The organism is Ruegeria sp. (assembly GCF_965221235.1).
Classification (GTDB): domain Bacteria; phylum Pseudomonadota; class Alphaproteobacteria; order Rhodobacterales; family Rhodobacteraceae; genus Ruegeria.
The window spans coordinates 1,629,115-2,072,137 of the sequence record NZ_CBDCRS010000004.1; the positions used below are offsets into that span (position 1 = coordinate 1,629,115).

The following is a 443,023-nucleotide window of genomic DNA, read 5'->3' on the forward strand; positions in this document are numbered from 1 at the left end:
CGATGGTCAGGGCGAGAACCAGACCGGGCGCATCGTTGGCTGGGATACCAATACCGAGACCCTGCACGCGATTCACTACATCGGTGCGCCGGTGGCGCGTCCCGGTTCGTTCCTGAATGATCTGGCCGTCGATCGCGATCATGAGGCGATCTACATCTCGGACACCGGCGACGGTCAGAACTCGGCCATAATCGTGGTCGATCTGGAAACCGGACGCGCGCGACGCGTGCTTGAGGGATCGAAATACACCATCCCCGAGGACACGCCGATGATCATCGACGGGCGCGAGATTAAGCTGGGCGGCAATCCCGCCAAGATCGGCATCAATCCGATCACAGTCGACCCGACAAATACTTGGGTTTACTTTGCGCCGATGACGGCCAGCGCGATGTATCGCATCCGCACCACTGACCTGTTGGATGAAAGCCTCTCGGATGCCGATCTTGAGGCGCGGGTCGAGCGGTATGGCGACAAGCCAATCTCGGACGGCTCTACGGTGGATACTGGCGGCAATGTCTACATCACCGCGATGACAGACAATGCGCTGGGCGTGACCAAACCCGATGGCAGCTATGAGGTGCTGTACCAGTCGGATGATGAATTGCCTTGGCCGGATGGGTTCTCAATCGGGGCGGATGGCTATGTCTATGCCACCATTAACGAACTGCACCGCTCTCCGGTCCTGAACGGGGGCGAGGATGCCTCCCAAGGTATCTACAAAATCGTACGCTTCAAGGCGCTGTCCGATACGGTCAGCGGACGTTGACCCCCTTCCGGCCCTGCAACACGGGGCCGGAGAACCCCCTACCGGCAATACCCCCAGCCCGGTCCCTGCAAATGGAAGTGATCCGCATGCAGGCGATTGAAGTTCGGGCTTAGAACCACGCGGAACCAGTCACAGGCCCCCTGCCCGATCCGGCGCAGAAACGCGGCATCGGGTCCGGTTGCATTCCAATCCTGCAAGAGGCTGAGCGTTCGCCCATCTGCCAGATCGACCCCTGCAATGTCAACCGAATCTGCCGTTGCATGGCTGCTCCAACGACCGTCTTGCCCCTGCGCCGTGCGCATCCGGCGGCAATTGTAACTGCCGAGATGCCGCAAGGCCCGCACGTCAGTTCCCAGCACATCCCGCGCGGCGGGTTGCACCACATGATGTTCCCACATCGCCAGACGTAACGCGGTGGTGCAGCGGGTCTCGACCCCTCGCACCCGGGTACTGACCAGCCCGGACAGCTCTCCTCGACCTGAAATGCCGCAGTTCTGGTCAATCACAAGATCTTCCATCCGGGAAAACGTAACACCTGCCTCTGACAGCGTCGCCCGGCACTGTGCCTCATCGGCCAAGGCCCGGTTTAGCTGAAATTTCGTAACCAGAGTGACAGGGGCCGTGACGGTCAGGTCACGCAACGGGTTCCAATGATCGGGCAGCGGCGTTTTCGGATGGGACAGCAACAGATACCCAGATGAGCCAACAAGAAATAGAAATACGATGATAGAAAAGAAGGACGCCGCCAGATGCATGATCCGGCGGCGTCCTGTACGTTTCGTCATTTCCGTTCCGAGATCAGTAGCGGTAGTGCTCGGGTTTGTACGGGCCTTCCGGCGCAACACCGATATAGGCCGCCTGTTCGTTGTCCATCTTGGTCAGCTTCACGCCGATGCGGTCCAGATGCAGGCGAGCGACTTTCTCATCCAGATGCTTGGGCAGGATGTAGACCTCGTTGTTGTACTGGTCGCCTTTGGTGAACAGCTCGATCTGCGCCAGAACCTGGTTGGTAAAGGAGGCCGACATCACGAAGGACGGGTGACCGGTGGCGTTGCCGAGGTTCAGCAGACGGCCTTCGGACAGCAGGATGATGCGGTTGCCCGAGGGCATCTCGATCATATCAACCTGTTCTTTGATGTTGGTCCATTTGTGGTTCTTCAGGCTGGCGACCTGAATTTCGTTGTCAAAGTGACCAATGTTGCCGACGATGGCCATGTCCTTCATCGCGCGCATATGCTCGATGCGGATCACGTCCTTGTTGCCGGTGGTGGTGATGAAGATATCCGCGCTGGCAACTTCGTCTTCCAGCAGAGTGACTTCGAAACCGTCCATGGCCGCTTGTAGGGCGCAGATCGGGTCAACTTCGGTGACTTTAACACGGGCACCCGCACCGCGCAGCGAAGCAGCCGAACCTTTGCCCACGTCTCCATAACCACACACAACCGCAACCTTACCGGCCATCATCGTGTCGGTGGCGCGGCGGATACCGTCGACCAGCGATTCCTTACATCCGTATTTGTTGTCGAATTTCGACTTGGTGACCGAGTCATTCACGTTGATCGCCGGGAACGGCAGGTGGCCGTCTTTGACCAGCTGATACAGACGGTTCACACCGGTGGTGGTTTCCTCGGAGACACCCTGAATCTGGTCACGCATTTTGGTGAACCAACCGGGCGAGGCCGCCATGCGCTTGGCGATCTGCTTCTTGATCACCTCTTCCTCTTCCGAACCGGGAACGGGGATGATGTCCTCACCCGCTTCGGCACGAGCGCCCAGCAGGATGTACAGCGTGGCGTCACCGCCATCGTCGAGGATCATGTTGGGGCCGTCTTCGAACAGGAAGGATTTGTCCAGATAATCCCAATGCTCTTCCAACGTCTGGCCCTTGATGGCGAAGACCGGAATGCCCGCCTCGGCAATCGCCGCCGCCGCGTGATCCTGGGTTGAGAAGATGTTGCACGACGCCCAGCGCACATCCGCGCCAAGAGCGGTCAGCGTTTCGATCAGTACGGCGGTCTGGATGGTCATGTGCAGCGAACCGACGATGCGCGCGCCTGACAGAGGCTTGCTTTCGCCGTATTCCGCGCGCAGAGCCATCAGGCCCGGCATTTCGGTTTCAGCGATATCCAGTTCCTTGCGGCCAAATCCGGCCAGCGAAATGTCTTTGACGATATAGTCCCCGGCCATCAGGTGCTCCATTCCGGTAAATCTCAGTCCGGACTGCCCGTAGCATTCCTAGGGGCAGGTGGCAACGCAGATGGCAAGGGAGGGGTTATTCTGCCGCTAAAATCAGCTTGGCTCACCCTTGAGTGCAATCTTCGGGATCGCTTGGAAAAAATCGGTGCCAACGGCGACAATACAACTAATGCCGTTCGCCTGGGTCACCAGAACCGTGTAGCTTCCGGTTTCCTTCGAGGTCCAGACCTCCATCACGGCTTGCGCGCCGCGGGTTTTCTGCAATCCGCCAAATACCAGCTCTTCTGAATAGCTATCCTGCAATTTGGCGATCACATGCTCGCGCTGGGCGCAGCCCTGCGCCAGAGCAGGCGGTGCGGTGGCGGCCATCCCAAAGGCCATTGCAATTCCAAACAGTCGCTTAAACATAGTACGCTCCTTTCGATACGCGTTACGTTCCGAGAGGGGCACACCGGGAGGAGCGTGCGCCCCCCTCAGCACTAATGTCGGTATCACCACGCGCCGCTTCAAAGCACGACTGGTCAAGAAAAAGTTGGCAGCTGGTGATCTCGACAGGTACATCATAGCACAAAAACGAAAAACTTACGTGTCCCACTTCACAAGGCATGGCAAAATGGCAACACAACCCAGAGCATGGCAGCGGATGCTGTCAGGTCGCCGGCTGGATCTGCTGGACCCGACCCCGGTGGACATCGAGATCGAAGATATCGCCCACGGACTGGCCTTTGTGGCCCGCTGGAACGGTCAAACCAACGGAGATTTTGCTTATTCCGTCGCCGAACACTCCCTTCTGGTTGAAGAACTGTTTGGTCGGATTGCCCCCAATTCGCCGGTGAAATGGCGGCTGGCGGCTTTGTTACACGATGCGCCAGAATATGTGATCGGAGATATGATCTCGCCGGTCAAATCCGCCGTCGGCCCCGATTACGGCGCGCTGGATGACCGTCTGGCCGCAGCGATCCATATCCGCTTCGGATTGCCCGCCGAGGTACCGAAAACGGTGAAACGGCAGATCAAAAAGGCCGACAAGATCAGCGCCTGGATGGAGGCCACCCAGATCGCGGGCTTTTCCGAGGCCGAAGCGACCAAATTCTTTGGCCGCCCGGACAAGACAATCATCGAAGGCTTACAGATCAGGCTACGCCCACCGCTTGAGGTGCGACAGGCATACACGGATCGGCATGAGGCCCTTTTGGATCAGATGTAAGTTTTAGCCGAAGACGTAAAAGCACATTTTGTTGCCGTCCAGATCGCGTGCATAAGCGCCGTAGAACTGATCCGGGATGCGCTGGCCGGGTTCGCCTTCATCCGTTGCGCCCAGATTGATGGCTTTGGCGTAAAGAGCATCCGCCTCTTCTTTAGTGGCTGCGGGAAAGGCCACCATGTTGCCATTGCCTGCCGAGCACGCCTCGCCATCATAGGGTTCGCATACGGCCAGCATGGGGGAACCTGGCTCGCTGCCGATCAGCGCGATACGACCCGCATCCAGCATGACCTTGGCGCCTTTGTCCGCGAAAAGGTTGGTGTAGAACGTCTTGGCGCGCTCCATATCTGATACGCCGATGGTCACATAGCCGATCATAATTGCATCCTGCCTTTGTTGTTGAGGAACGGTTTGCAGGGACCCTTCCTCAACACACGCAAAGGTTCAAATCACCAAAGCGTCAGCAGACGGTCAGCACGAACCGTTACTGATAGGCACCGGCCGAATAGGTCAATTCGTAAGAGTGGCTGTAAAGCTCGAACACATTGCCGAACGGATCTTCCATATAGACCATGCGATAGGGCTTTTCGCCGGGATAGTATTTGCGCACCTGTTTCATGCGCTGCTTGCCCCCCAGTTCTTCGATGATTTTGACCCGCTCTTCCAGATTGTCGTCTTGTACACAAAAGTGGAACAGGCCACGCCGCCAGTATTCAAACGGGCGTTCTTCCTCGATCGTATTGGGGAATTCGAACAGTTCGATCCCGACACCATCACCCATGGAAAGATGCGCAATCCGGAACGAGCCCCAGCCTTCGCCGAACACGTCGTCACACATCTGACCAATTGCACTGTCGTCATGGTGAACCTCGGTTGGCTCCATCAGGACGTAGAGGCCGAAGGCTTTGGAATAGAACTCGACCGCTTTTTCAAGGTCTGGGACGGTGATGCCGATATGGGAAAACGTGAGTGCGGGCATGGCTGATTTCTCCTTAGGAGGTTACGCGCATAACGAAATATCAAGTAGTGCAGTGGCAGCTTACGACCACCAAGTGCCGCCTATCGCTCAGAGGTGGCCAGCTTCAGGGCAAGCGTCAGAAAAACCATCCCGCTGATGCGGTTCAGCCAGACCTGTGCAGAGGGTGAATCTTTCAGCCAGTCGCCTAACCATCCCGCAGCCAGCGCGACCACACCAAAGACCACGATGGTCGCCACGAACATCAATGCGCCCAGCTGGTAGAACTGCGCAATGATCGAGCCGTTCAGCGGGTCCACGAATTGCGGCAGGAACGCCAAAAAGAACACCGTCACTTTCGGGTTGGCAATGTTCATGATCAGGCCGCGTCGGAACTGTTGTGGCGCGGTTTCCGAGATCGCCTGAGACTGATCGAACCGCGACGCCGAGGCGCGAAATGCCTTCCACGCCAGATACACCAGATACGCGGCCCCGGCATATTTCAGAGCGGTAAACGCATATTGCGAGGTCTGGAAAATTGCGGCCACGCCAAGCGCGACGGCAGTGGTGTGAAAAAACAGGCCCGAGGCCAGACCCAATGTCACCACAAGTCCGGCCCGCCGACCATGCACCGCCGATTGCGTCAGTACGAAAATATTGTCAGGTCCCGGCACCGCCGCCAGCGCGATTGCGGCGCCGATAAAAACCAAGGCTATCTCGGGCGGGATCATCGGGGCCTCTTGTGTTGGGCAAGGGTCAGCGCGGGCTGCGCTTGGCCAAGATCCGCTGCAATGTGCGGCGGTGCATGTTCAACCGGCGCGCGGTTTCAGAGACATTCCGGTCGCACAGCTCATACACCCGCTGGATATGCTCCCAGCGCACGCGGTCCGCGCTCATGGGGTTTTCCGGCGGCGGCGGCAGTTCGTCGCCCTTGGTCAGCAGCGCATTGGTGATGTCGGTGGCATCGGCGGGCTTGGACAGATAGTCAGTCGCGCCGATTTTCACGGCGGCCACGGCTGTGGCAATCGCTCCATATCCGGTCAGAACAACAACCCGACTGTCGGGGCGCTTTTCACGCAGCACCTCGACCACGTCCAGACCATTGCCATCCTCAAGCCGCAGATCGACCACGGCATAGGCAGGTGGGCGGGCAGTGGAAATCGCGCGGCCAGCAGCGACAGAGCCTGCGGTTTCAACCTCGAACCCGCGCTTTTCCATGGCCTTGGCCAGACGTCTCAGAAACGGCTCATCGTCATCCACCAGAAGCAGGGATTTATCGGGGCCGATATCAAGGTCAGAGCTGTCCGCCATATTCCATTCTTTCCGCTATTTCACGCCTTTGGCTTAGTCATGAGTAATAGCAGCGCCCAGCCAAAGGTCAAACGCATCACAGCTTATCCAGAAAGCACCCGACCTTGTCCGCCATCTGCTCGGCCGTGTCATCGCGGTTGAAGAATTCAAGGAATCCCTCATCCGGCGTCATCAGATAGGTAAAGGTGGAATGATCGACCAGATAGTATTCGTCGCTTTTGTCATGGGCTTTGTAGTAGGTCTTGTAGGCTTGGCTTGCGGCCTTGACCTGCTCGGGCGAGCCGGTCAGCGCGATGGTTTTGCCGCCCAGATTGAAGGCATAGTCATCCACCACCTCGGGCGTGTCTCGATCCGGGTCGATCGAGATGAACAGCGGCGTCACCGACTGGCCCCGCTCGGCCAGAATGTCCACGGCTTCGGCGTTGCGGGACATGTCGAAGGGGCAGACATCGGGGCAGAAAGTATAACCGAAATAAACCAATGTCGGCTCGGTGATCACATCCGCATCGGTAACTGTCTCACCCTTGCCGTTGATCAGTTCAAACGGGCCGCCAATGGCCGCCGCGCCGCCCGCGATCTGGCTGGAGCGGCATTGCGCGAACTGGTCATCCGACCCCGCACCACGTGTCAGCAGCCACATGGCGCCCATACCGACGGCAAGTACAATGGTTGCAAGGATGGCGTAAAGACGGACCATGACATCTATCCTGAGATCAGAGGGGTTGTTGATCGTTTCGGCCGGGACACCTATCAAGATGATCAGCCGATGCAACAGGACATAATAGACCGATGGCAAATTCCAACATCACATTATGGCGCGGTCAGGAACGCAGCAGCTGGATTCGGCTGCGCACGCTGATCCTGTTGCGCTGGGTGGCCATAGTTGGCCAGTTCACCGCCATCACGGTCGCGCAGCAATACTATGATGTGCAGCTTGAACTGGCGCTGTGTTATCTGGCTATTGGCGTCTCGGTCATGGGCAACATGACGGCCATCCTTCTGTTTCCGCAAAGCAAGCGCCTGACCGAGTTTGAGAACTTCCTGATGGTGCTGTTCGACCTGACGCAGTTGGCTGTTCTGCTGTATCTGACAGGCGGGCTGAACAACCCGTTTGCCCTGCTGCTGCTGGGCCCGGTAACAATCTCGGCCAATGTGATGAGCACGCGTTCAACCCTGATCGTGGGCGGCGTGGCGATTGTCTTGACCAGTTTGCTGGCTGAATTCCATCTGCCACTCCGCACCGGGGCTGGGGTAATGCTGGAAATCCCCGATATTCTGCTGTTCGGCAACTGGGCCGCGATTGTCATCGCCATTGTCTTTATCGGCGCATATTCCCATCGCGTCAGCTCCGAGGTTCAGTCCATGTCCGAGGCCCTCTCGGCCACCCATATGGCGCTGGCGCGGGAACAGAAACTGACCGATCTGGGCGGCGTTGTGGCGGCCGCGGCGCATGAGCTGGGAACGCCTCTGGCTACGATCAAGCTGACCAGCTCTGAGCTGATCGAGGAATTGGATGACCGCCCCGACCTGAAGGAAGACGCCGCCCTGATCCGCGAGCAGGCCAACCGCTGCCGCGATATCCTGCGTGACATGGGGCGCGCGGGCAAAGATGACCTGCATCTGCGACAGGCCCCGCTGTCGACCGTCATTCACGAGGCCGCCGAGCCGCATATCCGTCGTGGCAAGAGCGTACATTTTGCGGAAGGCCCGGCCGAAGGCGGGGACGTGCAGCAGCCCTCGATCCTGCGCAAGCCCGAGATCATCCACGGTCTGCGCAACCTGATCCAGAACGGGGTGGATTTCGCCCGCGCCAATGTCTGGGTCGAGGCCGAGTGGACCTCAGATCACATCACTGTCACTATCATGGATGACGGACGCGGCTATCCGGCGCACATGATCGGTCGGATCGGCGATCCGTTCATGCGCCGCCGCCGCAGCGACAAAGATCAGAAAACCCGCCCGGAGTACGAAGGCATGGGATTGGGCCTGTTCATCGCCAAAACCCTGCTCGAGCGCAGCGGGGCCGAGTTGCATTTTGCCAACGGGTCTGACCCTTATCAGAACCTGAGCGACAATCCCGACCGCCGGGGCGCGATCGTGCGGGTCTCGTGGCCGCGCAAGCTGGTGGATGCGCAGACCGGCGATACCCCAGTGCCCTCGGGCGCAAACCAGCGCATTCAGGTCTGAATTAAGACCCCGTTAACCATTTCGGCGCATAGTCCCGGTTTGTGGTTTCAGACCCGAGGGGCATATGGTCGACTGGATTATTCTGGCAGCTATCAGTCTGGTTTCCGCCAGTCTGGCGGTGCAGTGGCTTTTGCCGCGCACCCGGCAGCGCGGCGATAATTTCGGCCTTTCTGCGCCTGCCTCGCTGTACGACGCTGTGTTTCTGTTCGACGGCGACAGGCTGATCAGCCATTCCGATATCGCATTGGAAGGGTTCGAAGCGGTCCGTGACTGGCAAGATTTGCGGCGTTTGTTGCAACGGGACTTTCCAAGCTTTCCCGAAACCCCCGATCTGGTCCGGCGTGACGGCACTCTGGTCATTCCGGCCATTGACTGCACGGTTGAGCGGGACGTGCTGTGCGAATGGATTGACGGCATCGTCAGGGTTCACCTGCGCGACCGCTCGGAATGCCCTGCCCCAGTTCAGCGCGATGCGCAGGATCCGATCCGCCTGGCAATGGAACAAGCGCCCTATCCGGTCTGGCTGTTGGATCATCAAAGCAATGTGCGCTGGTGCAATGCAGCCTATGTTGCGCTGGTGCGCAAAGTGCGGGGTCAGGATACCGATCTGACCGCACCACTGTTTACCGGCGCGGACGGAGATGCGCGGTTGGGGGCGAAGACCCGTATCTCGATCTCGTCCGAAGAGAATGACAACAAGCTCTGGTTCGACCTGACCCTTGTGGATCATCCCGAAGGCCATCTTTGTTACGCCGTCGATATCAACGCCATTGTTGCCGCTGAAACGGCCCAGCGCAAATTCGTCCAGACGATGACGAAAACCTTCGCGCAGCTGTCGATCGGATTGGCGATTTTCGATCGCAACCGGCAGTTGGCCCTGTTCAACCCGGCGCTGATCGATCTGACCACCCTGCCCCCGGATTTCCTCAGCTGCCGCCCCAGCCTGTCCAGCTTTTTTGACCGGTTGCGCGATCAGCACATGATGCCGGAACCCAAGAATTACCGCGGCTGGCGCAATCAGATGAACGACCTGCTCGAAGCGGCCGAGGACGGGAATTATCAGGAAACCTGGTCGCTGCCGTCAGGATCGGTCTATTCGGTCAGCGGACGCCCCCACCCGGACGGTGCCGTGGCCTTTTTGTTCGAAGATATCACCGCTGAGATCACGTTGACGCGCCGGTTCCGTTCGGAAATGGACCTGATGCAATCGGTGCTGGACAAGCTGGTCGATGCCATCGCGGTCTTTGGTGATGACGGAACGCTGGCCTTCACCAACCGCGCCTATCAGCAATTGTGGGGCGATACAGGTGAGGCTGGCTTTGAGCCGGATACAGTGCTGGATGTAACGCGCGGATGGCAGGAACAATGCGCCGCCTCGCCAATTCTGGGCGAAATCCGCGACTTCGTGGAAATGCGCGACAACCGCGCCGAATGGTCCAGTGCTCTGCGACTGCGCAATGGCACCAACCTCACCTGCACCGTCAGTCCGATGCAGAACGGCGCGACGATTGTCCGCTTTGCGGCGGATGAGCACGCAATGGCTGATACGCCGATCCAACAAATCAGCGCCTGAACCGGGTTGCAGCCGACCGGGCGTAAGGCCATTGTGACGCCATGACGTTACAGGCCCGTTCGATCACCCTGAATTCACCCGAAGATACCGCGGCGATGGCCACGCGGCTGGGTGCGGAACTGCGCCCCGGCGACATTCTGCTGCTCGAAGGTGAGATCGGCACCGGCAAAACCCATTTCGCCCGCAGTCTGATCCAGTCGCTGATGACAGTGCCCGAGGATGTCCCTTCACCCACTTTCACGCTGGTGCAGGCATACGACACGCCGCCCGGCGAGATCTGGCATTGCGATTTGTACCGGCTGAGCGCCCTGGAAGAGATCGAGGAACTGGGCCTGTCCGAGGCATTCGACAGCGCCATCTGCCTGATCGAATGGCCCGAGAAACTGGGGCCGCTGACGCCTACTTCTGCCCTGACTTTACACTTAAAAACAGACCCTAATATTATGGAAAAACGCCAACTGACCCTGTCATGGTCCGACCCGAAATGGTCCCGGAAACTGGAGAATACCCAATGACGAACCGGGCAGTACTGGCCGAGGCTCTGATAGCTCAAACACCCTGGTCCAACGCAACGCGCGCGCCTTTGGCCGGGGATGCCTCGAACCGCCGATACGAAAGATTGACCGATCCCGACACCGGGCGCACGGCAGTGTTCATGGACTCTCCTCCAGGCAAGGCCGAACCGGTTGAGGCTTTTGTCCGCATGGCCGAATATCTGCGTAAAATCGGCCTGAGCGCTCCTGAGATCTATGCCGAAGACACCGAGTTTGGCTTTCTTCTGCTGGAAGATCTGGGCGACGATTTGTTCGCCCGCGTTCTTGAGCAATCCCCAAAGATGGAACGCGAGCTTTATGAGGCCGCAACTGATGTGCTGGTCGAGCTGCATAAAGCCCCCACTCTGTCGCTGTCGTCTTATGATCCGACCCTAATGACCGAACTGGCGGCGCTGTCATTCACCAAATACGCGCAGGCCATTCTGGGAGATCACGATGCAGACGCGCGGGTCCGGTTCGAGCATCGTTTCTCGGACATTCTGCATCGCGAAACCTCGGGCTGCAAAGTGGTCGTACAACGCGATTATCACGCCGAGAACATGATCTGGCTGCCGGATCGCGAGGGGGTGAAGCGCGTGGGCCTGCTGGATTTTCAAACCGCCATGCTGGGCCATCCCGCCTATGATCTGGTTTCGATGCTTCAGGACGTGCGCCGCAACGTGGCACCAGGGACTGAGATGCGGATGGTGAACCGGTACATCTCAGCGACCGGTGTGGACGATCATGATTTTCGCACTGCCTACGCAGTGCTGGGAGCGCAACGGAACCTGCGGATTTTGGGTGTCTTCGCCCGGCTGGCGACGGAATACGGCAAACCCCAGTATATCGACCTGATCCCATCCACCTGGGCGCATCTGATGCGGGACCTGAACCACCCAGCCCTGATTACGGTTGCCGATCTGCTGCGAGAGGCCCTGCCCGCGCCTATCCCGGAAAATCTGGACAGGCTCAGACAGACATGACCCAACACCCCGATGCCGTGATGCTGTTTGCCGCCGGGTTCGGCACCCGGATGGGCGCTCTGACAAAGGACCGGCCCAAGCCGCTGATCGAGGTCGCGGGCCGTCCGTTGATCGACCATGCCCTGGATTTGGTGGACGATCTGGGACCCGATCGCACCGTGGCCAACCTGCATTACCTGCCCGATCAGCTTGAGACGCATCTGGCCCCGAAAGGCGTGCTGTTGTCCCACGAACAACCCGAAATTCTAGAAACCGGCGGCGGTCTGCGCGCCGCTCTGCCCTTGCTGGGGCCCGGGCCGGTCTACACCCTGAATACGGATGCGATCTGGGCCGGACCGAACCCGTTGGCCCTGCTGCGCGCGGCGTGGGACCCGGACCGAATGGACGCCTTGCTGATGTGCGTTCCTGTCGAACAGACAATCGGTCATGCCGGACCGGGCGATTTCACCGCTGACGTTCAGGGTCGGATCACCCGCGGTCCCGGCTTGGTCTATGGGGGTGCGCAGATCATGAAAACTGACGGGTTGGCGGCGATTTCAGACGGTGCGTTCTCGCTGAATGTTCTCTGGGATCAAATGCATAAACAGGGTCGACTGTTCGCCGCCACCTATCCCGGTCGCTGGTGCGATGTGGGCCGGCCCGAAGGGATCGCCTTGGCCGAAGGCTTGATCGCTGATGTTTGAGCCCAGTGCCGCGCCTCGAGTCTTTGCCGTGCCGCCGGGCGCGGACTTTCCCAAAACACTGGTAGAGGGGCTGCGCCGCCGCTCTGCCAACCGCCCGCCCGAGGCTTTGGCGCGCGTGCAGCTGGTGGTGAATACCCGCCGCATGGCCCGTCGCGTACGTGAGTTGTTTGATCAGGGTCCGGCCTGCCTGCTGCCGCGCCTCTCTTTGGTCACCGATCTGGGCGAAAGCGTGGATCTGGCGCAAATCCCACCCGCCATCCCGCCGCTGCGGCGCAGGCTGGAACTGACACAGCTGATCTCTAAGCTGTTGGAGCAACAGCCAGATCTGGCGGCGCGATCCTCGCTGTTTGACCTGTCCGACACTCTGGCCGCATTAATTGACGAGATGCAGGGCGAAGGGGTTTTACCCGGTGCAATCCGGCAACTGGATGTCAGCGACATGTCCGGCCACTGGGCGCGCGCGCAGGCTTTCATTGGTATCGCGGATCACTTTGTCGACTCGGGTCCTGATGCGCTGGACGCGCAGGCGCGGCAGCGGCTGGTAGTGGAAAACCTGATTGACCGCTGGCAGGAGACACCGCCGAAACACCCGGTGATCCTTGCAGGCTCAACCGGGTCACGCGGCACCACCCTGATGCTGATGGAGGCCGTGGCTCGCCTGCCGCAAGGCGCACTGATCCTGCCGGGGTACGATTTCGACCAACCGGATCATGTGTGGCAGGGGTTGGATGACGCGCTGACCTCGGAAGATCACCCGCAATACCGGTTCCGCAAGTTGATGACCCGGCTTGAGCTACAGCCAGACCAGATCGAACATTGGACCAATGACCCTGCCCCGTCCCCTGCCCGTAACCAGCTGATTTCGCTTGCTTTACGTCCTGCCCCGATCACCGACGCGTGGATGTCCGAAGGGCCGTGCCTGACCGATCTGGACGGCGCGACAAAAGATCTGACACTGGTTGAGGCGCAATCCCCGCGCGCCGAGGCATTGGCCATCGCGCTACGCCTGCGCGAAGCAGCGGAAACCGGTCAGGCCGCAGCGCTGATCACACCCGACCGCATGCTGACCCGTCAGGTCAGCGCTGCACTGGATCGCTGGAACATTCTGCCCGATGACAGCGCGGGCCTTCCATTGCAACTGTCACCTCCGGGTCGATTCCTGCGTCACGTGGCGGGACTGTTTGCGCGGCGGTTGGAGGGTGAAGCGCTGCTGACCTTGCTGAAACATCCACTCTGCCATGGCGGCGGCGATCGTGGCGCACATCTGCTGCATACCCGCGATCTGGAATTGGACCTGAGGCGGCACGGCCCGCCATTCCCCGACAGCGCCAGCCTGACCGCCTTTGCTATCCGCAAAGAGGCGCCAGAGGATTGGATGCGCTGGCTGATCACCCATTTCTGCGATCAGCACATCACCGGTGAGCTGCCTTTGTCTGACTGGGTCAACCGCCTGCGTGCATTGGCCGAAGCGATCTCGACCGGCAGCGAAGGTGAGATCGGCCCGCTGTGGGAGAAGAACGCAGGTCAAAAGGCGCTGTCGGTTTTGACCGCGCTGGAGGATGAGGCTGGACATGGCGGCCCTATGACCGCCCATGATTTCGCTGATCTGCTGGGCGCGCTGTTGGCGGGGGAAGAGGTTCGCGACCGCGACGCGCCGCATCCGCACATCATGATCTGGGGCACGCTCGAAGCGCGGGTGCAGGGGGCCGATCTGCTGATTCTGGGAGGGCTGAACGAAGGCAGCTGGCCCGAGGCCGCCGCACCCGACCCGTGGCTGAACCGTCAGATGCGCGATAAGGCCGGTCTTTTGCTGCCCGAACGCCGCATTGGTCTTTCAGCTCATGATTTCCAGCAGGCGGTCGGCGCACCCGAAGTCTGGCTGACCCGCGCGACCCGTTCCGATGACGCCGAAACCGTCCCGTCGCGCTGGTTGAACCGGATGACGAACCTGTTGCAGGGGTTGCCGGGGCAGGGTGGTCCCCAAGCTTTGACCGCTATGCGCGCTCGGGGTCAGGAATACCTGCGCTGGTCGGAACAGTTAGAGGCCGCACCCCGGATCGAACCCGCGCCGCGCCCGTCTCCGCGCCCACCGGTTGCCGCACGCCCGCGCCGTATGAGCGTCACCGAAATCAAACGTCTGATCCGCGATCCATACGCGATCTACGCCAAACATGTTCTGCGTTTGCGCCCGCTGGACCCGCTGGTGCAGGCCCCGGATGCGTTGCTGCGCGGGATCGTCATCCACGAAATCCTCGAACATTTCGTCAAGGACAGCGTGCTTGATACAGCTTTGCTGACCAGAGAGAACTTCCTGAAACGCGCCGAAACCCTGTTGGACAAGCATGTCGCTTGGCCGACTGCGCGCAAGTTGTGGCTGGCGCGGCTTGAACGGATTGCTGACGATTTCCTGACTGCGGAAATTGCTCGTCGTGGCGACGGCGGGCCAGTGGCCTTTGAAGCCGCGATGAAACTGGTGCTGTCGCCGCTGGATTTCACCATCGCTGGCCGCGCCGACCGGATTGATCACAACAGCCGCGGTGCGCTGCGGATCGTGGACTACAAAACCGGCACCCCTCCAACCGAAAGTCAGCAGGCCAAGTTTGACAAGCAGCTGCTGATCGAGGCCGCCATGGCTGAGCAGGGCGCTATCGAGGGCATCGACCCGTTGCCCGTGGCAGAGGCGGTCTTCATAGGCATGGGCGGCACCTACAAAGAGGTCGCAGCCCCCTTGGCCAAAGAGCCGCCAGACAAGGTTTTGGCAGAGCTAAAAGAGTTGATTTCTGCCTATTTAGAGCCTGATCAGGGCTTCACTTCTCGCCGGATGCTGCACAAGGACACCGATATTGGCGACTATGATCATCTGGCACGTTTCGGCGAATGGGACCGCACCGATGAAACCGATCCTGAGGTGCTGAAATGAGCGCCCGCAATGATGCGACAGAACGGCAGGTGCAGGCGGCGCGGCCCGATGCCTCAACCTGGTTGGCGGCAAACGCGGGATCGGGCAAGACGCGGGTTCTGACCGACCGGGTGGCCCGCTTGCTGCTGGGCGGGGTGCAGCCGCAGCACATCCTTTGCCTGACCTACACCAAGGCCGCGGCCAGTGAGATGCAGAACAGGCTGTTCAAGCGGCTCGGGGAATGGGCGATGCTGGGGGATACCCCCTTGCTGGCGCAGCTGACCGATCTGGGCGTGCCCGGGGTCATTGATCCTGACCGGCTGGCGCAGGCGCGCACCCTGTTTGCGCGCGCGATTGAGACGCCGGGTGGGTTGAAAATCCAGACCATCCACTCGTTCTGTGCCTCGCTTTTGCGGCGTTTTCCGCTTGAAGCCGGAGTCAGCCCGCAATTCTCTGAAATGGAGGATCGCGCCGCGGCCCTGTTACGCGATGAGATTGTTGAGGATTTTGCCGAAGGACCGCAGGCTACGCTGATCGAGGATGTCGCCCGGTTCGTCACCGATACGGGCTTTGAAAACCTCACCTCAGCCATCACTCACAAACGTAATCTGTTCGCGCAGCCGTTGGACTGGGCCGATCTGCTGCGAAAATTCGAACTGCCAGAGGGAATTGATGAGGACGCCCTAAAAGCCCGCGTGTTTCTGGGTGGTGAGGTCGACCTGATCCGCTCGATCCTGCCCGCATTGACGGAAAGCGGCGGCAACAATGCCAAGGCGGCGGTCAAACTGGCGTCATTTACCGAAGCTCGGATCGGCAGTCTGCCCATTTTGGAAAGCGTGTTTCTAACCGGAAAGGCCGCTAAGGAGCCCTTTACCGCCAAGATCAACAGTTTTCCCACCAAGGCCCTGCGCGAAGGGGCGTTGGCCGCGCAGATGCCGCAGCTGGAATCCCTCATGCTGCGGGTCGAAGCTGCGCGGGAACAGAGATTGGCGCTGATTGCCGCGCGCAAGACGCATGTCCTGCACCGTTTCGCCGCCGCCTTCCTGCCCGAATATGAACGGCGCAAACAACTGCGCGGCTGGCTGGATTTCGACGATCTGATCCTCCGCGCACGGCAGGTTCTGAATGACCCGGCGGTGGCGGAATGGGTGCTGTACCGACTGGACGGCGGCATCGACCATATCCTCGTGGACGAGGCGCAGGACACCAGCCCCGATCAATGGGATGTGGTTGAGAAACTGGCGCAGGAATTCACCAGCGGCGAGGGCGCAAGATCCGGGGTTGAGCGCACGATCTTTGTGGTCGGCGACAAGAAACAATCGATCTATTCCTTTCAGGGGGCCGACCCGGCAGCCTTTGACAGAATGCAGCAGGAATTTGGGCGCAGATTGGCTGAATCAGGCTCTAAACTGTGGGATTCGACGCTGGAGTATTCGTTCCGATCCTCCAGCGCAATCCTGTCTCTGGTCGATATCCTGTTCGAAAATCGGGCTGAGGCCGGGTTTCACAAGGACAGCCAGCACCGCGCATTCAAATCCGATCTGCCCGGCCGGGTCGATCTGTGGCCGGTTGTCGAAAAAGTCGAAGACGACGAGGATGGCGACTGGACCGATCCGGTCGACCGACCCGGATCGCGGCATCACACTGTCATACTGGCCGAGAAGGTGGCGCAATCCATCAGGAACATGATCGAGCGCGGCGAGACGATCCCCGAAGATGGCGAGGCCCCCGGCACTTTCGTGCGGCGTAAGGTACAGCCGGGCGATTTCCTGATCCTAGTACAGCGCCGATCCGATCTGTTTGCCGAGATCATCCGCGCCTGTAAGGCCGAAGGTCTGCCCATCGCAGGGGCTGACCGTCTGAAAGTCGGCGCTGAACTGGCCGTGAAAGACCTTGCTGCGCTGCTGAGTGTTCTGGCTACGCCCGAAGACAGCCTGTCGCTGGCCACCGTACTGAAATCACCGTTGTTTGGTTGGAGCGAACAGCAGTTGTTCGATCTGGCGCATCGGCGGCAGGAGCAATTCTTGTGGGCGGCTCTGCGTCAACGGGCTGATGACTTCCCTGAAACGCTGGAAATTCTAAATGATCTGAGGGGTCAGATCGACTTTCTGCGCCCTTATGACCTGATTGAACGCATTCTGACCCGCCATGACGGCCGGAGAAAGCTGTTGGGGCGTCTGGGGGCCGAGGCCGAGGACGGGATCAACGCGTTGCTGTCGCAGGCGCTGGCCTATGAACGCACGGATATTCCCAGCCTGACCGGTTTCCTTGTCTGGATGCAAACCGACGATCTGGAAATCAAACGTCAAATGAGCGGCGTCGGCAACATGATCCGGGTGATGACGGTGCATGGCTCCAAAGGGTTGGAAGCGCCGATCGTGATCCTGCCGGATACCGGCAAACGGCAGGCACCACGCGACGCCGAGATTATGGTGGGCGAGGGCACACCACTGTGGAAAGTACCGGCTGACGCGTCCCCTGCATTGATTGCGCAAGCCAGGGCCGAGGCGCGAGCGCGAGAGGAGAATGAGCGCCTGAGGTTGCTTTATGTGGCTCTAACACGGGCTGAAAAGTGGCTCATCGTCGGTGCGGCCGGGGATGTCGGTAAAGACGGAACCAGTTGGTATCAGATGGTAGAGGCCGCGATGTCGGCAGCAGGGGCTACTCAGCTGCCCGGTTCTGAGACACTTCGTTTGGCTCACGCAGATTGGGACTCGCTGCCGCTTGTCGAACACACGGAAGCAAAGATTGCCGAAACGCCTTTGCCCGAACATTTCAACTCTCCGGCCACCCAGCCAGATGTCGCGCCGATTACACTCAGCCCATCCGATCTGGGCGGGGCCAAAGCGCTGCCCGGAGATACGGGACAGGATGAAGAGGCTGCCAAGCTGCGCGGCACGCGCCTACATCTGCTGTTGGAGCACTTGCCTGCGGTCGCGCAAGAAAACTGGCCGCGGCTTTGCGCAAGAATTCTACCCGATATGCACGAGACCGAACGGCAAGAGCTGCTGACCGAGGCGCAAAATGTCCTGACCGCCGATCAGTTGCAATCGGTTTTTGCCGGTAACGCGCTGGCCGAAGTTCCGGTGTCCGCTGATCTGAGCGGTCATCGTATGCATGGCGTAATCGACAGGTTGATCGTGACCGATACCGAAGTGCAGGTGATTGATTTCAAATCAAATGCCACCGTTCCCGACGCCCCGTCGGCCTGCCCGGAAGGGTTACTGCGCCAGATGGGGGCCTATGCGCAGGCTTTAGCGCAGATCTATCCGGGGCGCGATATCCGAACGGCAATATTGTGGACGCGCACGGCCAGCCTCATGTGGTTGCCACACGATCTTGTGACGGATGCGCTGGCCCGCACCCAGATATCTTGACCTCGGACTGCGGCGACCCTACGTTCTGATCCCGAGTTTACCCCATTCAGGAGACAGAATATGTCGACCGTAGCCGTTACCGACGATACCTTTGACGCCGAAGTCAAGAATTCCGACATCCCCGTGGTTGTCGATTTCTGGGCGGAATGGTGTGGCCCCTGTAAGCAGATCGGCCCCGCTCTGGAAGAGCTGGCCGCCGAATATGGCGACAAGGTAAAAATCGCCAAGGTAGATGTGGACAGCAACCCGAACTCGGCCGCTGCAATGGGCGTGCGTGGTATCCCGGCGCTGTTCATCTTCAAAGACGGTCAGGTTGTTTCGAACCGCGCAGGCGCGGCGCCGAAGGCTGCACTGCAAAGCTGGATCGACGAATCCATCTGATCCGGTTGCAATCGGACAGAACGGGCATCGCGCTGCGGTGCCCGTTTTTCTTTGCCTAAGTCTCGGCCGCGCTGATCCATTCGTGTGGCAGATCCAGCGCCGGTGCTTTTGCCCGGTGCCGCCGGTCCAGCGGGTGCGGGAAGTTCTGTGCGGGGATCATCTGCTTTGCCCGATCCCGCCGCAGGAAGGTCGCCTCAATCACGCGCGGGAAATGCGCGTCGTCAACCTCGACCGTACCCGAAGCGTTGTTTGGGTGAATATGGGCACAGACATAGTTGTCTTTTAGCGCCGTCAGCGCCGGGAATGCGCGCTTGAACGATGCCGGTTTGATCAGGATCGACGGAATGCGGTGAAGTTCCAGCACGATGATGCGAAACCGGTTCAGATAGTCGGGCGGCAGGGTGGACAGAACGTTATATTCCGCCCCCTCAATATCCATTTGCAGGATCATGTCCCCTTCGGGCGGTGCGAACTGATCCATCCAGTCCTGCAACGAAATGACATCGGGGCCGGATTTCGCCGCCAGATGCTTTTTGACAAAGACCGCGTTCGGGATATCCAGCATCGGTTCATCCACCGACCCATCCGCCATGAACGAAGGAATCCCGTGTTTGGCCAGATCAAGCTCGAAACTGGATTGCTGCGACACACCCGGAGAGAAACAAGCGGCGATATCCTCAAGATCATTCGGCAGCAGATAGCCGCCATCGCCAAAATCCCCGATGCGGATCAGCTTGTACCCCAGATCATAAGGCCGCACGACATCGGCAAAAAACGCCCGTCGGTCGGCATTGGTCATGTCAGGGTCGGGTGTTGAGGGCATCAGGACTCCGAAAGGGAAGAATTCCGCTGGGTGTCAAAGTCTTGTCACGCGCTGATGCCAGTTTCAAGCGGGGGTTGGGACCTGTCGCCTGCCACAAAAAATAAAAGCCGCCCCAAATTTGGGCGGCTTGAGCTTTGACGGTCCTGACGCGGATCAGATTTTTCTGATGTCGCCGCGGATCAGACCGATATCGGCCAGTTGAGCGTCGCTCAGTTCCGACAAAACCTTGCGGGTTTTGCGGGTTGCGTTCCACTGAACCGCATTTTCGTAGGTGCTGTAGATCGCGTCCACTACGTGCAGGATGGTAGCTGCTCCGAGCGGCGCATGGATGTTTGCTGTAGTTGCCATTTGCGCATTCCTTGTAACTGAAACAGCCGACCCATTGTCGGTTGTGAGTTTCATTTAGGATGTTCCTCCGAGTCTCACAATTGCTCGTTCGACAGCCCCGATTTGCGATTCTTGCATATCTTTTAAGCGGTTTGTGAACTGTTGCGCTGCGGGCGGGTCCGGCCCATATAGGATGCCAGTCGAGAACGGAGGCTTTTATGGCGGACAACGAATTTCCCGGTTGGCATGGCACAACCATCATTGGCGTCAAAAAGGGCGGTCAGGTGGTGATTGCCGGTGACGGTCAAGTCAGTCTGGGCCAGACCGTGATCAAAGGCACTGCGCGGAAAGTGCGCCGCCTCACGCCAGGTGGATTCGAGGTTGTCGCCGGGTTTGCCGGATCGACCGCGGATGCCTTTACGCTGCTGGAACGGCTGGAGGCCAAGCTTGAGGCCACGCCGGGACAATTGGCCCGCGCCTCGGTCGAATTGGCCAAGGACTGGCGCACCGACAAATACCTGCAAAAGCTTGAAGCGATGCTGATCGTCACCGACGGCAAAGACTTGCTGGTGATTACCGGGGCAGGGGACGTGCTGGAGCCCGAGCACAACGTGGCGGCCATCGGATCGGGCGGCAACTTCGCTCTGGCTGCTGCGCGCGCGATGATGGACAGCGACAAAGAGGCCGAACAGGTGGCGCGTGAGGCAATGGCGATTGCCGCCGATATCTGCGTCTATACCAACGGCAATCTGACGGTTGAGACAATATCAGGCTAACAGCGTCTTTATCTCTTTCCCTTTCCAGCGGCGGTGCATTCCGATCAGGCCGCAGATCGCGGCGATGACCACGATGTAGTAGGGCACGCGGATGTCGATGCTCATCAACCCACCGCCGATCAGGGACATGACGCCGCCGGCCAAACAGAAGACGGCGGTGGTCACGCCCATGACCCAGCCCTGATCCGCCTCGCTGACGCTGGCCGAGAACAGGCCCAGCATTGTCGGGTAGGCAATGCCGAACAGGAAGTAGAAGAAGAAGACCGGCACATAGCTGAGCACGCCGCTGGGGCTGAATGCAAAACCCAGCCCGCAGATCACCATCACGATCAGCGAGGTGTGGATGATTGCGTGCTTGCTGAACCTCTCTTGCGCGGGTTTGACAAGGAAGGTGCTGGAGAAGGCCAGCGCAAAGCCGATGACCACCATCGCCATGCTGCCACCTATCACGCCATAACCAAAGGCGCTGGTCAGGAAGTTGTCGACGAAGACGTAGAAGGTCACGTTGGCAATCATGAAGAACGCATAGACCGGCAGGATTTTCAGAACCATCGGATGGCCGCGCACGGCGATCAAACTGTCGGTGATGTCGCGCGGGCGGAACACGAAAGGCGCGCGTTCGGCGCGGGTGTCCTTGAAGAATACCGCCACAAGGAAGATAGCAATCAGCACCAGAACGAAGGCCCCATAGAACGGCATTTTCAGGGTTGCATAGCTGCCCAGCAGGGCGGCATCGGACAGGACCGCTCCGATAATCGGGCCGCCGACAAGACCAAAGCTGACACCGGTCACGATGTATCCCATATTGCGGTCGCGGTCGGCGGCATCGGTGCTGCCATCAATCATCGCCGCCTGCGCGATGGGTTGGTTGCCAGCCGTGAAGCCGGTGATCGAACGCCCGACGATCAACAGCAACAGGCTGTTCATATAGAGCGCGGCTATGGTCAGGGCGTAGCCGACCAGCGCTCCGCCCAGACAAACCAGAAGTGCGTTCTTGCGTCCGATCGAATCCGAGACTTTCGAGACGTAAACGACCCCCAGAAACCACGACAGAAAGAAACACCCGATCACGAGACCGTAGTAGAAATGCCTCCGACCTACAGGCGTGCTGTCGGGCAGGAACCCGGATTTCGTTTCCATGATCAGGGAGTTGATGATCGGAAAGACCAGCCCTTGCCCGATCAGGTCGACAAATACCACGAACAACAAGGTGATCTTGGCAATCTTGGTCATAAAAAAACGCCCCCGGTTCCAATACCTTGGGGCGAGTGTAACAGACAGTTGTCCTGTTACCTAACCGAGTGTCAGAGGCCGGACGAACCGACCCCTGACCAGAGTGGTTATTTCAGCGATGCAACGCCCAGCGGTACACCGGCGACCTCGCACCAGATGTACACTTCGTTGTAGCCCGACACGTCCATGGTCGGCGGCACGGCATAGGATTGCTTGCCCGTCAGGTGCAGCAGCGCGCCCAGTTTGCTGTCGGGGGCGTACTCACCATCTTTGCCGAAAGCAACGCGCGGATCAGGGCCACCGTCCAGCGAGAAGTCGTCGCCCAGCTCAACAATGTAACGGTCGCCTTCCTTGACCAGCTTCACCGAACCGCTGGTGATGTGGTTCGAACGACCCTCGAACGAGCCTTTCTTTTTGGCGCCACCGGCCAGAGCAGTGGTAGTGCCGGCCAGGGTCAGGGCCGCGCCAGCGGCAGCAGCTTTCACGAAAAGCGAACGACGGTTCATCATGATCAGGTATCTCCATAAGACAGTTCCGGGCAGGGATGCCCGTTGCGGAAATATATGCAGCAATGAATGCTTGTATGGCGATTCACATCATCACGCATTTTCGTGTGCCTCGTGTGAGTTACCGTGATCTTTGCGTGATCGGCTTGTGTTTTCGCCCTGCATGATTAGGTTCCGCTGCGAAACAGACGGATAGAACGCACATGACCGACCTGACCCCGCGCGAGATTGTCTCGGAACTGGACCGCTTCATCATCGGACAGAAAGACGCCAAGCGCGCCGTTGCCGTGGCGCTGCGCAACCGCTGGCGTCGCAAACAACTGGCCGATGACATCCGGGATGAGGTTTACCCCAAGAACATCCTGATGATCGGCCCCACCGGTGTTGGCAAGACCGAGATCAGCCGTCGTCTGGCAAAACTTGCCCGCGCACCGTTTATCAAGGTTGAAGCCACCAAATTCACCGAAGTCGGATATGTCGGCCGTGACGTGGAACAGATCGTGCGCGATCTGGCCGATGCCGCCATCATCCAGACCCGCGAATACATGCGCGAAGACGTCAAGGCCAAAGCTCATCAGGCCGCCGAGGATCGCGTGATCGAGGCCATTGCCGGAACTGACGCCCGCGAAGGGACGCGCGAGATGTTCCGCAAAAAGCTGAAAGCGGGCGAGCTGGACGACACGGTGATCGAGCTGGAACTGTCCGACACCTCGAACCCGATGCCGATGTTCGATGTTCCCGGCCAGCCCGGCAGCCAGATGGGCATGATGAATCTGGGTGATATCTTCGGCAAAGCCTTCGGCGGGCGCACCGTCAAGAAACGCATGACCGTGGCCGAAAGCTATGACGCCCTGATCGGGGAAGAAGCCGATAAGCTGCTGGATGATGAAACCGTGAACCGCGTGGCGCTGGAATCGGTGGAGCAGAACGGCATCGTCTTTCTGGATGAGATCGACAAGGTCTGCGCCCGGTCCGACGCGCGGGGCGGCGATGTCAGCCGCGAAGGGGTACAGCGCGACTTGCTGCCCTTGATCGAAGGCACAACCGTTTCAACCAAATACGGCGCGGTGAAAACAGACCACATCCTGTTCATCGCCTCGGGGGCGTTCCACATTGCCAAACCCTCGGACCTGTTGCCGGAACTTCAGGGTCGCCTGCCGATCCGTGTGGAACTGCGTGCCCTGACCGAGGAGGATTTCGTCCGCATCCTGACCGAAACCGACAATGCCCTGACCCGCCAATACACGGCGCTGATGGGGACCGAGGAAGTCACCGTCAGCTTTACCGAAAACGGCATCGCGGCGTTGGCCCGGATCGCAGCGGACGTGAACCAAAGTGTCGAGAACATCGGCGCGCGCCGGCTTTACACGGTGATGGAGCGGGTGTTCGAGGAACTGTCCTTCACCGCACCCGATCAGGCCGGGGCCGAGATCACCGTGAACGCACAGTTCGTGGAAGACAATCTGGGTGAACTGACCAAATCCACCGACCTCAGCCGTTACGTTCTGTAACAGCCTCAGCCGGTTTTCGCCGTGCCAATGGCCTCATGTCGCTGGACGTGGGGCCAGAATTCGATAGCGTAGCGCAAAAGGCCGCAAGGACCCATTTATGCGCTATCTGATCGTTCTGTTTTTGTCTCTTTCACTAGGTGCCTGCGTTGACAGGACGGTATCCGAGGTCGTGCCTGCGGCGGCCACGATCGGCACGCCAAAAACCGTCTTTGCCAGCACGACCCGAGCGCGTGAGCCAGATGGGTCTTATGGGTTCAAACGCGGCGAAACCTTGCAGTTCTTGGAAACCACGGTCTCAATTCCGCCGACGCACACGCCGGGGACGCTGAAATTTTCCTACGCAGATCCCAATCCGCAAAAAGAGTTCGTCTTGGCCAGTGTGACTGAACTGGACGGGTCACAGGGGTTGCGCGAACATCTGCGCGGTCAGGATGATGTCACGATCTTTGTGCACGGCTATAACTCAACCCAGACCGAAACCATCTTCCGCGCGGCACAGCTGACCCACGACATTGGCATTCCCGGCTCGATCCTTGTCTATTCCTGGCCCAGCCGGGCGACCGGGTTTGGCTATGCCTATGATCTGGACAGTATGCTGTTTGCCCGTGACGGTCTGGAGCAGACCATCCGGGAATTGAAATCTATGGGCGTCAAACGGGTTCTTCTGGTGGCGCACTCCATGGGCAGCGCTCTGTCAATGGAGATGATGCGTCAGGCCGAGTTACAGGAACCTGGCTGGGCCAAGCGGAACATCGAAGGCGTCGTACTGATCTCGCCCGATCTGGATGTCGATCTGTTCCGGTCACAGATGGGCCGGATCAAAAACCCGCCTGACCCTTTCATCGTGATGGTGTCTAGGAAAGACAAAATCCTGAACGTCTCTGCGCGTCTTCGCGGAACGGCCGAAGGGGAAAGACTGGGCAACATCAGCTCAATCGACACGTTGGAAGAGTTTCCGATCAACGTGATCGACACCACCGCCTTCAACAGAGACGCCGAGTCTTCGCATTTTGTGGCGGCGACCTCTCCGGCGCTGCTGGCAATCCTCAGTTCAATCCGGCGTGTCAACAATACCTTCGGGCCAAATGAACGGCCGGCCATCGACGTGCTGGTCCCGCCCAGCGAACGCAACCAGGCTGGCGCAACCGAGATTGTACTGACAGAAACCGGGCAGGCAGAGGTGTCCACTCCGTGACGCCATTCAGCCTGCGTCGGTATCTGGTCGAAAACGCGCATTGGCTGAGCGCCGGAATTCTTCTGACCTTTCTGTCCAGCTTCGGGCAAACCTTCTTCATCTCGGTCTTTGCCGGTGAAATCCGCGCTGCATATGGGCTGAGCCACGGGGCCTGGGGCGGGCTGTATTCGCTGGGCACCACGGCCTCGGCCATTGTGATGATCTGGGCGGGCGGGCTGACAGACATTTTCCGCGTTCGTAGGCTGGGGCCGGTGGTTCTGATCGGGCTGGCTTTGGCCACGCTAGCCATGGCGATGAACCACGCGGTGTTTCTGCTGCCTTTGGTGATCTTCCTGCTGCGCTTTTTCGGGCAGGGGATGAGCGTTCATCTGGCGCAAGTCGCCATGGCCCGCTGGTTTACCGCAACACGGGGCAAGGCGCTGTCGATCGCCTCATTGGGCTATGCTATCGGCGAGGCCGTGCTGCCCGTGGCATTTGTCGCTGCAATGGCGTTTTTCGATTGGCGCGTGCTTTGGGTCGTGGCCGCAGGTGTAATCATTCTGGGCATCCCGGTTCTGACCCGCTTGCTGCGGCAGGAGCGTACACCGCAAAGCCTTTCGGGGGACCATACCGCCACCGGAATGCGCGATCATCACTGGACCCGACGCGAGGCGCTGTTTCATCCGCTGTTCTGGTTTATGGCCCCGGCGATCCTTGGGCCATCCGCCTTCATCACCGCGTTTTTCTTTCATCAGGTACATCTGGCGCAGGTCAAGGGCTGGCCGCATCTTCAGCTGGTGGCGCTTTTCCCAGTGTTCACCGGGATTTCCATTCTGTCGATGTTTGCGGCAGGATGGGCACTGGACAAATGGGGCACCGCGCGGATCATGCCGTTCTACCAACTGCCCATGGCCGTCGGATTCACCATTCTTTCCTTTGCCAACACAATCGGTGGCGCATTGGTCGGGTTGATCTTTCTGGCCCTGACCGTCGGTGCGCATAGCACGCTTCCCAGCGCCTTCTGGGCCGAGTTCTACGGCACCCGCCATATCGGCGCGATCAAGGCATTGGCAACGGCGGTCATGGTGTTGGGCTCAGCCATCGGCCCGGCCCTGACCGGAGTGCTGATCGACTATGACGTTGCGCTTGGCACGCAGTTCCTGTGGATCGCGGGTTTCTTCGTTCTGGTTTGCGCGCTGATCTGGATTGGCATCCGCCGCGCCCGGGCCGAGTTTTAACGGGTACGTCGTAGATACACGTAATAGGCCCCATCGCCGCCATGGCTGATATGGGCTGGCGTCACCTGCATCACCGCCTGCGCCAATGGGGGAATGGACAGCCAATGCGGCACCTGATTGCGCAACACGCCGCGTGGGGTGGGGATCGGGCCGGGCTCGTCCCGGTCTTTACCCTTGCCAGTCACAACAAGCACTAGCCGTTTGCCCTGCGCCTGTGCGGTGAGCACAAAACGGATCAAGGCCGGGTGCGCCGTATCCACCCGCATGCCGTGTAGGTCCAGTTTGCCTTCGGGCTTTAGCTTGCCGCGCTTCATCCGGCCAAACGCTTTGGTATCCATCTGCACCGGGCTGGCCCGCAGACTATCCGTGACTGAGGGCTTCAACGCATGTTTTGTGGGCTTTGACACTGCATTCTGTCCAAGCTCAAAGGCTTCGATCCGTGCCTTTGGCGTTTTCGTCGGCTTGGGTTTCGGCAAGGTCACCGGATGCACCGACTGCGGCAGTTCAGGGTGCAGACGTTCGGCCTGTTTGGCGACCTTGCGCCACAGCTCGATCTCTTCTTCGGTCAGTTTGCGCCGGGTCATCAATATTCATCCGGGATCAGGGCATAAGCGCGCTGGATCGGCAGCAACAGCACCATGCGGCCCGGGTCTTTCAGCCGCCCGGCTGCCTGACCGGCGTCATCCCCGGTGCCAAAAAAGATATCCGCCCGCTGCGCCCCTTTGATGGCGGCCCCGGTATCCTGTGCGATCATCAGGCGGCGCAGGGGGTGCTTGCCGTCCTTCTCTACCCAGACCGGAGCGCCCAGCGGCGTATAGGCTGGATCAGCAGCAATGCTGCGCATCGTGGTGACTGAACGGTTCATCGCCCCGAGCGGCCCTAATTCGGGCGCGACACGGGTGACTTCCCGGAAGAACACGTACGAGGGATTGTGAAACAACAACTCGGCCCCGGCTTCGGGGTTGTTGCGGACCCAGGCGCGGATCATCTGGGCGCTAACCTCATGCGCACCCAGGGAACCCCGCCGGATCAGTTCCGCCCCGATCGAGCGATAGGGGTGCCCGTTTGCACCACCATAACCAACCCTCAGCGCACCGCCATCGGGCAGACGTACCCGACCCGAGCCCTGGATTTGCAGAAAGAACAGCTCAACCGGATCATCGACCCAGGCGATCTCTAACCCACGGCCTGCCATTACGTCCCCAGTCAGGATCTCACGACGGCTCAGCCACGGCCCCTCGGCGCGTGCCTCGGGCGGCATCTTGTAGATTGGGTATTTGAAACGGTCGGTTCGTGTGCGCGACCCGTCCAGCTCGGGTTCGAAATAACCGGTGAACAATGCGTCCTTGCCGTCCTCGACCAAAACCGGACGAAAGAACAACTCAAAGAACGCCCGCGCAGCGTCTGTCTCATAGGTCCGGGCCACGCCGCACAAGGCGCGCCAGTCCGGATCATCCAAATCTCCGCAAGTGTTCAGAAAAACCGAAAGGGCGGCCCCGTGATCGTCGGTAGCCCAGCCTTCAAGGTCATCAAACGACAGGATCGAGCGCGTCGCCACGGCTCCGGCGGCGCTTGCGGTGGTCATCGCACCCACCAGTAAAAGCGACCGGAGTGCGGCAATCATGCGTCCGTGGCAACAAGCAGCCAGTTCGGATCGTCCGAGCCCATGATACGGGCAAAGGTCCAGCTGTCCTTTTGACGTTTAACGGTGTTTGGGTTGCCTTCGATGATATCGCCACCACGATCCCGCACGACCGAGGTCAGCTCACCCACGAATTTCATGGTGATCTCGGCCTGATTGGTATCCTTGTCGAACTTCGCATCAGCCAGCGTGGTCTCACGCACACCGATAAATTCGGCCTCGATGGTCAGGCCCCGGTCTTCGCGATCGGCGACGACGGAAACGAATGTGTCAAACACCTCTTCGGACAGGAAGGGCTGGATTTCGTCCAGATTTCCTTTTTCGAACCCCATGACGATCATCTCATAGGCGCCACGCGCGCCCTGCACGAATTCACTGACCGAGAAGCTGGGCTCAATCCGCTTCATCGCCGCCAGAGTTTGTGCCTGCTCGCTGTCTTCGGCAACATGATCAGTGATGTCGTGATCCGGGCCGCCGTCGATCACTTCGAACCCGCGACGGGCATTCTGCGTATCAGGCTGCTGCTGCACAGGCGGTTTCTCGAAACCCTCACGCGTACCCAACACACTTTTCAGGCGCAGGATCAGGAAAATGGCAATTCCGGCCAGGACCAGCAACTGGATCATCGGTTCGTTCATTTCATCCTCTTTTCAGGCTGCGACTTTGTATACGCGGCCTCATGCCACTATGTAGGTGACAGTTCGTGGCAAGTCCACTGCCCGACCTCTGGTAAAGGATAACGCAAATGTACCTGTTCTTGGCATTTTTATTGGTCCCGATCATCGAGATTGCCCTGTTCATTCAGGTTGGTGGTCTGATCGGCCTGTGGCCAACCCTTGCAATTGTGGTGCTGACAGCTGTTCTGGGTACTGCTTTGGTCAGGACACAAGGTCGCATGGCGCTGGCCAATTTGCAGCAGTCCTTTGCCAAACTGGATGATCCGACCGAACCGCTGGCCCATGGCGCGATGATCCTGCTGTCAGGTGTTCTGCTGCTAACGCCCGGATTCTTCACCGATGCGGTTGGTTTTGCCCTGCTTGTTCCGGGCATTCGGGTGGCAGTGTTCCGCTATCTGAAATCAAAAGTGCAGATCACTCAGTTCCAGATGGGCACTGGCGCGCAATTCCGGACCGGGCCGACGCCGTTTGACGATGACGTCATTGACGGAGAATTTACCGAGGTCCGGCCGCGAAAAGACCCCGCGAAGCCGTCGAAATGGGTCGAAGGCCACCACCAGCATTGAGGTGCCGCGCCCAACTTGCTAAGCAGTGGCGAATTTCATTTTTGGAGTAGATCCATGGCCGAAGAAAAAGCTGCAGAAAACACTGCGGCGCAAGCAGCCCCTCAGGTTCAAATGCGCGTTCTGGGACAATTCATTCGCGATATGTCCTTTGAGAACGTGATGGCGCAAAAGGGCGTGTCCGGTGACGTGCAGCCCGAAATCGCAGTTCAGGTAAACCTGGATGCGAAAAAGCGTCAGGTTGAAAACCAGTACGAAGTTTCGATCAAGCTGAAACTGACGTCCAAGGCAAAAGGCCTCGAAGACGTCCTGTTCCTGTGTGAGCTGGACTATTGCGGTCTGTTCCACGTGGAAGGCGTTGCCGAGGATCAGCTGCACCCGTTCCTGCTGATCGAATGCCCGCGCATGCTGTTCCCGTTCCTGCGCCGTATCGTCAGCGACATCACCCGTGATGGTGGTTATCCGCCGGTGAACCTGGACAACATCGACTTTGTTGCGCTGTACCGCAATGAATTGATGCGCCGTCAGGCCGAAGCGCAAAAAGCCGAAGCCTGATCAGGTTTGACCCGCGCCGGGTTTGACCTCAGGCGCGGGTCCACAGGGCGTTTTCGCCCAGTTTCTCTACAAATGCTTCATGCGCCGCGCGTTCTTCGTCGGTGATTTTTGACGCCAAGGGGGTCGGACGCGCCGTTGGCCGCCAATCGTCCTGCCCTCCGGCACCCGACGCCGCCGAGGTGGACAGTCCGAAATCCGGCTGCCGCCCGCCGATCAGTTCCAGATAGACCTCGGCCAGAATTTCCGAGTCAAGCAAGGCCCCGTGCAGAACCCGGTTCGTGTTGTCGATGTTGAATCGTCGGCACAGCGCATCCAGTGACGCGGGCGAACCCGGGAACCGTTTGCGCGCGATGGCCAGCGTATCCAGCGCCTGATCCATCGGGATCTGCGGCAGACCCATCCATCGAAGTTCCGCATTCAGGAATTTCATGTCGAAGGACGCGTTGTGGATCACCAGTTTGGAATCCTGGATGAAATCAAGAAAGCCCTGACCGACCTTGGCAAAGACCGGTTTGTCCTTCAGCGTGACCTCACCCTTTTCCGGCGGGCGCGGGTTGTCCAGCAGGTCGGGGCCGATGCCATGCACGCCGAACGCCTCATCAGGCATCGAGCGTTCAGGGTTGATATAGACGTGGTAAGTCTCACCCGTGGCCACGTGGTTCCACAGTTCGACCGCGCCGATCTCGACAATCCGGTCACCGCTTTCGGGATCGAACCCTGTGGTTTCGGTATCGAGTACAATCTCACGCATCTGCCATCCCCGCCCGTATCTGCCTGACCACATCCTGCACCTGCGCGCGGGCGTGGTCCAGTGTGTCCGTGACGATCACGTAATCCGACCGAGCGCATTTTTCGTCATTCGGCATCTGTTTGGCGCGGATCTGTTCGAACTGCGCCTCGGTCATCGTACCGCGCGCCATCACGCGGCGTTTTTGTTCATCCGCCGGGACAGAAACACAAGCAATGGCATCCATGGCGGCATTTCCGCCGGTCTCGAACAGCAGTGGTATGTCGAATACCAGAATATCCGCCGAAGTCCGATCCCGGAACGCCGCCCGATCAGCGGCGACCAGCGGATGGACAATCGACTCAATCTGTTTCAGCGCCGAAGGGTCCTGAGCGATGATCTGTTTCAGCACATCCCGGCTTACTGCGCCATCGACAATGGCCTCGGGGAAAACCGCTTGCATGGGCTCAACTGCGGCTCCACCCCTTGAATAGAGTCTATGTACGGCTGCATCCGCATCCCACAAGGCACAGCCTTCGTCAACGAACAGTTGCGCTGTGGTGCTTTTGCCCATGCCGATCGAGCCTGTCAGACCAAGCGCAAAACTCATGCCAAAACTGCCGCGCGCAAGTCGTCCGTCACCTCAGGACGGATGCCAAACCAGAGTTCGAACCCGGGCACGGCCTGATGCAGCAACATGCCCAAGCCATCAACGGTCGTGCATCCAGCCTCTTCCGCCGTTTGCAGCAGATGTGTTTGCAGTGGCGCATAGACCAGATCGGTGACCACCGCCCCCGGCTGCAACCCATCCAATGGCACCCGCAATTCCGGCTGCCCCTGCATGCCCAAAGAGGTGGTGTTGACCACCAGTTCAGCCTCTTCGATGACATTCCCGGCCTGCACCCAGTCGACCACGGTGATGCGGTCGCCAAACTCCTGCTGCAACTGATCCGCCCGCGCGCGGGTGCGGTTGGTCAGCATGATCTGCGGCACCCCGGCCTCCAGCAAACCTTGCAGCACCGCCCGCGCTGCACCACCGGCGCCAAACACCACGGCCGGGCCATCCGACGGCGCCCAGTCCGGCGCACCGCTGCGCAGGTTCTCCATGAACCCATAGCCATCGGTGTTATCGGCATGGATCGTGCCGTCTTCCTGAAACACAAGCGTATTGGCGGCCCCGATCAACGAAGCACGGTCCGAGACGTCGTCCGCGATCCGTAACGCGGCCTCTTTATGAGGTACCGTCACATTGGCACCGACAAAACCAGCTTTGGGTAGGGTGCGCAGAACCGTCTCAAGATTGTCCGGGGCCACATCCATCGGGATATAGTGCCCCGTCAACCCATAGGCTTTCAGCCAATGCCCGTGCAGCTGAGGCGATTTCGAATGTGCAATCGGGTGTCCGATCACCCCGGCCAGCGGAATACGGTTATGCGTCATTGGTCGATCACCCCTTTAACGGCCAGATAGTTGAGCAGTTCCAACAGGGGCATACCCAAGACATTAAAATAGTCTCCGTCAATGGTAGCGAAGAGGCGAACGCCTTCCTCTTCCAGCTTGTACGCCCCTACGGCGTGCCGGATGCTGTCCCAGTTGCGGTCGATGTAATCGCGTAGATATGCGTCGGAACTCATCCGCATCCGCAGGCGTACCTGACCAACATGCCGCCAGATCGGCTCACCATCCTGATAAATCACCGCCGCAGACAACAGCATGTGTCGTTTTCCACGCATCATCTTGAGCTGCGCCAGCGCGTCTTCGGGCGTTTCCGGTTTCGACAGCAACTGCCCATCAAAATCCAGCACCTGATCACAGCCCAGAACCATCATGCCCGGGTTCTTGTCGCTGACCTTGCGCGCCTTCATCTCGGCCAGCGCATCGGCAATGTCGCGGGGTGAGGCTTCCTCGGCAAGCAGCGCGCGTTTCATGGTATCCTCGTCCACGCGCGCGACCTGAACGGAAAACGGCACGCCTGCGTTTTCCAGCAGCTGCGCGCGAATGGAGGAGCCTGAGGCCAGGATGATGGGGACAGACATGTGGACAACCCCGTGTGCAAATCGTTGAGCGTTCTTGAACGGTTTGTATGGTTTTCCGATTGACACGCAACCCCGGGATTTTCGCGCAAAACTTCCATGAGTCGCCCGAACACTGTCCATCCGGGACAAGGATAAGTCAGAACATCGGGATAAATCGATCTTCCCGATTTACCCAACGAGTTATCCTCAGGGGTATTCGTGAAGGATAAAATCAAGTCATTGATTAAATTAGGTAAAATATAGAACTCACAGAATCAGCTAAAAATTCCGAGACTCTTTCCACCTGGGGAAAACAGGTGTGTAAAAAAGTAATCCACGGAATTTGTTCTCCCTACAAAACCATCTTCCTTTTTCTTTTCTTATTTTTTTTATAGGGAGAGTTCCGAACAACACCCGGAGCCGGAATGACCGATCTTCTTTTCACGATTTACCCGTGGGTGAAGTCCTTACATATCATGGCCGTGATCTCGTGGATGGCCGGTTTGTTCTATCTGCCCAGATTGTTCGTCTATCACGTAGAAAAGGCACAAAGCGTCGACGGGGCGGACACTATTTTCTTTGAAATGGAAGAAAAGCTACTGCGCGTGATTATGCGCCCTGCCATGATCGTGGCATGGGTCTGCGGGCTGATCATGGTCTTCACACCCGGCATCGTTGGTTGGGATTTCGCATGGCCGTGGGTAAAAGGCGCTGCCGTGATCGCGATGACCTGGTTCCATCATTGGCTGATGGCGCGGCGCAAGGATTTCTTAGAGGGCCGAAATAAGCTCACTGGGCGGCAGTATCGCATGATGAACGAGGTCCCGACCGTTCTGATGGTTGTCGTCGTTCTGGCGGTCGTTCTGAAGTTCTAGGCATCTTCTGTTGCTTTGAAGAAAATGTATTGAAACGCGCGTTCGACCGAGGGGAGAGGCAGCGTGTTTCAATTCCAGTCAAACAGAAAGTGCTTTGAGGGGCCGTTTGACTCCAACCGCCGCCGCGCTTATGTAGGGATCAACACGCCCGTCCGGGCGGCGTATTTTCCGTACTGAAATTCCACTTCGAACCGCAATCAGCGGTGAAGGTATGTATCATGTCCAATGAATCCCTGAATCTGGCCGACCTGAAAGCCAAAAGCCCCAAAGACCTTCTGGCGATGGCCGAAGAGCTGGAGATTGAAAACGCCTCGACCATGCGAAAAGGCGAGATGATGTTCCAGATTCTGCGCGAGCGCGCGGATGAGGGCTGGACTGTTGGCGGTGATGGTGTGCTTGAGGTCCTGCAGGATGGCTTCGGCTTTCTGCGCTCGCCCGAGGCGAACTATCTGCCGGGTCCGGACGATATCTATGTCTCGCCCGATATGATCCGTCAGCACTCGCTGCGCACCGGTGATACGGTCGAAGGCGAAATTAAAGCGCCCGATGACAACGAGCGTTACTTTGCGCTGACAAAGGTCACTAAGATCAACTTTGAAGATCCTGAGAAGGCCAAGCACAAAATCCTGTTCGACAACCTGACGCCGCTCTACCCAGATGAGCGTCTGAAGATGGAGATCGAAGATCCTACCATCAAAGACAAGTCCGCCCGTGTCATCGACCTTGTGTCGCCTATCGGTAAAGGTCAGCGGTCTCTGATCGTGGCGCCGCCGCGGACCGGTAAGACGGTGATCCTGCAAAACATCGCGCACTCGATCGAACAGAACCACCCCGAATGCTACCTGATCGTCCTGCTGATCGACGAACGCCCGGAAGAGGTAACCGACATGCAGCGCTCGGTGAGGGGTGAGGTCGTATCCTCGACCTTCGACGAACCGGCAACTCGCCACGTGGCCGTGTCGGAGATGGTCATCGAAAAAGCCAAGCGTTTGGTCGAGCATAAACGAGATGTTGTTATTCTTCTAGACTCAATCACAAGACTTGGTAGGGCGTTTAACACCGTGGTCCCGTCCTCGGGTAAAGTTCTGACCGGTGGTGTGGACGCGAACGCCCTGCAACGGCCCAAGCGGTTCTTTGGTGCGGCGCGGAACATTGAAGAAGGTGGTTCGCTGACCATCATCGCGACCGCGCTGATCGACACCGGCAGCCGGATGGACGAAGTGATCTTCGAAGAATTCAAAGGCACCGGTAACTCGGAAATCGTTCTGGATCGCAAGATCGCAGATAAGCGCGTGTTCCCGGCGATCGACATTCTCAAGTCCGGTACAAGGAAAGAGGACCTGCTGGTCGACAAGGGTGATCTGGCGAAGACCTTCGTTCTGCGCCGCATTCTCAACCCGATGGGTACGACCGACGCAATCGAGTTCCTGCTGTCGAAGTTGAAACAGACGAAGACAAACGGAGAGTTCTTCGATTCAATGAACACCTGACATAGGTCTTAAACGAACGCGAGGCCTTCGAATGGATACGATATTCGCCTTGGCCAGCGCGCAAGGCAAAGCAGGGGTGGCGGTCATCCGTCTCTCTGGCCCGTTGGCGCATTCCACTGCGGCTGTTCTGACCGGCAGCTCGCTGCCGCCCCGCGGGATGCGGGTTCGGTCATTGCATGCCGCTGATGGTTCGCGATTGGATGACGGGTTGGTTTTGACCTTTCAGGCCCCGGCCAGTTTCACCGGTGAAGACGTGGCCGAGTTACAGATTCACGGCAGCACTGCCTCGGTCAATGCAGTCATGCGCTGCCTGTCGGATACCGATGGGCTACGCCTGGCCGAACCCGGAGAATTCACCCGCCGCGCGTTGGAAAACGGCAAAATGGACCTGACGCAGGTCGAAGGGCTTGCAGACCTGATCGACGCGGAAACCGAAGCGCAGCGAAAACAGGCGCAGACCATTTTGGACGGTGAACTGGGTGGACTGGCTGAACGCTGGCGGCGCGACCTGATCCGCGCAGCCTCATTATTGGAAGCGGTCATCGACTTTGCCGATGAAGAGGTACCCACCGATGTTACCCCCGAAGTAACGGCGTTGATCACAGGCGTCATGCGGGACCTGCAACGCGAGGCGGATGGTGTAAAGATCGCCGAGCGTATTCGAACCGGGTTTGAAGTGGCTATTGTCGGTTTGCCAAATGCCGGGAAGTCGACCTTGCTGAACGCTTTGGCCGGGCGAGAGGCGGCGATCACCTCGGAGTATGCGGGGACAACCCGCGATGTGATCGAAGTGCGGATGGATCTTGGAGGCCTACCAGTAACTCTGCTGGATACGGCGGGCCTACGCGAAACTGAAGATCACGTCGAAAACCTTGGTATCGAACTGGCCCGTAAGCGCGCCGAAGCGGCTGACCTGCGTGTTTTTCTGACCGAGGATATGGCGGAATTGGGTGTTCCCATGTTGGATGGCGATATCCAACTGTTGCCGAAATCTGATCTACGCGGTGAGGTAAATGGCGGCATCTCAGGAAAAACAGGGCAGGGGATTGATCGCCTAATCTCCCACATATCGTGTGTGTTGGGTGAACGATCTACCAGTCATGGTATTGCAACCCGCGAACGCCACCGGATTGCATTGACCAATGCCAGGACGGCCTTGGACGCGGCAATGACGGTTCTGGAATCGGGTCCGGACTTGTATGATATCGCGGCAGAAGAGTTACGCACTGCAATCCGAGCTCTGGAAGCTCTGGTCGGCAGAATTGGAGTTGAAGACCTGCTGGATGAAATTTTCTCCAGCTTTTGTCTAGGTAAGTAAGGAGTGTTTCACGTGAAACATTCGGAGTTCGATGTCGTTGTCATTGGGGCGGGCCACGCCGGAACCGAGGCTGCCCATGCCGCCGCGCGTACGGGAGCTGAAACCGCACTTGTCACCTTAACTGCGTCCGATATCGGCGTTATGTCCTGTAATCCCGCGATCGGAGGTCTGGGAAAGGGACATCTGGTGCGTGAGATCGACGCGCTGGATGGCGTTATGGGGCGTGTCGCAGATGAGGCTGGGATTCAGTTCCGTTTACTGAACCGTCGCAAAGGGCCAGCGGTTCAAGGCCCCAGAACCCAGGCCGACCGAGCGCTGTACCGCGCAGCGATGCAAAAAGAAACGCAAGTTCAGCCAAATCTGTCCGTCGTCATCGGTGAAGTTGTTGATTTCCTGATGGATGGCCGGAAAGTGGTTGGAATCAAACTGGCGGATGGCTCAGAGCTCCACGCTAAAGCCGTGATTTTGACCTCTGGCACGTTTTTGCGCGGCATTATTCACATCGGTGATGTGTCACGTCCTGGCGGCCGGATGGGGGACCGCCCCTCTGTGATGCTGGCAGAACGGTTGGATAGCTTTGATTTGCCACTTGGGCGCCTGAAAACGGGCACACCGCCTCGGTTGGATGGCCGCACAATTGATTGGTCGGATCTCGAGCGTCAGAACGGCGACGAAGATCCGACATTGTTCTCGTTCCTATCAACGTCTGTGGTTGCACCGCAGATTTCTTGCGGAATCACGCATACAAATACCCGCACTCACGAGATCATTGAGAAAAACCTGTCACGCTCGGCCATGTATGGCGGGCATATAGATGGCGTTGGGCCTAGGTATTGCCCGTCGATAGAAGACAAGATTGTTCGGTTCGCGGAAAAAGAATCCCATCAGATCTTCTTGGAGCCCGAAGGTGTGAATGACCACACCATCTATCCAAACGGTATTTCGACGTCGTTGCCGCAAGACGTACAATTTGACTATGTGCGTTCGATCAAAGGGCTTGAAAATGCCGAAATATTACAACCCGGTTACGCGATTGAATATGACTACGTAGATCCGCGTGTGTTGACGTCGTCCCTGTCTCTCCCAGAAGCTCCGGGCCTATATCTTGCGGGGCAGATCAACGGGACCACAGGATATGAGGAAGCAGCCGCGCAAGGTTTGGTTGCAGGCCTGAATGCTGCGCTGGAAGTTCAGGGCCGAGATCCGATTCACTTTACTCGCGCAGATAGCTATATCGGCGTCATGATCGACGATTTGACAACACGCGGTGTGGCCGAACCCTACCGGATGTTCACATCTCGCGCTGAGTTTAGACTGTCGCTTCGGGCGGACAACGCTGATCAGCGACTGACTCCAATTGGCATTGATCTTGGATGTGTTGGTTTAGAACGGCGAGCCCATTTTGAGGAAAAAACAGAGAAATTAGAAGCAGCTAAGTCTGTTTTGACCGGTTCCACCTACACTCCGAAAGAAGTGCGGGCTGTTGGGATTAATGTCAATCAGGATGGAAATCGCCGCGATGGAATGGCGCTTTTAGCCTTTCCAGATGTGGTATTTGAAGACCTTGTCCCACTAGCTCCGGAGCTGGGGGATGTCGATCAAGATATCCGGCTTCAGGTGGAGCGGGACGCGCTGTACGCAAACTATATTGCGCGGCAAAAAAAGGACGTCGAAGCGATAAAACGGGATGAATCCTATGAGATTCCACGCAATTTTGACTATTCTGCTTTGGATGGCCTGTCTGCTGAAATGAAGCAGAAGCTGTCGCAGGCTCGGCCCGTTAATATTGCTCAGGCGGGAAGGGTCGAGGGGGTCACACCTGCGGCGCTGACCTTGCTCTTGGCAAAGCTGAGGCGAGAGCAAAAGGTGCGAAAGGCATGAGTCTCGAACTTTTTGAGGGATTGGATGTTTCACGTGAAACATTTAGCCGACTGGAGACCTATGTCGAACTCGTTCAGCGTTGGAATCCCAAGATAAACCTGGTGTCCCGCAATAGCTTGGCCGAAATTTGGACGCGACATATTCTGGATTCTGTTCAGGTTTTTCGCTGTGCGGGGCCTTTCATAAACTGGGTAGATCTGGGGAGCGGGGGCGGTTTCCCCGGCATGGTCTGCGCGATTATGGCGATCGAAGAAGCGCCGAACGCCCGGTTTACTTTCGTTGAAAGTGACCAGCGCAAATCAGCTTTTCTGCGTAGTGTCGCGCGGGAATGCGGTGCAAATACCTCGGTAATCTCTAAACGGATCGAAACAGTGGATCCCTTGCGGGCTGATATCCTATCCGCCCGGGCGTTGGCTGATTTGGGAACCTTAATGTCCTTCTGTGACAGGCATTTAAGCAAATCAGGCACCGCTCTGTTGCCGAAAGGCGCAAGCTGGAAAAAAGAGGTGGACAGCGCACGCGAGGAATGGAATTTCGATTGCGAGCCGATTACAAGTTTAACTGAGCCCCAAGCTGTTATCCTAAGGATCAAAGGAGTTTCGCGTGGTTGATCTGTCTCGTCCCTCAGGGCCCCGGATAATTGCGGTAGCCAATCAAAAGGGCGGGGTGGGAAAGACAACGACAGCGATCAATCTGGCTGCTGGTCTGGCTGAGGCAGGGTGCCGGGTATTGGTGGTTGATTTGGACCCGCAAGGGAACGCATCCACCGGATTAGGCGTCGAGGACCGGGATTGGACGACTTACGATTTGATTCTGGATGACGCTCCGCTGGAAGCGGTGGTGCAGGAAACTGAAATTGACGGTCTGCTGGTGGTGCCGGCGACAGTCGATCTCAGCTCGGCTGATATTGAGCTGATTTCCAACGAAAAACGCAGCTATTTGTTGCACGACGCTCTGCGGCAGACAGCCGTAGATAAGTTTGAGCTGGATTTTATACTGATTGACTGCCCGCCTTCGCTGAATTTGTTGACCGTCAATGCCATGGTTGCCGCTCACTCGGTTTTGGTGCCGCTGCAAAGTGAGTTCTTTGCGTTGGAGGGGTTGTCTCAGCTGATGCTGACCATTCGTGAGGTCCGTCAGACCGCGAATCCGGACCTCAGAATCGAAGGTGTTGTGTTGACCATGTATGACAACCGCAACAACTTGTCCCGTCAGGTCGAAAAGGATGCGCGTGACAATCTGGGTGAGATGGTATTTAAAACCAAGATACCCAGAAATGTGCGGGTCAGCGAAGCGCCGTCATACGCTTTGCCGGTTCTGCAATATGACTCGGGATCGTTGGGTGCGATGGCATATCGACATCTGGCGCGTGAAGTCATTCATAAGAATAAGAATGTCGCCGCTTAAGCGACGGTGAGGAGGGCTCAGTGGCCGCCAAAAAAGGAAAACCCAGAGGATTGGGCCGGGGCCTGTCCGCCCTGATGGCAGATGTGACACAAGAGGCAGAAGGCCTGGCACCGTCAGAGCCGCGTCGCCCGGACATGAAAGTGCCGATCGAAAAACTGCGGGCCAACCCAAACCAGCCGCGTCGGACGTTTTTGCCCGAGCAATTGGATGAGCTTGCAGCCTCAGTCAAAGAAAAAGGTATCATTCAGCCGTTGATCGTGCGGGAAATCTCCGGCGGCGAATACGAAATTGTTGCCGGTGAACGCCGTTGGCGAGCGGCGCAGATGGCTCAGCTGCACGATATTCCGGTTATCGTGCGCGAATTCGACGATACAGAAGTCCTCGAAGTTGCCATCATCGAGAACATTCAACGGGCTGATCTGAACGCAGTCGAAGAGGCTGCCGGATACAAGCAGCTGATGGATCGGTTTGGGCATACGCAGGAGAAACTGGCCGAGGCTTTGGGGAAAAGCCGCAGTCACATCGCAAACCTGCTGCGGTTGCTGTCTCTGCCGCTGGACGTTCAAACACTGGTGATCGAGGGGAAACTGTCCGCCGGTCATGCTCGGGCGCTGATTACAGCCGAAAACCCTTCTGAATTGGCGAAAATTGTCGTCAAAGACGGGCTTTCAGTACGGGCAACCGAAGCTCTGGTCAAGAAACAGCAGGGGGATCCGGTCAAAGCTGCGCCGCGCTCGCGCAATTTAGATGCGGGCAAGGATGCGGATACGCGGGCGTTGGAAAAAGACCTCTCGGCCATTCTGGCGATGAAGGTGTCGATCAATCACAAGGCCGGAACGGAAACGGGTCAGGTGGTTCTGACCTATGAAAACCTCGATCAGCTGGACGATCTTTGCGCCAAGCTCAGCCGTTAGGACGGGTCCAGATAAAGATCATGACCGCGCTCAACACCACGGCCTGAATGATCAGGACGTGAGAGGGCAGGGTCAGCAGGACAGATAGTCCAAACACGGCGACGACCGACAAGGTGGCCGCCTTTTTTGCGCCGGGGCGGATAGCACCCGACCGCTGCCAGTCCAGGATCAAGGGGCCAAACGTGCGGTGTGTAACCAGCCAGTTATGCAGGCGTGAGGAGGATCTGGCGAAGAAAAACGCGGCAAGCAGCAGAAAAGGAACCGTCGGCAGCAAAGGCAGAACGACGCCAATCATCGCAAGGCCCACACAGATCAGCCCCAACGTGGCCCAGAGATATTGCATCCTCTATCCCAACAACTCTCGGATGACCGCGTTCAGAACTGCGCGGCCGTCTTTGGTGGCAATCAGGCGACCATCGGACTGCGTTATCATTCCGTATTCGATCAGATCATCCAGCCTGTCCTGAGGCAGGGGATGATCGGCCAAGGCGTTAACTCTATCAATATCTAGTCCTTCTGCAACACGTATACCCATCATAAGGTATTCAGTTGCCTGATCATGCGTTGATAGTTGTGTCCGGTCTTTTTCACCGTTGCCTTTCGCAGCCGCGGTCAACCAGGCATTGGGGGACAGGTAGGTCTCTGTCGCCAGTTTTTGACCGTTTAAGGTGATCCGCCCATGCGCGCCGGGGCCAATGCCGATGTAATCGCCATAACGCCAATAGATCAGGTTATGCTGTGACTCCGACCCAGGGCGGGCGTGGTTTGAGACCTCATACGCGGGGAGGCCGTGTGCCTCACAAATCTCTTGCGTGGCCAGATACATGTCGGCGGCGCTGTCATCCTCGGGCAGGCCGCGCAGTTTGCCGATGGCATATCGGTCGCCGAATGCGGTGCCATCCTCAATGGTCAGTTGGTACAGGGACAGGTGGTCGACAGCCATCGACAGCGCCTCGGTCAATTCCGCGCGCCAGGCATCCAGAGTTTGGTGTTGGCGGGCATAGATCAGATCAAAGCTAACCCGGTCAAAGCAATGCCGCGCGATGTCAAACGCAGCCCGAGCTTCGGCGACGGTATGAATACGGCCCAGACGACGCAGGTCTTCGTCATTCAGCGCCTGAACACCCATTGAAATGCGATTCACGCCTGCATCGCGGTAGGCGGTAAACCGGCTAGCTTCGACCGATCCGGGGTTAGCTTCCAGCGTGATTTCCATGTCATTGGCGGGCCGCCAGAGGGCGCGGGCCGTATCAATCACTGCGGCGACGGTGTCGGGATCCATCAGCGAAGGCGTGCCGCCGCCAAAGAAGATCGTGTTCAGGACGCGATCCGGGGTCTCCAGCGCTGAGCGGCGCAGTTCGCCTAGATACGCGTCAAGCCATTGTTTTTGATCAATATTTCTGGAAACATGGCTGTTGAAATCGCAATAAGGGCACTTGGCCTCGCAAAAGGGCCAATGCACATACAGGCCAAAGCCCCCATTGCGCCAATCATCCGCCAAAGCAGCCCTTTACAAACATTTCGACCGCGCGACCGCGATGGCTGATCTTGTTCTTTTCCCAGCGATCCATCTCGGCAAAGGTAATGTCGTGCCCATCTGGGACAAACATCGGGTCATAGCCGAACCCACCCTCGCCACGGATCGGCCAGACCAGATGGCCGGGCGCGATGCCTTCGAACACTTCGTCATGACCATCGGGCCACGCCAGAACCAGCGTACTGCGGAATTGCGCCGTGCGTGGATGCGCAGCGTCTTTCGCCTCAAGCTCATTATGGGCGCGGGTCATCGCCATCAGGAAATCGCGGCCGTTGCCGGTTTCGGCCCAATCGGCCGTGTAAACGCCGGGCGCGCCGTCCAGTGCGTCGATGGTGATCCCGGAATCGTCCGACAGGGCAGGCAAGCCGGTGGCCTTGGCAGCGGCATGGGCCTTGATCCGGGCGTTGCCGACGAAGGTATCCTCGGTCTCGTCCGGTTCGGGCAGGTTCATTTCACCAGCGCCAACAACGGTCACACCAAAGGGCTCAAGCAGATGCGCCATCTCCTCAAGCTTGCCTTTGTTGTGCGTGGCAACCAGCAGCCTGTCACTGTCGAACTTGCGGGTCATGCGGTGGCAGCTTTCTGTGCGGCAGCCAGTTCACCCACGCCTTTTTCGGCCAGATCCATCAGCTGATCCATCTGTGCGCGGCTAAAGACGGAACCTTCGGCGCTCATCTGCACTTCGATCAGCTTGCCCGAACCGGTCATGATGAAGTTGCCATCGACACCGGCTTCGCTGTCTTCAGGATAGTCCAGATCCAGCACCGGCTGACCGGCGTAGATACCGCAGGACACGGCTGCAACAGGGTCTACCAAGGGGTCTGAGATCACATCACCCGCCTTCATCAGCTTGTTTACGGCCAGCCGCAGCGCAACCCAGCCACCGGTGATCGAGGCACAACGGGTGCCGCCATCGGCCTGGATAACATCGCAGTCGACGGTGATCTGACGCTCACCCAAAGCAACCCGATCTACACCAGCGCGCAGGGCGCGGCCGATCAGGCGTTGGATTTCAACGGTACGACCGCCTTGCTTGCCGCTGGCGGCTTCGCGCCGCATCCGCGTATTCGTCGCGCGGGGCAGCATGCCGTATTCGGCAGTCACCCAGCCCAGGCCCGAGCCCTTGATAAATGGCGGCACGCGATCCTCGATCGTGGCGGTGCACAGCACATGGGTGTCGCCCATCTTGATCAGGCAAGACCCTTCGGCATGTTTGGTAAAGCCGGTCTCGATTGAAACCGCGCGCATTTCGTTTAGATCACGTCCTGAGGGTCGCATGGGAATTCCTTTGTTTGCTGGGTTGGGGATAACGCCCCGTGGCGTTACGATGCAACCCCGATTGACCTTTCGGATGCCTGCGATTTAATGACGGCCCAGCAGGGGACCGCCGATGAGCGAAGCGAGCAACATTCTGAACGAGATGAACGACCGGTCGCGTGAGGTGTTCCGGTTGATCGTCGAGAGCTATTTGGAAAGCGGTGAGCCTGTTGGCAGCCGTACCCTGACGCGCACCCTGTCCGAGAAAGTCAGTGCAGCCACCGTGCGCAACGTGATGCAGGATCTTGAGTTTCTTGGTCTGCTCGACAGTCCCCATGTCTCGGCCGGTCGGATTCCAACGCAACAGGGGCTGCGGATGTTCGTGGACGGATTGCTTGAGGTTGGTGATCTGGGGGCTGATGACCGGCAGAAGCTGGACCAGACTTTAGGCTCTAACGCAGGCGACGTGGGTGGAATGCTGGATCGCGTGGGGTCAGCTTTGTCACACGTGACACAAGGGGCCTCGCTGGTTCTGACCCCTAAGCACGAAGCTGAGATCAAGCATATCGAGTTTGTCTCATTGGGCCATGATCGGGCTCTTGTGGTGCTGGTTTTCTCTGATGGTCATGTGGAGAACCGGCTCTTCACGCCGCCGCCGGGTCAAACGCCCAGTTCAATGCGTGAAGCGGCGAATTTTCTGAATGCATTGATCGAAGGACGCACGCTTGGTGAAGTGCGCCGGCAGATGCTGTCCCAGATTGATGCGCGCAAGCAGGAAATCGACATTCTTGCGCGAGAGATGGTGGAAAGTGGCATGGCAGCCTGGGACAGCGACGGGGGTGACTCGGCCCGACTGATCGTGCGCGGACGGGCGAATCTGCTGGGTGATCCCGGCGAGGCCGAGGAACTTGACCGTATTCGCACTCTGTTTGATGATCTGGAACGCAAACGTGACATCGCGGAATTCCTTGAATTGACCGAAGAAGGCGAGGGTGTGCGCATTTTTATCGGGTCTGAGAACAAACTTTTCTCACTTTCGGGTTCCTCTTTGGTGGTGTCTCCATATATGAACGCTGATCGAAAGATAATTGGTGCGGTCGGGGTCATCGGGCCCACGCGTCTGAATTATGGACGGATCGTGCCGATCGTGGATTATACGGCGCAACTGGTCGGCAAGCTGATATCCGACCGGAGCTAGAGGGTAAGAGATGGCAGAGCCCAAGAACGAAGAATTTCTGGACGACATCATGGCCGCAGAAGCGGAAGAGCTGGCCGAGGAGTTTGCTGAGATCAGCGACGAAGCGCTGGAGCTGGATGAGCTGCGTGCCGAGCGTGACGATTACAAAGACAAGTTCATGCGCGCGCTGGCCGATGCCGAGAATGCGCGCAAGCGTGGCGACAAGGCGCGTCGCGATGCGGAACAGTACGGTGGATCCAAGCTGGCCCGCGACATGCTGCCGGTTTACGACAACATGAAACGTGCACTTGAGGCCGCAACCGATGAACAGAAAGAGGTTGCTGCTGGTCTGCTGGAAGGAGTCGAACTGACCATGCGGGCGCTGAAGGACGTGTTCCAGAAGCACGGAATCGAGGTCATTACGCCTGAAGTGGGCGACCGGTTCGATCCGAATGTACATGAGGCGATGTTTGAGGCTCCGGTGCCGGGCACACGTGCCGGGGATATTATTCAGGTGTCTGCCGAAGGCTTCATGCTGCACGACCGGCTGTTGCGCCCGGCGCAGGTTGGGGTGTCGTCGACACCTGCGAGCTGATTGGCCTCTGCGAGGCCAAGCCTCCGGCGGCCGTATTTATGAACAAGAAGAAGGGGCGGTCAGGATTTGACCGCCTCTTTCAGTTTGTAGATCAGATCAAGCGCTTCACGCGGAGTGAGTTCATCCGGGAGGATGTCGTTCAGCATATCGACGGCGGGGGAAGATTTTGCCGCTGGTGGCGGCGGTGCTGGCGCGGCGGAGAAGAGGGGCAGGTCGTCGATCAGGGCCTTTTGCTTGCCGCCTTCGCGTTCGGTTTTTTCCAGTTGATCCAGAACGACCCGGGCGCGTTCGACGACTGTTGCAGGCAAGCCGGCGAGTTGGGCGACTTGCACACCATAGGACCGGTCGGCGGCGCCTTTGTGGACCTCGTGCAGGAAAATGACCTCGCCTTCCCACTCTTTGACCGCAACCGTGGCGTTGTCGACGCCTTCCAGCTTTCCGGCCAGAGCGGTGAGCTCATGGTAGTGGGTGGCGAACAGTGCGCGGCATTGGTTGGCGGCGTGCAGATGCTCCATTGTGGCCCAGGCGATCGACAGGCCGTCATAGGTGGCGGTGCCGCGACCGATTTCGTCTAGAATGACCAGCGCACGGTCGTCGGCTTGGTTCAGAATGGCGGCGGTTTCGACCATTTCGACCATGAAGGTCGAGCGGCCTCGGGCCAGATCGTCGGATGCGCCGACACGGCTGAACAACTGGCTGACGACGCCGATTTGGGCCTGCTCTGCCGGGACGTAGCTGCCCATTTGCGCCAACAATGCGATAAGGGCGTTCTGGCGCAGAAAGGTTGATTTACCGGCCATGTTGGGGCCGGTGAGCAGCCAGATTGCCGCGCCTTGATTGGCGCTCAGGTCGCAGTCATTGGCGATAAAGGTGTCGCCGCTTTGCTGACGCAGGGCGTGTTCAACAACCGGGTGGCGCCCGCCTTGCACGTTGAAGGCGCGGGAGGTGTCGACTTGGGGGCGGCACCAGTTTTCTCCGCGCGCGAGATCCGCCAAGGCGGTGGTCAGGTCGAGTTCGGCCAGCCCTCGGGCGGCCTGGTTTAGGCGGGCGGCGAGAGCCAGAATCTCATCGGAAAGCCTTTGATAGAGCCGCTTTTCGATCTCAAGGGCCAAATTGCCCGCGTTCAGGATGCGGGTTTCGATCTCGGAGAGTTCGACAGTGGTGAACCGCACCTGATTGGCGGTGGTTTGGCGGTGGATATAGGTTTCCGAGAACGGCGGGTTCAGCATTTTCTCGGCATGGGTGGCCGTAGTTTCGATGAAATAACCTAGCACATTGTTGTGCTTGATTTTCAGCGAGGCGATGCCGGTATGCTCCGCATATTTCTGCTGAAACCCAGCGATGACCGAGCGGCCCTCGTCGCGCAGTGTGCGGGCCTCGTCCAGCTCTGCATCGAAGCCGGGCGCGATGAAGCCGCCATCTCGGGCCAGTAGGGGCGGTTCGGCGACAAGAGCTTCGTCCAGTAGGGTCAGGAGCTCGTCGAAACCGATGAGGTTCTGTACGGCGGTGGCGATCAGAACAGGCAGATTCCGCCCTTTGCAAATTTCGGCAATCGTCGCCGCCTGCGCCAGTCCGTTTCGGATCGCTGCCAAATCGCGCGGACCGCCCCGTTCCAACGACAGGCGCGACAAGGCACGGTCCAGATCGGGGGTCTTGCGCAGAGCTTCACGCAGATCTGATGCAGTCAGGCTGTCCTCGGCAGCGAAACTGACCGCGTCCAGCCGGGAATGGATCACGTCCAGATTGCGGGACGGGCTGGAGAGGCGCTGTTCCAGCAGCCGCGCACCCCCGGGGGTGACGGTACGGTCGACAACGGATAACAGCGATCCGGCGCGGCCGCCGGACAGGGATCGGGTCAGCTCCAGATTGCGGCGCGTGGCGGTGTCGATTTGCACCACGCGGTCTTCGGATTCCTTGAGCGGCGTTTGCAGCAGGGGTAATTTGCCCTTCTGTGTAATCTCCAGATAGTCAATCAACGCGCCCATGGCTGAAATCTCGGCGCGGCCAAAATTTCCGAACGCGTCCAAAGCACCCACGTGAAACAGCCCGCAGATGCGTTTTTCCGCCGCCGTGCTGTCGAAACTGGCGCGTCCGACTGGAGTTAGGGAGATACCTAGATCGCGAACCGGTTCCTGCAACGTCTGTTCTGACCCATCGGCCACGATCAATTCGGAGGGGGCGAGCCGCGCCAGTTCCGGGCTGAGCCGCACCGATGTCAAGGGCATCACGTGAAACGCTCCGGTCGAGATATCGGCCCATGCCAGCGCGGCCTCGTCCCGAACCTCGGCATAGGCGGCCAGAAAGTTGTGGCGACGGGCTTCCAGCAGGGCGTCCTCGGTCAGTGTGCCGGGCGTCACCAGACGCACGACATCGCGCTTTACCACCGATTTAGAGCCTCTTTTCTTCGCCTCGGCTGGGCTTTCCATCTGTTCGCAGACGGCCACGCGAAAGCCTTTGCGGATCAGGGTCAGCAGATAGCCCTCGGCCGAATGCACCGGCACGCCGCACATCGGAATGTCGGTCCCATTGTGCTTTCCGCGCTTGGTCAGGGCGATATCCAGTGCCTCGGCAGCGTTGACAGCGTCTTCGAAAAACATCTCGTAGAAATCACCCATGCGATAGAACAGCAGGGCGTCTGAGTGGGCCTCTTTGATCTCAAGATATTGCGCCATCATCGGCGTGACTGTGGACAAAAGCGGCCCCCTTTTGGCGTATTTCGGGCGCGACCTTACAAATCCCCAACCGGTGACGAAAGGTGAAAACGCATTGCCGTTGAGACGCGCCCCAGCCTGCGCTATGAGGCGTAAGTCCCGAAGTCATGGAAACGACCGTTAAGATGCCCAAAGCGAAGATCACCAAAGAAGAGGCGCTGGCCTTTCACCTGGACCCGACCCCCGGCAAGTGGGAGGTGCAGGCCACCGTTCCCATGACCACGCAGCGCGATCTGTCGCTGGCTTACAGCCCCGGTGTGGCCGTGCCTTGCGAAGCCATCGCCGAAGCCCCTGAGACGGCCTATGACTATACCAACAAGGGCAATCTGGTGGCCGTGATCTCGAACGGGACAGCGGTTCTGGGTCTTGGCAATCTGGGCGCTCTGGGATCAAAACCGGTGATGGAGGGGAAATCGGTCCTGTTCAAACGGTTCGCCGATGTGAACTCGATCGATATCGAGCTGGACACCGAAGACCCGGACGAATTCTGCCGCGCGGTGCGTCTGATGGGGCCGACCTTTGGTGGCATCAATCTGGAAGATATCAAAGCGCCTGAGTGTTTCATCATCGAACAGCGCCTGAAGGAAGAGATGGATATCCCGGTCTTCCACGATGACCAGCACGGGACTGCGGTGATCTGCGCGGCAGGTCTGCTGAATGCGCTGCGCATCTCGGGCAAGAAGATCGAGGATGTGAAGATCGTTCTGAACGGTGCCGGTGCTGCGGGGATTGCCTGTATCGAATTGCTCAAGGCGATGGGTGCGAAGCACGAGAACTGTATCGTCTGTGACACCAAGGGCGTGATCTATCAGGGCCGGACCGAGGGCATGAACCAGTGGAAATCGGCCCACGCGATCACCACCGATCTGCGCACGCTGGAAGACGCCATGAAGGGGGCTGACGTATTTCTGGGCGTGTCGGTCAAAGGGGCCGTGACGCAGGATATGGTTGCCAGCATGGCTGACAACCCGGTGATTTTTGCCATGGCGAACCCGGACCCCGAGATCACTCCGGAAGAGGCGCATGAGGTCCGCGTCGATGCCATCGTTGCCACCGGGCGCAGCGACTATCCGAACCAGGTGAACAACGTGTTGGGCTTCCCCTACCTGTTCCGGGGTGCGCTGGATATTCACGCCCGTGCCATCAACGACGAGATGAAGATTGCCTGCGCCCATGCGCTGGCCAATCTAGCGCGTGAGGATGTGCCGGATGAGGTCGCCATGGCCTATGGTAAATCACTGACCTTTGGGCGCGATTACATCATCCCGACGCCGTTTGATCCGCGTCTGATCCACCGTATCCCGCCTGCCGTTGCCAAGGCCGGCATGGATACCGGCGCGGCGCGGCGTCCGATCATTGACATGGAAGCTTATGAGCTGAGCCTGAAATCCCGCATGGATCCGACTGCCAGCATCCTGCGCGGGCTCAACGCCCGTGCCCGTCAGGCGCAAAGCCGGATGATCTTTGCCGAGGGTGATGACCCTCGCGTCTTGCGCGCCGCTGTGACCTATCAGCGCTCGGGCTTTGGCAAGGCGCTGGTTGTGGGCCGTCCGGATGACGTCAAGCGCAAACTGGAAGAGGCCGGTCTGGGCGATGCTGTGCGCGAGATCGAGGTGGTCAATGCCGCCAATACAGCGCATCTCGAAACCTATTCGAATTTCCTTTACGAGCGTCTGCAACGCAAAGGGTTTGACCGAAAGGATATCCACCGTCTGGCCGCCCGTGACCGGCATGTGTTCTCATCCCTGATGCTGGCGCATGGACATGGCGACGGTCTGGTGACAGGGGCCACGCGCAAATCGGCGCATGTGCTGGACCGGATCAACCATGTGTTCGACGCGGATGCGACCCATGGAGCGGCGGGTGTAACAGCCTTGTTGCACAAGGGTCGGATCGTGCTGATCGGGGATACGCTGGTGCATGAATGGCCGGATGAGAACGATCTGGCCAATATCGCCGAACGCTCGGCCGCTGTAGCACGACATATGGGGCTTGAGCCACGTGTCGCTTTCGTCAGCTTCTCGACCTTCGGCTATCCGGTGTCGGAACGGGCCGAGAAGATGCACCTTGCCCCCGCAGTGCTGGATCAGCGCGGCGTCGATTTCGAATACGAAGGCGAGATGACCGTTGACGTGGCCCTGAACGTGGATCAACAGGCCAGCTATCCGTTCCAACGTTTGACCGGACCGGCCAACATCCTGATCGTTCCGGCGCGGCACTCGGCGTCGATTTCGACCAAGCTGATGCAGGAAATGGGCGGAGCCACCGTGATTGGCCCAATCCTGTCGGGCATCGACAAGCCGATCCAGATTTGCTCGACCGTGTCGACGGCAAATGACATCCTGAACATGGCCATTCTGGCCTCGTGCGATATTGGATAAGCCATGACGATCTGGAACCTCGGCTCGATCAATGCGGACATGATCTATGACGTGCCGCATTTGCCCGGGCCGGGGGAAACCCTGTCGGCCAACCGGTTGGATCGCTTTTTGGGCGGCAAGGGGGCAAATATGTCCGTCGCAGCCGCTCGGGCGGGCGCTCGGGTTGCTCATATCGGGGCGCTCGGGTCGGATGGGCGCTGGGCCATGGATCGGCTGACCGAATACGGCATCGACACCCGCCATATTGCCGAGGTCGCGCAACCCACAGGCCACGCGATTATCGCGGTGGATGCGCAGGGTGAAAACAACATCATCCTGTTTCAGGGCGCAAACCACGCAATCTCAGCAGATCAGCTGGGGCAGGCGTTGTCCTCTGCTGCTCAAGGTGATCTGCTGGTGATGCAGAACGAAACCAATCTTCAGGTTGAGGCCGCGCGTATGGGTCGCGAGCTGGGTTTGACCGTCTGCTACGCCGCCGCGCCGTTTCAGGCCGATGCGGTGCAGGCCGTGCTGCCCTATCTGGATTTCCTGATCCTAAATGAGGTCGAGGCCGACCAGCTGCGCAGCGCGACCGGCCAATCCGTAACGGATCTGGAGGTTGAGCATGTCATTGTCACGCTGGGGTCAAAAGGCGCGCGCTATTTCCATCGCGGCGCAACGTCCGAGTTTGCGGCCCATAAGGTGCAGGCCGTGGACACCACCGGAGCGGGTGACACCTTCACCGGCTACGTTCTGGCGGGGATGGATCGCGGCATGCCGATGGCGCAGGCCATCGCACAGGCAAATCGTGCCGCGGCCCTGATGGTCACGCGGCACGGTACTGCGGATGTTATCCCCGACCTCAAAGAGGTGCGCGAGGCGCGGTTCGATTAAGACCCTGCAAAAGGTGCATCGCTGCCCCACAGTTGCTTGACCCGAGCATCGCGCCCGCAAGCTTTGCGGTACGCCTTGTAGGCGCTGTGCTGGCGTTTTGGGCCAAAGCGGGTGAAGACCAGCTTGTTCCCTTTGTAGTAATCCTGATGATACGCCTCGGCCGGGTAAAATGCGCCTTCTTGCAGGATCGGGGTCACAACCCGCTGTCCCAACGCGTTCTGAGCATTGGTCTTGGCCTGCTCAGCCAGCGCTTTTTCCCCTGCATCAGAGACAAAAATCGCCGTCCGATAACTGTCGCCCCGGTCACAGAACTGACCGCCCGCATCCGTCGGATCGACCGAGCGGAAGAACATGTTCAGCAGCGTTTCACGGGAAACGCGGGCCGGGTCAAAGGTGATCTGAACCGCCTCGTAATGGCCGGTGCCACCCTTGGTGACCTGATCATAGGTTGGGTTTGCCGCAGCGCCGCCGGTAAAACCCGATACCGCCTCGATCACACCGGGTACGGATTCAAAATCGGATTCGACACACCAGAAACAGCCCCCCGCGACTGTCAGCGTTTCGGTCCCCGCAGCCGGAGCAGGTGCTGCACGCAACAGGGCGGCCAGAGCCATCAGCATGAACAGAAGCGTTGGTTTGAGAAAGTCGAGATAAGCGGTCCGGGTCATGGCAAGTCTCCTTCTGAGATCAGGCTGCCCCGAGTTTTCCGCCAACGCAATCGGCTGACATGGTTTGTCACGCGGTGGTGAGACGAGTTTATCGCCTCAGCCCAGCAACTGCCCCAATTTCATCGCCACGCCCATGTTGCCCGAGACCTTGAGTTTGCCCAGTGCCACGCCGGTCATCGGGTTCAGCTTGCCGGTCAGCAGTTTGGTCAGGTTCTCACGCGAGATACGGATGGTGCAATCGGTGTCCTGGTCCTGTGTGGTGGCCTGATTATCTGCCAGAACGATAACGCCATCCGCGCCGCAATCGAATTTGAGCGACCCGTCAAAGTTTTTACCGTTCAGGCCCTTTTGAATTCCGTCGGCGATCTCTTGCAGCATGTTATGTCCTTTCAAGTCTGACACATGGGTTAAAGATATGCCTCGACATCCGGCAAGCATGACGCTGGGTCGTTTGAGCAAAAGAAAACCCCGGCGCCGTTTCCGGGGCCGGGGTTCCGCATTCGAACCGAAATGCGTTACTTGGACAGGCGCTTATCCCGCGCCGCCAGCAGTTTCAGCCGCAGCGCGTTCAGCTGGATAAAGCCTGCCGCATCTGTCTGATCATACGCGCCAGCGTCTTCCTCAAAGGTCACATGCGCCTCGGAATACAGCGAATGATCCGACCAGCGGCCCACGGTCGAGGCCAGACCTTTGTACAGTTTCACGCGGACGGTACCGGTGACATGTTCCTGAGATTTGTCGATGGCTGCTTGCAGCATCTCACGCTCGGGCGAGTACCAGAAGCCGTTATAGATCAGCTCGGCATATTGCGGCATCAGCTGGTCTTTCAGGTGCATCGCGCCACGGTCCATTGTGATGGATTCGATGCCACGGTGTGCTTCCAGCAGGATGGTGCCGCCCGGTGTTTCATAGATACCGCGCGATTTCATGCCAACGAAACGGCCTTCGACCAGATCGAGACGGCCAATGCCGTGCTTGCCGCCATATTCGTTCAGCTTGGTCAGGATGGTGGCCGGGCTCATCGCCTCGCCATTGATGCTGACCGGGTCGCCTTTTTCAAAACCGATCTCGATGAACTCGGGCTCATTTGGCGCATCCTCGGGGTGGACGGTGCGCTGATAGACGTAGTCGGGCGCCATATCGGCGGGGTCTTCCAGAACCTTACCTTCCGACGAGGTGTGCAGCAGGTTAGCATCGACCGAGAACGGAGCCTCACCGCGTTTGTCCTTGGCAATCGGGATCTGGTTCGCTTCGGCAAATTCCAGCAGCTTGGTGCGGCTGGTCAGATCCCACTCACGCCACGGCGCGATCACCTTGATGTCGGGGTTCAGCGCGTAAGCAGCCAGTTCAAAACGCACCTGATCGTTGCCCTTGCCGGTTGCACCGTGGGCGACGGCATCAGCGCCGGTTTCTTTGGCGATCTCAACCAGACGTTTCGAGATCAGCGGGCGCGCGATCGACGTGCCCAGCAGGTACAGCCCCTCATACTGCGCATTGGCGCGGAACATCGGGAAGACGAAATCGCGGACGAATTCCTCGCGGATATCCTCGATATAGATGTTTTCGGGTTTGATCCCCAGCAGCTCGGCCTTTTGGCGGGCGGGCTCCAGCTCTTCCCCCTGACCCAGATCGGCGGTGAAGGTGACAACCTCACAGCCATACTCGGTCTGCAACCATTTCAGAATGATTGAGGTATCAAGGCCACCGGAATAGGCCAGAACAACTTTCTTGGGCGCGGACATCTGACTTCCCCTTATGCGTAGAACGCTTGGCCCCTAACGGGTTTTGAACGCGGGGGCAAGCTGTGTGGATTGACGCAGGGCGGGAATTGCGGTGAAACGGGCGGACAGAGAACAACAATTGGTTGAGAGGGCAGAATTTATGCTGGGGTTAGAGATTTTCGTACACTCGGTGAAGATGGTTTTGAGGAACCTCAAGCAGGCCATTCAGGTCTCGCTTGTCCCCGCGTTGATCGGCGGCGTACTGATCACCGGCCTGTTCTTTCTCTTTGATATTCCGCTGGACGCACTCGACAACGCCGAAGCTGGACTGCCCGAAGACGTATCGGCTGGCGCGGCTCTCGGATTCCTGTTGGGATTGTTAGCTGTCTTGTTTGGTACGGTTTTCTGGATTGTCGTGTCATGGCACCGATTTGTTCTGCTCGAAGAGTACCCGACTGGTTTCGTACCCCCGTTCAGATTTGACCGGATACTTGCCTATTTCGGGCGCGTCCTGTTGCTGGGCCTATTGTGCGGCATCGCATTTGTACCGTGCACTTTTGTCGTCGGAGCTGTTTCAGTTGCGTCGGTGCCAGTCAGTGTCGCGCTGATGGTCGTTCTGTTTATTCTGATCATTGTCCTGTTCTACCGATTGTCGCCGATCCTGCCGGCCGCCGCCATCGGGAAGCCGCTAAGCTTCTCTGAGGCATGGTCTGCGACCTCGGGCGCCAGCGGTGCGATCCTTTTGCTGATTATCGTAACTTCGCTGTTCCAGCTCCTGATGCAGTTCGTCGGTGGGTTGTTGTTGTTTATCCCTGTGATCGGGCCGCTGGTCCTGATTTTCGTAGCAATGCTGGTGCTGCCTCTGATCAACGTCAGTATTTTGACCACCATGTACGGCGTTTTCGTCGAGAAACGCGAACTCTCCTGACTTGCGTACACATATGTATTCCTTGCCCTTTCGGCGGTGATGCGGCACTGAAACGGTCATGAGTGATTTCATGACCCGCGCCCGCGCCGCCGAACAGGCGATGCGTACTGTTTTCCCTGCCACGCCATTGCAGCGGAATGCCCATTTGTCTGACCGGTACGGGGCAGATATCTGGCTGAAACGCGAAGACCTCAGCCCGGTGCGGTCGTATAAGATTCGCGGTGCGTTCAACGCCATGCGCAAGCAACAGGGGCAAGACCTGTTCGTCTGTGCCAGCGCGGGCAATCACGCGCAGGGCGTGGCCTATATGTGCAAGCATCTGGACGTGCGCGGTGTGATCTTCATGCCGGTGACCACGCCGCAGCAGAAAATCCAGAAGACGCGTATCTTTGGCGGCGACAATATCGAGATTCATCTGACCGGCGACTATTTCGATGACACTCTGGCCGCCGCGCAGGCGTGGTGCGCGCAGCAGGGTGGGCATTTCCTGTCGCCCTTCGACGATGAAGATGTGATCGAAGGTCAGGCCTCATTGGCTGTTGAGATTGAGGCACAGCTGGGTGGATTGCCCGATCACGTCATCCTGCCGGTGGGCGGGGGTGGCATGTCCTCGGGCGTGGCAACGTGGTTCGGGGATCGGACCCATTGCCTGTTTGTTGAGCCGAAAGGCGGGGCCTGTCTGCATGCAGCGATGGCGGCAGGGCATCCGGTGGCGCTGGATCATATCGACAACTTTGTCGACGGTGCGGCAGTCGGTAAGATCGGCGCGAAACCTTTTGAGTTGCTGAAAACCCGGCACCTGTCAGACGTGCATGTTCTGTCCGAGGATCGCATCTGCACCACCATGATCGAGATGCTGAATGTCGAAGGCATCGTTTTGGAACCGGCTGGTGCGCTGGCGATTGAGGCGCTGGGCGATATTCAAAGCTTTATCCGGGGCAAGACCGTGGTCTGTGTCACATCGGGCGGTAATTTCGATTTCGAACGCCTGCCCGAGGTCAAGGAACGTGCACAGCGCTATTCCGGTGTTAAGAAGTACTTCATCCTGCGCCTGCCGCAGCGTCCGGGTGCTCTGAAGGAGTTCCTGAGCATTCTCGGCCCCGAGGACGACATCGCCCGGTTCGAGTACATGAAGAAGTCGGCGCGCAATTTCGGCTCGGTCCTGATCGGGATCGAAACCCAAAAGCCCGAGAATTTTGCCCGCCTGTTTGCCCATCTGGACGAGGCCGGGTTTACCTATACCGACATCACCGAAGATGAGACGCTGGCGCAGTTCGTGATCTAGGTCAGGTTTGCAGCTTTGTCCGCGATGAACACGGCGCGCGAGTCATCATAAACCTTGAGAATGGCGGGCAGATCGACTTCGCTTGCCTGACCGGCTGCGGCAACACGCTCGCCGTCCTGACAGAGTTTCGAGAACCGGTCAAAGCCAAGGCTCAGCGCGCTGCCTTTGAGGAAATGCATGTTCTGTTCGAACTCGCGCCGGGTAGTGTCCTTGTGCAGGCGTTCGATGGTTTCCTGCACCTCGTCCAGGAATATCTGCACCACCTCGTCAAACTCGCTGGCGCCGACCTCATCCCGTAATTGTCTGACCCTGGCCCAGTCGATCATATCCGGCCTCTCCACACATATCGCGACATGACTTTCCTAAACGCGGGTCGGTAAAGGGCAGGTTAAGCAATCAGAAAAAGCCGCCTTCACGGGATGTTAAACCCGTGCGCGTTAGGGTCGCGGCGTTCCGTAACGGTCACAGTGCAGAGGGTTCAGGTGTCAGAGGGCAGTCAGGCAGAGGCCAGGGCAGAGCTGGATTTTGGTGCCATCCAAAAGGTGCTGGTCGTCGATGACAGCCGCCTGCAACGCCGGATTCTGGTGGCTTCACTGAAAAAGTGGGGATTCGAGGTTCTTGAGGCCGACAGTGGCGACATCGCGATCGAGATGTGCGCCGATGACCCTCCGGATCTGGTGCTCAGCGATTGGGTCATGCCGGGGATGAGCGGTCTTGAGTTCTGCCGGGCGTTCCGGGCGTTGGACAGCGATCAGTACAGCTATTTCATCCTGCTGACCTCAAAAAGCGAAAAGCAGGAGGTGGCGCGGGGTCTGGATGCCGGGGCGGATGACTTTCTGATCAAACCGCTTGAGGCGGATGAACTGCGCGCGCGCATATCCGCCGGGGCGCGCATTCTGGACATGCAGCGCGAGTTGTCCGAGAAAAACCGCATGATCGAAACTGCGCTTGAGGAACTGCGCGTGGCCCATGACGCCATCGACAAGGACTTGATTCAGGCGCGCAAGATTCAGGAATCACTGGTCCCGGAACTGACCCGAACCTTTGGCAAGTCACGGGTGAGCCTGCTGTTGAAGCCCTGCGGCCATATCGGCGGCGATCTCGTGGGGATGTTCTCGCCCGGCGTCAATCGGCTGGGGTTCTACAGCATTGACGTGTCGGGCCACGGTATCACTTCGGCAATGATGACGGCGCGGTTGGGTGGGTATTTGTCCAGCAACCACTTCGAACAGAACGTGGCGATGGAAAAGCGGTTTGACAAATTCTATGCGTTGCTGCCGCCGGAACAGGTGGCCGAAATGCTGAATTCCCGACTGATGGCGGACGCAGGGGTCGAGGAATACTTTACCATGGTCTATGCAATCGTCGATCTGCGCAACGGGCACCTGAAGATGGTGCAGGCGGGGCATCCGCACCCGCTGGTGCTGCGTGCGGATGGCAGCACCGAGTTTCTGGGCGATGGCGGTCTGCCGATCGGCCTGTTGCCGGATGTCAGCTTTCAGCGCACCGAAACCTATTTGAAACCGGGCGACAAGCTGCTGCTTTATTCGGACGGTTTCACCGAATGTAGTTTGGGCGAAGGCGGGCTATTGGAAGAAGAGGGTTTGCGGAACATGGCGCTTGAATGCGCGCCGGGTCGAAGCGGGCCAGAGTTTCTGGACGATATGTTCTGGCGCCTGACGCAGGCCATGGCACCGGGCAGCGGTATGGATGACGATGTCTCGGCCGTGTTCTTTGAATATAGTGGGTCCTAAAGACCGCTGAGGTGCCGGGCGGCAAAATGCCGGTCGCCCTCATTTCCCAGCATATGTGCGGCGGTTGAAGCCTCTAGCCACACGGCCTCATGAAATTCTTCGCGGGGTGGTCCCATTTGGCGTACGGGGCGGGCACTGAAGATGGTGCAGATTTTCTCGGCCCACAGATCGTATTCGGGCATATAGGTGAAGCGGCGAAACGCGCCGACCCGGCGGGGCGCGGCGATAAGCCAACCGGTTTCCTCGAACACTTCGCGATGCAGCGCGGTGATCGGGGACTCACCGGGGTCGATACCGCCGCCCGGCAATTGCAGTTCGGGGTTCAGCCCATCGTCATACCACGTGACCAACAGCCCCTTGCCCTGCGGCAGCAAGGCATAGACACCCGGTCTGCGTGTATAAATGCGCCCCGTTTCCGGGGTTTCGCCGAACCGCCTGATCATGTATGGCCCCTTACAACCCAATTTCTGCGACCTATATGGTGCCGGTATGCCAACCCGTGGCGTGTAAGGAAACCCCATGTCTCTTGGAACGAAAATCGCGTGGGACGACACCGTCCTGCCCTTTCAACTCGATGTATCGGATATGCGCGGCCGCGTGGCCCGTCTGGATGGCGTGCTGGACGGCATCCTGAAACAGCACGACTATCCGGAAAAGGTCGAGGCCCTGGTGGCCGAGATGGCCTTGCTGACCGCGTTGATCGGTCAGACCGTCTCGTTGCGTTGGAAACTGTCGCTGCAGGTTCAGTCCAAGGGGCCGGTGCGCATGATCGCCACCGACTATTACGCGCCTACGGAAGAGGGTGAGCCGGCTCGTATCCGCGCCTATGCCAGTTTCGACCGGGATCGCCTGACCGACGGCGCACCGTTTGATCAGGTGGGCGAGGGTTATTTCGCGATCATGATCGACCAGGGCGAAGGTACCCAGCCCTATCAGGGGATCACCCCACTGGCAGGTGGGTCCATCAGCGCCTGTGCCGAGGCGTATTTCGCGCAATCCGAACAGCTGCCTACCCGGTTCTCGCTGAGTTTTGGCAAATCGACCGAGCCGGGCGTCGGCGAACACTGGCGCGCGGGTGGCATCATGTTGCAGCACATGCCCAAAGCATCGCCTTTCGTGGCGTCCGGTGAAGGCAGTGGCGAGATTCTGACGGCGGATGATCTTGTGGACGGCGAAGAGGGCGAGAACTGGGGCCGCGTCAATATCCTGCTCGATACCGTCGAGGATCTGGAACTGATCGGCCCGTCCGTGGCACCGACTGATCTGCTGATCCGGCTGTTTCACGAGGAACAGCCGCGGGTTTATGATGCGCAGTCGGTGCAGTTCGGCTGTACCTGTTCCGAGGATCGCGTGCGCCAAAGCCTGTCGATCTACTCGGCCAAGGACATCGAAAAGATGACCACGCCCGAGGGCAAAGTCACCGCCGATTGCCAGTTCTGCGGCGCCCATTACGTGTTGGATCCCGGTTCGGTCGGCTTTGATGCGGACGACGCCTGACCCAACAGAACAACTGCGGGCGGCGCTCAGCCGCCCCGGCCACGGGTCGAGCGATTTCGACCTGAACCCCGAAACTGTCCTGCCAGAGGGTCGCAAGCTGCGTCCGGCAGGGGTGCTGGTGCCGATTTCACTGGTGGATGACGTTCCCCGGCTGATCCTGACGAAACGGTCCTCGGCGTTGAAACATCACCCAGGGCAGATCGCCTTTCCCGGCGGAAAGCAGGACGAGGGTGATGCGAATGTGACCGCCACCGCCCTGCGTGAAGCGCAGGAAGAGATTGGACTGCCGCCCGAGATGCCCGAGATTTTGGGGCATCTGTCAGCCCATGAAACGGTGACGTCCTTTACCGTAACACCCGTGGTGGCGATCCTGCGTGATCCATTTGAATGGCGGCCCGAACCGGGCGAAGTGGACGAAGTGTTTTCGGTTCCGCTTGCACATGTGCTCAACCCTGCGAATTATATCGTTGAATCGCGCCGCTGGCGCAGTCAGAAACGGTATTATTTCACGGTGCCGTTCGGCCCCTATTACATCTGGGGCGCGACGGCCCGAATGTTGCGGGGGTTGGCCGCGCGGGTGAGTGAATGACGCGAATTGATGAGGTCTGGATTTCTGATCCAGCAACCCAAAAAGTTTGCGCCGCTCTGACGGATGCAGGGGCGCAAGCCCTGTTTGTCGGTGGTTGTGTGCGCAACGCGCTGCTGGGCGCTCCGGTCTCGGATATCGACATCGCCACAGATGCGCGCCCCGAGCAGGTAATGGAACTGTCACAGGCCGCGGCGTTGAAGGCGGTTCCAACCGGGATCGACCACGGAACCATTACCGTGGTCAGCGGCGGCATCGCACATGAAATCACAACCTTTCGCCGCGATGTGGAAACCGACGGCCGCCGCGCCGTGGTCGCCTTTTCCGACCGGGTAGAAGAAGACGCCGCGCGACGCGATTTTACTATGAACGCGATCTATGCGCAGCCCGATGGCTCCGTTCTGGACCCGCTGAACGGGTTGCCAGATCTTCAGGCGCGGCATGTGCGCTTTATCGGTACCGCCGCGAACCGCATTCGCGAGGATTACCTGCGCTCACTGCGGTATTTCCGGTTTCACGCCTGGTATGGCGATAGCAAAGCCGGGTTCGACCCGGACGCTCTGGCGGCAATTGCAGAAAATCTTGAGGGTCTCGCCGGGCTGTCCCGCGAACGGGTCGGGGCTGAGATGTTGAAACTGCTGGGTGCTCCTGATCCCGCACCCTCGGTTGCTGCAATGCGTCAGGCGGGGGTTCTGGCGCAGGTTTTGCCGGGGGCTGAGGATCGCGCACTGGCCCCTTTGATCGCGTTGGAGGAACAGGCCGGGGCTGAGCCTGAGCCAATCCGCCGTCTGGCTGCAATTGCACCACCTGAGATCGCCAAAACCCTGCGTCTGAGCAAAGCGCAGTTACAGCGCCTGACCCGGATGCGGGACGAAGCGTCCGGCACCGCCACCGTGGCCGAGCTTGGGTTTCGTTATGGCGAAGAGGGCGGGTTGCACGAAACCCTGCTGCGCTGCGCCTTTCTGGAACAGCCGTGGAGCGAAGACCTTCGGCACGCGCTGCGCGCAGGGGCCGAAGCCGATTTTCCGATAAAAGCCACCGACCTGATCCCCGATTTCACGGGTCCTGCGCTGGGCAAGAAACTGGCCGAGCTTGAGGCCCGCTGGATCAAGTCCGGCTTTGCGCTGACCCGCGAGGATTTGCTGGGCCACTGAGGCGGAGTCTCAAAAGGGGATGACAAATCAAATTCTTTGTGGTTACGTGCGGCTGTCACATGAATGGAGGGATGCGAATGTATTACGGGATCTGGTTCGGCTAAAGCCGGGACACTTTGACCCGTAAGGGTGGTGTTCTGGCGCCATCTTTCTTCGCATGACCTATTTTCTGCTCAATCGGAGCACTCTCCATGTTTCGCTATTTCGAAAACCTTGTTGACCCTTTTGCCGCCTATCAGGAAACCAATGCACCGCCGACGCGGCTGTGGCCGTTCATGCTGGAATACACGCGCCCTTTTTTCCGCGTGTTCATCTGGACCGGGCTGATTTCGGTTCTTGTTGCTGCGGTTGAGGTCGGGCTGATCTACTATATGGGTCGGGTGGTTGATCTGCTGTCCGGTCCTCCGGCTGAGGTCTGGCAGGTCCACGGCACTGAATTGATCTTGGTGGCAGTGTTCGTGTTGTTTCTGCGCCCGATCCTGCATGTGGTTGACGTGATGCTGCTGAACAATGCGATCCTGCCGAATATCGGTACGATCTTCCGCTGGCGCGCGCATAAACACGTGCTTCGACAGTCGGTGGGCTGGTTCGAGAATGATTTCGCGGGCCGCATTGCCAACCGGATCATGCAGACGCCCCCGGCGGCGGGCGAAGCGGTGTTTCAGGTCTTTGACGCGATTTCCTTCTCGCTGGCCTATCTGATCGGTGCGGCGATCCTACTGATGGCCGCAGACCCTCGTTTGCTGTTGCCGCTGCTGATCTGGTTTGCGCTTTATGCGCTGCTGGTGCGGTGGACGGTGGCGCGGGTTGGCCCAGCGTCCAAAGCGGCGTCTGACGCACGCTCAGCAGTGACCGGGCGGGTGGTGGACAGCTATACCAACATCCACTCGGTCAAGATGTTCGCCCATGACACGCAAGAGCTGGACTATGCCCGCGAAGCCATTGAGGAAACGCGTCGCACGTTTCAGATCGAGATGCGGATTTTCACCATCATGGACTCGGTTCTGGTCGCGCTGAACGGCTTGCTGATCGTTGGTGTTGTTGGATGGGCCATTGTGCTGTGGATGCAGGGCAGCGCCTCGGTCGGTGTGGTCGCTGCCGCAACCGCGCTGACCTTGCGGTTGAACGCGATGACCGGATGGATCATGTGGGCGCTCACCAGTTTCTTCCGTCAGCTTGGCGTGGTGGCCGAAGGGATGGAGACGATTGCCCAGCCCATCGACCTGCTGGATGAGGCCGAGGCCAAGCCGTTGCACCTGACCAAGGGCCAGATCGACATTCGTGATCTGTCGCACCATTACGGGCGCAAAACCGGCGGTCTGGATCACATCAACCTGACGATCCATCCCGGCGAAAAGATCGGCCTGATCGGGCGGTCTGGGGCCGGTAAATCGACCCTGGTTAAGCTGCTTTTGCGATTTTATGACGTAGAGCAGGGCGCAATCCTGATTGACGATCAGAACATCGCCGGGGTCACGCAGGATAGTTTGCGCAGTCATATCGGCATGGTTCAGCAGGACAGTGCACTGCTGCATCGCTCGGTGCGTGACAACATCCTTTATGGTCGGCCCGGCGCGTCCGAGGCGCAGATGATTGCCGCCGCCAAACAGGCCGAGGCACATGAGTTCATCCTCGACCTGCAAGATCCGCAAGGGCGCACTGGCTATGACGCTCATGTGGGGGAACGGGGTGTGAAACTGTCCGGCGGTCAGCGGCAGCGGGTGACGCTGGCGCGGGTGATCTTGAAGGACGCACCGATCTTGTTGTTGGACGAGGCGACATCCGCCCTAGATTCCGAGGTCGAAGCGTCAATTCAGGAAACTCTCTACGGCATGATGCAAGGTAAAACCGTGATCGCCATTGCTCACCGGCTGAGCACAATCGCCCAGATGGACCGTATTCTGGTCATGGATGGCGGGCGGATCGTCGAAGAAGGCGCCCATGCTGATCTTTTGGCGCATGGCGGGCTTTACGCCCAGTTCTGGGCGCGGCAATCTGGCGGCTTCCTCAACCCGGAGGCTGCGGAATGAAGCTTGCCGACCTGATCGACCCGTTCAAAAATATCGAAACGCCCCCGCCGCAAACGCTGGGGGCGTTTATTCGCTGGTGTCTGTCGGGTGCCTGGCCGATGATCTTTGTCGCGGCTGTTTTCTCGGCTTCTGCAGGCGCGATGGAGGCCGGAACCGCCTGGATTCTGGGTTTGGTGATTGATCTGGCGACTCAGAGCGGGCCAGAAGGCATTCTGTCTGGCAACAATCTTTGGATGATCCTTGGTGTTGTGGCGTTCTTCATATTGCTGCGCCCTGCGTTGTTTGGCCTATCGGCGTATTCCAACGCCTACGTCGTCATGCCCAATATTCCGCCAATGGTTCTGGCCAAGCTGAACCGTTGGACGTTGGGTCAATCCGTCACTTATTTCGACGACGACTTCGCCGGTCGGATCGCGCAAAAACAGATGCAAACGTCAAACGCGCTGGCCTCGGTCGTGTCGGAAACGATCAGCGCGATTGTCTTTGCATTGGCGTCACTGGTTGGGTCTTTGCTTTTGTTAGGGTCTATTCATCCGTTGGTGATGTTGCCCTTTGCGGCGTGGCTGGTGGTCTATTTCCTGCTGATCCGTTGGTATTTGCCGCGTATCCGCGTGCGATCCGCCGCCCGGGCCGGGGCACGAGCCATGGTGTCGGGGCAGGTGGTCGATACGATCACCAATATCAAAACCGTTAAACTCTTCGCCCATTCCGCGTTCGAGGATCAGGCCGCGCGAAACTCTATGGTCGACCTGCGGGAAAAGATGCTGGCCTTTGGCGCCTTGTCCGCCAGTTTCCGCTTTATCCTGATGGTACTGGCAGGGGTGCTGCCTGTGTTGCTGCTGGGCGCGACGCTGCTGCTGTGGCGGAACGGAGTTGCAACAGCAGGGGATATCGTAGCGGCGGGTGCTGTGTCGATCCGCATCGCACAGATGACCGGCTGGGTCAGTTTCACACTGATGGGGCTATACGCCAATGTGGGTGAGGTCGAAAACGGCATGAAGACGCTGGCCAAGCGTGACCGGGTTGAGGACGCACAGGATGCTACCGCTCTTACTGTCACGGAGGGGCAGATTGATTTCGACCATGTCAGCTTTGCCTATGGCCGCGATGTGGGCGGCGTTTCGGACGTCAATATGACCGTTCATCCCGGTGAGAAGCTGGGCATTGTGGGCGCCTCTGGTGCCGGGAAATCCACCTTGGTTTCTCTGCTACTCAGGCTCTATGATGGGGAAAAAGGCGCAATCCGCATTGATGGACAGGATGTGTCACAAGTGACGCAGGACAGTTTGCGCAGCCGGATCGGCATGGTCACGCAGGAAACCGCGATGTTCAACCGCTCAGCGCGCGAGAACATCCTGTACGGCCGCCCGGATGCCTCAGAGGATGAGATGGTCGCGGCCGCGAAGAAGGCCGAAGCGCATGAGTTCATTCTCGGCTTGCAGGACGCCCATGGCCGCAAGGGCTATGACGCGCATCTGGGCGAGCGAGGGGTGAAACTCAGCGGTGGTCAACGGCAGAGGATCGCGCTGGCCCGGGCTATCCTCAAGGACGCTCCGATTCTGGTGCTGGATGAGGCCACCTCGGCGCTGGATTCTGAGGTCGAGGCTTCGATTCAAACTGCGCTGCATCGCGTGATGCAGGGCAAAACGGTGCTGGCGATTGCGCATCGCCTGTCGACGCTCAGCGAGATGGATCGGATCATCGTGTTGGATCAGGGGCGGATCGTCGAAACCGGCACCCATGACGCGCTGCTCAAGCAGGGCGGGCTTTATGCGCGGTTCTGGCATCGCCAGTCCGGTGGGTTCATTCAGGCCGAAGCCGCCGAATAAGGCTTTTGTTGCGCGCAAAGCCCCGGTATCAGGCCCGGTATGACGCAGCAGTTCACCATAACGCGCCTTGGTCACCAAGGCGACGGCATCGCCGATGGCCCCGTGTATGCGCCGCGCACCCTGCCGGGCGAGGTGGTCAGCGGTACGCTTAACGGTCAGGTGCTGACCGATATCCGGGTCGAAACACCCTCGGACCAGCGCGTCAAAGCGCCGTGCCGCCACTACAAGGCGTGCGGCGGTTGCCAATTGCAGCATGCCGCGGATGATTTTGTGGCTGGTTGGAAGGTTGAAGTGGTGCGCAACGCGCTGGCCGCGCAGGGGCTCGATGCCCCGATGCGGCCCATTCACACCTCATCCGAGCGCTCGCGCCGCCGCGCAACGATCGCTGTGCGCCGCACCAAAAAAGGGATGTTGGCCGGGTTTTATGGCCGGGCGTCCGAAACGATTACCGAGATCCCTGATTGCCATCTTCTGCATCCCGATCTGATTGCCGCGATCCCGGTGGCCGAGGCGCTGGCGCTGCTGGGCGGCAGCCGCAAGGGCGTGCTGGCGGTGACGCTGACCTTGTCAGATGGTGGTCTGGATGTGGCTGTCAAAGGCGGCAAGCCCCTTGATGGGCCGTTGGAGCTGGCTCTGGCGCAAGCGACTGAGAAGCATGGGCTGGCGCGGCTTAGCTGGGATGGTGAGGTAATCGCCATGCGACACCCTCCGGTCCAGCGCTTTGGTGTGGCCGGTGTCGTACCGCCTCCGGGGGCTTTTTTGCAGGCCACAAAAGACGGAGAACAGGCTCTATTACAGGCTGTTTTGCAGGCAACTGAGGGCGCAAAGCGGGTTGTGGATCTGTTTGCCGGCAGCGGAACCTTTTCGCTTCCCCTTGCTGAAAACGCTGAGGTTCATGCGGTGGAAGGCGAAGCAGCGATGACAGAAGCTCTGGATCAGGGGTGGCGTCGGGCGCAAGGTTTGAAGCGTGTGACAACTGAGGCCCGCGACCTGTTCCGCCGCCCATTGATGCCGGATGAGTTGAAACACTTCGATGCAGTAGTCATCGACCCGCCTCGGGCCGGGGCTGAGGCGCAGGTTGTGGAACTGGCGCAGGCACAACGCCGGGTGATTGCCTACGTCTCATGCAACCCTGTGACCTTCGCGCGGGATGCAAAAACGCTGGTTAACGCGGGCTACACCCTTGAATGGGTACAGGTGGTGGACCAATTTCGATGGTCGTCACACACGGAACTTGCCGCGCGGTTTGTATTGGGGTCCGCAAAATGAGCAGACAGGAGAATTTGACCATGGGATTCAATCAGCGACTGCTGGGTATCATTGAAAATCCCACCTTTGGCCGGTTCATCACTGCGGTCATCATCTTCAATGCCATTTTGCTCGGGATGGAAACCTCACCGACCTTGATGGAGGTTGCCGGCCCGCTGATCGTCACGCTGGACAAACTCTGTCTGGCGATCTTTGTGGCAGAAATCACCATGAAGCTGGTGGCGACCGGACGGCGGTTCTTTACCAGTGGCTGGAACGTCTTCGACTTTATCATCGTGGGCATTGCCCTGGTCCCCAGTGCAGGCGGCTTGTCGGTGCTGCGGGCGCTGCGCATTCTGCGGGTTCTGCGCGTCATCTCGGTCGCGCCGCGCCTGCGCCGGGTGGTCGAGGGGTTCATCTCGGCCCTGCCGGGTATGGCCAGTGTGTTCCTGCTGATGGCGATCCTGTTCTATATCGGCGCGGTGATCTCGACCAAGCTGTTCTCGGCGTCCTTCCCGGACTGGTTCGGCGATCTGGGTCTGTCGGCCTACACCCTGTTCCAGATCATGACGCTGGAAAGCTGGTCCATGGGTATCGTGCGTCCGGTGATGGAAGTCTATCCCTACGCCTGGCTGTTCTTTGTTCCGTTCATCATGGTCACCACTTTTGCGGTGGTGAACCTGCTGGTCGGTCTGATCGTGAACTCGATGCAGGATGCGCACCATGCCGAGGATGAGGTGAAAACCGACGCCTATCGTGATGAGGTACTGGAACGGTTGGAAAGCATTGAACGCCGCCTGACCGAGCAGCAGAACAGCAAAAAGTGATTTCAGTTTTTCGGGATTCTGGCATAATGCTGAAAAAAAAGAGCAGCAGGCAGTGAAACATGGATCGTCGAGCATTTGGATTGGGTGCCGTAGCAACGCTGAGCCTTTCGGCTTGCGCTTCGGCCAGCCCGCGGTTTCTGAACTATGATGGCCCCGAGGTGACCTCTTTGGTCATCAACAAGGGCGCGCGGAAGATGTATCTTCTGCACAACGAACATATCCTCAAGGAATATAAGGTCGATCTGGGTTTTGCGCCGACCGGCACCAAGACCAAACGGGGCGATGGCCGTACGCCCGAGGGCACCTATCTGATCGACCGCCGCAATCCCAACAGCCGGTATCACCTGTCGCTGGGGATTTCCTATCCGAACTCAAGTGACATCGCGCAGGCCAAGGCAGCTGGTGTTGATCCGGGTGGCGACATCTTCATTCACGGGCAGCCGAAGCGGCGGTCGGAATTGAAGCGCGCCAAGAAGACGCCGGATTGGACCGCGGGCTGCATCGCCGTCAAGAATGACGAGATGGAAGAGATCTATGCGATGGTGAACCGGGGTACGGTCATCACTCTTCGCCCGTAAGGGGCACCCAGTCTCTGAACCCGAATTGCAAATAATCGCGCTGGTAAGCCTCGGCTGCCAGCGTTTCCAGTTTTGCGTCATAGATTTCGGCCAGCGAAAACGGCATGTCCGAAGCGCTGATGCCGGGTGTGGGCGGAGTGGTATGACCCATGCGCCGCGCCAGATCGGGCAGGGCCGTGGCGATCTCATCCTCGCGCAGGATCAGATCGGGCATCGCGAATGAGGACATCCCGTCCAACACCTGCGACTGGCTGCCCCAAACCCCATCCACGCGCACCGGCGTCTGCCCCGCAAGGTTCTGGCGCAGGAAGATCAGAAAGGCGGCAAGTGCCTCATGATGCTGGTCGACCGAGTAGTTCCCGTCGCGCAGCTGTCCGGGAATCGGAAGCTTGAACCGGTTGCGCAACATATTGCGGATCTTCAGATAAGCCCCCGGTTCGGTGCTTAGAATATAAGAACAAAAGGCTGTATGCGCCCGCGCCAGAGGGTGCCTCAACACGGTGAATTTCCGGTGGCCGGGATGGGCCTGCAACCACCGCCGCATCTGCTTGCGGTTTTGGTTGGTGATCAGCTCATCCGTCTGGACCAAATCCAGATCGGCCAGCCATTGCGTGACAGGCCACTCAATCCCGCTGCGTATCGGCAAATAGATCAGTGACGTGTTCGGCGCGGCGACATAGTTGCCCACCGCCGGGCCGCGTCTGGGTTCAAAATTCGGCGTGCGGTGCAGATTGAAACTGTCGATCCGGCTGAGCGCCTGTTCAGTGTCTTCGGGGTTCGTCACTTTAGACAGCGCCGGTTCGGGGTTTTGCGGCTTGAGCGTGTCGTCTATCGCGGACAACCGACCTGAAACCCCCAGCCATGCCGCCAATCCGTTCAGCACCTCAAGATCGGTCAGATCGTCATAGGCGATGTAAAACCCAGTCTGCCCGGTCTTTTGCAGATGGTGCAGCAGCAAGTGCTGGAAATCCTGTTGCTGATCCAGATATTTTTCAAATTCCTGCGCCTCGAATTCCACCTGCGCCTCGCGGCGGCGCTTGATGTTCTTCAACTGCCATTGCTTGGTTTCGCGCGCGATTTTCAATGAGATATAGCTATCCAGCGGATTGCGCGTCAGAATGATCTTGGCGCAGCGGGGGTCGGACAAAGCCGGCTCTAACACGCGCGGATCATGCCCATTGAAAAAGCGAAACCCATTCAGCTTTCCGGGGGCCGAGGTGATCGCACGGACCAGCGCCATGGGGTCCTTGTCGCGATCCTCGAGCGTGATGCCCAGCAGGTCGTCTGATTTCAGCCGCCCGATGAAATGCGGGTTAAACGCCTCGCCATAACTGGTGACACCGTCCAGCGCGTTCAGATTGGCCTCGAGCAGGTTCGAGCCGGTGCGCATGGCCGCGAGAACGATGAAATAGTCGAACTTGGACGCCATGGCAGATTATTGCACCAGATATGGTTTTCTAAATGGCCGCATTTGCGCGCCAAATACGTCATCCACCGGGAAATCACCCATCAAGTAGGGGTGCATACCCTGGTTCTTGAGGTTTTGCAGAAATTGCCCAAAGCCGGTCAGGTCCACCATCTTGGGCGCTTCGGTCAGATGACTTGCGTTTTTGGTGCCAATCTCTTCGATCACGGCTTGCAATGCTTCCATCGGGGATTCCACGAAATCCGCCAGCGACCACGTCCGCGCCCGCGCTTTGGTCCAGACTGAACGCAGAACTTCAAGCTGTTTGGTTTCGATCTGTTGCAGGCGGGCCGCCTCGTTGCGGATATCTGCAAAGTTCCTGTTCGATTGGAACAGCGGAATCGCCCAGGCCCCGGTGATGATTGAGATTTGCGCGTTTTTGTCCCGCGCCAGAAACCAGTTGATGTTTTGCGTGTCCGCGGGGCCGAACTGAAAACATTGTCGTTCGCCCCGCGTGTTCCATATCAGGTTCGAGACAAAGGCCGTGGGATTGTAATCCCGCAGCACCGCGCAATCGCTGAGCGCGCCGTTAATAATGGTCTCGCCCCCGGCGAACTCGGCACGGTCGGGGCCGAACAGATGGCCATGCACTCGTGTGCCCGTTGTTTCGGCCAGCCAGGGCTGGAAATCTTCGAACAGTTCGGTGAATCCCTGAAATACGGAATACGGAAAACAGGTCAGTCCGTTTTCGCTGCCGTGGCGGGGAAAGCGGCTTTGCATATACAGGCCATCGCGGCCACGGGTTCGACGCTCGACCGCTTTGGCAAACACCCTGTCAATCTTGCCCGGGTTGGGTTCTGCGGGTTTCACGGCACATTTCTGATCGGTCAGAAAGCTCTGATACAGCCGATCAGCGCGAGGCCAGATTTTACGAGCGACAAAACAATCCGACCGGCGCAGCAATTGCAGGTGATCGTCATAAAAGATATGCGGCCGCCCCTGATAGTCGAACTTGGACAGGGTCAGAGACCGGCTTTCGATATGGGTCGAATACAGCCGTGCCAGCGTTTGGAAATAGCTTTCATCCGGAATCCAGACATGGCGGAAATACCGGTCATACACCTGTCGCTTAGGGTCTTGCAGGATGGCCGACAGAGTCTGCCGTGTCAGACACCACCACTGGCTGCCCATATGGGGCATCAAACCTTCGGGGATTTTGCGGCGCAGGCCCAGCCGGCGCTGAAGTTTGACATAGGTGTCGAACAACCTGCGCTGTCGACGCCAGGAGAACGGAAACCGCAGGGTGAACCGTTCCTGATCCAGGCCACCAATGGTCCAGCTGACATCGGCGGTTGTGGCGCTTTCGATGAAATCAACCCGGGGGCGGTCGGCCAGATACTCGATCAGTTCGCTGACCGGGCGCAGCGGCAGGCAGGCACCGGATGAGAGGTAGACATGATGCACATCCTCAAATGCCTCAAGCATCAGTTGGGACGCGGATTGTGAGGCCGCAACGATCCCCCAACCACCCCATTCACATGTGTGACGTTCGCAAAACCGGATCAGCGGGTCATCCGCACAGGCAGCAGAGAACGCGGTAAAATCCTTGTCGGACACTTTACGATCGACATGGATCACCACTGGGCAACCTGCTGCTGTCCAGTGCCGTGCCACCTGCTCGGCCCGATGCAGGGCCGTGTGTACCAGCATCACAACGCCCAGACGGTTCATGCCCAGTCCCCTTTTGACATGAGGCCCAGAATCTCAAGCTGCCGCCAGTTGATGTACTTTTCGGACCAGTCGCAATGAAAGACCGGCTTGCTCGCAAGATGATCCGCATAGGCGCGGTATTCGGATGAGGCGCGGAAATGCTGGCCGCGCTGCAATTCTTCCCGCGCTTTATCGCCCAGCGTGTCGATCAGTTTGGCGTGCAAAAGCGCACCGCTGATCTTTTCGCCGCCCCATTCGTCATAGACCTGATTCAGCCCCCGCGGCAGCAGCGAATGGGTCGAGCTGACATAGACATAGCGACGGCTCCATTTCACCAGCGGGATCTTGTTGAGGGCCGGGGCCTTGGAGGGCCTGTCCCTGAAAAACACCCGCGCACGGGGGCCGCCCTGTATCCACAGGTTGTGGTAATCGGGGTTCTTACTGATCACGTAATTCCCGGAATCAAACCAGTTCGCGATTTCAAACGGGTTCTGACCTTCGCGATAGGGGTGTTCGTCGACCGGACCCCTTGGATACATATCAATCAGCATCGTGCCGAAACTGCGGACAGAACAACTGTCCAGCCAGTCCGTCAATGCCTGCACAGGGCGGGTGTCGCAGAAAGGATAGATAAAGAACTCATCTGGATCGACGCTCAGGACCCAATGGCCGTCAGCGTATTTCCGCAGCAGATAGTTCGACCAATCCAGCCCGAAGGACGCGCGTTTGTAACTGCTATCGGCCCGCCAGAGCGATACGTCCGGCTGCGCGGCCAGATAGTCCCGGCTGCCGTCATCGCTGTTGTTGTCGACAATCATAAAATGGTCGACGCCCAGTTTGCGGTAGTATTCCAGAAAATAGGGCAGGCGGATTTTCTCGTTCCGCATGACGCTCATCAACAGGATGTCGTCAGGCCGGATATCCGCGGTTCGGTTGGCAACCGGTTTCAGCTCGCGTCTTTTGCGCAGGCAGCGCACGAGGCGACGCCTGCGCCGTAATCTCATGCGGTATGACTCCAGCAGGCTCACGCGTCTGCTCAACCTTTATTATCTGGGCGCGTCTACCCGGGGATTGGTGAGTGAGAGTGGTCCCGGGCGAGTGCCGTTTTATGCCATTCTTCCCTGTATCGAATCAACGGATTTAAAATCCGTTATTCATATATGCCGCGTTTCATCGAAGTTTCCCCATCAGCCCCAGCCGCTGCATCTGTTCCCAACCCTCAAAACAGGCTGACTGGGGTGTCCACATGTCCGGCTGGTCTCGTATCGCATCGTAATATGTCGCAAAAAGGTCGGGATCATGAAAATGCTGACCGCGCGCCTTTTCGGATGTCGATTTGTCCACCACTTCGGGCAGGAACTTGGTGTGCAGTAATATGCCTGAGGGGGTGTCCCCGCCCGGTCCGTCATAGGCTGCGTTCAGGTGCCGGGGCAGGGCAGAGTGGCTGGAATTGACATAGGCGTACCGGCGCGACCATCGCACCAGTGGGAGTTTGTTCAACGTCGGAGAGCGGCGCGGCGCATCTGCAAAAAATACCCGCTCGCGGGCACCGCCCTGCACCCAAAGGTTACCCAAAGGGCTTTGCCGCTGCACCCGGTACGGGCCGGGGTCGAACCAGTTGAGAACGCGGGTCGGGTCAGTTTCGGGATCATAGTCTTGCGTCCCAAGTGGCCCCTTGGGATACAGGTCCAGCATCAGCGCTCCAAATGCCGTGCGGCCCTGCCGCTCCAGACAGGCGGTCAGGTCTGACAGGGGGCGTGTGTCATGCTCGGGATAGATCAGCAACTCATCCGCATCCACTGTCAGCGTCCAGTGAGCGTGGCCATAGCGCATCTGCAACCAGGTCAACCACAGCACCCCATATCGCGAGGCGCGATAGCTGGCGTAGGTTTGCCAGATCGAGACATCGGGCTGTTGCAACAGATAGTCGACCAAGCCGTCATCGCTGCCATTGTCGACGATCAGAAAGTGGTCGACCCCAAGCGCGCGATAGTGGCGAAAGAACCATGGCAAACGGGTCATTTCGTTGCGCAGGGTGGTAAAGGCCAGAATTGCACCGGGCCTGATCTGATCGGTTCGGTTGCTCAGACTGGTCAATTGATGACGGCTGCGAAAAGCTTGCCACAACAGCCGTCTGCGTTTCAGGCGCAACCGGTATTTCTGCGTCCATCCGATAGGGGGAAGACTGTCGGTTCCCGATCCTGTCACGCGCGGCTCATTTGTCGTAGTGGCCGTTCTGGTGCCAGCGCCATGCGTCGCTGATCATCGTCTCTAACGTTGACCTTTTTGGCGTCCAGCCAAGCTCCTCTCCGGCGCGATCCGAGCCAGAGACCAGCTTGGTGCAATCCCCGGCGCGGCGGGGGCCGACGGTGTAAGGGACCTCGCGGTTGGTAACGGCTTTGGAGTGGTCGATCACTTCCATCACTGAAAAGCCCGAGCCGGTGCCCAGATTGAACACTCGGCTGCCTTTGCCCTGTTCCAGCCAGTTCAGCCCCAGCACGTGCGCATCGACCAGATCGCAGACATGCACATAGTCACGAATGCAGGTGCCGTCGGGCGTGTCATAATCAGTGCCGAACACCGTCAGCCCCTCGCGCTTGCCGTCGATGGCGTCCAGCATCAGTGGCACCAGATGAGTTTCCGGGCGGTGGAACTCACCCACTTCGCCCTCGGGGTCGGCTCCGGCCACGTTGAAATAGCGGAAGATCACATGGTTCAGCCCATGCGCGGATTCGAAGTCACGCAGGATTTCTTCGATGGCGCGCTTTGAGGCCCCGTAAGCGTTCAGCGGTTCCTGCGGCGTGTTTTCGTCCAGCACCACGTTATCCTGATCGCCATAGGTGGCGCAGGTCGACGAAAAGACGAAGTTCAGGCATCCCGCCGCCACGGCAGCTTCGATCAGGTTCAGAGAGCCGGTGACATTGTTGGCCCAATACCTACCGGGTTGAGACATCGCCTCGCCCACCTGGCTGAGGGCTGCAAAATGCATCACGGCAGCGGGCTGATATTTGGCGAAAACCTCGTCCAGCCGCGCGCGGTCCAGCAGGTCGCCTTGCTCAAACGGGCCGAATTTCACCGCGTCCTGCCAGCCTGTAACCAGATTGTCATATGTCACCGGCGTATAGCCCGCCCGTGCCAGTGTCTTGCAGGCGTGTGATCCGATATAGCCGGCACCGCCGGTGACAAGGATGTTGGTCATCTATCTTTCCGATTTCATGTGGTTAGACCAGCTATGTTTTGAGGCACGCCGGAGTCATGGGGAAAAGAGCTCAATCCAGCCCCATCGCGGCCATCATTTGTTCCAGCTTCGGCACGTCCTGCGGGTTGTTCAGCTCCCAGAACTGACGACCTTTGGCTTCGACCTCGACACACAGGACCTTGCGGCCATTCTCCATGAAGCGCAGCTGCTCCAGACCTTCCAACTGTTCCAGCGGGCCAACGGTCCATGTTGGATAAGCGGCCAGCGCATCCGGGCGATAGGCATAGACACCGACATGGTGGAAGACAGGGGTTGCGTCGCCCCCTGCATAGGTCTGAGACGTGAACGGCACCACCTCTTTCGAGAAATACATGGCGCTGTGATCGGCGGCGAAAACGGCAGTGGTGCCGCCGACGCGCCCATGTTTGCGGTCGTTCAGCAGGCTGTTCAGCGCGTCGCCATCGCAGCGCAGGACCGGTGTGGCCACTCCGGCCTCGGGCGCGGCGCGCAGACCGGCGATCAGGTCCTCAACAAACCAATGCGGGGTCAGGGGCGCGTCGCCTTGCAGATTCACCACGATCTCATACCCCGCACCCAGATTGGCGTGGGTCTCGGCGCAGCGTTCGGTGCCGTTCTGGCACTCTTCCGACGTCATCACCACCTCGGCCCCGAACCCTTCGGCGGCTTCGCGGATGCGATCGTCATCGGTGGCCACAACCACCTTGTCGACGCCCGAGACGGAACAGGCCGCCCGCCACGACCGCTCGATCAGCGTCATCGCTTTGCCACTTGCGCCGGTCAGCGGCACCAGCGGTTTGCCGGGATAGCGGGTCGAGGCGTAACGGGCGGGAATGGCGATCAGAACGGACATCAGGCTTCCTTCAGCTCAACACCCGGAGCGTAGGCGATAAAGAACGGGTTTGCATAGCTGTCCTTGCCATAAGTCAGCGGTGAGTGGTCATCAAAGCGCACGACCTTGCCACCCGCACCCGCCAGAACGGCGTGACCTGCGGCGGTGTCCCATTCCATTGTTCGGCCAACGCGGGGGTACAGATCCGCCTCACCCGTCGCCACAAGGCAGAATTTCAGTGACGAGCCTGCGCTCTTGCTGTCCTGAACGGCGTATTTGTTGATGTAATCCTCGGTGGCCTGATCCCGGTGCGATTTCGACGCCACAATCAAGAGCGCTGAATTGTCTGGTTTAGAGACTGATATTGGTGTCATCTCACCAACCTGTGCCTTGTCCAAAGCACCGGTTTCTTCGACCGACTGGCCATCCGCCTGCGTATAGAACATGCGCCCTTTGGCCGGAGCATAGACGACGCCGCGGGTCGGAACGCCGTTTTCGACCAACGCGATGTTCACGGTGAAATCGCCGCGACGGTTGATGAATTCTTTGGTGCCATCCAGTGGATCAACGATCAGAAACGTATCGCCTTTTTCGGAATGCGATGCGGCCTGTTCTTCTGTTACCAGCAGGATATCGGGAAACGCCTCGCGCAATCCGGCCGAAATCAGTGCATCAGCAGCTTCATCCGCTTCGGTCACGGGGCTGGCATCAGATTTGACTTTGACGTCGAAATCATCTGCCTCATAAATCTCCATGATCTTGTCGCCCGCTTCCAGGGCCAGACGTCGGATGACAGGGATGAGGGCGTCATAGGTCACAAAAAAGCTCCGTTCCTGTGATTTGTTGATCGAAAAGGCTGACGGCCTTATGATGCGCCGGTTACGGAACGGCAAGAAATTCGTGGCAGGTTGAAGGCGAAAAAACAGGAAAGACGCGTCGGTTGTATTATTTCAAGCGAAACCAGACCTTGCTGGGCGGGGCCTTTACAACGGCTGAGCTGATTTTCCATGCCGTGGTGCGCAATGTCCGCTCGCAGCATTCAAATGCGGTCCTGGCGATCCTGATCAATATCCTGCAAGTTCTCGCTCTGGTCGCAGTGTTTTATACGATCATGTCGTTCATGGGGACGCGCGTCGCCAAAATCCGCGGTGAGTTGGTGTTGTTCCTGTTGTCGGGCGTGTTTCTGTTCCTGACGCATATCAAGGCGGTTGGCTCGTTGTCGGGTCTCAGCACGGGCAATAATCCGATGATGCTGCATTCGCCGATGAACATGATGGTCGTCCTGCTGGCGACCGCATGTGGGTCGCTATACACCCAGATGATGACGATCATCATAATTCTGTTTCTCTACAGTGTCGCGATATCACCGATCGAGATTCAGGATCCCGGTGGTGCCTTTGCCATGCTGATGCTGGCCTGGTTTACCGGGTGTTCGGTTGGGGTCGTGTTCATGGCGCTGTCACCATGGTTTCCGACAACGGTCACGATGCTCAGCAATATCTACAGGCGGCTGAACATGATCTTTTCGGGGAAGATGTTTGTGGCAAATGCGCTGGGCGGGGCGATGCTGGGCATGTTCGCCTGGAACCCGTTGTTTCACATCATCGACCAGTGCCGCGGCTTTGTGTTTCGGAATTACTTCCCGCGCAACACAAGCTGGGAATATGCGCTTTGGGTCGGGATTGTCCTGCTGATGATCGGGCTGCTGGGGATTTTCTTCTCGCGCCAGCATGTCTCGCAAAGCTGGGGCGCACGGCGCTAACTGGCAACGCGCAGGGTCAGGTTGATCCGCCCACCCTTGGGCAACAGTTTTGAAGAGCCAAAGCGGATACGGTCGATACCGTGATAGGTCAGCCGCGCCGGGCCGCCCATGATCACCACATCGCCCGAGTTCAGCCAGATCGATTCAGTCTTGCCGCCACGGGTCTGGTTGCCGATGCGGAACAAGGCATCATCTCCCAGGGAAACCGACAGGACCGGCCATGAAAAATCAGCCTCGTCCTTGTCCTGATGCAGCCCCATGCGGGTGCCTTCGCCATAATAGTTGATCAGACAGCAATCGGGGTCGCGATCCGGGCCAACCAGCGCCCGCCAGATGTCCAGCACCTGTGCCGGAATTTCGGGCCAATCGGTTCCCTTGGGGTGCTGCGCTTGATACCTATATCCGGCCTTGTCCGTGACCCAGCCCAGCGACCCGGCCGAGGTCATGCGCACCGACATTTCCTTGCCCGACGGCGTCACGGGCCGGAACAGCGGCGCAGATTTCAGAATCGGGCGCAAGGCTTCGATCAGCTGTGCCTGCGCCGGGCTATCCAGCCAGGCTTTCCTGATATCAAAACCGCGCAAAAGTAGCCGCGCCATCCGAGATTCCCCGATCCTTGCCAAAAGCTTGCCAAAAAGGCCACAGATTCCCGAAAACCTGCGATTTACAGTGCTTGCAGGCTTTTGGTCTCGCCCTTATATACGCCGGGACGCGCGATGGTGTAGTGCCGTCGCGCATATCAGATCGGGGCAGGATGCCAAAACGGGTCCGACCCTCGGGACATCGCCTTGAAGAGAAAGGGATTGCAAATATGGGAAAAGTAATCGGGATTGACCTCGGAACCACAAACTCGTGTGTGGCTATCATGGACGGCTCGCAGCCGAAGGTCATCGAAAACGCCGAAGGGGCGCGGACCACGCCCTCGATCGTCGCCTTCACCGAAGATGAGCGACTGGTCGGTCAGCCTGCGAAACGTCAGGCGGTCACCAACCCCGACAACACGATCTTTGGCGTCAAGCGCCTGATCGGTCGTCGTGTGGATGATGCCGAAGTCGAAAAAGATAAGAAAATGGTGCCGTACACCATCGTTGATGGCGGCAATGGCGACGCGTGGGTCGAAGCCCGCGGTGAAAAGTACTCCCCAAGCCAGATCTCGGCCTTCACTCTGGGCAAGATGAAGGAAACCGCCGAGAGCTATTTGGGTGAGGAAGTCACGCAGGCGGTTATCACCGTTCCGGCATATTTCAACGACGCGCAGCGTCAGGCCACCAAAGACGCCGGTAAAATCGCCGGTCTGGAAGTGCTGCGGATCATCAACGAACCGACAGCTGCCGCGCTGGCCTATGGTCTGGACAAGGAAGAAACCCAAACCATCGCGGTTTACGACCTTGGTGGCGGTACCTTCGACGTGACCATTCTGGAAATCGACGACGGCCTGTTCGAGGTTAAGTCGACTAACGGCGACACCTTCCTGGGTGGTGAAGACTTTGACATGCGCATCGTCAACTATCTGGCAGATGAGTTCAAAAAGGAACACGGTGTTGATCTGAGCCAGGACAAGATGGCCCTGCAGCGTCTGAAAGAAGCCGCTGAAAAAGCCAAGATCGAACTGTCCTCGACCTCGCAGACCGAAATCAACCAGCCGTTCATCTCGATGGGTTCGAACGGTCAGCCGCTGCACATGGTCATGAAACTGACCCGTGCCAAGCTGGAATCGCTGGTCTCGGACCTGATCAAAAAGTCGATGAAGCCTTGTCAGGCTGCGCTGAAAGACGCCGGTCTGTCGGCTGGCGACGTCGATGAGGTTGTTCTGGTCGGTGGTATGACCCGGATGCCGAAAGTGATCGAAGAAGTCACCAAGTTCTTCGGGAAAGAGCCGCATAAGGGTGTGAACCCGGACGAAGTTGTTGCAATGGGCGCCGCCATTCAGGCCGGCGTTCTGCAGGGCGACGTCAAGGACGTGGTTCTGCTGGACGTGACCCCGCTGTCGCTGGGCATCGAGACGCTGGGTGGCGTGTTCACCCGTCTGATCGACCGCAACACCACGATCCCGACCAAGAAATCTCAGGTCTTCTCGACCGCCGAAGACAACCAGAACGCTGTGACCATCCGCGTGTTCCAGGGTGAGCGTGAGATGGCCGCGGACAACAAGATCCTGGGTCAGTTCAACCTCGAAGACATCCCGCCTGCACCGCGCGGCATGCCTCAGATCGAGGTGACCTTCGACATCGACGCCAACGGCATTGTCTCGGTTTCGGCCAAGGACAAAGGCACCGGCAAAGAGCAGAAGATCACCATCCAGGCCTCGGGCGGTCTGTCGGATGACGACATCGAAAAAATGGTCAAGGACGCCGAAGAGAACGCGGAAGCCGACAAGGAACGCCGCGAGCTGGTCGACGCCAAGAACCAGGCGGAAAGCCTCATCCACTCGACCGAAAAGTCGATGGAAGAGCATGCCGACAAGGTCGACCCGACCACCATCGAAGCCATCGAGCTGGCAATTGCCGCGCTGAAGGACGAGCTGGAAACCGAAAATGCCGACAAGATCAAGTCGGGCATCCAGAACGTCACCGAAGCGGCAATGAAGCTGGGCGAAGCCATCTACAAGGCGCAAGCCGAAGAGGGCGAGGATGAGCCGGCAGCAGCAGACGAAGCGCCTGCTGGTGATGATGACATTGTCGACGCCGAGTTCGAAGATCTGGACGACGACAAGCGTAACTAACGGGTAACCGGGCCAATGCGGGCCGGTCCGGTCGCCGGGCCGGCCCGATTACGTTGAGGCAGAAGGAAATACTGATGTCAAAACGCGACTATTACGATGTGCTCGGCGTATCCAAGGGCGCATCGGCGGACGAGATCAAGAAGGGTTTTCGCAAGAAAGCCAAGGAATTGCATCCCGACCGCAACAAAGACAACCCGGATGCCGAGGCGCAGTTCAAAGAGGCCAACGAGGCCTATGACGTTCTGAAAGACGCCGATCGGAAAGCCGCGTATGACCGCTTTGGCCATGCCGCTTTTGAGAACGGCATGGGTGGTGGCGGTCGTCCCGGTGGCGGCTTTGGTCAGGGCGATTTTTCCAGTGCGTTTTCCGATGTATTCGACGATCTATTCGGCGATTTCATGGGCGGTCAGCGCGGTGGTGCCGGTGGCGGGCGTCGCGCCGCACGCGGGTCTGACCTGCGCTACAATCTGCGCGTGACGCTGGAAGATGCGTTCTCAGGCCTTCAGAAAACTATCAATGTCCCGGCGGCTGTGGCCTGTTCCGCTTGTGACGGCTCGGGCGCAGAAGGCGGTGTGGAACCGACCACCTGTCCGACCTGCTCGGGCATGGGCAAGGTGCGCGCGCAACAGGGTTTCTTTACCGTTGAGCGTACCTGTCCGACCTGCTCTGGTCTGGGCCAGATCATCAAGAACCCTTGTAAATCCTGTGGTGGCGCAGGCCGCGTCGAAAAAGAACGCGCGCTGTCCGTCAATATCCCAGCCGGTGTAGAAACCGGAACCCGCATCCGTTTGGCTGGCGAGGGTGAGGCCGGAATGCGCGGTGGCCCTCCGGGCGATCTGTATATCTTCGTCGAAGTGTCCGATCACAAACTGTTCGAGCGTGACAGTGTGAACCTTTACTGTCGCGTGCCGGTCAGCATGGGCAAGGCCGCGCTGGGCGGGTCTATCGAAGTGCCGACCATCGACGGTGGCCGTGGTCGCGTGCAAATCCCGGCCGGCAGCCAATCGGGTCGCCAAATGCGTCTGCGCGGTAAGGGCATGCCTGCTTTGCGCGGCGGTGGTGTCGGCGATATGTTCATCGAACTGGCCGTGGAAACCCCGGTCAACTTGACCAGCCGTCAGAAAGAATTGCTGCGGGAATTCGATGAATTGGGTGAAGATAACCATCCTGAATCAAAAAGCTTTTTCTCGTCCGTCAAGTCATTCTGGGACGGGATGAAAGGCTAAAGCCTTATCGCCGCAACAAAGCAAGAATCAGCCGGTTCCCAAGGGCCGGCTTTTTCATTCTATAAGTCCAGTTTGACCGCCGGCTGCGCCAAAATTGGCCCTTGATTCCCCCGCCAACCCCTGAGATTGTGCGCCCAACCGTTGGGGTGCCCTGATCAAAGGGCTGAGAGGCGTGAATGCGCTAACCCATCGAACCTGATCCGGGCAATTCCGGCGTAGGGAACGGTCTTATGCATACAGACGTTTTCCATGCTGCGTTGCCCCTTGATGATGGAGCAACGATATGGCGCATATTGCCCTGACAATTGCCGGCTCGGACAGCGGCGGCGGAGCGGGTATTCAGGCCGACCTCAAGGCCATGTCCGCATTGGGCGTGTACGGTTCCAGCGTTATTACGGCGGTCACAGCGCAGAACACGCGGGCCGTGACTGCGGTGCATGGAATTCCACTGGATGTGGTCTCGGCCCAGATCGAGGCGGTTCTGTCCGACCTTGATGTAGGTGCGATCAAGATCGGGATGCTGGCAACACCAGAAATTATCCAGACTGTTGCTGACAGCGTGGCCGCGTTCAAAGGCCCGGTGATTCTGGATCCGGTTATGGTTGCGAAATCCGGCGATGCCCTGCTGGCGCGGGATGCGGTCAGCACTCTGCGCGATGTCCTTTTGCCACGCGCAACGGTGCTGACCCCGAACCTGCCCGAAGCGGCGTGTTTGTTGGATTGTCAAAGTGCCGAAACCCCGGAACAGATGATCGACCAGGGTAAGGCTTTGTGCCAGCTGGGCGCGCGATTAGTGCTTATGAAGGGGGGCCACGGGCGCGGTGAGATCTGCCATGACCTGCTCATTGACGCCTCGGGCCGGGTGTCTGAATTTACCGCCCCTCGGCGCGACACGTGCAATACACATGGTACGGGATGCACGCTTTCTTCCTCAATCGCTGCCGGTATGGCGCAGGGTCTGAGCCCCGTCGATGCGGTTGCGCAAGCGCATGACTATTTGCAGGGCGCGATTGCCCGCGCGGATGATCTGAGGATCGGGCAGGGCCATGGACCTGTGCATCATTTCCACCGGGTATGGCCGACGTGACGGTCTGGTCCGTTATAGGGTCCGGCGTGGCGGGGTTGGCTGTGGCAAGCGAATTGGCGTCACGCGGCGCGCAGGTTCAGGTCTTTGATCCTTCTGGTCCTCCGGGCCCGCATGGATGCTCGTGGTGGGCAGGGGGCATGCTGGCCCCGTGGTGCGAGTTTGAAAATGCGGAAGAGCCGGTGTTGCGTCTGGGTCAGTTGGCGCTGGATTGGTGGGCCAAGCGAACCACTGTGACCCGGCACGGTACCTTGGTTGTGGCAAATCCACGCGATCTGCCCGACCTTCGGCGGTTTGCACGACGGACGGAAGGATACCGCGCGGTTGATCAGGGCGAAATGTCCTTATTAGAGCCTGACTTGCATGGTTTCTCCAAAGGCCTGCACTTCCCGGATGAGGCGCATCTGAATCCGCGTCAGGCCTTGCTGGACTTGCACCATCAGCTTCTGGCCCATGGCGTTACGTTTCACCAAAAACCGGCCCCGACCGGATTGGACAACACAATTGATTGCCGTGGCTTGCATGCGCGCGATGTTCTCCACGACCTTCGAGGCCTCAAGGGCGAGATGTTGGTGATCCGCTGCCCGGATGTGGCACTGACCCGCCCTGTGCGCCTGCTGCATCCGCGTATTCCGCTCTATGTCGTACCGCGCGGGGATGGCGTCTATATGCTGGGCGCGACGATGATCGAAAGCGAAGACAGCAGCCGTATCACCGCCCGGTCGATGCTTGAGCTGCTCAGCGCGGCCTACGCGCTCAACCCCGCTTTTGGAGAGGCCGAAGTTCTGGAAATCGGCGTCGATCTGCGCCCGGCCTTCCCGGACAACCTGCCGCGCATCCGGCGCGTCGGGCGGACGATCTATGCCAACGGGCTGTACCGCCACGGCTATCTGCTGGCGCCTGCACTGGCACAGGGGGTGGCGGATCTGGCCTTGGACAACACACATTCGGAGATGGTCGATGAAGATCGTGCTTAACGGTGAACCGCGCGAGGTGCGCGCTGAAACGCTCTCGGGCCTGCTAGAGGAATGCGGGTTCTCGGGTCGGGTGGCGACGGCTGTGAACGAAGATTTCGTACCTTCAAGTCTGCGTATCGGCCACAGACTGGCGGATGGCGACCGGGTTGAAGTCGTCGCGCCGATGCAGGGGGGCTGAAGATGAAGGCGTTCTATGGCACCCACCTGCCCAATCCGTTGATGCTGGGAACCGCGCAGTACCCCAGCCCCGCCATTCTCGAGCAAGCCTTTCGCGACAGTGGCGCGGGCGTGGCCACCGTGTCTCTGCGCCGCGAATCCGGGGCGGGCCAAACCTTTTGGCAGATGATCCGCGATCTGGGTGTTCTGATCCTGCCCAACACAGCCGGATGCCACACTGTGAAAGAGGCCGTGACCACCGCGCATATGGCGCGCGAGGTGTTCGACACCAAATGGATCAAGCTGGAACTGATCGGTCACACAGACAGCCTGCAACCGGATGTGTTTCAGCTGGTCGAGGCCGCGCGCATCCTCACCGAGGACGGATTTCAGGTCTTCCCCTACACCACTGACGATCTGATCGTGGGGGAACGGTTGCTGGCCGCCGGGTGTGAGGTGCTTATGCCCTGGGGCGCACCGATTGGATCGGGGCGTGGGTTGAACAATGAGTATGCTCTACGGGCGATGCGGGCTGAATTCCCGGATATACCACTGGTGATCGACGCCGGGATTGGTCTGCCCAGTCACGCCGCGCGGGCGATGGAGATGGGGTATGATGCGGTCCTGCTGAACACGGCAGTTGCCCGCGCCGGAGACCCCGCGGCCATGGCGCGAGCGATGATGCTGGCGATTGAGTCCGGACAGCTCGCCCATCAGGCCGACCCGATTGAGCCGCGCGATATGGCGGAACCCTCCACTCCGGTGATCGGAAAAGCGTTTTTGTCATGATGCTGGATCGTTTTTATCCGATCTTTGACCACTCGGACTGGCTGCGGCGGATGTTGCCCTTGGGCGTGAAGCTGGTGCAGCTGCGCATCAAGGATCAGCCTGACGCAGAGGTGCAGGCTCAGATAGTCCAATCGCGGGACCTGTGCCGCGAACATGGCGCGGTTCTGGTGGTCAACGACTACTGGCAGACGGCGATCGACGCAGGGTGCGAGTGGATTCATCTGGGTCAAGAAGATCTGGATGACGCCGATCTGAAAGCCATACGCAAGGCTGGGTTGAAGCTGGGTGTTTCGACCCATGACGATGATGAGCTTGAACGCGTGTTGGCCATGGACCCTGACTATGTGGCGCTGGGGCCGGTCTATCCGACGATCCTGAAAAAAATGAAGTGGGAGCAGCAGGGCCTGCCCCGTGTTACCGAGTGGAAGGCGCGGGTGGGTGAAATCCCTCTGGTCGGGATCGGCGGAATGAGTGTCGAGCGTGCGCAGGGCGTTCTCGAGGCTGGTGCCGATATTGTCTCGGTCGTGACAGATATCACTCTGAACGCGGATCCCGAGGCCCGTGTGCGTGCATGGATCGAGGTCACGCGATGACCCGCTATGCCCGCCAGATGATTCTGCCCGAGGTTGGACCCGAAGGTCAGGCCCACCTGTCTGCCGCGCGCGTTCTGGTGGTGGGCGCAGGGGGACTGGCCGCGCCAGTTCTGCCTTTGCTGGCCGGGGCCGGGGTGGGGCGCATCACGATTGTGGATCGCGATACGGTCGACCAATCAAACTTGCACCGCCAGACTTTGTTCACCGAAGCAGATTGCGGGCTGGCAAAGGCCAGTGTCGCCGCGGACCGCTGTCGTGCGCTGAATCACGAGGTCGAGGTTTTTGTCGAAGAACAGTCTCTAACAAGCAGAAATGCGCAGTCTTTGGTGAAGCAATCGGACGTTATACTGGATTGCGCAGACAGTTATGCGGTCAGCTATACCCTGTCCGATACCTGTCTTGAACAGGGCAAGCCGCTGATCTCAGCGTCTGTTTTGGCGATGACGGGATATGTCGGCGGGTTCTGCGGCGGTGCGCCGTCGCTGCGTGCGTTGTTCCCGGACGCGCCGGATAGCGGCGCAAGCTGCGCCTCAGCCGGGGTGCTGGGGCCGGTCGTTGGGATGGTTGGCGCGATGCAGGCGCAGATGGTGCTGAACCTGATCCTTGGCTTGGCACCCTCACCGCTGGGCCAGATGGTGCAATATGATGGCCGCTCCCTGCGCAGCAGCAGCTTTCGCTTTGACAATGCGCCCGAGCCGGAGCGCTGTTTCAGCTTTGTCTCTGTCGAAGACCTGACCGCAGACGACCAGATCATTGAGTTGCGCGATCATGGTGAAGCTCCTGTCCTGGCACATCCACACGCGCTGCGCATGTCACCGGATGAGGTGCAGAACATAGGTCCTAATCAAGGACAAAGACTTGCTTTGTGCTGTGCGACAGGCCTGCGGGCGTGGCGTGCGGCAGAACAGATTCAACCGAATTGGCCGGGCGAGATTGTGCTCGTGTCGGCCTCAACCTCGTGAGCGAAAAGGAAACGCGAGAAATGAAGAAACTGATCACCGCCATTGCCCTTGTGGCTGCCGTGCCAGCATGGGCTGAGGACAAGATGACCGTGTTGCTGGATTGGTTCGTCAATCCCGACCACGGCCCGATCATTGTGGCGCAAGAGAACGGCTATTTCGCCGATGAGGGGCTTGAGGTCGAGATTGTCCCACCCGCCGATCCCTCTGCCCCGCCGCGTTTGGTTGCGGCAGGTCAGGCCGACCTTGCGGTGTCCTATCAGCCGCAACTGCACCTGCAAATCCACGAAGGGCTGCTGCTGAAACGGGTCGGTACGCTGGTGGCGACCCCGCTGAACTGCCTTTTGGTGCTGGAGGACGGCCCGATCAAATCGCTGGCCGATCTGCGTGGCAAAAAGATTGGTTTCTCGGTCGCCGGTGTCGAAGAAGCGATCCTGACCACTTTGCTTGGACAGCACGATATCGGTCTGGACGAGATTGAGATGATCAACGTCAACTTTTCGCTCGGGCCGTCAGTGATGTCTGGTCAGGTCGATGCCGTGATCGGTGCCTTCCGCAATTTTGAACTGAACCAGATGGACATCGAGGGCGTCGCCGGCCGCTGTTTCTATATCGAGGAAGAAGGCATCCCGTCTTATGACGAGCTTATCTATATCGCCAATCCCGAAACGATGGACACCGACAAGATCGCCCGTTTTCTGGCTGCGACTGAGAAAGCGACCCAGTATATCGTCAACAACCCGGAAAAAAGCTGGGAGATTTTCGCCTCCACCTCGCCCGAATTGCAGGATGAGCTGAACGCCCGTGCCTGGGTCGACACGCTGTCTCGTTTCGCTCTGCGTCCTGCCGGGTTTGATGCTGGTCGTTATGCCCGGTTTGAGGCCTTCCTGAACGACAGCGGCATGATCGACGGCCTGAACCCGGTCAGCGCCATTGCCATCGACGTGACCGCGCAATGAGCGAGTACGGAAAAGCCTTCGGGCTGATGCGTGACGCGGCGCAGGGGCCGTGGCGGGATTACACCCGCCACGCCTTTGTCGAAGGGCTGAAAGATGGCAGCCTGCCACGCGCGTCGTTCCTGCACTATCTGCGGCAGGATTATGTGTTCCTGATCCACTTTTCCCGCGCCTGGGCGTTGGCGGTGGTGAAGTCCGAGACGCATTCGGAAATGCTGACAGCGGTGGCCACGGTCAACGCGCTGGTAGCAGAAGAGATGCAACTGCATATCGGAATCTGCGCGGCCGAAGGCATTTCTGGCGAAGAGCTGTTCGCAACCGAGGAACGGCCCGAGAATCTGGCCTATACCCGCTTTGTACTTGAGGCCGGTTACAGCGGTGATCTTCTGGATCTTTTGGCGGCATTGGCGCCTTGTGTGATGGGATACGGTGAGATCGGTTCCCGTCTGGCGTCTGAGGCGACCTCGGAGGCGTATCGCGACTGGATCAATACCTATGCCAGCCCGGATTATCAGGACGCATGTAAAGCGGTAGGGGAATTGCTGGATTCGGCTCTAACTCGACGCATTGGGGAACATTTCGAATCCTCTCCGCGCTGGACCCGTCTATGTCAGACGTTCCGTACTGCGACCGAGTTAGAGGTCAATTTCTGGCAAATGGGTCTGACCCCATGACGCAATCCCCAGACCTGACCTTTAGCGGCTCGGCCACGATCAGCGGCGTATCTTTATTTGCGCCCCTGACCTTAACGCTTGAAGCTGGGCAATGGACCTGTCTGCTGGGCGGATCGGGGGTTGGTAAAACCACCGTCCTGCGCTTGATCGCAGGATTGGAAACCGGTGCCACGTTTACCGGCCAGATCACGGCCAGCGACGGCCTGCCGGTTGCAAAACGGGTCGCATATATGGCGCAGGACGATCTGCTGCTGCCTTGGGCGAGCGTGGCGCAGAATGTCTCGCTGGGCGCGCGGTTGCGGGGGGAAACGCCGGACATTGCTCGCCGGGATAGATTGATCGAACGTATGCGCTTGCAGGATCACGTTCACAAGAAGCCTGCCGAACTCTCTGGTGGTCAGCGTCAGCGCGTGGCGTTGGCCCGTACGCTGATGGAGGATCGTCCCATTGTGCTGCTGGACGAGCCGTTCTCGGCCCTCGACGCGCGCACGCGCGCCGATATGCAGGACTTGGCGGCTGAGGTATTGCATGACCGTACCGTTCTGCTGGTGACGCATGACCCGGGTGAGGCCGCACGTTTGGGGCAATCCATCATGGTCATGACCCATCACGGCCTGACCGCATGTACCCCGCCGCGCGCGCCCGCGCCCCGCATGGTGGACGATCTGGAGACGCTGGAAACTCAGGGCGCGCTGCTGCGCCTGCTGCGGGATGAGGCGGCATGAAGATAGTTTCGGGCGTCGCTGCGACGCTGTTCGCGCTTGCAGTTTGGCAGGGGATCGTCACCGTGACCGGCCTGCCAAAATTCATCCTTCCCAGCCCTGCGTTGGTGGCCGAGACCTGGTGGCAGAACCGCTGGGTGATTGCCGAACATACGTGGATCACGGTGATCGAAGTGGTGATTGGCCTCGCCTGCGGAACCGTGCTGGGCGTGATCACCGCGCTGCAACTGGCCACATCCCGCGCCGCGCGGGTGTTGGTTCAGCCGATGCTGGTGTTTACGCAGGCGCTTCCGGTCTTTGCATTGGCCCCGCTGCTGACCCTGTGGCTGGGCTATGGGTTGTGGTCCAAGGTCGCGATGGCGGTGCTGATCATCTATTTCCCGATCACCGCGTCCTTTTTCGACGGGTTGATGCGGACGCCGTCAGGATATCTTGATCTGGCGCGCACGATGCAGGCCAGTCCGCGCGCGGTGCTGTGGCATATAAGGATACCGGCGGCCTTGCCGTCTCTGGCGTCAGGGTTGCGATTGGCGGCGGTTTATGCGCCGATTGGGGCGGTGATCGGTGAATGGGTCGGTTCGTCACAAGGGCTGGGCTATTTGATGCTGCTGGCCAATGGGCGCGCCAAGACCGACCTGATGTTCGCGGCGATGCTGACGCTGGGCGTGGTATCTGTCCTTCTACACCTGATTGTGCGCCGTGCCACCGCGCGCATGGCGGGTGAGGTGCGTTAACCATTCAGAAACCGATTCTGCTCCAGTCTAAGCGCATGACTCAGGACGCCTTTGCCGAAGCCCCGATGCTGTTTGAAACTGACGAAGCCCCGATGGAGCCTCTGCCCTCGGGTCGGTTGCCGTCATACATCAAGGATCATCGCAAACGCCTGCGCGAGCGGTTCATGTCGGGTGGGTCCGCCGCCATGCCGGATTATGAGCTGTTGGAGCTGGTGCTGTTCCGATCCATTCCGCGGCAGGACGTGAAACCGCTGGCGCGTGCGTTGATGGACACGTTCGGCGATTTCAACCGCGTTCTGACCGCGCCCGAGGAACGGCTGCGCCAGATCAAAGGCGTCGGCGATACGGTGATCACTGACCTGAAAATCCTTGAGGCCTGCGCCCACCGCATGGCCCGCGCGCGGGTGATGCAGCGACATGTGATCTCGGGCTGGGACGCCTTGCTGGACTATTGCCACACCACAATGGCGCATCGCGAGACCGAACAATTCCGGGTGTTCTATCTGGATCGCAAGAACGTGCTTATCGCGGATGAGGAACAGGCCAAGGGCACCGTTGACCACGTGCCGGTTTACCCGCGTGAGGTGGCGAAGCGGGCGCTGGAACTGAATGCCTCGGCCCTGATTCTGGTGCACAACCACCCGTCCGGCGATCCAACGCCATCACAGTCGGATATCGACATGACCAACCGGATACAGGACGCCTGTGTTGCCTTGGGGCTGACCCTGCATGACCACTTGATTATCGGTAAATCGAACGAACTGAGTTTCCGGTCGGAAGGCTATCTGTAGCCGTCACTGCACCCAGATTTCGACCCTGCGATTGACTTTGCGGCCCCAATCCGTGTTGTCGCAGGCCATGGGCATCGCCTCGCCAAAAGCGTCAACTTCAAGGGTGACCGACTTGGGAATCGCTGTTTCCACCGCCGCCAGAACTGCATTGCGAACGGTTTTGGCGCGCAATAGCGCAATCCGTGCGTTTGCCGCTGCACCGCCATCGCCATCGCTGAATCCGATAAATACCAGCTTGCGCGCATCCAGCGTCCCGGTTTCAAGCTGATGCGCGAGTTGTCGGATGTTTGACCGCGATTGCGCGTCTGGGCGGGACGAACCGGCCTCGAACCGAACAGACAGCGACAGTCGAGACATGGGGCGTAGCGTTTCAATCATCCGTTGTAGCTCTTCCAGCCCCACCTCTGACGCACCGGAAGCTATTGCATTTGCCAGCCTGTCGCCTTGCAAGCCCAGATGCGTCATCTCGGGGGCCTGATCCACAAAACCCGCCGACCGGATCGTCATCTGAGCCGCGTCGCTTTGCGTATACGCCAAAAACTGTCGCGCAATGCGGGGCAGGCGGCGGTCCGGCAGGTACAGGAACATCGGCGAGGTGAGCGGATAATCCTCGGTCTTGATAGCTTGGCGCGTCGCGGACAACGCGTGACCGCAACCGCCTGACAGGGGCAGAGTCCGCGCGCTGTCGGCTTCGGCCAGACTGGCGATACCGATGGCAAATGAGTCACTTGCGACTTGTCGAACCAGATCGCTTCCACGGTCATGCCGGGTTATGGCGTCCGACAAGGACACTCCCGCAGGGCCAAGCAAGCGGTCTTCGATCCCCTGCGCCAGCCCTGACCCTGCCGCAGGCAAGTGCAGAGAAATCGGTGCATCCGGGCCGCCCAAGTCTGCCCAATTGTCGATCTGCCCGGAAAAGGCCTGCGCCAACTCGACCGGTGAGATGTGCGCGACCGGATTGTCCGGCGCTACGATGGGTACCAGCGCGTCCAAGGCTATAACCCGCGAACGGCGCGCATGGGCGAGATCGCCCAACCCGGCGGATTTCGCCGCCTCTTGCTCTGTCGGGCGGACCTCGCGCTGCGCCATGACGATATCGGTCTGGTCCACGATCAGATCGGAAAAGCCCTGGCCGGTATTTCCGACGTTGAACAGGAACCGTCCCAGAGGCGCTTTGCGACCGGGTCGGAGAAGTTCATACGTCAGACTGTTGGCATCGGTTTCCTGAACAGCGATTGTAAGGCCTTCCTGCGCGGCAAACCCGGCTAAGAGGGCCGGTAAGACCTTCTCGGCCATCACCGAAGACCCTGAGAACCGAAGTTCGGCGACGAAATCGATCAGGCTGGGGCAAGCTGGGCCATCGCAGGTGACGCCTGACCCGTCGACCGTCAGCTCTCCGAACTGCGTGTCGACGCGGTAGAACTCACCGTCATAGCCCAAAAGGGTGCCTGTGACCTCGACCTTGCCGTCATGCGAGGTCAGCGTGATATCCTGCGCCGACACAGCCGGGGCGAAGGTTGCCGAAATCAGTGCGACTGCCGCCACACGAAAAAATGTCATCAGAAAGTCGAGCCTGCCTGCGGATTACTTTGCCGCGATTGTCAGGTCTTGGAACAGATTATTCAACACCAGAAACTCTCCGGTCTTCGAACAATCCGGGAAGCTGAGCGTCAGATCGCTGGAACGCAATTGCCGGTCGCCGCGCAGTTCCAGCGATTGCACGTTCAGATCGCGCCCACAATTGCTGGCAGTCACTTCGGCCTCAACGGTCAATTCGATCGTGCCTGTTTGCGGGGATTGCGTTGCTGGGAAAGAATAGATCTCGATATTGCCAGCATCACTGAGCCCGGTTTGCCCCAGATTGACGACAGTGCCGAGGCCCTGCGTCTCTGGATCGGCAGAGACGTGCCCCGTGCCGCCGTAATTGGCGCCGAATTCCAGGGCGTGGATCTGAAGATCCGTGTCACCCTGCCATTGCAGGGCGACACGGTTGTAATGGGCAATGTCAGGGATGTGAGTGGTGGCGACGGTGCCCTTTTGATCTTCGAGCGAGATCAGGAAAATTGCGTATTCCGACAAGGCCGGAATGGTCAGGTCCAGCCTTCCGTTGGAATCGGTCTGCTGGGTTACGGTCAGGCCGCTGTGATGCACCTCGATCCGTTCATTGCCGTGGCAGGGGGCTTTGACGGTCAGGCGAGCAGCGGCACCGGTTACGGCTGTGGCGCGGGCGCTGATGCTGCAATCGGCGTGGTCAGTGGGGGCTGACCGGCTGGGCTGTAGGGTCCTTTGTACCCTGTTTGGCGTCGGGTTGGTGGTAAAGGCGGAAGGTGAGGAGGTCAGGACAATGCCTTCCAGCCCGGGTACAACCGACGCGTGTTCAGCAGCCACACGTTCAGGTGCCTGCGCGCCATCGGGCGCAGGAGTTCCATTCTGCATCAAGTAACCAATAGCCAGCGCGCAAAAGGCAGTGCCGCCGGTGGTCACATAGTTCTTTATTACAAACAAGACACCCTCCCCAGTTGAAGGAGCGAGTCGCACTGTGGCGCTGAATCACGGCCAATATGTGGCCGTGAATAGGACTCAATGTGTCTGAATTAGGGTAACGTCAGGTCAGGCGACCGTGGCAATGTTTGAATTTCTTGCCCGATCCACAGGGGCAGGGATCATTGCGCGAAGGGTTGCCCCAAGTGCTTGGGTCATCCTCGACAAAGCCGGGGCGCGCATCGCCCGAAGCTTTAGCCTCGGCCACCGCTTCGGCCTGTCCGGCGGCCTGATCAACTGCTTGCTGGGCTTGTGCCTGTTGAGCCTGCATCTGCGCCAGCATCTCGCGCTGCTCTTCCTCGGTCAGCGGACGTACGCGCGACAACTGCTGGGTCACGGTTTCGCGCAGGGAGTCCAGCATGCTTTCAAACAGCTGGAAGCTTTCGTTCTTGTATTCGTTCAGCGGATCGCGCTGGGCGTAGCCGCGGAACCCGACGACCGAGCGCAGATGTTCCAGTGTCAGCAGATGTTCGCGCCATTTGCCGTCAATGGTGTTCAGCAGCACCTGCTTTTCAATGTTGCGCATGTTCTCGGGGCCAAAGGCAACGGCCTTCTGCGCCATCATTTCATCTGCCGCGTTAACCAGTCGCTCGCGCACCTGTTCGTCATCCACGCCTTCTTCGGCGGCCCAGTCCTGAACCGGCGCGTCGATGGTCAACTTGTCTTTGATCGCCTCGTGCAGACCGTCGGTGTCCCACTGGTCGGCATAAGATTTCGGCGGCATGTATTCGTCGATCAGGTCGTCGATCACCTGTTCGCGCATGTCCGAGACGATTTCAGACAGATCATCCGAAGACATGATTTCGCGCCGCTGGCTGAACACCACCTTGCGCTGGTCGTTCATCACGTCGTCGAATTTCAGAACGTTTTTGCGCATGTCGAAGTTGCGGCCTTCGACCTTGGATTGCGCCCGTTCCAGCGATTTGTTCACCCAAGGGTGGACGATAGCCTCGCCCTCTTTCATGCCCAGTGTGTTGAGGACCTTTTCCAGACGCTCAGATCCGAAGATGCGCATCAGATCGTCTTCGAGGCTCAGGTAGAACGCGGTACGGCCCGGGTCACCCTGACGGCCAGAACGACCGCGCAGCTGGTTGTCGATGCGGCGGCTTTCGTGGCGCTCGGACGCCATGACATAAAGACCGCCAGCGGCCAGAACCTTTTCTTTCTCTTCCGCATGGCGCGCCTCTTCGGCGGCACGCAGCTGGGCCGGATCGGACTCGGGATTCTCGGCCAGCGCCTGAAGAACCTTCATCTCGACATTGCCGCCCAGCTGAATGTCAGTGCCGCGACCGGCCATGTTGGTGGCGATAGTCACCGCGCCCAGACGACCGGCATCGGCAACGATCTGCGCCTCTTGCTCGTGCTGGCGGGCGTTCAGAACGTTATGTTCGATGCCTTCTTTGGTCAGCATCTGGCTCAGCAGTTCGGACTTCTCGATCGAGGTGGTGCCGATCAGAACAGGCTGACCCTTGTCACGCGCTTCTTTCGCCTCTTCGATCATCGCGCCGTATTTTTCGCCAGCAGAGCGATAGACCTGATCGTCTTCATCCACACGGGCGATCGGCTTGTTGGTCGGAACTTCGACCACGCCCAGACCGTAGATTTCCTGAAATTCCTCGGCCTCGGTCAAGGCCGTACCGGTCATGCCGCCCAGCTTGTCATACAGGCGGAAGTAATTCTGGAAGGTCACGCTGGCCAGCGTCACGTTTTCCGGTTGGATCGGCACGCCCTCCTTGGCCTCGATGGCCTGATGCAGACCTTCGGACAGGCGGCGGCCCGGCATCATGCGGCCGGTGAATTCGTCGATCAGAACCACGTTGCCGTCGCGCACGATATAATCCTTGTCGCGCTGGAACAGCTTGTGGGCGCGCAGGCCCTGGTTCACGTGGTGGACAACAGTGGTGCTTTCCGGATCGTACAGCGAATGGCCTTCGGGGATCAGGCCAGCCGCGATCAGCTGTTCTTCCAGAAACTCGTTGCCTTCATCGGTAAAGGTCACATTGCGGGACTTTTCGTCCAGCGTGTAGTGATCTTCTTGCAGAGAGGGGATCAGCCCGTCGATCGCAGTATAAAGATCCGAGCGGTCCTGCGACGGGCCCGAGATGATCAGCGGTGTCCGCGCCTCGTCAATCAGGATCGAGTCGACCTCGTCCACAATCGCGAAGTTGTGGTGTTTCTGGTAAATCTCGGCCAGATCGGCCTTCATATTGTCGCGCAGATAATCAAAGCCCAGCTCGTTGTTGGTGGCGTAGGTGATATCGCAGGCATAGGCGGCTTTCTTCTCGGCATCGGGCTGGCCGGACCAGATTACGCCAGTGGTCATTCCAAGCGCGCCAAACACCTTACCCATCCACTCAGCGTCGCGTTTGGCCAGATATTCGTTCACGGTTACGACATGCACGCCCTTGCCGGTCAGCGCGTTCAGATAAGCCGGGAAAGTGGCGACCAGCGTCTTACCCTCACCCGTTTTCATTTCCGAAATATTGCCCTGATGCAGGAATGCGCCGCCCATCAGCTGGACGTCAAATGCGCGCAGACCCAGCGCGCGTTTGGCACCTTCTCGCACGTTGGCAAAGGCTTCGGGCAGCAGGGCATCCAGGCTTTCACCATCCAGCGCGCGTTTGCGCAGCTCTTCGGTCTTTTCGATCAGGCCCTCATCGGACAGTTTCTCGAACTCGGGCTCCAGCGCGTTGATCTTTTCGATCAGGGGGCGGGTCGCCTTGATCTTGCGGTCGTTCGGTGTTCCGAACACCTTTTTGGCGAGCGTTCCGAGTCCCAGCATGTTCACTCCAGCGGATCTGTTCTTGTCTTGGTTGCGACAGGCTTGCCTACCTTGCGCGCAACCCATAGATACGGGGGGTGAAAGGCGGCCCTGTCCAAGGCTTCAAAGCGATGTAAGCGGCAGGTTCCAGAGTGTCAACGCCGCGCCCTGTCGCGGCAAAGAAATAGGATGATTCCATGCCCAAAGGCCTCACTTTTCTGCCATCGCTGGCGCTTGCTGCCGTGATGGCCCTGCCGCTGGCCGCCGAAACCAAGCCCGATGCCAGCACCGTGGTGGCGGTTGTGAACGGGGACGAGATCACATTGGGTCACGTTATCGCCACTGCGGCGACGCTTCCGCAGCAATATCAGCAGGTTCAGGACGACGTTCTGTACGAGTTGATCCTGGATCAGCTTATCCAGCAGCAATTGCTGGGCCAGCAGCAAGAGGATCTGACCACGTTGAACGCGCTGGCACTGGAAAATGAAGGTCGGTCGCTGCGCGCAGTGCAGACCGTGACCGCGCTGCTGGAGCAAGAGCTGTCGGACGAGGCGATACAGGCGGCCTATGACGCGCAATACGCTGATTTCGAAGGCGAGGATGAGTTTGACGCAAGCCATATTCTGGTTGAAACCGAGGAAGAGGCTAATGCCATCAAGGCGCAACTGGATGACGGCGCCGATTTCGCCGAGCTAGCCAAAGAAAAGTCCACCGGCCCGTCCGGCCCCAACGGCGGGGCGCTGGGCTGGTTCGGCAAGGGTCAGATGGTGCCGGAGTTTGAAGGGGCCGTGCTCGGGTTGGAAAAAGGTCAGGTGTCGGACCCGGTTCAGACCCAATTTGGCTGGCACGTGGTCATTCTGAACGACAAGCGCAAATCCGAGGCACCGGCGCTTGAGGCGGTGCGTGGCGAACTCGCACAGGCGATTCAGCAGGAAGTGATTCAAGCCCGCATTGACGAGCTGACACAGCAGGCGCAGATCGACCGCCCAGCGCTGGAAGGGGCTGGCCCCGAAGTGGTGCGGCAGCTGGACCTGATTCAGGAGTAACCCAAGTGGCCAAGATCACCAAAATCTCACCGCTGGCCCCGGCGGCCTTTCCCGACTTGCCCGCAATTGACGGTGTGCGCTTTGCCACCGTCGAGGCGGGCGTGCGCTATCAGGGCCGCACTGATGTCATGCTGGCCGTACTCGACCCTGGCACTTCGGTGGCCGGGGTATTTACCCGTTCGGCCACGCGCGCGGCTCCTGTTCTGGACTGTCAGGACAAGATCGGCGGGCCTTCGGATGGGCCAGCGGCGATTTTGGTGAACTCGGGCAATGCCAATGCCTTTACCGGCCATTTTGGCCAAACCTCGGTGTCCGAGGTGACACAGGCTGTCTCCAAGGCCACAGGCGTTCCGGTCGATCGGGTATTTACCTCTTCGACCGGCGTGATTGGCGAGCCACTGCCGCATGAGCGGATCGTGGCGCAGCTTGAGGCGCTTACATCAGGCCTCAGCCGTCATGCGGTTGAGGACGCAGCCCGCGCGATCATGACCACCGACACCTTCCCAAAGGGCGCGTCGGCGCAGGTCGAGATTGGCGGCAAAACAGTCTCTATTGCGGGGATTGCCAAGGGTTCGGGCATGATAGCGCCCGATATGGCGACGATGCTGGTCTATATCTTCACCGATGCGCAGGTTGAGCAGTCGGCGCTTCAATCCCTTCTGGGCGCGCAGACCGACCGGACCTTCAACTGCATCACAGTGGACAGCGACACTTCGACCTCAGACAGCCTGCTTCTGTGCGCGACCGGCGCATCGGGCGTGGATGCCACGGGCAACGCAGCGTTTGAACAGGCGCTTGAAGCGGTAATGCTGGACCTCGCGCAGCAGGTCGTGCGCGACGGTGAAGGGGCCACGAAATTCGTTGAAATCCGCGTGACCGGGGCCACCACGGATGCCGACGCCAAGACGCACGGGCTGGCGATCGCCAATTCGCCGTTGGTCAAAACTGCCATCGCGGGCGAGGACCCCAACTGGGGTCGCATCGTCATGGCCATCGGCAAATCCGGCGCCGCCGCCGACCGCGACCTGCTGAGCATTTCCTTCGGAGATATCCTTGTGGCCGAAAAAGGCTGGGTTAGTCCCGACTACCGCGAAGAAGACGCCGCCGCCTATATGAAAGGTCAGAATCTGGTGATTGCGGTTGATCTGGGGCTGGGTGCAGGGGCTTCCACCGTCTGGACCTGCGACCTGACCCACGGCTATATCGAGATCAACGCGGACTACCGTTCATGAAAACAGTATTAGTGTCTGCCGTGGCTCTGATCGACATCGAGGGCCGTGTCCTGCTGGCGCAGCGGCCCGAGGGTAAGTCCATGGCCGGTCTGTGGGAATTCCCCGGCGGCAAAATCGAACCCGGCGAAACCCCCGAGGCCGCCTTGATCCGCGAATTGCATGAGGAACTGGGCATCGACACCTGGGCCTCGTGCCTCGCACCGCTGACCTTTGCCAGCCACAGCTATGACGATTTTCACCTGCTGATGCCCCTGTTTGCCTGTCGGAAGTGGGAGGGTATCCCGCAGTCCAAGGAAGGGCAGGCGTTGAAATGGGTCCGCGCCAACGATCTGAGGAACTACTCGATGCCCGCAGCGGATGTGCCTCTGATCCCGATTTTGCGGGATTGGTTGTAGTCTCGGGCTCAAACCGAATTGCAGTTTAGTGTCTGGATTGCGGACGAAGCCGACATTTGGTTTCCAACAATGTCAGTGATTATTCCAACGGCAATGGGTCATCGCTTTGAGTGCGCAGATAGGCAATGACCGCCACCCTCAAAGTTCTGTCAATCTCGTGCCCATGCCCCATAGCCGTACCCGGCACGTTACCAGTTGGGTCTGCCAAAAAACGATTTAACTCTTCAAATGTCCATGTTCCGTCTAGGGCTTTCATTGCGTCAGAATAGGGATAATCCGGAAAACCGCCTCTTTCCCGACCAACAATGTTCCATAGATGGGGCCCGGGAGCCGGGCCTTTGGTTTCTTCTTCTTTTTCGACCGCGTGACAATATTTACAAGCAAGCACCCGGGCACGGCCTTCTTCAATGTCTGCGGTTGCGAGTTCGCTTTCCGTTAGAGGTTCAACTGAAAGTGGCGCTGCACCTTGTTCCTGAAGAAAAGAAACCATTTCAGAACGCTCTTTGAATGCCGCCAAGTGTATCGGTGGCTGGTCCCATTGCGCACGACTGTTGATGTCTGCGCCATTCGCTAGAAGCAATTGTGCAGCTTCCATTGCACCCCGTTCAGCGGCATCATGAAGAGGTGTGAAGTGTTTATCACCACCAGAGATGTTCGGGTCCGCGCCATTCTTCAAAAGAAGCTCAACTATTTCGATTTTGTTGCCTCGAGCGGCAATCTGAAGTGCAGTCCCGAAATCCGTCACAATATTGACGTCCGCTCCGCGACTGACCAAAAGCTCAACAACGTCCAGATGGCCTCGCTGGGCCGCAAAATAAAGTGGCGTAGCAACCGTTTTCACATTCACATCTGTGCCTTCGTTCAAAAGGCTTTCAACTTTGGCCAAATCGCCGTCGCGAGCCGCATTGATAAGCGGAGATGCATTCGCTGGTTCAACAAAGACAGCCAAAAGGACTAGTGCTGTAACGACACGGCACAAAGGATTGCAAGTCATGTTGCCTCTCCTAGTGACTTAAAGGGAATAACAACAGCCTACCATATTTGCGAATGTTAGTCGATTTTGGTGCTGGATAAACATCTATGGCCCAATTGGCAGGGGCTGAGCATGGGTCCGCATTGGGCTCACAGCGGCCAATCCCGCAACATCGAACTCTATCCTTTCAAGCAAGATAGGATGCCTGAGAATATCCCAGGCACCATGTTCTCAACCCGAAATACCTACATATTCGGGAAGTAATCCTCGCACTCTCCATCGCGATAGACATCCGCCGTGCAGCAATGCAGGCCGCCGCCAAAGGCGTAGGCGTCGCGCAGGTCGACCTCGACCACTTCCATGCCCAGCTTGTCCATCTGCTCGGCCTGATAGACCTCGGATTTCTCGACGCAGACGGTTTTCGGGTCCAGCACCAGCACGTTCATCGACAGCCAGGTCGAAGAATAGCACAGCGGCGGCGGCGTGTTGTGGGCGGGTTGGGCAGCGTCCACGATCTCCCAGCCGTTTTTCTCGAACATGCCGCGCTGATCTTCGGGCAGGCGGCGCTGGGGGTTGTTGAGGATCAGCCCGGGGCGCAGAGGCGTGAAAGTTGCGTCGATATGGATCGGATAGGGGTCACCGGGGAAGTTTACCGTGTGGACGCGGTGGTCGGGGAAGTGACGGCGCAGCCATTCGATCCCCTTGAGGTTGGTGGTAAACCCGTGCTGCACCACCAGATCGCGACCAAAGCGCAAGACGTCGGCTGCATCGAACAGCGGCTCTTCCTCGGTGGTGACAAAGAACTTTTCGGCCGCCCATTGCAGGCGCTTTTCGACGCCGATCTTCTCGCTCAGGTAATCGGGATGGTAATCCGCATCGGTCAGGCGCGGCTTGGGCGCGGCCTCGTGGCGGAAGTTTGGGTCTTCGTCCCAATATTGCTGCATCAGCGGGCGATAGTTCAGGTATTCGAACCAGCGGCACCGGTAGGACATCGTCGCTTCGAGGATCTCGTGCCCGACGGTCAGCAGCACATCGCGCGGAGGCATGCAGCCGAACTGGCTATCGGTGTGAAAATCCGGGGTGGTGGCCGGTTGCGAGTGGTCGATGGATGTTGGGCGATCCACGCGAATACCGCGCTTGCGCAGTTGATCAGCGAAATTGTCCAGCAGTTCGTTGGCCCGGTCGATCGTTTCCTGAGGCCTGCGTCCCCATTGGCCGCGCATGTCGCTGTCTTCAGGCACTTTGGCGTCCAGAGCGGGTTCCTCAGGCGGAATGTGACAGTCATCCGCGCGGCCCACGATAACGTGGCGCAGGGTGTCCCATTCGTTCCAGCTTTTGACTTCGGTTTTGTCGGGGGACCAGGCCATGGCTGTCTCCTGTTGATACGGAGATCAGGACGGGCCCTCAATCTCCTGATTGAAAGTCCCGGCGTACAGGATATGGGTTTCATCGCTGAATAACTCTGGCGACGCCATCGCCAAAAAGCTTGCCGGGCGTCATATCATTGCTTGCCGGTGTTGGGAAGAAGACCTTTGCCAACGTCACCTGCATTGATGGGGTTACACCTGTTACAATTCGTAAGAATTGAGAAAACATCAGGCAAAACTTGACGCTGATCGTTGTCACTGCCCTTAATCGGGCATTGGCGTCCGGGGACTCAACCTGGACCCGCCATTTGCGGCCCGGGGAGGGGTCGGATGGGGAGGAGATGAAGATTGGCTCAGACGCAGTCAGGTGTCGAGGGAATGCTGTCCCTTCCGGCGCTGTTACACCGCAATGCGAGACAGTTCGGGGATGCCCCGGCCTATCGGGAAAAAGAATTCGGCATCTGGCAATGCTGGAGCTGGGCCGAGACGGCCAGTGAAATCCGTGCGATTGCGCTTGGGTTTCTTGAGATTGGCGTTGAGAAGGGCGACCATATCGCTGTCATAGGTCGCAACCGCCCGGCGCATTACTGGTCGATGGTCGCCGCTCAGATGGTAGGCGCGGTGCCGGTGCCGCTCTATCAGGACGCGGTCGCCGAAGAGATGGCCTATGTGTTGGAACATTGCGCCGCGAAATTCGTCGTCTGCGGAGATCAGGAGCAGGTCGACAAGGTCATCGAAATCCAAGAGAACCTGCATCAGGTCAAACACATCCTCTACACCGACAAGCGCGGGATGCGGAAATACGACCACGCTCAGATGAACGCGCTGGAAGACATCATGGCCGAGGGCAGCGCAGGCCACGCACGGTTTGATGCCGAACTAGATCGTCGGATTGCCGACATCACCTATGACGACACCTGCGTGATGCTGTACACCTCGGGCACCACGGGCAAACCCAAGGGCGTGGTGCTGTCGAACCGTAATGTGATTGAAAGCGCCAAGAACTCGGCCAATTTTGACCATCTGACGCAGAACGAAGACATCCTGTCTTATTTGCCGATGGCCTGGGTTGGCGATTTCATCTTTTCCATTGGTCAGGCCTATTGGTGCGGTTTCTGTGTGAACTGCCCCGAAAGCCACGACACGATGATGACCGACCTGCGCGAGATCGGGCCGACCTATTTCTTCGCCCCGCCGCGCGTGTTTGAGACTCAGTTGACCAATGTGATGATCCGGATGGAGGATGCGGGCAAGCTGAAGCAGCGCATGTTCCACCATTTCATGGCCCACGCCAAAAAGGTGGGTGGTCTGTTGCTGGACGGCAAGCCCGTCGGCTTTGGCGACCGGGTGAAATATGCGCTGGGCAATACGCTGGTTTACGGGCCGCTCAAGGATACGCTGGGCTATGGTCGCTTCCGGGTGGGTTACACCGCGGGTGAGGCGATCGGGCCGGAGATTTTCGAGTTCTATCGCTCACTGGGCATCAACCTGAAACAGCTGTACGGCCAGACCGAAGCCACCGTGTTCATCACCGCGCAACCTGATGGCGAGGTGCGCGCCGATACCGTGGGTGTTCCGGCGCCGGATGTTGAGCTGAAGATCGACGATGCGGGAGAGATACACTACCGCTCACCCGGGGTATTCGTCGAGTACTACAACAACCCGGAATCCACCGCCTCGACCAAGGATGCTGAGGGGTGGGTGGCCACGGGGGACGCCGGTTTCATTGAGGAAGACACCGGCCATCTGCGCATCATCGACCGCGCCAAGGACGTGGGCAAAATGGCTGACGGGTCGATGTTCGCGCCGAAATATGTCGAGAACAAACTGAAGTTCTATCCCGATATCCTCGAAGTTGTTCTGTTCGGCAACGGCAAGGATCGCTGCGTCGCCTTTATCAACATCGACCTCACCGCGGTTGGAAACTGGGCAGAGCGCAACAATGTGGCCTATGCCTCCTACCAGGATCTGACCAGTCATCCCCGTGTGTTAGAGACGATTCGAGGACATGTGGAAGAGGTGAACAAATCCGTTGCCGCGGATGAGATGCTGTCGGGCTGCCAGGTGCATCGCTTTGTCGTTCTGCACAAGGAACTGGATGCCGACGATGGAGAGATGACCCGGACCCGCAAAGTGCGCCGCCGCTTTGTCGAGGAGAAATTCCAGGACATCATCGACGCGCTTTATGATGGCTCGGCATCCGTTTCGACCACAACCGAAGTGACCTATGAGGACGGTCGCAAGGGTTCGATCAGCGCGACGCTTGAGATCGTGGATGCGCCGGTGGTCGAGGTGGCGCAGCACAAGGTGGCTGCGGAATGATGTTCATGGTCCCCGTATTGATCGTCGCATTGTCGATGGGCATCGGAGTTGGAGCTGTCTCTTATGTTTCTGACCGAGTTTCAGGCGCTTTTTCGTATGTTCTCAGCGCGGTCATTGGAGGGTTGATCGGATTCATGTGCGCCGTCGCCTATCCCGAGAAAGCTTACGATGGTGGTGCAATCTACGGATATCTCGGCGCAGGCGTGTTGAGCTGTCTTTTCTTGAACCATGTTATGAAGTGGGCGAAAGATGCTTGATTCTACCGAAGGGTATGTCACCGAAGACGGCCGCAAAATCGGCGGTGTGGTGATGGAGATGAAGAACATCACTCTGCGCTTTGGCGGTGTGGTGGCGATCAAGGATATCTCATTCGATATCCGCGAGGGTGAGATCCGCGCCATTATCGGGCCGAACGGGGCCGGTAAGTCCTCGATGCTGAACGTGATCTCGGGGTTTTATGTCCCGCAAGAGGGTGAGGTTTGGTTCCACGGAGCCAAGCGCCCGCCGATGCGTCCCTATGAGGTTGCGCAGCAGGGAATTGCGCGGACATTCCAGAACATCGCTCTGTTCGAAGGCATGAGCGTGCTGGACAACGTCATGACCGGGCGGCTCAGCTTTATGAAGACCAATATGTTCCAGCAGGCGTTCTGGAAGGGCAAGGCCGAGGCGGAAGAGGTCGAAAACCGCGAGGCCGTCGAAAAGATCATCGACTTTCTGGAAATCCAGCACATTCGCAAGACGCCGGTGTCTCGTCTGCCTTACGGCTTGAAGAAACGCGTCGAACTGGCGCGTGCGCTGGCGGCGGAGCCCAAGCTGTTGTTGCTCGACGAGCCTATGGCAGGGATGAACGTGGAGGAGAAAGAGGACATGAGCCGCTTTATCCTCGACGTGAATGATGAATTCGGCACCACCATCGCTCTGATCGAACACGATATGGGCGTGGTGATGGATCTGAGCGACCGGGTGGTTGTGATGGATTACGGCAAAAAGATCGGCGACGGCACACCAGACGAGGTGCGCAGCAATCAGGACGTCATCGACGCCTATCTTGGGGTCAGCCATGACTAAGCAGTCGACAGACATGGGGAGAGGCGCAAATGCCTGAACAACTCGTTTTTGCGATGGAGGTCATCCTCAACGGCCTGATGGCCGGGGTTCTATATGCGCTGGTCGCGCTGGGCTTTGTTCTGATCTACAAGGCTTCGGGGATTTTCAATTACGCCCAAGGGGTTATGGCCCTGTTCGCTGCCATGACATTGGTCGGGATCATGAACGGGCAGGTGCCGTTTGCGCATCTGATCAATGCGACTTTTGGCACGCATATCCACTACTTCGGGTGGAACGTCCCCGCTTTGGTGGCGATTATCCTGACCATGGCGGTGATGGTGCTGCTCGCCTGGGCGGTACAGCGTTTCGTCATGCGGCATCTGGTGGGGCAGGAGCCGATCATCCTGTTCATGGCCACCATCGGTCTGGCTTATTTCCTTGAGGGCGTAGCTGATCTGATGTGGGGGTCCGAGATCAAGACGCTGGATGTGGGGCTGCCGCAGGGGATCAACCTTTGGATTGATGAGAGCACCTTCAACATCTTCGGTTACGGCTTTTTCATCGACAATCTGGATATCGTGGCGACGGTGATTGCGGTGCTGCTGGTGGCGGCCTTGGTGGCGTTTAGTCAGTACACCAAACAGGGCCGTGCGATGCGCGCCGTGGCGGATGACCATCAGGCGGCGCTGTCGGTGGGGATTTCGCTGAACTTCATCTGGATCATGGTCTGGTCGGTGGCCGGGTTCGTTGCACTGGTTGCGGGCATCATGTGGGGCACAAAATCAGGCGTGCAGTTCTCGCTGTCACTGATTGCGCTCAAGGCGCTGCCGGTCCTGATGCTGGGTGGGTTCACCTCGATCCCCGGCGCGATTGTCGGCGGGCTGATCATTGGCGTGGGTGAGAAACTGTTCGAGTTCGCCATCGGCCCGCTGGTCGGCGGTGCGACTGAGAACTGGTTTGCCTATGTCCTGGCGCTGATCTTCCTTGTGTTCCGGCCGCAGGGTCTGTTCGGCGAGAAGATCATCGAGAGGGTGTAGCCATGGCCAAACTCATCGCCATCATCAACGTCATCGCATGGGCCGGGTTCTGGGCGTTTGGCTATATCGCCATCACTTCGGACGATTTGACTGACAGCCAGCTGGTCGTGGCCGCGATCCTAGCCTTTGCCGGGTTGGTCACAGGCATACTGGCCTACATGAAACTGGTGCGCAGCTCGGAGGCGAGCGGGTATGCCAAGGGGTCCAACCAACTGAACGCCGAGGCCCGCAACAAGGCGCAAGAAGAGTGGGGGAAGTAACAGATGTTCTATCGTGAGGCCGGGGATTTCAAAACCTCGTATATCGACGACAGCCAGACCTTCCCGATCAAGTTCGACCGGTATCGGTATTATGTCGTGCTGGCGGTGGCGTTTGGGATCATCCCTTTCATCATCAACGATTACTGGGCCAACGCTCTGCTGTTGCCCTTCCTGATCTACGCCATTGCGGCGATCGGGCTGAACATACTGGTGGGCTATTGCGGGCAGGTCTCGTTGGGGACCGGAGGCTTCATGGCTGTGGGCGCCTATGCCTGCTACAAGCTCATGACCGCCTTCCCAGATGTCAGCATGTTCATCCATGTGATCCTCGCCGGGGGTATCACGGCGTTGGTGGGCGTGCTGTTTGGTTTGCCATCTCTGCGGATCAAGGGGTTCTATCTGGCTGTGGCCACGCTGGCGGCGCAGTTCTTTTTGGTCTGGCTGTTCAACCGGGTGCCGTGGTTCTACAACTACTCGGCCTCGGGCCAGATCAACGCGCCCGAACGGGATGTGTTCGGCATCGTCATCACCGGTCCGAACGCCTCGGCCTGGGCGACCTATCTGTTTTGCCTGATCTTCCTGACCATCAGCGCCATTGTCGCGCGTAACCTGACGCGCGGCACAACGGGACGTACATGGATGGCGATCCGCGATATGGATATCGCCGCCGAGATCATCGGGGTGAACCCGCTGAAAGCCAAACTAACCGCTTTTGCTGTCAGTTCGTTCTTTGTCGGAATCTCGGGCGCGCTGTTCTTTGCGGTGTACCTGGGCGCGGTCGAAGTGGGCGAAGTGTTCGGCATCCAGAAGTCATTTCTGGTGCTGTTCATGATCATTATCGGCGGATTAGGCTCTATTTTTGGCTCATTTGCGGGGGCGGCGTTTCTGGTGCTGCTGCCGGTGGTGCTAAAGGTCGTGGGCGCCGACTGGCTGGGCTGGCCCACTGATATCGTGGCGCATCTGAACCTCGTCATCGTGGGCGCGCTGATCATCATGTTCCTGATCCTTGAGCCACATGGTCTGGCGCAGCTTTGGCGCGTGGCAAAAGAGAAACTCAGACTGTGGCCGTTCCCACACTAGAGGCCGGTCCAATCCAATAACGGGCGGTACACGCCCGGCCCCAACATCGGACTAACCAAGGGAGGAGACACCCGATGAAATTGAAACTAGCAACCGTGGCGCTGGGCGCCGCTCTGGCGGCAGGCCCCGTTATGGCCGACCTCGTGTTCCCGTCGCTCAGCTATCGTACCGGGCCCTACGCGGCCAGCGGCATTCCGTTTGCGGATGGGTATGCGGATTACTTCACGCTGCTCAATGAGCGCGATGGTGGGATCGGCGGCGTTCCGGTCCGGGTCGTCGAATGCGAAACCGGCTATAACACCGAAAAAGGTGTTGAGTGCTACGAGTCCACCAAGGGTGAAGGCGCGTTGCTGTATCAGCCGCTGTCCACTGGTATCACTTATCAGCTGATCCCCAAAACTACTGCTGACGGCATCCCCATGCACACGATGGGCTATGGTCGGACCTCGGCCAAGAATGGCGACGTATTCAGCCATACATTCAACTATCCGGCCAACTACTGGGATGGGGCCTCGGGCGCGATCAACTATCTGCTGGATGAGAATGGCGGCGACCTGAGCGGCAAGAAAATCGCGCTGGTCTATCACAACTCGGCCTATGGCAAGGAGCCGATCCGCACGCTTGAGGAACTGTCGAAAAAGCACGGCTTTGAGCTTGTGGCCCTGCCGGTCGACCATCCCGGTCAAGAGCAGAAATCGCAGTGGTTGCAGATCCGCCGTGATCGTCCCGATTTTGTCCTGATGTGGGGCTGGGGCGTGATGAATCAGGTCGCGGTCCAAGAAGCGGCCAACATCCGGTACCCGATGGAAAACTTCATCGGCATCTGGTGGTCGGGCTCGGAAAATGACGTGATACCTGCGGGTGAGGCCGCGAATGGCTATAAGGCCCTGACCTTCCACAATGTCGGCGCGGACTATCCGCTGTATGAAGAGCTGAACAAATACGTGGTCGACGCCGGCAAGGCAGCCGGTGCAGGCGATCAGGTGGGTTCAGTTCTCTATAACCGCGGTCTCTATGCCGCGATGTTGGCAGCCGAAGCCGCGAAGAAAGCTCAGGAAATCTCGGGCAACGCTGAAATCACCCCCGCAGATATGCGCGAAGGGATGGAGGCACTGGAGATCACCGAGGCCAAGATGGCCGAACTGGGGCTGCCGAACTTTGGTCCGGCCTTCTCGGTCAGCTGCCAAAACCACGGCGGTGACGCGCTGGTTGGTGTGACTCAGTGGGATGCAGCCAGCAAGACCTGGAGCATGATTTCCGAGTTCAAACCGACCGACAGTGACGTGATCGGCCCGCTGATCACCGAAGATTCCGGTGCCTACGCGTCGGAAAACAACATCGCACCGCGCTGCTGATACCAGCGCCTTGAACAAAGGGACGGCGGTGCGCCGCCGTTCCCGAACCCAACACTCGCACAAGGATACGCGCAGATGCTGGATGCGGCTCAAACCACCGAAGTTCAGGCGGAAACCCTGCTTGAGGTCAACAATATCGAGGTGATCTACAATCACGTGATCCTTGTCCTGAAAGGTGTCAGCCTGAGCGTACCCAAGGGGGGGATCACCGCTCTGCTGGGTGGTAACGGCGCGGGCAAGACCACGACGCTCAAGGCGGTGTCGAACCTGCTGCATTCAGAGCGGGGTGAAGTGACCAAAGGCACGATCACCTATCGCGGCACCAGCGTACATGAAAGCGACCCGGCTGATCTGGTGGAAAAGGGCGTCATTCAGGTGATGGAAGGCCGCCACTGTTTCGAACATCTGACGGTCGAGGAAAACCTGCTGACCGGGGCCTATACCCGCAAGGACGGCAAGGCCGCGATCCAAAAGGACCTTGAGCTTGTCTATTCTTATTTTCCTCGACTGGCCGAGCGCCGCCGCTCCCAAGCCGGCTACACTTCGGGTGGTGAACAGCAGATGGTCGCCATGGGCCGGGCGTTGATGTCACGGCCTGAAACGATCCTGCTGGACGAACCCTCGATGGGGCTGGCGCCGCAGCTGGTCGAAGAGATATTCGGCATCGTGAAGGACCTGAACGAGAAAGAGGGCGTGTCGTTCCTGCTGGCCGAACAGAATACCAATGTGGCTCTAAGGTTTGCGCATTACGGCTATATTCTGGAATCGGGCCGGGTGGTGATGGATGGCCCGGCAAACGAATTACGTGAAAACCCCGATGTGAAAGAATTCTATCTGGGTATGTCCGACGAAGGGCGCAAAAGCTTCCGCGACGTGCGCTCGTACCGCCGCCGCAAGCGGTGGCTGTAAACGGATGGAGGATCTGGTCATGACGAAATTCTACGACGCGCTCGAGACCCGGTCTGCCGATCAGCGGGTGGCCGATCAGTCTCAGGCGCTGAAGGTTCAGTTGCAGCGGGCGCTGTCTGCGCCGGGTTTTGCGGCGCATCTGGACGGGGTTGATAGCAGTGTGGTCGCTTCGGTCGAAGATTTGGTGAAATTGCCGGTTCTGCGGAAATCCGATCTGGCGCAGGCGCAGGCTTCGCGGCCTCCATTCGGCGGGTTCACGGTCAAGCCGGCGCGGCATTTCCATCACGTGTTCCAATCTCCCGGCCCGATTTACGAACCCGGCAGCACTGATGCCGATTGGTGGCGGATGGGGCGGTTCCTGCACGCGGCAGGCGTCGGTCCGGGGGACATCGTGCAGAACTGTTTCGGGTATCATCTGACGCCTGCGGGCATGATCTTTGAAAGCGGCGCGCGGGCTGTGGGTGCTGCTGTTCTGCCTGCCGGTACGGGTCAAACAGAATTGCAGGTTACCGCCGCTCGTGATGTCGGCTGCACCTCTTACGCGGGTACGCCGGATTACCTGAAAGTCATTCTGGACAAAGCGGATGAGATGGGTGTCTCACTGCATTTCGCTACAGCTGTTGTCGGCGGCGGCGCGCTGTTCCCATCGCTGCGTCAGGAATATGCCGATCGCGGGATTTCCTGCCTGCAATGCTATGCCACTGCCGATCTGGGCAACATCGCCTATGAAAGTCCCGCGATGGAGGGGATGATCATCGACGAGCATGTCATCGTCGAGATCGTCACGCCCGGCACCGGAACACCTGTGGCCGAGGGTGAGGTGGGTGAGGTCGTTGTGACCTCGTTGAACCCTGATTACCCGTTGATCCGTTTCGCCACCGGTGATCTTTCGGCGATCATGTCTGGCCAGTCGCCTTGCGGCCGCACCAATGCGCGGATCAAAGGATGGATGGGCCGGGCCGATCAGACCACCAAAATCAAGGGCATGTTCGTGCGCCCGGAACAAGTGGCGGCGCTGGTCGACAAGCATGAAGAGATCGTCAAGGCCCGAGTCATCGCCGCCCGTCAGGGCGAGATGGACACAATGACGGTTCAGATCGAAAGCCCGTGCAGCGATGACGTGGTCTATGCCAAGTCCGTGGCTGAGGTGCTGAAACTGAAAGGCGCGATTGAGGTCGTGGCCCCCGGATCTTTGCCCAAGGACGGGTTGGTGATTGAGGATCAGCGGGTTTACGAATAGGTCTCTGGGATGATCTGCGGCAGTTTGTGCCGCAGATTTGTCTTACCGCACACTGGTGTTTCTTAGCGTTTTAGTCGATTAAAGGCAGAACCTGCGCCTTTACCTGTCACAACCGGAAACATGGCCGAAATCGAGTATTCAGAACACGGAACGCGCAATCGGGGCGTGTTTGGCACCCGGTTGGTGGCCTCGGTTGCTTATCTGGTGGCGGCTGCCTGCTTGCTGCCGATGATTGCTGTTGTTCTGGCTGCGGTGACGGGCGGAACAGATACGATCTCGCATCTGCTCGCGACGGTTCTGCCCGGCTACGCTCTGACGACGTTGTTTCTGGTGGTTTTGGTGGCGATTGGAACGCTGTGTATCGGCGTGGGGGCGGCGTGGCTTGTGACCATGACGCGGTTCCCCGGCGTTCGCGTTCTTGAAATTGCGCTGGTCCTGCCGCTGGCCTTCCCGGCCTACGTGTTGGCCTATGCCTATACGTTCATTCTGGATCATCCCGGCATCGTCCAGACCACGCTGCGCGATGTGACCGGCTGGGGCCCGCGCGACTATTGGTTCCCTGAGATTCGCTCGACCGAGGGCGCAGCGTTGATGCTGATTCTCGTGTTGTACCCTTATGTGTATCTGCTGGCCCGCGCCGCGTTCCTGCAACAAAGCGCAACGGCCTTTCTGGCCGCCCGCGCGCTGGGCAACAGCCCGTGGCAGGCGTTTTGGCGGGTGTCTCTGCCGATGGCGCGCCCGGCGATTGCCGGAGGGGTCCTGCTGGCCATTATGGAAACCATCGCCGATTTCGGGACCGTGGCCTATTTCGGTGTGCAGACCTTTGCCACAGGCATTTACACCAGTTGGTTCTCGATCGGAGACCGCGCCGCCGCTGCGCAATTGGCGCTGTGTCTGCTGGGGTTTGCACTGCTGTTGGCAGTCATTGAGAGGACCCGGCGCGGTAAGGCAAAATACTATCAAGCAGGCAAAAGCCACGCCGCTTTGCCCGCCGCGCAGTTAAAAGGCTGGCAGGCTGTCGCCGGGTTTACGCTCTGTGCAATTCCAGTGGTTCTGGGCTTTTTGCTGCCGGTTTGCATTTTGGTTCTGATGGGGGTGGAGTCCGAACAGAACCTGATGTCGCGACGCTATATCGGATTTATCCGCAATTCTCTGACATTGGCGGGCACGGCTGCTGTGGTCACGGTATTCGCGGCGATCTGCGTTGGGTTCTTTCAGCGTCTGCGCCCGGGGCGCGGGTCTTCGGCGACCGGCTATCTGGCGCGTCTGGGTTATGCGGTGCCGGGCGGGGTGATTGCGGTCGGTCTGATGGTGCCGTTTGCCAGCTTTGACAATGCCTTGGACGCGTGGATGCGGGAAACTTTCGATGTTTCGACGGGGCTGCTGGTGACAGGGTCAATCTGGTTGCTGGTCGCGGCCTATATGGTGCGCTTTCTGGCCGCCGCGCTCAGCGCCTATGAGGGCGGGCAAAGCACTGTTCACGCGAATATGGATGCCGCGGCGCGGTCACTGGGCCAGACGCCGCTGGGAACACTGCGCCGGGTGCATCTGCCGATTCTGACGCCATCGTTATTGACAGCTCTGCTGATCGTCTTTGTCGATGTGATGAAAGAGCTTCCTGCCACGCTGATCATGCGGCCTTTCAACTTTGATACGCTGGCGGTGCAGGCCTACCGCCTGGCCTCGGATGAGCGGTTAGAGGGCGCGGCTGTACCGTCGCTGGTGATCCTTGCGGTGGGGCTGTTGCCGGTGATTCTGATCTGCCGTCAGGTCGGTCGGCGCTAGGGCGCGGCGGACCAAATTACCACACCTGAATGCAGTTGGGCTTGATTCAAACGCGTTTTCCGGCAAGGCTGAGGGTATGAACATGCAGCCTCCCAGCCGGTTCTCTGCAAACTCGGCACAGATGCCCGTCGCGTTTAACCGGCACGAGATGTCCCATATCCTGTCCGTCTATGGCCGGATGGTCGCCGCCGGAGAATGGCGGGACTACGGAATTTCCAATCTTCGGGACATGGCGGTGTTTTCCATCTTTCGCCGCACAGCGGAACACCCGATCTATCGGGTCGAGAAACATCCGCGTCTGCGGCAACGGCAGGGGATGTATTCTGTGGTCGGCATGGATGGCCGCATCCTGAAACGCGGCCACGATTTACGGACTGTCTTACGGGTGCTGGAACGCAAGCTGATCCGCTCGGTTGACCTTGATTAGAGCCGTTTATGGGCCGTAACCGGGCCATCCCCTTGCTCTAGAATGCGCGTGATTGCCTGATCTATCGGCTCAAAGGTGACGTCCATGTGATAGGCATTGGCGTGCAACAGCATGTTGTCGCCATAGACCCAGGCCACGTGGCCTTTCCAGAACAAGAGATCTCCGCGTTTGGGGGCGGTGCCTGCGGGCAGCGCCTCACCCAGTTCCCGTTCCTGATCGCCACTGTCGCCAGGGCAGGGGATGCCGCAGGCCAGTAACCCGGCCTGCACAAGGCCCGAGCAATCCAGCCCAAAGCGGCTGTTGCCGCCCCAAAGGTATGGCGTGCCCAGAAACAACTCGGCCACCGACACCGGATCGGTCAGCCGCGTTGTTTTGAGCTTGGCGTGAACGGCGGGGATGAACCCCAATTCGGTTTCTAAATACCGGTCCTGTTCCGATAAGACCTGTACCCGGCTGCCGAAACTCAGCGAAACGCGGTCCGGGCTTTTCATGTCCGGTTCGGCATAAGCATGGGTCGCGGGGGCGGTGATCCAGTGGCTGTCAGGCACCGGCGCGCCCAGCTGATCCGAGGTGATCCAGCCGGAGTAGCCATCTTTGTCAGCCGTCACGCGGCTCCAACCGTTCTGGGTTTCCGTGACATTCACGGTATCACCAAACAAAAGCTGCCGGTCGCGCGGTCCATCAGGACGGCGCAGCAGATCGGCCACGGGGTGTATGATGCGCTGTTGCGTCATAGGCCCAGAATCTCGGGCAGTGCGGTCAACAGCGCGCGCGGACCCTGACCGAGGCCGCCTTTGCTGCGGCCTGGTGCCTTGCTGGGCTGCCAGGAATAGATGTCGAAATGCATGTAGCGGTTATCACCCGCAAACCGCCGCAGGAACAAGGCGGCGGTGATTGATCCGGCAAACCCGCCCGAGGGCGCATTGTCCAGATCGGCAATCCCCGGCTCAATCATCGCCTCATAGGGTTCATGGAAGGGCATCCTCCAGACCGGGTCGGCGGCTTGTTTGCCCGCCCGCGCCAAGGCATCCGCGGCGGCGTCATCATCGGTGTAGAACGGGGCCAGATCAGGGCCGACAGCCACCCGCGCCGCGCCGGTCAGCGTGGCCATCGAGATCACCAGATCCGGCGCGCCCTCATCCGCCAGTGCCAGCGCATCGGCCAGCACCAGCCGCCCTTCGGCATCGGTGTTGTTGATCTCAACCGTCAGACCTTTGCGCGAGGTCAGGATATCACCGGGTCGAAACGCGTTGCCAGCAACCGAATTCTCAACCGCCGGGACCAGAACTCGTAACTGTAGCGGCAGTTTCAGCGCCATAATCATGCGCGCCAGACCCAGCACATTGGCCGATCCGCCCATGTCTTTCTTCATCAGCGCCATCGAATTGCCGGGTTTCAGGTTCAGCCCGCCCGTGTCGAAGCATACGCCTTTGCCAACCAGCGTCAGCCTGGGACCGGCGCTACCCCAGTTCATTTCGATCAAACGCGGCTCTTGCGTGGCAGCGCGACCGACGGCGTGGATCATTGGGAAGTTCTGATCCAGCAGATCATCGCCCCGGATCACGTCGAATTTGGCCCCGAATTCCTGCGCCAGAGTCTCGGCCGCGGCTTGCAACTGGTCCGGCCCCATATCCGCAGTCGGCGTATTGACCAGATCACGGGTCAGAGCTTCGGATTGCGCCATAACCTCGATCCGCGCAGCATCGGCGCCTTCCGGTGCGATCAGGCGCGCCTTGGCCGGGGATTGTTTGGCATAGCGATCAAAGGCATAGCCGGTCAGCAGCCAGCCGAGGCATTCGGTCTCCAACGTGTCATCGGGAACGCCAGACGCGATGTGATAGGTGCCTTCCGGCAGCGCCTCAGCCGCTGCCGCGAGCGGAAACCGCTTGCGTGTGCGCCCGGATGCTTTGCCATAGCCCGCCACGGCAAACTCTGGTGTGCCATCTGGCCCCGGGATCAATGCAACTTGACCCATTGCGCCGATAAATCCGACGGTACGAAGCCAATTCGCCACGGTGTCCGGCTGGCCCGCCAACCAGTCATCCAGATCGGGTTGCGCAATGACATGCAGCGGCAGGGACGGGTCAGGGGGCGAAGCGAAGGACAGGGTCATGGGCATCTCGGCTGGTTCAATTCGCGCCCAGCCTAGCCGCCTACGGCCTGTCTGCAAGCCCCGTCAAACCGATAGATCCTGCTGATCCCAGATCACGGTCAGCGATTTCTCACCCACCCGGATCAACCGGGACAAGGTGGCCCCGGTGGCCACCGCATCCCCTGCGTCGACAGAATGCGCCACATCCCCGGCCACCCGTGCCAGCGCAATCATTCCGATCTGTTCGGAAATGGCGACCAGCGATCGTGCGCATTTGCGCAAGCCGACCCAGTCGCGCTGCCGCCAGAAGCGTTCGCAGTTTGACAGGCGCACGGCCAGTTCCTCGACCGTGCGGCACAACACGTCCAGCGCGTTCTTGTCGCCCAATTGCCGGTACAGCCCGTTCAGCTGATCCGGGTCCAGACGGACGGTTTCCTTGTGTTCAAGCGTGAGTATCTTATCCACCACATTCACCCCAATTCTTGATGCCCCCACGGCACAGGGCGACTTTGGCGCGGAATTCCTTTGCAAAACCTTGCCATCGCACGGGATAATTGCTCGAATTTTCCGCGAATTCGGGCTAGAGCAGCCTGAACGACTAATTGAGGGACAATTGAATGGACCATGCCAAACCTTTGCCGTCCTATTTGGTAAAGCGGTATCATGGCTGGAAAGCCACCACATACTCGGAAAATCAGGTCTGGTATCGCCGTCTGGCGACCGAGGGGCAACGCCCGCGCGCGATGGTGATTTCCTGCTGCGACAGCCGGGTCCATGTGACCTCGATTTTCGGGGCCGATCAGGGTGAGTTCTTTATTCACCGCAACATCGCCAATCTCGTCCCGCCCTACGCGCCCGATGGCGATCATCACGGTACCAGCGCTGCGATCGAATACGCCGTGACCGCGCTGAAGGTGGCGCATCTGATCGTGCTGGGCCATTCGCAATGCGGTGGCGTACAGGGCTGTATCGACATGTGCAAAGGCCAGGCCCCGCAGCTGGAAGCAAAAGAAAGCTTTGTTGGCCGCTGGATGGATATCCTAAAGCCGAAATACGATCTGGTCGCTGATGTCGAGGATGCTCAGGATCAGGCGCGACAGTTTGAACGGCAGGCGGTTGTCGCCTCGCTTGAGAATCTGATGACCTTCCCGTTTGTCTCGTCGGCGGTTCAGGATGGCTCGCTCAGCCTGCATGGGTTGTGGACGGATATCGGTGAGGGCGGGCTGCAATGCTACGACCCCGAAGAAAAGAAATTCGTGGTCGTCTGAGCCGCAGATAAAGGTCGTGCTTGCCGGACGTGGGATCAGACCTCTAATTCTGCGTCCTTTTTTGTTATACTCGCCGTATCCGGGATTGGATCGGAGATTTTTCATGCGATTTATCAAGCGTATTTTAAGTGTTCTTTTGCTTTTGGTTCTTTTGCTGGTTGGTGTGTCCTACCTGCTGCCCGGTCAGGCCGAAGTGTCGCGCAGCGTTACCATCGACGCCCCGCCCAGTGCCATCTTTCCCTATGTGAATTCGATGCAGGAGACCGAGAAATGGTCGCCCTGGCTGTCGCATGACCCCGAAACACAGCTGAACTATAGCGGGCCTGAGGCTGGGGTGGGAAACACCCTGAACTGGAGCTCTGAGCATCCGCAGGTCGGCAGCGGGTCACAGGAAATCATCGAAAGCGTGCCGGATCAAACGGTTCGTACTGCGCTGGATTTTGGGTCGATGGGGACAGCATTGGCCTTTTTCGATCTTACTCCCGAAGGGAATCAGACCAAGGTCACATGGGGGTTCAGTTCTGATCTCGGGCTGAATCCGATGGCGCGCTGGATGGGGCTGATGATGGATCAGTGGGTCGGGGGCGACTATGAGAGGGGCCTGGCCAATCTGAAAACTCTGGTCGAATCGCAAGGCTGATTATCGCCTTCAAACCTTTGTCCAGCGCCGGTTTTTGATGGATGGCCCGAACCTGCGTCCGTCGGAAAACACGTTAAAAAGTGGTCACTGCGCCAAATTCTTGTACTTTTCTGTTGCCGAAACCGGTTTCGGAAAAAATAAATGAAAAAGATGGCTGCGAATCTTTCATATCCCTCACGCCCCTTTGCGGCGCGTAACCCGGTTTCAGGACGGGTTAAGCTGGACGAGTTGGCGGCACATCTGGGCTTGTCGAAAAGCACGGTGTCGCGGGCGCTGAACGGATATTCCGATATCTCTGAATCGACGCGAAAACGGGTAGAAACCGCGGCGCACAAGCTGGGCTACCGTCCGTTGAGCCACGCTCAGGCAATCCGCACGGGTCAGGTCCGCGCGATTGCGATGGTGCTGAACACCGACGAACCGGACCAGCACAACCCGTTCCTTCAGGACTTTTTGGCCGGAGCCTGCGAAGCCGCCAGTGGTCTGGACTGGACCATGACTATTTCGACTGCGACGTCAGAGCAGGATACACTCAAGGTGCTCAGCCGCTTGTATGAAGAGCGCAAAGCCGATGGTTTCATCCTGCCGCGAACAGCGGTTCAGGATGCGCGTGCAGATTATCTACGCAATCTGAAAGTGCCGCATATCCTGTTTGGTCGCATCGGCTATGGTCAGTCGGACCCGTGCAAAGAGACGTCCTGGTATGACATCGCCGGTGAGATCGCGATGCGCGAAGCCGTGCAACGTCTGGCGGGTTTGGGTCACACAAGGATCGGCTATGTCGGGAGTGATCTGAAATTCAACTACAGCCACCTGCGCCGGGATGGATACGTCGAGGGTCTGAAGGCTGAAAACCTGCCGCTAGATCCTGATCTGATCCGCGACGGCGCACGCACGCGGAACGAAGGCGCCGCGCAGGCTCGAGCCCTGATGGCGCTGGACCAGCCTCCAACAGCGATTGTCTTTGCCACCGATCTGGCGGCTCTGGGCTTTTACTCGCTGGCCGAAGACCTTGGTCTTGAAATTGGGAGCGACGTTTCGGTCATCGCCTATGACGGTATTCCTGAAAGCCGTTATGCGCGACCGGCGTTGACAACCTTTGCTGTCGACTCGCGCAAAGCCGGGCAGCAATTGGCATCCCTGCTGATCCGACAAATCCGGGGTGAAGCCCCCGCCGAGTTACGCGAACTGGCCGAAGCCACCCTGATCGAGGGGGATTCGGACGGCCCACCGACTCTGACGTCAGACGAACTGGCGCAGAAATTTCAACAAGCAACGTGAACACAACCGGGGAGGAAACCACCGATGAAACTCACACCCAAAGCCGCGAAGCTGATGCTTGGCTCGTCGCTTGCACTGGCGCTGACCGCGCTGTCCGTGCAGGCCGACACGATCCGCTTTTGGACCACCGAAGAACAGCCCGAGCGTCTGGCCAAGCAACAAGAGATGGCCGATCAGTTCAAAGCTGAAACCGGCACAACGGTCGAGGTAATCCCGGTCACAGAAACAGATCTGGGAACGCGTGCAACAGCGGCCTTTGCTGCCGGTGACCTGCCTGACGTGGTGTATCATCCGCTGCAATACGCTTTGCCATGGGCCGAAGCGGGTATTCTGGATACCGAAGCTGCGACCGAAGTGATTGAAGAGCTGGGCGCAGATACATTTGCCCCCGGTGCGCTCGGCATGGCGGCGTTCAACGATGAAACCGCCTCGGTGCCGGTTGATGGCTGGACCCAGATGGTCGTCTACCGCAAAGATCTGTTTGACGAGGCAGGTCTGGAAGCCCCGGACAGCTTTGCCGACATTCAGGCTGCGTTGGAAGCCCTGCACAACCCGCCGGAAATGTACGGCTTTGTCTCGGCCACCAAGGTTGACGAAAACTTCATGAGCCAGGTTCTGGAGCATGTATTCCTTGCCAATGGCGTCTCGCCTGTTGGCCCCGATGGGTTCCAGCCGCTGGACGAAGCCAAGACCACCGAGGTTCTGGATTTCTACAAAGCGATCTCGAAAGCGTCGCCTCCGGGTGAGCTGTTCTGGAAGCAATCGCGCGAGCTGTATTTCGACGGCAAAGCCGCGATGATCATCTGGTCGCCCTTCATTCTGGACGAACTGGCCGGTCTGCGTGACAGCGCTCCGCCGACCATCAATGACGATCCGACCTCGCGCGATCTGGCCAGCAAGACCGGTATCGTGACCAAACTGTCCGGTCCGTCGAACCCCGATGGCGCGGCCTGGGGTGACGTGCGTTACTTTGGCATCACCAACGACGCCGATACCGATGCGGCGATGGAGTTCGTGAAATACGCCATGGATCAGGGCTACACCCAGACGCTGGCAATCGCGCCCGAGGGTAAGTTCCCGGTCCGTCGCGGCAATGCCGACAACCCGACCGCGTTCTCGGAAGCTTGGGCGGAACTGCCCGTAGGTGTCGACCGCAAAGCACCGCTGGGTGAGCTTTATGAACAGGCGATGATCGACGAGATCGTCGGTGGTCTGGACGTGGCACAACGCTGGGGCGTGGCCGAAGGCCAACTGGCACTGGCGTCGAAAATGATCAACAGCCAAGCCATCAACCGCGTTGTCCGTCAGTATATCGACGGTGAAATTGATGCAGCAGCCGCAGTTGCAGCCATGAACGAAGAACTGGCCAAGGTTCAGTAACCACCAGTCTCTGCAGCGGCGTGCGCGCCGCTGCGCTCCAACCCTTCGAGGTAACCCCATGTCATCGGCCACCCCACCGACAGGAACCGGGGCGTTAGCCAAACGCGAGGCGCGTCTGGCCTGGACGCTGCTGGCTCCGACCATCATCAGTGTGTCTTTGGTTGTGATCCTGCCCCTGCTGGCGATCTTCTGGATCAGCTTCAAACCCTTCACCCTGTCCGACCTGCGCCCGCCTGCACCAGTCGTACGCGAAAGCCTGCGCGGATCGGGTGATGATCTGCGGATCGAATACCGCCTGCGCAACTCCAGTCAGGAGATTGCGATTGCCGGAGTCACCGTTCGAGACGTCCTGCCCGACGGTGTAACGCCTACAGGTGAAGTTGCAGCACCCTGTGTGCTGGACGGGCAAGCGCTGTTTTGCGATTTCGGCACGTTGGAAGGCGGCCAGCGCGAGCGTATCCGAATTCCAGTCTCGGTCGATGGAGACCCGGACGCCTTCGAAGAACTGGTCGAAGCCTCAGAACCCGATGTGACTGGCAGCGGTCCCAGTGTGTTGACCAATTTCGAGTTCAGCCTGGAAAACTTTGCCCGCGTGTTCGACGGGGATGAGTTCTGGGGCGTCCTTTGGGTCACCCTGTTCTACACAGTCTTCGGCACCATCGGTGCGCTCGTCATGGGCCTGTTCGCGGCGCTTCTGCTGAACAAAAGCTTCCGGGGCCAAGGCTTCATCCGTGGCCTGTACTTATTCCCCTATGTCGCTCCTGTCATCGCCGTAGCCTTCACATGGGTAACGCTATTCGACCCGTTCTCGGGCTCGGCCAACGCGTTGCTGGTGCAGATGGGATTGAGCAGCGAGCCGATCAACTTCTTCGGGGAACGCCCCTTGGCATTGATCATGGTGACGGTGTTCGAAATCTGGCGCTATTTTCCGCTGTCCTTCCTGTTCATTCTGGCGCGGATGCAGTCCATCGACTCCAGCATGTACGAAGCGGCGGATATGGACGGAGCTTCGCCTTTCCAGAAATTCTGGCTGCTGAGCATCCCGCAACTGCTGGGCATCTTGTCGGTGCTGTTCCTGCTACGCTTCATCTGGACGTTCAACAAGTTCGACGACATCTTCCTGCTGACCGGCGGTAACGCGGGCACCCGCACGCTGACCGTGAACGTCTATGAACAGGCCTTTGCAGTCTCGAATATCGGGGCAGGCGCGGCCGTGGCTGTGGTTATCCTGCTGTGCCTGATCGCGTTCAGCTTCTTCTTCTTCAAATTCATCAGCCGTGAGGAGGGTTTGTGATGCGCAATGGTTTTGTCACTGGCCCGGTTCTGGGCGCGCTATGGTTGGTGGTGATCGCCACCACCATCGCGGTTACCATGTCCTTCGCCACAGGCGCGGCTTTCCGTCCGCAGGTTCTGCTGAGCCTGATCTGGGGCGCACTCGCGGGCTTGGCGTATGTCCGGTTCCCGGAACGCCATGCCGCAGCGCGTCTAGGTATGTCGGCCCTGTTGGGTCTGGCTTGCCTGACCGGCTTTGGCCCGGTTCTGATCGGGTCGGACACCACGCTGCTGGCATTGCTGGTCACCGTGGGCGCGATTGCAATCGTCATGCACCTGTCGATGGCCGAAATCCTGAAGGAACTGCCCTTCGGTGAATTGACGCGTCATGAATTCGAGGACGCGGTGATCCGCTTCTGTACCGGTTTTGGCTATATCTTCTTCACGGCCATCGTTGTCATCCCCTTCTACGTGATGGTGATGACCAGCCTGAAATCACAACAGGCGCTGTTGCAGAACCCGCTGGATTTCTCGCTGGATCTGGATCAGGGCTGGGCGCTGTTCCGCAGCTACACGGAACTGTTCCGCGACTTCAATTTTGGCACCTACCTGTGGACCTCGTTCTATGTCTCGGTCCTGACGGTCTTCATCACACTGGCCTTCAGCATTCCCGGTGCCTACGCGGTCGCGCGGTTCCGGTTCAAAGGGCAAAAGGCGTTCTCGCGCTCGATCCTGCTGATCTACATGGTGCCGATGATCGTTCTGGCGCTGCCGATCTATATCGCGTTCTCGCTGACTGGTCTGCGCAACTCCATATTGGGCATCGTGATGATCTACCCGGTCACGACGATCCCAGTCGCGCTCTATATGCTGCAAGGCTATTTCCGAGGACTGCCCTCCGAGGTGGAAGAGGCCGGTCTGATGGATGGCCTGTCGCGTCTTGCTGTGATCTGGAAAATTACCCTGCCGCTCAGCCTGCCTGCGCTGGCGTCGGTCTCGCTCTATGTCTTCATGATCGCCTGGAACGAATTCCTGCTGGCCTTCATGCTGCTGGACGATCCGTCGAAATTCACCCTGACCCGAGGCGTCACGATGCTGAACTCCTCGGAAATTCCCCGCCAACACCTGATGGCCGGTGCGGTGATTGCCACCGTTCCGATCATGGCCCTGTTCCTTGGGCTTGAACGTTTCATGACCAAAGGCCTGACAGCCGGATCGGTCAAAGGATGACAGAAATGAACCACCATACAACGCCGAGTGAATCGGCCCGCAACATCCTGATTGCCAACGATCGGGGCGGCTATACGATCCCGACCAGCGGCCTCTATCCGTACCAGTGGAACTGGGACAGCGCCGTCGCCGCGGTGGGCTTTGCCGAGTTCGACATCGACCGCGCCTGGGTCGAGCTTGAGACGCTGTTCTCAGGCCAGTGGGACAATGGCATGGTCCCGCACATCCTGTTCCACAAACCCGATCCGGGTTATTTCCCCGGACCGGATGTCTGGGGTGGCACCGGGCCGATTGCCTCGTCGGGCATTACCCAGCCGCCGCTTGCCGCCACCATGGCGCGGCGGGTCTGGGAAAAGGACCGCACAGCCGGTGAGGCCCGCATCCGCGCCCTGTTCCCCGCCATGCTGGCCTGGCATCGCTGGTTCATGACATGGCGTCTGGATGATCATGGTGCAGTATGCACCACCCATCCCTGGGAAGCCGGGCGCGACAATGCGCCGGATTGGGATGGCGCGATGGAAGGCATCGACGCGTCGGATGTAGGTGAGTACGAGCGCCGCGATACGACCCATGTGAACAGTGCCGACCGGCCGACCAAATATGACTACGACCGGTATATCAAATTGGTGCAGATTGGGCGCTCGGTTGCTTGGGATCAGCAGCAATTGCTCGAGCTCAACCCGTTTCGTGTTGCCGACCCAACCATGACCTTCACCACCCTGCGCGCCGCCCGTGACCTGCTGGCGATCAGTCAGGAGCTGGGGCTTGAGGCCGAAGGGCTGGACGCAGATATCGCCCGGTTGGAACAGGGCGCGCATTCGTTGTGGAACGAAGCTCTGGGCTCGTTCGATGCCCGTGATGCCCGGACCGGGAAATTCGCTGAAAGCGTCTCTAACGCAAGCTATCTGTGCTGGTATGCTGGGATCGAGTCGCCGCAGATGCTGGAGCGTTTGGGAACCATTCTGACCATCGTTCCGCACCCGATCCCCAGCTATGATCCAAGCATGCCCAAATTCGATGCGCGCCGCTATTGGCGCGGACCGACATGGGCCTTCATGAACATGTTGGCCGGTATTGGTCTGAAGGATATGGGCCACGGTGACGAGGCCGAAACCCTGCGTCTGAAAACCGGTCGTCTGATCGCGGGCCATGGCTTTGCGGAATATTACGACCCGACCACCGGCAGCCCCGCCGGAGGCAATTCGTTCACATGGACAGCCGCCGTCTGGCTACATTGGGCAGGGAGGAACTGATGGGCAGCATCGAACTCAAATCCGTCGAGAAATGGTTCGGCGACGTGCAGGTGATCAAAGGCATCGACCTGCAAATCGAAGAAGGCGAGTTTGTCGTCTTTGTCGGCCCTTCGGGCTGTGGGAAATCGACCCTGTTGCGCATGATTGGCGGGCTCGAGGATATCTCGCGCGGATCACTTCTGATCAACGGCGATGACGTTACCGATCACCCGCCCTCGAAACGTGGGCTGACGATGGTGTTCCAGTCCTACGCGCTCTATCCACACCTGACCGTGGGTGAGAATATGGGTTTCTCGCTCAAGGTCGCCGGGGTCCCCAAGGCTGAGATTGCCGAGCGTGTCGGCAAGGCTGCCGAAGTGCTCAAGCTGGAACCTTATCTGGAACGCCGTCCCAAGGATCTGTCCGGCGGACAGCGTCAGCGCGTGGCCATCGGCCGTTCCATCGTGCGTGACCCGACCGCGTTCCTGTTTGACGAACCTCTGTCGAACCTTGACGCCGCGCTGCGGGTCGAGATGCGGTATGAGATCGCCAAGCTGCACCAGAGCCTGAACCGCACCATGATCTACGTGACCCACGATCAGGTCGAGGCGATGACGCTCGCCGACCGTATCGTGGTGCTGGAATTCGGTAAGATCGCGCAGGTCGGTACCCCGCGTGAACTGTATGAACGCCCTGCCAACCTGTTTGTGGCGCAGTTCATCGGCAGCCCGAAGATGAACGTTATCCCCTGTACTGTCTCTGGCGATCAGTTCCAGCTGGAAAACGGCGGCAGTGGTCCTTTCGACCGCACTGGCGCGGCCACCATGCTGGGCATCCGTCCAGAGCATATCAGCGTGGTCGAACCCGGCGCGGGCCATAGCGATGGCATGGTCGAGGTGGTGGAATACCTTGGCGCAGACATGTTCGTCATTGTCGATTGCGGGACCGAGGAAAAGGTCACTGTGCGCCTTGGCGGTGATACCCAGCTGAAACCCGGTACCAAGATCGGCCTGCATTTCGCGCCGGAGAAACTACAGTTCTTCGATGCCGAGGGGCAGGCGCTATAGAACTGAAATAGATTGCGGTGAGTGACAAGCGTCACTCGCCGCAAATTACTGTAACGGTTCCGTCTTGGGATGTTGTTGTCATACCCAGAACACAGTGTTCGGTGTTAAAGTGAAACAGCAAAAATGCTGCTAGCATCGTTATTGTGAATGATCCCAAAAAAAGCACAGCGTTTCTGGCAAGCACCCAGTTTGCGTTCGCGTTTTCCTTGTAACGCAATACGCGCCACGCTGACATAAAGCCCCCGGTCAATAAGTGTTCGCCGGGCCGATCTTGTCCCGCCTTGCTGGTGGCGCCGATAAGACTCGAAAACGAAGCCAGCAAAAAGACGAACCGAATAATGGTTGTGACGAACCCTGCCAAAATGAGCAACACCAAGAGAAGGATCATTATTCTCAAGTCTTTTGTTCCTTTCGGCGATCTGGTCGAATCTATGACTCGCCAGAGTATTAATTCATATATTACAATGATTTAAAGTACGGAAAAATCTTTCCGCACATTGATGCAATACTCAAAAAGCCTCGCATTTTCACGCGGTTTCTCGCTGCTGAGCGGCGGTTTTCAGCGAAACCTCGCCGCTTTGGACCTGAATGCGGCAAGTGACGTTACTCTGCCAAATTCTTGACAAAATTAGCTCAAAAACTCCCGCAGGAAACGGAGGCAGGGTGATGTCACAGGCCAGCGATTTAGAACGTGAAATGCTAGACCTTATTAACGCCGAGCGGCTCGCGCTTGGCCTTAATCCGGTTCAATTGGAACTCCAGCTGAATGCATCGGCTGAGGATCACAGCACGTGGATGCTGAACACAGACACTTTCTCGCATACCGGGGTCAACAACAGTTCGGCCACGCAGCGCATTCGGGATTCCGGCTTTGATTTGACCGGAAGCTGGCGCACGGCGGAAAACATCGCATGGCAGAGCCAGCGCGGCGCGGCGGGGTTCAGCGATGATGTGGTTGATCTGCACAACTCTCTGATGGCCAGCCCCGGACACCGGGCCAATATTCTGGATCCGAACCTGACCTATATCGGTATCGGCATTGAGATCGGGACCTTTAACGGGGTTCCGGCGGTGATGGTCACTCAGAATTTCGCGCATACATCAGCCCCCGTGCAACTGGACACAGGCGGCACGTCCACCGGCGGCGGAGGCGGCTCGACTCCGGGTACGCCACCCGCACCCCCGGCACCAAACCCGATCACAGTTATTGATGTTCCCGGGGACGGCTCGGGCCAAGGGCCGACAGCGTCTACTGAGACTTTTGACTTTGGCAACGCAGCCGGAACCCTCAGCGGTACACCCGGTGAATTGAACGGCGATCTTCTTCAGGGTTTTGACCATAGCAATACGCTGGTTCTGGAAGGCGTCGCGCCAGGACGATCCAATATCCGTTTCAACCAGAACTCTGAGATTCAGGTCGATACTGACGGCGACGGCGATTACGACGTGACCATTTCGCTGAATGCCGGACTGCCAAATGGGGACATCTTTGCCGTGGCCAAGGGTGGGGATACGGTTATCACCTACGCAGATTACCTGCCCGGTTTGTCTGATGGTATGCAAGTCGGGCGCGATCAGGTGAACGGCATTGTCAACAAGGACTATCTGGCCGGTGACGGATCAACCGATTTCCAGATTCAGATGCTGGATATCGGGTTCGCTGGGTTCGACAATGTTGTGGGGGTCTACGAAATCGATAGCAATGGCGAAATCTCGAACGTTCAGCTGATCTATACCAACGCCAATGACGTCAACGGATTGGTAAACCTTCAGGATGTGACGGACGGCAACCGTTTGGGCTTTTTCATCGTGCAGGATGCGGCAGAGTGGGCCGAGGCATTGTCCGGTTCGGATGTGTTGGATTTCCAGGCCAGCAACGGCGCTGTTGCAGATGTTGATGATGGCCTCGACCTGTTGCTGACGGTCAACGGAGAGGTGGCAAACGTCACCACATTTCATGCAGAAAACGCGTTGCTCAATACCGATAATGAACAACATGCGCTGTCTGGTATTGCCCCCGGCGGAGACGCAATGATCGTCGGTTTTGAAGATCTGTTGGGCGGAGGAGATTACGATTTCGAAGACGTCGTATTTTCCGTAACCCGGATTGAGTCTGACGCACTTTCCGTCGTCTGACCCCAATATGCACCAGAAGGGCCGCCCGCGACCGGGTGGCCCCTCTGGGTTGGGCGGTTAGCCCTTTTTCAGAACCTCACGGCCCAGCAGCTCGGCGATCTGGACTGCGTTCAGGGCAGCGCCCTTACGCAGGTTGTCGCTGACGCACCACAGGTTGATGCCGTTTTCCACGGTCGAGTCCTGACGGATGCGGCTGATGAAGGTGGCGAAATCGCCCGCGCATTCGATGGGCGAGACGTAGCCACCAGCTTCGCGCTTGTCGATCACCATGATACCCGGAGCCTCGCGCAGGATGTCGCGGGCTTCATCTTCGTCCAGAAACTCTTCGAACTCGATATTCACGGCCTCAGAGTGGCCAACGAAGACCGGAACGCGGACGCAGGTGGCTGTGACCTTGATCGACGGATCGACGATCTTTTTGGTTTCGACAACCATCTTCCATTCTTCCTTGGTCGAGCCGTCTTCCATGAAGACGTCGATCTGCGGAATGACGTTGAAGGCGATCTGCTTCTGGAATTTCTTCGGCTCGACTTCGGTGGTTGGGTTGTAAACGGCTTTGGTCTGATCCCACAGCTCGTCCATACCCTCTTTACCGGCACCTGACACCGACTGATAGGTCGACACGACAACGCGCTTGATCTTGGCGCGGTCGTGCAGCGGCTTCAGCGCGACAACCATCTGCGCGGTCGAACAGTTGGGGTTGGCAATGATGTTCTTGTTCTTATAGTCGTGGATCGCCTGCGGGTTGCACTCTGGCACGATCAGCGGAATGTCCGGGTCATAGCGATACAGCGACGAGTTATCGATCACCACACAACCAGCCTCGGCCGCCTTGGGGGCATAGACCTTGGTTGCGTCCGAGCCAATGGCGAACAGCGCCATGTCCCAGCCGGTGAAATCAAAGGTATCGATGTCCTGGGTAGTCAGTGTCTTGTCGCCAAAGCTTACTTCTGTACCCAGCGAACGACGGCTTGCCAGCACGGCAAGTTCATCGACGGGGAACTGGCGTTCTGCCAGAATGTTCAGCATTTCGCGGCCCACATTACCTGTGGCGCCGGCGACAACGACGCGATAGCCCATTTCATGTCTCCAAAGTTAAGGACGCGCGTTCATAGCTGCGTTGCAGCAAAGAAAAAAGGGTTTTCGGCCGTTATTTCGCACAATGACGCCGATTTTACGCGCTGGCGCGGGTCAGGCGTCGTTCAAAAGCCGCTCGTAGAGGGCGACGAGGGTTTTTGCCTCGCCGTTGATGTCGAAATTCTGCTCGACATGGGCACGGGCGGCGGTGCCACCACGGGCAAGGGAATCGCGGTCAGACAGCATTTCAGCAGACGCATCGGCCAATGCAGGAATATCGCCGGGTTCGACCACGCGGCCCAGTGACGGGTCGGTGACAATCTCAGAAAACGCACCAACATCAGTGGCCACAACCGGCACGCCGCAGGCCATCGCCTCAAGCGGGGTTAGACCGAACCCTTCCCACCGTTGTGGGGCGATGAACAGGTCCAGAACCTGATACCATTCGGCGATCTGGTCGACGGTGACTTCGGGCTTGAACAGGATGCGGTCGGACAGACCTGCCTCGGCGACTTTGTTCTTGAGCTCAGCCAGATAGCCGGTGTGTTTCTCGGTTGCGCGGCCCATGACAATGCCGTGGACATCGTCGAAGCGGTCGCACAGGTCGATCATTGCGTCGACAAAAGCGTCGGTGCCCTTCTGGTGGCGGATGCGGCCATAACACCCCAACAGCAGACCATCCGGCAGCCCCAGACGGGCGCGGACGGCGGCTTTGTCCTCGGGTGGCGTGAAATCTTGCAAGTTGATTCCGTGCATGATCACCTGCGCGTCGCGTTCCAGATACCCGGCGGTTTTGCGAGACGTGGCGACCACCGCATCCATCTTGTCGATCAGCCATTTGGTATAGCCCGTATGGGCGCGTTGCGAGGCGCTGGTGAACAGCAGCTTCAGCCGCAGCCGGAAAATGTTGCGCAGCATCAGGCCCAGCAGCATCTCGGTATTGCGCCGGGCGTGCCAGACACGCAGGGTCTTGCGCGACAGAAAGGGCAGGCGCCCAAGCGGGATGTGCGGGATGTCCTCGGGCAGGCCCGGACCCGTCGCCGCGATGTCGATCCATTGCACCTGCAACGGCACCAGCCGCGCAATCGTCGCCGTCACGCCGGAAAGCCTGCGTTTGAGGTTGGGGGCGATGACGCGCGGGTCGGACATGGATGCTCCTGACGGTTTCAGCGTCAGTCGACGCTATCCCGGCTGAATAGATAGATCACGCAGCCGATGGCAAGCGTGACGGCGAAATAGCCGAATATCGCTGTGTAGGGCGCGGTTGGGCTGATGTCCACTGTGGCGGCATGGATGCGACCGGTGGCGAATTGCGCCACGCCGACGCCGCCCACGCCAAACAGGTTCAGCAAGGTCATGCCGCGCCCGACCAGATGCGGCGGGGCAAAGGCCCGGCCATGCGCCATGATGACCGGAAAACTGGCTCCCAGGAAGCCAATCACAGCCATCAACGCCACTGACAGCCAGACGTTATTTTCAAACCAAAGGAACAACAGCGCCAGACCGACCACAGCCAGTGCATTACCGCCGAAGATGACCCATTTCCGCGTGCCGAGCACCCGATCCAAAGGTCCATAGGCAAAAGTTCCGGCAATCATTGCCGCGCCCATGATCAGCGTCGCCTGACCGATCTGGGTTGTGCTGAGGCCGAAAACGTCGCTCAGATACGGCCCGGCCCATAGCCCTCGAATTGCGCCGGACGGTGCGTAAGAGACAAGCATCAGCGGCAGGATGGTCCACAGCGCCGGTTCCCTGAGAAGATCCAGAAACGAGCCCTTTTGTTCGGTTTGAATCTTTTCAGGGTCCTGTACGCTAAGCCAGATACCCAGCGCAATTGCGCCGGAAAACAGCGCCAGCACCCACATCGTCGCGCGCCATCCCATCAGCTCGACCGCCAGCGCGGTGGGGTAAGAGGCGACCAGATTGCCCACCGACCCGACCCCCAGCATAACGGCTGCCAGCGTGGCAAACCGTGCGGGCGGGTATTCCCGCGCGAAGATGTAATAAGACGCCATTAGAACCGGAGAGCAGCCGACGCCGATCAATCCCATGGCGATCGCAACGTGAAACGGCGTGCTGGCCACGGCAAAAAGGGCGGCTCCGCCCGCACCGCCGACCAGCAGCAAAACGGCTGCGGTCAGGCGCGGCCCGACCCGGTCCAGCGCCCAGCCAACCGGCAACTGCATCGCGGCAAAGATCAGAAACCAAAGCCCCGAGGCAAAGGCCAGATCCTCGGGCGTGGCGCCGATATCGCGGCCCAGATCAATGCTGAGCACAGCCAGAAAGGCGCGGAAAAACTGGCTGAGCACATAGCCCAGACACAACACCACCAGACCTGCCTTCATGAAACGCCCCTTCTCCCCCAAGCTGCGTGGCAAGAATTGGCACGGCACGCTGCGTCACACAAGGACGTGTGTTATACTCTTTGCACGAGACAGAGATCACAATCGGGCTATCTTGTTTCTGAGTGATCACCCTGAGGTATCAATGAAGGACGCACAGGCTGCCTTTTACGAAAACCTACCCTTGCAAAGGGACTTCACCCGTTTGGCGCAGCCAACGCGGTTTACCGCCGTGCCGGATGATTGGACATTGGGCGTTGCTGATATCGTGGATTCCACCGGAGAGATTGCCAAAGGGCGCTACAAAACCGTCAATATGGTCGGCGCGGCGGTGATCTCGGCCATGATCAACGCGCTGAAGGGGCAGGAGTTTCCCTATGTCTTTGGTGGAGACGGCGCGGGGTTTGCCATTCCGGCCAGCGCGGTCGACACGGCCCGTTCGGTTTTGGCTGACCTGCGGCGCTGGGCGGACGAAGAGTTCGCGATCACCCTGCGTGGCGCTTTGGTGCCAGTGTCCGAAATCCGTCTGGCAGGGCGCGACCTGCGGGTGGCGCGCTATGCGCCCTCGGACGGGGTGGATTACGCAATGTTTTCAGGTGGTGGTTTGGCCTGGGCCGAAGCACAGATGAAGCAGGGTCAGTTCGAAGTGCCGCCCGCCGATCCCGGCGCGCAGCCCGATCTGACCGGTCTGTCCTGCCGCTGGTCCAACAGCAAAGCCCGGCACGGCAACATTGTCTCGGTCGTGGTGCAGCCAACTGCCAAGGCGACCGAGAGCGACTTTGCCGATCTGGCCCAATCCGTCTTGTCCGCGGCCGAGGGGCTAGAGCGTTCCGGCCACCCGGTGCCTGAAAATGGTCCCCCAATCAGCTGGCCGCCGCCGGATACCACGCTGGATGCACGTGTGTCCCGCGCCGGAGGCAACCTGATTGCGCAGAAATTAAAGCTGTTGAGTCAAAACCTGCTGATTGCCCTGCTGTTCAAGACCGGCAAGCGCATGGGGCAGTTCGATCCCGAGCATTACAAGCATATGGTCAGCCGCAACGCCGATTTCCGCAAGTTTGACGATGGGCTGAAAATGACGTTGGATTGTGATCCGGCCACCTTGTCGAAAATCCGAATTATGCTGGAACAGGCCCGCGGCCACGGCAAAATCCGCTATGGGTTGCACATTCAGGATGAGGCTATGATGACCTGCTTTGTGCCGTCTGCTATGCGCGACGACCATGTGCATTTCATCGACGGCGCCTCGGGCGGGTATGCGCAGGCTGCCGCAGATATGCAGGGTTAGGGTCTATTTGGCTTTCCATTTGGCCGCCAGTGCCCGTGCTGCCTGTGTCAATAGCATCACGTCGATCCCAACCGCCAGAAACTGCGCCCCCATGTCCATATAAGCCTGACTGGCTTCATCATTGGTGCCCAGAATACCGGGCGCTTTACCCGCCGCTTTGATCCGTTTGATCGCGTCGGCAATGGTGGCCTGCACCTCGGGCGCGGCGCTGTTGCCCTGATGGCCCATATCAGTGGACAGGTCTGCGGGGCCGATGAAGACGCCGTCGACGCCCTCGACCTTTAGGATGTTGTCCAGCGCCGCCATCCCGGCGCGGTTTTCCACCTGTACCAGCAGGCAAATCTGCTCATCTGCGGTCTGGATGTAGTCGCTGAACGACCCATAGCCAGTGGCCCGCGCTGCCCCTGCGCCAACACCGCGCAGGCCGTCCGGGGGATAGCGACAGGCGCGCACCAGCTCTTGCGCCTGCTCGGCGCTGTTGACCATGGGTACAAGAATGGTCTGCGCGCCGATATCCAGCACCATTTTGATCAGGGCGGTATCGCCGACGGGCACCCGCACTACCGGGTGTGTGGGGCTTGCCGCCAGCGCCATCAACTGATCGCGGATCGAGCGGATGTCATTAGGCGCGTGCTCACCGTCAATGACCAGCCAGTCGAAGCCGGCGGTTCCCATGATCTCGGCGGTGATGGCTTCGCCGAAACTGCTCCAACAGCCGATCAGCCGATCGCCTTTGATTAGAGCCTGTTTGAAGGTGTTTACAGGTGCGGACATTGCGGTACCTCTAGGTCAGAGAGCGGGCGATTTCAGTGATGACGTCATACGCCATGCGAACGTCATCCTCGGTGGTTTCGAACTGACCGGCCTGAAAGCGGATTGCCAGATCGCCATCCACACGGGTTTGCGTCAGATAGATGCGGCCATCGTCATTAATGGCGTTGACCAGCCGCAAGTTCAGATCGTCCAGATCGGTTTGACCGTCAGGAGCATAGCGGAACGTCCACAGCGACCACATCGGCGGAGTCACAATCTGGAAATCTGGTTCCGCCGCCAGCCTATCATGCAGATCAACGGACCAGTTCACATGGTTGCGCAGCCGTTCCCGCAACCCCTCCAGCCCATAGGCGCGCATCACGAACCACAGTTTCAACGCCCGGAACCTTCGGCCCAAAGGCACCGACCATTCCGAATAGTTGATGATCCCATCCTTGCCATGGGTCTTGAGGAACTCAGGACTGATTGCCAGCGTCTGCACCAGATCGTCAGGGTCTTTCAGGAAATGTGCGCAGCAATCGAACTGAACGCCCAGCCACTTATGTGGGTTGAACACGATACTGTCGGCCTGATCCACGCCGGGCCAATAGTGGCGGTATTCGGGACAGATCATCGCTGAACCGGCCCATGCCGCATCCACATGGGAATAGAGGCCATATTTTCTCGCGACATTTAGGCATTCGTCGATCGGATCCACCGCTCCCACGCTGGTTCCGCCGACGCACAGGATGACGCCAGCAGGCTGCAAGCCCGAGTCTAAGTCAGCCTGAATCGCCGTCTCCAGCGCTGCGGGGTCCATCCCACGCCAGTCACCTTTGGTCGGAATACGCACCAGATTATCCTGCCCAATCCCAGCCACCCAGATGGCGCGATCCACCGAGGTATGAACCTCGGCCGAGCAATAGACCCGCAGCGCTTTCTGCCCGAAAAGCCCATGCTGATTACCGCGCCAGCTCAGCGCCTTTTCCCGCATGGTCAGTACCGCAGCCAGCGTCGCCGACGACGCGGAGTCCTGGATGACGCCGGCAAAGCCTTCGGGCAGGCCCAGCGCCTGTCGCAGCCAGTCCATCATCCGCGTCTCCATCTCGGTCGCGGCGGGAGAGGTCTGCCAAAGCATGCATTGCGGCGCGATGGCGCTGGCCAGAAACTCGGCCAGAACCGACGGGGCAGAGGCGTTCGAGTTGAAATACGCAAAGAACCGGGGGTGTTGCCAATGGGTGATGCCGGGCATCACGATATCCTCGAAATCGCGGAAAATATCCTCGACAGGCTGCGGCTGCTCTGGCGGATGAGCGGGCAGGGCGTTCAAGACGTCGCCCGGTTCCGTGCGGGCACGTACCGGTTTGTCGCCGACTGTCAGGTGGTAATCCTGCGTCCAGTCGGCAATCATTTTTCCCCATTCCGAGAACTCATCCCATTTCATCTGATACCTCAGCACCGTTGAGCATGGGGTGATCCCCCCTGTGACAGTGATCAGCATCCGTTGCCGGAGGTCAACGATCTTTCACGCGCGGATCATTTGGCACACAGTCATTGAAGGATAATGCGGGCCTATACAGGGCTAAATCTCACTAATCATGCAGAAAAACGGATTGTTGAGTTGCAGAAAACGCGGATTTCGGCGACAATTTAGCATGACCAATGAAGTACCATTGACGTCACGTTCATTGCCCATTGCGTTACTTCGGGCTCGGGAACGGGTCATGGGACCCATTCGTAAAATGCTGGTGGATGCCGGTGTTACTGAACAGCAATGGCGCGTGCTGCGTGTCCTGAATGAAGAAGGTCCGCAAGAACCGACACATATCGCGGACCGCGCCTGTTTGTTGTTGCCCAGTCTGACGCGTATCCTGCAAAAGCTGGAAATAAAAGGGTTTATTATGCGCAATGCGCATCCCTGCGACAAACGCCGCCAGATCGTTGAGATCACCCCCAAGGGTCAGCAGATCATTCGGGACAATATCCAGATCACACGGCATCTGGCGGATGACCTGCGCGCCAAACTCGGTCCTGAGCGGCACGAGACGCTGCTGGATCTGTTGAACGACTTGCGCGATTTGGAAACGTGACATTCAGTACCCGAACCCCGCCGGAGTGTCTGCTTTGCTCCGACGGGGCGGCCAGACGTGTACTGAACTCGAAGCCTGGCCCAGGGCCGGGTGCGCCGGATAGTGTGCGGCGATCCGTCCTGCGCTTCGAAGAACATGCCAGCCTGAAAAATAAGCCAGCGAAATGGTCAAAGACATTATTGGGGGTACTGCCTTTGGCACTTGTTCCCCGAAACAGTCACATCCGGGTGGCCGGTGTGTGTGTCGGCCGGTTCGGATGTCTTCTCGCCACGGCGGACGCTTGGGTATCCGCCAGTTTGTGAGTGGCGGCTAGGGCGCGCTGCACCCCGATTTGCAAGCGATATTTCGCCCTGCCACCACACAACTTATAGCTGTCTGCGCGATTTCCAAGACAGAACACCCCAATTGTGAATTGGGTTTCAGAGGCAAGAAATCATCAGGGTTGGTGTTTTTATTTTCATTTCAATGAGATGGGTGCAGTTTCAGATGGTAGAACGCGGGTTGTCCCATCCGTCATCTCGGCTAAAATGCGCGCTCTTGTCGCAACAGGGGGCCGCAATGGCACATAGTTTGTTCACTCTGCCCGAATCGATCTCAATCCCGGTTCAGGGGCGGCAACAGACCTATCCGGTGGGTCGGATATTCTGTGTCGGGCGCAATTACGCGGCCCATGCGGCCGAAATGGGCAACGAAGTAGACCGCGAAGCGCCGTTTTATTTCACCAAGTCCGCGCCGAATGCGGTTCTGTCCGGCGCGACCGTGCCTTACCCTCCGGGTACCGAGAATTTCCACCATGAGATGGAGCTGGCCCTCGCCATCGGCAAACCCGTCTTTCGCGCCACCAGCGCGCAGGCGTGGGATGCGGTGTACGCTTATGGCTGCGCGCTGGACATGACGCGCCGCGATTTGCAAATCCGCGAGCGCAACAAACAGCGGCCTTGGGATTTGGGTAAGGATCTTGAGGCCGGAACGGTTTTCGCCCCCCTCACGCTGGCGTCCGAGTGGTCGCCTAGCGACGACACACGCATTCATCTGAGTGTAAATGGTGAGATACGTCAGGATGCAACGCTGGTAGAGTTAATCTGGAAGATCGACGAGATCATCAGCCACCTGTCCGGCTACTACCATCTTCGGCCCGGAGACCTGATCCTCACCGGCACGCCTGCCGGTGTCGGGCCAGTGCAGGCCGGAGATGTCTTGGACGGTGCGATTGACGGGTTGCAGCCGATCAAGCTGACCCTGTCCAAGGCAGAATAGACCCTATTTAGGGTCTTTTAGCCAATCCTTCGCGAATTCCACGTCGTCCAAACCTGCAAACCGGCGGACCCTGTCCAGCTCTGCCTGCAATCGACTGGTCCGCGCATCGGACCAGCGTACGGATCGTTCCGGCCACAGCGCGTTGACTTGCAAAACGCCGCGGTCGCGCTGTGCTTTCATGTCGATGCGGCCGATCATCCGGTCGCCCTCGAGCAGGGGAAAGACGTAATAGCCATAGGTGCGTTTGGCGGCAGGCACAAAGACCTCGATCCGGTAATGGAAGCCGAACAGCCTTTCGGCCCGGTTGCGGTCGCGCAGCATGGGATCAAACGGGCTGAGCACCCGGATACGGCCAGGTGCTGAGGGGAGTTCAGTCTCAGTCAGACCTGGCCTCGCCAGCAGTTTGCGAATGTTGCCGTTGGCGCAGGTTACTTCGACTTCCTGCAAATCACCCTGAGTTAGAGCCTCTGCACACCAGTCCTTCGCTTCCGAAACGCTGACTGTATCCCAGAATGCGGCCAGCTCTCCGGGGGTTGCAAAGCCCAGACGGTCCAAAGCCGCGTTACACAACCAATCAACGGTCGCCTCCGCGTCGCAAGGCATGTTTCCCGGGCACATATGGGTTTCGATCACCCGTTCGGTTAGGTCATAGCGCTTTTGAAAGCCATTGCGACCAATCACGGTCAGGGCACCAGACCGCCACAGAAACTCCAGCGCGGTTTTTGACGGGTGCCAATCCCACCAACCGCCCGAGCCCTTTTTCTCGTCCTTACCCACATCCGAGGACGACACCGGCCCATGATCGCGGATATGCTTTAGGACTGTGGCAAATTGCTGCTCGAACCCGTCGCGGCGCCAGTTCTTCCAGCGCGATTTCAGCAGCGCCTCGTCGCGCAGAAACCTCAGATGCCAATGGCGGTAGAACTCCATCGGGATTACGGCGGCATCGTGGGTCCAGTGCTCGAACAGCGCCCTGTCGCGCTCGTAAAGCCGCTTGAGGTTGTCAGAGCGATAAGTCGGCCTGCGCGAAAACAGGATCATGTCATGGGCGCGGGCGACGGTGTTGATACTGTCCAGCTGCACAAAGCCCAGTCGATGTATCAGGTCCAGTAAGTCCGCGCCCTTGGACGCGCCCGAAGGTTGCTCGGCCAGCGCGTGGCGGTCCATGAACAGGGCACGGGCCGCCTTATTGTCCAGCCGGGGGATAGCCACTGGTTTAGCGCCGTTTTAGCGTGTCGCCAAAGCTGATCGTGGGAGTCAGAGTCACGCGCGTGTCGATCTCGGCATTCGGGTCGGCCAGCTGCGCAGCGATGATCTCAGCGGCCTTGCGTCCGATTTCCAAGCGGCAGGCGTCCATCGTGGCCAATTTGCGCGGCAAACCTTGCAGCAGCTCGACGTTGTTGAACCCGGCCAGGCCGATCTGCCCGGGTATGTCGATACCCTGTTCCAGCAGATACAGCAAACCGCCTGCACCGATCATGTCGTTGGAATAATACAGAAAATCAAGGTCCGGAGAGCGTTCCAGCATGGCCTGTGTCATCTCTCGCCCCTTGGCCAGAGCGGAACCGCCGGAGTAAAACTCACGATCCTCAATCTCGATCCCGCTTTTACCCAGCACTTCGGTAAAGCCCTCGAACCGTTTCCGCGCCCGGTGGTCCAGCGGCATTTTGGTGCCCATAAAGCCGATATGTTCATAGCCCGCCTTCAGGATCGCCTCGGCCATCTCGCGACCGGCGCGGCGGTGCGAAATGCCGACCATCGCATCCACTGGCTTGCCGTCGGTATCCATGATCTCGACCACCGGAATTCCGGCCGAATCCAGCATGGCACGGGCGGCTTCTGTATGTTCAAGCCCCGCAATGATCACGCCCGAAGGCCGCCACGAGAGCATCTCATACAGAACCTTTTCTTCTTTCTCGGGCAGGTAGTCTGTGACGCCAACCACCGGCTGCAACTCGGTGTCTTCCAACACCTGATTGACCCCGGTCAGAACCTCGGGAAAGACCATGTTCGACAGCGACGGGATGATCACGGCGACCAGATTCACCCGGCTCGAGGCCAGCGCGCCTGCGATCTTGTTGGGCACGTATCCCAGCTCTTTCGCGGCGGCGAGAACGCGGGTGCGGGTGGCATCCGACACGTCGCCACGGTTGCGCAGGACCCGACTGACCGTCATCTCGGATACCCCCGAAGCCTCTGATACATCGCGAAGGGTAAGCGGGCGTTTTGTTTCAGTGGTCACGGGAAGGCACCTGCGTTGTTATTTTGTCCGATGGTAGCGTAAACGGAACGCGGTTTACAACTGTTCTACGTACCTGGCGTAATCCCCATGACAAGGCGAAAAAACACAGGTACAGAGACCCTTGCGCGGCCCCGTGGCTCAACTGGATAGAGCAGCCCCCTCCTAAGGGGCAGGTTGCAGGTTCGAATCCTGCCGGGGTCGCCAGACTGCTCTAAAAAAGTATGTGCTTTCCATACCTTAGACGCTTCCTGTACCCCGATAGGTGACACATGTCGAAGAACTGGTTCAGATACGGTCCAATAAGAATGACAATCAAACATGTTGAATGGCGTGGAGGTAGAGCGAACTACCGACGCAGGATACCGAAGGACTTACAGGTTCATTACTGTGGGAAGGAAATTCTCTTCGAGTCCCTTGGAACTAAAAGCCCAGCAGAGGCGGCTAGAAAAGCGCAGCAGATCACCAAGAGGTTAGACCGTGAGTGGCGACTCTTGAGGTCTAACGATGGTGGCGAACTTGCCCTTCGGGAGGAAGCGATGGCCATCCTTCGAAAACACGGTTTAAAACCCGGTCAAGCTGCTGAATACGCCAAATACGATATTGAGCCGGAGCGCTTTGTAAATGAGCTTCTCATCGAATCTCTGGATCAGGACGGACAAGCGCCGGGTATTGTAGCAGAACGGCTTCCACCCGGTTTGAGGCGCGCCGCCGAATTGTTTTATGCAGACCCAGAGGAGCTACGTGACCTCACCGTTCCATACTTTTCGGAGGTTAAGGACGAACACCTGAGATTTTACCCTAAAAGGGCGGAAGACACTCAGTTTGCTAGGTCTGTAGAGCGATTTACTGAGGTTAATGGTGAACTCCCCATCAATCAGTACTACAGAAACCATGGTAACGCCTTCGTGGAGGAACTGCTCAAGACAGTGACACCAGCAACAGTGAAGCGATACCTCAACCAGATCAGGCCGATATTCAACACCGCGATCAGGGAGCTGGGTGTCCGTATGGAAAACCCACTTTCGGACCTGATTATCCCTGAAAAAGACTCTGATTGGGAACCACCAAAGTTACCCTTTTCGCTGGAACAGGTTTGGGCAATTCAACAACGTTGCATGGAAGTGGATGATGAACGGCGCTGGGTTATAGCAGCACTCAGTGACACCGGTGCCCGAATGTCAGAAATAGCGGGGCTATTACATGAGGACGTTTTTCTCGACGCGGAAACTCCACACATAACGCTAAAGCCGAATAGGATAAGAGGCGTCAAAACCAAGTCTTCTGCAAGACGGGTTCCACTTGTCGGTGTTTCGCTGTGGGCGATTAGACGTGCTGCTGAAACATCTGACGGTGAATACCTTTTCCCGAAGGTGGTTAGGAACGGTGACTTCAACAAGAATTCGGTATCCGCCACTTTGAACAAGTGGCTGAAAGATCAGAAACTCAGGGGTGAAAAACAATCACTTCACAGCTTGCGTCATTCCCTTAGGGACCGCCTCAGAAACACCAACTGTCCACCAGACGTCGTTGACCGAATAGGCGGCTGGAAACGCGATGGTGTGGGCGAAGGGTACGGCCTTGGACATGAGGTTTCAGTTCTTAGCGCTCACATGAGCCAAATGCTCAAATGTGAAGCTGCATCAGGCAAGGCAATGCCACCTCTGATCCCCAAAGAACCAGAGTAACGAGTTCGGTTAACCAAGAAAACATGATGGATGGGTGGTTAGAAAACCATGGATCAAATTAAGCCAGACTTTGAACCGGAGGAACTGAGGGCGGCCAAAATGGCTTCTCTAGTGATGTGTCCCTTCTCGGAAGAAGCAAGCGATGCAATTGACGCTGTAATGGACGAAACAGTTTCCTTTCAGCGAATGCAGGGAACAAGGGTAAGGGGGTTAAGAGCGGAAACGGCACGATCCCTAAAGGCTACCATAGGGGCGTTGCTTGGGGACTTGCTGGAAGCAGCACTCAACATAGGCTCTGGGGGATACTGTTGGAGGGAAAGTAACAAGGACAAGTTCAAGAATACAAACGCAACCAGCAGGCATTATGAAACCCTGAAGTCTGTATGGCCCGAAATGGGGTTGATGGATGTCGTTAACGGTTTTCGAGGAAGCGACGATTTTGATGGTGAGATTTACCATCCGAACACCCCAAACAAACGATGGGCGACACGGCTTCGGGCCACCCCTTTGCTGCTTGAACGTCTGGCTGAGTACGGCATCACACCAAAGAACCTAACACTCCATTTCAGAAGCGACCGGAACAAAGCCCGACCAATTACGTTGAAAGCGGCAAAAATCAGTGGGGAGGCAAAGCCTCGGATTATCACGGACTACACAAGATCATCGACATCGGCTGCGATTGAAGCGGATGTGAACGAAATTAATGCTTTCTTGAATGAGTGGGAATACAGCTTTGGAGCGCCGCCAGTGTTGTTCCGTGTTTTCAATGATGGGGACAGGGAAAACTACCAGTGGGACTCTGGTGGCCGCTTCTACGGGTCTGAATCGACCTATATCAATTGGAAGTCAGAGGAGCGGAGGGGAATTCTGATAGGTGGTGAACCAACTGCTGAGATTGACATAAAGGCTTGCCAGCTGACCATGCTACTCGGCCTGATGGGGTTCGACTATGAAGTTGGGGTTGACCTGTACCAGATCGACGGATTGGACAGAGAAGAGGTGAAGCAAGAAATAAACGTTATCGTTGGAAAGGGTCGGATAGGGGGGCGAACTTCCCCGGTCATAGGCAAGATTCTGGAACGATACCCATTCCTAAATGACTTGGAGACAAGAGGTCTAAATTCTCTGCGCCTTCAGGCCATTGATTCCGCCATCATGAACCAGACGCTACTGATCCTGAAACGTCAGTACTGTATTCCAGCACTTCCAGTTCATGACTGTCTAATCGTCCGAGTTCGGGACGTCGACACAGCTCAAGAGGTCTTCAGTGAAGCGTTCTATGATCACATTGGGTTAAGGCCCACGTTAACGGTCGATCACTAACGGAAGTGCAGACCTAGAGTGCTTCTCTTAGGTTGGTTGTAGAGGAGGGGTTTGGTGTGGTGATGAAATAACCATCACTAAACAGGTTAGGCATATGCTATTTTTAGGGGTTCATAAGAGGGCATATGTTTTTGCTATCCAGAGATATACCTTATGACTACCTAACGAGTTACTATGAACGCTAAGGAATCTGCTGCAACCGTGGCATTGGTTGATGTGGCTAACGAACCTTCTTCTTGATTACCAAAACCCAACTATAGATAGCGGTCTCAGGCTATTGAATTGGCCAATCGATGGTTTTTCAGGAAGCCTACAAGTCTGTATTGTGGAATTCGCTGCTACTGTAAGAACGTCGCACAATCCAACGAGACAACCTTAGAAATATCCCCGTTTTGATCGTGTACTTCGTAGTACCTCTTCGAGTTGTTGGTTGCATTGTTTACTAGAAGGTGCAACTCATGTGGCTGATTGGGGTCGTCGGTTGATTGCCCATCATCAGATAAAGACCAGCGTACGCTGTGCGCGCCGCGTCGTATACGGTACTCCGCGCCTGCAATAGTCATATACCTGTAACGGTCTATTTTGGGGTCTTCGAGCAAACTGTTGAACGCTTCCTGATAGTGAAGCTTGTTGAACACCTCCTGATAGTGAATCTCGCCACTCATTGCGCCCAGAACCCTTTTTAAGGGCCTAAATGCCAAGACATCCATCCGTGGGTATTCTTCCATATTCAAATCCGGTATTTTGACTTGCAAGAATTCCGACTCTAAATCGACAAAAAGGTGCGGGTCGGTAGGACTTGGGCCACTCTGACGCACAATAAAAATGTGTCCGTATGGGGCGACATATCTCCAGTTAATAACCCCTGTGTCAGAGAACACCCAAAGGCCTTCCTCTTCGACTTCAAGGCAAATCATTGAAAGACGTGCAGTAAACTCCTCAGGTGCAGGGTCAAATGCAAAACCGAAAAGACACGAAAGCTCGGTCTCTATAGTCGAGGAATGATAGGTTTCGGTCAGATTTGCCGTGTTGTCTGAGGCAATCACCAACTCCACACTCTGATTGCCGGAAAGTTGTGTTACAAATTTTGGGGCACCATTCGCGCCCTGTATAAATCCGTCAAATTGATCCCGCGCCTTCTTGTCGTTATCCAATGCTTCGAAAATCTCATCTCGTGTGAGGTCATCGGGCACTGAAATGTAAGACAGTGATAGGCTTCCCTTCAATTCGGGTGGGTTGCCGCCAGCCTGCACGGCGGTGAGAAAATCAGAGCCGGCTAGGGTGATGTTTTCTCCGTTAACGTCATTCTCAGGTTTAACTTGCTCCAGAACAGCAACGACTTCAGGGCCAGTGCAAATAATTTGAAGACGGTCTGAACGTTCTTCGGCAAAAAGTTGCGATGCCATAATCAGAAAGGATAAAGCGACAGACAAAAAGCGCATGACTCAAAACCACCAGTAACAACTGAATATGTTTCATCTTCGCACAGGTTAGAGTTTTCTCAAAACCGGTGACCGACGCCCGGTAAAGATACTGATGTCGGGCCTTGATCTGGAGCAATCAGTCAAAAGGGCCACACTGTCCGTCGTCAGGAGTTTTGGGCCAGTTGGCAGTCTGAGCTAAGAGAGAATCTGACTCATCCGGTTCGCGTGATTATGCGGCGGATTTGCGGTGAAGCAAGCGACGCGTTTCGATTGTCTTTCGTTTGATCCTTTCTCGTTGTCTCAGAATGGTCTGGTCTCGTCCGAAGTAGACGTCAGCGGGCGTGAGGTTTTGCAGGCTTTCGTGGTAGCGACGATGATTGTAATGCTCGACGAAGGCGTCAATCTGCTGCGTGAGATCGCCAGGCAGATAGTAGTTTTCCAACAAGATGCGGTTCTTGAGGGTCTGATGCCAGCGCTCGATCTTGCCTTGGGTTTGCGGATGATATGGCGCCCCACGCACGTGATCCATTTGCTGATCTTCCAGCCAATCAACCAACTCTCCGGAAATGTAGCTGGACCCGTTGTCGCTGAGCAGACGCGGCTTATGCAACACGGTTGCCTGATCACAGCCTGAGCTTTGCAAGGCGAGGTCCAGAGTGTCGGTCACATCCTCGGTCTTCATCGTCGTGCAAAGCTTCCAGGCGATGACGTAACGGCTGAAGTCATCCAGGATCGTACTGAGATAGAACCACCCCCAGCCGATCACTTTCAGATAGGTAAAGTCGGTCTGCCAAAGCTGGTTCGGTCGTGTCGTTTTGTCTTGAAACTCATCCGCTGCGGACAAAACCACATAAGCCGGGCTGGTGATCAGGTCGTACGATTTGAGGATGCGATAGACGGAAGCCTCTGACACAAAATACTTTTCCGTGTCGGTGAAGCGGACAGCCAACTCACGCGGAGACAGCTCGCTTTCCTTCAGGGCCAGATCCTTGATCTTCTCGCGCACTGGTGTGGGAATGCGGTTCCAGACCCGTGACGGCGTGGGTCTACGATCTTCAAGCGCCTCGGGGCCACCGACAAGATATCGGTCGTACCAGCGATAGAAGGTGGTCTTCGGAATGCCCAGCTTTTCCAAAGTGCGTTTGGTCGGCAGATGCGATTGCTCAACCAAGCGGATGATTTCCAGTTTTTCGGATGCAGGATATCTCATTCCTCGTCGTCCCCATCCGCGATCATGCTTTTTTTGAGAAGCCGCAGTTCCAGGGCCTGTTCTGCCACAACTTCTTTCAGATCGCGGGCTTCACGGCGCAGGTCTTTGACCTCGGTCGATGTCGCGGCACGTGCCGTGTCGCCGGCCAGACGTTTCTTGCCGGCTTCCAGGAACTCTTTGGACCAGCTGTAGTAGAGGCTCTGTGCAATGCCTTCACGGCGGCAGAGCTCCGCAATGCTGTCCTCGCCCTTGAGGCCGTCCAGAACGATCCTAATCTTTTCTTCTGCGGAATACTGTTTGCGGGTCGCACGGCGAATGTCCTTTACGACCTTCTCACCGTGGCTCTGCTTAGTTCCGGGTTTCTTTCTCATCTCCACTCCTTGGCGGTTACGATGAGCCAGAAACCCTCTCTTATCAAATCAACCTAAACTGTCCCATTGGCGCTGACGTCAGACAAAAGGCTCAGCGACTGAAGTCAACTCATGTCGTTGTGACCATCAAAAAACCTAAGAAATAATTAGGTTTCAGGGCGGTTCTTCTTGGTGGGAGGGTCGCCCTGTTTTCTGAGGTCAATATGAATCAAAGCGATTCCGTTGTCTACAAATATCAAAATCTTCGCTGGTAGGAGAATTTTTCCAAGCTGAGGACGTGACTGGAATTGGCCAAAGAATGATCGGTAAAATTCGAGACAATCTCTTCAGGCTTCGGTCGATTGTTTGCCATTCGTGGTCCTCCGTTTCCTAAACATAACGGTGGACCAGTTCAGTTGGGGAGGCTCAGTAGCCTTGTGGACTATCAATACCGAGGAATTCAGGTTTTTGAATTTATAATCGTCTTTTAACATGATCGGACATTAAAATAGTCTCCGTTTGCACTGAAGATTTTTGAAATAGAAACCAACGTCTTCTGAATAGTCAGAATGGTGACACAAAGAGTGACACAAGCTGTTTTGCTGTTGACATAAGATACTGTAAATAAATAAAAACATACCTACATCAAGCGGTAAACAATCCTGCCGGGGTCGCCAGGTTTTCCATTCCACAGTGTCGGAAAAGTGGGAACGGCTAGCAGGTTTCGAGCAATCAGGAATAGGCCTCGGTCCGATCGGACAATTTGCCCGCGGTCAGTGCCGCCAGCGCGACCATCGCAGCCGCAGTACCCAGAACAAGGGGCAGGCCGCCAAGCTGGTAAGTGGCGCCAGACAGGACTGTACCCACCAACCGACCCGTCGCGTTTGCCATGTAATAAAACCCCACGTCCATGGTGACGCGCTCGGATTTGGTGAAGGCGAGGATCAGGTAGGAATGCAGTGCCGAGTTGACGGCGAAAATCGCTCCGAAGGCCAGAAGGCCCAGAACCAGTGTGATCGTCAGCCAAGTCTCGGGGCCGGACGAAAGTAAAACAGCAAAGGTTAGAGCCGTAGGGATGCAGAACAGGCCTGCCGCCCAGCTACGGGCCGCACGGATCAGGTCGCCTTCGGTTCGGTCGGCGGCGCGAAGGATTTTCGGGGCGCTGGCCTGGACGGCTCCGTAGAGGATCACCCAGACGGCCATAAAGGTGCCGATCATGAAAAACGCGGCGCGGTTGCCTTCCTCGGAGCCGTCCGACAGAACCGCGTAGAAGTAGATCGGGATGCCGACCACAAACCAAACGTCCCGCGCGCCGAACAGAAAGACGCGCGCCGCCGACAGCCAGTTCACATTGGCAGACTTGGAAAAGACCTCAGAGAATTTCGCGCCTTTACGCCCTTTGGGCAGGCCCGGAGGCATAAAGCGGATAACCGCAAACAGGATCACCGCAAGAACAGCGGCCATGATGAAAATGGCGGTCATGAAGCCCAGCGTTGCCAACATGGCCGCGCCCAGCAGAAAGCCCAAGCCTTTTACTGCGTTTTTGGACCCGGTCAGGATCGCGACCCAGCAAAACAGCCCTCCGCCTTCGGCCGGGGCCAGCAGTTTGACTGCGGATTTCGACGACATTTTGGCCAGATCTTTGGCCACCCCGCTGGCCCCCTGCACGATCATCACAAAAGCGACCGATGTGGCTACGGTCCAGTGAGGGTCCAAGAAAGTCATCGTCAGCAGCGCCGCAACCTGCAAGCTGAGACCGGCATAAAGCGTTGAGGTCAGCCCGAACCGCGCTGCGATCCAGCCCGCGGCAAGGTTCGTGACCATCCCGGCGATTTCGTATAGAACAAACAGATACGCCAGCTGCACCGGCGAGAAGCCCAGCGTATGAAAGTGCAACAGCACCAACATCCGCAGGGCCCCGTCGGTTAGCATAAAGGCCCAATAGGCCGCCGTAACCGCGATATAGGCCGACAGTCCTTCGGGCCTTTGGGTCACAGCGAGGCCCCGACCATCAGCGCCACGTCGACCAGACGGTGGGCGTAGCCCATTTCGTTGTCATACCACGCATAGATCTTCACCTGCGTGCCGTTCACTACCATGGTTGACGGCGCATCGACGATCGAAGACCGCTCGTCGTTGGTATAGTCGGTCGAGACCAGCGGGCGGGTTTCATAGCCCAAAATGCCCTTAAGTTCGCCTTCGGCGGCGGCCCTGAAGAAACCGTTGACCTCTTCGGCGGTGGTTTCGCGTTCCACCTCGAACACGCAATCGGTCAGCGAAGCATTCAACAGCGGCACGCGTACTGCGTGGCCGTTCAGACGCCCTATGAGTTCCGGGTAGATCAACGTAATCGCAGTGGCCGAGCCGGTTGTGGTCGGGATCAGCGAATTCAGCGCCGATCGCGCGCGGCGCAGGTCCTTGGCGGGGCGGTCCACAATGGTCTGCGTATTGGTCACGTCATGGATCGTGGTCATCGACCCGTGGCGGATGCCGAGATTTTCGTGGATCACCTTGACCACGGGGGCCAGACAGTTGGTGGTACAAGACGCAGCTGTCACAATCTGATGCGCCGCCGGATCATAAGTCTCGTCATTGACGCCCACCACGATATTCGCGGTCGGGCCATCCTTGACCGGGGCCGAAACCACAACCTTTTTAACGCCCGCCTCGAAATAGGGGGCCAGCTTGGCCTCGGTTTTGAATACACCAGTGCAGTCGATCACCACATCGACGCCTTCCAGCGGCAGGGCGCTCAGGTCTTTGGTGCCGATAAAAGGCAGGCGGGTGCCGTTTATGGTAACGCTGTCCGCATCATGGGAGAACTCCGCATCCCAACGGCCATGGACCGTGTCGAATTCCAGCAGATGTGCGTGCATCTCGGGATCGCCGACCCCGTCATTGATCCAGGCGATATCCGCACCCTTCTCCAGCAACGGTTTCAGCGCCAGCTTGCCCATGCGGCCCAGGCCGTTCAGTGCGTAAGTGGTCATGTGTGGTCCTCGAAAGACGTTCTGCCGATGTCATCGACAGCAGTTTGCAATGCGATCCGGTCAAGGCTTTCGACCGGCAAAGACGTAAAGGCCTGTATCCGGCGCTTGAGCGCGCCATAGGCATTTTGGAAGGCGAGGCTTTTTTCCGCATCGGTGCCTTCGGCCTTAACCGGATCGACCATGCCCCAATGACCGCTGATCGGCTGGCCCTCCCAAGCCGGGCATTCTTCGTTCGCCGCCTTGTTGCAGACGGTGAACACGAAATCCATTTCAGGCGCGTCAGGGTCCGAGAATTCAGACAGGGTTTTGGACCGCAACAGGTCGGTGTCATGCCCCTTGTCCCGCAACACTTGCAGCGCGAACGGGTTCAGTTCGGACGAGGCCTGCGTCCCGGCGGAATAGACATTGAACCGGTCCCCGGCGATGTCGCGCAGCAGCGACTCGGCAAAAATAGACCGCGCCGAGTTGCCGACGCAGATGAACAATACGTTGAATTTGCGATCCGTCATTGTGCCGTTTCTCTGCTGAAGGGGCGAGCAGATATCAGGGCGACCCCGGCAGCAATCGTTCAGCAAAAAGCCAAGCATGTGCTGCACGTTCTTCATATCAACTGAATAAAGCAGAGAGGTTCCCGACCGCTCCTGCGTCACCAGACCGGCCCGTTGCAGTGCGTTCAGGTAGTTCGACAGGGTGCTGGGCTTGATCCCCAATTCCGTCGACAGCTCTCCCGCTGGCACGGTGTCAGGAAAACGTCGCATTAACATGCGAAACACCGAGATACGCTGCGGGTGGCCAAGGATGGCAAGCTGGTTTGCTATTTCTTCTATCATATTTCATGAAATATAGAAATAAGACTTGAGCAGCAACCGGGGATTGGTGCCGTTACAAAAAATTCACAAAGAGTACCGGAAAACAGCGCAAAACTCGCCGCGTGTACGGTTCAGGCAGAAGACGACTTGCGTGCCTTTGTGTGACCGTTTAAACGATCCCTCGCTTGCCTCAATAGCTCAGCTGGTAGAGCAGGTCCTTCGTAAGGACAAGGTCGGGGGTTCGAGTCCCTCTTGAGGCACCAGCGCTCTTGGCAGATTTATCCAAAAATTGCAACTTTTGAGCATTGCGGTATGTCACGCGCCCGCTGTCCAGTAGGTGTGTCTGTTTGGCATTTTGGTGGGGCGCGGCTTAGTGCGCTGGGCAGTGCCCTCAATTAGATCGTGCCTCATCCTCGAAACTGATTTTAGAATTGGTTGCTTTCACCTTATCAGACCAAATTTTGGCAAATTCCTGATACGTTTCGGGTTCGTCACTATGCAGTGCCATTAACGCGCAGGCGGCCCACATGGCGACGTCACAATCCGCCGAGGTTTTCTGAAGCAGAAACGCATGTGCCGCAGCACTGCCGGGCGTGGAAGGTTCAAACACGTTATTTTTGGTCATAGTAAAAAGAAACTTACCAGAATCCCGAAGGTGAGCCATTGAAACATGACCAAGAACGTAAATGCAAAGTTCACCATACGGATGTCCATTCTCACGAATTGAGCATTTGTCGCGCCGTCGCATAGCAATTCATGACAAGAATGCAGGAATACCTTTGAATACACTGAGAACACTTCGTTAACCTTTTGTTAACAGTCGGCTCGACCCAGGCACTTTGTCACGAAAACTGAAAATATTTACCCCAAAAAGCAACCACTTACGCGCGGCGACACGGGCACAGTACCACCATCAAAAATAGTGGTGATGCTTGGGGTTAGCCGAACTGACCTGAAAATGCTGCATGAAAAGCGTTCCGAAATGTGTCCCGCGTCACAGACGAATCAAGCGAGGCCGGTCATACTGAGGTCATAGTTGATTTTGCGTTCATGTTTGGTTTCGAGCGCAGTTTTTTCATCATCCTCCCTGAGACTAGGGCGCGCTCTGCCGAGCGCGCCCAATTCATCTGTTTCAAAAACTGTCCGAACGGTTGCGCATGTGGTGGTGCAGCGTTGCTACAGGTCAAGCGCCGAATACCTTCGTCATAGCGCATTTCTGAGCTGCAACGCGGGATGTAAGCAAATTCGCGCCAGTGTCGCAGCGGGTTTACGCCGCGTCCGAAAGAGGTCTCTTTGCGAGACGACAAAATTATTCTACGTCGAGCGGGTCGTTTTGATGGGGGTCAAAATGAAGTTGAGTGCATTGGAAATATGTTGCGTGCTGCTGGCGAGCGTGGTGGCTGTGGTCGGGTTTGTTGGAGCTGCAAACGCGATCATTTCGGTCATGTGAGTTCGTAAAGATGGCGCTGTCTTGAGGCGAAGAGCCTCTGTGGGCGCTTCGTTCACAGTTTCTGAAACCGATCGCCTCACATGCGCTCAGGCGCGTTTTTCGCCTATGGTCGTCACGCCCAGAACCGACAGTACTTTGGCTTCGATATTCTCGGCATTCATGCCCGCAACGGCGTACATATCTGCCGGGTTAGCCTGATCAATAAAGATATCCGGCAGAACCATCGAGCGGTACTTGAGACCCTGATCAAACACACCCTCATCCGCCAAAAGCTGTGCGACGTGGCTGCCAAAGCCCCCAATGGCGCCTTCTTCGATGGTGATCAGGGCCTCGTGGTTTGCAGCCAGATCAAGGATCAGATCACGATCCAGCGGTTTGGCGAAACGGGCATCAGCAATGGTCGGGGTGATGCCGCGCGCAGTCAGTGCCTCGGCCGCTTTTTGCACCTCGGCCAGTCGGGTGCCAAAAGACAGGAGCGCCACGCGCGCGCCGTTCTGGATGATGCGGCCTTTGCCGATCTCCAAAACCTCGCCGCGCTCGGGCAGGTCGACGCCGACGCCTTCGCCCCGTGGATATCGGAAAGCGATAGGGCCATCGTCATGAGCAGCTGCGGTGGCGACCATATGCATCAGCTCGGCCTCGTCCGCCGCGGCCATGACCACCATGCCCGGCAGGTTGGCCAGATAGGCAATATCGAACGAACCTGCATGGGTCGCGCCATCCGCGCCCACCAGACCTGCGCGGTCGATGGCAAAGCGCACGGGCAGGCGCTGAATGGCCACGTCGTGCACAACCTGATCGTATCCACGTTGCAGAAAGGTCGAGTACATGGCGCAGAATGGCTTCATCCCGCCAGCGGCAAGCGCCGCCGAGAAGGTCACGCCATGTTGTTCAGCAATCGCCACGTCGAAACAGCGCGACGGGTAGCGTTCCGCAAACAGGTTCAACCCGGTGCCATCTGGCATCGCGGCGGTGACAGCGACAATCTTGTCATCCCGCCCGGCCTCATCCACCAGCGCATTGCCAAAGACTGAGGTGTAGGACGGTGCGTTGGACGGGGCCTTTTTCTGCTCGCCCGTCACAACATCGAATTTGGCGGTGGCGTGGCCCTTGTCGCGGGCCTGTTCGGCAGGGGCATAGCCTTTGCCTTTTTTGGTCAGCACATGGATCAGGATCGGACCTGTTGCGCGCGCCTTAACAGTGCGCAGAACCGGCAGCAGTTGATCCATGTCGTGGCCGTCGATCGGCCCGACGTAGGAAAAGCCCAGCTCCTCGAACAGGGTGCCGCCAACGGCCATGCCTTTCAGCATTTCTTTGGCGCGTTTCGCGCCTTCGCGGAACGGTTCCGGCAGCAGCGACACCGCGCCCTTGGCGGCGGCCTTCAGATCGTGGAACGGTTCTTCGGCGTAGATGCGCGACAGATAAGAGGACAATGCGCCAACCGGCGGTGCAATGCTCATCTCATTGTCATTCAGGATGACGATCAGGCGTTTCTTCAGGTGGCCTGCATTGTTCATTGCCTCAAAGGCCATACCCGCCGACATCGAGCCGTCGCCGATCACCGCTATCGCGTCGCCCAACCCTTCGGGTGTGACACCGCCCAGATCGCGGGCAACGGCAAACCCGAGTGCTGCGCTGATCGAGGTCGAACTATGCGCCGCGCCGAATGGGTCGTAGGGGCTTTCGCTGCGCTTGGTGAACCCGCTGAGGCCATCTTTCATGCGCAGGGTGCGAATACGATCACGTCGCTCAGTCAGGATTTTATGCGGGTAACACTGATGCCCAACATCCCAGATGATCTTGTCGCGGGGCGTGTCGAACACCGCGTGCAGCGCGGTGGTTAGCTCGACCACACCCAGGCCCGCCCCCAGATGCCCGCCGGTGACGGATACAGCCGAAATCGTCTCGGCCCGCAATTCCTGCGCCACCTGATGCAGTTGCGCGTCCGAAAACTGCTTGAGGTCCGCAGGGCGGTTCACAAGGTCCAGCAGAGGCGTATTCGGGCGGTCAGACATATGGCGTTCCTGCTTAGCTGTCCCGGGCAATAACGAAGCGGGCGGCGTCCTTCAAGGTTTCAGCCGATGCGCCATACCCATCCAGCGCGGCGCAGGCTTGATCGACCAGTTCTGCCGCCCGAGCCTTCGCCGCATCCAGACCCAGCAGCGACACAAAAGTGGCCTTACCCGCATCCGCATCTTTTTGCAGGCGTTTTCCGGCCTTTTCAGCATCTCCTTCGATATCAAGGATGTCGTCTGCGATCTGAAAAGCAAGTCCCAGTGCCCGGGCATATTGGCGCAATGGTTCGGTATTCGCTTGTGCCAACTGCGCACCGGCACAGGCCGACCATTCGATCAGCGCCCCGGTTTTGCCCGCCTGAAGGCGCGTGATTTCGTCCAGCGTCAACGGAGTCGCCGCCGTTTCGGCCGCAATATCCAGCGCCTGACCCAGCGCCATGCCCTGCGCGCCGCTGGCCTTGGCCAGTGTCAGGGTCAGCTCGGCGCGGACTTCCGCATTTCCGACCTCGGGCCGGGTGCAAAGCTCAAATGCCAGAGTTTGCAGCGCATCTCCGGCCAGAACGGCGGTGCCTTCGTCCCATTTCACATGCACGGTTGGACGCCCGCGGCGCAGGTCGTCGTCATCCATGCAGGGCAGATCGTCATGCACCAAAGAATAAGCGTGCAGCGCTTCGATCCCGGCGGCAGGCCAGATCGCACGATCCTCGTGGACGCAATGCAGACGCGCGCTCTCCAATACCAGAAATCCGCGCAGCCGCTTGCCGCCCTCGGTGGCATAGGCCATCGCCCGGGTCACATCCAGATCGTCCAGCGCCCCCAGAACCAGATCGAAATGGCTCTGAATTCGCGCTGCATCCTGCGCCAGTTTTTCGCGAAACATTTACTGACCTTCGACAGGCGTCGTCCCGGTCGGCTGACCATTGGCGTCCAGAGTGATCGCAGCGACCTTTTCCTCGGCTCGCTTCAGCTCATCCTCGCACCGCTTTTTCAACGCCGCCCCGCGTTCATACAGAGCGATGGACTGATCCAGCGCCACATCGCCGCGTTCCAGCTGGCCGACCACGGCCTCCAGCTCTTTCATCGCCTGTTCGAATGTCATCTGATCAACGGGGGTATCGGTCATCGGGCTGCCTTCATCAATTCTTCCACATGGGCGCGTGTGGCCTCGGCCAGTGCGTTCAGATCATACCCGCCTTCCAGAGTCGAGACGATACGTCCTCCGCACAGCTCATCGGCGATCTTGCAAAGCTCGGCCGTGACCCAGGCGAAATCACCCGTCGACCAGTTGAGATTGGCTAGCGGATCATCCTGATGGGCATCGAACCCGGCTGAAATGATGATCAGTTCAGGCTTGAAAGCGCGCAGACGTGGGAAGGCCTGCGTTTCATACGCCGCCCGCATCTCAGCCCCGCCTGATCCCGGTGCCAGAGGAATGTTCAGAACCGTCTCATATGCCCCGGTTTCATCGGGCCGACCCGATCCGGGCCAGAGCGGCATCTGCTGGCTTGTGATCACCAGCGCGCGTCTCTCGTCCCACAGCAAATCCTGCGTGCCGTTGCCGTGATGGACGTCGAAATCCACCACCGCAACCCGGTTTAACCCGTGATGATCCAGCGCATGTTTTGCCGCCAACGCTGCATTGCCGAACAGGCAAAACCCCATGGCTTTATCCGTTTCCGCATGATGACCCGGCGGACGAATGGCGCAAAACGCGTTCGGCGCTTCGCCCCCCAGAACCATATCCACCGCCCGCACCACAGCCCCTGCCGCCCGATAGGCGGCATCCACAGACCCCGGAGACATGAACGTATCCCCGTCAATCTGCGCAAAACCCTCCGCAGGTCGCGTGGCGCGAATATCCCGGATGTAGTCTTCGGGGTGAATGCGTAGCAAATCGTCATCCGCTGCCATAGGTGCCGTTCTGCGATCCAGATCCAGCGGTTCCAGCGCATGAAGAATATGCTCCAGCCGCGCCACCCGCTCTGGATGCCCGTCCGGTGTCACATGTCCCAAACAATCCGCATGAGTAAAAAGGGCAGTCTTCATTGGGATCCCCTGATCATTTGGATAAAAATACCTTTGCCGAAAGCAAAAATCCGCCGCGCAGCGGCCATATCAATCCGGCGCCAACATATACCCGGCACCCCGAACAGTCTGAAGATACCGAGGTTGCTTCGGGTCCTGCTCAATCTTGCGGCGCAGGCGCGTTATCTGCACATCCACCGCACGTTCTTGCGCCTGCCCTTTGTCGCGGCCCAGATCCTCGACCAGCTTGGCTCGGCTGATCGGCTCTCCGGGCTGGGCCGAGAAGATCTTCATCAACTGGCTCTCTGTCGCGGTCAGACGCACCGGGTCTTCGCCCTGCCACATCTCACCACGTTCCACATCATAGCGGATCGGCCCCAGGGTCAGGATTTTGGTCGCAGTATCCTGAGCAGGCGTTTCCGGCATCCGCCGCAGGATTGCGTTGATCCGCAGCAACAGCTCTTTCGGCTCGAACGGTTTGGCAAGGTAATCGTCAGCGCCTGCCTCAAGCCCGGCAATCCGGTGTTCGGTCTCGCCGCGTGCAGTCAACAGCAGGATCGGTGTGGTATGGGTCTCGCGCAGAGTCTTGGTCAGGCTCACGCCATCCTCACCGGGCATCATCACATCCAGCACGATCATGTCGAAATCCAGCCCTGACAACACTCGCCGTGCATGGGCGGCATCGCGGGCGGCCGTCACCAGAAACCCGTTCCGCATCAGAAACTTCTTGAGCAGATCACGAATACGCTCATCGTCGTCGACGATCAGCAGATGGGCGTCCATATCGCTCATGAGGTGGTATCCCGCAGTTTGGTGTAGGCATGACGCATATCAGCATCCATCATCGCTTCAAGCACTTTACGAAATCCTGACACGGCCTCGGGGCCGGCGTCCTTATACGCGGCGCGCATCCGCACGCGCTGGGCTTCAGACAGTTTTGCTTCAAGCGTTTTACCTTTTTCGGTCAGAAACAGATGTCGTTCGCGTTTATCCACCGTGCCAACACGGCTTTCGACCAGACCATCCTCGATCAGCGTCCGCAGCACCCGGTTCAAAGACTGTTTCGTCACGCCCAGAATAGCCAGCAGGTTGTTCACCGTGGTTCCCGGCGCACGGTTTATGAAATGGACAGCCCGGTGATGCGCCCGGCCATAAGCCATCTGCGCCAGAATACGATCGGGATCAGCCGTAAAGCCGCGATAGGCGAAAAACATCGCCTCAATCCCTTGTCGCAGCTGTTCGTCGGTCAGAAACAAAAGGCTTTCGCCGCCAAAGACTTGGGCGGGACGCGTATCCGACATGGTTTGCCTCATTCGTTACTCAGAACCGACTTTATGTCAGCGTTATTGACATTCCAAGGGTGGACAGGTATCGAATCGCAGTTTCTGCGCAACTTTATGTCCGCATCGGACTTAAATGGCGCAACAATCGCAAAATTCAACCCAAGGCTGGAGGTTTCGCATGGCGGGGTATGATGATCGTGACGGCGTGATCTGGTTGGATGGCAAATTGGTGCCATGGCGCGAGGCCAATGTACATATTCTGACCCACGCTATGCACTACGCGTCATCCGTGTTCGAGGGTGAGCGCGCCTATAACGGCAAGATCTTCAAAAGCCGGGAACATTCCGAGCGTCTGATCGCCTCGGCTGAGGCGTTGGACATGCCGATGCCTTATGACGTAGATCAGATCGAAGCTGCCAAGGAAGAAGCGCTGAAAGCCAGCGGTTTGCAGGATGCCTATGTGCGAGCTCTGGTCTGGCGCGGTTCGGGCGACGATATGGGTGTGGCCTCGGCCAAAAACCCTGTGCGCATGGCGGTCGCGGTCTGGCCTTGGGGCGCATATTACGGCGACGCCAAAATGCAGGGCGCCAAGCTGGACATCGCTGAATGGAAACGCCCCAGCCCGGAAACCATCCCGGTTCACGCCAAGGCGGCAGGTCTCTACATGATCTGCACGATCTCGAAGCATAAGGCCGAGGCCAAGGGCTGCTCGGATGCGCTGTTCATGGACTGGCGTGGCTATGTCGCCGAAGCCACCGGCGCAAATGTCTTCTTCGTCAAGGATGGTGAGGTGCATACCCCGCTGGCGGATTGCTTCCTGAACGGGATCACGCGCCAGACTGTGATTCAGATGCTGAAAGACAAAGGCATCACCGTCCACGAACGCCGCATCAAACCCGAAGAGATGGCCGATTTTGAACAATGCTGGCTGACGGGTACAGCGGCCGAGGTCACTCCGGTCGGACAGATTGGCGATTATACGTTCGAAGTGGGCGATCTGACCCGTGAGATCGCCGCAGAGTATGAGGCGCTGGTGCGCGCTTAACCCACGCGGCCGATGATTTAGGAACCCTCGCTTTCGGCGGGGGTTTTTCTTTGCCCAAAGTTCAAGCTTTTGTGCAGATCGTCCCGACGGGTGGACGAATGCGCAGCCGGGTATAGGTTTAACCCATGTTGGACCTGCTCAGCGATATCCTCACACGCCTGTCTCTGCGGGGGACATTCTATTTCCGAACCTCCTTTTCGCCCCCCTTTGGCGTTCAGGTCCCTGCCTATCAGAACGTGGCCCGGTTTCACTTTGTTCAGCGGGGGGAAGTGAAGGTTTATGTCTCTAACACAGGGGAAATGGTGCGTCTGAAGCAGGGTGATCTGATCCTGATCCCGCACGGGGCGGCCCATGCCCTGCTGTGCAATGAGGTTAATCCGATGGACGCCATTCCACTTGAGAAGGTGCTGGAAGAGGCCGGGTATCAGGGTGATGGTGTTCTGATCTATGGCGGAGAGGACAAAAGCCGCGATACGCAGCTGATTTGCGGTCATTTCTCGTTCACCGGCCCTCCGGGACGGCAAGGGACTGGGCATATGCTGATCGACCGATTGCCACCCTATATCCTGATCGAGAATTACGGTGAAGAAGCCGGAGCCTGGATCGAGGCCACGCTGCGCATGATCGGCTCTGAAATCGGCAGCGCGCGCATTGGTGGTGACCTGATTGCGCTGAAACTGTCCGAGGTGCTGTTTGCACAAGCCATCCGCGCCTATCTTGAACTGCAAAGCCCCACCGACTCGGCCCTTGCCGGGTTTGCAGATCTCCGCATCTCGCGCGCGCTGACCGCTTTTCATCAGGCCCCGGCGCAGGACTGGAGCGTCGAATCGCTGGCGCGAGAGGCCGGGATGTCCCGCACCGCCTTCGCGCAGCTTTTTGCCGAGAAAATGGCGACGACACCGATGCAATACCTGACCGACTGGCGGATGCAGATTGCCTGCCACGGGCTGACCGAGAACCGCTGGAACGTGGCCGATGCAGCGGCTGAGGTTGGCTATGCCTCTGAGGCTGCATTTTCCCGTGTGTTCAAAAAGCAGGTCGGCCTGTCTCCGGCAGCATATCGGTCTATGCACTGATCCGACCGGGTTTTGAACGATCTGCATGATCTGGCGAACGAACCGGGATTAAGCGACCGATGACGCGCCCCTACCTTGGCTTCATGCCAAGCTAGGAAAGGAAAGGCTCAGTTCGTAAATCGTATGCAAGCTTCACGTTTCTGATATGATCTTGGGAAAATCGAGGAGGTATTGACAGTGGATCACAAGCAGTTTCAGGAGTGGTTATCCCGCATAGACGGTCTCAGTCTGGCGCAGAGGCAGCAAGCACAGGCTGTGTTGCTGGGGGAAACTGAGCCATCCGCTTCGCTGGCAGCGATCGAAGCGCGCGTCGCCGAGGACCGTGAGTGCCCGCATTGTGGCACGCCTGGCGCGGTTTCGCGGGGCAAAGCCCGAGGGCTACAGCGGTATCAATGCAAGGCCTGCAACAAGACTTTCAACGCGGCAACGGGCACGGCTTTACAGGGCCTGCACAAGAAGGACAGATGGCTCGCCTTTGGGGGCTGCCTTGCGGATGGGCTGACCGTTCGCGCGTCTGCAAAGCGCTGTAATTTTGCCGTCTCTACGGCGTTTCGTTGGCGGCACCGATTTTTAGGCACGAAGGACCAGGACCCTCCAAAACTCAAGGGCATTGTCGAAGCCGACGAGACCTATGTTCTCAAGAGCCGCAAGGGCGATCGCAAACTTGATCGCAAGGCGCGCCGCAGGGGCGGCAAGGCCAGCAAGCGCGGTCTGTCAGACGAACAGGTTCCGATATTGGTTGCCGTGGACCGAGGCGGCACAACGGCGTGTTCCGTCCTTCCATCTGTCACAGCTGACAGCATACACAGCGTTCTGGAACCCCGGATTGATGATGACATCCTTCTGGTCACTGATGGAAACAACGTTTACCCGCCCTGCGCCAAGTCACTTGGGGTCAGACACGAAGCATTGAACCAGTCCGCCGGTGAACGGGTGCGTGGGGTGGCTCACATACAAACAGCCAACAATCGGCACAGTGGGTTGAAGGACTTCCTGCGCCGCTATCGCGGCGTTTCGAGCAAATACCTCGAAAACTACCTGCGATGGTTCGAACGGTGTGACCTGCTGAAATCATCGGCCAGATCCTGTCTCGCGACCGCGATTGGGACGTCATGCACACAATTTGCGAACTGAGCCAAAGGAAAACTCAATGTCTCTGCGTTTTGTTACCCGGTCAGTTCACGCCTATCTCGACTATCCCGTCGCCCTTGCGCTGATGGTTCTGCCCTTTGTCCTTGGGTTGGGGCAATCCAACCCGATGGCGTTGTGGCTGTCCGTCGCCACCGGGGCTGCGGCTTTTGTGCTGACTGTTCTGACCGATCATCACCTCGGCATTTGGCGGGTGTTGCCGTATAAATTCCATCTGGCCGTCGATCTGCTGGTCGGCGTCGTGTTTCTGGCCGCGCCTAGCCTGTTTGGGTTTTCGGGCCTCGATGCCATCTACTATTGGCTGAACGGCGCGGCGGTGGTTGCCGTTATCTCGCTCAGCGCGCCGGAAGAGGGCGTGACCGCCTGAACGGGACATCGCCAAGAAAAAAGCCGCTTGCTTGTGGGCAGGCGGCTTGTTGCAGTGCAACAGGAGGGTGAAGTTTTGAGAAACCGGACCCTCGTATTGCCCCTATTTAGAGTCTGATTCTCAGAAGTCCACGCCGCGCTGAGCTTTGATCCCGGCCTGAAACGGGTGCTTTTCCTCGGTCATTTCCGTGACCAGATCAGCATAGTCGCGCAGCGCCTGCGGAGCGTCGCGCCCGGTCAGGAACACGCTGGTCTTGTCTGATCGCGCCGTCAGCCCTTCGATCACGCGCTCGACCGAGAGGTACTCGTAGCGCAAAGCGATGTTGATCTCGTCCAGCACCACCAGATCATATTCACCACTGGCCATCAGGGCGCAGGCCTTGTCGAATGCTGCCGTGGCTGCTGCGATGTCACGCTCACGGTCCTGGGTGTCCCAGGTGAACCCTTCTCCCATCGTGTGCCAGGTCACCAGATCGCGCTCCTCGAAGAAACGCCGTTCGCCCGTTTTCCACTTGCCTTTGATGAATTGCACTACCGCGACCTTCTGACCCCAACCCAGCGCTCGGATCACAACCCCAAACGCCGCTGAGGATTTACCTTTGCCCTTGCCGGTATTGATCAGCACCAGACCACGGCCGGGATCGACCGCCTCAGAGACCTTTTTGCGGTGCTTGGCCTGCACCTTTTGCATCTTTTCCTTGTGATCCTGCGCATCGCTCATGGGAAACCCTCAATCTGTCTGTCGGGCACACCCTAGGGGAAGTTCTGCAAAGGTAAAGGTCAGCCTTTGGGATCGGTGACCGCGCGGGCCTTGCCGCGCTCCAGCCCCAGTTGGTGTTCGCGCCAGATCACCACGATATTGCCGGCAATGACCAGCGCTGCACCGGCCAGCATCACCAGCGTCGGCAATTCGCTGAACCAGACGTAGCCGATGACGATGGCAAACAGCATTGAGGTATAGTCATAGGGCGCCAGCATTGAAGCCTGCCCAAAGCGATAGGACGAGGTCACCAGAATTTGCGCCACACCGCCAATCAAGCCGGCCATAATCAGCAGCGCTGCTTGATCCCACGTGGGAACGACCCAGCCCCCAAAGATGGTCAGGCCAGAAAGTAATGAAGCTGTCATCGAGAAATAGAACACGATTGCCGCTGGATGATCGACCTGTACCAGTTGCCGGATGTGGATCTGCACAAAGGCGCGGGCAATGGTTGCACCCAGGATGCACAACGCACCGATCGTGGCAGTGGCCTCTAGATTGTTGCCGCCCAGCCGCGGCCAGATCATGATCAAAACACCCAAAAGGCCAATGGCAACGGCGGCGATTCGAATTGTGCGGATGCGTTCGCCCAGCATGATCGCCGCCAGAATCAGGGTGAAGATTGGGGTGGCGTAGCCAATCGCGGTGGCCTCGGGCAGGGGGATCAGCCCAAGACCCGTGAATGTCAGCCCCATCGCCGTCGTGCCCAGCACGCCGCGCCAGAAATGACCCATGGGTTTGCGCACAACAAAGCCCTGCGCCAATTCTCCACGCGACATCAGCCAGATGATGATCACCGGAATGGCAAAGAACGACCGGAAGAACACCAACTCACCCGTTGGAAACTCGTCCGACAGCGCTTTGACAACGGCGGCCATGGCGGTGAACAGAAACACCGCGCTCACCTTCAGAGCGACGGCCAGCAAGGGTCGATGCGATGTTAACGATTTCGCCATGCGCGCGACCCTGCGCTTTTACTTGGGAAAGATCAACGGCTCGTCAGAAATCCAATCGGCGGGCAGGGCGTTGCCGATCTCTTCCGAGAATTCTTCGAGAAATCGGATCATTCGCTGTACGCGTATCTGCGCGACGGCCTTGCCACCTTCGGTCATCATGTCAGCGGGCAGCGAAAGTAGCTTCACTTTCCAATGATCGAGCGAATAGGTCAGGTCGTCCAAGGGCCGGTGCGCTGCAAACGGGTCTGCCGGGTCATAGAGAGACCGCCCCAAAGCGCCGGATACCGAGAAGTTCCGCGCAATGCCAATGGCACCCAGTGCATCCAGACGGTCTGCATCGCGCAGGATGCAGGCTTCGGGCGATTCCGGAGTGATGTTGGCCGAGAAACTATGGGCCTCAATCGCATGTTGGATGGCTCGGATCTGGTCCGGAAAATAGCCGAGTTTGGCAAGAATAGGCTCTGATTCCCGCGCAGAACGACGTGAGGCCAGATGCCGTTCAGGATCGTCCTTAGACAGGTTCACCAGATCATGCAGATAGCTGGCAGCCAGCAGCACGGGCATGTCGGTCTGATCATCGGCAATGGCCTGAGCGTTCACCCAAACGCGGTCCAGATGGGCGAGATCATGCGCTGGATCGGTCTCCATCCGCTGCGCAACGACGGCGCGCAGGCGCGCGCGCAGATCAGCCGATCCGTCCACGGTTCTCTCCGATCTGGCCACGATGCAGTAGCAGGTGGTCCAGTATCACGCAGGCCATCATGGCCTCACCCACCGGCACGGCGCGAATGCCGACGCAGGGGTCATGGCGGCCCTTGGTGATGATCTCGGTCTCTTCACCGGATTTGGTGATCGTTTTACGGGTGGTCAGAATGGATGAGGTCGGTTTGACCGCAAAGCGCACGACGATGTCCTGCCCGGTCGAGATGCCGCCCAGAATGCCGCCCGCGTGGTTCGAGCTGTATTGCGGGCCGTTCTGACCCATGAAGATCTCATCGGCGTTGGCTTCGCCTGTCAGTTCGGCGGCGGCCATGCCTTCGCCGATCTCGACGCCCTTGACGGCGTTGATCGACATCATCGCGGCGGCCAGATCAGTGTCTAACTTGGCATAAACCGGCGCTCCGATCCCGGCTGGGACGCCGCGGGCGACCACTTCGACCACCGCACCGACCGAGTTGCCCGACTTGCGCAGGTCATCCAGATAGGCAGCCCAATCCTCGGCGGCTTGGGCGTCTGGCGTCCAGAACGGGTTCTGTTCGATCTGCGACCAGTCGAAATTGGCGCGGTCGATCCTGTGCGGGCCGATCTGGGTCATATAGCCGATGATCTGAACATTCGGCGCGATTTGCTTGATCGCTTCGCGCGCCAGCCCGCCAGCAGCAACGCGCGACGCAGTTTCGCGGGCCGAGCTACGCCCGCCGCCGCGATAGTCGCGGATGCCGTATTTCTGCCAATAGGTGATATCGGCATGTCCCGGACGGAACTTGTCCATGATATCGCCGTAGTCTTTCGAGCGCTGGTCGGTGTTTTCGATCATCAGTTGGACCGGGGTACCGGTGGTTTGACCTTCGAACACGCCGGACAGAATTTTCACCTGATCAGGCTCGCGCCGCTGAGTGGTGAACTTGTTCTGACCCGGTTTGCGCTTGTCCAGCCAGTGCTGGATCATACCCTCGTCGATTGCAACGCCCGGAGGGCAGCCGTCCACCGTCGCACCCAATGCGGGCCCGTGGCTTTCACCCCAGGTGGTGACGCGGAAGAGGTGTCCAAAGCTGTTCATCGACATAAGGCGTGCTCCTTTGCGGGTCGTGATTAGCGGGCGCGGGGCTTGGCCTCAAGCGGATTGTGGGGGAGGGGACGCTGTCCCCTCTCGAGCCTGCGGCTCAATTCACCCCTGCCGTATTTGGAACAAGAAGAAGCGATCAGGCTGCGCTTGCGATTTTCGTGCGGGTCTGGGTGATGCTGAGCGCGGCGTTGGCAGCCTCGCGGCCCTTTTGCACGAAATGCTCGCGGTAGATGGCGTTGTGATGGTCGGTTTCCTGATACTGGTGCGGGGTCAGCGAGACCGACAGGACCGGAACGCCGGTATCCAGCCCGGCACGCATCAGGCCGTCGACCACGGCTTGAGCGACGAAATCGTGCCGGTAAATTCCACCATCCACCACTAAGGCGGCACAGGTGACGGCGGCGTATTGGCCGGTTTGGGCCAGATCACGCGCCACAAGCGGCATTTCAAATGCGCCGGGGACGTCGAAGACATCAACCTGTTCCGCGGGGATGAGTTCAAGGAACCCGTCCAGTGCGCGGTCGACGATATCGGAATGCCAGTTGGCTTTGATGAAAGCATAGCGGGTGTGTGTCATTTGGACCTCCTGAGTTACTGACACGTCACCCAAGGCGATCACGGGCAAGCGTGCCGTATCACCGGCACGTTGCACGTTCTCTTTCATCCGGACTGTAACCGTCGGCTCTGGCCTCTCACCAAATCTGCTGACACCCCAGATCATCTGAGGCCGCTCGCGGGCTTACGGGTCATTGCCCGCATACCGCCGGTGGGGAATTTCGCCCCGCCCTGAGAACGACACGGTCCTTGCATAGAACGGGCCTTCTCTGCAAGAGATTTGGCAGGAGGACCGCAATGCACCCGAACCCCGCCTTTCGTGCCGAGGACCGCGCCCGCAACATCGCCTTTGCGCACGACCGGGGATTTGGGGTTCTGGCCCTGTCGACGGATGCTGCGCCGTTGATCAGTCACGTGCCGTTCCTGCTGTCTGAGGATGGGGCGGTTGCTGAACTGCATCTGGTGCGGTCGAACCCGATTGTTCGGGTTTTGAAGCAGCCTTGTGTCGCCCGGATCGCGGTATCGGGACCGGATAGCTATGTCTCGCCCGATTGGTACGGAGTCGCCGATCAAGTGCCAACGTGGAACTATGTGGCCGTGCATCTGACCGGAGTGCTTGAGCTGCGTCCGCAGAAAGAGTTGCTGGGCCTTTTGGATCGGCAATCAGAGTTCTATGAGGCCCGGTTGCTGCCCAAACCGCCCTGGGTCACCAGCAAGATGGGCGAGGACGCTCTGGCCCGGATGATGCGGATGATCGTACCGTGTCGGATGCGCGTGGACGATATTCAGGGCACGTGGAAGCTGAACCAGAACAAGCCGGATGACGTCCGGCTACGGGCGGCGGATCAGATTGCCGAGTATGGCATTGGGGTGGAACTTGCGGACTTGCAGGTGTTGATGCGTGCGGTCGGGGACACCGGGAATTGACGGGTTTTGTTTCAAACTTCGTGCTGTAAGGTCGGCGCAAACAGGGAGATTGCGAATGAAGCTCTATCACAGTCCGACGTCGCCATACGTGCGTAAAGTCATGGTCCTGCTGCACGAAACCGAGCAGTTGCAGGATGTTGAGTTGGAAACGGTTGCCAGCACCCCGGTGTCGCCTGCCGCGCCGTTGCTGAGCAAGGCGCCATTGACCAAGGTTCCGGCGTTGGAGCGGTCGGACGGCCCGACGCTATTCGACAGCCGGGTGATTTGCGCTTTTCTGGATGCACGTGCGAAGGCTGGGATGTATCCCGAAGGGTCCGCGCGCTGGGATGTGCTGACGCTCGAGGCGCTGGCTGACGGCATTCTGGATGCCGCCTTGCTGATGACTTATGAGGCCCGACTGCGCCCCGAAGACAAGCAATGGGATGACTGGGTCGAGGCGCAATGGGTCAAGATCGACCGGGCCTGCGCCGTACTAAATCAGCGGTGGATGGCGCATCTGTCTGGTCCTTTGGATATGGGGCAGATCGCCGTGGGATGTGCGCTGGGCTATCTGGACCTGCGCCATGATGCGCGGGGTTGGCGCAAGGGGAACGATGCGCTGGCGGCGTGGTATGCCGAATTCAGCGCGCGGCCGAGCATGGTCGAAACCCGCCCGCCGAGCTAAGAAAACAGCCCTGCGCTGTGATTGGTGCAGGGCGTTGTTTCACTACTGCGCGGTAAATGTTGCAAGATAGGCGGCGATGTCCTCGGCACCTTTCTTCAGCTTGACGCTCATGTTCGGGCGGGCTGTTTTGTCGTCCAGAAACTCTTGAATGTAGACGATCGGATTCTGAGAATAGGCAGCGATGTTTTCCTCGGTCCAGATCAGCCCTTCCTCACCTGCGCGGATCATGTCGTCGGTGAACATCCCGACGGGCAAACGCTCGCTGCCATAGCGATAGTCATTCTCAGACCCGGCCACCCGACCGACGACTCCGTAAAGATTCGGACCGGTGATGCCACCTTTGACCAAAACTTCTCCGTCTTTGATGATCGCGTGGCAGGAAGAGCATCGGTTATAGAGTTTTTCGCCTTTGGCCGGGTCACCGGCAGCCGTGGCCTGAGAGGCAAGTGCCAGAACAAGGGTCAATGTAGGGGCAATGAGCTTTGACATGGAAAACGTCCTGCTAAGGTTTGGGTTTTCCCGGCGCTTCTCGGATTCCCGTTAAAGGTGCAATCGGAATCCGGCGTTCGTAAGTCCATAAAAAATATCTATTTTCGACGCAGTTTTTATACGGTCACACATTTTGAGAAAGTGGAAAATTCGGTGTCAAAATCGGGTCAGAATTATGCTCGTTTGCTGCTCCTCTCCGGTTGGCGATTTTGTCCTCAACCGCTGGATTGGCCGCCGCGAATCACGTTGGTTGCGAATTTGGGTGAATGGCGTATTTCCCCACCTAAACCGGGCCATACCTTGAAAAATCTGCCCTCAGTAGTGACATGAATGCCCAGATGCGGCGTAGTGCGCGCCTATGACCGCTGGACGAACCGATTTCTCCCGGCTAGATAGCCGCGATGAGACGCCGCTTTGATGCGGTGCTGATGCATGTTTGCCCGGTATCCTCCGGGCGCCGGAATCGGAGAAAACCTCGTGTCCCACGCAGAAGACAACGAAGGCACCCGCAGAGATTTCCTCTACTACGTCGCTGGCGGCGCAGGTGTCGTTGCGACGGGTGCAGCCGTATGGCCCCTGATCAACCAAATGAATCCCTCGGCAGACGTTCAGGCGCTGTCCTCGATCCGCGTGGATGTGAGCGGCGTTGAGCCGGGGACACAGCTGACCGTGAAATGGTTGGGCAAGCCCGTGTTCATCCGTCACCGCACCGGTGCTGAGATCCAGAAGGCGCAAGAGCAGGACGCCGAAGGTGTTGGCGCGCTGCCCGACCCGCTGGCGCGGAACTTCAACCAGCCGGCGGATGCGCCTGCAACCGACGCCAACCGCGTGATGCCGTCGCCCGAAGGCGAGGCTGCCGGTGCATGGCTGGTTCAGATGGGCGTTTGCACCCACCTGGGCTGTGTGCCTCTGGGTGATGCGGGTGACTTTGGCGGTTGGTTCTGCCCCTGCCACGGCTCGCACTACGATCTGGCTGGCCGTATCCGCAAAGGTCCCGCCCCGGAAAACCTGCCCGTTCCGCCTGCGGAATGGACTGACAACACCACCATCAGACTCGGCTAAGGGAGACCCAACGCATGTCCGGAATTCCCCACGATCATTACGAGCCGAAGACGAACGGCGAAAAGTGGCTGAACAGCCGCCTGCCCATCGTCGGCCTGCTGTATGACACCCTGATGATTCCCACCCCTAAGAACCTGAACTGGTGGTGGATCTGGGGCATCGTCCTGGCGTTCTGCCTGGCGCTGCAAATCGTCACCGGTATCGTTCTGGTGATGCACTACACCCCGCATGTCGATCTGGCGTTTGCCAGCATCGAGCACATCATGCGCAACGTGAATGGCGGCTATATGCTGCGGTATCTGCACATGAACGGCGCGTCGCTGTTCTTTGTTGCGGTCTACATCCACATCTTCCGTGGTCTGTTCTACGGCTCGTACAAAGCCCCGCGTGAGATCACGTGGATCATCGGGATGCTGATCTATCTGATGATGATGGGCACCGCCTTCATGGGCTATGTTCTGCCCTGGGGTCAGATGTCCTTCTGGGGTGCGACCGTGATCACCGGCCTGTTTGGCGCGATCCCGTTTGTGGGTGAGGCGATCCAGACCTGGCTGCTGGGCGGACCCGCCGTGGACAACGCCACGCTGAACCGCTTCTTCTCGCTGCACTACCTGCTGCCGTTCGTTATCGCGGCGCTGGTCATCGTGCATATCTGGGCCTTCCACACCACCGGCAACAACAACCCCACAGGTGTTGAAGTACGTCGTGGTTCGAAAGCCGAGGCCGAGAAAGACACGCTGCCGTTCTGGCCTTACTTCGTGATCAAGGACCTGTTCGCGCTGGCCGTGATCCTGGTCGTGTTCTGGGCGGTTGTCGGCTTCATGCCGAACTATCTGGGGCACCCGGACAACTACATCGAAGCCAACCCGTTGGTTACGCCGGCACACATCGTTCCCGAATGGTACTTCCTGCCGTTCTACGCGATCCTGCGTGCCTTCACCGGCGAGGTCTGGGTCGTTCAGTTCGCCAGCTTCATCACTGGCGGTATCATCGACGCCAAGTTCTTTGGTGTGATCGCGATGTTCGGTGCGATCCTGGCGATGGCGCTGGCGCCTTGGCTGGACACCTCGACCGTGCGTTCGGGTAAGTATCGTCCGATGTTCAAATGGTGGTTCTACCTGCTGGTCATCGACTTCTTTGCCCTGATGTGGCTGGGTGCGATGCCCGCGGAAGAGCCCTATGCGACCTTCTCGCTGATCGCGTCCGCCTACTGGTTCGCTTATTTCTTCGTGATCCTGCCGATCCTCGGTGTGGTCGAGAAACCTCTGGCGCAGCCCGAGACCATCGAAGAAGACTTCAACGCGCATTATGGCAAGGCTGACGCCGACGCCACGCCGGCCGAGTAAGAAGAGGGACCGGAATCATGTTCAAGAAACTTGCAATCGGTGCCGCGTTTGCTCTGGCCCTTGCTCCTGCTGCGTCCTTCGCAGCAGGTGGCGGTGAGCAGCACATCGAAGACTTCGACTTTTCGTTCGAGGGGCCGTTCGGCACCTGGGATCAGAACCAGCTGCAACGCGGTCTTCAGATCTATACCGAGGTCTGCGCGGCCTGCCACGGCCTGCAATATGTGCCTCTGCGTGATCTCGAAGCGCTGGGCTATTCGGAAGAAGAAGTCATTGCCTATGCGGCAGGCAACTTCGAAGTGTTCGATCCCGAGCTGGATGATTTCCGCCCGGCGATCCCAACCGATCACTTCCCGGCCAATAACGGCGTTGGCGCACCTGACCTGAGCCTGATGGCAAAGGCCCGTGCGGGCTTCCACGGCCCTTACGGTCTGGGTATCAACCAGCTGTTCAAGGGTATGGGTGGCGCGGAATACATCGCCTCGCTGCTGGATGGCTATACCGGTGAGGAAAAGACCGAAGCGGGCGCGACCCTGTACGAGAACAAAGCCTTCCCCGGAGGCTGGATCTCGATGGCGCCGCCGATGTCGGACGATCAGGTGGAATTCGCTGATGGCCACCCGGCAACTGTCGAAGCCATGTCTGAGGACATCGCCGCGTTTCTGATGTGGACAGCCGAGCCGAAGCTGATGGAGCGCAAATACTCGGGCTTTGTCGGCGTCATCTTCCTGTCGCTGCTGTCGGTGCTGCTGTACCTTGTCAACAAGCGCCTGTGGGCAGGCGTTAAGGGCAAAAAGACCGCCTGATCAGACACTCCAAAGAGTTACGAAAGGCCCGGCGCGCAACGCCGGGCCTTTTTTGTTTGCGACCGTCCCGGTGTTATACTCGATTTGCCCCTCATTGTTCTGGGGCAACGCATTTTCAACGGAATTCATTTGGGAGGGCGGGTCATGGACACGCAAAGCAATGTCGAAAAGATGCGCAAGGCGTTCGCCGAGTGGAACGACTGCAAGGCGTCTGACGTCGGAATGTGGGAGAAATACACAACCGAGGACCTGTGCATGCGCTCGCTGGGCCGGGGTCAGTATGGGCTGGAATTCAGCTGCTCGCGCGATGGGCGGGCCGAGATGCAGGAATACCTCGAGGACCTGACCCGTGCATTTGAGATGCAGCATTGGACGCTGAAGGACACTATCGCTCAGGATGATCGGGTTGTCGGTATCGGTACATGTGCCTGGACGCATAAAGACACCGGCAAGACGGTAGAGACGCCCATCGTGATCATTTGCCGTTTTCGCGACGGGCTGGTTTGCGAATATGAAGAATACTATGACACTGCCGCTGTGGCAGCTGTTGTCAGCTAGTTGGGGCTGCCTCAGACAACCAACTGTGTCTTGCTGCAACCCAGCACTTTTGCTGTCACGATCTGCCCCTCGGTTTGCGGCGTGTCAAACGTGACTTCGGTGAATTGCTCGGTACGGCCCATATGCGGGTTCTCCATCAGGATGTGATGGGTTTTGCCGATCTGGGCGGTCAGGTGTTTGGCGACCTGAGCCTCACCAGCCGCACGCAGACGAGCAGCGCGGTCCTTGATGATGTTGCCATTGATCTGCTGCGGTATCCGTGCCGCAGGGGTGCCTTCGCGCTTGGAATAGGGGAAGACATGCAGCCAGGTCAGGTCGCAGTCGGTGACCAGTTTCAGCGAGTTTTCGAAATGCGCCTCGGACTCGGTGGGAAAGCCCGCGATGATGTCGGCGCCAAAGGTCATCTCGGGGCGCAGTCTGCGGGCCTCTTCGGTGAAACGGATGGCGTCATCGCGCAGATGGCGGCGTTTCATCCGCTTCAGGATCAGGTCGTCGCCGTGCTGCAGCGACAGGTGCAGATGGGGCATCAGGCGCGGTTCGGTCGCAATGGCCTGCATCAGGTTTTCATCAACCTCGATGGAATCAATCGAGCTGATCCGCAGGCGCGGCAGGTCAGGAACCAGTTTCAGGATTCGCATCACCAGATCGCCCAGCTTGGGCTGCGCAGGCAGGTCGGCACCCCACGAGGTCAGGTCCACGCCGGTCAGTACGACCTCGTTATAGCCTCGATCCACCAGCCGCTTGATCTGGTCCACCACGACGCCCGCAGGGACGCTGCGCGAGTTGCCGCGGCCATAAGGGATGATGCAGAAGGTACAGCGATGATCACAGCCATTTTGAACCTGCACATAGGCCCGTGACCGCGTGCCAAAACCGTCGATCAGGTGACCGGCGGTTTCAGTGACAGACATGATATCATCGACCTGAACCGCCTCAGTCTCGCCAATGAAATCCGCCGCCATGCCTTTCCAGGTCTCAGGCTGCATCTTCTCGGTATTGCCGATGACAGCATCGACCTCTTCCATCCGGGAAAAGGTCTCAGGCTCGGTCTGTGCAGCACAACCGGTCACGATCAGCCGCGCGTCCGGATTTTCCCGGCGCAGTTTGCGGATCTCTTGCCGCGCCTTGCGCACTGCTTCGGCTGTAACCGCGCAAGTATTCACCACCACGGCGTCGGTCAGACCCGCCTGCTGCGACAGTTCCTTCATCGCCTCAGTCTCATAGGCGTTCAGGCGGCAGCCCAGAGTGGTGAATTTCGGCGCGCTCATCCCTGCGACCTCAGGAATTCCGGCGTCAACGTGCCTGAGAACACATGGCAGGTCGGTCCGGTCATCCAGACCCCATCCTCGCGCCAGTCGATCCAGATGGTGCCGCCGTCCAGATCAATCTGCACCTTGCGTCCTGTAAGCCCTCGACGGGCCGCAGCTAAGGCAGTTGCGCAAGAGGACGAGCCCGAGGCCAAAGTAATCCCAACACCGCGCTCCCAGACTCGCATACGGATGTGATCCGGTCCGATAACCTGCGCCACCTGCACATTGGTGCGTTCGGGGTAGAGCGGGTGATATTCGTACCGCGCGCCAAATTCAGTCAGGGGGATCGCTTCGGCATCTTCGACAAAAAAGGTGCAATGCGGGTTGCCCATCCCGGTGGCGGTCGGCGCGCCTTCGATTGGCAGTTCCAGCGTGTCGACCTCTTCGGCCAGCGGAATCTCGTCCCAGTTCAACTGCGGTTGACCCATATTGACAGAGGTCAGGCCATCCCCGGCATCCCGCGCGTACAAGGTACCGCGCCCGGTGGTCAGGGTCAGATCGGTTTTCCCGGTTTCTTCCATCAGGAACCGCGCAATACAGCGTGTGGCATTGCCACAGGCGGCCGAAGTCGACCCGTCGGCGTTATAGAACACCAGATGCGCATCCGAGTCGCCGTTTTCGATGACGGCCAACTGGTCGAAGCCGACGCCAAACTGGCGATGGGCGATTCCCTGTGCCAGAGCGGGCGAAATCTCAACAGATCGCGCGCGCGCATCCACAATGACAAAGTCATTGCCCAGCCCGTGCATCTTCATGAAGGGCAAACCAGAGGTCAGTATTCGCTGCATGGCGGGCATATAACCCTGCGCTGCAAAGGAATCCACCCTGCGGTGAAGATTCCTGAAAAAAGGGGTTGACCCCCCCGCGCCACCTGCCTAATTAGGCCGCCTATCGGGACGCCGGAAACAAGTTAAGTGACGGTGAAACGAGGCGCAAATTAGGGCTTGAACCCATCCGGGAAAATGCCTTAGAGAGCGCCACGGATCGGCAAGATCCAACAAAAGAGTGGGCCGTTAGCTCAGTTGGTAGAGCAACTGACTTTTAATCAGTGGGTCGCAGGTTCGAATCCTGCACGGCTCACCACTTTAACCGATTGATCGGAAACGAAAAACCGCTGGGCGATGGCTCGGCGGTTTTCGGTTTTTTGCAACAAATTTGCAACGTCTATATTGAACTCATTCAATCCCTTAAGGCTTCCGCACTTTGTCGCGCCGGACTTGTTCGCAGTCATAACATGTGTCGTCACCGGGTATCCTACGCTCTCCATGACATTTTCGACATGGACGGTCAGTAGCAACATAATAGGCTTCTCCTCGCGCCCACGCTTCCGCTCTCGCCGGGTAAGGAGATGGAACACCTAGATCACCGCGATTGTAGGCATGCCATACAGCAACATTGGACACACCAAGCAGCTCAGCAATTTTCACACATTCTTGGGATTGGCTAAGATGCTTTTTCTCGCGATATAGGTTTCTCGAAAGTTCAAGCGCTCGGGGAAACTCTCTCAAATCGACCAGAGTTTTTCGTCTGTTGATCGCCACGCCTGTTAATCCTTGATCAGTCTAGCAAAGCGCCGACCTTGACACCCAGTGCTTTCGCCAACTTGTCCACGACGGTAATCGTGGGATTTCGGGCTCCGCGCTCAAGATCGCTGATATAAGTCCTGTGCAAGCCAGCTTCATGCGCAAATTCTTCCTGCGACCAGCCTTTCGACTGGCGCAGTCTGCGCATGTTTAAGCTTAACCGAGCACGAATGTCCATGCGGCAGTCAGGCCGCAAATGTCGGCAATCAGTCTACAGACGATCAGTGACAATTTTCTTGACTGACGGCAACTTAGATGTCTACCTAATGTCACTTATCGTCGACATGATGGGCTTTGATCTTGAACTTTGTCTCTATGTCTTTGGTTGCAGAGCTAGCAGATCAAATTGAGAAAACTGAACTCGAGATTCCAGTCTTGGCGGGCGAGTATCGCTATGCCTCTCTTCCGCTTTGTGTAATTGACGCAGTTTTCTCAATCAGTGCTCGCTACACCAGCACGCAAAAAACCGTGGAACGGTTCTGCCAATTTTCTGGTTGGACGCTCTTTTCTGACACTCGTGAGGGGCGAGGTTTCGGTGAACACGGAGTCAAAGAGTTCGTTTCAATTTGTGAGCAAACCGGCCCCGAAAAAATGGCCATATCTGTCTATGAAAACCGTCAACGAACTTCATCCCGGTCAGGCATATTGAAAGCCGAGGCAGTTTTTTTGTTTTGTCGCGCTTTGGAATACGCTGGGATTAATGGCTTCACGGACTTGAGCCTAGAACGCAGGGAGTTTGCTGAGGCCATAATCTTGGGACTACCAGGGCAATCCAGTGGAATCGCTTTCGATTACTTTATGATGCTCGCTGGCGATGATGATCTGGGAAAGCCAGATCGGCGGGTTCAAAAATTCATTGGCGAGGCCTTGAGATTGCAAGGCACACCTCAACCTCGCCAAACGTCTACCCCAACTGCCAAACGGCGCGTCCATGGTCAGCCGTTCTCCTTGAGGTGCCCAGCCACGGAGCCGGGTGAGGTTCGTCTTTACCGCCGTTTCGTCGATGAACACCACGCGGTCCGGCATTCGGGCGATGGCTGGCGAACGATAAGCAGACCAATCGTCGCGCTGTCGTCTTACCTTGGCGCGACGGCGTTCGGTGGCCACCAGCGACTTTTTTTGTGAGTGAAGCCAAGGCGCTTCAACAATCCGGCAATGGCCGAATGATGAACAGTGATCCCCACAGCATCGGCAAGCGCATCGCGCAACTCGAAAAGGGTAATGTCGGGGTCTTGAGCTAACAACTCGCGGAAGAACCCGACATGCGGTGCCAACTTTCCGCTGCCCGGTGGACGCCCCATCGGGGCAATTTGGGCCGCGCCAGACGCGTGTATCTGGCGTCTCCAACGCGCACCGGTCGCGGCGGACACCTGAAGACGGCGCGACGCCTCCCTCCCTGACAGCCCTTCTTCGATCAAGCGCGCAAAACGATCTCGTAGTTCCTTTGGCAACGGTGCTGGCATATTCCTGATCCTCCCAAAAAGGGTGAATCACAAATCAAACCTCAGGGGAACCCTGCCGATTCAAACTTTGCTCGAAAAGCTTTATCAAAAAGTTAAGCGGCGCACAAAGAACACATAGCATTCATGTGCGCCGATTGATGGCTTAAAACGGTGTTTCGTCTCGCACCCACCTTTGCGCCAGATACTTTTCAACCGCATCAGGATCACCACCATTGGGATCGGTGTCGTACCCAGGGTTAGGCGGCTGGTAGACGCGCCACTCGCCATCTTCTGGGTAGGTGTTACCTGTTTTGCGGGCGACCAACCGACGAAATTCACACAACGGAGGCAATACCACACCCGGCCTATCGGTCGAATAAACCGGCGTCACTGTCAGGATACCATTGCTATCGGTTCCACGATGTACAGTCTCAATCCACGTGCAGTTGCGGCCAGCAGTTTGTGCGCCGAACTTGTCGCGCATTTGGTTGGAAAATTTCCTTGGATGGTCTTTTCGCGACGCTCCTCGTGCATAGCACTCCCTCGCAAGTGTTGCGGTTGATACCTTGCCTGCGCCGCTGAGGTCATCTGGCAAAACGCCGGTTTCAGCGATCTCGTCCATCAAAGCCAACAGCGGATCAGAAGCGACCTTGTCACGCGATTTAGCTTCGGTGACGTGTCCATAGCGGATTAAGTCGTGGTCGACTTCAAACTGCAAAAGGTAGTCGAGAACAACACCTGGGTTGTCGTCAATCAGCCGGTAATATGGCTCCCACCACGCTATTGCTTCCTTTGAGTGACTATCAAACCGCGTGGGTACCTCGATTACAGTCCAACGGCGGTCGTCATGGTCGATGTGAACAGCTTGATCGTCATTAGTTGTCGCAATGATGCGGTGGACATTCTTGCCATCAAACTGAGCCAAATACTTCTGTTCATACGACCACGTATCTGAGGTAATGAACGATTTCGCAATTGCCGCCTGTCGCGACGACCCGGCAAACAAAGATTCTTCACACAACACAAATGTTGATCCGAACAGACCACGATTGAAGCGCGCAAACATGCGATCAGATTCCGCTATTTGCTGCGCGTGTGCAGGGCCAACGAGTTTTCGTATCGCGCGCCCAAGAAACGATTTACCAGCTCCTTGTCCACCTCGTAGCGCAAGCGCGCTGCCGGGATGATGCGACCATGGCCGTTGTACGCCGTCAGCTAGGTAGGTCATTACCCATTGCGCCAAAGCCGCGTCGCCTGAGCATAGTAGATCTTGGATGTATTCCTCCCAAAGCTCTGAATTGCCATTTTGAGGTTGGCACGCCCAGCCCTTAAACACATTGAAGCCGGGGCCGTTATAGTCTGGTGGTTCAACAACAATGCCGCGATACTCGGCTCGATCGATGTCATGCAACCAGAGTTTTGATATCGGCGTGCGATGTTTGCCCAGCATGACCATTTGGGGTGCGGTGGCATCAAGAAACGCGTTCTTGGCGTAACATTCGCCCTCTTCACGGTTCAGGAACTCCACCTGCCCGTTGACACGCATTACAGCCCATTCGCGATTGAACTTTTCAACCAGCCGATAGTGGAGTGGTGTTGGCGTGCCTTTTTCGCGTCTTTTCGCGGAGCGCAGCAGGTTCACGATTTCTGCTTCGGGTAGTGCGCCATCAACGAACAGTTCGTGGAAACCAGTGTCGCCATTTAGCCTTCGAATTTCCGCATCCATTTCCGTATCAGGCCAGCCGCGCGCCTGCATCGACATAGCGACCCTCATTAATAGATCGTTTCGTCCAGCTGGATTGTCAGGCACCTTGTAGCCGATTTCCGAAGTGTCGAATGCTGGTGTAGCATTAACGATATCGGTTACGATCTGTGTAGGTGTTCGACAGTGTTTATCGATGTGATCGAGCAACATTGACGTGCTGATCTCGTCGAGAGCACCTTTCATACTCTCATGATCTATCAACCAAGCGAACTCGCGTTTCTGGCCGTTGACTGGCAACCAGACTGCCGTTGGTTCATTGTCAGGCGCCACCACCGTTTGCGTTTCCTTTGGAAACACTTCGGTCTTCTGTTGCACGTTCTTTGGCAATCGTTTGCGTAGCGCGACTAGATACCGATGCATCAATTTCGCGGGCACGGGTTCGTCCACGAACACAACAATGTGCAAACCGCGCGACTTTGTTCTGAAAGCGGCAGAGCGTGCATGTATACGTTCACGGAGGGCGAAAACGTCGTCTTCGGGCATATCGTAGCAATCAACATCGAGCACGCCCCAGGTGCACGTGCTATCAACACGCACGGGAGCAACGCCAACGGGCTTTTCACCGGCGATGTGACGTGCAACCAATTGGGTGGTCAGCGGGCCCGACACCGTTTGCGTTTTACCATTCACTTTGCCTTTGTCGTTGGCGGCCAATTCGCCACCCATTTCAATGTGCCGTTTTTCATATCCGTCAAATAGGCGGAGCATAATACCGGCGGATTCGTTTAGATGTTTGTCCATTCCATTTTCAGGTTGGACCCGCATCACAAGTTCAGAGTTGCCGCGTGCTCGATTATAAGCGAGTTATCCAACGTACTTGCGGCATCACTGATCATGTGGGGCGGGTCGTTAAACCTGCCCCACTTCTTTCTGTTTCGCCCAAGCCATCACCGCATCACGGTCATACCGCACAGTGCGTTCTGACCAGTAGATTGCGGGAGGTGTATCACCAGCCTTCTTCCATTCGTAGAACTGGCGTTCTGAGATATGGAGGAATTCGCACACCTGCCGGGGTGTCATCAGTTGTGGGAGGTTAAGCCGTATTTCCAGCTCTTTAATGCGCCGTTCGAGCGCGCGTAGTTCGGACGTAGCCATAATCGACGGTTTCCTTCTGTCCAATCATGAACAGACAGAGGCCTCCGTTGATACTCGCTGGTTCGGCTCATCACCTAGGGCCGCTTCCAGCGCGGCGCTCCCTAGGCTAGTCTCACGCCCACCATAACGGTGCGCGGCGTCTCACGACGCGGCATTAGGCGCGTATCGAACATGGTGCGCTTAGTCGCTGAGTTCAAGTTCGAAATCAGGTGTTTGCTTTATGCGTAGCAAAATTACGTTCTCAATGTCGGCCACCAAATCCTCAATGGCGAGGTCTTCTTGATAATGCATCGCCATGTCGTCGTCGGTATCTTTGGATGTTATGTCACCCCGGAGAAATGCGACCGCATATGATGGAATTCGCGCGGGACCACATGCCGACGTAAAATGGTGACGTGCATCATGTTGGCGTAAGACCGGTGCACCCTCCATGATAGGCTCGCCGTTTTTGTCGGTGCGTCCGCTGTCTCGTATAATGGCCGGATGCCTGAGGGCGTCGAGATGATCTAAGTAACCCGTTTGGGACGACGCCGGGAACACTTGCTCAGAGCCACCGCCTCGGATCGACAAGAGTGCGCGAACCACTGTTTCGCAAATCGGTAGAGTCCGGTCTTCGCCATTTTTTAGTTTCGGTAGGCGAATGGTTTTGCGTTGTAGGTCCACCTGATCCCAACGTAGCGAGCGGACATCATCTGCGCGGATGCCGGTGAAAAGCAATACGACCCAAGCGATCCGGCGCAGTGGGTTTTTTACAGCCATGATTGCTTCCCACATGGGCGACCAATCTCGTCTGTCGATGTTTTCATCAGAGTCGCATAAGACTTTCCAAAAGGTGTCTCGTGACCCCACCTGTTTCAGCTTGATCTTACCGCGCTGGATTGGTGTCGGAATATCGAGCATTGAATAGGCGTTGTTGATTCCGGCTTTGACATGGTGCCGAGTCGAGACCGATGGAATCGCGTTTAAACAACGGCGGACATCCAAAAGCGAAACCTGCGTTGGGCTCTTGTCGAGTATGTCTGACGCATACCGTTCCAGCTTCCGCTCCATGTCGGTCAGGTGTTTTTCCGACGCCCGCTCGTTCGCTAGCGCATCGGCAACATACTCGCGCCAAGCGTCGCTCACCTTGCGGATAGCGGCGGTTGTTTCATTGCCATGGTGGGCCGTTTCCTTTGACGCCTGCTTGAGCGCCTGCGCCGCCGTCATGATCGGGAATACACCGAGTTTGACTGACTTGGTTTTGCCGTTAACCCGCGCCTTGAGATACCAAGTTGAGCGCCGTTTACCGACATTGAGATATAGGCCGGGGAAGGCATCGCCCTTGTGCCGATACATGCCGGGAGCGGCTTTCAGAAGCTGAGAATCTCGACGAAAATCAATTGCTGTGGTCATCTGTCTGGTCCAAATTTTGCAACGTTTTTTGCAACAGACCATTTCACTAAGACGCATTTCGGCGCACTGTCAACCGACTGATGTTCGTTGCAAAAAGATGATAACCAATTGTTTTAGATGATAAACTGCACCAAAGCGCACCAACCGTATAAATCCAGTGAGGTGTCTTTTAATCAGTGGGTCGCAGGTTCGAATCCTGCACGGCTCACCACTTTTTTCAAAGAGTTGGCAAGAATAGGCAAGATTTTCTCAAGCCTTGGTTTACTACAAAGAATCCACTCAGCACCCAAGTTGACTAAGCAAAACCGTCCCCGGCTTCATGGTTTGGTTGCGATTTTCTGACGTCCACTATGCGCCGCTTGTTTCAACGTCGTTTGGTGGACTTTCTGGCCACCAGGTGTGTGGCCAGCTCTTCGGGTTCAGGCGCTTTGTGGGCTGTGATCCAGTGCGCCAACGCATCCGCTGCGCGATCACCCATTTCAGAAACGGGTAAATGCACACTTGTCAGTGGCGGAACGGACACGGACGACGTGGGAAGGTCATCCACCCCCACCATAGAGATCTGGTCCGGGACGGCGATTTTCTGCGCCTGAAGGCCAAGTAAAACCCCTAGGGCGACGACATCAGACAGGCAAAGAATTGCGTCTGGTTTGGTGCTCAGGTCACCAAGGCGTTTTGCAACATCCGCACCACCCTGATGGCTGATCTCGGTTTCGAATGTCGAAAGCCTTCCGTCATAGGGAAAGGCTTTGAGGCCGGCAAGGCGTTCTCGGGTGCGGTCATTGTCGTGAACAGGGCCATGCACGACAGCGATGTCCCGATGGCCGAGGTCAGCAAGGTGCTTTAGGGCAAGTTGCGCCGCGGCTGCGTTGTTGTATCCGATGGTTGGCAGCGGGTTATCCGGATCAAAGAAAGACGTGATGATTGTTGGCAACATTGTGCGTTCGATCAGTTCGTGAAACGCCGGGCTGTGTGTCGCTCCGGTGATGATCAGGCCCTCTGCGCCGATATCCAGCAGGCTTTTGGCTTTCTCGGCTTCGATATCCAGATTTGCTTCGGTAGTCGCAACCACCAGAGATAATTTGTGGTCTGAAAGCCTGCGTTCGAGTGCTGCTAGAAAACGCGCGAAGATCGCATTGTCGAGAGTCGGGACAAGGGCGCCAACAAAACGGGTGCGACCAGAGTTGATCGCGCGGGCTGCCGCGCTTGGGACGAACTTTAGATCCGCAATGGCGGCCTGAACTTTCTCGAGCGTGTCCTTTTTGACAACCGCCGGTTCGTTCAACACCCGCGAGACGGTGGCAACGGATACGCCGGCAGCATTTGCTACATCTCTGAGGTTTGCGCGTTTTTTAGGCTCTGGGGCTTTTTCCATGCTGAGTTTTTGGGTCCGTTCCGCGGGTTTCTGAGTAAAGAGTTGACATATGTAACTAGTTTCATCAACCTCTGTAACTAGTTACATTTTGGGAATCCGGCAACGATATGCAGGGGTCATCTGTCTTACATACGTTCACGAATTCAGGGTTTGACGGCCCCGGTCGCCTGTTCCCCGGATTTCCAAAGGCGTCTGACACCCGAACGCATGTCCTTGCCCCACGTGAAGCAGCTCGACTGGTCGCAAAGCCCGGAGATTTACTTTCGATAGAAGGGGTTGGTCCAGAGCACGCACTAGATGTTGTGGCTTTCTATGACGATGGGCAACCGGGACTATCGGCATTGAGTTTGACGGCAACCGGGCTGGTCGAATGGGGTGACTTTGACAGTTCACGACTGCTGGCTTGGATCACGGCACAGGGCGGAGATCGGCAGGTTCCGCGTCACAGGCTGGACCATGCGCCCGGGCCGCTGATTCACCGCGCGGACCGCGCGGTTACGGTTTGGGTGATCTGTGCTGCCGGGATTGCAGGGGTGATCGCAGGCGCTGCGACCGGGAATATCACGGTCCTGCACAAGCCGGCGGCGACCAAAGGGCCGTTTTTACCGCCTTTGCTGGGCGACACGCGGGACGAATTCACCGTGCAACGCGGCAGCGCGTTGGCCTATGAGCTGAAGGCTGGTGAATTTGTTCAGATCATCGACGTTGAAGGCCAGCAATGTTCTGATTTCATGGCGCTGCGGGCCGCTGGATTGGATCAGGGGCAAGAGTGGACGATCGACTCGACCGCCACCCGGTCGATGGTGCGGCGCGCCTATCCCGGCCCCGGCTTGCTGGACAAGTTCTTTGATCGTGAGATGCGCCCGCTTTTGAACGTGGTGCAGGATACATGCGGTCGGCACGACACCTTCGGGCTGGCCTGCACCGCTCGGGGTTATGAAGAGCGGGGATTTCCCGGCCATCTGAACTGTTCGGACAATATGTCAAACGCTTTGGTGCCCTATGGCGTGGCCCGACGGGCGGCCTGGCCTGCAATCAACTTCTTCTGGAACACGTGGATCGACCCGACGAGCCATCACATTCTGACCGAAGAATCTCATTCACGCCCGGGTGACTATGTCGCCATGCGCGCGCTCGATGATCTGGTCTGCGTCTCGACCGCCTGCCCGGACGATATCGACCCGATCAATGGCTGGAACCCGACCGATGTGCATGTGCGCATCTACCGTCCCGAAACGCCCATCCGCCGGGCGGTTGCCTATCGCGAAAAGGAAGACGCGCCCATGTCGATCAGTCAGGAGTCCGCCTTTCATGACCGCCTATCGCCGCTGACGCAGCATTTTGCCCCGGCGCGCGACCTGTGGGCGCCGGTCAGTTATCCCGCTTTTGGCACGTTGGGCGAATACTGGGCCTGCCGTCAGGCGGTGACCGTGCAGGACATGAGCGGGTTGCGCAAATTCGACATCGTCGGCCCGGATGCCGAGGCTTTGATGCAATTGGCGACAACGCGCAACGTGGCGAAACTGCCGGTTTGGCGAGGGTCTTATACGCTGATGTGTGACGAAAGCGGTTCTGTCATCGACGATGGCACATTGTTCCGCCTCGCGCCCGAGATTTTCCGCTGGTGTTGCGGTGCCGAGGAAAGCGGGCGGGCATTGCAGGAACTGGCCGATGCGCGCGGTCTGCAGGTGCGGGTCCACGCGCTGCGCGGGGCGATGCCGAACCTCGCCATTCAAGGGCCGAAGTCTCGCGACCTGTTGCGCAAAATCGCCTTTACCCAACCGCATGTGCCCAGTCTGGACCATTTGAAATGGTTCGGCGTCACTGTCGCGCGGCTGAACGACCGTGAGGGTGCGCCGTTCATGCTGTCTCGCTCGGGCTATACTGGCGAATTGGGGTATGAGGTCTTCTGCTCCAAGTCTGATGCCGTCGAAATCTGGGACGCTGTCATGACCGCCGGGGAAGAATTCGGGATCACCCCTATGGGCTCGGCCGCCCTCGATATCATTAGGATCGAAGCTGGGCTGGCAGCGGCCAATGCAGAATTCGCGCCGGGCGTCGACGCGTTTGAGGCCGGGTTGGGCTTTGCTGTCGATCTGACCAAAACCGACTTCACCGGCAAAGCTGCGCTGGAACGCAATGCACGTGAGCCGCGTCGGGTGCTCAAAGGACTTTCGATCGGCTGCGATGATGTGCCTGCCCATGGCGCCCCGGTTTATGCGGGTGAGCGGCAGGTGGGGACGGTCACGTCAGCCACACGTTCACCGATGCTGGAACACGCAATCGCCATGGCGCGGCTTTCGGTCGAACACGCGGAGAACGGCACGCAACTAGAGATCGGCCAGCTCGACGGGTGGATGAAACGCCTGCGGGCCACCGTCTCGGACATTCCATTCATAGACCCGCAACGCAAGCGGGCGCGCGCCTGAAGGCGCATGTAATTCAATGCAACGGGAGAAAAGATATGAAAAAACTGACGCTTACGACAACCTTGGCTCTGGCTTTGGGGGCAACAACGGCGATGGCTCAAGAGAAGGTCATGGTGGGTGAACCCAGCTGGCCCGGCGCCAAAATCATGAGCCGGGTGATCGGTCAGGTCATCGAAACCCGCTTGGGCGGCGAAGCGGGCTATGCCCCCGGCGCAAATGCGGTCATCTTTGCCGCCATGGATGGCGGCCGCGGAGATATCGACGTGCATCCCGATGTCTGGTTGCCGAACCAGTCATCCTTCACCGATGAATATGTCGACCAGAAGGGGACTGTTGCGCTGTCCTCGGGCAGCTACGAAGGCCGCGCCGGGATTTGCGTGCCGAACTACATGGTCGAAGATCACAACATCCGCTCGATCTACGATCTGGCCACGCCGGTCGCGCAAGAGCTGTTTGACTCGGATGGCGACGGCATGGGTGAGGTCTGGGTCGGTGCCTCAGGCTGGGCCTCGACCAACACCTTCAAGGTGCGGGTGCGGGACTATGGGATCGAGACCTTCCTAACGCCGACCACCGAGGACGAAACCGTGTTCTATTCGCGGCTGAAAGATCAGATCGACCAGAAGAAAGGCGCAGCGTTCTACTGCTATGCGCCGCATTACGTCCACGCCTTGTATGACGTGACCATTCTGGAAGAGCCCGAGCATGACGCGACCACCTACAAGATGGTTCAGCCCGATCAGGACGCGGATTGGTTCAACAAGTCCCATGTCAGTACGGGTGAGCCGGTCAAGACCGTGACAGTGGCGCATTCGAAATCGCTGGAACAGCGCAACCCGGCGGCGGCCTCTTTCCTGGCCAATATCGACATGGATGCAGGTGAGCTGAGTGGCCTGACCTATGAGGTCGTCGTTAAAGGTCGCGACACCGATGAGGTCGTGGCCGAATGGATCGCCGCCAATGGCGATACCGTCGACAGCTGGCTGGGTCTGACCACCAACTAAAACCTGCGCGCCTTCGCCTGTCGGGGGCGCAAACCAACACAATTCCGATGGGGCCAATATGACAGCGGATATCGCAATCGACGCAAAAGGCGTGTGGAAAGTGTTCGGCGCACGCTCGAAGGAGGCATTGAACGCGATCCACAGCGAGGGGCTGAGCAAGGCAGAGGTGCTAGAGCGCTTCAACTGTGTGGTCGGCGTGGCTGATGCCAGTTTTGAGATTGAGCGGGGTGAGTTGTTCTGCGTCATGGGCCTGTCGGGTTCGGGCAAATCGACTCTGGTGCGTCACGTGAACCGCCTGCTGGAGCCCACCGACGGCCATATCTACCTAGATGGCGATGACGTGATGGGCCTGAATGACGAGGGCCTGCGCGACCTGCGCAATCGTCGCGTCGCGATGGTGTTCCAGAACTTCGGCCTGATGCCCCACCGTACCGTGCGCGACAACGTGGCGATGCCGCTGGAAATCCGTGGCACCGGCAAGGCCCGCCGCTGGGAAGAGGCAGACCGGGTGCTGGAATTGGTCGAATTGAACGGCTGGGAAGACAAATACGCCCATGAGCTGTCAGGCGGGATGCAGCAACGCGTGGGTCTGGCCCGTGCTATTGCGGCTGACCCCGAGATTTTGTTGATGGATGAGCCGTTCTCGGCCCTCGACCCGCTGATCCGCAAGCAGTTGCAGGATCAGTTCATGGAGCTGAGCCACAAGCTGAACAAGACTACGATGTTCATCACGCATGACCTAGATGAAGCGATCCGCATCGGCCATCGCATTGCGATCATGAAGGATGGGCGCATCGTGCAGATCGGCACGCCTGAAGAGATCATTCTGAACCCCGCTGACGACTATGTCGCCGACTTCGTGGCCGGGATTTCCAAACTCAACATGATTTTCGCGCATGCGGTGATGAAACCGGTCGATGAGTTCGAAGCGCATCACGGCGAAGTGCCGGGCGACGCAAAAGAAGCGCATCCGGATATGGATTTGGCGGACCTGATGAACCTCTGCGTTGACGGCCACGGAGTTGTGGCGGTGACGCAGGACGGCAAGACCGTGGGCGTGATCAACCGCGCGGGTCTGATCCGCGCGATTCAGGACAGTCAGGCATAAGGGGACCGCTATGAAACATGTTGATATGCAACAGATCCAACCGGAAACCGCCGACCGCCTGAATGGGTTGATCGGAGATTTCGTGGGGCAGGGGCAGGCTTACTACCAAAAGACCTTCGCCTACATGATGCAGGCCCCCGGTTATCGTTTTACGCTGAACAAGGCGGCGGCGATCCTGGGGCCGATCTGGTTCGGGGCACGGGGGCTTTGGTCCTGGTTCCTTGGGTTTTTGGTGCTGGAAACGCTGGCTTACATCCAGATCGGGCTTGGCCTCTTCGGTGATCTGGGTCGCGAATTCCGAGAACGGGCCGTACAGATCGAGCAGACTCTGGAACTGCGCCGCCAGCAAATTGCAGCGGCCGAGCAATCCGGTTCAGCCACATTGGAGTCATTGAAACGTGCGGCCGAGTCCCTCGAAGGGGCTCTCGCGGGCGCACAAGAGGCTGCGCGGACGGCGGATTCCACCGGCGTCACCTATCTGCTGATCGGGATCGTCCTGCTGCTGGCGGTCAAGTTTCTGGCGGCCTCTTTGGCCAACTGGACCTTGGAAGGGCAATTCGCGCGCTGGCGGTCGGACCCCAGTGTCGCAAACGGCTGGTCGATCCCCCGGCTGATTGTCGCGACGGCGCTGACGGCCGTGGTTGTGATCCTGTCGATGATCAAATTCGCGCAGCCGGATGCAGTGGCCGTCCTAAAGACCTTCCCCACCAACCGCGACTGGCGTCTGAATGTAGGCGACGGGGTGCAGGCGGTGTTCGAGTGGACCAAGACCGCCGGGCGCGGCTTCTTCGACGGGCTAACATATGGGATGCGCACCCTGCTGGATTGGATCGAGGTCGTGCTGGTCGATACGCCTTGGCCGGTGGTGGCTTTGGTGATCATCATGCTGGCTTACCTATCGGCTGGTCCCCGCGTGGCGATCTTCACCGGAGCGGCGCTGGCCTATTTGGGCCTGCTGGACTTCTGGGAAAAGGCGATGACCACAATTGCCCTGTTGGGCGCAGCAGCGCTGATCTCGATCACGTTGGGCATTCCGCTGGGCATCTATTGCGCTCGCCGCCCGCGCGCCTTTGCAATCGTGCGACCCATCTTGGATTTCATGCAGTCGATGCCGTCCTTCGTCTATCTGATCCCGGTTGTGGCCTTCATCGGATCGGGCAAGCCCGCAGGTGTGGTCGCAACGATGATTTTCGGCAGCCCTCCGGTGATCCGCTTCACAGTCCTTGGGTTGCAACAGGTGCCGGAAACCGTGCGCGAAGCTGCCTTGGCTTTCGGTGCAACACCCCGCTACCTGCTTTGGCGCGTGGACCTGCCCTTGGCACATAAGACCATCATGGCAGGCGTGAACCAAACCATCCTGATGTCGCTGGCCATGGTTGTTGTCGCTTCGCTGATCGGTGCGAAAGGTCTGGGTGAAGACGTGCTGGAGGCGTTGCAATACGCAGCTGCGGGTCAGGGCATTCTGGCGGGCCTGGCAATTCTGTTTTGTGCGCTCATCCTGGATCGGATTGTGGCTGGAAGGAAATAGGGGGGCAGGCATCTGCTCGCCCTTTTTCGCAGGTCTCGGACAGAACCTTATGGGCGCGATCAATCACCTCTCGAACCTCTGGTTGCCCGCACGGCTCGCTTTAGATCGCCCCGGCTAACCCTGGAAACGACACTAAAAGCGTTCCTCTACTTATTGCCTACAAAGGCGAGCATCAGATCTCGCCTGTCAGGCATCCGCCGCTATCAAGTCGCTGGCCTTTTCTCCGATCATGATCGCTGGTGCATTTGTATTGCCGCTGACGATCTCTGGCATGATCGAACAATCCGCGACCCGCAGGTTGCCGATCCCGTGGACTTTGAGTCTTGCATCCACAACCGACGCTGCCGAATTGCCCATCCCGCAGGTGCCGGTCGGGTGATAGATCGAGGTTGAGTTTGACTTGGCCCAATCCAAAGTGCCTTCGTAGTCGTCGCAATTCAGCGCGGAAGTTGGACGGAATTCTTCAGAAATCTTCGAGGCCAGAGGGTTCTGACGAGCGATATTGCGGGCGATGTTCACGCCATCGACAATCGTCCGGCGATCTGTCTCGGTCGACAAGTAGTTCGGGAAGATTTTGACGTGCTTTGCCGGGTCCGGCCCATCCAGACGCAGCTCGCCACGGCTTTCGGGTCGCAATTGGCAGACTGACATCGTGAAAGCCGAAAAGGGGTGGACACCTTCGCCCGGGCTGTCGGCGGACCAGGGTTGGACGTGAAACTGAATGTCCGGCGTTTCGACGTCAGGCCGGGTTCTCATAAAACCCGTCGCAAGGCTGGCGGCCATGGTCATCGGGCCAGCGCGGAACAGCGCGTATTTTAGGGCAATGCGTGCCTGATTGAACAAGCTTCGAACCTCATCATTCAGGGTGGGTTCGTTGCATTTAAAGACCAGACGCGCCTGTAGATGATCCTGCAATCCCTTGCCGACTCCGGGCAGTGCATGCATAGGCTCGATGCCGTTTTCCTTCAGATGGTTCGGATCGCCAATCCCCGAAAGCATCAGAATCTGGGGCGAGTTGATTGCACCGCCCGACAGGATGATCTCACGCCGGACCTTCAGGATCTGTTCAGCCCCGGACCGATCACGATACGCCAGTCCCGTGGCCTTTTTGCCGTCCAAAACCACGCGCGTTACCAGCGCATTGGTGATGATATTCAGATTTGACCGATCGCGCACGGGCTTGAGATAGGCCACAGCGGCGCTGCACCGTCGACCATTGCGGGTTGTGAGTTGAAAATACCCCACGCCTTCCTGATCGGCCCCGTTATAGTCGGGGTTGAACGGATAGCCTGCTGCCTGCGCCGCCGCGACCCAGGCATCGCAGATAGGGCGCTGAATACGCATGTTGGATACGGACAAAGGACCGCCAACGCCGTGGAACTCATCCTCGCCGCGTTCCTGATCTTCACTGCGTTTGAACAGAGGCAGTACGTCATCCCAACCCCAGCCCTCGTTCCCCATTTGCCGCCAGCGGTCATAGTCCTGCTGCTGTCCCCGGACATAGAGCAGGCCGTTCAAAGAAGATGACCCGCCCAGCACCTTGCCGCGTGGCCAGTCGATGGACCGACCATTTAACCCGGGATCAGGCTCAGTCCGGTAACACCAGTCGACCGAGGGGTTGTGCATAGTTTTGAAATAGCCCACCGGGATGTGAATCCACGGGTTGGTATCGCGGCCCCCGGCTTCGAGCAGGGCGACTTTGGTGTTTGGATCGGCGCTTAACCTATTGGCGATGACACAGCCCGCAGAACCGGCTCCGACAATCGCATAATCCACTTCCATAATCGCCTCCTCCCAAAGTCGCTGAAAAAAACTCTATGCAAGATGCAGGAATTATACTAGCCTTTTTTGAAACAAAACGTCTCATTAATTGCGATCAGGGAGGTAAGCAATGGAGATTGGTAAGAAACTAAGTGGGATTTCTCGGCGGGATTTCTTTCGCGTGGCGGGCCGCTATGGCATGAGTTCAACTCTGCTGGCGGCCGGCGGGTTTGGTGGGGCGATGAGTCTGGCCAATTTGGCGCAAGCAGCGGAATCCACATACGAAAAACGATTCTCGAAAGAGCCTAAACACACGCTGAAGTTCGGCGCGTCGGGCTTCAACACGCGCAACCTGTTGATCGAACGCGCAGGCGCGATCGAGTTCGCGCGCGATCTTGAAGAACGCACAGATGGTGAGATTCGGATTGAGTTCATCGGTGACAACCAAATCTGTGGTCAGCTGAGCTGTGTTGAGAAAACCCAGCAGGGAATCGTCGATATCTATGCTGCGTCAACGCAGAACTCGGCCGGTGGCGCGCCGTATCTGAACGTGCTTGACTATGCCTATATGTTCCCGAGCCGGGCGGCACAGTATCACTTCTTCTATAGCCCCGCGAGCCAGCGCATCCTGCGCGATCCGCTGGAGAAACGGCACGGGCTGAAATTCCTGTTCACCCATTGTGAGCTGCGCGGGTTGCAAATGGGCTCGACCTTCTCCGACAAGCCGACCGTCACCAAGCTGGAAGAGCTGTTCGGCACCAAGAACCGGGTGACCGGCACGCAGTTGGGCCGCATCGCGATGCAGCTGCTGAACCTGAACCCGGTGCCGGTGGCGTGGGAGGAAACGCTGGACGCGCTGAAAACCGGTCTGATCGACGGGGCCGAGACATGGGCCTCGGCCGTGGCTTATGCCAACATGGCGCCGGTGGTATCGCAATCGGTGAACCTGAAGTTCTTCTGCGGCACCGAGCATACTTCGATGTCGGCCAAGGTCTTCGACAGTCTGGGTGGCGAACTGCAGGACGCGGTGATGGAGTCGTCTTACTTCACACAGGCCCTGATTCAGGGTGCGAATGAAGCCGCGCTGCTGAACACCGTTGGCTTCTCGGACCCGCAGTTGCCTGACACGATCTTTGCCGAAAATGGTGTCCGCCCGGCCTTCCTTGCCGACGACCAGATCAAACTGGCCGAAGAGATGTGCGCGCCGAACTTCAACCCGGAGCCTTGGGCGCAGTGGCGTGAGCGTCTGAACAAATGGGCCGGTGGCATCGACACCTATCAGGAAATCTACGACATCGCGCGCGAGATTCCGGCAGATACACTGCCGGAAAACGTCGAGCCGCGCCGTTGGTGGATGGGCCAGGCCTGATAGACTTACAGAACCGGCCCGACACCGGGCCGGTTCAACCAAATACCGACTGGGAGGACGGGGTACATGTCTTTTTGGGCAGACATAGGCGCGATTTTCAGCGCCTTTCTGAGCCGGGATTCGTTCGAGATTCAATCCGCGTTGGAGTCCGATGCCGCATGGGTGTTGGGCGCGATTGCCTCGGCCCTTGGCGGGTTCGTGATCATGCTGATCTATCGGGCAGTGCCTTTTGTCGAACGACATTTTGAGCGTTCGGTCATGGTGTATTCCTACCTTGCCATCGCCCTGATCATCTTCTGGGGCGTGATCGACCGCTTTGTCTTCAACGACCAAGAGCCGTGGTCGACCACCATTCCTCCGCTTTTATTCATGGTCATGGCCTGGTTTGGAGCGTCCTACAACGTCCGCCTGCGCACGCATCTAAGCTTTAGTGAATTCCGCACTGCGATGCCCCGTGGTGGGCAGTTGGCGTGCCTGATCCTCGACGCGGTTCTGTGGTTCATCTTTGCAGTGATCGTCATCGTGACCACGACTCGACTGGTGGCGCTTTCGGCGTCCAATTTCCAGATCGTTCTGGGGACCGACAACATCATGCAGTGGTGGTTCCTTCTGGCCGCACCACTGTCGTTCTTTCTGATGGTTGGGCGAGTGTTTCAGAACCTCGCCGACGATCTGCACAACTGGAAAACAGGCGAGCCGCTGATCAAGCAGGCCGTTATCGGAGCAGACTGATGACAGATGGAACCATGGTCACACTGATCTCGCTTGGGGTCACCTTCCTGTTCATGCTGGGCGTGCCGGTGCTGCTGGTTATCGGCTATTGGGTGATCGGATGTTCCTTCGTCCTTGGCCTGACGCTGGACAATATGGGCGCCGAGCTGTTGAACGTCTTCAACAAGGGGTTCGCCCTTCTGGCAATGCCCCTGTTCATCCTGACCGGAGACCTGATCAACAAATCCGGCATTGCGCGCAGGCTCAGCGATTTCGCCTATTCCTGTCTGGGCTGGATACGCGGCGGTTTGGCGATGGCCTCGCTTGGGGCTTGCGGGCTGTTCGCGGCAATCTCGGGATCGAACTCGGCCACAACGGCCACCATCGGCTCGATGCTGCACCCCGAGATGGTCAAGGGCGGCTATGACGAACGGTTCAGCGCGGCGACCGCTGCGGCGGGGGGCACGGTGGGGATCATCATCCCGCCGTCGATTATCTTCATCGTCTACGGATTCCTGATGAACCTTCCAATCTCCGAGCTGTTCGTGGCCGGGATTCTGCCCGGTGCGCTGATGGTGATGGGGATGCAACTTGCCTGCTGGATCATCTGTCGCATGAACGGCTGGGGCCACCTGATCCCGTTGCAACTGAACCGCGTTCTGAAAACCGCGTTCGGCGCATGGCTCGGTTTCTTCGCTATCGGGCTGGTGCTGTGGGGCATCTATACAGGCAAGTTCTCCCCGACCGAAGCGGCGGGCGTGACCGTGGGCTTCTGCGTCATCGCAGGCCTGGTCAGCTATCCCATCAACCGCATCATGGGCGCGCGGAATGACATTCCACCCACCGAAAAGACCTTTGCCGAGATGTTCGTGGTCGAAGGCTTCACGATCCCGGAGATTCCGTCAATTGTGATCCGCTCAGCCCAGATCACCGGTATCCTTGCGCCGCTGATCGCAATCTCAGTGGTGATGCAGCAAATCTTGTCTCTGCTGGGGGCGCAGGAAACCATCGGAAACTTTGTGACGTCGATGGGCGGTTACCACGCGGTTCTGTTCACCTCGATGGTCATCGTCTTCTTCTCGGGCATGGTGCTGGAAAGCCTGCCTGTGACCATCATTCTCGCGCCGATCCTTGCGCCGATTGCGGCCTCGGTCGGAATTGATCCGATCCACTTCTCGGTGATTTTCCTTGTCGGGGCGTCCATCGGGTTCATTACACCACCTTATGGTTTGAACCTGTACGTGGCCTCAGGCGTGACGGGCGTGCCGTATTTCCGCCTGTTGCGCTATACGGTACCTTATCTGGCAGCGTTGTTGTCTGTTTGGATATTGGTGTCACTGGTGCCTGATCTGGCCTTGATCCTGCTGCCAAATAACTAGACTGTAAGGGGATGACCGAGACGGAAACACAAGAAAAAGAAGCTCAGATCCCCACCAATCTACGTCTGCTGTTGATCCTCGAAGAGGTGGCGCGGCGTGGGGTTCCGGTTAAACCATCGGATTTGATCGAGGCATTGGGCCTGGCCAAACCGACGGTACACCGCCTGCTACAGACCGCCGAATCCGAAGGGTTTTTACAGCGTGATCTGGATGGGCGGTCCTATGGGCCGGGGCGTCGCCTGCGTTTGTTATCGGTCAACACAATGTCTGCTGAACATCTGCGTACCGCCCGTCTGGCTATCCTGCGCAGCGTCGCCGAGGAGGTCGGAGAGACCTGCAACCTTGCCGTTCCGGACCGTGAAGGGATGATCTATCTGGATCGGGTGGAAACCAAATGGCCTTTGAGGATTCAGTTGCCTGTTGGAACGCAGGTGCCGTTTCATTGTACGGCCAGTGGCAAGATGTACCTGTCGACGCTTCGGCAGAAAATGTTGGAAGGGTTTCTCTCAGCGGGGAACCTGAAGCCTAGGACCGAACGCTCATTGATTGAGCCCAAAGCTTTGCAGGCGGAAGTTCGACGCATATCCGAGAATGGGTATTCGACGGATGACGAAGAGTTCATGACCGGAATGGCGGCCCTTGCCGTGCCTGTTCAAGATGGGCAGGGCAGGTTGGTTGGCACGCTTTCGGTTCACGCCCCAACTCAGCGACATGATGTCGGCAGCCTGATGTCGTTCTTAGGCACATTGCAAAAAGGGGCCGGTGCGCTCTCGGCGTTGTTGACAGAGTGATATGCACTCAGGACCACAATCAGATTGAAATTAGCGCGCCGTGTTTCTGCGCAACAAATAGCCGTGCCTCAAAACAGTGAAAGATAGCGCGCGTGGTATGCCTCGGCGCTGAGCTCCAGACCGGGCAGGCGCATTTCAGAACCGGGTCTCGGAACCGAAAAGAAGGCAAAGGAAAACCGTTCAGACAGGGCATCCTCAGGCAGGTCGACCTGATGCTCCAACGCAGGGACGCGGCCTGCGCTCAACACTTCCATCAGGTAACCGGGAAATGACAGGACATGCGGCTTTTGTCCCATCTCCTGTACAGCGCCTTCCGCGTCGACATAGGACATCCCTGCATCCAGCCCAAAGACAAAGGTTGTCAGTAGCGACACGTCCTTGTGCCGCGACAGGCGCGTGTTGCCACGGGCGGTTTGGCGCGTGCCTTGCGTCTTGGGGTAATAGTTGCACGACACCATGTGCCCGATGGACTCTTCGTACAGTTCGTCCAGACCGGGCACGTCAAGTGTAGCAATGATCTCACGCTCGACCTCTCGTACAGTCTTGCGCAGATCGGCCCAATCGGTCTCAAAAAAGCGCTGAAACCCGGCGGGGAAACGTTCGGGTGGCGTGAACTCCGAGATGACAAAGGAATGCAGCATATCCGTGTCATACTGGTTCTTGCTGTCACTCTGCCCCCAGTAGGAATAGCCGTCAAAACCCTGATCGAACCGGTCTTGCAGGTACGGGGCCTTCTCGGCCTCGGAAAGCTCTACAAACTCGCGCAGAGCTGTGTCCGGTTGCCGGGGAATCTGTGTATCAAAGACCATCCGATGCCGCCCATGCGATACCCTGCGGCGATGCCAACATCTTTTCCCGGGCCAGCGGGATCAGGCTGACGACGCCAAAAAGCGTTGCGATGATCTCAAGAGGCTCGTAGCCCAAGACGTATCGCCACTCGATCTGGGAAAGGATGACGAGGAGCCGGTCGAACATATCTGAGCCTCACTGCTTTTCGTATGTGGCTGCATTCCCCGTTCGTGACCAAAGGTCAACCTGAAAACTTGCAGGGATCGCAAACTGTGTTGTGCCGTCTTCATGACGGCCCAAACAATCGCAACGATAAGGCCCAAAGGCGCGCAAACATGGCGGTTGCCTTAGGCGCGCAGCTCGACGCCTTGCGTGTTCAGAACAGTTGTAGGTCCTTTGCGCCGCTTTGGATTTCGGCAAAATTGGGCATGTTCTGAATTGCGACAGGGGCGGGTTTGGCACCCGGCATGGCCACTGTCGGTTTCATGGCCGCCGCCATGCCGAAGGCCGGTTTGTCCAGTTCCCCCCGAATATCGCGCAACAGTGTCTTATGGTCCGGCATTGTCTTGATAATCCGCGCAAGGTCAGCTTTTGCGCGCTTCATACCCTGGAACCAGATCGGTTTCTTCAACGGCCGGATACGATCACGAATGCCGGTGCCATAGCCCGTGTCATACGATTGTTTGCCCAACAGAACTGTCTGATAAACGCGGTGGTCAAACAGCGTGGCGAACTCGACATCGTGATCCATCGGCAGGCGGTGCTGCCACAGTTCGAGGTTCTCGGCCAGCCGGTCCGGCAGCTTCATCTCGGTGCGGGCATCGATCCAGTATTGATCGTCTGTGCGGTTGCCGAGGCGATAGTGCAGGCAGATGAACTCCAGAACCTCGTTATAGAGTTTGTCCATCTGACGGTTGTATCTGGCCCGCAGAGATGGCTCGATGTCGCGCGTAGGCAGATGCTCGGCAAACCAGCGGACGGCGTGATCAATCATGTGGATCGCGGTGCTTTCCAGCGGTTCGATAAATCCGCCAGACAGGCCGATCGCAACACAGTTCTTGACCCAGGCATTTTCCACACGCCCGACACGCATGGGGATCACGCGCGGTGTCAGGCCCTTGCCGCTGTCGCCCAGCCACTCAAGGTATTCATCCGCCGCCTGGTCATCCGTGCGGTGGGCTGAAGAAAACACATAACCCGTGCCCACACGGTTATAGAGCGGCACCCGCCACGTCCAACCCGCGCCCAGAGCGGTCGATCGCGTGAGGCTTTCGATCTTTTCGGGGTCGGGATGTTCGATCTGCAACGCCATGGCGCGGTCGTTAGGCAGGTAGTCCGAATAGTCCAGGAACGGCTCGCCCAGCGCCTGATTGATGATCAAGCCACGGAAGCCGGTGCAATCCACAACCATTTCGATGTCATGGCGGCCTGCGCGTTCCAGCATCAGGTGGCTGACATTGCCCTGTTCATCCAGCTCGACCGCCTGCACCTCATCCTGAATATGTTCCACGCCGCGCTTGGTGCAAACCTTGGTCAGCATGCCCGCGAATTTCACCGCATCCAGATGATAGGCATAGCCAAAGCGCTGCTCAAACTCGGGTTGGCCCAACTGCCGTGCGCCTTTGCACAGACGGCCCAGATGATCATGCGGAGAGATGGATTGGGTGAAATCCCGGTCGCCATTGCCAAAGCGCAGGAAATACTCGGCAGCTTCCAACCCTTCGACCATCTGACCGTGGGCAAAGGGGTTCACATAGTCGATGCGATTGCCCTTGGCATCCTTGTTCCAGTTGCAGAACTTTACGCCCAGTTTGAACGATGCGTTTGTCTCGCGGAAAAAGTCCCGTTCCGAGATGCCGGCCTGACGCAATGTGACCGGCATACGTGGCACCGTGGCCTCGCCGACACCGACGGTCGAGATATTGGGGCTTTCGATCAGGCAGATCTGCGGGCGATCCTTGGGTCCTGAAGTGCGAGAAAACACCATGTCCATGATCAGCGCGGTCATCCAGCCTGCCGTGCCGCCGCCAACGATGGTGATTTTGCGCAAACGATTGTCCATATTGTCCTGCCCCCTGTTGTTTTAAGGGACTATAACAACTTTCCCGTACCTCGCTAGGGCCTATAACGCCGGGTTTGAGGCATTCTGTCGGGGCAATAGCATGGCAGAAATGACACGCCATTCGGTCAAGTTTAAGACAGTCGCCCAACTCTTGTCATTTTCCCTCATTATGAAACTCACGGCGCTTGAGGCTGAAGGATGCTTTTATGAAGTCCCCTCGGAAGACTGCTCAGGTTTTATCCGTTCAGGTTCCCGAACCCTTAAAGGGCAGGCGGGACGCGATTTTCTTTTTGCTGAATGAGATTGAGCAGCGCAAGAAGCGCCTAAAAGAACCTGCGCAACCAGAAACGCCTCCCGCCCAGACCGAGGTATCGCAGGACAGCGCCCCCAGCCGACCCAAGGCGTTCCTGCTGACGGACGAGTTTATCTTCACCTGATCGTGCCGTTCATCGCTGCAACCAAACCTGCGCATGGTTCTGCCTGTTGCCCTAGCTAAACATCACAAAGCTGTCGGCAGCCCTTTCACGTCTCAGTTGTCTTGGATATGAGGGAAGCAGCGACAGCGACGCCTTTCCGGGCGCTCGTGCCAGCACAGAACAACCGGGAGCGCATCCATGACGTTTCGCCGTTTGGCTTTAGCCGCAATTCTTCTCGCCCTGCCTGGGGTGGCGTTTGCCCAATCCGACACCCAGACACCGCCCGGGCTGAGCCTGGAACTGAACGCGGCGCATGATGTGGATGGGGCCTGTCGCCTGATCTTTCTGGTGCAGAACAATGCCGACACGGCAATAGATGCCGCCAGCTATGAATCGGTGATCTTTGACGCAAGCGGCACCTTTGTCCGCCTGACCTTGTTTGAGTTTCGCGACCTGCCCGCAGGCCGCCCCCGCGTGCGCCGGTTCGACGTCCGTGATACCAGCTGTGACAATCTTGGTCGTGTCCTTATTAACGGGCTGAGCAGCTGCACGGCAGGTGGGGCTGAAAGCACGGTCTGTGACCCAACCCCAACCCTGCGCAGCCGGACAGAAGTGGAGCTTTTGGGATGAGTTTTCTGGACGCCCTTCGTGAAATTCTGGCACTTGGCGGGCCGGTCGTGGCGATCCTGATCGCGATGTCCGTGGTGACGCTGGCGGTGACGCTATATAAGCTTTGGCAGTTCGCCGTTTCGGGCGTGGGGCGGCACCGGGTGCTGTCTCAGGCGTTAGCGGCCTGGGATGCCGGGGATGAACAAGCCGCCCGCGCGCGTCTGGCCAAAAGCCGCAGCTATCTGGCACCGCTGGTCAGCGTGGCGATGGATGCACCGGAGACGCCCGGTCTGGATCAGCGGCTGGACGCCGAGGCCGGGCTGGCGCTGGCCGGGCTGGAACGCGGGTTCCGCCTGCTGGACACGGTGGCGCAGCTGGCCCCTCTGCTGGGGTTGTTCGGTACGGTTTTGGGCATGATCGAGGCTTTCCGAAGCCTGCAATCTGCCGGGTCCTCGGTTGATCCGTCGTTGTTGGCGGGCGGTATCTGGGTCGCTCTGGTGACAACGGCGGTGGGTCTGGCGGTGGCCATGCCGACCTCGATGGTACTGTCATGGTTTGAAAGCCGCACAGCGCGCGAACGGGTGTTTGCCGACAAGGCATTGCGCACTGTTCTGGTGCCAGGGCAGGCTATACCGTTGCCGGAAGAGGCACAGAACATGGCGGCCGCCCCCGGACATGCGTAACGCGGCCCCCTTTGTCCGGCGACCATTGGCGATGACGCCTTTGATCGACGTGATCTTTCTGCTGTTGCTGTTCTTCATGCTGACCTCGACCTTTTCCAAATACGGCGAGATCGAGCTGAGCAACGCAACAGCCGGAGGGACCGCGACCGAGGCCACGCAAGACCGTGTTTTCGTGCAGCTTGGGGCTGACCGGCTGGTTTTGAACGGTGCCCCGGTAACGCTTGAGGATTTGTCGGCGCAGGTGACAACAGGTCAGGTTCTGGTCAGCCTCGATCCTGACGTGACAGCGCAACATCTGGTGGACCTGCTGGTCGAATTGCGCGGGCGCGATGGGCTCAGCGTGCTGGTGCTGGAATGATCCGCTTCAACCGCCCTCGCCGCAAACGCGACTCGACCATTGCGTTGATCAATGTCGTGTTTCTGATGCTGATCTTCTTTCTGATCGCCGGAACGGTGGCCACGCCGCTGGACCCTGATCTGAATCTCGTCGATACCTCCGAACTGGAAGGGCGCGAGCCGCCGGATGCGCTGGTGCTGCATGCGGACGGGACGCTCAGCTTTCGCGGCACGCCGACCGATCCCGAGACCTATTTGGCAGGGCGCGAGCCTGCTCCGGTGCGGATCGTGCCGGACCGCGACGTCGCAGGCGCGCGGCTGATCGAAGTCACGGGCGCACTGCGCCGTCTGGGGGCCGTTTCCGTGTTTGTGGTGACTGAAAAGGCGCTGGAATGATCCGCCGCTCCCTCGTCATCGCGGTGATTGCCGTTCTGCTGTCTCTGGTGCTTCATGCAATGGGGTTGCGCCTGACGGCCCCCAACCTCACAGAGCAGCCGGGCCGGGACGAAGGGCCGGATTCGGTCGAGCTGGGCAACAGCTTTGAAGAGCTTGTGGATGCCGTTGCAGAACCGGTTGAGCCCGAGCCGGAAGCCGCGCCTGACCCTCCGGTCGAAGAGCCGCCCGAGCCTGCACCTGAACCGGCCGAGATTCCCACCAGCGAGGTGCATGTGGCGTCGGATAACCCCGAACAGACCTTTGCGCCCGATACCGGAGAGTCCGAAGTGTTGCGCCCGTTGGAACTGGAACCGGTCCAACCAGAGCCGCCGGTTACAGAGAGCAGCAGCGAAGGTGAGCAAACCGCAAGCGATGCCGAGGATGAGACACCAACCGCAGAAAGCGCCGAGGTGACGGAAATACCCGAAGGCACACCCGAAGCTGCTGAAACCGTCGAAGATGTATCAGAGACGGCAGATCCCGCCCCCACCGAGCCCGAGGTTGTTGCCGAAGCGCCGGAGGCCACCGAACCTGCCGAAACGTCGACAGTGCCGGTCGTGCCATTGGAAAGTGAGGTCGCTGAGGCGGAGGTTGCCGTAACCCCGTCCGAACCGGTTCCCGACCAGGAGGTTGAGAGCCAGCAACAGGCTCTGACATCGTCGATCCGCCCCAAACTTGCGGATCGCCGCCCGCAAACTGACTCTCGGGGCGCGTTAAGCAGTGCGCGGGATTTCAGCGACCTGCGCTTTCCCACCCGACAGATCGAGTCGCCGTTGACGACCTATAGGCGGCGCGGTGTCGACGCCTTTACCTCGGGCGACAGCGGCACGCAGTCCGGCGGGCGCAACCCCGGAAACTCGGATCGAACGAACTATGCGGGGCAGGTCTTGATCCACCTGAACCGCGCGCCGATCGTCTATACCGCTGCCCGCGGCTTTGCGAAGGTGTTTTTCCAGATCAACCCGGATGGCACGTTAGCCTGGGTGGACGTGGTGGACAGCAATGGCACACCGGATGTTGAACGCGCGGCCAAAGCGCAGGTGCGCGCCGCTTCGCCGTTTCCCAAACCACCCGGCGGCGTCAGCCGAAAACTGTCCTTTGTGTATTCCAGCAACTGACGCACTGATCAGTGCCGCAACAGACCGACTCAGTAACGAGGTAGCGGTTCGCAAACCTGTTGGCTGATTGGGTTGAGTGCTGCGCTGATGATGAAACCCACATCGGGCTTGACCTGTCGGTTTTGGAGGTTTTGAAGGGGGTCAGATTATTTTTCCGGTTCAACTTTTTGTAATTTCCCACGGTACACGACGCTTCTTGAAACGAGGGGCGAAAAGGATTCGAATTGAAGATTCTTCACTACAAGGATCTTCAGGATGTTCGGATTTCTCCTCACCCCTCTGATGACAACGCTAAGCCCACATTTTGATCTGAGCAAGACGCGATTGGAGACCCTGGCCATAATGCTGATTGGTCTGGCAAACGGTCGAACTGTGAACCTTGGTCATCTGGCGAGTCAGTTCCCCGGCAGCGCTCTTCATGCATCGAGTTATCGCCGCCTTCAGCGCTTCTTCCAGCATGTTCGATTGGATGGAGATGTGGTTGCGCGGTTGATTATCTGCCTGCTTGATCTGAAGGGTCCAAAGCTCCTTGCGCTGGACCGGACCAACTGGAAGTTGGGCAAGACCGATATCAACTTTCTGGTTCTGGCGATCGTGACACGCCGCTTCAAGGTGCCTCTGATGTGGTCGCTTCTGGGTAACAGCGGTAATAGCTCAACGCGGCAACGCAAGAAGTTGATCCGACGATATCTTCGAGTGTTCGGGGCATCTTCCATTGAGGCTCTGCTGGCAGACCGGGAGTTCATTGGGGATAAGTGGTTGGATTTTCTCGCTGAAAACAACGTTCCATTCGTCGTCCGCTTACGCGAAAACATGCACATCCACACCGAAGACGGACGCCGGTTCCAGTTGCGTTCGCTGCTGCGCAAACGCCGCAAGGGCCAATGGAAAGGCTGGCTGGGCGGCATGGCGCACACGCCCAAGAACCTATTTCGCTTTCAGGGGAAACGGATCAAAGGTGGCGAGTTGATTTGGGTCGCAACAAACATCGACGCCCCAAAAAACCCACTCAAACTCTATCGCAAAAGGTGGGGCATTGAATGCCTCTTCGCAGATGCCAAAACTCGTGGCTTCAATATCGAAGACACTCACATCACCGACCCGCACAAGCTTGCGACACTCCTTACGATCGTTGCGCTGGCCATGACCTGGGCATACCGATGCGCAAGTCAGGCGATGGGCCGACAGGGGATCCCGAAAAAAGCCCACAAGCGGCGGGCAACGTCATGGTTCAGGGTCGGGTTCGACGCGCTCCGACGTTGGATCTTATATAACCCGGAAAAGGCTCTTCAGGCCTGGCGACGAACCTGCCCAAAGCGGTCGCTTTCAAGCCCCAAAATGGAGCGCGTTTGGCCATGAGTCGTGTACCATGGTAATTTCCGGGCGCATTCGGTTAGGGCTTTAAAAATAAATGAAAATTGAGCAACTGCAAATTCAGACAGTGCGTTTTTGCAACGCACTCCGCTGGCCGAAAGTCAGTTGTCACATGTCTGTTGTGAGCCGGGAGCACTTGAGTGAATACGCAGGCAGCTACTGTTTGCAGCCACTCCTCTCTCAAAACCTTATGGATTAACCATGAAAAAAATTCTCTTTGCATCGACAGCGTTGATCGCAACCGCGAGCGTTGCCGCCGCCGAAGTCAGCTTTAGCGGTTATGGCCGCTTTGGCATCGGTTACGAAGAAGATCGCAGCGGTGATGTTCCCAACATCTCAACCACTGCCGGTGGCGGCGTTGTAACTAACACCGCAACTGTCGATACTGACAACACCATCCTGATATCGCGTTTTCGTCTGAACATCGACGCAAGCACCGAAACCGACAGCGGGGTTCAGTTCTCGGCCCGTGTCCGCCTGCAAGCCGACGAAGACAGCGGCAATGGCGAGGCCGAGTCGGCTGGCCTGAACGGCGCGCGTTTCTCGGTGATCTATGGTGGCTTGCGCGTTGACGCGGGCAACGTATCAGGGTCCTTCGACAACTTGCCGAACTATTTCGGCATTGAACCGGGTCTGGAAGAATTCCTGGGTCAGTATTCTGGCGTTGATTACAGCTTCCTCGAGTATGAATCGACCAGTGCTGGCGACAACGCTGTTTTTGCCCAATACACCGTTGGTAATTTTGCCTTCGGCGCGTCCTATGACCAGCTGACCGTGGGTATCAACGGCTCTCCGACCGATTCCGACCGCTGGGATATCAGCGCGGCCTACACGTTCGAAAACATCACTGCAGCGCTGGCGTATGGCCGGACCGATCTGCCGGGCGGTGGTGACGAAAGCCTGACCGTTCTGACCTTGGGTGCCGAGTTCGGTGACTTTGAAGGCACCTTGTTCCTGGCGGATGACGACGTGGCGAATTCTGCTGAGAACGGCACCGCCTACGGTTTCTCGGGCGGCTACAATATCGGCGCTGCGACCACCATCACCTTTGCCTATGGCGATGGCACTGCCGACAACGATACTCAGCAATACGGGGTCGGCTTCATCTATGACCTGGGCGGCGGCGCGACACTGCGTGGCGCTGTCGGTGAAACCACCGTTGGCAATGGCGACGGTACGGTTCAGGCCGACTTTGGTGCTTGGTTCAACTTCTAAGCCGAAGTTTCTCGACGCAAACGAGGGGCAGGTTTTCGGACCTGCCCCTTTTTCGTGCGCCTACTCTTTCTCAAAGAACAGAATGACTTCTCCCAACCGGACGCCATAGCGCGAGACATAGGCGCGGTTCAGCAACCGATCATCGCTGAGCAACCACATCCAGTCATCGAAATTCACCCGCATCGTGCCGTCCTTGACCGGCAAGTCGATCTTGTATGTCCAGTTGAACGTATCGCCCCGTTCAATCCCGCTGGCGGTTCCCAACACACCCGGGGCGGTGCCGGTCCAACTGTCCTCACCGGTTTTGGTCAAGGTCCAGATGCGCTGCTCGGTTGCTCCGTCGTCATAGACGAAGTCTTCGACCAGCGTCAGGGTTTTGCCATCCCATGTGCCATCGATATCCACGGTGAAGCGGCGAGGGACATTGCCCAGCACGTCCTGAAATTGCCCGTAGGCAACGGTTTTACCCTCAAAAAACTCCTCAAGATTCAGTTGCCGGTCGGACAGGAACGTCTTCGGCACGCGTGGTTTTGCAGAACAGGCCGCCAACGCTGCCAGCCCCGCGATGGCGCAGGCCCAGATCAGGAACCGGCGAGCGGTCATTGCAGTGTCCTCGTCTCCGCCGTAGCGTCATAGCCGTTCGAGCCACTGACATACGCGGCCTTGGTGTCCGGGGCGGGACGCATGGTGGCGACCAGTTCAGCGACCTTGAGGCCAAACTTGCGCATCTCGGACCGGTTCATGATCGCACCGTTTTCCGTCAGATACATCCAGTCGGTGACGTCCAGAGTATGCCCCCCCGCATCTTCGGGCAGAATGATCTTGTAGGTCAGCTTGACGGTCGCGCCTGTGATGATGCCCTTGCCCTCACCCACAATATCGTCTGCGGTAGCGGTGAACGTGTTGCCGGTGCCCAGCGTCAGGTACCATTTGCGGGTCATCTGCTTACCGTTGGAATAGGTGAAATATTCGGCCAGTGTGCCGGTGTTGCCGTTCCATTCGCCGACCATGCGGGCAACAAAGCTGTTCGACATCTTGCCGTTGGGGCCATAGATCAGCCCTTCGGACAGGATCTCTCCATTCAGGGCCTCTTTCATTTTGAACTCTGGCCCGGTGCCTGAGTAATCGGACGGTGATTGCGACCGGAAGCTCAGGAAGCGGTTCCTGGCAACGAACAGAGCCAGAATGGCGAGCAACACAACAACAAGCGTATTCATTTGGCTGTAACCTCCGTAGGCAGCGTCAGGACCAGCCCGAACGCACCGAGTTTCAGGATGCAGGGCAGCACGGCATAGGCGAAGGTGAGTGTTCTCAAAGCCTCGGCCGAGTTTGTTTGCCCAGGTGTGAAGCCGCTGCGTTCCAGCAGCGGTAAAGTGAAAAAGGCAGCGAGCGCGAGGCCCAGCTTGCCCGCGAAGGACCAGATGCCAAATGCGGCTGAGGCATTCAGCCCAGCGCGTGTCAGCACGACCGAGAACATGGCGGGCAGTACCACCATATCTGCCCCAAGTGCTGCGCCGGACGCGAGGCAGATCAGGGCGAAGCCGGTCAGGTCTCCGGCGGATAAAAGGGCTGCGCCGACAAAGCTTGCGATAGAGAGCGGCATGGCAATTATCAGAGTCTGTTTCGGGCCAATTCGATTGCTGAGCTTGGCCCAGAGCGGTACCGTCGCCCCGGCACTGAGGAAGAACAGGATCAGCAGAGGTCCGGCTTTTCCGGGCAGTTGCAGGCGGTCCTCGACAAAGAACAGAAACAGGGTCGATGTGATTGCCACCGGCAAACTGTTAACCAGCGCCAGCACAAGTAGGCGCAACGCTCCGGCCTGACCGAGCCCAGCAAAAGAAAGCCCTTGGCCAGTGATCGGTGTGCGCCGCCACATAGGCAGCGTCAAAACCAAGGTGAAAATAGCCAAAAGGCCGAGGAACAAGCCGAACGCCGGATAGCCCTGCGCGCTGGCCCCCAAGGCCACAAACAGGGCCGGGGCGCTTGCGGCAAGCACCACGCCCGTCAATTGTCCGCCCTCGCGCCATGCGGCAAGTTTCATCAGTTCCTTGGCTTCGGGTCGTTTCGCCAGCGTCGCACTGCGGCCATAAAGCAGGATGGTTCCAAGGCTATAGGCCGAGAACAAAAGCACCAAAACAGACACTAATGCGGCGATACTTGCCCCTTCGGGCAGGCCAAACAGCAGTGGGAATCCAGTCACCAGCCCAATCGCAGCCAAGGCGGCAAACAGCATCTGCGCCCCCGGCCAGCGGTCAATGGCCCAGCCGATCAAAGGATCCTGCACCAGATCGACCAGCCGGATCACCAGCAAGACAGTTCCGATCACCCCCAACCCGATGCCCAGATTGACGGCGGCAAAGCGCGGCAGATGGATATACAGCGGAATACCCGCCGCAGCGAGCATCAGCGCATAAAGACTGACGCGTGGATACAGCATCACTGCCCGCGCAATCTCTGCGTAAAGGCGGCAGAGCGGGTTTTGTCCCCCAGAAAGACCGACATGAAGCTGCGTTTGATGCCCGGATAGGACATCGTGCAGGTCTTGCGACCGTTCAGCCAGAACGAGACAGTATCCGGCCCGTCCGAAACCGCCAGATAGCGATCCCCCTTGCTAACAGCTTTGAAGCAGGTCTGAAGCTGATCGCGTACTGGTGCGGCGCGACCTATGCGCTTCATCTCGTCCAGGGTTGAGTTGATCAGCGCCTTTTGCGTCACATTACGGCGGTATTTCAGTTCGAGCCCGAAATCTTCGGACCAGCTGAACGCTGCACCGTCCGGTGTGAACAGTTGAGCGTCATACAGAGGGAAGCCCAGATATCGGAATGTCGCAGTGCCGCGCAATTGCGGATTATCCAGCTCTTTCAGGCCAGACGATGCCGCCAACCCGCCGGGAGTCAGCATCACAATCGACAAAATCACTGCGGCGAACGGTTTATATTTCGGCCGAGGCAGGGATGGCCGGATCTTTTGCAAGAATGCCATTGTCAGCTCCGAGTGTTTGCGGGGTGCCGTTCATGCGCTCGACCACGTGCATCGCGCTGGCAATCCCGTCTTCGTGAAAGCCGTGCCGGTTATAGGCCCCGGCAAACCAGGTTCGGTTCTGTCCCTGCATCTCGCGGATTTGCCCTTGTGCTTTCAGGGCGGCCTTGTCGAATACCGGATGGGCAAACTCGACCTGATCATAGATTTTGTCCGCGGGAATTTCTGACGACGCGTTCAGCGTCACGAACAGCGGGTCGCTGTCAGGTATGTTTTGCAGTCGGTTCATCCAGTAGGTGACGCCGACATTTCCGGCCTGCGAGCGATAGGTCCAGCTGGACCAGCAGGCCCGCCGCCGCGGCATCTGGCGTGGATCGCAATGCAGGATTGCGGTGTTGGGTTGATAGCGAATAGACCCTAACGCGGACCTTTCTGCGTCAGTTGCTGCGTCACCCAGAATGGTCAGTGACTGATCGGAATGGGTGGCGAGGATAATCTCATCAAACTGATCGGCCTCCCCCTGGCTGTGAACGGTCACGCCGGTCTCATCGCGCTGAACGTGTTCGACGGGTGAGGCCAGCCGAATTTCGCTGCCACGGGCGCGAAGTGCCGCGTCGATGCGGCGAACATATTCAATGCTGCCGCCTTTGACCGTATACCACTGATGCTGATTGGCGCGGCCACTGGCCAGAAGGGCGTGGTTTTTGAAGAACTGCACCAAAGAACGCGCAGGAAACTGATCCACAAACTCAACCGGAGTGGACCAGATCGCGCCGCACATGGGCATCAGATAGTTGTGTCGGAACCAATGGCCCAGACGCAGCTGATCAACCAGCTCTCCGATCGTGGTGTCGTCGTTCTGTGCGGCCTCGGGGGCCTCTTTGCCGAATCTCAGGATGTCGGCGATCATCTTATAATAGGCGGGGCGGGCAAGATTGCGTTTCTGCGCAGTCAGCGTGCGCAGATTGTTCAGCCCGTATTCGATGCGGCCGTTGTCGATGGTGGCGCCAAAGCTCATCTCGGATTTGATGACCGGCACGTTCAACTCGTCGAAGAGGCGGGTCAGATAGGGATAGGTGACATAGTTGAATACGATAAAACCTGTATCGACAGGCTGATCGCCGTTTTTGCCGGCCATGACCGTGCGCGCGTGACCGCCAAGTCGCGGTTCGGCCTCAAACACCGTCACATCATGATTTTCTGACAGGTAGTAAGCAGCCGACAGACCTGAGATACCTGCACCGATTACTGCGATTTTCTTGCGTACGCCTCGGGTTTCGTCGAACATGCCATCCTCTTTGTGCGACATTTTACAATAGGATACGCATGGTATGCCGGGGTGGATCAATTGGATTAGAAATTTTTCCGGTGCGCACTATGTTGTGACGTCTGGTGATGTGATCCAGCCTAATGTCCCGCCCGTAAAAGATCAGACGCAACTGGAACGGGCGCATGAGCAGCTTTAACGGAAAAACCTATTGGATTGTCGGTGCAAGCGAAGGCTTGGGCCGGGCATTGGCCGAGGCGCTGAGCCGTCATGGCGCGCATCTGGTTCTGTCCGCCCGCAACGCGGATCGCTTGGCCGAGATCTGCGCAAGCTTGCCTAACGCGCGCGCTGTTCCGTTCGACGTCACCGATTTGGACGCCGTGCGTCGCGCCGTGGCTGAGACCGGAGAGGTGGACGGGTTGGTGTACAACGCTGGCGCTTATGAGCCGATGCGCTCGGGTGATTGGGATACCGAAGCCGTCTTGGCGATGACCGATGTGAATTATACCGGGGCGCTGCGGGTTCTGGGCGAAACGATGCCGGGCTTTGTCCGCGCGGGCCGGGGGGATATCACGCTGATCGGTTCTCTGTCCGGCTATCGTGGCCTGCCTGCGGCTGTGGGCTATGCAGCCAGCAAGGCGGCGCTGGTCTCGCTGGCGGAAACCATGCGGTTCGATCTGAAGGACAGCGGGGTGACGGTGCGGATCGTCAATCCAGGCTTTATCAAAACCCGCCTGACCGAGAAGAACAACTTCAAGATGCCAATGCTGATGACGCCCGAGGACGCGGCGGATCGGGTGGTCAAAGCAATGTCGCGCCGCCGTTTCCGCACTGATTTTCCGGCCCCGTTTTCCTGGCTGGTTCGGTTGATCGACTATTTGCCGGATTGGCTTGTCTATCGCGGAAAATAGACTCTAACCAAACTGTCCCTGACAGAACCAACCCGCCGACATGGTGCCGCCATGGCCGTAGAACAGCCATAGTCGTTCCCCTTGTTCAGTCACAACTACCCAGTAATCCCGCACACCGCTGCGCCAGTTGGGGTCGTCCAGCCACCATTCCGGCGCGATCCGTTCGGGGCCGGTGGCCTGCGTTAGTTGCCAGTCGCGCCCACGCCAGCGAAAGGCGGATGGAACATCCGGAGTTTCCGGGGCCATGACCGGTTCGGGCTGCCACATCTGCAAGGGGCGGGGGCGCGGCGGCGCAGGCCAGTCTCGCGCCGGTTCGGACCATGCGGCGGCCAGAACCTGCGCGGTTTTTTCAGGGATGTGCGAGGCGGCGGGGTGTCGCCTTGTGATCGCCTCCAGCCCAACCCGCGCGCCCAGCTTGCCGATCAGGTCATCGACGGCGGTGTTGCCTTCTAACCGGTTGCGGGCCACCTGCCGGGCTTCGGCATGGCCTGCCATGGTACGGGCGTGGATGGGCTCGGTCTGGATCGCCTCAAGCCGCAGCATGTCGATGCCGTAACCCGCGTCGATCTTGTCGATTTTCATCTCTAATAAAGGGCGAATGCGGTGTTTGTCATGAGTTGGCCGGGCCAGACCGACCTCGATGATCTCCGCCGCCTGATCGGCGCGATGGGCTTCCAGCCGCAGGGTGCGGACGCCGCGTCCCTTCTCTTCCAGCTTGGCGCAGAGCGTCGGCAGAATCCGATCCACAGCAGCCATTACGTCCTCAATCAACCCAATCGGATTGGGCAAGGTCATTCGTACTGCAAAATGATGCGGCGGGCGGGCCGGAGAAACCGGTTCGGGCGCGCTGCCCATGGCCTGATCCAGCCGCAGCACCAGCCCACGCCCGAACCGCCGCGCCAGAGAGGCGCGCGGCTGCCCCAGCAGATCGCCAATCCGACGCAGACCAAGACGATTCAGTTGCGCCACCATCGGATCATCCAGCCGTAGCGCCGCAATGGGCAAGGGGCTGAGCGCGCCATAAGACTGTCCCGGCGCGGCGATCCGCGCCCCTCCGCCCAATGCCACCACCTGCGGCGCGGCCCCGCCTTTGGTCCAATGCCGCCTTTTGCCTGCCCGGGCGCGGGTGGCGCGGGCCTCTTGGCTGATGGCGTCGCCATTGCGGTCGGAGGTGGCCTCGTGCCCGGCATAGCGGGCCAAGGCCCAGGCCGCGCCCAGCGTGTCGGCGATGCCCATCTGCACGCTCAGCCCCATATCGGCGCAGTCGGTTTCAAGCACGATCAGTAACGCCTCTTCTCCGCCGAACAGATGCGCGCAACCCGACAGGTCGACGATCAGCCCGTCCGGGGTCTCTTCAGCCACCCACGGGCTGAATTTGCCCGCCCAGCGGCGCAAAGCAGTCAGAAACGCCGCCTCGGCCGGGGCGTTGCAGGGGCGGGTGATCAGGTTGGCGCACATGGCGTGGGCGTCGCGCACGGGTTGACCGACGCGCAGACCGAGCAGCTGAGCCTCGGCGTTCAGCGAGGTGACGACCTGCATATTCGCCTGCTCGGCCACCACTGCCAAAGGACCATCCTGCAGGCCCCGCGCGGCGCGGACCAGCCGTTCAGCCCCCAGACGGGGGAACCAGAGAGAGAGTATTCGACGTTTGGGCATTGGCAGACATTAAAATGTTCCCACTTTGTTCTTACTGTAGAATCAATGCCCGAGTCCATGCTTACCCGCAGGTCAGGCGCTGAATGATCCCGGCCTCATCCACGAACACGTTCAGACGGTCGATGCGATAATCCTGTGTGGCAATGTCATCTGGCCCAAGCACGCGCGACCGTTCAGGCAGCGCGGCCTGAATGGCCGAAACCGGCTGACCGACAGAGTCGGCAAACGGATCACCCAGGCAAAAGGCCAGATCCACAGGCGCGGCTTCGGGTGGCAACGGGATGTCTTCCGGCGGCGGGGTTTCAGCGCAGGCCGCCAGCAGGGCCAGAACCGGGAAAAATCGGCGCATTGGCGTTTCTCCTTAGGACAATGTCGCTACTGCAATATCAAATGTTTAGCGAAGCTGTCATCAAAGCACAGTTGAAAATGCCCTGCAATTAACGCAGGGTCGGGGCAAATAAGACAGGGAGACAAGCACCATGCGTACCCGTGCCGCCGTCGCCATTCAGGCAGGCAAACCTTTGGAAGTGATGGACGTGAACCTCGAAGGCCCCAAGGCGGGCGAGGTTCTGGTTGAGATCAAGGCCACCGGCATCTGCCACACCGACGAATTCACCCTGTCGGGCGCTGACCCCGAAGGCCTGTTCCCAGCCATTCTGGGCCATGAGGGCGCAGGCGTCGTGCTTGAGGTCGGCGCGGGCGTCACCAGCCTGAAGCCGGGCGATCATGTGATCCCGCTCTACACTCCCGAATGTCGTGAGTGTGAATACTGTCTGCACCCCAAGACCAACCTGTGTCAGGCGATCCGTGAGACTCAGGGCAAAGGACTGATGCCGGACGGGACCTCGCGGTTCTCGACGCTGGATGGCGATCCGATCCTGCACTACATGGGCTGCTCGACCTTCTCGAACCACACGGTCTTGCCCGAGATTGCGCTGGCCAAGGTGCGCGAAGACGCGCCCTTCGACAAGATCTGCTATATCGGCTGCGGTGTAACCACCGGCATCGGCGCGGTGATCAATACCGCCAAGGTGGAGATTGGCAGCCGTGCCATCGTGTTCGGTCTGGGTGGCATCGGCCTGAACGTCATTCAGGGCCTGCGTCTGGCCGGGGCCGATCAGATCGTCGGCGTCGATCTGAACCCGTCAAAGGTGGAATTGGCCACCAAGTTCGGCATGACCGACTTCGTGAACCCTAAAGAGGTCGAAGGCGATCTGGTTCCCTATCTGGTCAACCTGACTAAGGGCGGCGCGGACTATACCTTCGACGCCACCGGCAATGTCGGCGTGATGCGCGACGCGCTGGAATCGGCGCACAAAGGCTGGGGTGAATCGATCATCATTGGCGTAGCGCCTGCAGGGGCCGAAATCTCGACCCGTCCGTTCCAGCTGGTTACCGGCCGCTCCTGGCGCGGCACCGCATTCGGCGGCGCGCGCGGTCGGACCGACGTGCCAAAGATCGTCGACTGGTACATGGAAGGGAAGATCGAGATCGACCCGATGATCACCCACACGATGGGTCTGGACGACATCAACCACGGTTTCGACCTGATGCATAAGGGCGAGAGTATTCGGTCCGTCGTAGTGTACTGAGAAAACTGAAATAATTTCGAAGGGCGGGCTTTTGCTCGCCCTTTTTTGTTCTTACATGCAGATTGCAGAATAATATTGAGTTGAGGAATTTGCGTGACGACGAAAACAGCGGACCGCCTTGCGGTTCTGATTGATGCGGACAATGTACCCGCAAAACACGCTTCAGAGATTTTCGAAGAAATCGCCACTTTGGGTGAGGCAGGTCTAAGAAGAATTTATGGAGACTTCTCCAACGGTTCGCCGCAAGGATGGAACGCACAGTCCATGGCTGAATACGCCATCGTTCCCCAACTGCAAATTGCGAACACCACCGGCAAGAATTCCAGCGATATTGCGATGGTTATTGATGCGATGGATATTCTGCATTCTGAACGGTTTAGCGGGTTTGTTCTGGTTTCTTCTGACAGCGATTTCACGCGTCTCGCCAGCCGAATTCGAGAGCAAGGGTTGGACGTGTTTGGTATAGGAGAGCGCAAAGCGCCAAAGGCGTTTGTGGCGGCTTGCAACCGATTCATTTATATCGAAAACATTGAAAAGCCGGAAACGGGTGTTTCGCAATCTAAAAAAGTTGAGAAGGCAAATTCGAAGCACGAGTTGAACCACGCCTATCAATTGATCCGGAATGTCGTGTTGAACACGAATGAGCCTGACGGTTGGGCTAGCCTGGGTTTCGTTGGAAGTCAGCTAGGCAAGATGTATCCGGATTTTGACTCCCGAACATATGGACACAAAAGGCTGAGCGATCTGGTGCGTGCTATCGACCGTTTCGAAAAAAGCGGCACAAACGGCGATCTAAAGATCAGGTGCAAAGAGTCTTGACGATTGAATCTACTCACCCGGCCGCGACGCCCCCGTATCTGACCGCGGCGAGCGCACGCGTAGAACCGGGGTATTGACTGACGACGTGTTCGCGCGGCTCTCGCGCCAGACCACGAAGACGCCGGATGCGATGATGATGCTGGCCCCGACGGCGACCCAGCCGTCTGGGCGCTCGCCAAAGAAGATCATGCCAAACAGCGTGGCCCAGATGATCTGGCTGTATTGGCTGGGGGCGACGACTCCGGCAGGCGCGGCGCGGTAGGCCAAAATGATCAGGTGTTGCGCGATGACCGAGAACACGCCGACCAGCGCCATCATAGCCAGATGCAGCAGCGAGGGCGGTTGGTACACGGCGGGTTGCATCAGGCTCATCACCACGATGGCCAGTAGCATGGGATACAGGATCAGCACGGCCGAGCGTTCCTCATTCCCGATCTTGCGCACCAGAACAGACCCAAACGCACTGCAAAACGCTGCTGTTAGGGCGGCGAGGTGGCCGAGGGTGATGTCTGTCGCGCCAGGGCGCAGGACGATCAGAACGCCGATCAGGCCGGCACCGACCGCCGCCCAGCGCTGGGCGCGGACGACCTCTCCCAGTAAGGGGATCGACAGGACGGTGACGAACAGGGGGAAGGCAAACAGAAGCGAATAAACCTCGGCCAGCGGCAGCACCGAGAAGGCGTAGAAGGCGCAGACCATGGATGTGACCACAAGGCCCGAGCGCAGCATCACCAGAAACGGGTGATGCGGCCGGAAATTCCCGGTTGTGCGATCTGTCAGGATCGTCACCGCCATCGGCACAAAGGAAAACAGCGTGGCAAAAAAGATGATCTGCATCACCGAATAGGTCCCGCCCAGCACCTTGATCAGCGCGTCATGGCTGGCAAAGACGGCAAAGCCCGCAAACGCATAGCCAAGGCCCCGGAGGGTGGTGTTCTGAGTGCTCATGGATCGGCCTCGGGTGATGTGTCGGTGTGAAGGGGCAGCGCAAAGGGGCTGTCTTGCCTCTGAGTAAACCCATTTGGCCTATCCGCATAGCCCCTATTTTACCGCTAACATCGCAAAGCCGCCATGTTCAGGGATCAACGCAGGATCGGTGGGGCGTCCTTGGGTTGGCGCGCCGATTGCACACCAGCCTTCATACCGACCCCGATACGCCGGGCCAGCGCGACCCATGGAGTGGCGGTTTCCGGGGGTAGGGTTTGGGAGGCGACCTCCTCGAACAGGTCGAGCCAATGGGCGAACATCTCGGGCTTTACATCGGGCCGTTCGATATGAACGCGCTGCGGATTGCCGTCATAGCTGCGCTCATACAGGATTGCGTTGCGCCAGAAGGCTGCGATCTTTTCCTCATGCGTGGGCCAGTCGGTGACATGGTTTCCAAAGACCGGACCCAGTACTGCATCCTCGCGCACGCGGGCATAGAAGGCGGCGACCTGAGCGTTGATCTGATCGGGCGTCGCCGGAAAGCGCGGCGGCAGTATGGGTCTGGTCATGAAAACACCGATTTCGACTTTGTTCCGGGCTATTATCCCGTTCGACCGTCATGCAACAGGCGTGGTTTTGTCGCGCGGCTCTGGCGTCAGCAGGTGTCGCAGCAACGCCACCGGATGCGCCCGTAGGCTGAGGCGGGTGGCGACGTAATCCTCGACCACCTGCTCGCCCAGCGTCATCTGCGGCAGATAGGCTTCGGGTTCATTCAGCGCCTCGCCCTCCAGATCCTGCGAGAACAGTGGCAGCGGTTTGGCGGTCGCAATCGCCTTGGCCTGCCACAACGCCTCGCGCCGGGTCAGATCGCAGGCGGCGAAGGCATCGGCTTCGGCCAAGCGTTCGATCACCGACGGGCCAAGCCCCGCGCGCCGCCAGACATCGTCGACCTGATGGTAGCCATTGCCGCGCGCGGCGGTGAGCCAACTGGCGTCTTCCTCGCTGAGGCCCTTGATCTGACGGAACCCCAGCCGCAGGGCCAGGCCGCCCTGACCGTCTGGCTCCATCACATTGTCCCAGAAGCTGGCATTGATGCAGACCGGGCGCACCTGAACGCCGTGCTCGCGCGCGTCGCGCACGATCTGGGCGGGCGCATAGAACCCCATCGGTTGGGAGTTCAGCAGGGCGCAGGCGAAGATGCCGGGGTGATGGCATTTGATCCAGGCCGAAGCATAGACCAGCAGCGCAAAGCTGGCCGCGTGGCTTTCGGGGAATCCGTAGGACCCGAAGCCTTCGATCTGTGAGAAGCAGCGTTCGGCAAAGTCGTCTTCATAGCCATTACGTTTCATGCCGCGCAGGAACAGCGCGCGGAATTCGCTGACATTGCCATGTTTCTTGAACGTGGCCAGAGACCGACGCAGCCGGTCGGCCTGTTCCGGGGTAAACCCCGCGCCAACGATGGCAATCTGCATCGCTTGTTCCTGAAACAACGGCACGCCCAGCGTTTTCCCCAGTACTTCGCCCAGCGCGTCCGAGGGGAAGCTGACCTCCTCCTCTCCGTTCCGGCGGCGGATATAGGGGTGAACCATGTCGCCCTGAATCGGGCCGGGTCGGATGATGGCGACCTCGATCACCAGATCATAGAAATTGCGCGGTCGCATCCGGGGCAGGAAGTTCATCTGTGCCCGTGATTCCACCTGAAACACGCCGACACTGTCAGCCTTGCAGAGCATATCATAGACACGCGAATCCTCGGGCGGAAGGGTGGCGAGGGTGTAGCTGGTCTGGTGATGTTGGCCGATCAGGTCGAACGCCTTGCGAATGCAGGTCAGCATCCCAAGGCTCAGCACATCGACTTTTAGGATGCCTAAGCTGTCGATGTCATCCTTGTCCCAGCAGATCACTGTGCGGTCCTCCATGGTGGCGTTTTCGATGGGGACAAGTTCGTCCAAGCGCCCTTCGGTGATGATGAAACCGCCGACGTGTTGCGAGAGATGGCGGGGGAAGCCGTCGATCTCATACACCAACATTAGAGTCTGTTTTAGCCGCAAATCCTCGGGGTCAAGGCCAATTTCGCGCATCCGATGCGCCTCAAGCCCTTTGGCCGAGAAGAAGCCCCAGAGCTGGGACGAGAGGGCCGAGATCGTGTCTTCGGTCAGGCCCATGGCGCGCCCGACCTCGCGAATGGCGCGCTTGCCGCGATAATGGACAACCGTGGCGCAGAGGCCCGCGCGGTGGCGGCCATAGCGGTCATAGATATGCTGGATCACCTCTTCGCGGCGTTCATGTTCGAAATCCACGTCGATATCGGGGGGCTCATCGCGTGCCTCGGAAACGAAGCGTTCGAACACCATCGTGCCCAGTTCGGGGCTGACCTCGGTGATGCCAAGGCAATAGCAGACCACCGAATTGGCCGCCGATCCCCGCCCCTGGCAGAGGATATCGCGCGAGCGGGCGAATTTGACGATGTCGCGGACGGTGAGGAAGTAGGGTTCGTATTTCAGCTTGCCGATCAGGGTAAGCTCATGGGCTAGCATCTTTTGCGCCTTTTCAGACGCGCCCGCTGGATAGCGCCATTTCAGCCCCTCATGGGCCAGACGGTGCAGGCGTTGGGTCGGGGTTTCCTGCTCATTGCCCTCGCTTGGGTATTCATAGCGCAGCTCATCCAGCGAGAAGGTCAGCTGTTCGCTGAGTTTATGCGCGCGGGCAACAGCTCCCTCATGACCTTTGAAGATGCGCAGCATCTCGACCTCGGATCGCAGCCGTTGCTCCCCATTAGCCAGTGCGTCCCGGCCCAGATCATCCACCTTGCGGCGCAGGCGAATGGCGGTCAGCACATCCCCAAGCTTTCGGCGGGCGCCGTGATGCATCATCGGCGCGGCGCTGGCGAGGGTTGGAATACCGAGTTTCTGAGATTTGGTCTCTAATAAAGAGAAATAGGTGCTGTCTGCACCGTCATACCGGGGATGTATCAACAGATGCATCCGCCCGGCAAAGCGGCGCGTCAGCTGTTGCGCCTGTGTCCACCATGCGCCCGCGCCGCCCGGGAACCGGTCCGCTTGTGGCCAGAGCAGCAGGTGGAGACCATCGGAAAACTCCATCAGGTCGGACAGGTGCAGGATGCAGTCGCCTTTCTCGGCGCGCAGGCGGCCTTTGGAGAGTATGCGGCACAGGTTGGCCCAGCCTTGCCGGTTCAGAGGAAGGGCGGTGACAGTAGGTGCGTCGGTAAAGATCAGCCGCGCGGCTGGGATCAGGCGCGGCACTGCGTGAATCGGATACGAGGGTGGTTTAGGAATGTGGTCAGGGCAGGGCGGACCGATGGATGTGTTCTGTGCCTCCCACTCCAGCCGTTCGCGCACCTTGCGGGCGATCTCGCGTCCTTGAGTATGGGCGCGGACGATCCCGGCGACCGAATTGTCATCGGCAATGGCAATGGCAGGCAGGCCCAGGGTCACGGCGCGCTCCATATACTCCTCGGGGTGCGAGGCCCCGGTGAGGAAGGTGAAGTTCGATGTGATCGACAGTTCGGCATACATGGCGAGTCACTATTATATTCACGTTTTGTTCTTTTTCGAGTCCTTTGCGCAGGAACCGGGTCGCTTGCAGCTGGTTGACTGAACATGGTTGTCAAAAAGGAGAGCCAAAATGTTCAAGATTACCGCATTACCCACCGAAGACGTCCGCGCCCTTCAGGCAGGCGGGCCGGATGCCTATGGCGCGACGCCCGAACGCGCAGTATCTACCGGCGAAGGCAATTCATGTCGCCACTGCTTGCAGAATATACCTGAAGGCGAGGCGATGCTGGTTCTGGCGCATCGACCTTTTTTAGAGACACATCCTTACGCAGAAACCGGCCCGATCTTTCTGTGCGCCGCGCCGTGCAAACGGTATGAGGGCGCGGAGTTGCCGGAGATTCTGATCACCTCGCCGGACTATTTGATCAAGGGCTATGGGGCAGATGACCGGATCGTCTACGGCACCGGTGCGATCACTCCCACGGACCAGATTAGCGCAAAGGTCGCGGATATCTTCGACCGAACGGATGTCGCCTATATCCATGTCCGATCGGCACGGAACAACTGCTATCAGGCGCGGATCGACCGGGTTTAAAGCTTAACCCGGTGCATCCCTCGGCGAGGTTGGTTCTGATCCTCGGCGGGTTCCTCAGCACGCGAAGATGTCAGAGCGAGGAATACGTCCTCAAGGTCGGCTTCCTCGGTGCGGACATCGCGGATGCGGATACCTGCGGTGCGGACGGATTCCAGCACTTGCTCGGCGCTGGTCTGCGCGCTGCGGTATTGCAGCATGAGGTTTCCATCGTCGCGCAGGGTGGCTTCGACACCGTCAGTGTCGGGCAACTCAACGACGGGGCTGTCGGGCGAGATGACCATCGTCCGGCTGTCCATTCGGCCCAGCAGGTTGGCGGTGCTGTCTTGCGCGATCTTCTCGCCGTGGTTGATGATGGCGATCTCGTCACACATCTCCTGCGCTTCTTCCAGATAATGCGTGGTCAGGATAATGGTCATACCCTGTTCGTTCAGCTTGCGCACATTGGCCCACAGCATCTGGCGCAATTCGATATCCACGCCCGCGGTGGGTTCGTCCAAAACCAGCACCTTGGGGTGATGTACCAGCGCCTTGGCCAGCAGCAGCCGCCGCCGCATCCCGCCCGAGAGTGTCCGTGCATAAGCCTCGGCCTTGTCGCTGAGGCCCACCAGTTCCAGAATCTCATCGCTGCGGCGTTCAGCCTTGGGCACGCCATACAAGCCAGCCTGAACCTCCAACGCACCGCGTGGGGTGAAGAAGGGGTCCAGGTTCAGCTCTTGCGGCATCACGCCGATGGAAGCACGGGACTGGCGTGGGTTCTGGTCCTGATCGAAGCCCCAGATCGACACATTGCCCGCCGATTTCACCACCAGACCGGCCAGAATGTTGATCAGCGTCGATTTCCCGGCCCCGTTTGGCCCCAGCAAACCAAAGATCGAACCGCGCGGTACGGTCAGGTCGACGCCCTTCAGGGCCTGCTTTTCGGGTTGGCCTTTGCCGCCGCGATAGGTCTTGCGCAGCCCTTCGATCCTGATTGCCGCATCGCTCATGTGGCTCTTGCTCCCGGTTTGCTCATCGCTCATAAACGCACCTAATACATGCCCACGAGGCCGACAACCGAAGAAGGATCGCCAGCCGTGACCATCGAAGCGCCGGAAACCAAGATCGTCGAGACCACCCGTGTCGCCTGTGATGGCGGCGAAGGTGCACTGGGTCATCCGCGCGTCTGGTTGCAGATCCCCGAGGATACCGGCTGGGTCGAATGCCCGTATTGTGATTGCAAATATGTTTTGAAGGGCACAGAGCAAGGCTGATCGCCCAAACACGCGTGTTTCGCCCAAATCTCGCCGCGCTTTTGATGGTAGTGCTGTCGCGCAACCAATCTGGGTGAGTGATATGACAGACGTTAATGCCTCGGACACGGCCCGCCCTGTTTTCGGCTGGACCGGGTTCAGTCTTGCGTCGATGGCGCTGTTTGCGGCGTTATTTGTATTCTGGGCCGGCCCGTTTGCTCCGCAGCAAACCACCGGCGTATCGCTGGGCGAACTGGCGGTTGAGATTGGTAAATCCACGTTGCGTTCAGCAGCCGGACTCGATCAGCCAGACCCTGTCGCCCCGGTGCGCGATCTGGACGACTTTCTGCAAATCGGTGTTGCCATGTTGGGCGGGCTGGCGATTGTCGTCTCGGTTACTGGTATCCTGCGCCACGAAAAACGGCGCCCGGCTATTGCGGGCGTGATGATCGGCGTAGGCGCGATCCTGTTCCAGTTCTTTGCGTTTGCCTTTTTCGCCATGCTCGGCGTGCTGGTCATTATGGCGTTGCTGAACAGTTTCTCGGACGTGTTCAGTGGTCTTTTTGGCGGTTAGGGGCAATTGGCGCCAAAAACAGTCTCTAACTTATGGGTTTTGAGGCTGCTTTGCACATATCCGCGGTATTGATATCGCCATACTCATTCAGCAGGAACTGTTCGACGTTAAAGCCGGTCCAGACGCGGAACGGCTCGCCGTTGCTGAGAAAACCGAGCCCGGTTGCAGTGCCGGTCTCGGGGTGTTGATAGGTAAAAAAGGCCCGCCCGGTCAGCGCATTGTCACAGGTGATTTTGGCTTCGCCCAGACCAAAAGACCCTTGCGACAGCCACTCACCGAAACATGCAAACGCCGCACTGCTTTGGCCTGCAAACGTCCCTGAATTCCAGCCAACCGCCCGGCCCGTGAAATACACGCCGTCCTGACCCAGACAAGCCAGGATTGGTACGCAATTTGCTCCTTTCGATGGATCGGGCACGCAATCTGTTGGCAGTTTGGGGCCGGAATTTGCCGGGACGGCGACAACAGTGATTGCGGTCACAAGCGGGATGGCGGATAAAAAGCGCTGAATGAACATGATCAGCACTTTAGGGGGCGCGACACCATGAGCAAGAGTGAATTCGGAAAAGGGTGTCACCTGCATCTGATCGACGGATCGGCCTTTATTTTCAGGGCGTATCACGCACTGCCCCCACTAACGCGCAAATCTGACGGGCTGCCGATCGGGGCGGTCTCGGGCTTTTGCAACATGTTGCAGAAATATGTCGAAGGGAACGCCGGACCGGACGCGCCGACCCATGTGGCAGTGATCTTTGACAAGGGGTCGCACACGTTCCGCAATGATCTCTACGACCTCTACAAGGCCAATCGTGAGGCGATGCCCGAGGATTTGCGCCCGCAGATGCCTTTGACGCGCGAGGCGACCAAAGCCTTCAACATCGCCTGCAAAGAGTTGGAAGGCTATGAGGCCGACGACATCATTGCCACGCTGGCCGTTCAGGCGCGTGAGGCTGGCGGTCGTGTGACTATCGTCAGTTCCGACAAGGACCTGATGCAGCTTGTCGGCGGTGGCGTGGAGATGCTGGACGCCATGAAAAACAAGCGCATCGACCGGGACGGGGTGTTTGAGAAGTTCGGCGTTGGGCCGGAACGGGTGGTCGATGTGCAGGCTTTGGCCGGGGATAGTGTTGATAACGTGCCTGGGGCTCCGGGTATTGGCGTCAAGACGGCAGCGCTGCTGATCAACGAATATGGCGATCTGGAAACGCTGCTGGACCGCGCCGAAGAGATCAAACAGCCCAAACGCCGCCAGACCCTGATCGAAAAGCGTGAACAGATCGAGCTGTCGAAAAAGCTGGTTCAGTTGGATGAGAACACACCGCTGGATTTCACTTTGGACGATCTGGAGGTGAAAGACCCGGATGCCGACACCCTTTTGGGCTTTCTGGCCGAAATGGAGTTTCGCACCCTCACCAAACGCATCGCCGACAAACTGGGGGCCGAGGCTCCGGTGATTGCCGATGCGCCCGCGCCAGAGGTTTCGGTGGAAGAGGCCGAAGCGCTGCCGTTTGATGCGTCGAAATATGAATGCGTGCGTGACAATGGTGCTTTGCAGAAATGGATTGATCAGGCCTATGAGCGTGGCTGGGTCGCCGTGGACACGGAAACCACCGGTCTGAACGAAATGATCGCCGATCTGGTGGGCATTTCGCTTTGCGTTGAAGCCGGTGAGGCCTGCTACATCCCACTGACTCATCGCGATGGAGCGGCGGATGATCTGTTTGGCTCAGACGCGCTTGCCGATGGGCAAATGCCGCTTGATGAGGCTCTAACCCTGCTAAAACCGATGCTTGAGGACCCGTCGATCCTAAAGATCGGGCAGAATATGAAATACGATGCCAAGATCTTTAAGCGCTACGGCGTGGATGTGGCCCCCATCGACGACACGATGCTGATGTCTTACGCGATGCATGGCGGTGAGCATGGGCATGGCATGGACACGCTGTCCGAGCGGTACCTCAGCCACACGCCGATCCCGATCAAACCGTTGCTGGGCTCTGGCAAGTCAGCGATCACCTTCGACAAGGTACCGATCGATGAGGCCACCGCCTATGCCGCCGAAGACGCAGACATCACGTTGCGCCTGTGGAAGCTGTTCAAACCGCAGCTGCATCAGGTGCAGGTGACGACGGTTTATGAAACGCTCGAACGCCCGTTGGTGCCGGTTCTGGGCGAGATGGAGATGCACGGCATCAAGGTCGACCGCGATGTGCTGAGCCGCATGTCGAACGCTTTCGCGCAGAAAATGGCAGGGTTAGAGGCTGAAATCCACGAGTTGGCGGGTGAGAACTTCAATGTTGGCTCGCCCGCGCAACTTGGCGAAATCCTGTTCGACAAGATGGGTCTGGAAGGCGGCAAGAAGGGCAAGACCGGGAAATATTCGACCGGGGCCGATATTCTGGAAGACCTTGCGACCGAGCACGAATTGCCCCGTCGGGTGCTGGACTGGCGGCAGCTGTCCAAGCTGAAATCGACCTACACGGACGCGCTGCAAACCCACATCAACCCGGATACGGGGCGGGTGCATACGTCTTACTCGATCACCGGGGCCAATACCGGACGTTTGGCCTCGACCGATCCGAACCTGCAAAACATCCCGGTGCGCACCGAGGAAGGGCGACGTATTCGTGAGGCGTTTATTGCCGAGCCGGGTAATGTACTGGTCAGTCTGGACTATAGCCAGATCGAACTGCGGATTCTGGCGCATATTGCGGATATCCCAGCGCTGAAACAGGCATTCTCGGACGGGCTGGATATTCACGCGATGACCGCGTCCGAGATGTTTGATGTGCCGCTGGATGAGATGACGCCGGATATCCGTCGGCAAGCCAAGGCGATCAACTTTGGTGTGATCTACGGCATCTCGGGCTTTGGTCTGGCGCGCAACCTGCGTATCCCGCGGGCCGAGGCGCAGGGGTTCATCGACCGCTATTTTGAGCGGTTCCCGGGTATCAGAGCCTACATGGATGACACCATCGCCTTTGCTAAAGAGCATGGCTATGTGCAGACCCTGTTTGGGCGCAAAATTCACACACCTGAGATCAATGCCAAAGGTCCGCATGCCGGGTTCTCGCGCCGGGCCGCGATCAACGCACCGATTCAGGGCACGGCAGCGGACGTGATCCGGCGCGCGATGGTGCGGATGCCCGATGCGATCAACGGGCTGCCTGCCAAGATGCTGTTGCAGGTGCATGACGAATTGCTGTTCGAAGTGGCCGAGGACTCGGTTGATCAGGTGATCGGCGTCGCGCGCGATGTGATGGAAGGGGCCTCGGACCCGGCCGTCAAGCTGGATGTGAAACTGGACGTGGATGCCGGGCAGGGGGCCAATTGGGCCGAGGCGCACTAAAGCGCGCGGCTCATCAGGCCCGACGGGCCCTCTTCGCAGCGGGTCAGTCCTGCGGCCTGACCATGCGGTTTACGAACCGTTGCACGGACGGCCCCAGCAGCAGGATGACGGTGAAGGCAATGGGCCAGCAAAAGGCCCATGAGGCCAGCCAGTCGCCGGTTGTCCCCGGTCCAAACCCGATGGCTTTGACCGTTGCGATGCCGGTTACGATACAGGACATCAGTCCTGACATGATCAGGCAAAAAACAGCGCGGGCATAGCGGGCAGGGATCATCGGCAGTATCCTCTGGGTCTTGATGCCCCTGATGTGCTGTATTTTTCGCCAGAATGCCAGACTCAGTCTCGCATCCAGGCGAGGCTGTCGGGTGTTTGTTGCACAGAAGGCGTATATTCCGCGCTGACCCAGCCTGAGAAACCCGCTGCGTCCATTGCAGTGAACAAGGCCGTGAAATCGGTCGGCCCACGCCCCGGTTCGGACCGGTCCGGGGCGGCTCCGATCTGGGCATGGATGACCCGCGGGTGGAACCGATCCCAGACCGCTTGCGCGTCGCCGTGGATCATATGAGCGTGGAAACTGTCATATTGCAGACCGACATTGGGGCGGTTCACGCGGTCCAGCACCTGTGCGGCCAGATCGTAGTCATTCATGAAGTAGCCGGGTTGTGACACCGGGTTGAGCGGTTCGATCGTGAATTGTTGTCGCGGTGCGAAATCAGCGGCCCATTGCAGGTTGCGGACAAAAACGTCCTGCGCATCCTGCCCCGAAGCGTATCCCGACATAATGTGGATCAGGCCCGGTTTCAGAACTTCGGCATAGCGCAAGACCCGGCGGATATCGGATTGAAACCGCGCCTCTCCGCCGGGAACAGCGGCGTATCCGGGTTCTCCGCCCGTATAATTTGGTGGCGGCGCGTTGATCAGCACCAGTTCCAGCCCGTTGGCCAGAAGGGCGCGGCGGGTTTCCTTGGCGGCCAACTCATAGGGGAACAGGACTTCGACCGCTTTGAATCCGGCTTCGGCGGCGGCCTGAAAACGTTCAAGATACGGAAGCTCAGTAAAAAGTAGTGAAATATTGGCGGCGAATTTGGGCATGGGCGGTCTCGGTCGGGTGGTGGTCGGACCTTACCTGCCCGGCGATTTTTGGGGAAGAGGATCAAAAACGACAGATTGTCGAAAATCGGCCAGATCGGGTTGAGTGAATCGGGGACCCTCTGACCCATTGCGGCGAATCATTTCCGAGCGCCGAGCCAACAGAAGGTCTGAGTCCCATGGCGATGAGCCCTGACCCCGCGCGCGGGAACGCCTTTTCTGTGCCGACTGATCGCGGTTCTGTCCTGTCCGGGAACGGCTTGGCGGTGGCGTCGATGCTGACATGGGCGGCTGGGTTCCCGGCAGCCGAGTTTCTGTTGCAAACTTGGCCACCTGTCGCTTTGTTTGCTGCCCGGTTGGGGTTGGCCGTGCTTGTCATGGTGCCGATCTGGCTGCTGATCGACGGGCCGCGCCGGGTGTTGAACGCCCGGTGGTTGCGCGCGATGTTCGTTGGCGGTTTCGGGATTGGACTGGGGATGTTCCTGATTATCGTGGCGCAGAAGCTGACCGATCCGGTGACGGTGGCTATTATCGCGTCTTGCGCACCGCTGATTGCGACTTTGTTGGAGATGGCCGCGGGGACGCGGCGGTTGCGATGGAATTTTGCGCTGGGCGTGCTGGTGTCGATTGTCGGCGGGTTAGTCGCAACCAGCGCTTTGGCACCGGCACAATTGGGTCTGGGCGCGGCTCTGGCCATCGCCTCGACCGGGCTGTTCTGCTGGGCCAGTATGGCAACCGCTCGGGATTTTCCTGAGCTGAGTCAGACCGGCCGGACCACGATCACCTTTATTGGTGGGCTGGTCATGGCCTCGGTGCTGCTGCTCGGCGCGGCGCAGATTGGGCTGGACGTGATGCCTGCCACCGCCTTTGACATGCAGCAGGCCGGGATGCTGGTGATGTTTTCATTGGTGTCGATGGGCCTGAGTCAGGTGTTCTTTGTCGCGTCCATCGGCAAACTTGGGGTCGCGATGAGCTCGTTCCACATCAATATTGCGCCATTCTACGTGATGGTAATCATGATGGTGATGGGCGAGGAGTGGAACGGCACCCGCGCTTTGGGTGCCGGAATCGTCGCGCTGGCCGTGGTTTTGGCGCAGGATCGCAGGTCGGTGCGCACGGCTTAGTTTGGTAAATCGTCCGAGCGGATCAACGGAAAGAACTGCCCGCCGGACCAGACGCCGAACCAGTCATCCTGATGTTCAGCGATATCCACCAGACGGTAGAAACTCTTGCGGTCGATGCGCGCCTCGAGGTTGGCACGGATCAATATATAGGGAGACGGCTCTTCTGTGTCCGGATCTATGACAATGCGGATCGGATGGTCTGGCCCGGCCGCCGCTGAGTCGCCGACATGGGTTGTGAAGGTCAGGTTCTGAGCAGCACCTTCCCCGTCGGCGTCGTAATCCACGGCGATGAAGGGCGCGTCTTCGACGGTGATTCCCACCTTTTCGACCGGGGTCACGAGGAAATATTTCCCATCTTCTTTCTTAAGAATTGAGGAAAATAGCTTCACAAGCTCGAACCGGTTGATGGGGGACCCTAAGTAACTCCATGTGCCATCTTTGGCGATCTTGATGTCCAGATCGCCGCAAAACGGAGGATTCCAGAGGTGAACGGGCGGTAAACCCTTGGTTTTGGTGGCTTTGACTGATGCAGCAATACCATCAGGGGAAGGGGTCACAGGTTTTTGTCCGCTCATTGCTTTTGCCATTTCATATTCGCGCGATACACTTCAATCATAATAGTCCACGGAAGGGAAAGTCATGACCGAACCTGCCGACCTCGTGTCCGAGATCGAAGCGCTGGAAACCAAACTGCAAGAGGCCAAGGCCTCGATCACCCGCCGCTTTATCGGACAGGAGAGGGTTGTGGACCTGACCCTGACCGCGCTGCTGTGCGGCGGGCATGCGCTGCTGATCGGTTTGCCCGGGCTGGGCAAGACCCGACTGGTCGAAACTCTGTCGACCGTGATGGGCCTGCATGGCAACCGCATCCAGTTTACGCCCGACCTGATGCCCGCAGATATTCTTGGGTCCGAGGTTCTGGACACCGCCGATGACGGCACCCGGCATTTCCGGTTCATTTCTGGCCCGATCTTTTGTCAGTTGCTTATGGCAGATGAGATCAACCGCGCCAGCCCGCGGACGCAATCGGCATTGTTGCAAGCGATGCAGGAACGCACGGTGACGGTGGCCGGTGAGGACCGCTCGCTAGGTGAACCCTTCCACGTACTGGCCACCCAGAACCCGATTGAACAGGAAGGTACCTATCCGCTGCCCGAGGCCCAGTTGGACCGCTTTCTTGTTCAGATCGACGTGGAGTACCCGGATCGTCAGACCGAGCGTGACATTCTGCTGGCGACCACGGGTGTAGAAGAAGACGAAGCGCATGAGATTTTCACCAAAGAGGAATTGCTGGCCGCACAGGTCCTGCTGCGCCGGATGCCGGTGGGCGACTCGGTGGTCGAACTGATCCTCGATCTGGTCCGCGCATTCCGTCCGGACGAAGCGGGCGTGTCCGAGCGAGTCGCTGAAACCGTTGCTTGGGGTCCCGGCCCCCGTGCCGCGCAGGCGCTGATGATGACCGTACGTGCGCGGGCGATGCTGCAAGGGCGGTTAGCCCCGAATGCCGAAGATGTGCTGGACATGGCGCGCCCGGTTCTCAGCCACCGGATGGCGCTGAACTTTGCCGCGCGGGCGCGCGGTGACAGCCTGTCTGACCTGATCGAATCCACAGCTGCCGGTCTTGTCCGAACCGAGGCTGCGGCGTGAATGCCGCGCTGACCCTTCGCGAAAGATCCGAGGCCGAGGCGTCCCGGCTGCCGCCCCTTTTGGCGCGCGCCGAACATCTGGCCGGAACCGTGCTGCTGGGCGACCACGGGCGCAGGCGGTCTGGTTTGGGCGATGATTTCTGGCAATACCGCCCCGCTCAGATCGGTGACAGCCGCCGGATGATTGACCATAGGCGCTCGGCGCGTGGGGATCAGCAATTTGCGCGCGAACGGGAATGGCAGATCGCGCAATCGGTGATGCTGTGGGTGGATCAGGGGGCCTCGATGCGATTTGCATCGGACAAGAACCATCCGACCAAAGCCGACCGAGCTCGCTTGCTGGGCCTGGCGACCGCCATCCTTCTGGTGCGTGGAGGCGAGCGCGTTGGCCTGACCGGTACAACGCTCCCACCCCGGCGCGGCAATGCGCAGATCATCCGGCTGGCGCAGGCTTGGTCTGAGGATGCGGAGCCTGACTACGCCCCGCCTGAACACCGGGCTATGATCCCCCATGCCCGCGCTGTGTTCATTTCCGATTTCTTGGGTCCAATGGACGAGGTCGAATTGGCCCTGACCAAGGCCGCTGATCGAGGTGTGCGAGGTGTTTTGTTGCAGGTGCTCGATCCCAGCGAAGAATCCTTTCCCTATCGCGGCCGCACCATCTTTGAGAGCGTCGGCGGCACGGCTCGCCACGAGACGCTGAAGGCCGGAGACCTGCGTGATCGCTATCTGGACCGCCTCGCCACACGCAAGGATGCGCTGACGCAACTCTGCCGCGCAACCGGCTGGCAATTGGGTCTGCACCACACGGGTGACAGCGCGCAAGCGGCTCTGTTGTGGCTATATCGGGCCTTGGACGGGGGAACGCGATGACGGTTCTGGCGGGCATCGGTTTCACTGCGCCTTGGGTGCTGCTGGGTCTGCTGACCCTGCCGATCCTGTGGCTGATCCTGCGCGCGGTGCCGCCTGCACCGATCCGCAGGCTGTTCCCGGCGGTGACGCTGTTGCTGGGGCTGAAGGATGACGAAAGTGTTTCCGACCGCACGCCGTGGTGGCTGTTGCTGCTGCGGATGCTGGCAGCGGCGGCGATCATCATCGGGCTGGCGGGTCCAGTCCTGAACCCCTCGCGTGATCAGACCGGAACGGGGCCGCTATTGCTGGTGCTGGATGCCAGCTGGGCCGGGGCAACCCGCTGGTCCTCGACACTGGACCAGATTGACACCCAACTGACCGAGGCCGGGCGGGCCGGACGCACTGTTGCGATCCTCAGCCTGACAGAACCCGAAGCGCCTGTGTTTCAGGCCGCAGAGGCGTGGCGGGGGCGTTTGCCGGGCCTGACACCAACAGCGTGGCAGCCAACTGAGGCGCAGATCGAACAGGCGCTGGCCGCTTTGGGCCTATTGGACGGCGGATTCGATACGCATTGGTTCAGTGACCGACTGGCTTATGCCGGGCAAGACAGGATTCTGTCTGCGTTGCAGGCACGCGGCGCGGTGACGGTGTATCAGCCCGCGACATCCGCAATAGCTATTCTGCCCGCCGCATATCAGGACGGCATTATTCAACTCACGGCTCAGCGCGCCGAAGCCGGTCCCGCGGATCGCATCACCGTTTTGGCGCAGGGCCGAGACCCGGCGGGTGCAATGCGGGTGCTGCAATCTGCCGAGATGGAATTTCCCAGCGGAGAGACGAAGGCACAGGTCGATCTGGCTCTGCCCTCTGAGCTGCGCGCCCGGATTACTCGGTTCGAAATTCAGGGCGAACGCTCCGCTGGTGCAGTGACGTTGACCGATGACAGCCTGCGTCGGCGCGAGGTCGCTCTGATCGCCGGAACGCTGAACCGCGAAGGGTTGGAGTTGTTGTCGCCGCTGCATTATCTGACACAGGTGCTCAGCCCCACGGCGGATTTCGTCGATGGTGGGCTGCTTGAGGTCCTGCCTGCCAATCCGGATGTAATCGTGCTGGCCGATGTGGCCCGACTGTCCGCCGGTGAACAGGCCGCGCTGATCGAATGGGTCGAACAGGGCGGGTTGCTTTTGCGCTTTGCAGGGCCACGCATGGCCGCCAGTGATCTGGGCCGGGATGCTGAAGATGCACTTCTGCCCGTGCGTCTACGCAGCGGTGGCCGTTCGGTCGGTGGCGCGATGAGCTGGGGTGAGGCCAAGGGGCTGGCGCCCTTCCCTGAGAACTCGCCCTTTTATGGGTTGCAGGTGCCGCAGGATGTCTCGGTCACGACGCAGGTCATGGCGCAACCAGACCCTAATCTGGCGGATCGGGTGATTGCGTCACTGTCGGACGGCACGCCTCTGGTCACGCGCAAGGCGCTGGGGCTGGGGCGGGTGGTACTGTTCCATGTCACCGCAGATGCTGAATGGTCCAGCCTGCCGCTCTCGGGTCTGTTCGTTGAAATGCTGGACCGTCTGGCCGTGGCTTCGGCTGCGAAATCCCGGCAGGAGTCGCAGTTGCAGGGCACCACGTGGGAGCCGATTCAGGTCATGGACGGTTTTGGCACCTTGTCTGACGCAGGCAATCTGGCGGGGGTGGATGGGGTCGAACTGGTCTCAGGCACAATTGGCCCGGATTTGCAGCCCGGCCTTTATGAAAGCGGCAAACAGAAACTGGCCCTGAATGTGCTGTCCGAGGACTCGGTGTTGATCCCTGTAGTCTGGCCGTCGGACGTGCCGATCAAAGGGCAGGAGGTCAACAATGAGGCACCGATCGGAGGCATCCTGCTCAGCCTTGCGCTGCTGCTGCTGACGATTGACGTGATCGCTTCGCTGGCCTTGTCGGGTCGCTTGGGTCTGGCCAAAGCAGCAGCCGTTGCGCTGGGTGCGATATTGTTGGTGCCCGAGGCACAGGCGCAGACGCCCGAGGATACAGAGTTTGCCCTGAACGCTACGCATGAGCTGGTTCTGGCCCATGTGCTGACCGGAAACGCGCAGATCGACGATGTGGCGGGTGCAGGCCTGCGCGGTCTGGCACAGACGCTGTTCTATCGCACCTCGGTTGAACCGGCCGAGCCCTTCGGTGTGGACCTGGAGCGCGACGAGCTTGCTTTTTTCCCGCTGCTCTACTGGCCCATAACGCCCGATCAACCACAACCTTCCGCTGAGGCCTATGCCAAGCTGAATGCCTACCTGCGGTCGGGCGGTATGATCCTGTTCGACACACGCGACGCAGATGTGGCCCGGTTCGGAGCCTCCAGCCCTAATGGCCGCAAACTGCAACAATTGGCCGCGCCGCTGAATATCCCCGCGTTAGAGCCTGTTCCGCGCGACCACGTTCTGACCCGTGCCTTTTACCTGTTGCAGGATTTCCCGGGCCGCTACGCAGGCACCGAAGTCTGGGTTGAGGCTGCGCCGGTGGACGCGGAACAGATCGAAGGGATGCCGTTCCGCAACCTCAATGACAATGTGACCCCGGTGGTAATTGGCGGCAATGACTGGGCTTCGGCCTGGGCCGTGGATCGAAACGGGCAGGCCTTGTTGCCGGTCGGGCGGGGCTATGCCGGAGAGCGACAGCGCGAACTGGCCAATCGCTTTGGCGTCAATCTGGTGATGCATGTGCTGACCGGGAATTACAAATCGGATCAGGTCCACGTGCCTGCGCTACTCGACAGGTTGGGACAATGACAGGAACCGTCATCTTTGATCCGCTGATCCCGTGGCCGGTTCTGGTCATTGTGGCCGCGGTCGCCGTGGCCGGAGTCATCCTCGCCCTGTGGCGCGGGTTGTCCGGTTGGGCCTTGCGCGGATTGGCGGCTTTGGTCGTGATCGCCGCGCTGGCGGGGCCTGTCTATCAGGTCGAAGACCGTGCGCCGCTGACCGATATCGTACTGATGATCGAGGATGAAAGCGCCAGCCAGACATTGTCCGACCGCGCGGATCAATCCGTACAGGCGGCGGAAGAACTGGCGGCTGAGATCGAATCCCGCGACAATACCGAACTGCGCCGGATCAAGGTTGGCGACGGAGATGGCGACGAAGGCACTCAGGTCATGGCCGCCCTGAACGCTGCGTTGGCCGAAGAACCCCGCGCGCGGATCGCGGGTATTCTTGTGGTGTCGGATGGCATCGTGCATGACGTCGATCAGGCCCCGGACCTGCCAGCGCCGATGCACTTGCTGCAAACCGGGCGCGCAGATGACTGGGACCGCCGACTAATTGTTCGCAATGCACCTGCCTTTGCCATTATCGGCGAGCCTGTCACCCTGACCCTGCGGGTCGAAGACAGCGGTGCCGCTCCTGTTGGTGCCGCAACCGCGCCGCTTGAGATTTCGGTGGACGGTGCCGAGCCTGAGCAGTTCAGCATTCCCATCGGCGTTGATGTCGAACTTCCAATCACGTTGCCCCATGGCGGGCGCAACGTCATCCAGTTCACGGTACCGCAAGCCGAGGGCGAGCTGACCGACCGCAACAACACTGCGCTGATCCAGATGAACGGTGTGCGCGACCGGCTGCGGGTGCTGCTGGTCTCGGGTGAGCCGCATCCCGGCGGGCGCACATGGCGCAATCTGCTGAAATCCGACAGCTCGGTCGATCTGGTGCATTTCACCATCCTCCGTCCGCCCGAGAAGCAGGATGGCGTGCCGGTCGACGAACTCTCGCTGATCGCCTTCCCGACGCGTGAGCTTTTTCTGGAAAAGATCAACGATTTCGACCTGATCATCTTTGATCGCTATAAACGCCGCGGCATCCTGCCGGCGATCTATCTGGATAACGTCACCAACTATATCAACGACGGCGGCGCGGTGCTGATCGCTGCCGGGCCGGATTTTGCCAGTGCTGACAGCATCTTCCGCTCACCCCTTGCGCCGATCCTGCCTGCGCAGCCGACCGCACGCGTGATCGAGGAACGCTTTGTCCCCATGGTCACCGATCTGGGCCATCGTCATCCGGTCACCACCAATCTGGGCGATTCTGAGGATTGGGGTGCGTGGCTGCGTCAGATCGACGTGAACCATCGCACAGGTGAACTGTTGATGACCGGCGTGGACGATCGGCCCCTGCTGGTACTGGACCGTGTTGGCGAGGGGCGCGTGGCGCTGCTGGCCTCGGACCATGCCTGGCTGTGGAGCCGGGGCTTTGAGGGCGGCGGTCCGCAGTTGGAATTGCTGCGTCGTCTGGCCCACTGGATGATGAAAGAACCCGAGCTTGAGGAAGAGGCGCTGTGGGCAGAGGCCAATGGTCAGGTCATGCGCATCATCCGCCAGACATTGGAAGATGAGGTCGGGCCGGTAACGATTACCCGCCCCGATGGTGAAACTCTTGAGGTCACGCTGGATGAAGTGACACCGGGCCGGTTCGAAGCACTCTACTACGGGCCAGAAATCGGGCTTTATCGCTTGCAGGAAGGCGAACAGATGGCAGTGATCGGTCTCGGTCCTGCCGCGCCAAAAGAGTTCGAGCGCACCATTGCAACCTCTAACGTTCTGGAACCGGTTCTGGCCGAATTGCGCGGCGGTGTGATCCGTCTGGAAGAAGGGCTGCCTTCAATCCGCAACGTCCGTGCGGGACGCCCGGCCGCTGGGCGCGGCTGGATCGGTCTGACGCCGCGCGAAGCGTATGAGACACGCGACGTCACGCAGGCAGGTTTGTTACCGCCCTGGCTAGTGCTGCTGCTGGCCGGTGGCTTCCTGCTGGGCGGATGGCTGCGCGAGGGGCGGCGCTGATCACTCGAAGACGACACTCACAGTTGGATCGTTGGGCAGGCCCGCATAAGTGGCTGATGCCCCGCCTTTACCTTTGGCGGGTGGGAAAAGTGGCCCGAATGACCCGACTGAAATCAAGTCTCCGGGTTTAAATTCGATCCCTTTCGACATCAGCCACAAAGCCGCGTTGGCAGGATGGCCTAGCACCGCCGCGCCCGGTGCCTGCGCCAGAACCTCTCCATCCGCGGCGCTGAGGGTGACGGTCATGTCCGCCAATGCCTGCGTCATTGCCTCAGCATCCGTGACGGGGATCTCAGAGCCTAATACGCCCAGTTTCGGCGCAACACCGATGGCAGTCAGCGTGACAGGTGTGATGGGTTCTCCCTCAGCCAGCGTCAGGTCGGGCAGTTCAATGAAGGGACGGATGGCAGAAACATTCGCGATGACCTCTGCTGGGGTCGCGGCCTGATTGATCGCAGTGTCGCCCACGACGAGAATAAGATCGGCTTCAAAGACTGGTCGGGCGCCCCACGCGGCGGGTACCGTTGCCCCGTCTTCGACCATCATATCGCGGAACAGGACGCCCTGAACCGGCTCGGATGCACCGAACCGTTCCTGGGCCGGGGCGCTGGTCAGGCCCGCTTTGTACCCGATAATCGGACCTATGTGCGGCTCTAACGCGGCGGCAATCTTAGCCTGCGTGCATAACGCGTCCGTCATGCTGCCATCAGCAGACAGAGCGGATGTGGCGGTGTTGGATAAATAATCCCGCACGTATTGCTCGACCTGCGCGTTCGAGGCGCAGTCTGCCCCGACCTGAGTGCCAAGAAAGGCAGCGCAAAGGATGGAAACGTAACGCATGGCGGACCTCCGGTTTTGGAAAACTCTATCGGCATTCCGGCAACGGCTTAAACACTTTTTCATGCTCTGTGCGGATGCTGGGCGCGGATTATCCGGGATCACCTCATATGAGTCTTGCAACCAAACTGGCACAGGAACGACGCGCGCGGCTTGCGGCTGAGCGGCTGTTGGAGATGAAACAGGCCGAGCTTTCGACAGCCAATCGAAAACTGGGTCTGCATGCCATGGCGCTGACCAAACGGATCGGCGAAACCCAGGCCGAGGTCGAGACGGTTCGAGATGAGAATGAAAAGGTCAAATCCGATTTGACCGAAGCCAACGCCAAAATCGAAGTGGCCGAGCGTCGCCTGTGGCATTCAATGCAAACGATTCAGGACGGCTTCGCGTTTTTCGACAGCCAAAGCCGCCTGATCGGTGCGAATGAGGCCTATCTCAGGCTGTTCGATGGGCTGGATGAGGTGACGCCCGGCGTCTCCTACGCGCGGATACTTCAGATTCTGACGGATGAAGGGCTGATCGACATTGGGGCAGAGTCCGCAGCAGGCTGGCAGGCCAGAATGCTGGAACGCTGGGCGCAGCCGCAGCCGGACTCGGAGGTGATCAAACTGTGGAACGGTGAATATTTCAAGTTGATCGACCAACGCGGCAAGGGCGGTGACGTGGTGAGCCTCGGCCTGAATATCACTGCCTCGGTCCGGCACGAAACAGAACTTGAGGCCGCGCGTGAACGCGCCGAGGCTGCGAACCGGGCTAAATCGGCCTTTCTGGCGAATATGAGCCATGAGATCAGGACCCCGATGAACGGCATTGTCGGGATGACTGAACTGATGTCGGAAACCCCTCTGGATGAAGAGCAGCGCCTGTATCTCAATACCATCCGAAACTCGGGCGAAGCGTTGTTGGTGATCATCAACGACGTGCTGGATTATTCAAAGATCGAGGCTGACAAGCTGATCCTGCACCCAGAGCAATTCGATTTTGAGCGCTGTATTCTTGAGGTTGCGATGCTGCTGCAACCCAGCGTTCGCGATAAGGGCCTGTCCCTACTTGTCGACTATGACCTGTTCCTGCCGACCTTGTTCGTGGGTGATCCCGGTCGTGTGCGGCAGGTTCTGACCAATCTGGTGGGCAACGCCGTCAAGTTCACCACCAAAGGCCATGTGTTGATCCGCGTGACCGGAGTGCCGAATTCCGACTCTAACACGTGCGATATTCACGTTGCGATCGAGGATACCGGTATCGGGATCGACGCCGACAAGATCGGGCACATCTTCGGCGAATTCAATCAGGTTGAAGACGAAAAGAACCGCGAGTTCGAAGGCACCGGGCTGGGCCTGGCCATCACGCAACGTTTGATCTCGCTCATGGGTGGGTCCGTCTGGGTCGAAAGTGAGCCGGGGCAGGGATCATGCTTTGGCTTTCGGGTGTCCCTGCCGACTGTAGAAGGCCCGCAACCGGCGCCGCCCGATCTGGCAGGCAATCTGCGCCATGTCGTTGTGGTCGAGGATCTGGCCGTGAACCGCGCGATCCTGTCGAAACAGCTGGGGCGGCTGGGGTCGCAGGTGACAGTCTGTGCCTCGGGCAGTGAGGCCTTGGCCGCTGTGGATGACAGCGTGGATCTGGTCCTGTGCGATCACGACCTGCCGGATATGGACGGGTTGGAGCTTGCGACCACGTTAAAGGATCGGGGCTGGGGCGACCTGCCAGTGGTGGTGATGTCGGCCAATCCGGGCGTGATCCACGCCAACCCCGCGCGGCAACTGATCGAAGGCGTGTTGCAAAAACCAATCCCCCGGGCCGAGTTGTATGCGCGTCTGACCGCGCTGGGCCGGACCCCCGCTGCGCCCAAAGTTCAAAAGATTGCGCCGGTCGCACAGCCCGCTGGTGGTCAGCGACAGATGCGCGTGCTGGCGGCCGAGGATAACCGGACCAATCAGCTGATCCTGCAAAAGATGGTCAAAGACCTGAACATCGACCTGCACTTTGCCAGCAACGGGCTTGAGGCGGTCGAATGCTATCAGGATTTCGACCCGGACCTGATTTTCATGGATATCTCGATGCCCAAGATGGATGGCAAACAGGCCACAGCAGAAATCCGGCGGCGTGAGATTGAAACGGGACGGCATGTGCCGATTGTCGCCCTGACCGCACATGCGATGGCCGGGGACGATCAGGGCATTCTGTCGGCCGGGCTGGATCACTATCTGACCAAGCCGCTGCAAAAGCGAAGAATCCACCAGATGATTTTGGATCACCAGCCGGAACAGGCGTTTCCGGTTATTGCTCAGGACGTGCAGGCTGACTAGGCTGGCCCGATGTCAGATCGTGGATTTCAGCCTCGCGCCTTGGGCGAGATTGCCATTCGGTGCGCCGATATGGGCGCAATGGTTCGGTTTTATGAAGAGGTGATAGGCCTAGAGCGCCTGACCGGTGACCACAATAGCGCGATCACCTTCTTTCGCATTGCCGAAGGGTTCTGCGGGCATACGCAGGTACTGGCCTTGTTTCATCACATGACCGCCCCTCGGCCCGGTCTGCACCCGACCAATGAGGGTAAACCGGCGACCGGGGGCGCATCGTCCCTGCATCACATCGCGTTGTCCCTGCCATTTGACGAGCAAGAGGCCGTGATGCGCTGGTATGACAAAATCGGTCAGCCTTACCGTGTTGAACAGTTCGGCTGGATCGGGTGGCGCGGCATCTTCACCGAAGACCCCGAGGGCAATACGGTTGAGCTGGTCGCCTATGACCGCTCAATGCTGTCTCAGGCCTGATAGGGGCGCACAAAAACCGGCTTGTCTTCTTCCGACAAGTCGGGCCGGTATGCGTAGCCGCCCGTGTCGAAATCCAGCAGGCCCTTAGGATCGGTCAGGCGATGCTGGATGATATAGCGCGCCATTGCACCGCGGGCCTTCTTGGCAAAGAAGCTGACGATCTTGGGGGTGCCTGCCTTGTCTTCCATGAAGACCGGCGTGATCACCCGCAGCTTCAGCGCCTTGGGATCGACGGCACCGAAATATTCCTGACTGGCGCAGTTCACCAGAACGCCCGAGCCGATCTCGGCCGCTTGCGTGTTCAGAGCCTTACTCAGCTGGTCGCGCCAGTATTCATACAGGTTCTTGCCGCGGCGGGTTTTCAGCTTGCTGCCCATCTCAAGCCGATAGGGCTGAATGGCGTCCAATGGGCGCAGCACACCATAGAGACCGGACAGGATGCGCAGATGATCCTGTGCCCAAGCCATTTCGTCGGCGTCCAGAGAAGTGGCCTCAAGCCCCTGGTAGGTATCACCCGCGAAGGCCAGCGCGGCGGGGCGGGTTACATCTGCTTCCGGCGCATCGGAAAAGGCGCGATAGCGGTTGCGGTTCAGGCGGGCCAAATCATCGCTCAGATCCATCAGCTTTTTCAGATCGCCCAGCGTCAGATTGCGCGCGGTTTTCGACAGACGGACCGCGTCGTCCTGAAAGTCGGGTTGCGTGGCTTCAACGTTTCGCTCTGCCCAATCCAGCCGCTTGGCCGGGGAAATGACTACCAGCATGTCCGCCCTCTTTCCTTGCCTGTCCTGCGGTATCTAGCTCGCCTCGCGCAGCACGTCCAGAAACGCAGCGCCAAACCTTTCGTGACGGCGGTCGCCCAGCACCTGTTCGACACCGCGCGTATCATCCGAGCGCAGCTGCGCCACCTTTGCCAGTTGCGAAGCCGAGCAAGTCAGCGGCTTGTCGATGCCCTCGGGGCCGCGCGACAATTGAGACTGAACTTCGAGCAAGCGGTCATAGATCTCACCCTGATCCCGGCCTGCCAGTTTGCGGCGTGCGGGGTGAACCGTTTCAACCTCGCCCGCGATCACCTCAAGGAACGTATCCCCGTAGCGTTCCAGCTTCTTGGCCCCTACGCCGCCGATGCGGGCCATATCATCAAGTGTCATGGGGCGCGTCTCGGCCATTTCGATCAATGTGCGGTCGGGGAAGATGACATAGGCGGGGACGCGAGCGGATTCGGCCAATGCGCGGCGCTTGGCCTTGAGAGCAGAGAGCAGCGGGGCGTCCTCCTCGGACACCATCATTTTGACGGCGGGGCGACGGGTGGTTTTGCGGATCGTGTCCTTGCGCAGATTGATCTGCGCCTCACCCTTCAGAATCGGTTTGGCGGCCTCGGTCATGCGCAGGGCGCCGTGGCGTTCAGGATCGGGGCGGACCAGATCATGGCCCATCATCTGCCGGAAGATCGCCTGCCATTGCGGGCGGGACCAGTCCTTTCCAATCCCCCAAGTGGACAGGCTGTCATGGCGGCGGGCGCGGGTTTTGTCTGTTTCGTTGCCTAATAGAATGTCGATCAGATGGCCCGCACCGAACCATTCCTCGGTGCGCAAGATGGCAGACAGGGCCATGCGGACGGGCGTGGTGCCGTCGAAAACCTCGGGCGGGGTATCGCAAAGATCGCATTTGCCGCAGGGCTGCGCGTGTTCGCCAAAGTAAGCCAGCAGGGTTTGACGGCGGCATTCCAGCGCTTCGGCCAGCCCGAGCAGAGCGTTCAGTCGCGCATGATCTACCATGCGCCGTTCAGGCGGCGCCAGCCCCTCGTCAATCTGAGAGCGGCGCAGGCGGATGTCATCGGGGCCAAACAGCGTCAGCGTCTCGGCAGGGCCGCCATCACGGCCCGCGCGTCCGATCTCCTGATAGTAAGCCTCGATGGATTTGGGCAGGTCCGCATGGGCGACCCAGCGGATATCGGGTTTGTCGATGCCCATGCCAAAGGCTACGGTGGCGACAACGATCAGACCGTCCTCGCGGGCGAAACGTGTCTCGACGATGCGGCGATCCTCGGGGTCCATTCCGCCGTGATAGTGACAGGCGGTGTGGCCTTCGTCGCGCAGGGCCTTGGCCAGCACCTCGGTCTTGTTACGAGTGCCGCAATAGACGATGCCGGATTGCCCCTTACGGGCGGCGGCGAAATCGAGGATTTGCTTGCGTGGCCCGTCCTTGGCCGCAAAGGCCAGATGAATATTGGGCCGGTCAAAGCCACGCAGAAATTTGCGCGGGGCGGTGCCGTCGAACAATTTCTCGACAATCTCATCCTGCGTTTCCGCATCCGCCGTCGCGGTGAAGGCGGCCAGCGGCACGTTCAGGGCGCGCCGCAGCTCTCCGATCCGCAGGTAGTCGGGGCGGAAATCGTGGCCCCATTGGCTGACGCAATGGGCCTCGTCCACGGCGATCAGGCTGACATTGATCCGGCGCAGCATGCCCAGCGCGGACCCGGCGGCTAGCCGTTCGGGGGCCATGTAGAGGAGTTTCAGGCGTCCTGCCTCCAACGCCTCCCACACTGCTTCGGTTTCCTCTGGCGTGTTGCCCGAAGTCAGCGCGCCCGCTTCAACGCCGGCCTCCTGCAACCCGCGGACCTGATCGCGCATCAGGGCGATCAGCGGGGAAATCACGACCGTCACCCCGTCGCGCAGCAGGGCAGGCAGCTGGAAACATAAGGATTTGCCGCCGCCCGTGGGCATGATGGCCAGCACGTTCTCACCCAGCGTCACGGCATCGACGATCTCTTCCTGGCCGGGTCGGAAGTCGTCGAATCCAAAGACATCTCGCAGCAAAGGCGCGGCGTCGAACATATGCGGGGTAGCCCTGTTTTAAGGTTTATCTGCTCTTAAGACAGGACAATCACATACTAAGATTCGGTGAACAAGAGGTCAGACGAAATAGACCATATTGTTGATCAGGATGATCCGCAGCGCATAGACGCCGACCAGTACGACCAGAGGTGTCAGGTCCAGCCCACCCATTGCGGGCAGAAAGCGGCGGACCGGGCCGTAAATGGGTTCCAATATCCGGTTCAGGCCGTACCAGATTTGCGCCACCAGCTGTTGATGCAGGTTGAGCACCTGAAAGTTGATCAGCCAGCTCATGATCACATGGGCGAGGATGATGAACCAGACAATGTCCAGGATCAGCAGCAGAATTTGGATCAGCGACAGCATGGGGCCTCCGGTAAGTACGCGAGAAGAGAGGTAAGCGCCCCCGCGACAAAGAGCAAGACCGCGCCAACAGAACGCTTGCGAAACCGGTCAAAGCCCCGTCTTATGAAAACAACAAAAAACAGGGGCAGTCATGGCAGAGATTTCCAAGCGAAAGCGCATTTGGGGCTGGTGGTTTTTTGATTGGGCCACGCAACCGTATCACAGCCTTTTGGTGACTTTTGTGTTCGGCCCCTATTTTGCCGGGGTCGCGGCGGGGTATTTCTCGGGCACCGGACTGGATGCCGAAGCCGCAGCGGCGCGGGCGCAGACGGTGTGGGCCAATTGCCTGACCATCACCGGCCTGATCATCGCCTTTGGCGCGCCTCTGCTGGGCGCGATGGCGGATGTGTCGGGGCGGCGCATCCCATGGATTTTCGCCTTTTCGGTGATGTATGCAGTGGGGTCGGCCGCGCTGTGGTTCACGCTGCCTGACGGCTCGAATATGTGGCTGATGCTGTCGGCCTTTGGGCTGGGCTTTGTCGGCGCGGAATATGCGCTGATCTTTATCAACTCGCAGCTGCCCGATCTGGGGGATGACAACGAGGTCGGAGAGATCTCGGGCTCGGGTTTTGCCTTTGGCTATTTCGGCGGGCTGATCTCGCTGGCGATCATGCTGTTGTTGTTTGTCGAACAGCCCAATGGCAAGACGCTGATCGGGATGGATCCATTGTTCGGACTGGATGCGGCGCAACAGCAGGGGACACGCTTTGTCGGGCCGTTCACCGCCGGTTGGTTTGTCTTGTTCATGGTGCCGTATTTTCTGTGGGTCCGCGACGATGCGTCGACAGACAAGAAAGGCAGCGTGGCTGAGGCGCTGAGCCTGTTGGTAAAGTCGATCTCGGACCTGCGTCATCGCGGCAGTCTGGCCAGCTATCTGGGGTCGTCGATGTTTTATCGCGATGCGTTGAACGGGCTGTACAGCTTTGGTGGTGTTTACGCGCGGCTGGTGCTGGAATGGGACCTGATCAAGATCGGCGTGTTCGGGATTGTCAGCGTGCTGGCCTCGGCTGTTTTTTCGTGGATCGGCGGTAAGCTGGATAAGAAATACGGCCCTAAACCGGTGATTATCGTGGCAATCTGGGTGCTGATCTTTGTCTGCATTACCGTGGTCATGATGGACCGGACACAGATTTACGGTTTCCCGCTGCCCGAAGGCTCTGGCCTGCCCGATATGGTGTTCTTTGGCTGCGGTATTCTGATCGGCGGTATGGGCGGCATTCTGCAATCGGCCAGCCGCTCGATGATGGTGCGTCACACCGATCCCGAAGCCCCGGTTGAAAGCTTTGGCCTGTATGGCCTGTCAGGCCGTGCCACAGCGTTTGCCGCACCGCTGCTGATCGGGATCGCGACCTCTGTGACCGGCAGTGCAAGGCTGGGGGTGTCACCCATCGTTCTGTTGTTTATTCTGGGGCTATTCCTGATGCGCTGGGTCAGACCGGAAGGGGATCAGAGCAGATGATTTTACTACGTTTTTTGGCGATTGTCGCCGCGATAACATTGGCAGGTACGGCTGGGGCGCAACCTCTGGCCAAGCAGTTGTTTGGGGCGCAAAAGCAAAGTTCACAGCAAAAACCGGCGGCATTCGGCAGTTATTCGCGCGGATGTGCTGCCGGATCGGTGCAACTGCCCGAAACAGGGCCGACATGGCAGGCGATGCGCCTGTCGCGGAACCGCAACTGGGGACATCCCGAAGCGATCGACTATGTGCGTGATCTCAGCCAGTTCGCGGCGCGGCAGCCGGGGTGGAACGGTCTTTATGTCGGGGATATCAGCCAACCGCGGGGCGGGCCTATGACCTCGGGCCATCGCTCGCATCAGCTGGGTCTGGACATCGACATCTGGATGCTGCCCGGCGACAACATGCGCCTTTCCCGCAAGGCGCGCGAGAATATTTCTTCGATCTCTCTGCGCCGCGCCAATGGGGCTTTTGTGAACGGCAACTGGACCAAGCAGCACCATGCCGTGTTGCGGGAGGCCGCAAAAGATAAACGCGTGGCGCGGATATTTGTCTTTCCCGGCGCCAAGGTGCAGATGTGCAAGGATGAGAAAGGCAACCGTGCCTACCTGCGCAAGATCCGCCCTTGGTGGGGGCATCACTACCACTTTCATGTCCGTCTGAAATGCCCCAGGGGATCGCGCGGATGCGTCAATCAGGACCCACCACCCAAGGGCGATGGCTGTGCGCAGGCGCAGGAATGGGTGAACAACATTCTCAACCCCCCGCCGCCCGATCCAAACGCGCCGCCGCCCAAGAAACGCCGCGAGTATGTTCTGGCTGATTTGCCCCAACAATGCACCGCCGTCTTGCAATCCAACTAAGCATTGCCGCTTTGCTGGCAGGGCCGCTTTGGGCGGTCGAGGTGAAAACGGCCACGCAACTCGGCAGCTATGTCTGGCGGCATGACGCGGACTGGTTTGGCGGGTTTTCGGCGCTGCACGTCTCGGATAACGGCCGCCAGATGATCGCGCTCAGCGACCGGGCGGTTCTGGTTCGCGCGGACATCATGCGGGACGGGGATGAGATTGCCGGGATTCGGGTCACAGACCAATGGCCGGTTCTATCCAGCAAAGGCCGACTTATGTCTGGCGGTGTGGGTGATTCCGAAGGAGTCGCGGTCAGACCGGATGGTAGCTATTACATCTCATTCGAAGGGGTGCATCGCGTGGCGTGGTACGCGGCGCCGGATGCAAAGGCGCGTGTACTGAGGCGGCCAAGGGCCTTTGCAGAGCTGGAGCAGAATGGATCATTCGAGGCATTGGCCATCGACACGCAAGGTCAGCTTTATACCCTGCCCGAGAAAAACCGGACCCAGCAGGGCGACATCCCGGTTTATCGTTGGGACGGGCAGGGCTGGACGACGCCCTTTGTCCTGCCGCAGCGCGGCAGGTTCCTGCCCGTTTCCGCCGATTTCGGCCCCGATGGGCGGTTCTATGTGCTTGAGCGTGGCCTGTCGCTGACCGGGTTCCGCAGCCGCCTGCGCCGTTGGCGGATTGAGGCAGACGTGCCGCTTGCCGAAGAAACCCTGTTCACCACCGGCACTGGCGCCCATGACAACCTCGAAGGGCTGTCCGTTTGGCGCGATGATCAGGGGCGTCTGCGGGCGACGATGATCTCGGATGACAATTTCCTTGCCCTGCAACGGACCGAGCTGGTGGAATACTTGCTGCCCGATTGACTCAGGCGCGGCAACGGTCTAAACGCACGGCTTGCCTTGGGACGGTCCCTTGGCCAAGTCGCCGCTACCTTGTCAAAACGGGCATCAAAACATGCAACGCGCTTACATTCCCGGCATTATTGCCATGGCCGCCATCGTCGTGGCCTCGAACATTCTGGTCCAGTTCCTGATCCTTGACGGGCTGTTGACCTGGGGTGCCTTCACCTATCCGCTGGCCTTTTTGGTCACAGACATAATGAACCGCGTCTATGGCGTGGCCACCGCCCGCAAGGTCGTGCTCGCCGGGTTCATCACCGGCATCATCTGCTCGCTGATCGGCAGCCAGATCATGTTGCAGGGCGACGGGTTCACCTATGCCGCTGTGCCGCTGCGTATCGCCGTCGCGTCGGGTACCGCTTTCCTGATCGCGCAACTGACCGACGTCACCGTGTTCAATTCTCTGCGCGGTGGCCGCTGGTGGCGCGCCCCGCTGGTTTCGACACTGGTTGGATCGGCGCTGGACACTGCGTTGTTCTTCACCATCGCCTTCTCGGCTTCAGTTACGTTCTTCGGTGCCAATGCCGACGCAGCGATCAACTGGGCGTGGGAGCCTGTGCCGTTCATGCTGTCCGGCCCAATGGCGCCGCTTTGGGTGACGTTGGCCTTTGCCGACTGGCTGGTGAAACTGTCGCTGGCTCTGATTGCTTTGATCCCGTTCAAGGTGATCGTTGCTCGTTTGACCGCCGCGCAGCCTGCGTAAAAAAGTTCTTTGAGATTGGCTCATCTTGTGTCACCATCCTTGTTAACCGCAACAGATAGAAAAGGAGGTGATCCAGTGTCGAGAAAGAGATTGGAGAGAGGTGTCGGAACAACCGGGGGGATCGCCTGTTAGGGCAGCCCTTGGCGGAGCGCTCGCTCCGGCTGGTCGATTGATCTAACCGACCCGACCTCCTTGTACTTTCGAAGGGCCGTCCCGCCGGGGCGGCCCTTTTTGTTTCTGTTCGCGCCGGATAAGGTCCACACCATGTTGCGCATCAACGACGATATCGCCCTGCAAGACTGGGAAATGACCGAAAGCTTTGTGCGGTCCTCGGGTCCCGGCGGGCAGAACGTCAACAAGGTCTCGACGGCTGTTGAGCTGCGGTTCGAGGCTGCGCGCTCGCCTTCTTTGCCTGATCCGGTCAAGAATCGCCTGAAACGTCTGGCCGGGCGGCGTTGGACCAAGGATGGTGCGATCATCATTCAGTGCGAAGAGACCCGTTCTCAGGCTCGTAACCGCGAGATCGCGCGCACGCGACTGGCTGAACTGATCACCCGCGCGCTGGTCAAGCCCAAGCGTCGGATCGCAACCAAACCTACATACGGCTCTGTCAAACGACGACTCGCGGCGAAAAAGGCGCGTGGCGACGTAAAGGCGCTACGTGGCAAGGTCTCGGAAGATTGATCTGGTAGTTTCGCGGCACCTTGCTAGTCTGACCCCGCAAGGGAGAGCAAGATCATGAGGTTAGAGGGGAAAACTGCAATCGTCACAGGCGGCGCGTCGGGGTTCGGTGCTGGGATCGTGCAAAAGTTCCTGTCCGAAGGCGCACGCGTAATGATCGCAGATGTCAACGGCGACGCGGCCGAGGTTCAGGCCAAGCAGCATGGGCCAAATGCGATTGCACAGATGGTGGATGTCGGGAATGCGGCCTCGGTTCAGGCGATGGCTGACATCGCCTGGGACCGGTTCGGGTCCTTGGACATTCTGGTCAACAATGCCGGTGTGACCCACCTGCCGACACCGCTCGAAGATGTTTCCGAAGACGATTTCGACCGGGTCTTCAACGTGAATATGAAGTCTGTCTATTTGACTGCCCGCGCGTTTGTTCCGGCGATGAAAGCGCGGGGTGCGGGTGCGATCCTGAACGTGGCCTCAACGGCGGGTTTGTCGCCGCGACCCAACCTGAATTGGTATAACGCCTCCAAGGGCTGGATGATCACCGCAACCAAAACCATGGCAGTTGAACTCGCCCCGTCAGGCGTCCGCGTGAACGCGATATGCCCCGTGGCCGGAGAAACCCCGCTGCTCAAATCCTTCATGGGCGAAGACACGCCCGAGATTCGCGCCAAGTTCCTGTCGACCATCCCGCTGGGACGCTTCTCGACCCCCGACGATATGGCAAACGCGGCTCTGTTCCTGTGCTCGGACGAGGCCAGTATGATCACCGGCACAGCGTTGGAGGTCGACGGTGGCCGCTGTATCTGATCCGCTCTTCGTCTGGCCAAAAATACCTCCGCCGGAGGCATCGCGCCTGCGCGCTTTTCGGCCCGAACCCCGCAGCTCGAAATGACCCCCGGACCCAGAAATCTGATCACCGACGTCCCCGGCCTCAAAGTCGGAAACGCGCAGGATTATGCGCTGAAATCCGGCACAACCGTGCTGACCGCCGACCAACCGTTCACCGCGTCGGTTCATGTGATGGGTGGCGCGCCGGGGACGCGCGAAACCGATTTGCTGGCGCCGGACAAAACCGTCGACCGGGTTGACGCGATCGCCTTGTCCGGCGGATCGGCTTTTGGTCTGGATGCCTGCTCGGGCGTGTCCGAAGCGCTACGCGCGCAGGGCAGAGGATTCGGCGTAGGCCCTGTCACAGTCCCTATCGTGCCTGGCGCGATCTTGTTTGACCTGCTGAATGGTGGTGACAAGGGTTGGACCGAGAATCCGTATCGGGCTTTGGGGCGCACCGCATATGAAACGGCCGGTACGGAATTTGGCCTTGGGACGTGCGGTGCTGGAACAGGGGCGTTGGCGGCGCGGCATAAAGGGGGGCTGGGGTCGGCGTCGCTGGTGCTGGACAATGGCATAACCGTCGGGGCTTTGGTTGCGGCCAATCCGCTGGGCAGCGTCACCACCCCGGGCGATCGCCATTTCTGGGCCGCGCCTTACGAGGTCAACGGGGAATTTGGCGGATTAGGGCCTGATCTGCGCTCGGGTCTGGGACAACCCGAAGCTAGTCTAAAAGCGCAGTCGATGAGACCGGCGGACCCGCATCAAGGCAATACGACCATTGCGATCGTCGCCACCGATGCCGCGCTGTCCAAGCCGCAATGCCAGCGGCTTGCGGTGGCGGCGCATGATGGTATCGCCCGCGCAATCCTGCCCGCGCATACGCCCGGTGACGGAGATCTGGTCTTTGGCATCAGCACCTGCGCGCACCCTGTTGAGACAAAGGCGATGGGAATGATCGGACATGCGGCCTCGATCTGTCTGGCGCGCGCCATTGCACGGGCGATCTATCTGGCGACGCCAGCCGCGGGCGATCTGTTGCCCTGCTGGTCGGCTTCACATGACTTAAGTTAAGGACGGCGCATATGCCGCAGTGGCACTATGCCCGCGCGCGGCAATCCGCGCGTTGACTCTTATTTGCGCCGACGGTCCATTCGGTGCAGCCAATTTGTATCGGAGCAAAAGCAATGAATCGCATCCTCGCTACCGCAATCGTCGGCCTGCTGGCCCTTCCCGTCTATGCCGAAGGTGACGCCGAAGCCGGTAAAAAGGCCTTTAACAAATGCAAGTCCTGCCACCTGATTGCCGACCCCGAAGGAGAGGTGATTGTCAAAGGCGGCAAGACCGGGCCGAATCTATACGGCGTTGCGGGCCGCACGGCTGGCACCGTCGAAGGTTTCAAATACGGCGACAGCATTGTTCAGGCGGGCGAAAACGGGCTGGTCTGGGATGAAACCACTTTCGTCGCATATGCTCAGGACCCCAAAGCGTTCCTTAAGGACTATCTGGGTGAAACCTCGGCCAAGTCCAAGATGACCTTCAAGCTGAAGAAAGGGGCCGAGGACGTCTACGCTTATATCGTCAGTGTGTCCGGCGAATAACGTCCATACCAAGACCCGTTTTGAAATTACAAAAGGCCGCAGCCCCTGCGGCCTTTCGTGCGGTTGATAACCGGTTGGATCGACGCCACGTTGGCAATGCGCGACTCATCATGCCATTGCGTGGTGTCGCAAAGCTATGCCTGACGGGCCGCAGCCAATTCCGACCATCCCGCCGCCTCGGCGGATCAACAGCAGGAGACGACAGATGGGAATCATGATCCCGGCCTGGGTTGATGGCGAATTGACCCCTGTAGACAAGCTTGAGGCCCATGAAAAAGGCCTGCGTCACAAGGCGGTGTCGGTTTTTGTAGTGCGCGGCACTGAGATTTTGCTGCAACGCCGGGCCTTGGGCAAATATCACACGCCGGGCTTGTGGGCGAATACCTGCTGTACCCACCCGGATTGGGGTGAAACGCCCTCGGCATGTGCTGTGCGCCGCTTGCGGGAAGAATTGGGGATCACCGGATTGTTCCCGGAGTATCGGCATCGGCTGGAATACCACGCCGATGTGGGCAACAGCATGATCGAACATGAGGTGGTCGATATCTTCCTCGCCCATGTCCGTGGCCCGCTGAAAATCGACCCTAACCCGAATGAAGTCATGGAGATCCGCTGGATTGACTACCACGATCTGCTGGCCGAAGTGCAGCGCCATCCGCAGCGGTTCACGCCATGGCTGAAGATTTATCTGCACAGCCACGCCGACACGATTTTTGGCCCTGATCTGATCATCTCGGCCACGTCCTGACTGCTACGGCTTGCAAGGGCCGCCCAAGCCGCCTAAATCAACGCGTCATGGCCAAGCAAAAGCAGAACTCAGACCCGAATTACAAAGTCATCGCCGAAAACCGGCGTGCCCGCTTCGATTATGCGATCGAAGAGGATATCGAGTGCGGCATCGTGCTGGAAGGGTCCGAGGTCAAATCCCTGCGCGCGGGCGGCTCGAACATCGCCGAAAGCTATGCTTCGGTCGATGACGGAGAGCTGTGGCTGATCAACAGCTACATCGCGCCATATGAGCAGGCCAAAGTGTTCAAGCACGAAGAACGCCGTCGCCGTAAGCTGCTGGTGTCGCGCAAAGAGCTGTCGAATCTGTGGAACGCGACCCAGCGCAAGGGCATGACGCTGGTGCCGCTGGTTTTGTATTTCAACCACAAAGGTCGGGCGAAGCTGAAGATCGGCATCGCCAAGGGTAAGAAGCTGCACGACAAGCGCGAAACTCAGGCTAAACGTGACTGGTCACGTCAGAAGCAGCGGTTGATGAAGGATCACAGCTGATCCTTCACGTGGTTCAGAAGGCCATGGCGGCGGATACGGCGCGTTTCCAGCGGTCATAAGCGGCGTCGCGGTCCTCGGCAGACATTTCCGGTTCAAACCGGCGATCCAGCGCCCAGGTGTCCGAGAACCCCTGCTGATCCGGGTACACCCCCGCCCGCATCCCGGCCAGCCATGCAGCACCCAAGGCGGTGGTCTCCTGCATCACCGGGCGGTCGACCTCAGCTCCAAGACAGTCCGACAGGCTCTGCATCGTCCAGTCCGAAGCGCTGGCCCCGCCGTCCACGCGCAGGATCACATCGGTATCCGCGCCCCAGTCACCCTGCATCGCATGCCACAGATCGCGGGTCTGATACGCAATGCTTTCCAGCGTTGCCTTGGCAAACTCGGCACGGCCCGAGTTGCGGGTCAAACCAAACACTGCGCCGCGGCAGTCGGGCTTCCAGTAAGGCGCGCCAAGGCCGGTAAAGGCGGGGACCAGAACCACATGCTGGGTCGGGTCGGCCTGCTGCGCCAGATCACCGCTTTCGGGGGCGGTTTCGATGATCTGCAACGCATCGCGCAGCCATTGCACGGCGGCCCCGGCTACAAAGATCGAGCCTTCCAGCGCATAGGTGCGTTTGCCGTCCAACTGATACGCAATGGTGGTCAGCAGGCGGTTCTTCGATTCGACCGGCTTGTCGCCGGTATTGAGAAGCGCGAAGCAGCCCGTGCCATAGGTCGATTTCATCATGCCCGGCTTGAAACAAGCCTGCCCAATTGTGGCGGCTTGCTGGTCCCCCGCCACGCCCAGAATCGGGATATTTCCCCCAAACAGAGTCGTTTCCCCGAAGTCCGAAGCGCAGTCATGCACTTCGGGCAGCATGTTCATCGGCACGTCCAGCAGGTCGCAGATTTCCGTACTCCACGCGCCCTTATGAATGTCAAACAACAACGTGCGCGCGGCGTTGGTGGCATCGGTGGCGTGACTGCGTCCTTCGCTTAGACGCCAGATCAGGAAACAGTCGATGGTGCCGAACATCAGTTCTCCGGCCTCGGCCTTGTCCCGTGCGCCCGGCACATTCTCCAGCAGCCATTTAACCTTGGTGCCCGAGAAATAAGGGTCCAGCAGCAACCCGGTCTGGGCGGTCACGTCGTCCTCGCACCCGGCTTGTTTATAACGCGCGCAGATCTCGGTGGTGCGGCGGTCTTGCCAGACGATGGCGTTGTGGATCGGCTTGCCGGTTGCGCGATCCCAGACGACGGTGGTTTCGCGCTGGTTGGTGATGCCGATACCCGCGATTTGATCGGCGGTGACGCCAACCGTCTCCATAACCTCACGGCAGACACGCAGGACGCTGTCCCAGATTTCCTCGGCATCGTGTTCGACCCAGCCTTCCTGGGGGAAATGCTGCGTGAACTCGTGCTGCGCGGTGCCTGCGCGCTGCATATCGGCGTCGAACAATATGGCCCGCGATGATGTCGTGCCCTGATCAATGGCGAGAATATAGGTCATTCCCCGCGCCCCTCCCGTTTGGCTTTGCGGGACTTTAGCGCAAACAATGACGCGCGGGCCAGAGGCTCAGACAGGAATATTGTCGATCAGCCGAACGCCATCGGCCCAGGCCGCCGCGAACAGCCGAGCAGGGCGTGTGGCGTGGGTCAGGGGTTCCAGCGTTTCGGCGCAGCGCAGATGGATGTATTCGACCTGCGAGAACCCCGCGGCCAGCAGATCAGTTTCGGCCTTTTTGGCCAGATCCTCAAAAGTCGCTCCAGCTTTCAACGACTGAGCGACGCCCTGCATGATCCGGTGTTTATTGGCGGCAATGGCCAGCCCCTCGGGCGAGAGACGTAGGTTGCGCGAAGACATCGCCAGCCCCGAAGGTTCGCGTACCGTGGCGCAGCCCACGACCTCGATCGGGATGTCCAGATCACGCGCCATGCGGCGGACGATCATCAGCTGCTGATAGTCTTTTTCCCCAAAATAGGCTCGATCCGCCTGTGTTTGCAGGAACAGTTTGGCGACAACCGTGGCGACTCCGTCGAAATGTCCGGGGCGGAATTCGCCTTCCATCACATTGGTCAGACCGGCGACGGAAACGGTGGTGGCGAAGCCCTGCGGGTAAATCTCTTCGGGGTCCGGCACGTAGATCACGTCGACGTCAAAGGAGGCCAGTTTCTCCGCGTCTTCGTTTTCAGTGCGCGGGTATTTGGCCAGATCTTCGGGGTTGTTGAACTGTTTGGGGTTCACAAAGATCGTCACGATCACCCGATCGGTCTCGGCCTTGGCGGCCTCGACCAGAGACAAATGTCCCTGATGCAGCGCGCCCATTGTGGGGACCACGCCGATGGTCTCACCCGCACGGCGCCATTTGGTTGTCAGCGCACGCAAATCGCTCAGGCGGCGCAGGATCGGGGCGGTCATGTTTTGGGTCCTTTGGCCGGCGCCTGATCGGCGAAAACGTGTTCGTCCGCCGGGAAGGTCCTGGCGCGCACTTCTGCGGCGTATTGCGCGATGGCGGCTTCGGCCTGCGGGCCAAGCTCGGCATAGCGTTTGACGAATTTCGGTTTGAAGGCGGTGAAGAACCCGACCATGTCGTCGACCACCAGAATCTGGCCGTCACACCCGGCGGATGCACCAATGCCGATGGTCGGGATCGAGACCTCTGCCGTGATCTGGTCGGCCAGACCTTGCGGCACCTTCTCAAGCACGACCGAGAACGCGCCTGCCTCGGCCACGGCGCGGGCATCGGCCAGTACGGCCTCGGCCTGTTCATCGCGGCCCTGAACCTTGTAGCCGCCCAAAGTATTGATCGACTGCGGGGTCAGGCCGATATGCGCCATCACCGGGATGCCGCGCTTGACCAAGAAGCGGATCGTTTCAGCCATCTCGACCCCACCTTCCAGCTTGACCGCACCAGCGTTGGTGTCGGCCATCAGACGGGCCGCATTGCGAAAGGCATCAGCCGGGGAATGTTCATAGCTGCCAAAGGGCATGTCGATGACCATCATCGCCTTGTCCAGACCGCGCGAAACGGCCTGACCGTGCATCACCATCATCTCCATGGTCACGCCCAGCGTCGATTCCAGCCCGTGCAGCACCATGCCAACGCTGTCCCCCACCAGAACAAAGTCGCAATGGGCATCCATCAGCCGCGCCATCGGCGTGGTGTAGGCGGTCAAACTGACCAGAGGGTCACCCCCTTTGCTAGCGCGGATATCCTCGGCATTCGGGGCTTTTTTGCGGGCGGTGGCGCTCATGATCGCTCCTCCGGTGTTCATGTTGCAGCGCGGCATAGCAGATTGCACAAGGTCATAGAAACCCCGGTTGCGCGAACATTTCCTTGAATGACCTTAGGTTTAAAGGGACATTACCTGAGGAACGGCCCGTAAAAACGCAGGGCCACGCATTTGAAGCGGGGAGATATTTTTATGACAAAGCAGACGTTTCGAACATTTGTCTCGGCGCTGGCCGTGGGTGCCAGCCTGTTCGCCGGGCAAGCCATGGCCAAGTCAGATATCACAATTGCGATGCAATTGGAGCCGCCGCATCTGGATCCAACCAGTGCTGCGGCGCAGGCTATCGATTCGGTGGTCTACACCAATATCTACGAGGGTCTGACCCGATTCATGGGCGATGGCTCGGTCGTTCCCGGCCTGGCCGAAAGCTGGGAGATTTCCGAGGACGGCACCGTCTATACCTTCAAGCTGCATGATGGCGTGACCTTCCACGATGGCACGGCAATGGACGCCGAAGACGTTAAGTTCAGCCTCGACCGCGCCCGCGCGGAGGACAGTGCCAATGCCCAGAAAGCGTTGTTTGCCGGGATAGAAAGTGTTGAGGTCGTGGACCCTCTGACCGTCAAAGTCACCCTGTCCGAGCCGAACGGCAATTTCCTGTTCAACATGGCCTGGGGCGATGCAGTGATTGTTTCACCGGACAGTATCGAGACCAATACAACTAACCCGGTTGGTACAGGTGCCTTCACCTTTGACAACTGGGTACAAGGCGACAGCATAACGCTGAACCGCAATCCGAACTATTGGGGCGATCAGCCTGCGTTAGAGACTGCTACGTTCAAATTCATCTCGGATCCCACCGCCGCTTTTGCCGCCATGATGGCCGAGGATGTGGACGTGTTCGACAACTTCCCTGCGCCGGAAAACCTGCCTCAATTCGAGGCTGATCCACGGTTTCAGGTGCTGGTTGGCTCGACCGAGGGCGAGACGATCCTGTCGACCAACAACAAACAGCCGCCTTTCGACGATATCCGTATACGGCAGGCGCTGGCCCATGCCATTGACCGTCAGGCGATCATTGACGGGGCGATGTTCGGCTATGGCACCCCCATTGGCACCCATTTCGCACCCCATAACCCGGCCTATGTCGATCTGACCGGCAATTCCGCCTATGACCCGAAGAAGGCCGCCAAACTGCTGGCCGATGCGGGTTTTGAGCAAGGGTTTGATACCACCTTGCACCTGCCGCCGCCCTCTTACGCCCGGCGCGGGGGCGAGATCATCGCCGCGCAACTGGCCGAGGTTGGCATCAACGCCGAGATCATCAATGTGGAATGGGCGCAGTGGTTGGAAACGGTGTTCAAGGGCAAGGAATTCGGTCTGACCATCGTCAGCCATACCGAGCCGATGGATATCGGTATCTATGCGCGGCCTGATTACTATTTCCAGTATGACAGTCTGGATGCACAGACGCTGATGGAGACCCTGAACACCACCACTGACCCGGCAGAACGCGAAAGATTGCTGGGCGAGATGCAGCGCCTGATCGCGGATGACTACGTCAATGGTTATCTTTTCCAACTGGCCAAGTTGGGTGTTGCCAAAACTGGGGTGCAGGGGCTGTGGAAGAATGCGCCGACCGCTGCCATCGACCTGACCCAGATCAGCTGGTCCGAGTAACCTGTTACTGGGGCTGCATTGGGCCGCCCCGGTTCACAAATTCCCAATGCGAGCCTGAACATGACCCCGGTCCGCGCCATATGCCTTTTGGTTGTGATAATCTGCCTCTGTGCGATGGGGGCCGGGCAAGCGCTGGCGCAGAACACACTGGCCGGGGGACTTCGAGAGCTGGTCGGTACGCCGGAGAACCCTTTGCAGGTTGGTGTCGGCGTCCGAATTGATCAGGTCACCAGCGTCGACCAGAAGGCCGAGAATTACGGGGCTGTTGTTGTTCTAAGGGTCGAGTGGACCGACCCGGCGCTGGCCTTTGATCGCGAGGAAGTCGGTCGGGAGATTCAGGTCTTCAATCCTCCGGCGCTTGCGGAACATGCTCGGGGTCTTGGTGCGGTTGTGCCTGCCTTTGTGATTCACAATCAGCAATCCAACAAGTGGATCCACGAATCCGCCGCCTCGTTGCGTTATGACGGGCATGTGGTCTATGCCGAGAAATCTTCGCTGACCTTGCAAGCGCCGCATTTTGATTTCCGCAAATACCCGTTCGACACTCAACAGTTCTTCTTCGAAGTCGTCTCGATCTTTCCGTCTGAATACGTCTCCTATTACGCGTTGGAGGAGCATTCCGGTCTGGGTGATTTGCTGGGCGAGGAAGAATGGATATTGGACAACCCTCGGGTTGAGCATTCGAAAGTTATCGGCCTGTCCGGACGGGAAAGCGATCAGATCGCATTGGCTTTTGAAGGTCACCGGCACCTGACCTATTACGTGATCCGGGTGTTCTTGCCGATGCTGGTTTTGATTACGGTGGGCTGGGCGCTGTTCTTCCTGGATGAGTATCGCCGCCGGATCGAGATTGCGGGTGGTAATCTACTGGTCTTTGTGGCCTTCAACTGGGCGATCTCGGCTGATCTGCCCAAGCTGGGGTATCTGACTTTTCTGGATTTCATCCTGCAATGCATGTTCCTGATGACCGGGGCGTTGATCGTATTCAACGTCGCCCTGCGCAAATTGAAAGTCTCGGGTCGTGAGGACGGGGCTAGAATGCTGGACAATTATGCAATCAAGTGGATTTACCCGTTGGGCTATGCCGCGATCGTTGCGTATGCGGTTTTTGCCTATCTGCTGACACCTTAGGCGCTGGACCCGCGCGAGATGCGGCCCTAACGTGGCCTTGATGCTACGCTATGCCCTCAAACGTCTGATTTCGTTGCTGATCAGCCTTGCCGTCGCCTCGGTGGTCATCTTTGCGGTGATCGAGGTTGCGCCCGGTGATCCGGCCTCTTTCATGCTGGGCGTGAACGCGCAAGAGGATACGCTGGCGGCTTTGCGGGCCGAGCTGGGGCTGGATGGTTCCAAGGTACAGCGGTATTTCAGCTGGGTCAGCGGGATGTTGGTGGGGGATTTTGGCACCTCCTACACCTATCGCACACCGGTGTCGCAGATGATTGCGGATCGGTTGTGGGTGTCGTTGCCGCTGGCGCTTTATGCGCTGACCCTGTCGACCCTGATCGCCTTTCCCGCCGGGATTTACGCCGCCGCGCGCCGGGGCAAGCCGGGAGATCTGACAGTCATGGGGGCAACACAGCTGGGCATTGCGGTGCCGAATTTCTGGTTCGCCATGATGTTGGTTCTGATCTTCGCCATCAACCTGCGCTGGTTCAATGCCGGCGGTTTCGCGGGCTGGAACAATGGCCTCTGGATCGGGCTGCATTCGCTGACGCTGCCTGCGATAGCACTGGCTCTGCCACAGGCGGCGATTTTGGCGCGAGTTATGCGATCATCATTGCTGGATATCTTAGGCGAGGATTTCATGCGCACCGCCCGCGCCAAGGGCCTGTCGCGCCGTCAGGCACTGTGGCGGCACGGGGTGCGCAACGCCTTGATCCCGGTGCTGACCATCATCGGGCTACAATTCTCGTTCCTTCTCGCAGGCTCGATCATCATCGAGCAGGTATTCTATTTGCCCGGCCTTGGACGGTTGGTGTTTCAGGCGATCTCGGCCCGTGACCTGATTGTGGTGGAGTCGGTAGTAATGCTGCTGGTCTTCGCGGTCATCACCGTGAACTTCTTCGTCGATCTGGCCTATGCAGCTGTCGACCCGCGTCTGAGGCGTCGGACATGAGCCGTAACTTGATCCTCGGCGCGGCGCTGTCGTCTCTGGTCCTGCTGGCGGCGCTAGTGTCCTTTGTGTGGACGCCCTACGATTATGCCGCGCTGGACATCCCGAACAAACTGCAACCGCCCAATGTCCAACACTGGTTCGGAACCGATCACTTCGGGCGGGACATGTTCTCGATGATCATGGTGGGTGCGCGAACGTCGATTGCGGTAGCTCTGGTCGCTGTGGGCATCGGCATGGCGCTGGGCGTGCCTTTGGGCCTGACGGCAGCGGCGCTTAAAGGGGCGTGGCTGGATGAGGTCATCATGCGCGGTAATGATCTGGTCTTTGCCTTCCCTTCATTGGTCATCGCCATCCTGATTACAGCCGTTTTCGGGGCCGGAGCCATCAACGCGATCATTGCCATTGGCATCTTCAACATCCCCGTTTTCGCCCGCATCACCCGCGGTGCGGCGCTGTCCCTGTGGGAGCGGGAATTCATCCTCGCCGCGCGCGTCTCAGGCAAAGGGGCTGCGCGGATTTCGGCGGAACATATCCTGCCCAATGTAGCGAACCTGTTGATCGTGCAGGGCACCATCCAGTTCTCGCTGGGCATATTGGCCGAGGCAGGGCTGTCCTATGTCGGCCTTGGCGCGCAACCGCCGACGCCCAGCTGGGGCCGAATGCTGGCCGACGCACAGACGATGGTCAGTTTTGCCCCGCATTTGGCCCTGATACCCGGTGTGGCGATCATCGTGACGGTGCTGGGTCTGAACCTGCTGGGGGATGGGCTGCGCGACTGGCTGGACCCTAGAATCCGGGTGGCGCGCGCATGAGCCTTTTGCAGATCGAAAACCTGTCACTGTCCATTCACGGCACGGACATTCTGAACAGGGTCAGCCTGACTATCGCGTCCGGGCAAATCGTGGCCGTGACGGGAGAGAGCGGTTCGGGTAAGTCGATGACGGCACTCGCCGTGATGCAGTTGCTGCCGAACGGTGCCGAAGCGACGGGCGCGATCAAGTTCGATGGTCGGGACCTGCTCAAACTATCCGAGGCCGAAATGTGCGCCCTGCGCGGGGCCTCTGTCGGCATGGTGTTTCAGGAACCGATGACCGCCCTCAACCCGGTCAAAACCATCGGCGATCAGGTGATGGAGACGATCCTGATCCACAAAGCCATGCCGCGCGCGCAGGCATTGGCGCGGGCGCAAGAGGTGCTGACTCGCGTGGGCCTGCCGCCCGACCGGTTCCCCTTATCGCGCTACCCGCATGAGCTGTCCGGCGGACAGCGCCAGCGCGTCGTGATCGCAATGGCCATCGCCCTGCGCCCCAAACTGCTGATCGCAGATGAGCCGACCACCGCGCTGGATGTGACGACGCAGGCGCAGATTCTGGACCTGCTGAAAGGGCTGGTGCGGGAGTATGACATGGGTCTGTTGATGATCACTCATGATCTTGCGGTTGTCGCAGATATGGCCGATCAGATCATCGTTATGCGCCGCGGTGAAGTAGTTGAAGCCGGCGCAACCCGTGATCTTCTGCACAACATGCAGCACCCCTATACGCGCATGCTGTTCGAAGCCTCGGGCCATCAGGTCAGTTTGCCCGAACCCGCGCAGCCTCATCCGCTGCTTGAGGTCGCGCAGGTTGTTCGGGATTACCGCATGCCCCGAAAGCGCCTGTTCGACACACCGCAACACCACCGCGCTGTGGATGGTGTCAGCTTTACCCTCAACCGGGGTGAGCGTTTGGGGTTGGTCGGTGAATCCGGTTGTGGAAAATCGACCCTAACGCGGGCTATTTTGGGCTTGGAAGAGGTGCAATCCGGTCAAATCCATCTGGATGGTCAACCAGTCTTCACCGGTCACAAACCCAACCTCGCGGTGCGTCGCAAAATGCAGGTGGTGTTTCAGGACCCATATGGCAGCTTCAACCCGCGCCACCGGGTTGCGCGCCTGATCACCGAGCCATTCCACTTGCTGGATGCCCCTCCATCCGCGTCCGAGAGGCAGGATCGTATCGCCGAGATGCTAAGCGCCGTTGGCCTAAGGCCCGATGATGCGGGCAAGTACATCCACGAATTCTCGGGCGGGCAGCGGCAACGCATCGCCATCGCCCGCGCCCTGATCATCCGGCCCGAGTTGATCCTGTTTGATGAGGCAGTCTCGGCCCTCGACGTTTCGGTCCGGGCGCAAATTCTGGATTTGCTGGCCGAACTTTGCGCCGCTTACGATCTGACCTATCTTTTCATCAGCCACGATCTGAGCGTCGTGCGCACGATCACGGACCGGGTCATGGTGATGCAGGCAGGCAAAATCGTTGAGCAGGGTGCGACCGAAAGGGTCTTTGCCGACCCACAGCATCCCTACACCCGAACCCTGATCGAAGCCGCGCCGACCTTTCCGGAGATCGGCCAGATTGTCGCCTAGATCCCTTTGTTAGAGCCGAAAGGAAGCCCCAAAATGTCCAATCCTCTCTGGTTCAATCCCAGTCTTTGCCTGATCGGAGGCAAATGGGTCAACGCCGCGTCACAGGCGACCCTTCCGATGGTAAACCCGTCGGACGGTTCGGATATCTGCCAGATCGCGCGCGGCGATGCCGAGGATATCGACGCCGCCGTACAGGCGGCCCAAGCGGCGTTGGATGGTGATTGGGGCCGAAAAACCGCTCTGGAACGGGGCCGTATCCTAACAAGGCTCGGCCAGATGGTGCTGGAGCGGGTGGATGAACTGGCGCAGCTAGAAGCGATGGATGTGGGCAAACCATTGACGCAGGCACGCGCCGATGCAGTGGCACTGGCGCGGTATTGTGAGTTTTACGGTGGCGCGGCGGATAAGGTGATGGGCGAAACCATCCCCTATCTGGACGGCTACACCGTCTATACTCTGCGCGAACCGCATGGAGTCACCGGCCATATCGTGCCTTGGAACTATCCGATGCAGATCATTGGTCGCTCGGTCGGGGCGGCGCTGGCGATGGGCAATGCCTGTGTTTTGAAACCGGCTGAAGAGGCCTGCCTGACCGCGCTCGCCTTCGCCCATATGGCGCAACATGCGGGATTGCCCGCAGGTGCGCTGAACGTTGTTACCGGTCTGGGGGATGAGGCAGGCGCGGCGTTGTCGGCGCATCCGGGCGTGAACCATATCTCGTTCACCGGCTCCGTCGCCACGGGTGCATTGGTGCAACAGGCGGCGGGGCGCAACGTGGTGCCAGTGACGCTGGAGCTGGGTGGGAAATCTCCGCAACTGGTGTTTGACGATGCTGATCTGGATGCCGCCCTGCCGTTTCTGGTCAACGCGGGTATTCAGAACGCAGGACAGACTTGTTCGGCCTCGTCGCGCATTCTGGTGCAGCGTGGGGTGTATGAGCAGGTTAAAAGCCGCATGGCGGCAGCCTATACCGAGCTAACCGTTGGTCCGGCGCAAGAGGATTTACGGGTTGGTCCCCTGATCTCAACCCGCCAGCAAGAGATCGTGACGGGTTTTCTGAGCAAGGGAAGTGATCTGGAGATCGCCGGGCAGGGGCGTATCGTCGATCACGCGTCGCAACATGGTGCCTATGTGCAGCCAACTCTGTTCGCCGATGTCCCGCCCAATCACGTTCTGGCGCGGGATGAGATTTTTGGCCCCGTACAGGTTCTGATCCCGTTTGACACCGAAGAAGAAGCCATTCAGATCGCCAATGCCACCGATTACGGACTGGTCGCCAGCATCTGGACCCGCGACGGGGCGCGGCAGATGCGGTTGGCGAAGCGGCTACGCTCGGGCCAGGTGTTTATCAACAACTATGGCGCTGGTGGCGGGGTAGAACTGCCGTTTGGCGGTGTTGGAAAATCAGGTCACGGACGTGAGAAAGGGTTTGAGGCCCTCTATGGGTTCTCGCAGTTGAAAACGGTCGCTGCTTTCCATGGTTAGGGTCTAAACAATGACCTCAATCGACTCCTGCGCGCCGACACCAAACACCCGTTTATAGCGGTCGATCTCATCCTTCGGCCCCATCGCCTTTTCCGGGTTGTCTGAAAGTTTTACGGTCGGGCGGCCATTGGCCGAAACCGCTTTGCACACCAGCGAGAAGGGCGCGAGCGCATCATTCGGCACCAGTCCGCGGAAGTCATTGGTCAGCAGCGTGCCCCAGCCAAAGGAAATATTGGCGCGACCCGCAAATTGGCTGTGCAGCTCTTGAATCTTGTCGACATCCAGCCCGTCCGAGAAAATGATCCGTTTCTCTTTCGGGTCTTCGCCACGCGATACCCACCAGTCGATCGCCGCTTCGGCCCCGGTCGCCGGATCTCCGCTATCAATGCGGATACCGGTCCAGCCTGCCAGCCAGTCGGGCGCGTTGTCCAGAAACCCTTTGCTGCCATAAGTATCGGGCAGAATGATCCGCAGATTGCCGTCGTGCTCATCATGCCAGTCGCTGAGCACGTCATAGGGTGCTTGTGCCAGTTCGGCATCTGAATCGGCCAGCGCGGAATAGACCATGGGCAGTTCGTGGGCGTTGGTGCCGATCGCCTCAACCTCGCGCCGCATGGCGATCAAACAGTTCGAAGTACCGGTGAAGGCAGGTCCCAGCCCCTCGATCATCGCCTGAACGCACCAATCCTGCCAAAGGAAGGAATGCCTGCGTCTGGTACCGAAATCCGCGATCCCGAGGCCCTCGATCTTGCCGAGCTTTTCGATCTTTTCCCATACGCGCGTCATGGCGCGGGCATAAAGCACCTGAAGCTCGAACCGGCGCATTTCGTTCAGAACTGCGCGGGATCGCAGCTCCATTAACACCGCCAAGGCCGGGATTTCCCACAGCATGACCTCGGGCCAGCTGCCTTCAAACGTCAGTTCATACTGATCGCCCTTGCGTTCCAGATGATAGGGCGGCAGGCGCAGATTCTCGAACCACTCCATGAAATCCGAGCGGAACATCTGCCGTTTGCCATAGAATGTATTGCCCCGCAGCCACGTGCTTTCCCCCCGGCTGAGGCTGAGCGAGCGGATGTGATCCAGCTGTTCCCTCAACTCGCCTTCGTCGATCAATTCGGCCAATGGAATGTGATTCGACCGGTTAATCAGCGAAAAAACCACATCCGTTTGGGGCTTATTTCGAAACACTGACTGGCACATGAGCAGTTTGTAGAAGTCTGTGTCGATTAAAGACCGTACAATTGGGTCAATCTTCCATTTATGATTGTACACGCGCGTCGCAATATCGACCATTGGGAACTCCTGCGATTTCCGTTGTTAGATCAATAGGTGCGCGGATTGGCAAGAGTCGCTAGTTTGTAGACAATGACAAGGTCAGGTCACAAAGCGAGCATATTGTGTAGTCTTTTCACCGGTTAGTGAGAAGAAGGGGTTGGAAGAACGAAGGTTTAGTTAGTGTATGGGTCTCGAGTACGACTTTGATATTGTAGCGATTGCACCGGACGAAGTGGATCCCGAACATGGCGTGGCTGCCGTGACCGGGAACCGTGCCGTGCGGGCCTGGTTTCGCGACAGTCGAACTGTGCAGGCCCTGCATTCTGCTTCTCCTAAGATTCGTCGCATTTTCCTGGAATCCGGGTTTAGCCTTGAGCCGCGCAGCAGTGATCTGCCGCACGGTGTTTACCGGGCCGAGGATTCCGGTGATCGCGAGCGCATCCTGAAACGCTTGTTCGCCAACATTCGAAATATGGGCGTGCAGGGCGAATATTGCGGCGATTTCGACTTTTGGCAGTTTCTCGATGATGTGAAACGCGCGCGTCCCCGCGCCCCTGTCGTGCAAAAAGCAACGGATCCGACCGCAGCGCTGCGCCCACCGCCTCCGGAACAGCCGAACAGAGCCTCGGTTCAGTGGCGGATCGGCATTGCGGTTGGTCTGGCGGTACTGGTGATCCTGTTGCTCAGATATCTGGCAGCCGCAGGAACGGCACCCTAAGTCAGCGTTACGCCCGCGTCGCGCATCGCGGTTTCGGCTGCCGACAGTGAGCCGTCCAGATCAATTGCCCGGCAGGCTTCCATTTTCACAGTCACTTCAAACCCAAGACGCGCCGCGTCCACTGCCGAGAAATGGACGCAGAAATCGGTCGCCAGCCCGACCAACGTCAGTTTTTCAATGCCGCGTGTTCTCAGATAACCTTCAAGCCCGGTCGGCGTGGTCTGGTCGTTCTCGAAAAACGCCGAATAGCTGTCGATGGCGTTGCGAAATCCTTTTCGAATGATCAGGTCGCCATCGGTGCGCAAATCCGGGTGAAATGCGGCCCCCTTTGTGCCTTGTACGCAGTGATCGGGCCACAGCACCTGCGGACCATAGGGCATTTCGGTTACGTCATAAGGGCTTTTCCCGGCATGAGAGCTGGCGAATGAGGAATGCCCCGACGGGTGCCAATCCTGTGTCAGGATCACAGCGTCGAAATCATTCATCATGGCGTTGATGGGGGCGACGATCTCATCGCCTCCGGGGACAGCCAGCGCGCCGCCGGGGCAGAAATCGTTCTGGACGTCGATGACGAGCAAGGCGTTGGGCATGGCGGTCTCCTTTGGTCTATCGGTACGAGGCCGCACGGGGGGCGTCAATCCGGTCTCTTGCGACTCTGTGCCAGCAGGTTTAGACCGCGCGCATGTATACCATCGCTGCTCTCTATCACTTCACCCGTTTCGCCGATCATACCGCGCTGCGTGACCCTTTGCTTGATCTGTGCCGTGCGCAGTCGGTCAAAGGCACCCTTTTGCTGGCGCAAGAAGGGATCAACGGCACTATCGCCGGTCCGCGCGCCGGGATCGACGCGGTGCTGGCGCATATCAAAGCGCTGCCGGGTTGTGCTGATCTGGAATGGAAAGAGGCGACGGCCGATCATCCGCCCTTCGGCAAGATGAAGGTGCGTTTGAAGAAAGAGATCGTAACCATGGGCCAGCCGGACGTGGATCCGCGCGCCCGCGTCGGAAACTATGTTGAGCCCGAAGAGTGGAACGACCTTATCCGCTCGGACGACGTGGTGGTGATCGACACCCGCAACGATTACGAGGTGGCGATCGGCACGTTTGAGGGCGCAATAGACCCTGAAACTGCCAGTTTCCGAGAATTTCCGGCGTGGTGGGAAGAGAATAAAGAGCGCTTCCACAACAAACGCGTCGCCATGTTCTGCACCGGTGGTATTCGGTGTGAGAAATCCACCAACTACTTGCTGGGGCAGGGGGTTGAGGATGTCTATCACCTGAAGGGCGGCATTCTGCGCTACCTAGAGGAAATGCCCGCCGAGGACAGCACGTGGCACGGCGAATGTTTCGTCTTTGACAACCGCGTCTCGGTTGGTCACGGGCTGGTTGAGGGTCCGCATAACCTGTGCCACGGCTGCCGCCGCCCGATCCTGCCCGAGGATATGAAGCGCCCCGAATATGAGCATGGCGTGTGCTGCCATCAGTGCATCAATGAGACGTCGGAGGCCGACAAGGCCCGATTCCGCGAGCGTCAGAAACAAATCCTTCTGGCGCGTCAGCGCGGGCAAGAACATCTGGGCGCGGAATAAGTCCATCCGCGATTGCGGTTGCAGGGACCTGCTGAAAACCGGATGATCCGGTTAATTCAGCATGTTGGAGGCTCAATGTCCCGCAAACCCACGACTCTGGCGGAATGGAAATCAACGCTTTTGGCAGCGGCTGGTATGGTGCTGGCCAGTTTCCTGGCGTGGTTCGGCCTGTCACGCCTGAGCGAGGCAACCGCTGGCGATAAGATTGGCACCATTGCCTCGATAGGTCTGTTTCTCTGGATCGTGTCGCAATCCTGGTTCTACATGACACAGGTGAAATCCCCGCGCCGGTTGCTGTTCCTGATGGGCGTGTCCTTCATTCAGGTGGTGCCGTTTCTGTTCGCAGCCGTCTACGGCGCGTTTGGCTATAGCGACAATTGCGTAGTCGGTGCGCGCGGGCCGGGCGATATCCTGTACTTCTCTTATGTTACCTTCACCACGGTTGGATATGGGGACATGGCACCGACCGGCCTCTGCCGTGGATTGGCGGTGTCCGAGGCCGTAACGGGCTATATCCTGCTGGGTCTGTTCGTGGCGGCCGCGGTTGCGCTCTATGCGCGAAACCACGGAAAATAGACTCTAAAACAGGCTATTTGTTCTGATCTATCCAGCTCGACATCATCTGTTTGTCGCGAAAACACTCGGATGGGATCGGGCGGCGTTTGCTGCGCGAGATACGTTCCGCAAAGGCGACCTGTTTGCCGGTGGGATAGTTGGCAAAGGGCGATGGGTCTTCTGGTTTATGCGCCGAAATCCAATCCGACATCGACCGCCGGTCTCGCTGCGCTTCAACCGGGATATCCAACGCCGACTGTTCGGCAATGGCCCGGGCGTAACGCATCTGCCGGTCCGTGACAGGCAACAGATGATAGTCGTTCGACGGGCCGCTCAGAGCGGAATTTCGCGAGTACTGGGCCATCGGGTGTTCCTCTGACTGTGTAGAACATATGTGGAACATTAACCATTTTTTTCAAGAGGGGGAGGTCGCGGTTAGGCGGTAAATTGCCGGCTCGCCGTTTATTGACTGGTCAATCAATAATAGATAAATCGGTAATAACTCTATGTCCCTGTGTGGCGAAAAAAGAAAAGGACGCGGCATGAAATTCCAGCCCAAGGCCAGCCATTTCATCAATGGCGAATATGTTGAGGATACAAATGGCGCGCCTATCGACGTGATCTATCCGGCCACTGGCGAGGTCATCGCCCGCCTGCATTCCGCCACACCTGAGATCGTAAATCAGGCTCTAAACAGTGCAAAAGAGGCTCAGACCGAATGGGCGGCACTGTCCGGGACCGAGCGTGGTCGCGTCCTGCGCCGCGCCGCTGATATCATGCGCGACCGAAACCGGGAGCTGTCGATTCTGGAAACGCATGATACCGGCAAGCCTTTGCAGGAAACTCTGGTGGCAGACGCGACCAGTGGTGCCGATGCCTTGGAATACTTTGGTGGTCTGACCGCCTCGCTGACCGGAGAACACATTCCGTTGGGCGGTGGTGACTTCGTGTACACGATCCGAGAGGCGCTGGGCGTTTGCGTCGGCATCGGCGCGTGGAACTATCCGACCCAGATCGCCTGCTGGAAGGGTGCTCCGGCGCTGGCTTGCGGCAACACGATGGTGTTCAAACCGTCCGAGACTACGCCTTTGTCCGCGCTGCAAGTGGCCGAGATTCTGATCGAAGCCGGTGCCCCCAAAGGCGTCTACAACGTGGTACAGGGCTATGGCGATGTGGGTGCCTCGCTGGTGACCGACCCCCGTGTGGCCAAGGTCTCGCTGACAGGCTCGGTACAGACGGGCCGCAAGGTCTATGCTGCCGCGGCTGACGGCATGAAACATGTCACCATGGAATTGGGCGGCAAATCCCCGATGATCGTGTTCGACGATGCCGATATCGAAAACGCCGTTTCGGGCGCGATCCTGGGCAATTTCTATTCCTCTGGCCAGGTGTGTTCCAACGGCACCCGTGTATTCGTGCAGAAGGGCATCAAGGACGCTTTCCTGACCCGCCTGTCCGAGCGTTTGGCGACCGCGAAAATCGGCGACCCGCTGGATGAAGATGTAAACTTCGGCCCCATGGTCAGCGAAAACCAAATGAATATCGCGCTGGGCTATATTGAAAAAGGCAAGGCCGAGGGCGCGCGTCTGGTCTATGGCGGCAATCGGATCGAATGCGATGGGTTCTATATGCAGCCCACCGTTTTTGCCGATGTAACCGATGACATGACCATCGCGCGCGAAGAAATCTTTGGCCCGGTGATGTCGGTGCTGGATTTTGACACCGAAGAAGAGGTCTTGGCCCGCGCCAATGACACGGAATTCGGTCTTGCGGCGGGTGTTTTTACCAACGATCTGACCCGTGCGCATCGCATCGTGGCGGGGTTTGAGGCCGGTACCTGTTACATCAACACCTATAACCTCGCCCCGGTTGAGGCACCGTTTGGTGGGTCAAAAATGTCTGGTGTGGGGCGCGAGAACTCAAAACTGGCAATCAACCATTTTAGTGAAATGAAGACGGTTTACGTGTCGATGAATGACGTCGAGGCGCCTTACTAGTCATTTCCGGTCAAGCGGCTTCGTCTACGATACCCCACCCCCGACGGATTGCGTCGGGGGTGGATCGCCAAAAGTCTTCTGTGTGCCGCCCGTTTCAGGATGACAGGTCAGCGTGCCAACCCGTGACGAACGCCCGATTAAGGGCGCGGACCATCATGCTCAGGTTCAATCGCTGCCAAAAGATCGGCGATGTTCTGCCGGGTGGCCGCGCTGTCGGCAAGCAAGCTCGCTGCATCTGCCAAAGGCGTGTCTTGCAGTCGGGACGGTGGCGCCGACAGCTTCACAGTGGTCTGGGCTATCCGAGCGAACTTGTCGTCCGTGCCAGCTTCGACGGGTAAGTCTGCCAACCAATTCAGCCGGTTTGCGGCGTCCTGTTGACCGAAGGTGTTCAGCAACTCTGCTGCCGCGCCGAGATCTCCGATCATCGTTAAAGCGTCTGCCCGCAATGCGGTTGCCTCATCCGAGGGGTCATCGCCCAGATCCAGCATCGCCTGATGCGGGCGGAGGTCAAAAAGTGCTGCCTTGGCTCGCAAGCGCGACCGCTCACGCCGCCTGTCCCGGTCCTGCGGGCGTTTTGCCAATGTCGATACCTGTCTGGAAAACCCAAGCGTGGCGAGCCTGTTTGCCACTGCGACCGCCGTATCCGTTGTCAACGCCTGCATCTGATCATTCGGAAGGTTCAAAACGCGGCGCAGGAATGTCGCATCATCGGCCCGTTCGGTCAGGACCAGCATCACCCGATTCCGCGTTTCCGCGCCGTCTGGGTCATTGGGCAGAGCATCCAGCAGATCTATAGCCGCGTCGAATTCCTGGGCCAAACTCAACGCAAGTGCCTGCGTTTGCTGCATCAATGGGCCAATATCTGATCTGCGATATTCGACAACATAAGATGCGGCAAGGCCCAGTTCCCGAGGCGAAATCGACCCGCGTTCCGTCCAGCGTTTTTCGACCAGTCGGGCTAGGGCGAGCGGGGCGTCCAGTGCTGCATCGGATGCGGAAAGCACGTCCTCCAGCAGATCCTCGGCCTTGTGCGTATCGCCTTCGGCTGACGCAATCTTTGCCTTGGATTGCGTGACATCGGGTCCGGCCTCAGTCTCAACACGATCGACTGATCGCAACACGCGTCGCGCGGCCTCCAATTCGTCCGCATCCACCAGAATGTCCGAAAGCGACGGACCGACATGCCGGCGAAGATGATCGGGCAAACGCGCGAAACTTTGCTCCATCGCGATCAGGTTCGCATCATTTGACAGCTGGCCTTCAGTCAGAACTGACCACAGCGCGGCGTCGCCATCGCATCTTTGCAGCCCTTCAAAGGGGTTGGTGTCGGCCAGCGGGCCGTCATCCAGCACGCGCGCAACGGCTGATATTCGGTCCGCCGCCGCAGATTTTTGCCCGACCAGTTCCAACGCCCTGAGGGCTTCGGCGCCAAAGCCCGAATATGCATAGAGTCTTGCAAGTCGCAGCGCCTGTTCTCTGTCGACTTTGTCGAATTCCTGGTACAAACCGGATCGAAGATGCGCAGCCTGTTCGGCGAACGGTCGTTCATCGGACCAATCGTCAAATCCCAGTTCGGCACTGGATATGCAGGGCGGGCGTCTTTCCAGGTGGGGGATGTCGGGACCCAGAAGGCCATTCAACTCCTCCAGAACCGAACTCACCTGAACGTTCAACTCCACTTCGGGCGGTATGAATAGACTCTGGTTTCCGGTCGAATCCCTTAACCCGACAGGAGCAATATTCAGGTCGACGATCCCTCGGTCGGCCCCTTGCAGCAGCCGCGTTGAAAGTTGTTGCTCAAACCCGTTTGCGTTTTGGTTGAACAGGGGCAGCGCCAACAGGTCGATACTATGATCTGCGTGCAACGTGTCCTTTTCCTTTGGGGCCGTGGGCAGAAACGGCCCCGGAATATCGCTGGTGAGCGGCGGCAGAAAACTGCCCGGCGCGATATCCACTACAATCATCGTGTCTTTGAACAGGAAGGCCGATGCCGCGCATTCGCACCCGAATTCCAATTCCAACGATCCACCCGCCTCTGGCTGAGAAATCGAGGCAAGCCGATTTTCAGTCAACCGCTGGAAAACAGAGCTTGTCTGAAACCTCACATCCTTTAGCGCGACGTTCAGGCGTGCTCCGTTTTTGGTCTGTTTCAGAGACCATGTGGTATCGGGTGGCACCTGTACGACCAGCCGGGTGTAGCCCTCATGCTCTCCCGACCGGACCGTAAGGTCTTGCGCGGCAACACCGCTGGCCGCCGCGATCAGGGCCGTTGCAAGGACCAGAACCCGGGTCATGCCGCGGCCTGTTTCAGTTCTCTCAGCGCCTCTTCCAACTCGGTAAAGCCGGGGCGGTTATGGGTCGGCGTGTTCTGGCGACCCACCTCGATACACATGGCAGCGTTATGGTTGTGCAGATTGGCAACCAGCACTTCTTTGATCAGCTGATAGAAATGGTTGTCCTCTTCCACAACGGCTTTCAGTTTGCCCGCAAAGGGACCAACCAGACCATAAGCCAGAAACACGCCCAGAAAGGTCCCCACCAGCGCGCCTCCGATCAGCTTGCCCAACACCTCGGGCGGCTGGTCGATCGAGCCCATCGTTTTGATCACGCCCAGAACCGCAGCAACGATGCCCAAGGCGGGCAGACCATCCGCAACCGTCTGTAAAGCATGGCTGGAGTGCATGGCATGGTGAAAGTTCGCCTCCATTCGCTTTTCGAGAACCTCTTCCACCTGATGCGGGTCGTCATAGTTCATCGAGGCCGAGCGCATGGTGTCGCAGATCAGATCCACCGCCTCTTTGTCGGTCTGAATCCTGGGATAGGCCGAGAATAGAGACGAATTTTCAGGGTCTTCGATATGTTGTTCAACTTCGACCGGGTTGGCCTTGGCAATGCGGATCAGAGAGAACAGCAGGCACAGAAGGTCGCGATAATCCTCGGGCTTCCATTTCGGACCTTTGAACACTTTGCCCATATCCTTGATGGTGTGCTTCACGGCGCTCATGTCGTTGCTGATCATAAAGGCGCCCACAGCAGCGCCGCCAATCATCATCATCTCAAAAGGCAGCGATTTCAGGATGATCGTCATCTTCCCGCCCGCGGCCAGATAGCCGCCGAACACCATGGCGAATATGACGACAATTCCGATAAGTCCGATCATGAGAGGTCTCCAGCAAAGTCCAATGCGGGGTTCAAATCTTATTCCTGAGGGGCCGCGGCGTTGCGGCCCGCCATGATGACGCTGATCGTATAGGCGGCCTCGGGGCTGAGACCGGCGAGTACTCCGGCAGCTGCATCCGGCGGCATGCGCGACAGGAAGCCAGCGGCAAAACCCGGGTCCATCGTCTCAAACAATGCGGCGGCGTCTTTGGGTTTCATGCTTTGATAAACATCGGTCAGGCGGGTCAGATCCGTCTCGGCCGCCTTCTCGGCGATAGAAAGGGTTGCGCGCAGGGATTCCTCGGCCTCTTGCAGGGCGGCCAACCGCGTCTCAATGGCCTGATCGGCAATGGCCAGCGCCTTTTCCTTGTCCAAGACAGCAGCTTCGCGCTGTTTCAACGCCTCTTCCCGCCGCAGCAATTCTGTGAGCAGAACCTGTGCTCCGGGCAGGTTGGTCTGCGCCTGATTGGCCTTGGGCATCGCAGGCTCAGTCGTTTTTGCCAGTGCCGGTCCTGCTTCCAGCCCAAGACGAATCGCAGCCGATCCAATCATCAGCAAAGAGATTACCGCCAACACGCCGCCTTTTGGGCGCTTGTCACTGCGCCTGCGCGTCATGTCGTTGCCTCTTTCCCAGATCGATTGTGCCGGAAAAACATCACGCCACCGGGTTTCTTTGCGGGGGGCAGAGTGGCCTCTTCTTTTGGCTCTTCTGGTTCTTCGGTGGCCTCTTCGGGCGCGTCCTGCTCGGCCTCAGTTGATGCTTCAACCTCAACCGGTTCTTCACTGGTCTCATCCAAGGCGTCACTGAGGTCCGGTTCGGCTGTCTGCGGGGCTTTGTCCTCAGCCGGGATCACGTCGTGCATCGACGCCATCATCAGTTCCAGCCGCTGCGCAACCGATTCGGCGCGTTGCGTCAGCTCTTTCAGAACGATGCCGGATTGGTCCGAGGCATCCCGTGCAGAGTCCAGCGACTTCTTCAGCTCATCCGCCTGAGATGACAGGACGGCCACCGCGCCGCCCACACCTTTTTCAAGATCAGTAAACCGCTTGAGCCGCCGGGACAGCACAAAACAGTAAAGACCCGCCCCAAGCGCGCCAGCGACCAGCAAAATGTCTGCAATCAGCTCCAATTTCGCCTCCTAATTCAGTACAAATTCCATCACGAGAACGTCGCGCACGCGGCCTTCTCCGACCACAATCTCAATGCGCCGCAGCAGGTGTCCGCGAATGCGCATCAGGGCCAACGAGTCCTCAAGGTCCGACACTTCGACCGCGCGCAGATAGCCGTTCAGCACATCCATGATTCGCGGCTTCATCTTGTCGACATCGGCAGCGTATTCGCTGTTCACCTCAAGCTGTGCGTGGAACTTCAGATGCCGCGAATCGCCTGCGTTGACCGAGACAATAACTGGCGGGAGATCAATGAAACCAACCTTGGGCAGGGCCTTCACAGCCTTGCCTTTGTCCTTTTCTCCGGCCTCTTCGACCGCAGGTTTTCCGCCAAAGGGCAGCAGCCCGGACGTGGTCAGAAAATACCCGCCAGCTGCCCCGGCCAGGGCCAGAATCACCCCAATAATCATTCCTTTTTTCCCAGACTTTACTGGGACTTCCGCCTGTTCCGCAGTCGCGTCAGCCATGACGACCTCATTTCTGTGTTCCGCAATTGTCATAACCCGGCAGGGACTAACCGATTGTTAAGGGCAATCGTCCAAACAAAGGATGCGCCGGGCAGAATGTCGGCGAGTCGGAGGTGAGCGTGCAGCAGATCGGAACTGTCTGGGCAAGTTTGGACAGGCGTAAACAAATCATCGTTGCCGGTGCGGTTGTGCTGGTGTTTCTTGGGGTCCTTGCGATGTCGCGGCTGGTCACAGCGCCGTCGATGACCTTGCTGTATGCCGGGCTGGAAAGCGGTGCGGCGGGGGATATCGTTCGGTCGCTGGATCAGCGCGGGGTTCCTTATGAGATCAGGGGCGGCTCGATCTATGTGCCCGGGTCGCAGCGGGATGAACTGCGCCTGACCTTGGCTAGCGAAGGCCTGCCCGCAAACGGAAATCAGGGCTACGAGTTGCTGGATTCGCTCAGCGGCTTCGGCACCACCTCGCAGATGTTCGATGCAGCCTATTGGCGCGCGAAAGAGGGGGAATTGGCCCGCACCATCGTCGGCAGCCCCCATGTCAGCCAGGCGCGGGTGCATATCGCCAACGGTTCGACCAATCCGTTTCAGCGTAGCGTGGCGCCGACAGCGTCGGTGTATTTGGTGCCGTCGGGGGGACAGATCACATCCGATCAGGCCAAGGCGATCCGGTTTCTGGTGGCTTCGGCGGTCAGTGGCCTCGCGCCCGAGAATGTAACTGTGGTCGATTCAAACGGGACGGTGATCGGCGCGCAAGAAACCGCCGTTGCCGCCGATACGGCCGATGACAAGGCGCGTCAGCTTCGCGAACGGGTCATGCGGCTGGTTGAGGCGCGTGTTGGGGCCGGGAATGCGGTGGTCGAGGTCAGTGTAGATACGGTGACCAAGACCGAGTCCATTCGTGAACGTCGTTTTGACCCCGATGGCCGGGTCGCCATCAGCACCGATGTCGAAGAACGTTCGGACAGCGCCCGCAATCAATCTGCGGACGTTACCGTGGCGTCTAATCTGCCTGATGGTGACGGGGCGGGCGGGGACGAGTCGAACTCTAACGCGACGCAGACGCGGGAACGGGTGAATTACGAGGTCTCTGAGACCGAGCTTGAGGTGCATAACGCACCCGGCGCGATCAAGCGGTTGACCGTTGCGGTTCTGGTCAATGGCACGCGAAGCGTCGATGCCGCCGGTGTGGAAAGCTTTGAGCCGATGCCCGATGCCGAGATGGATGCACTGAAAGAGCTGGTCGCCTCGGCCGTGGGTTTTGACGAAGCGCGCGGAGACGTTATCACCCTAAAATCACTAGACCTTCCGGTGGTCGAACCGCAGGGGACGTCGGCTGCATCCTCAATCTGGCAAAAAGCGCATTTCGATGTGATGTCGCTGATCCAGATGGCGGTTCTGGCAATTGTCTCTCTGGTACTTGGACTGTTTGTGATTCGTCCGATTCTGACCAAGCCCGCACTGGCACCCGCGTTGTTGCCAGCGGGCGCACCGTCCGCGCTTGAGGCCGTCTTGACTGGCGAGATTGCGACCGAAGATAACGGACAGTTCACCTCGCTTCCGGGGCAAGCCTCAGCTGGTGATGTACCGGCATTGGCGTCACAGCCAGGCGCTGACCCCGTCGATCGGTTGCGGGCGATGATCGGCGACAAGCAGGAAGAGACGGTCGAGATCCTGCGCAGCTGGCTCGAAGAAGGGGAGGAGCGGGTCTGATGTCGATTGCGCATCTTCTGGAAGATTTCACTTTGCAGGCCGGAGGCGGAAAGCTCCACTTGTTGGACGAGGACGCGCTGGAAGAACAGCGGCTCGCGGCCTTTGAGCAGGGCTATAGCGCTGGTTGGGAGGACGCGGTTCAGGCGCAGGACCAGAGCCGGGGGCAGGTCTCGGCTGAGCTGGCCAAGTCGCTTGAGGATATGTCCTTCACCTATCACGAGGCGACTTCTCGGATGACCCTGTCGCTGGAGCCGATGTTCCAAAGTCTGGTGAATATCATCCTGCCAGAAACACTGGACCGGGGCTTTGCTGCGCGGCTGGTCGAGCAATTGACCAGCATGGCGCGTGATCAGATAGACCAGCCGATGCAGATTTTTGTTCCCGCGGGCCGCGCGGCAGAGGTCGAGGAGATGTTGCCGCAAGACCTATCTGCTCCGACCAAAGTTATCGAAGACCCGTCACTGGAGACCGGGCAAGCCCGATTGCGTGTCGGGGTTTCTCAGCAAGAGGTGGATTGCAGCGGGCTGCTTGCTGCGGTCTCCCAAGCGTTCGACTCATATCTATTTGAGGCAAAAGAGGCAGTGAGCCATGACTGAAACACAAACTCCAAAACTCGAGAAAGCCAACCCGTTTGAGGCCGTCCCGATTGAGGTCACAGTCTCGGTCGGACGGGCGCGCCCCCTGATCCGCGATTTGCTGAATATGGGTGAAAACGCAGTGCTGACGCTGGACAAACGGATTGAAGACCCGGTGGACCTGTATGTCGGTGACCAATTGGTTGCCCGTGGTCTTTTGGAAGAGATGGAGGGCGATCAGGCCGGTCAACTCGCCGTGCGCCTGACCGAGATTGCGGATTTGCAGAACGGAATCGGTTGATGCGGGTTTGGCTCGGGTTGGTAGTCGCTCTGGCGACGCTGTTGCCTTCGATGGCTGCAGCGCAAGAGTTGTCGCTGTCCTTGGGCGAGGGCGGGTCGATCTCGGCGCGGACCATCCAGCTGATCCTTTTGATCACAATCCTCAGCCTTGCGCCGGGGCTGGCGGTCATGATCACCTGTTTTCCGTTTCTGATTACGGTTCTGGCCATTCTGCGGCAGGGCATCGGATTGCAGCAATCGCCGCCCAATATGCTGATCGTCAGCCTGGCTCTGTTCCTGACCTATTTCATTATGGAGCCGGTATTCTCGGAAGCCTGGACCACTGGTATCCGTCCAATGGTCGAAGAGAGGATGGAGGTTGAACCCGCCTTGCAGATCGCCATTCAACCTTTCCGCGCGTTTATGGCGGCACGTCTGGACCCGGATACGTTTCACGCCATGGCGGCCTTGCGCCCCGGTGGAAATGCTATGGAGCTGTCGCCCCAGGCACCGCTCTCGATCCTGATGCCGTCTTTCATGCTGTCCGAGATTGCGCGCGCCTTTCAGATCGGGTTCCTGATCTTCCTGCCGTTTCTGATCATTGATCTGGTGGTGGCGGCGGTGCTGATGTCGATGGGGATGATGATGGTGCCGCCTGCGACCGTGGCCCTGCCGTTCAAGCTGGCCTTTTTTGTCATCGCAGATGGCTGGTCTTTGATCGCCGGGGCTCTGGTACGCAGCTATATGACCTGACCTGTCATTGCCGGGTGATCTGAAGCCGTGCGCGCAGACCCTGATCCCCGGCCTCGAAACTCAGCGACCCGCCATGCTGTTCGGCTATGGTGGCAACGATGGTCAGACCCAGACCGAACCCGTCGGACGAGCCGATGTTCGAGCCGCGCCGGAACGGGGCCATCAGTGCCTCGATATCTGCGACGGACAGATCGGCGCCTTTGTCCTCAACGGTGATGGTGGCCATGCGTGCATCTGTCTCTAGTCGCACTTCGGCATGACGGCCATATTTCAACGCATTGTCGATCAGGTTGGTTAGCGCACGTTTAAGTGAAATAGGTCGCCCCATCACCAGCATCCGACGGGTCTCGGGCAGCGATCCATGCCCGCGCCGCGACATGAAGACCGACGGCGCGCCCTCAACCGCAACCGGGGCGATCTTGCACAGTGTCACGGGCAGATCCATGTCCTGATAGTCAGCCACCAGTGATTCGACCAATGCGGTCAGCGAAATCTGCTGCGGTTCTTCGACGCTGAGTTCTGAGCGCGTGTACGTCAACACGCTTTCGATCATGCCAGTCATCTGATCCACATCCGCCTCAAGCTTTTCGCGCAGTTCGTCATCGGCGATCAAAGCGGCGCGCAGGCGGACCCGTGTGGCAGGTGTACCGAGGTCGTGACTGACGCCGGACAGAACCGTCGCGCGCTTTTCCAGCTGCATCCGTTCGTCATCCAAATGGGCGTTCACAGCCGATACGATCTCGCGCAGTTCCGCCGGGCCGTCGGCGTCATAGCTGTTTGGCCCGCCCCGGCGTTTGCGATCGCGCAGGGCGGTGGCAAAGCGGGTGAAGCTGTCCGAGACGTTGCCGATCGAGGTCAGAATGACCGCCAGTGCCACAATCGCAGCCAGAATGGCGGGTAGACGCAGGTCGGCGGGGGCGGCCTTGCAGCCCCAAATTTCGGTGCCGTCGACCCTTTGCCAATCATTGCGCCCAAATTGCGCAATCAGGATCGGTTCACTGCAATAGGTGGCCAGCAGGCGGGTCAGGTTGGCCAGTTTCTCGGGGCCGGTCTGATCAATGCGCGACGCGATGTCCGAGACGGGATAGACAAGCCGGTCGGACATCACCGCCAAAGTCAGCTCGCGCCCGGCCAATGGTGCTGCGTTGTCGGTCAGGATGGACAGATTGGTGACAAAGCTGCGGTCCGACAGGCCGGGCAATTGTTCGAACCGTCCGGCATCGGCCAACTGTGCAATCTCGGGCGGTAGAGGGGTGATGGTGAGCCCCGGTGGAGGCGTCTGGCCCACGCGAAGATCCTCGTAGATCGTGAAGCCTGCGACATAGGCGCGGGTCAGGAATTTGTCCCACGCGCGGGCCGAGGCGAACCACAGCCCCGCCGCCAACAGGCCCGACGCAAAAGCCGCCCCGGTCCAGATCCAGCCCAGGCTGCGCAGGCGCAGGGCGCGCGCTGTCATGCGTCCTCTTCCAATGAAACCTCGGCGGCGAAGACATACCCGACCCCGCGTTCGGTGCGCAGCATCTGCGGGTCTTTCGGGTTGACCTCGATCTTGGACCGCAGCCGTCCGACCAGCATGTCGATGGCGCGGCCCTGTGTTTCTGGTTGGTCGGCGCTACCGGTGACATCCAGCGCAGCGGCGATCTCATCGCGGGTCAGGGGGATATGCGGGTTGGCCAGCAGAACTTTCAGCAGCGCGGTTTCCCGTTGCGACAGCGACACCAGATAGCCCTCGGGCGAATGCACCTCATCGCGCTTGCCGTCATAGCTCCAGTCGTTGAAGCGAAAGCTCTTGGTTCGGCGGCGATAGGCCAGCGACGGTGTGCGCCTTGCGCGCTGCATCACAGCGCGGACGCGGGCCAGCAGCAGTTGGGGGTTGAAGGGTTTGGCGATATAGTCATCGGCCCCGACCTCATACCCCGCCATGCGTTGATGATCCGCGGACAGGGCCGAGACCAGAATGATCGGCACATCCTGTTCAGTGCGCAGGCGGGCGCAAATCTCGACCCCGTTCTCATCCCCCAGCATCACGTCCAGCAGGATCAGGTCGATCCGGCCTGCAGTCAGATGCGACCGGATTTCGCTTTCCGAACTGGCGGGCAGGGCGATGAACCCGTTCTGTTGCAGGAACTGGGTCATCATCGACCGCATCTCGGGGTCGTCATCCACCACCAATAGTCGCGGAATGCTCACGCGGTTTCTCCTCCCAATTTCTGCGCCTCCGGCATCATGCATTGTAACGAACGGAAACAGATTCAATGTCAACGTAACACGCTGTAACAAAAGCGGTGAAAATTTGGGCATTGGCAGGGCTTTAGCGCGGATTCAGCGTTGCCAGACAGTGGCACGACCGCAGAATGTCGGGCATCGCTGCGTTTGCAGCCGCAGATGTTTCTAGGGAGGAGACACGATATGAAGCGTTTCGCATTTGCCACCGTTTCGACTCTGGCCGTTATGGCTGGATCGTCGGTTCTGGCCGGGCCTGAGGCCGAGGTTCTGCACTGGTGGACTTCAGGAGGTGAGGCCAAATCGGTGGCCGTTCTGCAAGAAGAGTTCGCCTCGAACGGCGGTACATGGACCGACATGCCGGTTGCTGGTGGTGGCGGTGACGCGGCGATGACTGCGCTGCGCGCCCGGGTTCTGGCCGGTAACGCACCGACCGCGGTTCAGCTGAAAGGCCCTGCCATTCAGGAATGGTATGAAGAGGGCGTTCTGGCCGACATCTCTGGCGTTGCCGAGGCCGAAGGCTGGGCAGACGTGCTGCCCGCGTCCATCGCCGGTCACATGCAGTGCGAAGGCACCTGGTGTGCCGCACCTGTGAACGTGCACCGCGTGGACTGGATCTGGGCCAACGCAGACGTTCTGGCGGCCAATGGCATCGAAATGCCGACCACTTGGGATGAGTTCAACGCCGCCGCCGACAAGCTGCAGGCCGCTGGTGTGATCCCGCTGGCCCATGGCGGTCAGGCGTGGCAGGACGCAACCGTTTTTGAGACCGTGGTTCTGGGCATTGGCGGGCCTGAGTTCTTCCAGAAAGCGTTGGTCGATCTGGACCCCGACGCGCTGACCTCGGACACGATGGTTCAGGTCTTCGACCAGATGCGCACCCTGCGTGGTTACGTGGACGAGAACTTCTCGGGCCGTGACTGGAACCTTGCCACTGCGATGGTCATGAATGGCGAAGCCGCGTTCCAGATCATGGGTGACTGGGCAAAGGGTGAGTTCCTGGCGGCGGGTAAGAAGCCGGGTGAGGACTTCCTCTGCGCCTCGACTCCCGGTGACGGCTACCTGTACAATGTCGACAGCTTTGCCATGTTCGACGTGGATGGCGATGACAAGAAAGCCGGTCAGGACCTGCTGGCCAAGCTGATCGTCGCGCCGAATTTCCAGAAAGTGTTCAACCTGAACAAAGGCTCGATCCCTGCACGCACCGACGTGGCATTGGATGACTTCGACATCTGCGCCAACCTGTCGGCCGAAGACATGGGTTCGACCTCGGACGCAGGCTCGCTGCTGCCGTCCTACGCCCACGGCATGGCGCTGCGCGGGTCGCAGTCCGGTGCGATCACGGATGTTGTGACCGCGCATTTCAACTCGGATATGTCGTCGGCTGACGCGGTTCAGCAATTGGCGACCGCAGTGGCAAACAGCTACTGATCCAAATCGCTCTGCCCCCTATACTGACGGGGCAGAGCACCTTTCCCCGGAGGCTAAAATGTCCGAATGGCTGGAAAACCACCTGCCCAAGGTGGTGCTGGCACCGTCGTTCATTGCCGTATTGATCTTTGTCTACGGCTTTATCGGATGGACGGCTTGGGTGTCACTAACCCGATCGAAACTACTGCCGAAATACGAGATCAAGGGCTTCATCCAATATGAACGCCTGTTCGACTCCCCGCGTTGGGATACGGCAATCAACAACCTGTATATCTTTGGCGCGCTGTTCATCGTGATTGCGATGGTGCTGGGCCTGTTGCTGGCGATCCTGCTAGATCAGAAAATCCGCGTCGAAGGGGCGATCCGCACGATTTACCTCTACCCGATGGCACTGTCGATGATCGTGACCGGTACGGCTTGGAAGTGGATTCTGAACCCGGGTCTGGGCATTGAATCCATGGTGCAGGGCTGGGGTTTTACCAATTTCGAGTTCGACTGGCTGGTGAACCCTGATTACGCGATCTACACCATCGTGATGGCCGCGATCTGGCAAAGCTCGGGCTTCGTCATGGCGCTGTTTCTGGCCGGGCTGCGGTCGGTTGATGGCGAGATCATCAAGGCGGCACAGGTTGATGGCATTCCCACATGGCGCATTTACACGGCGATCATCATCCCGTCGATGGCCCCGATCTTCCTGTCCGCCTTCATCGTGCTGGCCCACCTTGCGATCAAGAGCTTTGACCTTGTCATCGCCCTGACAGGCGGTGGCCCCGGGTACGCAACCGATCTGCCCGCGACCTACATGTACGCCATGGCGTTTTCGCGCGGCGATATCGGTCAGGCGGCCTCGTCCGCGATGATCATGATGCTGGTCGTCTTTGCTATCGTGGTTCCCTATCTTTACTCAGAGCTGAGGGCGAAAAATGACTGATCTGTCGATGCCCCAATCCCAATCTCAAACCCGCACCCAAAGTGCCGCTGGCAAAATCGCTTTGCGTTGGTTGCTGTACATCCTACTCGGCCTGTTTGCGCTGTATTACCTGATGCCGCTGTTCGTGATGTTGACCACATCGCTGAAAAGCCTTGAGGAAATCCGCACCGGCAGCCTGATTTCCCTGCCACGCGAAGTCAGTTTTGAGGCATGGAAAACCGCATGGTCCGGTGCCTGTACCGGTATCCAATGCGAAGGCCTGCGGCCATACTTCTGGAACTCGGTCCTGATCGCGGTGCCTGCGGTTGCCATCTCGACCCTTCTGGGTGCGCTGAATGGTTATGTCGTGGCGCAATGGCGGTTCAAAGGCGCTAATATCATCTTCTCGCTGATGCTGTTTGGCTGTTTCATCCCGTTTCAGGTGGTGCTGCTGCCGATGGCGCGTCTGCTCGGCATGATGGGGATCGCCGGAACCATTCCGGGCCTGATCTTTGTCCACGTGATCTACGGGCTAGGCTTCACCACGCTGTTCTTCCGCAACTACTATGTCACCATCCCGGCCGAGCTGACCAAGGCGGCGCGTGTCGATGGGGCCGGGTTCCTGCGGATTTTCTGGTCGATCTTCCTGCCGCTGTCGCTGCCGATCATCGTTGTGACTGTGATCTGGCAGTTCACGCAGATCTGGAATGACTTCCTGTTCGGCGTGTCGTTCAGCCAGGCCGGAACGCAGCCTGTGACCGTAGCGCTCAACAACATCGTAAACTCCACCACCGGCGTCAAAGAATACAACGTCGACATGGCCGCCGCGATCATCGCGGGGCTGCCGACACTGCTCGTCTATGTCGTTGCCGGTAAGTATTTCATCCGCGGCCTGACCGCTGGCTCTGTGAAGGGATAACTCATGGCCCCGATCCTTGACATCAACAAACTCTACAAGAATTACGGCGCGACCGAGATTCTGAAGGACATCAACATCTCAATCGAACCGGGTGACTTTCTGGTGCTGGTCGGGCCTTCGGGCTGTGGTAAATCCACTCTGCTGAACTGCATTGCCGGTCTGGAAGAGATCACCGGCGGCACCTTGTCCATTGGTGGCAACGACATGACCCACGTCAGCCCCAAAGACCGCGACATCGCGATGGTGTTCCAGTCTTACGCTCTGTATCCGACCATGACCGTGGCCAAGAATATCACCTTCGGCATGAAGGTGCGCGGGGTCGATCAGGCGACGCAGGACGCTAAACTAAAAGAGGTCGCCCAGTTGCTGCAAATCGAGCCGCTGCTGAACCGCCGCCCCAGCCAGCTGTCGGGTGGTCAGCGTCAGCGTGTGGCGATGGGCCGGGCGCTGGTGCGCGATCCCAAGCTGTTCCTGTTTGACGAGCCGCTGTCCAACCTCGACGCCAAGCTGCGGGTTGAGATGCGGACCGAGATCAAGAAACTGCACCAGACTTTGGATGCCTCAATCGTCTATGTGACCCATGACCAGATCGAAGCGATGACGCTGGCTACCAAGATCGTGGTTCTGAAAGGTGGTGTCGTGCAGCAGATCGGCACCCCGGCTGAGATCTACAACAACCCGGCCAACCTGTTTGTGGCGGACTTCATGGGCTCACCTGCGATGAACCTGATCCCTGCGCAGGCGACCAACAATGGGTCGGGAACGCAAATCGCCATCTCGCGCGAGGCAGGTGAGACGCTGGTATTGAATGATGCCCGCGACCTGTCCCTGCCGCAGGACGTAATCCTTGGTCTGCGCCCCGAGGATATCGCCGAGGCCGGATTCCGCGCCGGGGCCGGTGTGCAAGAGGCCGCCTGCATGGTCGACATGGTCGAACCAGCCGGGGCCGACACTTACGTAGTGTCTGAACTGGGCGGCAAGCAGGTCACCGCGCGTCTGCATGCGGAAACCAGCGCGCAGGCGGGCAAGATGCTGAACCTGGCCTTTGACATGAGCAAAGTGTCTTACTTCGCCAAAGAAACCGGTGAACGGCTAAACTAAAGCCGACATAAGAAAAAAGCGCCGCGCGACAGCCATCGCGCGGCGCTTTTCAATTCTTGAGCCGGATCAGCTGACTTTGTTCCGCTTCATATCCTTGATCAGGCGGTTCAGGTCACCGCCGCGGGCATCCAGCATGGCACCGACTTCGGTGCGTTCGGTCAGCAGCATGTTCACCCCTTCGATGAACATGTTGAAGAATTTTTCGCGGCCCGATTTGTCAGACACAAGGAACGTCACCTCGAACGGGGACGACCCCTTAAGCTTGACGGACGTGCGGACCTCGTACCCGGCTTTAATCTTGCGGGCGTTGCGTACAGTGACTTCACCGCCAATGAATTCGCGGAAGCGGCGACCATATTTGTTGGCGATATAGCCCTGAAATGCATCGGTGAACTGCCTCAGTTGCGATGGGCTGGCCGAACGACCATCAGCCCCCAGCACATAACGCGCCATGATCGGCACATCGGCATATTGCACAAAGATCTTCTCGAAATCGCGCAGCATAGCGTTTTCGGATTTGCCCGAGGCAATCACCCGATTGATGTCGTCCACAACACTGACCACCAGAGCCTTGGCACTGGCTTCGGTCTGGGCAAAAGCGGGCAGGGCAGTCATCATCGCTCCGGCCAGGCCAGTTGCGATAAAACTGCGTCGATTCATAAGGTTACTCGGCATAGGGGTCCTCGTAAGGGTCTAGGTAGGGGTCCCTGACTGGGTCGGTTCCAATATCGGCATAGGGGTCATCATACAGACCCAGATAGGCGTCCTCATCATCGCGTGCCAGTTCAAAGCGGCGATTTTGCAGGTAAATGGTCTGTGCCTGCGCGTAACTGTCGGCGCTTTCATACAGGATCGAGTCCACCGTATCCGAGAACCGGCCCCGGTCGCCCATCCGACGCACAACCTCGGCATAAACACCGATATTGTCGACCGGGCGGGTGGGGCTGAAATTGATCGGGTTCGAGAACAGGTTGACCACAACGCCAATCGCGTCCCTCTGGGTCGATGGGCCATAGAAAGGCAGCTCGACATAGGCCCCTTCACCCACGCCCCAGACGTGCAGGGTTTCACCGAAATCGGTATCCACGGGCGGCAGGTTCAGCTCGGCGGCAGGATCGGAAAGGCCCAGGCCGCCTACCGTGGTGTTGACCACAAAGCGCAGCAAGGCATTGCCCGATTGTTTCAGGTTGCCCTGAAGCAGATAGTCCAGCGCCTGTCCGGGCATGGTCAGGTTTTCGGCAAAATGGTTGAAGCTTGTCACCATCGGATCGGGGACGATTTTAACATAGCCTTTCGAGGCCGGACGGAACAGAAACCGGTCTACGCCCAGATTGAACTTGTGGATGCCGCGGTTGTTCTTTTCGTAGGGATCAAACACTTCGCCGGGCGGCGCGCCTTCTGGCGGACGTGTAGCACACGCGCTCAGGACTGCCATCAGGGACAAAACAATCAGGTGCTTCAAGCGGGGTCTGCTCAACACGGTCTTTGCCACTCCAAACCGTTCGGTTCTTGCGTCCGAACTTTCAACCAATACTGCCTGTGGCCACTTAGAGCGGCCCAATCCGATGTCACATAGACGTTTCATGCTCAAGATGAAACTGCTTGCGTTTAACCTAGCTGACGGCCTGAGGTAAAGCGGCGCAGGTTCAACTCTTCGGAATAAGAAAAGTTACGCCCACCTTTTGGGCGCGTCCATCCCTGTTTTCGCACTTTCCGAACCCGGCCTTCCCGGTTAGCTTCGCCGCGACTCAAAGATTGGGAGGAAACCTCATGAGCATCGCAGCGAAACTGGAAAGCCTGGGCGTCACTCTGCCGGACGCGCCTGCGCCAGCGGCCAACTACGTGCCTTTCGTGCGCGTGGGTAACATTGTCTACGTCTCGGGCCAGATTTCCAAGGCAGACGACCTGATCACCGGCAAGCTGGGGGACGACATGGAGGTTGAGGCCGGTGCCGCCGCCGCCAAGGTCTGCGCCATCAACCTGCTGGCACAGGTCAAAGCGGCCTGTGGCGGTGACATCGAAAAGCTGGTGCGGGTGATCAAATTGACCGGTTTCGTGAATTCGACCGCCGATTTCACCGCGCAGCCGCAGGTAATCAACGGCGCATCGGATTTCCTCGTCGAAGCGCTGGGCGATGCCGGTCGTCATTCCCGCTCTGCCGTCAGCGCTGCATCGCTGCCGCTGGGCGTGGCCGTTGAAATCGAAGGTATTTTCGAGGTCCAATGACACCGCCCCTGCCATCCGCGTTCCTGCGTGCGCCGATTTCGCACCGGGCATTGCATGACAAAACCGACAACCGCCCGGAAAACAGCCGGGCGGCCATCCGTGCCGCTATCGAGGCCGGATATGGGATCGAAATTGATCTGCAAAGGACCGCAGACAATCGGGCCATGGTGTTTCACGACTATGACATGACCCGTCTGACGGGCCAGTCCGGACCTATTCAGCAGATTTCGGCCACACAGGCGCAGGCGACTCAGCTGCTGTATGCCGAGGACGGCATTCCGACGCTGGATGAGGTGTTGCAGATGGTGTCCGGCAAAGTGCCGCTGCTGATCGAGTTCAAGGACCAGGACGGCGCAATGGGCGCCAATGTCGGCCCGCTTGAGGCCGACGCGGTGCGCGCCTTGCAAGGCTATGACGGGCCGGTGGCGCTGATGTCATTCAATCCGCATTCTGTGGCCGAACTGGCGCGCCTTGCCCCGCACCTGCCGCGCGGCCTTGTGACGTGCTCGTACCAGCCCAAGGTCGAGCATTTGCCACAGGCGGTCTGCGATCATCTGCGCGACATTCCCGACTTCGACCGGGTCGGTGCCAGTTTTATCAGCCATGAGGTTGAGGACCTGTCGCGCCCCCGCGTGGCCGAGCTGAAGGCGCGCGGCGTGCCGATCCTGTGCTGGACGGTCAAGTCGCCCGAACAAGAGGCAGAGGCCCGCAAGGTTGCCGATAATGTTACCTTCGAAGGGTATTTGGCCCCGCATCCGGGTTGAACCTATCCCCCACCGTCACAGATTAAGACCAGACGCGGAGGGTACATGGATCAGGCGCAAATCGAAGTTCAGGTTCTGGGGTCGCTCTCGCAAATCTCTGCGGCCGAGTGGGATGCCTGCGCCTGCCCCGAGGTTGCCGATGGCGGGCGTCCGCTTGATCCGTTCACCACTCACCGCTTCCTGCTTGCGTTGGAAAACAGCGGCTCGGTCGGGCGCGGCACCGGCTGGCAGCCGCAATACCTGACCACCTATCTGGATGGGATGCTGATCGCGGCCGCCCCGATGTATGCAAAATCGCACAGTCAGGGCGAGTATATCTTCGACCACAGCTGGGCCCATGCCTATGAGAACGCAGGCGGGCACTATTATCCCAAACTGCAAATTGCGGTGCCTTTCACCCCCGCGACCGGTCGGCGCTTTCTGGTGCGGCCCGGCTATGAGGTGATGGGGATGTCTGCGCTGGTGCAGGGGGCCGTGCAACTGGCCGCCGACAACCGGGTCTCATCGGTCCACGCCACCTTCTGCACCGAAGATGAGGCGTTGGCGGGCGAGCAGATGGGTCTGATGCTGCGCCAGTCGCAGCAATTTCACTGGCTGAATGACGACTATGCCGATTTCGACGGGTTTCTGGCCGCGCTGTCCTCGCGCAAGCGCAAGAATATCCGCAAGGAACGCGCGCAGGCCTGTGGGTTTGGCGGTGAGATTCGCACGTTGACCGGCGACGAGATACGACCCGAGCATTGGGACGCGTTCTGGCGGTTTTATCAGGACACTGGGGCGCGGAAATGGGGCTCGCCTTACCTGACCCGACAATTCTTTGATATCGCTCAGGAAACCATGGCCGATGACATGGCGCTGGTGCTGGCGGAACGGAATGGCTATCCGATTGCGGGCGCGCTGAACTTTATAGGGCGTGAAACGCTTTATGGCCGGTATTGGGGTTGTGTCGAACACCATGCCTGCCTGCATTTCGAACTGTGCTATTATAGGGCGATCGACTTTGCCATTGCCCACGGCCTGAAACGGGTCGAAGCTGGCGCGCAGGGCGAACATAAGCTGGCGCGCGGCTACCTGCCCACGCGCACGCATAGCTTGCATTGGGTCGCCGATCCGGGCTTTGCCGATGCGATCAAGAAATATCTGGACGCCGAGGCCCACGCAGTGGGAGAAGAGATTGAGATTCTGACGGAATATGGCCCGTTCAGGAAATCGAACCCGGAGGAACAGCAATGACCGAACTATTGTCGCCCGAGACCCGCGGACCGCTTTTGGACCCGCTGTTCAACAACGGCTGGACCATGGTCGAAGGCCGGGACGCGATCACCAAGACCTTTATCTTTGAAGACTTCGTTCACGCCTTTGGCTGGGTGACGCAGGTGGCGATCTTTGCCGAGAAATGGAATCACCACCCCGAATGGTCCAACGTTTACCGCACGGTTGAGGTGACGCTCGCCACCCACGACGTGGGTGGGGTGTCGGCGCTGGATGCCAAACTGGCGCGAAAGATGGACAGTTTGGTCTAGCCTCTGTCGCTCTGCGACCCTTCACCACCGGCCAATGATGCCGTGATACCCAGTTGCCGGAACTCTTCGGGCGTCACGGTGCCGTCGCTGACGTTGATATTGCCGGGAATACGCGTGGTCCGGTTGCCGATCTGGCGCACGCTGCGTGCCGCCGGATTAATGTCCAGACACTTATTGTTGTAGCAGGTCAGTCCGGAGGTGTTGATCTGGATGAATGTCTGTCCGTCCGGCCCGGTCACAACCGGTGCTTGCGGCACATCGCAGGCCGCAAGCAAGCCAAGAGCAATAAGAAATCCCCATTTCTGCATTGGTTCGCCCCCGTTTGAATAACCCCGCCAGACGCGGGGTCGTCCGATTTAATCCAGCTGGCCGTTCTGATCCTTGTCGGCCGATATGAAATCATCGCTCATCTGTGCGTCGTATTCCGCCCTTGAGATAAAGCTATCATTGTTCCGGTCAACATTCTGGAATTGCTTGATGTCCAGAAACGGTTTGGCTTCTTCCAGACCCAGCGTGCCATTCTTGTCCTCATCCATGGTCTGAAAGGCATAGTCAGAGAAAGCGTTGAACTCATCGCGGGACAGGAACCCGTCATTGTTCGCGTCGATGGCTTTCAGCTCATTCTCATGCAGCTCTGCCACGGTTTCAGCCGAGGCGATGCTCGCCGAGAACACCGCTGCGGTGACGATAAATCCACGTGTCATTCCGGCTCTCCTCAGCATGCGAATCTCTGGCCTTCGAATCCACCGGCGGCTGCGCCCGCGGCGGTCAGGATTGTCTTGCCCGAGCCACCTCCGAACTGGTTGCCGATGGCACCACCGATCAGCGCACCGCCCAGAGTGCCGCCAAGGCAGGCGATTTCGTGCTGTCGCGCAGCTTGTTGTTGAGGGGTGGGGGCCGGGCCGCAGGCCGAAAGCGCACCGGCGGCACCCAGGCAAAGCGTGAAAATCTTAAGTTTCATCAATGAACTCCCTGATCCTATGCTTCAACTATTGGCTGATCTGGGCGTTGCATCAAGTTAATTGGCGTTCGTGGCCCCGAAAGACATCCGGGGCCACGCGAAATCAGATCGCGTCCAGCAGACCTTCACCCGCCGAAATTTCGCAGGCTCCGGGGCTTTCTTCCAGGTTCAGCGCGGTGACTTTGCCGTCTTCGACCAGCATGGCATAGCGCTTGGACCGGGCAAAAAGGCCAGCGGGCGGGGCGTCGAACTCCATGCCGATGGCTTTGGTGAATTCAGCCGAAGCATCTCCCAGCATAGTCAGACCTGCATCGGCGGCACCAGTGGCCTCACCCCAGGCTTTCATGACGAACGGATCGTTGACCGAGACACAGATGATCTCATCCACGCCTTTCGCGGAAAACTGATCCTTTGTTCGAATGAAGCTGGGTACATGGGCCGAATGGCAGGTCGGCGTATACGCGCCGGGTACCGCAAAGATCACCACTTTGCGCCCCTTGGTCTTCTCTGAAATCCGCACCTCTTCCGGGCCGTTCGCACCTAGTTGGGTGAGAGTCGCATCTGGTAGCAGGTCACCTGTTGAAATCATGTATAGAACTCCTGTTGATTGGATTTGCAGAGTCGGGTTCAGCCGCAATATAGGTGGTCGGGTGGATGAAACCACGGGAATTCGACGGGGCGGGAGGAACATGAGCCATATTGTCGTGATTGGTGCGGGTCAGGCGGGGTCTTCGCTTGTTGCCAGACTGCGTAAAGACGGGTTTGACGGGGACATCACCCTGATCGGGGCCGAGCCACATCTGCCCTATCAGCGCCCGCCTTTGTCCAAAGCGTATCTGCTGGGCGAGATGGAGCTGGAGCGTTTGTTCCTGCGCCCCGAGAGCTTTTATGCCGACAATAACATCACTTTGCGCCTTGGGCAGCGCGTCACCGCGATTGACCCGCAGGCCAAGACTGTGACGGTGGGTGATGACGTCCTTTCCTATGACGAACTTGCGCTGACCACCGGGTCGGACCCGCGCTATCTGCCCGCCGCCATCGGGGGCGATCTGCAAGGCGTCCACGTGGTGCGCGATCTGGCCCATATCGACGAGATGGAGCCTCGTGTGACTGACGGCGCACGCGCCCTGATCGTGGGCGGAGGCTATATCGGGCTTGAGGCGGCAGCGGTCTGCGCCAAGCGCGGCGTCAAGGTGACCTTGGTTGAAATGGCCGACCGCATCCTTCAACGGGTGGCCGCGCCCGAGACCAGCGATTACTTCCGTGCGCTGCATTCCGGCTATGGTGCTGACATCCGCGAAGGCGTTGGGCTGGACCGTCTGGTCGGCGATAATGGCAATGTGGTTGGCGCGATTCTGACAGACGGCACTGAGCTGGAGGTTGATTTCGTCGTGGTGGGCGTCGGTATCGTTCCGTCGACCCAACTGGCCGAGATGGCAGGTCTGGAACTGGAGAACGGCATCAAGACTGATGCGCATGGCCGCACTTCGGACCCGTCGATCTGGGCGGCGGGGGATTGCGCGTCCTTCCCGCACGGTGACGGGCGTATCCGTCTGGAAAGCGTCCCGAACGCGATTGATCAGGCTGAGATCGTGGCCCAGAACATGCTGGGTGCGGCCAAGGGCTATGTTGCAACGCCATGGTTCTGGTCGGATCAGTATGACGTGAAACTGCAGATCGCGGGTCTGAACACCGGCTATGACCGGGTGGTAACGCGGCAGGGCGAGGGGCAGACGGTCTCTTACTGGTATTACAAAGGCGACCAGTTGATCGCAGTTGACGCGATGAACGACCCGCGTGCCTATATGGTCGGCAAACGCCTGATCGACGCGGGCAAGACCGCTGATCCGGCCGTGGTCGCCGATCCAACCGCGGACCTCAAACCGTTGCTCAAAGCGTGAGGATCATCGCCGGAGAATTCCGGGGCCGGGCCTTGGCCTCGGTCGGCAAAGGCGATGCGGGTGCGCATTTGCGCCCTACCACCGATCGGGTGCGCGAAAGCCTGTTCAACGTGCTGGGCCACCAGATCGATTTTGACGGGCTGCGCGTGCTGGATCTGTTTGCAGGCACCGGCGCGCTGGGGCTTGAGGCGCTGTCGCGCGGCGCGGCGCATGTCACGTTTGTGGATGACGGTCGCGTGGCACAGGGTCTGATCCGGAAGAATATCGACCTGACCCGCAGCTCTGATCGCACCGACCTGATCCGCCGGGATGCGACCCGTCTGGGGGACAATCCGGGTGCGCCCTATGACCTGATCTTTCTGGACCCGCCTTATGGCAAGGCGTTGGGTCAGAAAGCCATTGCTGCGTTGGCCACTGGCTGGATCGCCGATGAGGCCCTGATCGTTTGGGAAGAAAATGTCCCTATGGCAGCGCCCGACGGGTTCACTCTCCAGGACAATCGCAAATACGGCGATACGCATATCTCGTTGATGTGGCACAATGTTTCAGGCTGAAATGCCTTCAGCAAGAACTCGCCGTCCGAAAATTTGCCGATCCTCTCGACCTCGTCTAGCCCTTGACCCAAGCAAACGGAGTATCACATGCATGATCTGATCATCTTTGATTGCGACGGCGTTCTGGTCGACAGCGAGGTTATCTCCAATCAGGTGCTGGTCGACAACCTGGGTCGTTATGGGCTGAACCTGACACTTGAGGACAGCGTTGGGTTCTTTCTGGGCGGAACAATGACCGGGGTCCGGGACAAAGCGCGCGCTCTGGGCGCGGATTTGCCGGATGACTGGGTCGATGAGGTCTACGCCGAAACCTATGAGCGTTTGCGTCAGGGTGTCGATCTGATGCCGGGTATTCCCGACTTGCTGGCGATGCTGGACGATAAGGGCATCCCGTTCTGCGTGGCCTCAAACGGCAGCCCGGACAAGATGGAGATCACTCTGGGGCAGAACGGGCTGTGGGAGCGCTTCCGCGATGTCGTATTCTCGGCCCATGTGCTGGGGGTGGCGAAACCCGACCCGACCCTGTTTCAAACGGCGGCCGCGCGGTTCGGCGCTTTGGCCCCGGTAGTCATCGAAGACAGTCAGAGCGGTGTCACGGCCGCGATCCGCGCCAACATGCGCTGTCTGGCCTTCGCACCGGATGGAGGCGGCGAAAAACTGGCCGATCTGGGGGCCGAAATCATCACTGACATGGCCGAGGTTCCGGCGCTTTTGGGAATTTGACCGGGGCGTGCTAATATTTGGGCATGGACCGTGCCCTGACCCCTCCGCTCTGGACGATTTCACAAGACAGCGACACCGCAACCGGACCCGAGCGCAAGCCAATGCGCGCGCCGATCTTCATCCATGACGCGATGACGCCATGGGGTCAGGAAACCCTGCTGCTGAAGCTGCTACGTGATCAGGCGATAGATCAGGACGAGTAAGTCGGGTGGAACTTGTTGCCCGGTGACAGGGTGAAAATCTCGACCCCATCCGCCGTCACACCCACCGAGTGCTCAAATTGTGCCGACAGCGACTTGTCGCGGGTCACGGCAGTCCAGTCATCGGCCAGAGTCTTGGTTTCAGGGCGGCCCAGATTCACCATCGGCTCGATGGTGAAGAACATGCCCTCTTCCAGCTTGGCACCGGTGCCCGGACGGCCATAATGCAGCACGTTCGGCGGGGCATGGAACACCCGGCCCAGCCCGTGGCCGCAGAAATCGCGGACAACACTCATCCGGTGCGCCTCAACATAGGCCTGAATCGCGTGGCCGATATCACCGAAGGTGTTGCCCGGCTTGACCATCTCGATGCCCTTGAACAGCGCGTCATGGGTCACCTGGATCAGACGTTCCGCCTTGCGGGGCAGTTTACCGGCCACATACATGCGCGAAGTATCGCCGAACCAGCCGTCAACGATGACAGTCACGTCGATATTCAGGATGTCCCCGTCCTTCAGCCGCTTGTCGCCAGGGATACCGTGACAGACCACGTGATTCACGCTGATACAGCTGGCGTGCTGATACCCTTTGTAGCCGATCGTCGCCGACGTCGCGCCTGCGTCCTCAACCATCTGAGTGATCAGCCCGTCAATCGCGCCCGTTGTCTGGCCGGGAAAGACATGATCCGCAATATCGTCGAGAATCCGCGCGGCCAAGGCCCCTGCCGCTTGCATACCGGCAAAGTCACCCTGTTCGTAGATGCGGATACCGTCCTTGGTCAAACGGCCACGATGCTCTTTCATCGACGCTAAGCTCCAAATGTTTCGCGCAGCACTCCTTTTACGCTGCTTGTGCAGAAAGTACCAGAGGGCGTTGGGTCACGGGGCAATTCATCTGCTCAAAATGGCTCGAAGATCGCCAAGTGCAAGGTTTGAGTAACCGTCATATCAAATTGGACTTGGAAATTCTCGTGAGTGCTCACTTAACTAGTAGAGCTTTGTCAAACCAAATGTCCTCGTAGTCTCCATCTGTCAGGAACCTCCATCCAGGCGGTAATAATAGGTATTTAAGAGCCAGTTCGCATTCACTTTCCAAGTGCGTCAGGTGCATAGGCAAAAAGAAATCAACTGCATCTGATAGCTCAGTTCCACCCCAGATGTACCAGCCAGTGGTTCCGTTCGTTTCCAAGTGTCGCAAGCCGTTCAGGGGCAGTTCCCCACCAAGGGCGGATTTGGAAATGCCAACTTTCTGCGTAGGCGCAGAACAATGAGGTTGCACTCCGAATGCACTACACAGTTCAATTTGACTAGTTCGAATATAGTTATTCATGAAGCCCCAACATATTGAAGTTCTGGATGTTTCTATTTGGAAGCCTGAATCGACTGTTTACAGAATATGTGAAGTGTGAAGCAGGTTTGCTCCCACCGAAACCCCTTCCGGCGAAATCCGCGTCCCATAGACCAGCTTCTCGACCCCTTGCGCTTGAGCGACCTTAAACGCTGTCGCATAGGTCGGGTCGATATCCGCGGCCAGCGCAAACCTGTCGCAATCCGTCCGTTGCACCAGATACAGCATGATCGCCCGGTGACCCTGTGCCCCCATCGCCGCCAGTTCGCCCAGATGCTTGGTGCCGCGCGCGGTGACGCTGTCGGGGAACTCGGCCAAGCCCGGCTGGCGGGAGAGGGTGACACTTTTGACTTCGACATAGGCGTCCGGCAGGCTGGGCTGGGTCAGCAGAAAGTCGATGCGGCTGTTTTCGCCGTATTTCACCTCGGGGCGTACGGTTTCATAGGCGGCCAGTTCGGGGATTTCGCGTGCCTCCAGCGCCGCGCGCAGCGCTTTGTTGGGAACAGATGTATCGACCCCGGTGAAGTGACCATTTTCGTGATCGACCAACCGCCAGCCGTATTTCAGCTTTTTCTTTGGATCGTCATTGGGCTCCAGCCAGATTTTCTCACCCGGCTCGGCCAGCCCCATCATCGAGCCCGGATTGGCGCAATGGGCGGTCAATTCGCGCCCGTCCTCCAGCGTGCAATCGGCCAGAAAGCGTTTGTAGCGGCGGATCAGGCGGGCGGGGACAAGGGGGGTTTCAAATCTCATGCCCCACGGCCTATACCTGCCCCTAAGGTCGATCAAGAGGGGGCACGTGCCATGGCGAATCCAACCGCTGCAATGCTGGTGATCGGGGATGAGATCCTCTCGGGCCGCACCCGCGACGCCAATATGCACTTTCTGGCGCAAGAGCTGACCAAACACGGCATCGACCTGAAAGAGGTGCGGATCGTCAGCGACGACGCTCCGGCGATTGAGGTGGCGGTCAAGGCGCTGTCCGACGGCCACGATCATGTGTTTACCAGCGGCGGCATTGGCCCGACTCATGACGATATCACTGCCGATTGCATCGCGCGCGCGTTTGGTGCGCGTATCGATATCCGCGATGATGCGCGCGCGCTTTTGCAGGCCCATTACGACAAATCCGGGCTAGAACTGAACGCGGCCCGTCTGCGTATGGCCCGCATTCCCGACGGGGCTACTTTGATCGACAATCCGGTCTCAACCGCGCCGGGGTTTACCATTGAAAACGTGCATGTGATGGCCGGGGTACCGTCGGTGTTTCAGGCGATGGTGGCCAGTGTTCTGCCGGGCCTGACCGGGGGAAGCCCGCTGTTGTCGCAGACCCTGCGGGTGGATCGGGGTGAGGGCGATATTGCGGCCACTCTCGCGGCATTGGCCGAAGAGTTTCAAGACCTCTCAATAGGCTGCTATCCGTTCCAGATCAACGGTGTTTTCGGTGCCAATGTCGTCGTGCGCGGCACGGACGGAGCCCGCATCGACGCCGCCACCACGCGTCTGGCGAAAGAGTTGGATCTGTGAGCATCCATTGGCCCGATATTGTCGACGGCACCTGGCCCGCCGCGCGCTATGAACGTCTTGGGCCATTTCAGCTGCGCGAAGGGCAGGGCGGAGGGTCACGCGTGTCGGCGGCCAATGCGCTGGACACTGTGGCTGAGGCCGACATCGACGCCGCCGAAGCCGCGATGCAAGCGATGGGGCAAAAGCGTATTTTCTGCCTGCGTCCGGGGGATGAGGCGTTTGATGCCCAATTGACCACCCGCGGCTATGACGTATTGGACCCGGTCAACATCTATGCCTGCCCTGTCGATCACCTAACCGACCTGCCGATCCCGCGCGTGACCGTGTTTCCAACATGGGAGCCGCTGGCGATCATGCGCGAGATTTGGACGCAAGGCGGAATCGGCCCCGCACGGATCGCGGTGATGGAGCGTGCAAAGGGTCCGAAAACCGGCCTGCTGCTGCGCCGGGACGATCACGCTGCGGGCACAGGTTTTGTTGCGATTCAGGACGGGATCGCCATGGTTCACGCGCTGGAGATTCTGCCCGAATATCGCCGTCAGGGGCTGGGCAATTGGGCGATGCGCGCGGCTGCCTTCTGGGCGCGGGACAACGGGGCGGATACGCTCAGTGTGATCTGCACCAAGGCGAATGACGGGGCCAACGGGCTCTATCACGCTCTTGGGATGGAGATTGTCGGAGAATACCACTACCGTCAGCTTGTCCAAGGAGAGAGCCTGACGTGACCGACCCAATTTCGCCCACTGCGCTGGATCTGCCGATTGTGGATCCGCTGCCGCCAGAGACGCAGAAATATTTCGATATTTGCGTGGAAAAACTGGGTTTTGTGCCGAATGTGCTGCGGGCTTATGCCTTTGACGTCGACAAGTTGAACGCCTTCACCGCGATGTATAACGACCTGATGTTGGGCGACAGCGGCCTGACCAAGTTGGAGCGCGAGATGATCGCGGTGGTCGTGTCTGCGATCAACAAATGCTTCTATTGTCTTGTGGCGCATGGCGCGGCGGTACGCCAGCTCTCCGGTGATACGCAGCTAGGGGAGATGCTGGTGATGAATTATCGCGTGGCTCCTCTGGACCCGCGCCAGCGTGCGATGCTGGATTTCGCTGCCAAGATGACCACAGCCAGTACCGAGATCGAAGAACCCGACCGCCAGCATCTGCGAAATGCGGGTTTTTCGGACCGGGATATCTGGGACATTGCCAATGTCACTGGCTTTTTTAACATGTCGAACCGGGTTGCCAGTGCCGTGGCGATGGCCCCGAATGACGAATACCACGCGCAGGCCCGATGATCCGAATAACCTCTCTGATCCTTTTGCTGCTGAGCGGACCGCTGGCCGCGCAGGACCTGACCCTGCCCGCCGGGGCGCGTCAGATTAGTGACCGGGTCAGCCCGCTGGACAGTTATGACCTGCCCACCGGCCCCTTTGCTGATGGCAGCCTGCCGGTCCAACAGGTCGAGGGTCGGGTTGAGCGGATCACATGGCGCGTTCAGTCCGGTTCTAGCACGACACTGCAACTTCTGGCCCCACTGCGGGATCAGATCGTGGCACAGGGCTACGAGGTGGTTTTTGAATGTGAGGCCCGCAGCTGTGGCGGCTTTGATTTCCGCTTTGGAACCGAGGTTGTGCCGACCCCGGATATGTATGTGGCGATTCAGGATTATCGCTTCCTGTCGGCCACCCGCGGCGATGATGTTTTGAGCCTGCTGGTCAGCCGCAACCTGCCCAGCGGCTATATTCAGATGATCCGTGTCACCCCGGTTGACGCCGAAGCGCCTGCACCGCTGGTGATCGAAGAAACGGTCAACCAGTCAGGCGGCCTGCTGTCTGCGCTGGAACAGAATGGACATGTCATTCTGGACGATCTTCATTTCCGCACCGGAGAGATCACGCTGGGCGAGGGTCCTTTTGCCTCTCTGACTGAAATTGCCGGATATCTGGCGGCTAATCCGGGTACACGGCTGGCGCTTGTGGGCCATACGGATGACACTGGCGCGCTCGACGCCAATATCTCGGTCAGCACAGGCCGGGCGCAAGCGGTGCGCACGCGTCTCATCGAAGCACATGGTGTTGCCGCCGACCGGATTGAGGCGCGGGGGATCGGGTATCTGGCTCCGCTCACCTCGAACGCTACCGCCGACGGGCGCGAGTTGAACCGGCGGGTTGAGGCGGTATTGTTGCTGAATTGACGGCTGAACAAAAAAAGACCCGCACAGATGCGCGGGCCATGAGTTTCACCGTGGGAGATTCTACCAGTCCATTGGCCCTTTGTCGTTGAACGACTCGACCAGGAAATCAATGAATGCCCGTACCTTGGGCTGCGTAAAGCGGCCGGGTGGGTACACGGCATAGACGCCCTGCACCTCATCGGGCAGCGAGGGCATCGCATCCAGAACTGCGCCAGATTTCAACGCGTCCGCATACAAATAGCTGGGCAGATACGCGATCCCGAGGCCCGAGATGGCTGCGTTCAACAGCGATTGCCCGTCATTCACACACAGCCATCCGGCGGTGCGCACCTGACGCTTTTCACCCGAAGGTGCAGTCAGTCGCCAGACATTGCCCGAGGATTGGCTGGAATAATGCAGCAGCTTGTGCTCGTTCAGATCGTCGATCTTCTGCGGCCGACCGAATTTCTCGATATAGCTGGGGGCTGCAACCATGCGTTTCACGGTCTCGGTCAGTTTGCGAGCGCGCAGGGTGCTGTCTTCCAGCTCACCAATGCGCACAGCGACATCAAAACCTTCGGAAATCAGCTCTACATAGCGGTTGTTGAGCACCATATTGACGGTGATGTCCGGGTAGGCCGACAGAAAATCTGACAGGACCGGAGACAGATGATTCACCCCGAAATCCGTCGCTACACTGATCCGCAGCAGGCCCGAAGGTGCCGATTGCATCGACGTGACCAGCGCATCCGCTTCGCCCGCATCATTCAGCACACGGCGGGCACGGTCATAATAAGCCAGACCGATTTCTGTTGGCGAAACACGCCGGGTGGTCCGGTTCAGCAGCCGCGCACCAAGCCGAGCTTCAAGGCTCGAAACGTGCTTTGACACGGCCGATTTGGAGATGCCCATCTTTTTGGCCGCATCGGTGAAACCACCCTGGTCCACCACATTGGCAAAGGCCTCCATTTCGGTAAGTCGGTCCATTCTCGTTCCCCAGGTCTTTGGTTCGTTGCCTGATCTTGGCCGCGAATCTGGGCGGAAACGGGGCAGACATGGGATAATATCAGGGATTTAATTCGGATCGTTTGCAGATGGGAAACGCGGAAACAGTGGTTTCCGAGATCGCCACAAGCCCGGTAAAGCTGGGAAATTCGGGGCTTTGAACCAGATATGGTAGGATGAGAATGGCAAATTTGTGACCACGGAGGAGACCATGAAAGCCCTTTTAACGCTCATTGCCTTAAGTCTATCCGCAAGCCTTGCACTGGCCGGAGGACCAACGCCATCCAACCCCGAAGCACAGGTCTATTTTGTGAACTTGTCGGATGGAGACACGGTTCAATCGCCCGTTACAGTGGTTTTCGGGCTGAGCGGCATGGGTGTGGCCCCAGCCGGGACCGAGAAGGAAAGCACCGGCCATCACCACCTGCTGATCGACCGCCCGCCTATCGGTGAGGGCGAAGACGGCGCCGATGAACTGGCCTATGGTCTGCCTGCTGATGACAACCACCTGCATTTCGGCGGCGGCCAGACCGAGGTGACGCTGGACCTCGCCCCCGGCGCGCACACACTGCAACTGGTGCTGGGCGACGCGGGCCACGTGCCGCATAACCCGCCGATTGTGTCTGAGGTGATAACGATAACGGTGGAATAACCCGGTGATCGCCTACAGGTTGGCCGCCAGACGTGTCCCCTGATCAATCGCGCGTTTGGCGTCCAGTTCTGCGGCGACGTCCGCGCCGCCGATCACATGCGGGGTGATGCCGCGTTCGATCAGGGCGTCCGCAAGGCTGCGATCGGACACCTGACCGGCGCATAGGACAATTGTATCCGCCGCGATCACCGTGGGATCAGCGCGCTCCTCGCCGAAGCTGACATGCAGTCCGTCTTCGTCGATGCGTTCATAGTTCACGCCGCCGACGAAATTCACATCCTTCATCCGCAGTGAAGTGCGGTGAATCCAGCCTGTGGTTTTGCCCAGCCCCTTGCCATGCGCCTGTTTCTTGCGCTGTAGCAATGTCACCTGCCGTTTTGGCGCCGCGGGTTGCGGCCCGTCGGGCGCCAGGCCCGAGCGGTGTTTCTCGGGGTCGGTGACGCCCCATTCCTTCATCCAGGCGGGCAAGTCGGTCGTTGGGCTATGGCCTTCTTCGACCAGGAACTCGGAAACATCAAAGCCGATACCGCCCGCGCCGATGACCGCGACGGATTTGCCAACCTCGACCTTGTTGCGCAGCACGTCGATATAGCTCAGCACATTGACGCGATCCTGTCCCGGTATCTGCGGATCGCGCGGGGTGACACCTGTGGCGATCACCACTTCGTCAAAGCCAGTCAGGTCATCGGCGCTGACCTCGCGATTCAGTTCGAGTTTCACGCCCAGATCGTCCATCATGGTGCGGTACCAATCGACAAGGCCCCAGAACTCTTCTTTCCCCGGCACCTGTTTGGCCATGTTCAACTGGCCGCCAATCTCGGGCGCACGGTCGAACAGGGTGACGTCATGGCCGCGCTGGGCGGCGGTCATCGCGGTAGACAGGCCCGCGGGGCCAGCGCCGACAATCGCGACGGTCTTGGGCGTATCGGCTTTGCCAATGACCAGCTCGGTCTCATTGCAGGCGCGCGGGTTCACGAGGCAAGAGGTCAGCTTGCCGCTGAACGTGTGATCCAGACAAGCTTGGTTGCAGGCGATGCAAGGCGCGATCTGGGCCGCGCCCCCGGCCATCGCCTTGTTCACAAAATCCGCGTCCGCAAGCATCGGGCGCGCCAGCGAAACCATATCGGCGCAGCCGGTGGACAGAACCTCTTCGGCCACATCAGGCGTGTTGATCCGGTTTGAGGTGATCAGCGGGATCGACACCTTGCCCATCAGCTTTTTCGTCACCCAAGCGAAAGCCGCACGCGGAACCGACGTGGCAATGGTCGGAATCCGCGCCTCATGCCATCCGATACCGGTGTTGATGATCGTGGCCCCGGCTTTCTCGACCTCTTGCGCCAGTTGCACGACCTCATCATGGGTCGAGCCATTGGGGACCAGATCAATCATCGACAGCCGATAGATGATGATGAAATCGCTGCCCACGGCTTCACGCGTGCGGCGCACCACCTCAATCGCCAGCCGCATCCGGTTCTCATACGACCCCCCCCAACGATCTTCGCGCTTGTTGGTGTGGGTCACGAGGAACTGGTTGATGAAGTATCCTTCAGAGCCCATGATCTCGACCCCGTCATAACCGGCCTTCTGGGCCAATCGGGCCGCGTTGACGATATCGCTGATCTGTTTCTCGATCCCGTCCTCGTCCAATTCGTTCGGCGGAAACGGAGAGATCGGGGATTTCACCGGGCTGGGGGCCACGCATTTGGGGCCATAAGCATAGCGCCCCGCATGCAGGATCTGCATCGCGATCTTGCCGCCTGCCTCATGCACACGCTGGGTAACAATGGAATGGTTCGCCACATCCTTGTCGCTGGCCATCATCGCGGCCCCCGGCAAGACCGAACCTTCAAGGTTCGGGCCAATCCCGCCCGTCACCATCAGCGCCACACCACCCCGCGCGCGATCCGCATAGAACTCGGCCACCCGGTTCCAGTCGCCGGTTTCCTCAAGCCCCGTGTGCATCGAGCCCATCAGGACGCGGTTCTTCAACGTGGTAAAGCCCAGATCCAGCGGGGCCAGCATGTTTGGGTACGCAGTCATGGCGAACTCTCCCTCCCGATATTTGCCGGTTAGATTGACGTGCGCGTCACCTTTGTCACGCGAAACCTAACGTCACCCCCTTTGCGAGGGTCCCGGTGCTTGTTACAGACAACTCGTAGCAGATTTATGAGGCCGCGCATGACTCCTGAAGAGATCGCCAAACTGCCCTACCGCCCCTGCGTCGGCCTGATGCTGATGAATGCCGAGGGCAAGATTTTCGTCGGCCAGCGCAATGATCGCCACAAGGACGCCTGGCAGATGCCGCAGGGCGGTGTGGACAAGGGCGAAGACCCGCGCGACGCGGCCCTGCGCGAATTGTGGGAAGAGACCGGTGTGACCGCCGACCTGGTCGAGGTCGTGGCCGAAACCGACGGTTGGCTGCCCTATGACCTGCCACATGACATCGTGCCCAAGATCTGGAAAGGCCGTTATCGCGGGCAGGAACAAAAGTGGTTTCTGCTGCGCTTCACTGGCCGGGACGAACAGATCAATATCGCCACCGAGCACCCGGAATTCACCCGTTGGAAATGGCAGGACCCGGCCAAGCTGGTCGAAGAGATCGTGCCATTCAAACGAGATGTATATGAGCAGGTGATTGCGGCATTCCGGTCTCAGTTGGGCTGAATGCCGCCCGGAACCATTGGACAATCCCAAAGTATCCACCAGTCTGAGGTCGTCCGGCACAGGCCCATCAGCAGGAGCAGGTTTTGAAGACAGCCTTGGTGTCATGCATGAAGAACGAAGGCCCCTTCGTTCTTGAATGGGTCGCCTATCACAAGGTGATGGGGTTCGATGACATCTATGTCGTCACCAATGACTGCACCGATGGGACAGATCATATCCTTGAACGCCTGCAAGCCATGGGCGTTGTGCATCACCACGATCAGACGCTGGCCCAAGGCCAGAGCCCTCAGGTCAGCGGCTTAACGCATGTACTGGCCTTGCCGCAGATGGCGGATACCGCGTGGCTGCTGCACATAGATGCGGATGAGTTTCTGCGGGTCAGCGCCGGAGGAGGCCGGGTGCAGGATTTGCTGGAAGTCTGCGGCCATGCTGACAATATCGCGCTCATGTGGCGGCCTTTTGGCAATTCCGGTCAACGGTTCTGGCGGGGCGGCAGTGTCTTGCGTAGCTTCCTGCGCGCTCAGGGCCGTCCGAGGCAGGCGAATTCGGGGCATAAGTCGATGTTCCGGCCCGGCAAGTTCGAATACGCCACCGACCATATGCCCAAGATGCCATCGGACCCTGATGTGTTGTGTGTCAATTCCGCAGGTGAGGCCATCAGAAACGCCTCGGTCAAACACCCCAGCCGTGCCCGATATCGCATGGCGCAGGATCAGCTGACCTGGGATGTGGCCTGCATTCACCACTATGCGGTCCGGTCTCTGGATGTGTTCCTGATGAAAAACGACCGCGGCGACGGGATGGGGCATGAACATCAGAAATACTACCTGAACTCGAAATTCTATCGTCGCCACAATGGGGATGACGTCGTGGATGCCGGGATTTTGCAGCATATGGATGAGGTGGACGCGCTGATCTCGGATTGGCTAGGCGACCCCGCGCTGCGCCAGTTGGAACAGTACGCCCTGCGAAAGTTTCAGGACAGGCGCGATCAGTTCCTGACGCCCGAGCGTATTGCCGCGCTGACCATGCCCGCCGACCCGGCGAATTAATCCCTATCACCGCCCCGCACGTTGGCGTGAGGGGGCATGGCCGCATGTCACCACCCTATCTAGCTTGGTGGTATGAAAGACATTGCGTTCAACCACCCCACTCCGGCCGGCCGGCGATTCAAAGGAACTGACCGGCGCGCGCCGTTGCGCGGTGGGTTACAAAGCTGCGGCGAATACGGGGCGGGTCAGACCGCCGGGCGGTTCTACCCCATCGCCTGTGTCGCGCTTGAGGTCACTCAGCGTTGCAATCTGGATTGTACGCTCTGTTATCTCTCGGATCGGGCCGAGATGACCTATGACCCTCCGCTCTCGGTGTTGTTTGCGCGGATTGCCACGATCCGCAGCCACTATGGAACCGGCGTGTCGGTTCAACTGAGCGGCGGCGATCCTACTCTGCGCAAGGTTGAGGATCTCGAAGCCCTGTGCCGCGAGATTCGACGTCTGGGTATGCGGTCCTGCCTGATGACCAATGGTATCCGTGCCAGCCGCGCGATGCTGACCCGGCTTGCCGCTGCCGGGCTGGACGATGTGGCCTTTCACGTTGACATGACGCAGGAACGCAAAGGCTTTGACAACGAGGCCGAGCTGAACACCGTGCGACGCGCTTATATCCGTCGGGCGCGCGGGCTGGGGCTGCGTATCCTGTTCAATACCACGGTCTTTGGCGGCAATTTCGACGAATTGCCCGAGCTGGCCCGGTTTCTGCGGGACCAGTCCGAGGTTGCCTTTGTCTCGTTCCAGATGCAAGCCGACACTGGGCGCGGCGTGCTGCGAAACCGGCCTGATGCGATCACACAGGACAGCGTGGCCCGCGCGATTGAGGCCGGGTACGGCACGCCTCTGGATTTCGACGCGGCGGCGGTGGGGCATTCCAAATGCAACCGTTACGCCAGCGTCGTCACCGCCGGAGGGCGCGCGGTCTCGCTGCTGTCGAACCGGCCATTGGTGCATCGCGTGATGGCCGCACTGGAAGAGGTGGACGACAACAAAGATGCACATATCCGCATCCGCCCCAAGCTGCGCCGTATGGTCCGGCGGCATCCCGTTCTGGCCCTGCGCGCGCTGAGCCATTTGGCGTTGAGTGTTGCGCGTCTGGGTCCGGGTCTGCTGCGCGGTCCGGTGCGGCGGCAAGCTGTGTTCATCCACAATTTCATGGCCGCTGACGCGCTTGAGGAAGATCGCTGCGCCTCATGCGTGTTCATGGTAGCGACCGGGAACGGTCCGCTGTCGATGTGCGTTCATAATGCACAGCGGGATCAGCATCTGGCATCTGCGGATCGCGTCGACAGTCCGATGGGCACCTTCTGGTGGAACTCGGCCATGCGCGGCCTGTCTTCGCGCCCTGACTTGCCGGGATTGAAAGATCCTCAACAGGCACCGCTCAAACGTCTGAAAGGCCAATTGCGCGCCGCGCGTCGATCCCGAAAGGAAGCCTCATGAGAAAGCTTTTGATCGTATTGCTTTTGCCGCTTCTGGCCGCCTGCGCCAGTGTCGAACGTCTGGCGCTGCCGCCTGCAACCCCCTTACCCGGCACCGCCCTGACCCAGAGCGCGCCACCGCCCGGCACGCAGGTCTCTCACAGCGATTGGAGCGTCTTTCTGTCCCGCTATGTCGCGCCTGACGTGCAGGGGGTGAACCGGGTCGCCTACAGTCAGGTGACGCAAAGCGACCGTGCCCGGTTGGATCGGTATCTGACAGATTTGCAGGCCGTTGATTCCGCACGGCTGACCCGGGATCAGCAACTGGCGTATTGGATCAACCTCTACAACGCTGTGACTGTGGATGTGATCCTGGACAATTACCCGGTCGCGTCGATCCGAGACATCAGAGAGGGTCCGCTGTCGATTGGACCTTGGAATCAACCTCTGGTGCAGGTGGGCGGTGAAACGCTGACGTTGAACGATATCGAACACCGCATCATTCGCCCCACGTACAACGAGCCGCGCATCCACTACGCCTTGAACTGTGCGGCAGTGGGCTGCCCGAACCTGATGGGCCGGGCGTGGGAGGCCAAGACGCTCGAGCGTGACCTTGCCGCGGCCGAACGTGCCTATATCAACGACCCGCGCGGGGTGCGGTTTGATGAGAACGGTGGCCTGATTCTGTCGAAAATCTACATTTGGTTCCGCGAGGATTTCGGACCGAACGAACAGGCGGTTCTGACGTACATCCAGACCGCCGCAGACCCTGAGTTGCGCGCGAAGCTGCAAGAAGTCCGCCGCGTCAAAGCCTATAAGTACGACTGGACGTTAAACGATGCGGCGGCGGGGTCCTGACGACGCCTAGCGTTTGATTGCCAGGCCGCCTTGACGGTCTGGCAATGGCGCAATTCAGCGCCTTACAGCAGCCCTTCTGCGCGCAGCAGTTCCTGCATGTTTGCCTCGGGGCGCGGGCCAATATGGCTGATCACCTCACGCGCGCAGACATTGCCGATCTTGGCGCAGGTTTCGTAGTCACGTCCAGTGGCCATGCCAAACAGGAACCCGGCGGCGAACTGATCGCCCGCGCCGGTTGCGTCCACCGGCACCACCTTTTCAACTGGCACATCAACGCGCGCACCATCATGCAAGACAGTCACTCCGTCACCCGAACGGGTGCACACGACCAGAGGACAAATCTCGGCAGTTTTTGCCAGTGCTTCTTCCAGATCATCGGTTTCGAACAGCGATTTGATCTCGGCCTCGTTGCCGATCACAAAGTCCAATTCATTCTCGATCAGCAGCAGGAAATCGACGCGGTGACGTTCGACGCAGAATGGATCGGAAATAGCGATCCCCGCCTTGCCGCCGCCTTTGTGGCAGGCGCGCGCGGCCTCAAGAAACGCGGCTTTGCCCTTTTCCTTGTCGAACAGATAGCCCTCAAGGAACATGATCTGGCTGTTGCCTGCGACCTCGTCCGGGACGTCCTGAGAGGACAGTTCCGAGGATATCCCCAGGTAGGTGTTCATCGACCGCTCACCATCGGGTGAGACAAAGATCATCGAACGCGAGGTCGGCAGCTCTCCGCCCGGGACCGGAGGGTTCACGAAATCGACGCCATCCTCGTTCATCGCGTCCGCATAGAACCGACCCAATGCGTCATCATGCACACGCCCAATAAAGGCGGAATCCAGCCCCAGCGCCCCAGCACCCGCGATGGTGTTCGCGACAGAACCACCCGGCGTTTGCACCCGGCCTTCCATCGAGGCGTACAGCACCTCACCACGCTCCTGCTCGATCAGTTGCATGATGCCCTTTTCGATGCCCATCAGTTCCAGGAAACTGTCATCGGCTTGGGAAATCACGTCCACAACGGCGTTTCCGATGCCGGTGAGCTGGTAGGTTTTCATAGGTTTTTGTCCTCGAATTGGCAGAGATCGCGGATGATGCAGGTTCCGCACATCGGTTTGCGTGCTTTACAGTGATACCGTCCATGCAGGATCAGCCAGTGATGCGCATGGAGTTGAAAGTCGGCAGGAATATTGTCCTCGATGGCGCGCTCGACCGCGTCCACATCCTTGCCGGGGCAAATACCAGTGCGGTTGCCGACGCGGAAGATATGTGTGTCCACAGCTTGCGCCGGTTGTCGCCACCACATGTTGAGAACCACATTGGCCGTCTTGCGCCCGACACCGGGCAGGGACTGCAATGCGGCGCGGGAATTGGGGACCTCGCCGCCATAGTCTTCGACGAGAATACGGCTCAGCTTGATCACGTTCTTGGCCTTCTGGCGGAACAGGCCAATGGTCTTGATGTGTTCGATCAGACCCTCTTCGCCCAGATCCAGCATCTTTTGCGGCGTGTCGGCGATCTTGAACAGCTCACGCGTGGCCTTGTTGACGCCCGCATCGGTCGCCTGCGCCGACAGCGCGACTGCGACGACCAGAGTATAGACGTTCACATGCTCCAGCTCACCCTTCGGTTCGGGGTCGGCCTCTTGGAAGCGCATAAAGATCTCGCGGATCGTATGATAATCGAGTTGTTTTGCCATCCGGGCCTTAATGCCGCCCGAGGGCCAATGACACAAGCCCAAAGCCAATGCGCAAGTTCCGGGTCGCGGGGGCGTGGCCTGAGCGCTATGGTTTTGTCAGCAGATGAGGTGTGAAATGAACGTCCAGACCCCGGAAAGCGGATACCACTACAACGTCATGCGCCGCGCGATCGAGCTGATCGATCAGGGCGGCGAGGGCCTCAGCCTTGAAGAACTGGCGCAGCAGATGGATATGAGTCCAGCGCATTTCCAGCGCTTGTTCTCGCGCTGGACCGGTGTGTCACCGAAGCGTTACCAGCAATATCTCACGCTGGGCCATGCCAAGGCCCTGCTGCGCGAGCGGTTCACCACGCTGGAGACCGCCCATAACGTCGGCCTTTCCGGCAGTGGCCGTCTGCACGATCTGTTCCTGAAATGGGAGTCCATGAGCCCCGGCGAATATGCCCGCAAAGGCGCAGGTCTGACGATCTATTGGGGCTGGTTCGAAAGTCCTTTTGGCCCCGCGCTGGTGATGGGCACCGACAAAGGCATTTGCGGCATGGCCTTCGGAGCCGAAACCGGCGAGGAAGAGGCGATGGAGGACATGCTCTCGCGATGGCCTTCGGCAGAGTTCGTCGAGGACCCAATGCGCCTGCGCCCCTGGGTTCTGAGCGCCTTTGGAGCGGCCAGCAACCGGCTTGAGCCGACGCCATTGTACCTGATCGGTTCGCCTTTGCAGATCAAAGTGTGGGAGGCGCTGATGCATATCCCATCGGGGCAGGTCACCACATATTCTGAGATTGCCCAGCGCGTAGGTTCACCCCAAGCGGTCCGGGCCGTTGGCACCGCTGTCGGGCGCAATCCGGTCAGTTGGCTGATCCCGTGCCATCGGGCGTTGCGCAAGTCCGGTGGGCTTGGAGGTTATCATTGGGGCCTGCCCGTGAAACGAGCGATGCTGGCTTATGAAGCGGCGCAGGCCGACGTCTGATTGACAGAACGACCCGCGGCTGCCAAAAAGCGGGGCAGGTTCGGGTCCCCTGCCGTTCGCGGCCTTTTGGCTTTGGTGAAACCCGGTGACACAACATCTGTTGCCCTTTCCAGGCGCGCGGATGGCAATGCGAACCCCGTCCTGATTTCGCGCCCGTTTTAGGAAACGAGGCAAAGCATGACCGTATCAAACAAAATCGCTCCGATAGAGGAGCTGAAAGCGCAGGCAAGACGTCTGCGGGAAAAACTGCGCATAACGGGCGTTCAACTCTCATACAGCGAAGCGCTTGAGATGTTGGCGCATCAGCACGGGCTGCGCGACTGGAATACCCTTAGCGCGATGGCGGGCAACCGGATGCATCTGCGCGTTGGTGATCGGGTCAAAGGCCGATATCTGGGTCAGCCCTTCACGGCGGAAATTCGAAGCCTGACGAAACTTGGCGATGGTGCGCATCGTCGGTTGACATTGCAGTTTGACGCGCCAGTGGATGTGGGTCGCTTCGACAGCTTCTCTTCCTTTCGGCAGCGCGTTACCGGGGTGATCGGTTGGGATGGGCTCTCGGCGCGCAAGACCTCGGATGGGGAGCCCCAGCTTGTGGTCCGTCCAGCCTGAAGATAAAGCGAGGCACCCGAATGGGTGCCTCACAATTGGATTATGCAAGTAGGGGGTGTTCCGCTGCCCAGCCATCACAGGCTTTGACAGCGGCAATAGCGGCGTCCGGGGTTGCCAGCGGACCCAGCGCAGCCAAGGCGCGGTAGGCAGTGATTTGATCAAACAATTTTGTGCGTATGCTAGGTTTAACAATCGCGCAAAGTGTTTAGGTTTACCGCAACCGACTCAGGTTTTCACAAGAAGGGAGATGCACCATGGGTTTGCGCATCAATGACACGGTTCCTAATTTCACCGCAGAAACGGATCAGGGCACCATTCAGTTCCACGACTGGATCGGCGACAGCTGGGCCATTCTGTTCTCGCATCCCAAGGATTTCACCCCCGTCTGCACCACCGAGTTTTCCGCTGTGGCGCAACTGAATGACGAATGGGCTGCGCGCGGCACCAAGGTGATCGGCGTGTCCGTCGATGGGGTCGAAGACCACAAGAAGTGGAAGAAAGACATTGAGGCTTATGGTAACGCCAGCCCCGGCTTCCCGATTATTGCTGACGATGGTTTGGCGGTATCCAAAGCCTTCGACATGCTGCCGGCTGAGGCGTACCTGCCTGATGGTCGAACACCGGCGGACAGCGCCACGGTACGGTCGGTCTTTATCATCGGGCCGGACAAGCAGCTGAAGCTCTCGATGACCTATCCGATGACCGTGGGCCGCAACTTTGCCGAAATCCTGCGCGCGCTGGACGGGTTGCAGATGTCGTCCAAAGGCGTGGCGACACCGGCCAACTGGGTGCCGGGTGAGGATGTGATCATCCCGCCCGCGGTTTCCAATGACGAAGCAAAAGAAAAGTTCGGCGAGTTCGAGACGATCTTCCCGTATCTGCGCAAGACCACGGCGCCGTCGTAAGGCAGGGCCGGGTCAGGGGGGCTGTCTGCCCCCCAACGCGCCTTGGGCGCGACTCCGCCCGAAGATATTTTTGGCCAGAAGAAACAGGCGGGTGGTTTTACAGCCCGCCTGTTTTCGTTTGGCTGATCGTTTCCGAGGGTTTTGGGGAAGGTTTTGCATGTCCCCGTGCATGGGGCACGGGGACATGCCAGAGAGGCGAAACCGGAGCGAAACACCCCTCTGTAAGCGATCAGAAACCGTAGCGCAGGCCGACATTAACGCTGAAGGCGTCAATATCGTCTTCGACTGTGCCGGTCAGAGCACCGCTGGGAGACAGCCGGTCCGAAGAGACATCGAAGGCGCGCGTGTAGCGCGTGTCGAGGGTCAGCGCAGTGTTGTCGTTCAGGTCATAGGCGACGCCAGCGATGATCTGGGCCGCGAAGGTGGTATCGCTGTCATCAAGTTCGACACCGGGACCATAGGCAAAGTCGAGGTCAGAATAGGTGGCGCCGATACCAAGGCCGACATAGGGGGTGAGCGCACCCGCCTGTTTGAAATCGACCAGAACGTTGGCAAACAGGGATGTTTGCGTCACGTCGCCGGAAATATTGCCTTCGGCTGCGGGGCCGTTGCCGGTGAAGTTGACCCCATCCACATCGCCATCACGAAAGGACAGTTCCAGTTCGATCCGGGTGCCGATTGTATCGTTCGACCATTGCGGGATCTCGGTGCCGATGGCTACACCCAGCCCGAAGCCTCCGTCAAAGTCGGTATCAACGGATTGGTTTGATCCGCTGATCGTGCCGCTGAAGTCGCTGTCCTGAAACTGGCTGTAGCCAGCAAAACCCTGAATATAGAGCCCGTCCGTTAGGCTTTGCGCGGCCAGCGCCGACGCGCTGAGTGTCAGGGCTGCTGAGGTGAGGATAAGACGCTTTATCATAATTTTGTCCTTTGTTCCGTAGTCTGTCTTGCGCAGATGTGGGAGCCTTCAGGACAAAAGGAAGGCGGCCCGCCTTCACTTCGATTCACGGGTTATTTGAGCTGTGTGAACGAATAAATCGAGGCCGTTCAATCAGGCGTATCAGAACCGTCAGCCGAGGGTCTGAGCAGCGGTTCGGATAACAGTTCTTCGACGAAATAGCTGAGCAGTTGCAGCCGCCCAGAGACGCCCGCCTTTCGGTAGACGGCCGCGCTTTGTGCTTTGATTGTACCCTGTTTGGTTTGCCGCAGCTCGGCGATTTCGGCGATGGACAGACCTTTGATGGACAGCATCGCAACGTCGCGTTCGGCATCACTCAGCTGCCAGTCGTCGAATTGATGTTCGATGATCTGGGCAAAGGCCCCCTGTGCGACGTGCAATTGCCGCCGCATGTCACGTACCTGTCGGGTCTGGGAGCGGATCAGCGCAATCGTCGCAGCCAGCCCGCCCACCAGTGCCAGCGCCAGAACCAGCTCGAAGGCGTGCAAATGGCGGAAACCGGCGCTTTCTCCGCCGATCCAGTCCATCGCGGCGTCGGTCATGAAAAAGGCGGCGCAGAGGGCCTGCACCACCAGAAGAAGCCAGAGCAAAGACGTTTGTGAAATCTTCATGCGGCCTCTTTGACATCACGTGATCAGTCGTCGTCCTCTTCCAGCTCGATGGCGGTCACGACGCCGTCGGTCCCGGACAGGACCAATTCAGTTTCCACGCCATCCTTCACGAGTTCAACCTCGATCTCACCGTCTTCGAATTCGATCTCTTCGATCTGGTATCCCTGTCCTTCCAGGGCCGCGCGGATATCGGCCTCGGTGGTGCCCAGCTTGTCACCCAGCCCGACATTGGCAAGGGCCAGAACCGGTGCGGTTGCGATCAGGCCGGTCAGGGTCAGCAGTTTCAAGGTTTCCATATCGCATCTCCTTTTTGCGTTGTGGCGATGCGATCGAACTGGGAGCAGGTACGGCGCGTTGCGATTGGTTTTTGGTTGATTGGTCGGCGATTGAACCAAGGTTTATGCCGCTGGCACGGCAGTTTCTGGCGTCTGGTTCAGGATTTGAACGAATTGTGCTAGGGTGCCGTGGGGGACAATCTACAGGCACGCGACCAACGACATCGGGATTTCAAACTGTTTGAAACAGGAGATGACGATGGCATTTACAGATTGGTACGTCGAAGGCGATGCGTTTGGGAACTGCAATTGTGGCTATGCCTGCCCGTGTCAGTTCGAAGAATTACCGACCCAAGGTCATTGCCGCGGGTTTGAGGTGTTGGAGGTGTCCAAAGGGCATTTTGGCGACACTAACCTTGCGGGGACAAAAGCCGCGCTGATCTATGCCTGGCCGGGTCCAATATTTGAGGGCGGCGGAGAGATGCAGGTCATTATCGACCCCAGTGCCTCGGACGCGCAACGCGCCGCATTGGAAAAGGTGTTCCACGGCGAAGAGACTGAAGAGATGGCGACCCATTGGTTTGTTTTCCGGGCCATGTGCAAGACTGTTCACGAGACCCTGTATCTGCCGATTGAATTCGAAATGGATATGGAAGGGCGCACGGCCAGAGTTTCTATCGCGGATGTGCTGCAATCGACCGGCCGCCCTATCGAAGCCCCTCACGGCGGCGGCCCGCATCGTGTTCGGATCGACATTCCGGGCGGCATCGAATTCACCTTGGCCGAGATTGGCAGTGCCTCAACCAAGGCGGATGCGGCGATCAAGCTGGATCTGAATGACAGCTACGGGCAATGGCATGTGATGAAGCACGGACCGTCAGGGATAGCACACTGATCGCGCGGTTGTGCTGAACTGCACCCAAAGCGAGGCGTTATAGCGGCGGAAACCCGAAGTGTTCGACCATTGCCCGGACCTGACGGTCATTCCCACCTGCCGCATTGTCGGTGCGCAGCGACGATTGCTGTTCAAGCTCCCATTCCAGAATGCGGGTACGGGTTCCGAACTTGCAGGCCTTCGCGCCGGTCAAGCGGTGCATCCAGTACAGCCAGACATCATCCGCTGTTGGGCAGAGTGTTGTGGCCAGTTCCCAGTTCGTCACGTCCTCGGCAAAACAGCCGGGTGCGTAGAGGACACCGGACACTCCGGTAGGGAAAACACGCCCCGAGCAATCGGGCTGCCGGATATTCATGCTCCAGTCTGAATAAGGGGCAGGCAGGCCGCTTTCGGTCAGCTTGACGTGATGCCCGCGGGCGCAGACAACGGGTGACTGCGTCTGCTGATGCGCAGTCACCAGACGCTCTAACCAATGGGCGTCATAATAGACATCATCATCCGCTGTCACGATTGTGGCATTCGGGGTCTGGTTTAGCTGCGGAAGGATCTTTTTGAACGATCGCATGTCGGTGCAACTGGCGATCTCAAGCCCCTGCGATCTGAGCGCGGTCACGTCTGCGGGCAGTATCTCAAGATCGTCCTGCGCGATCCACAATACGGTTTGGTCCGGGCTGACGGATTGCTGCAACAGGCCCCGTAGCGTGTCGGCAAGTTGACCGAACCGCGCCGGGTAGCTGGTCAGGGAAACAACAAGCTCTCCGGGCAACGTGTGGGGCGTTGAGGGCAGGGAATGACGCTGGTTTAGCTCGGACAAGGCAGCTGAGACGCGGCGGCGGTGCTTGAAGGCCCTGAACGCCTGCCCAAGCCCTTTCATCCCTGTTCCCAAGCGTCTTTCAGCCAGCCTATATCGCCGATCCGCCGATACCATGTGCTGCCGTGGCCGTTCAGGGCATCTTCCATCTTAGGCGTCCCTGCAAACACGACGATCCGGGCGTTTTCAGGCAATGTGGGGTTGGCGAAAAAGCTTTTGATCCCGCCCGGCACGCATTGGTTTTTGAAGCTGACACACCAATCCTCGGGCCAATATTGCAGGTTGCCATGTTTGGCCAGTTGCGCGCTTTGGAATTGCTGCGAGATTTCATAATTCGCGGTCGCTGCGCCCGGGTCCGCGACATAGGTATCGACGATGTAGCTATGGGCGCCGATTTCATAGCGAAACACCGACGAGTTCCCGACTGATGCCAGAAAACTGTCCCGCTGAGGGTTGATCCGGCGCAAAGGTTTGGCCCGGAATAACGTGTCATCGCGAATGATGCGAAACGGGGCGTCGTCTTCAAAAAAGCAATCGAGGCTGCCAACGATGACCTGATCCAGATCCAGAAACAGTGCTGTTCCCGACAGGCCGAACAGGTCTTTGGAAAAAAGGGCCAGCTTGCGCCACCGGGTGTCATTGTGACCGTCAGGCAGGTTCAGCTCGGGCAAAGGCAGCGCTTCGATGCCCTCATCCAGACCGCTGGTATCGTCGGTAAAGCAAATGAACCGATGGGGGCGTGAAAGATGCCGCTGAACGCCACGTGCCAGCCTGTTGACGTATTCGGGGCCATACATCGTTCCCCATTTCATTGTCAGAATCAGGACTGGTTGCATGCTATCTGCTTTTGCGTCGTTTCGGTTCATGGCCGTCAGGCCGCACGAGGTATTTCTTTCGATGCCGTTTCTTGTCAGGTCTTGCCTCAGGGATCAAGCCGAACGGCAAAACGATTGCGCCAGTACATCGCCTTCATGTACCGGCTGAGCGGCTTTTTCCGCCGATGGGCGTCAAAGCTTTCCCGGTCGGTCTGCAAAGAAGATTGCGCAGCATCGGGCTGGACATGATGCACCGGGCGCGGCGACACTGCGCGAGCGCCAATCCGGTACAGATCAACGGGCCAATCCGCGTAACACGACACCGGGGTTGTCCCCGCCAGCAAGTCGGCAGCAGCTTGTTTCGACACGGAATATCCTGTGGCCAGCACCGGGTTGCTCGCAATCCGATATGTCGCGCCGATCCGGCCCGCATCTTTGCGCGACCCGCGCATCACAGGCACGCGGCTGTAATCCAACAGCAGCATCGGGGCCAACAAAAAACCCTTTTCGTCGACAAAGGTTTTAAATTCGGGTTGAATCTGCGCGTCATCTTCCAAAATCACGGCACCGGGCAGATTTTGGTCAATCACATGTTGGTAAATCGCGCGATGAGACAGCGCGCAGGCGAACTCTCCGTCCGTCATAAGGCGGCGCACCCGTTTGTCCGCCAGCTCTCGGTCAATCAGGGGTTCATAGTTCGACGGCAGGCCGTTCCGTCCGTCGATGGCCGTGAAAAAGCTGTAATCCAGACCCAGCGCGTCCAGCTTTTCTGAAATGGCCTGTTGCCGATCCGTAGCGTCCGCAAGGCTTATGATCAGAATAGGATAGCTGGTCATACCGGTCATAATACGCAATGGGTGAAGCACCCCCGCAAAATGAGCAGGGGTGCCTGAGGCAGGGCAGATTACTCTGCGCCTTCCTCTTTCTTTTCTTTCTTCTCGGGAACGATCTCTTCGCCGGTTTCCTGATCGACCACTTTCATCGACAGGCGAACCTTGCCGCGATCGTCAAAGCCCAGCAGTTTGACCTTCACTTCCTGACCTTCCTTCAGAACATCCGACGGATGGTTCAGGCGGCGGTTTTCGATCTGCGATACGTGGACCAGTCCGTCGCGCTTGCCGAAGAAGTTCACGAAGGCACCGAAGTCGACGATCTTGACCACTTTACCGGTATAGATCTGACCCTCTTCCGGCTCGGCCACGATCGAGTGGATCATCTCATAGGCCTTCTTGATCGACTCCCCATCGGGCGAGGCGATCTTGATGACGCCGTCGTCGTTGATGTCGACCTTGGCGCCCGACACTTCAACGATTTCGCGGATGACCTTACCGCCCGAGCCGATCACTTCACGGATCTTGTCGGTCGGGATGTTCATGGTCTCGATACGCGGCGCGTGGACCGAGAATTCGTTGGTCTCGGACAGGGCTTTGCCCATCTCACCCAGGATGTGCATCCGGCCGTCCTTGGCTTGCGCCAGGGCTTTCTCCATGATCTCGGGCGTGATGCCCGCGACCTTGATGTCCATCTGCAACGAGGTGATGCCGTTTTCGGTACCCGCAACCTTGAAATCCATGTCGCCCAGATGATCTTCGTCACCCAGAATGTCCGACAGGATGGCATAGTTGCCGTCATCTTCCAGGATCAGACCCATGGCCACACCGGCAACCGGTGCTTTCAGCGGAACGCCCGCATCCATCATCGACAGCGAACCGCCGCAGACAGACGCCATCGAGGACGAGCCGTTGGATTCGGTGATCTCGGACACGATACGGATCGTGTAGGGGAAGTCGGTCGCCGCAGGCAGAACCGCCTGCAGGGCGCGCCATGCCAGCTTGCCGTGGCCGATCTCACGACGGCCGGGGCCGCCTACGCGACCAACTTCACCAACCGAATAGGGAGGGAAGTTGTAGTGCAGCAGGAAGTTCGATTTGAAGTTGCCGTGCAGCGCGTCAATGAACTGCTCATCGTCGCCGGTGCCCAGCGTGGTCACGGCCAGCGCCTGTGTTTCGCCACGGGTGAACAGGGCAGACCCGTGCGTCCGGGGCAGCATCGAGGTTTCGGCTTCGATCCCACGGATGTCGGTGGTCGAACGACCGTCGATCCGCTTGCCGCCTTTGACGACGTCACCGCGCAGGATGCCGGCTTCCAGCTTTTTCATCGCCGATCCAAGATTGGCGTCTTCCAGCTGTTCCTCGGTCAGCGCTTCCTTGATCGCTTCGCGGGCAGCGGCAACAGCGGCAGTGCGCTCTTGCTTGTCGGTGATTGCGAAAGCGGCGCGCATCTGCTCTTCACCGGCTGCGGAAACAGCAGCGTACAGATCGGAATAGTCCGGTGCGGCGAAGTCAAACGGCTCTTTCGCGGTTTCTTCGGCCAGCGAAATGATCAGGTCGATAACCGGCTGGATTTGCTCATGTGCAAAGGTCACGGCGCCCAGCATTTCTGCCTCGGACAGCTCGTAAGCTTCCGATTCCACCATCATCACGGCGTCTTTGGTGCCGGCCACAACCAGATCCAGACGCTGTTCGGGGTTCAGGCGCAGGTCCTGCATGTCGTCCACGGTCGGGTTCAGGACATATTCGCCATCTACAAAACCAACGCGGGCACCGGCGATCGGGCCCATGAACGGCGCGCCGGAAATGGTCAGAGCAGCGGACGCCGCGATCATTGCAACGATATCGGGATCGTTGACCAGATCGTGAGACAGCACGGTGCACATCACCAGAACTTCGTTTTTGAAGCCGTCAACGAACAGCGGGCGGATCGGACGGTCGATCAGACGCGCGGTCAGCGTCTCTTTCTCGGTCGGGCGCGCCTCGCGCTTGAAGAAGCCACCCGGAACCTTACCGGCGGCATAGTATTTCTCTTGGTAATGGACGGTCAGCGGGAAAAAGTCCTGACCGGGTTTTTGTTGCTTGGCAAAGGTCACGTTGGCCATGACGCTGGTTTCGCCCAGCGTGGCAATCACGGTGCCGTCGGCCTGACGGGCAACCTTGCCGGTTTCCAGTGTCAGCGTCTCTTCGCCCCACTGAATCGATTTCTTCGTTACATCAAACATATGCGTATCCTAGAACGGAGCACTCCCGCCCCTGCGGGTCTCCGGTTTTGCATGGCGGCCCCATTGCCGCCGACCCCACTTTATCTTCCGTTCGAGTGCCGGGGTCAGGGCACAACGTCTCAGATACCCGCGCGCATACAGGAGTTTTGGGAGGAAGGGAAGGGAAACCAGAAAAGGATCAACTGCCGCAAGCAGTATTCGAATGCGCGTGTGGCACGCTATTGCGAATGTCGGCTCAGGTTGCGCTTCTTCGACAGGTACTGATTTGAAATTCGAATTAATCTTGTCTCGACATACAGAAAATACAGGTGCGACAGCACAACGATCACCAGGAACATAGCAAACGAAAGGGTTAGGTATGTGGGGAATGACAGATGATCAAAAGAGGGAATACATGCGATAATCACAGGGATGAGGATCGCGTGTATGAGATAGAGCGCGTACGAGGAATCCCCGAGTGGACTCAACCAACGAAAAAACCTGTCGCCATGGCCCTCTTTTTCCAACGCCACACACCCAAAGACAAGAAACACGCTTGGGATACCCCACAAAATCACCAGTGGATAATTCTGGTAGTCCACCCAGATACTAGCGGAAAAACCGATCAATGCAGCAATGATCAAACCAGCTGCACTTTTGGGCGACATATTAAACCCTCGTGACGCTATCCAGCCAAGCCATGCACCTGCCGCGAATTCTAACAAAAGGGGGCTGGTGATCAGTTTAGGAATTCCAAAGAAATCGCCAGCGGGGATACTCCAAAAATTCCCCAGCGCCACGCTGGCTGCGAAAAAGACAGACAACCAGATCACGCGATTTAAGGCCGAGAGACCAAGCGCCAAAACGATGGTGAAAAGAAGATAGAAATAAATCTCATAGGCGAGGGTCCAGCCGACAAAAATCAGCGCGCTGGACCCTTTGGGAAGCAACAACACGCTGCCAAGCCACATCTCAAACGACTGGGGTAATTTCTTGCCAAGCAGGATGGCAATCGGAATGCTCAGCGCCGCCAGAAACCAATAGGATGGGTAAATGCGCGAAAACCGTCTGCGTAGAAATATGCGCCAGTCACTTTTGCCGTCTCTGTTCGTCCAAACCATAATGAAACCACTGACAACAAAGAAGATATGGATACCAGCAGCGCCAATACCTGAGATGTAAAACGTGGTCGGAAAGGAAAAGCCAAGTGAACCCGGCAAAAAATTTAAACAATGGAGTAGCGCAACTGCAGCTGCGGCAATCGCTCTGAGCGCTTGAATGGAGTGGAGCAAAACCAAATTCCATGGGCCAAATCTGCGAAAAGCGTATGTTACTAGGCTTTTGTGCGTCAAGTAATCTGACAGGATCGACGGAACATATGCAAGTAAAGTCGAGAAATGATCGAGATTGTCTCTGCCTGTTCGCCAATTAGCATGACAGGCCCGAAAGCTGCGACTCCGAGAGGCGGCGTTCATGGCACAACGTCTCAGATCACGCACGCGCAGTATGAGGCCACGGGGAGTGGGACCGTATTCCGAGCGCGTAAGGGCACTAAAATGCGTTCAGAAAGATTGTTCGCGCGATTTGCGCAGGGCGCGAATGTCTTCTGCGGCTTCGGTCTGGGGCGGAGTAGTCTCACTTGGTGACGTGGTGCCTTCGGATTTCAAGAACGCCAGAGCCGAGATCGACCAGAGCCATGAATTCAGCCAAAGCAACGCCCAGCTTGCCGCGAGTCCTTTTAGAATGATCTCGGCGTCGAAATTCGGCAAAGTCTGAGAGGTCAGGATCGATAGGACGGACAATACGATCGGCAGAAGCGCGTAGACAGTAGAAAGAATGCCGAAATAGACCTGTAAGAAGATCGAAACGAAAAAGACGCAGAACAGTGGAACGAAGCTGCGCCCGAACCCGTTGAAAAACCTATGACCAGAAGCGCGCAGACCTGCGGAGTGCGCAGCGCTGGCCATCGGCACCGCCATGACCGCGTAGAATGCGGTCAGCACAAATAGCATTGCGATGGTTTTGCTTCCCACAGCGATCAAGGCGAATGCGACCTGAGTGTCTTTGGCTGCATTTTCCAGAGCGCTCCAAGTGAAAGGTTCGCCCACCTGCCAAAGGGCAAACGCAATGGCAGACAGGCTCACAATAAAGCCCAGACACCACAGGGCTGCTCCGAAGAACATTCCGTACATTAGTGATTGCAGTACCAAAGCTCTGTAATCTGTGCGCCGCGTACCGCCTTTCAGCTCCAAAGCCACTCGTATTCCGAAAAGGCTGATAAAAGCGCTAGTGACCGGACCACTGATGTGATCGGCCAACCCAAACGTGAAGAGGCTCAGAACCGCCCAAACGACCGTTGAGGCGAAGGTGATCGCAAGGACGGGAAGGATCATGTGGAAAGAGACGCGCAGCGAAAGTGCTAAGGAATTCAAGATAAGAAGCATAATACGGGATTTGATGTAACTTTTGGTTGTGCGACCTTTCACACCTCAACCAAATGGAAAAGTCAATTGTGGTGGGGTGGACCGTGGGGGCTACGACTGTTTGGTCCGGCTGTGGGGAGTCGAAAGTCGAGGTAACTCGGGATTTACCGTTATGAGGCGTTCTTTGCCGTTATAAAGCGTTACAGCACAACGTTTTAAGGGCTTTGGAGGGCTGATCTGCGCTGGATTCGGGGGTGTCGAAAGTCGAGGTAAATGTTCGGGATTCACCCCCCTGATTTCCCGATAAATCGCCGTTTTTCCCGCCATTCACAGGGTATGAAACGCCGATAAATTCTCGCGATTTCAGGGGGGCTGTTTTCGAGGAAAATCCTGTTGTTATCGCACCCGTGAAATCATCGCCTCGAGCAGGTGAAATTCGCAGGATGAAACGGAAAAGGCGCGGGTCGCCGTGACGGCCCGCGCCCTGATGTTTTTGTTTGGGGATTAACCAGTCAGTCTACGTTGTTGCGGCTTTGACCGCCCACATGGCCGCTTCTTCGGCGGATGTGATGGCGAGCGAAGCGTGCCGTGCTGAGTTTGCGTTCTTTTCGCGGATGGCCTCGCACTCGGAGATGAGCGCCGCAGCGATCGCCTTGATCCGATCGACCTGAGCGGAATCTGAAGGATTGAAACCCTGCCGTACAAGAACGCGGGCCGTATCGTTGATTGACACCGAAGTGCCTGTATTAAGGGCGGTGTGAACTTTGATGTGCATGGGAAGCTCCTTTACTGCACGGTTGCGCCCGAGCTGTTGCGCGGGCTATGAAGGGGTTGGCACCGGAGTCATTTCGTATTCACCTCATGCCTTCGGGCGAGCGCGGGGGTTACGGCCCGCCCGGTGCCGGTTTATAATTCTCTCTTGATCAATCCCCGCAGACGTGCCGCTTTGAGATTGCGCAGGTGCGCCATGTGCAGGCTGACCAGATAGGTTTCCCGTCCATCCTGTGTGGCCTTGAGGACGGCACACCAGAGCCTGCCGTCGATTTCCAGAAACGCCATGACGTGATTGATATTCTGGCTGGACGGGAACAGGTCTCCCTCGTCGAGAATACGCTGCACGAGGGCATAGTCCTGCGGGCCGAGTTCGGGATGTTTGCGTATCTGTTTGCCGGCGGTGGCGGCGCTGAGGCGCACGGTGCGCGAGCGCCCGCCTGTGGCTTCAAGGATGGTCTTGTCGGCGATGGCGACCGGCCAGTCGCCGGGGATCGTTCGAGGCGCGCGCCCTTGATCCTGAGCCAGTTCGACGAAGCGTTTGAAGGGCGCGCCCTTCCAGGGTTGACCGATGGCGGCGCGGGCGAGGTCGGGATCAGCCGCATCGATCTTGCCGATCAGCCGGTTGGCGGTGTCCTGGCCTGTATTGATGCGCCCGACATTGTGGCCAAAGCCGGGGTCGATGCCGCGCGGCACCCGGAGGGTCTGGCCGGTGCGGCGGTTCTCCCATGGCCGGGTCTCGTCCCAGCCGGGGGGCGGGTTGTCGGAGATTGCGTAGCCGAAATCCTCCAGGTCCTGCGCGCTCAGTTGCTGAACGGTACAGCGGCAATTCCAGCCATTGGGCGGGAAATGCGTCTTCCAGAACGGGTGATCCCATCTGAGCACGGTGCCGTGCCATGCCATGTGATGAGGCCGTGTGCGGGCGTCCTGAGCGACATAACGCAGGTAGGGATGGGTGCCTGCGCGCCGTTCGATGCGCTCCCACTGGCCGCGTGCGTAGGCCATGCGCAGGTTGGTGTCGAAGATGATGCGCAAGCGCCGGGGTGAGCCAAGCTGAACAACACGCTTTTCACCTGTGAGCGGATCGCTCATTGTCTTTCGGCCCCACCAGCCCTTGGCGCGCAGGAGCGGTTCGAGGCGGTTCTGGAACTGTGCGAACGTTGTTCCCTCGGTCAGGGCCTCGTCCACTGCGCTGCGGATGTCTTGCAGGATATCGAGGCGCATGGCCTTGGTGACGGTGAAAGAGCGCAGGTGTTCCTCAGCAGCGGTATCCTGCCAGCCAAAGCCCACATGGTAGCCCTTGGCCTGAAAGAAGCGCACGGCCTCGGCGGGGGGCAGGTTCAGGAACTCGGGCTCGGCCATGACTCCCGCCCGCTCACTGTCCGGTGCGCCATGCGTCGATCGCCGCATTGCCCGTCGCGGCATCCGGAGCCGCATCCGGTGCATCAGTTCGGGGTTCCGCCCTGCTGACAGCCGCTTTTGTCGCAGCCGGTGCAGGTTCGGGTTCCGGGCGCTGCGCCTCGATCTGCTGCATCCTGTCAATGACGCCGGTCACATCATCAGCGGACAGGCGCGGGCCGCGATCGCGGAATTTTTTCAACTCCCGCGCGCCGAAGTAGAAGCCGATAATCGAAAGCAGTATGGCCCAGAGAAAGTCCGGAACCAGATCCAGCGCTGCCATGCGTTTCCCGAACGCGATCGGGTCGTACATCGCAAAGACGAAGAACCCGATGGTTCCGAACGCCATGATCGGTCGCGGTAGCCGGTTCAATGCGTCGATGAAGCGGTCGAACACGCCCTGTTTTGGATGTGCGAACTCGGCGGCGAACTGCGCCAGCGCCGCGCTCTGCGCGTCAGCGGCCCGCTGCGCCGAGGCTTCGGCATTGGGCCGGAACGCTCCCGCAACCTCGGTGACGATATTGCGGCTGCCCCCGAAGAGCGCGGTAAGCAGGGTGCGGATCATGTCACAGGGTCTCCCCGCACAGATGGAGCGCGATGTGGTGCAGCCAGTACTGCACCTGCGGCGGCACGGAATTGTCTGCCTGCATGCGTGAGGCAAGGTCCGCGACAACCATGCAGCGCAGTACCGCTGGCGGCGGACATGTGGCGGGTGTCGATGGGGGGGCGGCGGTGTCCGCCTCCTCCGGTGCCCCATCGACACCTGCAGCCAGACCGGTGGCGAGCAGGACGCAGGCCATGATCAAGAGAATGAAGAGCAGGATCTTCAACCCCGGTGCCCACTGTCCCGTCACCCTGGCGACGAAGTACCACAGCGCGACGATGGCCGTCAGTATGACGCCGATTGGAAACAGAACCACACCGGCGATCGTGCTCAGCGCTTTTTTCAACATCATCATCATTTCCTCACGTCCAGGCCCTGATGCGGGCGTAAAATTCGGCGGCGCTCAGATGGAAGCGCGGCGCAATGAACTCTTCGGCGCGGCGGATCCAGCCGCCCTTGCCCCCGTTGCGGCGTCGGCAGTACTTGCGGAATTGAGGTCGCTTGTCCGCGAGCCCGAAATAATACTCCCGCCGCGCGATGCCGTAGGCGTCCCGGAGCGGCGCGCCTTCGGCCTCCAGCGCCTCGGCCGCGCGCGCCGTTTGCGGGCCGATCGCGCCATCGACCGCCACGTCCTGGCCTATGTCGCGCAGCAGGCGCTGCAGGATCTTCACCGCGTTCGATCCGGCATTGACCTGCATGTCGAAGACGGTGGCGTGCAACTGCCCGGGCAGCCAGTCGATGCGGGGCTTGTGAAAGTAGTGCCTGAGAAATATCTCCACGGCCTGCTCCTGCGTCAGCGCGTGGACGTCTCGCGCATCCACGTCGCCATCGCCGTCGAGATCGAGCATGAGGTGCCGCATCGTGCCGAGCGTCACGCCCCATTTCGTGGGACCGCCCGGATCGTCCGGGTCATCCACATAGCCGCCCTCGCGGCCAACGATCTCCCATGCGATCTCCCGGGGTGTCATGTCACGTCCTCGCTGTTGTTGGTTCCGGTCAGTCCGGCCGCGCCGGACAGGCGGGCGGAGAAGCCCATGCGCCGCAACGTCTCGATGAACGTTGCATCATCCATATCCCCCATCAGACGGGCGAGACGGGCCCGGACTTCGTCGAGATCATCGCTTCCGGCGGATGCGGCAAGCACCGGGCCGATGACCGGCTCCATCAGCGGTGCCCAGCCCTCGCCATCAATGAGATCGTCGACAGCCCGGTCGAAGGCATCGCCCCGCGCCGCGCTGGCCCGCGCCCGGCGCGCCCGTGCGGTCGCCTGTTCCGCAGGGGCCGCCGCGCCGTCTGCGGGGGGCATGCGGGTGAGTATTTCGGCCCCCGGGGCCGGATCGGGAAGGCCCATCCGGGCGCGCAGGTCCACGGCATCAACCTTTAATCCAACCAGCACCAGTTTGGAGACCGCATCGGCCAGCATGGCCAGATCGATCTGTTCCTCGCGGCCTATGACAATCCGGGGATAGCCGCGTGCGCCCGGATCGCCACGGTTGAGCGCCACGATGGGCCGCGCCACGTCGCGGGTGAGCGTTGCCGCCAGTTGCCGCGCGTCGGAGCGTTCTATGTCATGGCGCACCTCGTCATGAACCTTGCCAAGGGCGTAGGAGCCTGAACCGCCCTTGCCCGCATCGGTGGTGAGTGTCTGACCGAGTACGGCCTTGGAGACCTGCGCGTCGAGATAGCCGAGCAGATCGGCGTAGAGTGCCGAGGAGACGGTTCCCGCTTTTGCGGTGACAAATTCGACATTCATGCCCTCGGGCACGATGCCGCAGGCGTCAGTGGCGATATTGCGCACCGCGCGCAGCAGCACATCGCGCTCCGCCGGGGTGGCCCCCTTGTGGAATCTGCCGAGCCGGAGTGGTTGCCCATAGGCCTCGACGAAGCGAACCCAGTCGCGGGTGGTGTAGTTCTTGAACAGCCAGGCCCAGGCGGCGGCGCGCGCCAGTCCACCCCGGATCGGCAGGCCGGACTTGGCCTGATGGAAATGCGTGACGAACTTGCCCGGTTCCAGCGGCACCAGCCCCGGCGCGCCATCGGGCACACCACCCGCGCGGATATCGCTTCTGAGCAGCAGTTGCATTCCGCTTTCGCGGTCGAACTCGAACCAGCGCGGCAGGCGATACTCGATCCGCGCGGGCTGCCATTGGCGGGCGCTGGTCTCCCACATGATCTCGGCCACCGCATAGCCCTTGCTGACGGCGTCGAGCAGCGAGAACATCTCGTCCTCCAGTTCGGTGCGCTCCACCCATGCCCGCACCTCCGCCGCGTCAGCCTCCGCCTCCGGGCTGTCATCGGCGGGTTCGACCGTGACGTTGAGCTGGCTGACCTGACGGCGGCGGGTGGAGAGCACGGCCAGATAATGGAGATCGCGCTCTTCCATCTCTTCGGCGAGATCGAGAAAGGCGCGCGCGTCCCCCTGTTCGGCCTCTCGCAGAATGACGGCGAGCCGTCCGGGTGTGAGGCCGGCGGCAGGATGTTCCGACCAGATCGAGCGCAGGCCGGTGACGGTGGGACCGGCGATTTCCTGACGCAGCCGGGCCGGGCGCAGGGGCTGTCCATATGCATCGAGCACCGCCATCACCAGGCCCCCGGTCCGAATGTGGCGCGTCCCATCAGTGCAGTGCCATCGCGATTGCGCGGGGCGTAATCATCCGAATGATCGGGATGCATGAAGCTGTGGCGGCGCGCCGTGGTCCCCGGCCGTCCGCTCGGCGTATAGCTGTATTCGGGTTCGCCACCGCGCGCGGCGGCGCAGGCCAGCGCCAGCGCCCAGAAGCGGTCGGCATGCCCATCCGTATCCTTGCCGTCGGCCACCAGGCGCGGTGCGCCGGTCCCGCCGGGCTCGGCGCGCACGGAATGCAGGTCGCGGCGCAGCTCGTCATCTGCCGGCAGGCGCAGGTGGCGGTCCTCCACTGCCTCGCGCAGCGCGGTCGCCACATCGAGCCGTCGGGGCGCGGTCAGCATCACGCCCTCGACGCGGAATGTCCCGTGATCGTCCTGAAGCTGTTCGACGAAGGCCTCGCCCATGCCGGTCTGGTCGACCGCGATGCGCACAGGGCTGAACCGGTCGGTGAGCTCCCACACGATGTCGCGCTGCGCCGAGAAGGGGATGTCCCGTTTCGCGATGAGGTGACGGCACCACAGGGCGGAGCCGTCACGCTCGATGACGGCGGCCACCCAGAGGTCGCGGCGGCGGGCCACGTCGACACCGATGAAGACCGAGCCCTTGCCGGTCCGGTCGGGATCGCCCGCGTGATCATGCTCGCAGGCGCGGATCAGATCCCAGGACAGCCATGCCCCGCCGCCCGCCGCCGGGATACAGTCCAGTTCCTCGGCCGCATGGCGTCCGTACCGCGCGCGGATCCCCGCCTCCCAGGCGGCGGCGGCCTCCGCCGTGTCCGGCTGTCCGGTGACGGCAGCGATACGGGAGTAGAGCCCCTGATCGAGCGCATCTCTTAACGTCACGTGATGCACCGTGCCGCTCTCCCGTCCCTCGCGCAGATCACGGATCAGGGTATTGAAGGGGTTTGTCACACCGTTATGGGTGGAGATGACACGGACGCGCCCGCCCCACTGGTTGAAGGCGAGCGCGGCCTTGAGCACCTCGTCGATGTCATCGACAAAGGCCGCTTCATCGACCACCGCCACGTCACCCGGCCGACCCTTGCCCCGGAAGCCGCGCGGGCTGGAGGTCATGGCGAGGATTTTCCTGCCCGAGCCGAAATTGACCCGGAACACCTGGATATCGCGGCCTTCGTCCTCCAGCAGCGCTTCGCCCACCTCCTGCGCCGCGATGTTGAGATCGGTAATCCATCCGGCGCAGTCCTCGATGAAACCGCGCGTCATGTCCTTGTCGTAGGACTGGTAGTAGATGTCGCCCAGCCCGTCGGCCGCATGCATGACCGCATGCCAGGCCTCCGCCCAGGAAATGCCGATGCGGCGGGACTTCTCGATGACCGCCAGCGGGGAGCGGTCCTGAACCCATGCGGTCTGGTAAGGGAGCAGCGTCCGTTTCACGATGCCCCTCCCGTTGGATATTCAGCCCCGGTTGTGCCTTCGACCTCCGCGCGCAGGCGGGCGCTGGTTTCCGGGCTGATACCGGCCTTGATCGCGGCCTGCTCGACGCGGGTTCCGGCGGCCAGCAGCGCCCGGCGGCGCTCGGCCCGGAGCGCGGTCGAGGCCCTGACAAGATGCGCCATGGCGCGCGCGGCCGGTGCAATTTCTTTCGGGCTGCCTTCCTCCAGCGCCATCATGAACGTGTGCAGCCGCTCCTGCGCCATCCGGAGCATCGCCTCGGCCACAACCCCCTCGTCGTCCGGCGACGCGGCCACCAGCGCACGCGCCTGCTCTGTCGCCACCTGCGTCCGCCGGATCGCGCGCTCCAGCTTCGCGCCATGGCGATGGACCGACATCGCACTGACATCGTGTCCAAGACCGGCCAGCCAGTCGGCCAGGCCCTTGTAGTCGCTGAACCCCTTTTCGATCAGCAGCGTGTCGAGCTGCGCGCGCACCTCCTTCGGCAGGCGCATGATCCTGGAGCGCGGCGGCATCGCTCAGCCCTCGCCATCGGCCAGGCGCGGCGGGCGCGTGATCCCCGCTTCCGCCGGCACTTCGTAATCGACCACGTCGCGCCCGCCGCGCGTCAGCTTGGCCCGCCAGGCGCGGAGATCCGAGCGCTCCAGAACGAGCAGCCCCCGCGTCTCCAGGTAGTCGAGCTCGTTGCGGATACATTCCAGGGTGACGCCGAGATATTCGGCCCGGCCCACATCAAGACACATCCGGTCGGTCACGCCGAGATGACCGCCCACCATCGCCGTGCGCAGGATCGACCAGCGCAGGCTGGCAATGTGCCGCTGATCCAGTGTGTGGGTCATGTGTCGTGTCTCCCGATCCGTTCCTCCAGCCGCGCCAGCGTCGTGGAGTGGCTCTCCAGCATTCCGATGATGCGGCTCTGGTTGCTGACGTAATCCTCGCGCCGCACGTAATGCTCGGCCACATGCAGGCGCAGCGCGTCTATCTCGCGCTCCAGCGCGTGCAGATCGCCCCCTTGCGTCTCTGCTGCCTTTGGCGCGGCTGGCGTGGTTTGCGACGTGCCCGGCACGCCCATGCGCCGCAGCGCCATCACCACGGCGCTGATAAAGATCAGCACGGCTCCGACGCCGGCCGCCGCCTCCCAGGCCTCCGGCCCCGGCATCAAAAGCGCCCTTCAGGGCCGGGAATGTCGGAAAACAGTGATTGCGCGGCCATGATCTGTCCTTGTGGCAAAGAGCGGTCCCTGAACAACAATAGCGGGCCGGGCGCGCGCGCGTCAGCGGACCATGGTCCGCCCATGGGTCCGCTCGTGGTCCGCCCGTGGCGATCAGGTCGGCAAGCGGCATCCGATCGCACGGCCTTCGGAAGGACGGGACCGGGTCTCCGGGTCAGCCCCCGACACCGCCTGCGAGGCTGCGCTGTGCCCGTGCAAGCCAGTCCGCAGCGGCCTGCGCGATATCCGGTCCCGAACCTGCGATCCCGTGAACCTGAAACTCGACAACACCACGCGCAAGCGCCGCCGCGCGATCCGGTATGCGGAGATCGCCGCCTGCCTCCAGCAGCGCACCGATCAGCCCGTCGGCCAGATCCTCCGGCTCCTTGAGGGGGACCAGCTGCGCCACCAGCGCACGGCGGGCTTCCATCATGGTTTTTTCTGTCGTCATTGGTCCTGTTGGTCCTTTTTGTCGACCGCCGTCACCGTCACCGTGCCCTCCGCTTAAAAAACAGCGGGGCGTTTTCAGGCGTGAGCGGGGCGGGGTCGTAGCGCGCCAGATATGCCCTCTGGCAACGCAGCCAGACCTTGTAGGGGTAATGCGAGCGCGCGCCAAACGGATAGGCCGCGCGCAGCGCCACCTTGCGCTCGGCAAAGCTGACATCGGCGGGCAGACGCGCATGGGCTTCCGCGATACGCTGCTCTGCACGCCTGCACCAGAACCCGTCCCGTCCCGCCATCACAGGCACTCCCCGCCCGAGGCCTGACACAGCGCGCCCTCGGTCTCGAAGATCCAGTCGCCCTGCCGGTCGACGAAGTCCCGCAATCCGGCGCGGCTGTATTCCTTGCGGAAGCGCGCGCCCTCCGGTCGGTTGGACAACCGCGCCGCCAGCGCTTCCATCTCCTCCCACCAGCGATGCCGCTCCGGATAATCCCGCGCCAGCGCCGCCAGATCGGCCTCTGATTTCAGAAAACATCCATCGCAGTTGCCAAGCCAGCACCGCCCGTTCAGATTGGGCAGCGCCAGATCGAAGGGCCGGGCTGCCCAGAACCGGGCCACATCATGGCGGGACACGCCCGCCGCCGCCAGCGGATACCAGGTGGTCCAGCGCTGACGGTCGGGCGCGGTATTGAGCCTGCGCGGCTCGTCGGCACGGATGCCCAGGGCTGAAACCCAGTGCTGCCAGCCCTGCGCGACAAGCCAGCGCTTTGCGGTGCGCACCTTGAGCTCGGCCGTGCAGAACCGGGCCGCCGGGTTGGGCAGATGCCGCTTGCGCCGGATCAGCGCCGCGAACGGCTCGCCCTTTCGGCTGGCGCTGGCGTAATCGACCCGCACGGCCATGGGGGCATCTTCGTAGCGGTATTCGAGCCAGACGATATCGACCCCCCAGCGCGCGCCGCATTCGGCCACAAAATCCAGCGTCTGCGGCATTTCGCGGCCCGTGTTTGTAAAGATGACCCTCACCCGGTCCGGCAACCCGTTATTGGCTGTCAGGAGCTGGTGAAGCATGAATGCGCTGCTGCGCCCGCCGCTGAAGGCGATCTGCACGGGCCCCTCGGGCAGGCGGAAGGGATCGGTCGGGCTCACCCGCGCCCCTCCCGCATGTAGCGCCTGACTGTACTGCGTGTCATGTGCAGCCGTGCGGCTATGGCAGTGGTGCCCATTCCCCGCTCAGCCAGCCAGCGCACCACTGCGCGGCGCGCCAGCGGCACGTCGAGACTGTGGCCGCCCAGCGTGAGCGTCAGGGTGATCACCGGGGCCTCGCCCACCAGATCGCGCAGGCGAACCGCATCGGGGTGGGTCTTGTGCGAGGGTACCCGCCAGACGGTCCCGCCGAATTCCAGCGCCACTGCGCAAGCGATATGCGCGCCGGCATGATCGGCGACCTCGCGCAGCGAGAGCGGCAACAGATCCCGCAGACTCAATGCAGCCCTCCCTTTTGTATCTCCGCCCGCGCCGCCTCGTTTCCGCTCGCGATGTTCGCGTTTATGATCCGGAATGCATCCACGAGGGTGAGTTCTTCCGGATTCTGACAGGCCAGGAGCTGCCCGACCACATGCGACGAAAGCGCCAGTACTTCCTGGCCAGAAAGCGATCCCGCGTATTTGTCGAGCAGAACCAGAAGATCCTGCTTGAACAGTTCCTGGTCGATGGTCGCGGGCTTGTTTGTCAGGTTGCTCATCGGGTCCTCCTTATCATGCGCCGGGCGCGATTGCTGACGGGGCCGGGTTGCGCGCTTGTGATCGTTGTCAGCCAGACCCTGCCGTCATCGCCAAGCCGGAAGTGGTAGCGCAGGCCGTCATGACGGGTCACCACGCCGTCTCACAGCATCACCGGGCGTCCGGCATTGCTGGCGATGCGGGCGCGGATGGCATCAACATTCACGCCCCAGCCGCGCTCGAGATAGCGGATGACCGCATGATCTGTGATGTGGACCCCGCTCATGTCGCGCACCCTTCGCCGGGCCCGTCATCCTGTGGATGGTCGGTCCGCGCCAGCATCGCCTTGAGCGCGCGAACCACGTCGGTGATGTTTTGCGTATCGCTCAACGCATCCACATCCAGCGGAACAAACGACCAGTGCGGCCCGAAACGGGCGCGGATGAACGCATTCAGACCGTCGCGCCCGGGACGCCTGAGCGCGCCCCTGCGGCCCAGTTCGCCCCAGAGCGCATGAATGAGCCGCAGGTCTGCACGGGGTGCGAGCGGGTGTTTGTGCCGCGCCGCGCCTGCGCGCCCGGACTTTCCGTTCAGATGATCCAGCAGGTTCGCGAGATCGGTGGCTGCCATATCCCGCATCGATGCCTTGCCGGTCACGGCCAGTTGCACATCATGCCGGGTCGCGTCGTCGAGGCCAAGCTGGCGGCAGGCGGCATGGGCGGCGCGCATCAGCGCGCGGCGGTCGGACACCGGTCTGCCCATCAAATCTCTCCCCGCGCGCGCGGCTCCGGTGCGCCCGCACGGCCCTTGAGCCTGCCTTGCGCGCGCAGCGCTTTTATGTCGTTGTAGACAGTGCCCATGCTCACGTTGACGCCCAGTTCGCGTTCGATAACCGCAGGCATGTGCCGTGGCAGCACCGCCTTGTTGAAGAGCAGCAAGATCAGCTCTTTCCGGGCAGTGACGCGGCTTGTGCGGCCGGGATCGAAAGCGGACAGGTCCAGACCCAAAGCGTCCGAGGCGCGCTTTTTTGCCGCGCGCTCCATGCGAATATTGCGCGCCTGGGTGCGCCGAATGGACGCCCGGTACTCTTTGACGGTCCGGGTGCCCGGCAGCGGCAATCCGCTGACACCGGTCGGGATGCGCCGCACGCGGCCTTGGGCGACAGCGTCATCAATGAGCCTGCGGGCCTCATGGCTTATCGGATCGGGGCGTGGGGGGATCATCATGTGCCGCGCTCCAGCGCTCCCCGCGCGATCAGCTCACGCATGTTGCGCGCGTGGGCGGTGGCCACCTCCGACTTGTTCTGGCCCTCATAGGGGACTCCCAGATTTTTGCTGATCAGATAGCTGACCAGGCGCGCGCCACTCTGCTCGTTGAAGATGTCGCCCAATGGCCTGCCGAACTTGCCGGTGTATTTTTGCGACAGGAAATACGCCGCGCCGGCCTCCAGCGCCTGCTGCACAAAGACGCCCGCCGCGTCGCGCGCCAACAGCCCAGCCCGCTTGCTCAAGTCCGTCCCACCCCTCAGTTCGGGCGTGTCGACACCATGCAGGCGGCACTTGCGGTGCGCGATCAGGTCAAAGCCGAGATCGAGCGTCAGGTCAAAGCTGTCGCCGTCGTAATTGTGAAAGTCGAGGATTTTGAACCGGTACTCCATCGCTCACCCCGCTTTCGCCAGATCGATCGTGACCGGCTGCCATGCCGCATCCGGGGCCTCGCGCGTGTAGACGCGCACGTAGGACTTGCTGCCCACCACGCGCATGGCATCGCGGATGGCAACCATCGCCTGCTTCCAGCGCTCGTCGTCTATATCCAGCCGCAGCAGGTTGTAGATCGCACCGCGGCTGATCTCGCCTTCTTTCTCGACCTTGAAGGCGTGCCCGACGATGGCGCGGATTTCCGCGCGGCTGTCCGCCGCCCAGCCCGACAGGCATTCCTCAACCAGATCGCGCGCCGCCTGAAGCTCTGGGCCGAAGGCGATGGTCTCGGAGACCTGCACCTGGAGCTTGTGACAGCCGTCATAGCTCATGTAGGTGCGATTGCCCTTCACGCTCTTGCGCGTGTGACCGCCGTATTCGGCCTCCAGAAGCGCATCGAAGCTGCTGATGTCGTCCATCGTATGGGCCCGGAAGCGTCCGATCTGCGCGCTCAGGTCCTCGGCAAAGCCAAGCACCTGCCGCACCATCTGATCCATCAGCTGGTCCTGCGGCTTGATCAGTTCCAGCGGTGTAAGACCACCGCGCGCGTTCTGCATGTAGCGCTGGCCCCTGACCTCGACCGTGGCCGCTTCCAGCCAGTCCGCGTCGCTCAGGGCGCGGGCGTCGTCGAAGGGTGTGTCTGTACGTTTACTCATCTTTTCTCCTCCTTGCACAAATGCTCAATCAGAGCCTCGAACGGGTCGGCCTCCCACGTGAAGCGGGCGTAGCGGGACGGGTCCTGCGGATGGGTCAGGTCGGTTTCGAGATAAAAGTGCAGCGGGGGCCGCGCGCGCAGGAAGCAGAGCCATTGCCGGCGGTTGTCGAGAAACACTCTTCCAACCATGCGCACATCACCATCATCCATCTGCTCGTGCGGAGCCATCAGACGCCAGCCACCGGGCAGGTCGCCCGGCGGCACAGGGTCACCCCGGCCGGTCATGCCGCGTCTCCGGCAGCCGCCTCGATATCGTCACCCGTGATCGCATCGCGCTCCTCGGCGCGCGCGATCATCCAGGCCCGCGCCATCAGGCGGCGCAACGCGTGCAGGCCCCCATCACAGGTGGTGGCCCGGGCCATATGCTTCATTTCGCGCGCCGTTGGCTGCCGTCCCAGCGGGCCGGCCGCAATCGCCGCAATATCATCCCGCGCGACGGTCTTGAGATCGACGGTCATGCCGATCCGGCCCTTGACCTGCGGGCAGCGCCCCAGGGTCATGACGATGTCATTGTCCCCGATCAGCGCCAGCCCGCAGCCCGCCATGTCGCGAATGCAGCGCAACTCGTCCAGAAGTGCGGCTCTGAGGTGATGCGCCTCGTCGATCACCACCAGCGCACCGCGATCCTCAAGCCGGGTTATGATCGCCGTTTCCGCCTCCATCGCCGAGCCGTGATGCGCGCCCGCACCCGCCGCCTCGCCCAGACGCGACAACAACTTTGGCAGCGAGGTGATGGTCGGAGACGCGCGCAGCCAGATCGCGCTGGCGCGCGCATCGCAATGCCGCTTGGCGGCCCAGGTCTTGCCGCGCCCCGAAGGGCCATGGATCAGCGCCAGATCACCGGCGGCCTGCGCATAGGCAAGTGCTGCGGCGATCTGCCCGGCGGCCGTTGTCTCCGCGTGGGCATCCAGCCTTGCACCGCCGAACGCGTGCGCCGCCCGTTCGGCGCGGGTTTGCAGCCAGCGTTCCAGCCGCTCCTCGACCGCCGCCACATCGCCCGGATAATCCCCCTGCAGCCAGCGCGTGAGCGTGGCCTGCGACACGCCGCGTCCGATCTCGGCCGCCGCCCTGGCCCGGCTCAGGCCAAAAGCGGACATCTCCGCCTCGACACGGGCGCGCAGATCGCTGCGGTCGGCCCCTTCCGCATTGCGCGCCAGCGCGGTGACATTTGGTGCATGATCCATGGTCGGTCTCCTTCAGTGATCCTCGTCGAGATAGAGTTTGGCCGCTGCCGCCAGTGCCCGGTTGAACGGGACAGCCTGCCGCCCCGGTGTGTCCGACGGCCTGTTTGAGGCGCGATCCGCCGCTTTGGCGGCCTGCGCCAGCGCAGGGGTTGCATAAGGCGCTTGATCGCGCGGAAGTGCCGTGACCTTCGCGGCTTCGCGGCGCGCGTGGTCCAGCACATCATCCATGGCGGTTTCGGGGTGGTGGCGCTTCGCTGTGGCCCTCGCCCGGGCGCGGGCCACAGCATCCGCTTTCGCGGCTTTCGCCTTCGCCTCCGCCGCAATGGCGGCCTGGTCGAGATCCGGAGCGCTGACATCACGGGCCCGCCCGATGAAACCCCCATCCGTTCCAAAAACCAGCAGGCCGCAGGCATCCTCCGGGTCATGACGGACGCTCACCGTGCTTTGGACCAGTGGCCCGAGTTCCGGGCCGATATATCTGCGACCCCCAAGCGAGATACCTTTCTTGCCCACCTCCCGGCTGCCGCCACCGGCGGGCGGTGCGAGCAGCACATCAAGCGCCCGCGCGCTCTCCACCCGGCGCACCGGGCCGGTCCAGGACAAAGCGCGTTCAAACGGGCTCTGCCCCGCAAGCGCGTCATGAACGCGGCGGCCATAGACTGCGTCGGCCCAGTCATCCAGCCGGACCTGCACCTCTTGCGCAGACAGGTCGGCCCTCAAGGTCACCGCCGGGCTTTCTCCCCGCCGCGCGGCAAAGCTCTTGCGGTCGCGCAGCGCCTGCGCCTGCGCCACGTTGTGGCCTGCAAACCCCGGCAGAAAGGCAAAGAGATCGCGGCTCACCGTGCCGATCAGGCGTTCCACATGCGGCTTGTCCTCCGGGTGGTAGGGGCGGCAGGGGCGGTGGTCGATCTCCAGGTCCGCAAGCAGGCCCAGCATGTGCCGGCTGGTGTAGTCGCGGCCCTCGTCGGTCACCAGAGCCTCCGGCACGCCCCAGGCGAGAATGGCCCGGCGCAAAAGCGCTGCAATCGCCGTGGCCCGGCTGGTGCGCGCGAGCAGGAACAGCGCCCGGCGCGACCAGATATCGATCACGGCGATCAGCGCATGACGCCTGCCATCGGCGCAGATCACATCCGCAATCGTGGAATCAATCTCCCAGACCGCGTTCAGGGCTTCAACCTGAGCGCTGCGCGTTCCGAAGGCGGGCCCGCGATGCGAGCGGTGCCGGTCGGGTGCGAGAGCGGCGGAAAGACCGCGCTCGTTGCAGGCCCGCCAGCGCCGCAACCAGCGCCGCACCGAGCCGACACCACCCTCGTAGCCGCAGCGCGCCTGCAGCACCCGCAGAGCGTGAGGGGCGGTCAGGTGGGCTCCGTGATGCCAGGCCAGCGCTTCAAGTTCCGCCTCGTGAGCGGGTGTGAGCCGTCCCGGCCTGCCGGTGCGCGGGCGCTCCAGCAGAAGATGAACCCGGTGCCCGCGCGGGCAACCGCTCACCCTGCGCCGCCATTTGGCAAGGCTCACAGGCGAGACATCCGCCTCCAGCGCCGCCAGCCGGTCCGCCTCGGCCACCGGCAACCCACCGGCGATCAATTGCTCCGCAGCCCGCACCGCCGCCAGCCGTGCGCGGGCCGTCGCGCGGGCCGCCTCCGGAGCCATGGTCCAGGGATCAGAGGGGGCAAAGTCGGGGGCAATGTCGGGGGCGGGGCTGGTTGGGGTGGCACTGCCGGGGTCATTCACCGGCGCTGCATCGGGGATGCACGGGCCGTGCAAGGGCGCTGCATCGCCGCTCTCCGACACCGGACCGGCGGGACAATCCCGCCCCGTGCGCCGGGCAAGCGACCACGCGCCCATCAGCCGCGCCCTTCCAGCCTGGTGGCCATGGCATCCACCCCGTCGAGCATCGCCTGGAGTTTCGCCTCCAGCCGGTTGCCCGCACGGCGCAGGTCGCGGGCCAGACCGGCGCGCATGTTGCCGTGCAGGCTGTCAATGCCATCGTCGGTCAGAACCTCTACTATGGCATCGCTCAGCGCCGCCGCGTCCTTCTCCAGAAGCTTCGTCAGGGTCGATAGCCGGTTGCGCAGACCCGTCACCGCGTCACGCGGATCGGTCAGCGCGGCGTCGAGCTTGCGCTTCAACGCCCTCCGTTCCTCCTCGCTTTTTGCCATGCGACCGGAAAGGCTGACCTCGCGCGCCGACTTGCGCAGACGCTTCGGGCTCCACCCGCTTGCCGCCGCCGTCCGGATCAGGCTCAGGCGGTGGCCTTCGGGCAGGCGGTAGAGTTCCATGTGATGCGTGAAGCTCAGAGACTGTTCCCTTTTATCATATGGCCAGGCCGTCGAGACTTCGCGATAGATGCATACCTTTGAGCGGCTGACCCCAAGCTGGTCGGCCAATGCACCGTCACTCAGATCGTCGGGGAGCGCATCGCTGGCAAGGAAATCCGCAAACTCCCAGCTTGCCGCTGATTGCCGGTCGAGAATGGCCTGCGCCTCCGTCAGCCAGGACACAGTGCCGGTCGTGGGATCAGGCTGCGCTTCGACCAGCTTGATATGAGTGGGCATGTCGGGCCGGTCCTTCATCCGTCAACCTCCTGCAATCTGGAATTTCCAGGGGGTGTTAGTTAAACTAACACCTGATAAAGCGTATGATTTCAAAGAGTTGAGCAAAATTTTCTCCGGCGTTTTTGGCCCCGTGCCTCGTACGCGCGCGCGGCCTCCTGCAATCTGGAATTTCCATGGGGTGTTAGTTAAACTAACACCTGATAAAGCGTATGATTTCAAAGAGTTGGGCAAAATTTTCTTGCGCTTTTTTGGCCCCGTGCCTCGCGCGCGCGCGAGGGGCATGATCCGGGCCATGCGGATTGCACCCCGCGCGCCCGGGTCTTGCGCCCGTCCCGCGCGGGCCCGCACGAGGGTTTCCACCTCAGCCATCGCGCTCCTCCGGTTGTGCAGGTTTCGTCATGCGATAAAGCCAGAGCCGCTCGCCGCGTTTGCTGACCGTCTGGCGGCAGTGGATTTCCGCGCCGTTGGCACGCAACTCGGCAATGGCCGCATTGACCGCGCAAACCTGCGCGCCCGTCACGATCTCAAGGGTCGAGTGCTCGCGCCCGTCCCGCAGCCAGGCGTGCAGACGCTGAAGGCGCGGCGAGTTATGAAGCTTCGCCGCATACATCAGCACGCCCTCCGCATCAGCTGGTGGATGTGGTCAATGATCCGAACGGCGCGCAGCGCGGCATCGTCCTCAGTGCGGATCGATCGCAGCCCGCAGGCCGCAGGCCGCGTGAAACCCGAAGGTTGCGGTCGCGGTTGCGGTGGCGGCATCCGGTAGACCCGCGCAATCTCCGCCTCGGTGGCGTCGGTCAGCGCAATGCAGAGCAGCATCGTGATCTGCCAATCGCGCCGGTCAACGTGATCGCTCACCGGGACGCGCAGATCATCAGCACCCACGTCGAGCGCGTCAGCCGCGCATAACAGGATTTTCAGCGGACAAAGCCCCAGAGCCCGCACGGAGCCCGCAAAAGGCATGTCTGCCAGTGCGGCGCGCGCGGATGGGCGAAGACCGCTCATGCGGCGCTCCTGCGGATGTCAGGTGCGGCGGCGAAACGGCCGGAATTGACCGGCGTACCCGCCGCCGCGATCATCGGAGATGCTAACCAACCGATGGATGAGGACCCCACCACAAACGATGAAGCAAATGAGATTAAGGTCTCTCGCGTGGTAATCCAGTTGATGCGGCAATGGCTGAAATTGCTCTTGTAGACACGGAGGGCCTGACCAGGTCCGCTAAAAGTGTGTCGATAATCTGCTGGTGCAGCGTTTTCTGGTCGCCGGTGTTTGTGGGTCCGGACATGACTGTTTCTCCTTCTACTGACTGATTTGAGCATCACGCCGCCCTCCCGTCTGCCGGGTCCAGCCGGCGCAGAACGGCCACGATGAGAGATGCATGGGCAGGATTCGAAGCGACCCGGCCTGCGGCATGGCATATATCGGTCCGGGCCGTTGTGTGAGACCGGCCAAGCGCCGCGCCGATTTGCGCGAGGCTCGCATCAGTCAGCGCCGCCATGAGCAGCATGGCATTATGCCGCGCCGTGCATATCTCCCTTTCTCTGCCCGCGCAGCGCAGGTCTTGCGCCTCCAGACCGCTGACATCGGCGGTCTGCTGAATGATGTCCTCCAGCGATTCCGCCGTGGCAGGCAGCGCCGGAAGGTCCTTGCCGTTGATGAGACCGGCCAGGGCGGCGCGGGCCGCGTTCCGGTACCCCGGATACGCCCTGCGCTCACCACTTTTCCGGGTCGCCCCCAGAATGCCTTCGAGCACGTCGAAGGTTCCACGCTCCTCCAGCGTTTCCGCCGCGCGCATCGCGCGGCGCAGATGGGATACCGCGCGGGCACAGGCCTCCTGGCTACCCTCACCCGACAGCGCTGTCGCAGACGCAAGCGCATGGCGCAGGGCCCTGAATTCCGTCAGCGCGATCATGCCGACACCTCCGGGGCGGCCTGCGCATCCCAAAGCGCATCGGCCAGCACCAGCATCAGACCCATCCGCTCCGCATGGCCCGCGCGGCAATAGAGCGTGGCGATGGCGCAGCGGAAATCATCCGGCGATCCGGCCTGCATAAACGCGCGCCGAACGCGCGCCGCCATCACGCCGGTGGTCCGGGCCGGGAACAGTGTCTTATCGGGCTGCGCGATGCTCATGACAGCACCCACCCGGCCAGCAGGCCGACCCAGAGCATTATGAAGATCGCAACCGCCCCGATGAGGTCACCAATCCAGTGATCATCGAGGCGGCGCACTGCCCGGGTCGCTGCCCGTAAAAAAGCCCCCGCCCGCGCCCGCCGGGACAGGCGACGCTGAGCAGGGGCAGGTTCAGCAGCGGACAGTACGGTGGTGGGCCGCTGCTGGCGGTTAACGGGATGGCGGCTGGTCATATCGGCCAACGGCGGAACCGGCCATTCGATGACCGGTCCCGCCGCCGATACCTTCGGAGATGCAACCCAACCGAAGGAAAGAGCATGCAAACCCCTCTCGACAAGAACCTGCAGACACAAATTCTGCGCAAGTTGTGCGCCAAGCCGTTCCGGCGACACAATGTGAGCAAGCTTTGCGATCATGCCGACCTTCAGCCCAATCTCGTCTATCTCTGCAAACTCGGTCTCGTAGACGGCTTCAGGGCTAATGACCGCGACAGGACCTTTCTTGACGTAAAGATTACAGTTGACGGTGTGGATTTCATCGCCCCCGCTGCTGGCGTCGGCAGTGACCTTCGTGTGGTCACCGTCAAAATCGACCCCAACGACTTGCGGACGCTTATTGCCGGTCGGATTGCCAAATCCGAGATGGCCGAAAAGGATAAGGAGCGTCTGACCCATGCTATTCACTCCCTGTCCGATCGTGCGCTTGGGGACCTGACGGGGCGTCTTGTGAATGAAGCAGTGGACCATCTGCCGGGCGTGCTTCGACTATTTCAAACCTTTGTGAGCGGTCTTTAGGACGCGGACGCCTGACAAGGCGCAAATAGCCGACCGTCCAGGACTCTCCGTTGAGTTCCGGCAATGTCAGCCAGCTATCGTCCGGAAGATCAATGTCGTCCACCAAGTGTATGATATACCCGTCGTCTTTTGGTAGCATAATCTCCAGACGCCCGTGGTAATGCTCACCATATCTCAAAAGCGGCGGGGCCGGCGGGCGCGTCCCATCCAAAAGAGGGCTACCGGCAACCGAAACCCAGAACAGGTGGGGGTTGTCGGTGAAGTTGCGCAGAAACAGGTCACCCCCTGGATGAAACTCCGACGACAGATCGAGGTGATGATCCCGGTCGCGGTTTACATTCTCGATCAAAAGGCCCCAGCGGCCAAAATCTACCTCGAAGAGGTGAAAGCGCCCGGATTGGTAGATCGCGTCGCCCCTGCCCACATCCGGTCCCCCGCGCAGCCACGGGAGCAATTGGCCTCGGGGTTGTGCCTGGCGATGACGTTCAGAAGGGAGCGTGTCGGGGGCTTGTGGCGTGCGGTTCATGCAACGTCCTCCGTTTTGGCCGCAGGCGTATCCGGCGTCGGCGGTGGGCGCGGGATGTCAGCGGGAGAGCCGGGTGTCGGCGGTGGGCGCGGGATATCAGATGGCCAGTCAACGAGGTCACTGCGCCAATTGTCGGACAGGTACTGGGCGACACGTGCCGCGCGGCGGGTCGTTACGTCGTGGCCCCGCTCGAGGCGGTCACAGAAGTCGCCGGACCCGGCGGCATACGTCGAGGTAGTTTTGACGCTCAGGCCAACGGCTTGGGAGTGAAGATGGATCAACTGGACTAATGATTTGCCATTCATGGCAATCATAATTTGCCAAACTTGGATATACGTCAAGAAATTTCGCCATAGTTGGCGAAATCAATTATCGCTATAAATTGCGAATGCAGAGCGAAGAACTGACAGAACTTTTTCGATTAGAAATTGAGCGGCAAGGAACCAACCCATTCCGTGTGGCAAAAGATCATGGGCTTCCAGCAAACGCTTTAAGGCATGTTTTAAAGGGCCATGAGCCCAAGGTTAGTCGCGCTGCCGAGATATGCGAAGCCCTGGGCCTTGAGTTCTACATCGGCCCACCGCGCGGCGAATCGCAAACGGAATTCAAATCGGACAATCTTGGACCGGTACGGACGGAACTTCCCTCCGAAATTCCTATGGCGCTTGGGCTTTCCGAGGATGCGGATGCGTCGGCCGTCATCGAGGCAATCCGCACGTGGAAGGAGCGGGAAGATGTACGTGGAATTTCTGCAGGCCAATTGCCGGACGCGGGACGAGGGGGATTTTCATTAGCTGATGTAGATGACCCGGACGCACGTTTCGATCTGATGCTGCTGAAACAAATCGAAACTCAAATGGCTGATTGGTTGGAGCAGATTCGGACGTTGCCCGTTCCGCAGCCGACTGATCTGGAAGCCGAACCTGCCCGTATCCGCCCGGCTGCCACGCTGCATGTCGTATCAAGTACGGATGAGGATGATGATTCGATCGTGCATTTCGCGGATGCGGTGCAGGCCGGTGCGGGTCCGGATGAGGAAGTGTTCAGCGAGTCGACGGATTTCTACGTGCAGTTGCCGCCGGGCTCTCTGCCCAAATCGGTACATCCTGAGCGCTGTATTGCCTTGCGTGCGTCGGGAGATTCGATGGAGCCGGGAATCCGAGACGGCGATATCCTGGTGATTGACCGGGACGACCGCGACCCGGCGGAGGGGCGAGCCTATGTTTTCCGCACATCCAGAGGATTGGTAGTCAAGAGGCTCACTGGCCAAATCGGCAACTGGTCAATGTACAGCGACAATGCGAACTATGCATCCCGGAAGGTGACAGCCGAGGACCGTATTCTGGGACATGTTGTTTGGGTGGGCCCCGAGCGAATTGTAGAGGTGGGGGGGTAGATGCTGCTTTAGGGGGAACATAAATGAACTTTTTGACAAAGCTGTTGCTGGTCGTTTTGGCTTTTGCACTTAGCGCGTGTGCGTCTCAACCTGAAGCAATTGCGCCGGTATCGATGGGTGATGCATTCAAAAACCTATCTTGTTCTAATGCGCAAAAAATGTTGGTTGAAGAAAGACAGGTACTTGCGGCTCTTGAGCAAAAGCAGCGAAGAGCGGCGACAGGTGATGCAATCGGTGTATTCCTGATCCTCGTTCCAGTGTCGAGCTTGACTGGTAACGATGTTGAAGGCTCGATCGCAACCTCCAAAGGCAAAGTTGTTGCGCTTGAGAACAGGCTTTTGAGCTGCTGATCAACGACAATCCTGATTGGCCGGGAAGACCCCGACCGCCTCGAAATCCCCACCACCCAGGAAATGATTTACCGTCTGTCGCGCACCCGCATTTCGACCAGTGCGATCCGGTCTGCGGGGATGTAGGTCAGGCGCGCGCCCCATTCGTCATCGACCGGGGCGGTTCGTTCCGTATCGCCGCCATTGGGGGCTGCCTCCTCGTCCACCACCATGACCACCGACCCTTCGGTGCCAAGCAAAGGGCTGAAACTGCCGATCGCGTCAAAAGCCCCTTTGGCGCGCGTATGTGCCGGAGCATCGCGGCAGAAGAGTTCCGTGCCATCGGTGGTGCGCACCATGATCTGCGTGACTTCCATGTCCCTTTGCTGGATCAGCGCTTCCCAGCCCGTGCACAGCCCGTCATCGACGTGGATTTTGAGCCGGTGCAGCAGATCGTACCACCAAGTTCTGCCATGGCGACGCCAGAGCGCGCCTGCGAGGATCGGCAGCAGCAGGGCCAATGCGGCCGCGCCGATCTGCAACAGACCGCCGGTACGGCCAAAAGCGGTTGAAAGCATTGGCCAGGCGAGCGCGGGGATCACGCCGAAAGCCAGCGTCAGCAGAATCGCGTCCCGTGCTGTGTGGCCGGCGCGCAGCCCGCTATAGGCCGTGATATAGCCCATGTATCCGCCCGCCAGGGCGATCTGCAGGTGAATGGGCAGTTGGACAATCTCGTTCATCGTCTCGCCTTTCGTTGTGTCTGGCCTTTCGTTGTGTCTGGCCCAGCATAGCAGACCCCGACCGTCCCGGATCAGCGGACCATGGTCCATCGCCTCAGTTCGAGATCAGCAACTCGCTGACCCGTTTGTGGACCCCGTTTTTCTTTGCAGAATAGGTCGTCTCGACCTCTTCGATATCGGCCCATGCGAACAGGTCGCGGATCTCCGGGCGGTCATTGATCGAGAGGATGAACCTGCCCTTGATTGTCGCGATTTGTGCTGCCAGGGCCGTAAAATCGTCCCGGCCAAACAGGCCCTTGCCGTAGTCGGTCTCGCAGCCCCAGTAGGGCGGGTCGAGATAGAACAGGGTTCCCGCACCATCATAGCGGGTGATGAAGTCGGCGTAAGGAAGGCATTCGATCACGACGCCGGCCATGCGGGTGTGCAGGTCCTCGAGCATGGGCTCCAGCGTGGTCGGGTTGAACCGGCTGGAGCGGTCTTTGGCAACTCCGAAGTTCCGCCCGGAGACCTTGCCGCCAAAGGCGGTGCGCTGGAGATAGAGGAAGCGAGCGGCCCGTTCGAGATCGGTCAGGGTGTCGGGGTTGGTATCGACCAGGCGATTGAATTCAGCGCGTGTGGTGATCTGGAAGCGCAGCGTTTCGAGGAACTGGGGATAGTGGCGTTGCAGGATGCGAAAGAGGTTGCTGACATCGCGCCCGAGGTCGTTGATCACCTCCGCACGCGGTCGCATCCGGCGGCGCAGGAAGATGCCGCCCATGCCGACAAAGGGCTCGGCATAGGTCTGGTGGGGGATGGATTCGATCCGGGCCGTGATGCGTTTGGCGAGGTTTCGCTTGCCGCCGAGCCATGGGGCGACGGGGTCGACCGGTGCGACGGGTTGCAGGGGTGCCGTATCGGGTTTTGACAAGTGGTCCGCCTCCCACGATCATGACCCCGCCCATGCATGGGTGGCGGGACGGCCAGGGCTGGCCGGTTCTGGTCGTGGGAGGGCTTTCTCCCCGACCCCCGTCTGGTCCCCGGGATTGTCCGTCCGGGGACCACCACGGGTCTCAGAGGCAGTGCTAGCATGTGTGCCGGGGGTGTGGCAGCGGACCATGGTCCGCTGATAATTTGATTTCGGCTGCGCTAGTGTTGCGGCCATGGACGGTCATACGGACATCCGCGCGGTCTGCGCAATGCAGCTTCCGGAGGGGGCTGAACCGCCTTCGGAGATCCTGCTGATCCCGGCGGGCGAAGTTTCGTTTCGCCCGCATGACGGTCGTGATCCGGTTCACAACAGCAATCCTGCGGCCGTGGTGGCGGCGACGATGGCGTTGCGGGGCGAGACCGGAGTGGACCTGGTCATCGACTTCGAGCACCAGACGGAGTTTGCGCGCAGCAATGGCCAGCCTGCGCCGGCGGCGGGCTGGATCAGCCGGGTTTTCGAGCGCGGCGGGGCGGTGTGGGGCGCGGTCAGGTGGACCGAACGGGCGGCGGCGATGATTGCGGCGCGGGAATATCGCTACATCAGCCCGGTGTTTTTTTATCACGCGCAGACCCACGAGGTGACGCTCATCGTGAGTGCGGCGCTGACCAACGATCCGGCGCTGCACATGCGGGCGCTGGCCCGCGCGGAGACACATTCAGAGAAGGAGGGTCGCGAGATGGACCTTGAGAAACTGCGCAAGGCGCTTGGCCTTGCGGCGGATGCCGACGAGGCGGCGATTGTGGCGGCGGCAGGTGCAGCCCATAGCGCGGCGGGTGTGCTGGGCGAGACCCGCAAGGCGCTGGAGCTTGACGAGGCGGCGGACAGCGCGGCAATTCTGGCGGCTGCGCGGGCGGGCGGCAGCGGCGATGACGACGATGGCGGCGATGGTGCTGACGCGGACCCCGATCCCGCGCAATTCGTGCCGCGCGCCGAGTTCGACCGGGTTTCCGCATCCCTGACAAGCCTGCAGACCGAGCGGGTGGAGGAGCGCGCCACGGCGGCTGTGGATGCCGCGACGGAGGCGGGCAAGATCGCGCCGGCACAGCGCGACTGGGCGCTGGCCTATGCGAAGAAGGACCCGTCCGGTTTCGAGAAGTTCGCCGCCTCGGCTGCCGCGATCCTGCCGAAAGGCCAGCTGGTGCCCGATCAGGCCCCTGCCCGCGAGGCGGGCAGCCTGACGGTGGAGGAGAAGGCGGTCTGCCGGGCGACCGGGGTGAGCGAGAAGGCGTTCATCGAGAGCGCCAATGCGCGCAAGGAGGCTGTGGCCCATGAATGAGTTCGACACCCCCCGCCGCACGGGCGGCTACGAGTTCGTCGAAAGCTACGATGTGGCGGCTTCGGTGACGATCAAAGCCGGCGCGCTGGTTGCGCGTGATGGCGATGGCAATGCGGTGCCCTATGCGACCACTGCGGAGGGCACAGTGAACGCGCTGGTGGCGCTGGGGCGCTGCGATGCGACGGCGGACAATTCCGATGGCGCGGCGGGCGACATTCAGGTGCGGGTGCGCACGGGCGTGTTCCGCTGGGCCAACGATGTGAGCAACAAGGCGGTGACAAAGGCCAATATCGGCGCGGCCGTTTATGGCCATGACGACCACACGATCCGCTCGGATGCGAGGACGGGCGGGAACAAGGACAATGCCGCGAAGGCGGGACGGCTGATCGCGGTCGATGATGACGGGGCCTGGGTGGCCACCGGCATTCCCTTCCTGTGGTAAGCGAAGGAGACGAACATGATCATCAACCGACAGAATCTGGCGACGCTGGCCACGGTCTATGACGCCGCCTTCCGGGCGGCCTTTACCGGCTGGCAGGCGCAGAGCATGTATGAGCAGGTGGCGATGACCACCATGTCAACGACCGCGTCGAACCTCTATCCGTGGCTGGGCAAGCTGCCGTCGATGCGCGAATGGCTCGGTGAGCGCGTGGCGCAGAACCTGACCGAGCACAGCTTCGAGATTCGCAACCGCGATTTCGAACTGACCGTTGGGGTGGACCGCAATGCGATCGAGGACGACCAGTATGGCGTCTACATGCCGCAATTTGCCCATATGGGCGAGGCATCAGCGGCGCATCCGGACGAGCTGGTCTGGCCGCTGCTGAAGGCCGGGCACAGCACGAAGTGCTATGACGGCAAGAACTTCTTTGCCGAGGATCACGCGGTCAAGGGCGTGGGCAAGGTGTCGAACTGGTACAAGAAGGGGAACGCTGCGCCCAAGTGGTATCTGATGGATCTCTCGCGCTCTGCGATGAAGCCGATCATCTTCCAGCAGCGAAAACCCGGCGACATGATCGTGCGGCTGGACCGCGAGGAGGACGAGAACGTCTTCAACCGCCGCGAGTTTCTTTACGGAATTCATTGCCGTGACAATGTGGGGTTCGGGCTGTGGCAACTGGCGGCGGCCTCGTCGGAGGATTTGACGGCCACGAACTTTGCCAAGGTCTACCAGGGCATGGAGGGTATGAAGGGGGACGAGGGCCGTCCGCTGGGTCTGCGGCCCACGCATCTGGTGGTGGCCCCCGCCCTGCGCGAGACGGGCACGAAACTCCTGAAGAACGAACTGGGGGCCAATGGCGAGACCAACACGGTGAAGGACTGGGCCGAGTTGATGGTCGTCCCCTGGCTGGCCTGAGGGGTTTTTTGACCGATGCCCGGACTTCAGTTGACAGATGAATGGCAGGACGGCGTTGCCGGTCTCAATCTGGAGGACGGCAAGTCCTACGTGGTCGAGTTTCACGGGCCGCCCGACACCCGGATCTATGCGCTGGATGTGAAGGGGACGGACAAGCCCGGGGCCAATGACCATCAGGATGCGCTGGTGCATTTCAACCGCGACCGCAATCCGCGCGTGTCAGACCCCATGGAGTTCCGGGCGCGGGCCGACTGGACCTGGTGGCTCAGGACCGACGGTGGCATCGCGCGCCTCGTCGTGGCGGAAATCTGATGCCGGCCCGGCGGCGCATGTCCGGCGCTGCGGCCGCTGGTGGCGGTCTGGATCAGGCCGCTGTCGACGCGCGGGTTGCAGCGCTGGGTGTCCCCTCGCTGATCGGCGCTGCGAACTTCAGAATTGACAGGACCCACATATGGGTGGCGGGGGAAGGTGACGGGATTGTGCTGCCGACCTCGGACAAGGAGACGTTCTGGGCGCTGTCCATCGGGGATACAAATTACGACGATGCGATTATTCTGTTTGAGCCGGGACGGCTGGCGCAGGCCACGGGCACCGGAAACCCGGCCCGCGTCGCGGGCGGGGCCGTCAACAGAAACAACGCTGTGATTGAACTCAATGTGAGCCGGGCCACGCGGGCGATCGATATATTTTTTCTTGCCCGAACCAGCGACAGCAAGCTGCTGGCCGGCACGTTTTCGAGGGACCTCGATCAACTGATGCCGCTCAAGCTGTGGCGTATGGGGGCGGCCCCATGAGCTACGCGACCCGCCAGGACCTGATTGACCGGTTTGGTGCGGACGAGATTGCCGCGCTGGATGCGGGCACCGGGCCGGAAACATATCCGCGCGTCAAAGCAGCGATCGCGGATGCGACCGCCGAGATCGACGCGGTGCTCTCGGCCCGCTGGGACCTGCCGCTGCCCGCAGGCGATTACCCGCTTCTGACCGCCATCGCCTCGGACATCGCCCGGGCGCGGCTTTATGACGACGCCGCCCCGGAGACCGTGCGGGATCGTGCCACGCGGGCCCGCGCCAAGCTGCGCACCATTCCCGAAGGCCGCTACCAGCTGGTGACGGCAGCGGGTGCGGAAGCGCCCGCGCGCCAGCAGGACGATGCGGCGGGCCAGATCTGCGGGCCGCGGCCGCGCTTCGGTCGCGACACTCTGGAGGGGCTCTGATGATGGCGCGTATTGCGGTGGAGATGGATGACAGCCAGATCGCGGGTGCGCTCGGGCGGTTGCAGGACCGTCTGTCGGACCTCACGCCGGTGATGGAGGCAATCGGTGCGCGGCTGGAGGCCTCCACGGCCCGCCGTTTCGAACAGGCCACCGGCCCGGACGGCCAGCCCTGGCAGCCCAGCCGCCGCGCGCAGGAGACCGGTGGTCTGACACTCACCGACACCGCGCGGCTGCGCCGGTCGATCACGACGCGCGTGGGCCGCGACAGCGTGGAGATCGGCTCCAACCTGGTCTATGCAGCCATCCACCAGTTTGGTGGCACCATCAAACAGGATGCGCGCCGGCAGGTGCTTGCCTTTGACCGCCGGGGCCGGTTTGCGTCCCGGCGCTCCACCGCCCGGCGGCGGGCCGGCGTTGTTCCCATCGCAATTGCCGATATCGCCGCACGCGAGATCACGATGCCCGCCCGGCCCTATCTGGGTCTCGACGATGGAGACCGCACCGCCATCCTGCGGATCCTGCGCGACGCGCTGGAGGCGGGGTCATGAGCACATCCTCCTTCCAGGCGCTGAAATTGTCGGTCGTCGCGCAACTGGCTGCACGGCTCGAGAACGAAGAGGCCTGGCATGCAGCACTTGCGGCGAAAACGGATGCGGAGACCGCCAGCGCCTGGCTTGCGGCCCGGACCCGCCGCCCGCCCTTTGGCGACCGGGTTCTGGGTGCGCTGGAGGCGGCGGCGTTGAGCGCCTGGCCCCAAACGCCCGCCGCGATCGTCACGCCGCTGGCCGATGATGCCCCGGAGGGTGTTGCGCCCAATGCGGGCGCGATCCAGCAGGTCACGTCGATCATTGCGGTGACCCTGATCATTGCCGCCCCCAATGACGCGACGGGGGCCAGCCGACGTGACGAGCTGGGCGCGTTGCTGGGCGGGGTGCGGATGATGGTGGCGGGTTGGCAGCCGGACGGGGCGCGCGAGACGCTGCAATTCCGGCGCGGTCGATTGGCGGGCCTTGACGGCGGCCGGATCGAGTGGCGCGAGGAATACAGCTTGCGTCACCGGCTGATCAACCTGGGACCGGCATAAGTCAAAAGGAGAGAGACGTGGCAAATCTGGTAACGCAACACGAGCCCATCGTCATATTCGGCGCGGGCGCATTTTTTATCGACCGGCATGTCGGGGGCAAGCCCTCCGGCACCGAGCGGTTCATCGGCGATGTGATTGCCGGGTCGGTCTCGGCAACGGTGCAACGCCAGACGGTTTATTCAGGCAACGGCGCGGTTGCCACGAAGCTGGTGGACAAGATCACGCAGATCGACCGGTCGCTGGGCCTCACGCCGCAGGACGCGACACTCGACAACATGGCCCTGTTCCTGATGGCCAGAAATCCGCAGAAAATCGCCGAGGTTGCGGAGAAGTCGCTCGCAACGTCCTGGCCGGTGCCCGACACCGTCACGTCCCGGGACTATTTTCAGTTCGGAACCGCAAAAAACGATCTTGTGGGACCGGCCAAAATCACGCTCGGCAACAGTGCGAAGCTGATATTCGCCCCCGCGCTTGACGCAGAAGATTACGCGTTTGACATCAGCACCGGGCGTCTGCGTCTCACCGACAGCGGTATCGCCAAGGCCAAGGGCAAGACGCTCAAGCTGACCATCGACAAGGTCAAGACCGAAGAATTCGAGCGTGTGGAGGTGACGGCGGATCTGAAACCGATCCGGGTTGCCCTGCGCTATATCGAGGACGCCGACGAGGGTGTCGAAGGCCGCAACATCTACATCCCCCGCGCCACGGTTGCACCCTCCGGGGACGCGACGCTGCTGGGGCGCAATACGCCTCAGCAGTTTCCGCTCACACTGAGCATTGAAGATCCCGGTGACGGGCTGGCGCAAATGTATATCGACGGGGTACCGACCTGATGGCCGGGCGCAGCGATCCTTCGCACGCTCCGGCGGACCAGGCTGACATCCTGATGCCCGACGAGGATATCACGATCACCGATCCGCAGAGCGGGGCGGCGCGGGAGATCACCGTGCGCGAGTATCGCTTTCGCGAGATGCTCAAGGCGCAGACGATCGCGCGGGCGCTGATCGAGGACATGGCGCGGGTGGCCGGCGATCCGGAGCGATTGACCAGTGCGGCGCTCTTTGCCGTTCTCGGCGAGCACGATGAGGCCTGGATCGCGCTCTGTGCGCTGGCGACCGGCCTGGAGGCGGGTGTGATCGAAGAACTGCGCGAGGCGGACAGCACGGCCCTGTCGCTGGCGGTCTGGCGGGCGAATTCGAATTTTTTTCTCGGGCGCATCCTGGGCGAACAGCTCAGCCGGGAGGCGCTGGCAACGAGCTCGGCCTCGTCGATATCCTCGACGGGCTCACAGCGGCCGGCCACGGATCGGCCGACCTGATCATGGACCGCCTGACATGGCGGCAGATGATCCATTATTTCCGCGCAGCCGAGCGCCGCCGGGTGCGTGAGATGGAGTTGCAGCTGGCGCTGACCCTGCGGTCGGCGCTCTGATCTGAGGAGGGCCGGATGCCGGACGATCTCGACCTTGCCATGCGCATTCGCGCCGACATCTCCGAGGCGCAGCGCAACCTGCAAGCCCTGCGGGGCTCTGTCACACAAGCCACACAGGAGGTGGCGCAGGCCAATCAGCGACAGGCCGCCACCGCCACCGAAGCCGCCAGGGCCGCGCGGGCGCTGGCACAGGCCCATGATGAGGTCGCGCGCGAAAGCACAGAAGCGACCCGTGCCGCGCTCGAGGAGGCGCGCGCGAAAGACACTGCCGCCCGCGCGGCCCTGACCGCCGCGCGCAGCGAAGCGCAGGCCGCCACTGCCCGCAACAGGGCGGCCCGCAGCGCATTCCAGCTGGCCGAAAGCCTTGAGCGGCAGGCAAGCGCGCAAACCCGTGCCAACGCCGCGACCAGCTTCAGTGGCCGACGCATGGGCCAGTTTGGCGCGCAAATTCAGAACACCGCGTTCCAGGTGCAGGACTTCGTTGTGCAGGTGTCCGCCGGCACCGAGGCCAGCCGCGCCTTCGCGCAGCAGGCCCCGCAACTTCTGGGAGGCTTTGGCCCGGCGGGTGCCGTGCTGGGCGTGGTGGCGGCGATTGCGGTGCCGCTGGGTGCTGCGCTCTTTAATCTCGCTGACGGGACGGAGGACGCGGCAGAGGCCGGTGATCGGCTGGCGGATGCGGTCGACAGCTTGCGGTCGCTGCGGGATTTGCGAGGCGATGTCGAGGCATTGGTGGAGACTTATGGCAGCGCCACCGTGCAGGCCCGCGCGCTGATCGCGGCACAGGAGGGTCTGGCGCGGCGCGAGGCGGGCCGGGCCTTGGAGGATGTGATCAATGGATTTGATGAGACACTGGATGCGCGCGCAGCCCTGGCCCGTCGCGCCAGGGCGCAGGACGAGCAGACCTTGCAGGATCTCGTTGCCCAGGCCCGCGATGCGCTAACGATCGATCCGGCTGCTCTGGTGTCATCGATCACGGATGTGCGCGAGGCCGCGCTGGCGGAGTTGCGGCGGGTGCTCGATCCCGATGCGGTTGCCGCACTGGCGGATGAGTACGGCGCGACAATCGGGGAGACCATCGAGGAGATTGCGGCAGGACTGCAGGTCCCGCTCAACGATCTGGCTGCGGTGAGCGCCCGCACCGCCGCGCAGATCGAGAGTGAGATGGGTGCTGCGGTGGCGGCAATCGCGGAGGAGTTCGGGCTGACGGAGGCGGCTGCGCAGCGACTGGTCGAGGCCTATGGCGATCTGCAACGTGCCGAAGGGGTCGAGGCGCAGGCAGAGGCGCTGGGTCGGCTGCGCGAGGCGCTGGAGGCGGCAAGGGTCGCCGCCACCGGGCAGAGCGTGGATCAGGCCGGATTACTGGATGCGTTTCTGAGGCGCGTCCTGGACGCGGAAGAGGCCACGCGGCAACTGGCCGCAGCTGGCGATACGGTCGCGCCGGGTCTCAGGGAGGCCGCGCGGGCCGCCGCTGACCTGACCGCCGAACTGGATCGCGCTGCCACAGGCATGGCCCGCTTGCAGGAGCGCGCGGAAATTCGTCTCGCCCGCGCCCGCGCCCGCGTCGATTTTGGCGATGATCCGGATGGGCTGCGTCGAGAGCTTGAACGGATTTACGTCCGCGAACAGGTTGGACCAACAGAGGATCAGTTGCGCGACTCGGGCGCGAGTGAGGCGGAGATCGCGGCGGCCACCGCCGGACTGGTTCAGCAGGCGCGCGCTGCTTTTGACGCCCGAACCGAGGCCGACAAGCCGGAAGAACAGCTGCGCGACATCGAGCGGGCGGGCACGCAGGCAGGCACATCTGCCGCCCGCGCGATGGAACAGCTGGCGCGCGCGCAGGCCAAGGCCCGCGACGAGGCGGACAGGCTGCGCGAGGCGACGCGCTTCGCCTTGAGCGAATATGCCCAGGATGCCATCGAAACCCGCGACGAGATCGCGGACGCCTGGAGCGCGGGGTTTGAGGGCCTGGAAGACGCGCTGACGCGGTTCGTGACAACCGGCAAAGCCTCCTTCAGCGATCTGGCCAGGTCGATCCTTGCCGATCTGGCCCGCATCGCCGTGCGCCAGAATATCACCGGGCCGCTGGCAGACGCGGCAGGGGCGTTTTTCGGCTCTCTGGGGGCCAGCGCGGGCGCGCCCGCCGTCTCGCCCCGGCCCCGCTTGCGGGGCGATGTGTTTCACGATGGTGGCGTGGCCGGGTTCGGGGCCGCGCTGCAGATGTTGCAAGCCGATCTGGCTCCGAACGAGGTTCTGGCCACGCTTGAGCGCGGCGAGGCCATTCTGACGTCTCAGCAGGCCCGCGCAGTCCTTGGCATCTCCCGCAACCGCCAGGCGCGCCGGGACGCGGAACACATATTGCGCACAGCCGCCAGCTATCGCTACCACACGGGCGGCGTTGCGGGCCAGGAGGCGGAACCGCGCGCCCCGGCCACAGCGGCCACGACGGGCGCTGCAAGAGCGGCGGCTGTGCCGAATGTCACGGTGAATATCGACAACAACGGCACACCCCAGAGGGTCGAGGCTGCGGATGTGCAGTTCGATCTCGAAGGCATGATCATAAACGTTTCGCTGAGAGACATCAGCGAAGGCGGGCCGCTCGGGCGGGCAGTGCAGGCCGTAGCGCGTTCCGGAGGGCAGATCTGATGCCCTGGCCCGATTATGCCCCGATCGTCGCGGATGATCAGGTGCTGGGGCAGGACGTGGATGTGGAGCGCACGCCCTTTGATGACGGGCTGATCCGGCAGGAGCGCCGGTTTTCGTCAGCCCTGCTCACATGGGGTGTGACCGCGCTTCTTGACGACGACGACGCGCTTGCGCGGTTTCGGGCCTGGGCCGCGCGCGAGGCGCATCTCTGGTTCGACTGGACCGACACCAGCAGCGGTGCCCGCCGCCGCGTCCGCGTCCGGAGCGGCGCAGGCGGCATCAATTATACCGCGCGGGTGCATGGAAATCTGCGCCGCTGGGAGGCGGTGATGACGCTGGAAGGGTGGCCGGTAACGGGCATTTAACGACCGGTTAAACGACGTTTGAGGGAGAACTCACATGGCATATATCAGCGATTACGGTCTCAACTGGCTCGTGGGCCGGTTGGCAACGCAAACCATCACCATTGGCTTGCACACCGGCGCGCCCGGCAATGCTGGCACCGCCAACGAACTATCCAGCGCGGGTGCGCGGAATTACGCCCGCAAGGCGGTCGCCGCCAGCGGCTGGAGTGCGTCAGGGGCGGAGACCGACAATGATGACACGATCACCATCTTCACGCCAAACGCCGCCTCCGCCGGCGACAGCGTGACCCATGTCAGTTACTGGTTGGGGTCAAGCTTTTTCGGCTGGGCCGAATTGCAGGCCCCGGTGACCACAATCGCGAGCATTCCGTTCAGCGTTGCGGCCGGGACGGCCGATTTCCGTCTGGCGCGCCCGGCATAAGGGCAGGACGCCGGCATGGGCATCGAGAGCCTCCCGATCGATCTGGTTCTGACCTGGCAACCCTCCTCGCGCCGCTGGGAAGGCGCGATCTTGCCGGCTGCGTTGCTTACAACACACATACCCAAACCTGTGTCCATGAGCACCCGTGGGAACCGGGGCGCGCGACGCCTCTCGGTCGGACCGCACGGTAATGATCTGCTGCCCGAGATCGAGGCAGCGGCCTTCATCACAGTCACGATGAGTGACATGCAGATAATCTATGAAGGCGGGTTCCAGGGCGATACGATCACGCCCTACGCTGTGAGCATCACCGAAGACGCGTATGTATTGCTGCAGCGCGGGGTGACCAACCCGGCCCTGCGCACGGTCACGGTGCGGCTGGACATCAATCGGGCCAGGCCCATGCCGGCAGAGATGCGGGCTGGCCTGTCCGGGCCGGCCGCCATTGTTGACGCGCGCCCGGCCCCCCTCGAGGTGCTCGCACGCTTGCCCGGGCCAACTGCACTCAAAATCACCCCGGCCAGACCGGCCCCCATCGAGGTTCTGGCGCGCCTGCGCAGGCCCGCTGTGATTGCCGAAGCCAGACCGGTACCGCTTGCACTCGACGCGATTGCGACCGCGCCGCACGCCAGCAGCGATCTGGTCTCCTTTGAAACGGAGATTCGTGCGTCCTCGCCCCGCAAACGGGTCTTGACGGCCATCGAGATCACACATCCGGCAACGCTGCAGCCCGTCCGGCTGGTCAATGACACGCGTAACGCGCGAATTGATGGTCAGACCTACACCGCCTGCCGCTTTGAGGCCCGATTGAGCAATGACGAGGCGCAACGCGCCCCGCGCGCCGAGATCGCCATCGGCAATGTGGGGCGGCAGATCAATGACTGGGTCGAACTGACCGGCGGCGGCGCGGGTGGAGAGGTCCGGATCATGCAGCTGCTGGAAGGCGCGAATGAGGTCGATTGGGAGATGACCATGGATTTGGCCGGAATGTCGCAATCCAGCGAGGTGGTGACCGCCACGCTGGGATTCGATCCGCTGCTCGGCCGCCCGGCCGTGGCGATCCGATACGACCCCCAAACCGCGCCGGGGCTGTTCTGATGAGGCGGTGCTGGGCGGAACAGTGGGTCTTGCGCCCGCCCCGGTCAGGCACGCGCGATTGCACATGCTTTGTCGAGGAAGTCTCGCGCCTGCAATTCGGTCGCGTGCTCGATCTGCCCTCCGCGACCTGCGGCGCGCGGGCGCGCGATGCGCAGGTCAAAAAACGCGCTGATGACTTTGCGCGGCCCACAGACACGCCGCAAGACGGTGATGCCGTGCTTATGACCATACTTGGGGCGCGCAGGCTGCAGAGCTATCACATCGGCCTCTACGTAGCCGCCGAGACGCCACAGGTCCTGCACTGGATGCACAATATCGGCGCGGCGCTGCACCCATTGGATCAGCTCGACCGGATCGGGCTGGATCTGGAGGGCATCTACGCATGGATCAGCTGATACCGCTCGATCAGCCCTCACTGACGCTGGACCATTGGCCGCATCCGCTCACCTCGGACGGCCGCAGCACCACGCGGCGCGGCATCGCCGAAGGCATGACGGTCGCCGATCTTCTGTCCGATCTGATCGCCGAACAATGGGGGGACGGCCCGGCCGCCGCCAATACGATCGAGGTGCTGGTCGATCACGTCTATATCCCGCCGGACGCGTGGATACATACACGCCTGCGCGCAGGCCAGACAGTCACCATACGCGCCGCAGCGGGCGATGACGCCCTGAGGATCGTTCTGCAGATCGCGGTCATTGCTGCGGCTATATACATACCTGGCGCGCAGACCCTTTTTGCAGCCGGCTCTTGGCAGGCCGCAGCCCTGTCGGCGGGGATCGCGGTCGCAGGCGGGCTGATCGTGAACGCGCTGGTGCCTGTGCGCGCGCCCGATATCAGCGGCCCGCAGCAACCCGATCCGGTGTTTTCGCTCACGGGTGGCAGCAACCGCGCACGGGCCTACGAGCCCTTGCCTCTGGTTCTGGGCGAGCATCGCCTGTTCCCCGATCTGGGCGCGCGCGCCTTTACCGAATATGTCGATTTCGACCAGTATCTGAGCCAGATATTCAACTGGGGCCTGGGCGATCCGGATATCGACGATTTGCGGATCGGGGATACGCCGATCGAAGATTTTGAGGGCGTCGAGCTGCAATGGGGCGACGCGGCCGGACGCGTGAGCCTGGTTGCGGGCAATGTGGATACCATCGCGGGCGCAACACTGGACGACACCGTTTGGGTGTCGCGCGTCACAAGCGAGAACACCAACAGAATACAAATCGACATCACCGGGCGGTTGTTCCGTGTCGAGGATGACGGCGATTATGTTGTGCATGACGTCCCGCTGGAAATCCGGTTCCGGCGGCAGGCCAGCGATCCCTGGACGCGGCGCTCCACAACGCTGTCATGGGACCAGCAGGAGCCCTACCGCGTCACGTTCGCATACGATCTGCCACAGGCCGGCACGTGGACGGTCCAGGTGCGGCGGGTGTCTGCGCCCTCGGACCGCGAACGCACCTATGACGAGTTGCATTGGGCGGCGCTGCGGTCCCATCAGCCGGACACTGCGCGCTATGCCGGTCAGACACGCCTGGCCGCGCGGATCAAAGCCAGCGGTCAGCTCAATGGCGCGCTCGACCGGTTGTCGGGCCGCGTCCGGCAACGCATACCCGTGCCGGTGCCGGATCGCACACGGTTTGGCACCGAGCGCGTCTACAGCTCCAACCCGGCCGCGATCTACCGCGCCTACGCGCGCGGCTGGCAGACGCCGGACGGGACCATTGCCGGGATCGGCCTGGCCGCAAGCCGTATCGACGATGCCGCGCTGATCAGGTGGTACGATGTGTGCGCGGCGCAGGGATACCGCTGCGACACCGTCGTGACCTCGGGTACACATGACGAGATCTTGAGGATGATCGCGCAATGTGGTCATGCAGCGGTCTCCTGGCACAGCGGCAAGCTGGGCGTGGTGGTCGAACGCGCGGGCACCTCGCCCACCGGGCTGGTGTCACCGGCCAATGTCATCAAGGGCACCTTCCGCGTCGAATACGCTCCGGGCGCGCTCGCGGATGAGATCGTGGTCCGCTATATCGAGCCGGAGATGGACTGGCAGTACAACTCGGTCCGACGCACACGGCCGGGTCTGGTCGGGCCGGTCCGGAAAACCATGACCGTCACCGCGCGGGGCGTGACGCAACGCGCCAACGCGGCAATCGAGTGCAACCTGCAAGCGGCCCGTCAGCACTATCACCGCCGTCAGTTGATCTGGGAGATGGGCCGGGAGGGCCGGGCGTTTCAGCGCGGCGACGTGGTCAACATCACACATTCGCTGATCGACGGTGGACAGGCGGGCCGGGTTGTGGGCGGTGGCGTGGACCGCATCACCCTCGATCGCGCGGTCAGCGTCGGGGTAGACGACTGGATATTGGTCCGGCTGGCCGATGGTCGCCTGCACCAGTCCCGCATATCCGCACCGCCGGGGACGACCGGCGATGTTTCGGAGGTAGTGCTGGCCTCGCCCATGCCGATCGCGCCCGATCTGGGCGGCCTGGAGCCGCAGGACGCCATCTGGCGCATCTACGACGCCGCGCTGCCGCCTGTCAGGGCCCGCATCATCGGGGTCCGGCCATTGAGCGACCGGCGGTTCAGGTTCACCGCCATTGATGAGACCGACGCCTATCATGCGCTGGCCACAAGCGATCTCAGCGCACCGTTCCCCGCCGCCCGGTCGCGGTTTCCGAGAGTGGCCGACGTGCAGTTCTCCGCCCGCCGTGTGCGCGTGGGACGCGGCGAAATGATCGAGCTGCGCGCCGCTCTCACGGTCAGCGGGGCGTGGACCGGCGGCGTGGTGCGGGCGGGCCCGTCATCATCCGATTTGCGCGTCGTGGACCGGCTCTCCGGTCCGGCCGACCTCGTGGCAACCTGGATCATCCCGCCGCAGACCAACCAGGTTGTCCAGATCATACCCGGCACGCTCGACAGCCCCGACGGCCCGGTCTGGACCGGGCAATGGACATGGGATGGCGGCGTCCGCCCGCCCGCGCCGGCAAACTTCGCGGTCACGGTCGATGATGACCGCACAAGGCGCTTCACCTTCGACATGCCCGCCCAGCCCGATGTCATCGGCGTGCAGATCCGGTATTCCGCCGTGGCCAATGCCGATTGGGACGATGCGGTCGAGCTGCATTCCGGCCTGCTCACCGGATCGCCATTCGAGTCGCTCGACCCGCGCAGAGGCACGTGGCACTTTCTGGCCCGCGCCATCAGCAGTTCCGGCCTGATGTCCGACCCGGCCAGAGTGACGGCCACACTCGGCTATGCCCGCGATGCCACCGTATTCTGGCGCGGTGTGTGGTCATCTGCGCAAACCTATGGCCTGCGCGATCTCGTGACGCATCAGGGGCGTACATGGCTGTCAATCAGCGATGCCAATACAAACAACACCCCCGCCGATGGATCGGCACATTGGCAGGATATCGCCGCAGCCGTGCGCTGGCGCGGCGCATGGTCCGGCACGACATCCTATCAGGTCAACGATCTCGTCAGCCATGAGGGCGCGTCGTGGATATCGACAGCACCGGACAATCTCGGCAACACGCCGTCAACCACATCGGCGCAATGGGACCTGATCGCGCGGGCGGGCGAGGACGGGGTCAACGCAAATGACGGTCAGGGATTCGAGTGGAGAGGGGCCTGGGCGACCGGGCGGGATTACCGTGCCAACGCCACCATCCAGGACATCGTGGCCCGCAATGGCAGGGCCTATATCTGCACCAGGACACATGCCTCCACATCAGATAACGGGCCCACCGGTGATGAGGGTGGCGACAATTGGGACCTGCTGGCAGATCAGGGCAAGCCGGGGCTTGACGGAGACAGCTTCCGCTGGCGTGGCACATGGTCCAGAGTCACCACATACGCCCGGCAGGATACTGTTGCCCACGACAGGCGGTCCTGGATATCGGTACGTGACAACAATCGGGGCAACACACCCTCATCAACCTCTTCCTTCTGGCAGCTTCTGGCGGACCGGGGCGACAAGGGTGATCCGGGCGCGGGATTGACGGGACGCTATGTCGATCAGGTACGTGTGACGAACAAATCGACCACCCGAAGACGCGGCGACGGTTCAATCCTCGAGAGAACCGAGGTGCTGTTGAACACAGTCACCCCGATCACATGGACCGTGATCAATTCCGGCGCGCATGGCCTGCGCGGCACCTTGCAGGTCAACTTCATCCGCACGGACTATTATAGAAGTGGCGGCGACAGGGACCGGTAATGGATAACTGGACGATCATCAAAGCGCTGCAATGGGCGCACGCCAACAAGCGGATTTCCGTGCCGACAGGGCTGCGCACCTCACAAAGCGTACTGGCCTGCTCCAGCACCCTGACGCGCATCGATCGCGGACCGGACGATGTCAATTACGAATACACCGGGCCTTTCAGCAGCGCATGGTGGGACGATCGCGTGATATGGGAGCCATACGCTACAATCTATTGGGTGCATGAAGCGGGAGCGCCACTGCCGGCCACCAAAAAGCCGGTCATCGAATATCACCCCAAAGATCCAGCCGCCGACCCAAAGCCCTCATGGGCGCGTGTTCGCGAAATAATGACCGCGTGGCAGGCGGTCGGGTCACCCACCGCAGACCTGTAAGGAAGGAGGCATTTTCAGCCGATTTATGCGGGTAAATTCAGCCGAAAAACGCCGGAAAAATACCCCGGAAAATGCCGATAAAATCCAGCGAAATTTCCCGGCATTTACCTCGACTTTTGACACCCATGTGACCTCGACTTTCGACTCGCTACACCGGCGCAAAAAAAACGCCCGCCAAATTGGCGGGCGTTTCGAATTGAACGAAAAAGCGTTTAGCGGCGGATGCCCAGCTTTTTGATCAGGTCCTGATAGCGCGCTTCTTCTTTGCCCTTCAGGTAGTCCAGCAGCTTACGACGCTGGGCAACCATTTTCAGCAGACCGCGACGACCGTGGTTGTCTTTCTTGTGGGTCTTGAAGTGCTCGGTCAGGGTGGTGATGCGCGAGGTCAGGATGGCAACCTGGACTTCTGGCGAACCGGTGTCGCCGTCCTTGGTTGCGAATTCTTTCATGACGCGTGCTTTTTCAGCGGCAGTGATCGACATCGGGGTCTCCTTTAAAAGGTTAGAGTTAATGGCGCAGGCCGGGATGTCGTCCAGCACAGGCCCATGGAGAAAACCGCACCGATTCCGATGCGGACACGCGCGTATAGGCGCATTTCAGGTAAATGGCAAAGGGAATCTGTGGTCTCAACTCAGGGTGCTAAGCTGCGCCAGTTCGGCCTCGGTGATGAGTTGAATGTCGTCGGCGGTCAAGCCTTCGGCCCCAAGCAGTTGCGCCACGTCCTGCCCGGCCACCAGAACGTGGGTCAGGTTTTCGTCGTCCGGGTCAGTCTCGATCTGGATATCCGGGTCCTCTTGCCCGTCCCATGAGATCAGCAATTTGTCTTGCCCGGGTTGGAAATCCATGACGGTGACGGCCTCATCCTCGTCGTCGGGGGACAGGATGATATCATCCGCGCCATCGCCACCGGTTACGACATCCCCGCTATCCGCCAGAATCGTGTCTTCACCCCCGCCGCCATTGAGGAAATCGCGGGCCTGTTCGCCGTCTCCATCCGCGCCGGTCAAATGGTCGTCGCCCTCACCGCCGAACAGAACATCCTCGCCCGCGCCGCCGTGCAGGGTATCCGCGCCAAAGCCGCCATGCAGGGCGTCATCCCGATCGCCGCCGGTCAGAGTGTCGTCGTCCTGACCGCCAAACAACACGTCCGCGCCGTCGCCGCCCTCCAGAACGTCCGCACCGGAATGGCCATAAAGGGAATCGTCGCCGTCATTCCCAGCCAGGTGATCCTCACCAGCATTGCCATGCAGGATGTCCTGACCGTCACCCCCGGCAATGGTATCCGCGCCATCGCCGCCGTGCAGGATGTCGTTTCCGTCGCCTCCGTCGATCACGCTGTCTTCGGGTTGATCGTCAATCTGATCCTCACCGTCCTGCCCGGCCAGCGCGTCGGAATCTTCGGTCTCCAGATCACCTGCGACCTCGGAAATTTGGGTTTCGACCGATTGCTCTTCATCCTCGAAGGAAGGCTCGGCCGTGACCGGGGTTCCGTCGATCTCAAGGAACTCACCTTCCGAGATTTCGTCAGGCTGATCGTCGATGTTGTCGTCGTCTTCGGGCGCTTCGTCGGGGACGAACACGTCGCTCATGGCATAGGCGGCACCGCCGACGGCGGCCAGGCTCAGCAATCCGATCAGAAACATGGGAACCCTCCGTGAACGCATTGCCCCAAGGGTAAATGTCTCATGCAATCAAGCGCTTGGTCAAAGCCAAGCTGGGGACATGGTTAACCCTTTGTCACCACGGTGCGGGCTGCTGGGTATAGGCGATATACAGCGGGTGTTTTGGATGACCGTCCTTGGTCAGCCCCAGATGGAACAGCGGTTGACCGGTGCTGCGCAGCAGGGTTTCCACCGCTTGTCCGCGGTCCAGATGCGCGCCGTGAGTGCCCCAGGCGGCAATGACCTGATCAGCCCATTGCACGCCGTCCAGAATGGCCGCGTCATTCTCAGGCCCTACCGGATCGGCAGCGGCGCGCATCTTGCGCGGATCGGTATCGCGCCAGGCGAAGATGTTGGTGACCTGAAACGCCCCGAACCCCAGCGCCCGCGCGCGTCGTTCGCAGCGTTCGACGGTGGGGTCGTTCTGCACTTCGGTCGCGGTCGAGGGGTTCAGCATCACAAACAGCGCCTTGCGTCCGCCTGCGTCCCAGACACGCGTCAGGCTATAGCGATACTTCTCGCAGTCGGAGTAGATGGCGGTCGAGGGTGCGTCGCCCTTGGTATGCGTGCGGGTAATCATGCCTCCCGCCTAGCACGGCGTTCAGGCGACGAACACCCGGCTAGGGTGCAATTCACCGGATTTGTAGATGCCGACGGCCACGGCCTTGCCGTCCAGCGAGGCCCAGGCTTCGTCGCCATATTCCACGTCCGAGGCCAGCACCATACCCGGATTGCCATTGCGCAGGCGGGTGGCGCCTTCGGGGGTGCATTTCAGTTCGGGCAGGTCGGCGAGGCCAGTTTCCAGCGGGTGCAGGTAGTCGTCCAGCGCCTCGGTCTTGGCCATATCGTCGATCTGTTCGATGGTCAGGCCGTCTTCGGCCTCGAACGGACCCGACCAGATGCGGCGCAGTTCCTTGACGTGGCCGTGGCAGCCCAACGCTTCACCCAAATCGCGTGCAATGGAACGGACGTAACCGCCCTTGCCACAGGTCATCTCCAGCACCACGTGGTCTTCATCAGGGCGGTCGACGAGGATCAGTTCCTCGACCCACAAGGGGCGGGCGGACAGTTCCACGTCCTCGCCATCGCGGGCCAGCTTATAGGCGCGCTGACCGTCGATCTTCACGGCCGAGAACTTGGGCGGCACCTGCATGATGTCGCCCAGAAACGGGGCCAGCGCCTGTTTGATATCGTCGTCAGACGGACGAGCATCGCTTTCGGCAATCACTTCGCCTTCGGCATCATCGGTGTTGGTCGCCTGACCCAGACGCACGGTGAAGGTATAGGCTTTCAAGGCATCGGTGATGTAGGGAACGGTCTTTGTCGCCTCACCCAAGGCCACGGCCAGAACGCCGGTGGCCTCGGGGTCCAGCGTCCCCGCATGGCCCGCTTTTTTTGCGTCCATTGCCCAACGCACTTTGTTGACCACTGCGGTCGAGGTCATGCCTGCGGGCTTGTCCACCACCAGCCAACCCGAGATATCGCGGCCCTTACGTTTGCGTCCCATTCCACACCTTGATTCATGCTAAGGCGCGCGAGTTAGCGGATCACTCTGCCGCTGTCAATTTGCCGGAGCGTCTTCGACCACACCCACAATCGGCCCCAGCGAAAAGCCAATATCTGACCGGTTGCTGGCGCGCTCATACATCCGCGAGATATTGCCATCAAAGAACAGCGCATTCGGGGTTGCCAGCACATCCCGAAACAAGCGGCCGAATTCGTGGAAGGTGACGTAATCCTCGGAAATCGCAAACACCGCGCGCGTACCATCGACGCTGGTCCCAGCGCCGTTGCGCACGAACAACGAGGTCGAATCGGGCAGGAAGCGCGGGTGTAGCTCTCCGTCGATCACCAGCATGGGGCCGGACTGGGTGGCGAACTGGCATTCGGGGGCCTGATCGACATAGTCGAGCGTCTCGAACACGTCGGCGCGGCCCTCACGGACACAGAATACACCGTTAGGCAGCAGGCCGAAATTGCCGGGGCCGGGGTTTGAGATCACGCGCATCTGTTCTTGCCCGTCTTCGACATAATGGCCGACGGGCGAACGGTCGTCGTGATACATGCCCGCATTCATCGCAAAGGCCAGCCGTTTGCCCTGCGGCTCCAGCGCCTCGTTGACCGAAGAGAAATGGCCCAACAGGTCGCCGTTCTCATCGTTCAGAAACAGGCGCAATTCTTCATTGGCGGCATCCACTTCACAAACCGTATACCGCTTGTCCTCATACGTGACCTCTTCACAGGTCACGGCACCCGCCTGCGCCGCCCAAAGGACGGCTCCCGTGGCGACAAGCGCTCGGATCACTCGTCCAGATCGCGGCGTACCGCGTCCTGTTCGAACATGCGGCGGGTGTCGTCCAGCCGGTCAAACGTGTCATCCAGACGGAAGCGCAGATCGGGCGAGAATTTCAGGTTCAGCTTCTTGCCGATCACGCGCCGCAACTCGCCCTTGTTACGGGCGAGCAGTTCGATCACGTCCTCCTGCCCTTTGCCGCCAAGGGGCAGCACATAGGCGGTGGCGATCTTCAGATCGGGTGAGGTGCGCACCTCACCCACAGTGATTGACATGCGGTTCAGGTCGGGGTCGTGGACATCTCCGCGCGCCAGAACCTCGGACAGGGTGCGGCGGATCAGTTCGCCGACGCGCAGCTGTCGTTGGGACGGGCCGGGGCCATCGTGGAATTTGTTCTTTGCCATGTCTTCGATCTAAGCGCAAATCCGGCCTTTGCCAAGCGGGCGCGAACGGGGTAGGAGGCTTTGAGCCGACCAATACAGAGGATAAGCGCAATGACCCACATTCCGGGGATCGTGATCACAGGGGCCTCGGGCCGTATGGGGCAAATGCTGATCAAGACCGTCACCGACAGCGATCAGGCCCGTCTGGTCGGCGTGGTCGAGCGCGCGGGGCATGACTGGATCGGTCAGGATGTGGGCGAGGCAATGGGCGGTCAGGCACTTGGTGTGACCGTGACGGATGATCCGCTGGAGGCGTTTGCGCAGGCGCAGGCGGTGATCGACTTCACTGCGCCCGAGGCAACGCTGGAGTTTGCCGCATTGGCCGCGCAGGCGCGTTGCGTGCATGTGATTGGGACCACTGGAATGAGTGATGAGCAGATCGCGGCGCTGGAACCGGCTTCGCGTCATGCGGTGATCGTGCGGGCGGGGAATATGAGCCTTGGCGTCAATCTTCTGGTGCAACTGACCAAAAAGGTTGCGGCGGCATTGGATGAGGATTTCGACATCGAGGTCATCGAAGGCCACCACCACCACAAGGTCGACGCGCCTTCTGGCACCGCGCTGATGCTGGGCGAGGCGGCGGCCGAGGGGCGCGGCGTCAAACTGGAAGATGTGTCAGACCGGGGCCGCGACGGCATCACCGGCGCACGTCAACGCGGCAATATCGGCTTCCACGCCATTCGTGGCGGCGACATCGTGGGCGAACATGACGTGCTGTTCGCCGCGCCGGGTGAGCGTATCGTCCTGCGCCATCTGGCCACCGACCGCGCCATTTTTGCCCGTGGCGCGCTGAAAGCGGCGCTCTGGGGGCAGGGCAAGGCTCCGGGTCAGTATGACATGGTGGATGTGCTGGGGCTTTAGGTCCCTTACCGAAAGGCGGATAGACCGGGCGGTTCGGTGCCGTCCTGTGCGATCTGAGCAAAGAGCATCCCCAGCCGTTGATCCCATGTGGGGTATTGGCCCGACACAGCATAAGTCAGGCGCTCGGCCCCGATGGAAATGCCCAAGGGGGCGGCGTCTCCGGCGATGACGATTTCTCCGATCTCGGTCCAGTTCGCCGACGGAGGATAGGCGCTGGGGGCGGGGTCATTTGTGTCCGTCAGGCGGTAGTAGACGCCCATGGTCACGATGTATTGGTCGCCAAACGGATCGGGGAAGAAAAAGCCCGAGGCATCGCGGGCCGCCAGTGCCTCGGCCTCGTCGCGCAGCAATACCTTTTCTTTGAAAGGCAGGCCCAGTTCGTCCAGCACAGGGCGCATGCCATCGGCCTGCGGCACGCTGACAAAGGCGATGCGGGCGGGATCGAGGCCGAAGCCGTCGGTCAGAAGCTGCATCATCAGGCGGGTCGTCGTCTGGCCATCCGCATCTTTCGGGTGGCAGCCGACCTCGTGAAACAAGGGCAGCACATCTGCACGCGACTTCTCGTCCACATCGGCCACTCGCGCCAGGGGCTGGATGACAAAGGCACCGGAAGGCAGCACGGACTGATCGAAATCGTGCCGCAGACCGCCGTTGTAATCATCCCGTCCGGATACCACCGACAAAGGCTGGGCTTCGGTGAACCCAAGCCCGGCGAAGCTGGTTCTTAGCTGCGCGAGCGTGTCCGCAAAGGCCCGTTCGAACGCCTCGTTCTGATCGGCCGCCGCAAACGCCATGCGCGGCAGCAATGTTCCGACCGTCGCTGCGGTTCCCAGCTGGACAACCCTGCGTCTGTTCACACTCATCGGATGCCTCCCGTTCCCATTGGACATGGTGCGAGCGTAGCACAGATGGTGTGTGCAAGGGTTAAGGGTTTCTGAAAACGCGCTGATCCGGGGCTTGGGGCGTTTTCGGCGCGGTCATCCGGTACCCAGATGTTTGTCCACCATCCGCTGTACCATCGGGGCGAAATGGGCGAAATCCGGGGTTTCCATGTCGGCGCGCTTGCCAGCCTCATCCAGATACCGCACCTGAATGATTTCTTTCAGGTTGGGGTTGGCCTCGAATGCGGCAATCTCATCGGCGCTCATCGGGCCGCCCTGCAATTCCAGCGTATGAACCGAAGCGGCGGACAGGCGGTTGAAATACTCGGGTTTTGTCGCGCAGAGATATCGTTTGGCCGCTACGTGATAACGGCAGCAATCGGTGATGACCGAGGGAAAGAACTGTTCCAGCACTTCGGCCCCTGCGTCCTCATGGTGGCGGTCTTCGGTGTCGTCGGGGTGATAGGTGCCGAACTCGGACGTGAAATGGCCGATATCGTGCAGCAGCGCGCCAACGATGATTTCCTCGGGCTGGCCGTCTTGTTCGGCAATGGTGGCCCCTTGCAGCATGTGCTGGGCCATGGTGACGGGTTCCCCGAGGTATTCTTCACCGCCGCGACGCTCAAATATATCACCGATGAAAGCCACGATATTGTCCCGGTTCAAGGTCGAGAAATCAGGTTTCATTCCGCCGCCTCCGGCTGCGCCATCTCCATTGCCGCCAGCGTCGACAGTAACCCGTCCTTGTCGGCGTAGCAGCCCTGCAACCAGCGTGAACCGGCGCTGGAGTACCCCAGACGCGCGTGCAGGACGCGGGTGTTGTCGACGATGAAGCTCTCGCCCGGTTCCAGTTTGAACGACACGCCCATGGCCGGGTCGTCGATGATTTCGCCAAATTGGCGGTAGGCAGCGTAGTAGGCCTCCATCTGGTCAAATGGGATATCGACCAGCGGTGCAGTCGAGCGGTTATTGAAACGGATGCCGATCAGTTCTCCGTCCGGGGACAGCTCGATCATCGGGCGGCGGGAGCGCAGGCATACCCCGTCCGAGCCCTTGTATTCAAACCGCGCCGGATAACCGGCCAGCAGGGCAAAGCCTTCGGGGTTCTTGGCGCGCAATTTCTCAGCCGCGCGGAAGCCGTCGACGACGATCGAGTCGCCGCCCTCGGCGCTGTTTTCAAGGCAGTACAGAATTTGCAGCGTTGGCACCGGGTCGCGATAGGGGTTGTCGGTATGGGCCTGCAAGCCAAGGCCTGTATAGGCGAGGTTGGTCGGGTTCACCTCGGTCCGCACCTCGAAATAGGGGCCATAGTTGGTTTCACGCACATAGCCGAACAGATCGGCAACTTTCAGCAGCGATTCCGGCTCGGTCGGGCCACCCGTCAGCTTGGCAAAGCCAAACTCGGCCACGGCGGCCAGCCAGTCGCGCTTGGTGGCAGGGTTGGTAAGGACCTGATCCCAGGCGGCACTGGGCGCAGCGATATCGCCTTCCCACGTGGTGATGCCGGGCGCGGTGCGGCCAAACTCGGTCGTTACGTTGCGGTCATAGATGTGATCTGCCAGCCACGCAGCTGGGAAGATGACAGTCTTGTCTTCGGGCTGAAAGGTCACGCGCAGATCGCCGCTTACGACCTCTGCCGCGCTGACCGACACAGCCGCAGGGATGTCCCCGATGGTGATCAGACGCTGGCCATTACCGGGGGCGCGGGTCTCGGGGTCCAGCGCGTTGTCGCGCAGCCAGATGGCGTGAAAACGGGCCTTGGTGCCGGTGTCGAACTCAACCGTCACGACCGAAGTATCATGGGTGGCAGTGCGCAGCATGGGGGGTCTCCTGTTCAGCGCGGGCTTTGGTTGAGGAAATACGCCTCTCATGGCATTACCACAATTAATGCTTCTTTCGGCTGAGGCTTGGAAAATCTTATGGCTAAGAAAAAGATCGGATTGCCGCCGCTGGACTGGCTGCGCGTGTTTGAAGCGGCTGGGAGGCTGGGCGGGTTCTCAGCCGCGGCGCGTGAGTTCGGGTTGACTCAAGCGGCAGTCAGTCAACGGATCGGGAACCTTGAGGCGTGGCTGGGCCGGACGCTGTTTGTACGCGAGGCGCGGGGTGTGTCGCTGACGGTCGAGGGTGAAAGCTATCTGCCGCTGGTGCAGGACAGCTTGCAGGCGCTTGAGCGCAATACTGAGGATTTGTTTGGGAAATCTCCACGAGAGCTGCGGGTGGCGGGACTGTCTTCTAACATCCACGCGCTTGTTGTGCCGGCTTTGGCGCGGTTTCACCAGATGCGGCCCGAGGTGCGGGTGATGACCGATTCCGGCGCGCGGCGGTCATCGCTGGATGAAGAGCGGACGTGGCTGCAAATTCGCTATGGCCGCGGGGCGTGGCCCGGACGCGATGCCGCCCTGATCGCGGCGGAGGTGTTGGTGCCGATGGCCGCGCAGGGTGTGGCTTGGGGCGCGCCGCTGATTGATCTGCGCGGCGAACGCCCGGCATGGCGGCATTGGGCGCGGCAAGCGGATCAGACGGACTTGCCGCCCTCACAAATCAGCTTCGATTCGATGGAGCACGCCATTTCAGCGGCGCGGCAGGGGATGGGCGTGGTGCTTGGGTCGGTGCCTCTGGCACGCGCGGATTTGCAGGCGGGGCTGCTGCTAAGGCTGGATTTGCCAGAGCTGCCAACCAAGGACGGCTATTGGCTGACATGGCCCGAGGAGAGGGCCAAATCGAAAAATCAACGCGCGCTGATCGGTGATTTTCTTCAGGCGCTACAGAGCTGAAAGATCAGAAGTCGATTGCAATGCCTTTCTTTTCCCAATCGCCATAACGGGCCGGATCGGGGCCGTCGCGCCCGCCCAGTTCTTTGGGCTGCGCCTTGGCATCGGCTGCGGCCTTCTTGCGGCGCTCTTCGGCCTCGGCCAGCGCGCGCTGGGCGGCGGGGGGTAGGTCTTTGCGGTCGTCGCTCATGACTTCGGGTTCCTTTCCGTGCTGAGGCTTGATATACGCCCGCGTCCGCCTCTGGCAATGCGGGCGGGGATAAAATCAAAGGCGGGTTCATGTCCGACAACGCAACGGCAGCGCGACGCAGCGCGATTTATCTGCTGGATCAGATCTTGGGCGAGGGGCGACTGTTGTCCGAATGTCTGGCCGCAGGTGCGCTGGACCGGCTGCCCCCCGAGGATCGCGCACGCGCGCAGCGCCTGACGCTGGAAACCCTGCGTGGGTTGGAACGCGCCGACCGGCTGCTGGACAACCACCTGAACCGGACACCTGCGTTGACCGTCCACAATGCACTGCGTCTCGGTGCCGTCGAGCTGTGTCATGGCGAGGCCGCGCATGGCGTGGTCAACTCGATGGTCGAGATCGTGGGCCGCTCGCGAAAACACGGTCGTCTTAAGGGGCTGGTGAACGCAGTGCTGCGCAAGGTGGCCGCCGAAGGGCCAGACGCATGGCCAAAGATGCGGGTGCCGCGCCTGCCCGAATGGCTGCGCGACCCCCTGATCATGGCCTGGGGCAAAGACGCCGTCACCGGCATGGAACAGGCTCATTTCGCTGCCGCACCGCTGGATCTGACGGTCAAGCCGGGCGCAAAGGGACCGGGTGAAGCGCTTCCGACCGGCTCGATGCGGGTGCAGGATGCGGGTCAGGTCTCAAACTTGCCAGGCTTTGATGCCGGAGACTGGTGGGTGCAGGACGCCGCCGCTGCCATACCGGTGGGTGTTCTGGCACCGCAAGCCAGTGAGAATATCCTGGACCTCTGCGCGGCGCCGGGCGGCAAGACGCTGCAACTGGCCGCTGCCGGGGCGAATGTCACGGCGCTGGATATCTCGGAGTCGCGATTGGAGCGCGTGCGCGAGAACCTTACCCGGACGGGTCTTACGGCCAATGTCATCGCAGGCGACGCGCTGGAGCATCAAGGCGAGTACGACGCCGTCCTGCTGGACGCGCCCTGTTCCGCCACGGGCACCATCCGGCGTCACCCCGATCTGCCTTTTGCCAAGGACGGCTCGGAATTCGGTGGTTTGATCGAGTTGCAGGCGCAGATGCTGGCCCATGCGTGGACCCTGCTGAAACCCGGAGGACGGCTGGTCTATTGCACTTGCTCGCTGCTGCCGGATGAGGGTGAGGTGCAGGTCGAAGAGGCCTTGGATCAGTACTCCGATATGGCAGTGGACCGCGATGCGCTGAAAATCCCCGGCATTGAACCGAGCTGGATCACCGAAGAAGGCGGCCTGCGCCTGCGGCCCGATTATTGGGCGGATCGCGGCGGCATGGACGGGTTCTATGTGGCTTGCCTGATCAAATCTGCCTGAGCATACGCTTTTCGATGACTTGACGATCGCAGCGGTCTATCGTTGGGTCTCAGGCGCCAGCAGAGCGCGAGGGGCAGAGTAACGAGCGTCATGTCAAAATCAGATACCATGACCAATCGGTGGACGCGGTTTCAGAACCGGCTTTACGCGCGGCTCAGCCGGCGACGCAAGGCGGCTACGGGCTTTGTCGGCGACCCAGAGCCGCGCACCGTCGGCTCGTTCGCGCGCGGTCGGCAGCTGGTGGCCGGAAATCTGCTGTTTGCTGGCTATCTGGTTGAGGCGCAGGATACCGACCTGTGGGACGTGACCGCGCCCAGCATCGGGTTTGACAATGAACGCCACGGCTTTGCCTGGCTGGATGATCTGGCGGCTGTTGGCGACATGCGGGCGCGGGACAAGGCGCAGCGCTGGGTCTGGGGCTGGATTGATGCGCATGGCGGCGGGCAGGGGCCGGGCTGGGCACCTGATCTGACCGGCAGGCGGGTGATGCGCTGGATCAATCACGCTGTGTTTCTGCTGCGCGGCGCGGATGAGGCGCAGAGCCGCGCGTTCTTCCGCGCGCTGGCGCAGCAGACATGGTTTCTGTCGAAACGCTGGCACGCCGCAACGCCGGGACTGCCGCGGTTCGAAGCCCTGGCCGGTCTGGTTCAGGCTGGGCTGGCGCTTGAAGGGTTGGAGCATATGGCCGACCCGGCCCTGCGTGCTCTGGCCAAGGAATGCGAAAAGCAGATTGATCAGCACGGCGGCATTCCCACCCGTAACCCTGAAGAATTGCTTGAGGTGTTTACGCTGCTCAGCTGGACCTCGGCGGCGCTCAGTGATCTGGGGCGCGGAACACCCAGTGCGCAGGCGGATGCGATCAAACGCATGGCTCCCACTCTGCGCAGCCTGCGACATGCGGATGGTGCGCTGGCCCGGTTTCACGGTGGTGGACGCGGGCTTGAGGGGCGTTTGGATCAGGCTCTGGCCCAAAGCGGTGTCAAACCGCAGCACACGACCGGGTTGGCGATGGGCTATTCGCGGCTATATGCTGCGCGCACCAGTGTGATCATAGATGCCAGCGCCCCGCCCAAGGGGGCTGCGTCTTACAACGCGCATGCATCGACATTGGCCTTTGAGCTGACCTCGGGGCGGCGGCCTTTGATCGTGAATTGCGGTTCGGGCGAAAGCTTTGGTACCGAATGGCGGCGGGCCGGGCGGGCTACACCGTCCCATTCGACCCTGTGTCTGGACGGCTATTCAAGCGCCCGGCTGGCCGAGGCCGGACCAAGTGGCGAAAACGAAGCGCTGGTGGACGCGCCGCAGGACGTTCCGGTCGACATGGAAGACGCGTTTGAAGGCACACGCTTCATGGTCGGGCATAACGGTTACACCAAAACCTTTGGTCTGACCCACGCTCGCACTTTCGAGCTGCGCTTTGACGGGCGAGAGCTGACCGGCGAGGATATTCTGTTAACCGCCACCGACAAGGCCAAGCGGCAATTTGACAAGGCGATGGATGCCTCGGGCCTGAACGGTATCGGCTTTGACATCCGGTTTCACCTGCATCCAGACGTGGATGCGGCCATTGATCTGGGCGGCGCGGCGGTGTCGATGGCGCTCAAAAGCGGTGAGATCTGGGTTTTCCGCCATGATGGGGTGGGAAAATTGGCCGTCGAACCAAGCGTTTATCTTGAAAAAGGGCGTTTAAAGCCACGCGCGACAAAACAGATCGTTCTATCCGGGCGCGCAATGGAGTATGCGACGCGCATCCAGTGGACGTTGAGCAAGGCACAGGATACAGCCTATGCCGTGCGCGACCTGCACCGGGACGAGCCCGAATTCGACTGACGCCAAAAGGACCTTTGAGCCCATGACCGATCTTCACCCCGTGCGCCGCGCGTTGCTTTCCGTATCCGACAAGACCGGGCTGATCGAGCTGGGAAAGGCGTTGGCCGAGCGTGGGATCGAGTTGCTGTCGACCGGTGGCACGGCCAAAGCTTTGCGCGATGCAGGGCTCGAGGTGAAGGACGTGAGTGAGATCACCGGCTTCCCCGAGATGATGGATGGCCGTGTGAAAACGCTGCACCCGATGGTGCATGGCGGGTTGCTGGCCCTGCGTGACAATGACAGCCATGTGGCCGCGATGACCGAACATGGTATCGGCGCGATCGACCTGCTGGTGGTGAACCTCTACCCATTCGAGGCGACCGTGGCCAAAGGCGCAGATTACGACACCTGCATCGAGAACATTGACATTGGTGGCCCAGCGATGATCCGTGCGGCCTCGAAGAACCATGCATTCGTCAACGTGGTGGTGGATGTCGAGGATTATTCTTCACTGCTGGACCAACTGGAAGAGAACTACGGCAAAACATCGTATGGGTTCCGTCAATGGCTGGCTCAGAAGGCCTATGCTCGTACTGCTGCGTATGACACGGCCGTGTCCAACTGGATGGCCGACGCGCTGAAACTCGAAGCACCAAAACGCCGAGCCTTTGCCGGTGAGTTGAAACAGACCCTGCGCTATGGCGAGAACAGCCACCAACAGGCTGCGTTCTATACCGATGGCACCAACCGTCCGGGTGTCGCGACCGCCGTACAGCATCAGGGCAAGGAACTGAGCTACAACAACATCAACGACACCGATGCGGCCTTTGAATTGGTCGCCGAGTTCGACCCGACGCAAGGCGCGGCCTGTGCGATCATCAAACACGCCAACCCGTGCGGTGTCGCGACCGGCGCGACCCTGCTGGACGCCTACAAATCGGCTTTTGACTGCGACCGCACCTCGGCCTTTGGCGGGATCGTGGCGCTGAACCAACCGTTGGACGCGGAAACTGCGCAGGAAATCACCGGCATCTTTACCGAGGTCGTGATCGCCCCCGGTGCATCGGATGAGGCCAAGGCGATCTTCGCCGCCAAGAAAAACCTGCGCCTGTTGACGACCGAGGGCCTGCCGGATGTGACCGCTGGTGGCAAAACTGTGCGTCAGGTGGCCGGTGGCTTGTTGGTGCAGGACAAGGATAACGGCTTTGTGGGCATGGATGACCTAAAAGTGGTCACCAAGAAGGCTCCGACCGACGAACAGATGCGAGACCTTCTGTTCGCTTGGAAAGTGGCGAAACACGTCAAGTCCAACGCCATTGTCTATGTCAAGGACGGCGCGACAGTTGGAGTCGGCGCGGGCCAGATGAGCCGGGTGGATTCGGCCCTGATCGCAGCCAAAAAAGCCGAACGCATGGCTGACGTGCTGGGCCTGCCGCAGCCGCTGACCATCGGTTCGGCCGTGGCGTCGGACGCGTTCTTCCCCTTCCCCGACGGTCTGATGGAGGCCGCCGAGGCCGGCGCGACCTGCGTCATCCAGCCCGGCGGCTCGATGCGCGATGATGAGGTGATCGCCGCTGCGGACGAGGCCGGCCTGGCGATGGTCTTCACCGGCATGCGCCATTTCCGCCACTGATGCGTATGCGCCTTTTGCTCTGGGCCGCGTTGGCCGCGTTTCTGATCGACCAGATCAGCAAGTATCTGGTCGTTCAAGTCATGCGCGTGGCCGAGGGCAATATCGACGTTCTACCGCCCCTGTTGGTGTTCAAATACGGCGAGAATCGCGGCATCAATTTCGGCCTTTTCCAAGGCGATTCCGAAGCTGCGCGCTGGGTTCTGATCGGCATCTCGCTGGTGATTTCGGTCGGTGTGCTGATCTGGCTGATGCGCACGGCCCCATCGAAGCTGATGCTATTCTGCGGCGGGCTGCTGATCGGCGGGGCATTGGCAAATGTGCTGGACCGGGTACTCTATGGCTATGTTCTGGATTTTCTGAACATGTCCTGCTGCGGTATCAACAACCCGTTTGTCTTCAACCTGGCCGACGTCTTCATCTTTGCCGGTGCCATCGGACTTGTGTTGTTTGATGGCAAAAAGCCCTCGTGACGCGCCGGGTGATATGCGATAAAAGCGCCTGAAACAGGCTGGAGACTCTGATGCGGCTGCCGCGTTCCATACTTGCTGTGACATTGGCCCTTGCGGTTGCAGGCTGTTCGGATATCGGCCTGCGCCATCTTGAGGCCCCCGGTGAGGGACCGGATGAATTCTCGGTCCTGCCGGTCAAGCCGTTGACGCAGCCTCAGGATTACCAGTTTCTGCCTGCCCCCACGCCGGGTGGAGGGAACCTGACCGACCCGAACCCCACAGCGGATGCCGTGGTGGCGCTTGGCGGCAGTGAGGCGGCGTTGAACGCTAATACCCCGATCCCGTCAACGGACGCGGCGCTGGTGACGGCGTCTAGCCGCTATGGTGTGCCGGCGAATACGCGGCAGGTTGTCGATACCGAAGATGCCGAATTCCGCAGAAAGCAGGGCCGTCTGACCCGCCTGCGCCTGTTCAATGTGGACCGCTATGCGCAGGTTTATGAACGTCAGTCGCTGAATGCCGACGCTCAGACTCAGGCGGCGCGCGATGCCGGGCTTGAAACACCCTCGGCCCCTCCGGCGGATGAATAATCTTTAACTTTCCGTCATCGGCCTTGAACCTGCGCCTCACCACCGTAGTTTGAACAGCAACAAACGAAACGGAGGATGCCTTATGGTTCGGGCCTTTGCCCTGTCGGCTGCCTTGATCGCCGCGACACCCCTTTTTGCCAAAGGGGAAGAGGCGGTCACAACCTTCACGCTGGACAATGGCATGGATGTCGTCGTGATCGAAGATCACCGCGCCCCGGTCGTGCAGCATATGGTCTGGTACCGCGCCGGATCGGCGGATGAACCTGTCGGCTCGTCCGGTGTGGCGCATTTTCTGGAACATTTGCTGTTCAAAGGCACCGATACACTGGCCCCGGGTGAGTTCTCGGCCACTGTTGCGGCCAATGGCGGCAATGACAACGCGTTCACCTCATATGACTACACCGCGTATTTCCAACGTGTCGCCTCGGACCGGCTTGAGCTGATGATGCGGATGGAGGCGGACCGGATGCGCAACATCCGCCTGTCCGAAGAGGATATCCGCACCGAACGCGACGTGATCCTTGAGGAACGCAACCAGCGTACCGACAATAACCCCCGCGCCCTGTTTGGCGAGCAAATGAATGCGGCCCAGTACCTCAACCACCGCTACGGCGTGCCGATCATCGGCTGGCGGCATGAGATGGAGACGCTGGATATGGACGATGCGCTGTCCTTTTATGCGACCCATTATGCGCCTAATAATGCCATTCTGGTGGTGACGGGCGATGTTGAGCCCGACGAAGTGAAGGCGTTGGCCGAGCAGTATTACGGCGTCATTCCCGCAAATCCTGACCTGCCGGAACGGGTGCGTTCGCAAGAACCACCGCAAACTTCTGAACGCCGTCTGACCTTTAAGGACGCCCGTGTTTCACAGCCTTACGTCCAGCGCAGCTATCTGGCGCCGGAACGCGATGCGGGCGCTCAGGAGAAAGCCGCGGCGTTGTTCTTGCTGGCCGAATTGCTGGGCGGCAGCACCACGTCCTATTTGAACGAAAAGCTTCAGTTCGAGCAGCAAAAGGTGGTCTATACCGGGGCGTTTTATCGTGGCGTCTCGCTGGACGATACGACCTTTGATTTGCTGGTCGTTCCGGCGCAAGGCGTCTCGCTGCAAGAGGCCGAGGATGCAATGGATCAGGCCGTCGCTGACTTCATCGCTGAGGGCGTGAACGAACAAGACCTCGACCGGATCAAGATGCAGCTGCGCGCCGCGCAGACCTATGCTCGGGATAACGTCGACGGCATCGGCAACCGCTATGGCCGTGCGCTGACCAGCGGCCTGACGGTCGAGGATGTGCAGGCCTGGCCCGACATCCTGCAAGCGGTGACAGGCGATGAGATCATCGCTGCCGCCCGCGAGGTTTTGCAACGTGAGGCTTCCGTGACCGGTTGGCTGATGAAGGACGATGAGGTGACGCAATGAAACACATCTTCGTTACATTTGTAGCCCTGATAATTGCTTTGCCCGCCTGGGCCGAGATCGAGATCGAAGAGGTCACCTCGCCCGGTGGCATCACTGCGTGGCTGGTCGAGGATCACTCGATCCCCTTCACCGCTTTGGAACTGCGTTTCCGCGGCGGGACATCACTGGATGAACCCGGTAAGCGTGGGGCCATCAACCTGATGAGTGGCCTGATCGAGGAAGGCGCAGGCGACATGGACGCCCGCACCTATGCGCGAGAGCTGGAGTCGCTGGCGGCCTCGTTCCGGTACAATGCCGGGGACGACACGGTCTCAATCTCGGCGCAGTTCCTGACCGAGAATCGCGACGAGGTGATCGACCTGCTACGCACCACGATCCACGAGCCGCGCTTCGACGAAGATGCGGTCGAGCGGGTCAAAGCGCAGGTACTGTCCGGGTTGCGCTCGGATCAGACCGACCCGAACGATATTGCCGGTCGCAGCTTTGCCGCAATGGCCTATGGCGATCATCCCTACGGTTCGGACGGCAAGGGCACGATCGTCAGCGTCTCGGCCCTGACCCGCGATGATGTGGTCACCGCCTATGACAACGTGTTCGCCAAGGACCGGCTTTATGTCGGTGCAGTGGGCGATATCACCGCCGAGGAACTGGGCGCGCTGCTGGATAAGCTGCTGGCCGATCTGCCTGAAACCGGCAAACCCATTCCGGGCCGCGCCGATGTAACCATCCCCGGCGGTGTCAGCGTGGTCGAGTTTGATACGCCGCAATCGGTCGCTCTGTTCGGCCACGCGGGAATTGACCGCGACGATCCCGATTTCTTTGCCGCCTTTGTGCTGAACCACATCCTTGGCGGTGGTGGGTTTGAAAGCCGTCTGATGCAGGAAGTGCGGGAAAAACGTGGCCTGACCTACGGTGTGGCGACCTATCTGGTGCCCAAGGATCTGGCCTCGGTCTATCTGGGGTCCGTGTCCTCAGGCAACGACCGTATCGCCGAGGCCGTCGATGTGATCCGCGCCGAATGGGCGCGTGCGGCCACCGAAGGCGTGACGCAGAAAGAACTGGACGATGCCAAGACCTATCTGACCGGAGCCTATCCGCTGCGGTTTGATGGGAACGGGCAGATTGCCGGCATCATGGTGGGCATGCAGATGGAGAACCTGCCCATCGACTACATCGCCACCCGCAACGACAAGGTGAATGCGGTGACGCTGGACGAGGTGAACCGCGTGGCCAGCGAATTGCTTGACCCCGAGGGGCTACACTTCACGGTTGTCGGCAAGCCCGAAGGGCTGGAAACCACGAACTGATCGAAAAGGGGGCTGAGGATGCCTCAGCCCTTTTTCCCAGCTGCGCTGCGCAGCATCTGCCCCATCATCTGCCCGAACTTGCCTGATCCACGCTGATACAGAGCGCCATCGACGGCCAGAACCGTGCCGCTGATATAGCTGGCCAAGTCGGAACTCAGGAACAGGCAGGCATTGGCCACATCCTGCGGGGTGCCCCACCGGCGCAGCGGCACGTCCTTGCGGATTTCCTCATGCGCATCTTCGCTGGGTGTCAGGCGTTTCGCGCCCTCGGTGCCTTCGATGAAACCGGGCACGACCGAGTTCACGCGGATCCCCTCAATTCCCCATTCCATCGACAAGGTACGGGTGATCTGATCGACACCCGCCTTGGCGGCGCAGACATGGGACTGCCCTTCGTAAGGCAGGTAAGACTGCGGGGCCGAGATGTTGATGATGCTCGCTCCGGGTCGCTTCAGGAAGGGATAGGCCCCCTTCATCACGTGGATCGTGCCCATCAGGTCAATGTCGATCACCGTCTTGAACGCATTGACCGACATCTCGGACGCCAGTGCCGGAAAGTTCCCTGCCGCACCCGACACCAGCACGTCAAAATCACCAAGGGTATCGTGGAATTGTTTCAGACCTGCGGCAACGGCCTCGGGATCGCGCACGTCAAACGCAGCGCCGACGGCCTCTGCCGCACCGGCGGCTTTCAAGGCAGCGACGGTGTCATCGACCTTTTCCTGCGACCGGCTGGCGACGGCCAGTTTGGCCCCCGAGGCCGCAAAGGCCTCGGCGATGCCCCGGTTGATACCGCTGGTGCCACCGATGACGATGACGGTTTGTTCTGAAAAATCCATGTGCGGTCCCCTTGTTGTGGAAAGGCGGCGCTACTTCGCCGTCAGAGGGAAATCAGCCTTTTTGCTTCCTTCAAAGCAATGTCAAAGTCATCAAACTTACTGCTGTAATTCGACTCGACTTTGATTTCGTATGTTATCTCTTCTTCGGCATCGTATCTTCGAGCGAACTCTTGAAGAGTGAAAAGGCCATCCTCTCCTTTTACGACTTCGAGAATCCGGGAACCACTTTCAGAGTAAACTCTTGAGTGATCATTCACGATGCACCGGCCTTGATTGAAGCAGTAGCCAAATAATTTACTCCCTGATGCGGGAGCCCTACTCGCCGTAGGGCACCCAGATGTTTTTGACTTCGGTGGCAGCTTGCAGGAAGCGGCGGGAATGGTCCACGCTCCAGTCGATTGCCGTCGCGTTATTGACCCAGGTCCGTTTCAGGTTCCCGGCCGAGACGACCTCGATTTCTTTCGACAGATCGGTGGAGGAGAACGACCAGACCGCGTCCACGTTCAGGTGCGAGGCCAGAGGTTTCGCCAGTTCTGCATGGCTACCGGTCAGGATGTTGACCACGCCTGCAGGCACGTCCGAGGTTTCGAGGATCTGATAGAAATCCGTCGCCGCCAGCGGATAGGGCTCGGAGGCCGCCAGCACCACCCGGTTACCCATCGCAATCGCCGGGGCCATGGTTGAAACCAGACCCAGCAGCGGTGCCTCATCCGCGCAGAGCGCACCGATGACACCAACCGGCTCTTTCATCGCGATGGCAACGCCCCGGATCGGAACGCCATGCACCTGACCGTCATATTTGTCGGCCCAGGCGGCGGCAGTGAACAGGCGCTGGATCGAGGCTTCGACCTCCTTCGCGCCGTCTTTTTTGCCGGTCATTGCGTCGATACGCGCGGCGAATTCGTCAGCGCGGGCCGAGAGGTTCTCGCCAATATAGTACAGGATTTGCGCCCTCAGATGGCCGGTGGTCTTGGACCAGCTTTTTGCGCCGGCTGCGGCCTCTACCGCGTTGCGGACGTCCTTGCGGTTGGCAAGGCCGACGTGACCCAGCAGTCCGGACTTACCCCAGACGGGTTTGGAATAGCCACTATCGGGTCGAGCCTGCTTGCCGCCGACATACATCTTGGCGGTGCGGTCAATCGGGTCGACCGGAGCGCCTTCACCCATGGTCGCCTCGACCTTCGCCAGCGGTTTGGCTTTGCCTTTTGGCTTGGTGTAAGCCGTCAGACCTTCCCATCCGCCCTCGCGGCCAAAGCCGCTTTCGCGTACGCCGCCGAAACCGGCAGCGGCATCGAACAGGTTTGTGGCATTCACCCAGACCACGCCCGCAACCAGCTTGGGCGCGATATCCAGCGCGAGGTTCACATTCTCGGTCCAGACCGTCGCCGCCAGCCCATAGCGGGTGTTGTTGGCCAGTTCGACCGCCTCGGCCGGGGTGCGGAAGGTCGAGGAAACCAGCACCGGGCCGAAGATTTCCTCCTGCATCAACGGGTCGGATGTTTCGAGGCCCGAGATCAGCGTCGGCGGGTAGTAGCAGCCGTTTTCCGGCAGTTCACAGGCGGCCTGATGCACGTGACCCACCGTGTTGCTTTCGACCATGCCTTTGATGGTCTGCAACTGCACCGGGTCCACAACCGCGCCTACGTCGATGCATTTGTCCAGCGGATCACCGATGCGCAAGCCGTCCATCCGCGCGCGCAGTTTCTCGTGGAAGCGATCCGCGATGCCTTCCTGCACCAGCAGGCGAGACCCGGCACAGCAAACCTGACCCTGATTGAACCAGATCGCGTCGACCAACCCTTCGATGGCGCTGTCGATATCGGCATCGTCGAAGACGATGTAGGCAGATTTACCACCCAGCTCCAACGTCAATTCTTTACCCGAACCAGCGGTCGCCTCACGAATGCGCCGTCCGACAACGGTCGAACCGGTGAAAGCGATCTTGTCGACATCTGCGTTCACTATCATCTCGCCCACAGCACCGTCTCCGGTCACGATATTGACCACGCCTTTCGGCAACCCGGCTTGCGAGCAGATATCGGCGAACAGCAGCGCGGTCAGCGAGGTATACTCGGCCGGTTTCAGAACCACCGTATTCCCCATTGCCAGCGCTGGCGCGATTTTCCAGGCCAGCATCAGCAGAGGGAAGTTCCAAGGGATGATCTGGCCACACACGCCCAAGGCTTGCGCGTCGGGCAGTTCACTCTCCATCAGCTGCGCCATGCCCGCGTGATAGTAGAAATGCCGCTGCGCCAGCGGGATGTCGATATCGCGAGACTCACGGATCGGCTTGCCGTTATCCATGCTTTCAAGAACGGCGAACAGGCGCGAATGCTTTTGCAGCAGCCGCGCGATGGCATAGAGGTACCGTGCACGGCCGGCACCGCCCAGCTTCTCCCATTTCGGTTGCGCTTTGCGGGCGGCAGCAACGGCGGCGTCCACGTCACCCTGTTTGGCTTGCGTCAGCTTGGCCAGAACCTCGCCGGTCGCCGGATTGCGGCTGTCGAAGCCTTTACCGGGCTTGGTGAAGGCTCCGTCGATATAATGACCAAACTTGTCGCCCTGATCGACCAACCACGCTAGCGCCTCGGCGGCGCTTTCTGGTGCAGGGCCATAATCCATGGTCTCGAAAATCTCTTTGACTGTCATTGTTCTTTCCTCAGCCCATGGAGTGACGGTAACCGGCGGAGTATGCGCCCGTCACATAGTGTTCCAATTGCCGTTCGATATCGCCCAGCAGCGACGATGCGCCAAAGCGGAACAGGTCGGGTTCCAGCCAGCGATCGCCCAGTTCGTCTTTGATCAGCGACAGGTAAACCAGCGCGTCCTTGGCCTTGGAAATCCCACCCGCAGGTTTGTAGCCGACGCGGTATCCGGTGCGGTCGTAGTAGTCGCGGATCGCGCGGATCATCACCAGAGAGACGGGCAGGGTGGCGTTGACACTTTCCTTGCCGGTCGAGGTCTTGATGAAATCGGCGCCTGCCATCATGCAGACCAGCGAGGCGCGGGCGACGTTGCGCAGGCTGCCAAGCTCTCCGGTCGCCAGAATGGCTTTGACATGGGCATCGCCGCAGGCGACGCGGAAGGCCTTCATCTCGTCATACAAAGCCTGCCAGTCGCCCGACAGGACATGACGGCGCGAGATGACGATGTCGATCTCTTCTGCGCCTGCTTTCACGCTTTCTTCGATCTCTGCCACGCGCAGGTGGAAAGGAGACAGGCCCGCTGGAAATCCGGTCGAGACCGCAGCCACAGGAATGCCGGTGCCTTTCAGTGCCTCGACCGCCGTTTCGATCATGTCATGATATACGCAGACCGCGCCCGTTGTGATCGGCGGCATTTCCATCGCTTGTAAAACCGACGGCGAAACAGGTTGACGCGCCTTCGCGCAAAGCCGACGCACGCGACCCACTGTGTCATCGCCCGACAGGGTGGTCAGGTCGATCATCGTAACGGCTTTCAGCAGCCATGCTGCCTGATAGTCCTTTTTCACCGAACGCCGACCGGGCAGGGTCGCTGCGCGGCGTTCAATGGCCGAAGTGTTGGCCTGCACGGCCCGCACCCAATCCAGATCCAGATCCATGCCGGGGTTTCTGGGCTCGGTCACTTGCGGCAGATGCGCGGTGCGCACGGCGCTGTCTGAGCTCTGCGTATCCATAGTCACGTCCTTTGGGAGGTTTGCGCCAAAATCGCACGGGCGGTGCGCAATTGGAAGGCATAGAGCGGGTTGTTCGGTTAAATATTTGACCAAATGGACAAAATAGGCGTTTTCTTGCGAATAATTCGCAATAGCGTTGACTTAGTTGCGAATGGTTCGCATATTCATTTGCAAGAGGATAGCAAATCGGGGTCTGACATGATTCGTCGCAGCTTTCTTGCAGCATTGGCTTTTGCCGCTGCATTGCCACTGACGGCCTGGGCCGAGGCACCGCTGAAAGTGGTGGCCACCACCGGTATGATCGCGGATGCCGCGCGTCAGGTTGGCGGCGATCAGGTCGAGGTGAAAGGCCTGATGGGCCCCGGCGTCGACCCGCATGCTTACCGCCAGACCCGCAGCGATATCGTGGCGATGACCCGCGCCGATCTGATCCTATGGCATGGTCTGTATCTTGAGGCGCAGATGGAGGACTTCTTCCACGATCTCAGCCGCAAACGCGCTGTCGTGGCCGTTGCTGAAGGGATCGACACGTCGAAACTGCGCGCTCACGACGATTACGCTGACAAATACGATCCGCATGTATGGATGAGTCCCGCCCTGTGGCGCGATGTTGTGGTCGAAGTGCAACAGGCCCTGACCGAAGCGCGCCCCAAGGCCGCAGATGTCTTTGCCGCCAACGCGCAAGCGCATCTGGCGGAGATCGACCAGCTGGAAGCCTATGCCGCTCAGGCCCTCGCGTCCGTCCCCGAGAACAACCGTCTGCTGGTCACGGCGCACGACGCCTTTGGCTATTTTGGGGCCGAATACGGCTATGAGGTGATGGGCATTCAGGGCATCTCGACCCAATCCGAGGCCGGTCTGAATCGGATCGGGGAATTGGTGGACACGCTTGTCGACAAACAATTGAAAGCGGTTTTCGTGGAAAGCTCGGTGTCCGACCGGTCCATGCGTGCCCTGATCGAAGGGGCTGCGGCCAAAGGTCATGATGTGGGCGTCGGCGGAGAGCTTTATTCCGATGCCATGGGCGAACCCGGCACATATGAAGGCACCTACATCGGGATGCTGGATCACAACATCACCGTCATCGCAGGCGCTCTGGGCGCGGATGTGCCGAATCGTGGGATGAATGGCAGATTGTCGGCGGGGTTTTGAGTGATGCTGGAACTGGCCGCTGATCAGGGTATTTCGATTTCCGGGCAAAGCCTGGACGACAGCCCTCTGGCCATTCGCGGCCTGACAGTTTCCTACGGTCAGAAGCCCGCAGTGTTTTCAGTGGACATGACGGTACAACCCGGTGCCATGACGGCCATTATTGGCCCGAACGGGGCGGGGAAATCGACGTTGCTGAAAGCTGCGTTGGGCATCGTATCGCCGCTGTCCGGGCAAGTCACTGTCTATGGCAAGCCGCTAGAGCAGCAACGTGCCCGGATCGCCTATGTCCCGCAGCGCGCCAGTGTGGATTGGGATTTCCCGACACGCGTGATTGACGTGGTGCTGATGGGCCTGTCGCGGCAACTGGGCTTGCTGGGTCGCATCCGTGCGCGCCACAAGGCCCACGCGATGGATTGCCTGAACCGGGTCGGAATGCGAGACTTCGCGGACCGTCAGATCGGTCAGCTTTCGGGCGGTCAGCAGCAACGGGTGTTTCTGGCCCGCGCGCTGGCGCAGGAGGCGGATCTCTACCTGCTGGACGAACCCTTTGCGGGCGTCGATGCGGCCACCGAAAAAGCCATTATCGCCGTGCTGAAAGCGCTGAAGGAGGCGGGCAAGACCGTCGTCGTCGTGCATCACGATCTGGCCACCGTCACCGACTATTTCGACCATGTGTTTCTGATCAACACCCGCAAAGTGGCCGAAGGTCCGGTGGCTGAGGCGTTTACCGCCGAAACCCTGCAAGCGGCTTACGGAGGCCGTCTGGCCACCGCCCAAATCGACCAGATTTCTCGCGCATTGGGGTGATCCATGCTTTGGGACGCTCTGACCCTACAGCTGGGCTACAACGCCACGCTGGTTGCCATCGGTGCGACGTTGCTGGGCGTATCCGCCGGGGTCACGGGTACCTTCCTGTTTCTGCGCAAACGCGCACTTGTCAGCGATGCGATCAGCCATGCGACCCTGCCGGGCGTGTGTCTGGCCTTTATGGTGTTGGTTGCCTTTGGCGGAGATGGTCGCAACCTGATCGGACTGCTCGCCGGATCGGCGATCTCGGCCTGGGTCGGGTTGCTGTGCATGAACTGGCTGACCCGCCACACGCGTCTGGCCGAGGATGCGGCCATCGGCGCGGTGCTGTCGGTGTTCTTCGGATTTGGGATTGTGCTGCTGACCGTTATCCAGACGATGGGCGTTGGCCGTCAGGCCGGGCTGGAGGGTTTCCTGCTGGGTTCAACCGCCGGGATGCTTTGGGCCGATGCACTGATCATCGCGGTTGGTGGAGCGGCAACGCTGCTGCTGGTGATGATCATCCGCCGCCCGATGACGATGGTGGCCTTTGACCCGGAATATGCGGCGTCGCGGGGGCTGCCCGTGCATCGTATCGACCTTGCGATGATGGGCTTGGTGATGGCCGTCACCGTGGTGGGTCTGAAAATCGTTGGGCTGATCCTGATCGTTGCCCTGCTGATCATCCCGCCGGTGACGGCGCGTTTCTGGACTGAACGCTCGGACCGAGTGGTGATTCTGGCCGGTCTGGCGGGCGGTCTGGCAGGGTATCTGGGCGCGGCAATGTCGGCCTCGGCCCCGAACCTGCCGACCGGGCCGATCATCGTTCTGGTGAGCTTTGGGTTCTTTGCCCTGTCCCTGTTGTTTGCACCCGTCCGCGGTGTTCTGGCGGCGGTGTTGCAACATCTGAAATTCCAGCGCCGGGTGCATATCCGGCAGGGCTTGCTGGCGCTTGCGCAGGACCAGAAAATCTATGAGCCGCTTACCCTGCGTCTGTTGAAACGCGCCGGGCTGGCCCGCGCCGACGGGGTCGCGACTGAGGCCGGTAAGGCCCGCGCTGCCAAAGCATTGCGCGACGAAAAACGGTGGGAGGTTGTGCGCGCCGATCAAGCGCATGAGGCGACGGCGGCGCTCTATGACGGGTTGCGCGATATCGAAACCGTCCTGACCCGCGACCAGATCACCGAGATTGACCGCCAAATCGGTGGACCGCAAAGGGTGCCATCATGAGCGGCGCAGAATTCGTTCCCCTGTCGCTGACACCTTTGCTGATCGGCACCTTTGCGGCCATTGCCTGTGCGCTGCCCGGCAACTTTCTGGTCCTGCGCAAACAGGCCTTGATCGGCGACGCGATCAGCCATGTGGTACTGCCCGGCATCGTCGTGGCCTTTATCCTGACCGGAGCGATCTCGACCTGGCCGATGATGCTGGGCGCGGCGGGCGCGGCGATTGTCGCCGTTGTGATGATCGAGGCGATCCGGCGGCTGGGTCAGATCGAACCGGGCGCTGCGATGGGTGTGGTCTTTACCACTATGTTCGCGGGTGGCGTGCTGCTGCTGGAACAGACCGACACCTCAACCGTCCATCTGGACGTTGAACACGCGCTTTATGGCAATCTGGAAAGCTTGATCTGGCTGGATGCGGTCGGGTGGTCGTCACTGTTGGACCTAACAGCGTTGGCCGGGCTGCCGCCGGAACTGCCACGCATAGCGTTGACGCTGGTGGGTGTAACCCTGTTCATCTGGTTGTTTTGGCGACCGCTGAAGATTTCCACCTTTGACGAAGGGTTCGCGCGCACTATCGGCATCCGCACTGGCGCGCTAGGCATGGCGCTCGTGATCGTCGCGGCGATCTCGGCGGTGGCTGCCTTTGACGCGGTCGGCTCGATCATCGTGATTGCCATGTTCATCTGCCCTCCGGCAGCGGCGCGGATGATGACCAACCGGCTGGAAACCCAAATCCTGTGGAGCGTCATTTTTGCCGGCGCTTCAGCGATCTCGGGTTATGTACTTGCAGGCTATGGGCCGCTGTGGCTGGGCGGAGCAGACGCCGTAAGCGCGGCAGGGATGATTGCCACCATGTCCGGCCTGATCCTTGGCTGCGCTGCGCTTTGGGGTCCATGCCGTACCCGCGCAGGCGCACCTCAGTCCGGGTGACAGGCCATTCGGGTCACGGTCCGGTCGGCTGAAAATCGCCCAGACTCGTAGTATTCCCAGAGTTAATGATTGTTGCGCTGCTTTTCGTGCTACCCCCGCCGCTAATTATTACTGAACGACCACCACTCACTTCGGATCGTTCGGGCAATCATGATTGTGTCTGCCGCTTTTTCGTTCAGTGCCTCATGATTGTCCGAACGCCCCCTCCGCAAAATTAGAGCCCCCAAACCAGTGGCAGAATCGTGCGCGCTTGTGCTAGGTCTGGTGGTATGGCGCAGGCACACCCCAATATCAGCGACAATCGCCCCGTGATCCGGCAACTTGATGATGCTGCAATCAACCGTATTGCGGCCGGAGAGGTTGTGGAACGTCCGGCCTCGGCGGTGAAAGAACTGGTGGAAAACGCCATCGACGCTGGGGCGACCCGGATTGCCATCGACATTGCTGATGGTGGCAAGACCTTGATTCGCGTCACCGATGATGGCTGCGGAATTTCGGCGGATGATCTGCCGCTGGCCCTGTCGCGCCATGCAACGTCCAAGATCGACGGTTCGGACCTGTTGAACATCCACACGTTTGGATTTCGGGGCGAAGCGCTGCCCTCACTGGGCGCGGTGGGTCGGTTGACCATCACCAGCCGGGTTCCGGGCGCGGATGCAGCGCAAATTCATGTCGCCGGTGGCAAGATGGAGGCGGTGAAGCCCGCTGCGCTGCGCGCTGGTACCGTGGTTGAACTGCGCGATCTGTTCTTTGCCACGCCTGCGCGTCTGAAATTCATGCGTACCGACCGCGCCGAGGCGCAGGCGATCACCGACACGGTCAAACGGCTGGCGATGGCCGAGCCTGCGATCACTTTCACCCTGCGCGATGTCTCGGGCGGGGGCGAGGGCCGTGTGACCTTCCGCGCTGACCGAGAAAACGGCGACCTGTTCGACGCGCTGCACGCCCGCCTGGCCCGTGTGATCGGGCGCGAGTTTGCCGAGAACGCCCTTCAGATCGACGCCACGCGTGAGGGTATCCGTCTTTATGGCTATGCCGCCTTGCCGACCTATTCCCGTGGCGCGGCGGTTGCTCAGTACCTGTTTGTCAATGGCCGCCCCGTGCGGGACAAGATGCTGACCGGTGCCTTGCGCGCGGCCTATTTCGATTTCCTCAGCCGCGACCGCCACCCGGCGGCGGCGCTGTTCATTGATTGTGACCCGACGCTGGTGGACGTGAACGTTCACCCCGCAAAGTCCGAGGTCCGGTTCCGCGATCCCGGCGTGGCGCGGGGGCTGATCGTCTCAGCCCTGCGGCATGCGCTGGCCGAGGCGGGACACCGCGCCTCTTCGACTGTGGCCAATGCGACACTAGGCGCGATGCGGCCAGAACCGGCGCTGCCCGCTCAGCCCGCTCCTGCGCGGGTGTATCAGATGGACCGGCCCTCTCCGGCGGCGCGGCAAGCGTCCTATCGGGCGCAAGCGCCGGGTTTTGCAGAGCTGTCGCAGGACTACAGCGGCAGTATTGTGGAGCCGACGCCCGTCGCGCCGGTTGCTGAGGAAACTCCCGTTGCCGACCTGCCTTTGGGCGCGGCGCGCGGGCAGGTGCATGAAAACTACATCATCGCTCAGACCGCCGATGGCATGGTGATCGTCGATCAGCACGCTGCACATGAACGTCTGGTTTATGAAAAGCTGAAAACCCAGATGGCCGAGAATGGCGTCGCCGCGCAAGCGTTGCTGATCCCCGAAATTGTGGAATTGTCGGAAGGCGACTGCGCACGTCTGATGGCGGTGGTCGACGACCTGTCGCGCCTTGGCCTGACCTTGGAACCCTTCGGGGGCGGAGCTATTGCCGTGCGCGAAACCCCGGCCATTCTGGGCGAGGTCGATGCCCGCGCGATGATCCTCGATATCCTCGATGAGCTGGCCGATCAGGGCGAAAGCCAGACAGTACAGGCGCGGATTGAGGCGATCCTGAGCCGGGTGGCCTGTCATGGCTCGGTCCGGTCGGGTCGCCGGATGCGGGCCGAGGAAATGAACGCCCTGCTGCGCGAGATGGAGGCGACGCCCCATTCCGGCCAGTGCAACCACGGGCGGCCGACTTACGTCGAGTTGAAGCTGAGCGATATCGAACGCCTGTTCGGCCGCAGTTGATCCCGTGGCCGTGCCGAGCTATGAAGAATAAAACAAGAACATCCGAGGCGACATGATCGAGATTGCTGGCACCCAATATGCGTTGAACGACCCCGTGATCCTGACCGTGGGTGCGGTGGTCGCTCTGATCCTGTTGCTGCTGTTCCTGTCGCTGCGGGCGGCGCAGCGGTCGGCCCGGATGGCGGAACCTCTGGCCCGCCAGATGGCGCATCTGGGCCAGCATGTGCAGCAATTGGGGCAGGGGCAGGAACAGCTGCGCGGCGGATTGCAGCATGTTTCGGACACGCAGGCCAATGCGCAGGTGCAGGTGATTCAGACGGTTGAATCGCGGCTGTCCTCGGTGCAGCAGCAGATGAATGACCGTCTGGCGGATAACGCGATGAAGTCGGCGCGGGCGCTGGCCGAAATGCAGGAACGGATGAAGGAATCGCTACACGGTTCGTCAAAACAGACCGCAACCTCGCTGACTCAGTTGCAGGAGCGTCTGGCTGCCATCGACAAGGCGCAGGACAATATCACCAAACTGTCCGGTGATGTGCTGTCGTTGCAGGACATCCTGTCGAATAAACAGACCCGTGGTGCATTTGGAGAGATTCAGCTGAACGACATCGTCTCTAAGGCGCTGCCCTCGGACAGTTTCCGGTTGCAGGCGACGCTGTCGAACGGGCGGCGGGCGGATTGCCTGATCAACCTGCCGAACCCTCCGGGCCCGATCGTGATAGACAGTAAATTCCCGCTGGAAGCCTATGAGGCGCTGATCGGCTCGACCAATGACGCGGAACTGAAAGCAGCGGTGCAGATGTTCCGCAGCACGGTGCGCAAGCACATCAACGACATTGCCGAGAAATACATTCTGGACGGCGAAACCGCCGATGGCGCGCTGATGTTCCTGCCGTCCGAGGCGGTATATGCCGAACTGCACGCCAAGTTCCCGGAACTGGTGCAAGAGAGTTTCAGTAAACGTGTCTGGATCGTCTCTCCCACCACCTGCATGGCGACGCTGAACACGATGCGGGCGATCCTGAAGGACGCGCGGATGCGGGAACAGGCGGGGGCGATCCGCAAGGAACTGGGGATGTTGCACAAGGATGTGGAGCGTTTGGGGGATCGTGTCTCGAACCTCGACCGCCATTTCGGGCAGGCCGCCAAAGATATCTCGGAAATCAAGATCAGCGCCGAAAAGGCGGGCCGCCGGGCGCAGCGGCTGGACAATTTTGATTTCGAGGAACTCGCGCCAGACGAACACGCCAACGTGGTGCCACTGGGTAAATCCGAAGCCTAAGACCTACTGAATCGACAGGTCGAGATTGTAGCCGACCGTCTTGCCTGCATCCCGATCATTGCCCATCAGATAGACGCGGATCGTGTAATCTCCATCCTCGGGCAGCTCAATCCGGGCGGTGTTTCCGTTGATCGAGCCGATATAGATCGCCTCACCGTCGCTGCCCGGCGGCAGGATGTTGAAATAGATCACTCCGTTGCCGTTGGTGTCGCTTACCTTGAGATCTGCAAACATTTCCTGACCGGATTGCGCACCCAGAGTGTAGTCGAAGTACTCGTCGCCCGTAATGGTCCCGCTGACCATTGTGCCATAGTTACCGCGTTCGAACTTCACTTCGGCAGCGCGCTGCGCCCAAGCGGCACATGCGATGCCTGTGATCAGGATACTTAGAAATAAACGCGCTTTCACTGTTCCCTCCCAAACCAACCAATGGGTCAGTGTAGCACGAGACATCTCGGTCCTTCAGATGCGCAGGAACGGCTGGAACAGGCGCGGCATGAGTTTGTTGAATTTCAGCGGCGCGTCGGTCACGGCCAGACAGATGCAGTCTTCCGAGATATCGGCGGTTGGCGTGTGATGCAGGTCTTCGTCCGCAATCTCGACATCGCCGCGCGCAAAGTGGTCAACCTCATCCGAGAAGGCGCCTTGCAATACCATCGTGAGTTCCATGCCGTTATGGCTGTGGTCGGGAACGGCGGCTCCGGCGGGGATGAACAACAGGCGCGCCGTGGCCTCGCTGGTGGTTGGCAGGATCGCCTGCTTCACACCCATGCCGATGGGGCGCCATTTGATGTCGTTCACATCACCGCCAACGTAATCCTGTAAGGGCGCGGGCAGAACCGAGCAGCCCGGACGTGCTGGTTTCGCAATGGGCGCGCCTTGCGCGATCAGAGCCATTGTTGCAGCCAGCGAACCGTCACTCATAGCGGCCGACTCGTCCTGATCCTGCAAGACACAGCCACCAACCGCGTCAAAGCTTTCAGCGCGCGCGCGGCAGTGGTCGCACAGGGACAGATGCGTGGCGACCATCAGGTCGAACGCTTCGGGCAGAGAACCTGCGGCATAGGCCATCAGCAGGTCGTCTGTCAGGTGATGTTTGATCTCGTTGCTCATTTCCATCATCTCAATTCATCGCATGGCGCAAGCGGTCCAGCGCCAGCCTAATTCGTGATTTGATCGTGCCCAGCGGCAACCCGGTCTGCGAAGCGATCTCGCGATGGCTGAGGTCGCCGAAATAGGCCTTCTCGATCAGCTCTCTTTGCGCCTCGGGCAACGCCGCCATGGCGTCACGCAGCTGCGCGGTTTCCTGTTGCAGCGCCAACACGTCGTCCTGCTCCGGTTCCGCCTCAGGCCCCCATCCCAGATCCTCGGGCTCGGGTCGGCGTTGTTTGCGCAGGACGTCGATGCGCTTGTTCCTTGCGATCGTAAACACCCAAGTGGCCACGGTCGCGCGGGTCGGATCGAACAGATGGGCCTTGTGCCACAAGGTCGCCATCACCTCTTGCGCGCATTCCTCAGCCAAAGTGGCGTCGGAACCTGATTTGATCAGAAACGCCTTAATACGCGGTGCGAAGTGCTGGAACAGCTGGGCAAAAGCCGCCTGATCCTGCGCGTCGCGAATGCGCCTGACGTGGCTGACCCACTCAGTCCTGGTGTCGCAACTGCCATTCACTTTGTTCACCGGCTTGCCCCTGATGCGTTTCTTCGCGCGCCAAGGTTTTTGTGCTGGCCTGTCGGCCACCGGTTCATCCAAGGTCACGGTATCGATCTCGGTAAACATAACCACATTACGCAGCTTGGCCCAAGGCGGATCACTTTAACTGATGTTTTTGATCCACGGGACGCTACATTTCGTATCATCTGGTACAAACAGCTGAGGAAAAGAATGCCGTTTAAACGGGTTACAGGCAGATCGGAGAAAGTCGCGTGAACAGGGTCGATCACATTGCAGGCCACACGTTTCACGGACGCAAAGGTGCGATTCAGAACGCCTTTCGCTATTCTGTCGACTACATTCTGTTTGACCCGGAACGCCAGCCCAAAACCCCTGTGCTGTTTTCCATGAACCGTGCCAATATCACCAACTGGCGGGATCGGGACCACGGCGGAGAGCCGGGGCAGGGGCATGGCGCATCTTGGCTGCGCGCTCAATTCGACCTTATGGATGTGCCGCAACCCGACCGCATAACTCTGCTGACCCAACCGCGTGTGCTGGGCCATGTGTTCAATCCGGTTAGTTTCTGGTTCTGTTTCGATACCAGTCAGCAGCTTTATGCGGTAGTTGCCGAGGTCACGAACACCTATGGCACACGCCACAGCTATCTGTGCCACAATCGTGACTATGCGCCGATCTTGCCTACGGACCGTATCGTGGCCAACAAACTGATGCACGTTTCGCCGTTTCAGAAGATTGAGGGAGCTTACACGTTTCGGTTCGACTATCGCCCCGATAAAGTGGGGGTCTGGATTGACTATGGTCGCGAAGGTGGCGGGCTGATTGCCACGCTGACTGGTCCACGCGCCCCGCTAACCGACGGAATAATCCTGTGGTCGCTGATGCGCCGTCCCTTCGGCGCGCGCCGTGCCTTTACACTGATCCTGTGGCAGGCGCTGAAACTATGGGTGAAAAAGGCGCGCTTCCGCCCGTTCCGCAGCGCCCCTGTGCCCGATCATCCGGTCTCCCGCGTCCGCGAACCCTGAAACCGCGCTGTTTGCGTAAGATCAAAGACTCATCCGCCCCAAAATGGTTCTGCTGGGATGAAACCGCGAACACGAGGAGTTGGGTCATGTTGGAAATCTCGGCAAGAAAAATCGCGCAGGTCGCCATGATGGGGCGTGAACTGAACCGGGCCGAGGGCGAACTGCGCGCCTTTATCGACCGCATGGGCGAGGACGAGCAGGCCGAGCTGGTCGCCGTGATGTGGATCGGCCGCGAAAGCTTTTTCGCCGAGGATCTGGCCGAAGCCATCGCCACCGCCAAGTCCGAAGCCTCAACGCCGTGTGCCGACTACTTGATCGGAACTCCGCACTTGTCGGACCATCTTGAGAACGGTCTGGATGCGCTGGGAATTTCTGCCGAGGATGTGGAGAACGACCTGATGTAGGCCCTGCGGCCTGGCGATATCAGCAGGCAATTGTGCAACCGCCGTTTACTTCCGCGCGCAGGTTTGGTTCAGTGCAGTCAGATATACTTATGGTTGTTTGAATGAATACTGATACTCCTGCCGAATCTGCAAAACGCAAAGTGTCTTTTGTTCGTGTCGCCATTGTTCTGGTCGTTCTGACTATCGTCGCTGTGCCGGTTCTGGGCAAGAAGCACGATGAACTGATCAGAACCTGCAATCTCGCCCCGGGCGATCCGCAGGACGCCTTGGCTGCCTGCGACGTGCTATTGAATTGGACAACGTATAAACCGTCCACGCGATCGCTGATGCATCGCCACAAGATGCGAATATACATGGCCCAGCAGGATTGGGACGCTGCTCTGAACGAGGTTGATCTGGCGATTGCAGAGGATTCGGACAGCGAGGTGCCGTGGCAGTGGAAGTCATATGTATTAGCGAAAACCGGGGATCACGAGGGTGCGCTGTCGGCCATTGACACCGCACTAGAGCACGCGCCCGGAAGTGACTATTCGATGGAAATGAAGGGAACGCTGTTTCGTGAAATGGGGTTGAGCGACGAATTTCAAGCTTATTTTACTGATGTTTTGGTGAGCTACCCAAATCGGCTCTGGGTTTGGAAAACCTGGGGGAATTCCCTGTTGGAAGACAAGCTTTATGATCAATTGATCGAGGTGACGTCAGCAGCGCTAAAACGTGATCCACTAATCGACAACCTGCTGAAATACTACCATTCGGCATGTCTTGGCGCAGGACCCAAATGTCCGCCGCTGTTTCCTGAAAGACGAGATGGTTATCCGGAGTTGAGTTGTTCTGACGCAATGGAGCAATTCGATTTTTTTGACAAAAAGTTGAAAGAGACCGGCTTGAAGACTGTGGGTGAATTGTATGCGAAAGAGACCATTTGGAGCAAACGCAACATTATAGCTGTGTATACTGGTCAAGTTTTCGTGCTAACAGACGGCGATCCTCGAGAAGCTGCTGAGCACTTTATTGTCGTCAGCAAAGTGTTCGACTGTATGTTTCCGGAAAAATATATCTACCCCCTTCCGTAATGGCCCTCTCCGTGTCAAGCGCTACATTGGCAACCGGGCGCGCCGCGAGACCGATTTGGTTTTCGCGGGGTCGGTCATATGCAGAGCACACAGGTGTCATGGCCCTGGTTCTCAGAAGATTATGTTCATCATGCTTGGCTTTCGTCTGTGCTGTTCCGCGCAACTGATATGTCTCCACCAGGCTCTGCCTTCCGTTCGTGGTCAACGCACAACGCCGTTGCTGTGGTTGCCGACTTGATACTTTGTCCAGTGCAGTCCCGAGTGCCTATCTTCACTACGTGCTCAACCCTGCAAGGGCTGGCGACCAGGGGGTCTCGTGCATCATCGGGGACCGCGTCCCGGTTGGGGACGCCGCTGGGCAGACGCTTTCAGGCGTCGCCGTTTGCTCCTTTTGCTCGTGTTACGTTCATCGTGTATTGCCTCGGTTTCTCAGGCAGCGCGCAGCGCCATCGCCTCTTCACGAATGGACCGGAAGTCGGTGTTGTCCATCCACATGCGGTGCAGGACCACGCCGATCCGCCGCGCCAACGCGACCTTAGCCTTCCGTCTGTTGCCGCACTTCTCAGCGAGTTGCTGCGCCCAGGTTTTCAACCAGTTCTCGCTTCCGCAGTTCAGCATGCTATTCGCCGCTTGGAAAAGTGCGCAGCGCAAACCGACATCCCCAGTCTTGGAGATTGCCCCTACAACAGAGCGCTCGCCGGACTCTTCCCGACTGGGCGTCAGTCCGACCCACGGGCCGATATCCTTCGATCTGCGGAACCGGGTCGGATCATCAATCGCCGCCCGGTAGGTCAGTGCGACAACCGGCCCGACCCCCGGCATGGTCATCAGCTTGCGGCATACCGGGTCCTTCATGGCCATGCTGCGTACCTGCCGCTCAAAGACAGCCAGTTGCTTGCGCAGTTCTGCCCGCGCCGCCAGGATCGGCAACGCCATCTGCTTCAGCATGTCATTGCCGTCGATCAATTCCCGGACCCGTTCTTCATAGCCCTTCTTGGAGATCTGCCCCATCTTCAATCCAAAGTTGCGCAGGATCCCACGCATGGAGAGTTCCATGGCAATGAGCGCTTTTTTCAGTGCGTTGCGCCCAGTCAGAACCGCGCGCGTCTCCTGGGCGGTGACCGACTTGCAATGCACCGCACTGAACCAGCCGAGCTGGAGCAAGTGCGCGATCCCCTCGGCGTCCCTCCTGTCGGTCTTAATGGGCATGGCGGACAGCGCCTTCTTCACCCTGTGGGTTTCCATCAGCACAACCTGGAACCCCGCATCGGCCAGAGCCTTGTGCAGCCACTGCGACAGCGGACCGGCCTCCATGCCGATCCCGGTGATCTCGTAGGGCAGGTTCTGCATGAAGGCGACAAACGCAGCCGGTTCGCTGTCTATCTTGGCCTCTTTGATGATTTTGCCGCCTTCGCCAAGAATGCAAATGGCCGAGCTTGCCAAGGACACGTCTACTCCGATAAAAACACTCACGTCGTTGCTCCTGTTCGTATTCAGTTGCTGGGACGCCCCTCGGGGATGATCCCGTGGAGACGGACACGCCTCGCGTGTCTGGGGCAACGACACCGCATCTCCACGTCTGCAACAAGCGAAACGTTCGTGATTCGCGCCGGGGCCATTACGGTATCTTCAATATGCAGGCTCAGAAAGCAGCCTGGGGGTCGTAATTTATGCGCACCTCTTCGCGCCTGAGTTACGTCGGAACCTCGTTGACCTTGCGTATCTGTATAAGGACCTTGTTGGTGATCAGCGCGACTCCAGCAACGTTAACGAACCTTAATCCACCCCTCCGGCACCATTAATCCTGATGTCTTTAGTCTGTTTTGCAAGGACAAACGCAACTCAGAGATAAAGGAGAAAGTCATGGGTTACGCACAAACAGTTACCCCGCAGGAGGGGCTCTTCTTCGGAATGTTCTCGAATTACGCCGAAGCTCGGGTCGAACACTTCCGCCGTGGAATTTTCGCTAAGACCGTACAGGAGCTGGAAAATCTCAGCGACAGGCAGCTGAACGATATCGGCATCGACCGTAGCGAGATCAAAGAGCGCGCGTATCAGAGCGTCTATCACGGACAGCCGTACCGTCGCGATTTGCACTGATCGCGCCTGACCCTACAAAGATGAAAGATGGAGGAGACCATGTTGGATTCAAGTTCGAACCAGGAAGCAGCGATCAGCGCCAGTACGGTTTTGCTATTTGATCGGGCGATGCGCGTGCAGGCCATCCGGGCCGACATCGTGCGCGCTGCGCAGGAACTAAGCCGGTTGTCAGATCAGCATCTAGCCGACATCGGTATCAACCGCAGCGATATCGAAGAAACGATTGAGCGCTACATCTGAAAGACCAAGATGACGGAACTTTGCAGACGGCGACAACGCTAAAGCCATTCCGAAAACTCGGAATGGCATTCTCAATTTTCAGGCTGTGTGGTCCACGACCTGCAAGTGTTGAGCCAGCCTGTCGATCTCAGCCATCCAGCTCTGCACCAGTTTCGGATCACTGGGGGCCGCGTGGACGCCCGCCGGGACGGCGCGGTTCAGGACGGCTTCGACCGCCAGAGAGACCGGGATCGAGACCAGCCGCGCCATGGCAGTGCCACGCGCGTCGCCCCAGGCATCCATGACGTAGGTTTTGTGCCAGACGGGGATGCCGTCTTTTTCCGCCTTCAGGCCGACACACAGAACCACGCGGTCGGGCTCACCCTCGTCATAGGCGTTTTCGGCCCAGAACTGATCCGACATCTCTTTCAGGCGCGCATCGCCTTCCGGGCCTGACAGCGTTTCGATTTCAGTGAACACATCCGACCACGCATCGGCCCAGCCGTTCAGACGCAGGGTGCCGCGGACGAATTCCTTGACCGTCCAGTGCTTTTCAAAGTGGTACTGCTCCATGAACGGGATCGAGTCGCGGTTCGGATAGACCTCAAAGCTTTCCGGGGTTGGCAGAGGCGCGATATAGCTGCTGATCGCGTCCCAGGGGCGGGCCACGTCCAGCGGGGCATAGTCGCGGATGGATTTCGAAGGTGAACGCAGGGCTTTGAGCACACCCAGCGGCGACCAGCTGAATTTATAGCGGAACGGGTTGGGGTTCTTCGGGATGCCACCGCAATAGGAGATAAAGCTCAGGTGATTTCCCGGGTCAAACGCATCCGAGGCGCGGTAGTCATCGACCAGAGCATGCGCCATCAGGTGGTCGATACCCGGGTCCAACCCGACCTCGTTGACCAGTATCACTTCGGCCTCGCGGGCCTTGTCATCCAGCGCACGCATTTCGGGCGCGATGTAGGAGGACGAGACGAAATTGGCCTGTTTCGAGATCGCCAGTTCAGCCAGCGGCACGTGCCATTCGCCGGGCAGCATTGAAACAATCACGTCGCCTTTCGTCAAAACCGCCGCAATGGCGTCGACGTCGAAGGGGCGGATGTCGTCCGTCAGGTCTCCGACCTCGGCCTTGGCCTTTTCGACGGTTCGGTTCCAGACGGTGACCTTGTGCCCGCCTTCGATCAGGCGGCGCAGGCCGGGGATGGCCGACAGGCCGGTGCCACACCAGTGAATCGTCATCGCTCAGATCCCTTCGATATGTGATTTGTAGGTTGCCTCAGCCCGCCCCCAGACACCGCTTTCCAGATCGGTCAGGGTCAGCAGCGATGGCAGAAGTTGCGCCGCGTAGTCATGCGAGCTTTCGACGGGCAGCATCGACGGCAGGTTGTCGATTGCCATCACGTCCATGACCGGGTCGGTCGCCACGCGCAGGGCAGGGGCGTCCCATGAGGTGGCACGGTCATAGACCGGCACCGGGTTGTAATCGCTGTCCGGGTCGCAGGCCACGTCGCCGATGGCGGTCAAGTTACGCGGTGCCGCCAGAGCCTCGTGCGGGACAAAAACCGGCGTGCCGGGGCGCGCAAAGATGCAGTTCAGGAACAGGTCGTGATCAAGGATTTGCGGGAACGGACCTCCACTGGCGGTTTCCGCCATGTCCCATTTGGTCACCGTTACACCCATCGCCTCGCACATATCTGCGGCACCTGTGCCAACACGGCCCAATGCACCGATGACGATGGCGCGCGGGCGCGCCGCGCCGGTGACGTCCAGCTCAGCCAGCAGTTCCGCGTTCAGCGCATCTTTGCCTGCGTATACGCCGACCGGGGGGCATTCCTCACCCCGCTGCTGCGCGGCCCATGTTTTCAGCGTGACCGCAGCGCCCGCATATCCGGCCCAGTAGCCGAAGGCGGCGACCCGGCGGCCGTCTTCATCCACGAGATATTCCAGATCATACAGCGTTCCGCCCCCGGCTTTGAACCGCTGCAACAGTGCGCGACCCGAGTGCTGACCTTTATAGGCATGGCCGAACATGATGTGGCGATGGGGCAGGGGCGTGCCGTCGTCGGGTAGCTCTTTGAGGCCAAAGATGATCGCGTCCAGAGGGGCCTCAGGCCATGAGTTCTCAGCTGCAATCTCACATCCGGCATCCTTGTAGCCAGCCAGCGGGATCGCGCGCACCGAGCTTTCCTCGACCGTCACCCGGATACCCGCAGCGACCAACGCAGCGGCCCCTTCGGGGGTCAGCCCAACCCGTTCCTCGTTCGGGCGCTGTTCTGCCCGGACCCAGAGATGTGTCATCATGTATCCTTTAGTCAGAGCATTCCACCGGCGCGCACCGCCTGAACTGAGGGCCGCGCCTCCATCGCCTCACGAAAGGCGAGAATCTTGGGAAAGGCCGAAACATCAACGCCGTCGCCTTCCAGCCAGCTGCACACCACATACAGGTAAGCATCGGCCAGCGAGAACGCGTCACCCAACACAAACGGCCCGCGCAGCCCGTTTGACGAGATATAGTCACAAGACGCCGTCATTGTCTGCGCCACCTTGCCCTGCATGTCCTTCCAGCTGGGCTTCTTGTCGGCCCAGCGATGCCCGCGCATTTTGTGGGCGTGGTTCACATGCATGGTCGAGGCGAGATAGAACATCATCTCACGCATTCTTGCGGCCATGACGGGATCGGCGGGTATCAATCCGGCATCGGGCGCCTTGGCCGCGACATATTCCAGCAATGCGCCGGTTTCGGTCAGGATACCGCCATCCACCACCAGCGCCGGAACCCGGCCCTTAGGGTTGATCTGCTTGTAAGCGGGTTTGGTCTGCTCTCCGCCAGCAAAGTCCAGTTGGATCGCCTCATACTCCAGCCCGGCCTCTTCTAAAGCAATCGCAACGGCGACCGAGATTGTGCGGGGGGCGTAGTAAAGCTGCATGGGGCCTCCGACGGTTTACAGATGCGTTTGCGCGTACCGCCGGTCCGGCGCTTCCAGATGCGGGACGGCGTTGAACAGAACCGGGCTAAGCTGTGGCCCGATCGGGTGCAACCGGTGTAGCGACGTATTCATGATCGCCAGCGCCACCCGTGACATCGACGCAAGGTCCAGACCCATCGCAATCCGCACCACCATCGAGATCAACCCGCCTGAGGTCACAACAATAGCCGGGCCGCCCTCGGTGCCGATTTCGCGCAAGACATCACCAACGCGGGTTTCGAATTCGTCGAAGGTTTCCGGCGTGTCTTCAATCTCGCCCCGTTGCCAGGCGGCGAAGGTCTTGGGCAGATGCTCGATGAACCCCTCGCGGGTTTCGGGCAAAGGCTCGCCATGCTGTTCCTTGAACAGCTGGGACATACGAAAATACTCGACCTCGTTCAGGCGCGGATCGCGGATCGGTTCCGATAGCCCCATACTGGCGGCGGTCTCGATATGGCGCGTCAGCGTGCCGGAATAAACACGGGGGTAAAAGGCCTGATTCTCTTTCAGATGCGCGCCAAGCCAGCGCGCCTGTTGATGGCCAAGGTCGCTGAGCTTGTCATAATTGCCCTCGTCCCGTGCTGCTGAATTGGCCTGACCGTGCCGAACCAGAGTAATATATGACATGTCGCCTCCTGTTGCGGAGCAGTCTTAGGACAGGAACCTCTCAGGCACCAGAGGGGTTCTAAAAGTGGCTGGCAAAATCAGCCGTTCACGGCGTTTCAACCTTTTGAGAATTGCGGCCATGTTTCCCATCTCAGGTGTTGTTTAATGGAAAAAAGTTTCCTATAGGATACAAAATTGCTGCATGCGGCCGCATACTACCCGCCCTGCCAATCCGCCAAATCCTGTTGACTCGCCTGAGTGTCCCGGGAACTTTGGTATCGACTGGCTGACGGTCGGAGCTGCCATTGAATTCTCCGCGGCGATCATTGAGAACGGCACATGAAAGGCCCTGGAAATGACCGAACCGAAGCGTACGCCGCTGTACTCGTTGCATGTTGAGTTGGGTGGCAAGATGGTTGATTTTGCGGGCTGGGAGATGCCTGTTCAGTATCCGATGGGGATTATGGGCGAGCATAAGCAGTGTCGTGAGAAGGCGGCGGTGTTTGATGTATCTCACATGGGTCAGGTGATTTTGCGCGGTGAGAATGTGGGCGAGAAGCTGGAAGCTTTGTGCCCGCAGGCCTATGCGACGCTGAAGGAAGGCAAGGCGCGGTACGGGTTCTTTACCAATGCCGACGGCGGGATCATGGATGACCTGATCGTGTCGAATGCGGGGGATCACTATTTTGTGGTGGTAAACGCGGCGCTGCGGCATCAGGACATTCCGCATATGAAAGCGAACCTCGAAGGCGTCGAAGTGACCGAGATCTTCGACCGGGCGCTGGTGGCTGTGCAAGGCCCCAAAGCCGAGGATGTGGTGGGCGCGCTGTGCCCTGCCGCGCGCGATCTGAAGTTCATGGAAACCACCGTGGCCGACATCATGGGTGTCGAATGCCGGATCTCGCGGCTGGGCTATACCGGCGAGGATGGCTATGAGATCTCGATCCCCGAGGATAAGGCGATCGAGATCACCAAGGCTTTCCTGGCGCATGAGGATTGCGAACCGGCGGGTCTGGGCGCGCGCGACAGCCTGCGGCTGGAGGCGGGGCTATGCCTCTATGGCAATGACATCGACCAGAGCACCTCGCCGATTGAAGCCAGCCTTGGCTGGGCCATTCAGAAACGCCGCAAGGAAGAAGGCGGCTTTCCGGGCGCGGATCGCGTGCAAAAGGAACTGGCCGGGGGTGCCGCGCGCAAGCTGGTGGGCATCAAGCCCGAAGGCCGCGCACCGGCGCGTCAGGGCGTGGAAGTGCAATGCCTTGAGGGCAACACCATCGGCCAGATCACCTCGGGCAGCTTTGGCCCCACAGTCGGCGGCCCGGTTGCGATGGGCTATGTGAGCAAAGGCCATGGCGAGCCGGGCGAGAAGGTGAACCTCATCATTCGGGGCAAGGCACAACCGGCGCAGATCGTGGCGCTGCCCTTTGTCAAACAGAACTACAAGCGTTGAAGTCAGGAGAGAGAGACATGGCAACCTATTATTCCGAAGAGCATGAATGGCTGACCGTCGAAGGGGACGCGGCCACTCTGGGCATCACCAAACATGCCGCCGAGCAGCTGGGTGAAGTTGTGTTCGTCGAGCAGCAGGAAGCGGGCGACGAGTTCGAGAAGGACGGCGAGATCGGCGTGATCGAATCCGTCAAAGCCGCGTCCGAGCTGTACGCCCCGGTCGATGGCGAGATCGTTGAAGTGAACGAGGCGCTGGCCGACAACCCCGGCGCGCTGAACGACGACCCCGAAGGCGAGGCCTGGATCTACAAGATCAAGATCGCGGATGCGGCGCAGCTGGACGATCTGATGGACGAAGCTGGCTACAAAGCCTTCATCGGTTAAACCAAACTCGGAGCCCTGTTTCCGGGGCTCCGCCCGTTCGGACCTGAACCTGTCCACTGGACAGGTTCCAAGACGGCCCTCACCTTCCGCCGGAGGCTGCTGCCTGCCCGGCCGGACCTGACCTATTCGACAGGAGCGCACACATGGCCTTCAAACTGACCGACTACGAAGCCTATGACTTTGCCAACCGCCGCCACATTGGCCCAAGCCCAACCGAGATGCGCGACATGCTCAAGGTGATCGGCTTCAAGACATTGGACGAACTGATCGACGCCACCGTCCCGCCTGCGATCCGGCAGAAGGAACCGCTGGACTGGGGTCCGGCGATGACGGAACGCGATGCGCTGTTCCACATGAAAGAGGTGGCGAGCAAGAACACCGTTCTGACCTCGCTGATCGGTCAGGGCTATTACGGCACCACCACGCCGGCGCCGATCCTGCGCAACATCCTGGAAAACCCGGCCTGGTACACCGCCTATACCCCCTATCAGCCCGAGATCAGCCAGGGCCGTCTTGAGGCGCTCTTGAACTTCCAGACCATGGTCAGCGACCTGACCGGTCTGGACGTGGCCAACGCCTCGCTGCTGGACGAAGCCACCGCCGCTGCCGAGGCCATGGCGATGGCCAAGCGCGGCGGGCGTTCGAAAGCCAACAACGCGGCCTTCTTTGTCGACAAGAACTGCCACCCGCAAACAATCGCGGTGATCAAAACCCGGGCTGAGCCTCTGGGCATCGACGTGCAGGTGGGCGACCCCGATGAGCTAGAAGCTGGTGCCGTCTTTGGCGCGATCTTCCAGTACCCCGGCACGCACGGTCATGTGCGCGACTTCACCAACGAGATCGCGGCACTGCACGAACACAAAGCCATTGCCATCGTCGCTGCCGACATCCTGTCGCTGGCGCTGCTGAAGTCACCGGGTGAGATGGGCGCGGATATTGCCATCGGCTCGACCCAGCGCTTTGGCGTGCCGATGGGCTATGGCGGCCCGCACGCCGCCTATATGGCGACCACCGACAAGCTGAAGCGCTCGATGCCGGGCCGGATTATCGGTGTTAGCATCGACAGCCGCGGCAACAAGGCCTACCGCCTGTCGCTGCAAACCCGTGAACAGCATATCCGCCGCGAGAAAGCCAACTCGAACGTCTGCACCGCGCAGGCGCTGCTGGCCGTCATTGCCTCGATGTATGCCGTTTACCACGGCCCTGACGGCATCAAGGCCATCGCGCAATCGGTGCACCGCAAGACCTCGCGCCTGGCCGCCGGTCTGGAAGAGGCGGGCTTTGCTGTTGAGCCGGAGGTCTTCTTCGACACCATCACGGTTGAGGTCGGCCATCTGCAGAAGACCGTCATGGAGGCTGCCGTGGCCCGGGGCGTCAACCTGCGCAAGGTCGGTGACACGAAAGTGGGCATCAGCCTGGACGAACAGACCCGGCCCGAGACCATCGAGGCCGTCTGGGGTGCCTTTGGCATCGACCGTCAGGATGACAGCGCGAACGTGGCCTATCGCTTGCCGGAACATGCGCTGCGCGAAAGCGAATACCTGACTCACCCGATCTTCCACCAGAACCGGGCCGAGGCCGAGATCACGCGCTATATGCGCCGTCTGGCTGACCGCGATCTGGCGCTGGACCGGGCGATGATCCCGCTGGGGTCCTGCACCATGAAGCTGAACGCCACGATCGAGATGATCCCGGTCACCTGGCCCGAGTTCGGCAACCTGCACCCGTTCTGCCCAGAAGATCAGGCACAGGGCTATCACGAGATGATTGCCGATCTGAACGACAAGCTGTGCCAGATCACCGGCTATGACGCGATCTCCCAGCAGCCCAACTCGGGCGCGCAGGGCGAGTATGCGGGCCTGCTGACCATCCGCAACTATCACTTCGCCCGGGGCGAAGGGCAGCGCAATGTCTGCCTGATCCCGACCTCGGCGCACGGCACCAACCCGGCCTCGGCCCAGATGGTGGGCTGGCAGGTTGTGCCGGTGCAGGCGGATGAGAACGGCAATATCGACGTCGCCGACTTCCGCGCCAAGGCCGAGAAGCACTCGGACAACCTTGCCGCCTGCATGATCACCTACCCGTCCACCCATGGCGTGTTCGAGACCACCGTGCAGGAAGTCTGCCAGATCACTCATGATCACGGCGGTCAGGTCTATATCGACGGGGCCAACATGAACGCCATGGTCGGTCTGGCCCGTCCCGGCGACGTGGGCGGCGATGTCAGCCACCTGAACCTGCACAAGACCTTCTGCATCCCGCATGGCGGCGGCGGCCCCGGCATGGGTCCGATCGGCGTCAAGGCACACCTGACCGAGCATCTGCCCGGCCACCCGGAATACGGCACCGCCGTGGGTCCGGTCTCGGCAGCGCCGTTTGGGTCTCCGTCCATTCTGCCGGTCTCGTGGGCCTATGTGCTGCTGATGGGCGGCGCGGGTCTGACGCAAGCGACCAAGGTGGCGATCCTGAACGCCAACTACATTGCCGCGCGGCTCAAGGATGCCTATCCGATCCTCTACACGTCCGAGACCGGTCGTGTGGCGCATGAATGCATCCTCGACACAAGACCGCTGGATGCCGAGGCGCATGTCACCGTCGACGACGTAGCCAAGCGCCTGATCGACAGCGGCTTCCACGCGCCCACCATGTCCTGGCCGGTGGCCGGCACGCTGATGGTGGAACCCACCGAGTCCGAACCCAAGGCAGAGCTGGACCGCTTCTGCGACGCCATGCTCTCGATCCGCTCGGAAGCGCAGGACATCATCGACGGAAAGATCGACGCGGAAAACAACCCGCTGAAAAACGCCCCCCACACGGTGCGCGATCTGGTCGGCGACTGGGACCGCCCCTACACCCGTGAACAGGCCTGCTTCCCCCCGGGCTCCATGGGCGTCGATAAATACTGGTCCCCCGTCAACCGCGTCGACAACGTCTACGGCGACAGAAACCTCGTCTGCACATGCCCTCCAATGGAAGACTACCTCGACGCAGCAGAGTAAGCGAAACAAAACCCCCGCACAAAAGCGGGGGTTTGTCCTAAGGTGTGAACCCGTCGGGTACTCCGAAAGGTGGCGTGTCTACACTTGTTCCGGTCAGAGCATTCAGAAAGGCGACAAGAGCGTCGACTTCAGCGTCTGTCAATTTCACCGGAGTAATGTCGATCTTGTTGCGCACGCGCTGCATCTCGAACGTATCCTGCCAGATAACGAAATCTGCTTTTTGCAGCCACGGAACTTTCGGCAAAGCCGCCATGTCCGGGGTCCAGTTTGTAAAGCTGGTCTGCGGGTCAAGATGGTGCCGGATCATGCTTTTTAGATCGGGGAAGGCTCCGTTGTGACCATAAGGCGCGGTCAGGGCGACATTACGCAGCATTGGGGTGCGGAAGCGATAGGCGTCTTCGATCCGGTTGCTTTCGCCCATACGTCCTACGTCGCGAGCGTAGGGGTCCCATTGCCGGGTGCGGCCCGGTCCAAACGGGGGCAAGGCCAGTGCGTGGAATTTCTGATCCGACATCAGAGGGCCCGAATGACAGGTTGCACAGTTTGCCTTGCCGTAGAACAGGGTCATGCCGTTTTTCTGAGTGTCGGACAGGGCTTCGGTGTCTCCGGCGAGATATTGGTCAAAAAGACTGTCGCTGCTGCGCCATTCGATGGCCATGAAGGCGGCCAGGGCGTTGGCGATCTGGGTGATCGTGATGTCTTCGGTACTGTCGATCTCGTCAAAGGCAGCCACCATAGGTGGGCCGTAGTGCGGATCGGTACGGACCCGTTTGGCCAGAATGGGCCAGCCTTTGTCGATGCGGTCATGAACAGCCCCGGTCACTTGGTTTTCGGCGACATTGCCGGCCATCTCGAACTGTGCTGTCAGCGGGAACAACGCCTGTGCGGCCAGTAGGGAATTCAGACCGTCGGGCAGCCATTCCTGTGCGGGTGAATTGAATCCGTTGCCGTAGACATCCGAGATACTCAGGCGGCCATCGTGAAAGACCGTGTGGATGTCCTTCGCACCAAGGTTCCAAAGCCCCGGTGAATTGCGCGGGATGCGTTTGCGGATTTTGTCGGCTCCGGTGCCGGGGGTGCGGTTGGGGCCAAGACCTTCACCTCCCTCGCCGATGCCCAGAGACAGCCCGTCAGACGTTCCGAAATCGGGGTGATGGCAATGGGCGCAGGAGATGTTCCGATTGCCCGACAGGATCGGATCGTAAAACAGTTGATGACCGATAGCGGCCTGTTCCATATCAAAGGGCAAGAAGTCATCATCGGTCAGCGGGCGCGGTAACTCCTGCGCCGCCGCAGCCCCGGCCAAAAGGAACATAACCCCATGCGCCAGTTTGTATTTACCCTTTGCCTGCTTGCGACACCGGTTCTGGCCGAACTGGAACAGGCGCGTGATCTGATGGAGGCAGGGGAGTTTGAAGCCGCGCGCGAGGAACTGATGCCCGCCGCCCGTTCGGGCAATGCCGAGGCCGAAGAACTGATCGGAGTGATGTACGGGCTGGGTCTGGGCGTCCCGCAGGACTATGAACGCGCGTTTGAATGGTATCTGCGCGCCTCGATGAAAGGGCATCCGGGCGCACAGTCGGGGGTTGGCTGGTACTATGAGCTGGGTCTGGGCATGCCCGCGCCCGATCTGGTGCGGGCTTATATGTGGTACACGCTCAGCGCCATTGGCGGCGATCCCGATGCGGCGATCAGCCTTGAGGAAGTGGTCAAGAAAATGTCGCCGGAGCAGATCGAAAGGGCGCATATTCTGGTCAACGACTACAAAGGGTGGATGTACCCGTTTCGGTGAGGGCCGGGCTGCAAGGCCCGACCCATCGGTTTAGTTCAGGTCCGCGTCGCGCGAGGCGTTTACATCGGCCTCAGCAGCCGCGACCGCCTCGGTCAGGGCGACAAAGATCTCGTCCCCACGGGCGACGTTGGACTGGAACCAGTCATAGACCGGGGTTGCGGCCTCTTTGAACGAGGCTTTCTGATCGGGTGTCAGCACGTAGAGGTCGCCGCCACCGGCAACAAAATCCTCATAAGCCTGAATCGACTTACGCTTGGGCGAGGCAAAGGTGGCCTGTTGCAGCGCATAGAACCCGTCGACCACCACGCGGCGCATATCTTCGGGCATCTCTTGGAACTTGGCGTTGTTCATCCACCACAGCGCGCCCATATAGGCGTGACCGTCCAGCGTGACATATTGCAGACCCGCATCCGGGAATTTCATACCCATGATGTCGGTGATGCCGTTCTTGGAGCCCTCAACCACGCCGGTCTGGAAACTGGTGAACAGTTCCGGCCACGGGATCGGGGTAGGCGAAGCTCCCAGTGCCTTGACCAGTTCCTGCGGCAGGTCGGCGACCACGGTGCGGATTTTGAGGCCGTCCATATCGGCAGGCTCGGCAATGCGGCGCTGTGTGTTGGCAAAGTTGCGCCAGCCACCGGTGTTGCCGATGGTCATCAGACGGATCGCGCCGCCGGAATCTTCCAACGCCATGTCGCGCATGGTGCGGGTGAAGTCACCCGACAGAACATGCTCGGCAATGCGGTCATCGGCCATTAGGTAGGGCAGGTCCAATACCTGCACATATGGGAAGATACCCGAGGCTCCACCCGAAGTAGAGATGTAGATGTCGATGGTGCCATCGGCGACGCCTTGCAGGCATTCCGCACCATTCGAACACAGTTGAGTACCGATGAACAGCTCGACCTCGATCGCGCCGTTTGAGGCGGCCTCGACATAGTTCTTGAAGACGATCAGGCCGTCATAATCCTCATCGTTTTCGTTCGAGTTGGCGGTGGCGCGCAGTGTGAAGTCGGCGGCTGTCGCGGCAATCGCGGAGGCGGCCACCAGCGATGTGGCCACCGCTGCGGTTTTGATGAAGTCTCTGAGCATGCGTTTCCTCCCTGTGATACTCAGTTGGCAAATCCCGTTATCCTCGGGATCGTCATGGATAATGCGGGGATATAGGTGATCAGGAAGATCACTATGATTTCGACCGCCAGGAACGGCAGGATCGCCTTGGCGATGGTCTCGACCCGTTCGCGCGAGACTGCGGCGGCCACGAACAGGACCAATCCCATTGGCGGCGTGGCGAGGCCTACAGTCAGGTTGACGCTCATGATGATGGCGAAGTGGATCGGGTCGACGCCGAGGCTGGTAAAGATCGGGCCAAGGATCGGACCAAGGATGATGATCGCGGGGCCTGCATCCAGAAACATGCCGACGATGAACAGCAACAGGTTGATCAGGAACAGCAGGATCAGCGGGTTTTCCGACAGGCTGAGGATCAACGAGGCCAGTTGTTCCGGCGCGTGGCTGAGGCTGACGACCGTCTTGAACGCCATCGCTGCGCCGACCAGCAGAAGAACGACGGCGGAGGTCATGCCTGCGTTGCTTAGAACCTCCGGCACTTCCTTCCATGTCAACGTGCGCAGCACGAAGAAGCCGATGATAAAAGCATAGCCTACGGCAACAGCAGCGGCCTCGGTCGGGGTGAAGATGCCGCCCAGAATGCCGCCCAGAATGATCACTGGCGTCATCAGCGGGAAGAAGGCTTTCAGGCTGGCCTGGCGCCGCTCGGGCCAGGTGTATTTACGGCTGGCGACGGGGAAGTCGTACTTGTCGGCCATCAGTTTGATCATCAGCATGAGGCCGACGCCGACCATTACACCGGGTACGATACCTGCAAGGAACAGTGCCGCAACGCTTTCGCCCATGACATAGGCGTAGATGATCATAATGCCCGAGGGCGGGATGATTGGGCCGATCACCGAACTCGCCGCTGTGATCGCGGCGGCGAATTTGCGTGTGTAGCCCTGTTTCTCCATCGCCGGGATCAGCATCGATCCCAAAGCGGATGTATCGGCCACGGCAGATCCCGAGAGGCCCGCGAACAGGATCGAACTCAGCACGTTCACATGGGCCAAACCCCCGCGCAGGTGGCCCATCAGGGCCTGAGAGAACTCGACGAGGCGGATGGTGATGCCGCCGCGATTCATCAGCTCTCCGGCCAACATGAAGAAGGGAATGGCCATCAGCGGGAAGCTGTCCATGCCGTTATACACATTGCGATAGAGCAGCGTGATGTCGTTGGTCTGACCGTTCAGCCATAGCAGGATACCGGGCGCGGCCAGAAGGGCGAAAAAGACCGGCAGGCCGATCAGCAGGAAAATCAGGAAGGTGGGCAGGAACCAGATCAGCATTTATTCGGCCCCCACTGCCGCGTCAGGAATTTCGGGAAGCAGGTGACCCCCGCCCAGCAGAGTGATGAAGGATCGCAGGATCAGCTCGATATTCACCGAGATCAGAAGGACGATCCCCACCAGCAGCGAAGCCATCATCCAGCTGCGCGGAATGCGGTACCATTCGTCGAACCCGAAAGAGGTGGGCAGATACAGCGCGGCGGTGGCGAATTTGCCGCCAAAGCCGGTGACCTCGGACCAGCCGATATTGACGGCAACCAGCAGGACGGCGAGCGAAATCAGCAGCAGGAACAGGTTCAGCGTTTGGCCGATTACGCGCGGCAAAAAACGCTCCAGCATGTCGATGGCCACAAAGCCGCCGCGCCGGAACGCGGTGGGGGCCATCAGACCAGTCATCCACAACATGCAAAACCGAGCGGCCTCATCCGGCCAGGGCAGGGCGTTGCCCAGAACGTATCGGAAGAACACCTGAATCAGGATTGCGATCACCATGAGTGCAATCGCAACGACACCAACCGCGCGGCCCAGACGCAGCGCGGTTTCGTTCACGAATGCAATCGGCGCAAGCACCGATGCCAGTCCGCTCATGCGGATCCTCCCTTGTTCAGCCGCGGGTATGTCCCACGGTCGTCAGACCGCGCTTAGTGCTGCGCGAATTGGCCGAGTTTCCCGGCGTAAAAGGTCAGCGCGTCTCCATCCGCCATGCTGGCCTTGAGAACCTTTCCTACGACAATAACGTGATCGCCCGCATCGTGATACGCGTGCTGTTCGCATTCGAACCGCGCCAGACAGTCCGGCAGGATCGGCGTTCCGTTTTCGCACCGCGCATGCGCGATGTCGCGCAGCGCAAAGGCGTCCTTGGAACAGCCAAAGCACAGTTCGGCCTGTTCCGAGGACAGCACATGCACGCTGAAATGGCGGGCCTTGTGGAAATAGGGGAAACGGCGCGAGTTGCGGTCGCCCGCCCACATGATCAGCGGAGGGTCTAGCGACAGCGACGAAAAGCTGTTGGCGGTGATGCAAACCGGGCCATCCGCGCTGTCGCAGGTGACGATGGTGACGCCGGTGGCAAAGCGCCCGAAGGCATCGCGTAGGGTGCGGGTGTCGTCCTTATGCGGAACGAAAGTATGGGTCATGTCCTTTGAGATTGCGTTCATCATGGTACCTCATGCCCCAGCGCCGCCTCATAGAGGCGATACCAGCTTTCACGATCCAATTTGACTTTCAAAGCGTCCGAGATGGTTTTGATGCGGCCCAGATTGTTGGTGCCCATCACCGGCAGGATGTTGGCCGGATGGGCCAGCAGGAACGCCACGGCCACAGCGGCGCGATCCACGCCGAACTCGGCTGCGATCTCATCTGCCACAACGCCGACCGGAGGGTTTCCGGCCATCAACAGGCCTCCACCCAGCGGAGACCACGCCATGATCGGTTGCCCATGCTGCTGGTGAAAGGCCAGATCGCCATTGGTGAAGGGGCTGATCTCGCCCAGAGAAATCTCGATCTGGTTGGTGACCAGTTGCGTTTCCATCGCTGATTGCAGCAGCGACCAGTCCCACGGGCGGAAATTCGAAACGCCGACCGCGCCGACCTTACCGCTGGCGACAACTTCGTCCAATGCGGCCCCGGTTTCATGGTGGTCCATCAGTGGGTCAGGGCGGTGGATCAGCAGCAGGTCGATATGGTCGATGGCCATTTCGGACAGCGACGTGTCGACTGATTTCAAGATATGCGCGCGCGAGGTGTCATAGTATTTGACCTTCGCATCCGAGTAGCGACCCATTGGGGCGATGATGTCGCACTTGGTGACGATTTCCATCCGCTGACGCAGGCTGGGATTGGCGCGTAACGCGTTGCCCAGAACGGCTTCGGCCGCATAACCGCCGTAGATGTCGGCCTGATCGAAGGTGGTGATGCCCTGATCCAAGCAGGCTTGAATCTTGGCCTCGACATGGCCCACAGACGTGTCGCTGTCATCGCCCAACCGCCACATGCCATAGACTAGGCGGCTCATTTCCAGCGAGTCAGATAGTTTCACACGTTGCATCAACAGCGTACTCCGTTGCCCAGCGGTGTGGCCGGGGTCGTCTTTGGGACCCTTCCGTAAGCTTCGGGAAGGGAGCAGGTTTTCAGGTTTGGCAGGACGCGTGCGCCGAAATGCTTGGCCTCGTCCATGTGCGGATAGCCCGAGAAGATGAAGGCGCGGATGCCCATCTTCTGGTATTCCTCGATCTTGGTCATGACCTGATCAGTCGAACCGACCAGCGCAGCACCACAGCCTGACCGCGCACGACCAACACCGGTCCAGAGGCCGGGTTCAACATAGCCATACTCATCGGCCAGATCGCGATTTTTGGCCTGATGCGCGACACCCAGCGAGGTCGAATCCAGCGCTCGTTCCCGAATCGCGCGGCCATACTCATCATCCAGCTTCGAGACGATGTAGTCCGCATATTCCTGCGCCTCGGCCTCGGTATCGCGAACGATCATGTGGACGCGCAGGCCGTAATCCAGCGTGCGGTTGTAATTCTCGGCGACTGCATGGACGGCCTTCATCCGCTCGGCCAGTTGGTCCTTGGTTTCGGGCCACATCAGGTAGACGTCACAATGCTCGCCACACAGATCAAGCGCCGAGGGGGAATAACCGCCGAAATAGAGCAACGGGCCACCGGTTTGATAGGGCCGCGCCGGATCAGTGGTCAGGCCCGAGAAATTATAGACCTCACCCGCGTGGTTGATCTCATCCTGCGTCCAGGCCTGTTTCAGGATCTCTACCACCTCGCGCGAACGCTGATAGCGGAACGCGCTGTCGGCTTTCTCACCGGGAAAGTCGGAGGAGATGATATTGACCGTCAACCGCCCCTGCAACATGTGATCCAGCGTCGCGATGGTGCGAGCCAGCATGATGGGTTGCATCTCACCGCAGCGCACGGCGGCCAGCAGATTGATCTTTTCCGTGATCGGCGCACAGCCCGCGACAAAGCTTAGCGTATCCTGACCGACCTGATAGGAGGAGGGGCACAGGATATTGCGGAAGCCCTGTGCCTCGGCCTCTTTCACGATGCCGGAACAATGCTCCCAGCTCGACCGCAGGTCGCCATCCGGGACGCCGAGGAACTGGTAATCGTCCGAACACAAAGCGGCAAACCACGACACCTCAGCCGCATCCAGATCGGGGGATGTGATGGGGACGATGCTCATTTGATTCACGCTCCGTACATCTTTGACTTTCCTCTTGCGTAGCAAGCGCATTGATGTAGATCAATAGTGTATCAATTTTTCCTGCGACCGAGTGAAGCGTCCACCGTGCCAGCCTCGAACCGAAATCCGAATGCCCTGCCGGTTTACATCCAGATCGCGGAACTTCTGATCCGCGATATCGCGGCGGGCCGTCTGATCGACGGCGAGCGTCTGCCACCCGAACGCGACATGGCGGCCCGGCTTCAGGTCTCGGTCGGGACGCTGCGAAAATCGCTCGCTGAGCTCGAAAAAAAGGGGATGTTGGAGCGGATACAGGGCTCGGGCAACTATGTGCGCGAGACTGGGACGCAGAACAGCGTCTATGCGATGTTCCGGCTTGAATTACCCGAAGGCGGAGGCCTGCCGCGCGCCGATATCCTGTCAGTGGATCATCTGGATAAGCCCATTGATTTGCCAAGGTTTGGCACATCGAACCGGGGATCAAGGGTGCGCCGGATGCGCTACCTGAATGACACAATCATCGCGGTTGAAGAAATCTGGCTGGACGAATCAGCCGGACAGATCGACCGGGCGCTGCTGTCGGACTCGCTCTATCGCTACTACCAGCACCAGTTGGGGTTCTGGATTACACGGGCCGAAGATCGGGTGACGGTACGCCCCTTGCCCGACTGGACGCCGTCCGGCTTCACCAAACCGGCCGGTGAAATCGCCGGGTATATCGAACGGTTCAGTTGGTCCGACAGGGCCGAACCCGTCGAGTTTTCAAAAACGTGGTTCGACCCGGATCGAGCCACCTATGTTCAACGATTGAAGTAAAAGGAAACGCGCATGACCCGGACCATCCACTACGGGCTGATCGGATGCGGCATGATGGGGCAGGAGCACCTGCATAATATCGCTTTGCTGGAGGGCACGCGCGTCTCGGCGATTTTTGAGCCCGACGCCGGGATGGCAGCAAAGGCGCAAGCGATTGCGCCCGAGGCGGATATGGTCTCGTCGGTTCAGGAACTACTGGCCGTCCAGGATCTGGATTGCATCGTGATTGTCAGCCCGAACCATCTGCATGTGGATCAGATTACCGAGATTGCTGAGACACGCCCATTGCCGCTGTTGGTGGAAAAGCCGCTGTTCACCGATCCGGCGGATGCCGCCCGGTTGGAGGCGATCCAGAGCAGCTATCCGCATCCGATCTGGGTGGCGATGGAGTATCGCTATATGCCGCCCATCGCGGCGCTGATTAACGAGGTGCAGGCCACCGGCGGCGTCAAGATGCTGTCGATCCGGGAACACCGCTTTCCGTTCCTTGAAAAGGTAGGCAATTGGAACCGGTTCAACCGCAATACCGGCGGCACGTTTGTCGAGAAGTGCTGTCACTTCTTCGACCTGATGCGGCTGATCCTGCAATCCGACCCGGTGCGCGTCACCGCCAGCGGCGGACAGGCGGTCAATCATCTGGACGAAACCTATGAGGGCCAGACACCGGACATTCTGGACCACGGCTATGTGCTGGTCGATTTCGCCAACGGCGCGCGGGCGATGCTGGAGCTGTGCATGTTCGCTGAAGGCGCGCGCTATCAAGAGGAAATCTCGGCCATTGGACCAAACGCCAAGATCGAGGCGCTGGTTCCCGGCCCGGGGCGGTTCTGGCCCGAGCATCTGGGGGAACCTCCGATACCGCAGGTCATCATCAGCCCGCGCGATCCGAAGGGTCCGGTTTGCAAGGATATTCCCGTCGACCCGCGCTTGTTGGCAGCGGGGGATCACAACGGCTCGACCTTTTTTCAGCATCAGGGATTTCTTGAACTTCTGCGCGGGCAACGCGCCCGCCCGGATGTGACGCTGCAAGACGGTATGTGGGCCGTGCGCATTGGGCTGGCGGCGCAACAAGCGCTGAGAACCGGGGAAACTGTATATCTGACCAACTAGCGCTCTGACCCGGTCGGGAATGCGCGTATCGGAAACAGGTGTTCCGGATCGGCGCGGGTGGAGGTGTCGTTTTCAGCAGAAAAGGAGTCTTTTCTGCTTGCTGGTGCTGCGGACGCACAATAGCTCTGGCCGTGGGACACCCCTCCCCAACGAGGGGCGTGTATCTGGAAGGGTAATACAGATGAGCACCAATACACCGGCAACGCGGCCGGCAAATCCGCGTTTTTCCTCGGGCCCCTGCGCCAAACCCCCCACATTTGATCTGTCCAAACTGGCTGATGCTGCGCTGGGTCGGTCGCACCGCGCTGCTGTTGGCAAGGACAAGCTGAAAGCGGCCATCGAAGGCACGCGTGAGGTTCTGGGCATTCCGGCAGATTACAAAATCGGCATCGTGCCCGCCTCGGACACCGGTGCGGTTGAGATGGCGCTTTGGTCGCTGCTGGGCGAACGCAAGGTCGAGATGCTGGCCTGGGAGAGCTTTGGCGCGGGCTGGGTCACCGATGTGGTCAAGCAACTGAAGATCGACGCCGAAGTGAAGACCGCGGATTACGGTCAGATCGTTGACTTGGCTTCGGTCGATTTCGCCAATGACGTGGTGTTTACGTGGAACGGTACGACCTCGGGCGTGCGGGTTCCCAATGGCGATTGGATCGCCGACGACCGTCAGGGTCTGACGATCTGTGATGCGACCTCGGCGGCCTTTGCGATGGACCTACCCTGGGACAAGCTGGATGTGACCACCTTCAGCTGGCAGAAGGTTCTGGGTGGCGAGGCGGCTCACGGGATGCTGATCCTCAGCCCTCGCGCCGTGGAGCGGCTGGAGAGCTACACCCCCGCATGGCCGCTGCCCAAGATTTTCCGCCTGACCAAAGGCGGCAAGCTGATCGACGGTATCTTCACCGGCGCGACGATCAACACGCCCTCGATGCTAGCGGTTGAGGACTATCTGTTCGCGCTGGACTGGGCGCGCTCGGTGGGCGGGTTGCAAGGGCTGATCGCCCGGGCCGATGCCAATGCCGGTGCGGTGCACGCGTTCTGTGAGCAGAATGACTGGATTGCCAATCTGGCTGAGGACGCGGCGACGCAATCCAATACCTCGGTCTGCCTGAAATTCACGGATGCCCGTATTCAGGACGGAGCAAGTTTCGCCAAAGCTGTGGCCAAACGGCTTGAAGCCGAGAACATCGCGCTGGACATCGGTGCCTATCGCGACGCGCCTGCGGGCTTGCGCATCTGGTGCGGTGGCACGGTTGAGACCTCGGATATCGAGGCGATGTTGCCCTGGCTGGCATGGGCCTTTGAGGCCGAGATTGCGGCGCAGTCTGAGGCTGCCTGACTTTTAACCGGGCCATGCAAGGCCCGGACCCTCTATACAATTCAAGGACCAGAGATATGGCCCCCAAAGTACTCGTATCTGACAAGCTCAGCGAAACCGCCGTGCAGATTTTCCGTGATCGTGGCATCGACGTGGATTTCATGCCTGATCTGGGCAAGGACAAAGACAAGCTGGCCGAGGTGATCGGTCAGTATGACGGTCTTGCCATCCGCTCGGCCACCAAGGTCACGCCGACCATTCTGGAAAAAGCCGACAAGCTGAAAGTCATTGGCCGCGCCGGGATCGGAACCGACAATGTCGACAAGGATGCCGCCTCGAAGAAGGGCGTGATCGTGATGAACACGCCGTTCGGCAACATGATCACGACCGCAGAACATGCAATTGCGATGATGTTCGCCGTGGCGCGTCAAATCCCCGAGGCGTCCACCTCGACCCATGCGGGCAAGTGGGAAAAGTCCAAGTTCATGGGCATCGAGCTGACCAACAAGACCCTCGGCGTGATTGGTGCGGGCAACATCGGCGGCATCGTCTGTGAACGCGCGCTGGGTCTGAAGATGAAGGTTGTGGCTTATGACCCCTATCTGGGCGAAGAGAAAGCCGCGAAGATGGGTGTCGAGAAGGTCGAACTGGACGAGTTGCTGGCCCGTGCCGACTTCATCACACTGCACGTGCCGCTGACCGATCAGACGCGCAACATCTTAAGCCGTGAGAACCTCGCTAAGACCAAGAAGGGTGTGCGCATCATAAACTGTGCCCGTGGGGGTCTGGTCGACGAAGACGCACTGGCGGAGGCGCTGCAATCGGGTCATGTCGCAGGCGCAGCCTTTGATGTGTTCAGCGAAGAACCAGCCAAAGAAAACGCCCTGTTCAACCTTCCTAACGTGGTCTGCACCCCGCACCTTGGCGCGGCGACCACTGAAGCGCAGGAAAACGTGGCGCTTCAGGTGGCTGAGCAGATTTCGAACTATCTGCTGACCGGTGCTGTGGAAAACGCGCTGAACATGCCCAGCGTGACGGCGGAAGAGGCCAAGGTGATGGGCCCGTGGATCAAGCTGGCAGGTCACTTGGGCAGCTTCATCGGCCAGATGACGGATGAGCCGATCAAGGCGATCAACATCCTCTATGACGGGGTCGCCGCCGAGATGAACCTTGCTGCACTGAACTGCTCGGTCGTTGCGGGGATCATGAAGAAGTTTAACCCCGAGGTGAACATGGTCTCGGCCCCGGTTGTTGCGCGTGAGCGTGGTATCCAGATTTCGACCACCAATCAGGACAAATCCGGTGCCTTCGAAGGTTATATCAAGGTGACCGTTGTGACCGAGAAACGCGAGCGTTCCATTGGGGGTACCGTGTTCAGCGATGGCAAGCCGCGCTTTATCCAGATCAAAGGCATCAATATCGACGCCGAGATCGGGGCGCATATGCTCTATACCACCAACGAAGATGTCCCGGGCATCATCGGCGCGCTGGGTCAGACCATGGGTGAGAATGACGTCAACATCGCCAACTTTACGCTCGGCCGGTCCGAGGCAGGGGGTGAGGCCATCGCGCTGCTCTATGTCGACGAACCGGTTCCGGCTGAGGCGCGCGCCAAGCTGGCCGAGACGGGCCTGTTCACCCAGATTAAGCCGCTGGAGTTCGACGTTGCCTGACACGTGTTGAAATTCTGAGACATTCTGTACCCGCGCCACCCAAGGCGCGGGTATTTTCTTTTCTCAAGCCGATATTCGCGCAACAAGCGGGTATTCTTAGGACATATGGGTTTCTGATGACCTCTCCGATTTACGCCATTGGCGACATTCACGGCCAGCTAGAGATGCTACAGCACGCGCTCCATCTGATTGAACGCGACGGCGGGCGCGATGCGCAGATCGTTTTCATCGGAGATTACGTGGATCGCGGTCCGGACAGCCGAGGCGTTCTGGATCATCTGGCAAATGCAAAACAGGCCGGGCGGAACTGGACCTTTCTGCTGGGCAATCACGACAGAATGTTCGCGCGGTTCCTGCATGATGGCTCGCCCGCAGAAGCCAAATTGCGGGTCGGTGAGCATTGGTTGCATGAGCGTCTGGGCGGTACGGAAACGCTGGCGTCGTATGGGGTCGATTTTGAGCCTGACGAGCGATTTTATCGGATACTCGACCGGGTACAGGCGGCGGTTCCGCAGGACCATATCGACTTTCTGGCTAAGCTGGCGACGCATCATCTTTCGGGCGAACTGCTGTTTGCCCATGCGGGCATTCGCCCAGGCATTCCCGTGGCCGATCAGTCCGAAGAGGACCTGATCTGGATCCGGCAGGAATTTCTGGAGGATCCCCGCCCACACCCATACCTGATCGTTCACGGCCACACACCTGCGCAGCGGGCTGAACATCGTGGCAATCGGATCAATCTGGATGGCGGCGCGGGTATGGGCAGGCCATTGGTTCCGGCCGTGTTCGAAGGCCGGGATTGCTGGCTTCTGACCGACGATGGCCGGGTGCCGCTAATCCCGCTTGAATAGGTCCTTAAACTCTTCTCGCAGAACATTTTTCTGAACCTTGCCCATCGTATTGCGGGGCAGCGCGTCCAGAACAATCAGCTTGCGGGGATGTTTGAACCGCGCCAGCGCGTCCTGCACCTTGGACAAGATGACGTCAGTGTTCGGGGTCTGGCCCGGTTCGGCCACCAGAAGACCCACGGGGGTCTCACCAAAATCAAGGTGCGGCACGCCGATGACGGCGCTTTCCAGCACGCCGGGCTGGTCGTCCAGCAACAACTCGATCTCTTTGGGATAGATGTTGTAACCGCCCGAGATGATCAGGTCCTTGCCGCGCCCGACGATGTGGACGTAACCATCCTCATCCACGCGGCCCAGGTCGCCGGTGATAAAGAAGCCGTCCTCGCGCAGCTCGGCGGCGGTTTTCTCGGGCATCTGCCAATATCCCTGAAACACGTTCGGGCCGCGCACCTCGATCATGCCGATTTCGCCCTGCGGCAGGGTCTCACCGCTGTCAGGGTCGGTCACTTTCAGTTCCACATCCGGCAGAGGAAACCCAACCGTCCCCGCGCGGCGCTCGCCGTCATAGGGGTTTGAGGTGTTCATATTTGTCTCGGTCATACCATAGCGTTCGAGGATGCGGTGGCCCGTGCGGTCCTCAAACCGCTCATGGGTTTCGGCCAGCAGAGGGGCAGACCCCGAGATGAACAACCGCATATGCCGCGTCAGATCGCCGGTGAAACGCGCGTCGCTCAGCAGGCGGGTGTAGAAGGTCGGCACCCCCATCATCGAGGTCGCCTGCGGCATCAGGCGTATCATGTCGTCCAGTTCGAATTTCGGCAAAAAGATCATCGACCCGCCCGAGGCCAGCACCACATTCGTCGCCACGAACAGCCCATGGGTGTGAAAAATCGGCAGAGCGTGCAGCAACACGTCATCGCGGGTAAACCGCCATTCCTGCACCAGTGTTTCGGCGTTTGACAGCAGGTTGGCCTGTGTCAGCATCGCGCCCTTCGACCGCCCCGTGGTGCCAGACGTGTATAGGAACGCGGCCAGATCATCCTCGGTTCGTTTCACGGGCTCAAACGCAGGCAGCATTCCCAGCGCCCGCCGCATCAGACTGCCCGAGCCGTCAGCGTTCAGTGTCTCGACACGCGCGTTCTGTGCGGCGGCAATGGGGGTAAGCCCGTCTTTTTTCGACGCGTCGCAAACAACCAGTTTGGCCCCGCTGTTTTCGATGAAATAGCGCAGCTCGGACGTGGTGTAGCCAGTGTTCAGCGGCAGAAAGATCAATCCGGTCTGCGCACAGGCCGCAACCAGCGCCAGCGCCTCGGGCGATTTCTCAACCTGCACGGCCACGCGCTCTCCAGGTTCCAGCTCATACCCGGTCAGCGCATTGGCGATTTGCGCCGCCAAATCCAGAAAAGCGGCATGGGTTATCGTCTGACCGTCCGGCAGGTGCAGGAATGGCGTATCCTTGCCCGCGTGAATGCCAAAAAGCCGGTCATAAAGCGGGTTGGCCATATCGTCTTTCCTTTGCGCCTGCTCGATCTGCTGTGAATCTGTATCGGAATGGCAGAGGGGTAAAGACCCTGCGCGCGGAATTCGAAAAAGGGGCAGAATTCTGGGTGGGATCACTGGTGAAACGATGGCCCCTGCGGTATGCGCAGGGGAGCTTTTCGGAGAGTGAAGATGTACGTAGCCACCCTGTTGACCAACCCGAATACACCCAGCCTTGAACAGGCTTTGGTCGAGTCGCTGCGCAATGCGTGGGGCGGGGGCGATGTGGTCTGGCTCAGCCCTGATGAAGCGGCGGAATTCACGCTTTCCGATCTGCCTGACAATCAGTGGGAAGTCTGGGCCGAGCTGCAGGCGCTTAAGGTCGATCTGATCGTGCAACCGGCCGACAATCGCCGCAAAAAGATGCTGCTGGCCGATATGGACAGCACCATGATTCAGCAGGAATGTATTGACGAACTGGCCGATGAGGCAGGCGTCGGTGATCGCGTCAAAGACATTACCGCGCGGGCGATGAACGGAGAACTGGATTTCGAAGGCGCGCTGATCGAACGCGTTGGTTTGCTGAAAAATCTGGATGAGGCGGTGATCGACAAGGTTCTGGCCGAGCGCATCACCCTGATGCCGGGCGGCAAAGCGTTGCTTGCGACCATGCGTCAAAATGGTGGCTATGCTGCGCTGGTCTCGGGCGGGTTCACCGCGTTCACGGCCAAGGTTGCCGAGCTTTTGGGATTTGACGAAAACCGCGCCAACACGCTGCTGGCTGAGGGCGGCAAGCTGACCGGTGACGTACAGCGTCCTATTTTGGGCAAACAGGCCAAGGTGGATGCACTGGAACAGATCACTGCACGGCTTAGCCTGTCCGAGGCGGATGTGATCGCCGTGGGCGACGGGGCCAACGATCTGGGGATGTTGGGTCGGGCCGGGACCGGTGTTGCGCTGCACGCCAAACCCTCGGTCGCGGCGCAATGTGACATTCGGATCAATCACGGCGATCTGACGGCGCTGTTGTATCTACAGGGCTATTCCCGCGCAGATTTTGCGGTCTGATCGCAAGGGCCTTCCCTTTATTTAACAAAAATGTTAAACAGTGGTCATGAACACGCTTCTGACCACTTTTTCGGCCTTGTCCGACGCCACCCGATTCTCAATCGTCGAGCAGTTGATGCAGGACGGTGAACTGCCCGCCGGAGACCTGATCGACGGGCGCGGTATGTCAGGCGCCGCAATCTCGCGCCATCTGAAGGTGCTGCGCGAGGCTGGTTTGGTGCAGCAGCGGGTGCAGGGCAGTCAGCGGATGTATTCCATCCAGCCCGAGGGGCTGCGGGCGATTGCCGAATGGACCATCTCGAAACGGCAATTCTGGGAAGGCAGCCTCGACCGTTTGAACGATATGATTGAAAGGGAGAACTCATGGCCGACCTGAAACTGGAACGTGAGTTCCCCACAACCGCGGAAAACCTGTTTGCCTGGATCAGCGACTGTGCAAAGCTGTTGCAATGGTGGGGGCCTGAAGGAATGCACGTGCCCGAACATGATCTGGATTTCTCGCGACTTGGGCCGTGGTATTCGGTCGTGGTGAATGCCGAAGGGCAGCGGTACAAAGTGTCCGGCCACGTCACCCATGTCGATCCGCCCAATTCAGTGGGCTTTACTTGGGGATGGCATGACGATCAGGATCAGCGCGGCGCGGAAAGTCATGTGACGCTGTCCGTCACAGCAACGGAAACCGGGGCCAAGCTGGTTCTGGATCATCGCGAACTGGCTGATGCCGAGGTTGCTGCAAACCACAATCAGGGCTGGACCTCGTCACTGCGCAAGCTGGAAGCCCAATTTTAGATTTTTCATCAGGGAGGAAGAGAAATGCCTCAATTTTTGTTTGTCTATCACGGCGGTCACACTCCAACCGATCCCGCAGAAATCGAAGCAACCATGGCTGCCTGGGGCGCGTGGTTCCAGAACATGGGTGATGCGCTGGACATCCCCGGCAACCCGGTCGGCCAGTCTTATACCGTCAGCCAAGGCGGCGTCGTGGACAATGGCGGCGCGAACCCGGCCTCGGGCTTTACCGTCGTCAAGGCCGACAGCATTGACGCCGCGACCGAGATGGCCAAAGGCTGTCCGATGGTCGCGAACGGGTCAGGCTCGGTCGAGGTGGCCGAGGTGCATCCGATCGAGATGTGACCCTCAGCCCGGGAACCCCGGTGCAGGTTTGATCACGCCGCATTCCAGCCCGCGACGGCTGTATTGGGTGGCGTCCATGAATGTGCGTGTGGCCGGATGCTCGGCCTCCAGCACGCCCAGACTAACCAGAATGGCCGCAATGGCGCATTCGCTGGCGCGAGTGGTACCGTCGGTGATCTTCAGCGCCACGCCCATACGCTTTTCCGGAATGATGGCGATGAAAACCGCCTCGGCCCCGGTCTTGATCGCGACGCGGCCCTTCATGGCACGCATCAACTCGGTACAGGCGCGGTTTTCGCCGGCGACCAGTTCGGAGTGTTTCATCATTGCTGCGGTCAGTTGCGCCGCCGCATCGCTGGCCCGGTCCGAGCGGTCAGCGGCCGAAGCAAACCACGCCATCGACCGCGCCAGCCCCACCAATGAGGTGGCAAAGTTCGGGGCTGAACAGCCGTCGATGCCATAGGCCGGGCTGGTCTCATCCGTTGTTTCCTCTAACGCCGACAGACATGCCTGCTGCACGGGGTGGTCGATCTCAAGATATTCCGGCCCGGCCCCCATGTGCTGCGCCACGGTCAGGAACCCGCAGTGCTTGCCCGAGCAATTGTTGTGAATCTGGCAGGGCGTATCGTCGGCGAGAATCAGCCCGTCGCGCGCGGCCATGTCCTGCGGTTCCTGCGGACCACAGCGCAGATCGCTCTCGGCAAGGCCCAGATGGTCCAGCCACGCTGTCACCCGATCCGTATGAATATGCGCACCACTATGTGAGGCGCAGGCCAGCGCCAGATGTTCGGAGTTCAGCCCGTATTTCGCCGCTGCCCCGGATGTGATCAGTGGTAAACCCTGGATCATCTTGGCCGAAGACCGGGGGTATATCACCGCGTTCGGATCACCCCAGCTTTGCACGATCTGGCCGCTGTCATCACAGATCACCGCATGGCCCAGATGCAGGCTTTCCAGCAGGGGACCTCGCCACAGTTCTGTCATTGGTACCGGCTGCGTCATCTGGCCCCTCCTGAATATGCGCAAAATTCTGCCAATCGCCCTTTCGCCTGTGGCGAAACCTGCGTTAGTGTGTGTATGTCGACAATCATCGGAATACGCAACTTACAGACGAACCGGCAAGGTGCGCAGGCATTTTCGATGGGTATGAGGTTTAGGTCGAGCTAGGAGGCTGGACAGATGGGATCGAAACTCGTCCGTGTGATCGCGGGCCTGTGCGTGGCAGGGATGGCCACAACTGCAACCGCCCAGCAGGCGACAAGTACCAACCGAGTGGCCGCCAAGACGGACTGGAGTGTGTTCGTCGAGGATGACCCCACCGAATGCTGGAGCGTTGCGACACCAGACGAAACCGTCAACACCCGAGGCGGACGCGTGGTATCGGTGCGGCGCAGCGATATTCTGCTGTTTGTGGTTTTCCGCCCCAGTGAAGAAGTGGCCGGTCAGGTTTCCTTTACCGGCGGGTATCCGTTTGCAGCCGGGTCATCGGTCAATGTCAAGATCGACGATCAGGAGTTTGAATTCATCACCGATGGCGAATGGGCGTGGCCTGCGACGCAAGGTCAGGAACCGCAGGTGATTGAAGCCATGAAAAAAGGCACCGAGGCGGTTCTGACTGCGCGTTCAGAGCGCGGTACACAGACCAAGGACACGTTCTCTCTGCTGGGCTTTACCGCTGCGCTTGAAGACGCGCAGAAGCGCTGCACGAACTGATCCCTTAGGCAAAATGCTGTGTTATGTTGGGGCTCTGTCGAACAGGAGTCCTTTCATGCGTTGTGCTGTGATTCTTTGCCTCGTTCCCATGTCCGCCATCGCCGATCCGACGCTGGAATGCGCCGACGCGCATTCGCAGGTCGAAATTGGGGCGTGCGTGTCCGATATGGAAGAACGCGTGAATATGGCCCTCGACGCCGCATATGGGTTTGCTGTCGAGTCCGCCAAGGAACTGGATGAGGTCACCGGTCGGTTAGTGGCCCAGCCTGCGCTTGAAACGGCACAGAACGCCTGGGTCGCGTATCGCGATGCGCAATGCGAGGCCGTGGGTGCCTCATACGGCGGCGGGTCGGGTACAGGGATCGGCATCACCGCCTGCCGGGTTCAGTTAGGTCGGGCACGTGTGGATGAATTGCTGCGCTATGCAAATTAGGCGCGTCGATTTCTTTTGATCTTTGCGCGCGATCCTATATAGAGGCGCATCCCAAGCCAGAATCCGTCGAGATAGCCCCATGTCGCCCAAAGCGCCGATCACTCAAGATGTCATGACCATCCCCCGCAAATTGCCCGAGGGGAAAATCAACCTCGTCGGTCTGACCCGCGATCAACTGCGTGACGCATTGATTAAAAATGGCACCCCGGAAAAGCAGGCCAAGATGCGGACCGGTCAGATCTGGCAATGGATTTACCAGTGGGGCGTGCGTGACTTTGCCGAGATGACCAATCTGGCGAAAGCCTACCGTGCGCAGCTGGCCGAAAGTTTCGTGATCGAAATCCCTGAGGTTGTGACCCGTCAGGTGTCCGAGGACGGTACCCGCAAATACCTGTGCCGGATCGCGGGCGGGCATGAGGTCGAGGTCGTTTATATCCCCGAAGAGGATCGCGGCACGCTGTGTATCTCGTCTCAGGTGGGTTGCACGCTGACCTGTTCTTTCTGCCACACTGGTACGCAGAAGCTGGTGCGTAACCTGACGGCTGCGGAAATCGTTGGTCAGGTCATGATGGCGCGTGACGATCTTGAGGAATGGCCGACCCCGGGCGCGCCCAAGGACGAAACCCGCCTGCTGTCGAACATCGTTCTGATGGGCATGGGCGAGCCGCTCTATAATTTTGACAATGTCCGCGATGCGATGAAGATTGCGATGGACCCCGAAGGGATTTCTCTATCGCGCCGCCGGATCACCCTGTCGACCTCGGGCGTGGTGCCTGAAATCGCGCGCACAGCCGAGGAGATCGGCTGCCTGCTGGCAATTTCTTTCCACGCGACAACCGACGAGACCCGCGACGTGCTGGTTCCGATCAACAAGCGCTGGAACATCGAAGAGCTGCTGGCTGCGCTGGCCAGCTATCCCAAAGCATCGAATTCCGAGCGGATCACCTTTGAATATGTGATGCTGGATGGCGTTAATGACAGTGACGAGGACGCGCACCGTCTGATCGACCATATCAAGCGCCATAACATCCCGGCCAAGATCAACCTGATCCCGTTCAACGAATGGCCCGGCGCACCGTATAAGCGCAGCTCGAACAACCGGATCCGGGCGTTCGCCAATATCATCTATCAGGCGGGCTATGCCTCGCCGATCCGCAAGACGCGGGGTGAGGATATCATGGCGGCCTGTGGTCAGTTGAAATCTGCCACCGAGCGCGCCCGCAAATCGCGCAAGCAGATCGAGGCTGAGGCCGGGTTGAAAACCTGAGGCACCTTACTGTCTCGATCTGGGTGACAATAAATTAATTTACGGCCCGCTGTTTTTTGCATGCGAAATTTGCTATATTTCGCGCACCGGGGCTGGAATGCGCATCTCACTCTTGCGCACAAAGCGGTGAAAGCCGCCTGACGGCTCTGGTGCGTTTGTTCAGGGCCGCTATCTTTTATCTGGCATGACGTGCGGCGTTCAGGCGAACCTAATCAATCAGGTGGGCCATCTATATGTTTTTACGGTTTCAACGACTGTTATCAAATTTCGTCTTAGTTTCAGCGCTTTCGGGCCTTGCCGCCACAAGCGCTGTGGCGCAGTCCAAGGGTGAAGATGCGCATATCGCTATCGAAAACCCTGCGGACTTGTCCAAGGAAGAGGCCTTGAAGATCTACAAATCCCTGCAACGCCGTATGGCGCGGGGCTATGACACGGCGCGGCTGGATGAGCTGTTGAATTATCAGAACTGGCCGCTGTTCAATGATGCGCCTTATATCTCGGCCACCCATGGCCAGCGCTTTGTCAACAGCTATGCCAACCGCATGGCGCATAATTACGGCACCATGCAAGAAGGTGATAAACTGCCTGTGGGCTCGGTGCTGGCCAAGGACAGCGTGACGGTTACGGATGAAGGCAACATCCATCCCGGCGCGTTGTTCGTGATGGAGAAGATGCCGGAAGGCACCCTTCCTGACACGGCGGACTGGCGCTATGTCATGATATTGCCGGACGGGTCTGTGTTTGGGGACACCACAGGGCATCGCGCCCGTGCGGTTGCCTATTGCCACGACTGCCACGAGGCGGTCGCGGATCGGGACTACACCTTTTTTGTGCCCGAAGAGTACATTGCCGGAAACTGATTACCCGCGTTTGAAACGCGCGGTTTCGATCACCTCGATCAGGGTCTGACGGACCGGCTCGGGCTGTGCCTCGACGGCATTGAGAACCTCACGCAGCTCTGCGCGCAGGCCGTGCATCTGGTCGATCAGCGAGATCATCATCGACAGGGCATCGGGCTCCATCTCGTATTGGTCATGCAGCTCGCAGGCCAGTTCCAGCCGCGCCACATCGAGGCTGTGATAGACAAGGCCCTGCTCGGTCTGCTCGGGGATCACGATCTCGGCGGCCAGATATTCGGTGAGCCGGGTCGAGGTCAGACGAGTGACGGTTGCGATCAGCTGTTCTTCGGTCAGGGTCATGATGGCATTCCTTTCCGCGGATCATAGCTGTGGTTCTCGCGCCAGCTCTCCATGAACTTCTTGAGGTCTTCGTCGATCTGGTCGGGCATCGTTACCGTCAGTTCGATCAGCTGGTCGCCGCGATCGGTTGAGCCGCGTTTCTTCACCCCCTTGCCCCGCAAGCGCAGGGTTTTGCCGCTGCTGGTGCCTGCCGGCACACTGACATTGACACCGCCGTCGATAGTCGGAGTGGGGATCTTACCGCCCAGAATGGCCTCATCAATCGTGATGGGCAGCGTGATGTGAATGTCGTCGCCCTGCCGATCAAAGACGGGGTGTTTCGCCACCGAGACCGTGACCAGAGCATCGCCCGGAGGTCCTTTTCCAAAACCCGGGTCGCCTTTGCCGCGCAGGCGGATGGTTTGGCCGTCGGTGATACCGGCTGGGATTTTGACCTCGATCCGGTCGCCGTCGGGCAGGGTCAGTTTCTGGCTGGCGCCGAAAACCGCGTCCAGAAAGCTGATTTGCAGGCTGTAGGCACGGTTGTGGCCGGGGGCATGAAATTCCTGGGTGCGCTGGCCATAACCGCCCCGGCCTCGCATAAACTCGGCGAAGATATCCGACATGTCCTCGGGGTCGGCCTGACGCCCGCGATAGGGGTTGCCAGCGGCCTCGGCGTAGTCGCGATAATATTGCTGCTGTGGGCGTTCCTGACCCGAGGCGTCAATCTCGCCCCGGTCGTACTGACCCCGCTTTTCCGGGTCTTTCAGCAGATCATATGCGGCTGCTGCGGCCTTGAACTTGGCCTCGGCCTCGGCGTCACCGGGCTTGAGGTCGGGGTGGCATTCCTTGGCGATGCGCCGATAGGCCTTTTTGATCTCGGCATCACTTGCATCTTTGGCGACACCAAGGGCGGAATAGGGATCGTCGCTCATCTCACCTCTCGCAGGTCGGTCTGAACAGGATGAGTTTTATCATGCGTTTTCAATGGTCCAAAAGGAAGAGGCTTTTGAAACCGCTCGTAAATCCCCGTAACTCTGTTAACATATGCATGTTTCGAACTGTTTTGACGGAGACCCCTATGACGCGCAGATTGAAGTCCATTCTGGCCCTGCTGGCGGGCAATGCTATCGGGTTTGTACGCCGTCAACCATTTTGTCCGGTAGCGACAACCTCGTTGTCCGGTTTTAGCCGCAGTTCATGACGTGTTTATGGTCTGGTTTGCTTCTCCTTCAGGTTTTGGCTTTTCCGGTGGATTTTTGTTTTGGCCGACGTTGATTTTCAGCTGAGCGTCGCCTGTAGCTTTCGAAGTTCATCTCGAGGATCGTGGCGTGATGAACCAACCTGTCGATGGCTGCGACGGTAACAGCTTGGTCGGGGAAGATTTTGCCCCATGCACTGAATGGCTGGTTGGCAGCGATCGCAAGGCTTCGGTTTTCATAGCGCCGTGCGATAAGTTCGAAGAGAACAGAGCTTTCGGCGTGGTCTTTCTGGGCATATGTGATGTCGTCCAGAATGACGAGATCGAATTTGTCGAGTTTGGCCAGTGCAGTTTCCAACACGAGATCTCGCCGGGCAGCCTGAAGTTTCTGTACCAGATCGGTTGTTCGCGTGTAGAGGACGCGATTCCCGGCTTCGATCAGAGCATGTCCTATGGCGCAAAGAATATGCGTCTTGCCCGCGCCGGAGTTTCCGATGGCGATCAGATTGGCGCCGGTTTCAACCCAGTCGCCTGCTGCGAGCGCCTCGATCCGGGCTTGTGACAGCTCAGGTACGGCTTTGAACTCGAATGTGGCCAGGGTTTTTCCGCCGGGCAGGCCCGATTGGCCCAGGTGGCGTCGAATGCGGCGTTCCTCGCGCTCAGCCAATTCGATCTCGGCTAGAGTGGCCAGCAACCTGGCTGCAGGCCAGTTCTCGGTATCGGCCTGTTGCGCGAAGCGCTCCCAGTGGTGCTGGAAGCTGGGCAGACGCAAAGCGGTGAACAGGGCGGGCAAGGCGTGCACATCGACAGTTTGTGGTTTGGACACCTGTGTCATGTGCGCACCTCCAGCAAGCGATCGAAGCTGGACAGATCCGTCAGTCTGACCTTTCGGTCTTCCGGCAATTCCGTGCGTGACCCAAGGAGTTGTTTCCGCAGGGTTTTGGCATCTGGCAATGCGCCATTTGCAAAGTCCCCGGCGATCAGCGCGGCCAGGTCTGCCTCGCAGTTCTCGCTATGGGCCAGCCAGAGCAGATCGACCATGCGTTTGCAAGCCTCTTTGCGGGGCAAAACCTCGGAGAGGCGGTTCCAGGCCTCAGCGTATTCGGACCTGGGGAAGAGATTGTCGCGATAGACGGAATTTGCCAAAGCCTGAGGCTTGCGACGCAGGGCATGGATGACATGCCGGTAATTGATGCTATGGATACGTTTACCGTCCTTGCGCCCGCGCATGCGGGGATGGGAGACCACATGCGTGGCCCCGAGATAGGCTTCGATCCGGTCGTCATAGACGTGAACGCGCAAGCGCTGGCCGATGAACTGCGAGGGCACGGAATAGAACACGCTGTGGACCAGGAAACCTCCGGTCCTGACAACACGCACGACAAGTTCGGTGAAGTCGGTGGTGCGCTGCGTGGGCAGCGGCTTGAGGTGTTGCAACTCGACTTTTATCTTGTCCTCACGGCGGCGGTTGCGGCGGGCGACAACTTCGTCGACAAACCGGCGCCAGGCATCGATGTCGGGAAAGTCCCGCGATCCCCGCAGGATCAGAGCCTGATCCAAAGCCACCTTGAGATGATTGTTGTGTGCTTCGATCGCGCCATTCTCATGGGCTTCGCCGGGATTATTGCGGCTCGCGACCATCCCATAGTGCCGACAGAACGCCTCATAACGTTCGGTGACATCCCTGGTCGCATCCTTGTCGAGATTGCGATACGCGGCCGACAGGCTGTCGGTTCTGCTCTCCTGCGGCACGCCCCCAAGTGTCCAGAGCGCATTCTGAAGGTTTTCAGCCAGTGCCGTGAAACTCTCCCCGCCCAGAACCGGCGCGGCATGCTCCCAGCCGCTGTAGGCGAGAACAAAGTGGAAAAGCCGATGAAGCAGCAAATGACCGGCGATTGTCACGCCGAGTTCAGTCGCATCGGTGAAGTCCGACAGTCCCATACGCCCTGGCTCCGGGGACTGGCGAAAGATCACGTCGCGCTCGGGGCCATGCAGGGCGCGCCACTCCCGAACCCGTCGTTCCAGCGTCCGCCGGACCCGATCATCGGGGAAGCCGTCAGGATCCAGCATCTGCAAATGACGGAGCAACGTCACAGCTTGCACGGAAGAATCCCGTTCGAGGAGCGGGATCAGGATAGGCTGCCACACAGCCTCCAAAGGATCAGGGACGGTGCGACCACGGACTGGTTTGCGCTGCGAAGGCAGTACCGGGTTTGCTTCAATCCTGCGCCCGGTGCGTTCGCTGAAACCGGCACGGGCTGCGGCAACACGTTGGTTATGAAAGGGTCGGTCGGACATGTACAATCTCATTTGCTGGTCGGTGACGGGTTTCCCCGGCATTCGGAACCTCCGTATTCACGTTCAGAGGTCTCCAACCTACCGGGCCACAGCGGCCAGCACCTACCCCGTACCCCTCCCAAAAGGGCCGATCCGGTGGCTCAAACCTCCAATCGGGCTCCGCCCTCATTCCGGTTCAAGCCACCGGCCAACTTGGCTGTCGGTGCCGGTCAACTTGGTTGTCGCTCATCACGGGTTGCTGCTTGCTGCGATATTGCTGCCGGAATTTGCAATCCGGCCGATCTCGTTCATCGTGGTGGTGATCGTCTTTACTTTGGTGCAGTGGATCGCCGAGCCGCTGATCATGAAGTTGGGTGAGAAAAGAGCGCCTGCGCTGAAGGGTGGGATCGCGTTGATCGTGACCTTTGTGGGCTTGCTGGTGACCGATCTGATCACCAATGGGCTGACCGTGGGCGGCATTTCCAACCTGCTGGCGGCAACCCTGTTGGTCTGGCTGGGCGCGCTGATCGCCAGCGTGGTGCTGCCGATCTACGTGTTCAAAGAACTGCGCGAGCCCAAGAAGTAATCACAGCGCGTTCAAGCTGGCCTCGATGGCCTGCCACAACTCCTCAACCGGTTCACAACCGACCGACAGGCGGATAAAGGCTGTGTCGACGTCGTCGCCCCAGCGCGCGCGGCGTTCCGCCGAGCTGTGGACGCCGCCGAAAGAGGTGGCAGGGCGCAGCATCGGGCAGGCGTTGATGAAGGTCTCGGCCTTCTCTTCGCTCTCAAGCGTGATCGACAGCAGGAACCCGAAGCGCGCGGTCTGGGCCTTGGCCAATGCGTGCGACGGGTCACCGGGCAGGCCGGGATAGCGCACCTGTTTCACCGCCGGATGATCCGCCAGACGTTCGGCCAGCACCTGCGCTGAGGCGCACATACGGTCGAAACGCACATCCAGTGTTTCAAGGCCGCGATGCAGCAGCCACGCCTCGTGCGGTCCGGGGATTGCGCCCGAGACGCGTCGCCATTCCTCGACACGCTCCATGATTTGTGCATTGCGGCTGGCGACGTGGCCCATTAGCAGGTCGGAATGTCCACCCATCGCCTTGGTGTCCGAGGCGACCACCACGTCGATCCCCATGTCCAGCGGGCGCTGGCCCAGCGGCGTCATGGTTGTGTTGTCAGCAATTGTGATGCCTCCTGCCGCGCGCACGGCAGAGGCGATGGCGGGCAGGTCCATCATGTCCAGACCGGGATTCGAAGGGCTTTCGACAAAGACAACGTCGAAGCCGTCGAACCCGCCCTCGGCAAAGGTGGTCGTCGGGCGTTCCGTGACTGAGACGCCCAGGCCCGACAGAAACCGGTCCGCCAGCAGTCGCGTTACGTAATAGCCGTCCGAGGGGATCAGGATGCGCGACCCGGACTTTACCGTGGCAAACAACGCTGCCGAGATCGCCCCCATGCCTGACGGGAAGATCAGACAGGGCGCATCCTCCAGATGGGACAGAACGTGTTCCAGATGCACCCAAGTTGGATTATCAACGCGCCCATAAGTGGCAAGCCCCTCTGTCACGCCGGGCAGGTGGTACATGCTGCTTTGGGTCAACGGCAGCGCCACTGGATCGCCGGCGTTCAGGGCATTGCCGCGCAGATGCAGCATCTCGCCGGGTCTGGGGGCCATGGCTCAGCGCCCCGGAATTTCGTTGCGGGGAGGGGCGGGTTCCCAATTCTCGATGATCTCGACCGCCTCTTGCGCGGTATCGACAAAGCGGAACAGGTCGAGGTCTTCGTCGGATATGGTGCCCGCATCAGCCAGCGCTTCCCAGTTGATGACCTTTTCCCAGAATTCACGCCCAAACAGCAGGAATGGAACGCGATCCATCCGGCCGGTCTGGATCAATGTCAGCGACTCGAACAGTTCATCCATGGTGCCGAAACCACCGGGGAAGATGGTGATGGCACGGGCGCGCATCAGGAAATGCATCTTGCGGATGGCGAAATAGTGGAAGTTGAAGCTGAGCTCTGGCGTCACGAAAAGGTTCGGCGCCTGTTCGTGCGGCAGCACAATGTTCAGGCCGATGGAACACCCGCCTGCATCCTGAGCGCCGCGGTTTCCGGCCTCCATCACACCGGGGCCACCGCCGGTGACGATGACGTTTTCACGGCATCCGGTTTCGTTCGACTTTTCCGTCATTAACCGGGCGAATTCACGCGCCTCATCGTAGTATTGCGAAAGGCTGGCCAGCGTTTCAGTACGGGCCGTGTGTTTCTGCGACGGTTCAGGGATACGCGCGCCACCGAACATGACGATGGTCGAGGTGATCTCACGCTCGGTCATGATCATCTCGGGCTTGAGCAATTCCAGCTGCAAACGCACCGGGCGCAGCTCATCCCGGCACAGGAAATCGTCGTCCGCAAAGGCAAGGCGATAAGCGGGTGAGCGTGTCTGCGGCGTGTCCGGCACCTCGCTCGCGGTCGAGCGGTCGGTCTGTGCGTCGCGGAATGGGCTCAGGCGGTCTTCTCTCATTGGTGATCTATCCCTGCTTGCGTGTTCCTCAAACAGCTATAGGGTTCGCGGGCAGAGCGCCAGTCACGGAAGAACAACAATGAATTGGAAGAACGAAATTTCAGCAGCCGCCGAGCGCATATCCGGATATGCGCAGGTGACGCCGGTGATGGAAAGTACGGCCTTGGGACTGGACTATCCGGTCGAGATGAAGCTGGAGCATTTACAGCATACCGGCAGCTTCAAGGCGCGTGGGGCCTTTAACACGCTGCTGAGTTCCGATGTGCCCGAAGCAGGAGTCGTGGCAGCATCCGGTGGCAATCATGGCGCCGCTGCGGCCTATGCGGCGCGGGCGCTGGGCTACCCGGCCAAGATCTTTGTGCCGGAAATCGCGGGGCCTTCCAAGATCGCCTTGATCAAGCAAACCGGCGCTGATCTGAGCGTTGTGTCCGGTGAGTACGCCAATGCCTTGATGGGCGCGCGGGCGCATGAAGAGGCGACCGGTGCGATGCAGATCCACGCCTATGACGCGCCCGCTACAGTGGCCGGGCAGGGAACCTGCTTTGCCGAGTGGGAGGCGCAGGGTTTGCAAGCCGACACGGTTTTGATTGCTGTGGGCGGTGGTGGTCTGATTGCGGGTGCTCTGGCTTGGTTGGATGGCGCGCGCAAGGTTGTGGCGGTCGAGCCCGAAACCTCTTGCGCGCTGAACGCGGCCTTGCAGGCGGGCGAGCCGCTAGATGTCTCTGTTTCGGGTATCGCTGCCAACGCGCTGGGCGCGCGGCGGATCGGGTCGATCTGTTTCGGGCTGGCGCAAGGGATGACTTCGGTTCTGGTGACGGATGAGGCCATTGCCGAGGCGCAGCAGCTGCTGTGGCAGGCCCATCGCATTCTGGTGGAACCGGCCGGTGCAACCGCGTTGGCTGCGCTGATCTCGGGGGCATATCAGCCCGCGCCAGGGGAAAGCGTGGCCGTGCTGATCTGTGGTGGAAACATCTCTCCTGACCCTCTGAGCGGCTGAGACCGCAGCAATCAGCCGCAAACCGCATGTTCTGCGTCGCATTGCGGTGAGTCCTTTGCTTGCTTATAGGCAACACCAACGTGAACAGATTCTGCAGGGAGCCGCAAATGTCCAACGCGCAACTGGAAGCCGCCATCGAAGCCGCTTGGGAAGCACGCGATACCATCACCCCCGCCACCACCGGCGAGACACGCGAGGCGATCGAAGACACGCTGAACGCATTGGACAGCGGTTCGCTGCGGGTTGCCGAGAAGCTGGACAGTGGCGATTGGCATGTAAACCAGTGGGCCAAAAAAGCGGTCCTGCTGGGCTTCCGCATCAAGGACATGGAAATCCAGACCGGCGGCCCCCAGGACGGCGGCTGGTGGGACAAGGTGGACAGCAAGTTCACCGGTTGGGGTGAGAACCAGTGGAAGGCTGCTGGTTTCCGTGCCGTGCCAAGCTGCGTTGTCCGCAAATCCGCCTATATTGCGCCCGGTGTGGTGCTGATGCCGTCTTTCGTGAACCTGGGCGCCTATGTCGACGAAGGCACCATGGTTGATACCTGGGCCACCGTGGGTTCTTGCGCTCAGATCGGCAAGAACGTGCACCTGTCGGGCGGTGTTGGTATCGGCGGCGTGCTGGAGCCGATGCAAGCAGGTCCCACCATCATCGAGGACAACTGCTTTATCGGCGCACGGTCCGAAGTGGTCGAGGGCTGTATCGTTCGCGAAGGTTCGGTTCTGGGTATGGGCGTCTTCATTGGCAAATCGACCAAGATCGTCGACCGTGAAACCGGTGAGGTCATGTATGGTGAGGTCCCACCTTATTCCGTTGTCGTCGCCGGTTCGATGCCGTCCAAAAACAACGTCAGCCTCTACTGTGCGGTGATCGTGAAGCGGGTGGATGAAAAGACCCGCTCGAAAACCGGCATCAACGAATTGCTGCGTGACTGACAGCTTAGACCAAATAAAAAGGCCCGAGTGCAACTCGGGCCTTTCCGTTTTTTTGGGGGCGGAGGGTACAGGGTCGGATTTCCGGGGAACTCCAACTCTGATCACTCTTCCCGGTCGAGGCTAATTGCCGAACCCGATTAGCGGTTTTCACCGCGGTGTTCGTCTTCGTCCTCTTCGGACTCAGTGACTTCGGCCTCTTCGCCTTCGCTTTCGCCGCCGCCTTCACTTTCGCCGCCGCCTTCGCTTTCGCCGCCGCCTTCACTTTCGCCGCCGCCTTCGCTTTCGCCGCCGCCCTCGCTTTCGCCGCCGCCTTCGCTTTCGCCGCCGCCTTCACTTTCGCCGCCGCCTTCGCTTTCGCCGCCGCCTTCGCTTTCGCCGCCGCCTTCGCTTTCGCCGCCGCCTTCGCTTTCGCCGCCGCCTTCGCTTTCGCCGCCGCCTTCGCTTTCGCCGCCGCCTTCGCTTTCACCACCGCCTTCACTTTCGCCGTGCTCATGCGCATATGCAGGGCTGGAAGACGCAATTGTCACAACAAACGCTGCTGGAGCTAAAGCCAGGGCAGACACGCTTGCTACGGTCGTCAGAAGTTTGGACAACGTGCTCATTGAACTTTCCTTTTCAAAAAATCTACCAATAGTTCGTGTAGTTTAGTTTTCGCCTTTTTCACCTCGTAACGGGTCGGATCGGCGATGCTGCCGTAAGCGGAAAGCCGCGCATTCGAGGCCGAAAAATCGGCGGTCTGCTGCCATTTTCAACCATGTGGATTCTTCGGAAAAAACGTGTCAATCCCTTGGCGATATATTTGTTAACTGCATGTGTCTATTTTGCACATGATTAAGGGGGCGATGTGTGTGGTTTTGATTCTGTTCCGCGGTACGTGACCCGAATCGACCACTGTCGGGTGTAGGTGAATGTGTTGACCGCATCCTGTTCGGCACGTAAGGCAGGCGGCATGGAAAAGCAAAAGAAACCGTCCCGTCAGCAAGTCTATACCCTGCTTGTACAAATCGGCCGCAAGGATGGCGATGGCCTGCCCGAAGGTGCGACCGGGGCGGCGCTGATGTGTTTTGCCAGCGGTGTGGATGAGGCCGAGGCCGTGCGCGAAACCGTGGCCATTCTGAAACAGGCTGATACCGCCCCTCTGGACGTCACGGGATACGGAACGTTGGCCGAGCGTGAGGCGCAAGGCCATGACATCGACCCGGACGAACGGGCGCTGATGCAGCGGGCTTTGGATGAAAACGCGGTTATCGTGGCGCAGATGACGCCGTTCTTTGGAGATGAGGAACAGGTTTAGTTCCGGACCCCGAACCACTTGCGGTAAATTTCGTCATAGGTGCCGTCTTCGCGCAGCGCCAGCAGCGCCTGATTGACGTCCTCGACCAGAGGCGAGCCGGTTGGGAAGGCGATCCCATAGCTTTCACGCAGGAAGACGCCGCCGGTCATGGTGGCGATCCGCCGTCCCTCATGCGCTGCATAATAGGCCAGGATCGGCGCGTCAAAGACCACAGCGTCCAGATCCTTGTCTTCGAACGCGGTCAGCATCTCATCCAGCCCGGAATAGCCGGTGAACTCAACCTCACGCCGGGTCAGGAAGTTCGCCGCGGTCGAGCCCGAGATTGTCCCGACCTGTTTGCCGTACAGATCATTGACCGAGTTCACGTTGCCGCTGATTGCATCCACCGTCATGACCGAGGTGATCCGCGCGGTAAAGACCGACACGATGAACAGCGAGGAAATCACCAGAACAACGCCCAGCAGGCGGCCAAACGGTGTGCGGGGCATGCGTTCTTCGAACCCGCCATTGACCACCAGATTCAGCGCCCACCAGAAGGATGGAAACCACGCCTCGTTCAGTTTGCGGTCGAAATAAGGTTGCGAGCGGCGTTCGAACGTCCACATCAACATGCCACCGCCCAACAGCAGGGCAAAGGCCAGCCCGATGGCGATGAACAACTCGCGCGACAGCAGCGCATGCAGCAGCGACGGCTGGCGCGCTGCCTCGGACGGGACCATAATTTGCAAGCCGGCCTCAAAGATCGGTTGGCTGAAATCCATCATCGTTTCACGAGATGCGGTGATCGAGATGTTGGCGATTGCCAGATCGGCCGAGCCGTTGGAAACCGCCTCAAGCATGTCGCCAAACCCTTCGACCCGATTGACCGAATAGTCCCAGTTCAGCGACTCGGCCAGGGCCTGAAGCAGGTCCATGGAAAACCCGGTCTGGGTCCCGTCTTCGACATAGGAAAACGGGGGGCGGGTCACTGTGGTGACATCAAGCGTCTGCGCCGAGCTTTGCTGTGCAAAAGCCATGAGCGTCAGGCAGAACAATGCGAAAAGGGCGCGTTTCATCGTCAATTTACCTGTTTCGCGCGGCTCTATCGCAATTGTGAACGGCGCGGCAAGGTGGTCGCTGGGTAAAGGCCGTTGTTTTATTGGCGTGTCAGGTCGATACATGCGGAAAAAAGCGTGTGCATTTGGGCGTCCGGGGGTTGGCAACCGGCGCAATTCGTTGAATCTGTGCGCGAACCTGCATGCATATGAACCTAAGAGGCTTAATCATGACTGATCCGGTACAGTTGACCGCCGAGCTGATCCGTTGCCCATCGGTCACACCCGAAGAAGGCGGCGCGCTGGTATTGCTGGAGAAGCTTCTGTCAGAGGCAGGGTTCGAATGTACCCGCGCAGACCGTGGCGGTGTCAGCAATCTGTTCGCGCGCTGGGGTGAAAAGGGTCATGCACGCAGCTTTGGCTTCAACGGTCACACGGATGTGGTGCCTGTCGGGGATGAGGCCGCCTGGACCAAGCCACCCTTTGGGGCAGAGATCCATGACGGGGTGATGTTTGGGCGCGGCACGACCGATATGAAATCCGGTGTTGCCGCTTTTGCTGCGGCGGCAGTGGACTTTGTGCGCGATACACCTCCGGACGGGGCGATCCTTCTGACGATCACTGGCGACGAAGAGGGCGACGCCGTCGACGGCACGACTGCGCTGCTGGACTACATGTCCAAGGCGGGTGAGAAGATGTCGGTTTGTTTGGTGGGGGAGCCGACCTGCCCCAACACCATGGGCGAGATGATGAAGATCGGGCGTCGCGGCTCGATGACGGCATGGTTCACCGTGACCGGGGTGCAAGGCCATTCGGCCTATCCGCATCGGGCCAAGAACCCTTTGCCCGCCATGGCGCGGCTGATGCACAACTTGGCCAGTCACGAGCTGGATCAGGGAACCGACCATTTCGATGCGTCGACATTAGCGGTTGTGAATATCGACACTGGCAACGCTGCAACCAATGTCATTCCTGCCCAAACCCGCGGGGCGGTGAACATCCGGTTCAATGATTTGCATTCCGGGGCCAGCCTCAGTGACTGGCTGCGGGCCGAGGCTTCGGCTGTGGCCGAGGCTTTTGACGTTGAAGTCGATATCAAGATCAAAATCTCAGGCGAAAGTTTCCTGACACCGCCCGGCCCCCTGTCCGACCTAGTGGCGCAGGCGGTTGAGGCCGAAACCGGCATCCGGCCTGAGATGTCGACCACCGGCGGCACCTCGGACGCGCGGTTCGTCAAGAACCACTGCCCGGTGGTCGAGTTCGGATTGGTCGGGCGCACCATGCACCAGGTGGACGAATGCGTAGAGGTGGCGCAGATCGACCAGCTCAAGGCGATCTATACGCGTATCCTGCGGGATTATTTTGCCTGATCCATGCAGCGCACCTTAGTCATCATGGTGAAAGAACCGCGCCCGGGCCGGGTCAAGACACGTCTGGGCCGGGATATCGGTATGGTCGGTGCGGCGTGGTGGTTTCGCCATCAGACCCGTTCGCTGATCCGGCGTCTGCGTGACCCGCGCTGGCAGATCGTGCTGGCGGTGTCTCCGGACCGAGAGGGGCTGACCAGCCGCATCTGGCCCGCGGATTTGCCGCGCGCGCCGCAGGCGCGCGGTGATCTGGGTGATCGTATGGGGCGGATGCTGCGTGGCATGCCGAAAGGCCCGGTTTGCCTGATCGGCGCGGATATTCCGGGGATCACACCTGGCCATATCGCGCGGGCGTTCGACGCTTTGGGTCAGGCGCAGATGGTGTTTGGCCCGGCACCGGATGGCGGCTACTGGCTGGTCGGCGCGCAGCGATACGGTGCTCTGCCGTCACACCTGTTCCGCGATGTGCGCTGGTCGACTGAAAACACCTTGGCTGACACTCTGGCCACGGTGCCGGGAATGCGCGTAGCACTGTTGGATCAGTTGCGTGATGTCGACACTGTGGCCGATCTGAACCCCTGATCCTTTTTGGTCATGACGCGGTCGCATCCCCGTGATACGCCGGAACTATGACTCGCATCCCCACCAAGCAGGAGGTCCTCGACTGGATCTCGGCGAACCCCACCCTGACCTCGAAACGCGATATCGCCAAGGCCTTTGGAATCAAGGGCGCGGACCGGATTGATCTCAAGCGTATCCTCAAGGAACTTGAGGCCGAAGGGCATCTTGAAAAGCGCAAGCGCAGCTATCGTGACCCGGATCGCCTGCCGCCGGTCAGCGTGTTGCAGGTGAGGGCTCCGAACGACGATGGCGACCTGTTCGCGCGCCCTCTGGAGTGGCATGGCGAAGGGGTGGAGCCGATCGTTCTGCTCATCACCCGCGCCAGCGACCCCGCGCTGGGCGAGGGCGACCGCATTCTGGCTCGCCTGACCGTAGTTCAGGAGGAAGACCACAATTACGAGGCGCGCCTGATCCGCCGCATCGGGACCAACCCGCGCAAGATCGTCGGTATCTTTCGCAAAGGGGCCGAGGGCGGGCGGATCGTGCCCATCGACAAAGCGAGTTCGTCCGAATGGTTGGTACCCGAGGGTGCCCTGCTGGGTGCCAAGGATGGGGAACTGGTCGAGGCTGAGCAAGCCGGACCCAAGAACCGAATGGGCCTGCCGCGCGCGCGGATTGTTGAACGCTTGGGTGATCCGACCGCCCCCAAGGCCGTTTCGCTGATAGCGATCCACCAGCATGGCATCCCGGACGATTTCCCCGACAAGGTGATTGCCGAGGCCGACAAGGCCAAACCGGTTGGTCTGAAAGGGCGCGAAGACCTGCGGGATATGCCGCTGCTGACCATCGACCCTTCGGATGCGCGGGACCACGACGATGCCTGTTATGCCCATGCCGATGACGACCCCAAGAACCCGGGCGGCCATGTGATCTGGGTCGCCATCGCCGATGTCGCCGCCTATGTGCAGCCCGGCACCGCGTTGGACCGAGAGGCGCGCAAGCGTGGCAATTCCAGCTATTTCCCCGACCGCGTGGTACCGATGCTGCCGGATCGCCTGTCGGGCGATCTGTGTTCCTTGCACGAAGGCGTCCCGCGCGCTTGTATCGCCGTGCGGATGCAGATCGACGCCGAGGGCAACAAAATCGGCCACCGCTTCGTGCGCGGCCTGATGCGTTCTGCCGCCTCGCTGCACTATGCCGAGGTGCAGGAGGCTATTGACGGCAATCCGAATGACCGTACCGGGCCATTGTTGGAGACAGTTCTACAGCCACTATACGCCGCCTATGCCGCGCTGAAAAAGGCGCGGTCTGTACGGCAGCCCTTGGAGCTGGATTTGCCGGAGCGCAAGATCGTCCTCAGCGATACAGGCGAAGTGACCAGCGTGGCGTTCCGCGACCGTCTGGACGCGCATAAGCTGATTGAGGAGTTCATGATCCTCGCAAACGTGGCCGCTGCTGAAACGTTGATCGCTAAGCGCCGCCCGCTGCTGTTCCGCGTCCATGAAGAACCCGCACCTGAAAAACTGGAGAGCCTGCGGGAAACCGCGCAGGCGGCAGGGTTGAACCTCGCCAAAGGGCAAGTGCTGCAAACCCGGCACCTGAACGCGCTGCTGAATGCCGCCGCGGGGACCGAGGATGCGGAGCTGATCAACCTGACGACCCTGCGCTCGATGGCGCAGGCTTATTACAACGCCGAGAATTTCGGCCATTTCGGGCTGGCGTTGCGAAACTATGCGCATTTCACCTCGCCCATCCGGCGCTATGCTGACCTGATCGTTCACAGAGCGCTGATCACGGCCCATGGCTGGGGCAAAGACGGGCTGACTGAGGATGAAATCGCGCGGCTGGATGAGACCGCCACCCATATCTCGGACACCGAGCGCCGCTCGATGATGGCCGAGCGGGACACAACCGACCGTTATCTGGCGGCGTATCTGAGTGAACGTGTAGGCAATGAATTTTCCGGTCGGATCAGCGGTATCGCCCGGTTCGGGGCCTTCGTGAAAATGGACGAAACCGGGGCCGATGGTTTGGTTCCCGTGCGCTCATTGGGGCGTGAGTTCTTCCACTTTGACCGCGAGGCAGGGACGTTGATGGGCTCGGATACCGGCCTGATGATCGCCATCGGCCAGCGCGTCACAGTCCGTCTGACCGAGGCCACGCCGGTGACGGGTGGTCTTGAACTAGAACTGTTGTCTATCGACGATCAGGCCCTGCCGCGGGGACGCGGGTCGAAAGGCCGACCGACGCGCCGCAAAGCGGTCAGCACCAAGCGAAAGAAGGACAAGATCAAGCGCAAGGTCGAACGCAAGCGCCGTCAGAGGTGATAAGTTAAGGCTCGTGCAATCAGCCAGCCGTGGCGGGTCGGGTCGATCTGGTCCGGCTCATCGAATAGCACGGCGCGATTGCCGTCGATCCGATCTTCGCCCGGAAAAGCCGACGTGAACTCACCCATCAATCGGCTTTGGCAATGCACGAACAGGGCAAAGCGGGCAGCCTTGTGCCCGCCCAGCCGGATCGTCGAGCCCTTTGGCGCCAGATAGGCGGGTTGTCCCCAGCGCAGCGCCTCTTGCAAAGGCGGGGCATCGGGCAGCGATCCGGCGGTTTCAAAGACCAGTTCCCGCAGTTTCAGAGCGCCCGCCCGCGTGGGTTCGGGATAGGCCGCAAAAACGGCCTGAATGGCGGGGTCGTTAAATGGTCTCATATCAAAGGGATCGCACTTTTTACCCGGTCAACATAGCTGTTGAGCAGAGTATCCTCTTTGATCCTGCGGGTCAGCGGGGTTTCAATCGGCGTTTCGCGCATGGCCGCCAGAACAGGGCCGACGCTCATATCAGCGGCAGTCGGGTGTTCGGCCAACAGAAACGGAGATTGCCAGAGGAAGGCCGAGATCGACTCGAGATCCCGTTCCAGACGGTCGGTGCGTTCGGCATCCGAAAATCGTGAAACCCCGATACCATCCATGCGTTTCATGACGGACCTGCGGATGGCAGCCGTGACCGGGCGGCGGATCAGGGAAGGGACGCCGGTAAAGAACATATCGCGCAGGATGGGCCACACCGCATCATTGCCCCAGCGGTCCAGAACAACGTGGTGATAGATATGCTCTTCGGCCATCCGGATCAGGGCGCGGGACTGAGCCTTTTGAACGTCGCTGAGGCCCGCGTCAAAATCGGCTCCCTGCGCCTCAAGCCACGCGCGGATCAGATCGCTGTCGGGCAAAAGGCGGTCAGGCGTGCGCAGGACTGGCAGCTTTTGATGCGGCATCTTGCTGGGGTCCAGCATGTCGGATCTTTGCCAGTTCTGGCCCGAATGTTGCAGCATATACGCGGTCTTGACGCAGAAGGGGCTGGCGCTGAAGGCACCAAAGGCGGCGGGGAAGGTTAATAAGGTCAGCATGAATGTCTCCGACTTAGGTCGACCAAGGGATACGCTGCCCTGATGACAGAAAATGTCATGAGTGATAGATAGCTTTCCATCATGTCCCGCACCGCCCGTCTGTTCCAGCTGATGCAGTCGCTCCGCTCTGGCCCGTCGCCGAAAACCTCGGGCGCGTTGGGGCAGGATCTGGGTGTGTCGGCGCGGACGATCCACCGTGACATCGACACGTTGCGCGGGCTTGGCGCGGTCATCGATGGTGAGGCCGGCTTTGGTTTTACTCTGATTGAGGATGCGACCTTGCCCCCGCTGGGCTTCACTGATGATGAGCTTGAAGCGCTGGTGCTTGGCCTGCGCGAGGTTCAGGCGATTGGTGATCCGGGCCTGTCAGAGGCAGCCGGAGCGGCATTGCACAAGTTGCAGGGGCGACTACCGCCACGGCAATCGCATCGCCTCAGCCACGCTGTGCTGACGGCAACCCGGTTCGACCGACCTGCAAGGCCGACCGTTGATGTCGCCGACCTGCGGCAGGCGGCCTGGGACGAACACGTGATCGCGTTCGACTACACCGATGCCAAGGGCGATGCCACGCACCGCAAGGTCAAACCCCTGAGCATTGTTTATATGGACCGCGCCAGCGTCTTGTTGTCCTGGTGCCTGCTGAGGCAGGATTTCCGTGTTTTCCGTCTGGACCGGATGCACAGCATGCGCGTCTGCGACGAGAGTTTTCGCCCGAACAGGGTGCCTTTGCTGCGCGACGCACTGGCCCGCATTCGCGCCGAGCGGGAAGCAAAATCCCGCGAGGACGAAAGCTGAGTGTTTTGTAAAATTCCGGTTTTGCGCTATCCTTTGACCTGAGCAGAAAACAGGAAAATCGGAATGCGAAAATGCGTAAGCGGCGCGATGACCGTTGCATTGTGGGCATCCATTGTGCAGGCACAAACCCCCGACACAGAGGATGGGCAACACTCCCTTCAACTGGCCTCAGCCGATATGACCATATCACTCCGGCCCGTGCTAAGGCCGGTCACTAAGGAGTTTCGGGTGTCAGCCGAAGGACATGCAAGGTTTCAGGCTTGGTTGGGCGCGTTCCGGGGTCGGGCGATGCAGAAAGGCATCTCAGCGGCAACGCTGGATCGGGCTTTGGCCGGACTGACCTATGACAAGCGGGTGATTGAGCGCGATCGCAATCAAGCCGAGTTCTCAAAACCGATCTGGGAGTATCTGGACGCTGCGGTCTCAGACCGGCGCGTGTCAAACGGGCGCGCAGGTTTGCAGCAGCATCATGCGTCACTTGCCCGGATCGAAGCGCAATACGGCGTTGAAAAAGAGGTTGTGACGGCGATCTGGGGGCTTGAGACGTCTTTCGGGTCATTCCGGGGCAGCGACCAAACTATTCGCTCGTTGGCAACGCTGGCCTTTGATGCGCGGCGGGCGCAGTTTTTTGAAACCCAGTTGATCGCCGCGTTGCAGATCGTTCAGGCCGGGGATGTCAGCCCTGATCACATGATCGGCAGCTGGGCCGGAGCAATGGGGCATACCCAATTCATGCCGACCTCGTATCTGGATCACGCGGTGGATTTCGACGGTGACGGTCGGCGCGATATCTGGTCCGAAGACCCCACTGACGCGCTGGCCTCTGCCGCCGCCTATCTGGCGCGCCACGGCTGGACCAAAGGGCAGCCCTGGGGTGTCGAGGTGCGCCTGCCCGAAGGGTTCGACTATGCCACCGCCAAGCGGGATTTCACCCTGATGCCGTCAGACTGGGCCGCGCGTGGCGTGGTCGGGCGGGACGGAAAACCGGTCCCGGATCACGGGCAGGCGGCCATCCTGCTACCCGCCGGAGGGCAGGGCGTGGCGCTAATGATCTTCGACAATTTCGGCGTGATCGAGAAATACAACGGCGCCGATGCCTACGTGATCGGTATAGGCCACCTGTCCGACCGGCTTGCCGGGCGTTCCCCGTTTCAGGCTGAATGGCCCCGAGGGGACCGGATACTGAGTTTCACCGAGAAGAAAGAGCTGCAAACTCGTCTGACCGAGGCCGGGTTCGACACGCAGGGCATCGACGGGCGCACCGGTCCGAATACGACCGAAGCAGTGCGCGCCTATCAATTGGCGCAAGGATTGGTGCCGGATGGATATGCGAGCTTGATGCTGTTGGAACGGCTGCGGTAAAGGCATGAGTGGAGTTTGAAAACTCAACTCAGCATTCGTGCATTCGCCATGAAAAGTTGGTCGAGACAGCCAATCTCATGTGAGTTGCTGCCACTGCTATTGCTCGGGCTCTGATCGCTCCCAAGTGTGCCTCACAGTGATGAGGCCGCCATATGATTGATGATGAACCAGAGTCAGCGCAGTACTACGATGAGCGCAACATTTGGACCGTGGACCCGACATCCGCGGACAAAGAGGTTTATGGTGTTTTCGCGGCCGACGTCGTTAGACTTGTGCAGCTCTTGGACGAAAACGAACCCCTGATGTCGCGGGATGTATACGCAAGATTTTTTGCTTCGCTGTTGGCTTCGTCCAGAATGATGGGAGAGTACGAAGACAGCTGGAACGAGGGTTATCAAGCTCCGTAGGGTGAGAAATGATGCCATCCTTGGCTTTCGCCATAACTGCTCGGCACTGAGGCGTCTGCAGAAAAAAAGGGGCTTTTGCAAGCCCCCTCCTTTTTTTGAAGTTCTGTTCGCGCCGTTTTAAGAAGCGGCTTTCATCAGCCCCTGCGCTTTGATCTCGGCCTGCGCCTCGTCCAGTGATTTGTGGATCCGCACGAACATCTCGTCGATCTCCGCAGGGGTCAGGATCAGCGGCGGAGAGATGATCATTCGATCACCGACATGGCGCATGATCAGGTTGTTGGCAAAGCAGCGGTCGCGGCAGAGATAACCAACTGTGCCGGGCTCTGAGGCGAACTTGGCGCGGCTGGCTTTGTCCGGGGTCAGCGCGATTGAGGCCATCATGCCAACGATCTTGGCCTCACCCACCAGCGGGTGATCGGTCAGTGCTTCCCATTTCTCTTTCAGATAAGGGGCGGCAACGTCGCGGACGTGGTCGACGATCTTTTCTTCTTCGAGAATGCGCAGGTTTTCCAGCGCTACTGCGGCGGCGACAGGGTGGCCGGAGTAGGTGTAGCCGTGATTGAACTCGGTCCCGCCGATCACCTCGGCGATCTCATCGTTCACGATCGAGCCGCCAATGGGCGCATAGCCCGAGCTGAGGCCTTTGGCGATGGTCATGATATGCGGCTTGATCCCGACGGTCTGTGATCCGAACCAGTTTCCGGTGCGGCCGAAACCGCAGATGACTTCGTCCGCGATCAGCAGGATTTCGTACTTGTCGCAGATGCGTTGGATTTCCGGCCAATAGGTGTCCGGTGCAACGATCACACCGCCTGCACCCTGCACAGGCTCAGCGATAAAGGCGGCGACGCGGTCTTCGCCCAGTTCCAGAATCGCCTCTTCCAATTCGCGCGCACGGGCGAGGCCGAACTCTTCGGGTGACATGTTGCCGCCCTCGGCCCACCAGTTCGGTTGATTGATATGGTGGATGTTCGGGATCGGAATGCCGCCCTGCGCGTGCATCCCCGCCATGCCGCCCAGCGAGGCCGAACCGACGGAGGACCCGTGATAGGCGTTGTGGCGGCTGATGATGATGTTCTTGTCTGGCTGACCTTTCTCGGCCCAGTAGGTGCGCACCAAACGGATGTTGGTGTCATTGGCCTCGGACCCGCCACCTGCAAAGAACACGTGGTTCAGATCACCCGGCGCGAGTTCGGCCAGCTTTGCCGCCAGCGCGATGGCAGGCACGTGGGTGGTCTTGAAGAACGTGTTGTAATAGGGCAGTTCGCGCATCTGACGGGCGGCTGCATCGGTCAGCTCGTCGCGGCCATAGCCGATATTCACGCACCACAGGCCGGCCATGGCATCCAGAATCTGTTCGCCTTCGCTGTCGGTCAGGTAGACGCCCTTGGCGCGGGTGATGACCCGTGCGCCTTCTTTGCCAAGAGAGCCATTGGCCGAAAACGGGTGCATGTGATGGGCAGCATCCAGCGCCTGCAATTCGGCGGTGGGCATGTGATTGGTGATGGTAGACATCCGGGAAACTCCTGCGCAAAGCGGTTGCGGATTACAATATGATCAAATTTTTTCCTGTCAATCGAATCGCTCAGCGTTCACTTGCACCGAGCGCCTCGGCCATCAGCTCCATACCCTGTTCGATGTCTTGCGCGGTGGCCTTCGCCACCTTTTCCGCATCACCGGCGCGCAGGGCAGTGACGATGTCCTTATGCCGGTCCGGTAGGCTCTGAGTGCCAAAGCGCCCGCATACGACGCGCAAAGACGGGCCGAATCGCAACCACAGGCGTTCAGCCAGATCACGCAAAATCGGCGCGTCCGCGAAAGAGTACAGAGTTTCGTGAAACCTGTGGTTCAGATGCAGGTAGCCGCTGACGTCGCCGTCACCAATCATCCGGTCCAGTCGCTTGTCGATATCTTCGAGATGGTCGATATCCGCGTTGGTCATGTTGGACGTCGCGCGCCGGGAAAGCTCTGATTCTATTGATATTCGCGCGAAAATCATCTGCTCGACATCAGCGCCTGACAACAACGGAACGCTCACCCTGCGGTTGCCCTGAAACACCAGCGCCCCGTCCGAGATCAGGCGGCGGATCGCCTCGCGCACCGGGGTCATGCCGACGCCTAGCGAATCAGTCAGACCCTGTATCGTAACGGGCTGCCCGGGGACCAGATCGCCATACATGATCTGTGATTTAAGGATCTGGTAGACCTGTTCATGCGCTGGCTGTTTATCTGGCTCGGCCTTGTCGTAAGGTGCCTTATTTTTGATCAAATCCAATTGGTTTGCCTTGTTTCAGGTGATGTTGACTTGCCAGGTATCTGACCTCGTGGAACCATACTCGGGATCGGGGGGAAACGCAAAACTTGATCAAATCCAAAAAAACGTGAAAATACCCGTACACTTGCAGGGAGAGAAAAATGTCAATCAAAACGCTGACACTGACAGCGGTCATCGCATTGGGGACTTCGGCGGCTTTCGCCGAAGAGGTGCGAGTCTACAACTGGTCCGACTATATCGACGAGGATCTGCTTACCAAATTCGAGGAAGAAACCGGCCTGACGCTGATTTACGACGTGTTCGACAGCAATGAGGTTCTGGAAACCAAGATGCTGGCCGGTGGTTCGGGATATGACGTGGTGGTGCCGTCCGGTACGTTCCTTCAACGTCAGATCCAGGCCGGCGCGTTTCAGCAACTGGACGCCGCCAAACTGTCCAACGCTGGCAACTTGTGGGATGTGATTCAGGATCGCACCGCCGGTTATGACCCGGACAACGCGTATTCGATCAACTAATCAACTACATGTGGGGCACGACCGGCATCGGCGTGAATGTGGACAAGGTCAAAGAAGCCTTGGGCGACGACGTGGCGCTGAACAGCATGGACCTGGTCCTGAAGCCCGAGAACATGGAGAAGCTGGCCTCGTGCGGGGTGCATTTCCTGGACGCACCAGCTGAAATGATTCCGATGGCTTTGCAGTACATCGGTGAAGATCCCGACAGCCACGATCCGGATGTCATCAAAAAAGTCGAGGATCTACTGACCAGCGTTCGCCCGCATATCCAGAAGTTCCACAGCTCGGAATACATCAATGCGCTGGCCAACGGTGATATCTGTGTGGCTGTGGGTTGGTCAGGTGACATTCTGCAAGCCCGGGATCGTGCCGCCGAAGCCGACAACGGCGTGAATATCGAATACCACCCCTTCGCCGAAGGGTCGTTGATGTGGTTCGATCAGATGGCGATTCCGGCGGATGCTCCGAACCCGGAAGGCGCACACAAGTTCCTGAACTTCATTCTGGACGCCAACAACATGGCGGCGGCGTCGAACTACGTCTACTACGCCAATGGCAACAAAGCCTCGCAGGAGTTCCTTGAGGAAGACGTGATCGGTGATCCGGCGATCTATCCGGATGATGCGACCATGCAAAACCTCTACATCACGACGCCCTACCCGTCCAAGACGCAGCGGGTCGTGACGCGCATGTGGACCAAGATCAAATCGGGCACCTGATCTGATGTATCTGAGCAAGGCGGCCTGTCCGCCTTGCCCCTTTTTCCAGACAGCCGAACGGGGGCCGTTTTGAACTCTGACGTCTTTGCGCCGTGGGAAGACCCGCAGGCGAAACCCTTGATCCAGTTCCAGAATGTCACCAAACGGTTCGGAGATTTTACGGCCATCGACAATCTGTCTCTGGATATCTTCGAAAAAGAATTTTTTGCGCTGTTGGGGCCATCAGGTTGCGGCAAGACCACCATGATGCGGATGCTGGCCGGATTTGAGACGCCCACCGAAGGGCATATCATGCTGGGGGGGCAGGACATTGACCCGATCCCGCCGAACAAGCGCGCGGTGAACATGATGTTCCAGTCCTATGCGCTGTTTCCCCATCTCAGCATCTGGGAAAACATCGCCTTTGGTCTGCGTCGGGACAATATGCCCAAGCATGACCTTGAAGAACGGGTCGAGGAAATGCTCCGCCTGACCCGGCTGGAACAGTTCGCCCGCCGCAAGCCACATCAGATTTCAGGCGGCCAACGTCAGCGTGTCGCACTGGCTCGCTCGCTGGCGAAGGCACCGAAGCTGTTGCTGCTGGACGAGCCTTTGGGCGCGTTGGACAAGAAACTGCGGCAGGACACGCAGTTCGAACTGATGGACATTCAGGAGAAGACCGGCACCACATTCGTGATCGTGACCCACGATCAGGAAGAGGCCATGACCGTTGCCAGCCGTGTGGCGGTGATGGATCAGGGCCGCTTGATGCAGGTGGCGACCCCGGATCGGATTTATGAGAACCCGAACTCGGTCTATGTTGCGGATTTCATTGGTGATGTGAACATCATCGAGGGACGCGCGACCGCCAATGGAGAGGACACTTATCAGGTCGATTGGGCCGAAGGTCAGGCGCCACTAACGGCAACCTCGGCCAGCGATTTTTCGAACGGGCAAGCTTGTCACATTGCGATCCGACCCGAAAAAGTTACGATTTCGACCGACCGCCCGGCAGATGCGATCAATGCGGTGCAGGGGCGAGTTCACGACATCGCCTATCTGGGTAACCTGTCCACCTATCACGTGGAACTGCCCAACGGTACGATCATCAAGGCGCAGACGGCCAATACCCGCCGTATTTCGCGCCGTTCCTTTACATGGGAAGACCCGGTTTGGCTGTCCTGGACAGCGACGGCTGCGGTTCTGCTGGCTGACTGATGCGCCGCGCGTTTCTGATCGCCGTTCCTTATGTCTGGCTGCTGGCACTGTTTCTGGTGCCGTTCTTCATCGTTCTGAAGATCTCACTGTCGGATACCGAGCTTGCAATCCCGCCTTATACGCCGACGCTGGACCTGTCGCAGGGCTGGGCCGGGATCAAAGATTTCTTCAGCCAACTTGATCTCGAAAACTATGTCTGGCTGACCGAGGATGACCTCTATTGGAAGGCCTATTTGTCCAGCGTCAAAATCGCATTGATCTCGACGTTTTTGACGCTGCTGGTGGGCTACCCAATCGCCTATGGCATGGCCCGCGCGCCGGAAGAATGGCGGCCAACGCTGATGATGCTGGTGATCCTGCCGTTCTGGACCTCGTTCCTGATCCGCGTTTATGCGTGGATGGGCATTCTGTCGAACGAAGGCTACCTGAATCAGTTGCTGCTGTGGACGGGCATCATCTCGACCCCGCTTACCATTCTGAATACTAATACGGCGGTCTATATCGGCATCGTCTACACCTATCTGTCGTTCATGATCCTGCCGATCTATTCATCGCTGGAGCGGATGGACGGATCGCTGATCGAGGCTGCCGAAGACCTTGGCTGTTCGCGCCTGCAAGCCTTTTGGCTAGTGACTATCCCGCTGTCGCGTCCCGGTATCATCGCCGGCTGCTTCCTTGTGATGATACCCGTGATCGGTGAGTTCGTGATCCCGTCACTCCTTGGTGGGTCCGGCACGCTGATGATCGGCAAGGTGCTGTGGGAAGAGTTCTTCTCGAACCGCGACTGGCCTGTCGCCAGCGCTGTGGCCGTTGTCCTGCTGTTGATCCTCGTGATCCCGATTGTGCTGTTCCAGCGCAATCAGCAAAAACAGACGGAGGCCGAGCGATGAGCAGATTAAGCTGGTTCAATACGGTCTCGCTGACGCTGGGTTTTGCGTTTCTTTACATCCCGATGATCATCCTGATCATCTTCAGCTTCAACGAAAGCAAACTGGTCACCGTCTGGGCGGGGTTCTCGACCAAATGGTATGGCGAGCTTTTCCAGAATGAGCAGCTTCTGGATGCGGCCTGGGTGACTGTGCGCGTTGCGGTGTTCTCATCGACAATCGCAACAATACTGGGCACCGCCGCGGCCTATGTTTTGGTGCGGGGTGGGCGTTTCTTTGGCCGCACCCTGTTCTCTGGCATGATCTATGCGCCTCTGGTCATGCCCGAAGTGATCACTGGCCTGTCGCTGTTGTTGCTGTTCATCGGTATCGGATTGGACCGGGGCATCCTGACCATCGTTCTGGCCCATACGACCTTTTCGATGTGCTTCGTTTCGGTCGTCGTCTCCTCGCGCCTCGTGACATTCGATCAGTCGCTGGAAGAGGCGGCGCTGGATCTCGGATGCTCTCCGGCGCAGGCGTTTCGTTTGGTGACACTGCCGATTATCGCGCCTGCGGTAATCTCGGGTTGGTTGTTGGCCTTCACCCTGTCGCTGGATGATCTGGTGATCGCCTCGTTTACCTCGGGGCCGTCTGCAACGACTCTGCCGATGCGGATATTCTCAGCCGTTCGACTGGGGGTGAGCCCTGAGATCAACGCGCTCTCCACGATTATGATCGCAGTTGTTACCGTGGGCGTCATCACCGCCTCACTGGTCACGAAACGCGCGATGATACGGCAGAAACAGGACGAAATGGCCGCCGCGCGGGTCGAATGAAGCGGCTGTTTCCGGATTACACCTATGGCCCCGGCCCAAGGACCAATTGCTGGTGGGATGAGACCATTTCCGCCCCGGACTGGCCGGTGCTGCAAGATAACCTGCGAGTCGATGTGGCCGTCGTTGGTGGTGGTTTCACCGGGCTTTCCGCGGCACTACATTTGGCCGAGGCCGGAGTGTCCATTGCCGTGCTTGAGGCCGAAACACCCGGCTGGGGGGCCTCGGGGCGCAATGGCGGGTTCTGTTGTCTGGGCGGGTCAAAGCTGACCTTTAATGCGATGAAGCTTCGGTTCGGAGAGGCCGCAGCCCATAGCTATGAGCAGGCCGAAAAAGACGCGGTTGGTCTGGTTGCCGATCTGCTCAAAACCCACGCGATAGATGCAGACCTGCATTCCAGCGGCGAGACCCAACTGGCCCACAACTCGCGCGCGATGCAGGCCCTGCGGCGGCAGGCCGAGCCGTCGGGCATCGTGCATGAGCCTCAGGATCTGCGATACCTTGGGTTCGGAGGCAGCTTCCACGGTGGATATACCAACCCGGTGGGCTTTGCGCTGAACCCGCGCAAATACCTGTTCGGTCTGGCGCAGGCGGCCCAGTCACACGGTGCCCGTCTGTTTCAGCAGAGCGCCGTTCAGAATGTCAGTAAAACGCCAACGGGATTTGATCTCGACACGGGCCGGGGTCGGATCAGCGCGGCGCAGGTGCTGATCTGCACCAATGGTTATTCCAGTGAGGACGTGCCGCCCTGGCTGGCTGGCCGCTACATGCCTGCCCAATCCACAGTTCTGGTGACTCGACCCCTGTCCGAAGCCGAGTTGCAGGCGCAGGGCTGGACCTCGGATCAGATGGCCTATGACACGCGCAATCTGCTGCACTACTTCCGTCTGATGCCCGACCAGCGTTTTCTGTTTGGAATGCGCGGCGGGTTGCAGTCTTCGCCGCGGGCCGAGGCCGCCATTCGGCGCAAGGCTGTGCAGGACTTTCAGAAGATGTTCCCGCGCTGGGCGGAGGTCGATATCACCCATATGTGGTCAGGTATGGTATGTCTGTCGCGTGATCTGGTTCCTTATGCGGGGCCAGTGGCAGGGCATCCGGGGCTCTATGCCGGGTTTGCCTATCACGGGAACGGCGTCGCGATGGGGACCTATTGTGGGCGCGCGCTGGCCCGGATGTGCCTGGGGCAAGAGGCCGGGCTTCCCGACCCGATAGCGCATAGCCCAGCGCGGTTTCCTCTGGGCAAATGGCGGCGCGCCTTGATGCCGCCAGCCTATGCGCTGATGGCGCTTTCCGATTTGTAGCGGTCAGAGTGCTGCGAGTTCCAACTCCATCCCCGCGGCATAGTCCGGCGCACCGTTTTCAATCCGCCACAGGCAATAGGCCGCCATCCGCCACGCATACCATGGGCGCAGGGACCTGTATCTGTCGACGATACGCGCGCATCCATAGGCAGCCAGAAACTGATCCTCTTCCTCGGATGTCAGCGCCGAGCCCCGATAAAGGTGCTGCATCGCCGGAGACAAGAACATCGCAAGGTCTTCGCATGGATCACCAATCGCAGGGCATTGCCAGTCAATCAGAGTAAGCCCCGATGCGGCGACCAGAATATTTCCTGCAACCGGGTCGCCGTGGATCAGGCAGGTGGATGCAAGGGCTTCGATATGAGCCCTGGGGCGCAGTTCTTCTAGCCGCAAGCGCATCGCAGAGGTGCATTTATCAAGAATACCCTGTCCATGCAGGGCCAAATCAGCGCTGCCGTTGCATCCCTTTGGTGCCGCGACAGATATGTCCAACCTGTGCAATCGGCGCAGCAAGCCCGCCGCCTGATCCGGCCCCGTCCGCCAGGGTGAACCGGGGGCGTGATCGTAAAAGACCCATTGGCCGCTCGGGTGTTGGCCATTCGCGCGCAGTCGCGGGGCAAACCCGGTATGCTCCAAAGCGCGTAGGCAATCGGCCTCTGACGCGGCATCGTTGCGAAACAGCGGATTGCGCAGCCCGGACCGATAGAGTTTCAGAACTTTGCCGCCATCCTCTCCCAGCACTTTCCAGACCTGATTGGTTCGCCCGCCATACAGCGTTTGAAACTGCGCACCAGCCGCTACAAGGCCCCGGCGGCGTAGATCATCGACCAGATCGTTTGGGGGGGCAGTCAAGTCAGGCAGAGGGATCACCGGTCCATTAAGCGAGTCGCTGGTTGCACTGGTGTGGCCTGTCCCGTCGTGCAGATCAAGCTCCGGTTCGGACCGCCGTGACCATTCCCGCCGGAACCACCTGACCGCTTTCCAGTGTCAACAGAACTGTATCTTCCCCGACCTGCGCTTCGACAACCCGGTTATATGCCGATACCGGCTGTTCCGACAGCAATTCCTCTCCGTCGTAACTTTCCAGAGTGGCGGTGTAGTTACCTGTCGGAAGCGGGGTTCCATCGCTTTTGGTGCCGGCCCAGGCAAAGCTGGTTTCCGATGTCGGAATGGTCATTCGGTCGATCGTCGCGCCGGACTCGTCACGGATCACCATAACGGCCTTGTCCGCCGCGGGTTCGGCCTGTGCGGTCAATGTCACAGGCGCGCCGTCAAAATGGAAGGCCGCCGTTGTGCGGACGTCCATACCAACCCAACTGGCCAGCTCTTCAAGGTTGACGCTGCCGAGTGACAAAGCCAGTTCGGACAGAAGTTCGTTGCTTTGCACCTGCTGCTCAACCATCGAAAACTGCGCCAGTTGCGAGGCGTATTCGGTCGAGTCCATCGGTTCCAGCGGGTCCTGATTCTGCGCCTGAGTCGTCATCAGCAAAAGGAATGTATCGAAATCTGCGGCCAGAGATGTCCGCGGTGTCTCAGCCTGGCCCTGTGCCGTAGGTTGCTGAGTGGATTGGATCGGTGTGATCATAGTCAAAGCCTTATGTCGATGCGCCCGTCGGCGCCGATGCGGGGAAGGGCCGAGTCAACCTCGGCAACCTGTTCGGATTGGCTGGGCATAAATTGGTCGTCAGTGTCGGGGTCCGAGCCGTCTTGCTGCGCATCCGAAGACGTTCCGAGATCAAAAGACAGGTCACCCAGCCCGAGATTTCGGAACTCTGCCTCCAGCACCGAAATGTGGCGGCGCATCATATCCAATGTCTCAGGCCGTTCTGCCGCAATCGTCATGTGCAGGCCGTCGTCGCGACCATTCATGACGATTGAGACACGCCCCAGTTCTTCGGGGTTCAACGCCACCTCGATGGTACCTGACTGCGGGCGCGCAGTGATGACCGAGGCCATCTGATTTGCCACCGCCCGCGCCGTTTCTGACCGCGCCGAGGCGGTCAGAGCGTGCAGGTTTGTTCCCGCGTCGCGGGTTGGTGTGTGGCCCGGTGCCTCTCTGACCGATTGAATGTCTTCAACTTCAGACGGCGATACCGAGTCGCCCTGCATCCCGCTGGTGTCGGTCGCCATAAGTTGCATTTGAACGAAGCTCGGCGGGCGATCCGGGCGCGCCGATTGCGGCGCGGCGACGATGGGCGCAGCCGGGGCTGGCGTGCCACGCTCCGGCTCAACACCAAACACGACTGCTGCCTTTTTGTTCAGAGTTGCTTCGCTAGCCATACCCACCGCCTGAATGCGGGGTTTGGTTGCCAAATCCGGCACATTACGCGGTTGAGCAAACGCCTGAAATGCCGGTGGAAGAGGGCGTTGATCAGGCTGACCCAGTTGAAATACAGGTGCCTCGGGCCGAACTGGCTGTACCTCATCACGCATATGGACGTCTGCTTCGGGAGGCAGAGCAGCAACGGGTAAGACATCGCTAGGCTCTTTGGCGATTGGGTCGCGCGGAAGCTGCTGCGAGGTGGGCTTTGCATCGTCGAGAGGGCTTTCCAGATCGACTGAGACTTCGGGCAGGACACTTTCGTCGTCGGCGTCTTCCTTGTGCAGATCAGGATCCTGAACAACAAGCTCCTCCGTTTCCGGTACATCCGGGTGTTGCGGGGTTTCCTGATCCAGAACCGACTGGAATGACGCCATCCCGTCCGCGTCACGTGGGTTTTGCGCGTCAGGACCGGGTTTTGTGGCTGAGGTCGGTGTGGAAATCACTGCTGTAAGAGGGTTGGGCATTTTGCTCCGACTCCGTTTGTCTGACCGGAAATCTGCCCGCAGGAAGTTACGTTTATTTTAACTGCTTTCCTCTTTGATCGAGAAAGTTCGATGTAAATTTCGGAGAAAGCGATGAAGATTTCTGCGACACTTCCCGCCGCGCAGCCGCCTACAACGACCGACAAGCTCAAGGCCGCCGCGGTCGAGCTTGAGGCGGCATTTCTGGCGGAAATGCTCAAATCCTCGGGGCTGGGCGAGACAAGCAAATCCTTTGGCGGTGGCGCGGGCGAGGATCAGTTTTCGTCATTCCTTGTGCAGCACCAGGCGCGTGCGTTGGCCGAGTCCGGCGGAGTCGGTCTGTCCGAAATTCTGTTCCAGTCCATGATGGAGAAAACCAATGCCGACCAATCCTGAACCCGACCTGATTCGATCCCTGGAAGAAGTGCTGGACCTTGAGCGTTCTGCGCTTGTTGATGGTGATCTTGAACGGCTGAATCACATGGCACCGGAAAAGGAAAAGCTGATTGGTGCCATCAATGAGCTTCGGGTCTTGGACAGCGCCGAGTTGATTCGGGTGCAGAAAAAGGTCGAACGGAATCAGGCGCTTTTGAACAGTGCCGCCGACGGTATCCGCGCGGTTGCCGCCCATATGGCCGAGCTGCGTCGGGTACGGCAGGAGTTCAGCACCTATGGCGCGGATGGGCAGCGCAACGGGTATGCCGTGCGCCGCAATGCAAAGCTGGAAAAACGGGCATAGCGACGGGTTTGATTCAAATCCGAATTTTCTGGTCGAGGCACTTTAGCACTCCGTTAGGAGATCAGGGGCAAAGGTGGCCGGGCACCTGAAACAGCAGGTGGCGCGAACAGCCTGACGGCGGATCGCACTGATCAGAAAGACGTCAAAGCCCGCAGGTGCTGCGGGGTAAGCATGGGCGCAAAGGGCCCGAACGGAAAAGGAAGAAAGCTATGTCCAGCATTCTGACAAACAATGGCGCAATGGTGGCGCTGCAAACCCTGAAATCGGTCAACAAGAACCTGGAAATGACCCAGAACGCGATCTCGACCGGTAAGGACGTCGCGACCGCCAAGGACAACTCGGCCGTCTGGGCGATCTCTAAGGTCATGGAATCTGACGTTAAAGGCTTCAACGCGATCAAGGACAGTCTGGCGCTGGGTGAGTCGACCGTTGCTGTGGCACGGAACGCGTCGGAAACCGTGACCGACCTGCTGACCCAGATGAAAGAGAAGATCGTTGCCGCGCAGGAAGACAACGTCGACCGCGGCAAGATCAATGACGACGTCACCGCTCTGAAGGATCAGATCAACTCGGTTGTCAGCGCGGCACAGTTCAACGGTCTTAACCTGGTGGACGGATCCGCAGGTTCAGCTTCGATCCTAGCTTCGCTTGATCGGGACAATTTGGGCAATGTCACAGCGTCTTCGATCTCTGTTGCGGGTCAGAACCTGTCGACTGGCGGGTATACGGCGGCGGCTGTGTTTGACGGGTCGACTGGATCATCGACGGCAAATGACCGTGTCGGTGCCACGATTGCTAATGGCGCAACCTCGGCAACGGCGTTGGTGACGGATGAATCCAGCGGTGCTTTTGCCGCGGGTGACAAAGTGGTGGTCGCGATCGACGATCAGGTCGTATCCTACACCGTGTCTGCGGCTGACGCTGCCGCCACCACAACAGGCGATCTGGTCGCCGTTGGCCTGAAGGCGAAGATCGAAGAACTGGGGATTGCCGGTCTGACGGTCGACTACGACTCCGGTACTCAGGGCACGTTGTCCGTGACCAACGCGACGGGCAATGACGTTTCGTTCTCGGCGCAGTATGTGAACGCGGGCTCGGGTGGTCTGGGAGCGCTGACCGGCATTGACGTATCGACCGGCGCCGGCGCAACAGCCGCTTTGGCAACGATTGAAACGCTGATCGACACGTCGATTGACGCCTCGGCCGCTTTCGGTTCGTCGCAGGGTCGGATCGAGACCCAGAAAGAGTTCATCTCGAACCTGTCTGACTCGTTCAAATCCGGTATCGGTTCGC

Annotated in this window: 461 protein-coding genes, 3 tRNA genes, 1 pseudogene and 2 riboswitches (2 of these 467 running past the window's edge); of the genes and pseudogenes, 247 read left to right on the forward strand and 218 right to left on the reverse strand. The window is 59.6% G+C overall.

Features of this window, described 5'->3' with window-relative positions; all coding sequences use genetic code 11:
• A protein-coding gene (locus ACOQOY_RS11205) for an L-dopachrome tautomerase-related protein (RefSeq protein WP_420585500.1) crosses the window boundary here: on the forward strand, positions 1 to 766 show its 3' portion. The gene continues 311 nt to the left of window position 1, outside the view; 766 of the gene's 1,077 nt are visible here — the last part of the coding sequence; its start codon lies off the left edge, out of view; the stop codon is at positions 764 to 766.
• A 38-nt stretch (positions 767 to 804) separates the two neighbouring features.
• On the opposite strand, the gene ACOQOY_RS11210 is transcribed toward ACOQOY_RS11205, so the two are convergent.
• The 3 genes from ACOQOY_RS11210 to ACOQOY_RS11220 form a co-directional block, all read right to left on the reverse strand.
• Positions 805 to 1,551: an extensin family protein gene (locus ACOQOY_RS11210; protein WP_420585501.1), complete on the reverse strand. Its 747-nt coding sequence runs from the start codon at positions 1,549 to 1,551 to the stop codon at positions 805 to 807.
• 13 nt (positions 1,552 to 1,564) lie between these two features.
• Complete coding sequence (gene ahcY, locus ACOQOY_RS11215) at positions 1,565 to 2,953, reverse strand: adenosylhomocysteinase (RefSeq protein ID WP_420585502.1); 1,389 nt, start codon at positions 2,951 to 2,953, stop codon at positions 1,565 to 1,567.
• Between the two features lie 102 nt (positions 2,954 to 3,055).
• Positions 3,056 to 3,370, reverse strand: a complete 315-nt coding sequence (locus ACOQOY_RS11220) for a hypothetical protein (RefSeq protein WP_420585503.1) — start codon at positions 3,368 to 3,370, stop codon at positions 3,056 to 3,058.
• A gap of 205 nt (positions 3,371 to 3,575) precedes the next feature.
• Here ACOQOY_RS11220 and ACOQOY_RS11225 point away from each other — a divergent pair, with 205 nt between their 5' ends.
• Positions 3,576 to 4,169, forward strand: coding sequence for an HD domain-containing protein (locus ACOQOY_RS11225; RefSeq protein ID WP_420585504.1), 594 nt, complete (start codon positions 3,576 to 3,578; stop codon positions 4,167 to 4,169).
• 3 nt (positions 4,170 to 4,172) lie between these two features.
• Here ACOQOY_RS11225 and ACOQOY_RS11230 read toward each other — a convergent pair whose 3' ends face one another.
• The 5 genes from ACOQOY_RS11230 to ACOQOY_RS11250 all read right to left on the reverse strand — a co-directional run bounded on the left by ACOQOY_RS11230 (position 4,173) and on the right by ACOQOY_RS11250 (position 7,129).
• Positions 4,173 to 4,544 (reverse strand): VOC family protein, encoded by a 372-nt coding sequence (locus ACOQOY_RS11230; protein ID WP_420585505.1) that lies wholly within the window; start codon positions 4,542 to 4,544, stop codon positions 4,173 to 4,175.
• Positions 4,545 to 4,650: 106 nt separating this feature from the next.
• Complete coding sequence (locus ACOQOY_RS11235) at positions 4,651 to 5,145, reverse strand: lactoylglutathione lyase family protein (protein WP_420585506.1); 495 nt, start codon at positions 5,143 to 5,145, stop codon at positions 4,651 to 4,653.
• Between the two features lie 80 nt (positions 5,146 to 5,225).
• Complete coding sequence (locus tag ACOQOY_RS11240; protein ID WP_420585507.1) at positions 5,226 to 5,852, reverse strand: LysE family translocator; 627 nt, start codon at positions 5,850 to 5,852, stop codon at positions 5,226 to 5,228.
• A gap of 25 nt (positions 5,853 to 5,877) precedes the next feature.
• Positions 5,878 to 6,432 carry an ActR/PrrA/RegA family redox response regulator transcription factor gene (locus ACOQOY_RS11245; RefSeq protein WP_420585508.1) on the reverse strand — a complete coding sequence of 185 codons (555 nt, stop codon included), beginning with the start codon at positions 6,430 to 6,432 and terminating at the stop codon, positions 5,878 to 5,880.
• Positions 6,433 to 6,508: 76 nt separating this feature from the next.
• Positions 6,509 to 7,129, reverse strand: coding sequence for an SCO family protein (locus ACOQOY_RS11250; RefSeq protein WP_420585509.1), 621 nt, complete (start codon positions 7,127 to 7,129; stop codon positions 6,509 to 6,511).
• Between the two features lie 92 nt (positions 7,130 to 7,221).
• Here ACOQOY_RS11250 and regB point away from each other — a divergent pair, with 92 nt between their 5' ends.
• The 8 genes from regB (at position 7,222) to trxA (ending at position 19,048) form a co-directional block, all read left to right on the forward strand.
• A complete protein-coding gene (gene regB / locus ACOQOY_RS11255) occupies positions 7,222 to 8,619 on the forward strand; it encodes a sensor histidine kinase RegB (protein ID WP_420585510.1) in 1,398 nt (465 codons plus the stop codon).
• Positions 8,620 to 8,683: 64 nt separating this feature from the next.
• Positions 8,684 to 10,192 (forward strand): PAS-domain containing protein, encoded by a 1,509-nt coding sequence (locus ACOQOY_RS11260; RefSeq protein ID WP_420585511.1) that lies wholly within the window; start codon positions 8,684 to 8,686, stop codon positions 10,190 to 10,192.
• Between the two features lie 41 nt (positions 10,193 to 10,233).
• On the forward strand, positions 10,234 to 10,707 hold the full coding sequence (tsaE, locus tag ACOQOY_RS11265) for a tRNA (adenosine(37)-N6)-threonylcarbamoyltransferase complex ATPase subunit type 1 TsaE (protein ID WP_420585512.1): 474 nt from the start codon (positions 10,234 to 10,236) through the stop codon (positions 10,705 to 10,707).
• On the forward strand, positions 10,704 to 11,708 hold the full coding sequence (locus ACOQOY_RS11270) for an aminoglycoside phosphotransferase family protein (RefSeq protein WP_420585513.1): 1,005 nt from the start codon (positions 10,704 to 10,706) through the stop codon (positions 11,706 to 11,708). Before tsaE ends, ACOQOY_RS11270 begins: the two co-directional genes overlap by 4 nt.
• Positions 11,705 to 12,391: a nucleotidyltransferase family protein gene (locus ACOQOY_RS11275; protein ID WP_420585514.1), complete on the forward strand. Its 687-nt coding sequence runs from the start codon at positions 11,705 to 11,707 to the stop codon at positions 12,389 to 12,391. Before ACOQOY_RS11270 ends, ACOQOY_RS11275 begins: the two co-directional genes overlap by 4 nt.
• On the forward strand, positions 12,384 to 15,311 hold the full coding sequence (gene addB, locus ACOQOY_RS11280; protein WP_420585515.1) for a double-strand break repair protein AddB: 2,928 nt from the start codon (positions 12,384 to 12,386) through the stop codon (positions 15,309 to 15,311). The genes ACOQOY_RS11275 and addB overlap by 8 nt, the downstream gene beginning before the upstream one ends.
• Positions 15,308 to 18,667 (forward strand): double-strand break repair helicase AddA, encoded by a 3,360-nt coding sequence (gene addA / locus ACOQOY_RS11285; RefSeq protein ID WP_420585516.1) that lies wholly within the window; start codon positions 15,308 to 15,310, stop codon positions 18,665 to 18,667. Before addB ends, addA begins: the two co-directional genes overlap by 4 nt.
• A 60-nt stretch (positions 18,668 to 18,727) precedes the next feature.
• Positions 18,728 to 19,048 carry a thioredoxin gene (gene trxA / locus ACOQOY_RS11290; RefSeq protein WP_298382016.1) on the forward strand — a complete coding sequence of 107 codons (321 nt, stop codon included), beginning with the start codon at positions 18,728 to 18,730 and terminating at the stop codon, positions 19,046 to 19,048.
• Between the two features lie 55 nt (positions 19,049 to 19,103).
• Here the strand turns inward: trxA and ACOQOY_RS11295 are convergent, their stop codons facing one another.
• The gene (locus ACOQOY_RS11295; protein ID WP_420585517.1) at positions 19,104 to 19,871 is read right to left on the reverse strand and encodes an FkbM family methyltransferase; all 768 of its coding nucleotides are present in this window, start codon (positions 19,869 to 19,871) and stop codon (positions 19,104 to 19,106) included.
• Positions 19,872 to 20,024: 153 nt separating this feature from the next.
• On the reverse strand, positions 20,025 to 20,219 hold the full coding sequence (locus ACOQOY_RS11300) for a DUF1127 domain-containing protein (RefSeq protein WP_420585518.1): 195 nt from the start codon (positions 20,217 to 20,219) through the stop codon (positions 20,025 to 20,027).
• A gap of 197 nt (positions 20,220 to 20,416) precedes the next feature.
• Here ACOQOY_RS11300 and hslV point away from each other — a divergent pair, with 197 nt between their 5' ends.
• Positions 20,417 to 20,974, forward strand: coding sequence for an ATP-dependent protease subunit HslV (gene hslV / locus ACOQOY_RS11305; protein WP_420585519.1), 558 nt, complete (start codon positions 20,417 to 20,419; stop codon positions 20,972 to 20,974).
• Here the strand turns inward: hslV and ACOQOY_RS11310 are convergent.
• Positions 20,966 to 22,207, reverse strand: coding sequence for an MFS transporter (locus tag ACOQOY_RS11310; protein WP_420585520.1), 1,242 nt, complete (start codon positions 22,205 to 22,207; stop codon positions 20,966 to 20,968). The genes hslV and ACOQOY_RS11310 overlap by 9 nt on opposite strands.
• Positions 22,208 to 22,314: 107 nt before the next feature.
• Complete coding sequence (locus ACOQOY_RS11315) at positions 22,315 to 22,716, reverse strand: DM13 domain-containing protein (RefSeq protein WP_420585521.1); 402 nt, start codon at positions 22,714 to 22,716, stop codon at positions 22,315 to 22,317.
• Between the two features lie 200 nt (positions 22,717 to 22,916).
• On the opposite strand from ACOQOY_RS11315, the gene hslU reads away from it, so the two are divergent.
• The 3 genes from hslU (at position 22,917) to ACOQOY_RS11330 (ending at position 26,636) form a co-directional block, all read left to right on the forward strand.
• Entirely contained in the window at positions 22,917 to 24,224 is a 1,308-nt protein-coding gene (hslU, locus tag ACOQOY_RS11320; protein WP_420585522.1) for an ATP-dependent protease ATPase subunit HslU, read from the forward strand.
• A 97-nt stretch (positions 24,225 to 24,321) separates the two neighbouring features.
• Positions 24,322 to 25,419, forward strand: a complete 1,098-nt coding sequence (locus ACOQOY_RS11325; protein ID WP_420585523.1) for an alpha/beta hydrolase — start codon at positions 24,322 to 24,324, stop codon at positions 25,417 to 25,419.
• Complete coding sequence (locus tag ACOQOY_RS11330) at positions 25,416 to 26,636, forward strand: MFS transporter (RefSeq protein WP_420585524.1); 1,221 nt, start codon at positions 25,416 to 25,418, stop codon at positions 26,634 to 26,636. Before ACOQOY_RS11325 ends, ACOQOY_RS11330 begins: the two co-directional genes overlap by 4 nt.
• On the opposite strand, the gene ACOQOY_RS11335 is transcribed toward ACOQOY_RS11330, so the two are convergent.
• From ACOQOY_RS11335 to ACOQOY_RS11345, 3 genes are read right to left on the reverse strand one after another with little or no spacing between them, the layout of a single operon-like run.
• The gene (locus tag ACOQOY_RS11335; protein WP_420585525.1) at positions 26,633 to 27,220 is read right to left on the reverse strand and encodes a Smr/MutS family protein; all 588 of its coding nucleotides are present in this window, start codon (positions 27,218 to 27,220) and stop codon (positions 26,633 to 26,635) included. The genes ACOQOY_RS11330 and ACOQOY_RS11335 overlap by 4 nt on opposite strands.
• The gene (locus tag ACOQOY_RS11340; RefSeq protein WP_420585526.1) at positions 27,220 to 28,260 is read right to left on the reverse strand and encodes a murein transglycosylase A; all 1,041 of its coding nucleotides are present in this window, start codon (positions 28,258 to 28,260) and stop codon (positions 27,220 to 27,222) included. Before ACOQOY_RS11340 ends, ACOQOY_RS11335 begins: the two co-directional genes overlap by 1 nt.
• Positions 28,257 to 28,916, reverse strand: coding sequence for a Tim44/TimA family putative adaptor protein (locus ACOQOY_RS11345; RefSeq protein WP_420585527.1), 660 nt, complete (start codon positions 28,914 to 28,916; stop codon positions 28,257 to 28,259). Before ACOQOY_RS11345 ends, ACOQOY_RS11340 begins: the two co-directional genes overlap by 4 nt.
• Before the next feature lie 107 nt (positions 28,917 to 29,023).
• Between ACOQOY_RS11345 and ACOQOY_RS11350 the strand changes: the two genes are divergently transcribed.
• Positions 29,024 to 29,521 (forward strand): FxsA family protein, encoded by a 498-nt coding sequence (locus tag ACOQOY_RS11350; RefSeq protein ID WP_420585528.1) that lies wholly within the window; start codon positions 29,024 to 29,026, stop codon positions 29,519 to 29,521.
• Between the two features lie 54 nt (positions 29,522 to 29,575).
• Positions 29,576 to 30,073 carry a protein-export chaperone SecB gene (gene secB, locus ACOQOY_RS11355; protein WP_420585529.1) on the forward strand — a complete coding sequence of 166 codons (498 nt, stop codon included), beginning with the start codon at positions 29,576 to 29,578 and terminating at the stop codon, positions 30,071 to 30,073.
• A 28-nt stretch (positions 30,074 to 30,101) separates the two neighbouring features.
• Here the strand turns inward: secB and dnaQ are convergent, their stop codons facing one another.
• Genes dnaQ through ACOQOY_RS11375 form a run of 4 tightly spaced genes read right to left on the reverse strand, consistent with a single transcriptional unit; the run spans position 30,102 to position 32,836 of the window.
• On the reverse strand, positions 30,102 to 30,824 hold the full coding sequence (gene dnaQ, locus ACOQOY_RS11360; protein ID WP_420585530.1) for a DNA polymerase III subunit epsilon: 723 nt from the start codon (positions 30,822 to 30,824) through the stop codon (positions 30,102 to 30,104).
• A complete protein-coding gene (gene coaE / locus ACOQOY_RS11365; protein ID WP_420585531.1) occupies positions 30,817 to 31,410 on the reverse strand; it encodes a dephospho-CoA kinase in 594 nt (197 codons plus the stop codon). The genes dnaQ and coaE overlap by 8 nt, the downstream gene beginning before the upstream one ends.
• Positions 31,407 to 32,240, reverse strand: coding sequence for a shikimate dehydrogenase (locus tag ACOQOY_RS11370; protein WP_420585532.1), 834 nt, complete (start codon positions 32,238 to 32,240; stop codon positions 31,407 to 31,409). Before ACOQOY_RS11370 ends, coaE begins: the two co-directional genes overlap by 4 nt.
• Complete coding sequence (locus ACOQOY_RS11375; protein WP_420585533.1) at positions 32,237 to 32,836, reverse strand: Maf family protein; 600 nt, start codon at positions 32,834 to 32,836, stop codon at positions 32,237 to 32,239. Before ACOQOY_RS11375 ends, ACOQOY_RS11370 begins: the two co-directional genes overlap by 4 nt.
• A 404-nt stretch (positions 32,837 to 33,240) precedes the next feature.
• Between ACOQOY_RS11375 and ACOQOY_RS11380 the strand changes: the two genes are divergently transcribed.
• The 7 genes from ACOQOY_RS11380 to ACOQOY_RS11410 all read left to right on the forward strand — a co-directional run bounded on the left by ACOQOY_RS11380 (position 33,241) and on the right by ACOQOY_RS11410 (position 40,700).
• Entirely contained in the window at positions 33,241 to 33,690 is a 450-nt protein-coding gene (locus ACOQOY_RS11380; RefSeq protein WP_420585534.1) for a CopD family protein, read from the forward strand.
• Between the two features lie 218 nt (positions 33,691 to 33,908).
• Positions 33,909 to 35,180 (forward strand): transcription termination factor Rho, encoded by a 1,272-nt coding sequence (gene rho / locus ACOQOY_RS11385; RefSeq protein ID WP_420585535.1) that lies wholly within the window; start codon positions 33,909 to 33,911, stop codon positions 35,178 to 35,180.
• 31 nt (positions 35,181 to 35,211) lie between these two features.
• Positions 35,212 to 36,498: a tRNA uridine-5-carboxymethylaminomethyl(34) synthesis GTPase MnmE gene (mnmE, locus tag ACOQOY_RS11390; protein ID WP_420585536.1), complete on the forward strand. Its 1,287-nt coding sequence runs from the start codon at positions 35,212 to 35,214 to the stop codon at positions 36,496 to 36,498.
• A 12-nt stretch (positions 36,499 to 36,510) separates the two neighbouring features.
• Positions 36,511 to 38,379 (forward strand): tRNA uridine-5-carboxymethylaminomethyl(34) synthesis enzyme MnmG, encoded by a 1,869-nt coding sequence (mnmG, locus tag ACOQOY_RS11395; protein ID WP_420585537.1) that lies wholly within the window; start codon positions 36,511 to 36,513, stop codon positions 38,377 to 38,379.
• Positions 38,376 to 38,990: a 16S rRNA (guanine(527)-N(7))-methyltransferase RsmG gene (gene rsmG / locus ACOQOY_RS11400; protein ID WP_420585538.1), complete on the forward strand. Its 615-nt coding sequence runs from the start codon at positions 38,376 to 38,378 to the stop codon at positions 38,988 to 38,990. Before mnmG ends, rsmG begins: the two co-directional genes overlap by 4 nt.
• Entirely contained in the window at positions 38,983 to 39,786 is an 804-nt protein-coding gene (locus tag ACOQOY_RS11405; RefSeq protein WP_420585539.1) for a ParA family protein, read from the forward strand. The genes rsmG and ACOQOY_RS11405 overlap by 8 nt, the downstream gene beginning before the upstream one ends.
• Positions 39,787 to 39,806: 20 nt before the next feature.
• Positions 39,807 to 40,700 (forward strand): ParB/RepB/Spo0J family partition protein, encoded by an 894-nt coding sequence (locus ACOQOY_RS11410; RefSeq protein WP_420585540.1) that lies wholly within the window; start codon positions 39,807 to 39,809, stop codon positions 40,698 to 40,700.
• Here the strand turns inward: ACOQOY_RS11410 and ACOQOY_RS11415 are convergent.
• The 4 genes from ACOQOY_RS11415 to rph are packed head-to-tail and all read right to left on the reverse strand — an operon-like array spanning position 40,690 to position 43,515.
• The gene (locus ACOQOY_RS11415; RefSeq protein WP_420585541.1) at positions 40,690 to 41,043 is read right to left on the reverse strand and encodes a YbaN family protein; all 354 of its coding nucleotides are present in this window, start codon (positions 41,041 to 41,043) and stop codon (positions 40,690 to 40,692) included. The genes ACOQOY_RS11410 and ACOQOY_RS11415 overlap by 11 nt on opposite strands.
• A gap of 3 nt (positions 41,044 to 41,046) precedes the next feature.
• On the reverse strand, positions 41,047 to 42,201 hold the full coding sequence (gene hemW / locus ACOQOY_RS11420; protein WP_420585542.1) for a radical SAM family heme chaperone HemW: 1,155 nt from the start codon (positions 42,199 to 42,201) through the stop codon (positions 41,047 to 41,049).
• Complete coding sequence (gene rdgB / locus ACOQOY_RS11425; RefSeq protein ID WP_420585543.1) at positions 42,191 to 42,805, reverse strand: RdgB/HAM1 family non-canonical purine NTP pyrophosphatase; 615 nt, start codon at positions 42,803 to 42,805, stop codon at positions 42,191 to 42,193. Before rdgB ends, hemW begins: the two co-directional genes overlap by 11 nt.
• On the reverse strand, positions 42,802 to 43,515 hold the full coding sequence (rph, locus tag ACOQOY_RS11430) for a ribonuclease PH (RefSeq protein WP_170412685.1): 714 nt from the start codon (positions 43,513 to 43,515) through the stop codon (positions 42,802 to 42,804). Before rph ends, rdgB begins: the two co-directional genes overlap by 4 nt.
• A 112-nt stretch (positions 43,516 to 43,627) precedes the next feature.
• Here rph and hrcA point away from each other — a divergent pair, with 112 nt between their 5' ends.
• Positions 43,628 to 44,692, forward strand: a complete 1,065-nt coding sequence (hrcA, locus tag ACOQOY_RS11435; protein WP_420585544.1) for a heat-inducible transcriptional repressor HrcA — start codon at positions 43,628 to 43,630, stop codon at positions 44,690 to 44,692.
• Between the two features lie 10 nt (positions 44,693 to 44,702).
• Entirely contained in the window at positions 44,703 to 45,266 is a 564-nt protein-coding gene (locus ACOQOY_RS11440) for a nucleotide exchange factor GrpE (RefSeq protein ID WP_170470713.1), read from the forward strand.
• A gap of 59 nt (positions 45,267 to 45,325) precedes the next feature.
• On the opposite strand, the gene mutS is transcribed toward ACOQOY_RS11440, so the two are convergent.
• The gene (gene mutS, locus ACOQOY_RS11445) at positions 45,326 to 47,941 is read right to left on the reverse strand and encodes a DNA mismatch repair protein MutS (protein ID WP_420587238.1); all 2,616 of its coding nucleotides are present in this window, start codon (positions 47,939 to 47,941) and stop codon (positions 45,326 to 45,328) included.
• 161 nt (positions 47,942 to 48,102) lie between these two features.
• On the opposite strand from mutS, the gene ACOQOY_RS11450 reads away from it, so the two are divergent.
• Entirely contained in the window at positions 48,103 to 50,358 is a 2,256-nt protein-coding gene (locus ACOQOY_RS11450; RefSeq protein WP_420585545.1) for an NADP-dependent malic enzyme, read from the forward strand.
• Between the two features lie 3 nt (positions 50,359 to 50,361).
• Positions 50,362 to 51,231 (forward strand): ribokinase, encoded by an 870-nt coding sequence (locus tag ACOQOY_RS11455; RefSeq protein ID WP_420585546.1) that lies wholly within the window; start codon positions 50,362 to 50,364, stop codon positions 51,229 to 51,231.
• Here ACOQOY_RS11455 and msrA read toward each other — a convergent pair.
• The 3 genes from msrA to ACOQOY_RS11470 form a co-directional block, all read right to left on the reverse strand.
• Positions 51,228 to 51,899, reverse strand: a complete 672-nt coding sequence (msrA, locus tag ACOQOY_RS11460) for a peptide-methionine (S)-S-oxide reductase MsrA (protein ID WP_420585547.1) — start codon at positions 51,897 to 51,899, stop codon at positions 51,228 to 51,230. The two genes, ACOQOY_RS11455 and msrA, sit on opposite strands and share 4 nt — an antisense overlap.
• 96 nt (positions 51,900 to 51,995) lie before the next feature.
• The gene (locus ACOQOY_RS11465; RefSeq protein WP_420585548.1) at positions 51,996 to 52,277 is read right to left on the reverse strand and encodes an SCP2 sterol-binding domain-containing protein; all 282 of its coding nucleotides are present in this window, start codon (positions 52,275 to 52,277) and stop codon (positions 51,996 to 51,998) included.
• A gap of 137 nt (positions 52,278 to 52,414) precedes the next feature.
• Positions 52,415 to 53,641 carry an argininosuccinate synthase gene (locus ACOQOY_RS11470; RefSeq protein WP_420585549.1) on the reverse strand — a complete coding sequence of 409 codons (1,227 nt, stop codon included), beginning with the start codon at positions 53,639 to 53,641 and terminating at the stop codon, positions 52,415 to 52,417.
• 139 nt (positions 53,642 to 53,780) lie between these two features.
• On the opposite strand from ACOQOY_RS11470, the gene ACOQOY_RS11475 reads away from it, so the two are divergent.
• Positions 53,781 to 54,548 carry a hypothetical protein gene (locus tag ACOQOY_RS11475; RefSeq protein WP_420585550.1) on the forward strand — a complete coding sequence of 256 codons (768 nt, stop codon included), beginning with the start codon at positions 53,781 to 53,783 and terminating at the stop codon, positions 54,546 to 54,548.
• A 58-nt stretch (positions 54,549 to 54,606) separates the two neighbouring features.
• Entirely contained in the window at positions 54,607 to 55,833 is a 1,227-nt protein-coding gene (gene ilvA, locus ACOQOY_RS11480) for a threonine ammonia-lyase IlvA (RefSeq protein WP_420585551.1), read from the forward strand.
• On the opposite strand, the gene ACOQOY_RS11485 is transcribed toward ilvA, so the two are convergent.
• On the reverse strand, positions 55,830 to 56,159 hold the full coding sequence (locus tag ACOQOY_RS11485; protein WP_420585552.1) for an Hpt domain-containing protein: 330 nt from the start codon (positions 56,157 to 56,159) through the stop codon (positions 55,830 to 55,832). The two genes, ilvA and ACOQOY_RS11485, sit on opposite strands and share 4 nt — an antisense overlap.
• A gap of 156 nt (positions 56,160 to 56,315) precedes the next feature.
• On the opposite strand from ACOQOY_RS11485, the gene ACOQOY_RS11490 reads away from it, so the two are divergent.
• Complete coding sequence (locus ACOQOY_RS11490) at positions 56,316 to 57,587, forward strand: PP2C family protein-serine/threonine phosphatase (RefSeq protein WP_420585553.1); 1,272 nt, start codon at positions 56,316 to 56,318, stop codon at positions 57,585 to 57,587.
• On the opposite strand, the gene ACOQOY_RS11495 is transcribed toward ACOQOY_RS11490, so the two are convergent.
• Positions 57,584 to 58,030, reverse strand: a complete 447-nt coding sequence (locus tag ACOQOY_RS11495) for an NUDIX hydrolase (protein ID WP_420585554.1) — start codon at positions 58,028 to 58,030, stop codon at positions 57,584 to 57,586. The two genes, ACOQOY_RS11490 and ACOQOY_RS11495, sit on opposite strands and share 4 nt — an antisense overlap.
• 76 nt (positions 58,031 to 58,106) lie before the next feature.
• On the opposite strand from ACOQOY_RS11495, the gene ACOQOY_RS11500 reads away from it, so the two are divergent.
• The 8 genes from ACOQOY_RS11500 to ACOQOY_RS11535 all read left to right on the forward strand — a co-directional run bounded on the left by ACOQOY_RS11500 (position 58,107) and on the right by ACOQOY_RS11535 (position 67,336).
• The gene (locus ACOQOY_RS11500) at positions 58,107 to 59,084 is read left to right on the forward strand and encodes an Hsp33 family molecular chaperone HslO (protein ID WP_420585555.1); all 978 of its coding nucleotides are present in this window, start codon (positions 58,107 to 58,109) and stop codon (positions 59,082 to 59,084) included.
• Positions 59,068 to 59,673 carry a CoA pyrophosphatase gene (locus ACOQOY_RS11505; protein ID WP_420585556.1) on the forward strand — a complete coding sequence of 202 codons (606 nt, stop codon included), beginning with the start codon at positions 59,068 to 59,070 and terminating at the stop codon, positions 59,671 to 59,673. Before ACOQOY_RS11500 ends, ACOQOY_RS11505 begins: the two co-directional genes overlap by 17 nt.
• Entirely contained in the window at positions 59,670 to 60,824 is a 1,155-nt protein-coding gene (locus tag ACOQOY_RS11510; RefSeq protein WP_420585557.1) for a CCA tRNA nucleotidyltransferase, read from the forward strand. The genes ACOQOY_RS11505 and ACOQOY_RS11510 overlap by 4 nt, the downstream gene beginning before the upstream one ends.
• Positions 60,825 to 61,015: 191 nt before the next feature.
• Positions 61,016 to 62,854 (forward strand): ABC transporter ATP-binding protein, encoded by a 1,839-nt coding sequence (locus tag ACOQOY_RS11515; protein ID WP_420585558.1) that lies wholly within the window; start codon positions 61,016 to 61,018, stop codon positions 62,852 to 62,854.
• Complete coding sequence (locus ACOQOY_RS11520; protein ID WP_420585559.1) at positions 62,851 to 64,683, forward strand: ABC transporter ATP-binding protein; 1,833 nt, start codon at positions 62,851 to 62,853, stop codon at positions 64,681 to 64,683. The genes ACOQOY_RS11515 and ACOQOY_RS11520 overlap by 4 nt, the downstream gene beginning before the upstream one ends.
• A 39-nt stretch (positions 64,684 to 64,722) precedes the next feature.
• Positions 64,723 to 65,952: a class I SAM-dependent RNA methyltransferase gene (locus tag ACOQOY_RS11525; protein ID WP_420585560.1), complete on the forward strand. Its 1,230-nt coding sequence runs from the start codon at positions 64,723 to 64,725 to the stop codon at positions 65,950 to 65,952.
• 20 nt (positions 65,953 to 65,972) lie between these two features.
• Complete coding sequence (locus tag ACOQOY_RS11530; RefSeq protein WP_420585561.1) at positions 65,973 to 66,758, forward strand: ion transporter; 786 nt, start codon at positions 65,973 to 65,975, stop codon at positions 66,756 to 66,758.
• Between the two features lie 59 nt (positions 66,759 to 66,817).
• Positions 66,818 to 67,336 carry a L,D-transpeptidase family protein gene (locus ACOQOY_RS11535; protein WP_420585562.1) on the forward strand — a complete coding sequence of 173 codons (519 nt, stop codon included), beginning with the start codon at positions 66,818 to 66,820 and terminating at the stop codon, positions 67,334 to 67,336.
• On the opposite strand, the gene ACOQOY_RS11540 is transcribed toward ACOQOY_RS11535, so the two are convergent.
• The 7 genes from ACOQOY_RS11540 to cysQ form a co-directional block, all read right to left on the reverse strand.
• Positions 67,320 to 68,765, reverse strand: coding sequence for a nodulation protein NodH (locus tag ACOQOY_RS11540; protein ID WP_420585563.1), 1,446 nt, complete (start codon positions 68,763 to 68,765; stop codon positions 67,320 to 67,322). The genes ACOQOY_RS11535 and ACOQOY_RS11540 overlap by 17 nt on opposite strands.
• A 6-nt stretch (positions 68,766 to 68,771) precedes the next feature.
• Entirely contained in the window at positions 68,772 to 70,472 is a 1,701-nt protein-coding gene (locus ACOQOY_RS11545) for a beta-1,6-N-acetylglucosaminyltransferase (RefSeq protein ID WP_420585564.1), read from the reverse strand.
• Positions 70,469 to 71,455 carry a glycosyltransferase family 2 protein gene (locus ACOQOY_RS11550; protein ID WP_420585565.1) on the reverse strand — a complete coding sequence of 329 codons (987 nt, stop codon included), beginning with the start codon at positions 71,453 to 71,455 and terminating at the stop codon, positions 70,469 to 70,471. The genes ACOQOY_RS11545 and ACOQOY_RS11550 overlap by 4 nt, the downstream gene beginning before the upstream one ends.
• 166 nt (positions 71,456 to 71,621) lie before the next feature.
• The gene (locus ACOQOY_RS11555; protein WP_420585566.1) at positions 71,622 to 72,659 is read right to left on the reverse strand and encodes a glycosyltransferase family 2 protein; all 1,038 of its coding nucleotides are present in this window, start codon (positions 72,657 to 72,659) and stop codon (positions 71,622 to 71,624) included.
• 7 nt (positions 72,660 to 72,666) lie between these two features.
• The gene (gene galE, locus ACOQOY_RS11560; protein ID WP_420585567.1) at positions 72,667 to 73,650 is read right to left on the reverse strand and encodes a UDP-glucose 4-epimerase GalE; all 984 of its coding nucleotides are present in this window, start codon (positions 73,648 to 73,650) and stop codon (positions 72,667 to 72,669) included.
• Positions 73,651 to 73,720: 70 nt separating this feature from the next.
• Positions 73,721 to 74,521: a 3-deoxy-manno-octulosonate cytidylyltransferase gene (locus ACOQOY_RS11565; RefSeq protein ID WP_420585568.1), complete on the reverse strand. Its 801-nt coding sequence runs from the start codon at positions 74,519 to 74,521 to the stop codon at positions 73,721 to 73,723.
• Positions 74,521 to 75,318 carry a 3'(2'),5'-bisphosphate nucleotidase CysQ gene (cysQ, locus tag ACOQOY_RS11570; protein ID WP_420585569.1) on the reverse strand — a complete coding sequence of 266 codons (798 nt, stop codon included), beginning with the start codon at positions 75,316 to 75,318 and terminating at the stop codon, positions 74,521 to 74,523. The genes ACOQOY_RS11565 and cysQ overlap by 1 nt, the downstream gene beginning before the upstream one ends.
• Before the next feature lie 122 nt (positions 75,319 to 75,440).
• On the opposite strand from cysQ, the gene ACOQOY_RS11575 reads away from it, so the two are divergent.
• Positions 75,441 to 76,262, forward strand: coding sequence for an ABC transporter permease (locus tag ACOQOY_RS11575; RefSeq protein WP_420585570.1), 822 nt, complete (start codon positions 75,441 to 75,443; stop codon positions 76,260 to 76,262).
• Here the strand turns inward: ACOQOY_RS11575 and ACOQOY_RS11580 are convergent.
• Positions 76,259 to 76,861, reverse strand: coding sequence for an alpha-ketoglutarate-dependent dioxygenase AlkB family protein (locus ACOQOY_RS11580; protein WP_420585571.1), 603 nt, complete (start codon positions 76,859 to 76,861; stop codon positions 76,259 to 76,261). The genes ACOQOY_RS11575 and ACOQOY_RS11580 overlap by 4 nt on opposite strands.
• 212 nt (positions 76,862 to 77,073) lie before the next feature.
• On the opposite strand from ACOQOY_RS11580, the gene dnaK reads away from it, so the two are divergent.
• The 13 genes from dnaK to radC all read left to right on the forward strand — a co-directional run bounded on the left by dnaK (position 77,074) and on the right by radC (position 88,645).
• Complete coding sequence (gene dnaK, locus ACOQOY_RS11585) at positions 77,074 to 78,984, forward strand: molecular chaperone DnaK (RefSeq protein ID WP_420585572.1); 1,911 nt, start codon at positions 77,074 to 77,076, stop codon at positions 78,982 to 78,984.
• A 74-nt stretch (positions 78,985 to 79,058) separates the two neighbouring features.
• Positions 79,059 to 80,210, forward strand: a complete 1,152-nt coding sequence (dnaJ, locus tag ACOQOY_RS11590) for a molecular chaperone DnaJ (protein ID WP_420585573.1) — start codon at positions 79,059 to 79,061, stop codon at positions 80,208 to 80,210.
• Positions 80,211 to 80,342: 132 nt separating this feature from the next.
• A riboswitch (TPP riboswitch) is annotated at positions 80,343 to 80,449 on the forward strand.
• 44 nt (positions 80,450 to 80,493) lie between these two features.
• Positions 80,494 to 81,297 carry a bifunctional hydroxymethylpyrimidine kinase/phosphomethylpyrimidine kinase gene (gene thiD, locus ACOQOY_RS11595; protein ID WP_420585574.1) on the forward strand — a complete coding sequence of 268 codons (804 nt, stop codon included), beginning with the start codon at positions 80,494 to 80,496 and terminating at the stop codon, positions 81,295 to 81,297.
• Positions 81,294 to 82,271: an FAD-dependent oxidoreductase gene (locus ACOQOY_RS11600; protein WP_420587239.1), complete on the forward strand. Its 978-nt coding sequence runs from the start codon at positions 81,294 to 81,296 to the stop codon at positions 82,269 to 82,271. Before thiD ends, ACOQOY_RS11600 begins: the two co-directional genes overlap by 4 nt.
• The gene (gene thiS, locus ACOQOY_RS11605) at positions 82,255 to 82,449 is read left to right on the forward strand and encodes a sulfur carrier protein ThiS (protein WP_420585575.1); all 195 of its coding nucleotides are present in this window, start codon (positions 82,255 to 82,257) and stop codon (positions 82,447 to 82,449) included. Before ACOQOY_RS11600 ends, thiS begins: the two co-directional genes overlap by 17 nt.
• 2 nt (positions 82,450 to 82,451) lie before the next feature.
• On the forward strand, positions 82,452 to 83,216 hold the full coding sequence (locus ACOQOY_RS11610; RefSeq protein WP_420585576.1) for a thiazole synthase: 765 nt from the start codon (positions 82,452 to 82,454) through the stop codon (positions 83,214 to 83,216).
• Entirely contained in the window at positions 83,213 to 83,809 is a 597-nt protein-coding gene (locus tag ACOQOY_RS11615; protein WP_420585577.1) for a thiamine phosphate synthase, read from the forward strand. The genes ACOQOY_RS11610 and ACOQOY_RS11615 overlap by 4 nt, the downstream gene beginning before the upstream one ends.
• On the forward strand, positions 83,806 to 84,771 hold the full coding sequence (locus ACOQOY_RS11620) for a HesA/MoeB/ThiF family protein (protein ID WP_420585578.1): 966 nt from the start codon (positions 83,806 to 83,808) through the stop codon (positions 84,769 to 84,771). Before ACOQOY_RS11615 ends, ACOQOY_RS11620 begins: the two co-directional genes overlap by 4 nt.
• Before the next feature lie 20 nt (positions 84,772 to 84,791).
• On the forward strand, positions 84,792 to 85,727 hold the full coding sequence (locus tag ACOQOY_RS11625; protein ID WP_420585579.1) for an ABC transporter substrate-binding protein: 936 nt from the start codon (positions 84,792 to 84,794) through the stop codon (positions 85,725 to 85,727).
• On the forward strand, positions 85,724 to 86,398 hold the full coding sequence (gene tenA / locus ACOQOY_RS11630; protein WP_420585580.1) for a thiaminase II: 675 nt from the start codon (positions 85,724 to 85,726) through the stop codon (positions 86,396 to 86,398). The genes ACOQOY_RS11625 and tenA overlap by 4 nt, the downstream gene beginning before the upstream one ends.
• Positions 86,395 to 87,123, forward strand: a complete 729-nt coding sequence (locus ACOQOY_RS11635) for an ABC transporter ATP-binding protein (RefSeq protein ID WP_420585581.1) — start codon at positions 86,395 to 86,397, stop codon at positions 87,121 to 87,123. Before tenA ends, ACOQOY_RS11635 begins: the two co-directional genes overlap by 4 nt.
• Positions 87,120 to 87,854 carry an ABC transporter permease gene (locus ACOQOY_RS11640; RefSeq protein WP_420585582.1) on the forward strand — a complete coding sequence of 245 codons (735 nt, stop codon included), beginning with the start codon at positions 87,120 to 87,122 and terminating at the stop codon, positions 87,852 to 87,854. The genes ACOQOY_RS11635 and ACOQOY_RS11640 overlap by 4 nt, the downstream gene beginning before the upstream one ends.
• A 35-nt stretch (positions 87,855 to 87,889) precedes the next feature.
• Positions 87,890 to 88,645: a RadC family protein gene (gene radC, locus ACOQOY_RS11645; RefSeq protein WP_420585583.1), complete on the forward strand. Its 756-nt coding sequence runs from the start codon at positions 87,890 to 87,892 to the stop codon at positions 88,643 to 88,645.
• Positions 88,646 to 88,648: 3 nt separating this feature from the next.
• On the opposite strand, the gene ACOQOY_RS11650 is transcribed toward radC, so the two are convergent.
• The 3 genes from ACOQOY_RS11650 to secA form a co-directional block, all read right to left on the reverse strand.
• Entirely contained in the window at positions 88,649 to 90,205 is a 1,557-nt protein-coding gene (locus tag ACOQOY_RS11650) for a phosphate ABC transporter substrate-binding/OmpA family protein (protein WP_420585584.1), read from the reverse strand.
• A 24-nt stretch (positions 90,206 to 90,229) separates the two neighbouring features.
• A complete protein-coding gene (locus tag ACOQOY_RS11655) occupies positions 90,230 to 91,150 on the reverse strand; it encodes a hypothetical protein (RefSeq protein WP_420585585.1) in 921 nt (306 codons plus the stop codon).
• Between the two features lie 100 nt (positions 91,151 to 91,250).
• Positions 91,251 to 93,968 (reverse strand): preprotein translocase subunit SecA, encoded by a 2,718-nt coding sequence (gene secA, locus ACOQOY_RS11660; protein ID WP_420585586.1) that lies wholly within the window; start codon positions 93,966 to 93,968, stop codon positions 91,251 to 91,253.
• A 176-nt stretch (positions 93,969 to 94,144) separates the two neighbouring features.
• On the opposite strand from secA, the gene ACOQOY_RS11665 reads away from it, so the two are divergent.
• The 3 genes from ACOQOY_RS11665 to mutT are packed head-to-tail and all read left to right on the forward strand — an operon-like array spanning position 94,145 to position 96,620.
• Positions 94,145 to 94,993 carry a peptidylprolyl isomerase gene (locus ACOQOY_RS11665; protein ID WP_420585587.1) on the forward strand — a complete coding sequence of 283 codons (849 nt, stop codon included), beginning with the start codon at positions 94,145 to 94,147 and terminating at the stop codon, positions 94,991 to 94,993.
• Between the two features lie 5 nt (positions 94,994 to 94,998).
• Positions 94,999 to 96,225 carry a bifunctional glutamate N-acetyltransferase/amino-acid acetyltransferase ArgJ gene (gene argJ / locus ACOQOY_RS11670; protein WP_420585588.1) on the forward strand — a complete coding sequence of 409 codons (1,227 nt, stop codon included), beginning with the start codon at positions 94,999 to 95,001 and terminating at the stop codon, positions 96,223 to 96,225.
• Entirely contained in the window at positions 96,222 to 96,620 is a 399-nt protein-coding gene (mutT, locus tag ACOQOY_RS11675) for an 8-oxo-dGTP diphosphatase MutT (RefSeq protein ID WP_420585589.1), read from the forward strand. The genes argJ and mutT overlap by 4 nt, the downstream gene beginning before the upstream one ends.
• Before the next feature lie 79 nt (positions 96,621 to 96,699).
• On the opposite strand, the gene ACOQOY_RS11680 is transcribed toward mutT, so the two are convergent.
• Both ACOQOY_RS11680 and ACOQOY_RS11685 read right to left on the reverse strand, forming a co-directional pair.
• Positions 96,700 to 97,614, reverse strand: a complete 915-nt coding sequence (locus tag ACOQOY_RS11680) for an ankyrin repeat domain-containing protein (protein ID WP_420585590.1) — start codon at positions 97,612 to 97,614, stop codon at positions 96,700 to 96,702.
• A gap of 224 nt (positions 97,615 to 97,838) precedes the next feature.
• Positions 97,839 to 98,960: a serine/threonine protein kinase gene (locus tag ACOQOY_RS11685; RefSeq protein WP_420585591.1), complete on the reverse strand. Its 1,122-nt coding sequence runs from the start codon at positions 98,958 to 98,960 to the stop codon at positions 97,839 to 97,841.
• A 378-nt stretch (positions 98,961 to 99,338) separates the two neighbouring features.
• Here ACOQOY_RS11685 and ACOQOY_RS11690 point away from each other — a divergent pair, with 378 nt between their 5' ends.
• The 11 genes from ACOQOY_RS11690 to ACOQOY_RS11740 all read left to right on the forward strand — a co-directional run bounded on the left by ACOQOY_RS11690 (position 99,339) and on the right by ACOQOY_RS11740 (position 110,422).
• Positions 99,339 to 101,282, forward strand: a complete 1,944-nt coding sequence (locus tag ACOQOY_RS11690) for an AMP-binding protein (RefSeq protein WP_420587240.1) — start codon at positions 99,339 to 99,341, stop codon at positions 101,280 to 101,282.
• On the forward strand, positions 101,279 to 101,539 hold the full coding sequence (locus ACOQOY_RS11695) for a hypothetical protein (RefSeq protein ID WP_420585592.1): 261 nt from the start codon (positions 101,279 to 101,281) through the stop codon (positions 101,537 to 101,539). Before ACOQOY_RS11690 ends, ACOQOY_RS11695 begins: the two co-directional genes overlap by 4 nt.
• A complete protein-coding gene (locus ACOQOY_RS11700) occupies positions 101,532 to 102,350 on the forward strand; it encodes an ABC transporter ATP-binding protein (RefSeq protein WP_420585593.1) in 819 nt (272 codons plus the stop codon). The genes ACOQOY_RS11695 and ACOQOY_RS11700 overlap by 8 nt, the downstream gene beginning before the upstream one ends.
• 29 nt (positions 102,351 to 102,379) lie before the next feature.
• Positions 102,380 to 103,366: a branched-chain amino acid ABC transporter permease gene (locus tag ACOQOY_RS11705; RefSeq protein WP_420585594.1), complete on the forward strand. Its 987-nt coding sequence runs from the start codon at positions 102,380 to 102,382 to the stop codon at positions 103,364 to 103,366.
• A gap of 2 nt (positions 103,367 to 103,368) precedes the next feature.
• Positions 103,369 to 103,626, forward strand: a complete 258-nt coding sequence (locus ACOQOY_RS11710) for a hypothetical protein (RefSeq protein WP_420585595.1) — start codon at positions 103,369 to 103,371, stop codon at positions 103,624 to 103,626.
• Positions 103,627 to 103,629: 3 nt separating this feature from the next.
• Complete coding sequence (locus ACOQOY_RS11715; protein WP_420585596.1) at positions 103,630 to 104,706, forward strand: branched-chain amino acid ABC transporter permease; 1,077 nt, start codon at positions 103,630 to 103,632, stop codon at positions 104,704 to 104,706.
• A gap of 74 nt (positions 104,707 to 104,780) precedes the next feature.
• Positions 104,781 to 106,061, forward strand: a complete 1,281-nt coding sequence (locus ACOQOY_RS11720; RefSeq protein WP_420585597.1) for an ABC transporter substrate-binding protein — start codon at positions 104,781 to 104,783, stop codon at positions 106,059 to 106,061.
• A 75-nt stretch (positions 106,062 to 106,136) separates the two neighbouring features.
• On the forward strand, positions 106,137 to 106,970 hold the full coding sequence (locus tag ACOQOY_RS11725; protein ID WP_420585598.1) for an ABC transporter ATP-binding protein: 834 nt from the start codon (positions 106,137 to 106,139) through the stop codon (positions 106,968 to 106,970).
• A gap of 19 nt (positions 106,971 to 106,989) precedes the next feature.
• Positions 106,990 to 108,210, forward strand: coding sequence for a phenylacetate--CoA ligase family protein (locus ACOQOY_RS11730; protein WP_420585599.1), 1,221 nt, complete (start codon positions 106,990 to 106,992; stop codon positions 108,208 to 108,210).
• Positions 108,211 to 108,330: 120 nt separating this feature from the next.
• Positions 108,331 to 109,995, forward strand: coding sequence for an ABC transporter permease (locus ACOQOY_RS11735; RefSeq protein ID WP_420585600.1), 1,665 nt, complete (start codon positions 108,331 to 108,333; stop codon positions 109,993 to 109,995).
• 76 nt (positions 109,996 to 110,071) lie between these two features.
• Entirely contained in the window at positions 110,072 to 110,422 is a 351-nt protein-coding gene (locus ACOQOY_RS11740; protein WP_420585601.1) for a DUF2794 domain-containing protein, read from the forward strand.
• Here ACOQOY_RS11740 and ACOQOY_RS11745 read toward each other — a convergent pair.
• The 3 genes from ACOQOY_RS11745 to ACOQOY_RS11755 all read right to left on the reverse strand — a co-directional run bounded on the left by ACOQOY_RS11745 (position 110,419) and on the right by ACOQOY_RS11755 (position 112,988).
• Positions 110,419 to 111,156, reverse strand: a complete 738-nt coding sequence (locus ACOQOY_RS11745; RefSeq protein ID WP_420585602.1) for a C40 family peptidase — start codon at positions 111,154 to 111,156, stop codon at positions 110,419 to 110,421. The two genes, ACOQOY_RS11740 and ACOQOY_RS11745, sit on opposite strands and share 4 nt — an antisense overlap.
• A complete protein-coding gene (locus tag ACOQOY_RS11750; RefSeq protein WP_420585603.1) occupies positions 111,153 to 112,535 on the reverse strand; it encodes a leucyl aminopeptidase family protein in 1,383 nt (460 codons plus the stop codon). Before ACOQOY_RS11750 ends, ACOQOY_RS11745 begins: the two co-directional genes overlap by 4 nt.
• A 63-nt stretch (positions 112,536 to 112,598) precedes the next feature.
• A complete protein-coding gene (locus ACOQOY_RS11755; RefSeq protein ID WP_420585604.1) occupies positions 112,599 to 112,988 on the reverse strand; it encodes a hypothetical protein in 390 nt (129 codons plus the stop codon).
• A gap of 143 nt (positions 112,989 to 113,131) precedes the next feature.
• Between ACOQOY_RS11755 and ACOQOY_RS11760 the strand changes: the two genes are divergently transcribed.
• From ACOQOY_RS11760 to ACOQOY_RS11795, 8 genes are all read left to right on the forward strand, one after another.
• Positions 113,132 to 113,782, forward strand: coding sequence for a carbonic anhydrase (locus ACOQOY_RS11760; protein ID WP_420585605.1), 651 nt, complete (start codon positions 113,132 to 113,134; stop codon positions 113,780 to 113,782).
• 103 nt (positions 113,783 to 113,885) lie between these two features.
• The gene (locus ACOQOY_RS11765) at positions 113,886 to 114,422 is read left to right on the forward strand and encodes an SRPBCC family protein (protein WP_420585606.1); all 537 of its coding nucleotides are present in this window, start codon (positions 113,886 to 113,888) and stop codon (positions 114,420 to 114,422) included.
• Between the two features lie 141 nt (positions 114,423 to 114,563).
• Positions 114,564 to 115,703 carry a LacI family DNA-binding transcriptional regulator gene (locus ACOQOY_RS11770; protein ID WP_420585607.1) on the forward strand — a complete coding sequence of 380 codons (1,140 nt, stop codon included), beginning with the start codon at positions 114,564 to 114,566 and terminating at the stop codon, positions 115,701 to 115,703.
• A 24-nt stretch (positions 115,704 to 115,727) separates the two neighbouring features.
• Positions 115,728 to 117,083: an ABC transporter substrate-binding protein gene (locus ACOQOY_RS11775; RefSeq protein ID WP_420585608.1), complete on the forward strand. Its 1,356-nt coding sequence runs from the start codon at positions 115,728 to 115,730 to the stop codon at positions 117,081 to 117,083.
• A 58-nt stretch (positions 117,084 to 117,141) separates the two neighbouring features.
• On the forward strand, positions 117,142 to 118,377 hold the full coding sequence (locus ACOQOY_RS11780) for a carbohydrate ABC transporter permease (RefSeq protein ID WP_420585609.1): 1,236 nt from the start codon (positions 117,142 to 117,144) through the stop codon (positions 118,375 to 118,377).
• The gene (locus ACOQOY_RS11785; protein ID WP_420585610.1) at positions 118,377 to 119,585 is read left to right on the forward strand and encodes a carbohydrate ABC transporter permease; all 1,209 of its coding nucleotides are present in this window, start codon (positions 118,377 to 118,379) and stop codon (positions 119,583 to 119,585) included. The genes ACOQOY_RS11780 and ACOQOY_RS11785 overlap by 1 nt, the downstream gene beginning before the upstream one ends.
• 5 nt (positions 119,586 to 119,590) lie before the next feature.
• Entirely contained in the window at positions 119,591 to 120,838 is a 1,248-nt protein-coding gene (locus ACOQOY_RS11790; protein WP_420585611.1) for an MGH1-like glycoside hydrolase domain-containing protein, read from the forward strand.
• Entirely contained in the window at positions 120,838 to 121,884 is a 1,047-nt protein-coding gene (locus ACOQOY_RS11795; RefSeq protein ID WP_420585612.1) for an ABC transporter ATP-binding protein, read from the forward strand. Before ACOQOY_RS11790 ends, ACOQOY_RS11795 begins: the two co-directional genes overlap by 1 nt.
• Positions 121,885 to 121,915: 31 nt before the next feature.
• Here the strand turns inward: ACOQOY_RS11795 and ACOQOY_RS11800 are convergent, their stop codons facing one another.
• The gene (locus ACOQOY_RS11800) at positions 121,916 to 122,272 is read right to left on the reverse strand and encodes a hypothetical protein (protein ID WP_420585613.1); all 357 of its coding nucleotides are present in this window, start codon (positions 122,270 to 122,272) and stop codon (positions 121,916 to 121,918) included.
• 278 nt (positions 122,273 to 122,550) lie between these two features.
• Between ACOQOY_RS11800 and ACOQOY_RS11805 the strand changes: the two genes are divergently transcribed.
• A complete protein-coding gene (locus ACOQOY_RS11805) occupies positions 122,551 to 124,020 on the forward strand; it encodes a CAP domain-containing protein (protein WP_420585614.1) in 1,470 nt (489 codons plus the stop codon).
• 57 nt (positions 124,021 to 124,077) lie between these two features.
• Here ACOQOY_RS11805 and ACOQOY_RS11810 read toward each other — a convergent pair whose 3' ends face one another.
• From ACOQOY_RS11810 to ACOQOY_RS11820, 3 genes are all read right to left on the reverse strand, one after another.
• Positions 124,078 to 125,100 carry an aspartate-semialdehyde dehydrogenase gene (locus ACOQOY_RS11810; protein WP_420585615.1) on the reverse strand — a complete coding sequence of 341 codons (1,023 nt, stop codon included), beginning with the start codon at positions 125,098 to 125,100 and terminating at the stop codon, positions 124,078 to 124,080.
• A gap of 111 nt (positions 125,101 to 125,211) precedes the next feature.
• Positions 125,212 to 126,246, reverse strand: coding sequence for a glycosyltransferase family 4 protein (locus ACOQOY_RS11815; RefSeq protein ID WP_420585616.1), 1,035 nt, complete (start codon positions 126,244 to 126,246; stop codon positions 125,212 to 125,214).
• 23 nt (positions 126,247 to 126,269) lie between these two features.
• The gene (locus ACOQOY_RS11820) at positions 126,270 to 127,442 is read right to left on the reverse strand and encodes an MFS transporter (protein ID WP_420585617.1); all 1,173 of its coding nucleotides are present in this window, start codon (positions 127,440 to 127,442) and stop codon (positions 126,270 to 126,272) included.
• 142 nt (positions 127,443 to 127,584) lie between these two features.
• On the opposite strand from ACOQOY_RS11820, the gene ACOQOY_RS11825 reads away from it, so the two are divergent.
• Entirely contained in the window at positions 127,585 to 128,727 is a 1,143-nt protein-coding gene (locus ACOQOY_RS11825) for a DUF3095 domain-containing protein (RefSeq protein WP_420585618.1), read from the forward strand.
• 3 nt (positions 128,728 to 128,730) lie between these two features.
• Here ACOQOY_RS11825 and ACOQOY_RS11830 read toward each other — a convergent pair whose 3' ends face one another.
• Together ACOQOY_RS11830 and ACOQOY_RS11835 are read right to left on the reverse strand one after the other, a co-directional pair.
• A complete protein-coding gene (locus tag ACOQOY_RS11830) occupies positions 128,731 to 129,501 on the reverse strand; it encodes an HpcH/HpaI aldolase family protein (RefSeq protein ID WP_420585619.1) in 771 nt (256 codons plus the stop codon).
• A gap of 10 nt (positions 129,502 to 129,511) precedes the next feature.
• The gene (locus ACOQOY_RS11835) at positions 129,512 to 130,924 is read right to left on the reverse strand and encodes a pyridoxal phosphate-dependent decarboxylase family protein (RefSeq protein ID WP_420585620.1); all 1,413 of its coding nucleotides are present in this window, start codon (positions 130,922 to 130,924) and stop codon (positions 129,512 to 129,514) included.
• Between the two features lie 211 nt (positions 130,925 to 131,135).
• Between ACOQOY_RS11835 and hpaR the strand changes: the two genes are divergently transcribed.
• Positions 131,136 to 131,570, forward strand: a complete 435-nt coding sequence (gene hpaR / locus ACOQOY_RS11840; RefSeq protein WP_420585621.1) for a homoprotocatechuate degradation operon regulator HpaR — start codon at positions 131,136 to 131,138, stop codon at positions 131,568 to 131,570.
• 558 nt (positions 131,571 to 132,128) lie between these two features.
• Entirely contained in the window at positions 132,129 to 132,827 is a 699-nt protein-coding gene (locus ACOQOY_RS11845; protein WP_420585622.1) for a fumarylacetoacetate hydrolase family protein, read from the forward strand.
• Between the two features lie 3 nt (positions 132,828 to 132,830).
• On the opposite strand, the gene ACOQOY_RS11850 is transcribed toward ACOQOY_RS11845, so the two are convergent.
• The gene (locus ACOQOY_RS11850; RefSeq protein ID WP_420585623.1) at positions 132,831 to 134,039 is read right to left on the reverse strand and encodes a winged helix-turn-helix domain-containing protein; all 1,209 of its coding nucleotides are present in this window, start codon (positions 134,037 to 134,039) and stop codon (positions 132,831 to 132,833) included.
• 4 nt (positions 134,040 to 134,043) lie between these two features.
• Positions 134,044 to 135,069, reverse strand: coding sequence for a LacI family DNA-binding transcriptional regulator (locus tag ACOQOY_RS11855; RefSeq protein WP_420585624.1), 1,026 nt, complete (start codon positions 135,067 to 135,069; stop codon positions 134,044 to 134,046).
• Between the two features lie 127 nt (positions 135,070 to 135,196).
• Between ACOQOY_RS11855 and ACOQOY_RS11860 the strand changes: the two genes are divergently transcribed.
• The 3 genes from ACOQOY_RS11860 to ACOQOY_RS11870 all read left to right on the forward strand — a co-directional run bounded on the left by ACOQOY_RS11860 (position 135,197) and on the right by ACOQOY_RS11870 (position 138,077).
• Positions 135,197 to 135,273: transfer RNA gene (locus ACOQOY_RS11860), tRNA-Arg, on the forward strand.
• A gap of 65 nt (positions 135,274 to 135,338) precedes the next feature.
• Positions 135,339 to 136,754 (forward strand): tyrosine-type recombinase/integrase, encoded by a 1,416-nt coding sequence (locus ACOQOY_RS11865; protein ID WP_420585625.1) that lies wholly within the window; start codon positions 135,339 to 135,341, stop codon positions 136,752 to 136,754.
• Between the two features lie 48 nt (positions 136,755 to 136,802).
• Positions 136,803 to 138,077, forward strand: a complete 1,275-nt coding sequence (locus ACOQOY_RS11870; protein ID WP_420585626.1) for a hypothetical protein — start codon at positions 136,803 to 136,805, stop codon at positions 138,075 to 138,077.
• Positions 138,078 to 138,415: 338 nt separating this feature from the next.
• On the opposite strand, the gene ACOQOY_RS11875 is transcribed toward ACOQOY_RS11870, so the two are convergent.
• The 5 genes from ACOQOY_RS11875 to ACOQOY_RS11895 all read right to left on the reverse strand — a co-directional run bounded on the left by ACOQOY_RS11875 (position 138,416) and on the right by ACOQOY_RS11895 (position 144,881).
• Positions 138,416 to 139,519: a hypothetical protein gene (locus ACOQOY_RS11875; RefSeq protein WP_420585627.1), complete on the reverse strand. Its 1,104-nt coding sequence runs from the start codon at positions 139,517 to 139,519 to the stop codon at positions 138,416 to 138,418.
• Between the two features lie 211 nt (positions 139,520 to 139,730).
• A protein-coding gene (locus tag ACOQOY_RS11880; RefSeq protein WP_420583782.1) for an IS3 family transposase occupies positions 139,731 to 141,082 on the reverse strand; the annotation gives its coding sequence in 2 pieces (ribosomal slippage) (positions 139,731 to 140,746 and positions 140,746 to 141,082; 1,353 coding nt in all).
• Between the two features lie 711 nt (positions 141,083 to 141,793).
• The gene (gene arsJ, locus ACOQOY_RS11885) at positions 141,794 to 143,056 is read right to left on the reverse strand and encodes an organoarsenical effux MFS transporter ArsJ (RefSeq protein WP_420585628.1); all 1,263 of its coding nucleotides are present in this window, start codon (positions 143,054 to 143,056) and stop codon (positions 141,794 to 141,796) included.
• Positions 143,053 to 144,051, reverse strand: a complete 999-nt coding sequence (locus ACOQOY_RS11890) for an ArsJ-associated glyceraldehyde-3-phosphate dehydrogenase (protein ID WP_420585629.1) — start codon at positions 144,049 to 144,051, stop codon at positions 143,053 to 143,055. The genes arsJ and ACOQOY_RS11890 overlap by 4 nt, the downstream gene beginning before the upstream one ends.
• On the reverse strand, positions 144,048 to 144,881 hold the full coding sequence (locus tag ACOQOY_RS11895) for a helix-turn-helix domain-containing protein (RefSeq protein WP_420585630.1): 834 nt from the start codon (positions 144,879 to 144,881) through the stop codon (positions 144,048 to 144,050). The genes ACOQOY_RS11890 and ACOQOY_RS11895 overlap by 4 nt, the downstream gene beginning before the upstream one ends.
• Before the next feature lie 166 nt (positions 144,882 to 145,047).
• Between ACOQOY_RS11895 and ACOQOY_RS11900 the strand changes: the two genes are divergently transcribed.
• Positions 145,048 to 145,123 (forward strand) — tRNA-Thr (locus ACOQOY_RS11900).
• 128 nt (positions 145,124 to 145,251) lie between these two features.
• On the opposite strand, the gene ACOQOY_RS11905 is transcribed toward ACOQOY_RS11900, so the two are convergent.
• From ACOQOY_RS11905 to ACOQOY_RS11940, 8 genes are all read right to left on the reverse strand, one after another.
• Positions 145,252 to 145,608 (reverse strand): hypothetical protein, encoded by a 357-nt coding sequence (locus tag ACOQOY_RS11905; RefSeq protein ID WP_420585631.1) that lies wholly within the window; start codon positions 145,606 to 145,608, stop codon positions 145,252 to 145,254.
• A gap of 566 nt (positions 145,609 to 146,174) precedes the next feature.
• Complete coding sequence (locus tag ACOQOY_RS11910; protein WP_420585632.1) at positions 146,175 to 146,306, reverse strand: hypothetical protein; 132 nt, start codon at positions 146,304 to 146,306, stop codon at positions 146,175 to 146,177.
• Between the two features lie 90 nt (positions 146,307 to 146,396).
• Positions 146,397 to 148,325: a 1-deoxy-D-xylulose-5-phosphate synthase gene (gene dxs, locus ACOQOY_RS11915; protein ID WP_420585633.1), complete on the reverse strand. Its 1,929-nt coding sequence runs from the start codon at positions 148,323 to 148,325 to the stop codon at positions 146,397 to 146,399.
• A 13-nt stretch (positions 148,326 to 148,338) separates the two neighbouring features.
• Positions 148,339 to 149,205: a polyprenyl synthetase family protein gene (locus tag ACOQOY_RS11920; RefSeq protein ID WP_420585634.1), complete on the reverse strand. Its 867-nt coding sequence runs from the start codon at positions 149,203 to 149,205 to the stop codon at positions 148,339 to 148,341.
• On the reverse strand, positions 149,206 to 149,448 hold the full coding sequence (locus ACOQOY_RS11925; RefSeq protein WP_058272726.1) for an exodeoxyribonuclease VII small subunit: 243 nt from the start codon (positions 149,446 to 149,448) through the stop codon (positions 149,206 to 149,208). It abuts the gene before it with no gap.
• On the reverse strand, positions 149,445 to 150,371 hold the full coding sequence (locus tag ACOQOY_RS11930; RefSeq protein WP_420585635.1) for a histone deacetylase family protein: 927 nt from the start codon (positions 150,369 to 150,371) through the stop codon (positions 149,445 to 149,447). The genes ACOQOY_RS11925 and ACOQOY_RS11930 overlap by 4 nt, the downstream gene beginning before the upstream one ends.
• Before the next feature lie 69 nt (positions 150,372 to 150,440).
• A complete protein-coding gene (locus ACOQOY_RS11935; protein ID WP_420585636.1) occupies positions 150,441 to 151,142 on the reverse strand; it encodes a response regulator in 702 nt (233 codons plus the stop codon).
• The gene (locus tag ACOQOY_RS11940) at positions 151,139 to 151,651 is read right to left on the reverse strand and encodes a MarR family winged helix-turn-helix transcriptional regulator (protein ID WP_420585637.1); all 513 of its coding nucleotides are present in this window, start codon (positions 151,649 to 151,651) and stop codon (positions 151,139 to 151,141) included. Before ACOQOY_RS11940 ends, ACOQOY_RS11935 begins: the two co-directional genes overlap by 4 nt.
• Positions 151,652 to 151,811: 160 nt before the next feature.
• Between ACOQOY_RS11940 and ACOQOY_RS11945 the strand changes: the two genes are divergently transcribed.
• The 4 genes from ACOQOY_RS11945 (at position 151,812) to ACOQOY_RS11960 (ending at position 155,270) form a co-directional block, all read left to right on the forward strand.
• Positions 151,812 to 152,678, forward strand: coding sequence for a branched-chain amino acid aminotransferase (locus ACOQOY_RS11945; RefSeq protein ID WP_420585638.1), 867 nt, complete (start codon positions 151,812 to 151,814; stop codon positions 152,676 to 152,678).
• 125 nt (positions 152,679 to 152,803) lie between these two features.
• A complete protein-coding gene (locus ACOQOY_RS11950; RefSeq protein WP_420585639.1) occupies positions 152,804 to 153,754 on the forward strand; it encodes a cupin domain-containing protein in 951 nt (316 codons plus the stop codon).
• Positions 153,755 to 153,931: 177 nt separating this feature from the next.
• On the forward strand, positions 153,932 to 154,888 hold the full coding sequence (locus tag ACOQOY_RS11955; RefSeq protein WP_420584042.1) for an IS1595 family transposase: 957 nt from the start codon (positions 153,932 to 153,934) through the stop codon (positions 154,886 to 154,888).
• 16 nt (positions 154,889 to 154,904) lie between these two features.
• Positions 154,905 to 155,270 carry an SPW repeat domain-containing protein gene (locus ACOQOY_RS11960; protein WP_420585640.1) on the forward strand — a complete coding sequence of 122 codons (366 nt, stop codon included), beginning with the start codon at positions 154,905 to 154,907 and terminating at the stop codon, positions 155,268 to 155,270.
• Between the two features lie 120 nt (positions 155,271 to 155,390).
• On the opposite strand, the gene cobO is transcribed toward ACOQOY_RS11960, so the two are convergent.
• From cobO to ACOQOY_RS11985, 5 genes are all read right to left on the reverse strand, one after another.
• Positions 155,391 to 155,990 (reverse strand): cob(I)yrinic acid a,c-diamide adenosyltransferase, encoded by a 600-nt coding sequence (gene cobO, locus ACOQOY_RS11965; protein ID WP_420585641.1) that lies wholly within the window; start codon positions 155,988 to 155,990, stop codon positions 155,391 to 155,393.
• A 59-nt stretch (positions 155,991 to 156,049) separates the two neighbouring features.
• Entirely contained in the window at positions 156,050 to 156,985 is a 936-nt protein-coding gene (locus tag ACOQOY_RS11970) for a DMT family transporter (protein ID WP_420585642.1), read from the reverse strand.
• An 18-nt stretch (positions 156,986 to 157,003) separates the two neighbouring features.
• Entirely contained in the window at positions 157,004 to 157,687 is a 684-nt protein-coding gene (locus ACOQOY_RS11975) for an HD domain-containing protein (protein WP_420585643.1), read from the reverse strand.
• Entirely contained in the window at positions 157,671 to 158,771 is a 1,101-nt protein-coding gene (aroC, locus tag ACOQOY_RS11980; RefSeq protein WP_420585644.1) for a chorismate synthase, read from the reverse strand. The genes ACOQOY_RS11975 and aroC overlap by 17 nt, the downstream gene beginning before the upstream one ends.
• 136 nt (positions 158,772 to 158,907) lie before the next feature.
• Entirely contained in the window at positions 158,908 to 159,348 is a 441-nt protein-coding gene (locus ACOQOY_RS11985) for a 6,7-dimethyl-8-ribityllumazine synthase (protein ID WP_420585645.1), read from the reverse strand.
• Between the two features lie 71 nt (positions 159,349 to 159,419).
• Positions 159,420 to 159,569: riboswitch (FMN riboswitch) on the reverse strand.
• A gap of 54 nt (positions 159,570 to 159,623) precedes the next feature.
• On the opposite strand from ACOQOY_RS11985, the gene ACOQOY_RS11990 reads away from it, so the two are divergent.
• Both ACOQOY_RS11990 and ACOQOY_RS11995 read left to right on the forward strand, forming a co-directional pair.
• Positions 159,624 to 160,253, forward strand: a complete 630-nt coding sequence (locus ACOQOY_RS11990) for an FMN-binding negative transcriptional regulator (protein ID WP_420585646.1) — start codon at positions 159,624 to 159,626, stop codon at positions 160,251 to 160,253.
• A gap of 55 nt (positions 160,254 to 160,308) precedes the next feature.
• Complete coding sequence (locus ACOQOY_RS11995) at positions 160,309 to 160,917, forward strand: glutathione S-transferase (protein WP_420585647.1); 609 nt, start codon at positions 160,309 to 160,311, stop codon at positions 160,915 to 160,917.
• A gap of 42 nt (positions 160,918 to 160,959) precedes the next feature.
• Here ACOQOY_RS11995 and ACOQOY_RS12000 read toward each other — a convergent pair whose 3' ends face one another.
• Positions 160,960 to 161,406 (reverse strand): c-type cytochrome, encoded by a 447-nt coding sequence (locus ACOQOY_RS12000; protein ID WP_420585648.1) that lies wholly within the window; start codon positions 161,404 to 161,406, stop codon positions 160,960 to 160,962.
• A gap of 477 nt (positions 161,407 to 161,883) precedes the next feature.
• On the opposite strand from ACOQOY_RS12000, the gene petA reads away from it, so the two are divergent.
• The 4 genes from petA to ACOQOY_RS12020 all read left to right on the forward strand — a co-directional run bounded on the left by petA (position 161,884) and on the right by ACOQOY_RS12020 (position 165,175).
• Entirely contained in the window at positions 161,884 to 162,468 is a 585-nt protein-coding gene (gene petA / locus ACOQOY_RS12005) for a ubiquinol-cytochrome c reductase iron-sulfur subunit (RefSeq protein WP_420585649.1), read from the forward strand.
• Positions 162,469 to 162,482: 14 nt separating this feature from the next.
• Positions 162,483 to 163,814 (forward strand): cytochrome b, encoded by a 1,332-nt coding sequence (petB, locus tag ACOQOY_RS12010; protein ID WP_420585650.1) that lies wholly within the window; start codon positions 162,483 to 162,485, stop codon positions 163,812 to 163,814.
• A gap of 17 nt (positions 163,815 to 163,831) precedes the next feature.
• Positions 163,832 to 164,617: a cytochrome c1 gene (locus ACOQOY_RS12015; RefSeq protein ID WP_420585651.1), complete on the forward strand. Its 786-nt coding sequence runs from the start codon at positions 163,832 to 163,834 to the stop codon at positions 164,615 to 164,617.
• 144 nt (positions 164,618 to 164,761) lie between these two features.
• Entirely contained in the window at positions 164,762 to 165,175 is a 414-nt protein-coding gene (locus ACOQOY_RS12020; protein WP_420585652.1) for a nuclear transport factor 2 family protein, read from the forward strand.
• An 11-nt stretch (positions 165,176 to 165,186) separates the two neighbouring features.
• Here the strand turns inward: ACOQOY_RS12020 and mtaB are convergent, their stop codons facing one another.
• Together mtaB and dapF are read right to left on the reverse strand one after the other, a co-directional pair.
• Positions 165,187 to 166,443, reverse strand: coding sequence for a tRNA (N(6)-L-threonylcarbamoyladenosine(37)-C(2))-methylthiotransferase MtaB (gene mtaB / locus ACOQOY_RS12025; protein ID WP_420585653.1), 1,257 nt, complete (start codon positions 166,441 to 166,443; stop codon positions 165,187 to 165,189).
• Positions 166,440 to 167,282, reverse strand: coding sequence for a diaminopimelate epimerase (dapF, locus tag ACOQOY_RS12030; RefSeq protein WP_420587241.1), 843 nt, complete (start codon positions 167,280 to 167,282; stop codon positions 166,440 to 166,442). Before dapF ends, mtaB begins: the two co-directional genes overlap by 4 nt.
• A 210-nt stretch (positions 167,283 to 167,492) precedes the next feature.
• On the opposite strand from dapF, the gene ACOQOY_RS12035 reads away from it, so the two are divergent.
• Positions 167,493 to 167,568, forward strand: a tRNA-Lys gene (locus ACOQOY_RS12035).
• A 474-nt stretch (positions 167,569 to 168,042) separates the two neighbouring features.
• On the opposite strand, the gene ACOQOY_RS12040 is transcribed toward ACOQOY_RS12035, so the two are convergent.
• A complete protein-coding gene (locus ACOQOY_RS12040; protein ID WP_254429689.1) occupies positions 168,043 to 168,216 on the reverse strand; it encodes a helix-turn-helix domain-containing protein in 174 nt (57 codons plus the stop codon).
• Between the two features lie 167 nt (positions 168,217 to 168,383).
• Between ACOQOY_RS12040 and ACOQOY_RS12045 the strand changes: the two genes are divergently transcribed.
• Positions 168,384 to 169,193, forward strand: coding sequence for a hypothetical protein (locus ACOQOY_RS12045; protein ID WP_420585654.1), 810 nt, complete (start codon positions 168,384 to 168,386; stop codon positions 169,191 to 169,193).
• On the opposite strand, the gene ACOQOY_RS12050 is transcribed toward ACOQOY_RS12045, so the two are convergent.
• The 5 genes from ACOQOY_RS12050 to ACOQOY_RS12070 all read right to left on the reverse strand — a co-directional run bounded on the left by ACOQOY_RS12050 (position 169,145) and on the right by ACOQOY_RS12070 (position 175,137).
• A complete protein-coding gene (locus ACOQOY_RS12050) occupies positions 169,145 to 169,531 on the reverse strand; it encodes a transposase (RefSeq protein ID WP_420585655.1) in 387 nt (128 codons plus the stop codon). The genes ACOQOY_RS12045 and ACOQOY_RS12050 overlap by 49 nt on opposite strands.
• A gap of 142 nt (positions 169,532 to 169,673) precedes the next feature.
• Entirely contained in the window at positions 169,674 to 172,016 is a 2,343-nt protein-coding gene (locus ACOQOY_RS12055; RefSeq protein WP_420585656.1) for a DUF5906 domain-containing protein, read from the reverse strand.
• 108 nt (positions 172,017 to 172,124) lie between these two features.
• Positions 172,125 to 172,370, reverse strand: coding sequence for a helix-turn-helix transcriptional regulator (locus ACOQOY_RS12060; RefSeq protein WP_170411291.1), 246 nt, complete (start codon positions 172,368 to 172,370; stop codon positions 172,125 to 172,127).
• A gap of 180 nt (positions 172,371 to 172,550) precedes the next feature.
• A complete protein-coding gene (locus ACOQOY_RS12065) occupies positions 172,551 to 173,762 on the reverse strand; it encodes a tyrosine-type recombinase/integrase (RefSeq protein ID WP_420585657.1) in 1,212 nt (403 codons plus the stop codon).
• Between the two features lie 364 nt (positions 173,763 to 174,126).
• On the reverse strand, positions 174,127 to 175,137 hold the full coding sequence (locus ACOQOY_RS12070; RefSeq protein WP_420585658.1) for a LacI family DNA-binding transcriptional regulator: 1,011 nt from the start codon (positions 175,135 to 175,137) through the stop codon (positions 174,127 to 174,129).
• Between the two features lie 341 nt (positions 175,138 to 175,478).
• Between ACOQOY_RS12070 and ACOQOY_RS12075 the strand changes: the two genes are divergently transcribed.
• Genes ACOQOY_RS12075 through ACOQOY_RS12090 form a run of 4 tightly spaced genes read left to right on the forward strand, consistent with a single transcriptional unit; the run spans position 175,479 to position 181,206 of the window.
• Complete coding sequence (locus ACOQOY_RS12075) at positions 175,479 to 177,566, forward strand: DUF1989 domain-containing protein (RefSeq protein WP_420585659.1); 2,088 nt, start codon at positions 175,479 to 175,481, stop codon at positions 177,564 to 177,566.
• 35 nt (positions 177,567 to 177,601) lie between these two features.
• Entirely contained in the window at positions 177,602 to 178,570 is a 969-nt protein-coding gene (locus ACOQOY_RS12080; protein ID WP_420585660.1) for a glycine betaine ABC transporter substrate-binding protein, read from the forward strand.
• A gap of 58 nt (positions 178,571 to 178,628) precedes the next feature.
• Positions 178,629 to 179,678: a quaternary amine ABC transporter ATP-binding protein gene (locus tag ACOQOY_RS12085; RefSeq protein WP_420585661.1), complete on the forward strand. Its 1,050-nt coding sequence runs from the start codon at positions 178,629 to 178,631 to the stop codon at positions 179,676 to 179,678.
• A gap of 10 nt (positions 179,679 to 179,688) precedes the next feature.
• On the forward strand, positions 179,689 to 181,206 hold the full coding sequence (locus ACOQOY_RS12090; protein WP_420585662.1) for an ABC transporter permease: 1,518 nt from the start codon (positions 179,689 to 179,691) through the stop codon (positions 181,204 to 181,206).
• A gap of 186 nt (positions 181,207 to 181,392) precedes the next feature.
• On the opposite strand, the gene ACOQOY_RS12095 is transcribed toward ACOQOY_RS12090, so the two are convergent.
• Positions 181,393 to 182,988, reverse strand: coding sequence for a GMC family oxidoreductase (locus ACOQOY_RS12095; RefSeq protein ID WP_420585663.1), 1,596 nt, complete (start codon positions 182,986 to 182,988; stop codon positions 181,393 to 181,395).
• Positions 182,989 to 183,097: 109 nt separating this feature from the next.
• On the opposite strand from ACOQOY_RS12095, the gene ACOQOY_RS12100 reads away from it, so the two are divergent.
• The 4 genes from ACOQOY_RS12100 (at position 183,098) to ACOQOY_RS12115 (ending at position 187,217) form a co-directional block, all read left to right on the forward strand.
• Positions 183,098 to 184,336 carry a TRAP transporter substrate-binding protein gene (locus tag ACOQOY_RS12100; protein ID WP_420585664.1) on the forward strand — a complete coding sequence of 413 codons (1,239 nt, stop codon included), beginning with the start codon at positions 183,098 to 183,100 and terminating at the stop codon, positions 184,334 to 184,336.
• 66 nt (positions 184,337 to 184,402) lie between these two features.
• A complete protein-coding gene (locus tag ACOQOY_RS12105; RefSeq protein ID WP_420585665.1) occupies positions 184,403 to 185,068 on the forward strand; it encodes a TRAP transporter small permease in 666 nt (221 codons plus the stop codon).
• Entirely contained in the window at positions 185,068 to 186,426 is a 1,359-nt protein-coding gene (locus tag ACOQOY_RS12110; RefSeq protein ID WP_420585666.1) for a TRAP transporter large permease, read from the forward strand. Before ACOQOY_RS12105 ends, ACOQOY_RS12110 begins: the two co-directional genes overlap by 1 nt.
• Positions 186,427 to 186,437: 11 nt before the next feature.
• The gene (locus ACOQOY_RS12115; RefSeq protein ID WP_420585667.1) at positions 186,438 to 187,217 is read left to right on the forward strand and encodes an IclR family transcriptional regulator; all 780 of its coding nucleotides are present in this window, start codon (positions 186,438 to 186,440) and stop codon (positions 187,215 to 187,217) included.
• 68 nt (positions 187,218 to 187,285) lie between these two features.
• On the opposite strand, the gene ACOQOY_RS12120 is transcribed toward ACOQOY_RS12115, so the two are convergent.
• The 3 genes from ACOQOY_RS12120 to ACOQOY_RS12130 all read right to left on the reverse strand — a co-directional run bounded on the left by ACOQOY_RS12120 (position 187,286) and on the right by ACOQOY_RS12130 (position 190,068).
• On the reverse strand, positions 187,286 to 188,026 hold the full coding sequence (locus tag ACOQOY_RS12120; RefSeq protein ID WP_420585668.1) for a 2OG-Fe(II) oxygenase family protein: 741 nt from the start codon (positions 188,024 to 188,026) through the stop codon (positions 187,286 to 187,288).
• Positions 188,016 to 188,192, reverse strand: coding sequence for a hypothetical protein (locus ACOQOY_RS12125; RefSeq protein ID WP_420585669.1), 177 nt, complete (start codon positions 188,190 to 188,192; stop codon positions 188,016 to 188,018). The genes ACOQOY_RS12120 and ACOQOY_RS12125 overlap by 11 nt, the downstream gene beginning before the upstream one ends.
• Positions 188,193 to 188,382: 190 nt before the next feature.
• Positions 188,383 to 190,068, reverse strand: coding sequence for a tryptophan halogenase family protein (locus ACOQOY_RS12130; protein ID WP_420585670.1), 1,686 nt, complete (start codon positions 190,066 to 190,068; stop codon positions 188,383 to 188,385).
• 100 nt (positions 190,069 to 190,168) lie between these two features.
• Between ACOQOY_RS12130 and ACOQOY_RS12135 the strand changes: the two genes are divergently transcribed.
• From ACOQOY_RS12135 to ACOQOY_RS12170, 8 genes are all read left to right on the forward strand, one after another.
• Entirely contained in the window at positions 190,169 to 190,369 is a 201-nt protein-coding gene (locus ACOQOY_RS12135) for a hypothetical protein (RefSeq protein WP_420585671.1), read from the forward strand.
• A 313-nt stretch (positions 190,370 to 190,682) separates the two neighbouring features.
• Positions 190,683 to 191,114, forward strand: coding sequence for a hypothetical protein (locus ACOQOY_RS12140; RefSeq protein ID WP_420585672.1), 432 nt, complete (start codon positions 190,683 to 190,685; stop codon positions 191,112 to 191,114).
• On the forward strand, positions 191,111 to 191,776 hold the full coding sequence (locus tag ACOQOY_RS12145) for a MotA/TolQ/ExbB proton channel family protein (RefSeq protein WP_420585673.1): 666 nt from the start codon (positions 191,111 to 191,113) through the stop codon (positions 191,774 to 191,776). The genes ACOQOY_RS12140 and ACOQOY_RS12145 overlap by 4 nt, the downstream gene beginning before the upstream one ends.
• Positions 191,769 to 192,134, forward strand: coding sequence for an ExbD/TolR family protein (locus ACOQOY_RS12150; protein ID WP_420585674.1), 366 nt, complete (start codon positions 191,769 to 191,771; stop codon positions 192,132 to 192,134). The genes ACOQOY_RS12145 and ACOQOY_RS12150 overlap by 8 nt, the downstream gene beginning before the upstream one ends.
• Complete coding sequence (locus ACOQOY_RS12155) at positions 192,131 to 192,508, forward strand: ExbD/TolR family protein (protein WP_420585675.1); 378 nt, start codon at positions 192,131 to 192,133, stop codon at positions 192,506 to 192,508. The genes ACOQOY_RS12150 and ACOQOY_RS12155 overlap by 4 nt, the downstream gene beginning before the upstream one ends.
• Complete coding sequence (locus ACOQOY_RS12160; protein ID WP_420585676.1) at positions 192,505 to 193,665, forward strand: TonB family protein; 1,161 nt, start codon at positions 192,505 to 192,507, stop codon at positions 193,663 to 193,665. Before ACOQOY_RS12155 ends, ACOQOY_RS12160 begins: the two co-directional genes overlap by 4 nt.
• A 255-nt stretch (positions 193,666 to 193,920) precedes the next feature.
• Complete coding sequence (locus ACOQOY_RS12165; RefSeq protein WP_420583443.1) at positions 193,921 to 195,024, forward strand: IS4 family transposase; 1,104 nt, start codon at positions 193,921 to 193,923, stop codon at positions 195,022 to 195,024.
• Between the two features lie 216 nt (positions 195,025 to 195,240).
• On the forward strand, positions 195,241 to 196,254 hold the full coding sequence (locus ACOQOY_RS12170) for a porin (RefSeq protein ID WP_420585677.1): 1,014 nt from the start codon (positions 195,241 to 195,243) through the stop codon (positions 196,252 to 196,254).
• A gap of 60 nt (positions 196,255 to 196,314) precedes the next feature.
• On the opposite strand, the gene ACOQOY_RS12175 is transcribed toward ACOQOY_RS12170, so the two are convergent.
• The 5 genes from ACOQOY_RS12175 to ACOQOY_RS12195 are packed head-to-tail and all read right to left on the reverse strand — an operon-like array spanning position 196,315 to position 200,521.
• Entirely contained in the window at positions 196,315 to 196,857 is a 543-nt protein-coding gene (locus tag ACOQOY_RS12175; RefSeq protein ID WP_420585678.1) for a DUF3833 domain-containing protein, read from the reverse strand.
• Positions 196,854 to 197,471: a DUF3833 domain-containing protein gene (locus tag ACOQOY_RS12180; protein ID WP_420585679.1), complete on the reverse strand. Its 618-nt coding sequence runs from the start codon at positions 197,469 to 197,471 to the stop codon at positions 196,854 to 196,856. The genes ACOQOY_RS12175 and ACOQOY_RS12180 overlap by 4 nt, the downstream gene beginning before the upstream one ends.
• Positions 197,468 to 198,691, reverse strand: a complete 1,224-nt coding sequence (locus ACOQOY_RS12185; protein ID WP_420585680.1) for an MFS transporter — start codon at positions 198,689 to 198,691, stop codon at positions 197,468 to 197,470. Before ACOQOY_RS12185 ends, ACOQOY_RS12180 begins: the two co-directional genes overlap by 4 nt.
• Positions 198,691 to 199,236: a hypothetical protein gene (locus tag ACOQOY_RS12190; RefSeq protein WP_420585681.1), complete on the reverse strand. Its 546-nt coding sequence runs from the start codon at positions 199,234 to 199,236 to the stop codon at positions 198,691 to 198,693. Before ACOQOY_RS12190 ends, ACOQOY_RS12185 begins: the two co-directional genes overlap by 1 nt.
• Positions 199,187 to 200,521, reverse strand: a complete 1,335-nt coding sequence (locus ACOQOY_RS12195) for an NAD(P)/FAD-dependent oxidoreductase (RefSeq protein ID WP_420585682.1) — start codon at positions 200,519 to 200,521, stop codon at positions 199,187 to 199,189. The genes ACOQOY_RS12190 and ACOQOY_RS12195 overlap by 50 nt, the downstream gene beginning before the upstream one ends.
• A 164-nt stretch (positions 200,522 to 200,685) precedes the next feature.
• On the opposite strand from ACOQOY_RS12195, the gene ACOQOY_RS12200 reads away from it, so the two are divergent.
• The gene (locus ACOQOY_RS12200) at positions 200,686 to 201,411 is read left to right on the forward strand and encodes an SDR family NAD(P)-dependent oxidoreductase (protein ID WP_420585683.1); all 726 of its coding nucleotides are present in this window, start codon (positions 200,686 to 200,688) and stop codon (positions 201,409 to 201,411) included.
• A 3-nt stretch (positions 201,412 to 201,414) separates the two neighbouring features.
• On the opposite strand, the gene ACOQOY_RS12205 is transcribed toward ACOQOY_RS12200, so the two are convergent.
• A complete protein-coding gene (locus ACOQOY_RS12205) occupies positions 201,415 to 203,067 on the reverse strand; it encodes a DUF6504 family protein (protein ID WP_420585684.1) in 1,653 nt (550 codons plus the stop codon).
• Positions 203,068 to 203,128: 61 nt separating this feature from the next.
• Complete coding sequence (locus ACOQOY_RS12210; protein WP_420585685.1) at positions 203,129 to 203,416, reverse strand: I78 family peptidase inhibitor; 288 nt, start codon at positions 203,414 to 203,416, stop codon at positions 203,129 to 203,131.
• 130 nt (positions 203,417 to 203,546) lie between these two features.
• Here ACOQOY_RS12210 and ACOQOY_RS12215 point away from each other — a divergent pair, with 130 nt between their 5' ends.
• Positions 203,547 to 204,659, forward strand: a complete 1,113-nt coding sequence (locus tag ACOQOY_RS12215; protein ID WP_420585686.1) for an S-(hydroxymethyl)glutathione dehydrogenase/class III alcohol dehydrogenase — start codon at positions 203,547 to 203,549, stop codon at positions 204,657 to 204,659.
• Positions 204,660 to 204,752: 93 nt separating this feature from the next.
• Entirely contained in the window at positions 204,753 to 205,478 is a 726-nt protein-coding gene (locus ACOQOY_RS12220; protein ID WP_420585687.1) for an NYN domain-containing protein, read from the forward strand.
• Positions 205,479 to 205,487: 9 nt separating this feature from the next.
• On the opposite strand, the gene ACOQOY_RS12225 is transcribed toward ACOQOY_RS12220, so the two are convergent.
• From ACOQOY_RS12225 to ACOQOY_RS12235, 3 genes are all read right to left on the reverse strand, one after another.
• Positions 205,488 to 206,426 carry a DMT family transporter gene (locus ACOQOY_RS12225; protein WP_420585688.1) on the reverse strand — a complete coding sequence of 313 codons (939 nt, stop codon included), beginning with the start codon at positions 206,424 to 206,426 and terminating at the stop codon, positions 205,488 to 205,490.
• Positions 206,427 to 206,560: 134 nt separating this feature from the next.
• A complete protein-coding gene (locus ACOQOY_RS12230) occupies positions 206,561 to 206,974 on the reverse strand; it encodes a group III truncated hemoglobin (RefSeq protein ID WP_420585689.1) in 414 nt (137 codons plus the stop codon).
• A 48-nt stretch (positions 206,975 to 207,022) separates the two neighbouring features.
• A complete protein-coding gene (locus ACOQOY_RS12235; protein WP_420585690.1) occupies positions 207,023 to 209,941 on the reverse strand; it encodes an error-prone DNA polymerase in 2,919 nt (972 codons plus the stop codon).
• A gap of 109 nt (positions 209,942 to 210,050) precedes the next feature.
• Between ACOQOY_RS12235 and ACOQOY_RS12240 the strand changes: the two genes are divergently transcribed.
• Positions 210,051 to 210,515 carry a DUF1203 domain-containing protein gene (locus ACOQOY_RS12240; protein WP_420585691.1) on the forward strand — a complete coding sequence of 155 codons (465 nt, stop codon included), beginning with the start codon at positions 210,051 to 210,053 and terminating at the stop codon, positions 210,513 to 210,515.
• Here ACOQOY_RS12240 and ACOQOY_RS12245 read toward each other — a convergent pair.
• Positions 210,512 to 211,501 (reverse strand): ABC transporter ATP-binding protein, encoded by a 990-nt coding sequence (locus tag ACOQOY_RS12245; RefSeq protein WP_420585692.1) that lies wholly within the window; start codon positions 211,499 to 211,501, stop codon positions 210,512 to 210,514. The two genes, ACOQOY_RS12240 and ACOQOY_RS12245, sit on opposite strands and share 4 nt — an antisense overlap.
• Before the next feature lie 87 nt (positions 211,502 to 211,588).
• Here ACOQOY_RS12245 and ACOQOY_RS12250 point away from each other — a divergent pair, with 87 nt between their 5' ends.
• Together ACOQOY_RS12250 and ACOQOY_RS12255 are read left to right on the forward strand one after the other, a co-directional pair.
• Entirely contained in the window at positions 211,589 to 211,765 is a 177-nt protein-coding gene (locus ACOQOY_RS12250) for a zinc-finger domain-containing protein (RefSeq protein ID WP_170533977.1), read from the forward strand.
• Between the two features lie 82 nt (positions 211,766 to 211,847).
• The gene (locus tag ACOQOY_RS12255) at positions 211,848 to 212,318 is read left to right on the forward strand and encodes a hypothetical protein (protein ID WP_420585693.1); all 471 of its coding nucleotides are present in this window, start codon (positions 211,848 to 211,850) and stop codon (positions 212,316 to 212,318) included.
• Between the two features lie 25 nt (positions 212,319 to 212,343).
• Here ACOQOY_RS12255 and ACOQOY_RS12260 read toward each other — a convergent pair whose 3' ends face one another.
• The gene (locus ACOQOY_RS12260; RefSeq protein WP_420585694.1) at positions 212,344 to 212,835 is read right to left on the reverse strand and encodes a hypothetical protein; all 492 of its coding nucleotides are present in this window, start codon (positions 212,833 to 212,835) and stop codon (positions 212,344 to 212,346) included.
• Between the two features lie 27 nt (positions 212,836 to 212,862).
• On the opposite strand from ACOQOY_RS12260, the gene polA reads away from it, so the two are divergent.
• Entirely contained in the window at positions 212,863 to 215,667 is a 2,805-nt protein-coding gene (gene polA / locus ACOQOY_RS12265) for a DNA polymerase I (protein ID WP_420585695.1), read from the forward strand.
• Between the two features lie 43 nt (positions 215,668 to 215,710).
• Here polA and ACOQOY_RS12270 read toward each other — a convergent pair whose 3' ends face one another.
• Both ACOQOY_RS12270 and ACOQOY_RS12275 read right to left on the reverse strand, forming a co-directional pair.
• Positions 215,711 to 215,941, reverse strand: a complete 231-nt coding sequence (locus ACOQOY_RS12270) for a DUF2798 domain-containing protein (protein WP_420585696.1) — start codon at positions 215,939 to 215,941, stop codon at positions 215,711 to 215,713.
• 62 nt (positions 215,942 to 216,003) lie between these two features.
• Entirely contained in the window at positions 216,004 to 216,759 is a 756-nt protein-coding gene (locus tag ACOQOY_RS12275; protein ID WP_420585697.1) for a hydroxypyruvate isomerase family protein, read from the reverse strand.
• Between the two features lie 182 nt (positions 216,760 to 216,941).
• Here ACOQOY_RS12275 and ACOQOY_RS12280 point away from each other — a divergent pair, with 182 nt between their 5' ends.
• Positions 216,942 to 217,880, forward strand: a complete 939-nt coding sequence (locus tag ACOQOY_RS12280; protein WP_420585698.1) for a DMT family transporter — start codon at positions 216,942 to 216,944, stop codon at positions 217,878 to 217,880.
• Here ACOQOY_RS12280 and ACOQOY_RS12285 read toward each other — a convergent pair.
• Positions 217,877 to 218,455, reverse strand: coding sequence for a DUF1285 domain-containing protein (locus tag ACOQOY_RS12285; RefSeq protein WP_420585699.1), 579 nt, complete (start codon positions 218,453 to 218,455; stop codon positions 217,877 to 217,879). The genes ACOQOY_RS12280 and ACOQOY_RS12285 overlap by 4 nt on opposite strands.
• Before the next feature lie 64 nt (positions 218,456 to 218,519).
• On the opposite strand from ACOQOY_RS12285, the gene ACOQOY_RS12290 reads away from it, so the two are divergent.
• Genes ACOQOY_RS12290 through ACOQOY_RS12305 form a run of 4 tightly spaced genes read left to right on the forward strand, consistent with a single transcriptional unit; the run spans position 218,520 to position 225,197 of the window.
• Positions 218,520 to 219,527, forward strand: coding sequence for an AAA family ATPase (locus ACOQOY_RS12290; RefSeq protein WP_420585700.1), 1,008 nt, complete (start codon positions 218,520 to 218,522; stop codon positions 219,525 to 219,527).
• On the forward strand, positions 219,524 to 220,399 hold the full coding sequence (locus ACOQOY_RS12295) for a DUF58 domain-containing protein (RefSeq protein WP_420585701.1): 876 nt from the start codon (positions 219,524 to 219,526) through the stop codon (positions 220,397 to 220,399). Before ACOQOY_RS12290 ends, ACOQOY_RS12295 begins: the two co-directional genes overlap by 4 nt.
• Positions 220,396 to 223,158, forward strand: coding sequence for a DUF4159 domain-containing protein (locus ACOQOY_RS12300; protein ID WP_420585702.1), 2,763 nt, complete (start codon positions 220,396 to 220,398; stop codon positions 223,156 to 223,158). The genes ACOQOY_RS12295 and ACOQOY_RS12300 overlap by 4 nt, the downstream gene beginning before the upstream one ends.
• Positions 223,155 to 225,197, forward strand: coding sequence for a hypothetical protein (locus tag ACOQOY_RS12305; protein WP_420585703.1), 2,043 nt, complete (start codon positions 223,155 to 223,157; stop codon positions 225,195 to 225,197). Before ACOQOY_RS12300 ends, ACOQOY_RS12305 begins: the two co-directional genes overlap by 4 nt.
• Here the strand turns inward: ACOQOY_RS12305 and ACOQOY_RS12310 are convergent, their stop codons facing one another.
• A complete protein-coding gene (locus tag ACOQOY_RS12310; RefSeq protein ID WP_420585704.1) occupies positions 225,198 to 226,037 on the reverse strand; it encodes a 2-keto-4-pentenoate hydratase in 840 nt (279 codons plus the stop codon).
• A 107-nt stretch (positions 226,038 to 226,144) separates the two neighbouring features.
• On the opposite strand from ACOQOY_RS12310, the gene ACOQOY_RS12315 reads away from it, so the two are divergent.
• On the forward strand, positions 226,145 to 228,343 hold the full coding sequence (locus ACOQOY_RS12315; protein ID WP_420585705.1) for a response regulator: 2,199 nt from the start codon (positions 226,145 to 226,147) through the stop codon (positions 228,341 to 228,343).
• A 9-nt stretch (positions 228,344 to 228,352) separates the two neighbouring features.
• Positions 228,353 to 228,811, forward strand: coding sequence for a VOC family protein (locus ACOQOY_RS12320; RefSeq protein WP_420585706.1), 459 nt, complete (start codon positions 228,353 to 228,355; stop codon positions 228,809 to 228,811).
• On the opposite strand, the gene yaaA is transcribed toward ACOQOY_RS12320, so the two are convergent.
• The 3 genes from yaaA to ACOQOY_RS12335 form a co-directional block, all read right to left on the reverse strand.
• Complete coding sequence (gene yaaA, locus ACOQOY_RS12325; RefSeq protein ID WP_420585707.1) at positions 228,802 to 229,572, reverse strand: peroxide stress protein YaaA; 771 nt, start codon at positions 229,570 to 229,572, stop codon at positions 228,802 to 228,804. The two genes, ACOQOY_RS12320 and yaaA, sit on opposite strands and share 10 nt — an antisense overlap.
• A gap of 33 nt (positions 229,573 to 229,605) precedes the next feature.
• Entirely contained in the window at positions 229,606 to 231,645 is a 2,040-nt protein-coding gene (gene recQ, locus ACOQOY_RS12330) for a DNA helicase RecQ (RefSeq protein WP_420585708.1), read from the reverse strand.
• A gap of 78 nt (positions 231,646 to 231,723) precedes the next feature.
• Positions 231,724 to 232,011, reverse strand: coding sequence for a YggT family protein (locus ACOQOY_RS12335; RefSeq protein WP_420585709.1), 288 nt, complete (start codon positions 232,009 to 232,011; stop codon positions 231,724 to 231,726).
• A gap of 130 nt (positions 232,012 to 232,141) precedes the next feature.
• On the opposite strand from ACOQOY_RS12335, the gene ACOQOY_RS12340 reads away from it, so the two are divergent.
• The 10 genes from ACOQOY_RS12340 (at position 232,142) to smpB (ending at position 240,350) form a co-directional block, all read left to right on the forward strand.
• Positions 232,142 to 233,509, forward strand: coding sequence for an MFS transporter (locus ACOQOY_RS12340; RefSeq protein ID WP_420585710.1), 1,368 nt, complete (start codon positions 232,142 to 232,144; stop codon positions 233,507 to 233,509).
• The gene (gene mepA / locus ACOQOY_RS12345) at positions 233,506 to 234,369 is read left to right on the forward strand and encodes a penicillin-insensitive murein endopeptidase (RefSeq protein WP_420585711.1); all 864 of its coding nucleotides are present in this window, start codon (positions 233,506 to 233,508) and stop codon (positions 234,367 to 234,369) included. Before ACOQOY_RS12340 ends, mepA begins: the two co-directional genes overlap by 4 nt.
• Positions 234,342 to 235,226, forward strand: a complete 885-nt coding sequence (locus tag ACOQOY_RS12350) for an esterase-like activity of phytase family protein (protein ID WP_420585712.1) — start codon at positions 234,342 to 234,344, stop codon at positions 235,224 to 235,226. The genes mepA and ACOQOY_RS12350 overlap by 28 nt, the downstream gene beginning before the upstream one ends.
• Before the next feature lie 91 nt (positions 235,227 to 235,317).
• The gene (locus ACOQOY_RS12355) at positions 235,318 to 235,965 is read left to right on the forward strand and encodes a queuosine precursor transporter (protein WP_420585713.1); all 648 of its coding nucleotides are present in this window, start codon (positions 235,318 to 235,320) and stop codon (positions 235,963 to 235,965) included.
• A 264-nt stretch (positions 235,966 to 236,229) separates the two neighbouring features.
• Positions 236,230 to 236,649 carry an alternative ribosome rescue aminoacyl-tRNA hydrolase ArfB gene (arfB, locus tag ACOQOY_RS12360; protein WP_420585714.1) on the forward strand — a complete coding sequence of 140 codons (420 nt, stop codon included), beginning with the start codon at positions 236,230 to 236,232 and terminating at the stop codon, positions 236,647 to 236,649.
• 54 nt (positions 236,650 to 236,703) lie between these two features.
• Positions 236,704 to 237,450: an SDR family oxidoreductase gene (locus ACOQOY_RS12365; RefSeq protein ID WP_420585715.1), complete on the forward strand. Its 747-nt coding sequence runs from the start codon at positions 236,704 to 236,706 to the stop codon at positions 237,448 to 237,450.
• 81 nt (positions 237,451 to 237,531) lie between these two features.
• Complete coding sequence (locus ACOQOY_RS12370; protein ID WP_420585716.1) at positions 237,532 to 238,545, forward strand: P1 family peptidase; 1,014 nt, start codon at positions 237,532 to 237,534, stop codon at positions 238,543 to 238,545.
• Positions 238,546 to 238,658: 113 nt separating this feature from the next.
• Complete coding sequence (locus ACOQOY_RS12375; RefSeq protein ID WP_420585717.1) at positions 238,659 to 239,072, forward strand: c-type cytochrome; 414 nt, start codon at positions 238,659 to 238,661, stop codon at positions 239,070 to 239,072.
• 205 nt (positions 239,073 to 239,277) lie between these two features.
• A complete protein-coding gene (gene idi / locus ACOQOY_RS12380; RefSeq protein WP_420585718.1) occupies positions 239,278 to 239,820 on the forward strand; it encodes an isopentenyl-diphosphate Delta-isomerase in 543 nt (180 codons plus the stop codon).
• Between the two features lie 47 nt (positions 239,821 to 239,867).
• Complete coding sequence (smpB, locus tag ACOQOY_RS12385; RefSeq protein WP_420585719.1) at positions 239,868 to 240,350, forward strand: SsrA-binding protein SmpB; 483 nt, start codon at positions 239,868 to 239,870, stop codon at positions 240,348 to 240,350.
• A gap of 13 nt (positions 240,351 to 240,363) precedes the next feature.
• Here the strand turns inward: smpB and glpK are convergent, their stop codons facing one another.
• The 3 genes from glpK to panB form a co-directional block, all read right to left on the reverse strand.
• The gene (gene glpK / locus ACOQOY_RS12390) at positions 240,364 to 241,842 is read right to left on the reverse strand and encodes a glycerol kinase GlpK (protein WP_420585720.1); all 1,479 of its coding nucleotides are present in this window, start codon (positions 241,840 to 241,842) and stop codon (positions 240,364 to 240,366) included.
• A 66-nt stretch (positions 241,843 to 241,908) separates the two neighbouring features.
• Entirely contained in the window at positions 241,909 to 242,751 is an 843-nt protein-coding gene (panC, locus tag ACOQOY_RS12395) for a pantoate--beta-alanine ligase (RefSeq protein ID WP_420585721.1), read from the reverse strand.
• Positions 242,748 to 243,587 (reverse strand): 3-methyl-2-oxobutanoate hydroxymethyltransferase, encoded by an 840-nt coding sequence (panB, locus tag ACOQOY_RS12400; protein WP_420585722.1) that lies wholly within the window; start codon positions 243,585 to 243,587, stop codon positions 242,748 to 242,750. The genes panC and panB overlap by 4 nt, the downstream gene beginning before the upstream one ends.
• A gap of 171 nt (positions 243,588 to 243,758) precedes the next feature.
• On the opposite strand from panB, the gene ACOQOY_RS12405 reads away from it, so the two are divergent.
• From ACOQOY_RS12405 to ACOQOY_RS12430, 6 genes are read left to right on the forward strand one after another with little or no spacing between them, the layout of a single operon-like run.
• A complete protein-coding gene (locus ACOQOY_RS12405; protein WP_420585723.1) occupies positions 243,759 to 245,246 on the forward strand; it encodes an ABC transporter substrate-binding protein in 1,488 nt (495 codons plus the stop codon).
• Positions 245,247 to 245,306: 60 nt separating this feature from the next.
• Complete coding sequence (locus tag ACOQOY_RS12410) at positions 245,307 to 246,377, forward strand: hypothetical protein (protein ID WP_420585724.1); 1,071 nt, start codon at positions 245,307 to 245,309, stop codon at positions 246,375 to 246,377.
• 40 nt (positions 246,378 to 246,417) lie between these two features.
• The gene (locus tag ACOQOY_RS12415) at positions 246,418 to 247,365 is read left to right on the forward strand and encodes an ABC transporter permease (protein ID WP_420585725.1); all 948 of its coding nucleotides are present in this window, start codon (positions 246,418 to 246,420) and stop codon (positions 247,363 to 247,365) included.
• Positions 247,362 to 248,177, forward strand: a complete 816-nt coding sequence (locus ACOQOY_RS12420; RefSeq protein ID WP_420585726.1) for an ABC transporter permease — start codon at positions 247,362 to 247,364, stop codon at positions 248,175 to 248,177. The genes ACOQOY_RS12415 and ACOQOY_RS12420 overlap by 4 nt, the downstream gene beginning before the upstream one ends.
• Complete coding sequence (locus ACOQOY_RS12425) at positions 248,174 to 249,772, forward strand: ABC transporter ATP-binding protein (protein WP_420585727.1); 1,599 nt, start codon at positions 248,174 to 248,176, stop codon at positions 249,770 to 249,772. Before ACOQOY_RS12420 ends, ACOQOY_RS12425 begins: the two co-directional genes overlap by 4 nt.
• A 33-nt stretch (positions 249,773 to 249,805) precedes the next feature.
• Positions 249,806 to 251,257: an aldehyde dehydrogenase family protein gene (locus tag ACOQOY_RS12430; RefSeq protein ID WP_420585728.1), complete on the forward strand. Its 1,452-nt coding sequence runs from the start codon at positions 249,806 to 249,808 to the stop codon at positions 251,255 to 251,257.
• A 3-nt stretch (positions 251,258 to 251,260) separates the two neighbouring features.
• On the opposite strand, the gene pncB is transcribed toward ACOQOY_RS12430, so the two are convergent.
• Positions 251,261 to 252,553, reverse strand: a complete 1,293-nt coding sequence (gene pncB, locus ACOQOY_RS12435) for a nicotinate phosphoribosyltransferase (protein ID WP_420585729.1) — start codon at positions 252,551 to 252,553, stop codon at positions 251,261 to 251,263.
• A gap of 166 nt (positions 252,554 to 252,719) precedes the next feature.
• Here pncB and ACOQOY_RS12440 point away from each other — a divergent pair, with 166 nt between their 5' ends.
• Positions 252,720 to 253,253 carry a hypothetical protein gene (locus tag ACOQOY_RS12440; RefSeq protein WP_420585730.1) on the forward strand — a complete coding sequence of 178 codons (534 nt, stop codon included), beginning with the start codon at positions 252,720 to 252,722 and terminating at the stop codon, positions 253,251 to 253,253.
• On the opposite strand, the gene pncA is transcribed toward ACOQOY_RS12440, so the two are convergent.
• Positions 253,250 to 253,843, reverse strand: coding sequence for a bifunctional nicotinamidase/pyrazinamidase (gene pncA, locus ACOQOY_RS12445; protein ID WP_420585731.1), 594 nt, complete (start codon positions 253,841 to 253,843; stop codon positions 253,250 to 253,252). The genes ACOQOY_RS12440 and pncA overlap by 4 nt on opposite strands.
• Positions 253,844 to 253,935: 92 nt before the next feature.
• Between pncA and ACOQOY_RS12450 the strand changes: the two genes are divergently transcribed.
• The gene (locus ACOQOY_RS12450; RefSeq protein ID WP_420585732.1) at positions 253,936 to 254,841 is read left to right on the forward strand and encodes a rhodanese-related sulfurtransferase; all 906 of its coding nucleotides are present in this window, start codon (positions 253,936 to 253,938) and stop codon (positions 254,839 to 254,841) included.
• 75 nt (positions 254,842 to 254,916) lie between these two features.
• The gene (locus ACOQOY_RS12455) at positions 254,917 to 255,417 is read left to right on the forward strand and encodes an ion channel (RefSeq protein WP_420585733.1); all 501 of its coding nucleotides are present in this window, start codon (positions 254,917 to 254,919) and stop codon (positions 255,415 to 255,417) included.
• A gap of 13 nt (positions 255,418 to 255,430) precedes the next feature.
• Here ACOQOY_RS12455 and ACOQOY_RS12460 read toward each other — a convergent pair whose 3' ends face one another.
• Positions 255,431 to 255,760 (reverse strand): hypothetical protein, encoded by a 330-nt coding sequence (locus ACOQOY_RS12460; protein WP_420585734.1) that lies wholly within the window; start codon positions 255,758 to 255,760, stop codon positions 255,431 to 255,433.
• 178 nt (positions 255,761 to 255,938) lie between these two features.
• Here ACOQOY_RS12460 and betB point away from each other — a divergent pair, with 178 nt between their 5' ends.
• Positions 255,939 to 257,393 (forward strand): betaine-aldehyde dehydrogenase, encoded by a 1,455-nt coding sequence (betB, locus tag ACOQOY_RS12465; protein WP_420585735.1) that lies wholly within the window; start codon positions 255,939 to 255,941, stop codon positions 257,391 to 257,393.
• A 137-nt stretch (positions 257,394 to 257,530) separates the two neighbouring features.
• Here betB and ACOQOY_RS12470 read toward each other — a convergent pair whose 3' ends face one another.
• Genes ACOQOY_RS12470 through ACOQOY_RS12490 form a run of 5 tightly spaced genes read right to left on the reverse strand, consistent with a single transcriptional unit; the run spans position 257,531 to position 262,189 of the window.
• On the reverse strand, positions 257,531 to 259,687 hold the full coding sequence (locus ACOQOY_RS12470; protein ID WP_420585736.1) for a hypothetical protein: 2,157 nt from the start codon (positions 259,685 to 259,687) through the stop codon (positions 257,531 to 257,533).
• Positions 259,684 to 260,553 carry a flagellar motor stator protein MotA gene (gene motA / locus ACOQOY_RS12475; RefSeq protein WP_420585737.1) on the reverse strand — a complete coding sequence of 290 codons (870 nt, stop codon included), beginning with the start codon at positions 260,551 to 260,553 and terminating at the stop codon, positions 259,684 to 259,686. The genes ACOQOY_RS12470 and motA overlap by 4 nt, the downstream gene beginning before the upstream one ends.
• A 38-nt stretch (positions 260,554 to 260,591) precedes the next feature.
• Positions 260,592 to 261,167: a MotE family protein gene (locus ACOQOY_RS12480; RefSeq protein WP_420585738.1), complete on the reverse strand. Its 576-nt coding sequence runs from the start codon at positions 261,165 to 261,167 to the stop codon at positions 260,592 to 260,594.
• A complete protein-coding gene (locus tag ACOQOY_RS12485; protein ID WP_420585739.1) occupies positions 261,164 to 261,682 on the reverse strand; it encodes a hypothetical protein in 519 nt (172 codons plus the stop codon). Before ACOQOY_RS12485 ends, ACOQOY_RS12480 begins: the two co-directional genes overlap by 4 nt.
• Before the next feature lie 9 nt (positions 261,683 to 261,691).
• The gene (locus tag ACOQOY_RS12490; RefSeq protein ID WP_420585740.1) at positions 261,692 to 262,189 is read right to left on the reverse strand and encodes a flagellar basal body-associated FliL family protein; all 498 of its coding nucleotides are present in this window, start codon (positions 262,187 to 262,189) and stop codon (positions 261,692 to 261,694) included.
• 119 nt (positions 262,190 to 262,308) lie between these two features.
• Here ACOQOY_RS12490 and fliF point away from each other — a divergent pair, with 119 nt between their 5' ends.
• The 4 genes from fliF to fliP are packed head-to-tail and all read left to right on the forward strand — an operon-like array spanning position 262,309 to position 265,505.
• Positions 262,309 to 263,898 carry a flagellar basal-body MS-ring/collar protein FliF gene (fliF, locus tag ACOQOY_RS12495; RefSeq protein ID WP_420585741.1) on the forward strand — a complete coding sequence of 530 codons (1,590 nt, stop codon included), beginning with the start codon at positions 262,309 to 262,311 and terminating at the stop codon, positions 263,896 to 263,898.
• Positions 263,898 to 264,494: an ABC transporter ATP-binding protein gene (locus ACOQOY_RS12500; RefSeq protein WP_420585742.1), complete on the forward strand. Its 597-nt coding sequence runs from the start codon at positions 263,898 to 263,900 to the stop codon at positions 264,492 to 264,494. Before fliF ends, ACOQOY_RS12500 begins: the two co-directional genes overlap by 1 nt.
• Positions 264,487 to 264,774 carry a FliM/FliN family flagellar motor switch protein gene (locus ACOQOY_RS12505; RefSeq protein ID WP_420585743.1) on the forward strand — a complete coding sequence of 96 codons (288 nt, stop codon included), beginning with the start codon at positions 264,487 to 264,489 and terminating at the stop codon, positions 264,772 to 264,774. The genes ACOQOY_RS12500 and ACOQOY_RS12505 overlap by 8 nt, the downstream gene beginning before the upstream one ends.
• Positions 264,774 to 265,505, forward strand: a complete 732-nt coding sequence (fliP, locus tag ACOQOY_RS12510) for a flagellar type III secretion system pore protein FliP (RefSeq protein ID WP_420585744.1) — start codon at positions 264,774 to 264,776, stop codon at positions 265,503 to 265,505. Before ACOQOY_RS12505 ends, fliP begins: the two co-directional genes overlap by 1 nt.
• A gap of 4 nt (positions 265,506 to 265,509) precedes the next feature.
• Here fliP and ACOQOY_RS12515 read toward each other — a convergent pair whose 3' ends face one another.
• Positions 265,510 to 266,961 (reverse strand): sensor histidine kinase, encoded by a 1,452-nt coding sequence (locus ACOQOY_RS12515; RefSeq protein ID WP_420585745.1) that lies wholly within the window; start codon positions 266,959 to 266,961, stop codon positions 265,510 to 265,512.
• Entirely contained in the window at positions 266,958 to 267,695 is a 738-nt protein-coding gene (locus ACOQOY_RS12520; protein WP_420585746.1) for a response regulator transcription factor, read from the reverse strand. The genes ACOQOY_RS12515 and ACOQOY_RS12520 overlap by 4 nt, the downstream gene beginning before the upstream one ends.
• Before the next feature lie 219 nt (positions 267,696 to 267,914).
• Here ACOQOY_RS12520 and ACOQOY_RS12525 point away from each other — a divergent pair, with 219 nt between their 5' ends.
• Genes ACOQOY_RS12525 through ACOQOY_RS12540 form a run of 4 tightly spaced genes read left to right on the forward strand, consistent with a single transcriptional unit; the run spans position 267,915 to position 272,089 of the window.
• On the forward strand, positions 267,915 to 269,159 hold the full coding sequence (locus ACOQOY_RS12525; RefSeq protein ID WP_420585747.1) for an ABC transporter substrate-binding protein: 1,245 nt from the start codon (positions 267,915 to 267,917) through the stop codon (positions 269,157 to 269,159).
• Between the two features lie 58 nt (positions 269,160 to 269,217).
• Complete coding sequence (locus ACOQOY_RS12530; protein ID WP_170387762.1) at positions 269,218 to 270,090, forward strand: carbohydrate ABC transporter permease; 873 nt, start codon at positions 269,218 to 269,220, stop codon at positions 270,088 to 270,090.
• Positions 270,083 to 270,988: a carbohydrate ABC transporter permease gene (locus tag ACOQOY_RS12535; RefSeq protein ID WP_420585748.1), complete on the forward strand. Its 906-nt coding sequence runs from the start codon at positions 270,083 to 270,085 to the stop codon at positions 270,986 to 270,988. Before ACOQOY_RS12530 ends, ACOQOY_RS12535 begins: the two co-directional genes overlap by 8 nt.
• Positions 270,989 to 270,991: 3 nt before the next feature.
• Entirely contained in the window at positions 270,992 to 272,089 is a 1,098-nt protein-coding gene (locus ACOQOY_RS12540) for an ABC transporter ATP-binding protein (protein ID WP_420585749.1), read from the forward strand.
• Positions 272,090 to 272,155: 66 nt separating this feature from the next.
• On the opposite strand, the gene ACOQOY_RS12545 is transcribed toward ACOQOY_RS12540, so the two are convergent.
• Positions 272,156 to 272,764 (reverse strand): ABC transporter substrate-binding protein, encoded by a 609-nt coding sequence (locus ACOQOY_RS12545; protein ID WP_420585750.1) that lies wholly within the window; start codon positions 272,762 to 272,764, stop codon positions 272,156 to 272,158.
• Positions 272,754 to 273,524 (reverse strand): VacJ family lipoprotein, encoded by a 771-nt coding sequence (locus ACOQOY_RS12550; protein ID WP_420587242.1) that lies wholly within the window; start codon positions 273,522 to 273,524, stop codon positions 272,754 to 272,756. The genes ACOQOY_RS12545 and ACOQOY_RS12550 overlap by 11 nt, the downstream gene beginning before the upstream one ends.
• Before the next feature lie 335 nt (positions 273,525 to 273,859).
• Between ACOQOY_RS12550 and ACOQOY_RS12555 the strand changes: the two genes are divergently transcribed.
• The 4 genes from ACOQOY_RS12555 to ACOQOY_RS12570 are packed head-to-tail and all read left to right on the forward strand — an operon-like array spanning position 273,860 to position 276,602.
• Positions 273,860 to 274,315, forward strand: coding sequence for a RidA family protein (locus ACOQOY_RS12555; protein WP_420585751.1), 456 nt, complete (start codon positions 273,860 to 273,862; stop codon positions 274,313 to 274,315).
• Positions 274,312 to 275,079: a glycerophosphodiester phosphodiesterase family protein gene (locus ACOQOY_RS12560; RefSeq protein WP_420585752.1), complete on the forward strand. Its 768-nt coding sequence runs from the start codon at positions 274,312 to 274,314 to the stop codon at positions 275,077 to 275,079. Before ACOQOY_RS12555 ends, ACOQOY_RS12560 begins: the two co-directional genes overlap by 4 nt.
• 45 nt (positions 275,080 to 275,124) lie before the next feature.
• A complete protein-coding gene (locus ACOQOY_RS12565; protein WP_420585753.1) occupies positions 275,125 to 276,312 on the forward strand; it encodes a GNAT family N-acetyltransferase in 1,188 nt (395 codons plus the stop codon).
• Positions 276,309 to 276,602: a 4a-hydroxytetrahydrobiopterin dehydratase gene (locus tag ACOQOY_RS12570; protein ID WP_420585754.1), complete on the forward strand. Its 294-nt coding sequence runs from the start codon at positions 276,309 to 276,311 to the stop codon at positions 276,600 to 276,602. The genes ACOQOY_RS12565 and ACOQOY_RS12570 overlap by 4 nt, the downstream gene beginning before the upstream one ends.
• Here ACOQOY_RS12570 and ACOQOY_RS12575 read toward each other — a convergent pair.
• The 4 genes from ACOQOY_RS12575 to ACOQOY_RS12590 form a co-directional block, all read right to left on the reverse strand.
• Complete coding sequence (locus tag ACOQOY_RS12575) at positions 276,599 to 276,910, reverse strand: hypothetical protein (protein WP_420585755.1); 312 nt, start codon at positions 276,908 to 276,910, stop codon at positions 276,599 to 276,601. The two genes, ACOQOY_RS12570 and ACOQOY_RS12575, sit on opposite strands and share 4 nt — an antisense overlap.
• A 48-nt stretch (positions 276,911 to 276,958) precedes the next feature.
• Positions 276,959 to 277,306: a hypothetical protein gene (locus ACOQOY_RS12580; protein ID WP_420585756.1), complete on the reverse strand. Its 348-nt coding sequence runs from the start codon at positions 277,304 to 277,306 to the stop codon at positions 276,959 to 276,961.
• A gap of 11 nt (positions 277,307 to 277,317) precedes the next feature.
• Positions 277,318 to 277,563, reverse strand: a complete 246-nt coding sequence (locus ACOQOY_RS12585; RefSeq protein WP_420585757.1) for a glycine zipper 2TM domain-containing protein — start codon at positions 277,561 to 277,563, stop codon at positions 277,318 to 277,320.
• 103 nt (positions 277,564 to 277,666) lie between these two features.
• On the reverse strand, positions 277,667 to 278,152 hold the full coding sequence (locus ACOQOY_RS12590; protein WP_420585758.1) for a peroxiredoxin: 486 nt from the start codon (positions 278,150 to 278,152) through the stop codon (positions 277,667 to 277,669).
• A gap of 100 nt (positions 278,153 to 278,252) precedes the next feature.
• On the opposite strand from ACOQOY_RS12590, the gene ACOQOY_RS12595 reads away from it, so the two are divergent.
• From ACOQOY_RS12595 to ACOQOY_RS12610, 4 genes are all read left to right on the forward strand, one after another.
• On the forward strand, positions 278,253 to 279,464 hold the full coding sequence (locus ACOQOY_RS12595; protein ID WP_420585759.1) for an NAD(P)/FAD-dependent oxidoreductase: 1,212 nt from the start codon (positions 278,253 to 278,255) through the stop codon (positions 279,462 to 279,464).
• Entirely contained in the window at positions 279,461 to 280,018 is a 558-nt protein-coding gene (gene rsmD / locus ACOQOY_RS12600; RefSeq protein ID WP_420585760.1) for a 16S rRNA (guanine(966)-N(2))-methyltransferase RsmD, read from the forward strand. Before ACOQOY_RS12595 ends, rsmD begins: the two co-directional genes overlap by 4 nt.
• Positions 280,019 to 280,105: 87 nt before the next feature.
• A complete protein-coding gene (locus ACOQOY_RS12605) occupies positions 280,106 to 280,741 on the forward strand; it encodes an HAD family hydrolase (RefSeq protein ID WP_420585761.1) in 636 nt (211 codons plus the stop codon).
• Positions 280,742 to 280,764: 23 nt separating this feature from the next.
• The gene (locus ACOQOY_RS12610) at positions 280,765 to 280,944 is read left to right on the forward strand and encodes a hypothetical protein (protein WP_420585762.1); all 180 of its coding nucleotides are present in this window, start codon (positions 280,765 to 280,767) and stop codon (positions 280,942 to 280,944) included.
• On the opposite strand, the gene map is transcribed toward ACOQOY_RS12610, so the two are convergent.
• From map to sfsA, 3 genes are all read right to left on the reverse strand, one after another.
• A complete protein-coding gene (map, locus tag ACOQOY_RS12615) occupies positions 280,932 to 281,744 on the reverse strand; it encodes a type I methionyl aminopeptidase (RefSeq protein WP_420585763.1) in 813 nt (270 codons plus the stop codon). The two genes, ACOQOY_RS12610 and map, sit on opposite strands and share 13 nt — an antisense overlap.
• A gap of 175 nt (positions 281,745 to 281,919) precedes the next feature.
• Entirely contained in the window at positions 281,920 to 282,270 is a 351-nt protein-coding gene (locus ACOQOY_RS12620; protein ID WP_420585764.1) for an immunity protein Imm33 domain-containing protein, read from the reverse strand.
• Positions 282,271 to 282,327: 57 nt separating this feature from the next.
• A complete protein-coding gene (gene sfsA / locus ACOQOY_RS12625) occupies positions 282,328 to 283,041 on the reverse strand; it encodes a DNA/RNA nuclease SfsA (RefSeq protein ID WP_420585765.1) in 714 nt (237 codons plus the stop codon).
• A gap of 51 nt (positions 283,042 to 283,092) precedes the next feature.
• Here sfsA and ACOQOY_RS12630 point away from each other — a divergent pair, with 51 nt between their 5' ends.
• From ACOQOY_RS12630 to ACOQOY_RS12645, 4 genes are read left to right on the forward strand one after another with little or no spacing between them, the layout of a single operon-like run.
• On the forward strand, positions 283,093 to 283,815 hold the full coding sequence (locus tag ACOQOY_RS12630) for a competence/damage-inducible protein A (RefSeq protein WP_420585766.1): 723 nt from the start codon (positions 283,093 to 283,095) through the stop codon (positions 283,813 to 283,815).
• On the forward strand, positions 283,812 to 284,540 hold the full coding sequence (locus ACOQOY_RS12635; RefSeq protein WP_420585767.1) for a GNAT family N-acetyltransferase: 729 nt from the start codon (positions 283,812 to 283,814) through the stop codon (positions 284,538 to 284,540). The genes ACOQOY_RS12630 and ACOQOY_RS12635 overlap by 4 nt, the downstream gene beginning before the upstream one ends.
• Complete coding sequence (locus tag ACOQOY_RS12640) at positions 284,537 to 285,109, forward strand: peroxidase-related enzyme (protein WP_420585768.1); 573 nt, start codon at positions 284,537 to 284,539, stop codon at positions 285,107 to 285,109. The genes ACOQOY_RS12635 and ACOQOY_RS12640 overlap by 4 nt, the downstream gene beginning before the upstream one ends.
• Positions 285,106 to 286,008 carry an OmpA family protein gene (locus ACOQOY_RS12645; RefSeq protein WP_420585769.1) on the forward strand — a complete coding sequence of 301 codons (903 nt, stop codon included), beginning with the start codon at positions 285,106 to 285,108 and terminating at the stop codon, positions 286,006 to 286,008. Before ACOQOY_RS12640 ends, ACOQOY_RS12645 begins: the two co-directional genes overlap by 4 nt.
• Positions 286,009 to 286,068: 60 nt before the next feature.
• Here ACOQOY_RS12645 and ACOQOY_RS12650 read toward each other — a convergent pair whose 3' ends face one another.
• Positions 286,069 to 286,974: a LysR family transcriptional regulator gene (locus tag ACOQOY_RS12650; protein WP_420585770.1), complete on the reverse strand. Its 906-nt coding sequence runs from the start codon at positions 286,972 to 286,974 to the stop codon at positions 286,069 to 286,071.
• Positions 286,975 to 287,203: 229 nt separating this feature from the next.
• Between ACOQOY_RS12650 and ACOQOY_RS12655 the strand changes: the two genes are divergently transcribed.
• Positions 287,204 to 287,644 (forward strand): DUF4399 domain-containing protein, encoded by a 441-nt coding sequence (locus tag ACOQOY_RS12655; RefSeq protein WP_420585771.1) that lies wholly within the window; start codon positions 287,204 to 287,206, stop codon positions 287,642 to 287,644.
• Between the two features lie 12 nt (positions 287,645 to 287,656).
• Here ACOQOY_RS12655 and ACOQOY_RS12660 read toward each other — a convergent pair whose 3' ends face one another.
• Positions 287,657 to 289,684 carry an FAD-dependent oxidoreductase gene (locus tag ACOQOY_RS12660; protein ID WP_420585772.1) on the reverse strand — a complete coding sequence of 676 codons (2,028 nt, stop codon included), beginning with the start codon at positions 289,682 to 289,684 and terminating at the stop codon, positions 287,657 to 287,659.
• Between the two features lie 138 nt (positions 289,685 to 289,822).
• On the opposite strand from ACOQOY_RS12660, the gene ACOQOY_RS12665 reads away from it, so the two are divergent.
• The 4 genes from ACOQOY_RS12665 to ACOQOY_RS12680 all read left to right on the forward strand — a co-directional run bounded on the left by ACOQOY_RS12665 (position 289,823) and on the right by ACOQOY_RS12680 (position 293,636).
• Positions 289,823 to 290,308: an RNA pyrophosphohydrolase gene (locus tag ACOQOY_RS12665; protein ID WP_420585773.1), complete on the forward strand. Its 486-nt coding sequence runs from the start codon at positions 289,823 to 289,825 to the stop codon at positions 290,306 to 290,308.
• An 83-nt stretch (positions 290,309 to 290,391) separates the two neighbouring features.
• Positions 290,392 to 291,360, forward strand: coding sequence for a glycosyltransferase family 2 protein (locus ACOQOY_RS12670; RefSeq protein ID WP_420585774.1), 969 nt, complete (start codon positions 290,392 to 290,394; stop codon positions 291,358 to 291,360).
• A 72-nt stretch (positions 291,361 to 291,432) separates the two neighbouring features.
• The gene (locus ACOQOY_RS12675) at positions 291,433 to 292,800 is read left to right on the forward strand and encodes a radical SAM protein (RefSeq protein WP_420585775.1); all 1,368 of its coding nucleotides are present in this window, start codon (positions 291,433 to 291,435) and stop codon (positions 292,798 to 292,800) included.
• A complete protein-coding gene (locus ACOQOY_RS12680) occupies positions 292,797 to 293,636 on the forward strand; it encodes a DUF547 domain-containing protein (protein WP_420585776.1) in 840 nt (279 codons plus the stop codon). The genes ACOQOY_RS12675 and ACOQOY_RS12680 overlap by 4 nt, the downstream gene beginning before the upstream one ends.
• Before the next feature lie 62 nt (positions 293,637 to 293,698).
• Here ACOQOY_RS12680 and ACOQOY_RS12685 read toward each other — a convergent pair whose 3' ends face one another.
• Both ACOQOY_RS12685 and nth read right to left on the reverse strand, forming a co-directional pair.
• Positions 293,699 to 294,688: an adenosine kinase gene (locus tag ACOQOY_RS12685; protein ID WP_420585777.1), complete on the reverse strand. Its 990-nt coding sequence runs from the start codon at positions 294,686 to 294,688 to the stop codon at positions 293,699 to 293,701.
• Complete coding sequence (gene nth / locus ACOQOY_RS12690) at positions 294,685 to 295,329, reverse strand: endonuclease III (RefSeq protein WP_420585778.1); 645 nt, start codon at positions 295,327 to 295,329, stop codon at positions 294,685 to 294,687. Before nth ends, ACOQOY_RS12685 begins: the two co-directional genes overlap by 4 nt.
• Before the next feature lie 115 nt (positions 295,330 to 295,444).
• Between nth and ACOQOY_RS12695 the strand changes: the two genes are divergently transcribed.
• The 3 genes from ACOQOY_RS12695 to ACOQOY_RS12705 all read left to right on the forward strand — a co-directional run bounded on the left by ACOQOY_RS12695 (position 295,445) and on the right by ACOQOY_RS12705 (position 297,813).
• Positions 295,445 to 296,296, forward strand: a complete 852-nt coding sequence (locus ACOQOY_RS12695) for a methylated-DNA--[protein]-cysteine S-methyltransferase (protein ID WP_420585779.1) — start codon at positions 295,445 to 295,447, stop codon at positions 296,294 to 296,296.
• Between the two features lie 177 nt (positions 296,297 to 296,473).
• Entirely contained in the window at positions 296,474 to 296,908 is a 435-nt protein-coding gene (locus tag ACOQOY_RS12700; protein ID WP_420585780.1) for a glyoxalase superfamily protein, read from the forward strand.
• 254 nt (positions 296,909 to 297,162) lie between these two features.
• Positions 297,163 to 297,813, forward strand: a complete 651-nt coding sequence (locus tag ACOQOY_RS12705; RefSeq protein WP_420585781.1) for a peroxiredoxin — start codon at positions 297,163 to 297,165, stop codon at positions 297,811 to 297,813.
• Between the two features lie 229 nt (positions 297,814 to 298,042).
• Here ACOQOY_RS12705 and ACOQOY_RS12710 read toward each other — a convergent pair whose 3' ends face one another.
• From ACOQOY_RS12710 to ACOQOY_RS12720, 3 genes are all read right to left on the reverse strand, one after another.
• The gene (locus ACOQOY_RS12710; RefSeq protein ID WP_420585782.1) at positions 298,043 to 298,732 is read right to left on the reverse strand and encodes an outer membrane protein; all 690 of its coding nucleotides are present in this window, start codon (positions 298,730 to 298,732) and stop codon (positions 298,043 to 298,045) included.
• A gap of 128 nt (positions 298,733 to 298,860) precedes the next feature.
• Positions 298,861 to 299,382, reverse strand: coding sequence for a helix-turn-helix transcriptional regulator (locus ACOQOY_RS12715; protein ID WP_420585783.1), 522 nt, complete (start codon positions 299,380 to 299,382; stop codon positions 298,861 to 298,863).
• A 23-nt stretch (positions 299,383 to 299,405) separates the two neighbouring features.
• Positions 299,406 to 299,678, reverse strand: a complete 273-nt coding sequence (locus tag ACOQOY_RS12720) for a PepSY domain-containing protein (protein WP_420585784.1) — start codon at positions 299,676 to 299,678, stop codon at positions 299,406 to 299,408.
• 238 nt (positions 299,679 to 299,916) lie between these two features.
• Here ACOQOY_RS12720 and ACOQOY_RS12725 point away from each other — a divergent pair, with 238 nt between their 5' ends.
• Entirely contained in the window at positions 299,917 to 300,552 is a 636-nt protein-coding gene (locus ACOQOY_RS12725) for a DUF1326 domain-containing protein (RefSeq protein WP_420585785.1), read from the forward strand.
• A gap of 37 nt (positions 300,553 to 300,589) precedes the next feature.
• Here the strand turns inward: ACOQOY_RS12725 and ACOQOY_RS12730 are convergent, their stop codons facing one another.
• The 38 genes from ACOQOY_RS12730 to ACOQOY_RS12915 form a co-directional block, all read right to left on the reverse strand.
• Positions 300,590 to 301,426, reverse strand: a complete 837-nt coding sequence (locus ACOQOY_RS12730; protein ID WP_420585786.1) for a glycosyltransferase family 2 protein — start codon at positions 301,424 to 301,426, stop codon at positions 300,590 to 300,592.
• Positions 301,423 to 302,199, reverse strand: coding sequence for a hypothetical protein (locus tag ACOQOY_RS12735; RefSeq protein WP_420585787.1), 777 nt, complete (start codon positions 302,197 to 302,199; stop codon positions 301,423 to 301,425). The genes ACOQOY_RS12730 and ACOQOY_RS12735 overlap by 4 nt, the downstream gene beginning before the upstream one ends.
• A gap of 86 nt (positions 302,200 to 302,285) precedes the next feature.
• Entirely contained in the window at positions 302,286 to 303,014 is a 729-nt protein-coding gene (locus ACOQOY_RS12740) for a glycosyltransferase family 25 protein (protein ID WP_420585788.1), read from the reverse strand.
• 68 nt (positions 303,015 to 303,082) lie between these two features.
• Positions 303,083 to 305,233 (reverse strand): polyribonucleotide nucleotidyltransferase, encoded by a 2,151-nt coding sequence (gene pnp / locus ACOQOY_RS12745; protein WP_420585789.1) that lies wholly within the window; start codon positions 305,231 to 305,233, stop codon positions 303,083 to 303,085.
• A gap of 218 nt (positions 305,234 to 305,451) precedes the next feature.
• A complete protein-coding gene (locus tag ACOQOY_RS12750) occupies positions 305,452 to 306,504 on the reverse strand; it encodes an acyltransferase family protein (RefSeq protein ID WP_420585790.1) in 1,053 nt (350 codons plus the stop codon).
• 270 nt (positions 306,505 to 306,774) lie between these two features.
• Entirely contained in the window at positions 306,775 to 307,605 is an 831-nt protein-coding gene (locus ACOQOY_RS12755; protein ID WP_420585791.1) for a hypothetical protein, read from the reverse strand.
• A gap of 547 nt (positions 307,606 to 308,152) precedes the next feature.
• Positions 308,153 to 308,410, reverse strand: a complete 258-nt coding sequence (locus ACOQOY_RS12760; RefSeq protein WP_420585792.1) for a DUF7681 family protein — start codon at positions 308,408 to 308,410, stop codon at positions 308,153 to 308,155.
• 131 nt (positions 308,411 to 308,541) lie between these two features.
• Entirely contained in the window at positions 308,542 to 309,816 is a 1,275-nt protein-coding gene (locus ACOQOY_RS12765; protein ID WP_420585793.1) for a phage minor head protein, read from the reverse strand.
• Complete coding sequence (locus ACOQOY_RS12770) at positions 309,782 to 310,369, reverse strand: holin family protein (protein WP_420585794.1); 588 nt, start codon at positions 310,367 to 310,369, stop codon at positions 309,782 to 309,784. The genes ACOQOY_RS12765 and ACOQOY_RS12770 overlap by 35 nt, the downstream gene beginning before the upstream one ends.
• Before the next feature lies 1 nt (position 310,370).
• Positions 310,371 to 310,766, reverse strand: a complete 396-nt coding sequence (locus ACOQOY_RS12775; protein WP_420585795.1) for a hypothetical protein — start codon at positions 310,764 to 310,766, stop codon at positions 310,371 to 310,373.
• Positions 310,767 to 310,770: 4 nt separating this feature from the next.
• Positions 310,771 to 311,376, reverse strand: coding sequence for a holin-associated N-acetylmuramidase (locus ACOQOY_RS12780; protein ID WP_420585796.1), 606 nt, complete (start codon positions 311,374 to 311,376; stop codon positions 310,771 to 310,773).
• Complete coding sequence (locus tag ACOQOY_RS12785; RefSeq protein WP_420585797.1) at positions 311,373 to 312,989, reverse strand: DUF935 domain-containing protein; 1,617 nt, start codon at positions 312,987 to 312,989, stop codon at positions 311,373 to 311,375. The genes ACOQOY_RS12780 and ACOQOY_RS12785 overlap by 4 nt, the downstream gene beginning before the upstream one ends.
• On the reverse strand, positions 312,989 to 314,428 hold the full coding sequence (locus tag ACOQOY_RS12790; protein WP_420585798.1) for a hypothetical protein: 1,440 nt from the start codon (positions 314,426 to 314,428) through the stop codon (positions 312,989 to 312,991). Before ACOQOY_RS12790 ends, ACOQOY_RS12785 begins: the two co-directional genes overlap by 1 nt.
• Entirely contained in the window at positions 314,425 to 314,940 is a 516-nt protein-coding gene (locus ACOQOY_RS12795; protein WP_420585799.1) for a phage protein Gp27 family protein, read from the reverse strand. The genes ACOQOY_RS12790 and ACOQOY_RS12795 overlap by 4 nt, the downstream gene beginning before the upstream one ends.
• 24 nt (positions 314,941 to 314,964) lie before the next feature.
• The gene (locus ACOQOY_RS12800; protein WP_420585800.1) at positions 314,965 to 315,285 is read right to left on the reverse strand and encodes a hypothetical protein; all 321 of its coding nucleotides are present in this window, start codon (positions 315,283 to 315,285) and stop codon (positions 314,965 to 314,967) included.
• Positions 315,282 to 315,605 carry a hypothetical protein gene (locus tag ACOQOY_RS12805; RefSeq protein WP_420585801.1) on the reverse strand — a complete coding sequence of 108 codons (324 nt, stop codon included), beginning with the start codon at positions 315,603 to 315,605 and terminating at the stop codon, positions 315,282 to 315,284. Before ACOQOY_RS12805 ends, ACOQOY_RS12800 begins: the two co-directional genes overlap by 4 nt.
• 226 nt (positions 315,606 to 315,831) lie before the next feature.
• A complete protein-coding gene (locus ACOQOY_RS12810; protein ID WP_420585802.1) occupies positions 315,832 to 316,107 on the reverse strand; it encodes a hypothetical protein in 276 nt (91 codons plus the stop codon).
• A gap of 37 nt (positions 316,108 to 316,144) precedes the next feature.
• Positions 316,145 to 316,399, reverse strand: a complete 255-nt coding sequence (locus tag ACOQOY_RS12815; protein ID WP_420585803.1) for a hypothetical protein — start codon at positions 316,397 to 316,399, stop codon at positions 316,145 to 316,147.
• Positions 316,396 to 317,244: a phosphoadenosine phosphosulfate reductase family protein gene (locus ACOQOY_RS12820; protein WP_420585804.1), complete on the reverse strand. Its 849-nt coding sequence runs from the start codon at positions 317,242 to 317,244 to the stop codon at positions 316,396 to 316,398. The genes ACOQOY_RS12815 and ACOQOY_RS12820 overlap by 4 nt, the downstream gene beginning before the upstream one ends.
• The gene (locus tag ACOQOY_RS12825; protein WP_420585805.1) at positions 317,241 to 317,582 is read right to left on the reverse strand and encodes a helix-turn-helix domain-containing protein; all 342 of its coding nucleotides are present in this window, start codon (positions 317,580 to 317,582) and stop codon (positions 317,241 to 317,243) included. Before ACOQOY_RS12825 ends, ACOQOY_RS12820 begins: the two co-directional genes overlap by 4 nt.
• The gene (locus ACOQOY_RS12830) at positions 317,579 to 317,839 is read right to left on the reverse strand and encodes a hypothetical protein (RefSeq protein ID WP_420585806.1); all 261 of its coding nucleotides are present in this window, start codon (positions 317,837 to 317,839) and stop codon (positions 317,579 to 317,581) included. Before ACOQOY_RS12830 ends, ACOQOY_RS12825 begins: the two co-directional genes overlap by 4 nt.
• Positions 317,840 to 317,979: 140 nt before the next feature.
• A complete protein-coding gene (locus ACOQOY_RS12835) occupies positions 317,980 to 318,102 on the reverse strand; it encodes a hypothetical protein (RefSeq protein ID WP_420585807.1) in 123 nt (40 codons plus the stop codon).
• On the reverse strand, positions 318,099 to 318,578 hold the full coding sequence (locus ACOQOY_RS12840; protein ID WP_420587243.1) for a phage protein GemA/Gp16 family protein: 480 nt from the start codon (positions 318,576 to 318,578) through the stop codon (positions 318,099 to 318,101). The genes ACOQOY_RS12835 and ACOQOY_RS12840 overlap by 4 nt, the downstream gene beginning before the upstream one ends.
• The gene (locus ACOQOY_RS12845; protein WP_420585808.1) at positions 318,578 to 319,042 is read right to left on the reverse strand and encodes a hypothetical protein; all 465 of its coding nucleotides are present in this window, start codon (positions 319,040 to 319,042) and stop codon (positions 318,578 to 318,580) included. Before ACOQOY_RS12845 ends, ACOQOY_RS12840 begins: the two co-directional genes overlap by 1 nt.
• A complete protein-coding gene (locus ACOQOY_RS12850) occupies positions 319,039 to 319,473 on the reverse strand; it encodes a hypothetical protein (protein WP_420585809.1) in 435 nt (144 codons plus the stop codon). Before ACOQOY_RS12850 ends, ACOQOY_RS12845 begins: the two co-directional genes overlap by 4 nt.
• A gap of 3 nt (positions 319,474 to 319,476) precedes the next feature.
• The gene (locus ACOQOY_RS12855; RefSeq protein ID WP_420585810.1) at positions 319,477 to 320,169 is read right to left on the reverse strand and encodes a DUF3164 family protein; all 693 of its coding nucleotides are present in this window, start codon (positions 320,167 to 320,169) and stop codon (positions 319,477 to 319,479) included.
• On the reverse strand, positions 320,166 to 320,453 hold the full coding sequence (locus ACOQOY_RS12860; protein WP_420585811.1) for a hypothetical protein: 288 nt from the start codon (positions 320,451 to 320,453) through the stop codon (positions 320,166 to 320,168). Before ACOQOY_RS12860 ends, ACOQOY_RS12855 begins: the two co-directional genes overlap by 4 nt.
• Positions 320,450 to 321,412 carry an AAA family ATPase gene (locus ACOQOY_RS12865; RefSeq protein WP_420585812.1) on the reverse strand — a complete coding sequence of 321 codons (963 nt, stop codon included), beginning with the start codon at positions 321,410 to 321,412 and terminating at the stop codon, positions 320,450 to 320,452. Before ACOQOY_RS12865 ends, ACOQOY_RS12860 begins: the two co-directional genes overlap by 4 nt.
• Positions 321,413 to 321,424: 12 nt before the next feature.
• Positions 321,425 to 323,062 carry a DDE-type integrase/transposase/recombinase gene (locus tag ACOQOY_RS12870; RefSeq protein WP_420585813.1) on the reverse strand — a complete coding sequence of 546 codons (1,638 nt, stop codon included), beginning with the start codon at positions 323,060 to 323,062 and terminating at the stop codon, positions 321,425 to 321,427.
• Between the two features lie 194 nt (positions 323,063 to 323,256).
• Positions 323,257 to 323,967: a hypothetical protein gene (locus tag ACOQOY_RS12875; RefSeq protein WP_420585814.1), complete on the reverse strand. Its 711-nt coding sequence runs from the start codon at positions 323,965 to 323,967 to the stop codon at positions 323,257 to 323,259.
• A 21-nt stretch (positions 323,968 to 323,988) separates the two neighbouring features.
• Positions 323,989 to 324,336, reverse strand: a complete 348-nt coding sequence (locus ACOQOY_RS12880) for a hypothetical protein (protein WP_420585815.1) — start codon at positions 324,334 to 324,336, stop codon at positions 323,989 to 323,991.
• The gene (locus tag ACOQOY_RS12885) at positions 324,329 to 324,577 is read right to left on the reverse strand and encodes a hypothetical protein (protein ID WP_420585816.1); all 249 of its coding nucleotides are present in this window, start codon (positions 324,575 to 324,577) and stop codon (positions 324,329 to 324,331) included. Before ACOQOY_RS12885 ends, ACOQOY_RS12880 begins: the two co-directional genes overlap by 8 nt.
• Positions 324,577 to 324,972 (reverse strand): hypothetical protein, encoded by a 396-nt coding sequence (locus tag ACOQOY_RS12890; protein ID WP_420585817.1) that lies wholly within the window; start codon positions 324,970 to 324,972, stop codon positions 324,577 to 324,579. Before ACOQOY_RS12890 ends, ACOQOY_RS12885 begins: the two co-directional genes overlap by 1 nt.
• A 316-nt stretch (positions 324,973 to 325,288) precedes the next feature.
• Positions 325,289 to 325,882, reverse strand: coding sequence for a helix-turn-helix domain-containing protein (locus tag ACOQOY_RS12895; protein WP_420585818.1), 594 nt, complete (start codon positions 325,880 to 325,882; stop codon positions 325,289 to 325,291).
• Entirely contained in the window at positions 325,879 to 326,103 is a 225-nt protein-coding gene (locus ACOQOY_RS12900) for a hypothetical protein (RefSeq protein ID WP_420585819.1), read from the reverse strand. Before ACOQOY_RS12900 ends, ACOQOY_RS12895 begins: the two co-directional genes overlap by 4 nt.
• The gene (locus ACOQOY_RS12905) at positions 326,100 to 326,777 is read right to left on the reverse strand and encodes a hypothetical protein (RefSeq protein ID WP_420585820.1); all 678 of its coding nucleotides are present in this window, start codon (positions 326,775 to 326,777) and stop codon (positions 326,100 to 326,102) included. The genes ACOQOY_RS12900 and ACOQOY_RS12905 overlap by 4 nt, the downstream gene beginning before the upstream one ends.
• 1 nt (position 326,778) lies before the next feature.
• Positions 326,779 to 327,423, reverse strand: coding sequence for a hypothetical protein (locus tag ACOQOY_RS12910; RefSeq protein WP_420585821.1), 645 nt, complete (start codon positions 327,421 to 327,423; stop codon positions 326,779 to 326,781).
• Positions 327,420 to 327,704, reverse strand: a complete 285-nt coding sequence (locus ACOQOY_RS12915) for a hypothetical protein (protein ID WP_420585822.1) — start codon at positions 327,702 to 327,704, stop codon at positions 327,420 to 327,422. The genes ACOQOY_RS12910 and ACOQOY_RS12915 overlap by 4 nt, the downstream gene beginning before the upstream one ends.
• A gap of 107 nt (positions 327,705 to 327,811) precedes the next feature.
• On the opposite strand from ACOQOY_RS12915, the gene ACOQOY_RS12920 reads away from it, so the two are divergent.
• Entirely contained in the window at positions 327,812 to 328,819 is a 1,008-nt protein-coding gene (locus ACOQOY_RS12920) for a S24 family peptidase (protein ID WP_420585823.1), read from the forward strand.
• Between the two features lie 23 nt (positions 328,820 to 328,842).
• Positions 328,843 to 329,169 carry a hypothetical protein gene (locus ACOQOY_RS12925; RefSeq protein ID WP_420585824.1) on the forward strand — a complete coding sequence of 109 codons (327 nt, stop codon included), beginning with the start codon at positions 328,843 to 328,845 and terminating at the stop codon, positions 329,167 to 329,169.
• A 68-nt stretch (positions 329,170 to 329,237) separates the two neighbouring features.
• On the opposite strand, the gene ACOQOY_RS12930 is transcribed toward ACOQOY_RS12925, so the two are convergent.
• Positions 329,238 to 329,888, reverse strand: a complete 651-nt coding sequence (locus tag ACOQOY_RS12930) for a hypothetical protein (protein ID WP_420585825.1) — start codon at positions 329,886 to 329,888, stop codon at positions 329,238 to 329,240.
• A 94-nt stretch (positions 329,889 to 329,982) separates the two neighbouring features.
• Positions 329,983 to 330,771, reverse strand: coding sequence for a DNA adenine methylase (locus ACOQOY_RS12935; protein ID WP_420587244.1), 789 nt, complete (start codon positions 330,769 to 330,771; stop codon positions 329,983 to 329,985).
• 256 nt (positions 330,772 to 331,027) lie between these two features.
• Here ACOQOY_RS12935 and ACOQOY_RS12940 point away from each other — a divergent pair, with 256 nt between their 5' ends.
• From ACOQOY_RS12940 to ACOQOY_RS13010, 15 genes are all read left to right on the forward strand, one after another.
• Complete coding sequence (locus tag ACOQOY_RS12940; RefSeq protein WP_420585826.1) at positions 331,028 to 332,131, forward strand: phage protease; 1,104 nt, start codon at positions 331,028 to 331,030, stop codon at positions 332,129 to 332,131.
• Positions 332,124 to 332,573 carry a hypothetical protein gene (locus ACOQOY_RS12945; RefSeq protein WP_420585827.1) on the forward strand — a complete coding sequence of 150 codons (450 nt, stop codon included), beginning with the start codon at positions 332,124 to 332,126 and terminating at the stop codon, positions 332,571 to 332,573. Before ACOQOY_RS12940 ends, ACOQOY_RS12945 begins: the two co-directional genes overlap by 8 nt.
• 15 nt (positions 332,574 to 332,588) lie before the next feature.
• On the forward strand, positions 332,589 to 333,488 hold the full coding sequence (locus ACOQOY_RS12950; protein WP_420585828.1) for a Mu-like prophage major head subunit gpT family protein: 900 nt from the start codon (positions 332,589 to 332,591) through the stop codon (positions 333,486 to 333,488).
• A 15-nt stretch (positions 333,489 to 333,503) separates the two neighbouring features.
• The gene (locus ACOQOY_RS12955; RefSeq protein WP_420585829.1) at positions 333,504 to 333,800 is read left to right on the forward strand and encodes a hypothetical protein; all 297 of its coding nucleotides are present in this window, start codon (positions 333,504 to 333,506) and stop codon (positions 333,798 to 333,800) included.
• Complete coding sequence (locus tag ACOQOY_RS12960; RefSeq protein ID WP_420585830.1) at positions 333,800 to 334,282, forward strand: hypothetical protein; 483 nt, start codon at positions 333,800 to 333,802, stop codon at positions 334,280 to 334,282. Before ACOQOY_RS12955 ends, ACOQOY_RS12960 begins: the two co-directional genes overlap by 1 nt.
• Positions 334,279 to 334,704, forward strand: coding sequence for a phage protein Gp36 family protein (locus ACOQOY_RS12965; RefSeq protein ID WP_420585831.1), 426 nt, complete (start codon positions 334,279 to 334,281; stop codon positions 334,702 to 334,704). The genes ACOQOY_RS12960 and ACOQOY_RS12965 overlap by 4 nt, the downstream gene beginning before the upstream one ends.
• Entirely contained in the window at positions 334,704 to 335,252 is a 549-nt protein-coding gene (locus tag ACOQOY_RS12970; protein ID WP_420585832.1) for a phage virion morphogenesis protein, read from the forward strand. Before ACOQOY_RS12965 ends, ACOQOY_RS12970 begins: the two co-directional genes overlap by 1 nt.
• Positions 335,249 to 335,788 (forward strand): phage tail terminator protein, encoded by a 540-nt coding sequence (locus ACOQOY_RS12975; protein ID WP_420585833.1) that lies wholly within the window; start codon positions 335,249 to 335,251, stop codon positions 335,786 to 335,788. The genes ACOQOY_RS12970 and ACOQOY_RS12975 overlap by 4 nt, the downstream gene beginning before the upstream one ends.
• A gap of 17 nt (positions 335,789 to 335,805) precedes the next feature.
• Positions 335,806 to 336,621: a hypothetical protein gene (locus ACOQOY_RS12980; RefSeq protein ID WP_420585834.1), complete on the forward strand. Its 816-nt coding sequence runs from the start codon at positions 335,806 to 335,808 to the stop codon at positions 336,619 to 336,621.
• Entirely contained in the window at positions 336,621 to 337,106 is a 486-nt protein-coding gene (locus ACOQOY_RS12985) for a DUF6631 family protein (RefSeq protein ID WP_420585835.1), read from the forward strand. Before ACOQOY_RS12980 ends, ACOQOY_RS12985 begins: the two co-directional genes overlap by 1 nt.
• Positions 337,107 to 337,234: 128 nt before the next feature.
• Positions 337,235 to 339,862 (forward strand): phage tail tape measure C-terminal domain-containing protein, encoded by a 2,628-nt coding sequence (locus tag ACOQOY_RS12990; protein ID WP_420585836.1) that lies wholly within the window; start codon positions 337,235 to 337,237, stop codon positions 339,860 to 339,862.
• Complete coding sequence (locus tag ACOQOY_RS12995) at positions 339,862 to 340,227, forward strand: hypothetical protein (RefSeq protein ID WP_420585837.1); 366 nt, start codon at positions 339,862 to 339,864, stop codon at positions 340,225 to 340,227. The genes ACOQOY_RS12990 and ACOQOY_RS12995 overlap by 1 nt, the downstream gene beginning before the upstream one ends.
• A 34-nt stretch (positions 340,228 to 340,261) precedes the next feature.
• Positions 340,262 to 340,648 (forward strand): phage tail fiber protein, encoded by a 387-nt coding sequence (locus ACOQOY_RS13000; RefSeq protein ID WP_420585838.1) that lies wholly within the window; start codon positions 340,262 to 340,264, stop codon positions 340,646 to 340,648.
• A gap of 135 nt (positions 340,649 to 340,783) precedes the next feature.
• Positions 340,784 to 341,746 carry a DUF1833 family protein gene (locus ACOQOY_RS13005; protein ID WP_420585839.1) on the forward strand — a complete coding sequence of 321 codons (963 nt, stop codon included), beginning with the start codon at positions 340,784 to 340,786 and terminating at the stop codon, positions 341,744 to 341,746.
• Positions 341,746 to 342,141, forward strand: coding sequence for a hypothetical protein (locus ACOQOY_RS13010; protein ID WP_420585840.1), 396 nt, complete (start codon positions 341,746 to 341,748; stop codon positions 342,139 to 342,141). Before ACOQOY_RS13005 ends, ACOQOY_RS13010 begins: the two co-directional genes overlap by 1 nt.
• 17 nt (positions 342,142 to 342,158) lie before the next feature.
• Here ACOQOY_RS13010 and ACOQOY_RS13015 read toward each other — a convergent pair whose 3' ends face one another.
• Positions 342,159 to 342,359, reverse strand: a complete 201-nt coding sequence (locus tag ACOQOY_RS13015) for a hypothetical protein (protein ID WP_420585841.1) — start codon at positions 342,357 to 342,359, stop codon at positions 342,159 to 342,161.
• Positions 342,360 to 342,608: 249 nt separating this feature from the next.
• Here ACOQOY_RS13015 and ACOQOY_RS13020 point away from each other — a divergent pair, with 249 nt between their 5' ends.
• Both ACOQOY_RS13020 and ACOQOY_RS13025 read left to right on the forward strand, forming a co-directional pair.
• A complete protein-coding gene (locus ACOQOY_RS13020) occupies positions 342,609 to 345,965 on the forward strand; it encodes a host specificity factor TipJ family phage tail protein (protein WP_420585842.1) in 3,357 nt (1,118 codons plus the stop codon).
• The gene (locus tag ACOQOY_RS13025) at positions 345,965 to 346,345 is read left to right on the forward strand and encodes a hypothetical protein (RefSeq protein ID WP_420585843.1); all 381 of its coding nucleotides are present in this window, start codon (positions 345,965 to 345,967) and stop codon (positions 346,343 to 346,345) included. The genes ACOQOY_RS13020 and ACOQOY_RS13025 overlap by 1 nt, the downstream gene beginning before the upstream one ends.
• A gap of 212 nt (positions 346,346 to 346,557) precedes the next feature.
• On the opposite strand, the gene rpsO is transcribed toward ACOQOY_RS13025, so the two are convergent.
• From rpsO to rbfA, 6 genes are all read right to left on the reverse strand, one after another.
• A complete protein-coding gene (gene rpsO, locus ACOQOY_RS13030; protein WP_008757925.1) occupies positions 346,558 to 346,827 on the reverse strand; it encodes a 30S ribosomal protein S15 in 270 nt (89 codons plus the stop codon).
• A gap of 144 nt (positions 346,828 to 346,971) precedes the next feature.
• The gene (locus tag ACOQOY_RS13035) at positions 346,972 to 347,988 is read right to left on the reverse strand and encodes a calcium-binding protein (RefSeq protein WP_420585844.1); all 1,017 of its coding nucleotides are present in this window, start codon (positions 347,986 to 347,988) and stop codon (positions 346,972 to 346,974) included.
• 94 nt (positions 347,989 to 348,082) lie between these two features.
• Positions 348,083 to 348,586, reverse strand: coding sequence for a DUF1643 domain-containing protein (locus tag ACOQOY_RS13040; RefSeq protein WP_420585845.1), 504 nt, complete (start codon positions 348,584 to 348,586; stop codon positions 348,083 to 348,085).
• Between the two features lie 21 nt (positions 348,587 to 348,607).
• The gene (gene truB / locus ACOQOY_RS13045; protein ID WP_420585846.1) at positions 348,608 to 349,513 is read right to left on the reverse strand and encodes a tRNA pseudouridine(55) synthase TruB; all 906 of its coding nucleotides are present in this window, start codon (positions 349,511 to 349,513) and stop codon (positions 348,608 to 348,610) included.
• A gap of 54 nt (positions 349,514 to 349,567) precedes the next feature.
• The gene (locus ACOQOY_RS13050; protein ID WP_420585847.1) at positions 349,568 to 350,311 is read right to left on the reverse strand and encodes a phosphodiester glycosidase family protein; all 744 of its coding nucleotides are present in this window, start codon (positions 350,309 to 350,311) and stop codon (positions 349,568 to 349,570) included.
• The gene (gene rbfA / locus ACOQOY_RS13055; protein WP_170453633.1) at positions 350,308 to 350,703 is read right to left on the reverse strand and encodes a 30S ribosome-binding factor RbfA; all 396 of its coding nucleotides are present in this window, start codon (positions 350,701 to 350,703) and stop codon (positions 350,308 to 350,310) included. Before rbfA ends, ACOQOY_RS13050 begins: the two co-directional genes overlap by 4 nt.
• A 90-nt stretch (positions 350,704 to 350,793) precedes the next feature.
• On the opposite strand from rbfA, the gene dapB reads away from it, so the two are divergent.
• Positions 350,794 to 351,603 (forward strand): 4-hydroxy-tetrahydrodipicolinate reductase, encoded by an 810-nt coding sequence (gene dapB, locus ACOQOY_RS13060; RefSeq protein ID WP_420585848.1) that lies wholly within the window; start codon positions 350,794 to 350,796, stop codon positions 351,601 to 351,603.
• 5 nt (positions 351,604 to 351,608) lie between these two features.
• Here the strand turns inward: dapB and ACOQOY_RS13065 are convergent, their stop codons facing one another.
• From ACOQOY_RS13065 to tmpA, 3 genes are all read right to left on the reverse strand, one after another.
• Complete coding sequence (locus ACOQOY_RS13065) at positions 351,609 to 352,466, reverse strand: hypothetical protein (RefSeq protein WP_420585849.1); 858 nt, start codon at positions 352,464 to 352,466, stop codon at positions 351,609 to 351,611.
• A 114-nt stretch (positions 352,467 to 352,580) separates the two neighbouring features.
• On the reverse strand, positions 352,581 to 353,171 hold the full coding sequence (tmpB, locus tag ACOQOY_RS13070; protein ID WP_420585850.1) for a (R)-1-hydroxy-2-trimethylaminoethylphosphonate oxygenase: 591 nt from the start codon (positions 353,169 to 353,171) through the stop codon (positions 352,581 to 352,583).
• Positions 353,168 to 354,304 carry a 2-trimethylaminoethylphosphonate dioxygenase gene (gene tmpA / locus ACOQOY_RS13075; RefSeq protein WP_420585851.1) on the reverse strand — a complete coding sequence of 379 codons (1,137 nt, stop codon included), beginning with the start codon at positions 354,302 to 354,304 and terminating at the stop codon, positions 353,168 to 353,170. The genes tmpB and tmpA overlap by 4 nt, the downstream gene beginning before the upstream one ends.
• Positions 354,305 to 354,403: 99 nt before the next feature.
• Here tmpA and ACOQOY_RS13080 point away from each other — a divergent pair, with 99 nt between their 5' ends.
• Positions 354,404 to 355,258, forward strand: a complete 855-nt coding sequence (locus tag ACOQOY_RS13080) for a LysR family transcriptional regulator (RefSeq protein WP_420585852.1) — start codon at positions 354,404 to 354,406, stop codon at positions 355,256 to 355,258.
• 4 nt (positions 355,259 to 355,262) lie between these two features.
• Here the strand turns inward: ACOQOY_RS13080 and ACOQOY_RS13085 are convergent, their stop codons facing one another.
• Positions 355,263 to 355,445 (reverse strand): DUF1674 domain-containing protein, encoded by a 183-nt coding sequence (locus ACOQOY_RS13085; protein WP_420585853.1) that lies wholly within the window; start codon positions 355,443 to 355,445, stop codon positions 355,263 to 355,265.
• A gap of 89 nt (positions 355,446 to 355,534) precedes the next feature.
• On the opposite strand from ACOQOY_RS13085, the gene ACOQOY_RS13090 reads away from it, so the two are divergent.
• The 7 genes from ACOQOY_RS13090 to ACOQOY_RS13120 all read left to right on the forward strand — a co-directional run bounded on the left by ACOQOY_RS13090 (position 355,535) and on the right by ACOQOY_RS13120 (position 363,999).
• The gene (locus tag ACOQOY_RS13090; protein WP_420585854.1) at positions 355,535 to 356,791 is read left to right on the forward strand and encodes an RsmB/NOP family class I SAM-dependent RNA methyltransferase; all 1,257 of its coding nucleotides are present in this window, start codon (positions 355,535 to 355,537) and stop codon (positions 356,789 to 356,791) included.
• 90 nt (positions 356,792 to 356,881) lie between these two features.
• Positions 356,882 to 358,621 (forward strand): heparinase II/III family protein, encoded by a 1,740-nt coding sequence (locus ACOQOY_RS13095; RefSeq protein WP_420585855.1) that lies wholly within the window; start codon positions 356,882 to 356,884, stop codon positions 358,619 to 358,621.
• Between the two features lie 22 nt (positions 358,622 to 358,643).
• Positions 358,644 to 360,233, forward strand: coding sequence for a bifunctional phosphoribosylaminoimidazolecarboxamide formyltransferase/IMP cyclohydrolase (purH, locus tag ACOQOY_RS13100; protein WP_420585856.1), 1,590 nt, complete (start codon positions 358,644 to 358,646; stop codon positions 360,231 to 360,233).
• A complete protein-coding gene (gene lspA, locus ACOQOY_RS13105) occupies positions 360,233 to 360,703 on the forward strand; it encodes a signal peptidase II (protein ID WP_420585857.1) in 471 nt (156 codons plus the stop codon). Before purH ends, lspA begins: the two co-directional genes overlap by 1 nt.
• A 50-nt stretch (positions 360,704 to 360,753) precedes the next feature.
• Entirely contained in the window at positions 360,754 to 361,272 is a 519-nt protein-coding gene (locus ACOQOY_RS13110; protein ID WP_420585858.1) for a DUF3035 domain-containing protein, read from the forward strand.
• 82 nt (positions 361,273 to 361,354) lie between these two features.
• Positions 361,355 to 362,692, forward strand: coding sequence for a M16 family metallopeptidase (locus ACOQOY_RS13115; protein WP_420585859.1), 1,338 nt, complete (start codon positions 361,355 to 361,357; stop codon positions 362,690 to 362,692).
• Positions 362,689 to 363,999, forward strand: a complete 1,311-nt coding sequence (locus ACOQOY_RS13120) for a M16 family metallopeptidase (RefSeq protein ID WP_420585860.1) — start codon at positions 362,689 to 362,691, stop codon at positions 363,997 to 363,999. Before ACOQOY_RS13115 ends, ACOQOY_RS13120 begins: the two co-directional genes overlap by 4 nt.
• A 23-nt stretch (positions 364,000 to 364,022) precedes the next feature.
• Here ACOQOY_RS13120 and ACOQOY_RS13125 read toward each other — a convergent pair whose 3' ends face one another.
• The 3 genes from ACOQOY_RS13125 to deoC form a co-directional block, all read right to left on the reverse strand.
• The gene (locus tag ACOQOY_RS13125; RefSeq protein ID WP_420585861.1) at positions 364,023 to 364,838 is read right to left on the reverse strand and encodes an SDR family oxidoreductase; all 816 of its coding nucleotides are present in this window, start codon (positions 364,836 to 364,838) and stop codon (positions 364,023 to 364,025) included.
• A 315-nt stretch (positions 364,839 to 365,153) separates the two neighbouring features.
• On the reverse strand, positions 365,154 to 367,487 hold the full coding sequence (locus tag ACOQOY_RS13130; protein ID WP_420585862.1) for an aldehyde dehydrogenase family protein: 2,334 nt from the start codon (positions 367,485 to 367,487) through the stop codon (positions 365,154 to 365,156).
• A gap of 10 nt (positions 367,488 to 367,497) precedes the next feature.
• Positions 367,498 to 368,496, reverse strand: coding sequence for a deoxyribose-phosphate aldolase (deoC, locus tag ACOQOY_RS13135; protein ID WP_420585863.1), 999 nt, complete (start codon positions 368,494 to 368,496; stop codon positions 367,498 to 367,500).
• A gap of 198 nt (positions 368,497 to 368,694) precedes the next feature.
• Here deoC and ACOQOY_RS13140 point away from each other — a divergent pair, with 198 nt between their 5' ends.
• From ACOQOY_RS13140 to ACOQOY_RS13165, 6 genes are all read left to right on the forward strand, one after another.
• Complete coding sequence (locus ACOQOY_RS13140; protein WP_420585864.1) at positions 368,695 to 369,648, forward strand: metal ABC transporter solute-binding protein, Zn/Mn family; 954 nt, start codon at positions 368,695 to 368,697, stop codon at positions 369,646 to 369,648.
• Between the two features lie 3 nt (positions 369,649 to 369,651).
• Positions 369,652 to 370,455 carry a metal ABC transporter ATP-binding protein gene (locus ACOQOY_RS13145; RefSeq protein WP_420587245.1) on the forward strand — a complete coding sequence of 268 codons (804 nt, stop codon included), beginning with the start codon at positions 369,652 to 369,654 and terminating at the stop codon, positions 370,453 to 370,455.
• A gap of 3 nt (positions 370,456 to 370,458) precedes the next feature.
• Entirely contained in the window at positions 370,459 to 371,664 is a 1,206-nt protein-coding gene (locus ACOQOY_RS13150; RefSeq protein WP_420585865.1) for a metal ABC transporter permease, read from the forward strand.
• Entirely contained in the window at positions 371,661 to 372,590 is a 930-nt protein-coding gene (locus tag ACOQOY_RS13155) for a metal ABC transporter permease (RefSeq protein WP_420585866.1), read from the forward strand. The genes ACOQOY_RS13150 and ACOQOY_RS13155 overlap by 4 nt, the downstream gene beginning before the upstream one ends.
• A 269-nt stretch (positions 372,591 to 372,859) precedes the next feature.
• Complete coding sequence (gene mutL, locus ACOQOY_RS13160; protein ID WP_420585867.1) at positions 372,860 to 374,725, forward strand: DNA mismatch repair endonuclease MutL; 1,866 nt, start codon at positions 372,860 to 372,862, stop codon at positions 374,723 to 374,725.
• Between the two features lie 52 nt (positions 374,726 to 374,777).
• A complete protein-coding gene (locus tag ACOQOY_RS13165; protein WP_420585868.1) occupies positions 374,778 to 376,007 on the forward strand; it encodes a DNA recombination protein RmuC in 1,230 nt (409 codons plus the stop codon).
• A 3-nt stretch (positions 376,008 to 376,010) separates the two neighbouring features.
• Here ACOQOY_RS13165 and ACOQOY_RS13170 read toward each other — a convergent pair whose 3' ends face one another.
• Genes ACOQOY_RS13170 through ACOQOY_RS13180 form a run of 3 tightly spaced genes read right to left on the reverse strand, consistent with a single transcriptional unit; the run spans position 376,011 to position 377,787 of the window.
• Positions 376,011 to 376,415 carry a hypothetical protein gene (locus ACOQOY_RS13170; protein ID WP_420585869.1) on the reverse strand — a complete coding sequence of 135 codons (405 nt, stop codon included), beginning with the start codon at positions 376,413 to 376,415 and terminating at the stop codon, positions 376,011 to 376,013.
• A 54-nt stretch (positions 376,416 to 376,469) separates the two neighbouring features.
• A complete protein-coding gene (locus tag ACOQOY_RS13175) occupies positions 376,470 to 377,120 on the reverse strand; it encodes a ChrR family anti-sigma-E factor (RefSeq protein ID WP_420585870.1) in 651 nt (216 codons plus the stop codon).
• A 10-nt stretch (positions 377,121 to 377,130) separates the two neighbouring features.
• Positions 377,131 to 377,787 (reverse strand): sigma-70 family RNA polymerase sigma factor, encoded by a 657-nt coding sequence (locus ACOQOY_RS13180; protein WP_420585871.1) that lies wholly within the window; start codon positions 377,785 to 377,787, stop codon positions 377,131 to 377,133.
• Between the two features lie 146 nt (positions 377,788 to 377,933).
• On the opposite strand from ACOQOY_RS13180, the gene ACOQOY_RS13185 reads away from it, so the two are divergent.
• The 3 genes from ACOQOY_RS13185 (at position 377,934) to ACOQOY_RS13195 (ending at position 380,184) form a co-directional block, all read left to right on the forward strand.
• A complete protein-coding gene (locus ACOQOY_RS13185) occupies positions 377,934 to 378,707 on the forward strand; it encodes a DUF1365 domain-containing protein (protein WP_420585872.1) in 774 nt (257 codons plus the stop codon).
• 86 nt (positions 378,708 to 378,793) lie between these two features.
• Positions 378,794 to 379,111 carry a DUF3775 domain-containing protein gene (locus tag ACOQOY_RS13190; protein WP_170326413.1) on the forward strand — a complete coding sequence of 106 codons (318 nt, stop codon included), beginning with the start codon at positions 378,794 to 378,796 and terminating at the stop codon, positions 379,109 to 379,111.
• Between the two features lie 101 nt (positions 379,112 to 379,212).
• Positions 379,213 to 380,184: a tetratricopeptide repeat protein gene (locus ACOQOY_RS13195; protein ID WP_420585873.1), complete on the forward strand. Its 972-nt coding sequence runs from the start codon at positions 379,213 to 379,215 to the stop codon at positions 380,182 to 380,184.
• Positions 380,185 to 380,613: 429 nt separating this feature from the next.
• Here ACOQOY_RS13195 and ACOQOY_RS13200 read toward each other — a convergent pair whose 3' ends face one another.
• Positions 380,614 to 381,657: an IS110 family transposase gene (locus ACOQOY_RS13200; protein WP_420584942.1), complete on the reverse strand. Its 1,044-nt coding sequence runs from the start codon at positions 381,655 to 381,657 to the stop codon at positions 380,614 to 380,616.
• Between the two features lie 390 nt (positions 381,658 to 382,047).
• On the opposite strand from ACOQOY_RS13200, the gene ACOQOY_RS13205 reads away from it, so the two are divergent.
• Positions 382,048 to 382,284: a DUF1127 domain-containing protein gene (locus ACOQOY_RS13205; RefSeq protein WP_420585874.1), complete on the forward strand. Its 237-nt coding sequence runs from the start codon at positions 382,048 to 382,050 to the stop codon at positions 382,282 to 382,284.
• Between the two features lie 39 nt (positions 382,285 to 382,323).
• Positions 382,324 to 382,524 (forward strand): DUF1127 domain-containing protein, encoded by a 201-nt coding sequence (locus tag ACOQOY_RS13210; protein ID WP_420585875.1) that lies wholly within the window; start codon positions 382,324 to 382,326, stop codon positions 382,522 to 382,524.
• A gap of 78 nt (positions 382,525 to 382,602) precedes the next feature.
• On the opposite strand, the gene ACOQOY_RS13215 is transcribed toward ACOQOY_RS13210, so the two are convergent.
• Genes ACOQOY_RS13215 through ACOQOY_RS13230 form a run of 4 tightly spaced genes read right to left on the reverse strand, consistent with a single transcriptional unit; the run spans position 382,603 to position 386,099 of the window.
• Complete coding sequence (locus tag ACOQOY_RS13215) at positions 382,603 to 383,745, reverse strand: saccharopine dehydrogenase family protein (RefSeq protein ID WP_420585876.1); 1,143 nt, start codon at positions 383,743 to 383,745, stop codon at positions 382,603 to 382,605.
• 3 nt (positions 383,746 to 383,748) lie between these two features.
• The gene (locus ACOQOY_RS13220; RefSeq protein ID WP_420585877.1) at positions 383,749 to 384,804 is read right to left on the reverse strand and encodes a saccharopine dehydrogenase; all 1,056 of its coding nucleotides are present in this window, start codon (positions 384,802 to 384,804) and stop codon (positions 383,749 to 383,751) included.
• Between the two features lie 14 nt (positions 384,805 to 384,818).
• Entirely contained in the window at positions 384,819 to 385,433 is a 615-nt protein-coding gene (locus ACOQOY_RS13225; RefSeq protein ID WP_420585878.1) for a glutathione S-transferase family protein, read from the reverse strand.
• 15 nt (positions 385,434 to 385,448) lie between these two features.
• Positions 385,449 to 386,099 carry a histidine phosphatase family protein gene (locus ACOQOY_RS13230; RefSeq protein WP_420585879.1) on the reverse strand — a complete coding sequence of 217 codons (651 nt, stop codon included), beginning with the start codon at positions 386,097 to 386,099 and terminating at the stop codon, positions 385,449 to 385,451.
• Between the two features lie 334 nt (positions 386,100 to 386,433).
• Here ACOQOY_RS13230 and gcvT point away from each other — a divergent pair, with 334 nt between their 5' ends.
• The 3 genes from gcvT to gcvP all read left to right on the forward strand — a co-directional run bounded on the left by gcvT (position 386,434) and on the right by gcvP (position 390,910).
• On the forward strand, positions 386,434 to 387,528 hold the full coding sequence (gene gcvT, locus ACOQOY_RS13235; RefSeq protein ID WP_420584821.1) for a glycine cleavage system aminomethyltransferase GcvT: 1,095 nt from the start codon (positions 386,434 to 386,436) through the stop codon (positions 387,526 to 387,528).
• Between the two features lie 17 nt (positions 387,529 to 387,545).
• A complete protein-coding gene (gcvH, locus tag ACOQOY_RS13240) occupies positions 387,546 to 387,911 on the forward strand; it encodes a glycine cleavage system protein GcvH (RefSeq protein ID WP_420584822.1) in 366 nt (121 codons plus the stop codon).
• Positions 387,912 to 388,054: 143 nt separating this feature from the next.
• Complete coding sequence (gcvP, locus tag ACOQOY_RS13245) at positions 388,055 to 390,910, forward strand: aminomethyl-transferring glycine dehydrogenase (protein ID WP_420585880.1); 2,856 nt, start codon at positions 388,055 to 388,057, stop codon at positions 390,908 to 390,910.
• 37 nt (positions 390,911 to 390,947) lie between these two features.
• On the opposite strand, the gene ACOQOY_RS13250 is transcribed toward gcvP, so the two are convergent.
• Complete coding sequence (locus tag ACOQOY_RS13250) at positions 390,948 to 392,225, reverse strand: cytochrome-c peroxidase (RefSeq protein ID WP_420585881.1); 1,278 nt, start codon at positions 392,223 to 392,225, stop codon at positions 390,948 to 390,950.
• 6 nt (positions 392,226 to 392,231) lie between these two features.
• On the opposite strand from ACOQOY_RS13250, the gene ACOQOY_RS13255 reads away from it, so the two are divergent.
• Positions 392,232 to 392,702 carry a tetratricopeptide repeat protein gene (locus ACOQOY_RS13255; RefSeq protein WP_420585882.1) on the forward strand — a complete coding sequence of 157 codons (471 nt, stop codon included), beginning with the start codon at positions 392,232 to 392,234 and terminating at the stop codon, positions 392,700 to 392,702.
• Between the two features lie 30 nt (positions 392,703 to 392,732).
• Here ACOQOY_RS13255 and dctP read toward each other — a convergent pair whose 3' ends face one another.
• From dctP to ACOQOY_RS13285, 6 genes are read right to left on the reverse strand one after another with little or no spacing between them, the layout of a single operon-like run.
• A complete protein-coding gene (gene dctP / locus ACOQOY_RS13260; RefSeq protein ID WP_420585883.1) occupies positions 392,733 to 393,794 on the reverse strand; it encodes a TRAP transporter substrate-binding protein DctP in 1,062 nt (353 codons plus the stop codon).
• A 20-nt stretch (positions 393,795 to 393,814) separates the two neighbouring features.
• On the reverse strand, positions 393,815 to 395,104 hold the full coding sequence (locus tag ACOQOY_RS13265; RefSeq protein ID WP_170337175.1) for a TRAP transporter large permease: 1,290 nt from the start codon (positions 395,102 to 395,104) through the stop codon (positions 393,815 to 393,817).
• Positions 395,105 to 395,692 carry a TRAP transporter small permease gene (locus ACOQOY_RS13270; RefSeq protein WP_420585884.1) on the reverse strand — a complete coding sequence of 196 codons (588 nt, stop codon included), beginning with the start codon at positions 395,690 to 395,692 and terminating at the stop codon, positions 395,105 to 395,107.
• 53 nt (positions 395,693 to 395,745) lie between these two features.
• Positions 395,746 to 396,261, reverse strand: coding sequence for a flavin reductase family protein (locus ACOQOY_RS13275; protein ID WP_420587246.1), 516 nt, complete (start codon positions 396,259 to 396,261; stop codon positions 395,746 to 395,748).
• Positions 396,261 to 397,151: an aldo/keto reductase gene (locus ACOQOY_RS13280; protein ID WP_420585885.1), complete on the reverse strand. Its 891-nt coding sequence runs from the start codon at positions 397,149 to 397,151 to the stop codon at positions 396,261 to 396,263. Before ACOQOY_RS13280 ends, ACOQOY_RS13275 begins: the two co-directional genes overlap by 1 nt.
• On the reverse strand, positions 397,151 to 398,305 hold the full coding sequence (locus ACOQOY_RS13285) for an LLM class flavin-dependent oxidoreductase (RefSeq protein ID WP_420585886.1): 1,155 nt from the start codon (positions 398,303 to 398,305) through the stop codon (positions 397,151 to 397,153). The genes ACOQOY_RS13280 and ACOQOY_RS13285 overlap by 1 nt, the downstream gene beginning before the upstream one ends.
• A gap of 105 nt (positions 398,306 to 398,410) precedes the next feature.
• Here ACOQOY_RS13285 and ACOQOY_RS13290 point away from each other — a divergent pair, with 105 nt between their 5' ends.
• The 5 genes from ACOQOY_RS13290 (at position 398,411) to ACOQOY_RS13310 (ending at position 404,070) form a co-directional block, all read left to right on the forward strand.
• Positions 398,411 to 399,121: a GntR family transcriptional regulator gene (locus tag ACOQOY_RS13290; RefSeq protein WP_420585887.1), complete on the forward strand. Its 711-nt coding sequence runs from the start codon at positions 398,411 to 398,413 to the stop codon at positions 399,119 to 399,121.
• A 12-nt stretch (positions 399,122 to 399,133) separates the two neighbouring features.
• Positions 399,134 to 400,231 carry a Gfo/Idh/MocA family protein gene (locus tag ACOQOY_RS13295; RefSeq protein ID WP_420585888.1) on the forward strand — a complete coding sequence of 366 codons (1,098 nt, stop codon included), beginning with the start codon at positions 399,134 to 399,136 and terminating at the stop codon, positions 400,229 to 400,231.
• Between the two features lie 181 nt (positions 400,232 to 400,412).
• Complete coding sequence (locus ACOQOY_RS13300; RefSeq protein ID WP_420585889.1) at positions 400,413 to 401,567, forward strand: phosphoserine transaminase; 1,155 nt, start codon at positions 400,413 to 400,415, stop codon at positions 401,565 to 401,567.
• A gap of 56 nt (positions 401,568 to 401,623) precedes the next feature.
• On the forward strand, positions 401,624 to 403,219 hold the full coding sequence (gene serA / locus ACOQOY_RS13305; RefSeq protein ID WP_420585890.1) for a phosphoglycerate dehydrogenase: 1,596 nt from the start codon (positions 401,624 to 401,626) through the stop codon (positions 403,217 to 403,219).
• A 116-nt stretch (positions 403,220 to 403,335) separates the two neighbouring features.
• Positions 403,336 to 404,070: a metallophosphoesterase family protein gene (locus tag ACOQOY_RS13310; RefSeq protein ID WP_420585891.1), complete on the forward strand. Its 735-nt coding sequence runs from the start codon at positions 403,336 to 403,338 to the stop codon at positions 404,068 to 404,070.
• Here the strand turns inward: ACOQOY_RS13310 and ACOQOY_RS13315 are convergent.
• The gene (locus ACOQOY_RS13315) at positions 404,053 to 405,570 is read right to left on the reverse strand and encodes a malonate--CoA ligase (RefSeq protein ID WP_420585892.1); all 1,518 of its coding nucleotides are present in this window, start codon (positions 405,568 to 405,570) and stop codon (positions 404,053 to 404,055) included. The two genes, ACOQOY_RS13310 and ACOQOY_RS13315, sit on opposite strands and share 18 nt — an antisense overlap.
• 168 nt (positions 405,571 to 405,738) lie before the next feature.
• On the opposite strand from ACOQOY_RS13315, the gene serB reads away from it, so the two are divergent.
• The 4 genes from serB to ACOQOY_RS13335 are packed head-to-tail and all read left to right on the forward strand — an operon-like array spanning position 405,739 to position 407,748.
• Positions 405,739 to 406,614, forward strand: a complete 876-nt coding sequence (gene serB / locus ACOQOY_RS13320; protein WP_420585893.1) for a phosphoserine phosphatase SerB — start codon at positions 405,739 to 405,741, stop codon at positions 406,612 to 406,614.
• A gap of 46 nt (positions 406,615 to 406,660) precedes the next feature.
• Complete coding sequence (locus tag ACOQOY_RS13325; protein WP_420585894.1) at positions 406,661 to 406,990, forward strand: ArsR/SmtB family transcription factor; 330 nt, start codon at positions 406,661 to 406,663, stop codon at positions 406,988 to 406,990.
• Positions 406,978 to 407,403: an SRPBCC family protein gene (locus ACOQOY_RS13330; RefSeq protein ID WP_420585895.1), complete on the forward strand. Its 426-nt coding sequence runs from the start codon at positions 406,978 to 406,980 to the stop codon at positions 407,401 to 407,403. The genes ACOQOY_RS13325 and ACOQOY_RS13330 overlap by 13 nt, the downstream gene beginning before the upstream one ends.
• Positions 407,404 to 407,427: 24 nt before the next feature.
• The gene (locus ACOQOY_RS13335) at positions 407,428 to 407,748 is read left to right on the forward strand and encodes a YciI family protein (RefSeq protein ID WP_420585896.1); all 321 of its coding nucleotides are present in this window, start codon (positions 407,428 to 407,430) and stop codon (positions 407,746 to 407,748) included.
• Positions 407,749 to 407,751: 3 nt separating this feature from the next.
• Here the strand turns inward: ACOQOY_RS13335 and ACOQOY_RS13340 are convergent, their stop codons facing one another.
• The gene (locus ACOQOY_RS13340) at positions 407,752 to 408,750 is read right to left on the reverse strand and encodes an asparaginase (RefSeq protein ID WP_420585897.1); all 999 of its coding nucleotides are present in this window, start codon (positions 408,748 to 408,750) and stop codon (positions 407,752 to 407,754) included.
• Positions 408,751 to 408,927: 177 nt separating this feature from the next.
• Between ACOQOY_RS13340 and ACOQOY_RS13345 the strand changes: the two genes are divergently transcribed.
• From ACOQOY_RS13345 to ACOQOY_RS13360, 4 genes are all read left to right on the forward strand, one after another.
• On the forward strand, positions 408,928 to 409,461 hold the full coding sequence (locus ACOQOY_RS13345) for an invasion associated locus B family protein (protein ID WP_420585898.1): 534 nt from the start codon (positions 408,928 to 408,930) through the stop codon (positions 409,459 to 409,461).
• A gap of 55 nt (positions 409,462 to 409,516) precedes the next feature.
• Positions 409,517 to 409,894 (forward strand): lysozyme inhibitor LprI family protein, encoded by a 378-nt coding sequence (locus ACOQOY_RS13350; protein ID WP_420585899.1) that lies wholly within the window; start codon positions 409,517 to 409,519, stop codon positions 409,892 to 409,894.
• Positions 409,895 to 409,973: 79 nt separating this feature from the next.
• On the forward strand, positions 409,974 to 411,161 hold the full coding sequence (rlmN, locus tag ACOQOY_RS13355) for a 23S rRNA (adenine(2503)-C(2))-methyltransferase RlmN (protein ID WP_420585900.1): 1,188 nt from the start codon (positions 409,974 to 409,976) through the stop codon (positions 411,159 to 411,161).
• 233 nt (positions 411,162 to 411,394) lie between these two features.
• A complete protein-coding gene (locus tag ACOQOY_RS13360) occupies positions 411,395 to 412,021 on the forward strand; it encodes a cytochrome P460 family protein (RefSeq protein WP_420585901.1) in 627 nt (208 codons plus the stop codon).
• Here ACOQOY_RS13360 and ACOQOY_RS13365 read toward each other — a convergent pair whose 3' ends face one another.
• The 4 genes from ACOQOY_RS13365 to istA form a co-directional block, all read right to left on the reverse strand.
• A complete protein-coding gene (locus ACOQOY_RS13365) occupies positions 412,022 to 412,360 on the reverse strand; it encodes a hypothetical protein (protein WP_420585902.1) in 339 nt (112 codons plus the stop codon).
• Positions 412,357 to 413,274 carry a DnaJ C-terminal domain-containing protein gene (locus tag ACOQOY_RS13370; RefSeq protein WP_420585903.1) on the reverse strand — a complete coding sequence of 306 codons (918 nt, stop codon included), beginning with the start codon at positions 413,272 to 413,274 and terminating at the stop codon, positions 412,357 to 412,359. Before ACOQOY_RS13370 ends, ACOQOY_RS13365 begins: the two co-directional genes overlap by 4 nt.
• 297 nt (positions 413,275 to 413,571) lie before the next feature.
• Positions 413,572 to 414,375 carry an IS21-like element helper ATPase IstB gene (istB, locus tag ACOQOY_RS13375; RefSeq protein WP_420583779.1) on the reverse strand — a complete coding sequence of 268 codons (804 nt, stop codon included), beginning with the start codon at positions 414,373 to 414,375 and terminating at the stop codon, positions 413,572 to 413,574.
• Positions 414,372 to 415,880: an IS21 family transposase gene (istA, locus tag ACOQOY_RS13380; RefSeq protein ID WP_420583780.1), complete on the reverse strand. Its 1,509-nt coding sequence runs from the start codon at positions 415,878 to 415,880 to the stop codon at positions 414,372 to 414,374. The genes istB and istA overlap by 4 nt, the downstream gene beginning before the upstream one ends.
• 172 nt (positions 415,881 to 416,052) lie before the next feature.
• On the opposite strand from istA, the gene ACOQOY_RS13385 reads away from it, so the two are divergent.
• On the forward strand, positions 416,053 to 416,403 hold the full coding sequence (locus ACOQOY_RS13385; RefSeq protein ID WP_420585904.1) for a hypothetical protein: 351 nt from the start codon (positions 416,053 to 416,055) through the stop codon (positions 416,401 to 416,403).
• Here ACOQOY_RS13385 and ACOQOY_RS13390 read toward each other — a convergent pair whose 3' ends face one another.
• On the reverse strand, positions 416,404 to 417,501 hold the full coding sequence (locus ACOQOY_RS13390; RefSeq protein WP_420585905.1) for a cystathionine gamma-lyase: 1,098 nt from the start codon (positions 417,499 to 417,501) through the stop codon (positions 416,404 to 416,406).
• Between the two features lie 3 nt (positions 417,502 to 417,504).
• Complete coding sequence (locus ACOQOY_RS13395) at positions 417,505 to 418,347, reverse strand: LOG family protein (protein WP_420585906.1); 843 nt, start codon at positions 418,345 to 418,347, stop codon at positions 417,505 to 417,507.
• A gap of 79 nt (positions 418,348 to 418,426) precedes the next feature.
• On the opposite strand from ACOQOY_RS13395, the gene ACOQOY_RS13400 reads away from it, so the two are divergent.
• Complete coding sequence (locus tag ACOQOY_RS13400) at positions 418,427 to 419,344, forward strand: threonine/serine dehydratase (RefSeq protein WP_420585907.1); 918 nt, start codon at positions 418,427 to 418,429, stop codon at positions 419,342 to 419,344.
• A gap of 107 nt (positions 419,345 to 419,451) precedes the next feature.
• Positions 419,452 to 420,279: a 2,3,4,5-tetrahydropyridine-2,6-dicarboxylate N-succinyltransferase gene (gene dapD, locus ACOQOY_RS13405; RefSeq protein ID WP_420585908.1), complete on the forward strand. Its 828-nt coding sequence runs from the start codon at positions 419,452 to 419,454 to the stop codon at positions 420,277 to 420,279.
• A 137-nt stretch (positions 420,280 to 420,416) separates the two neighbouring features.
• Here the strand turns inward: dapD and ACOQOY_RS13410 are convergent, their stop codons facing one another.
• Positions 420,417 to 420,881, reverse strand: coding sequence for a hypothetical protein (locus ACOQOY_RS13410; protein WP_420585909.1), 465 nt, complete (start codon positions 420,879 to 420,881; stop codon positions 420,417 to 420,419).
• 347 nt (positions 420,882 to 421,228) lie between these two features.
• On the opposite strand from ACOQOY_RS13410, the gene ACOQOY_RS13415 reads away from it, so the two are divergent.
• Positions 421,229 to 421,573, forward strand: coding sequence for a hypothetical protein (locus ACOQOY_RS13415; RefSeq protein ID WP_170447141.1), 345 nt, complete (start codon positions 421,229 to 421,231; stop codon positions 421,571 to 421,573).
• On the opposite strand, the gene ACOQOY_RS13420 is transcribed toward ACOQOY_RS13415, so the two are convergent.
• Complete coding sequence (locus ACOQOY_RS13420) at positions 421,570 to 422,628, reverse strand: transporter substrate-binding domain-containing protein (RefSeq protein ID WP_420585910.1); 1,059 nt, start codon at positions 422,626 to 422,628, stop codon at positions 421,570 to 421,572. The two genes, ACOQOY_RS13415 and ACOQOY_RS13420, sit on opposite strands and share 4 nt — an antisense overlap.
• Before the next feature lie 209 nt (positions 422,629 to 422,837).
• On the opposite strand from ACOQOY_RS13420, the gene dapE reads away from it, so the two are divergent.
• The 3 genes from dapE to rnr are packed head-to-tail and all read left to right on the forward strand — an operon-like array spanning position 422,838 to position 426,862.
• A complete protein-coding gene (dapE, locus tag ACOQOY_RS13425) occupies positions 422,838 to 423,977 on the forward strand; it encodes a succinyl-diaminopimelate desuccinylase (protein ID WP_420585911.1) in 1,140 nt (379 codons plus the stop codon).
• A gap of 3 nt (positions 423,978 to 423,980) precedes the next feature.
• Positions 423,981 to 424,556 carry a TIGR04282 family arsenosugar biosynthesis glycosyltransferase gene (locus ACOQOY_RS13430; protein WP_420585912.1) on the forward strand — a complete coding sequence of 192 codons (576 nt, stop codon included), beginning with the start codon at positions 423,981 to 423,983 and terminating at the stop codon, positions 424,554 to 424,556.
• 47 nt (positions 424,557 to 424,603) lie between these two features.
• A complete protein-coding gene (gene rnr / locus ACOQOY_RS13435) occupies positions 424,604 to 426,862 on the forward strand; it encodes a ribonuclease R (protein WP_420585913.1) in 2,259 nt (752 codons plus the stop codon).
• Here the strand turns inward: rnr and ACOQOY_RS13440 are convergent.
• Together ACOQOY_RS13440 and ACOQOY_RS13445 are read right to left on the reverse strand one after the other, a co-directional pair.
• Positions 426,853 to 427,239, reverse strand: a complete 387-nt coding sequence (locus ACOQOY_RS13440) for a DUF1801 domain-containing protein (RefSeq protein ID WP_420585914.1) — start codon at positions 427,237 to 427,239, stop codon at positions 426,853 to 426,855. The two genes, rnr and ACOQOY_RS13440, sit on opposite strands and share 10 nt — an antisense overlap.
• The gene (locus ACOQOY_RS13445; protein ID WP_420585915.1) at positions 427,236 to 427,934 is read right to left on the reverse strand and encodes a glutathione S-transferase family protein; all 699 of its coding nucleotides are present in this window, start codon (positions 427,932 to 427,934) and stop codon (positions 427,236 to 427,238) included. Before ACOQOY_RS13445 ends, ACOQOY_RS13440 begins: the two co-directional genes overlap by 4 nt.
• An 81-nt stretch (positions 427,935 to 428,015) precedes the next feature.
• Between ACOQOY_RS13445 and ACOQOY_RS13450 the strand changes: the two genes are divergently transcribed.
• The 3 genes from ACOQOY_RS13450 to ACOQOY_RS13460 all read left to right on the forward strand — a co-directional run bounded on the left by ACOQOY_RS13450 (position 428,016) and on the right by ACOQOY_RS13460 (position 430,498).
• Positions 428,016 to 428,729: a helix-turn-helix transcriptional regulator gene (locus tag ACOQOY_RS13450; RefSeq protein WP_420585916.1), complete on the forward strand. Its 714-nt coding sequence runs from the start codon at positions 428,016 to 428,018 to the stop codon at positions 428,727 to 428,729.
• Between the two features lie 63 nt (positions 428,730 to 428,792).
• Positions 428,793 to 430,091: a lytic murein transglycosylase gene (locus ACOQOY_RS13455; protein WP_420585917.1), complete on the forward strand. Its 1,299-nt coding sequence runs from the start codon at positions 428,793 to 428,795 to the stop codon at positions 430,089 to 430,091.
• Positions 430,092 to 430,243: 152 nt separating this feature from the next.
• Positions 430,244 to 430,498: a hypothetical protein gene (locus ACOQOY_RS13460; RefSeq protein ID WP_420585918.1), complete on the forward strand. Its 255-nt coding sequence runs from the start codon at positions 430,244 to 430,246 to the stop codon at positions 430,496 to 430,498.
• A 117-nt stretch (positions 430,499 to 430,615) separates the two neighbouring features.
• On the opposite strand, the gene ACOQOY_RS13465 is transcribed toward ACOQOY_RS13460, so the two are convergent.
• Both ACOQOY_RS13465 and ACOQOY_RS13470 read right to left on the reverse strand, forming a co-directional pair.
• Entirely contained in the window at positions 430,616 to 432,013 is a 1,398-nt protein-coding gene (locus tag ACOQOY_RS13465) for an aspartate aminotransferase family protein (RefSeq protein WP_420585919.1), read from the reverse strand.
• Between the two features lie 70 nt (positions 432,014 to 432,083).
• Positions 432,084 to 432,773 (reverse strand): GntR family transcriptional regulator, encoded by a 690-nt coding sequence (locus ACOQOY_RS13470; protein ID WP_420585920.1) that lies wholly within the window; start codon positions 432,771 to 432,773, stop codon positions 432,084 to 432,086.
• A gap of 140 nt (positions 432,774 to 432,913) precedes the next feature.
• Here ACOQOY_RS13470 and ACOQOY_RS13475 point away from each other — a divergent pair.
• The 5 genes and pseudogenes from ACOQOY_RS13475 to ACOQOY_RS13495 all read left to right on the forward strand — a co-directional run bounded on the left by ACOQOY_RS13475 (position 432,914) and on the right by ACOQOY_RS13495 (position 438,207).
• Positions 432,914 to 434,007: pseudogene (locus tag ACOQOY_RS13475) on the forward strand (polyamine ABC transporter substrate-binding protein).
• 69 nt (positions 434,008 to 434,076) lie between these two features.
• Positions 434,077 to 435,204 (forward strand): ABC transporter ATP-binding protein, encoded by a 1,128-nt coding sequence (locus ACOQOY_RS13480; protein WP_420585921.1) that lies wholly within the window; start codon positions 434,077 to 434,079, stop codon positions 435,202 to 435,204.
• Positions 435,204 to 436,094, forward strand: coding sequence for an ABC transporter permease subunit (locus ACOQOY_RS13485; RefSeq protein WP_420585922.1), 891 nt, complete (start codon positions 435,204 to 435,206; stop codon positions 436,092 to 436,094). The genes ACOQOY_RS13480 and ACOQOY_RS13485 overlap by 1 nt, the downstream gene beginning before the upstream one ends.
• Entirely contained in the window at positions 436,091 to 436,909 is an 819-nt protein-coding gene (locus tag ACOQOY_RS13490) for an ABC transporter permease (protein WP_420585923.1), read from the forward strand. Before ACOQOY_RS13485 ends, ACOQOY_RS13490 begins: the two co-directional genes overlap by 4 nt.
• Positions 436,906 to 438,207 (forward strand): NAD(P)/FAD-dependent oxidoreductase, encoded by a 1,302-nt coding sequence (locus tag ACOQOY_RS13495; RefSeq protein ID WP_420585924.1) that lies wholly within the window; start codon positions 436,906 to 436,908, stop codon positions 438,205 to 438,207. The genes ACOQOY_RS13490 and ACOQOY_RS13495 overlap by 4 nt, the downstream gene beginning before the upstream one ends.
• A gap of 3 nt (positions 438,208 to 438,210) precedes the next feature.
• On the opposite strand, the gene ACOQOY_RS13500 is transcribed toward ACOQOY_RS13495, so the two are convergent.
• The 3 genes from ACOQOY_RS13500 to ACOQOY_RS13510 all read right to left on the reverse strand — a co-directional run bounded on the left by ACOQOY_RS13500 (position 438,211) and on the right by ACOQOY_RS13510 (position 440,994).
• Entirely contained in the window at positions 438,211 to 439,059 is an 849-nt protein-coding gene (locus tag ACOQOY_RS13500; RefSeq protein ID WP_420585925.1) for a phosphotransferase, read from the reverse strand.
• A gap of 73 nt (positions 439,060 to 439,132) precedes the next feature.
• Positions 439,133 to 439,792, reverse strand: a complete 660-nt coding sequence (locus tag ACOQOY_RS13505) for a flagellar hook capping FlgD N-terminal domain-containing protein (protein ID WP_420585926.1) — start codon at positions 439,790 to 439,792, stop codon at positions 439,133 to 439,135.
• Between the two features lie 2 nt (positions 439,793 to 439,794).
• A complete protein-coding gene (locus ACOQOY_RS13510; protein ID WP_420585927.1) occupies positions 439,795 to 440,994 on the reverse strand; it encodes a flagellar hook-length control protein FliK in 1,200 nt (399 codons plus the stop codon).
• A gap of 111 nt (positions 440,995 to 441,105) precedes the next feature.
• On the opposite strand from ACOQOY_RS13510, the gene ACOQOY_RS13515 reads away from it, so the two are divergent.
• From ACOQOY_RS13515 to ACOQOY_RS13525, 3 genes are all read left to right on the forward strand, one after another.
• Positions 441,106 to 441,387 carry a rod-binding protein gene (locus ACOQOY_RS13515; protein WP_420585928.1) on the forward strand — a complete coding sequence of 94 codons (282 nt, stop codon included), beginning with the start codon at positions 441,106 to 441,108 and terminating at the stop codon, positions 441,385 to 441,387.
• On the forward strand, positions 441,371 to 441,730 hold the full coding sequence (locus ACOQOY_RS13520; protein ID WP_420585929.1) for a flagellar biosynthesis protein FlgN: 360 nt from the start codon (positions 441,371 to 441,373) through the stop codon (positions 441,728 to 441,730). The genes ACOQOY_RS13515 and ACOQOY_RS13520 overlap by 17 nt, the downstream gene beginning before the upstream one ends.
• Before the next feature lie 209 nt (positions 441,731 to 441,939).
• On the forward strand, positions 441,940 to 443,023 hold the 5' portion of the coding sequence (locus ACOQOY_RS13525; protein WP_420585930.1) for a flagellin. 128 nt of this gene lie beyond the right edge of the window; the window shows 1,084 of its 1,212 coding nt (coding positions 1-1,084); its start codon is at positions 441,940 to 441,942; its stop codon lies off the right edge, out of view.

Excerpts from the sequence above, each read along its gene's own strand:
- ACOQOY_RS11210 (WP_420585501.1), bottom strand. The coding sequence starts at position 1,551 with ATGACGAAACGTACAGGACGCCGCCGGATCATGCATCTGGCGGCGTCC.
- ahcY (WP_420585502.1), bottom strand. The coding sequence starts at position 2,953 with ATGGCCGGGGACTATATCGTCAAAGACATTTCGCTGGCCGGATTTGGC.
- ACOQOY_RS11220 (WP_420585503.1), bottom strand. The coding sequence starts at position 3,370 with ATGTTTAAGCGACTGTTTGGAATTGCAATGGCCTTTGGGATGGCCGCC.
- ACOQOY_RS11225 (WP_420585504.1), top strand. The coding sequence starts at position 3,576 with ATGGCAACACAACCCAGAGCATGGCAGCGGATGCTGTCAGGTCGCCGG.
- ACOQOY_RS11230 (WP_420585505.1), bottom strand. The coding sequence starts at position 4,544 with ATGATCGGCTATGTGACCATCGGCGTATCAGATATGGAGCGCGCCAAG.
- ACOQOY_RS11235 (WP_420585506.1), bottom strand. The coding sequence starts at position 5,145 with ATGCCCGCACTCACGTTTTCCCATATCGGCATCACCGTCCCAGACCTT.
- ACOQOY_RS11240 (WP_420585507.1), bottom strand. The coding sequence starts at position 5,852 with ATGATCCCGCCCGAGATAGCCTTGGTTTTTATCGGCGCCGCAATCGCG.
- ACOQOY_RS11245 (WP_420585508.1), bottom strand. The coding sequence starts at position 6,432 with ATGGCGGACAGCTCTGACCTTGATATCGGCCCCGATAAATCCCTGCTT.
- ACOQOY_RS11250 (WP_420585509.1), bottom strand. The coding sequence starts at position 7,129 with ATGGTCCGTCTTTACGCCATCCTTGCAACCATTGTACTTGCCGTCGGT.
- regB (WP_420585510.1), top strand. The coding sequence starts at position 7,222 with ATGGCAAATTCCAACATCACATTATGGCGCGGTCAGGAACGCAGCAGC.
- ACOQOY_RS11260 (WP_420585511.1), top strand. The coding sequence starts at position 8,684 with ATGGTCGACTGGATTATTCTGGCAGCTATCAGTCTGGTTTCCGCCAGT.
- tsaE (WP_420585512.1), top strand. The coding sequence starts at position 10,234 with ATGACGTTACAGGCCCGTTCGATCACCCTGAATTCACCCGAAGATACC.
- ACOQOY_RS11270 (WP_420585513.1), top strand. The coding sequence starts at position 10,704 with ATGACGAACCGGGCAGTACTGGCCGAGGCTCTGATAGCTCAAACACCC.
- ACOQOY_RS11275 (WP_420585514.1), top strand. The coding sequence starts at position 11,705 with ATGACCCAACACCCCGATGCCGTGATGCTGTTTGCCGCCGGGTTCGGC.
- addB (WP_420585515.1), top strand. The coding sequence starts at position 12,384 with ATGTTTGAGCCCAGTGCCGCGCCTCGAGTCTTTGCCGTGCCGCCGGGC.
- addA (WP_420585516.1), top strand. The coding sequence starts at position 15,308 with ATGAGCGCCCGCAATGATGCGACAGAACGGCAGGTGCAGGCGGCGCGG.
- trxA (WP_298382016.1), top strand. The coding sequence starts at position 18,728 with ATGTCGACCGTAGCCGTTACCGACGATACCTTTGACGCCGAAGTCAAG.
- ACOQOY_RS11295 (WP_420585517.1), bottom strand. The coding sequence starts at position 19,871 with ATGCCCTCAACACCCGACCCTGACATGACCAATGCCGACCGACGGGCG.
- ACOQOY_RS11300 (WP_420585518.1), bottom strand. The coding sequence starts at position 20,219 with ATGGCAACTACAGCAAACATCCATGCGCCGCTCGGAGCAGCTACCATC.
- hslV (WP_420585519.1), top strand. The coding sequence starts at position 20,417 with ATGGCGGACAACGAATTTCCCGGTTGGCATGGCACAACCATCATTGGC.
- ACOQOY_RS11310 (WP_420585520.1), bottom strand. The coding sequence starts at position 22,207 with ATGACCAAGATTGCCAAGATCACCTTGTTGTTCGTGGTATTTGTCGAC.
- ACOQOY_RS11315 (WP_420585521.1), bottom strand. The coding sequence starts at position 22,716 with ATGATGAACCGTCGTTCGCTTTTCGTGAAAGCTGCTGCCGCTGGCGCG.
- hslU (WP_420585522.1), top strand. The coding sequence starts at position 22,917 with ATGACCGACCTGACCCCGCGCGAGATTGTCTCGGAACTGGACCGCTTC.
- ACOQOY_RS11325 (WP_420585523.1), top strand. The coding sequence starts at position 24,322 with ATGCGCTATCTGATCGTTCTGTTTTTGTCTCTTTCACTAGGTGCCTGC.
- ACOQOY_RS11335 (WP_420585525.1), bottom strand. The coding sequence starts at position 27,220 with ATGACCCGGCGCAAACTGACCGAAGAAGAGATCGAGCTGTGGCGCAAG.
- ACOQOY_RS11340 (WP_420585526.1), bottom strand. The coding sequence starts at position 28,260 with ATGATTGCCGCACTCCGGTCGCTTTTACTGGTGGGTGCGATGACCACC.
- ACOQOY_RS11345 (WP_420585527.1), bottom strand. The coding sequence starts at position 28,916 with ATGAACGAACCGATGATCCAGTTGCTGGTCCTGGCCGGAATTGCCATT.
- ACOQOY_RS11350 (WP_420585528.1), top strand. The coding sequence starts at position 29,024 with ATGTACCTGTTCTTGGCATTTTTATTGGTCCCGATCATCGAGATTGCC.
- secB (WP_420585529.1), top strand. The coding sequence starts at position 29,576 with ATGGCCGAAGAAAAAGCTGCAGAAAACACTGCGGCGCAAGCAGCCCCT.
- dnaQ (WP_420585530.1), bottom strand. The coding sequence starts at position 30,824 with ATGCGTGAGATTGTACTCGATACCGAAACCACAGGGTTCGATCCCGAA.
- coaE (WP_420585531.1), bottom strand. The coding sequence starts at position 31,410 with ATGAGTTTTGCGCTTGGTCTGACAGGCTCGATCGGCATGGGCAAAAGC.
- ACOQOY_RS11370 (WP_420585532.1), bottom strand. The coding sequence starts at position 32,240 with ATGACGCATAACCGTATTCCGCTGGCCGGGGTGATCGGACACCCGATT.
- ACOQOY_RS11375 (WP_420585533.1), bottom strand. The coding sequence starts at position 32,836 with ATGTCTGTCCCCATCATCCTGGCCTCAGGCTCCTCCATTCGCGCGCAG.
- ACOQOY_RS11380 (WP_420585534.1), top strand. The coding sequence starts at position 33,241 with ATGACCGATCTTCTTTTCACGATTTACCCGTGGGTGAAGTCCTTACAT.
- rho (WP_420585535.1), top strand. The coding sequence starts at position 33,909 with ATGTCCAATGAATCCCTGAATCTGGCCGACCTGAAAGCCAAAAGCCCC.
- mnmE (WP_420585536.1), top strand. The coding sequence starts at position 35,212 with ATGGATACGATATTCGCCTTGGCCAGCGCGCAAGGCAAAGCAGGGGTG.
- rsmG (WP_420585538.1), top strand. The coding sequence starts at position 38,376 with ATGAGTCTCGAACTTTTTGAGGGATTGGATGTTTCACGTGAAACATTT.
- ACOQOY_RS11415 (WP_420585541.1), bottom strand. The coding sequence starts at position 41,043 with ATGCAATATCTCTGGGCCACGTTGGGGCTGATCTGTGTGGGCCTTGCG.
- rdgB (WP_420585543.1), bottom strand. The coding sequence starts at position 42,805 with ATGACCCGCAAGTTCGACAGTGACAGGCTGCTGGTTGCCACGCACAAC.
- rph (WP_170412685.1), bottom strand. The coding sequence starts at position 43,515 with ATGCGACCCTCAGGACGTGATCTAAACGAAATGCGCGCGGTTTCAATC.
- hrcA (WP_420585544.1), top strand. The coding sequence starts at position 43,628 with ATGAGCGAAGCGAGCAACATTCTGAACGAGATGAACGACCGGTCGCGT.
- ACOQOY_RS11440 (WP_170470713.1), top strand. The coding sequence starts at position 44,703 with ATGGCAGAGCCCAAGAACGAAGAATTTCTGGACGACATCATGGCCGCA.
- mutS (WP_420587238.1), bottom strand. The coding sequence starts at position 47,941 with ATGATGGCGCAATATCTTGAGATCAAAGAGGCCCACTCAGACGCCCTG.
- ACOQOY_RS11450 (WP_420585545.1), top strand. The coding sequence starts at position 48,103 with ATGCCCAAAGCGAAGATCACCAAAGAAGAGGCGCTGGCCTTTCACCTG.
- ACOQOY_RS11455 (WP_420585546.1), top strand. The coding sequence starts at position 50,362 with ATGACGATCTGGAACCTCGGCTCGATCAATGCGGACATGATCTATGAC.
- msrA (WP_420585547.1), bottom strand. The coding sequence starts at position 51,899 with ATGACCCGGACCGCTTATCTCGACTTTCTCAAACCAACGCTTCTGTTC.
- ACOQOY_RS11465 (WP_420585548.1), bottom strand. The coding sequence starts at position 52,277 with ATGCTGCAAGAGATCGCCGACGGAATTCAAAAGGGCCTGAACGGTAAA.
- ACOQOY_RS11470 (WP_420585549.1), bottom strand. The coding sequence starts at position 53,641 with ATGTCCGCGCCCAAGAAAGTTGTTCTGGCCTATTCCGGTGGCCTTGAT.
- ACOQOY_RS11475 (WP_420585550.1), top strand. The coding sequence starts at position 53,781 with ATGCTGGGGTTAGAGATTTTCGTACACTCGGTGAAGATGGTTTTGAGG.
- ilvA (WP_420585551.1), top strand. The coding sequence starts at position 54,607 with ATGAGTGATTTCATGACCCGCGCCCGCGCCGCCGAACAGGCGATGCGT.
- ACOQOY_RS11485 (WP_420585552.1), bottom strand. The coding sequence starts at position 56,159 with ATGATCGACTGGGCCAGGGTCAGACAATTACGGGATGAGGTCGGCGCC.
- ACOQOY_RS11495 (WP_420585554.1), bottom strand. The coding sequence starts at position 58,030 with ATGATCAGGCGGTTCGGCGAAACCCCGGAAACGGGGCGCATTTATACA.
- ACOQOY_RS11500 (WP_420585555.1), top strand. The coding sequence starts at position 58,107 with ATGTCTCTTGGAACGAAAATCGCGTGGGACGACACCGTCCTGCCCTTT.
- ACOQOY_RS11505 (WP_420585556.1), top strand. The coding sequence starts at position 59,068 with ATGCGGACGACGCCTGACCCAACAGAACAACTGCGGGCGGCGCTCAGC.
- ACOQOY_RS11510 (WP_420585557.1), top strand. The coding sequence starts at position 59,670 with ATGACGCGAATTGATGAGGTCTGGATTTCTGATCCAGCAACCCAAAAA.
- ACOQOY_RS11515 (WP_420585558.1), top strand. The coding sequence starts at position 61,016 with ATGTTTCGCTATTTCGAAAACCTTGTTGACCCTTTTGCCGCCTATCAG.
- ACOQOY_RS11520 (WP_420585559.1), top strand. The coding sequence starts at position 62,851 with ATGAAGCTTGCCGACCTGATCGACCCGTTCAAAAATATCGAAACGCCC.
- ACOQOY_RS11525 (WP_420585560.1), top strand. The coding sequence starts at position 64,723 with ATGACGCAGCAGTTCACCATAACGCGCCTTGGTCACCAAGGCGACGGC.
- ACOQOY_RS11530 (WP_420585561.1), top strand. The coding sequence starts at position 65,973 with ATGGGATTCAATCAGCGACTGCTGGGTATCATTGAAAATCCCACCTTT.
- ACOQOY_RS11535 (WP_420585562.1), top strand. The coding sequence starts at position 66,818 with ATGGATCGTCGAGCATTTGGATTGGGTGCCGTAGCAACGCTGAGCCTT.
- ACOQOY_RS11540 (WP_420585563.1), bottom strand. The coding sequence starts at position 68,765 with ATGGCGTCCAAGTTCGACTATTTCATCGTTCTCGCGGCCATGCGCACC.
- ACOQOY_RS11545 (WP_420585564.1), bottom strand. The coding sequence starts at position 70,472 with ATGAACCGTCTGGGCGTTGTGATGCTGGTACACACGGCCCTGCATCGG.
- ACOQOY_RS11550 (WP_420585565.1), bottom strand. The coding sequence starts at position 71,455 with ATGAGATTACGGCGCAGGCGTCGCCTCGTGCGCTGCCTGCGCAAAAGA.
- galE (WP_420585567.1), bottom strand. The coding sequence starts at position 73,650 with ATGACCAACATCCTTGTCACCGGCGGTGCCGGCTATATCGGATCACAC.
- ACOQOY_RS11565 (WP_420585568.1), bottom strand. The coding sequence starts at position 74,521 with ATGTCCGTTCTGATCGCCATTCCCGCCCGTTACGCCTCGACCCGCTAT.
- ACOQOY_RS11580 (WP_420585571.1), bottom strand. The coding sequence starts at position 76,861 with ATGGCGCGGCTACTTTTGCGCGGTTTTGATATCAGGAAAGCCTGGCTG.
- dnaK (WP_420585572.1), top strand. The coding sequence starts at position 77,074 with ATGGGAAAAGTAATCGGGATTGACCTCGGAACCACAAACTCGTGTGTG.
- dnaJ (WP_420585573.1), top strand. The coding sequence starts at position 79,059 with ATGTCAAAACGCGACTATTACGATGTGCTCGGCGTATCCAAGGGCGCA.
- thiD (WP_420585574.1), top strand. The coding sequence starts at position 80,494 with ATGGCGCATATTGCCCTGACAATTGCCGGCTCGGACAGCGGCGGCGGA.
- thiS (WP_420585575.1), top strand. The coding sequence starts at position 82,255 with ATGAAGATCGTGCTTAACGGTGAACCGCGCGAGGTGCGCGCTGAAACG.
- ACOQOY_RS11610 (WP_420585576.1), top strand. The coding sequence starts at position 82,452 with ATGAAGGCGTTCTATGGCACCCACCTGCCCAATCCGTTGATGCTGGGA.
- ACOQOY_RS11615 (WP_420585577.1), top strand. The coding sequence starts at position 83,213 with ATGATGCTGGATCGTTTTTATCCGATCTTTGACCACTCGGACTGGCTG.
- ACOQOY_RS11620 (WP_420585578.1), top strand. The coding sequence starts at position 83,806 with ATGACCCGCTATGCCCGCCAGATGATTCTGCCCGAGGTTGGACCCGAA.
- ACOQOY_RS11625 (WP_420585579.1), top strand. The coding sequence starts at position 84,792 with ATGAAGAAACTGATCACCGCCATTGCCCTTGTGGCTGCCGTGCCAGCA.
- tenA (WP_420585580.1), top strand. The coding sequence starts at position 85,724 with ATGAGCGAGTACGGAAAAGCCTTCGGGCTGATGCGTGACGCGGCGCAG.
- ACOQOY_RS11635 (WP_420585581.1), top strand. The coding sequence starts at position 86,395 with ATGACGCAATCCCCAGACCTGACCTTTAGCGGCTCGGCCACGATCAGC.
- ACOQOY_RS11640 (WP_420585582.1), top strand. The coding sequence starts at position 87,120 with ATGAAGATAGTTTCGGGCGTCGCTGCGACGCTGTTCGCGCTTGCAGTT.
- radC (WP_420585583.1), top strand. The coding sequence starts at position 87,890 with ATGACTCAGGACGCCTTTGCCGAAGCCCCGATGCTGTTTGAAACTGAC.
- ACOQOY_RS11650 (WP_420585584.1), bottom strand. The coding sequence starts at position 90,205 with ATGACATTTTTTCGTGTGGCGGCAGTCGCACTGATTTCGGCAACCTTC.
- secA (WP_420585586.1), bottom strand. The coding sequence starts at position 93,968 with ATGCTGGGACTCGGAACGCTCGCCAAAAAGGTGTTCGGAACACCGAAC.
- ACOQOY_RS11665 (WP_420585587.1), top strand. The coding sequence starts at position 94,145 with ATGCCCAAAGGCCTCACTTTTCTGCCATCGCTGGCGCTTGCTGCCGTG.
- mutT (WP_420585589.1), top strand. The coding sequence starts at position 96,222 with ATGAAAACAGTATTAGTGTCTGCCGTGGCTCTGATCGACATCGAGGGC.
- ACOQOY_RS11680 (WP_420585590.1), bottom strand. The coding sequence starts at position 97,614 with ATGACTTGCAATCCTTTGTGCCGTGTCGTTACAGCACTAGTCCTTTTG.
- ACOQOY_RS11685 (WP_420585591.1), bottom strand. The coding sequence starts at position 98,960 with ATGGCCTGGTCCCCCGACAAAACCGAAGTCAAAAGCTGGAACGAATGG.
- ACOQOY_RS11690 (WP_420587240.1), top strand. The coding sequence starts at position 99,339 with ATGCTGTCCCTTCCGGCGCTGTTACACCGCAATGCGAGACAGTTCGGG.
- ACOQOY_RS11695 (WP_420585592.1), top strand. The coding sequence starts at position 101,279 with ATGATGTTCATGGTCCCCGTATTGATCGTCGCATTGTCGATGGGCATC.
- ACOQOY_RS11700 (WP_420585593.1), top strand. The coding sequence starts at position 101,532 with ATGCTTGATTCTACCGAAGGGTATGTCACCGAAGACGGCCGCAAAATC.
- ACOQOY_RS11705 (WP_420585594.1), top strand. The coding sequence starts at position 102,380 with ATGCCTGAACAACTCGTTTTTGCGATGGAGGTCATCCTCAACGGCCTG.
- ACOQOY_RS11710 (WP_420585595.1), top strand. The coding sequence starts at position 103,369 with ATGGCCAAACTCATCGCCATCATCAACGTCATCGCATGGGCCGGGTTC.
- ACOQOY_RS11715 (WP_420585596.1), top strand. The coding sequence starts at position 103,630 with ATGTTCTATCGTGAGGCCGGGGATTTCAAAACCTCGTATATCGACGAC.
- ACOQOY_RS11720 (WP_420585597.1), top strand. The coding sequence starts at position 104,781 with ATGAAATTGAAACTAGCAACCGTGGCGCTGGGCGCCGCTCTGGCGGCA.
- ACOQOY_RS11725 (WP_420585598.1), top strand. The coding sequence starts at position 106,137 with ATGCTGGATGCGGCTCAAACCACCGAAGTTCAGGCGGAAACCCTGCTT.
- ACOQOY_RS11730 (WP_420585599.1), top strand. The coding sequence starts at position 106,990 with ATGACGAAATTCTACGACGCGCTCGAGACCCGGTCTGCCGATCAGCGG.
- ACOQOY_RS11735 (WP_420585600.1), top strand. The coding sequence starts at position 108,331 with ATGGCCGAAATCGAGTATTCAGAACACGGAACGCGCAATCGGGGCGTG.
- ACOQOY_RS11740 (WP_420585601.1), top strand. The coding sequence starts at position 110,072 with ATGAACATGCAGCCTCCCAGCCGGTTCTCTGCAAACTCGGCACAGATG.
- ACOQOY_RS11745 (WP_420585602.1), bottom strand. The coding sequence starts at position 111,156 with ATGACGCAACAGCGCATCATACACCCCGTGGCCGATCTGCTGCGCCGT.
- ACOQOY_RS11750 (WP_420585603.1), bottom strand. The coding sequence starts at position 112,535 with ATGACCCTGTCCTTCGCTTCGCCCCCTGACCCGTCCCTGCCGCTGCAT.
- ACOQOY_RS11760 (WP_420585605.1), top strand. The coding sequence starts at position 113,132 with ATGGACCATGCCAAACCTTTGCCGTCCTATTTGGTAAAGCGGTATCAT.
- ACOQOY_RS11765 (WP_420585606.1), top strand. The coding sequence starts at position 113,886 with ATGCGATTTATCAAGCGTATTTTAAGTGTTCTTTTGCTTTTGGTTCTT.
- ACOQOY_RS11770 (WP_420585607.1), top strand. The coding sequence starts at position 114,564 with ATGAAAAAGATGGCTGCGAATCTTTCATATCCCTCACGCCCCTTTGCG.
- ACOQOY_RS11775 (WP_420585608.1), top strand. The coding sequence starts at position 115,728 with ATGAAACTCACACCCAAAGCCGCGAAGCTGATGCTTGGCTCGTCGCTT.
- ACOQOY_RS11780 (WP_420585609.1), top strand. The coding sequence starts at position 117,142 with ATGTCATCGGCCACCCCACCGACAGGAACCGGGGCGTTAGCCAAACGC.
- ACOQOY_RS11785 (WP_420585610.1), top strand. The coding sequence starts at position 118,377 with ATGCGCAATGGTTTTGTCACTGGCCCGGTTCTGGGCGCGCTATGGTTG.
- ACOQOY_RS11790 (WP_420585611.1), top strand. The coding sequence starts at position 119,591 with ATGAACCACCATACAACGCCGAGTGAATCGGCCCGCAACATCCTGATT.
- ACOQOY_RS11795 (WP_420585612.1), top strand. The coding sequence starts at position 120,838 with ATGGGCAGCATCGAACTCAAATCCGTCGAGAAATGGTTCGGCGACGTG.
- ACOQOY_RS11800 (WP_420585613.1), bottom strand. The coding sequence starts at position 122,272 with ATGATCCTTCTCTTGGTGTTGCTCATTTTGGCAGGGTTCGTCACAACC.
- ACOQOY_RS11805 (WP_420585614.1), top strand. The coding sequence starts at position 122,551 with ATGTCACAGGCCAGCGATTTAGAACGTGAAATGCTAGACCTTATTAAC.
- ACOQOY_RS11810 (WP_420585615.1), bottom strand. The coding sequence starts at position 125,100 with ATGGGCTATCGCGTCGTTGTCGCCGGCGCCACAGGTAATGTGGGCCGC.
- ACOQOY_RS11815 (WP_420585616.1), bottom strand. The coding sequence starts at position 126,246 with ATGTCCGACCCGCGCGTCATCGCCCCCAACCTCAAACGCAGGCTTTCC.
- ACOQOY_RS11820 (WP_420585617.1), bottom strand. The coding sequence starts at position 127,442 with ATGAAGGCAGGTCTGGTGGTGTTGTGTCTGGGCTATGTGCTCAGCCAG.
- ACOQOY_RS11825 (WP_420585618.1), top strand. The coding sequence starts at position 127,585 with ATGAAGGACGCACAGGCTGCCTTTTACGAAAACCTACCCTTGCAAAGG.
- ACOQOY_RS11830 (WP_420585619.1), bottom strand. The coding sequence starts at position 129,501 with ATGTCCGCACCTGTAAACACCTTCAAACAGGCTCTAATCAAAGGCGAT.
- ACOQOY_RS11835 (WP_420585620.1), bottom strand. The coding sequence starts at position 130,924 with ATGAAATGGGATGAGTTCTCGGAATGGGGAAAAATGATTGCCGACTGG.
- hpaR (WP_420585621.1), top strand. The coding sequence starts at position 131,136 with ATGACCAATGAAGTACCATTGACGTCACGTTCATTGCCCATTGCGTTA.
- ACOQOY_RS11845 (WP_420585622.1), top strand. The coding sequence starts at position 132,129 with ATGGCACATAGTTTGTTCACTCTGCCCGAATCGATCTCAATCCCGGTT.
- ACOQOY_RS11865 (WP_420585625.1), top strand. The coding sequence starts at position 135,339 with ATGTCGAAGAACTGGTTCAGATACGGTCCAATAAGAATGACAATCAAA.
- ACOQOY_RS11870 (WP_420585626.1), top strand. The coding sequence starts at position 136,803 with ATGGATCAAATTAAGCCAGACTTTGAACCGGAGGAACTGAGGGCGGCC.
- ACOQOY_RS11875 (WP_420585627.1), bottom strand. The coding sequence starts at position 139,519 with ATGCGCTTTTTGTCTGTCGCTTTATCCTTTCTGATTATGGCATCGCAA.
- ACOQOY_RS11890 (WP_420585629.1), bottom strand. The coding sequence starts at position 144,051 with ATGACCACTTACGCACTGAACGGCCTGGGCCGCATGGGCAAGCTGGCG.
- ACOQOY_RS11895 (WP_420585630.1), bottom strand. The coding sequence starts at position 144,881 with ATGATAGAAGAAATAGCAAACCAGCTTGCCATCCTTGGCCACCCGCAG.
- ACOQOY_RS11905 (WP_420585631.1), bottom strand. The coding sequence starts at position 145,608 with ATGCGACGGCGCGACAAATGCTCAATTCGTGAGAATGGACATCCGTAT.
- ACOQOY_RS11910 (WP_420585632.1), bottom strand. The coding sequence starts at position 146,306 with ATGACCGAAATGATCGCGTTTGCAGCTCCAACAAACCCGACCACAGCC.
- dxs (WP_420585633.1), bottom strand. The coding sequence starts at position 148,325 with ATGTCTGACCGCCCGAATACGCCTCTGCTGGACCTTGTGAACCGCCCT.
- ACOQOY_RS11920 (WP_420585634.1), bottom strand. The coding sequence starts at position 149,205 with ATGTTTCGCGAAAAACTGGCGCAGGATGCAGCGCGAATTCAGAGCCAT.
- ACOQOY_RS11925 (WP_058272726.1), bottom strand. The coding sequence starts at position 149,448 with ATGACCGATACCCCCGTTGATCAGATGACATTCGAACAGGCGATGAAA.
- ACOQOY_RS11930 (WP_420585635.1), bottom strand. The coding sequence starts at position 150,371 with ATGAAGACTGCCCTTTTTACTCATGCGGATTGTTTGGGACATGTGACA.
- ACOQOY_RS11935 (WP_420585636.1), bottom strand. The coding sequence starts at position 151,142 with ATGAGCGATATGGACGCCCATCTGCTGATCGTCGACGACGATGAGCGT.
- ACOQOY_RS11940 (WP_420585637.1), bottom strand. The coding sequence starts at position 151,651 with ATGTCGGATACGCGTCCCGCCCAAGTCTTTGGCGGCGAAAGCCTTTTG.
- ACOQOY_RS11945 (WP_420585638.1), top strand. The coding sequence starts at position 151,812 with ATGGCGGGGTATGATGATCGTGACGGCGTGATCTGGTTGGATGGCAAA.
- ACOQOY_RS11950 (WP_420585639.1), top strand. The coding sequence starts at position 152,804 with ATGTTGGACCTGCTCAGCGATATCCTCACACGCCTGTCTCTGCGGGGG.
- ACOQOY_RS11960 (WP_420585640.1), top strand. The coding sequence starts at position 154,905 with ATGTCTCTGCGTTTTGTTACCCGGTCAGTTCACGCCTATCTCGACTAT.
- cobO (WP_420585641.1), bottom strand. The coding sequence starts at position 155,990 with ATGAGCGATGCGCAGGATCACAAGGAAAAGATGCAAAAGGTGCAGGCC.
- ACOQOY_RS11970 (WP_420585642.1), bottom strand. The coding sequence starts at position 156,985 with ATGGCGAAATCGTTAACATCGCATCGACCCTTGCTGGCCGTCGCTCTG.
- aroC (WP_420585644.1), bottom strand. The coding sequence starts at position 158,771 with ATGTCGATGAACAGCTTTGGACACCTCTTCCGCGTCACCACCTGGGGT.
- ACOQOY_RS11985 (WP_420585645.1), bottom strand. The coding sequence starts at position 159,348 with ATGACACACACCCGCTATGCTTTCATCAAAGCCAACTGGCATTCCGAT.
- ACOQOY_RS11990 (WP_420585646.1), top strand. The coding sequence starts at position 159,624 with ATGCACCCGAACCCCGCCTTTCGTGCCGAGGACCGCGCCCGCAACATC.
- ACOQOY_RS11995 (WP_420585647.1), top strand. The coding sequence starts at position 160,309 with ATGAAGCTCTATCACAGTCCGACGTCGCCATACGTGCGTAAAGTCATG.
- ACOQOY_RS12000 (WP_420585648.1), bottom strand. The coding sequence starts at position 161,406 with ATGTCAAAGCTCATTGCCCCTACATTGACCCTTGTTCTGGCACTTGCC.
- petB (WP_420585650.1), top strand. The coding sequence starts at position 162,483 with ATGTCCGGAATTCCCCACGATCATTACGAGCCGAAGACGAACGGCGAA.
- ACOQOY_RS12015 (WP_420585651.1), top strand. The coding sequence starts at position 163,832 with ATGTTCAAGAAACTTGCAATCGGTGCCGCGTTTGCTCTGGCCCTTGCT.
- ACOQOY_RS12020 (WP_420585652.1), top strand. The coding sequence starts at position 164,762 with ATGGACACGCAAAGCAATGTCGAAAAGATGCGCAAGGCGTTCGCCGAG.
- mtaB (WP_420585653.1), bottom strand. The coding sequence starts at position 166,443 with ATGAGCGCGCCGAAATTCACCACTCTGGGCTGCCGCCTGAACGCCTAT.
- dapF (WP_420587241.1), bottom strand. The coding sequence starts at position 167,282 with ATGCCCGCCATGCAGCGAATACTGACCTCTGGTTTGCCCTTCATGAAG.
- ACOQOY_RS12040 (WP_254429689.1), bottom strand. The coding sequence starts at position 168,216 with ATGCGCAGACTGCGCCAGTCGAAAGGCTGGTCGCAGGAAGAATTTGCG.
- ACOQOY_RS12045 (WP_420585654.1), top strand. The coding sequence starts at position 168,384 with ATGTCTTTGGTTGCAGAGCTAGCAGATCAAATTGAGAAAACTGAACTC.
- ACOQOY_RS12050 (WP_420585655.1), bottom strand. The coding sequence starts at position 169,531 with ATGCCAGCACCGTTGCCAAAGGAACTACGAGATCGTTTTGCGCGCTTG.
- ACOQOY_RS12055 (WP_420585656.1), bottom strand. The coding sequence starts at position 172,016 with ATGGACAAACATCTAAACGAATCCGCCGGTATTATGCTCCGCCTATTT.
- ACOQOY_RS12060 (WP_170411291.1), bottom strand. The coding sequence starts at position 172,370 with ATGGCTACGTCCGAACTACGCGCGCTCGAACGGCGCATTAAAGAGCTG.
- ACOQOY_RS12065 (WP_420585657.1), bottom strand. The coding sequence starts at position 173,762 with ATGACCACAGCAATTGATTTTCGTCGAGATTCTCAGCTTCTGAAAGCC.
- ACOQOY_RS12070 (WP_420585658.1), bottom strand. The coding sequence starts at position 175,137 with ATGGAAAAAGCCCCAGAGCCTAAAAAACGCGCAAACCTCAGAGATGTA.
- ACOQOY_RS12080 (WP_420585660.1), top strand. The coding sequence starts at position 177,602 with ATGAAAAAACTGACGCTTACGACAACCTTGGCTCTGGCTTTGGGGGCA.
- ACOQOY_RS12085 (WP_420585661.1), top strand. The coding sequence starts at position 178,629 with ATGACAGCGGATATCGCAATCGACGCAAAAGGCGTGTGGAAAGTGTTC.
- ACOQOY_RS12090 (WP_420585662.1), top strand. The coding sequence starts at position 179,689 with ATGAAACATGTTGATATGCAACAGATCCAACCGGAAACCGCCGACCGC.
- ACOQOY_RS12095 (WP_420585663.1), bottom strand. The coding sequence starts at position 182,988 with ATGGAAGTGGATTATGCGATTGTCGGAGCCGGTTCTGCGGGCTGTGTC.
- ACOQOY_RS12100 (WP_420585664.1), top strand. The coding sequence starts at position 183,098 with ATGGAGATTGGTAAGAAACTAAGTGGGATTTCTCGGCGGGATTTCTTT.
- ACOQOY_RS12105 (WP_420585665.1), top strand. The coding sequence starts at position 184,403 with ATGTCTTTTTGGGCAGACATAGGCGCGATTTTCAGCGCCTTTCTGAGC.
- ACOQOY_RS12110 (WP_420585666.1), top strand. The coding sequence starts at position 185,068 with ATGACAGATGGAACCATGGTCACACTGATCTCGCTTGGGGTCACCTTC.
- ACOQOY_RS12115 (WP_420585667.1), top strand. The coding sequence starts at position 186,438 with ATGACCGAGACGGAAACACAAGAAAAAGAAGCTCAGATCCCCACCAAT.
- ACOQOY_RS12120 (WP_420585668.1), bottom strand. The coding sequence starts at position 188,026 with ATGGTCTTTGATACACAGATTCCCCGGCAACCGGACACAGCTCTGCGC.
- ACOQOY_RS12125 (WP_420585669.1), bottom strand. The coding sequence starts at position 188,192 with ATGTTCGACCGGCTCCTCGTCATCCTTTCCCAGATCGAGTGGCGATAC.
- ACOQOY_RS12130 (WP_420585670.1), bottom strand. The coding sequence starts at position 190,068 with ATGGACAATCGTTTGCGCAAAATCACCATCGTTGGCGGCGGCACGGCA.
- ACOQOY_RS12135 (WP_420585671.1), top strand. The coding sequence starts at position 190,169 with ATGGCAGAAATGACACGCCATTCGGTCAAGTTTAAGACAGTCGCCCAA.
- ACOQOY_RS12140 (WP_420585672.1), top strand. The coding sequence starts at position 190,683 with ATGACGTTTCGCCGTTTGGCTTTAGCCGCAATTCTTCTCGCCCTGCCT.
- ACOQOY_RS12145 (WP_420585673.1), top strand. The coding sequence starts at position 191,111 with ATGAGTTTTCTGGACGCCCTTCGTGAAATTCTGGCACTTGGCGGGCCG.
- ACOQOY_RS12150 (WP_420585674.1), top strand. The coding sequence starts at position 191,769 with ATGCGTAACGCGGCCCCCTTTGTCCGGCGACCATTGGCGATGACGCCT.
- ACOQOY_RS12155 (WP_420585675.1), top strand. The coding sequence starts at position 192,131 with ATGATCCGCTTCAACCGCCCTCGCCGCAAACGCGACTCGACCATTGCG.
- ACOQOY_RS12160 (WP_420585676.1), top strand. The coding sequence starts at position 192,505 with ATGATCCGCCGCTCCCTCGTCATCGCGGTGATTGCCGTTCTGCTGTCT.
- ACOQOY_RS12165 (WP_420583443.1), top strand. The coding sequence starts at position 193,921 with ATGTTCGGATTTCTCCTCACCCCTCTGATGACAACGCTAAGCCCACAT.
- ACOQOY_RS12170 (WP_420585677.1), top strand. The coding sequence starts at position 195,241 with ATGAAAAAAATTCTCTTTGCATCGACAGCGTTGATCGCAACCGCGAGC.
- ACOQOY_RS12175 (WP_420585678.1), bottom strand. The coding sequence starts at position 196,857 with ATGACCGCTCGCCGGTTCCTGATCTGGGCCTGCGCCATCGCGGGGCTG.
- ACOQOY_RS12180 (WP_420585679.1), bottom strand. The coding sequence starts at position 197,471 with ATGAATACGCTTGTTGTTGTGTTGCTCGCCATTCTGGCTCTGTTCGTT.
- ACOQOY_RS12185 (WP_420585680.1), bottom strand. The coding sequence starts at position 198,691 with ATGCTGTATCCACGCGTCAGTCTTTATGCGCTGATGCTCGCTGCGGCG.
- ACOQOY_RS12190 (WP_420585681.1), bottom strand. The coding sequence starts at position 199,236 with ATGGCATTCTTGCAAAAGATCCGGCCATCCCTGCCTCGGCCGAAATAT.
- ACOQOY_RS12195 (WP_420585682.1), bottom strand. The coding sequence starts at position 200,521 with ATGTTCGACGAAACCCGAGGCGTACGCAAGAAAATCGCAGTAATCGGT.
- ACOQOY_RS12200 (WP_420585683.1), top strand. The coding sequence starts at position 200,686 with ATGAGCAGCTTTAACGGAAAAACCTATTGGATTGTCGGTGCAAGCGAA.
- ACOQOY_RS12205 (WP_420585684.1), bottom strand. The coding sequence starts at position 203,067 with ATGCCCAAACGTCGAATACTCTCTCTCTGGTTCCCCCGTCTGGGGGCT.
- ACOQOY_RS12210 (WP_420585685.1), bottom strand. The coding sequence starts at position 203,416 with ATGCGCCGATTTTTCCCGGTTCTGGCCCTGCTGGCGGCCTGCGCTGAA.
- ACOQOY_RS12215 (WP_420585686.1), top strand. The coding sequence starts at position 203,547 with ATGCGTACCCGTGCCGCCGTCGCCATTCAGGCAGGCAAACCTTTGGAA.
- ACOQOY_RS12225 (WP_420585688.1), bottom strand. The coding sequence starts at position 206,426 with ATGAGCACTCAGAACACCACCCTCCGGGGCCTTGGCTATGCGTTTGCG.
- ACOQOY_RS12230 (WP_420585689.1), bottom strand. The coding sequence starts at position 206,974 with ATGACCAGACCCATACTGCCGCCGCGCTTTCCGGCGACGCCCGATCAG.
- ACOQOY_RS12235 (WP_420585690.1), bottom strand. The coding sequence starts at position 209,941 with ATGTATGCCGAACTGTCGATCACATCGAACTTCACCTTCCTCACCGGG.
- ACOQOY_RS12240 (WP_420585691.1), top strand. The coding sequence starts at position 210,051 with ATGTTCAAGATTACCGCATTACCCACCGAAGACGTCCGCGCCCTTCAG.
- ACOQOY_RS12245 (WP_420585692.1), bottom strand. The coding sequence starts at position 211,501 with ATGAGCGATGCGGCAATCAGGATCGAAGGGCTGCGCAAGACCTATCGC.
- ACOQOY_RS12255 (WP_420585693.1), top strand. The coding sequence starts at position 211,848 with ATGACAGACGTTAATGCCTCGGACACGGCCCGCCCTGTTTTCGGCTGG.
- ACOQOY_RS12260 (WP_420585694.1), bottom strand. The coding sequence starts at position 212,835 with ATGTTCATTCAGCGCTTTTTATCCGCCATCCCGCTTGTGACCGCAATC.
- polA (WP_420585695.1), top strand. The coding sequence starts at position 212,863 with ATGAGCAAGAGTGAATTCGGAAAAGGGTGTCACCTGCATCTGATCGAC.
- ACOQOY_RS12270 (WP_420585696.1), bottom strand. The coding sequence starts at position 215,941 with ATGATCCCTGCCCGCTATGCCCGCGCTGTTTTTTGCCTGATCATGTCA.
- ACOQOY_RS12275 (WP_420585697.1), bottom strand. The coding sequence starts at position 216,759 with ATGCCCAAATTCGCCGCCAATATTTCACTACTTTTTACTGAGCTTCCG.
- ACOQOY_RS12280 (WP_420585698.1), top strand. The coding sequence starts at position 216,942 with ATGAGCCCTGACCCCGCGCGCGGGAACGCCTTTTCTGTGCCGACTGAT.
- ACOQOY_RS12285 (WP_420585699.1), bottom strand. The coding sequence starts at position 218,455 with ATGAGCGGACAAAAACCTGTGACCCCTTCCCCTGATGGTATTGCTGCA.
- ACOQOY_RS12290 (WP_420585700.1), top strand. The coding sequence starts at position 218,520 with ATGACCGAACCTGCCGACCTCGTGTCCGAGATCGAAGCGCTGGAAACC.
- ACOQOY_RS12300 (WP_420585702.1), top strand. The coding sequence starts at position 220,396 with ATGACGGTTCTGGCGGGCATCGGTTTCACTGCGCCTTGGGTGCTGCTG.
- ACOQOY_RS12305 (WP_420585703.1), top strand. The coding sequence starts at position 223,155 with ATGACAGGAACCGTCATCTTTGATCCGCTGATCCCGTGGCCGGTTCTG.
- ACOQOY_RS12310 (WP_420585704.1), bottom strand. The coding sequence starts at position 226,037 with ATGCGTTACGTTTCCATCCTTTGCGCTGCCTTTCTTGGCACTCAGGTC.
- ACOQOY_RS12315 (WP_420585705.1), top strand. The coding sequence starts at position 226,145 with ATGAGTCTTGCAACCAAACTGGCACAGGAACGACGCGCGCGGCTTGCG.
- ACOQOY_RS12320 (WP_420585706.1), top strand. The coding sequence starts at position 228,353 with ATGTCAGATCGTGGATTTCAGCCTCGCGCCTTGGGCGAGATTGCCATT.
- yaaA (WP_420585707.1), bottom strand. The coding sequence starts at position 229,572 with ATGCTGGTAGTCATTTCCCCGGCCAAGCGGCTGGATTGGGCAGAGCGA.
- recQ (WP_420585708.1), bottom strand. The coding sequence starts at position 231,645 with ATGTTCGACGCCGCGCCTTTGCTGCGAGATGTCTTTGGATTCGACGAC.
- ACOQOY_RS12335 (WP_420585709.1), bottom strand. The coding sequence starts at position 232,011 with ATGCTGTCGCTGATCCAAATTCTGCTGCTGATCCTGGACATTGTCTGG.
- ACOQOY_RS12340 (WP_420585710.1), top strand. The coding sequence starts at position 232,142 with ATGGCAGAGATTTCCAAGCGAAAGCGCATTTGGGGCTGGTGGTTTTTT.
- mepA (WP_420585711.1), top strand. The coding sequence starts at position 233,506 with ATGATTTTACTACGTTTTTTGGCGATTGTCGCCGCGATAACATTGGCA.
- ACOQOY_RS12350 (WP_420585712.1), top strand. The coding sequence starts at position 234,342 with ATGCACCGCCGTCTTGCAATCCAACTAAGCATTGCCGCTTTGCTGGCA.
- ACOQOY_RS12355 (WP_420585713.1), top strand. The coding sequence starts at position 235,318 with ATGCAACGCGCTTACATTCCCGGCATTATTGCCATGGCCGCCATCGTC.
- arfB (WP_420585714.1), top strand. The coding sequence starts at position 236,230 with ATGTTGCGCATCAACGACGATATCGCCCTGCAAGACTGGGAAATGACC.
- ACOQOY_RS12365 (WP_420585715.1), top strand. The coding sequence starts at position 236,704 with ATGAGGTTAGAGGGGAAAACTGCAATCGTCACAGGCGGCGCGTCGGGG.
- ACOQOY_RS12370 (WP_420585716.1), top strand. The coding sequence starts at position 237,532 with ATGACCCCCGGACCCAGAAATCTGATCACCGACGTCCCCGGCCTCAAA.
- ACOQOY_RS12375 (WP_420585717.1), top strand. The coding sequence starts at position 238,659 with ATGAATCGCATCCTCGCTACCGCAATCGTCGGCCTGCTGGCCCTTCCC.
- idi (WP_420585718.1), top strand. The coding sequence starts at position 239,278 with ATGGGAATCATGATCCCGGCCTGGGTTGATGGCGAATTGACCCCTGTA.
- smpB (WP_420585719.1), top strand. The coding sequence starts at position 239,868 with ATGGCCAAGCAAAAGCAGAACTCAGACCCGAATTACAAAGTCATCGCC.
- glpK (WP_420585720.1), bottom strand. The coding sequence starts at position 241,842 with ATGACCTATATTCTCGCCATTGATCAGGGCACGACATCATCGCGGGCC.
- panC (WP_420585721.1), bottom strand. The coding sequence starts at position 242,751 with ATGACCGCCCCGATCCTGCGCCGCCTGAGCGATTTGCGTGCGCTGACA.
- panB (WP_420585722.1), bottom strand. The coding sequence starts at position 243,587 with ATGAGCGCCACCGCCCGCAAAAAAGCCCCGAATGCCGAGGATATCCGC.
- ACOQOY_RS12405 (WP_420585723.1), top strand. The coding sequence starts at position 243,759 with ATGACAAAGCAGACGTTTCGAACATTTGTCTCGGCGCTGGCCGTGGGT.
- ACOQOY_RS12410 (WP_420585724.1), top strand. The coding sequence starts at position 245,307 with ATGACCCCGGTCCGCGCCATATGCCTTTTGGTTGTGATAATCTGCCTC.
- ACOQOY_RS12415 (WP_420585725.1), top strand. The coding sequence starts at position 246,418 with ATGCTACGCTATGCCCTCAAACGTCTGATTTCGTTGCTGATCAGCCTT.
- ACOQOY_RS12420 (WP_420585726.1), top strand. The coding sequence starts at position 247,362 with ATGAGCCGTAACTTGATCCTCGGCGCGGCGCTGTCGTCTCTGGTCCTG.
- ACOQOY_RS12425 (WP_420585727.1), top strand. The coding sequence starts at position 248,174 with ATGAGCCTTTTGCAGATCGAAAACCTGTCACTGTCCATTCACGGCACG.
- ACOQOY_RS12430 (WP_420585728.1), top strand. The coding sequence starts at position 249,806 with ATGTCCAATCCTCTCTGGTTCAATCCCAGTCTTTGCCTGATCGGAGGC.
- pncB (WP_420585729.1), bottom strand. The coding sequence starts at position 252,553 with ATGGTCGATATTGCGACGCGCGTGTACAATCATAAATGGAAGATTGAC.
- ACOQOY_RS12440 (WP_420585730.1), top strand. The coding sequence starts at position 252,720 with ATGGGTCTCGAGTACGACTTTGATATTGTAGCGATTGCACCGGACGAA.
- pncA (WP_420585731.1), bottom strand. The coding sequence starts at position 253,843 with ATGCCCAACGCCTTGCTCGTCATCGACGTCCAGAACGATTTCTGCCCC.
- ACOQOY_RS12450 (WP_420585732.1), top strand. The coding sequence starts at position 253,936 with ATGTATACCATCGCTGCTCTCTATCACTTCACCCGTTTCGCCGATCAT.
- ACOQOY_RS12455 (WP_420585733.1), top strand. The coding sequence starts at position 254,917 with ATGTCCCGCAAACCCACGACTCTGGCGGAATGGAAATCAACGCTTTTG.
- ACOQOY_RS12460 (WP_420585734.1), bottom strand. The coding sequence starts at position 255,760 with ATGGCCCAGTACTCGCGAAATTCCGCTCTGAGCGGCCCGTCGAACGAC.
- betB (WP_420585735.1), top strand. The coding sequence starts at position 255,939 with ATGAAATTCCAGCCCAAGGCCAGCCATTTCATCAATGGCGAATATGTT.
- ACOQOY_RS12470 (WP_420585736.1), bottom strand. The coding sequence starts at position 259,687 with ATGACCCGGGTTCTGGTCCTTGCAACGGCCCTGATCGCGGCGGCCAGC.
- motA (WP_420585737.1), bottom strand. The coding sequence starts at position 260,553 with ATGATCGGACTTATCGGAATTGTCGTCATATTCGCCATGGTGTTCGGC.
- ACOQOY_RS12480 (WP_420585738.1), bottom strand. The coding sequence starts at position 261,167 with ATGACGCGCAGGCGCAGTGACAAGCGCCCAAAAGGCGGCGTGTTGGCG.
- ACOQOY_RS12490 (WP_420585740.1), bottom strand. The coding sequence starts at position 262,189 with ATGGCTGACGCGACTGCGGAACAGGCGGAAGTCCCAGTAAAGTCTGGG.
- ACOQOY_RS12500 (WP_420585742.1), top strand. The coding sequence starts at position 263,898 with ATGTCGATTGCGCATCTTCTGGAAGATTTCACTTTGCAGGCCGGAGGC.
- ACOQOY_RS12505 (WP_420585743.1), top strand. The coding sequence starts at position 264,487 with ATGACTGAAACACAAACTCCAAAACTCGAGAAAGCCAACCCGTTTGAG.
- fliP (WP_420585744.1), top strand. The coding sequence starts at position 264,774 with ATGCGGGTTTGGCTCGGGTTGGTAGTCGCTCTGGCGACGCTGTTGCCT.
- ACOQOY_RS12515 (WP_420585745.1), bottom strand. The coding sequence starts at position 266,961 with ATGACAGCGCGCGCCCTGCGCCTGCGCAGCCTGGGCTGGATCTGGACC.
- ACOQOY_RS12525 (WP_420585747.1), top strand. The coding sequence starts at position 267,915 with ATGAAGCGTTTCGCATTTGCCACCGTTTCGACTCTGGCCGTTATGGCT.
- ACOQOY_RS12530 (WP_170387762.1), top strand. The coding sequence starts at position 269,218 with ATGTCCGAATGGCTGGAAAACCACCTGCCCAAGGTGGTGCTGGCACCG.
- ACOQOY_RS12535 (WP_420585748.1), top strand. The coding sequence starts at position 270,083 with ATGACTGATCTGTCGATGCCCCAATCCCAATCTCAAACCCGCACCCAA.
- ACOQOY_RS12540 (WP_420585749.1), top strand. The coding sequence starts at position 270,992 with ATGGCCCCGATCCTTGACATCAACAAACTCTACAAGAATTACGGCGCG.
- ACOQOY_RS12545 (WP_420585750.1), bottom strand. The coding sequence starts at position 272,764 with ATGCCGAGTAACCTTATGAATCGACGCAGTTTTATCGCAACTGGCCTG.
- ACOQOY_RS12550 (WP_420587242.1), bottom strand. The coding sequence starts at position 273,524 with ATGGCAGTCCTGAGCGCGTGTGCTACACGTCCGCCAGAAGGCGCGCCG.
- ACOQOY_RS12555 (WP_420585751.1), top strand. The coding sequence starts at position 273,860 with ATGAGCATCGCAGCGAAACTGGAAAGCCTGGGCGTCACTCTGCCGGAC.
- ACOQOY_RS12560 (WP_420585752.1), top strand. The coding sequence starts at position 274,312 with ATGACACCGCCCCTGCCATCCGCGTTCCTGCGTGCGCCGATTTCGCAC.
- ACOQOY_RS12565 (WP_420585753.1), top strand. The coding sequence starts at position 275,125 with ATGGATCAGGCGCAAATCGAAGTTCAGGTTCTGGGGTCGCTCTCGCAA.
- ACOQOY_RS12570 (WP_420585754.1), top strand. The coding sequence starts at position 276,309 with ATGACCGAACTATTGTCGCCCGAGACCCGCGGACCGCTTTTGGACCCG.
- ACOQOY_RS12575 (WP_420585755.1), bottom strand. The coding sequence starts at position 276,910 with ATGCAGAAATGGGGATTTCTTATTGCTCTTGGCTTGCTTGCGGCCTGC.
- ACOQOY_RS12580 (WP_420585756.1), bottom strand. The coding sequence starts at position 277,306 with ATGACACGTGGATTTATCGTCACCGCAGCGGTGTTCTCGGCGAGCATC.
- ACOQOY_RS12585 (WP_420585757.1), bottom strand. The coding sequence starts at position 277,563 with ATGAAACTTAAGATTTTCACGCTTTGCCTGGGTGCCGCCGGTGCGCTT.
- ACOQOY_RS12590 (WP_420585758.1), bottom strand. The coding sequence starts at position 278,152 with ATGATTTCAACAGGTGACCTGCTACCAGATGCGACTCTCACCCAACTA.
- ACOQOY_RS12595 (WP_420585759.1), top strand. The coding sequence starts at position 278,253 with ATGAGCCATATTGTCGTGATTGGTGCGGGTCAGGCGGGGTCTTCGCTT.
- ACOQOY_RS12605 (WP_420585761.1), top strand. The coding sequence starts at position 280,106 with ATGCATGATCTGATCATCTTTGATTGCGACGGCGTTCTGGTCGACAGC.
- ACOQOY_RS12610 (WP_420585762.1), top strand. The coding sequence starts at position 280,765 with ATGGACCGTGCCCTGACCCCTCCGCTCTGGACGATTTCACAAGACAGC.
- map (WP_420585763.1), bottom strand. The coding sequence starts at position 281,744 with ATGAAAGAGCATCGTGGCCGTTTGACCAAGGACGGTATCCGCATCTAC.
- ACOQOY_RS12620 (WP_420585764.1), bottom strand. The coding sequence starts at position 282,270 with ATGAATAACTATATTCGAACTAGTCAAATTGAACTGTGTAGTGCATTC.
- sfsA (WP_420585765.1), bottom strand. The coding sequence starts at position 283,041 with ATGAGATTTGAAACCCCCCTTGTCCCCGCCCGCCTGATCCGCCGCTAC.
- ACOQOY_RS12630 (WP_420585766.1), top strand. The coding sequence starts at position 283,093 with ATGGCGAATCCAACCGCTGCAATGCTGGTGATCGGGGATGAGATCCTC.
- ACOQOY_RS12645 (WP_420585769.1), top strand. The coding sequence starts at position 285,106 with ATGATCCGAATAACCTCTCTGATCCTTTTGCTGCTGAGCGGACCGCTG.
- ACOQOY_RS12650 (WP_420585770.1), bottom strand. The coding sequence starts at position 286,974 with ATGGACCGACTTACCGAAATGGAGGCCTTTGCCAATGTGGTGGACCAG.
- ACOQOY_RS12655 (WP_420585771.1), top strand. The coding sequence starts at position 287,204 with ATGAAAGCCCTTTTAACGCTCATTGCCTTAAGTCTATCCGCAAGCCTT.
- ACOQOY_RS12660 (WP_420585772.1), bottom strand. The coding sequence starts at position 289,684 with ATGACTGCGTACCCAAACATGCTGGCCCCGCTGGATCTGGGCTTTACC.
- ACOQOY_RS12665 (WP_420585773.1), top strand. The coding sequence starts at position 289,823 with ATGACTCCTGAAGAGATCGCCAAACTGCCCTACCGCCCCTGCGTCGGC.
- ACOQOY_RS12675 (WP_420585775.1), top strand. The coding sequence starts at position 291,433 with ATGAAAGACATTGCGTTCAACCACCCCACTCCGGCCGGCCGGCGATTC.
- ACOQOY_RS12680 (WP_420585776.1), top strand. The coding sequence starts at position 292,797 with ATGAGAAAGCTTTTGATCGTATTGCTTTTGCCGCTTCTGGCCGCCTGC.
- ACOQOY_RS12685 (WP_420585777.1), bottom strand. The coding sequence starts at position 294,688 with ATGAAAACCTACCAGCTCACCGGCATCGGAAACGCCGTTGTGGACGTG.
- nth (WP_420585778.1), bottom strand. The coding sequence starts at position 295,329 with ATGGCAAAACAACTCGATTATCATACGATCCGCGAGATCTTTATGCGC.
- ACOQOY_RS12695 (WP_420585779.1), top strand. The coding sequence starts at position 295,445 with ATGAACGTCCAGACCCCGGAAAGCGGATACCACTACAACGTCATGCGC.
- ACOQOY_RS12700 (WP_420585780.1), top strand. The coding sequence starts at position 296,474 with ATGACCGTATCAAACAAAATCGCTCCGATAGAGGAGCTGAAAGCGCAG.
- ACOQOY_RS12705 (WP_420585781.1), top strand. The coding sequence starts at position 297,163 with ATGGGTTTGCGCATCAATGACACGGTTCCTAATTTCACCGCAGAAACG.
- ACOQOY_RS12710 (WP_420585782.1), bottom strand. The coding sequence starts at position 298,732 with ATGATAAAGCGTCTTATCCTCACCTCAGCAGCCCTGACACTCAGCGCG.
- ACOQOY_RS12715 (WP_420585783.1), bottom strand. The coding sequence starts at position 299,382 with ATGAAGATTTCACAAACGTCTTTGCTCTGGCTTCTTCTGGTGGTGCAG.
- ACOQOY_RS12720 (WP_420585784.1), bottom strand. The coding sequence starts at position 299,678 with ATGGAAACCTTGAAACTGCTGACCCTGACCGGCCTGATCGCAACCGCA.
- ACOQOY_RS12725 (WP_420585785.1), top strand. The coding sequence starts at position 299,917 with ATGGCATTTACAGATTGGTACGTCGAAGGCGATGCGTTTGGGAACTGC.
- ACOQOY_RS12730 (WP_420585786.1), bottom strand. The coding sequence starts at position 301,426 with ATGAAAGGGCTTGGGCAGGCGTTCAGGGCCTTCAAGCACCGCCGCCGC.
- ACOQOY_RS12735 (WP_420585787.1), bottom strand. The coding sequence starts at position 302,199 with ATGCAACCAGTCCTGATTCTGACAATGAAATGGGGAACGATGTATGGC.
- ACOQOY_RS12740 (WP_420585788.1), bottom strand. The coding sequence starts at position 303,014 with ATGACCAGCTATCCTATTCTGATCATAAGCCTTGCGGACGCTACGGAT.
- pnp (WP_420585789.1), bottom strand. The coding sequence starts at position 305,233 with ATGTTTGATGTAACGAAGAAATCGATTCAGTGGGGCGAAGAGACGCTG.
- ACOQOY_RS12755 (WP_420585791.1), bottom strand. The coding sequence starts at position 307,605 with ATGATCCTTCCCGTCCTTGCGATCACCTTCGCCTCAACGGTCGTTTGG.
- ACOQOY_RS12760 (WP_420585792.1), bottom strand. The coding sequence starts at position 308,410 with ATGCACATCAAAGTTCACACCGCCCTTAATACAGGCACTTCGGTGTCA.
- ACOQOY_RS12765 (WP_420585793.1), bottom strand. The coding sequence starts at position 309,816 with ATGCGGCGATCGACGCATGGCGCACCGGACAGTGAGCGGGCGGGAGTC.
- ACOQOY_RS12770 (WP_420585794.1), bottom strand. The coding sequence starts at position 310,369 with ATGATCCGCACCCTGCTTACCGCGCTCTTCGGGGGCAGCCGCAATATC.
- ACOQOY_RS12775 (WP_420585795.1), bottom strand. The coding sequence starts at position 310,766 with ATGATGATGATGTTGAAAAAAGCGCTGAGCACGATCGCCGGTGTGGTT.
- ACOQOY_RS12780 (WP_420585796.1), bottom strand. The coding sequence starts at position 311,376 with ATGACACCCCGGGAGATCGCATGGGAGATCGTTGGCCGCGAGGGCGGC.
- ACOQOY_RS12785 (WP_420585797.1), bottom strand. The coding sequence starts at position 312,989 with ATGGCGGTGCTCGATGCATATGGACAGCCCCTGCGCCCGGCCCGGCTG.
- ACOQOY_RS12795 (WP_420585799.1), bottom strand. The coding sequence starts at position 314,940 with ATGCGCCTGCCGAAGGAGGTGCGCGCGCAGCTCGACACGCTGCTGATC.
- ACOQOY_RS12800 (WP_420585800.1), bottom strand. The coding sequence starts at position 315,285 with ATGACCCACACACTGGATCAGCGGCACATTGCCAGCCTGCGCTGGTCG.
- ACOQOY_RS12805 (WP_420585801.1), bottom strand. The coding sequence starts at position 315,605 with ATGCCGGGGCCGGAGGCCTGGGAGGCGGCGGCCGGCGTCGGAGCCGTG.
- ACOQOY_RS12810 (WP_420585802.1), bottom strand. The coding sequence starts at position 316,107 with ATGACGACAGAAAAAACCATGATGGAAGCCCGCCGTGCGCTGGTGGCG.
- ACOQOY_RS12830 (WP_420585806.1), bottom strand. The coding sequence starts at position 317,839 with ATGAGCAACCTGACAAACAAGCCCGCGACCATCGACCAGGAACTGTTC.
- ACOQOY_RS12835 (WP_420585807.1), bottom strand. The coding sequence starts at position 318,102 with ATGAGCGGGGTCCACATCACAGATCATGCGGTCATCCGCTATCTCGAG.
- ACOQOY_RS12840 (WP_420587243.1), bottom strand. The coding sequence starts at position 318,578 with ATGGGCAGACCGGTGTCCGACCGCCGCGCGCTGATGCGCGCCGCCCAT.
- ACOQOY_RS12845 (WP_420585808.1), bottom strand. The coding sequence starts at position 319,042 with ATGATGATCCCCCCACGCCCCGATCCGATAAGCCATGAGGCCCGCAGG.
- ACOQOY_RS12850 (WP_420585809.1), bottom strand. The coding sequence starts at position 319,473 with ATGGAGTACCGGTTCAAAATCCTCGACTTTCACAATTACGACGGCGAC.
- ACOQOY_RS12855 (WP_420585810.1), bottom strand. The coding sequence starts at position 320,169 with ATGAGTAAACGTACAGACACACCCTTCGACGACGCCCGCGCCCTGAGC.
- ACOQOY_RS12860 (WP_420585811.1), bottom strand. The coding sequence starts at position 320,453 with ATGACCGGCCGGGGTGACCCTGTGCCGCCGGGCGACCTGCCCGGTGGC.
- ACOQOY_RS12865 (WP_420585812.1), bottom strand. The coding sequence starts at position 321,412 with ATGGATCATGCACCAAATGTCACCGCGCTGGCGCGCAATGCGGAAGGG.
- ACOQOY_RS12870 (WP_420585813.1), bottom strand. The coding sequence starts at position 323,062 with ATGGCTCCGGAGGCGGCCCGCGCGACGGCCCGCGCACGGCTGGCGGCG.
- ACOQOY_RS12875 (WP_420585814.1), bottom strand. The coding sequence starts at position 323,967 with ATGCCCACTCATATCAAGCTGGTCGAAGCGCAGCCTGATCCCACGACC.
- ACOQOY_RS12880 (WP_420585815.1), bottom strand. The coding sequence starts at position 324,336 with ATGGCTGAGGTGGAAACCCTCGTGCGGGCCCGCGCGGGACGGGCGCAA.
- ACOQOY_RS12885 (WP_420585816.1), bottom strand. The coding sequence starts at position 324,577 with ATGTATGCGGCGAAGCTTCATAACTCGCCGCGCCTTCAGCGTCTGCAC.
- ACOQOY_RS12890 (WP_420585817.1), bottom strand. The coding sequence starts at position 324,972 with ATGAGCGGTCTTCGCCCATCCGCGCGCGCCGCACTGGCAGACATGCCT.
- ACOQOY_RS12895 (WP_420585818.1), bottom strand. The coding sequence starts at position 325,882 with ATGATCGCGCTGACGGAATTCAGGGCCCTGCGCCATGCGCTTGCGTCT.
- ACOQOY_RS12900 (WP_420585819.1), bottom strand. The coding sequence starts at position 326,103 with ATGAGCATCGCGCAGCCCGATAAGACACTGTTCCCGGCCCGGACCACC.
- ACOQOY_RS12905 (WP_420585820.1), bottom strand. The coding sequence starts at position 326,777 with ATGGGTCAGACGCTCCTTATCCTTTTCGGCCATCTCGGATTTGGCAAT.
- ACOQOY_RS12910 (WP_420585821.1), bottom strand. The coding sequence starts at position 327,423 with ATGAACCGCACGCCACAAGCCCCCGACACGCTCCCTTCTGAACGTCAT.
- ACOQOY_RS12920 (WP_420585823.1), top strand. The coding sequence starts at position 327,812 with ATGCAGAGCGAAGAACTGACAGAACTTTTTCGATTAGAAATTGAGCGG.
- ACOQOY_RS12925 (WP_420585824.1), top strand. The coding sequence starts at position 328,843 with ATGAACTTTTTGACAAAGCTGTTGCTGGTCGTTTTGGCTTTTGCACTT.
- ACOQOY_RS12930 (WP_420585825.1), bottom strand. The coding sequence starts at position 329,888 with ATGAACGAGATTGTCCAACTGCCCATTCACCTGCAGATCGCCCTGGCG.
- ACOQOY_RS12940 (WP_420585826.1), top strand. The coding sequence starts at position 331,028 with ATGGACGGTCATACGGACATCCGCGCGGTCTGCGCAATGCAGCTTCCG.
- ACOQOY_RS12945 (WP_420585827.1), top strand. The coding sequence starts at position 332,124 with ATGAATGAGTTCGACACCCCCCGCCGCACGGGCGGCTACGAGTTCGTC.
- ACOQOY_RS12950 (WP_420585828.1), top strand. The coding sequence starts at position 332,589 with ATGATCATCAACCGACAGAATCTGGCGACGCTGGCCACGGTCTATGAC.
- ACOQOY_RS12955 (WP_420585829.1), top strand. The coding sequence starts at position 333,504 with ATGCCCGGACTTCAGTTGACAGATGAATGGCAGGACGGCGTTGCCGGT.
- ACOQOY_RS12960 (WP_420585830.1), top strand. The coding sequence starts at position 333,800 with ATGCCGGCCCGGCGGCGCATGTCCGGCGCTGCGGCCGCTGGTGGCGGT.
- ACOQOY_RS12965 (WP_420585831.1), top strand. The coding sequence starts at position 334,279 with ATGAGCTACGCGACCCGCCAGGACCTGATTGACCGGTTTGGTGCGGAC.
- ACOQOY_RS12970 (WP_420585832.1), top strand. The coding sequence starts at position 334,704 with ATGATGGCGCGTATTGCGGTGGAGATGGATGACAGCCAGATCGCGGGT.
- ACOQOY_RS12975 (WP_420585833.1), top strand. The coding sequence starts at position 335,249 with ATGAGCACATCCTCCTTCCAGGCGCTGAAATTGTCGGTCGTCGCGCAA.
- ACOQOY_RS12985 (WP_420585835.1), top strand. The coding sequence starts at position 336,621 with ATGGCCGGGCGCAGCGATCCTTCGCACGCTCCGGCGGACCAGGCTGAC.
- ACOQOY_RS12990 (WP_420585836.1), top strand. The coding sequence starts at position 337,235 with ATGCCGGACGATCTCGACCTTGCCATGCGCATTCGCGCCGACATCTCC.
- ACOQOY_RS12995 (WP_420585837.1), top strand. The coding sequence starts at position 339,862 with ATGCCCTGGCCCGATTATGCCCCGATCGTCGCGGATGATCAGGTGCTG.
- ACOQOY_RS13000 (WP_420585838.1), top strand. The coding sequence starts at position 340,262 with ATGGCATATATCAGCGATTACGGTCTCAACTGGCTCGTGGGCCGGTTG.
- ACOQOY_RS13005 (WP_420585839.1), top strand. The coding sequence starts at position 340,784 with ATGAGCACCCGTGGGAACCGGGGCGCGCGACGCCTCTCGGTCGGACCG.
- ACOQOY_RS13010 (WP_420585840.1), top strand. The coding sequence starts at position 341,746 with ATGAGGCGGTGCTGGGCGGAACAGTGGGTCTTGCGCCCGCCCCGGTCA.
- ACOQOY_RS13015 (WP_420585841.1), bottom strand. The coding sequence starts at position 342,359 with ATGTATCCACGCGTCCGGCGGGATATAGACGTGATCGACCAGCACCTC.
- ACOQOY_RS13025 (WP_420585843.1), top strand. The coding sequence starts at position 345,965 with ATGGATAACTGGACGATCATCAAAGCGCTGCAATGGGCGCACGCCAAC.
- rpsO (WP_008757925.1), bottom strand. The coding sequence starts at position 346,827 with ATGTCGATCACTGCCGCTGAAAAAGCACGCGTCATGAAAGAATTCGCA.
- ACOQOY_RS13035 (WP_420585844.1), bottom strand. The coding sequence starts at position 347,988 with ATGTTTCTGATCGGATTGCTGAGCCTGGCCGCCGTCGGCGGTGCCGCC.
- ACOQOY_RS13040 (WP_420585845.1), bottom strand. The coding sequence starts at position 348,586 with ATGATTACCCGCACGCATACCAAGGGCGACGCACCCTCGACCGCCATC.
- truB (WP_420585846.1), bottom strand. The coding sequence starts at position 349,513 with ATGGGACGCAAACGTAAGGGCCGCGATATCTCGGGTTGGCTGGTGGTG.
- rbfA (WP_170453633.1), bottom strand. The coding sequence starts at position 350,703 with ATGGCAAAGAACAAATTCCACGATGGCCCCGGCCCGTCCCAACGACAG.
- dapB (WP_420585848.1), top strand. The coding sequence starts at position 350,794 with ATGACCCACATTCCGGGGATCGTGATCACAGGGGCCTCGGGCCGTATG.
- ACOQOY_RS13065 (WP_420585849.1), bottom strand. The coding sequence starts at position 352,466 with ATGAGTGTGAACAGACGCAGGGTTGTCCAGCTGGGAACCGCAGCGACG.
- tmpB (WP_420585850.1), bottom strand. The coding sequence starts at position 353,171 with ATGAAACCTGATTTCTCGACCTTGAACCGGGACAATATCGTGGCTTTC.
- tmpA (WP_420585851.1), bottom strand. The coding sequence starts at position 354,304 with ATGCTGCGCACTGCCACCCATGATACTTCGGTCGTGACGGTTGAGTTC.
- ACOQOY_RS13080 (WP_420585852.1), top strand. The coding sequence starts at position 354,404 with ATGGCTAAGAAAAAGATCGGATTGCCGCCGCTGGACTGGCTGCGCGTG.
- ACOQOY_RS13085 (WP_420585853.1), bottom strand. The coding sequence starts at position 355,445 with ATGAGCGACGACCGCAAAGACCTACCCCCCGCCGCCCAGCGCGCGCTG.
- ACOQOY_RS13090 (WP_420585854.1), top strand. The coding sequence starts at position 355,535 with ATGTCCGACAACGCAACGGCAGCGCGACGCAGCGCGATTTATCTGCTG.
- ACOQOY_RS13095 (WP_420585855.1), top strand. The coding sequence starts at position 356,882 with ATGTCAAAATCAGATACCATGACCAATCGGTGGACGCGGTTTCAGAAC.
- purH (WP_420585856.1), top strand. The coding sequence starts at position 358,644 with ATGACCGATCTTCACCCCGTGCGCCGCGCGTTGCTTTCCGTATCCGAC.
- lspA (WP_420585857.1), top strand. The coding sequence starts at position 360,233 with ATGCGTATGCGCCTTTTGCTCTGGGCCGCGTTGGCCGCGTTTCTGATC.
- ACOQOY_RS13110 (WP_420585858.1), top strand. The coding sequence starts at position 360,754 with ATGCGGCTGCCGCGTTCCATACTTGCTGTGACATTGGCCCTTGCGGTT.
- ACOQOY_RS13115 (WP_420585859.1), top strand. The coding sequence starts at position 361,355 with ATGGTTCGGGCCTTTGCCCTGTCGGCTGCCTTGATCGCCGCGACACCC.
- ACOQOY_RS13120 (WP_420585860.1), top strand. The coding sequence starts at position 362,689 with ATGAAACACATCTTCGTTACATTTGTAGCCCTGATAATTGCTTTGCCC.
- ACOQOY_RS13125 (WP_420585861.1), bottom strand. The coding sequence starts at position 364,838 with ATGGATTTTTCAGAACAAACCGTCATCGTCATCGGTGGCACCAGCGGT.
- ACOQOY_RS13130 (WP_420585862.1), bottom strand. The coding sequence starts at position 367,487 with ATGACAGTCAAAGAGATTTTCGAGACCATGGATTATGGCCCTGCACCA.
- deoC (WP_420585863.1), bottom strand. The coding sequence starts at position 368,496 with ATGGATACGCAGAGCTCAGACAGCGCCGTGCGCACCGCGCATCTGCCG.
- ACOQOY_RS13140 (WP_420585864.1), top strand. The coding sequence starts at position 368,695 with ATGATTCGTCGCAGCTTTCTTGCAGCATTGGCTTTTGCCGCTGCATTG.
- ACOQOY_RS13145 (WP_420587245.1), top strand. The coding sequence starts at position 369,652 with ATGCTGGAACTGGCCGCTGATCAGGGTATTTCGATTTCCGGGCAAAGC.
- ACOQOY_RS13150 (WP_420585865.1), top strand. The coding sequence starts at position 370,459 with ATGCTTTGGGACGCTCTGACCCTACAGCTGGGCTACAACGCCACGCTG.
- ACOQOY_RS13155 (WP_420585866.1), top strand. The coding sequence starts at position 371,661 with ATGAGCGGCGCAGAATTCGTTCCCCTGTCGCTGACACCTTTGCTGATC.
- mutL (WP_420585867.1), top strand. The coding sequence starts at position 372,860 with ATGGCGCAGGCACACCCCAATATCAGCGACAATCGCCCCGTGATCCGG.
- ACOQOY_RS13165 (WP_420585868.1), top strand. The coding sequence starts at position 374,778 with ATGATCGAGATTGCTGGCACCCAATATGCGTTGAACGACCCCGTGATC.
- ACOQOY_RS13175 (WP_420585870.1), bottom strand. The coding sequence starts at position 377,120 with ATGAGCAACGAGATCAAACATCACCTGACAGACGACCTGCTGATGGCC.
- ACOQOY_RS13180 (WP_420585871.1), bottom strand. The coding sequence starts at position 377,787 with ATGTTTACCGAGATCGATACCGTGACCTTGGATGAACCGGTGGCCGAC.
- ACOQOY_RS13190 (WP_170326413.1), top strand. The coding sequence starts at position 378,794 with ATGTTGGAAATCTCGGCAAGAAAAATCGCGCAGGTCGCCATGATGGGG.
- ACOQOY_RS13195 (WP_420585873.1), top strand. The coding sequence starts at position 379,213 with ATGAATACTGATACTCCTGCCGAATCTGCAAAACGCAAAGTGTCTTTT.
- ACOQOY_RS13205 (WP_420585874.1), top strand. The coding sequence starts at position 382,048 with ATGGGTTACGCACAAACAGTTACCCCGCAGGAGGGGCTCTTCTTCGGA.
- ACOQOY_RS13210 (WP_420585875.1), top strand. The coding sequence starts at position 382,324 with ATGTTGGATTCAAGTTCGAACCAGGAAGCAGCGATCAGCGCCAGTACG.
- ACOQOY_RS13215 (WP_420585876.1), bottom strand. The coding sequence starts at position 383,745 with ATGACGATTCACTGGTGTGGCACCGGCCTGTCGGCCATCCCCGGCCTG.
- ACOQOY_RS13220 (WP_420585877.1), bottom strand. The coding sequence starts at position 384,804 with ATGACACATCTCTGGGTCCGGGCAGAACAGCGCCCGAACGAGGAACGG.
- ACOQOY_RS13225 (WP_420585878.1), bottom strand. The coding sequence starts at position 385,433 with ATGCAGCTTTACTACGCCCCCCGCACAATCTCGGTCGCCGTTGCGATT.
- ACOQOY_RS13230 (WP_420585879.1), bottom strand. The coding sequence starts at position 386,099 with ATGTCATATATTACTCTGGTTCGGCACGGTCAGGCCAATTCAGCAGCA.
- gcvT (WP_420584821.1), top strand. The coding sequence starts at position 386,434 with ATGACCGAACCGAAGCGTACGCCGCTGTACTCGTTGCATGTTGAGTTG.
- gcvH (WP_420584822.1), top strand. The coding sequence starts at position 387,546 with ATGGCAACCTATTATTCCGAAGAGCATGAATGGCTGACCGTCGAAGGG.
- gcvP (WP_420585880.1), top strand. The coding sequence starts at position 388,055 with ATGGCCTTCAAACTGACCGACTACGAAGCCTATGACTTTGCCAACCGC.
- ACOQOY_RS13250 (WP_420585881.1), bottom strand. The coding sequence starts at position 392,225 with ATGTTCCTTTTGGCCGGGGCTGCGGCGGCGCAGGAGTTACCGCGCCCG.
- ACOQOY_RS13255 (WP_420585882.1), top strand. The coding sequence starts at position 392,232 with ATGCGCCAGTTTGTATTTACCCTTTGCCTGCTTGCGACACCGGTTCTG.
- dctP (WP_420585883.1), bottom strand. The coding sequence starts at position 393,794 with ATGCTCAGAGACTTCATCAAAACCGCAGCGGTGGCCACATCGCTGGTG.
- ACOQOY_RS13265 (WP_170337175.1), bottom strand. The coding sequence starts at position 395,104 with ATGCTGATCTGGTTCCTGCCCACCTTCCTGATTTTCCTGCTGATCGGC.
- ACOQOY_RS13270 (WP_420585884.1), bottom strand. The coding sequence starts at position 395,692 with ATGAGCGGACTGGCATCGGTGCTTGCGCCGATTGCATTCGTGAACGAA.
- ACOQOY_RS13275 (WP_420587246.1), bottom strand. The coding sequence starts at position 396,261 with ATGAACGCAATCTCAAAGGACATGACCCATACTTTCGTTCCGCATAAG.
- ACOQOY_RS13280 (WP_420585885.1), bottom strand. The coding sequence starts at position 397,151 with ATGCAACGTGTGAAACTATCTGACTCGCTGGAAATGAGCCGCCTAGTC.
- ACOQOY_RS13285 (WP_420585886.1), bottom strand. The coding sequence starts at position 398,305 with ATGAGCATCGTCCCCATCACATCCCCCGATCTGGATGCGGCTGAGGTG.
- ACOQOY_RS13295 (WP_420585888.1), top strand. The coding sequence starts at position 399,134 with ATGACCCGGACCATCCACTACGGGCTGATCGGATGCGGCATGATGGGG.
- ACOQOY_RS13300 (WP_420585889.1), top strand. The coding sequence starts at position 400,413 with ATGAGCACCAATACACCGGCAACGCGGCCGGCAAATCCGCGTTTTTCC.
- serA (WP_420585890.1), top strand. The coding sequence starts at position 401,624 with ATGGCCCCCAAAGTACTCGTATCTGACAAGCTCAGCGAAACCGCCGTG.
- ACOQOY_RS13310 (WP_420585891.1), top strand. The coding sequence starts at position 403,336 with ATGACCTCTCCGATTTACGCCATTGGCGACATTCACGGCCAGCTAGAG.
- ACOQOY_RS13315 (WP_420585892.1), bottom strand. The coding sequence starts at position 405,570 with ATGGCCAACCCGCTTTATGACCGGCTTTTTGGCATTCACGCGGGCAAG.
- serB (WP_420585893.1), top strand. The coding sequence starts at position 405,739 with ATGTACGTAGCCACCCTGTTGACCAACCCGAATACACCCAGCCTTGAA.
- ACOQOY_RS13325 (WP_420585894.1), top strand. The coding sequence starts at position 406,661 with ATGAACACGCTTCTGACCACTTTTTCGGCCTTGTCCGACGCCACCCGA.
- ACOQOY_RS13330 (WP_420585895.1), top strand. The coding sequence starts at position 406,978 with ATGGCCGACCTGAAACTGGAACGTGAGTTCCCCACAACCGCGGAAAAC.
- ACOQOY_RS13335 (WP_420585896.1), top strand. The coding sequence starts at position 407,428 with ATGCCTCAATTTTTGTTTGTCTATCACGGCGGTCACACTCCAACCGAT.
- ACOQOY_RS13340 (WP_420585897.1), bottom strand. The coding sequence starts at position 408,750 with ATGACGCAGCCGGTACCAATGACAGAACTGTGGCGAGGTCCCCTGCTG.
- ACOQOY_RS13345 (WP_420585898.1), top strand. The coding sequence starts at position 408,928 with ATGGGATCGAAACTCGTCCGTGTGATCGCGGGCCTGTGCGTGGCAGGG.
- ACOQOY_RS13350 (WP_420585899.1), top strand. The coding sequence starts at position 409,517 with ATGCGTTGTGCTGTGATTCTTTGCCTCGTTCCCATGTCCGCCATCGCC.
- rlmN (WP_420585900.1), top strand. The coding sequence starts at position 409,974 with ATGTCGCCCAAAGCGCCGATCACTCAAGATGTCATGACCATCCCCCGC.
- ACOQOY_RS13360 (WP_420585901.1), top strand. The coding sequence starts at position 411,395 with ATGTTTTTACGGTTTCAACGACTGTTATCAAATTTCGTCTTAGTTTCA.
- ACOQOY_RS13365 (WP_420585902.1), bottom strand. The coding sequence starts at position 412,360 with ATGACCCTGACCGAAGAACAGCTGATCGCAACCGTCACTCGTCTGACC.
- ACOQOY_RS13370 (WP_420585903.1), bottom strand. The coding sequence starts at position 413,274 with ATGAGCGACGATCCCTATTCCGCCCTTGGTGTCGCCAAAGATGCAAGT.
- istB (WP_420583779.1), bottom strand. The coding sequence starts at position 414,375 with ATGACACAGGTGTCCAAACCACAAACTGTCGATGTGCACGCCTTGCCC.
- istA (WP_420583780.1), bottom strand. The coding sequence starts at position 415,880 with ATGCCGGGGAAACCCGTCACCGACCAGCAAATGAGATTGTACATGTCC.
- ACOQOY_RS13390 (WP_420585905.1), bottom strand. The coding sequence starts at position 417,501 with ATGGCCCCCAGACCCGGCGAGATGCTGCATCTGCGCGGCAATGCCCTG.
- ACOQOY_RS13395 (WP_420585906.1), bottom strand. The coding sequence starts at position 418,347 with ATGAGAGAAGACCGCCTGAGCCCATTCCGCGACGCACAGACCGACCGC.
- ACOQOY_RS13400 (WP_420585907.1), top strand. The coding sequence starts at position 418,427 with ATGAATTGGAAGAACGAAATTTCAGCAGCCGCCGAGCGCATATCCGGA.
- dapD (WP_420585908.1), top strand. The coding sequence starts at position 419,452 with ATGTCCAACGCGCAACTGGAAGCCGCCATCGAAGCCGCTTGGGAAGCA.
- ACOQOY_RS13410 (WP_420585909.1), bottom strand. The coding sequence starts at position 420,881 with ATGAGCACGTTGTCCAAACTTCTGACGACCGTAGCAAGCGTGTCTGCC.
- ACOQOY_RS13415 (WP_170447141.1), top strand. The coding sequence starts at position 421,229 with ATGGAAAAGCAAAAGAAACCGTCCCGTCAGCAAGTCTATACCCTGCTT.
- ACOQOY_RS13420 (WP_420585910.1), bottom strand. The coding sequence starts at position 422,628 with ATGAAACGCGCCCTTTTCGCATTGTTCTGCCTGACGCTCATGGCTTTT.
- dapE (WP_420585911.1), top strand. The coding sequence starts at position 422,838 with ATGACTGATCCGGTACAGTTGACCGCCGAGCTGATCCGTTGCCCATCG.
- ACOQOY_RS13430 (WP_420585912.1), top strand. The coding sequence starts at position 423,981 with ATGCAGCGCACCTTAGTCATCATGGTGAAAGAACCGCGCCCGGGCCGG.
- rnr (WP_420585913.1), top strand. The coding sequence starts at position 424,604 with ATGACTCGCATCCCCACCAAGCAGGAGGTCCTCGACTGGATCTCGGCG.
- ACOQOY_RS13440 (WP_420585914.1), bottom strand. The coding sequence starts at position 427,239 with ATGAGACCATTTAACGACCCCGCCATTCAGGCCGTTTTTGCGGCCTAT.
- ACOQOY_RS13445 (WP_420585915.1), bottom strand. The coding sequence starts at position 427,934 with ATGCTGACCTTATTAACCTTCCCCGCCGCCTTTGGTGCCTTCAGCGCC.
- ACOQOY_RS13450 (WP_420585916.1), top strand. The coding sequence starts at position 428,016 with ATGTCCCGCACCGCCCGTCTGTTCCAGCTGATGCAGTCGCTCCGCTCT.
- ACOQOY_RS13455 (WP_420585917.1), top strand. The coding sequence starts at position 428,793 with ATGCGAAAATGCGTAAGCGGCGCGATGACCGTTGCATTGTGGGCATCC.
- ACOQOY_RS13460 (WP_420585918.1), top strand. The coding sequence starts at position 430,244 with ATGATTGATGATGAACCAGAGTCAGCGCAGTACTACGATGAGCGCAAC.
- ACOQOY_RS13465 (WP_420585919.1), bottom strand. The coding sequence starts at position 432,013 with ATGTCTACCATCACCAATCACATGCCCACCGCCGAATTGCAGGCGCTG.
- ACOQOY_RS13485 (WP_420585922.1), top strand. The coding sequence starts at position 435,204 with ATGCGCCGCGCGTTTCTGATCGCCGTTCCTTATGTCTGGCTGCTGGCA.
- ACOQOY_RS13490 (WP_420585923.1), top strand. The coding sequence starts at position 436,091 with ATGAGCAGATTAAGCTGGTTCAATACGGTCTCGCTGACGCTGGGTTTT.
- ACOQOY_RS13495 (WP_420585924.1), top strand. The coding sequence starts at position 436,906 with ATGAAGCGGCTGTTTCCGGATTACACCTATGGCCCCGGCCCAAGGACC.
- ACOQOY_RS13505 (WP_420585926.1), bottom strand. The coding sequence starts at position 439,792 with ATGATCACACCGATCCAATCCACTCAGCAACCTACGGCACAGGGCCAG.
- ACOQOY_RS13510 (WP_420585927.1), bottom strand. The coding sequence starts at position 440,994 with ATGCCCAACCCTCTTACAGCAGTGATTTCCACACCGACCTCAGCCACA.
- ACOQOY_RS13515 (WP_420585928.1), top strand. The coding sequence starts at position 441,106 with ATGAAGATTTCTGCGACACTTCCCGCCGCGCAGCCGCCTACAACGACC.
- ACOQOY_RS13520 (WP_420585929.1), top strand. The coding sequence starts at position 441,371 with ATGCCGACCAATCCTGAACCCGACCTGATTCGATCCCTGGAAGAAGTG.